Here is a 461,373-nt window from a genome sequence, read left to right on the forward strand (position 1 = left end):
ATATTACTCTGCCTACCTGGAGTACATAGACCCGGAGTACATGTAGATTTTATTGATAGTTTGTTTACAGCAGTTAGCGCAGTTAGTGTTACTGGATTGACAACTATAAATGTTGCAGATACATACACACCTTTTGGTTATATTATGCTTATTTTGATTCTCCAGCTCGGGGGAATAGGAATTATGTCATTAGGGACTTTTATTTGGCTTCTAGCTGGAAGAAGAATCGGATTAAGAGAAAGACAATTAATCATGGTTGATCATAACCAATCTAAAATGTCAGGCGCTGTTTTACTGATAAAGGAGATTGTCAAAATTCTTTTGGTAATTCAGTTAGTTGGCTCCATATTATTAACCATTTACTTTACACAATACTACGATACATTTAAAGTTGCCCTAATGCATGGGGTGTTTACTTCTGTTTCAGCTACTACTAATGCCGGATTTGATATAACAGGTGAATCCTTAGTACGTTACCATCATGATTATTTTGTACAAATTATTACAAGTTTGATGATTATATTTGGAGCAATTGGATTTCCTGTTCTTATAGAGGTCAAGGAATTTTTGTCTAATAAAAATAAAAATTTTCGTTTTTCTTTATTTACAAAGCTGACTACACTAACTTACGGAGCATTATTAGTATTAGGTACGATAATGATATTCTTACTAGAAATGTTTAACACATTCAAAGATATGCCTTGGCATGAAAAATTCTTTACTGCCTTATTTCATTCCGTTTCTACTCGTTCTGCAGGCCTCACAACAGTTGATGTGACTTTATTTAATGAAGGCACCAATTTACTAATGAGTGCACTAATGTTTATCGGGGCTTCACCTAGTTCTGTTGGTGGGGGTATTCGCACTACTACATTTGCAATAGCTATTTTGTTTTTGATTAATTTTTCTAGAGGAAGAGAGAACATTCAAATATTTAATAGGGAAATTCATCTGTTGGATGTTTTCAGGGCATTTGCGGTAATTGTATTAGCATTCCTTATGGTATTTGCAGCTACTATTGTTTTGTCAATTTCGGAACCAGATGTACCGGTAACTTCACTTCTATTTGAGATAACCTCAGCCTTCGGGACATGTGGTATGTCGCTAGGTGTTACTGAGGAGCTTTCTTCTTTTGGTAAAGTAGTTATTATGATCCTCATGTTCATCGGAAGAGTTGGCTTGATATCCTTCCTGTTTACATTAGGAGGAAAAAGAAAAATTACAAAATATCACTTTCCAAAAGAAAGAGTTATTATCGGGTAACTTTATTCCATTTGTTTCACTGGCTCTAGAGTTTATGTATAACCGGAAAATTAAAATGAGGTTGGTTATGACATTAGTCATAACCAACCTCATTTTTTATATCATAGCTTTTATCTACTCGGTTGCCCATTATAAACTGAAAGTACAGCATTTAAACGTGATACCATTCTATCCATTAAACCGTTTGAGAGAATAACTTATAGAATAAAATCTGCTAAGTTGTTGTTCTTTTGAATATAAGAAAAATGCGGTGTATTGCCTTTATGGAAAGTTGTTAGAAGGAAACCTTGCTCTTCTTTTATGACTCCTTGTTTAAACAAATTCATGTCTATAGAAATAGGTGTAATAAATGTTTGTTTGTAAATCTCTCTTTCGGTCAAATCCATCTGCGCAAATTCTTCTCCCGCTATAGACGGACTCTCTAGAAGGAGCTTGTAGATAGCAGACTGCTCTTCCTTACTCATATCGTTTTCCCACCAAGGCTTGCGAGGCTGAAATTTTTGTTTGGATAAATAATCAAGCTTCATGACACTTTTAACAGTATTTAAGGGAATCCCCTCTAGATTTACTAAGAAATCAAATAGACGTGTATAGAGATCCTCTAACTGATGACCGATTCTAGACCAATTTCTGTCTTCCCAAAACGTACCAAATTGTTGGAAAAAGTCGAAAGGTGTTTCAAATATATGATCGAAAAGAAATTCTAATGTCTGATCCATTCTATGTGCATTCCAATATTTTTCTAATACGTCTTCTACTTGCTTAATGCGTAATATGTCGTTGAAGCTTAAGACATTATTCGAAAAGATTTCATAAGGAGCTTGGTCAACATATACGTACCCATATTTCTCTGCTTCAACTCGTAAGCCAGTACCTCTAAGGAGCTTTAAAAATCCAAGTTGCAGTTCTTCAGGTCGCATTTCAAATACTTCGTTAAACGTCCTTCTAAAGGATGTATAATCTTCCTCTGGCAGGCCTGCGATTAAATCAAGATGCTGATCAATTTTACCGCCACTCTTCACCATTGTGACAGTTCGTTTAAGTTTCTCAAAATTTTGTCTGCGTTTTACTAACTCATTTGTTAAATCATTCGTAGATTGGACTCCTATTTCAAAGCGGAAAAGTCCGGCAGGAGCGTTATCATTTAAAAATTGAATTACCTCAGGTCTCATAATATCTGCTGTTATTTCAAATTGAAAAACTACTCCTGGCAAATGTTCGTCTATTAAAAACTGGAACATTTCCATTGCATAGCTTCTGCTAATATTAAATGTACGGTCTACAAACTTAATCGTCTTTGCTCCGTTTTGCATTAGATAGCGTATATCTTCTTTTACCTTTTCGCGATTAAAGTATCTAACTCCAACTTCAATAGAAGAAAGACAAAACTGACATGAAAAAGGGCACCCTCTACTAGTCTCAATGTAGACAATTCGCTTGGATAGATATGCTAAATCCTCTTCAAAACGGTAAGGCGAGGGAGACTCTCGTAAATCTAATTTTGGTGGTAGCGGATTTAGAATAAATTTGTCGTTTTGGACATATGCTAGTCCAGGTACATCTTTTACATCTTTTTTATCGGAAAGAAAGTCCAGCGTCTCCTTGAAGGCTTGCTCTCCTTCGCCAACAACAATGTAATCAATTTCTTTCACTTGTCTAAGCCATACATTCGTATCGTATGAGACTTCAGGGCCACCTAGGATAATCGTTATGGATGGATCAACTGTTTTCAGCATTTTTATCACTTTTATAGTCTCTTCAATATTCCAAATATAGCAGCTAAAGCCTACAATGCTCGGTTTTTTCTGGTACAAATCAGCTACTATATTAAAAGTAGGATCTTTAATAGTATATTCGACAATAAGGGGGGAATATTCAGGCTCAGCGTAAGCTTTAAGACAGCGTAAGGCTAAATTAGTATGAATGAACTTTGCGTTCAATGTAGTTAATATTATATTCATTTTTTCTTAACTCCTTTAGGTTTGCTTAACTATTGTAACAGTGAATATTCGTGTCGACAATATAGTTAAATATAACCATTTCCAGATTAGAATTAATGTGAAATAATCAGAATTAATTAATAATTTAAAAATTTGAAATGGTTTTCTCAGATTCTTATGAGAGGCAGGGTGAGGTAATGTTAGCAGAATACGAATACAAGCAAAGATTTGAACAGGTTTTTCAACTCTTTTCGAGTGGATTAATATTTATAAGTGAAGAAGGTAAAATTATAGATGCTAATCCTTATATAGAAAAAGTGTTGGGGCTGGACCGCACCGAATTATTGAAGATGAGTTCCAAAGCTCTTTTGAATATGCTATCTCTTAAAGGAGAGATAAAGAAAACTTTTCTACAAGATTTATCGACTAATGGACAAGCAGAATTCTTTTGTGAGCTTCAAACGTATATGGGTGACTACAAGTATCTACATTCTATTGTATCCAAACAAAGTGATTCCAATATCTTTCTTATGGAAATACATGATGAATCTGAAAAAATGTTTATGAAGAAAAGGCTCGAACATAACGAATCGCTAAGTACTCTCGGACAACTTGCCGCTAGTATAGCCCACGAGATACGAAATCCCATGACTTCCTTAAAGGGGTTCACCCAATTACTACTCAAAACAGCTACGGATGACGGTAAGAGATATTTAGATGTCATCGATCACGAGATTAACAGAATGGAAGATATATTAACCGAATTCTTGCAAGTATCCAAGCCGTGCAACAATGAATACACATACTTTGAAGTAGATCAACTTATAACAGAAGTAGCTGGCTTCATGTCCCCTCAATCTCTTATGAAAGCAATTGAGATTAATATAATTAATGAAATTTATCCCAATAATAAGGTTTTTGGGAATAGAAACTTATTAAAACAAGTTTTTATAAATGCGATTAAAAATGCTATTGAATCTATGGAAAAAAGTGGTAATATAGAGATTAGAATATCATTATATTCTAATTGTACAATTAGCGTTAAAGTTGTGGATCAGGGTAGTGGGATAGAAAAACAGGATATAGAAAACATTTTCAAGCCTTTTTTTACTACTAAATCTGCAGGAACAGGACTTGGGCTTTCCCATTCCTATGAAGTTATTGAAGCTCATGGAGGGAAAATAGAAGTAGAGAGCAATGTAGGAATAGGTACAACCTTTAATTTTCTGCTTCCATTGCACGGAACCTGCTGAGCTATTTTGACAATCTATTAGTCTGCCCTATATAATAATTGGTAATGTAATTTTTAATATAGGTGAGGATGACGACAATGACAAATGATTCAGCGAGTAGTGCTTTAAAATTATTTATAGTACTTTCCCGAGCACATAAAGTAATACATGAATGTACCAATCATTTTTTTCAAGAGAATGGACTAAATCCAACTGAATTTGCAGTTTTAGAGCTTTTGTTTCATAAAGGAAAACAACCTTTACAACAGATAGGCAATAAAATTTTGCTTGCTAGTGGTTCCATTACTTATGTGGTGGATAAACTGGAGGGAAGAGGCTTCATCAAGAGAGTGTCGAGTGATACGGATCGACGAGTTACCTATGCGGAAATAACAGAAGCAGGAACAGAGTTTATGAACGAACTTTTCCCCCGACATGAGCAACAGCTTATTCAATTAATGAATGCCTTGTCAGAAGAGGAAAAATTAGAGGCTATTGAGCTGCTAAAAAAATTAGGTTTATCGATTAAAAATTTATCCTAAAAAAAACTTCGAGCCTTTGCACGGCCCGAAGTTTTTATTTTAATCGATTTTAATTGTTTCTGCCATTTTAACAAAATCCTCTAAAGTTGGAGATTCGTTCGTATCAAAGATCGTCAATCTCACGCCTAAGCCGTCTTGTAAAAATGTGTAGCCATATACTTTGTTCTCAGTGCCTTCTGCTTCATAAGCTTTGACATCTTCTAGAAGTTTTCCTGAAGGAATAAGGTTAGCTTCTGTTATCTCATCTACCTTGCCTTCAGAAGTGGAAGCTTTTAAAATTTCTACTAAATTATTTGTTATATCAGCCATATTGACCTCAGAAGCATTATAGACTTCGATTCGCATAGATTGAACATCATTTTCTTTGTTGAATAACAAGTCCTTATTAGGTTCTTCGGCTGTTAGTTCGTAGCCATCTAATATTGTAATAGAGTATTCTTGGTTTTCACTTTTTACAGTAGTTCCTGAAACTTCGGTAGAATCTTTCTCTTGCTCGTTTTCAGTAGCCCCATTGCTAGTAGTATCTTCGGACGGGCTATTGTTATCGTTAGGCGTTGCTTCTTCATCTGACGCGCCACAAGCAACAATTAGAAATGTTAATAACAAAATAGATAAAATAGAGAAAATTTTCTTCATATGAACAGCTCCCTTTTAAGTAACGGTATTAATTGCAACGTTTCATATTATTGGTAGCACCAGGAATAAAAGTAATAGTAACACAATATGAGTTACAATATTTAGTGGCATACTTTTTTTCTTTTCATAGAGTAGGCCAAAAATTACTCCCATTATAATAGCGGCGAGTACACCAATGTAAAAGCCACTTGCAATAAAGACTGCTCCGTACAAGATGGAGCTTATAATTATAGCGTTAGTAGGGGAAAGCCAATTTTTAAGGGCTACTTGGATAAAACCTCTCCAGAATAGTTCTTCACCGGGAATAATGATGAAGAATAATAAAATGTAATGCCACAAAGCAGTAGGTGCAAAGGTTCCTAAAAAGTTAGAAACTTCCTTGGTAGTTTTAGATGGTAGAAAATCTAATAGCTGATAACCTAAAACAAATAATAAATAAGTTGCTACACCATATACTATACCCCAAAATAAGTAACTAAACGTTCTCAGTTGATCTTCTATTTTTGAAAAATAGAAAGCACCAGCTGTTAAAAATAGAGTTGTAAAAGAATAAAAGTACCAAAATACTTTTTCATTTGAAAAAGTTAGCCAGCAAAAAACAAAAGCCAGCAATAAGGATATTATTAATCCTAAAAAGAGTTTGCGGTTATTCATAAAAGCACATCCTTACCATAGTCACAACAATGAAATTTATTGATAATCATGACAGTATAGTAAAAAGAATTGCTTGCTACTTAGAAAAAAACCGTTCTTCTTACGAAGAGGAACGGCATGACGTTTAATCTTCATTACTATATAATATTTTATAACGCTTATGATTGATTACCGTTTTTTCTTCTAGTTCAAGCTCGTTGAAGTTCTCCATATAAGTTAGATCAACTATTACAGAGTTTTCATTTACTTTTTCTACTATACCTTGAAGACCATCTTTAAACTCAATAATGTTGCCGACTTCAGCGATTTTCATAGATTGTCCCATCCCCTTTAAGAACATAATATAATACAGTTTGCCTTAAAAAAAGAGGTACGTAAAGTATTTTTATCAAAAGTTTTGAAACTATACATTTCTTAGACAAAAGGAGAAACATTATGCATCCGATAGATGAACAACTTGATATGTTAAAACGAGGAGAAATAGAAAGCATTCAAGTATCCAAAGAAGATTTTTTAAATTTTAGGGAAGTACTTGTTAGAAGAGAGGATTTTAAACACTTTAGTGGCAACGCTATGCAAGGTGGGAATATAATATATACTTATCTTAATAATCCTAGAAGTTAATGTGTTCGTGCATTAACCTACCTAAAATAGTCGGTATATTCTGATTTCTAAAGGTTTAACTGTAAGTAAAATGAGGAAAATATACATTTTGCAAAAAGGGGAGTTCTCTCATGATGGAATCTATTTTAAATAGGCTAGAGACTACAAGAGAAAAGATGATTCAATCTGCTATAGAAAATGGTGTAACTAATAGAGAAACTATTCGCCTAAGTGAAGAACTTGATCATTTACTGAATGAATTTCATTCTCAAGTAAAGCAGCATAGTACTTCTGAACAGCTTGAATAGTATTTGGGGAGAGATTAGAAATGGACGCAGCTTTAATCAAACTAAAAAAAGAGTTGAATAGTTCAATCATTGGTAGAGAAAGAGAACTTGATTTTATGTTAATAGGGTTATTAGTTCAAGGTCACGTATTGTTGGAAAGTGTTCCGGGTTCTGGTAAAACAATGATGGCCAAGTCATTTGCCGAAGCTATTCAAGGGGTGTTTAAAAGAATACAATTTACACCAGATGTACTTCCCACAGATGTAACAGGGATCAGTTATTTTCACCCGAAGCAACAAGAATTCGTATTACGGGTGGGGCCAGTGATGAGCAATATTTTACTTGCAGATGAGATCAATCGTGCGACTCCCAGAACTCAATCTAGCCTCTTAGAGGCTATGGAAGAAAAGCAAGTCTCAATTGATGGAGAAACTATTAAGCTACCATATCCTTTTATGGTTTTAGCAACACAAAATCCAATAGAGTCTCAACAAGGAACTTTTCCGTTACCAGCTGCTCAGTTAGATCGTTTTCTTTTTAAGCTTAACATTGGTTATCCAACTATGAAGGAAGAAAATGATATTCTTAAACAATTTGGTAAAACACCTGGAGAAGTGAAAACAAAACAAGTTGTAACTTTGCAACAAATAGAAGAATGGTCAAAGCAAGTAAATAATATTAAAGTGCATGATGATATATATACTTATATTGTGCAAATAGTCCAAAGTTCAAGGAAACACCCATACATAGAACTGGGATTAAGTAGTCGAGCTTCTTTGGCAATGCTACAGGCTGCTAAAGCGTACGCCTTTTTAAATGGTAGAGATTATGTTATTCCTGATGATATTAAGAACATCATAGATCCAGTTTGTCTTCATCGATTAAGGCTTTCTTCACAAGGTATGCTCATTCATGATTTACAAGAAATTATGAGTGAATTGATTAGAGAAATAGAAGTGCCTGTTGAGGCGAAAATTCAATGATTTGGAAACGGCAAGATTTAAGTTTTAAATATACAAAAAAATATGTAGAGATATTATTAATATGTGCTGTAGCATGTTTCTTCTTTAAACAAACATTACTCCTTGTTATTATTTCGTTTCCGTTATTTCTTGTACTTTTCCAGTTGTATTATTTTCGGAAGGTTGGAAATGGACTAGTGTTTGTAAATGACAAAAAAAGGATTCGTTTAATGAAAGGGACTACTGCTTATTTGGAATTGTCTTTTCAGAACAATGGTTTACCAATTTGGAACGGTGCCATCGTATTAACATTTCAGGATTGTATTGCTCCATTCGATGCAGATTATAACTCTGCCTCAGGTTTTTATGAAGTAAATGTTCCTTTTTCAATTGGATACAAAAAATCAGTCACAGTTCAAATTCCTGTAGTAGGTATACGAAGAGGACTTTCTAGGATAAAAGGAATTGAAGTTAATATTCCGCATCCATTGACTGAAGGGTCAATTATTTTGAATTATGAACCATACATATTAATGGATGCAATTGTATATCCAGCTATTTATACAATAAAAGAAGAATTTTATCCTTCACGTATAAAGTCAGGGGAGTTGGAGTTAAATTCTTCTTTGTTTATTGATCCCTACTTTCCTGTTGGAACGAGAGATTACGAGCCAGGAGATCAATTTAATCATATTCATTGGAAAGCAAGTGCTAAAACCCAGCAACTTCAAACAAAAGTATTTACCAAAGTTGCTAATGTGTCTGTATTGTTTTTGGTGAATCTTGCAGATGGGTATAGAATGGTCCATGATTTTGAAAAAAAGATAGAGTGGCTTGCTTCTCATATAGAGGCTTGCTACAAAGCAAATGTCCCATTTGCTTTTGGTATCAATATTCGATCATCTGGAAAGAGGCCGTTTATTTATATTCCAATAGGTTCAGGAGATACACACAGAGTACAAGCGTTAGAGTGGCTTTCCATTTTATCAACTAGTAATATCACTGTTCCTTTTGAAAATATAATTAGATATATAGAAGCCCATGAGGAGTTACCGATGTCTGCATATATCCTGTCCCAACAGATGGAGAAGTATCAACCAATTTTAAGGACTTGGGAACAAAAAACGAGTGTTAACTATCTTTTGGAATACGAGGGAGAAAATTATGATTAATAATTCAAACCCTACGCATAAAATTCAAATAGTGTCATTTGAAAAATACCTTCAGGATATGTGGATTTTCGCAATTATATTTGTCATATTATTAAACGAGGCAATTGTTAGCACGCCTCTTTTATGGATTATTCTACAGTTCATAACGGTGTTTGTTGCCAATTACATTTTTTCTAAATCTGGGCCAAATATTTTAGTAGCAATAGGTCTGCCGCCTGTTTTATTAACTGTGTTATTATTGTTCGGTATTCCAATATGGTTATATGTTATAAGTGTATTAATAAGTGCTTGGAGCTTACATGCTAGATATAATTTGATACAATCTGACCCAAATAGTGATTCACCATATTCATTAGTATTTTTTGCAACATTTCTCTCGGTTCATTTCTTATGTTATCTATTAGCTATTGAAGATTATAAACTCCCTTTGTATAGTGTATTTATAGGTGGAGTCATATTTTTTGCAGGGGCTCGATTATTTAATGTACGGAGAACATCCCATAAACAAAAAAATGAATCATTTTTAAAGGTCTCACTTTTTTATATGATAGGAATAATAGGTATATTTCTCTTAACTCTGTTTACGTATTTTCTCACCCCTCCAATCCGGACGCTATTTAACTGGGTTTTCCAAGGAATATTGGCTGTAGTAATGATTCCTTTAATGCCTCTTCTAAATGTTTTAGAGAAGTTTTTAAGTGGAATAACAAAAAAGCCAACGGAGGAAGAGCAGAAGGACGTTGGAGCAAATGGAGCCATGATGGAAGATCTTCTACCAAATACACAGGAAGCCTCCTCTTATACATTCAATTTTGAATGGATTGTTTTGGGAGTGATAGGGTTAGCTATTTTTGGTGTTATTGCTTATTTGATTAGTAAAAAAATAGAGCAGTCAACAGAAAAGGCAAGTAATGATATTATATATAAAAATGAGGAGTTAGTTGTCCCGCTTCAAGAAGAATCATCTTCTGAAAATACTTTATATAGAGTAGAGTCTTCTTTTTTAAGAGAATTATATTTGAGTTTTGAAAAAGAGGCTAATTCTTTTGGCTTTGAGAGAGAGAAGAGTGAAACCGTGAGGGAATGGTTTCAAAGAATGCAATGGCTTGCAAAAGATGAGTTCTTTTTTATATACGAAGAAGTAAGATATGGTGGCCATACGGTCAAAAAAGATAAGGCAGAATTATTTGTGCAAGAAATAGAAAAAATAAAAAAACTTTTTTTACAAAAAGAGGTTTAAAATATTGTGAATGGGGCATATTAATAAAGAACACAGCAACATTCTCATTTCCCCCTTTTTAAGGGCCATCTATAGGATGGCCCTCTTTTTTTATATTTTTTCGAAAAATAAACATTCTAATGAAATATACAGAACTATTTTTTTTGATACACTATATTTAATACATAGTTAATGGAGGAATGTGAAATGTCTGAACGATTGAATATCGGATTTATTGGTACTGGTGTGATGGGGAAAAGTATAGTAAAGCATTTGTTGAAAGCAGGACATAATGTGATTGTTTATACACGTACAAAAGAAAAAGCAGACGAACTGATTTCTTTAGGGGCAACTTGGGCTTCGAAACCAAGTGAAGTTGCTAGATATACACAGTATTTGTTTACAATGGTTGGCTATCCCCATGATGTAGAAGAAGTATATTTTGGAGATGATGGAGTTTTTTCTATTGAAAATCAAGGTTTAACGGTTGTTGATCTTACAACCTCTACCCCTACATTAGCAAAGAAGATTTATGACAAAGCGAAGGAACTTGAAATGAACTCCATAGATGCGCCAGTATCGGGAGGAGATATAGGGGCTCAGTTAGGTAAGCTTTCCATCATGTGTGGGGGAGAAAAGCAAATCTTGGATTCTATATTGCCAGTGTTAGAGCTTTTTGGAGAGACTATTCTTTATCAAGGAACAGCAGGTGCAGGTCAACATACTAAAATGTGCAACCAAATAACTATTGCTTCTAATATGATTGGTGTTTGTGAAGCTCTTGCATATGGTAAGAAAGCTGGTTTAGACTTAGAACAAGTACTACGTTCTATTACTACCGGTGCTGCAGGATCATGGTCTTTGAGTAATTTGGCTCCTCGAATAATCGGTGGCGATTTGAATCCTGGTTTTTATATTAAACACTTTATTAAAGATATGAAGATAGCTTTAGAAGAATCGGAAAGAATGAATTTAACATTGCCAGGTCTGGAGCTGGCTAAGTCGATGTATGAGGAACTTTTAGCAGAGGGTTATGAAAATAAAGGTACTCAAGCACTGATAAAGTTCTATGAATAATATAGTAATATTTTACCTTTGTATGATACAATCGAATTAATCGAAGGACATAGAAAGGAAGAGTTTTGTGAACGACCACAAAGGAATATTACTAGAGAGCGGTACAAACGAGTTAGAAATTGTTGAATTTCAAGTTGGTTCAAATAGATTTGGTATTAATGTTATAAAAGTAAAGGAAATTATTCAGCCTATACCAGTAACCTTTATCCCACATGCACATCCTCATGTGGAAGGAATCATTCAATTACGTGGAGAGGTATTACCAGTTATCCAGGTGGGGAAAGTCTTAGGTCTTCCTATAGTATCCAATACCGAGCAAGAAAAATATGTGGTGGCCGAGTTCAATAAACAAAAAGTAGTGTTTCATGTTGATAATGTTACACAGATTCATCGTATCTCATGGAACCAGATCGAAAAACCATCTGACCTTTATCAGGGAGGAACATCTCATGTTATCGGAGTCATCAAAAGAGAAGAAGAGATGCTCTTATTGCTGGACTTTGAAAGAATTATCATGGACATCAATCCCGAATCAGGTATAAGTGTGGATTCCGTGAAAAAAATGGGTAAACGGGAGCGCTCCAACAAAAAAATTGTAATTGCTGAAGATTCCCCTCTATTAAGAAAATTACTTCATGACACCCTTAATGAGGCGGGTTATGTTAATTTAGAATTCTTTGAGAATGGAAAGGATGCACTAAACTATCTTGAGAGTTTAGAAAAAATATCTCCTGATGTCTCAGAGCATGTCCAAATGGTAGTCACTGATATTGAAATGCCGCAAATGGACGGTCATGCATTAACAAAGATGATTAAAGGAAATAATAATTTATCAAAGCTTCCTGTCGTTATTTTTTCTAGTTTGATCACCGACGACTTGCGTCACAAAGGAGATCAAGTTGGAGCAGAAGATCAAGTAAGTAAGCCAGAAATAACAGAACTTGTTCTCAAAATTGATCAATATATTTTATGAGTAATATTTCTAAAAAAAAGGCTATCAATTCGTAATGAATTGGTAGCCTTTCTTAATTTCTTTTAGTACGTTAAGTAACCTACTGTAATTTCATAACAGTATTTTAGTTATGAGATTACATAAGCGTTCTTTAATAGATGCTAGCCCTTAAAAGGCCTGTCCTCTTGACAAAAACAATTATCTATCTAAATAAGATTTCATCGAGCTTGGACGCTTGTTGGATACACGCGTAAACTTAGCGGTGCAAGATGTAGAGTGATTAGTGGACTTTCTTGTAGTAGCTTGGGGAGGCCCTATATAATCGGTTAATAGTTGTTTTGCCGTTTTTAAATTCATTTTCCTGATAGGGTTTCTATAAGTATCATCTAAGTGACCAAGATGCTGTAAAGTTTTGAAATCTTCTTTTACCGGTAGAATATGGAAGTAATAATCTGCGCACTGTACTAAAACGGAGGATTGCTGTCGGCTATTTTTAGGGTTTCTAACAAAATGGAGTCCAATTTTACTTGCTCTTTTTTCTTTAATCATTTTTTTGATAGCTAGCCTTTTCAGTTCATAAAGTGGTTTATTGTCTAAAGCGGTTTTTGCATGCCTATTAACAGTATATATAGCAGTAGCCAATTGCTTGTCTGATTCAGAAATCATAAATAGTTCACTCCTTTCTTTTTATCTTTCTCTCTTATATACTATCATACCAACTTATACAAAAATTGTGTACACTAATCAAAAAATACTATATGAAAATATTTTGTAACCGCTACGTTAAGAGATGTAATTATCTGACGATATAATATAGTATAATGTGTGGATTTAGTGATATGTCTTAATATGAGGCAACTGGAGGATTACATGAACAATAACGAACAGCTTAAGAAGAATAATTACTTAGTAGATATGATTCATGAACAGCAAAACCTACTAACCTGCCTATTTAAAAAAAACAAAAACAGTACCTATACGATTATTTATACAAATAAAGCGGCAACCAATTTTTGGGGAGAGGCACATATAAAAAACAACACTTTTAGTGAGGAATTATTGTCTCAACTGTTACCACTATTTACAAGTATTAAAGATGAACAACAAAATGTTAATAGCAATTATGAATTGTTGTTAAATGATAAACGATACACTTTTGATATCTCTATAATAGCTATTGAAGAGAAAGATATATATGGAATGATGATGTACGATAAAACAAACCAACTTCCTATAAATGATTCCTCAGAGATTACAGATAAATACATTTCTCTTATTGAGAATAATATAGATACAGTTCTTATTATTGACCAAGTGGGTATTATTCAATACGCCAATAAAATTATTTTAAAGGTTTTCGGCTACGAAGAGAAAACTCTTTTGCATCAGCCGATTGAGCAATATATCAGTGAGGAATCTCTAAGAAACTTTCAGCTTATTATTAAACAGACAATGAGTGGTTATTCTACAGAAATGCAAAATTGCTTAATTCAGCATGAAAAAGGACATTTCATCTCCACTTATTTAAAAGCAATACCAATCATTAGTGGTGGTACGGTTAAAGGTTTACATTTAGTGCTTCGTAATACAATTAGTGATTCCGAGGAACAAGACCAATTATTTTATCTTGTATACCATGATCACTTAACTGGTTTATGGAATAGACGTGCATTGAAGGAGCACCTAAGTGAAAATATCAAGCAAGCTTCTAAAACAAATAGTGAAATCTCTATTATTCGAATAGATCTGGATCGGTTTAAATTGATTAATGAATCTTTGGGATACACTTCTGGAGATGAGCTTTTAAAAAAAATTGCTGACCGGTTAAGCCTTTATATTGATAAATCGAGTAACCTTTATAGACAAAGCGGAGATGAGTTTGTCTTTTTGTTAAAAGGTAAAACGAAGGATGAAACTAGCCAGTTTGCAGAAAGCATATTAACAGAGCTTGCCAAGCCTATTTATCTAGATCATCAAGAATACTTCGGTACAGCTTCTATTGGAATTTCAATGTTCCCGTATGATGGACAGAAACAAGATGAACTTTTATTAAAGGCAGATCAAGCTTTATATGTAGCTAAAGATAGAGGAAGAGCCCATTATCGATATTTTCAGGAGCAAATGAATCTATCTTTTCCAAACGAGGCCTTGATGGAGTCGCATTTAAGAAGAGCAATTGAAAAGGAAGAGCTATCTATTCATTATCAGCCGCAAGTTAATCTATTAACTGGGGAGATTAATTCATTCGAGGCTTTGTTACGCTGGAACAATAGAAAATTTGGATATGTATCGCCTATGCACTTCATACCAATAGCTGAAAAGTCAGGAATCATTTTCAAATTGGGAGATTGGGTATTGGAAGAGGTTTGTAGCCAATTAAAGCTTTGGCAAGATAAGGGCTACCGAATGGTTAGAATCGCTATGAATATTTCTCCACAGCAATTTAAGCAAGATAACTTTGCCTCAAAAATTAGAGAAAAGATAAATAAGTATAATTTATTGCCTTCATCGTTAGAAGTTGAAATTACAGAAAGTGCGATGACTGATCTGCAGGATACCTTCACTATTCTTAAGGAATTAAAGGACATAGGGGTGGTAATTTCAATTGATGATTTTGGGACGGGTTACTCTTCTCTTAGCTATTTAAGAAAATATCCAATTGACATTATTAAAATTGACCAGTCATTTATAAAGGATATGGAAACAGATGAAAAGAGTGCTGCAATCGCAACTACAATTATTCGTCTCGCTCATAGCCTTGGTATGGAAGTAATAGCTGAAGGAGTAGAAAAGGATACTCAAGTGGAAATACTAAAAGCAGCCAACTGTCAAAAGGCCCAAGGTTTCTTTTTCAGTCGTCCAGTTCCGATAGAGGACATAAACAAGTCATATATGAATTATTATTAAATTTGAAGGTCACATTTGGAGACGTCTTTTTCTAAATGTGGCTTTTTTTATCCTTGAATGTAAATAGTTTAGCTTCTTGGGCTAAGATTTTGAACCGGAAGATACTTGCATACAACAATTCAATAGCCTGACTCCAACAGCGACGGTGCACTACAGACTATCGCGCTCAATACGAGTAGCACTAACGATATTTAAAAGAAGAAGAAATAGCACCTTCTCCCCATATTAATACAGGATCCATTAGATTAAAATCATTACTCCTAATTGAACGAACGCAGCAATTTAATTGAACAAGTAAAACAGCCTTATTTCTATAGTTAAAAGAAGTAACTCTAAGGGGAAATAAAAATTGTACCAATTATTAAAAAAAGCACTTGAACCTTACTCATTAGGAAACGAATCTTTATTCATTGAAAAAGAGTTACACAAAGGAAGTTGGAATAGTGACCTCCATTACAAAATAATTGCTGATGGAAAATCTTTTTCAGCAAGATTCATTAGTAATAATCGTTCCCCAAACAATGCATTTGGTGAAATTTCAAATAATGCTTTAATTGAACAAACAAGCTTTTGTCGATTCCTTGTAAATAATCAAATTCCGTTTATGCAGTTACTACCCGCTTTTATAAGATATACCTTTTACTACTATTGAATGGGAAAATGGAATTTATCGTTTTATACTTTTTGAATGGATTGAAGGCCAACTGTATTATTCGAACACTTTTTAACATGTTCAAATACAATTGAAATTCATTGTTGGAACGAAGAAATTGAAACTATTTCAGAGATTAAATCTCTCTGTAAAAATGAACAAGAGATCGTTAAGGGAGAAAATCTCACTATATTTAGGTGTCAAAAACAGCCTCCCCTTTCAGATTATTTATTGAATAACCATTTAAATAAAATAGGAGAGTTCAAGTGATTCACTGTTAATTTAGACAAGGATATAGTGTCTGTGTTTCATTCGGGGCACTGGGGGACGGAATTCTTTGTACCTAATGCATTAAAAAGTGATGTTGCATTAATCAAAAGTTTAATTCCCGATGGAACAAGTTTTCATCAAAGTTAACAATTCTTTATTCAACTAACGAGGTGCTTTACTTCAAGAAGGAGTAAAGCCTCTCCATTATCTGTCCTCCAATTTACTTGAGGTATTAATCCTAGCTTCAATACTTCTTATTAAACTAACCTTCCCCTTTAGTTCAATTAAGAAAGGCGTAATAATAAAAGCAGTAATGGAGTCTTTATGGACATCCATTCTACATGCACGATCAATGATTACTTCCATTGTAATCATCCTTTCTACGGCAAGTAGTATTGAAGGCTGGTGCAATAACCAGAGTAGGATTAATCTCCCATGAGTGCTTCCCGTAAGGGAGCGACAGTCTGTGATGCACCGTGGTCGTTGGAGTCAGACTAACGGATGGGCTCTATGGCACCATAGTTGATCGACCTTCCTTTCCCAGCCGTAGTATCCTATACCCGTTCTATAAACATTTTCATCCTCTGGGGTGTAGCGCTGATTTTGCGCTACATGGATGGCTAACGGGTGCTTCGTTAAATATTCGCTTACCGAAATAATCAATCTTTGTTCAAAATAGGGGCTATAATTTACTATTAGAATCAACATTTGTAGCTGTGTTTTAATCAATCTTTATTCAAAACCAGCAGATACACCGTGCTTATATAAATATTAGTTTACTCAAAGATAAAGCCTCCTTGCCTGGTTTGGTCTCTGATAACACTCTGTTAAGTCTCGGAAAGGATATCTAGCCTCCATTCAAAAATCCCACTAGTCGTTTTGGCGTCGACTAATGGGACATCTATTTCAAATTATTTTAATGGAACCCAAATTTCTGAATAGCAATCTGGACTGAATGGATCATCTTCTGTATACATTTCGAACTCTGGAGTACCTGCATGTTGATATCCGTTAGCAGGGAACCATTCAGAAAAAATTTGTTTCCAAACTTTTGTCATTGCATCAGGCATTGGACCATGTACTTCAAAAACACCCCATTTAGAAGCTGGAAGTTCGATTACTTCAAATCCTTCTTTAACGTCACCTGCATATTCTGTAGCAACCCAATAGTCAATTTTCTCATTAGGTTTTGCTACACAAATACCAAGAACTCCTTTAATTTGTCCATTATTAATTTGTGCTAGCTTGTTAGTAGTGCCATCACCATTTAATTCATCCCACATTTTAGGAATTCCGATTAAATTACCCTCATTCTCAAGTAAAAATTCTTTCTTTACACCTATTGCTTGGAAGCCTTCACGTTCTACGATTTGATATTTCATTGGTTCTGCCCCTTTCAATCTCACCTCTATTACGAGGCGGCTATATGATTTGATCTTGCCAATATTTTTCCTAGTCTCACTTGGTGAAACCTCATGCTGACGCCTAAAGGCTTTTGAAAAAGCCTCGGGAGAATCATAGCCGTACTTAAATGCAAGGTCGATAATCTTACAGTCTGTTCTTTTTAACTCATCTGCCGCCAAAGTCAATCTTCTCCGCCGAATATATTCACCTACTGAGATCTCTGTTAATAATCCAAATGTTCGTTGAAAATTGAATGCAGAAGAGTTTACTTCATTTGCAATGTCCTCTATCGAAATTTCTTCTAATAAATTTTCTTCGATATAGTTAATTGCTTTTTGTAACGATTCTAACCAAGCTGACATGCTATTTCCTCCTTAATTAAATAGTAAAATTATTTCACATTAAATACCTGTCTTTAAATGCTCTGTTCTGTCAGGATTCATTTCTATAAATAATTTTATCTTTTAATTCACCAAAATAAAGGGGTATCCTAAAAGTTACATTGAAATAAAATTCTTAAGTAATGTGTAATAAAAATCTACTAGCTTTTCACTGGGGGTGCAATGTTTGCTGTTTCGTTAGGAACCTCACAGGAACAGCAAAAAAGTAGCGTTTGAAATCCTTCGTTCATGCGGTGCGAGAATTCGATGGGATGTTTAATATAATGAGTGGAATAGAATAAGAATTGGTAAAAATAAAAGACTTAAAATAGAGACGTATTAAAAGAACCCTACTTTCTGGGTTCTTCATTTTAAATACCTAAAAGATTGTGAAAAGATGTACTTAAAGTAACGGGTGCTTAGCAAAATATGGCCATCTTTTAGATGGTCTATTTTTATGTCAAAACATTAAGTTGATCCCAGATATGCAACTAAAGGGGCAGATTACTTTTTAAAAAATACTGTTATCTGAAATTTATATTCACATTAACTTTTGTTTAAGGATGGTTAAAATGATACTTTTATTTAAATCACTTGGATTTGGGGTTCTATTTGGATTAGTTATGTTACTTGCAAATGTCGATAAGCCAAGTAAACTTTTGATTTTCCTTAAATACTTTTTAATAGGTACAGGCGGATATTTTTTATATGAATGGATTATGGGGTGAATTCATCTTTTTCTTTTACCAAAAGAAAGTTTGTGAAATATTGTACTTAAACTAAACCAGCTAATAGAGTGTCAAGAAAAATTGATCATTAGGGAAACGATAAAGATTCCTCTAGTTAGGGTAACAAAGACTAAGATTTATCAAAGATTAGATATTCAAGCAAGATTTGAGAAAAAAATTGATAAATTTCCTCAATGCAAGGGACTCCTTCAAGTTATTAGGAGACAGTCTGAGAAAGAAAAAAAGCTGGATAAAAATATACGTAATGACAATAGAGGAATGGAATGCAAAATATGAGGTGAAATTTAAAGAGAAAACAGGAATGACACGAATATAGTGAGCAAATTTAAATTTTGTCCTTCCATTTATTTTATGGATTGCCGTTGATTTCTTGGGTGGTTAAGGATGTGCCTCTGCATCTTATAAATTTAGTTTCGTATATTTTAAACTTAAAAAGCTAACAATGGGATTAATATGGAATTTTACCGTTCTTCCAAAAACATATAGAGGTGAGGGATGTACATGTTTTGGAAAAAACAATCAAATGAAAATAAGCCTGTTTCTCAATCAAACGCAGAATCAGAATTATCAATAGAAGCTCTAAAAAAAGCCCTCGTTCAAATGGATGATGCGGAATTTTTGGAAATCAACATTTCTGAAAATCAAAATGTTAATCTTATCTACGTAAGAACCCTGATTGACCAAGAAAGATTAAATGAAAGCATTGTAAAACCTTTATCAAACTTTTCCAAACAATCCATTCAGGAATACAATGTTCACTCAAAAATAAACTCCATTTCCACGTTTAGAGAGGCAAAAGAGCAACTGTTTAAAGGATCAGTCTTGTTATTTGACTATTCGTCAAACCTTTGGTTCGCTATCCCTTTAAAAAATCCACTTGGACGTGCAATTGAACCATCTGATACTGAAACCATCCTTTTAGGAGCAAAAGACAGCTTCAGTGAACAGCTAGAACAAAATATTACGCTCATTCGTAGACGTCTTCCAACACATGATCTGAAAACAGAGAAGTTCACCGTTGGTTCTTTAAGTGAGACAAATGTGGTCTTATTGTACATAGAAGGGCTGACCAATCCAGAATTTGTTTCAATCGCCAAAAAGAAGATTTCGGAAATTAGTTATGATCTCTTCTTTGATTCTTCTCAAGTAGCGGCATTCATTGAGGAACATCAAGACAGTATTTTCCCTCAGTTTCAGCAAACTGACCGACCTGATGTTGTTGCTTATTCACTGGGATTAGGAAAAATTACGATTCTGGTAGATAATACACCTTTTGCTCTCGTTGCTCCAATTACTATTTTTCATTTGTTCCAATCACCAGAGGATTATATTAATCGATGGGTAGTTGCCAGTTTTTTACGCATAATCCGATATGTAAGTTTTATTCTGTCTATCACATTAATCCCATTCTACGTGGCATTAACAACTCATCACTATCAAATGATTCCTTTACAAACACTTTTCGTCTTGGTGGAGTCAAGGAGCAAGCTTCCTTTCACTCCTTTTTGGGAAGCATTTATCATGTTGATTTTTATTGAAATTATAAAAGAAGCAAGCTTAAGGATGCCAACAAAGACTGGTCAAACACTTGGGGTTATTGGGGGCATAGTAATTGGTCAAGCAGCAGTTGAGGCTGGTTTGGCAAGTAAGGTGTTGATTGTCATGGTAGGTATTTCAACTATCGGATCCTTTCTTGTTCCTAATTACCTTGTGACAAAGGCGAATTCATTGATTCAATTCATTCTTCTTATTTTTTCTTCGTTTCTTGGGATAGTAGGGATTGTTCTGGCAATGATTATCATTTTAGCCCACCTTAATGGTTTGTCTTCACTCAAGCAGCCATATTTATCTCCTGTTGCTCCTTTCTACGGAAAAGATTGGCTTGACTTATTCATTCGAGGGCCTTTAGTCAAAATGAAGAAGCGTCCAGAACATCTTAAACCGCTGAAAATGAAGAGATATCAAACTAGGAGATGAACTGATGGAAGCCCTTCAATTATTTAATAAGAATGAAACCTATAATGGGTTCTATATCATGTTGATGGTAAATCGCCTCCAAATGCTTTACTTTTTTTTGATTATGCCAAGGTTTTTAATCCATCCATATATGATTTGGGTGATTATAGTGGTCGGCATATTGTCTCAACTAAACATTCTTCTTTTATCCAAATGGTTTTTAACCCGATTTTCTAGTGCCGGTTACAACGGATTTGTCCAATTATTCGGAAAAAAACTTGTTCGTCTCCTCTCATTCATCGGTTTGTTCTTTATCCTGCTTAAACTTTTCGTGATTATGTTAGGATTCACGGAAATGTTACAAATATTTATGTTTCCAGCTACAGATTCAAATTGGCTTATCTTTTTTATCCTGTTGTCTTGTTTGTATGTAGCATGGAAGGGCATTGAAAAAACTATCCGTTTTGTCGTAATTTCATTTTTGTGCACATTTTGGATGTTCTTTTTCTTTGCTTTTTTCTTCTTTCCTCCAATAGCTCAACTCAGTGATTTGTATCCAATTATTCCAATGGAATTAAGTGGGGATTCCTGGAAAGGAATATTATTGATTTTATCTTCATTTTCCGGGCCTGAATTTCTGGTATTTTTGGGACCATGGTTTAAAACAAATAATAAGACATTTCGTTATTTGTCATATGGGAATGCTCTAACCGTTATAGAGTATGTATCCTTATATATGGCTTCCTTATTCTATTTCGGTTCCAATTATTTAAGCAAAAGTCCATTTCCAATTGTCACTATGGCCCGTTATTTTCAAAATCCAGTAATTGAACGCATTGATATGGTCATGCTTTCTTTGGAATTATTTAACATCGTCTTTGCGAGCTCAATTTTTCTTCTGTTGTTTTATGGAGCATCTAAAATAGCTAATGGAAAAGTGGATAAATCACCCAGTCGAGTAGGCTTTTTATTCAGTGTATTCATTATTTTAATTGGAATGATTCTTGTGAATGAATGGATTTGGAAGTCAGATGAAAAGCAGGTTATTTTACTTAATCTTCAAATTTTAGCAGGGAGCTTAAGTTATTTAGTGGTTCCAATTATTATCGTAGCGATGAAGATAAAGGGGGTTAATAAACATGAGACTACGAAAGAAAATGGCTAAAAAATTTTCAATTATATTTTTTGCATTATGGTTAACTGGATGTGCTCCTTTTACTGAAAATAACATTATTGAAGAGCTTGCTCCAGTCACATTTTTATCACTTAGTAAAGGGGATGAAGGGAAAATAAAAATCAGTACGATATTGCCCCCTCTAAGCAAAGAAAAAAAGAGTGTAAAGACGCAAGAAGTAAGCTTAATAAAGGAGGGATTAATGGATTTTAATTTTAACTTCTACCAGGAAATGAAATCCGGGCAAATGCGAATGCTGATAATTAATGAAGACCTCGGAAAAGAGGGGATTATGTCCGTTATTAATGTGTTATTGAATGATCCGGATATTTCTTTGAGAATCTATTTAGTTATCGTAAAAGGAAATTTTGAAGAATACTTGGAAAATCAATTGGACCAACAAGAAAATCTTGATTACTCTTTTTACCGAATGCTGAAGCACTATGAGGAAAAAAATCAGGGAGAATTAAGTGTCATTAATCTACATGAATTTAAAAATTTGTTATATACTTCATATTCAGATCCTTTCTTACCTGTATTCAAAATAGAAAATGACGCTATCAGCTATGAAGGTACAGCCCTGTTTCAAAATGATAAACTAGCTGAAATAATAACAACTTTTGATGATCGTATCTTCCAGCTGTTAAACAACGATCACTACTTAGCGGTTTTACCGATCCCAGAAATAGAAGTTGTTCTAGGTCATGTTAGGTCTAAAACGAAAGTGGATATCAATAAAAGCTTGTCTAAAATGACCTATACAGTTAATGTAGACTCAAGAATTGAAGAATACCGGGGAGAAAAGCAATTATTTGACCCAAAGGATTTAGAAGATTTGAAAAAAGATATTCAATCCAATCTTGAAAGACAAACACAAGAACTAGTAAAAAAGATGCAAGAATTGAATGTGGATCCACTACAGCTAGGCATTCATACATTAAAACCATTCTCAAAACCAATGGATGAAAAAAAATGGATTAAACTTTTCGAGAAGATGGAAATTAAGATTGATTATCAATTTAATATTCAGCCTTTGACGGATTCAAACGGACACTAAAAAACATTCCAATCAAAATGAATTGCAGTAATATACCAAGAGTTAATTCAACTTTTCCTTGTTTGTTTTTTTACAATATTGATGCTATCTTGAACCCATCTAATCGGTTAATTCTGTACTCAGCATCAGATGCCATACCTAATAATAGCTTTTCTATATGACTTTCAACTAGGTTCATATCTTAAGGACAAACGAGATTCTTCCAAAATTGAGGATTGTTTTCAAAATCCTTTTTTTGTATGCCTATGTATTTTGGCAACTTCATTTGAGTCGAAATGGGTGCTGCGCATATTTGCAGTGGAAGTATCTAGAGCGCTTTTATTTAACACACCAAGTGCTCTATTCATTGAATGACCTTAAAAAGAACAGCAAAACATTCAAGTAAAGAAATGTTCTATTCAAACAAATATTAAAGAAACTGAAACGAAGATTGATACAAATGAGTCCAAAATTGACCAAATTATGGCTCAAATCCAAGCGTTGGATAATGAAATTATGGCAACCGAGAAAAGTATTTTAGCAAGTATGGATGATGAGGCTGGAACATTTGAACCTTATTTTTAAATATGTTGATAATCAAAAGAAAATACCTAAATCCACGTTGGATCATTGGGACCTTGATATAAATACAAGAACATATTCAAATTGCCATTTAACGAAATGTAGATATCGAAGTCAAGACAGGAAAAAAATGAAAGTTCATTTTTCTAAGAGGAAGAATAACCTGGATTGATCTAAAAAGAACAATTTGAAACTAAATCGCATTTAATACATTTGGATGAATGTGGATGTTTTTGTATGAAAATAGAGTCGAGTTGTTAAACATGAGATAATAAACAAAAAGAAGAAGTAAAACGATTGATAGAGGCCATGATAAAGAAAATGCCTCGAGAAAAAGCAATGGATAAATTAAGCCAACTACTACATATATCAAATGAAAACTTTGATGAGCTGACAGAATATTGTTGTATGTCAGATGAAATAGAAACCACCAACCGTTAATTTGGTAGGTGGCTGTTTTTAGATATTTTTTTGTTGGCCATAAAAGTTTTTCTTATTGGACTAAAGGAATTAGGTAGGTTTCTTCAATTTCATCCGCAGTTAAAGGTGGGTTGAACAGATACCCTTGGCCACTGGGACATCCAAACTTCCTAAGGAGATTTACATGCTTGTCTGTTTCAATTCCTTCAGCAACTACATTTAGGTTTAAATTTATTCCTATATCAATTATTGATTTAACAAGAGCCAAGTCCTTGGAATCGTGCATTCCGCCACGAATAAAAGACTGATCAATCTTCAACGTATCTACGGGTAGTTTCGTTAATAGACTTAGAGAAGAGTAACCCGTCCCAAAGTCGTCTATCGAAATGCCAATACCCATTTTTTTAAATTGTGAAAGGATAGGAAGTACTATTTCAAAATCTTCAAAAACGCTTTCTGTCACTTCAACCTCAAAATATTTAGGTTCCACATTTGTGGACATCATGCACATTTCTATATACTCAGTTAATTTGGTATAGCGAAACTGATGAGGAGAAACGTTCACTGACACTTTAACAAGAGAATATCCTTTTGCCTCCCATCTAGAGATCTGATTTAAAGCCTCTTTGATAACCCATTTCCCGATTTCATCTATTAAGCCTGTTTCTTCAGCAATTGGAATAAAATCCATAGGAGGTACATTACCAAGCACGGGGTTTCTCCAACGAATTAGCGCTTCCAGTCCATTGAGTTCTAAAGTGGCCAAATCTATCTTAGGCTGATAATGAAGAAGAAACTCATTATTTTCAATTGCTTTCCGCAGTTCTGTTTCAACTGTAATTTTTTGGTCTTGCTTTTCCTTTAGGCGTTTATTAAAGATCTTGAAATTATTTTTGCCAGCTTGTTTTGCAGAGTACATAGCCATGTCCGCAAGATTTACCAGTTCAGTTAAGTCGGTACTATCAGAAGGAAAGTAGCTTACGCCTATGCTAGTAGTAACATATATTTCATTTCCTTCAATGAAATAAGGAACCTTGATTTGTTCAATAATCTGTTCAGCAATCATAAGAGAAACATCTTGGCTTTTATTGGTGATTAATACGATAAATTCATCACCGCTTAAATGGAACACAGAGATGGATTCATTTTGGATTGATTTTAATGTTTCAGCTATTCCTTCTAGCAACGCATCACCCACTCTATGTCCAAACTTATCATTTATCAGCTTCAACCTGTCGATGTCCATAAATAGAACTGAAACTGTATTGGAATGCTTTATGTCGGCAAGTTTTCTTTCAAGACTTCTTCTGTTAGGAAGATTGGTTAATTCATTATGATTTGCTAGGAAATCGATATGTTGTTCCTTGATTTTAATGTCGGTTAAATCCCTTACAACGCAAACAATTTTGTTTGTTTCTTCGACTTTGGAAAGCGTAAGCTCTTGCGGAAATTTCGTTCCGTCTACTCTGGTTCCAACTGTTTCGCCTCTCCAAAGCCCTCTTTCATTTAAGATGGGAATAACAGAAGAATTTAAAATTCCTTGCAATGCTTCTTCATCGTAGCAAATATGCCAGGTGTTATTCAACAGATGTTCTTTAGTAAATCCATACATGGTGGCATGAGCTTCATTTGCAAATACAAATTTACCATCTTCATCTGTAATGCCAATTCCATCTATTGAAGAATCCAAACCATATGAGTATTCAATCAAAGTCAACTCTGTCTGGCTTAATCCTTTTATATTTCGCTCTTTCATTGTAACCCCCTAATGACCCAACATAATTTACTTCTTAATCTTATTTTTTATCGGTAAAGAGAAGAGAATATGAAGGTAAAATCAGATTCACAACACTTGCAAGGGACTTCTTTAGAAACGAATTTGAATGATCAAACATCTGTAGTAGATTGCTGAACAGACCGTCTCTGTCCACCTTGTGTGCTCGCACAAACCCCTTTGCTTATTCCGTCGATGAGCGTAATAGTTTCACCCGCCATTAATGCGGTTAGTAGTTTTTTCCAGTCGCTAACTACTTTAATTTCGCCTACAGCAATTACATCTTCGGTGAGAACTTCTAACACGTCTTATGGTATGAGTTTTTCACTTAAATTTTGGTTATTCATAATTGATTCGATTATAAAATCCTTAACCGATTGATTGTCAACCATTCCTTTTATATATAATGGCTATTTTTATTTGAGAATTATGACCAATTTTTAAAGGGCGGATTACGATATCTGAACTGTTTCCTGTTTTTTGTTTAATGCCTTCAAGATTCTTGGACAAAGAGCTTTCAATGAGGTTTGGTGATCTATTGTTGGATTGATTTTGATTGTTTATCCTTTGGATCTTTCTATCATTTTTTGGATTCTTTCGTTTTAAAAATGAAAACATAGCTCAAATACCTTTCTATTTCATCCCATTTTTTTCATGAAAGAACCTTTTTAAACACATTGGAAAAAGATTAGTCACGAATAAAAGTCAAATGGAAGATTTCTCTTGAAGATTATAAATCTATTTTAATCATACACACCGTTTAAGGATCTTAATTTTTCTGAATATAAATCTCATTTTTAGGGCAATCTTCAATGGATGATAAAATTCGGAGGTGGAGGAATGTTTGAAAAAAAATTAGCACTTCATGAAACTTTGGAATTTCATGAAGTAATTAACTTTAAGACAGTATGTTTACTCAAATCTAAAATGATGCAAGGTATCGTTTTTGACCAAGATCTAAAAGCACTACTGGAGAAGGACGTAAAACAATCTATACCTGCTTTAACTGCAATGATTAAATTATATTCAAATTCTGAATTAAAATAATCGGAGGTCAGATCGTATGAATGACTATTTAGACCCTATAAATTCTGTTGGCATGCCGGAACTTACTGATTCAGGGATAGCCCTTGAATTTTTGTTATCAACAAAAACTGGGATTAGAAACCTTTCAATTGCATTGACAGAAACGGCAACATCTACAATTAGAAAGTTATTACAGGAGCAACTTGATGTAACCATTGCCTTATATTCCGAAATTGTAGATCTCATGATAAAAAAACAATGGTTAAACCCATATGATTTGGAACTTCAAAAACTTTTGGATATTAAATCCGCTCAAAATGCAGTAGATATAGCTAATTTAAATCTTTTTCCGGGGGTTACAAATCGGAAAGGAATGTTTCCAAGCCCACCGAAGAAATAATGAATAAAGAAGGAGATTTCAATAATGAAAGCTGTTACTTTTCAAGGTGTTAAAAATGTTCAGGTAAAAAACGTGAAAGACCCAAGCATCCAAAAAACGGATGATATTATAGTTAAACTTACTACTACTGCCATTTGCGGATCAGACTTACACTTAATTCATGGGATGATACCGAACCTAGGAGAGGATTATGTTATTGGACATGAACCTATGGGAATTGTAGAAGAAGTCGGTAAGGATGTAACGAAAGTTAAAAAAGGGGATCGTGTTATAATCCCATTTAATATAGCATGTGGTCAGTGTTGGTACTGTAATAATGAATTAGAAAGTCAATGCGACAATGCGAATGAAAATGGAGAAATGGGCGCATATTTTGGTTACTCAGATACGACGGGTGGGTTCCCAGGTGGTCAAGCGGAATTTATGCGAGTTCCATATGCTAATTTTACACCTTTTAAGATTCCAGAAAACAGTGAAGTAGCGGATGAAAGTTTAGTGTTACTTGCAGATGCTGCATCAACAGCATTTTGGAGTGTAGACAATGCGGGAGTGAAAGCAGGGGATACGGTCGTAATTTTAGGATGCGGCCCAGTTGGTCTGTTAGCACAAAAATTCGCGTGGCTAAAAGGTGCTAAAAGAGTTATTGCAGTTGATTACGTTGGTTATCGTTTAAAACATGCAAAACGTACGAATAACGTAGAAATAGTTAACTTTGAAGATCATGAAAATTGTGGTGAATATTTAAAGGAAATAACAAAGGGTGGAGCAGATGTAGTCATTGACTGCGTAGGAATGAGTGGAAAAATGACTCCACTGGAATTTCTTGCATCTGGTCTAAAATTACAAGGAGGAGCCATGGGAGCTCTAGTAATTGCAAGTCAAGCTGTTCGCAAAGGTGGAACAATTCAAATTACAGGAGTTTATGGGGCACGTTATAATGCATTCCCATTGGGTGACATCTTTCAACGAAATGTGAATATTAGGACTGGCCAAGCTCCAGTTATTCACTACATGCCGCATATATATAATTTAATTGCAGAAGGTAAGGTTGATCCAAGTGATATTGTCACTCATGTACTTCCTTTAGATCAAGCTAAGCATGGTTATGAAATATTTGACACCAAAATGGAAGACTGTATAAAAGTTGTACTAAAACCGTAAATATACCGGGTTAGTTTTCGAGCATCTCTTATGAGATGCTTTTTTAGATTTTGGAAAGACTAATAATTTTATTCCTTTATAGAAAAATGCTCGTGATGAAATATTATTTAATCAGAATTTGTTAATTTGTTGTATAAACATGGATTGTCCCCATCCAATCACGATAGAAATAATTATCAATTACTAGGCATTAAAAGAAAACTTCAGCATATATAGGTATATTCGTTCAAATTTGATGAGGAGGATAACATGCAACCTATTTTACCTATGGAAAAATATTTTGGGCAGTTTGAACTGGTGCATGCTTTTTATGGGGCTATGCCTACAGGTGTCAGCGTTTCCGAAACTGGTCGTATTTTTGTTTGCTTTCCGAAATGGGGAGACAACGTTCAATTTACTGTGGCGGAAATTGTTGAGGGTGAATTGCAGCCTTATCCCAGTTTAGAAGCTAATTTGGTTAATACTAGAAATATTACGATGTCTTTCGTCAGTGTCCAAAGTATTGTTGCTGATGGAAGAGGAACACTTTGGGTATTAGACACAGGGGCACCAAATTTTTCTGAACCTATTCAAGGGGGAGCAAAATTAATTGCTGTTGATTTAAGCACGAATACAATAAGGAGAGTATATACCTTTACAGAAGATGTTGTCTTGCTAACAACTTATTTGAATGATATCCGTTTGGATTTTCGGGTTGGAAGAGCAGGCTATGCATATATAACAGATTCTTCTTCCAGAGGGCCAGGGGGCATTATTGTCGTAGATTTAGAAAGTGGGAACGCGTTTAGACGGTTAAATGGGGCAATATCAACTTCACCTGATCCCTATTTTTTACCGAAAGTAGAAGGTGAAATTTTGATGAATCGAAACCCGGACGGCTCGACTTTCCCATTTAAATTGGCTTCCGATAGTTTAGCAATTTCTTCTGATGGAAAGGTTTTATTTTATGCTCCGCTAACCAGCCGACAGCTGTTCTCAATCTCAACAGAAGCCCTAAGAGACAGTAGGATACAGGACATTAATTTATCCCAATATGTGCAGTATTGGGGGGAAAAAGGCGCGTCTGATGGAATGATCACCGGCGCAAAAGGAACCATTTATGCGGGAGACTACGAAAACAACAGTATCCGGAAGATATTGCCGAATGGCGTAATGGAAACCATCGCACATGACCCGAGAATTTTATGGCCGGATACTTTTTCGATTGGCCCCGATCAATACTTATATGTCATAGTGAATCAATTACATCGGCAGGCGAGATTTCATTATGGAAGAGACTTGCGGGAAAAACCATACAGTTTATTTCGTATGAGAATTGATGAATTCCCTGCTCCTACCTTTTCATAATAATCTTAAACGAAGGTAGCTATCCCTCATGGGGGAGCTGCCTTTTTTGTCAGTAAATAAGAAACAGGCATCTGTGCAAGAAACGATTCGGATTATAAACTACAATAAAAGATCTACCTTATTCTAAAAACGAACCCTCAGATGAAAAAGAAGCAAATGGTGAAGTGGGTACGATTATAATCAACTGCTGAATTAAGTTTTAGTGATGGAAATCTGATGTGTTTGAATATTTTAAACGTATTTATTCATTCTTTTATAAAATGTTAGTAAATAAAGGAGCCGCTGTTTTTCCAGCTATTTCTTAGAATTTGTAATCAAGGAGTTAGAGTGTTTTATGGGGAAGAAGATATATCCAAATTAATAATTAAGAAGACCCCTGTCTAATAGTTAGAAAAAGTGAGATTGGACATTAATAAGTCTATTATTTCCGGTAGATTATTAGTATAGACTCCACTAATCATTCTCATTCTCTGTGGTTAAGCACTGATTTTGCGCTTCATGGATGGCTAACGGGTGCTTTACTTCAAGATGGGGTAATGGTATTTTCTTGTTGAAATAAATGGGCATTTAGTTCAGTAATCAATTAGCGATATGTGGTAACAAATATGCAAAGGGGTTACAAAAATGAAGGATATTTTTAATCAATCGGACTCAGAGGAAATTTTAACGAATAGACAATTTAAGCCGAAATTCAAAACCACAATGGGGTAAAATGGATGTTGCCAAAATGCTGGCACATTGTTCATCCTTCCAAGACATTGCAATGGGAAATACTTTTCCTCCGAGAGGCTGGTTAGGAATATTAATAAGAAGGAACTGAATACTGTTTTATAGAAGTTACAATTATAAGGGGGAGAAAAATAATGATTAAATTAGTTTTAATGAATTCGGATGAGTAATCTGTCTGGTATTGTAATAGTTACATACAACGAGAAATGGGAAAAATCATTCATATTATTAGAAGGTTTCCTTAAAAAAACTTTAGGTGATTTAATAATATGCGTGGAACACGTTGGAAGCACATCAGTTAAAGGGCTGAGTGCCAAACCAATTCTAGATATAGATGTAGTAATAGAAGATTATTGTGTTTTCCCTGCTGTTATAGAAGGTCTTAAAAAGATAGGTTACTATCATCAAGAAAATTGGAGTTTTGAGGGTAGAGAAGCCTTTGGAAGAAAGGATCCATTAGTTCCGTGGGATGAAAAAAATACAAATTGGATTGAACACCATTTATATGTGTGCAATAAAGATAGTAAAGAACTAGCCAGACATTTAGCATTTAGAAATTATCTTCGTAACAATACAGAGGCAGTTGCTGAGTATGAACAGTTAAAGAAATATTTGGCAAAGAATGCGATAGACAGAGCAACTTACACTGAGGGTAAAACTAAATTTGTTAGTGAGATATTAGAGAGAGTTATGAAATAATGTATTTAGTGTGCCTATAATAATTAATATTTTTTAGTATCTTGTTCAACTAATGGGTGCTTCACTCCAAGAAGGAGTAAAGCTTTTTTTCTATTGAACTTATGCAGCAGTTTAGTTTAATTTAATAAGAGTTTTAAAGGGGGGGAGAACTTGAATAAAAAAAAATTGATGTACAGTATCTTTACTTACAAGAAACCTGAAGGCAGTATTTCAGGTTTCTTTCATTTTACATTGAATGTTCTTGTAATGCCCGCGAACGATTTGAATAAAATCCTCTAAATAAGAGGGGATATGCTTGTCTTTATGCCAAGCTATCTCTGTATAAATTTGATTCAATGCTAAAGAAATAGGTAATTGTAGTAACGAACCACTGTTAAGTTCCTTTTCCACAACCATTCTGGGTAAAAGTGCAATGCCCAATCCGGCAATCGCACATTGTTTAATAGCTTCAATACTGACAAATTCTATCACGTTGTCAGGGTATATTCCTTCTAGTTGGAACTTACTTTCAAATTGTGTTCTATAAGAACAGCCTTTCTCGGTTAATAAAATCGTTTCTTTTGCTACTTCCTCTAAAGTCAGTTTTTCTTTTTTATGCAAATGATGTGTAGGGGGTGCGACTAGCATTATATTTTCTTCTAGCAAAGTTTCAGTATGGATGGTTGACACAATCTTTCGTGTATCGGTGATGAATGCCAAGTCTAGAGTATCAGTTTGTAATAAGTTCTTTGCAATTTCGTTCGTATGGACAGGTTTAAATATTAGTTTGACTTGAGGATGCAACTGTATAAATTCCTGTAGTATAACCGGTAATCTGTATGTACATTGACTTTCTTGTGCACCAATTGTCAAGATTGGTTTAAGTTCATTTTCACCTGTTACTGCATCGCGCATTTCTTTATCGAGTTTGATCATCTTTTCGGCAAAATGTTTTAATTGCATACCAGCCTCTGTAAGGAAAATCCGTTTCCCTAATCGTTCAAATAGAGGTGTTCCTAGCTCTTCCTCTATTGATTTGATTTGTGCTGTAATACTTGACTGTGCATAATCCAACATTTTAGCTGTTTGAGTAAAATTTAAAGTCTTTGCAGCAGTTAAGAATGTATATAAATGCTTTGTTTCCAATGCTTCCACCTCTATATCGAAATATCCGATTGATTTAATCATTATATTCAGCTTTATTGATTCTTGAGGCAATTATATACTTTTTACACAGCGATGCATAGGAAGGAGTACGGAATATGAAGATTACAATACTTGTTGGTAGTTCGAGAAAAGGTGGAAATAGCGAACTCTTGGCGGATTTTGTAGTACAAGATATTGAACATGAAAAAGTGTATATAAAAGACTTATACATTCGACCGATTGAGGATTTACGTCATACAAGAAATGGCTTTCAGGCAGTTAATGATGATTATGATAGATTGGTTGAAGCAATAATGAAAAGCGACGTGTTAATCTTTGCAACACCGATTTACTGGTATAGTATGTCAAGTTTAATGAAGAATATGATAGACCGATTTAGTCAAGCAATTCGAGATGAAAGATATCCAAATTTGAGAGAGCATTTAAAAACAATACGAGCAATCGTTGTAGTTGTTGGTGGCGATGACCCAAGGATAAAGGGGCTGCCTCTTATTCAGCAGTTTCAATATACATTTGACTTTTTAAATATGCCTTTTTCATCTTATATTATTGGAGAAGCTAATCAACCGGAGGAAATACTTAAAGACAGTCGCGCTTTATTGCAAGCTGCTTGGTTAAATGAAAAACTCAAATCAGAACTATACGCTGAGGAAGAATAGATGGTTATGAAAGCAACTACAGGTAGAGAATCGGAGCTCCTTAGAGAAAATATCATAAGTAAATGAGGTATAATTAGATCATTTCTAGCCGTAGCAGTAAAAAGGCAGTAGGTACCCATCTACGAGACTAGCCCTTTCATAAATGAAACGTGTAAGGTATGTGATATACAAAGAGTGTCAGTCACCATTAAAGGTGCCTGACACTCTTTTGTTTATGCGGGGAGTAAATGGGGTAATTAACATTCATTAGTTAGCTACTCAGTTAGCTAAGGGTATTGTAGAAATAAAAAAGAGTGAAAGGGATTGATAGTTAGCATGTGGTTGAACAAAAAGTTAATATTGGTTTTCAGTTTGATCGTGATTTGCTTTTTATCTGCTTGTGCCGAGAAGGATAAGCTTGCCGACGGATCTGAACTTATACATAAAGATCAATTTGTTTTTGCTGCTTCTGGTGAGTTTAAACCATTTAGTTATATGAATGATGATCTCACCATGTCAGGCTTTGATATTGAGGTTGGCGAAGCCATCGCTAAGGAAATGGGTCTTAAGCCGGTTCAAAAGCGAATTAAATTCAAAGGGATTGTAGAAGGGGTAAAAACAGGCCGTGCGGATGCAGCTGTTGCTAGCCACACGATTAATTCGCAGCGGAGCGAACATGTTTCCTTCACTACGCCTTACTATTATTCTGGACCGCAAATTTTCACCAGACCGGACAGTCAAATTAAGACTGTCGACGATTTAGCGGGAAAAGAAGTTGCTGTAGCAAAAGGTTCGACTTATGCCGATACAGCCTCTAAGTATACAGACAAAATAAAAACATATGACAGTGATATTACAGCTTTACAAGCATTAAGCAGCGGACGTCATGATGCGGTAATCACAGATTTTGTTACTGGGAAAAATGCTGCAAAGGGAGGATTTAAGATTAAAGAGCAGCAGTTAATTGATCGTAGTGAACAAGCGATTGTGCTGCCCCAGGATAATCCAAAACTATTGAAGCGAGTAAACGAAGCGCTGGAGAAACTCCGGGAAAATGGGACCCTAACTCGAATTAGCATCAAATATTTTGGTGAGGATATTACCATTAAACCGGAATAAATCAATACCAGGGAAAGAAAGGAAGAAGATACATTGCCAAGTTTTTCACATTTTTTTCACACACTTATAGAAACAAAAGATGTATTCATACAAGCCATGATTTTAACATTAGAGCTGACTGCTGTTTCTATCTTATTCGGAATAATTATTGGTCTTTTCTTTGCCTTATTAAAAATCTCTAAAATAAAAATATTAGAATTCATTTCAGATGCATATGTCTATTTGGTCCGCGGAACACCGCTAATTGTTCAAATATTTATCCTCTACTTCGGAATAAGCGAGATTTTCCTCCTTCCTGATTTCTGGGCTGCTTCATTTGCCCTCGCGTTACATAATGGAGCTTATATTTCCGAAATCCTTCGAGGAGCGATTCAGGCAATCGATAAAGGACAGATGGAGGCAGGACGCTCTTTGGGGATGACAAAAGTACTGACATTACGGAGGGTTATTCTTCCGCAGGCATTCCGCCGAGCGCTGCCGCCTTTAGGCAACCAATTTATCATCGGGTTAAAAGATTCTTCGTTAGCCGCATTTATCTCCATGAATGAACTGTTCAATGTGGCGACAACACTAGGATCCAATAATTTTGACGAAATGACCTATTTACTCATTGTAGCAGTCTACTATTTATTGCTAGTGGCGCTGTTGACATTCGTAGTGAACCGATTTGAACTGAAATTAGCAGTAAGTGACAGATAGGAGACGAGGACATTGGACACAAAGGAAATGATTAAAATTAATCAATTGAATAAATCATATGGAGACTTACATGTATTAAAAAATATCGATATGACAGTTTACGAGGGCGATGTCGTTTGTTTAATAGGAGCGAGTGGCTCGGGTAAAAGTACTCTTCTTCGCTGTTTGAACTTTTTAGAAAGGAAGGATAACGGCAATATTATAATTAAAGGAAATGAAGTCGACCCAGGCACCGATAACCTCAATAAAATTAGGGAAAAGGTAGGAATGGTATTTCAGCATTTTAACTTGTTCCCACACAAAACTGTTTTGGAAAATATTATCGAAGCACCTATTATGGTAAAAGGAGTTGACAAAGAGGAGGCTATCTCGAAAGCAAAACAATTACTGAATAAAGTAGGCTTGGAGGATAAGTTAGATGTCTATCCCAGTAAACTATCAGGCGGGCAAAAGCAACGGGTGGCGATTGCTAGAGCACTTGCGATGGAACCAGAAATTATGCTTTTTGATGAGCCAACATCGGCACTCGATCCCGAGCTTGTGGGAGAAGTTTTAACAACCATGAAAAAATTGGCTGAAGAAGGAATGACGATGGTTGTTGTTACCCATGAAATGGAATTTGCTAGAGAAGTAGCGGATTGGATTGTGTATATGCACGATGGAAAAATTGTCGAGCGTGGCAACCCTGAGCAATTTTTCAGCCATCCAAAGGAAGAGCGAACTCAGGAGTTTTTAAAGACGACATTTCTGAAATAAAATATGAAATTTTGTTTATATATCTAGGCATGACCGCGTATTTTAATTGTACTTGGACTTTTAAAACTATTGAATTTTGAGCTACCAACTATAATGTCATTGGACAATTTGTCCATTTACAACTTAGTTAGTAACCGTAGTTGTAAAGTTATGCATTAATATTCACATTTTAGTTCGATTATAAATTAAAATCACCTCTCTGATTTTCTGAGAGGTGATTTTTTATTGGATATTTATGTTAATATTAATAGTCATTCTAGTGTCTTTGTTTTGTTTCAAAATAGAGGGGGAATTGCTTTGAGATTTTTGGTATTTTTTATCGTTCTAATATTTATAGGATTTTTGTTAGAAAAAATAATAAACAAATTACTTCGTGTGGAAAAGAAAAAGATTTCTGAAACTTCCGGTAAAAGAATTGACCGTTGGGGAAGAGGAATCATTTTACTTATCTTTTTATTCACACTTCCGTTTGTTATTTTCGGTGACTCAACCAATATTATAAAGTGGTACTGGATCGTCTATATAACATTGTTAATGGGTTTTCAGGCTTTTCTGGAGTGGAAGTACCTGGAGAACTCAAAACAATATGTTACTACAATTATTTTTATAATATTAAGTGTAATTATTATGTATAATATAGAGTATTTTCTTCCCTTATTGAGTTGATATAGTTTACTGAGGAGATAGATATTGCGAAGGATTGTACTTAAATTAAAGAGTGCTTGTGCGGCCGAGCCTAGGTCGTATCATATAGCGGGTGGGATTCCCGTTGAGAAAGAACTAGCCATTCACTCGTAGCGAGTCTTGGAGGGCTAATGGTAACATTAGCCTTTAAGCGTAGACAGTTAGGTGGCGGGCCGAAAGCCAAACGGTTGAAGGGATTGAGCTCCATAATGTTAGTAAATCGAGAGGGCTGATGCTTTAAGCACGGCAGAAAGCTACATTTTATCCATCGTTAAAGGCAAGAAGGATAAAGCCTCTCTGGAGTCAGAGACCTTGGCACGTCATACATCGATATGATACGGCAACTCGGGAGGCCCTACCGGTCTTTTCTTCTTATAGAAGAGTATGGTGTACAAGCGATAATAAGCGAGGAAACCAAATGCCGTTGTAGGGAGTCGGATAGCAGCGTAGTACCAATGAAGTTGGGTAATGCCGATGGAGGAAAGGCTGCTACCAAATGATCACCCTCACTAGGGACACATTTACTACACACAGCGGTAGAAATAATATATGTAAACTAAACTATTGAGGATAGCGGAATCACCATTTTGTGAATGATGATTTGGAGGAGCCGTGTGCGTAAATAGCGCAAGCACGGTTCTGTGAGGGGGGTGGAACACAATCTACCGTAATGTAGAGAGGTTCCCTTCTACTCGACTACTTGAATAAGCAGGTGCCTGTACTTTTTCTTATTGTACTAACGTAGCAGGTTAATTGTAGAATAAATTAGATTGTTAGTGAAATCAAAGGTAGCGCTACAAAAAGGGAGGTAAGTTTGATGTTAAAACGTGTTTTTGAACAACTTGGGTTGCAGGTACTATCAATTAATGAGGTTGAAGATTCCTATAGTTCAACAGTCTATAAATGTTATTTGCTAAATGGTAAAAATATTTTTTTGAAAATCCCTTATACAAAATTGAAGTTTAAGCGGGAGTTAGAGGCCTATGGAATTTTAAAAGGAAGTTTTGCTATTCCCGAACTGTTGGATTATTGGTCTGGTGATGAGGAGTGTCCGGGAGCTTTTATATTATCCGAATTAAAAGGAATAACGTTAACATCTAAGGCTTCACCCTCAGTAGCATTTCAAGTCGGGGTCCTTCATGCCTCGATGCATACAATTCAACCGTCTGTTGTGCAAGAATTTTCCGACATACAAAATGAATTTCCAAACTGGTCTAATTTTGTCGAACAACAATTTTATAGTTTCGCTAAGGATGTAAAAGACGTTTTGGATGAACGTTTATTCATAAAAGCCATTGAAAATTTTGAACAAATGAAACAACAGCTCCCTTCCCCAGATGGACCAAGCTTTATACATATGGATTTTCGTCCAGCAAATATAATTGTTGATGGTAACAAAGTTTCAGGAATAATAGATTTTGAATCAGTACGATTTGGTTCAACTGAAATCGATTTTACCAAATTGTATCGTGATTTTTTACACTACGATTCTGCCTTGTATCAAGCTTATCAAGAAGGGTATAACAGTATCAGACCATTAATTGATTTAGAAGTTGTTTTGCCTTTTTATCGATTTACAGATGCCTTCAATAGTATCGGGTGGTGTAAACGTCGTGGAATTGAAAAAAATGCTTTATTTCTCGAAGAAAATATAGTGAGTTTAAAAAAATTATTAATATAAAATCGTATTTATTTATCACTCTTTCTATTTTTTAGGATGTCTCTTCATATAAATTTAATCTTTGAGAATATTACTTTTTAATGATTCGATAATCATTAAGAATTGAAGAGGTGATCTAAAATGTGGAAATCTACCCGTTCTTACACTTATTCAATGTAATAAAAGAGAGAGTGCTTTTACATACTTGTTATGCTAAAATATTGAGTGAATGTTCATTCAATTTATAAAGGGGTGTTTATATGTTGTTGAAAGGGAAAACGATTATTGTTACTGGTGGATCTAACGGTATGGGTAAATACATGGCAATGAGTTTCGTTGCTGAGGGAGCGAACGTAGTTATTACGGGTCGGGACAAGGAAAGGCTTGAAAATGCAAAGCTAGAAATAGCGCAGCATGGGGACCATATTGAAGTTTTTCAAATGGATGTAAGAGATCCCGATCATGTTGCAGCAATGGTAGAATTTACTGACAAGACTTTTGGCAGTATAGATGGATTAGTTAACAATGCTGCTGGTAACTTTATTGTAGAGACAGCCAAGCTTTCTCCAAATGGCTGGAAGACAGTGATTGATATTGTACTTAATGGTACGTTTTATTGTTCTAGTGCTGTAGGCAACTATTGGATCAATAAAGGAACGAAGGGCTCCATTATAAATATGCTAGCCACATATGCATGGGGAGCAGGAGCCGGTGTGGCCCACTCTGCAGCAGCAAAAGCAGGTGTTATGTCTTTAACTAGAACTCTTGCAGTAGAATGGGGCAGTAAATATGGCATACGAGTAAATGGGATCGCTCCAGGTCCTATCGAGCGCACTGGGGGAGCAGGAAAGCTCTGGGAATCAGAAGAAGCAGCGAAAAGAACAATTCAAGCAGTGCCTTTAAAACGTTTAGGTAAGCCTGAGGAAATAGGAGATCTGGCAACATTTATTATGTCCGATAAAGCATCCTACATGAATGGTGAAATTGTGACACTTGATGGTGGACAATGGTTAAATCAATTCCCATTTTAACAAATCATTTATTTTAGTTATAAGGTAGATAAAAATATAAGTGGGATATGCTGGGGAGCATTAGTGGAGTACCTTGGTGTTAAATTGACCAACTAAGTCTAAAAAAATATAAATAAATTGTAAGCGATTTCATAGTTTTTTATTCCTTTCATATGCTATCATAGTTTTATAGGTTGTGTTTTCAATTAATGAAAACAGACAAAGGAGTAGGATTCAATGATATTTGTAAGTAGTAAGGATTTTTTACAAATTCCCATTAAGGATTTCATTATTTCAGCCGAGAAGGTTGCTCATGTGCAATTAGGCAACAATGCAGAACATGCACTTTTGGTATTAACGAAAACGGGATATTCATCCATTCCTGTGCTTGACGTTAAATATCGCCTTCAAGGATTGATTAGCACTCAACAGATTACAGATGAAATACTTGGTTTAGAACATATTGAATATGAGCGTTTGCCAAATCTAAAAGTTGATCAAATTATGAAAAAAGACATTGCCTCTATTCATATTGAAGAAAAATTCCAAAAAGGTTTAGATCTGTTAGTTAATAATCCATATGTATGTGTCGTGGATGATGAAGGAACATTTATGGGGATTTTAACTAGAAGAGTTATTCTAAAGCAAATGAAGAAGTATTTATACCAATCCCAGGAATCTCAAGTATAATTATATATAGACAGAAAAAGGCCTTTTACAGAGGGCCTTTTTTTTATAGTGAATCCACCTAAAGTTAACTCCTATTATTTAAAGAATACATTCTAAAGAAAGAGGCTAAAAAATGAATTCGGACTATCTTATTATCAAAACATTAGCGGAAGAACAAAATATGCGAAAAGCTGCAGAGAGACTTTTCCTTTCTCAGCCAGCGTTATCTCTTCGCCTACAAACAATTGAGAAGGAATGGCAGACAAAATTGTTTTTACGTTCGCAAAAAGGTCTCACTGCTACTCCAGAAGGAGAGCTAGTAATTGAGTTTGCCAATAATATGCTACTGCAAAGAGAAGAAGTATTCGAAGCTATTCAATCATTGAGCTCTAAGGTTCATGGAACATTAAAAATTGCTTGTGCCTCTATTGTAGGTCAAAACTGGCTACCCAAAGTGCTAAAGGACTTTGTACAAACTTATCCAGAGGCTAAAATTTCCTTGTTAACCGGCTGGAGCTCAGAAATTGTAAAGGCAATATATGACGGGGAAGCTCAAATAGGAATTGTGCGTGGGCAAACAGATTGGAAAGGGAACAAACTGCACTTATTTAGAGACACGCTATACTTGGTTGACAAAGACATGACAGCTATTGACGATGTTTTGACTACAGAAAAGCCATTAATCCAATTTAAGAGTGACTCGAACTATTACCAAGAAATTCAGCAATGGTGGCAAAAGCACTTTTCTGTAAATCCTAAGCGTCAGATTATTGTCGACCAAATTGAAACATGTAAACAAATGGCGCTAAATGGGATTGGCTATGCTATTTTACCTTCAATTACGCTGACAGGCCATGAAAATGTGAATAAGATACCTTTAACGAATAACGAAAAAGAGTTTGAACTCACTCGAGATACATGGTTAATAGGTTACGACGCCTCTTTTGACCTTCCACAAGTTGACGCTTTTGTAAAAATTGTTAATGAACATGCGAAGAAATTCCAATAAAGGAACTTTCTTTGGGGAAAAACGTACTAAATTATATACATAATAGGAGGGAAAAAATATGCAGATACGCAAGTTTGCTTTGGCCATCGTCGCACTTTTTATCATTTTTAGTATATATCCATCAGATGCCTCAGCAGCTCCAAGCTTACAGGTCAAGATTAATCTTGGCTTTGACGGAAAGGCAAAGTATGGGGAAGGACTTCCTATAACCATTACTGTGGAAAATTCAGGTGATGCCTTTTCGGGGGATATCGTGCTGGATATGTTCGAGTCTTATAATTTAGGTAATGGTCAAGCTATACCATTTGAAATAGGGGCTGGAGAAACAAAAACGCTCCAAATAGCTTCTTCTGGTTTAAGCGATGATTACTTATACTCAGGCTCCAATATCCAACTTGTTCATTTTTACGAAGGTGGCTGGGAAAAAGGAAAGTCAATTGATTATAAAGGATCTAAAAATCTTAAAGCTAACATGATGGATCCTTCTTCTGTTTTTTACATGACACTGACTAATAGTGCCGATCGTTTAACTGTTTTAAATCAGTTAAAGCAATCGAATGCTCAAGTAATTCATTTAGGTCAACTAAATAACTTTATTTTTCCATCAGAGGGTGTAGCCTGGCAAATGGCGGATTATATAGTTATTGATGAATTTGTCCTTGCGGATCTTTCAGAAGTTCAGCAGAATGCGCTTATTGATTATGTGAGTTCTGGGGGATATATCCTTGTCGGAGCTTCTGAAAATACATCGGCTGAGCTTGGATTACTATCGCAACATCTTCCATTAAATTTACAAGGAGTCACAAAAAATCTTTCACCTGAAAAAATTAGTACTATAACAGGTGGTAAATTACTATCACAGGATCTTACTCTACACGATGCTACATTAACAGATGGAGGGCAGCCCTTAATCAACTTAGATGGGACATTGATAGCTGCTAAAAAATCACTAGGTAGTGGAGCTATTATTCAAACAACCTTTTCCTTAGGTGATTCACCTCTTGCAAAAGATGATGTTTATAAAGAGCTAATAAAAGCAGTGCTGCAGCCTGTAAATACGCAGGCAACTAATTATATGTATGGAAACAATCTTAAGGATCAGCTAGTTTATGAAATTGGAGAGACAAATTCATTGTTTGCTTCTTTTAAAGTTTCGACACCGCTGATGATTGGTATTGTAATTATTTATATGCTTCTAGTCGGTCCGCTTCTTTACTTTATCTTGAAACGGAAGGATAAAAGAGAATATGCTTGGGGGATTATCCCATTGATCGCTATTTTAACTTCGGCTGGGATATTTGGCTATGGTGCAAAGGATCGCATAGCTCGACCTCAAGTACAACAATCCTCTTTCTTATATGTTAATGAAGATGGTAGTTTAAATGGCTATTACGCCGAATCGATTTTAAGCAATAAGGGTGGAGAATTCTCTTTTACTTCACCAAATTCAACTTCTATGGTCGGACAACGAAATTTTAATTCCTTTACAGGCAATATTACTAATATACATGAAAATGTTATTCTAGAAAAAAGCTCCAACAGATCAGATCTTACATTCAGGGATCTAGGGTATTGGTCCGTATCTTCTTTTTATGGAGAAACCTATATTCCAAATGCAGGGCAACTAGCTTCTGACCTTAAAGTGGAGGCCAGTAAAATAACCGGTACTTTAACTAATAATTTTCCATTTGCTCTTAAAGAAGTTTCGATTTGGTCCGGTTCAAAACTAATTGTGCTAGGAGACCTAAAACCTGGAGAACAAATGCAAGTCGACAAAGACTTAGGATCCGTAATGTTAAGCCCAACCTCTAATCCTTTTATTAATACTAGTGGTAATTGGGGACAAAATACAATGAACCAAGATGATTTAATAACTCAACGTAAACAATCCTTATACTCTACAAGCAAATTAATTGAACAAACTGGTGGTAAGCCAGCGATTACTGCATTAGTAGAGGAGAATATTGTTCCAATTGAACTTAAAGGGAAAAAAGTAGAAATGTCTGCTCTAAACTTACTAATACAACCTTTTGAGGCAGAGACAATTTTATCAGGCGAGTTTACACTACCTGCAACTAGCTTTATGGTAAATGTTGAAACAAATTCTTTTGGAAAATATATGGAACCAGTAGAGAATAGTAATTTTGAGTGGTATTTAGACGACGGTGAGTATATTACGTCATGGAAACTACCTCAGAATCTTCCTGTAGAAGGCGTAAAATACACACAATTACAAATAGCTAATACAGATCGAAACTCCCATACTATCGAGTTATTAAACAATAAAACAGAAATATATGAGCCTATAGAAGAAAGTAGATTTACAGTAAAAGAAAATATATTAGATTATATCAATCAGGATGGAGAAATTATTTATAAATTAATTAAGGATTCCAATAATGGAGATCCATATACACGACTTCCAGAGGTACGTATTAAAGGGGAGGTTAAGTAATGATAGAGATTAAAGGACTAACTAAAAAGTATGGCTCGTTCTATGCTTTAAATGATTTAAATTTAACTTTACAAGAGGGAACTGTTTTTGGATTTGTTGGAGCAAATGGAGCTGGTAAATCTACCACCTTCTCCATATTAGCAACACTACTACAGCCAACCTCTGGTGATGCGCTGGTGAATGGTAAAAGTGTTAAAACAGAGCCACATGAGGTTCGAAAACAGATTGGATATATGCCAGACTTTTTTGGTGTATACGACCAACTAAAGGCAAATGAGTATTTGGACTTCTATGGAGCTTCTTATGGCATACCGGAAGCAGATAGAGCGGTTCTAATTCCTCAATTATTAGAGCTAGTCAACTTAACACATAAAAGATACGAATATGTAGATCTTCTTTCTAGAGGTATGAAACAACGCTTATGCTTAGCAAGAGCATTGATACATGATCCAAAGGTTTTAATCTTAGATGAGCCAGCCTCTGGTCTAGATCCGAGAGCTAGAATCGAAATGAGAGACATATTAAGACAGTTAAAGGATATGGGGAAAACCATCTTAATCTCCTCTCATATATTGCCAGAGCTTGCAGAAATGTGTGACGAGATTGGAGTCATTGACGGAGGCCGATTGATTGCTCATGGTTCGGTGTCAGAAATTCAAGCGCAGCTTGCTGGCGAAAGGCATATAACCGTCAAAGTAAAAGGTTTGCTTGAAAATGCTACCACCTTCTTTGAAGAGGATCCTTTTGCTTCTAAAGTAGAGACTGACCCAGTTAAAAATATAGTTACCTTTAACTATAGAGGTACAGAGGAAGATCAAATTAGTCTGCTTAAAAAAGCTGTGGAACAGCAAATAAAGGTTATATCATTTGCAGAAACAGAGACAGATTTAGAGGATGTCTTTATGGAAATTACAAAGGGGGCGAAATAAGATGAAGCAAGCATTAAGTAATCCAGTGCTTATTAAAGAGATAAAATTACGTTTTCGCTCTCTAAAAAGTTTCACAGGAATCCTATTTTATCTTATTGCTATGTCTATATTTGTGTTTGGTTTTATCCTGTTAACGACCTCTTTTACGGGCACAGGTTATTTTAGACCCGAGGAAAGCTTTTTCATGTTTGTAATGCTCACTTATATCCAGCTCGGTCTTATACTTTTTATCACTCCGGGTCTCACGGCTGGTGCTATCAGTTCGGAGCGTGAGAAGCAAACATTGAACATATTATTAACAACATCGCAAACTTCTTTTCAAATTATTATGGGTAAATTGTCATCGTCGATTGCATTCTTGCTGTTACTGTTAGTAGCGGGCTTACCCGTGTATAGCTTTGTTTTTCTATTCGGTGGAGTTTCCCCAGGGCAGCTCGGACTAATATTTTTGTTTTTCTTTTTAACTATGTTGGCGGTCGGTGGAATAGGGATTATGTATTCTACAATTATTCGAAAAACGATTGTGTCGATGATTGCAACATATGGTACGATGATTTTTCTAGCTGGGGTAACAGGTTTCATTTATCTTGTTCTTACAGGAATGAATAGCTTGGCAACTGGGGCATTGGCCACGACTCCTCAACCCATTGCCCATTTTTTTGCAACGATTAATCCGGTTATACTAATGATCAATTTAACAATGTCTAGTTCAACGGACTTTATAAGCCAAACGACTAATATAGATTTTCCAATTTGGGCTGGATATGCAATTTTTTATGTTTTGCTAACGGTTTTAACAATTTTTATAGCAGTAAAGAAACTACGGGTTAATATGAAGAAATATAAGTAAGGAGGAAAATAAATGGAGAACAGAAACAGATTATTGCTATGGATTAAAAGAGCAAAACGCAGCCTTACAACAGAGCATTATTTTAAAATGTTACAAGGAGCTTTGTTTTACGCCTTTCTTTCTGTTGCTGTAATTCTACTAGTATCTCGCTTATTTGTTTTTCCCTATTACACAATATATGCCTGGTCTTTAGCGGGTATTGTATTTTTTCTTCTTTTAGGAAGAGCTTTTTGGAAGAGACCTACGAAAGAAACAGCATTGTATAAATTGGATTCTTTTTTTTCTGATAATGTCCTTTTAACTGCCGTATCATTTTTAAATAATAATTCTCCACTTGCTCAAGGAGTTTTGCAAAAAGCAGCAAAGAATGGCCAGGAAGCTTTGGATAAATTTAAAAAAAGAGAAAAGCATTATTTTCAGGCTAGGTGGTCCATAGGCTTTTTAATCTCCCTTGCAGTGGTGTTTTTATTAGCATCATTTCCTGCTACCACGCAGTTAGAGGCAAAGGACATTGAACAAGAAAAGCAAGTGATCAATGACATTAAGAAGGAAGTAGAAAAATTAGAGAAAAAAGAATTAGCTAAGTCAGTAAAAAAAGACTTAGAGGAATTAAAAGAGAAACTGAAAAATACTGAATTGGCCGAAGAAGCACTTAGAGAATTAATAAAAAAACAGAAGGAACTTGCATTAAAGGAACAAAAATTAGAGGAAAAGAAAGAATTAGCGAACAATGAAGGTAAAGAAAGTTCAGCTTTGTCAGAGAAAGAGCAGAAAGAACTTGCTTCCTTGGAAACAGCGAATAGCGCATTATCTCAAAGTTCTGCCACTGCGCAGTCTACTCTTAGCAAAATGGGTAAAAAGCTTCCGTTTTCATCAAATAATGTAGCACAAGGTAATCAGAATTCTAATAATAACAGTCCTAATACTAGTTCTAATAATCAACAAGGGCAACAAGGTCAACAAGGTCAGAATCAACAAGGTCAACAAGGTCAGAATCAGCAAGGTCAACAAGGTCAGAATCAGCAAGGTCAAGGCCAGGGTCAGGGTCAGGGTCAAGGTCAAGGTCAAGGTCAAGGTCAAGGCCAGGGTCAGGGTCAGGGCCAAGGTCAAGGCCAAGGCCAAGGTACGGGGGCTGGTAAAGGTTCTGGAGGAAGAGATCTGTTATCGATTCCATCAAGAATTGGGGGCACTGGAGAAACTACTATAGATGGTGGAAATCTTGGTGAAGGAAATTTCTCTAGCGAAGAACCAGCGGAGGCGCCAACTACTAGAGGCACAGCCAAACCTTATGAAGAAGTTATTAATGAATATTCAGATTCCTATTTGAAAAGCTCAGAACGAATGCAACTACCTTCTGATTTACAGCGGATTGTTCAGGATTACTTCTCGTCCGTAGAAAATAATAATTAATGGAGGAAACTATGGAGTTAACAACTGAAGACTATATGAATATGAGTAAACGATTAGAGGAAGTGCGCCATGAGATTGGTCAATTTATAGTTGGCCAAAAAGAGGCAGTAGAGTTTTCAATTTATTGTGTTTTAGCAGATGGTCATGCTCTTTTAGAGGGATTGCCTGGACTAGGTAAAACTATGCTCATTCGTACCATTTCTGAAGTGCTTGACCTTTCTTTCTCACGTATTCAATTTACGCCAGATCTAATGCCATCTGATATTACAGGTACGAGCATGATTGAACGATTAGAGAATGGAAAACAGCAATTTAATTTTCAAAAGGGGCCAATATTTAGTCAGATGGTGTTAGCTGATGAAATTAACCGGGCTACTCCTAAGACTCAAAGTGCTCTCTTAGAGGCAATGGGAGAGAAAACAGTAACTGTGCTTGGAGAAACTAAGCAGATGGATAGACCATTTTTTGTGTTAGCTACTCAGAATCCAATAGAAATGGAAGGGACTTATCCCTTACCAGAAGCACAAATGGACAGATTTTTATGTAAAATAATTGTTTCTTACCCAACTAAGGAAGAGTTAATGGAAATTTCTAAGCGAACTACTGGAAGCCAAATTATTGAGTTGAGTAAAATAATGAATGCACAAGATATTGTGACCGCACAGCAAATGGTGAAGGAAGTATTGATAGCTGATGATATGTTGGAGTACGCGGTAGATATTATCGCTGCCACTCACCCAGAATCTTCTGTAGTTTCAGAGGTACAGCAATATGTTCAATATGGAAGTGGACCTCGTGGTTTACAGAGCCTTATAAAATTGGCGAAAGCACGTGCCCTAGTAGCAGGTCGCTATCATGTTTCTATAGCAGATATTAAAACAGTGGTAAAACCAGTTTTAAGGCATCGTTTGCTGCTTAATTATGAGGGAGAAGCGGAAGGTAAAAGCGCGGATGACTTAATAGAAATTATTCTACAAACAGTTAAGCAAGGACAAAATGTATGAGTAAAGAATATTTAATCCCAAAGGATTGGAGCGGAAAGCTAAGTCGCTTGTCTTTAGCAACCAAGTCTAAACTACGCGGGCAACATAAAGGGTCTCATCGCTCGCAAAGATTTGGTGCTTCTCTAGATTTCTCTGATTTCCGAGAATATACACCAGGAGATGACGTTCGCCAAATCGATTGGAATGTGTATGCTCGGACAGATAAATACTTTATTAAGCGTTTTTTAGATGAGCAGGAAATGAGAGTACATATTTTATTAGACTCATCTAAGTCGATGGGTGATCCTCTAAAGTGGAATTTTGCAAGACAGTTAGCAGCTTCTTTAGGAATTCTTGTACTCCAAAGAGATGACAGATTATCATTTGCTGCCGTTACTAATGATAAAAATTTACCTTTTAGAAGAAAAGGAGCAACCTACCGGAAAGCATTTACCCAAGTAATAACTGATTTAAAAGAGCCTACCATGGCAGACTCCTTTGCAAAAAACGCCGTCTCATTTCTACCTAAAGACAGTACGGTATTATTCCTTATTACAGATTGCCTAGAAGACTTGGAAACATTAAAATCTCTTATACAAAAGCTACCTCGTTTTGCTGGAGATATACGAATTTTACAAGTTGTCACAAATGAGGAACTTGTTCCGTCTTATTCTGGAGATATTCAACTAGAGGATGTAGAAACTTCTCAGCGATTAAATATTTCTATGTCATCTAGAGTATTAGAGACATACGAACAAGAACATCAGTTACATCAGCGTGGTTTAGAGAATATTTGTAGTAAATTCGGAGTGAGACTTCTACAGGTAAATGCAGATGAAGGTATCTCTCATGTAATATTTCATCAATTACTACGAGCAAATTGGGTGCAATGAGGTGAGTATATATGGGTTTTAGTCAATTACCATATTTATGGACAGTAATATTTCCGATTGCCGTTCTATTATATTACTTTTTTCGAAAGAAATATAAAAAGCAATCTGTCTCCTCAACTCTTTTTTGGGATGAAGTGATGAAAGAGACAAAGGCCTCTCCTTATTTACAGCATCTTCAACGTAATGCGTTATTTTATTTGCAAATGTTAGCAATGATTTTGCTCGTAATTGCACTTATTCAACCTTTTTTGAAAAAAGAAGCACTTGCTGGTGAGCAAATTGTCTTTATTGTGGATACTTCTGCCACGATGGAGGTTAACGTGGATGACGCTATCTTATTTAACAAACATAAGCAGGAAATGCTCGATCTGGTTGAACAGTTATCTGGAAAGCCATTGACACTTATTACTACGGGAAATGAACCTGTCGCAGCTTTAAGGCAGGAAACGAATATCAATGAAATTAAAAGAGTAATAAATAAGTTAGAAGTGACTTATGAGGATGAGAATCTTTCAAAAACTTTGGATTTTGCTCAATCCTTTTTTCAAAATAAAGCTACTTCGGTATATGTGTTTACAGATCAGATAGATCGTCAGACCTTGCCGTTACAATATGAAAATGTAAGCTGGAATGTAATCGGTCAAACTAAGGAAGTATCCAACATATCTATCAAACGCCTTGGGGCAACCAAGATGAAAAATGGAACTTCAGCCTTGATCCAATTAGCTAGTCAAAATAGAGAAGAGCAAACAGTGTCCTTAACCTTGTCAAATGGAGAAGGTGAATTGGTTAAAGAATCCGTTAGATTGCCTGCGGGTGAAACAGTCACCCTTTCCTTTGATGAGTTACAGGAGGCAATTTTTCTGAAGGCAACTATAGATGTGGAAGACGATTATCTCATGGATAACGAGATGACCGTGTTCTTGCAGGATCAACTCTCTAAGATTTTCATAGATAGCTCTCTTCACACTTTGGTACGCACTGCCTTTCAATCACTTGGTGTTGACATGAGTAGTATACCAGCTGAACAGGTAAGCCTAGTGAAGGAGGAGGGAATTTTAGTTACTAATCAATTTAGCTTAGTAGATCAATTAGAAAGACCTGCCTTATTTATCGGAAGGAATGATGAAAATCCTGTAGAGGTTAATGGAACTGTTCAAACGGATGATCACCCTTTGTTTTCCTTTGCTGACCTTTCGGATATCTATGTAAGTAGCGTATATCCGGGTGTGGAGGGCTATAAAACGATAGCAACAGTTGCTGAGCAGCCCTTTATACAGATCTCTCCAAGGGGAGATATTATTGTACTTTCCGATATACAAATGACAGATTGGCCGTTAAGTCCTTCTTTCCCATTGTTTATGTGGAGTGTGAAAGAGCAGCTATCTAATAGTAATACTTATTTAGGATCTTTCACTCCGAATGAGAGAAAACCACAATCCTTAGGTAGCGCAACTAATGAGTGGGAAATTTATACGCTAGACGATTCTTATGAATATTCTATTGAGAATGGAGGAGCATTTGTTGCTCCTAGAAAACCAGGTTTATATGTTATACGTTCTGGTGAGAAAGAAAAATATTTTTCAGTAGCAATATCTCAAAAAGAAAAAGAAATTATAAAAGGTTCCTCATATTCTATTGGAGGACTGGGAGTAGAACAGCAGGATGAGAACTATGAAAAGTATTCCATTGTTCCATTTTTAATTGTTTTATTGTTATTGTTGTTTGTTATCGAGTGGGAGGTGCAAAGACGCCGTGGATTTACGAGTTGATCAACCACTGCTTTTACTATTATTAGTACCTATTCTCATTTATTTTGTTTGGACATGGAAAAAGGACAGAAATATATTGAGGAAAGAGGGAAGGACTGTCTTCTTTATACGAGTGCTTGCTATATTTTGCTTAGTGCTGGGTCTTACAAATCCTTATTTATTGCTGCCCATTAAAGAGGAACAGATTGTTTTTCTGATTGACCGTTCCGCTTCAGTACAAGGAACTGATCAGCAGGTAAGTGAATGGATTGAAGCAAGCTTAGATTCTCGAAAAGATAGACATTTAGTAGGCGTATATACATTTGCAGAGGATTTTCAAACGGAGATACCCCTGACTGATGAGGAAATAAAACTTCCTGTTTTTAGTCCTATGAAATCACCAGGTAACACCGATATCGCTAGAGCGTTACAGTTATCAACCGGAATAATAGAACCAAACAAAGCAACAAGAATTGTTCTATTTACAGACGGAATTGAGACTAGCGGAACTATAGCAGACGAGCTTATGAAAATAGCTGGCAGTAATGTAACCGTAGATGTAGTACAGCTTGAGAGAGTATCATCGGAGGACGTTGCTGTTACATCCTTTGAAACACCTCCTGTAGCCTTCGAAGGAGAGCAACAGCAGCTTAATGTAGAACTCCAAGCGACTAAGGCTACAAATGGCGAATTATTACTTTATCAAAATGATCAACTACTAAGTAGAGAGCAAGTCGCCTTGGAGCAAGGATCTAATAGTTATACTTTCCGCAACACCTCCAAGGGTGAGGGTCTGTTAAAATATGAAGTACAGGTAATTGTTCAGGGGGATGCCTTGATTGAAAATAATAAGCTTACGAGTGTAACTAATGTAGAGAGTTCTCCAAGGCTACTGGTTGTTACAAATGAGGATACTTCTACTAATATTCCTTTAGTTATTGACAAAGAAGCCATTACAACTGATGTTATCACCGCAAACTCTCTTCCATATGATTTATCTAATTATCTTGCGTATGATGCAATTATTTTTGACAACGTGCCAGGACACATAGTTGGCGAGCAAAAAATGAATGTGATTGAGCAGGCAGTTAAAAATTTTGGTACCGGCTTTATGATGGTGGGTGGGCAGAATAGCTTTGGATTAGGTGGTTATTTTAAAACTCCAATCGAAAAGTTATTACCTGTTGAGATGGAAGTTAAAGGGAAGCAACAATTACCTTCATTAGGGCTTATTATTGTAATGGATAGATCAGGAAGCATGTCTGGTTCGAAAATGGAATATGCGAAAGAGGCAGCTGCTCGTTCGGTAGAAATGCTTAGAGATGATGATCATTTAGGCTTCATAGCGTTCGATGATCGTCCATGGCAAATTATTGAGACAGAGCCTCTTAAAGATAGAGAAGCAGCTGTTGAAAAAATCTTGTCTGTAGGTGCTGGTGGAGGAACTGAGATATATACAAGTCTTGCCCTAGCATATGAGCAGTTACAGCCATTAAAACTACAACGAAAACATATTATTTTACTGACAGATGGTCAATCTAGTTCCTCTAATGACTATCAAACTTTAATCGAAGAGGGAAAAGAGAATAATATTACTGTTTCAACAGTAGCCGTTGGACAGGATGCAGACCGTGCTTTGCTAGAAAGCCTTGCAGAAATGGGAGGGGGAACTTTTTATGAAGTACAGGATGAATCTACAATTCCTGCCATTATGTCTACTGAAACAGCTATCATCTCTAGAACCTATATAGAGGATAACCCATTTTATCCTACCATTTATGGAGACCCTGCATGGTCTAGTCTGTTCGTTGATGGTGTTCCACAGATGAATGCATATATAGCAACTACTGCCAAGCAAACTGCAAATGTAATAGCTCAGAGCGAGAAGGAAGACCCAGTTTTGGCTGAATGGATGTATGGCTTAGGAAGAACTCTTGCCTTCACTTCTGATTCTACGGGTGCTTGGAGCGGAGATTTTGCACGTTGGAATAATTGGGGTGATTTTTGGAACACAGCTATTTCTAGAATGCTTCCATCTTATAGTGAAGTACCTTTTACCATTCAAAAATCTACCGATGGAAGTTATACGGTGACAGATCCTTCGGGAAGCTCATCCTTTATCGAGGTGGCAGCAGTTAATGAAAAAGGGGAAGAGTTAGCTGTAACCTCCGAGCCATTGGCACCTGGAAAATCCAGAGTTACGGTTGAGAGCGAGCCGGGACTAGTATTTTTCCGAGTTTCTAATGAGAAGGATGCTATCTATCAAGCAGGGATATCCATTCCCTACAGTGAAGAATATAAGGTTCAACAGCCAAATGTACAAAACCTTCAGTTAATCACTAGTAGAACTGATGGAGAACTTTTAAGTGAACCAGCAGAGGTATTTCGAGATATCGGTATGACTAGCTCGGAAAAGCAACCTATAAGACAGTTTTTAATCTTGGCGGCAATCATCCTATTTTTTATAGACATAACAATTAGGAGATTTGGATTTAAACAGCTTATAGCACCTTTTAGAAAAAATAAAAAAGAAGCAACTTCTCCCGCTACAAAAACGACCAGTAATATGGAAAAGCTTGTGAGAGAAAAGAAAAAAAGATAGATAAAAGCGCAATGGAAGAGATGTGAACTGCCCCGTAAATGTTAGACACCAAACTAACATTTACGGGGTGTTTTTATGTCCAAATTTACTGCTGAAGAGAGAGTACAAACAGTTTTACGTTATCTTAAGGGAAATGAAAGTTATAATGATATACAAAAAGACTTAAATATTGCGATATCTATTATTTCTGCTTGGGTTCAGTTATATGAAGAACAAGGAGTGGAAGCTTTCTTTAAACCCTATACAAATTATCCTGTTCATTTTAAACTAGAGGTACTTAATTACATGAACGATATGGGTACTTCCTCTGTTGAAACAGCAGCGATTTTTAATATTTCCTCACCAGGAATGATTAGGAATTGGCGAAAAGCGTTTGAAAACGGTGGTATTGATGCCCTACAACCAAAGAAAAAGGGGCGTCCATCCATGAAAAAAGAAACCAGATCGAATGCAAAAAAAACATCCCCAAGTGAAGGGTCTATGGAAGCTCTACGAGCTGAGAATGAGCGTTTACGTATGGAGAATGCCTACCTAAAAAAGTTGAATGCTTTAGTTCACGAGCAGGAAAAATTACTAACAAGATCAAAGCGCAAGTAATTTTTGAACTAAAGTCTGAGTTTGATGTAGTGGAACTGGTTAAAGTCGCTGACATTCCACGAAGCACGTACTATTACTGGGAGAAACGATTACAACGTGAAGATAAATACGCGACGACAAAAACAGCAATTGAAGCAATTTATCATGAACATAAAGGGCGCTATGGCTATCGTCGCATCGCTAAAGAGTTAGTAAAAAAGAACATTTGCCATGATCCGAAGACGATCAATAGATTGATGAATGAGATGGGCTTAAAATGTATGGTCCGGATGAAAAAGTATCGTTCCTATCGAGGAAAAGTAGGTAGAATCGCATCTAATTTACTGAATCGTGATTTCCAGGCAGACAAAATGAATGAAAAATGGGTGACGGATGTAACGGAATTTCATCTTTTCGGGGAGAAACGTTACCTATCACCAGTTTTAGACTTGTGCAATGGTGAAATCATTGCTTATAAGGTAATGAGCCGTCCAGTTTATCAACTTGTGGGTGATATGTTAGAGGATGCCATTCGACGATTAAATCCAAGAGATGAAGTGGTTCTGCATTCAGATCAAGGATGGCACTATCAAATGAAGAAGTATCATAAGACGTTAGAACGCCACCATATAAAACAAAGTATGTCTCGCAAGGGTAATTGTTTAGATAACGCAGTCATAGAGAACTTCTTTGGCTTGTTAAAGTCGGAGCTTCTTTATCTACAGGAGTTCGAGAGTATGGACCATTTTGAACGAGAACTACATGAATATATCGAGTATTATAATCACAAAAGAATGAAGACAAAATTAAAAGACCTAAGTCCGGTAGAATACCGAACTCAGATCTTAGAAGCTGCCTAACCTTTTTGTCTAACTTTATTGGGTCAGATCAGATGTACCTCCATTGCGCTTTTATTGTGAGCTTTAAAATAGCTTATGTTATAAAATGACTGGAATTTTCTTTTTAACCCAGACAAGAGTGATAACCCAAGTACAGATTAAGATTACTGCACCGACTACAAATGGTATGTTGATATTCACATCAAATAAAATACCTGCTAGAGCCGGACCAATCATATTACCTAAACTCATATACGCATTGTTCATACCAGCAGCAAACCCTTGTTCATTGCCAGCAAGTTTAGAGACAATTGTATTTACAGCTGGACGAATCAATGTTGTAGCAATTGAGAAGGCAGTTGCTAAAAATAAAATAAGCCAGAAAGAGTCTACTAAAAAGAAAAGTACTAATGATACAGCCGCAACCACTAAGTTAACAAGAATAACATTTAATTCGCCAAAGCGTTTAAAGAGTCGGTCTATCACAACAGTTTGGATAACTACCCCTACAAATCCACCCACAGTTAAAATAGCAGCGATTCGTTGAGGACTATAATCATATTTGTGATCTACATACAATGAAAAGGTTGATTGGAAGTTAGCAATTCCAAATGAGAAAACAAAAATGATAAATAACATCATAAAGTAAGGCGTGTATATAGAGCTTTTCATTTGTGAAAGGATATTTTCACGTTTTTTAATAGTAGGTGTTAGTTCACTAATTACATTTTTAATGTCAGGCAAGATAACTAAGGAGACTATTGCGGAAAGAAAAGATACAACTGCAGCCATGTAAAATGGAAAGGATAAACTTACACCTGCTAAAAACCCTCCGATAGCCGGCCCTATCATAAAGCCTAATGACATGGAAGCCCCAATGTAGCCCATGCCTTTTCCACGATCTTCAAGGCTTGTTAAGTCAGCGACAAATGCCATAGTAGCTGGTACTAAAAATGCTCCGCCAACTCCCCCCATAAACCTTGCAATATAGAGCATCCATTCGTCTGTGGCTAAACCAAACCATAATTGTGATAAGGAGAAGACGATCAAACCAATAATGATTAATTTTTTTCTTCCGTATTTATCGGATAGTTCACCAGCTAATGGTGAAAATATAAATTGTCCTAAAGCATAGGAAGCAATGATAAATCCTAATGCTTGCCCAGCGACGCCAAAAGTCTCCAAATATGAAGGCATTACTGGGATAACAATTCCTATCCCTGACATTACGATAAACATATTGAACATTAGTATATATAATGCAAATTTATTTCTTTTTTCTGTCATAATGGTTCCTGCTTTCTTTCATACTATTATCATCTATCGATAATATCATATTTTCTCTATAATACATACCTTCGTGTCCCGAAAAAATTTCACTTGCGACCTTCTTGAAAAACTTGATAATACATGGCTAATTTTCACTTTAGGCGAACGCTTTCCGCGGGGGAGCAATAAGCCATCCCCGTCGCTTGTGCGTCGGTTGTGATGTCTTATCTGTCTCCCTAATCCCGCAGGAGTCGTCGCCTGTCGCTACAATCATATATAGTAATGATAAAGTAGTACGGAGAAACTACCTCAAGAACATATTGTATGGTTATATGATCAATCCTATTAATAAAATTGCAGTAAAATTTTAGATAATAGATGACTGATTTTCGCTTTAGGCGAACGCTTTCCGCGGGGGGAGCGATAAGCCATCACCGTCGCTTGCGCGTCGATTGTGAGGGCTTATCTGTCTCCCTAATCCCGCAGGAGTCGTCGCCTGTCGCTACAATCATAATAGTGTAGTAACGATGAAGTAGCGTGGAGAAACTACCTCAAGAACATATTGTATGGTTATATGATCTATCCCATTAATAAATTTACAGGGAAATCTTTGGGCAATAGATGGCTGATTTCCGCTTTAGGCGAACGCTTTCCGCGGGGGAGCGATAAGCCATCACCGTCGCTAACGTGTCGATTGTGATGTCTTATCTGTCTCCCTAATCCCGCAGGAGTCGTCGCCTGTCGCTACAATCATATATGGTGTACTAATGATGGTGTAGATTTAGCTAAAAAGACTTTTTGCTGGTTTCATTGGCTAGGCAAAAGGAGGATGGCCGTTACGTGAGTCGCGACCATCCTCTCTATAATTTTTTAATAATATTTAAGTTAATTAAAGGGTAAATGTTAATTTGCTAATTTACTTTGAACCCATTTTAAATTTCAAGAACAACTCGTTATAAACACCTAACATTTCAAGTCCTAGGTTATTGTATACTTCTAAATTGTCTCGAGCTTCTTCGGAAGGATAGAAGCGTTCGTCTGTTATGACTTCTTCGTCCATTAGCTCCATTGCTGCAGTATTAGGTGTAGAGTACCCCACATAATCTGCATTTTGTGCAGCGACCTCTGGATCTAACATGAAGTTGATAAATGCATGAGCGCCTTCGATGTTTGCCGAGGTTTTAGGGATTACCATGTTGTCAAACCATAGATTAGAACCTTCTTCAGGAACAGAGTAATCTAGTTCTTCATTTTCCCACATCATATCAGCAGCTTGTCCCGACCAAGTAAGCGCAACGGCTGCTTCCTCGTTTACCATAAGCTGTGTTACTTCATCACCAATAATAGCCTTTACATTAGGCGATAGCTTTTGAAGTTTCTCTAAAGTCTCTTGAAGCTCAATTTCATCAGTTGAGTTCAAGGAATGGCCAAGGCTATTTAACCCCATTCCGATTACCTCACGCGCTCCATCTACTAAAAGGACCTTGCCTTGGAGTGAAGAATCCCATAAATCATCCCAACTTTCAAATGACTGGTCATCTAAAAGGGAAGGATTATAAACGATTCCTACTGTTCCCCAAAAGTAGGGAACTGAAAATTCATTTTTAGGATCGAAGGATAAATCTAAAAAGTAAGGATCTATATTTGCCATGTTTGGGATTTTCGATTGATCAATTGGAAGAAGTAAGTCATATTCCTTCATTTTTTCGATAGCATACTCAGAAGGTACAGCTATGTCATAGGAAGTTCCACCTTGTTCAATTTTGGTCATCATTGCTTCATTAGAGTCGAATGTTTCATAGACAACACGATAACCAGATTCTTCTTCGAATTGATTGATTAACTCAGGATCTATATATTCACCCCAGTTGTAAATAGTAACTGTATCACTACCAGCATTGCCGGAGCTTTTCCCTAAGTAGTCATTCGCTACAAACAATCCTATACAAACAATAATAATTGCTACTGACGCTTTCACAATATCTTTCATTTTCTTACCCCCATTCCTGTAGGGTTTTTCCCGCCACGTTGGCTAATAAAGTAATAGCCCACTACTAACAATAAAGTGACGATGAAAATAATTCCTGAAAGTGCATTAATTGTTAGAGTGATTCCGGCACGAGCCATAGAATAAATCTCTACTGATAATGTACTAAAACCATTCCCAGTGACAAAGAAAGTCACTGCAAAGTCATCTAATGAGTAAGTCAATGCCAGGAAGAATCCTGCAAAGATTCCCGGTTTGATGAAAGGGATAATAACTCTTCTTAAAATGTCTCTTCTAGTGGCACCTAAATCGGCTGCTGCATCTATTAACGAGCTGTTCATTTCTTGAAGTTTTGGCAATACCATTAAGACTACGATTGGAATACTAAAAGCAATATGAGAAATTAATACTGAGGCAAAGCCTAACTTAACCCCAACCATAGTAAATAGAATCAAGAAGGAGGCACCAATAACCACGTCTGGGCTAACAATTAATACGTTATTCAAGGATAATATTGAGTTCCTTAAGGATTTGTTTCGAATATAAACTATACCTAAGGAACCAAGAACACCTATTACGGTCGAAATCAATGCAGATAGTAACGCCACAATAACAGTGTTGATAAGAATCATAATTAGACGAGTGTCAGAAAACACTGCTGCATAGTGCTCCCAAGTAAAGGACTCAAAGTCATTCATCGTACCACCGCTATTAAATGAATAGAATATCAAATAAAAAATAGGTACATAAAGAATAACGAAGATCAGGGCTAAAAATATTTTTGCCGACTTACTTGTTTTTTCCATTAGAAGTGGCCCCCTTTTCTCTTTGTCCTGTAATGATCATGACAATTACCATAAAGATAATTAAAAACACGGCGATGGTTGAACCCATTCCCCAGTTTTGTGTTACAAGGAACTGTTGTTCAATAGCAGTACCTAGTGTAATTACTTTGTTCCCTGCAATTAATCGAGTAATCATAAATAATGAGAGGGAGGGAATGAATACAGCTTGAATCCCGGCCTTTACACCATTAATAGTTAAAGGAAAGATGACCTTAGAAAAGGTTGTCCAGCTTGAAGCCCCTAAGTCTCTACTTGCATCTATAAGAGATGGATTTAACTTATCGAGCGAGTTAAAGATAGGGAGAATCATAAATGGTATGAAAATGTACACCGATACAAAAATAAAACTAAAATCAGTAAATAGTATTTGCTGTTCACCTATCCCAAAAACATTTAAAAATGCATTGATTGGACCATATAAACCAAAGATCCCGATAAACGCATATGTTTTTAATAGAAGGTTAATCCATGATGGAATAATGATTAAAAGTAACCATAATTGTTTGTGCTTTGTTTTAGTTAAAAGATAAGCTGTTGGATACGCAATGAGCAAAGAAAATAAGGTAATTAAAAATGCGTACCAGAATGAGCTAAGTGTTAACTTTAAATATACAGAAGTAAAAAAGTTCTTATAGTTATCTAATGTAAAGCTTCCGCTTAAGTCGAAGAAGGAATAATAAGCGATTAATGCTATTGGAGCTATGACAAAGAATAGTAGCCAAGCATAGTAGGGTATCAGATAAAGCGTTTTAGCTTTTTTAGTTTCCATAAGCGTCTTCCCCATAAGACTCAAGTCGTTTGTCAAATTCTTCTTCTGTTTCATTTAGACGCATAACATGAATAGACTCCGGATCGAAATCTAATCCAATCATTTCACCTACAGCAGCTTTTTTAGTTGAATGAACTAACCACTCATTTCCTTCTTCATCGTAAGTGGAAAGCTCATAGTGAACGCCTCTAAATAGTTGGGTATCTACTTTAACTTTCATCTTCCCATTATCTACTCCAGTAATTTCTAAATCCTCTGGGCGAATAACGATATCAACCTTCTCATTTGGATTCAACCCTTGGTCCACACACTCAAATTCCTTACCACCAATATGCACACGGAAATCTGCGACCATTGTTCCTTCTACAATATTAGATTCACCGATAAAGTCCGCAACAAAGCGATTGATAGGTTCATCATAAATATCCATAGGAGTTCCACTTTGTTCAATATTTCCGGCATTTAATACAAATATTTCATCGGACATAGCAAGCGCTTCTTCTTGGTCATGCGTAACAAAGATAAAAGTTTTTCCGAGACGTTGCTGTAACTCACGAAGCTCGTACTGCATTTCTGAACGTAGCTTTAGGTCAAGCGCTGAAAGTGGCTCGTCTAGTAATATAATTTCAGGGTCATTGACTATTGCCCGGGCGATAGCAACACGTTGTCTTTGTCCCCCAGACATTTCTGCTATTTCTCTATACTCATAACCGCTTAAATTAACAAATCTCAATGCCTCTAATACTTTGTCTTCAATATCTTTTTTTGCTAATTTTTTTATGCGTAGCCCAAATGCTACGTTTTCAAAAACATTTAAGTGAGGAAACAAAGCGTAGTCCTGAAATACGGTATTAACTTGGCGTTCGTTGGCTGGTACATTGTTGATTAGTTTTCCATTAAAATAAATGCTCCCACTTGAAGGCTGCATAAATCCTGCGATTAAGCGGAGAATAGTTGTCTTCCCACAACCTGATGGTCCTAATAACGTATAAAATTTTCCGCGTTCTAATTCAAAATTAATGTTACTAAGTACGGTAGTGTCCTCGTCATAAAATTTAGTGACGTTTTCAAAGCGAATAATAGGTGTCTCTGACATAATAACCCTCCATTTTCATAAGTAAGAATTGGTGACGACATAAATAACCTTCGCGATATCATCTGATGCATTTTGTAAAAGATGGTGATCAGATGCTTCAAAATAGAGGGATTCTCCTATTGATGCGAAGTAGTGCTGCTTGCCTAATGTTAACTGGACGCGACCGTGTAAAACATATATGAATGTTTGAGATAGGGACGGTTCGAACTCTTTAAATTGCCCGCCTTTATCAAGAATAATAAGTACTGGCTCCATGTCATTTTCGTTGGATTCTGAGATAAGCCAGTGCAGTGTGTACTTTTTTTCTTCATCTACATTAACGGTTTGTTCTTCTTTTTCAAAAACAACCTTTGTTCTACTATGTTCATCATCAAAGAAATCTTTAGGCTTACAACCTAAAACATTTAAGATGGAAAAAAGAGTTTCAATAGAAGGAGAATTGAGGTCACGTTCAAGCTGAGAAATAAAACCCTTACTTAAATCTGTCCTTTCTCCAAGCTCCTCTTGAGTAAGTCCTTTTTTCAACCGTAATTGCTTAATTTTTTTACCTATTTGCATGTAATTACGCTCCTTCTTTTATTTGAAATAAAGAGCTTTTCCATAAAACAAAGTTTATTTTAACATAACTTTAAGTTTACTTTAACAACTTTTTAATGATTTTACAAAAAAAAATTATTCCATTTTTTATTGAATGAAATAATCGGTAGTTTTTGTCCTGCATACTATAACAATGGATGACAGAAAAAGGAGAGAATTTAATGCGGTTAAGAGAGGAGTTACCGGAGTTTCCGAATTCGGCAATATGGTTAAACGGAGCATGGTCAAAGGAACAACTAATGGGAGAAAAGCCTGTTCTTGTCTATTTTTGGTCTGTTAGCTGTCAAGCCTGCAAAAGGGCTCCATCAGTGATTAACTTATGGAAAAGCAAATATGGAGATCGTTTTAATGTAATCGCTGTTCATATGCCAAGATCCCAAGAGGATGCTAATACAAGTATTGTTCAATCTACAGCTGCTGCTATCGGTATAAATCATTCGATATTCTTAGATCATGATTTAACCATTTCTAAAAAATATCAGAATCAAATGGTTCCTAACTTTTACTTGTTTGATAAAAAAGGACAGCTAAGACATAGGCAAACAGGGGAGTACGGTTGGCACATGCTAGAAAAGCGACTTGTATTGTTGATAAATGAACGTTAGTTATGAAAATGGCTATAGTGAAATCTCATAGCCGAGGAACAGCTGATGTGTTAAACTAATGGCAATTAGTTCTAGGAGGCGCAGTTATGCATAAGGAATTTGTTGTTATTGGTTTAGGTCGTTTCGGAGGAAGTATCGTAAAAGAGTTAATGGAGCAAGGCGCGGATGTAATGGCAATCGATAAAATTCAAGAACGAGTAGATGAGTTCGCTACAATAGCAACTCATGCGGTTATTGCGGATACAACAGACGAGGCAGTTTTAAAATCTCTTGGGATAAGAAATTTTGAACACGTGATTGTTGCAATAGGGGATGACATTCAATCAAGTATTTTGACTACACTTATGCTAAAAGAAATAGGTGTGAAAAAAATTACAGTGAAGGCTCAAAATGATTATCATGAAAAAGTGTTACGAAAAATAGGTGCAGATCAAGTAGTTCATCCAGAACGAGACATGGGGATACGAATTGCCAATAACATCATTTCTAATAATGTATTAGATTATTTGGAGCTATCCGATGAGCATTCGATTATGGAAATCAAAGTAAACGAGAAAATTGCTGGGTTCTCAATTATAGATTTGGATATCCGTGCGAGATATGGCATTAACATTGTTGCGGTTAAACGAGGAAAGGATATCATCGTCTCACCTCAAGCCCACGATAAAATGCAACTAAATGATGTACTTATTATAATTGGTGCAGATGTTGATATTAATCGCTTTGAAAAGAAAGTTTTATCTTAACTAAGCCAAGGGACTAATCCCTTGGCTTTTATATTTATTAAAATAAATAAATTTTAGATTATAAAACATTCGTTCAATATGAAATAAACAAGCAAAAATAATATTTAAAGTATAGGTGAGTCTTAATATGATAAGAGCGTTCCAATTGGAGCGCTCTTTTATTTTTGTATATTTTTCTAAAAGATAGACACATTAAGCATAAGAATGGAGGGATTAGGATGAAGAATAAAAGGTATGTTCTTACTATTATGTCTGTTATTTTATCAACAGGTATACTATTCGGATGCAACGGTACCGATGAAAATGAGCCGGACCCAAGTGAAGAGCCTTCTGAGCAGCAAAAAGATGAGAATCAATAATTGCCGTTTATAAATACAGTATCCAAGTATCGATAAGTCTTAAAAAGAGAGTATAAAACGTTAATTCGTTTATATGTTCTCTTTTTGTTTGGCAAAATTTTTGAATAGGTGATGCTTACTTTAAATTTGGTGAAAGAGCTCTCACATAATATTAATATTTCCAAGTATTTTGAGATTTAATACTTTATTATTAGCTAACACTTGTCGATTGTAGTAAATGACTTGAAGAAACCAAGTAGCCGAAGCGCCGAGTCTGAGGTCGTGCTTTTGGAAAGTGTGGCTTATGAATATCTGAATCGATGATTTCTTACTATATATTGTAAAAAAAAGACTGTAGACAATTTCAAATTTCTTTGAGTTTGCCTACAGTCCGAAGCATCAAATAAAATGATGCTTTTATATAATTTATACTTCCATAATGATTGGTAAAATCATTGGGCGACGTTTTGTTTTTTCATATAAATAAGGGCTTAACACATCTGTAATTTCATTTTTTAGCTCAGACCATTCAATAGACTTGTCCTGTATAGTGTATCTTAAATGCTTGTTTAACATTTGCTGAGCTTCATTGATCATCGTGCCTGATTCTCTCATGTAAACGAATCCTCTAGAAATAATATCTGGACCTGACACAATTTTCTTTCTTTCCATATCAGCACTAACAACTACAATTACTAGGCCTTCTTCTGAAAGAATACGGCGATCTCTTAGCACAATATTCCCGATGTCTCCAATACCGCTACCATCAATATATACATCACCAGAAGGGATACGTCCTGCCACGTGAGCTTCAGTTGAGCTCAAAGCAAGAACGTCGCCATTTTCCATAATAAATGTATTTTCAATTGGTACATCACAATCTGCAGCAAGCTCGGTATGAAGTTTTAACATACGGAACTCCCCATGAATAGGCATAAAGAATTTAGGTTTCATCAAACGCAGCATAAGCTTTTGTTCTTCTTGAGAACCGTGCCCAGATGTATGGACGTTATTTAAGGAACCATGAATTACTTCTGCGCCAGCACGGAACAATAGGTTAATCGTTCTGTTTACGCTTGCTCTATTACCTGGAATAGGTGAAGAAGAAAATACAACGGTATCTCCAGGCTGAATTTGAATTTGTCGGTGAGTACCGTTAGCAATTCTAGATAGGGCAGCCATTGGTTCACCTTGGCTACCGGTACATAGTATTAATACTTCGTTTGCCGGTAGTCGATTTAAAGCACTTGTATCTATAAACATTTCCTTAGGGGCTGTAATATATCCGAGCTCTCTCCCGATGGTAATGTTATTATCCATACTTCTTCCAAAAACAGCAATTTTACGATTATGATGCACTGCGGCATCGATAACCTGTTGAAGTCTATGGATGTTAGAAGCGAAGGTTGCAAAAATAATACGGCCATTCACTTTACGGAAAATGGAATCCATACTTTCTCCAACTTTACGTTCGGACATTGTGAAATTAGGAACCTCTGCATTAGTGCTATCAGAAAGTAGACAAAGAACACCATCGCGTCCGATTTCAGCCATTTTAGTCAAATTGGCTGGTTCGCCAACAGGGGTAAAATCAAACTTGAAATCTCCTGTATGCACAATATTACCAGGAGGGGTTTTCACCACAATCCCGAAAGCATCAGGTATACTATGCGTAGTCCTAAAAAAGCTAACTGCGGTTTTTCTAAATTTAATTATATCGTCTTCTTCAATCACATTCATTTTTGTTTGACGAAGTAAACCATGCTCTTCTAATTTATTGCGAAGTAATCCTAGTGCTAGTTTGCTCCCGTATACTGGAACATTAAGTTGCTTTAGTAAGTAAGGGATTCCACCGATATGGTCTTCGTGACCATGCGTAATGAATAATCCTTTAATCTTGTCTACATTTTTAACTAAATAAGTGTAGTCCGGAATAACATAATCAATCCCAAGAAGGTCATCCTCAGGGAATTTAATACCAGCATCAATCAGAATGATTTCATCTTGAAACTGAACTCCATACGTATTTTTGCCGATTTCACCTAGTCCGCCGAGGGCGAAAACAGCAGTTTGATCATTTTTTACAAATTTCATAAATTATAACTCTTCTACTTTGAAATTTGGGCTTGCTTGTTCGTATTCCAAGTGGTTTCCTTCAAGCAGCTGGATAAGCTCAATATTATACTTGCGGTCCTTTAGAAGGGAGCGAACTTCGCGTTCGGATTCTCCCTCAACATATAAGCTCTTTGTGTTTTCGCGAACTGGTACTTCTAGTGCATTTTCTTGATAATAAACTTTATAAATCATTTTTATACTCTCCTTTTTCACGTTCATAATAAATCAATTCTCTTTATATTATCACGCCACTTCTTTAAAATAAAGAAAAGCCCTCCAAATTTTGAAGGGCAAGACATTTGACTTAAGCAATAGTTTTATTTCTGAGCATTCCGCCGAGTCGTCTCAACAATTTCCTTTTCAGGCGTTTCAACATGGCAATCCACTCCTTAAGACGTATTATATACTAAAAAATTAAATTTGTAAAGGTTTTTAACAGAAAAGTCAAATAATTCGAATCGGAAAAGAGGAAAATTTTGATGGTACAAAAAGTATTGATTTTTGACATTGATGGCACTATTTTAGATATGGAGAAAAATATACCTACAGGTGTAGAAGAAGCATTTAAACAAGCAAGAGCAAATGGACATATCACTGTGATTGCTACTGGAAGAGCTCCATTTCTTGCCAAAGCAATCGTAGAACAGTTACAAATAGATTCCTATATTAGCTACAATGGTCAAATTGTCCAATTTGAAGGTAAGACTATACATAAAGGTATTATTGACAAGGAAGAACTTAAAAAGCTTTCTGAATTTGCTGCTTTGAAAGATCAGCCTTTAGTATACATGGACACCAATGAAATGGTTTCCAATGTTCCAGATCATCAAGATGTAATTGAAAGTATTTCAACATTAAAAGTTGGCTTTCCTCGGAAAGCAGAAGATTTTTATTTGAACAATGATATTCATCAATCTCTTGTCTTTTGCAATGAAGAAATCCAAAAGGAATATGAAGAGGCATTTCCCAACTTGTCGTTTATACGGTGGCACAGAGTTTCATGTGATGTGCTTCCAAAAGGGATGTCTAAAGCAATAGGGATAGAAATTCTTTTAGATTATTTAGGTAAAGACAGAAAAGATGCAATTGCTTTTGGTGATGGTTTAAATGATGTAGAAATGTTGAAATTTGTAGGTACAGGAGTTGCGATGGGTAATGCAGAGGAAGAACTTAAGAAACACGCTACAATAGTGACAGATCATGTTGCTGAAAATGGGTTAGTAAATGCAATGAAGAAATTAGAGTTAATTTAAAGGAGTTACATATGAACGAGCAAAAAAAAAAAAACGTATTAATTTATGGAGACGCCTTCGTTGATTATATTGCAGAGGATCAGACAAATAGAAAATTCACTAAATTTTTAGGTGGGGCTACAGTAAATGTTGCTGCAGGTATTGGTAGACTAGGGGCTTCCTCATCTTTTATTACGATAATTGGAGAGGATGAAACCTCGAAGTTTGTCAGAAGAGAATTGGAGGCAGAAGGAGTAAATCTTTCGTATGCCCAAGTGAATTCAGAGAAATGTGTAAGTGGTGTCTATGTTCATTTGACTGAAAATAATGATCGACATTTTCACACGTACGTTGATGATACTCCTGATTTGCAAGTAAATTTCTCCATGATTAACGAAAAAGCTTTTGAACAAGCGGCAGTATTCCATTTTTGCTCTGGGACGTTATTTCATCCAACAGCACGTAAAACTACACGGAACATTGTTGATAAAATAAAAAAATCTAGTGCTCTTTTATCTTGTGACGCAAACATACGACCTTTGCGCTGGGAAACAGAACAGAATTGTAGAGAAACGATTTGCTCTTTTCTTCATGATATAGACATTTTTAAATTGACGGAAGAAGAGCTATTCTTTTTGACAGAAACAAGCTCCCGGTTGGAAGGGCTTAATAAGCTAGCTCCTTACAATATTCCAATTGTTCTTGTAACAGTTGGTGCAGAGGGAACGTACGCCCTTATTGACGGAGAATTGGTTCATATCCCTGTTGAAAAAGTAGTGGCTATAGATACAACTGGGGCTGGCGATGCCTTTATGGCTGGGATTTTATCGAAAATCCAATCAGAGGGTAAGCCAGAAACAAAAGAAGAATGGATCGAGTATATCGCTTTTGGAAATAAACTCGGTTCTATTTGTGCAACTAAGTTTGGTGCACTATCTGCGATGCCAAGACTATCTGATTTAAAATAATTTGCAGTAAGACTATAGACGGACAGCATCCATCTGGTGGTGTTTATCTATAGTCTTTTTCTAACCTTGTTATTTTCTCCAATACAAAAAAGGTTCGCCTTTTCAAAGGCAAACCTTTCTTCGGTATAACAATAAGAAGGTACTATTTACGTTCATATGGGAATGCGTCAGGAATTTCCTCATATGGATTTTGTGGATTGATATGGTCATAAAACATAATTCCGTTTAAATGATCTAATTCATGTTGAAATGCGATAGCTGCTAAGCCTTTTAAACGTTTTTTGAAGGGAGTCCCGTCTGGATGAAAACCTGTTGCGGTAATACGTGCATATCGTGGAACATAACCTTCAATAACTTCGTCCACTGAGAGACATCCTTCTCCAGCCGCTATGTATGTTTTCTCTACAGAATGGCTAATAATTTTAGGATTAACTGCCACAAAGCTGACTTCATTTTCATCTTCGTCGGTTAAATGTAAGGCGAACATCCTTTTAGATACATTTACTTGCGGAGCAGCAATTCCAATCCCCGGTCGAAGGTTGTATTTCTTCACCATTTCATCATCTTGACTATTTATAACATATTGCAATAAGTCATGAGCAAGTGTTTGTTCCTCTTCTGAAAGTGGAAATGTTAACTCATCTGTTTTCTTACGTAGAGTAGGATGGCCGTCTCTAATTATATCTTGCATTAAAATCATCATAATCGTCCTTTCAAATTTCATATTCCTATTATATCGAATTATGTCGTTTTACTAAACAAAAAGGTATATCGTCAGTTGAATTTAATAACTAGAACAATTATAGTTGAAAATGGTATAGGAGGTTGCTGTATGAAAAAAATTAAATTCATAATTCCTTTAAGTATGCTTCTACTCCTTACGGCTTGTTCTTTTGGAGAGAGCACGGAGGAAAAACTGTCCAATGTATTAACCGAAATCTATGAAACTGAGAAAGGGTATAGAGAAGTGCAACCCTTATTAGCGGAAACTGAGTTAAAAGAACTAACCAATTTTCAAAGTATGATGGAGTTAACTCAAGACCAACAGGATGAGCTGAGTGCTCAAGTAGAGGCAACTGCTACTCTTTTAGAGGAACGTTTAGCATTGGTGAAAAAAGAAAAAGAATCGATTGCTAAGGCAAATGAAAAACTTGCAGATTTAGAAGCAGTCATCTCTGATGCAAAAGAAGAATCTGAAAAGGAAAGTATACGTTTAGTGGAAGAGGCCTTAAAGAATCGCTACGCTGCCCATGATAAGTTGGTTGAACAATACAATTCTCTTGCTAGTTTGCAAGAATCGCTTTATAACATGCTGGTTGATGAGGAAGCTAATGTTACTTCGATTCAGGAGAAGGTTGCAGAGGTCAATAAGCAAAATGAAGTGGTGCAACACTCTGTCAAGGAATTTAATGATTTAACAACGCATTTAAACGAAGTGAAGGATCAAGCCTTTTCAACACTTCAAAATCAAGAATAATCTCTACTAATTGCAGCCCTATTAAAGGGCTGCTTTTTTTGTGAAAAAATAATATAAATTTAGCGCCATGAAACAGATGTTCATGGTATTTTTATTATTTCGAAGCTATGGCAGAGATGTTACACATCTAACGACTATTTATAGTATGAAGGATTAAGAATACCTTACAGCGACTATTGTCGGAAAAATCACACGACAAGTGATGAAGCAGACAAAGGCACTTGAGATTTCTTTTGATTAGATTGCATAAAAAGATAGGAAGTGTAAAAAATAACAGAGGTGGTATGTATATTGAAGAGGTTGTTAAACCATATGCTTATGTTGTTTCAGTTATAAGTAAGATTTAAAATATTTTAATTTCATACAAGGTGTTTAGAGGGTGTTCTTTACTACTTAAGTTAATTTCATTAATTGAATTACTCAAAAAGAAGCGTGAACTGTATGATTGACTAAAAGCTCCCCCGAGAACAGAAACTATTTGTATTGTATTTAATATAATTTTGACTTTTGGATCAATACTATTAATAAAATAAATTTTAAGCATATAATTCAAACTGATATAGTACAGACATAATTAATTAGTAGTACAGAAATGAATGTTTATAATATTCTAATATAAAATTAGTAGAATTCTAGATGATTGACCGACCATTTATTCTTGAGTATACTTAAATGGAATTGCGCTTGTACCAATCAAGAAGTAAATAAATTTTAATACAGAGGAAAAGGAGAGGTGCTTTATGGCTTCAAACAAGGAAAAACAGTTTGACCCAATGAAAACGCTTCATGAGATCGAAGAAAAATTTGAAATGTTCCAGATATTGAACGAAGAAGGGGAAATTGTTAACGAACAAGCGAACCCTAATTTATCTGATGAAGATTTAGTAGAACTAATGAGTCGCATGGTTTATACAAGAATTCTGGACCAACGTTCTATTTCCTTAAATCGTCAAGGACGTCTTGGCTTCTACGCGCCTACAGCAGGGCAAGAGGCTTCTCAGCTTGCATCTCATTTTGCTTGTGAAAAAGAAGACTTCATCTTACCTGGCTATCGTGATGTTCCACAAATAGTATGGCATGGTTTACCTTTATGGCAAGCGTTCCTATTTTCACGTGGTCATTTTATGGGTAACCAAATTCCAGAAGGCGTAAACGTGTTCCCACCACAAATTATTATTGGTGCACAATTTATTCAAGCAGCTGGAGTAGCTTTAGGAATGCAAAAACGCGGTAAAAAATCTATTGCTATTACATATACAGGAGATGGTGGTTCTTCACAAGGTGACTTCTACGAAGGTATTAACTTCGCAGGTGCTTTCCGTGTGCCAGCTGTGTTTATCGTCCAAAACAACCAATACGCTATTTCAACTCCTCGTGAGCTACAAACAGCAGCAAAAACAATTGCACAAAAAGGTATTGCAGCGGGATTACCAAGTATCGTTGTAGACGGAATGGATCCGCTTGCTGTATACGTGGCTACAAAGGATGCAAGAGACCGTGCTGTTAAAGGAGAAGGGCCAAGCCTAATTGAGACAGTTTGTTACCGTTATGGTCCGCATACAATGGCTGGAGATGACCCAACACGTTACCGTACTTCTGAAACAGATTCAGAGTGGGAAAAGAAAGATCCTCTAGTACGTTTCCGTAAATATTTAGAAGGTAAAGGTATTTGGAGTGAAGAAAAGGAAGCAGAAGTAATTGAGAGAGCGAAAGAAGAAATTAAAGACGCTATCAAAAAAGCAGATGCTGCTCCAAAACAAAAAGTGACAGATTTGATTAATATTATGTATGAAGAAAATCCATATAACTTAGATGAGCAATTAGCTTACTATACAGAGAAGGAGTCGAAGTAACCGATGGCACAAATGACGATGATTCAAGCAATTACGGATGCTCTCCGTAATGAGCTTAAAAATGATGAAAATGTGTTAGTCTTCGGTGAAGACGTTGGTAATAACGGCGGTGTATTCCGTGCAACTGAAGGTCTACAAAAAGAGTTTGGGGAAGATCGAGTATTTGATACACCCCTTGCAGAATCAGGTATTGGCGGGTTGGCAGTGGGTCTTTCTCTACAAGGATTCCGTCCAGTTCCAGAGATTCAATTCTTTGGTTTCGTATACGAAGTAATGGATTCTATCAGTGGGCAATTAGCTCGCATGCGTTTCCGTACAGGTGGAGCATTTAATGCGCCTGTTACAATTCGTTCTCCGTTTGGTGGAGGCGTTCATACACCTGAGATGCATGCGGATAGCTTGGAGCTTCTAATGACTTCTACTCCAGGAGTAAAAGTAGTTATTCCATCTACACCGTACGATGCAAAAGGTTTATTGATATCTGCCATTCGTGATAATGACCCTGTAATCTTCTTAGAACATATGAAATTATATCGTTCTTTCCGTGGTGAGGTGCCAGAGGAAGAATATACAATTCCACTTGGAAAAGCAGATGTAAAGCGTGAGGGCACTGACTTAACAATTATTGCATACGGTGCAATGGTTCAGGAGAGCTTAAAAGCTGCTGAGGAACTAGAAAAAGAAGGTCATTCCGTTGAAGTAGTTGATCTTCGCACTGTGCAACCATTAGATATTGAAACAATTATTGCTTCTGTTGAAAAAACGAATCGTGCTATCGTTGTACAAGAAGCTCAAAAACAAGCAGGTATAGCAGCAAATGTAGTAGCAGAAATTACTGAAAGAGCTATATTAAGCTTAGAGGCTCCTGTATTACGTGTAGCTGCACCAGATACTGTATTCCCATTCTCTCAAGCAGAAACAGTTTGGCTGCCAAACTCAAAGGATATAGTAGAAACAGCGAAGAAAGTATTAAACTTCTAATAAAAACAAACAATAGAAAGGGTGAGCACTTTGGCATTTGAATTCCGCCTACCGGATATTGGAGAAGGTATACATGAAGGAGAAATCGTTAAATGGTTTGTTAAAGCCGGTGACGAAATAGACGAAGATGATATTCTTTGTGAGGTACAAAATGATAAAGCTGTAGTTGAAATTCCTTCGCCTGTTAAAGGAAAAGTAACAGAGGTATTGGTTAGTGAAGGAACTGTTGCGGTAGTTGGTGACGTACTTGTCAAATTAGACGCACCTGGTTATGAGGATCTTCAATTTAAGGGAGATCACGGCGAAGAAAAAACAGAGGCGCAAGTTCAATCTACTCTAGAGAACGGCCAGGAGGTTGAAAAAGAACCAGTTAGTGCTTCTAAAAATCAGCAACCAGCTACAAAAACAGAAGTGAAAGAAACTTCTCAAGAAGTGAAGCCTGAGCCAAAAGGTGATACTCGTGTAATTGCAATGCCTTCAGTTCGAAAATTTGCTCGTGAAAACGAGGTAAATATTGCAGACGTTAATGGCACAGGAAAAAATGGTCGTATATTAAAAGAAGACATCGAAACATTCTTATCTGGAGACCAAAAAGTAGAAGATACATCTACTGCTGTAGCTGAAGAAAAAGAAAAAGTACAAGAAACGAAAGCTTCTGCTCCAGTTAATTTAGAAGGAGAGTTCCCTGAAACTCGCGAAAAGCTATCTCCAATGCGTAAAGCTATAGCGAAAGCAATGGTCAATTCTAAGCATACTGCTCCACATGTTACTCTAATGGATGAAGTTGACGTGACTGAGCTAGTTGCACATCGCAAGAAGTTTAAAGAAATTGCTGCAGAAAAAAATATCAAGTTAACTTATTTACCTTACGTTGTTAAAGCACTTGTAAGTACGTTACGTGAATTCCCTGCATTGAACACTTCTTATGATGACGAGTCAAACGAAGTAATTCAAAAGCATTACTACAATATAGGAATCGCAGCAGACACGGACAAAGGTTTATTAGTTCCTGTTATTAAAAATGCAGATCGTAAGTCTGTATTTGCAATTTCGGATGAAATTAACTCTTTAGCAACAAAAGCTCGTGATGGTAAGTTATCTCCAGCTGAAATGAAGGGAGCTTCATGTTCGATTTCAAATATTGGCTCTGCTGGAGGGCAATGGTTTACACCTGTTATCAACCATCCAGAAGTAGCAATTCTCGGAATTGGTCGAATTTCAGAAAAACCTGTAATAAAAAATAGTGAAATTGTAGCTGCTCCTGTGTTAGCATTATCATTGAGCTTTGATCATCGCATGATCGATGGTGCGACTGCCCAACATGCGTTGAACCATATAAAACGTTTATTAAGCAGTCCAGAATTATTATTAATGGAGGCGTAAAAAATGGTAGTAGGAGATTTCCCGATTGAAACAGACACTTTAGTAATAGGTTCAGGCCCTGGAGGTTATGTAGCTGCAATTCGTGCTGCACAAACTGGTCAAAAGGTATTAGTTGTAGAAAAAGAACATATCGGTGGAGTTTGCTTAAACGTTGGATGTATTCCTTCTAAAGCACTTATTTCAGTTGGTCACCGTTTCGAACAAGCTAAACATTCAGATGATATGGGTATTACAGCGAGTGATGTTAAAATAGACTTTTCTAAAGCACAAGCTTTCAAAGAAAGCGTTGTTAAAAAATTAACAAGTGGTGTTTCAGGTCTGTTAAAAGGAAATAACATTGAAGTGGTTTCTGGTGAAGCATACTTCGTAGATGCTAACACAGTTCGTGTAATGGATGAAAAATCTGCACAAACTTATACTTTTAAGCATGCGATTATAGCAACTGGATCTCGACCAGTTGAAATACCTACATTTAAATATACAAAACGCGTTATAAATTCGACTGGCGCTTTAAATCTTCAAGAAGTACCTGAAAAACTAGTAGTGATCGGTGGAGGTTATATTGGTACTGAGTTAGGCTCTGCTTATGCTAACCTTGGTTCTCAAGTAACAATTATCGAAGGCGGAGATGATATCTTAGCTGGATTTGAAAAACAAATGACTACAATTGTTAAAAAAGGCTTGAAGAAAAAAGGTGTGGACATCGTAGTAAAAGCTTCTGCAAAAGGTGTCGAAGAATCAGATACTGGTGTAGTAGTAAGCTATGAGGTTGGTGGCGAAGAGAAAAAAGTTGAGGCTGACTATGTATTAGTAACTGTTGGTCGTCGCCCGAATACTGATGAAATTGGTTTAGAAGAACTTGGTATTAAATTCGCAGAACGCGGATTAATCGAAGTAGATAAGCAATGTCGCACAAGCATTAGCAATATCTTTGCTATTGGTGATGTTGTAGCTGGCCCTCAGCTTGCTCACAAAGCTTCTTACGAAGGTAAAGTAGCAGCTGAAGCAATTGCTGGTCAATCATCTGTAGTTGATTATCTTGCAATTCCAGCTGTATGCTTCACTGATCCAGAACTTGCTACTGTTGGTTTATCTGAAGCTCAAGCGAAAGAACAAGGATTTGATGTAGCAGCTGGTAAGTTCCCATTCGGAGCTAACGGTCGTGCACTTGCACTTAACGCTACAGAAGGCTTTGTAAAACTAGTCTCTCGTAAAGAGGACGGATTATTGCTTGGAGCACAAATCGTTGGTCAGGGAGCTTCTGACATGATTGCTGAACTAGGCTTAGCAATTGAAGCTGGAATGACTGTAGAGGATATTGCTATGACTATTCATGCACATCCAACACTTGGAGAAATTGCAATGGAAGCTGCTGAAGTAGTAATGGGTCACCCTATTCATATTCTTTCTAAATAATCAAGTAGGACCAAAAAACCGTGTAGAATTACTCTACACGGTTTTCCTTATGCCTGTTAGAATGGAAATAGAAGGGATATGGTGATTAAATTGAAACTTACAACTTGGTTATTACCCGCAGCAATATTACTATTACTCTCCGGATGCTCTGAAGAGGAGACAGAGGTTGAAAAAGAGGTTGGCGACAGAATAGAAGTTACCCAACAACCAGAATTAGAAGAGGAAACGGAAGAAGTTGAATCAGCAGAAGAAGTAGTAGTAGAAGAACCTGTTACTGAAATACAATATGAAATTAATGAAGCCAATTGGACAATAAAACCAATTGGAGATGCAAATCCTAAGGCGGTCCTTTTAACTATTGATGATGCACCTGATAAATATGCTTTAGAAATGGCGAAGGTATTAAAAGAGCTTGACGCTCCTGCAATCTTTTTTGTGAATGGTCATTTCATAGATTCAGAGGAAGAAAAAGCTAACTTAAAGGAAATCTTTGATTTAGGATTTGAGATAGGAAACCATACACAAACTCATGCAAACCTTAAAAATAGTTCAGAAGAACAACAGCAAGAGGAAATATTAAACGTAAATGAGACTGTAGAATCAGTGATTGGAGAGAAACCTAAATTCTTCCGAGCACCTTTTGGAGTTAATACTGATTTTAGTAAATCTCTAGTAGAACAAGAAGGTATGGTCTTGATGAATTGGACATACGGTTACGATTGGGAAAAGCAATATATGGAGGCTACTAGTTTAGCAGATATAATGGTTAATACAGAGTACTTAGTTGATGGTGCAAATTTATTAATGCATGACCGTGAATGGACTTTAGCAGCTTTACCTCAAATTGTAGAAGGATTACGTGCAAAAGGGTACGAGTTGATTGATCCACATGCCATTAAAGTAAAAGAATAATTTCTTTCACCTCTGTTTGTTTAACAGAGGTGTTTTTCTTTACATAGACATACTAAAAGAGAAGGCGTAAAATAATTTCTATTATCGTTTAGTGGAGGTGAAACTTTAAAAGATTTAAACTTTTAAAGTGTATATGGAAAAAATCACAAAAATAATTCAAATAATCTTTCAAGTTATTATTCTATATTTATTCTTTCTACTTGGATCTTTTACTGTGGGATTGCTGCCATTTTCGTTCCCAGGTAGTATTGCTGGATTGTTGATACTACTTGCATGTCTCCTACTAAAAATAGTTCCAGTTAATTATATAAAAGATGGAGCAGGTTTTTTACTTGCCTTTCTTGCGTTATTATTTGTTCCTGCAACTGTTGGAATTATGGATTATCCTCAATTATTTTCAGTCACAGGAGTATTGATTGTTCTTGCACTAATCATCAGTACCATGGTCACTATTGTATTGACAGGTAAAATATGTCAATATATTGAAGGCAAAATGATAAAGGAGGATGTTAAATGATTGCTATAGGAATGATTATAGCGACAATTCTCATTTTTATCGGAATGACCTTTGTCTATAGAAGATTTACGTATCCTTTGTTGCTACCAATATTAACTACTACTATTGTTTTGGTAGTTATCTTAAGTTTATCTGGAGTTTCATATGATAAATATATGTCGGGAGCTAAGTGGATTGATGGTATGCTAGGCCCTGCAGTAGTTGGGATGGCCTATCCTTTATATACACAACGAGAAAAAATCATAAAAAACAAAGTTCCAATTATATTAGGCGTTACAGTAGCAATGCTTTCAGGACTTATTAGTATTGCTATCTTATCTAAACTAATGTCCTTTGAGGATTTTCTTCAAAGATCCTTATTACCAAAGTCCATTACGTCTCCGATTGCTATGCCAATCAGTGAATCAATTGGAGGAATCCCTGCTTTGACAGCGGTTTTTGTCATTTTAGCTGGTTTAATAGGAGCATTAACAGGATCTTTTCTATTTAAATTATGTAGGATAGATACCGCAATTGGTAGAGGAATCTCTGTAGGAAGTGCATCCCATGGAATAGGCTTATCTAAGCTGGCAGAATACGGGGAAGAAACGATGACTATGGGATCGGTAGCGATGACTCTTAGCGCTATATTAGGAGCCTTTATATGTCCGATATTTGCGCTTATAATTTTTTAATGAGAGTAAAATTATTTTGTATTAAATAAAACAGTCATTTGACAGTAGTCAAATGGCTGTTTTAGATTAGTGTGTTCAAATAATTGCTTGATGCTCTTTAATCACATGAATCATTTCTAAAGTGTCGTCCTCTGGACCTTGAACTGGCAATCCAGCCTTTAAATTCATTTGAATATAGTCAATGTTCCCAGGTGTGATTATTTCCCCGGGAATAAAAATTGGAATCCCAGGAGGGTAAACCATTACGAATTCTGCAGAAATCCTACCACTTGCCTCTAATAATGGGATAGATTCAGTTTCTGCGTAGAAAGCATCACGAGGAGACATTGCTAGTCCAGGAATATCAGGCAGGGTTACAGATGACTCTACTATGGTTGCTTCAGATTCATGGGCAACCACCATACGCGATAAAGCATTAACAAGCATATCTGTTTCTTTTTTCGTATCCCCAAGAGTAATGAGGCATAGAATATTATATAAATCTGAGAGTTCTACTTCGATATTTGCTTTTTCTCGGAGCCAAATTTCTGCTTCAAATCCTGTGATTCCTAAATTTTTCACGCTAATAAGAAGCTTAGTTGGATCAATATCATAAGTAGCTGAGCTTTGTAATATTTCTCTGCCAACGCAATGAATATGCTCAATTTCATTTATTCGTCTACGAGTTTCCTCGGCAATTGTTATTGCTTCACCTATTAAATCCTCACCATGTATAGCTAATTGTCTTCTAGCCGTATCCAATGATGCTAAAAGAGGATAGGATGTAGAAGTTGTTGTAAGCATGGAAAGAATGGATTGCACCCTTTTAGCTGATACTAAGCCTTCTCTTACATTAAGGACCGAGCTTTGTGTCATAGATCCGCCTAGTTTGTGTACAGACGTAGCAGCCATATCAGCACCTGCAGCCATAGCTGAAATTGGAAGGTCGTCATGGAAGTGGATATGTACTCCGTGAGCTTCATCAACTACTACAGGAATACCTTTTTCATGTGATATATCTACGATTCTCTTTAAATCAGCAGCTAGTCCAAAATAGGTAGGATTAATTACAAGTAAACCTTTTGCATCCGGATGCGCTTCTATCGCTTTTTCTACGGATTCAACAGATATGCCATGGGAAACACCAAGCTCTTTATCTACCTCAGGGTGTATAAATACAGGTATAGCACCGGCAAATACGATGGCAGACATAATGGATTTATGCACATTTCGTGGAACGAGAATCTTATCTCCAGGTCCACAAATAGTAAGTATCATAGTCATAATAGCTCCGCTCGTTCCTTGAACGGAGAAAAAAGTTTCATCTGCCCCAAAGGCCTCTGCGGCTAAATGTTGAGCTTTTTTTATAGCTCCCTTAGGCGAATGTAAATCATCTAATGGGGCAATGTTTATCAAATCGATTGAAAGTACATTATCTCCAACAAACTCTCGAAATGCAGGGTCCATTCCTTTCCCTTTTTTATGACCAGGAATATGGAATTGAATTGGATGACGATTTCGATGCTTTAATAGCGCATCGAAGATAGGAGTTTCTAATTGTGACAACGCTCATACCACCTCTAATTTAAAATTTTGCGCATGTAAACGATTCTAGTAGTTATAGAGACGTAGATGCTATTTTAAAACAAATGAATTATAGCATTTAAGGAAATTTATTACTACTATAAAAAACATCAAAATTTAGTTAATTGATTCAATTTAATAATTAAATTGAATTGTAAAAAACATGGGCGATAGGAGAAAATTAATAATATATGAATAAAAAATAGCTGATTTGCGCTTTCGGCGGTCACTTTCCGAGGGAGTGGGAGATTAGTCATCCCACAGGTGTCAACAAAGTGTTGGTTTTTAATATGTAAATGAATTATTTAATAACTCAGGTGTAAATTAAATTAATACATTAATACTTTTAGATTAAATCGGAATATCCACCTAAAACAAATATTGGAGATACCCTACTTTAGGATATAGATCAATTGAATCCTTTTTAAAATATCTTTACACTAGTATAAAAGGGGAGGGCTAAGTAATGTCATTTCAAACAAGAGTCACAGATCTATTGGGAATTGAGTATCCAATCGTGCAGGGTGGACTAGCATATCTTGCATACTCAGAGCTTTGTGTGGCAGTATCGGAAGCAGGGGGATTAGGTCAAATAACAGCTATGAGTCTCTCAACACCGGATGAGCTTCGCCAAGAGATTAATAAGGTGAGAGAGCAAACGGAAAAATCTTTTGGAGTAAATTTTGCTATTGGTCAAACAGGCAGACCCTATGAGCATATGCTTCAAATAGCTATTGATGAAAATGTGCCAGTAATTTCCATGACTGGAGGCAATCCGGCACCTATTTTAGAAAAATTGGCAAAGACAGATATTAAAAAGTTGGTGCTGGTTGCTTCAAAGCGTCAAGCCCAAAAAGCTGAACAACTAGGAGCAGATGCAGTAATGGTTGTAGGTCAAGAAGGAGGAGGGCATTTAGGGAGAGATGACGTAGGCACGATGGTTCTTATCCCGCAAGTAGTGGATGCCGTGAATATCCCCGTAATTGCTTCTGGAGGTATCGGTGATGGTAGAGGGTGGATGGCTGCTCATGCTCTGGGCGCAGAAGGAATAGAGATGGGTACTCGTTTTATCGCAACGAGAGAATGCGTCCATGCATCAGAAGCTTATAAAAATGCCATATTAACTAAAGAAGAAACTGACACAGTTGTTATTAAAAAAGAGCTGGGATCACCAGCACGAGCCATTCGAAACGAGTGGACAGAAACCATTCTTTCTATGGAAAAGGAAAATCCATCATATGAGCATTTGAAGCAACATATTAGTGGAGAAGCGAACAAACAATTTATTTATAAGGGATTAGAGGACCAGGGTTTTGCATGGGCAGGCCAGGTCATAGGTATGATTCATGACATCCCAACTACTAAAGAGTTAATCGATCGTATGGTAGTTGAGGCAATGGACATTCGTAAAAAATGGAAATTATAGGAGAGTGGAAAATGGAATACACATACCCTTTTTCGTTAGATTGGTCTACAGAAGAAATTGTAGATGTAGTACAGTTTTTTGAAGCAATTGAAAACGCATATGAGAAAGGAATTAAGCGAGAAGATCTTATGAAAAAATATCGTCGCTTTAAAGAAATAGTTCCCTCCATAGCCGAAGAAAAAACTTATTTTCGTGAATTTGAAAAAGAAAGTGGCTATGCAAGCTTTCCAATAATAAAAAAAATGAAAGAACAAGGAAGCGAATCAATTATTAAAGGATAAATTAAATCCCTCCAGAGTGGAGGGATAGCTTTCTTATTTTAAATTAATCATGGTTTTGTAAATGGGAAGAAGTTGTTCAAATGTATTTTCTACTAACTGGAATAACTCTTCCTCTGTTAATTTAACCGCTTGTTTTTTAGGAATGTGACGGCCAACCAAAAATTCACCCTTCTTAACGTCTCTAAGGCGCGTTAGAAGCTCTTCAAAATCCTTTGGAGTAATATCCTTTATAGAAGTAGCCTCAGGCTTCATATGATCCCCTGAAACGATAAAATCATTTGGCAGCTTTTTAAATAGACTCTTTTTTCGAAGGAGGCGCTCTGCAATTGCCACTTTATCGGGTGCTTCGTAAATAACTGCTACTATAATAAATAAATGCGTACCCCATAATCCAATTTGGAAGTGTGGCAGCGCCTTATATCCTCTTTTGTAAGGAGCAAATGCAACCCAGCTATCCTTTGGAGGGTTAACAGATCGTCGAGCATGCTTAGCTACATGACTATAATATTCATCTCCTAATACTCCTGAAAAATAAAGGCTATATTGTTTACCTAATTCTTCAAATTTAGGTCGAACATTCTCTATAAGCGCAGTCATTCTATTTTCTAATCCTTCGATTTGAAACACTTCAAAATCTTTATCTTGCCAGAAAGTTTTACTCATATATTAACTCCTTTCAATTTCTATGTTTATTTTAGCGGATTTTTGGGTAAAAATCTTGTAAGTAGTTTTTATTAACACAATTCAATTTATAGCATAATGTAAGATAAAAGTTCCGAATATTACGATAAAATAATGGAGAGGTGTTAACTATGAAACAGGTTGTGCATATTATTCGTAAATATGATATGGAAAAGGAAAAAATTCAAACGCTAAAATTAGAGTTGGATTACCAATTAGCCACTTTATATGATGCAATGCAAGATGGAAATGAAGAAGAGATTAAAGATGCGAAGATGCAATTGTCAGAGCTTCACAAGTCACTGGATGAATTAAATGCGTTTACGTAAATTGAATTCTCCAATAGTGCCATGAAAAAACACCAGCTAATTAAAAAGACAGCCGGTGTTTTTTTCTTTATACTTATACTAGACTGATCATTTGGAAGAAAATATAAAACAGATGAACTAGTTATAACTAGGGAAATATTAAAAGGGGTGCATTTATGAACATACATATGCTAGACAAATATGCAAAATCATTGATTAAACAAGCGGCTATTCAAATAAGAAGTTCATTTTCTGAAGAACTTATCATCGAATCTAAATCAGAAGCGAATGATTTGGTTACTAATATAGACAAAGAAACGGAAAAATTTTTTATTCGACATATAAAAAGTGATTTTCCAGAACATCGTATATTTGGAGAGGAAGGCTTTGGTGACAAGATAGATAATTTGGACGGCTATGTTTGGATGCTAGATCCTATAGATGGGACTACAAACTTTATACACTTCAAGAAAAACTTTGCCATATCCTTAGGTATCTACAAGGACGGTGAAGGAATACTCGGCTACATTTACAATGTAATGGATGATGATTTAATAAGTGCAGCTCAAGGACAGGGTGCGTATTTGAATGATGTGAGAATCCCTATGCTTGAAAAAGCTAGTGTAGAGAAATCCATAATTGGAGTTAACGCAAGCTGGGTTATTCCAAACAAATTTGTCCAACATGATCAAATGATAGAACTAATGCAAACAGCTAGAGGTACTAGATCATTTGGGTCGGCAGCTATTGAGATTGCGTATGTTGCAACTGGAAGACTAGACGCCTATATGTCCATGAGACTCTCACCTTGGGACATAGCTGGTGGTATGGTAGTAGCAAAAGAAGTAGGAGCTATTGTCACTACCTTATCTAACGAACCTATAAATCTGTTAAAACAAAATTCTTTTATAGTTTCTAAACCTAATCTTCATGAACAACTGTTATCAAAATATATTATTTTAAAGTAATATGAAAAACAAACTTATTACGGTTTTGAGAATTTAGAACTAAGCATGAACAATCAACAGTTGCTTTCCACTTTAGATGGAAGTGTTTCGCATGAGAAACGAAAAGCTATCACTAAAGCAAAATAGACCTTATTAACTAAATTATCTTTAAGCTGGTTCTCCGAGTTGTAGCTGGAAGGATAAAATTCATACTAAAAAGAGGCTATTCATGACTTAAGCCATGAACAGCCTCTCAAAGGTTATGCGAATCTAATATAGATTAAGTGCAAGTCTACCTGAAATGAGGAGATGTGGCACTAAAAGTTGCGAATGCTTTAGTTATTCTAATAATCCTTGTTCACGCATTTTCTTTTTCGTTTTAAAGCCAAATCCCATTACAACAAATAACAATACTAAAAACAGTAAAGCCAACGGAATATTACGTAATGCAATTGCAATTCCTATTAAACCCATAGACAACATTGCGCCTAAAGAAAACAATACAAAAACCCATTTTATGTTACCCAAAACAATTACCCCCAAGAAAATAATGAAAAATAATATAACTTTAGTTCCACTTGTGTTATAATAGCACAGTTATGGACATGAAAAAAGAATATGGAGTGGAAATATGACAAAATTACGTCAAGATTTAAGAAACATAGCTATTATAGCACACGTTGACCACGGAAAAACGACATTAGTCGATCAATTATTAAAACAATCTGGAACGTTCCGTTCAAATGAACACGTTGACGAAAGAGCAATGGATTCAAACGACATCGAACGCGAGCGTGGGATTACTATATTAGCAAAAAACACAGCTGTAAATTATCATGACACACGCATTAACATTTTGGATACACCTGGACATGCCGATTTTGGTGGTGAAGTAGAGCGTATCTTAAAAATGGTAGATGGTGTTTTACTAGTAGTAGATGCATATGAAGGTTGTATGCCTCAAACACGTTTTGTATTGAAGAAAGCATTAGAACAAAAATTAACACCTATCGTTGTAGTTAACAAAGTTGATAAAGATTCTGCTCGTCCACTAGAAGTAGTAGATGAAGTTTTAGAACTTTTCATCGAGTTAGGTGCAGATGACGATCAATTAGACTTCCCAGTAGTTTATGCTTCTGGTGTGAACGGAACTGCTTCTTTAGATGCAGACCCTGCAAATCAAGAAGAAGATATGAAGTGTCTATTTGAAAAAATTATCGAATCTATTCCAGCGCCAGTTGACAATTCAGACGAACCTTTACAGTTCCAAGTTGCATTACTGGACTATAATGATTATGTAGGACGTATCGGTATTGGCCGTGTGTTCCGCGGAACAATTGAAGTTGGTCAACAAGTTTCATTGATGAAATTAGATGGCAAAGTTAAAAACTACCGAGTTACAAAATTATTTGGTTTCTTCGGTTTAAAACGTGAAGAAATTCAAACAGCAAAAGCTGGTGATTTAATCGCAGTATCAGGTATGGAAGAGATTAACGTAGGGGAAACAGTTTGTCCTACTGATCATCCTGACGCATTAACACCATTACGTATCGATGAACCAACTTTACAAATGACTTTCTTAACAAACAATTCTCCGTTTGCTGGTCGTGAAGGTAAATGGGTTACATCACGTAAAATTGAAGAACGTCTTCGTTCACAGCTTCAAACAGATGTATCTCTACGAGTAGAAGATACAGATTCACCAGATGCTTGGGTTGTTTCAGGCCGTGGAGAACTACATTTATCTATCTTAATAGAAAATATGCGTCGTGAAGGCTATGAAATTCAAGTTTCTAAACCGGAAGTTATCATTCGTGAAATTGATGGTAGAAAATGTGAACCAGTTGAGCGTGTACAAATTGATGTACCAGAAGATAGCGTAGGTTCTATTATTGAGTCTATGGGAACACGTAAAGGTGAAATGGTAGACATGATTAACAGTGGGAACGGACAAGTTCGTCTGATCTTCATGGTTCCTGCACGTGGATTAATCGGGTATTCAACTGAATTCATGTCATTAACTAAAGGATTCGGAATCATAAACCATACATTTGATAGCTACCAACCAGTAGTTGCAGGTCGTGTTGGTGGACGTCACCAAGGTGTACTTGTTTCTATGGAAACAGGAAAAGCAACAACATATGGTATGATGCAAATTGAAGACCGTGGTACACTATTCGTAGAACCAGGTACTGAAATTTATGAAGGTATGATTGTTGGTGAAAATACTCGTGATGCTGATATCACTGTAAATATCACTAAAATGAAACAAAAAACAAATATCCGTTCAGCAAATAAAGACCAAACTAATGTTATTAAGCGCCCACGTATTTTAACTCTTGAAGAAGCTTTAGAATTCCTAGGCGACGATGAGTATCTAGAAGTAACACCAGAGTCAATTCGCTTACGTAAAAAAATCTTAGAGAAAAGTGAACGTGAACGTGTAACTAAGAAAAAGAAAAGTGCAGATCAGGAATAGGAACTGAAAGGGTGACAAGCCTTGGAGGAACAAGATCTAGTCATTGAAAGAATGTCTTATATAGCTAGGTTTATATATGTAAATATGCCGTCCTTTACTGTGGCAGGCTATGTTTTATTTATCGTAATATTTTTATTGTCAGTGCTAGTGTACAAGCTTGGATTTGCAAAGAAATTAATGTTTAAGCAAAATGTAGTTATCTATATTTTCCTTTTGTTAGGTTGCTTAATGTTGACCTTCTTAGCATTTTTCCTTCCTGTAGTGGAAGCATTGTTAGTTGCTGCATTGATTTTAATTATATACAAAATACGATTAAAGCTAGAAAAAAGAGGCTCGACTACTTAATTAGTCGAGCTTTTTTTATGTTTAAATATAAAGAAGGAATATGATGTGGCATTTAATATTTTGACGACAAAAAAACACTAGAGGCACATTGTGTCTCTAGTGTTTTTTTAAAACTCATTTTCAATTAATCGAGAGCTTTTGTAAAAGATAAACTTACCAGTAGCAAGCCTTTCTTTTGTTTTAACTTCAATGCGGTCGTGGCATTCATCGCACATATACGTATGAATCGGTCGATTTCTTAGTTTTTTTGCTAATGGTAAATCGGTAGAAATTTCATCGATTCGGTCACAAATAACACATTGTACCTTCATAGTCCTTCACTCCTACTCTAATCGAAATGCAGTTACGTTTCTGATCGGGTCGTTTAAGTTAGAGCCATCTTTTTTAATAATGTGGACAGGACCATCTTCTCGCAATGGTTTTCCTTTATGACTAAATTTAACTAGAATATTGTCTACTTCCTCTAATGAAATGGTATGATTACCTTCATTTGTTTCGATGACTAAATTCTTAGCCTCATTTAATGGCTCGGCGTTAAGGATAAATTGTTTAAGCTCTATGCCGTAAGTGTTTGAAAGCATCTTGGTTTTCTCATATTTTTTTTCAGATTTTAAGGTAGGTGGATTTGTTGAACCTTCAATTATTTCTCGAGACCAATGAGCAGATGTTACCTTTGTATATTCTTCATCAGCATCTTTGTATTCATACTTGCCCTCAAAAAACTCATCTAAATCGATTCGGCGATCATCAAAAATCCACACAGTGGGATCAAGCGTTATATTAAATTTAACTGCTCCTGTAATAGGTATAATAAATTCCATGGAAATTGCCTCCTCTTTACTGTCTAATCTATATTAGTATACAGATAAAAGTTAAAGTTAAAAAGAATATTTCCTTATATATGTAATCTATATAAGAGAACACTTGCAATTTTGCTTATCAAAAGATACACTTTAGGGAGGTGAAGAATTAGAAATAATAATAATGGGGGCGTCCTCATGGATACTAATATACAACTTTCTTATCAAGATAAGGCGTTAGAGCTTTTAAAAAAAGATGCAGAAAAAATCGCCCAATTGATAAAAGTGCAAATGGATAACTTAACAATGCCTCAATGCCCTCTTTATGAAGAGGTTTTAGACACGCAAATGTTTGGATTATCTCGCGAAATAGATTTTGCGGTGAAACTTGGACTTCTAGAGAAGAGTGAAGGTAAAGAAATTATAGCTTCTCTTGAAAAAGAATTGTCCAATTTACACGATATCCATACAGAAAAATAAAGTTGAAACTCAAACAATCAGACTGTTTGAGTTTTTTTCTATAAAGAAATTGAGGTACCTATTATGAATATTTATTTTAAACGTTTTTTTAAAAATTTTGATTACCCTTTGTTTTTCGTTTATATTGCCCTATGTTCGTTTGGGCTTGTCATGATCTATAGTGCCAGCATGGTTTGGGCTGTTGAGAGGTACGGTTGGGAGCCGGATCATTTCTTTAACAAGCAAAAAATAAATTTGGCATTGTCCATTCCTGTATTCTTTGTGGCAGCTTTGTTTCCATACAAACATTATAAAAGTAGATTTATGATGCAGTTAATGCTTGGAGTAATGTTTATCCTCCTTATTCTCGTACACATTATTGGGGTTGGGGGAGAGAGTGGCTCTCAAAGCTGGCTTAACCTTGGTTTTGGTAATATACAGCCTTCAGAGATTGCAAAAATAGTAATAGTTTTATATTTTGCAGGAATATTTACAAAAAAATATCAAAATGGAACTTTAGACAAATTGAATGAATCAGTTGGTCCTCCATTAATCGTTTTATTCTTTGTCTTTCTTCTGATCATGCTTGAAACGGATGTTGGTAATACATTGATTATAAGCTTTGTAGCTATTTCAGTTATTGCAGCAAGTGGCATAAAGTTTAAGTCATTTTCTAAAATTATAGGTTTAATAGGAATTCTGTTAACTGTGGCATTAGTGTTTCTCTATTTCTTAAAAGATTCTCTTCTTACGGATCGGAGAAGAGGCAGACTAGAAGCCTTTTTTAACCCTTTTGATTATGAGCAGGGCTTCGGATACCAAATAGTAAACGGCTATATAGCTATCGGGTCTGGAGGTTTGAGTGGTTTAGGATTAGGGAATTCTAATCAAAAATATGGATATTTACCAGAGCCACATACAGATTTTATAATGGCTATAATAGCAGAGGAATTAGGTTTGATAGGTGTCCTCATTGTGTTATGTGGATTGTTCTTTCTGGTATTTAAGGCAATTATGATAAGTATTAAGACTAGAGATCCTCAAGCAAGAATGATAGCTGCTGGGATAGCAAGTATCATCGGTTTTCAAACATTTGTAAATTTGGGTGGAATGCTTGGCATTATCCCACTTACAGGAGTCCCTCTCCCATTCATTAGCTACGGGGGTACTTCAATCATCATTTTATCGGCAGCAATTGGGATACTGATGAATGTGTCAATGTTTGTTAAACTAGAAAAGACTAAAACATAGGGAGTTGGCAATGAGATGAATAATATTAAGAAAATAGTAGTAGCAAATAGAGGCGAGATTGCTATTCGTATTTTTCGTGCTTGTACAGAGTTAAATTTGCGTACCGTGGCTATTTATTCAAAAGAAGATAGCGGTGCCTTTCACCGTTTTAAGTCGGATGAGTCCTATTTAGTAGGAAAAGGTAAAAAGCCAATTGATGCTTATCTAGACATTGAAGATATTATTCGCATTGCCAAAAAAAGTAAAGCTGATGCTATACATCCCGGATATGGTTTCCTATCGGAGAATGTAGAGTTCGCCAAAAGATGTGAAGAAGAAGGAATTATATTTATCGGTCCAACCTCTAAGCATTTAGATATGTTTGGAGATAAGGTGAAGGCCCGTGAGCAAGCTGTTAAAGCTGGCATTCCTGTTATACCAGGTAGTGACGGACCATTAGATAGCTTGGAAGACATTCGTGCTTTCGGCAATGAACATGGTTATCCATTAATGATCAAAGCTTCCCTTGGGGGCGGTGGACGTGGAATGCGAGTTGTCCAAACAGAGAGCGATTTGGAGAGTGCTTACGATAGAGCCAAATCTGAAGCTAAGGCAGCTTTTGGATCTGACGAGGTTTACGTAGAAAAGTGTATATTCAAACCTAAACATATTGAAGTACAAATATTAGGAGATAAAGAAGGGAATCTCATTCACCTTTATGAGCGTGATTGTTCTATTCAACGTAGACATCAAAAAGTCGTAGAAATTGCTCCTTCAAATTCATTAAGCACTGAATTGAGAGATAAAATTTGTGATGCTGCAGTTAAATTAATGAAAAATGTCAGTTATATAAATGCGGGAACTGTCGAGTTTTTAGTAACCGATGATGAGTTTTACTTTATCGAAGTAAACCCCCGAATCCAGGTAGAGCATACTATTACGGAAATGATTACAGGAATAGATATTGTCCATGCTCAAATCAAAATTGCGGATGGTATCTCACTAAAGGATACGAATATGGGCATACCGGATCAGAAGAATATTCCGCTTTTCGGATTTGCGATACAATCTCGCGTGACTACAGAGGATCCGCTGAATAATTTCATGCCTGACACTGGTAAACTGGCTGTTTATCGATCTGGCGGAGGATTTGGTGTTCGCCTAGACGCAGGGAATGGTTTCCAAGGAGCTATTATTTCTCCTTACTATGATTCTTTACTTGTAAAGGTATCTACATGGGGTATGTCCTTTAAGGAAGCTGCTGCTAAGATGGATAGAAATTTGCAAGAGTTTAGGATTCGTGGTATTAAAACAAATATTCCATTCTTGGAGAACGTTGTAAAGCATCCTTCTTTTCTTTCTGGCCAGTTTAATACAAGTTTCATTGATACAACTCCTGAATTGTTCCTTTTCCCTAAGAGAAAAGACAGAGGTACAAAATTATTAAATTATATCGGTAATGTGACGATAAATGGATTCCCAGGAATAGAAAAAAAAATCAAGCCCGTATTTGGGCAAGTAAGAAAACCGAATTTTGATTTATCAGCTCCTCTTCAGCCAGGCACAAAGGATATATTAGAGCAAAAGGGTGTTGACGGACTACTTCAATGGGTGAAAGAGCAAAAGGATGTATTGTTAACAGATACAACCTTCAGGGACGCACATCAATCCTTGCTTGCTACTCGTGTGCGTTCGTATGATATGTTCAACATTGCAAAAGAGTCTGCTCACGGTATGCCTAATCTTTTCTCATATGAAATGTGGGGAGGAGCAACCTTTGACGTTGCCTATCGTTTCTTGAAGGAAAACCCTTGGGACCGTTTGATTAAAATGAGAGAAATGATTCCTAACACGTTATTCCAGATGCTTTTCCGTGGAGCAAATGCAGTAGGCTATAAAAATTATCCGGACAATGTGATTCGGGAATTTATAGCGAAATCTGCTGAAGCAGGCATAGATGTATTCCGAATTTTTGATAGTCTTAACTGGATAAAGGGAATGGAAGTAGCTATTGATGCAACAAGACAGTCCGGCAAAATTGCAGAAGCTGCTATTTGTTACACAGGGGACATTTTAGATGATTCCAGAGATAAATATACAGTTCAGTACTACAAAGATATGGCGAAAGAATTAGAGGCATTAGGGGCACATATTTTAGCGATTAAGGATATGGCAGGTTTGTTGAAGCCAGAAGCAGCTTATCGTTTAGTTTCCGAATTAAAAGAAACAGTAGATATTCCAATTCACTTACATACCCACGATACTAGTGGAAATGGGATTTACACTTACGCAAAAGCAATAGATGCAGGAGTAGATATCGTAGATACGGCTTTAAGTACAATGGCAGGCTTAACATCTCAGCCGAGTGCTAGCAGTTTGAGTTATGCGATGCAAGGTTCTAAACGTGGAGTTATTGGTGATGTAGAAGCATTTGAAAAAATTTCTTGTTACTGGGAAGACGTGCGCAAATATTATCAGGACTTTGAAAGTGGAATGATGAGCCCTCATTCTGAAATATATGTACACGAGATGCCGGGAGGACAGTACAGTAACCTCCAGCAACAGGCGAAGGCAGTTGGACTAGGGGAGCGTTGGGAAGAAGTAAAGGAAATGTATTCCCGTGTAAATCTTATGTTTGGAGATGTTGTTAAGGTTACTCCATCCTCTAAAATTGTCGGTGATATGGCACTATTTATGGTACAAAACAATTTAGATGAGCTGTCTGTTGTGACAAGAGGGAAAAAGATTGACTTCCCTGATTCTGTTATCGAATTTTTCGAAGGGTATATTGGGCAACCATATGGCGGATTCCCAGAGGAGCTTCAAAAAGTCGTTTTAAAGGACCGTAAGCCTATTACAGTAAGACCTGGAGAACTATTAGAACCAGTAGACTTCCAAGCTGTTAAGGAGCTATTATTTAACAAATTAGAGCGTCCTGTAACTAGTCAAGAAATATTAGCCTATACGTTATATCCAAAAGTGTTTGATGAGTATTGTGCAACTGAAAAAAACTTCGGTGATGTTTCTGTTCTAGACACCCCTACTTTCTTGTATGGGATGAGATTGGGTGAGGAGATCGAGGTTGAAATAGAGGTTGGTAAAACATTAATCATCAAATTAGTTTCAATCAGTAAGTCTGACACGGAAGGAAATCGTATTATCTATTTCGAGCTTAATGGTCAACCACGTGAAATTAAGATACAGGATATGAACAAAGAGGTAAGTCATCTTTCTAAGCTTAAGGCTGATGTGTCAGATGAAAGTCATATTGGTGCTACAATGCCAGGGACTGTGCTGAAGATGGTAGTTGCAACTGGCGAGAATGTGAAACGAGGTCAGCATCTGATTATTACAGAAGCGATGAAAATGGAAACAACCGTCCAGGCCCCATTCGACGGAGTGATAAAAACTATTCATGTAAGCGCGGGAGAAGCAATATCAACAGGGGATTTATTAATTGAAATGGATAAAGCATAAAGTTTAAAAATCTGGAGCAAATCTTCTAATAATAGATACTAGAATACAAAAAACGTAAGCAAGCTAGAGAATCTAGTATGCTTACGTTTTTAGTTTTTATTAAACTAAATTGCCTTGAACTATTTGCTTAGTCACTTTGAACCTATTAGATAATTTAAAAATAAAGCTATATTCCGCAGTATTACAAGATAAATTCTATCTAAAGGGCTAAACAAAGGGTTGAAAAGGCGTATTTGATGCTTTTATTTCTATAATTACTTAAAATAGAAGTAGAGGAATGAAATTTTGTTTTCTATTTTTGGTTGTTTAACTTGCTTCTGGATAAAAGTAATATCAAATAGCATAACAAACCAAATAAAAGAGAAATGAATAAGGAATGTAATAATGCAATATAAAGATTTAGACTTGAAAGCACTACGATCATACCTGTAATTACTTGGCAAGTAACAAGGGTTAAGGAGATAATCCAACTCCAATATATTGCTCGTTGGCTTTTATAGTACTTGATCACATGAATAGCTATGATTAAAATCCAAATGAATATAAGGCCAGCAGCAGCTCTATGTCCCATTTGAACCCATTCGTACATATTGGTTGGCAGAGCAAATTCCTTGTTGTTACAAAGCGGCCAGTCTTTACAGATTAAACTAGACTCTGTATGGCGTACTAAAGCTCCAGTATAAATAACAATGTAAGAATATAAAGTTACACCAATAGTATGAAACCTTAATGTTTTACCGATTCTAATTTTGTCAGTATCAAATTTCCTATCTACCTCAAATATTAAAAGCGTTAAAAGTAAAACAGCTGCAAATGAAATAAGTGATATACCAAAGTGTAATGCTAGGATAAAATCTCCTTGGCCCCATTTAACTTGAGCGGCACCAATTAAAGCTTGTAATACTAGAAAAAAGAAGGCCATAAATGATAAGAACTTTGTTTCTCGGACATGTCCCAATGCACGCCATGACCATATAGATAATGCTACGATTAATATTCCAACTGCCCCTGTAACTAGGCGATGTGAAAATTCGATTAAGACTTCAGCTGTGATAACGTCGGGTATAAGCTGTCCATTACATCCAGGCCAATGTCTACCACACCCCATGCCACTGTCTGTTTTTGTAACAAGTGCGCCACCTAAAAGTATAAGAAGCATACCTATTGAAGAAGCTACAGCCAGCCATTTTAAATACTTGTTTATTTGCAATACCTCACCTACTCTATGTATATATGCTCGCTTTCAAAAAGCGGTGTCTGCTACTAGATAATATCGAAACCTGAGCAAAAAAACAATGTAAAACAACCGAACACTTAAATATGACAAATTCCATTCACAAATTGTTCATAAAATCGTTGATTAAGATTCACACATAAGGGGGGGAAATGATTTACTATTGATATGTTCAGTAAAGAAACACTTAACAGTAGGACTATTATGCGAAAATTTCTTTGAGTGTAGAAATATGTTAGAGTTTTCGCTATAGTATAAGGTAGCGGAGTATGCTTACAACTTAGAAAGGAGGGTGCAGCATGTCAAATAGTCATTCTATAACCGCTAATACCGAAACGGAGAGCCAGCCTGTGGCTTCATCTTTTATGAAAGACTTTCTTTCATTGATAAAAATTGGAATCGTGAATTCTAATTTAGTTACAACTTTCACAGGTTTATGGCTAGCTTTCCAGTTTACTAATACAAATTTTCTTCATGAACTAGATTTATTGTTCTTTACGCTTTTTGGATCGGCTTTAATAATTGCAGGTTCTGCTGCGATGAACAATTTCATTGATCGTGATATTGACCCCGTTATGAAGAGTAAAAAAGGCAGACCAACTGTCACTGGAAGATTTAGTCCCTCAGCCGTGCTGATGACTTCTTTCACGTTTCTAATTGTAGGCGAGATTTTCTTATTTATGGCATCTACCTCTGCTGGGATTTGGGGATTAGCTGGTATAATCAGTTATGTCGTTCTTTACTCTATGTGGTCTAAAAGAAAGCATGTTAGTAACACAATTGTCGGTAGTATTTCTGGTGCAATCCCACCGTTAATCGGTTGGGCTGCTGTAGAGCCAGGACTAAGTTTGGGTGCATTAGGCTTGTTCTTAATAATGTTTGCTTGGCAACCACCTCATTTCTATGCTCTTGCTATGAAACGTACGGAAGAGTACAGAGCAGCTAATATTCCAATGTTACCTGTTGTAAAAGGATTCAAGCGTACAAAGGTTTCTATGCTTCTTTGGGTAATTTTATTATTCCCACTTCCATTGTTTTTAATGGAGCTAGGTACTGCTTTTGTCGTATTGGCTACAGCATTAAATGTTGGATGGCTAGTATTAGCTATTAAAGGATTTAAAGTAGAAGACGATATTAAATGGGCGACAAAAATGTTCGTTTATTCATTGAACTATATGACTATTCTATTTGTATCAATGATTATCTTCTCAATGTTTGTTTAATTTTTGGGATTCTTTCTTAGTCAACAAGAATTCATATAAAAGAACCACAGTCCAAATGTACTTGAACACAATAATGAAAGAGGGGTTTGATTTAGCTATGATGAAAGGGCTTAAAAAATGGCGACTTTTTTCACTGTTAGCAGCTCTTACGATTTTTCTGTCGGGTTGTGGCGAAGAATACTTATCAACGCTAGCACCTGCGGGACAAGTCGGGAGAGATCAATTCAATCTATTACTACTTGCATCTGCTATTATGGCATTAGTTATTATAGTGGTAGTAATAATCTATGTAATTGCTCTAACAAGATATAGTCGCAAAAAAGTTGGAGAAAATGTGATTCCTAAACAAGTTGAAGGAAGCCATACGCTTGAGATAATTTGGACAGTTATTCCAATTTTACTTTTAGTTATTCTTGCAATTCCAACTGTATATTACACTTACAAGCACGCAGATGTTGCTGCAATGGATCAAGTGGATGAAGAAGGAAACAAAACACATCTTACAGTAAACGTAACTGCAAAGTTATACTGGTGGGAATTTGAGTACCCAGAGCTTGGTATTGTTACAGCACAAGAATTAGTAGTACCTACAGATGAGCAGGTGTTCTTCAATTTGAAGGCTGCTGATGTAAAACACTCATTCTGGATTCCATCAATTGGTGGTAAATTAGATACTAACGTTGAAAATGTAAACAAATTCTACCTTGTATTCGATAAAGAATCAGCGGGCTTAGAAGACGGAGTGTTCTACGGTAAGTGTGCCGAGCTATGTGGACCTTCACATGCTTTAATGGACTTTAAAGTAAAATCGATGAACCGTGATGATTTTAACGAGTGGGCTGAAGCAATGAAAACCACTGTACATACTGCAGAAGGGGATCTTGCAAAACAAGGGGAAGAACTTTTCCAAACAGCTTCTTGTATCGGATGTCATGCTACAGGTGGCGAGGGTATGGCTCCACAGACAGGACCAAGTTTAGCTACTTTTGGAGATCGTAATCGTGTAGCCGGCTTCATGGATCATACGAAAGAAAATGTAAAAGCTTGGATCAGTGATCCTCAAAAGTACAAACCAGGTAACGTAATGCCTGATGATACAGAATTAAATGGCGGTAAAGAATTTACAGACGAGCAGTTAGATGCTCTTGCAGAATACTTAATGGGACTATCTATTGAAAAATAATTCCATAGATAAAAATGAGGGAGGTAAAAGTTGTGAGTTCTATAGCTAAGAAAAAGGGCTTTGGCGCAACTTTATGGGACTATTTAACAACAGTAGACCATAAAAAGATTGCTGTCCTGTACCTCGCTGCCGGTGGTTTATTTTTCGTAATCGGTGGTATAGAGGCAATGCTAATTCGTATCCAATTAGCTAAACCGGATAACGACTTTGTTAGTGCAGGTCTTTTCAATGAAATTATAACAATGCATGGTACGACAATGATTTTCCTTGCGGCCATGCCGATATTATTTGGTTATATGAATGCCGTTGTACCACTTCAAATTGGTGCACGTGACGTAGCATTCCCATTCTTAAATGCACTTGGTTTTTGGTTATTCTTATTTGGTGGTATCTTCTTAAACCTTTCTTGGTTTATGGGAGGAGCTCCTGATGCTGGATGGACTTCATATGCATCTCTATCTTTAGCATCCCCTGGTCATGGTATTGACTTCTATGCACTCGGACTTCAAATATCCGGTGCAGGTACGTATATTGCCGGGATTAACTTCCTTGTAACGATTATTAATATGCGTGCACCTGGTATGACGTATATGCGTATGCCATTGTTCACTTGGACTACATTCGTGGCAAGTGCATTGATCTTATTTGCATTCCCACCACTTACAATCGGTCTTTTCTTCCTAATCATTGACCGTATGTTTGGAGGACAATTCTTCAATCATGAAATGGGAGGAAATACAATTATCTGGGAGCATTTATTCTGGATCTTTGGACACCCTGAAGTATACATTCTGATTTTACCTGCTTTCGGTATTTTCTCAGAAATCTTCTCGTTATTTGCTCGCAAACGTTTATTTGGATATTCATCCATGGTATTTGCGACCGTATTAATCGGTTTCTTAGGATTCATGGTTTGGGCCCATCACATGTTTACAGTTGGTTTAGGACCAACAGCTAACGCAATTTTTGCTGTTGCGACAATGGCTATTGCCGTTCCAACAGGTATGAAAATATTTAACTGGCTGCTTACAATTTGGGGAGGAAGTATTAAAGTTACGGTTCCAATGCTTTACGCATTAGGATTTATCCCTTCATTCGTAGCAGGTGGGGTAACTGGTGTCATGCAAGCTGCGGCTCCACTTGACTACCAATTACATGATTCATACTTTATCGTTGCCCATTTCCACTATGTAATCGTTGGTGGGGTAGTACTTGCTATCTTAGCTGCATTACATTTATATTGGCCTTTAATGTTCAACCAAATGTTAAGTGAGAAATTAGGTAAATGGACTTTCTGGTTCTTCTTTATCGGTTTCCATATGACATTCTTTATTCAACATTTCTTAGGTTTAATGGGTATGCCACGTCGTGTATTCACTTTCGGAGCAGATCAAGGTTGGGATTTATTCAACGCAATCAGTTCTGGTGGTGCAGTATTCATGGCAATCGGGGTAATAATACTTGTAGTTAATATTATTATGACTGTAGCTAAAAACGAAAAAGTTGGAAATGACCCTTGGGAAGATGGACGTACATTGGAGTGGGCTATTCCACAACCAATTCCATTCTACAACTTTAAACAAACTCCACTTGTTCGTGGATTAGATACTTTCTGGATTGAAAAACAAGAAGGAAACAAAGAAGGTATGACATATGCAGAGCCAATCTCTGATATCCATATGCCAAACAACTCTTTCATTCCTTTCGTAATGACATTAGGTTTATTTATCGCAGCATTCGGTGCACTTTACAACGGAGAAAAAGATTGGGCTGTTCCAGTATTAGTACTTGGTTTAGCAATCACAGTTGCATCTATGGCTGTTCGTTCACTGAAAGACGACCATGGATATCATATCCATAAAGAAGATTTAATGAATGACGAAGGGGGTAAATAAGAATGGACTTGAATAAAAAGTACTCCCCACAAACTTGGCCAGATCATCCGGAACAAGCAACAATGGAAGGTAAGAATAAATTCTTAGGCTTCTGGTTGTTCCTAGCTGGAGAAACTGTACTGTTTTCTAGTTTATTTGCTACTTATTTAGCTCTTAAAAACAAAGGACCAGAAGGTATGGAATTCTCCACTCAAACATTGTTTGAATTACCTCTAGTTTTTGTTATGACCATGATCCTGTTAACATCTTCGTTAACAAGTGTATATGCAATGTACCATTTGAAAAATCATAATTTCCGTGGTACGCAAACATGGATGGCTATTACAGTACTATTAGGTTTTACTTTCTTAGGCCTAGAAATTTATGAGTTTAATCACTATGTACATTTAGGATTCCATTATGGACAAAGTGCTTTCTCAACTGCGTTCTTTACTTTAGTTGGTACTCACGGTCTTCACGTAGTAATTGGTTTAGGCTGGATTACTCTATTACTTTTACGTAATGCTAAACGTGGTTTCAGCTTATATAACGCACCAAAATACTATACTGCTTCACTATACTGGCACTTTATTGACGTTGTGTGGGTATTCATCTTTACAGTAGTATACTTGATGGGAGTTGTTGGTTAATATGTCATCACACGACAATCATGTTTACGTAAGATCTCAAACTGAATTTGAGTACTTGAAGCGAAAAAGAAAAGAGAGTATGCGTACGCAAGTAACTACATTCTCTATTATGATTTTCTTGACATTAATCTCTTTCACAGCAGTGGTTGCAGGTTTCTCAAAATACTACATCATCCCGATTATTTTATTGTTAGCTGCAGTACAAGTAGTTTTACAACTTTACTACTTCATGCATATGAGTGAAAAAAATCATAACATTCCAGCATACTTTATTTACTTTGCGGCAATGGTTGGATTTACTTTCCTACTAACTTTTATAACAATTGTTTGGTGGTAATTACAAAAAGAGAGCTAAGATTTTCTTAGCTCTCTTTTGTTTGTTTTAAACAAAAGACTTTTCTAGAATTATGTTAAGATTGATTGAGTACAAAGCTCGAAAGAATGAGGGAGTCTCCTTAGCGTCCATTAATTTTGTTGGGAATAGTTGTCCCCATTAATGAGGGCCTATATTGGATATTAATTTGAAACATTCAACTCATAAGTATATAGTAATAATTGTCATAGTTCGTTCATTTGATGTTACTTGTACTGCCCTATATAATAAAGGTAGCAACTTAAAAAGGAGCGTAATAGAATGTCAATTAGCATATTCGGCTTCCAGGCTTTATGGAGTCCTATTTTATTAGGACTTTTAGTTTGTATAGCTATTCTATATTTTTTGATCACCGTCAAATGGAGAAATGATTTTAAAGTTTCTGAGCCATTAAAAAGAAAAGAAGCGGTATTTTTTGTATCTGGTTTATTGCTTTTATATATTGTAAAAGGTTCTCCGTTAGATTTAATGGCACATATTATGTTTACCTTCCATATGGTGCAAATGGCACTATTGTTATTATTAGTTCCGCCACTACTTATGAAAGGGATTCCATGGTGGGTGTGGAAGGTAGTTATTGAGCTGCCGGTTTTAAGAAAAGTGATTCCTTTCTTGACTAAACCACTATTTTCTTTAGTATTGTTTACCATGACATTCTCGCTCTATCATATTCCATTAGTCTTTGACGCGATTAAGATGAATGAGGTACTCCATGGAACATATACATTATTGTTATTCTTTGCAGCTGTATTTATGTGGTGGTCTATTGTTGACGTAATTGAATCAGAGAAAAAACTACATGGTTTAAAGAAAATTGGTTTTATTGTTGCTAGTGCTATATTAATTACTCCAGCCTGTGCTCTAATCATTTTCTCTAGTAACCCAATGTATGATACTTATACAGATTCAGATGTTTGGCTAAAAAATATGGAACTTTGTGTTCCTTCTGACACTTTAGCAGGTTTAAGTCTATCTGGCCCAGAGTTATTTTCTAACTTGGATCCTCTTGAGGATCAGCAGCTTGGTGGAATTGTGATGAAGATTATTCAAGAGCTTATATATGCTGCCTTCTTATTCTCCATATTCTTTGCATGGTATAAAAATGAGCAGGATAATGCAGATGAAATAACTCAAAAAGCATTAGACGACTTAAAGGTACAAGCTAAACTATAATTTTTTATATTAGAGGAGAATGAAGATGAGTGTTCCAGTATTACCTACAATAAGCACATTTTTTATTGTCTTAAGTGCTGTACTTGTTGCAATTGGTTGGATTTTAGTGAAGCAAAGGAAAATAGAGGCACATAAAAAGACGATGTTTGCTGCAGCAATATCTGCATTAACATTTTTTATCATTTATGTTTCTCGTACATTGTTTATAGGGAATACAGCGTTTGGTGGACCAGACGATATAAAAATTTACTATACGGTTTTCCTAGTTTTTCATATTATCTTAGCTACAACAGGAGCAGTATTTGGGCTAGTTACAATTTATCTAGGCTACAAAAATAATATAAAGAAACACCGTAAACTTGGACCAATTACTAGTGTCATATGGTTCTTTGTTGCAATAACAGGAGTAGCGGTTTATGCGTTACTTTACGTAATTTATGAGGGCGGCGAAACGACTTCCGTTTTTAAAGCAATCCTTGGTGGATAATTAACTACTAAAATACACAAAGGCAATCAAGATTATTAGTTCTTGATTGCCTTTGTTTTTGTATTATTCTAATCAGTATGTAATATGTGAAACAAATACAAGTCGTCTATTTTCGTAAGCTATTAAACCGATAGCAGGCAAAAAAATAAGGCATTCTGTTAAGAAGAACAGTAAGGCCTTAAGTTGCTATTTGGTTAATAATAATGTCTTTGTAAATATTCATATTTTAAAGTTTAAGCGGATCATACCTGCTTCTCTTGCTGTAATAAACAATATGACTACTAGTGGTCCGATTAAAAATCCGAGGAAGCCAAACAACTTGGCACCAATGAACATAGCAATAAGGATAGCAAGGGGGGAAATACCCATTTGAGTACCCATTAGTTTAGGTTCCACAGCTCTTCTAATGATTAGTAAAATAAGAGCTAAAACGGTCAATTTCGTGGCAAATACAGTGTCACCAACTAGAAACAAGTAACCTGCCCAAGGAGCGAGTATTGCAATAGAACCAAGAATAGGTATTACATCTATAATCCAAATAACTATGGACATAATAACAGCCACCTTAGGGCTTACTATAAATAACAGCCCTATTAAAGAAGCACCTAATATGATAAAGCTAGCTAATATTTGAGCTTTCATAAAGCCGATTACAACCTTTTTTATGCTCGAAGACATGACACGTACCTTTTCGGCCGTTCCTTCAGAGAGGAAAGAAAAGAATTTTGCTCTTATATTTTCTAAGTCCAACATAAACAAAAAAAGGGCAATTATAAACACAATAAAATTAACAAGAAAGTTAGGAATATTTGTTAGCAATGCAGAGATGTTAGAGTAGCTAAGAAGATCTAGGAGGGCATCTCTCATGCTGGTTAATGCAGAGTCAAACTTATCTTGTATAGATTCTACTACTTCTAGAGGTAAGCCCTCGGTATATTTAAAAATATTATTTTGGACATTGATCCACACACCTGTCAAGCTATTTAGATGAAATGGAATTACTTTGGAAGTATATAAAAGTTGGCTTATCAACTTCGTTACAGTGAAGTATAAGAGAGCTGAAATAATTGTCATAAAAAAAATAAAATTAGTAATAACTGCAGGTTTTCTCTTCCATTTAAATATCTTTTCAGTAAATTTTACAATTGGTTCAATAATTATAGCGGTAAGCAAAGCCAAAATAATTGGAACCGATACAGGAAGGATGAAAATAGAAATTAACAGGATAAAAAGAAAGAGGATTATATATTTAATATGCTCTTTTTTTAAAGCTTTAAAAGCCATTCCATTTTGCTCCTTTATAGGTCGTTCTTTTAAGTATAGACAAGAAATACCAGTTTTAACAGCTAAAAAAACGTTAGAGAAATTATCTCTAACGTCTAGAAATTATTTTGATTGGATAGCGAACTCAGTTAGTTCAGCACTCAAAGCTTTTAACGTTTGATCACAAGATTTAACTAAGTGGTTTGGAAATACTTCATTTTCTCCGTACTCTACACCATGTGGATAATAGTGTTTTCCTAAAACCGGTTTTAAAAGAGTAATGTTAGCTTCATGAGCGCCTACATCGCCTTCTTTTGTAAAGCCGAAAATTCGAAGATAAAATGTACCCTCTTTTATTTCAAATTTCTTATCATAAGTCACACGCTCATAATCCCATTGCCCTGCACGAATTAAGCCATGTTTTTTCATAACATCGTCTAATACGTTAAGATCTAAGACTTTGTTTTCTATACCTGTATTTTCAAAATACATCGAATTGTCCTCCTTCACATTGAAGTTATCCTAAGAATCTGTTCTTATTAATATTAATTCAAATTCAAAAATGTTGCAATGACAACATTGTGTATTTGTATATATCCTTGATATACTAGGAATACGAAGTAACTTCGAAGGAGCCAAGATAAAATGAAAACTCTCTTTCATATTTTAGTTGGCATTGCTATTTTGCTATTAATATTTATATATTTTGATACACCAATCCAAGAAAATGATCTAATAACAGGTTCAAATAACTCAGGACAACTAATTCCTGTGGAAAAAGAGGAAATAGTAGAAGCGGTCAATATATTCACTAGACCAAAGGAAGGTATTTCTTCGCTGATCGGTAAAGCAGCTGAAGAAGTGACAGCACTTTATGGTACTCCGACTAGAATCGATCCCTCAACGTTTGGATATGATTGGTGGGTATATAATGACTCGTTCTCTACTTATAAGCTAATAGGAGTAGAAGATAATATAGTTACACAAGCGTATGCTCTAGGAAGAGATGTGGATGCATCTCCATACAAAATCGGTCAATCACTTGAGGATATATATCGATTTACACTTGTTCAATCTGAAATAACTATGACCATTGGTGAAAATACTTATATTTTTTCTTTAAATGAAGAGGACATTAACACAAGGCTGTTAGTCCAGTTCGATGATTTATATGCAATACTCTATATCGATCAACTTGATCAGCAGCTGGAAGCGGTGAGATTTAGTGATTCCAAAACTCTATTGATGCATAAACCCTATGATATTTTATATAGTGGGGACGTTATAGAATCCAAAACACCATCTTCTGTTCTCCAAGCAGCAGCTGACAGAGCAACTGCTAAACAAGTTGTAGAAATAACCAATGTCTTAAGACTTCGCCATGGTCTACGGGTGTTAGAGTCTGATGTAGGATTACAAAATATATCCTACGAGCACAGTGCTGAAATGGCGAAGAATAATATTGTAACTAACGAAAAATTTGAAATACCGAAGTTTAAAGATAAGCTTAAAGAAGCCTCATTAGACTTCTCCAGAGCAGGGGGTAATACTGCAGCGTTTTATTTTGATGCAGGTGAAGCTGTGAATGGATGGTTGAATTCAAAAGAGCATCGAGAAACTTTGCTAGGAAGATCTTATACTCATACAGGAGTTGGAGTATACAGTAATTACTACACGCAAAACTTTATTGAGAAAAAGGATAATCTTGAATGATTATTTATTGATATACAAACGTACCATTCGTTTCTTCATACAAAGAACGAATATGAAGGGGAACGCTATGAAGGGCAGCGAATTTTGCTGCTCTTTTTTGTATGACTTCAACTGGTTCATTTATTTTAAGCTGGAGCTCTTCATAGGTCATATAAGATATTAATTCAACTTGTTTATTTGTTGATGGATCTGATGTCATGACTCCTGGAACATTTTTATAAAATTCTACGACATCTGCCTTTAAATAATGACCATATACAACAGCTGTTAAATCACTTCCTCCTCTACCTAACGTTGTAAAGTTATTTGAATATTTGGAGACTCCCTGAAATCCAGGAACAACTACACAATGATAGGTTTCAAAGGCTTTATTAATCTCTGAGATATCGACGTATTCAATATTTGCATTACCATATGACTCGTTTGTAATAATTCCAGCATTTTTGCCATATAAAATAGTTGAGTGAAGCCCCTCATTTTTTAGCTCGGCTACTAATACAGAGGCAGATATGAGCTCTCCGCAAGCAGAAAGTAAATCTGTTTCAATACTATGTGGTGTATTCGGAATAAGATCTAGTAAAGTATCTGTAGCGTAATGTTGACCTCTTCTTCCCATGGCAGATACAACAACCAACACTTTCTTATGGGTAGTGACTGCTTTTTGGATTCTTTCGATGACTAGACGTCTATTCGAAGAATCCTGCATCGCAATACCACCATATTTTTGCACAATCATATTTTCAACCACTCTTCTCGTGACATTTCAAACACTCCGTTCATACGATACAAGGAATTCATTTTACTGTATGCGATGTAACTAGAATGGTGTAGGGAGTTGAGTTACTATTTATTCATTAAAAGAGCTATTAGACGGGTTGGAATATAAAATTTTTGGTGATTTAAGCGGTTTGACTATTGATCGTTTTATTGATCATTCCAAGCAAATTCAAATAGGGGATGTATTTGTTTCAGAATCGAACAATCGAGCGTATATAGAAGAGGCAATTCAAAATGGGGCAAAAATAGTTATTACAAAATATTATGTATCAGATTGTAGTATTCCCCAAATTGTCCTTCCTTCGGATATGTGCCTTTTGCAAGACAAAATTGCATACTTAACGCACAAAATGTATGGTCAAAAAATAAAAACAGTAGGAATTACAGGAACTAACGGAAAAACAACTGTTGCATCCTTTACTGGACAACTGTTAATGCAACAAAACAAATCTGTATGTGTTGTTGGTACATTAGGTGTATACGTCAATGGAAAAAAATTAGAGAAACAGTTAAGAAGTAATACAACGCTCCCTTTTTACGATTTTATCCAAGTTGTGAAATATTGTTATGAACATGATGTTGAATATATAGTTTTAGAGGCCTCATCACAAGGATTATTGGACAATCGGTTAGGCGGTTACCCAATGGACATAGCAGTATTTTTAAATATAGGTAAGGATCATTTAGAGTTCCACGGGGGCATGGTACCATATAAGAAATCTAAAGAACTGCTAATTCCATTAGCTAAACAATTGGTTATTAATAATAATGACGAATGGTGTCGCTCAGTTGCTCAAAAGTCATATATCCCTACTATCCGATTTGGAGACCGGGAAGGAAATGATGTGGTTTTCAAGAGAGAGAAGCATTTAGATGAAAACGTTAAATATGAGTATGATGTGAACGGCAGACAAACAGAAGTTACTATGAGAAACAGTGGTTATCACAATGGTATGAATTTAGCAGCAGCAATTGGAGTTATGCTAGGATTAGGTATTTCCTGTGAATCCATTAAACCTGTAAGCCTCCCAGCTGGAAGATTACAGAGAGTGGAAAACAAAATGGGTATTGAGGTGCTAATAGACTATGCTCATACCCCCGACGCATTAGAAGCCTGCTTAAGCTCTATTCATAGTTATGCGAAGCACAATATTTACGTAGTATTCGGTTGTGGCGGTAATCGAGATAAGCAAAAGAGAAAATCTATGGGAGAAGTTGCGTCAAAGTATGCTACTAAGGCAATTGTTACTTCTGATAACCCACGTAATGAGAAACCAGAAGCAATTATTGCAGATATTGTTCAAGGCATAGTGCCAAGCAAAGTGATTGTGGAGATTAACCGTAGAAAAGCTATTGAATTGGCACTTGCCACCGCAAAAGTGGGAGACGTCGTTCTTGTAGCTGGGAAGGGACACGAAAAAGAACAAATTATCAAAGATGTTGTTTTACCTTTTTCCGATGTGGAAGTTGTCCATTCCTATTTTAAAGAATTGGATGTCGGTGTTATAACAAAAAATGATCCGGTTGCATAAGCAATTTTTTTTCCATCTGGCTGGGTTACCGTACATTCCATAACTAACGTTTGTCGTCCTTTATGTAAGTATGTAGAAGTAGCAATCAGTTGTTTTTCAGATGATGCTTTTATGTAGTGGATTGTCATATTTGTTGTAACTGCACCTTTACCTTCTGCATGGAGATCTTTGTTGACTAAGAATCCCATTGCATTGTCTACTAGCGTTGCAATAACTCCTCCGTGTGGCATATCAAAGCTATTATAGATTAAAGGAGTAACTGGAAGAGTCACGATACAATGGTTATCTTCGTAGCGAGTATCCATCTGAAATGTTGCATTTAAATAAGTAGGAGCAGTGCCTTGTCGTTTATGCTGTAGACCTAGAAGGAAGTCAGTCAGTAACCCTTTTTCTGTATCGGAAGCTTCCTTGGTAACTTGTTCAAAGAGCGTTTGTAATTCATTCATAATATATTCTCCTGACATTTAAGATATTAGTTTAGCAATTGTCTCCATTTTTCTGTTATGATAGACAGGATTGGAGGTTTTATTTATGATTATGACCGATGAATGGGTCGATATTATGGACCACTCAGATTTACTATGTACTATGGTTTTATCCTCTGAACAATTTTACCATTACTTAGATGCACATCGTGCTGTATATACAAAACCTGAACTCGTTCGGGAGATCAACTACTTCACCAGACTGAAGGACCAATATGAAGAGGTTCAGCGCTTTGGAAAATACCATCCAGATTATTCAAGAGTAATGAAGGATATTCGTGTAACTAAACGTAACCTTGATATGGTTGACGAAGTAGCTGCTTTAAGAGTAGCAGAAAACGAATTACAAGACCTTCTAGATGAAGTAAGCTTGATTGTAGGTAAATCTGTATCAGAAGGTGTCAAAGTCCCTGTAAGCAACCCATTTTTCGCTTCTAGTAGCTCAAGCTGTGGAAGCGGATGTGGATCTGGTGGTTCGTGTTCTTGTTCTGCATAAATTAGGAAGGATGTGTGCATTTATTTGCACACATCCTTTTTAATGACAAGAAAGCATATGCTTTTTCATTTCGTGTATAAACTAAAGCAAGCTCCCTTTATTTCAAACAGGAAAAGGGGTGAATTATTTTTTAAAAATTGAAGTTAATTACATACATGCTATCTATTTTTTATTTATTGGTGTAACAGACGGTGACTACCTCGGAAAGCGTCGGCCTAAAGTGGAAAGCAAGCTATTTTTTATATCTTAGTCTAACTTTAGTGCGTCAATAGCTAAATCAGGTCTGTCTGTAATAATTCCCTTAGCTCCATTTTGGATGAGCTTTTTCATCACCACAGTATCGTTGATAGACCAATAGTGTACAGGAATATTTAAAGTTGATAAAAATTTTATAAATCCTGGGCTATCTAAAGATACCATTCTAGCTTTTAATGGTAGCTGAAAGACGTCTGATCTAGGGTGATATAAATGTCTAAACTGACTTGTATAAGCGGTATATGCTTTTTTAACCTCTTTTTCCCCGGCTCCTAGGGCAACAGTGTTTTGTGCATAAAGATTGAAACGATCAATTTGCTCATCAAAGAAGCTAGTTACTACCACTCGATCGAAAGCTTGTTTTTCTTCTATCAATCTCCATAGCTTAGAGGGCATTAGACTACCTTCATAGGTTTCAGGGTTGTCCTTAATATCCATGTTAATAAGCATTTGGGGATAGGCATCAAGCAATTCACCTAAAGTCAATACTTGTTCTCCCGTTCCTCTAAATGAATAAGCATCACTTAAATCTTTGAAATAATAACCCAGGTCAGCAGCCTTAAGTTCTGATAATGTGTAATCGGAGACTTTGCCTGTGAAGTCTGTTACTCTTTCTAGTGTTTCATCATGGAAAACGATAATTTCTTCATCTTTTGTTAATCTCAAATCAATCTCGAAGCCATGAACTCCTAATTTTGCAGCGTTTTCGAAGGCAGCCATCGAACCTTCAGGTGCCAGGGCAGCTCCTCCACGGTGTGCAAGAATAATGGGATGATCATACTTTAGTGCTTCTTTTGAAGGACGGCCAGTTGGCTTTGACAAAGCTTTTGTACTTGCCCATGCGGCACCAGCGGCAGCTGCAATGGCGATAGCTACATTAGATTTTTTCCCCATTCTTATCCCCCTTTTTATAAACTAACTAAAATTATAGCAAGATAATATGCTCTCATCTATCTAATTTTAAATGTCTTTTTTCTTTTATTATAGCTAATGTATATTTAACTGTCAGCTAGTTGTTGTTGCTATCAAAATCCTCCATATGTTATTCTTGAAGGAAGAAATGAGGGAAACGTATGACAGAACGACAAGGACTAATTGTCTATGTGCATCATTTAAAACAGGCAAAATCTTTAAGAAAATACGGTCATGTACATTATATTTCTAAAAAGATGAAATATGTAGTTTTGTATTGCGACCAAGACCAAATAGAAGTAGCTAAACAAAAAATGAATAAACTTCCTTTTGTAAAAGAAATTTTAGAATCGTATCGACCATTTTTAAAAACTGAGTTTGAAAATAGTAAACCAGATAAAGCGAAAGAGTACGATTATAAAATTGGGTTATAAAATAACCATTAATGGAATGGTGGTATATAATGGTTTAATCTTAATATGCCAATAATATACTGATAAAATAAATCATTGTCTGCAAAAGTAGACGAATGCTTGATAGAAATCCGAATAGGTTCCACATGTAACTCTTTTAATGTTTCTGTAAATGTACTTAGTCTTTTGGATTCAGGCTGTGTTTGGGGAATCCCTTCACGGCAAATATAAATTGGGAAAAAATTAGTATCATTCACGGGTTTTAGAGCAATTGCTATTGATATAACTTCCTTCCCGTTTTTCGGGGATGTGAAGATAAATGCTCTGTATATACGATCTTTGTTTACTCGTGCGAGTTCACAAAGCTCAAATGAATCTCCGTAACCTTCGCCAAGCTCTATAAAACGTTGGATCAATGAAAACACTTCCTTTCCAATCCATCTTACCACTTTGTTGGAGGACAATTCCATGAAAATTATTGTTGGCTTTTTATCCATGTTTTTAGTTGTTACAAACTGTGTTTTATTATTATTTCAGTATGAGGTTTACTCTTCTAATATAGATGAAGAGGGACAAGCCTTTTTATATGAACAAGAAATTGATATTCAGTTATTAAAGGATAGCGTTCAAGTGAATCAGCACTTTTTCGATCTTCCTTCAGAAAAGCTTTCTATCGCTTGGCCACTATCCAGCGAAAACAGAAGCTGTATTAGCAACAACATAGACAGCTGCGATAGATTAACTGAAGATTTAGCTAGCTTTCAAGAGGGAGAATCTTCTAGTCAAAGTATTTCTTACACTATACCTTTAAAAAAAGGCTTACAGGAAGGAATTATTCTTTCAGATTTTCTAAGTAAGATTGAAAATGGCGGTGTTTCCTATTCTACCCTACATATTACTGATTCTTTAAAAAGGGGAGGAGTTTGGGTAAGTGGTTTGCCCAATGTTGGTAATTCATCGTTAGACTTAATTGACTATTCTCTGTTTTTTGGTGAAGGCCCAGTACAGGATTTATATTGGCAACAAGAGGTTCTACCTATACAATACGAAAATCAGAACTTTACCATTTACTCCAAGGATCCAATCACAACCGGGCTTAAAGAACTATTGGATGAATTGCACTTACCTAATGCTAGTCATTCCTCGGTTTTATTTACACCAAACAAGAATGATGTGAATCCAAGCAGTATTTTATTTGTCCAAACAGATGATTTACCATCTATACAGAGGGAGCTAATTGTTAAAAATGTTCAAATGGGTTATAAGCTTCCTGCCGATAATCTTCTACTTGCAGAAGTGGTAAGCAGCTTTATAATGGAATCCCCTGTTGGAACCGAAAAATCAATTTGGATGTATGAGACACTTACTAATTATCTTACAAGTAGCCAGGCTCTAGAATGGAAGACTAAGTTAGAGGGGCAGAAACAGCTAAGTGCAGAGAAATTAGATAATCTATTATCATCCATCATTGATTCAAAGACATCGTTCTTTCATTTAAATGAACAGACAACAGAGAAATTTCCATTGCTGTTTGAGGATTCTCGAGAAGTGTATGTGAATAATAGTCTGCAAAAAGATATACATGTGTTGCTAAAGGATGGAAAGGTTCTATATGCTGCGGAGCCATTATTAGATGTTCTTGGCTATACTTATGATGACACAGATAAAGGTTTATATGTTCAAAATGCAACTAGAGCTTTTAGATTTCCGATTCAAGAGCCATTTTATGTGTATAATCAGAAGAGATATGATGCTATGTCAGAGCCATTTGAAAAAATTGGTTCAAAATTCTATATAGAAGAGACGTGGATGATTCGTTTGTTTTTATTGAACACTGATAAAAATGAAGAACGGATAAACTTGCAGGAAGCTACGTCTAACTAATGCTAGGAGAAATTGTATGAGAGTTATTTCAGGTAGTAGAAAAGGGCTTCCTTTAAAGGCGGTTCCAGGTACTAACACTAGACCAACTACTGATAAAGTAAAGGAATCAATATTTAATATGATCGGTCCGTATTTTGACGGTGGGACTGCAGTAGATTTGTTTGCTGGTAGTGGAGGTCTTGGTATTGAATCGTTAAGCAGAGGAATCGATATATGTATTTTTATCGAAAAAGATCAAAAGGCTGTTCAAACCATCAATGAAAATTTGAAAAAATGTCGGTTAGAGGATGCAAGTGAGATTTATAAAATTGATGCTTCTCGTGCTGTAAAGGCTTTTGAAAAAAGATCATTAAAACTCGAATTGTTATTCGTTGATCCACCTTACAGTAAGACCCCTTTTTACAACTTAGTTGGAGAGATAGTCGAGAAGGGTCTTATGTCTGATACAGGTATTATCGTATGTGAGCATGAGAAAATGGTCGATTTGCCAGATTCCTATGGTAACTTTGAGCTTTCACGTAGAGAGAATTATGGAGGAACGGTTATTTCAATTTACCGCCATCAAGTAGAAGAGGAGAATTTAGATGAGTAAAATTGCAGTCGTTCCAGGAAGTTTTGATCCCATTACTTACGGACATCTTGATATCATTACTCGAGGTGCTTCTATTTTCTCAGAGGTCTATGTGGTTGTCTTGAATAATTCCTCTAAAAACCCTCTGTTTTCAGTAGAAGAGCGAGTAAAGCTTATTCAAGAAGTAACAGCTCATTTGCCAAACGTGAGAGTGGAAACCTTCTCTGGTCTACTAATGGACTATGCACAAGAAGTAGGGGCAAGTGCTATCATTAGGGGGCTAAGAGCAGTATCGGACTTTGAATACGAAATGCAGATCACCTCTATGAACCGAGTTTTAAATGATGAAATCGAGACTTTTTTTATCATGACTAAAAATCAATATTCCTTTTTAAGCTCTAGTATAGTAAAAGAAGTTGCCAAGTACGGTGGTAATATAGGAGAACTTGTTCCTTCCCAAGTGGAACAAGCCCTAAAGGAAAAATATAAACATTAAAAACCTTACCTATTGGTGAGGTTTTTTTACGAACAGAAAATATCTATTTTTTAGATAGATATTAGAGGTTTGTTGCAAAAGTGTTACAGGTGCCTGGCACCTGTAACACTTTTGTTTATATTATTACAAAGATTAGTGGAATGATTAACATATGGAGAATTCGGAATAGGATATACTTTCGAATAGATATCCCTGCTTTTTGGGCAAGTACAATAATTTGCATATGAATACTTAAGCCACTAAATGCAATGATAAGAGCAACAACAAAGGGCAAAGAAGTAGATCCAGAAAGTATATCTCCCGCAAGGCTTATTCCTCCAGTCATTTCAAAAAATGATGATACAAACACTAGAGCGAAGGAGGAAATAGAAGGAATGATTTCTTTTAAGGATTCAAAAACGATATAGCTGACAGTTGTAAAAAATATAACGGTCGTCCCAATAAGCAATAGTATTTGAGAGGTTTCTCTAATACTTTCTTGGAATGGAGACCCACTTATTACTTTTTCATGGTTATTCATTTGAATAGGCTTTGAAAAAATAATGAATACTAGGAGGAACAAAATATTTACCACATGAATGATGATTAACAATTTAAGTCCTGCTATCTCGGCGTTAAATATTTCAATTCCTACAAATCCAATAACAAACATGGGACTCGGTGCATGACAGATAGCCAACAGCCAGCTCGCATTTCTTGCATTTAATGTGCCTATTTCTTTTAAAGAAGAGATAATAGCTGCTCCGCTAGGAAAGCCTCCTAGAGCAGTCAGGAGGTAAATATTAAAATAAAGTTTAAATTTGTTCTCAGTCTTTAAAAATCCTTGTTGGGAGCGAATGAACATCTGAGTAATAACTAAATAAGGCAATAAATAGGGCATGAGAGCAGTAGTAAAGATGCGCATACCCTCTAAGGCACCCTTATGTGAAACCCCTGGCTGCAAGAATAGGAGAATAATTAGTGCCCAACTGCCAATCGTAACAATAATATGCATTCTAATTCATTCCTTGTCTTCTAAAGAGAAAAATGCCTTTTCTCTCAAGCTTAGTTTTATAGTTGCTCATTTTTTATGAGCTGTGTGTTCATTTTAACTCCCATCATTAGTAAAATTTTCTTGATATGTTTTGTCAGTCAAAAATGTAAGTGATAAACTTATACTTACATTTAATTATTTATGAAAGAGAGGGATAACTTATGAAGAAGATTAAACCAATCATCCTTCTTTTTGTTGTTGTAATCATTTTAGTGCTGGGCTTCTATCCAATGGAATCCTATATCTCTAGACCAGGTGGAGCTTATGAGCTTACGCCATTCGTTGAGGTCGATGGCGGAGATAAAGATGATGAAGGAACTTTTAGTCTTTTGACAATTGCCTTGTCCAAGGCGACACCACTGACGTATGCCTATGCCAAAGTAATGGATAGTCAAAAAATTTATAAAGCCAATCAAATTCGTCAAGAAGATGAGGATGAAGAGGAGTATAATGTCCGTCAATTAAAGCTTATGTCTGATTCTCAATTTAATGCTATTTCGGTAGCCTTCGATCGGGCTAAAAAACCTTTTACGGTTATTAACCATGGTATTTTTATTTTTAATGTTATAGATGGCGGTGGAGCAGACAATATCCTTAAAGCTGGGGATAAAATATTAGAAATGGATGAATTAACTGATTTGACAGGTGAGATCATCGCTGACTATCTGGCAAGTAAAAAAGAGGGCGATAAAATTCGTTTGAAGGTCGAAAGAGATGGAGATGAGCTGACAAAGGAGGTAACCCTTAAGGCGGTGCCAGGAGTGCTTGAAAAGGCAGGAATCGGTATTTCCTATACGGAAAACAAGGTAGTGGAAACTACCCCTGTAGTAGAGATTCATTCTGAAGATATTGGTGGACCATCTGCAGGTCTAATGTTCACTCTTGAAATTCTAAATCAGTTGCTACCAGAAGACATTACAAAAGGCTACAATATTGCTGGAACTGGTGAAATGCTACCAGACGGTACAGTTGGAAGAATTGGTGGAATTGATTTAAAGGTGATTGCGGCAGACAAAAAGGGAGCAGAAATAATGTTTGCTCCTGATGATGAGATTGCAGAGGAAATTCTTGCTAAAAATCCTGATCTAATTTCTAATTATGAAGAGGCTATGAAATCTGCAGAAAAAATAGGCACAAATATGAAAATTGTGCCTGTGAAAACTATTGATGACGCACTAGCTTATTTAGATAAGCTGGAGCCCAAATGATTATTGACGGAAAGGGATTTGACGAAAATCGCTTCCAACCATAGATGCTCCATAATTTGTTTGAAGACCCAAATAATAAAGATTTGCAGCTTTGATATCAAGTTGGAGTAGTATATTTTCCTTGCTTGCAGCCACTCTACTAACTAGAGGGAGCTGCAAGTCTTTTTTTATGGATTGTAGATAGGCTTGACCACTACTACTCATCGCAAGTGGACGAATATATGTCGGATACTCTATCGCTCTTAACTGGTCCCAAGTAAAATCAGTATAGATATGTGTCAGCATTCTTTGAATCCTTGTCCATGTGAAGCGTTTTGACTTAATTTGCTCCATGAAGGGCTGGAAGTGTTCATTCTTGACAGCGGCATTCCAAATTGCATTTTCTATCCCTTCTGTAACCTCAGCATATTTAGCTATGCTTTTTTTATTCTGACGCAAAATAATTAACCTTAGTAACGGATAAAAGCGTTCCCAGCTACCGAAGCTTTCTGCATGCTCTAACCAATGCTCCAGACCAGCAATACTTGTTGATGGTAAAAAAGAATGAACCTTGGACAGTTCTTTCTCTTCAAAAAGCACCTTCCGAATTCCAGTTGCACTTGCAATGGATTCTGTTTCCCTCGCATCATCGTGGTAATTGGCAACTACTCTTTGTATAGTCGCAGGCTGAATTGGTGAATTTAATTGACGCGCTGCTTCAAGGTAGTGAAAGCCTAAAATGTTATTAGGCTTAGAGAGATCTACAAGTGGTTCTTCAGAATACCGTGAAATACTTTTGTATGCCTCGTTTAAAGCCTTTGGATAACTGATCCCTTGCTTCACAAATTGAGAAATAGCCTCGTTATACTCTAATTTTTTGGAAGAAAGCAAATTATACGTATGTTCAAAGGATGCTATGGATCCCTCCTCGCTTCCAAAACAAAAAGTATCACATTTTAGAGCGTCTAATAGGAAAATAGCTCCCTTAGCAAAATCACTTGCTTGAGCAGTGGCAAATGCATACGGTAGCTCTACAATTAAATCTACTCCAGCGTCTAAAGCCATTTTAGCTCTAGTCCATTTGTCCACAAGGGCAGGTTCTCCTCGTTGGAGGAAATTGCCCGACATGACAGCAATTGTTATGTCGCTAGATGTCTGAATTTGAGATTGCTTTAAATGATGTAAATGACCGTTATGAAATGGGTTATATTCAACGACAATTCCAGTAGCCTTCATGATTTCCATTCCCTTCTTTTTTAAAGGTAAAAATATTTAATTTTTTGTTGTCTAGCTTCATTGCTTTGCGCCTCGAGTTCAAATGGGTAAAAAGTTGCGCAAGCAAGTCTAAAACAAGTGCGTTTACTGTTGCTGAGAAAATGCCTACTCACAATTTCTCCTCTACTTGTTGGAGGCATAGAAAGGCGCTGGCGCATTTCTGTTTCTAGCCAGATTTTCATTGGTGGAGCCATCTGAATCTTTAATTCGTCTGTTAAAAATATATGGAATGCATTTACTTTCCTTACTGAAAGTATAATGTTAAAATAAAGTAGTGACAAGAAATTATCTTGACATCTAAAACCAGTCATTATATAATCAACTTTGTTGTCTTGAGGTGATAATCGTATGAAATGGGCAATTCATCAGCTATCCAAATATCGTGAGAACGGTCTAGAATTAGATGAATTCGTGGAACTCGAAAATGTGAAGAAACGAAATCAGGACGTTCGAAAGATTTCACCCGTTCATGTAAAAGGGCACTGCACATTTGGTGCAGCGCAAATGACTTGTCATTTTCAGCTTTCAGGAACTCTAACATTACCATGTGCACGCACTTGGGAAGATGTAGAATATCCATTTGAGATTCAATCTGATGAAGTATTCAGTTGGTCTGATAGTGCACTCGCTTCTGCAAGAGCGTATGATAATTTTCATGTTGTAGAAGGGGATGTCATTAATGTCGACCCTGTTCTAGAAGAACTAGTTCTTTTAGAAATACCATTGCAAGTGTATAAAGAAGGTGCAGACCAATTTAAACACGAGGGTGGTACAGGCTGGAGCTACACAACAGATGAAGATCTGAATGATTTGCAAGAAGATGAACAACCAAAATTGGATCCAAGACTTGCTGAATTAGCTAAGTATTTTGATCAAACAGACGAATAATAGATCTGTAAGGAGGTGCCACCAATGGCAGTACCAGCTAGAAGAACTTCTAAAACTGTAAAAAGAAAACGTCGTACACATTTTAAATTATCCGTACCTGGTATGGTTGCTTGTTCAAATTGTGGTGAAATGAAATTGGCTCACCGAGTTTGTAAATCATGCGGTCAATACAAAGGGAAAGAAGTAGTGAGCAAATAATACAGTATTTGTTCCTTAAAAGGCTACCAAAGAGACCATGGCTCTTCGGTAGCCTTTTTCTCTATATTCATTTTAGGAGGTACGTTTTGTGGCTTATACAATGATAGAAAAAGAAGGCATCCTATTTTTTGAAATTAATCGACCAAATATACATAACGCTATCAACTTTGAAGTAATAGAAGGATTTAGACAGCTTGTTAATAATGTTAGAACAAACAAAACTTCTAAGCTGGTCGTTATTACAGGTGTAGGTGAAAAATCATTTTGCTCAGGCGGAGACTTGTCCGTTTTTCATAAGCTAAAAACTGCTGAGGAATCTTATAGTATGTTAAGTACTGTCGCTGAGGTGCTTTATGATGTGGCTACACTAGAGGTTCCGACAGTTGCCTTAATCAATGGAACAGCAGTTGGCGGAGGCTGCGAGATAGCTACATTATGTGACTATAGACTTGTTAAAAAAGAAGCGAAATGTGGTTTTATTCAAGGGAAATTAGCGATTACCACTGGATGGGGTGGTGGAACATACCTTTTTGAAAAAGGAATGCGCTATGACAAAGCTTTAAAAATGCTAACTGAAGCAACTCCATATGATTCAAATGAGCTTCTATCAATCGGTTGGGCTACTGATCTCTTTGAGGGGGATAAATTAGATGCACTCAATGAATTTATCGCAAAAATGATTGTTCCTCATTCAACAGTTTTGAAGGCATACAAAAAACAACTCATAAGAAAATGGGAGCAATCTCAATTATTCGAGAGAATAATGGAGGAAGTAAAAGAATGTTCAATTCTTTGGGAGGCAGATGTGCACCATGCGGCAGTAAATTCTTTTTTAACAAAAAAGAAGTAAAATAAGAGTCTATTTATACCCACTTTGCATATATTAATAAAAAAGCAAAGGGTGATTAATGTGAATGTTAAATTGAGAAAAGATAGCTGGACCCTCGAAGAAGACAATCTACTAAAAGAAATAGTATTAAAAAAGATTGAACAAGGCCACACCCAAATCTCCGGATTCCAGGAAGCAAGTGTTTTGTTAGGACGTTCTAAACAGGCTTGTGCATTTAGATGGAACAAAAATCTTCGCCCACAACTTTTCCCAAAAGAAGATTCCCCGAAGGAAGAAAGCTACAAGGAAACAGTAACTGATCCCTCTTCCCTTCAAAACCATTTGCAGCTTGCAATGCAAAGCTATGACCAGATGAAAAATTCCTATGATGAAATATCTACTGCGTATAATTTACTGAAAAGAGATTACGAGGTATTAGTGAACTGGGCCAAACAAGGTGTTCAACATATAGACAGAAATTAGCCAAGAAGTCTCTAAATTATAGAGACTTTTTATTATGGCTTCGACCATATTAGTTTTTGAGGGGAGATGACAATTTTGTTACAGGTGCCTGGCACCTGTAACAAATTCATCATCTAGTAAACAGGAGGAATTTACCCATTTTTAGGATGAAAGTTGAATTCGCTTTCATTTATCGTATAGACTAATAGGGGGGAGAAATTTTTTGACAAAGGGGAGATACATATGAAAAAGCTATTAATAGCAAATAGGGGAGAAATTGCAAGGCGTATTATTAAAACATGCAAACGGTTGAATATTGAGACAGTAGCTATTTATTCGGAGGCAGATGAGCAGTTGCCTTATGTAAAAGAGGCTGATTATTCTTTTCTTATCGGACCAAGCCAGGTACAGCAATCGTATTTAAAAGCAGACGAAATCATTGAACTGGCAAAGAGAGAAGGCGTTGACGCTATTCACCCAGGCTATGGTTTTCTATCAGAAAATGCAGAGTTTGCTAGAAAAGCGGAGGCTGCTGGGATTAAATTCATTGGACCTAAGCCCGAAACAATTGAAAAAATGGGTGATAAGATTGAGTCACGTATAACAATGATTAAAGCAAATGTTCCAGTAGTTCCGGGTAAGGAAGAAGGGCTTAACTCTTTAGAGGCTGCACTAGAGGCAGCTAATCAAATTGGCTACCCCATTATGCTGAAGGCAAGTGCTGGTGGCGGTGGAATTGGAATGATTAAATGTGATGATGAGGCAACTCTTAGCAAGCATTTTGATTCCATTAAAACGAGAGCAAAATCCTATTTTGGAAGCGATATAGTCTTTTTAGAAAAATTTATAGAGGCTTCACGGCATATTGAAGTACAAATTTTCGGGGATACAAAAGGAAATATTGTTCATTTGTTTGAGCGTAATTGCTCTGTACAAAGAAGAAATCAAAAAGTATTGGAGGAATCTCCATCTCCTAACTTTCCTGAGGAAGCTCGTTTAAAACTATATGAAGCAGCAATAAACGCAGCTAAAGCGGTTGATTATGTGAATGCTGGAACTGTTGAATTTATCGTAGATCAAGAGCATCAATTTTATTTTCTAGAGATGAACACGCGCTTACAAGTGGAGCATCCTGTCACAGAAGCAGTAACGGGCTTTGACTTGGTAGAATGGCAGCTAAAGGTTGCAGAGGGAGAGGAGTTGCCTGTTAAGGAACAGCAAAATATTACTTCCAATGGGCACGCGTTTGAATTTAGAATCTATGCTGAAGATCCAAAAACATTTTTCCCTTCTCCAGGAACTATCTCAACTCTTTCATGGGGAGACCTGTCTGAGGTGCGAGTAGATGCTGGGTATGAGGAAGGTGATAATGTAACGCCTTTCTATGATCCGATGATCTCAAAAGTCATTATCCATGCAGATAATAGAAAATTAGCAATTGAGAAAGCACAAAAATTGTTTTCTTCTGCTAAAATAGAAGGTGTAAAAACTAATATTCCACTGTTTAATCAGTTTTTACATGATAGTAGCTTTACAAGTGGAATATATTCAACGTCCGTTTTAGGGGAATGGATGGCCAAACAAAGGGAGGAAATTTCAAAATGAAGAATTTAGAATCAACAATGGCAGGGACAGTATTTACAGTAAATGTAGCAGTTGGTGAAGAAGTAGAGGCAGGACAAGTAGTAATGGTTCTTGAATCGATGAAAATGGAAATACCAGTAGAAGCAGACACTTCTGGGAAGGTTTCAGAAATCAAAGCACAAGTTGGAGACTTCGTTAACGAAGGTGACGTATTAGTAACCTTTGAATAAGTTTTTAGTTTGTAATTATTCAAGATAATTAAAACAGAGGATACCACTTACATTGGTGGTGCTGTATTGAATATTATTGGAATTGACGCAACTATGTATAAAATCATTGTTTAGTAGTTTATTCTATCAAGTTTGTATCAGTCGTGGAATGGCCGGCTGAAACTACTTGAATCGGGGGTTTTACAAAGTGGGAGAAACAAAAGGGTATAACGACAAATTAGAAGAAAAGCTATCGTCCATATATGCAGGGGGACATTCTAAATATCATGAAAAAATGAAGGAACAGGGCAAGCTATTCGTTCGTGACCGTCTTAAGCTATTATTTGATAATGGAGAATACGTTGAGGATGGTCGCTTTGCAAACGTGGAGGCTAGTGACCTACCAGCGGATGGCGTAGTTACTGCTACTGGTAAAGTGAATGGGCAAACTGTTTGCGTAATGGCAAACGACTCAACAGTAAAAGCGGGATCATGGGGCTTTAGAACAGTTGAGAAAATAATTCGTATACAAGAAATTGCTGAAAAAAATAGAGTGCCTTTGTTATATTTAGTAGATTCTGCTGGTGCCCGTATTACAGACCAGTTGGCTATGTTCCCTAATCGCAGGGGGGCGGGAAGAATCTTCCATAATCAAGTAAGACTTTCTGGGTTTATCCCTCAAATCTGCTTGTTGTTTGGGCCATCTGCTGCTGGAGGAGCATATATTCCAGCATTTTGTGATATTGTATTCATGGTAGAAGGCAATGCCTCTATGTATTTAGGTTCTCCACGTATGGCTGAAAAAGTTATTGGGGAAAAAGTTTCATTAGAAGAAATGGGCGGTGCAAGAATGCACTGCACAGTAAGTGGAGTTGGCGATGTCCTTGTTTCAACAGAAGAAGAAGCCATTGAAGAGGCGAAAAAGTACTTAAGCTATTTCCCTGCTAACTACACAGAAAAGCCTAAAAAAATAGAGCCTAAGGACATTAAAGTTGGCAGAACGCTTGAAGCGATTATTCCAGAAAATCAAAATGCTCCTTTTGATATGTATGAGGCAATTGATGCTCTAATAGATGATGGATCGTTCTTTGATGTTAAAAAACTTTTTGCTCCAGAGTTAATTACTGGATTCGCTCGAATTGAAGGACAAGCTGTTGGCATTATAGCTAACCAACCTAAAGCAAAAGGTGGAGTACTATTTGTTGATTCGGCAGACAAGGCAGCTAAATTTATTTCGCTTTGTGACGCTTTCTCTATCCCTTTATTGTTCTTAGCAGATGTGCCAGGATTTATGATTGGAACCAAAGTGGAGCGAGCAGGAATTATCCGTCACGGAGCAAAGCTAATTGCAGCGATGAGCTCAGCAACAGTACCTAAAATCTCGGTAATTGTACGTAAAGCATATGGGGCTGGATTATATGCTATGGCAGGCCCTGCATTTGAGCCTGATGTATGTATTGCTCTTCCAACAGCTCAAATTGCTGTTATGGGACCTGAGGCTGCTGTAAATGCGGTCTATTCAAACAAGATCGAAGCAATCGAGGATCCAAAAGAGAAACTGAAGTTTGTTCAGGAAAAGCATGCAGAATATAAGGAAGAAATTGATATTTATAAACTTGCTTCCGAAATGATTATTGATGAGATTGTTAAGCCAAGTGATCTACGCAATGAATTGGCTAACCGTTTAAGATATTATGAAAATAAAGAAATAACAATTGCACCTCGAAAACATCCAGTACTTCCTGTATAATCTTTTTTAACTAAGGTCTACCCTAGAGGTAGGCCTTTTTCAAAGGATATGTATTTTTTTCAAGGTTTATATTTGTCGTTTAACATAGGGCTTGTACTTTGCTTAAAGAGTTTATTAAAATGCAATAAATAATATAGGGAGGAAATGAATTTGCGCATTGGAATTGTAGGGGCGGGAGCAATAGGTATGTTATTTGGTGGCTATTTATCAAAGCATGGACATGACATAACCTTTTTAGTAAGAAATAAAAACATAGAACAACTATACATACAGCAAGAAAATTTATCTGAGCCAGAGCCGATTAAATGTCAAATAGTCTCTTCAATAGCAACTATGAATCAAATGGAGTTAATTATAGTGGCAGTGAAATACCACCATCTCTCTTCCTTAAAAAAAGATTTAGACTCCTTATCAAGAGAAATTCCTCTAATGTTTATACAAAATGGTTTACTACATATACAATTTATAGATACTTTAAAACAATCAAACATTATACTTGGGTCTGTGCTTCATGGAGCGACCAAAAGTAACCCCGCTACAGTCCAACATTTAGGAGTCGGTGTGACATCTATAGGGATATATAAAGGGAAATGGACATGTCTAGAACAGTTCCTACATAGTAATATAGAAAATTTCCCTATTCAATATTCTCAAAATATATACCAAATCCTGTTTAAAAAAGCATTGCTTAATAGTTTAATAAATCCACTGACGACAATTGCTCGTGTACAAAACGGAGAGCTTATTAAAAATGAATCGTATAAAGAGATATTACGAAGTATTTATGAAGAAATATTAGAGGCATTCATTGAGTGCAAGGATCTTTTATCGTGGGAGGAAGTAGTGTCACTCTGCCAAAATACAGAAAATAACTACTCATCTATGTTAAAGGATTATCAAAGTGGTCGTATCATGGAAGTGGAGACCATAGTGGGAGCGATTTTAAGAGAAGCTGAAAGTAGAAATAAAGCCTTACCAATCTTAAATACTTTTTATTTATTGTTAAAAGAAATGAATAAAGCAGGTGAATGACATTATTAATCTAATTTCTGCATTTATTTTAATTCCAGCCATTTTATTTATATTTACTTTCGCAGTTGCTAAGTATGCTCTTAAGAAACGAAAAAAGTCTATTGGAATTGCGGCAGACATTACTACTTTTCTATTATTTTTCTCTGTATCCATCGTTTTCAATATTGTTTTTGATAAGGAGATAAGGTTTTTAATCATAATTATTGCCATCCTGATAGCCACGCTACTTACTATTTTGGAATGGCGTAGCAAAAAAGAAATAGAGATCCAACCATTACTCCGTAAAATATGGAGGCTATTTTTTATTTTGCTTTGCGTTACTTATGCACTTTTGTGGTTAATCGGAGTAATCCGATATGTTTTAAAGTATATAAGCTAATAATTTTTATCTCTTTATCATGAAATGATATACTCTAAAAGGATTATATTAAAGAGGTGGAAAATCGTGCGATTAGAGCATTACACACAACCATTTGTTTCCTCATTCTATCAAACATATTTAGAGGAGACTGAAAGCCTATCATCATTCTTTCACTATAACTGGAACCAAGAGGCTTTAAACAAAAGAATTCAGGAAACTGATTTTACTAATCATAAAAGAACCGAACTGGTAGAAGTAATTACTAGCTATATGAACATGTTTGGAATTTCAGAAAAAAGTAAAAAGCATTTAGAGGAATTGAAAAATAATGGTGTGGTTGTAATTGGCGGACAGCAGGCAGGTTTACTGACAGGCCCTATGTATTCCATCCATAAAGCAATTTCTGTAATTGCTCTTGCAAAGCAACAAAGAGAAATACAAGGAGTACCAGTAATTCCTGTATTTTGGATTGCGGGCGAAGATCATGATATCGATGAAATTAATCATATTTACATAGAGAAAAGTAGAATGCTTCAAAAGCTCGTCTTCCCTGAAAAATCAAAGTTAAAGAAAATAGCCTCTGAAACAACATATACGAAAGAAACGATGATTGTATATTTAGAGGAAATTTTCAAAAGCTTACCTGAAACAGCATACACAAAAGATCTATATAATAAATTTGTTATTCTTATAGATGAACATTCAACCTATACATCTTTCTTTACGGCAATAATGAATGAATTGTTTTATGAAGAAGGATTGCTGATGATTGATGCTGCGTATAAGCCACTTCGTGAATTAGAATCAGCTTTTTTTCAAGAAATGATTAACCGCTCGGCTGAACTAGGATCATTAGTTTTTCATCAAGAGCAAAAGCTTGAACGATTAGACTACGGAACACCAATTCAAGCGAAAGAAACTGCAGCAAACCTGTTTTATGTAGAGGATGGCGAACGATTCCTTCTAGAGAGAGAAAACAATCTTTTTATACACGAAGCAAAAGGGATTGCTTTTACAAAAGAGGAACTTCTCCTTATTGCTCAAAATAACCCTGAAAAGCTTAGCAACAACGTAGTTACTCGTCCAATTATGCAGGAAATGGTTTTTCCTGTTTTAAGCTTCATCGGCGGTCCTGGCGAAATTGCGTATTGGGCAACCTTAAAGCCGGCATTTGAATTATTCGATATGAAAATGCCGGTTATAACACCAAGACTTAGCGTAACACTTGTTACACCTAAGGTTCAGACGCTTCTTAAGAAACTTGAATTTTCAGTTCCAGATGTATGGAGTGGAGTAGTGGGACAATCTAAGGTACAGTTTATCGAACAAAATAGAAATGAAGATATTCCAAAATACATCCAGTCTATTAAAGATGAGCTGTCCAATAAGTATGAAAAGCTTGAGGAACTACTACTAGAAAACAATCTTAAGTTAACACCTTTAGTAGAAAAAAACTTGAATTTTCATTTCAAACAGCTTACCTTTATCGATCATGCTGTGGAAGATACACTTTTATCTAAATTAGATTCGTCTATTTATCGTTACGACAAATTAATGATGGAGTTAATGCCTAACGATGGTTTACAGGAAAGAGTTTACTGTCCTGTTCAAGTGTTAAATGAAATGGGTCCAACTCTCATCCAGGAATTGTTGCGAATTCCATACAAATTCAATGGTAAGCATCAAGTAGTTTTTCTATAAGGTTTATCAATTCCCCACCTTAACTGGTGGGGGATTTTTTCGTTTTTGTAGCTTTGAGGGTTTACTATGATATGTACGGTGTTATTTTGGAGAATGTATAGATTTCTCGTCGCCCTCAACTATAGGATTATCTATTATTCTATTATTTTCGCTAATTACAAAGATAGTAAGAATGATAATTTGGTATTTTTTTAGGTTTAGAAAAATTGCTTATTTCTCGGTGGTAATTATACATTCAGCATAACTCAGTGTCATTAAGAAACTTATAAAGACGAGAAGAATGAATGTCTTTTTTTGATTTGAAAATTATATTTCAGTTTTCATCTAAATTTATTCTAAATTTAATATAAAACAGGTTTATATTTTATGAATACGGGTATGCTTTTTATCTTATAAAACCCTGTCGTATTCGCTCTAAACTTGTTTCAACAAGTACTTATTACGCATTTTGAAAAATTGTATGCTTATTTAAGAAAAAAATGTGGAGGAAAGTGGAGGGATGTGGTATGTTATTGACATAAAGTGGGGTGAGTAGCATGTTCATGGGCGAATACCAGCATAACGTCGATCCTAAAGGGAGAATAATCATACCTTCTAAATTTAGAGAGCATTTAGAGGAATGTTTTGTTTTAACCCGTGGTCTTGATAATTGCTTATTTGGTTATCCTATGAATGAATGGCGAAAGCTCGAAGAAAAGTTAAAAGAACTACCCGTTACTAAAAAAGATGCACGGGCATTTACTCGTTTTTTCTTTTCTGGTGCCACTGAGGTAGAAATTGATAAGCAAGGCCGCATTAATATACCGAATAATCTTCGGTCTTATGCAAAGATGGACAAGGAGTGTATTATCCTTGGTGTTTCTAATCGTTTAGAGATATGGGCTAAGGAAGCATGGGAAACATACTTTGAAGACTCTGAGGATTCATTTAACGATATTGCAGAAAATATGATCGGCTTTGATATATAAGAAATGGAGGGAAGAGCTTGTTTCATCATACAACAGTATTACTCCACGAGACGGTAGATGGACTAGCTATTCGTCCCGATGGAATCTATGTAGACTGCACGCTAGGCGGAGCAGGTCACAGTGAGTATTTAGTAAAACAGCTTAATGAAAAAGGTAGATTAATCTGTTTCGACCAAGATACCGTAGCAATAGAAAATGCAAAGATTAAGTTAGCGCCATACCTAGAGCAAGTAACGTTTGTTCATGCGAACTTTCGATACTTAAAAGAATCATTATATGATTTAGGAATAGAAAAGGTCGATGGGATTTTATACGACTTAGGAGTTTCTTCTCCTCAGCTAGATACCCCTGAACGAGGCTTTAGCTATAACTACGATGCCCCTCTTGATATGAGAATGGACCAAACAAGCGAACTAACAGCCTATCATGTGATCAATGAATGGCCCTATGAAAAATTAGTTAAAATCTTTTTCCGTTATGGAGAAGAAAAGTTTTCTAAGCAAATTGCTAGGAAAATTGAACAGGCAAGAGAAGTATCACCTGTCGAAACTACCTTCCAGCTAGTAGAGTTGATCAAAGCAGGAATACCAGCTGCAGCTAGGAGAACAGGTGGGCATCCTGCAAAACGAATTTTTCAAGCAGTTAGAATTGCGGTTAACGATGAGCTTGGAGCAGCGGAGGAATCTCTGGAGGACGCAATACAGCTTATTAAAGTAGGTGGAAGAATAAGTGTGATTACCTTCCATTCCTTAGAGGACAGACTTACTAAGACTATTTTTAAAGAAGCTTCATCTTTACCAAACTTACCGCCAAACTTGCCGGTCATACCTGCAGGAATGGAGCCAATGTTAAAGCTAGTTACTAAAAAGCCTATTTTGCCGTCTGAGGCTGAGCTAGAAGTTAATAATCGTTCAAGATCTGCTAAGCTACGAATTGTGGAAAAACTAATCGAAAAGGGAAGTGTTTAAATGGCTTTACGTAATTACCAATCCGAACCATACATAGCTAGGCCTTCTTTTCCGGAGCAACCACCACAACCAAAGAAGCCAGCAATACAGAAAAGTAAAATATTTTCAAAAGGTGAAAAAGTTTTGTTTTTAGGTTTATTAAGCATTGTTACTGTTCTGTCTTTAATGATTGTCCAAACTCAATCAACTGTAAGAGCAACTACAAAGGATATATCCTTACTAGAACAACAAATAGATACTACTTCAAAAGAAAATACAGACTTGTCCATACAAGTGCGTGAATTATCTACCTATGATCGAATTTGGAAAAAGGCGGAGGAACTCGGCTTGAAACTAAATGAGCAAAATGTAAAGGTAGTACCAGGACAATGAATAAGAAATTTCGTTTTCAATGGGGAGCCTTTCTAATGTTTTTACTTTATGGAGGGCTCTTTTTTGTATTACTTAGCCGCTTCGTATTTATTCAAGTGACAGGAACAGCAGAAGGACAGTCTTTGGCAACTAAGGCAGAATCTAAATATAATAGAGTTCAAGAAATTCCAGCGAGCAGAGGAGAAATTCTAGATCGCAATGGGGAAGTCATCGCTGAAGATACACTTAGTTATAAAATGATTGCAGTTACTAGGGAAGATGTATCTAACAACAGTTCTATTCCTCGTCATGTAGTAGATCCAGGGGATACAGCAAACATACTTGCTGAATATATAGACCTCCCACAGGAAGAAATACTAGAAATATTGAACAATGGAATAGAAAAGGACAAGTATCAGGTAGAGTTTGGGAAAGCTGGACGGGATTTAAGTCACCAAAAAATGTTAGAGATTAAGAGTTTAGAATTACCTGGAATTATGTTTATCCAGGATTTAAAAAGATTATATCCTAACGGCACTTTTGCTTCTCATTTAATCGGATTTGCTTTAAAGGAAGAAACAGAGGATGGCAAATCTAAAGCGGTTGGTAAAATGGGACTAGAATATATTTACGACAAAGCACTAACTGGGACACCAGGAAAAGTGGAATATCAAAGCGACACAAAAGGGTTTTTACTTCCTAAGGCAGACAAAATGGTCACAGATGCACAAGACGGCTATAACATTCATTTAACACTAGATAAAACGATAGAAAACTTTCTAGAAGATGCTATGAATAAAGCAGAAGAAAAGTATAAGCCAGAAAAAATGACAGCAGTCGTTGCAAATGCTAAAACTGGAGAGATTTTAGCGATGTCTCAAAGACCAACATTTGAACCTAATACACGCGAAGGACTATCAACTAACTGGTTAAATGAAGCAATAGAGCAAACAATAGAACCAGGTTCCACGATGAAGATTTTTACACTTGCCTCTGCAATAGAGGAGGGTGTCTGGAATCCAAATGAAAAATTTAAATCGGGTACTTATAAAGTGTTTGACCGTACAATTAGAGACCATAACAATGGGTTAGGTTGGGGACCAATTTCATATTTAGAGGGTTTCCAAAGGTCTTCTAACGTTTCTATGGCTTTTTTACTAAATAAGATTGGCGATGAAACCTTTATAGAGTATATTCGTCGTTTTGGTTTTGGGCAGCCCACGGGTATAGACCTTCCAAATGAAGCAGCTGGAATTGTAAATGATAAATATCCTATCAATAGAGTTACCACTACCTATGGGCAGGGAGTAACTGTAACGCCAATTCAAATGGTTCAAGCTATGACAGCTATTGCAAATGAAGGTACTATGATGCAACCATTTGTTATTGATAAAATTGTAAATCCCAATACAGGCGAAATTATCGAAGACAATGAACCAGTTGAAAAGAAATCTCCAATTTCAGCTAGTACTGCAAATCAGGTGAAGGACATTTTAGAAAGTACAGTTACTTCGGATCATGGAACTGCCCAACGATTCAAGCTAGAAGGATATACTTCTGCAGGTAAAACTGGTACAGCTCAAATTCCAAAAGGTGATGGTTCCTATTTATGGGGGAGACAATTATTCCTATACTCATTCTTAGGTATGGCGCCGGTAGAGGACCCACAGTTAATAGTTTATGTAGCAGTTCATAAACCTAAGATTAAAGATACGGAAGTAGGTTCTCAGCCAGTAGCAGAGATATTTAATTCCGTTACAGAAAGTAGCTTAAAGTATTTAAACATAGAACCTGAAAATCTTGAATTGTCTAAGCCTATTACAATGCCAGATTTAGTTGGAAAAAATTTGGTTGATATCCAAATGGATTTAGAAGCACAAGGCTTGAAAACTGTTATAATTGGTCAGGCGGATAAGGTTGTTGAACAATATCCTAAGGCGGGTACTTCAGTTATTTCTAAAGGAACGGTCTTTGTTAAAGGTAGTGGGGAAATACAGCTTCCTAACTTTAATGGTTGGTCTAAAAGAAATCTAATGATTTATAAGTCACTTTCTGGACTACCTATTGAAATAATTGGTGATGGTTATGTTTCTAAGCAAAGTTTAACAGCAGGATCAATTGTTACAAGCGAGACACCGATAGTTGTTCAACTATCTACTCCTCAGGAAGTAGCTGTTCCAGTCGTAGAAAAAGAAGAAACAGAAGAAGTCGAAGAAACAGAGCAACTACCACAAGACTAGAAGAGTGATAGAATAGTTACTGACGTTTTTTCATAAGCTATCTAAAACGGGCTAAAGGAGAAAACTTTATATCTAAACTTAAGCAAGTTATTCGATTACGGATGATATGGATTATCACGCTTCTGTTGTTTATAGCGGTAGCAGGAAAGCTTATTCAGCTTCAGTTTGTCCAATTTGAGGAACTAACTACTAAAGCGAAGGAAAGTTGGGACAGAGAATTACCCTATGCTTCCGAGAGGGGTAATATACTCGATAGAAATGGTGAGGTAATTGTTGGGAATAAGCTATCACCAACTCTATTTTATATGCCATCTCAAAACAAAGAGCCTGACAAGGTTGCAGAAGAGATAGCTCCACTATTAGAGGTAGAAGAGCAAAAATTATACGACCAAATTAACAAAAGAGCATATCTTGTTAAAATAGCTCCTGATGGAAAAAATATTACCTCTGATTTGGCTATGCAAATTCAAGATAAAAATATTAAAGGATTGTATGCTGGGATTGACTATGTAAGAGATTACCCGCATGGCAGAATGCTGTCCAGATTACTTGGTTTTACTGGATATGATGCACAGGGACTTGCTGGGATTGAATATCAATACGATTCCGTACTGAAGGGGAAAGAATCAGCCATTCGTATGTTTACGGATGCAAAGGGGATTCCACTTCCCCATGTAGATGACGGCTGGAAAAATGGACAAAATGGCAACCATGTTCAGCTGACTATTGATATGAAGATACAGACTGTTGTAGAAAGAGAACTGTCTCAAGCTATGGACAAATATGAAGCTACTCAAGGTATTGCTATAGTAATGAATCCAAACAACGGGGAAATTCTTGCGCTTGCTTCCGCACCGAACTTTGATCCGTCCTCCTATCAAGAAGTCGATTCTACTGTTTATAATCGTAACTTACCAGTTTGGATGACTTTTGAGCCAGGATCTACATTTAAAATTATTACATTGAGCGCAGCCTTAGAAGAAAATGTGGTGGATTTAGACAATGATCATTTCCATGATGCAGGTTATACGATAGTAGAGGGTGCGAGATTGCGATGTTGGAAGCGTCAAGGACATGGCAGCCAGACATTTTTGGAGGTTGTTGAAAATTCCTGCAACCCAGGCTTCATAGAATTAGGCAGAAGAGTTGGACCTGATAAGCTTTCAGAGTACATTAAAAAATTTGGTTTTGGTCAATCCACTGGTTCTGGAATGGCTGGAGAATCCTCGGGTATTCTATTTAGCAAGGATGCATACGGACCTGTCGAACATGCTACGACTTCTTTTGGTCAAGGTATCTCTGTAACACCAATTCAACAAGTACAGGCGGTGGCTGCTGCTATTAATGGCGGTTACCTTTATAAGCCGTATATCGTAAAAAATATATTGGATGGAGAAACAAAAGAAGTTTTATCGAAAGCTGAACCGGAGATGAAAACTCAAGTAATTTCGGAGGCTACATCTCAAAAGGTTCGTGAGGCTCTTGAACATGTTGTGGCCCATGGATCTGGAAGAAACGCTTATCGAGACCAATTGCGTATCGGTGGAAAAACAGGGACTGCACAAAAGGTTCAAAACGGTCGATATATGGAAGGGGAATATATTGTTTCTTTCATTGGTTTCGCGCCAGCTGATAACCCAGAGCTTATTGTATACGTGGCGATTGATAATCCTAAACATAGCACACAGTTCGGAGGAGTTATAGCAGCACCAATTGTTGGTCAAATAATTGAAGATTCACTTGAAGTTACTGGCAGTGGTACTCAGCTAGAAAAAGATTACAGATGGGGTGACGTCCAAACTGTTCGAGTTCCTGACTTAGTAGGTACCAAAAGAAAAGAAATTACATCTTATATGTATCCATTTAAAATTGTTTGGCACGGGGATGGGGATGAAATTTTAACCCAATTACCTAAAGAAAACAGTCTTATTCCGTTAGATGGGACGATACATGTTTACACAAAATAAAAATAACTATAGTACATTCGTAAATAGTTGTGCGTATTTAAGGAGATTTTTTTATGACATTGTCTACAACGATTATTACACTTATTGTTAGCTTTCTAGTATCTGTTTTACTTGCCCCGATTATTATTCCTTATCTAAGAAAAATGAAATTTGGGCAGAGTATTAGAGAAGAGGGCCCAGAGTCTCATCAGAAAAAAGCTGGTACACCTACAATGGGAGGATTAATATTTTTAATCTCCATTATTGTTACAACGCTTGCCATTTCCTTTATTTTTGACAAAATTACTACTCAATCCATTGTATTATTATTAATATTAGTTGGATTTGGATTAATAGGTTTCTTGGATGACTTTATAAAAGTAGTTTTAAAACGAAATTTAGGTTTGACTTCATGGCAAAAGCTAATCGGTCAAATCATTGTAGCGATTATCGGCTACTTCTTATTAAAATTAGGACCATTTGATACATCCTTGTCTATACCGTGGACAGATATTAGATTCTCATTAGGTCAATTTTATGTGGCTTTTTTAGTCTTCTGGCTAGTTGGTTTCTCCAACGCAGTAAATCTATCGGATGGACTAGATGGCTTAGTATCTGGTACAGCATCAGTGTCATTCGCTACTTTCGGTGTACTTGCATTAATCTACGAACAAACAGACATAGCAATTTTCACATTTAGTGTAGCAGGTGCTTTGCTCGGCTTCCTGTTGTTCAATAAAAACCCAGCAAAGGTTTTTATGGGTGATACTGGTTCTCTTGCTTTAGGTGGAGCATTAGCAATGGTATCTATTCTTGTAAAACAAGAAATTCTTTTACTTATAGTGGGGATTATATTTGTAATAGAAACTTTATCGGTTATTTTACAAGTTATCAGCTTTAAAACAACTGGAAAGCGAATATTTAAGATGAGTCCTATTCATCATCACTTTGAATTGTCTGGCTGGAGTGAGCGTAAAGTTGTAACGACCTTTTGGGCAATTAACTTTATTTCGGCAATGATTGTAGTAATCATGGAGGTAATGTAAATTGAATCAGCTACCATTTGTGTATCATAAAAAAATTCTCGTGCTAGGCTTAGCCAAAAGCGGAACAGCTGCTGCGGAAATCCTACATGACTTAGGAGCATTTGTAACGGTCAATGACTCCAAGCCTTTTGAACAAAATGAAAACGCTCAATATCTCCTATCTAAAGGCTTGACTGTAATTTGTGGGAGCCATCCAGAGGACTTATTGGACGAAGGGTTTAGTTTGATAGTAAAAAATCCAGGAATTCCTTATACAAATTCTGTGGTTGCAGAAGCTATTAAAAGAAATATTCCTGTCTGGACAGAGGTAGAGCTTGCTTATCGTATTAGTGAAGCTCCAATAATAGGTATCACAGGATCGAATGGTAAAACTACTACTACAACACTTATTTATGAAATGCTTGCACACGCTCATAAACAGCCATTAATCGCTGGTAATATTGGTACGGTTGCCTCTGGGGTAGCTAAAACGGCGACTAAGGAAAATAACATTGTAATGGAATTATCTTCCTTCCAATTAATGGGAACTGAACTATTGAAACCTAAAATAGCTGTGCTAATGAATTTATATGAGGCGCATTTAGACTATCATAAAACCTATAAGGAATACACCGATGCTAAATTCAATATTACTAAGAAACAAGATGATTCCGATTGGTTTGTTTATAATGGGGAACAAAAAATTGTAAAAGATTATGCAGAAAAAAGCTTAGCACAAAAGGTTCCTTTTTACGTGAGTAAAAAAACAGCCGAAGGAATAAGTGCAGACAATCAATATATATACTGGAATGGGGTGGAGCTTTTCGAACGCTCTATCATTGCTCTTCGCGGAAAGCATAATTTAGAAAATGTGTTAGCTGCAACTGCAACCGCAATATTGTTAGATTGCTCTTTAGAAAGCATCAAGGCAGTATTGCAATCCTTCCAAGGTGTCAAACATCGTACACAATTTGTTTTAGAATCTAATGGACGTAAATATTACAATGATTCTAAGGCAACAAATACGCTGGCTACTAAAAGTGCTTTAGCAGGCTTTACAGAGCCAGTAGTATGGATTGCTGGTGGGGTAGATAGAGGACATTCCTTTGATGAGCTTATTCCTTACCTTCCAAATGTCCGTGCTTTAGTACACTTTGGTGAAACTAGTGAAAGGCTCCAAAAGTTTGGTGAGGAGAATAACATTCCTTTTGTCAAAAAAGTGTCTAATTTGAAGGACGCTACAAGCTTAGCTGTAGAAGTCTCCCAAAAAGGTGATGTTGTTCTACTTTCGCCAGCTTGTGCAAGCTGGGATCAATATGAAAGCTTTGAACTGCGAGGAGATGAATTCATCGAAATCGTAAAGGCGTTATCGACAAGTTGAAAGGATGAAATAATCGAAAGATAAAAGAAAGTTATTATTCTTATCGTCTGTATTATTTTTATCTATTATCGGTATTTTGTTTGTACACTCTGCTGGCTCTTATTGGAGCGAGGTACATTATCAAGGACAAACACCGTTTGCTTTAAAACAAGGAATGTACCTAATAGTGGGAGTAGCCGGAGCATTTTTTATTCAAAATAAATCATTTTTGCGGCTTACCACATTTTGGCACGTTTTATATATCATATCGGTGGTATTGCTTATAGGGGTACTGATCCCAGGTATCGGTGTTGTACGGAATGGATCGCAAAGTTGGATATCACTTGGTTTCACAAATTTTCAGCCTGCGGAATTATCCAAAATTGCAGTGTTAGGGGTTTTAGCGCTAGCTTTAGCAAAAGAGCCTAAAAACAAAGGCAAACTATATATGAGAAGTGCTTTGTTGCTTTTGCTTCCTATTGGGCTTATTATGGTTCAGCCTGACTTTGGTTCAGCATTTGTATTAGTAGTAGCAGTCTTCATGCTTCTATTCGTTGCAGGACTTCCTTTAAAGTTTTTCTTTGCTATTGGTTTGTCAGGTGTAATCGGTTTAGCTGCCCTAATTATTTCTGCCCCGTATAGGCTAATTCGTATCCAAGCCTTTTTAGACCCTTGGAAAGACCCTCTTGGTTCTGGGTTTCAAGCTATTCAATCTTTACTAGCGATTGGTCCAGCAGGTTTGTTTGGTTTTGGATATGGTAACAGCCGCCAAAAATTCTTATACTTACCAGAGCCACAAAATGATTTCATTTTCTCTATCTTGTTAGAGGAAACAGGGTTTATAGGCGGGTTGATTGTTATTATGGCCTTTGTTGTCTTTTTCACAACCAGCTATACAATGGCGGCGAGAGCAAAGACACGAGAGGCTCAATTAATGATAGTCGCATTAACCTCCTTGCTTGTAGTACAGACATTTTTAAATATGGGCGTTGTGACAGGCTTACTTCCAGTAACAGGGGTAACGTTACCTTTCATCAGTTACGGAGGGTCATCCTTAGTCATGACTTGGGGAATTATAGGAATTATTTTGAATTTGGCAAACACATCTGGTACAGAAGGGAGGCGGTAGAATGGAAAAAATCATCGATATTGAAGATCGTATACCCACTTTAAAAGAAAAAAGAAGACGTAGAACAAATAAAAAATTTTCCATTCTACTTTTTCTCTTTATCTTTACACTGCTCGTTGTTTTGTACTTCCAATCATCCTATAGTCAAATACAACAAATAGATTTGGAAGGATCTAATCTTTTCTCTAAGGAAGAATATATTAAACAGACAGGTCTGACGATTGGGGACTCTATGTGGAGCTTCAAGGAAAAAGATATAGAAGAAGCTTTAGAGAAAAGTGATTGGGTTGAAAATGTACAAGTTAAAAGGAAATGGCTTTCCAGCATACATATCCAGGTAGAAGAATATAAACAGGTTGGATATGTGGAAAGCGAGAATATTCTTCAAATAGTATTGGAGAATGGCAAAACGATAGCTCCAGAAGGACATATTGTTCCTATGGAGGGACCTATTATCACAGGATTCGAAAACGAAAAGATTCGATTACGTCTAATAAAAGAACTTAAAAAAATGAAAAATGAAGTATTATTGACAATTTCTCAAATAAGTTATGTACCGAAAGAGAATGACAAATATTCCATTCAGGTTTACATGAATGACGGGAATGAAGTACAAGCCTTGATTCCATCTTTTTCGGAAAAAATGAATTACTACCCTTCGATAGTTTCGCAACTAAATCCAGATCAAAAGGGCGTAATCGATATGGAGGTAGGTTCATTTTTTGAACCTTATGTAGAGGTTTTTAAGGAGACAACTGAGGAGGAGGCGATTGAAGATGAAGAAGAGGAGACTCCTTAATGTCCCTTTTCGAGGACGAATTCTGATTTCGCTGGTTAGTTTAGTTTTAGGTTTCATTCTAGCTTATTCCTACAGTTTGGCTTCTGCTGATAAAGAAACAGGCGGAAATAGCGATTATTCACTTGAGCTTGAAAAGTATAGAGAAAAGCTGATAGACCAGAAAGAAATGAATAAGGAATTAACAGAAGAAATAAATACAAAACAGCAAGAGATTAGAGAATATGAAAAATCGTTTGTGGAAAGTGAAGAAAGTGTTGAGGAGTTAGTAAAGGAGGCAGAGATGCTTCGTTTGTTAAGGGGGGATATGCAGTCGCAAGGAAAAGGATTATCCATTTCGTTGCAGGATGGTGAATATAATCCCTCACAGGAAAATCCAAATGATTATATTGTTCATGAAAGTCACATATTTAAAGTGATAAATGAGTTAAAAATATCCGGCGCCGAGGCCATTTCTATTAATGGACAAAGGCTCCATGCACAATCGTACATAAGCTGTACTGGTCCTGTAATTACCGTGGATGGTAGAGCATTTCCTGCTCCTTTTGTTATAGAGGTAGTTGGAGATCCAAAGGTTTTACTAGCCTCTGTAAATTTAGGTGGTGGTGTTGTCGATCAATTAACAAGTGACAATATTGTAGTTACAGTAGAAGAAAAAAGTAAAATAGTCATGCCTGCTTTGCGAGGTGACCAAAATTAACAAAGGTGAAGGAGGCCGAATACATGAAAAAAACCGTCTATATTCGGTTTACTATAATTTTGTTAATCGTTGGTTTTATGATAGCAGTTCAATATAATACAGTAAAAGACCCAGAAACCCGTGATACACGGGATGTATGGGAAATACGACAAGAACTAGCCACGGAAACACAGTTACATTCAGAACTGTTGTCAGAGGTTCGCGTATTAGAGGAAACAGTAGGTAAGTATGAAAATATGGTCAACGCCAGTCCTGAAGTAGCTCTAAATGAAACAATTAAACAGTTAAAGCAAGAAATTGGTTTAGATGAGTTTAAAGGGCCAGGGCTGTCCATTACAATTGAGCCTTCTATAGAGAGTATGATTGTAGGAGAACAAATAGAAGAGATTTCACCAGATTTGTTAATAAGACTCATAAACGAAATTAATCGTTTTAAAGCAGAAGCAGTAGAGGTAGATGGAAAACGAATTATTTATTCCACAGCTATTCGTGATGTAAATGGCAGGACTACTGTGAATAACCTGGCTATCAAAAAGGCCCCCTTCACCATTAAAATTGGGACGCTATCATTTGAAGATGCGAAAAAAATGTATAACCAGTTAGAAGCATCCCCTATCGGCGATGATTTCTATATAGATAATTTGAGACTGACAATAGGTCAACCTGAAAATATCATTACAATACCAGCGTTTGACCAGTCTGTAAATATGCAATTTTTACAAGAAGTTCCAGGGGGAGAGTAGTATTATGTGGTTGCCGTTTTTAGGTTTATTACTTGGGATTTCACTTGGTTTAATGACTGATATTCAAATTCCAGAAATATATGAGAGCTATCTATCCATTGCTGTTTTAGCAGCACTAGATACTTTGTTTGGTGGAATACGCGCACAATTACAGCATGTTTACGATGACAAAGTATTTGTTTCAGGCTTCTTCTTTAATATTGCATTAGCAGCTGCTCTAGCGTTTCTGGGAGTTCATTTAGGAGTAGATTTATATTTAGCGGCAATCTTTGCTTTTGGAGTTCGACTGTTTCAAAATATTGCTGTAATTCGTCGAATTTTATTAACTAAATGGGCAGAAAGAACAAAAAGATAATGATTTAAGTGTCAATTTACTATTTGTTTAGAAAATTTTAGACTTTATATGTTTTTTACAATAGAATAATAAATAAAGAGTTATTAGGAGGTGCCACGGGTGAATCAATCAGAATTGTACGTATCATTGGATATTGGATCGTCTTCCATTAAAGTATTAATAGGCGAAATGAGTGATGACTCGCTGCATGTAATAGGAGTAGGAAATGTTAAATCGAACGGTATACGAAAAGGCACCATTGTTGATATAGATGCAACTGTTCAATCCATTAAAAAGGCCGTTGGTGAGGCTGAGAGAATGATAGGGATGTCCATTCAAGAAATTGTGCTAGGTATACCCGCTAATTTAGCAAATATACAAAATGTCAAAGGTGTAGTAGCTGTCAATCGTGAGGACAGAGAAATAACAGATGCAGATTTAGATCGTGTATTAGAATCTGCACAGGTAATGTCTATCCCACCAGAAAGAGAACTTATTAACATAGCGCCAAAACAATTTATAGTTGATCACTTAGAAGAGATTAAAGACCCTCGAGGCATGATTGGTACTCGTCTTGAATTGGACGGTATAATGATGACTACATCAAAAACAATTTTACATAACGTTCTACGATGTGTGGAAAGAGCTGGTCTTCAAATTAGAGAGATTTACTTACAACCTTTGGCAGCAGGACATTTTGCATTAACAGAAGATGAAAAGAATCACGGAACCGCTTATATTGACATAGGTGGAGGTTCTACAACCATTGCTATTTTCAGAGAAGGGCATTTAGTTAATACTTCTGTTATACCTGTAGGTGGTGACCATATTACTAAAGATTTATCGATTGTCTTGAAAACACCAACTGAACAGGCGGAAATGATAAAATTAAGATATGGACATGCCTTTTACGATGATGCTTCAGATGATGAGTTATTTGAAGTACCAGTTATTGGCGCAGACATGAAAGAACAATATTCCCAACGTTATATTGCCGAAATTATCGGTGTGCGCTTAGAGGAATTGTTCGAGTTAATCTTAGAAGAATTCTACCGCATGGGCTTGCAAGATCTACCGGGTGGAGTAGTTATTACCGGCGGTGTAGCTAAGCTTGAAGGTATTGGTCAATTAGCGAGACATATATTACAATCACGTGTCCGCCTATATACACCAGATTATATCGGCGTTAGGGAACCACAATATACAACAGCTGTTGGCCTTATAAGATATGCCTATAAAGAAGATCTTTTCTATGGTAAAATTGGCAATAGCCATGCATTATCTCAAACGGCACACAATGAAGTAGTAGCAAGTACTAAAAAACAAAAACAACCACAAAAAAATGCAAACAATGAGAACAAAGAGAGTGCAATGAGTAAAGCGAAGAAACTGTTTGACAAGTTCTTTGAATGAAAAAACTTTATCATAGTTGAAAGATATAGGAGGCAATAGCATGTTAGAATTTGAAACAAATGAAGATCAATTAGCAATTATTAAAGTTATTGGAGTAGGTGGCGGCGGTAACAACGCAGTAAATCGAATGATTGAACATGGAGTTCAAGGTGTAGACTTTATTGCGGTTAATACAGATGCTCAAGCTCTTAACATGTCAAAAGCCGAAGTAAAGCTACAAATCGGAGGCAAGCTGACTCGTGGGCTTGGTGCAGGAGCTAACCCAGAAGTAGGAAAAAAAGCAGCAGAAGAAAGCAAAGAGTTAATCGAAGAAGCGCTTAGAGGAGCAGACATGGTTTTCGTTACTGCTGGTATGGGTGGAGGAACCGGTACTGGAGCTGCACCTGTAATCGCTCAAATTGCTCGTGATTTAGGGGCTTTAACTGTCGGAGTAGTAACACGTCCATTTACATTTGAAGGCCGTAAACGCTCTACACAGGCTGTAGGTGGGATTGGTATGATGAAGGAAGCTGTCGATACGTTAATCGTTATTCCTAATGACCGTCTATTAGAAATCGTAGACAAAAATACTCCAATGCTTGAAGCATTTAGAGAAGCTGATAACGTTCTTCGTCAAGGGGTTCAAGGTATCTCTGACTTAATCGCTGTTCCTGGTCTTATAAACCTCGACTTTGCTGACGTTAAAACTATTATGTCCAATAAAGGAGCAGCACTTATGGGTATAGGTATCTCTGCTGGAGAGAACCGTGCTGCAGAGGCTGCTAAAAAAGCAATCTCCAGCCCATTACTTGAAACTTCTATTGACGGAGCTACAGGTGTTTTAATGAATATTACAGGTGGATCTAACCTTTCTCTATTTGAGGTACAAGAGGCTGCGGACATTGTAGCATCTGCGTCTGATGAGGAAGTTAACATGATTTTCGGTTCTGTAATCAATGATAATCTGAAGGATGAAATTGTTGTAACAGTTATTGCTACAGGTTTTAACGAAGAAGTGATTACACAAAAGCAACCAAGAGGGACAGGCTTTGGAGCTGCACGTGCACAACAGGCAGCTACAACTCCACACCGTGAAACTAGAAAAGAAGAACCACAGCCACAACAGCCTTCTTTTCAACAAGAACGTCCAAATCCAACTCATCATCAACAAGACGATGCGTTAGATATTCCGACATTCTTGCGTAATCGTAATCGTAGAAGCTAATCTAAACATTTTATAGATAAAAAGCAATCACCATTAATGGTGGTTGCTTTTTTGTGTTTAATAAAGAATATTAAATGGCCCAAAAAATATAGTAAGACGCATTCTTTAATCATTACTAGCTTTTAGGAAGATATTGTATACGTCCTTGGGCCGACATATATGACCGGATAGAATTTTTTATGACCGTTCGGCCGACATATATGACCGGATAGAATTTTTTATGACCGTTCGGGCGACATTTATGACCGTATAGAAAATTTTATGACCATTCGGGAGACATTTATGACCGGATAGAAAATTTTATGAACATTCAAGAGATATTTAAAGTCGAATAACAATTAAATAACCTTTCACTTATTTTTTGCATATTTAGTCTTCTTTCCCCTCTTAAAAGTCTCTTATTTATTAGCTACAATCGTTACTTATTTAATATTTACTTATGGGATTTTGTCGTTTAAAAAATTTACTTTTGGACGTTCCTTTGACAAATTTCTTATAAATTGGGTGTTAAGCTTTTATCAAAAGGAGGAGAGCTATGTACGCAGAAGTTATGATTGCAACAAACACATTTTTCAACTATACCGTTTTAGCGTTTGCAAACAGAATTGGCTGGATTGAAAACCAAAAAAGATACCTGCTTCTGTCGGCCTTTGTTGCGGGAGTGATAACAGTTGTTTTTTCAAATCATTTCAGTACGCTATTTTTAACTTTCTTTCTCATGATAGGAATAGCATTCTGGAAAAAAAGGACACAAATCGTCAAGGCTATTACATTAACTTTACTCGCAAGTATTTTTGCAGGTGGATTACTTACAGCCATTGCCCCAATGTACAGTAACGCTAGCAATTCATTCATGATTCTTAACTATGCAGTTATTGCTACAGGTGGTTTATACCTTCTTACTAAACATGTACTGCACCTTCATATCTCACAAACGGAAAGAGAACTTATTTATCCTTCAAGCATCAAGCTATTCGATCAAACTAAAGAACTCATATTATTTATCGATTCGGGAAACGTATGCACGGAGCCTCTTTCTAATGATCCAGTACATTTTATAGCGGCAGAAGCTCTCAAACCTATCCTTCCAGATACTCTTTACGAAGTGATTAATAGCTGGGATAGTTCGCATTATAAAGGTTTGGATATGCTTCCAAAAGAATATGCCAGCAAAGTACGTTTAATACCGATTGCTACAGTGCAGAAAGAGAAGTCGTGGGTTATAGGTATTAAATATGAAGAATGGATTGTTAACGATCAACCATTACCAAAAGGTTATATTGTTTTAACTAGAGGCAAGGACAAATTTCCTCATGAAGCAGATGGGATATTGCATAGTTCCACTTACTATCATCTTAAAAAAAGGAGTGTTAAATAATGATATTAAATTTGCTACGTCGATTTTACTTTTGGATTCTCTCGTTTAAAAGAAAGGGAGTCCATTATATTGGTGGAAGTGAGTCGCTGCCAAAACCATTGACGAGAGATGAGGAACGTGAAATGTTGTTAGCCTTTATGGATGGAGATGAGCATGCTAGAGACGTATTAATCGAAAGAAATTTACGATTAGTTGTATATATTGCAAGAAGGTTTGATCAAACAAACACTAACATAGAAGATTTGATAAGCATTGGTTCAATTGGTCTTATAAAAGCAGTTGAAACATTTAATTTAGATAAAGGAATTAAACTGGCTACCTATGCTTCTAGATGTATAGAAAACGAAATTCTCATGCATTTAAGAAAAACAAATCGTATGAAATCAGAGGTTTCCTTTGATGAACCATTGAATTCTGATTCGGATGGAAATGAATTATTACTATCTGATATTTTAGGTACAAGCGAGGATTTAATCATCGAGGATGTAGAAAAAAAATTAGAGAGACAGCATGTTTTTGAAGCAATTAACTTATTGGGGAATCGAGAGAAATATATTATGCAATGCAGATTCGGACTCAATGGACAAGAGGAAATGACACAAAAAGAGGTTGCAGATCATCTCGGAATTTCACAGTCATATATATCACGTTTAGAGAAAAAAATCATATTAGATTTAAAAGAAGTGTTGAACGAGCCGATCGCCTAATGGGTGAAATTGGATAGCCGAGCTCGGAATAATCTTTTAACCTCAGGACAAACTGACTAAGAACTATTAAAAAGTCCGGAGGAAGAACTATGACGAGAACAAAAGTAGAATTATGCGGCATTGACACATCAAAGCTTCCTTTACTATCCCATGAAGAAATGAAAGCATTATTTATACGTTTACAGGGTGGAGAAGAATCAGTTAAAGATGAATTAGTTATGGGTAATTTAAGACTAGTTTTAAGTCTAGTTCAACGATTCGCATATAGAGGAGAACAGGCGGACGATTTGTTTCAAGTCGGCTGTATAGGATTAATTAAGTCCATTGAAAATTTTGATTTAAAACATAATGTTCGGTTTTCTACGTATGCGGTGCCTATGATTATAGGGGAGATAAAAAGGCATTTACGTGACCATCATTCTGTACGTGTTTCTCGTTCTTTAAGAGACATCGCTTACAAGGCGATGAAAGCGAAAGAACAATATATTAATGAACATCTGGAAGAACCGACATTAGAAGATTTATCAAAAATATTAGAAATTCCTGTTGAAGATATATTACTTTCTTTAGACGCTATTCAAGACCCTGTTTCCCTACAAGAACCTATTTTTAGTGATGGGGGAGACGCTATCTATATGATGGACCAATTATGCGATAATGATGTATCGGAAGATCAGTGGGTAACATATTTCACCGTAAAGGAAAGCTTTCAGAATTTAGATTCTAGACAACGAAAAATTCTAACGAAGAGAATTTATTTTGGTGCTACCCAAACAGAAATAGCTACAGACTTGGGATTATCCCAGGCTCAAATATCACGTTTAGAAAAAAGTGCGTTATCGACTATTCAAAGCCAGTTAAATCCAAAGTAACTTAAAAAACAAATTGACGCTTTTTCTTCATTCGAAAAAGCGTTTTTTTCTATTTTCATGAATATACTAAGAAAAAGGGAGGGAACTGATGAAATTTTCAGATGCACAGCAAAAAGAAGTCATCGAGGCAAACTCCGGCCAATTGCTAGGGTTTATAGTAGACGCTGAAATAGACAAAGAAACAGGTTTTATAACTTCTTTTATAGTGGAAACTAATGGGGCATACCCCACATTTTTTAATAAAAAAAGAGAAACTAAAAAAATTGACATACAAAATATAGCAATAATTGGAAAAGATGTAATAATCGTTTCAAAAAACCGAGAATAGGTACTGTTCTTTATTGATAAAAGGCCATTTCATTGATACAATGAACAAAACAAAAGATGAAGAGTTGGTTTTATATGTCAAATGTGAAAAGTAATTTAATCAGTATCCAAAAGAATATAGAAAAATCTTGCGTACGAGCTAATCGAAATATAAAGGATGTAACTATGATCGCAGTTACAAAAGAAGTTTCTGTAGAGCGGACAGAGGAAGTTATACAAAATGAAATTTTACATCTTGGAGAGAATCGACCAGAAGGATTAATGAAAAAAATTGAAGCTATTTCAGCTGATGTTAAATGGCACTACATAGGCTCTTTACAAACTAGAAAAGTAAAATCGGTTATTAATGAGATAGATTACTTGCACTCTTTAGACCGGAAAAGCTTAGCTGACGAAATTGAAAAAAGAGCAAGCACAGTGAAAGATTGCTTTGTTCAGGTAAATGTTTCGAAGGAAGAGTCTAAGCATGGCCTTTCTTTAGAAGAAGCCGAGTTATTTATTGATGAACTTAAAGACTATTCTCGAATACGTGTTGTTGGTCTTATGACTATGGCACCTAATACGGATGATGATTCGCTTATAAGACAGGTTTTTCGTGATTTAAAAGAGCTACAAACGAAAATAGCTGCAAAACAACAGCCTCATGCTCCTTGTACAGAATTATCTATGGGTATGTCTGGAGATTATGAAATTGCTATTGAAGAAGGAGCAACATTTGTAAGAATAGGAACTGCATTAGTCGGTAAAGACAAGGAGGATGAATGAGTATGAAAAATTGGGTAAAAAACTTTTTCTATTTAGAAGAGGATGAAGATACATCTGTTCCACAACAACAGCAAAGACCACAGCAGCAGCCTGTAGAACCTCAACAAATAAAACAACAGCCTGTTAAGTCTTACGCTAAGGAACGAAAATTCAATACTGCTCCTAAGGAAACTGCTGCAACCAATCTTGTAAGTATACAAAATATGCAAAAATCCTCTAAGGTAATCTTAATCGAGCCAAGAGTATATGCGGAGGCGCAAGATATTTCTGAGCATTTAAAGAATAAAAAAGCCGTTATAGTTAATTTGCAACGAATCGATAAGGAACAAGGAATCCGAATAATCGACTTTTTAAGTGGAACAGTATATGCTTTAGGTGGAGACATTCAACGAATAGGAACAGATATTTTCCTATGTGCTCCTGATTCCGTAGAAGTTGCAGGTTCGATTTCAGATTATTACTATAACGATCTAGATTAATAGAGGAGTTACTTACAATGGATTTAATATTAGTTTTGTTAGCTCAATTAGTACAAATATACTCATTTGCATTGATTATTTATATCTTTATGTCTTGGGTACCCAATGTACGTGAATCTGCAATAGGGCAGTTTTTAGGGAAAATATGTGAGCCCTATTTAGAGCCATTTCGCAAAATCATTCCACCAATCGGTATGATTGATATTTCTCCGATTGTAGCTATTTTTGTTTTAAATATAGCTATGAGAGGAATTTTATCTTTAGGTCAATTCATTTAACCTCACATTAGTGAGGTTTTTTTGTAGGAGCAAGTGGCTCTTATCGATAAAACCAATGCCAAGCATGTGCTTAAAGCGCAAACAAAGACTTTGATCCATGTCTTATTTTTTGGAAAAGTATCCCTGCAAGGGTGCTAGCGTGTTTTCTTACTAAAAATTTCAGCGAGGTCTCAGCAGTATGGAACATCTATTACAGCATTTTAGAAAAGAAGAGCAACCATTTATTGAACAAACCACTAATATGATGCGAGAAGTTGAAGATCGTTATGCTCCAAGGCTAACTGATTTTCTAGATCCTAGGCAGCAGTTTATTTTAAATTCTGTGCGCGGACAATATGATTCTATTGAGTCAAGTGCAGCAGGAGCATTAGAAGATGCTGAAAGAAAAAGAGTACTTCTATATCCGTCATATTTTGAACCAACAGAAGAAGATTATAATATGACTGTAGTTGAAGTAAAATATCCTCAAAAGTTTGTTACCTTAAAGCATAAAGACGTGCTTGGCTCGATGATGTCCCTAGGAATTGACCGGAGTAAATTTGGAGACATTCGAGTGGAGGAAGGCTCGATTCAGTTTGTTGTTGCTACAGAGGTTTTAGATTATGTGAGGGCGAATTTTGTTGGGATTGGGAAAGTGAAGGTTCATATTGAAGTAGTAGATGACTCTTCCAATTATTTCAGACAACACGAGGAATGGGTATCAGAAAATCACACGGTGAGTTCTTTAAGGCTAGATACTGTTATTTCTTCTATTTTCAATATATCTAGACAAAAATCTGCTTCTCTTATTCAAAGTGGTAAAGTAAAGGTCAATTGGACTGAAAAAGACCAACCGTCTATGGAATTACAAGAGCTAGATATGATTTCTATTCGTGGATTTGGTCGCATAAAATTATTGATGATAGAGGGAAGAACCAAAAAAGACAAAATAAGACTTCAAATTGGTAGAATAGAGCCAAAAAAATAATTTTCTTAAACTTAATTTGAAATTTAGATGTATTCAACCAGTCTGAAATGTATAATAGAGGGAAGAACATTAGTATGTAAAGGAGATGGATAGGATGCCACTAACACCACTTGATATACATAACAAGGAGTTCAGTAAGGGATTTAGAGGTTACAACGAAGATGAAGTAAATGAATTTCTTGATCAGATTATGAAGGACTTAGAAATACTTATCAAAGAAAAAAAAGAGTTAGAGCTCAAATTAAAGTCCTCCAGTGAAAAGGTTGGTCATTTCACGTCTATAGAAGAAACCTTACATAAGTCCATTGTAGTTGCGCAAGAGGCTGCTGAGGAAGTTAGACGCAACTCACAAAAAGAAGCAAAGCTCATAGTAAAAGAAGCAGAGAAAAATGCAGATCGTATTGTCAACGAAGCTCTTTCCAAAGCTCGAAAAATAGCCTTAGAAATTGAAGAATTGAAGAAACAGTCTAAAGTTTTCCGAAATCGCTTTAAAATGCTTGTAGAGGCACAACTAGATCTTATTAATACTGATGACTGGAATCATTTGATGGAGTATGATGTAGATACAACAGCTGTAGATCGTATTTCTGCTACAGAGGAATAAGAGATTTCTTGACTGATGGTCGTACATTTCCTATAATAATTTCATATCATATATATATGCATTGAAAAAGACGTCTAAAAATGATTTTTGTAAAGCGACTTGAGGATGGTGTGAGCTCAAGCAATGAAACGTTTTAGTGGATCACTTTGGAGCAAGGATACTGAATTTTTAAGTGTCTTCGGATTATGTCCCGTTACGACATACTAAGCGGCGGTTACTTTTAGTGATCGCAAGTAGGGTGGTACCGCGAGCATAACTTCTCGTCCCTTTTGGGATGAGGGGTTTTTTTATTTTCCATGAATTATACCAGCACCTGCGAAAAACAAAGGAGGAAGAAAAATGGAGTACAAAGACACACTATTAATGCCAAAAACAGATTTTCCTATGCGTGGAAATCTACCAGTGAAAGAGTTAGATATCCAAGCAAAATGGGAAGAACAGGATATTTATAAAAAAGTTTTAGAAAGAACGGAAGGGCGTCCATTCTTTGTTCTACATGATGGCCCACCGTATGCGAATGGTGATATTCATATTGGGCATGCTTTAAACAAAGTTCTTAAAGACATGATTGTTCGTCACAAATCGATGACAGGCTTCCATGCTCCTTATGTTCCAGGTTGGGATACACATGGACTACCAATTGAACAAGCTCTAACTAACAAAGGTGTTAAACGTAAGGAATTATCACTTGCTGAATTTAGAAAGCTATGTGAGGATTATGCATACCAACAAATTGACAACCAACGATCACAGTTTAAACGTTTAGGCGTTCGTGGAGATTGGGATAATCCTTATGTAACATTAAAGCCTGAATTCGAATCGCGACAAATTGAAGTATTTGGTGCTATGGCTAAGAAAGGTTACATCTACAAAGGATTGAAGCCTGTTTATTGGTCACCTTCAAGTGAATCTGCCCTTGCAGAAGCTGAGATTGAATACCAAGACAAAAAATCTCCTTCTATTTATGTTAGCTTTGCTGTAACAGATGGCAAGGGTGTTTTAGAAGAAGGGACAAAGTTCATTATTTGGACTACTACTCCTTGGACCATTCCTGCAAACTTGGCAATTTCATTACATCCACGAGTAGAATACGCAGTAGTACTAACAAAAGGGAACAAATATGTAATTGCAAAAGACTTAGCAGAATCTGTAGCAGCTGAGCTAGGATGGGAAGAATACTCTATAGAACAAACAATTCTTGGTCAAGAATTGGATCGTCTAGTTGCTAAGCACCCATTATATGACCGTGACTCTTTAATAATCCTTGGAGAGCATGTTACAACAGAATCAGGTACTGGCTGTGTTCATACAGCACCTGGCCACGGGGAAGACGACTTCTACGTAGGAAAAGCTTACGGTCTAGATGTGCTTTGTCCTGTTGACGAGCGTGGGGTACTGACAGCTGAGGCACCAGGCTTCGAAGGACTATTCTATGATACAGCAAACAAAGCAATTACTGAGGAATTAGAGAAAGTAGGAGCATTAGAGAAGCTTACATTCTTTACTCACTCATATCCACATGACTGGCGTACGAAAAAACCTGTTATCTATCGTGCAACTCCTCAATGGTTTGCATCAATTGAGGCTTTCAGAGATGAATTATTGCAGTCTATCCGTAATACTGAATTTACACCAGCATGGGGAGAAACTCGTCTGTATAATATGATTCGTGATCGCGGAGATTGGTGTATCTCTCGTCAGCGTGTATGGGGTGTGCCAATTCCAGTATTTTATGCAGAGGACGGCGAACCAATTTTAACAGAAGAGACTATCTCTCATGTATCAAATCTATTCCGTGAGTATGGTTCAAATATTTGGTTTGAAAGAGAAGCAAAAGAGTTACTTCCTGAAGGGTTCAAACATCCACATAGTCCAAATGGAATTTTCACAAAAGAAACAGATATTATGGACGTTTGGTTTGACTCTGGTTCTTCCTACCATGGTGTATTAGAGGAACGTGATGATTTAGTATTCCCAGCAGATTTATATCTAGAAGGATCTGACCAATATCGCGGATGGTTTAACTCTTCTCTAATTACGAGCACTGCAATGTATGGTCATGCTCCATACAAAGGGTTATTAAGCCACGGCTTCATTTTAGACGGTAATGGCCGAAAAATGAGTAAATCATTAGGGAATGTTGTAGTCCCTGCTAAAGTAATGAATCAATTAGGTGCTGATATTCTACGTTTATGGGTTGCATCTGTAGATTATACAGCGGATGTTCGTGTATCTGATGCAATCATCAAACAAGTTACAGAAGTCTATCGTAAAATCCGTAATACGCTTCGTTTCTTACACGGGAATATTAGCGACTTTAATCCAACAAGTGATCGTGTTGCATTTGAGAACTTACGTGAAGTAGACCAATATATGTATATGAAATTACAAGAGGTTATCAAAACGGTAAGAGCTGCTTATGACCGTTATGATTTTGCTACTGTTTATCACACTGTTAATAACTTTGTTTCTGGTGAATTGAGCTCATTCTATCTTGATATCGCTAAAGACGTTGTGTATATTTACGGAACAGATGACAAAGATCGTCGTGCTATGCAAACTGTAATGTATGATACACTTCTTGCTTTATTAAAATTATTGACGCCAATACTTCCACATACAGCAGATGAGCTTTGGGCTTATTTGGAGCATGAGAAGGAAGAAAGTGTTCAATTAACAGATATGCCAGAAGCTCTTGACTACCCTGCATTTGAAGCACTTGCTCCAAAATGGGAAAAAATCATGGGATTACGTGATGATGTATTAAAAGCATTAGAGGAAGCTCGTAATGCGAAAACAATTGGTAAATCATTAGAAGCAAAAGTAACATTGTATGTTAGTGATGAATATAAAGCGTTGTTCGACACAGACGCAATTGATTTCGCGCAACTGTTTATCGTATCTAAGTTTGTTTTAGGTGGTTCTCAATCTGAAGCACCAGCAAACAGTTTAGTGCTTGAAAATTCATCCGTTGTAGTTGAAAAAGCAGACGGAGAAAAATGTGAGCGTTGCTGGACTATTGCTGAAACAGTAGGAGAAAGTGAAGCTCACCCGACACTTTGCTCTCGCTGTGCAGAAGTAGTAGAAAAACATTACGTTTAATATATACAAAGTGGCCCTATGCTAAATAGGGCCACTTTTTTTAAAAAATTAAGACAGAGTATTTGATTAGAAAGATAGATCACATGAATATGAATTACACTAAAAGTTTGAATAATAGATAAAAGAATTAATTTTTTCTTTTGTAAATCATAGATGCTCTTTTACGTAGGATAGGTTTCTATGGTAAACTATTGTAGATTGTTTAATATTATTCAGCAAAAATCTTTTTAAATAATTAGTGGGTGGATATAATATTCACTGCAACAAACGTAGAGAGGTCTTTAAGGCTTATTTGATTATCGGGGGAATTAATGTGTGGAAATTTTATGGACTAGCAGCATTTGTCATTGCATTAGATCAATGGACAAAATGGCTTGTTGTTAAAAATATGACGCTTGGTGAACAAATTATGATTTGGGACCCATACTTTGCACTGCTTTCACATCGTAATCGTGGTGCTGCATGGGGTATGCTACAAGGACAAATAGGTTTTTTTGCAGTTATCACTGTAGTTGTGATTGTTGCGATTATTTATTACTTTCATAAGGAAGCAAAAGGGAAACCTCTTTTTCAAGTAGGATTAATGCTTTTATTAGGAGGAGCAATTGGAAACTTTATAGATCGACTTTGGAAAGGTGAAGTAGTCGATTTTGTAGATGTACTCATTCCGGTTGTTAACTATGATTTTCCGATTTTTAATATTGCAGATGCTGCCCTAACATTAGGAGTTGTAGTTGTAATTATTTTTATACTACGAGAAGAACGAGCTGAAAAGAAAAAGGTGAAATAATGGAAGAATTAACGTTTATTATTGAAAAGGACCAGGAAAAAGAGAGAATTGATAAAGCGATTGCCTCTTTTGAAACAGATTGGTCCCGTACACAAATTCAAAATTTTATAAAAGATGGTAGTGTTTTAGTCAACAATGAGCCCGCAAAAACGAGCTACAAGGTAAAAGAGGGCGATGTAATTGTAGTAACTCCACCAGAAGCGGTTGAGCTAGATATAGTTGCAGAAAACTTGAATCTTGAAATCGTTTATGAAGACGAGGATGTAGTGGTAGTGTACAAGCCACGAGGTATGGTTGTTCATCCTGCTCCTGGCCATCTAAGTGGTACGCTCGTTAATGGTCTAATGCATCAAATTAAGGACCTTTCAGGTATCAATGGAGTTTTACGCCCAGGAATTGTCCATCGTATTGATAAAGATACAACTGGCCTTCTAATGGTTGCTAAAAACGATGTTGCCCATGTTTCGTTAGTTGATCAGCTAGTAAAGAAAACAGTTACTCGTAAATACACTGCACTTGTTCATGGACATATCGCGCATGATAAAGGAACAATTGATGCGCCGATTGCTCGTGATAAAAAAGAGCGTCAAAACATGGCGGTTGTGGATAACGGTAAGCATGCTGTAACACATTTCCGTGTTTTAGAACGTTTTAACAAATTCACTTTAGTGGAATGTCAGTTGGAAACTGGAAGAACGCATCAAATTCGTGTTCATATGAAGTATATCGGTTATCCATTAGCAGGAGATCCTAAATATGGACCGAAGAAGACTATAGATTTTAATGGTCAAGTTCTACATGCAGGAGTTCTCGGTTTCATACAGCCAAGAACAGGGGAGTATTTAGAATTTTCTTATCCGCTACCAGAGGACTTTACAGATTTGTTGCAAGACTTGCGAAAACAATCATTGCCAAAAGAAGAATAGTCCGTTATACTAATTACAATAAATTGAATAGCTTCACCTTTAATAACAGTCCAGAGAGGCTGAGAAGGTACATGTGAAAGTGACTCACTATTATTCTGCGGATTAATAGGTTCACTATATCTTATCGCGCACATACAACCTCTTGAGCTTCTCTAGCTTAAGAGGTTTTTTATATTATGGATAGGAGGATGTAATCGTATGGAAGAAAAGGCAAGCATATTGGATGAGCAAGCTATCAACAGGGCACTCACTAGAATTGCCCATGAAATTATTGAACGTAACAAAGGAATTGAAGAGTGTATATTAGTAGGGATAAAGACTAGAGGTACATTTTTAGCGCAAAGACTTGCAGAAAGAATCGTAAAAATTGAAGGTAAACCAATCAAAACGGGTGAGTTAGATATTACATTGTATAGAGATGATTTATCTTTAAAAAATGCTTCTAACGAGCCACTCGTACAACAAGTTGATATTACACATGATGTTACAAACAAAAAGGTTATTTTAGTAGATGATGTTCTGTTTACTGGGAGAACGGTTCGAGCAGCGATGGACGCAGTAATGGATTTAGGAAGGCCATCCCAAATACAACTTGCCGTGTTGATAGATAGAGGTCACAGAGAGCTACCAATCCGAGCAGATTATGTAGGTAAAAACATTCCTACCTCTAGTAGTGAAAAAATAGTGGTTAAAGTTACAGAGACGGACGAAGTAGATGCTGTAACAATATTTGAATAATCCTAGAAAGGTGGGGACCTTAAATGTCGAAAGCGATATTAGATGTAAATGATAAACCTACAAGCGGACAACTGATCACTCTAAGTTTTCAGCATATGTTTGCGATGTTTGGCTCAACAATATTAGTACCACAGCTTGTAGGGTTAAGTCCCGCAATCGCGTTACTGACTAGTGGTATAGCAACAATCATTTTCTTAATGATAACCCGATTTCAAGTGCCGGCTTATTTAGGTTCCTCATTTGCTTTCATAGCACCAATTTTATTGGCAGTAAATGGACTTGGCGAATCGGGTAAAGCTATTAATCCAGGTAATGCAATGATTGGAGCAGTATTTGTAGGTTTAGTATATGGTATTGTGTCACTGATCATTTGGAAAAGTGGATACAAGTGGATTATGAAGTTATTGCCACCAATCGTTGTTGGTCCGGTAATTATGGTTATTGGTCTGGGATTAGCAGGAGTTGCTGTGGACATGGCGATGAATATCACAAATGTAGAGACAGGTTTAAAAGAGTATAGTTTCTTACATTTTTCTGCTGCACTTGTAACATTGTTTACAGCAATCATTTGTACTATCTTTTTTAAAAACATTATTAGTACCATGCCAATTTTGATTGGCTTAGTAGTTGGATATCTCTATTCTATCCTAATTGGAATTGTAGATTTTACTCCTGTTAAAGAGGCAAGCTTCCTAGCGTTACCCGATTTCTTAGTACCAGGAGTTCATTATGATTTTGAAGTTACTTCTAAAATCTTGCTCATTATGGTTCCTATAGTCATTGTTACTATCTCTGAACATATTGGGCATCAATTAGTATTAGGGAAGGTTGTAAATCGAGACTATATTAAAGAGCCTGGTTTACATCGCTCACTTCTTGGAGATGGGTTAGGAACATTCGTAAGTGCTTTAATCGGTGGTCCACCAAAGACTAATTATGGCGAAAATATTGGTGTGTTAGCCATTACACGAGTTTATAGTGTGTACGTAATAATGGGAGCAGCAGTTGTTGCAATCTTGCTATCCTTCTTTGGTAAAGGAATGGCGCTTATCACAACAATACCTACCGCAGTTCTCGGAGGGGTATCTATCCTGCTGTTTGGGATTATTGCTTCTAGTGGGTTGCGCATGCTAGTAGAAGCAAATATTGATTTTGGAAACAGTCGCAACCTAGTTATTGCATCTGTTATCTTAGTAATCGGTATTGGTGGAGCTAAATTTATCGTAACGGAAGCATTAAGTATAGAAGGAATGGCACTAGCTGCCATCGTTGGAGTAGTTTTAAACTGGATTCTTCCTGGAAGAAAAGAAGCTGAATCATCTGGAAATGACACAATAGAATAATGACCTTTTAATAAGTTGAACAGAGAGTCAGCGAAGGGTTCGGACCAAAAAAGAGATTTTTACTTATAGAATCTCTACTTTGGTTATGCTTAACGGACCTTCTCGAATTTTTCGAGGAGGTTTTTTTATAAAAGAAAGGCGGATATTCATGAAAAATTTAGTATCAATGAAAGATTTGTCAGTTGAACAAATACTAGCTATTTTAAAACAAGCACAAGCGTTTCGTGAAGGCGCCGTCTCAACTTTAAAAAACAAATATACAATGGCTAACTTATTCTTCGAACCGAGTACAAGAACGAAAATGAGCTTTGAAATGGCTGAAAGAAAGCTACAGCTGGAGGTGTTACCTTTTGATGCGGGGTTTTCTAGTACATTAAAGGGTGAGACACTATATGACACAGTAAAAGTACTAGAATCTATAGGCTTGGATGCATTAGTTATAAGACATGAACAAAATAACTATTTCAATGAACTGGTAGGGAAAGTGAGACCTGCAATCATCAATGGAGGGGACGGCACTGGAAACCATCCCACTCAAAGCCTTTTAGATATCTTTACTATTTGGCAAGAATTTGGGGGATTGAAGGATAAAATAGTCACAATAGTAGGGGACATAGCGCATAGTAGAGTGGCAAGATCGAATGCAGATGCTTTAACTAGGCTAGGAGCTAAAATTCATTTTGTGTGTCCACGTGAATGGCAAGCAGAATTTGAAACTACTAATAGTTTTGATGATGTAATTGAAGTAAGTGATGTTTTAATGATGCTACGAGTGCAACATGAAAGGCACGATGGTTCGATATCATTTTCAAAGGAAGAATACCATCAATCCTATGGTCTGACTTTGGAGCGAGAAAGCAGGATGAAAGAAGGATCAATTATTATGCACCCTGCTCCGTTTAATCGTGATGTGGAAATTGCAAACGAATTAGTAGAATGTGAGCGTTCTAGAATTTTTAAGCAAATGGAAAATGGTGTTTATATCCGAATGGCTGTTATTGAGATGATCTTGAAAGGGAGAGAATAACATGACAAAAATAATTCAAAACGTTCAACTAGTAAACCAATCAGGTGAATTAGAAACTACTTCTGTTGTAGTTAAAGAAGGGATAATAACAGAAATCCACCCTACTCCAACTTTAGCAGAGGCACAAGTAATCGATGGTAAAGGAATGTTACTCTCATCAGGTTTTATTGACGTACATGTGCATCTACGTGAGCCAGGTGGTGAACAAAAAGAAACGATTGAAACTGGTACAAAAGCTGCTGCAAAGGGTGGATATACAACTATCTGTGCAATGCCTAATACTCGTCCAGTCCCAGATACAGCTGAAAACTTCTCACATGTACTAAACTTAGTAGAAAAAAATGCACTTGTAAGAGTGCTTCCATATGCTTCAATTACAATACGCCAAGCTGGTAAAGAACGCACAGATATTGCTTCACTTAAAGAGCTTGGGGCATTTGCTTTAACCGATGACGGCGTGGGAGTACAGACGGCGGGGACAATGCTAGAAGCAATGCAAGAAGCAGCAAAGTACCATATTCCTGTAGTAGCACACTGTGAGGATAATTCACTTTTATATGGTGGAGTAATGCATAAAGGGAAACGAAATGAAGAGCTTGGATTAAAAGGAATCCACTCTGTTTCAGAATCAGTACATATTGCGAGAGATATATTACTAGCTGAAGCTGCAGGTGCACATTATCACGTATGCCATGTTAGTACTAAGGAATCTGTTCGAGTGATACGAGACGCAAAGAAGGCAGGCATCCATGTAACGGCAGAAGTAAGTCCTCACCATTTAATACTTTGTGAGGAAGATATTCCATCCAATGATGCAACTTGGAAGATGAATCCCCCCTTAAGAGGAAGGGACGATATGATGGCATTGCGTGAGGGACTATTAGATGGAATATTAGATTTTATTGCGACAGATCATGCACCTCACACAGAGGAGGAAAAAGCACTAGGATTTGAAAAGGCTCCATTTGGAATCGTTGGATTAGAAACGGCTTTTCCATTGTTGTATACACATTTTGTGAAAACTGGAGAATGGACGTTAAAGCAACTTTTAGATTTCTTAACAATCAAACCGGCGAACGTATTTGGCTTTGAATTTGGCAAGTTAGAGATTGGAGCTCCAGCAGATCTAGTATTGATAGATTTAAATAAAGAACAAAAAATAGAAAAAGAAGCATTCTTATCTAAAGGGAAGAATACACCATTTGATGGCTGGGTTTGTGCAGGTTGGCCACAAGTTACTATCTTTAACGGAGAAATCGTATGGCAGGAGGAACAAGCATGAAAACTAGATATTTAATATTAGAGGACGGTTCGGTATTTAAGGGGAATGCTTTTGGAAGCGAAAAAGGAACTGTTGGTGAGGTTATTTTCACTACAGCAATGACAGGCTATCAGGAATCTATTTCGGATCCATCCAATTGTAGTCAAATTCTGACTTTCACGTATCCTATGGTTGGTAACTACGGTATAAATCCAGATGATTTTGAAGCTATTGAAATAGGCTTGTCAGGAATCGTTGTTCGTGAATTGGCGGAGCATCCATCTAACTTTCGCAACCAAAGTACATTAGATGAATTTTTAACATTAAAAAATGTACCAGGAATTGAAGGAATAGATACGCGTAAGCTAACACGCATTATTCGAAAGCATGGTTCACTCAAGGGTAAGATGACAAACGCTGGAGAAGAAGTAAATGTGGGAGAAATTGTAGCAATACTAAAAGCTACTGAAATACCTAAAAACGTAGTCGAGCAGTCATCTATTACTAGACCGTATCCAAGTCCTGGACGTGGAAAACGAGTAGTATTAGTAGATTTTGGCATGAAGCATGGTATTTTAAGAGAGCTAAACAAGCGTGACTGTGACGTGATTGTAGTACCTTTCAACACATCAGCAAAAGAAATTCTAGCAATGCGTCCCGATGGGGTCATGTTATCTAACGGACCTGGGGACCCAACAGATATACCAGAAGCAATTGAGATGGTAAAGGACTTAATCGGTAACGTCCCGATCTTTGGAGTTTGTCTTGGTCATCAGTTAATTTCTCTAGCGAGTGGTGCCACTTCATTTAAATTAAAATTCGGTCATCGAGGTGGGAATCATCCAGTAAAAGACTTAACTACTGGAAGAACTGAGCTAACTTCTCAAAACCATGGCTATGCGATTGATGCAGATTCTATATCCAATACTGACCTTGAAATTACTCATGTAGCTTTAAATGATGGAACAGTTGAAGGTGTAAGACATAAAACATATCCAGTCTTCTGTGTACAGTTCCACCCGGAAGGTTCATGTGGACCAGAGGATTCCACGCACTTATTTGATCAATTTATAGAGTTAATGAATAAAGAAAGCAAAAAGGAGACTTCACATGCCTAAACGTAAAGATATAGAAACTATTTTAGTAATCGGATCTGGTCCAATTGTAATCGGTCAAGCTGCAGAGTTTGACTATGCTGGGACACAAGCATGTATTTCCCTAAAAGAAGAAGGCTATAAAGTAATACTAGTTAACTCCAATCCCGCAACTATTATGACAGATACGGAAATTGCGGACAAAGTATATATTGAGCCAATAACTCTTCCATTCGTAAGTAAGATTATCCGTAAAGAGCGCCCAGATGCAATACTTCCGACATTAGGGGGTCAAACTGGCTTAAACATGGCTATTCAGCTAGATGAATCTGGCATATTAGACGAGTTAGGGATAGAAATTCTTGGTACGAAGCTAGAGGCAATTCACAAAGCAGAGGACCGGGATTTGTTCAGAACATTAATGAATGAGCTGAACGAGCCAGTACCTGAAAGTGACATTATCCACAATCTTGAGGAAGCAAAAACCTTTGTGGAGCGTATTGGATACCCAGTAATCGTAAGACCAGCATTCACATTAGGTGGAACTGGAGGGGGTATTTGCCATAATGATGCAGACCTAGTCGAAATCGTTACAAGTGGTTTAAAGTATAGTCCCGTGACCCAATGTCTATTGGAGAAATCCATTGCGGGCTATAAAGAAATAGAATATGAGGTAATGAGAGATTCAGCTGACAATGCAATCGTCGTATGTAATATGGAAAACGTAGACCCAGTAGGGATTCATACTGGAGATTCAATTGTAGTGGCTCCGACGCAAACATTATCTGATCGTGAAAACCAAATGCTTCGAAATGTATCCTTAAAGATTATTCGTGCTTTAAAAATAGAAGGTGGATGTAACGTACAACTTGCTTTAGATCCACATAGCTTCAATTACTATATTATTGAGGTTAATCCACGTGTAAGCCGTTCATCTGCGCTTGCTTCAAAGGCGACAGGTTATCCAATTGCAAAGCTCGCAGCAAAAATAGCGGTAGGACTTACATTAGATGAAATGATGAATCCTGTTACGGGAAAAACATACGCTTGCTTCGAGCCAGCTTTAGATTATATTGTAGCGAAAATACCTAGATGGCCTTTTGACAAATTTGAATCAGCTAAACGTAATCTTGGCACCCAAATGAAGGCAACAGGAGAAGTAATGTCCCTTGGACGTACTTTTGAAGAAGCAATTCTAAAGTCAGTTCGTTCTTTGGAAACAGGTCACTTTCATCTTGAAATGAAAAATAGCGATTCTATTACAGATGAATGGATTGCTAAGAGAATTCGCCGCGCAGGAGATGAGCGCTTATTCTTTATCGGTGAAGCGTTACGCCGTGGAGTGACAATCGAGCAAATTCATGCGTGGAGTCAAATTGATTTATTCTTCTTAAATAAATTACAAAATATCGTTAAATACGAAAAGGTAATTCAAGATAATCCTTTCAATAAGGAAATTTTATATAAAGCAAAGAGAATGGGCTTTGCAGACAAAACAATCGCAAAATATTGGAATGTGAAAGAGATAGAAGTATATAACTTTAAAAAGGAAAGCGATATTGTCCCAGTTTATAAAATGGTAGATACATGTGCTGGAGAGTTTGAATCAGAAACGCCTTATTTCTATGGAACGTATGAAGAGGAAAATGAATCTATTCGTACGGATAAAGAAAGCGTGATTGTGCTTGGTTCTGGTCCAATTAGAATCGGGCAAGGTGTAGAATTCGACTATGCAACTGTTCACTCTGTATGGGCGATAAAAGAAGCCGGTTATGAAGCAATTATTATCAATAACAATCCAGAGACAGTTTCGACTGATTTCTCTATTTCAGATAAATTATACTTTGAACCGTTAACTGTGGAAGACGTTATGCATATCGTGGATCTTGAGCAGCCAAAAGGTGTAGTTGTACAGTTTGGTGGTCAAACAGCGATAAACCTAGCAGAAGCATTAGAAGAAAGAGGAGTAAAAATATTAGGTACTACTTTAGAGGATATCGATCGAGCAGAAAACCGTAATAAATTTGAATCTGCTCTTCACGAAATTGGAATACCTCAACCACTAGGTAAAACTGCAGTATCTGTAGAAGAAGCAATTGAAATTGCTAATGAAATTGGTTACCCGGTATTAGTGAGACCTTCTTACGTACTTGGTGGACGCGCAATGCAAATCGTTTATAACGAAGATGAGATTAAGCACTATATGGAAAATGCTGTAGAAGCAAGCCCTGAAAAGCCGGTTCTAATCGACCGTTATTTAACAGGAACAGAGGTTGAAGTAGATGCAATCTGTGATGGAGAGAATGTCTTAATACCAGGTATTATGGAGCATATTGAGCGAGCTGGAGTCCATTCAGGCGATTCTATTGCCGTATATCCACCACAAAAGTTATCTCAAAAACATATAGACACCCTGGTTGACTACACAACAAGGCTTGCTAGAGGCTTAAAAATCGTAGGTCTGATGAATATTCAATATGTAATTTCTAAAGATGAGGTTTATGTGATTGAGGTAAACCCACGCTCAAGCCGTACAGTACCATTTTTAAGTAAAATAACCTCTATACCAATGGCAAACATTGCAACAAAAGCGATTCTAGGACACTCTATTGTTGAGCAGGGATACAAAACAGGACTGGCACCAAATAGTCCAGGAGTATTCGTAAAAGTACCAGTTTTCAGTTTTGCTAAGCTTCGTAGAGTTGATATTACACTCGGACCTGAGATGAAATCAACAGGAGAGGTAATGGGGAAAGACATAACACTAGAAAAAGCACTTTATAAAGGCTTAGTGGCAGCAGGTATGGAAATTAAAGATCATGGATCTGTACTAATGACTATTTCTGACAAAGATAAAGAGGAAGCAACAGATATTGCTAAACGTTTTCACGCAATTGGATTCCGTATCATTGCGACAGAAGGGACGGCAAAAGCGATTCTATCTGCAGGTATTCCAGTAGATATAGTAGACAAAATTGGCTCGAAGGGCACTACTTTATTAGATGTAATACAAAAAGGGGAAGCTCAATTTGTTATTAACACTTTGACGAAAGGAATGCAGCCAGAGCGTGATGGCTTCCGTATTCGAAGAGAGTCAGTCGAAAATGGAATACCTTGCTTAACTTCATTAGATACTGCAGAAGCTATGGTTCGAGTAATTGAGTCGATGAGTTTTTCTACAGATACGATGAAATTACAGGAGGTTCGCGCATGATTAGACAAGAGCAAATGTGCGTTGTACATCAGCAAAAGATAGCAACGAACATTTTCGAGCTTACCTTAAAAGGACAGCTCGTGCAGGATATGAAACAGCCAGGCCAATTTGTTCATATACGAGTGTCTGATCAAATGGAACCTTTATTGCGTAGACCAATTAGTATTAGTTCTATAAACAATGAAGCTTTAGAGTTTACAATGATTTATCGTGCAGAGGGAAGTGGAACAGTTCTACTTTCGAAGAAAAAACCAGGGGATATTGTAGATGTGCTTGGTCCCTTAGGTCAAGGTTTTCCTGTAGATAAAATTACAGCTGGAGAGAAAGCTCTGCTAGTAGGTGGGGGTATTGGTGTTCCACCTCTTTATGAACTGTCCAAAAGACTGGTGGAAAGAGGTGTGCAACCCATCCATGTATTGGGCTTTCAATCGCTAGATGTTGTTTTTTATGAGGAGCTGTTTAAACAACTAGGTGAAACTTATATAGTAACAGTAGACGGAAGCTATGGACATAAAGGATTTGTCACAAACGTTTTAGACAAAATTGCTGACGACTTTGTCATGTATTATAGCTGCGGTCCAACTCCTATGCTTGCAGCACTTGAAAAAATGTATCCACATAAAGAAGGCTATCTTTCTTTTGAGCAACGTATGGGCTGCGGTATCGGAGCATGCTTTGCTTGTGTATGCGAAACAACGGAAAAAACGGATGTTGACTATTTGAAGGTTTGTTCTGATGGTCCAGTCTTCCAGTCAGGAGTGATTCGAGTATGAACAGATTAGCGGTAGAGTTACCAGGTCTGTCGTTAAAAAATCCAATAATGCCGGCTTCAGGGTGCTTCGGATTTGGTAAAGAGTATGCACAGCTTTATGATTTGTCTAAATTAGGTGCAATTATGATTAAAGCTACCACACTAGAAACTAGACTAGGAAATCCCACTCCTCGTGTCGCAGAAACTCCTGCGGGAATGCTTAATGCAATTGGATTACAAAACCCTGGTCTTACAAAGGTAATGGCAAATGAGCTTCCTTGGTTAGAGCAATTTGATGTACCCATTATCGCAAATGTTGCTGGTACCTTAACGGAGGATTACGTTGCAGTTGCGGAAGCTATTTCCAAAGCTCCAAATGTGCATGCACTTGAGTTGAATATATCATGTCCAAACGTTAAACAAGGTGGAATAACGTTTGGTACAGACCCTCAAATAGCAGAAGAGCTGACAAAAGCAGTTAAAGCAGTATCTTCTGTAGCTGTGTATGTGAAGCTGTCTCCGAATGTCACAAACGTTGTAGAAATTGCCAAAGCTGTGGAAGCCGGTGGTGCAGATGGTATAACAATGATTAATACTTTACTTGGTTTACGGTTGGATACTCGAACGGGACGTCCTGTTATTGCTAATGTAACAGGCGGTCTCTCTGGCCCTGCTATTAAGCCTGTTGCATTACGCATGGTGTATGACGTTGCTAATCAAGTCTCACTACCTATTATCGGAATGGGAGGGGTATCTAACATAGATGATGTTATTGACTTCTTATCTGCAGGGGCAAGCGCAGTAGCTATTGGAACAGCTAACTTTGTTGATCCATTCATTTGTCCGTCGTTAATCGAGCAGTTACCTGATAAGCTTGACGAGCTAGGGTATGAAACAGTAACCGATTTAGTTGGAAGGAGCCATCGATTATGATAAACAATCCGATTATTGCATTAGACTTTGCTTCTGCTGAGGAAGTGTACAGTTTTTTAACCCCCTTTAACGAACCTCTCTTTGTTAAGGTAGGAATGGAACTTTATATGCAGGAAGGTCCAGCTATAGTTTATAAGCTGAAGGAAATGGGGCATGATGTATTTCTAGATTTGAAGCTACATGATATTCCAAACACAGTTGGCCAAGCTATGAAAGGACTAGCTCGTTTAGGAGTCGATCTTATCAATGTTCATGCTGCTGGAGGAGAGGCAATGATGATTAAAGCTCGTGAAGGACTGGAAGCGGGAACCCTAGCTGGAAAAATGAGACCTGCTATTATCGGCGTTACTCAGTTAACCTCTACATCAGAGCAACAAATGCAGGAGGAGCAGCTTATCCATACTTCTTTGGAGGAATCTGTTCTTCATTATGCTAGGCTTTCAAAAAAAGCGGGATTAGATGGAGTGGTATGCTCTGTGCTCGAGGCAGGAAAAATAGTTGAATCTTGTGGGGAAGGCTTTTTACGAGTGACACCAGGTATACGACTTTCTTCTGGAGAAGCACACGACCAGGTAAGAGTGGCAACTCCCTCTATTGCTAGAAAGCAAGGCTCTTCTCACATTGTAGTTGGACGTGCTATCACAAAGGCAGATAATCCAGTTGAGGCTTACAAAACTATCTTTAATATGTGGGAGGAATACGCATGAAACTTGATCATAAAATTGCAAAGGCACTACTTGAGGTAGGAGCAGTAGAGTTACAGCCAAACAACCTTTTTACTTGGGCTTCAGGCATTAAATCGCCTATCTATTGTGATAATCGTATAACTATGTCTTCTCCAGCCATTCGGAAAGAAATTGCAAATGGCCTTGCAGAAGCCATTAACAACAATTTCCCAGGGACAGAAGCAGTAGCGGGAACTGCCACAGCTGGTATTCCTCATGCTGCATGGGTAAGTGATGTGTTAGACCTTCCTATGCTGTACGTACGGTCGAAGGCAAAGGAACATGGTAGAGGAAACCAAATTGAAGGAAAAGTAGTACCTGGTCAAAGGGTAGTAGTCATTGAGGATTTAATATCCACAGGTGGAAGTAGCTTAACAGCTGTAGAAGCGTTAAGAAAATCAGGATTAGAAGTACTTGGAGTTGTAAGTATTTTTACATATGGACTTCCGAAGGCAGAGGATTCGTTTAATGAAGCAGGTATTAACTTTATTAGCTTGACTAATTATGATGCTTTAGTTGATGCAGCATATGAGGCAGACACAATTACGGAGGCAGATATTCCTATGCTTTCTAAATGGCATAATGATTTAAAGCACGGCTTGTTGAAATAACTTACTTCCCCGGAAATGTTAGAGGTTTGTAAAACATTCCGGGGTTTTAATGTTAAGTATTATTGTTATATTTAAATGGGAAATTAAGTACTAATAAGTTTTAACAAAAAAAACCTCTGTAATTGACCTTCACAAGAAGCGATATCTTTACAATTTTCGCTTCCATATTAAGAAAGCTTTAGATTAACCGCAAGTTTCATCGCTACTCAGATAATTGTTTTATCCACCTTTAAAAATAATTACATTCTTTTACCCAACTTGTTATAAAGACCTTAAGTACTAAAGATGACATATTCCATATTATGGATTAAAATTGGTGAACTTAACTTAAGTTTATTATTATTTAATAGGTAAAAAAACATAAGAAAGCCAAGACATACGAGAAGGAATATGATATATTTTTAATAATATTAAAAATAATTCAAACAAAGGATGTCGCAATTATGTCAAACACAAAAATATTAAAATGGGTTACAGGAGGATTGGAGGCACTTTTAGGGATACCAGTTCTAGGTGGAATTATAATCATGAGCTTTCTCTGGATACCTTTGGTAATTATGTTGGCTTTGCATATCGTTACCCTTATCATAACGAAAAAAGAGGGAGGGGAAACTACGACTGGGAGTATTCTGGGAATAGTAACCTCTTGTATCGGCTTTATACCTATTGTTGGAATGATAATGCATATTATAACAGCCGTCATATTAATGCTTGAAGCGTCTAAGCCAGATGTTCACAAAGAAAGCATGTTCAACGAAGAGTTTTAAAAATATAAATAAAGACATACACTTAGCTTAGAGAAGGTGTATGTCTTTATTTGTTTATCCTAAACCCTAAAAATCAAGTGGAAAGAGGTGATGAATAGAGAATTTCCTTTCCCGGACTCTTATGGGCATATATATAACCCCTAAAGCTTTTATATGTATTGGAGATATAATTACTTATAAATGTACAAAAATAGGGTTATGTTAGCTGGAGGACTATAAAAAGACGTACTAAAAGTATTCCCCCAAGTTTTGTTTATAGAATTTTTATTGCTTTCTTCTTAAACCAGTAGTATTTATCAAAAAAATAATCCTTAATAAATTGTCCAATTTGTTCTTCATTAAGAAGATAACAGAAGGAGTTTTAGTATGATACGTGGCAGGAAGACTAAATGGGCTATTCCAATTTTAGCGATAATCAGTATTGAAATATTTTACATTATTATTCTCATAACCGGTTCATCAATTAGTAATGTCTTTTGGGAAGGAACCTATATGCCAACATTACTTTCCTTCATTCCCCTTGCATTAATCCTTATTATTTATTTTTCGTGGATGAAAAAATGGAGCTTTTATGGATTTAATCTCCAACTTAAAAGTGAAAGTCTCGTCTTTTTTTTACCACTTATTTTAGTAATCGTTATATTAAGCAATCAAGATTTTTCTAAAGAATCATTTTTAATGACCACTTTCCTTATTGCTTATGCTATATTAATCAGCTTTGTGTTACTAGGCATATTTATTGGGATAGTGGTTACCACTTTATTACCTTTAGGCAACATAGCTGCCATCTTAGCTTCAGGAATATTGTATTCACAAGATGGGTGGTTTCTTCTCCTAACAGGCAACAATCTGACTGAGACGAGTGTTCATATTGTTTTATGCTTTTTGTTAGGCATTGTGCTGGCTCAAGTATTTGTAATCACTCGAAATTTATATCCTTTATTTGTATTTCAAAGTTTATTTTCCTTGATTAATACAATGGGTATAGAATCTTTCAATTTGTGGAGAGAGGGACTGGTTATATCATTCCTAGCTGTAACAGTGATTTTTCTATGCTTTTCTATTAGAAAAGATGAGAGTCTTGTAAGTCGATCATTCAATGAATCAACATTATGAATTGTAAAGAGAAAAGAGATGAAAAATCATTTCTTTTCCTTCTCTTATTGGAGGGCAATTTTGTTTTCGATAGCCTTACGATTGTAAGATTAGCGATTTAACATTTAACTATACTATACCTTGCTAATTTGCATTTTATTTAGTACAAAAAAAGAAGGCTCGAGACATTTAGTCCAAGCCCCCATAAGTAAGGAAGTTATTTAGTATAATTATCAAAGTAGCCCTGAATATATATCATTGGAGTACCCTTATCTCCACTACCTGAGGTTAAATCAGAAAGCGATCCAATAAGGTCTGTTAATCTTCTAGGAGTAGTGCCTTGCGCCTCCATTGCACCAACGAGATCATCACCTTTGTTGTTAATATGCTCGGTAATTGCTTTTTTCAGTTCTTCGCCTCTCAAATGTGCAAAATTATTATCGGCAAGATATTTTAATTTTACTTCGTTTGGTGTCCCTTCTAATCCAGCAGTAAAGGCAGGTGAAACTACTGGATCAGCAAGCTCCCAAATATGTCCGACCGGATCTTTAAATGCTCCGTCTCCGTATACCATTACTTCCACATGTTTACCTGTTTTTTCTTTAAGCATATCTTGAATATTATCAACAATTGGTTGGCAATTACGCGGGAATAACTTCACACTATCTTCAGTGGATTTGTTGGACCCAAGTAAACCATATTCTTCATTAAAGCCACTTCCATCTACTGACTCAGAGAGTAGGTTATCCAGGCTATAAATTTTTTCTCCGCCATTGGCTTTAAGGATTTTTTTCGTTCTAAATCTCGAATGAATATCACAAGTTAGTACGTTCTTAGTATAATCCAAAATAGATTTCGGGTTGTTAGAGAATATTACTTCACATTCAACTCCATATTCTTCTATTAGAGCTTTATAGTAAGCGATGTAATCTACTCCAGTAAAAGGATGTAGCTTATAACCAAAGTGGTCACGGAATTGTTTTTCTGTAAGAACATCAGTCCAAGGGTTAACTCCCTTTTCATCTAACTCATCGATATCTACTAGATGATTACCGACTTCATCTGAGGGGTAGCTAAGCATCAAAACAATTTTCCTCGTACCTTTTGCTATACCACGTAGAACGACTGCGAAACGGTTACGACTTAGAATAGGGAAAATAACACCCAGTGTGTCGTCTCCAAATTTTGAATGAACATCTTTTGCAATTTGGTCAATGCTTGCATAATTTCCTTGAGCACGTGCAACGATCGATTCAGTCACTGTCACGATATCTTGATCGTTAATAGAAAAACCTTCCACTTCTGAAGCTTTTAAAACGCTATCTACTACAATCTCTTCAATATTGTCACCTTTATTTATAATAGGGCCACGAAGACCTCTAACAACTGTACCAACTACTCTTTCCAAATTGAACGCTCCTTCAACTGTAATATATATATTATTTCCACTTGTAATATTACTCAATTCAATGATATAAGTAAAATTAATATATATAATAATAGATATAAGAGGTGCTTATATGTCAGAGAAACTGGATCTATATAAAATATTTTGTGTGGTTAGTAAAAATAGTAGCTTCTCAAAGGCTGCAAAAGATTTGTTTATGACACAACCAGCAATTAGCCAAGCAATTATGCAACTTGAAAGAGAACTAGACACAAGGTTGTTTTATCGAACAACTAAGGGAGTAACTCTGACAACAGAAGGCTCTGTATTGTTTGAATATGCTAGCTCTGCCTTGAAACTAATTGATACAGGGGAGGAAAAAATACTAGAATTTAAAAATCTAACTGCAGGGGAGCTTAAAATTGGAGTAGGAGATACAATTTCACGATTTTTCTTGCTCCCTTACTTAGAAGAATTTCATAATAAATATCCTAGTATTAAATTTACAATTGTGAATGGTACAACAACAGAGCTTTGCGCCATCTTAAAAGCAGGCGAGGTGGATATTGCTTTTTGCAATTTTCCAGTAGAGGACGATAGTCTTGGACAAAGACCTTGCTTAGAGGTGCAGGACATTTTTGTTTATGGGGAAAAGTTTAATAAAGTCTTGTCAAAGCCAATTAGTTTAAATGAGCTAGTAAAATTACCTTTAATATTTCTCGAGTCAAAATCTATTTCTAGACGATATGTAGAAGATTATATGCTCTCAAAAGGAGTAAAAATTTCTCCCGAGTTTGAATTGGGTTCTCATGATTTATTATTAGAATTTGCTAAAATAAACCTAGGTATTGCTTGTGTGACTAAACAATTTGCTAAAGAATATTTAAATAAGGGAATATTAAAAGAAGTGCAATTAAAAGAGGACATACCTAAAAGAAATATAGGGGTATGCTTTTTAAAAAGAGTACCCCTATCAACAGCTGCCACAAAATTTGTCGACTTAATCGAATAGGATAGATAAAAGAGGCTAGTACAAAACTTGTCTTTTAAATTCAAAACCCCCGGAAATTTTATTATTCGTAAAATTTTCGGGGGTTTTGTTTTTTTATCCACTTCGTAGCAATTTTTGCTCTTTTCACTAGACATCTGATTCATTAAATAAAATTAAATTAGTTTTATCAACAAATAGACGCCTTTAAAAATAGACTGAATGCCTTTAAAGAAACAAAAATAATTTTAAATTTCAGAAAAAAATAGACATGTTAGGTTATCTTACATTATAATAATGTATTATTAAAAAGGAGGAATTGAATGGTTAAATTTACAGCTATGTTATCGATCATCCCAAAAGCCTTGCAAGTTTTTTTAAATCTCTGTTTAGTCCTCTTGGCATTTATATTAGCATTTTTGCTAATGAAGGAACTTACAATTTTTATCCAAATGTTAGTCACCGTAGGTACCAGCGACTATAAAATGTTCCTTGCTAACATCCTCATATTCTTTTTATATTTTGAGTTCATCACCATGATTGTGAAGTATTTCAAAGAAGACTACCACTTTCCTCTCAGGTATTTTTTATACGTAGGTATTACCGCTATGATTCGCCTCATTATTGTAGAACATGATCACCCTATTGATACACTTCTTTACTCGCTAGTTATACTCATTTTAATTGTAGGATATTTTATTATGAATATCACTCCTTTGGAAAGACCGAATAATCCGTGGTTTATAAAAAAAGGAGAAGAAGGGAGAGTTGTTGGGCTAGAGGGTAAAAATGAAGGTGCTTGATAGCAGTCACCTTGAGTCTATTATTTTTTTCATTAAAAAAGACAAAGACAGTTGAACAACAGGGCTTCCTTTTGATCAACTAGCTTTGTCTAAATTTGTAAGGTATTAGGTGTTTGAGTTTTTCTTAAGAATAAATTTAGTAGACTATACCATTGCGTGTATGGGTTTTGTTAAAATCTTCATCAGCAGGGTCAAAGTAATCTTCACTAAAGCTTGCTATAAATTTGTTTTCTTTAATATAGCCAGCCCCCCAGGTTGGATCCATAGTTAACCAACTGTCATCCACCCTTGCCTCAACCCAAGCATGCCTATCTGTTGTGTATCCTTCTACAAAGCGAGCCTCAATATGGACTGCTCGTAAAAGGGCAATTGTTAAATAGGCATAGTCCTGACAAACTCCCGTTTTTAACTCCAGCGTTTTTAAAGCGCTATCATCCCAATTAAAATCTTCATTTTGAAATTTAGTAACGTCGTAGGAAATATTGTTTGCAACAAAGTCATAGATGGCTTTTGTTTTATCTCTTTCGGAAACTTTGTCTTTTATGAGATTGTTTGCTAGTTCAATAATTTGAGGTGAATCTGATTCTACTCCTCTAGAAGGAAGGATATCTCGTTTATCTTGTTCTATAGTTGAAAGTACTTCAAATTTTGCTACCTCATAGTATCTAAAAAAGTTATTCTTTGTGCTAGTGATTTCAGGAACGCTAATAGAAATCTCATATTTTCCAGGACCAAACCTCAAGTAAAAAGAATGATCAAATGCATAATTACTAATAGGAATTACTTCTAAGGCTAGGTCTTCTCCTTTTTTAGTTTGTACATAGAGGTGAGTTGTTTCCGCTGATAGTAACGCTTCTGGATCGATAAAACCTTTTATATGAAATTTATGCTCGCTAACGCTACTAGCATAGATGGGCTCTAATAGATTAACTCCTCGTTCGGTATATAGGGAGGAGTAATGAATAGGCTCCATTTCTTCAATAGATGTATTTTCTATGAGTAAATCTGTTGCAGTTTTGTAATAGTTTTCTTTATCTGAATCAGGAATCATTACCTCTAGAGTATGTAATCCTTGACCATATAAAAGGGGAATCTTAGTAGTAAAAGTTCCATTTTTAACAGGAATCACTTTGCTCCATATCTGGCCATCCTTAGTCAACCGAACCATAATATCCTGGTAACCTGCGGCTTTCAGGATTTCCCCATTCAATGTAAATACACCATCTTCTTCTACTACATAACTAACCTTGGTATCAAGACCTAGCCCAGCTTCTAAACCAAGTGGTGTATAAGTAACGTCTCTTATCCTTTCTGGGTTGATATTAATAACCTCAAAGTTTGCTGTATCATAATAATAGTTTTCTCGCTCAGTGCTAGGGACTTGAACTTTTATTTTATATGTTCCTTCTCCGTTAAAAAAATGAACTGTTTGATTAAATTCCCCATCATTAATAGGAACGAAATAATTCTGTTCTTTTCCTGCAACTCCTACTTTTTCTGCTTGGATGTTAATCCATATATAGTGTGATTTTAAGTCATCTATTTTATCTATTTTCCCAGCAATGGTGATTTCTCCATTAGCAGAAAATTTCTTGTATTTTGGTTCAGAAAAAGTAATACCAAGCTCGCTTGCATTAGGGGATGTGATATCAAGCGGGAGAAGGTTTATGCTTTTGTTTTTTTCTTCTACTATCGCTTCATAATCATCTTCTTGCATAGCTATAGGCACAATATTGGTCTGCTCTTTTGTTAAGGGTTTTTCAAGGGAGATGGAATCTTTATTGCAAGCTGTTAGAAAACATAGTAGGTAAAGTAGGGAAATTCGCGCTATCCAAGGCTTCATAGACTTCCTCCTTTCATTTTTAGATAACTTCTTCTCATAACCATTCTCTCATAAAAATTGGAAAAAGAGAGGATTATTTTAATCTCATTTATTCAAACACTAATTGAACTTATTTAAAATTATATGCGTGTTAAATGTGCCCGCTTCTTGAGCAGGGAGAAAAATCATACCAACTCATGTGAAGTTCTACAAATTCGTTTAGCTCACTGAGGAAAGACGTATAGATCAATTAGCTAGACACTTAATAATTCAAATTTAATTATTAAGTACTACTTAAGAATTGGCTTAAATGTGAGTATATACCTTTTAAACCATAAAATATTGACAAAAATATGAACAAAAGATTAGAAATTATTTAAAAATTTATGAAATAGATTGGTATATATAAACAAAAAGAAATTGTAGAGGTATACTTATTGTGAATTAATTCACATTGTTTGATGATATATAGTTCTTCCTAGTTTACTAAGTAACCAAGAAAGGTAGAGATAACCTAACTGAAATGCATTTTTAATATCCTTTCGGAAGAAATCTAACAGTTAATAGTGCATATGCAAGGAATGACAATATCTGTTACACCGAGAGAGGCATAGTAGTTTACAGTAAAAAATTTAAGAATTTTATTGCAGCTAATTAGATCTTTGTATGAGTCGGAAAACGACAGTCAAATTTGCTTAGAAAGCATCGTATAAAAATGAATTCTATTAGCAAAATAAGTAACGATAACTAGCATGGATTCTCGAAGGGTCATATTAATGGATTAGGTAAGATGTTTGAAGAATCACAGTAATAGAAAGTGTACTCCTATAGTTTGCAAAATAAAACTATATAAAAAATTTTAAGATATATTCTATTTTACAATAATATTCTATAGAAATAGAGGAGGAATTGTAATGAAAAAGAATAAAACGTTTTTTATTCTCCTAGCTTTTGCAGTATTTTTAATTATTGTATTATTACCCACTCCTGAAGGACTTCCGGTTGCAGGGCAGAGAGCTCTAGCGATTCTTGCATTGGCGGTAATTCTATGGGTAACGGAAGCCGTATCGTTTCCAGTGAGTGCGGCAATAATCATTGTACTTATTTCTGTATTCATCGGTCTAGCACCAACCATCGATGATCCTTCAATAGATTACACAACTTCAGGTGCTTTAAAGTTAGCATTAGGAGGTTTTAGCTCCTCGGCTGTCGGCCTAGTTGCTGGAGCAACATTCATAGCTGCAGCAATGGAGCTTACTGGATTACATAAACGTTTAGCACTGTTCATCATGTCTAAGGTAGGTACAAAAACAAAAAGCCTAGTTTTTGGAACAATAGTTGTAAGTATCGTGCTAGCGTTATTTGTTCCAAGTGCTACAGCTCGGGCAGGTACTATCTTGCCTATTCTATTAGGGGTAGTCGCTGCCTTCAACCTACCTAAAACAAGTAGACTTTCTGCCCTATTAGTAGTCACAGCAGTTCAGTCTATTTCTATCTGGAACATAGGGATTAAAACAGCAGCCGCTCAAAACATGGTCGCTCTAGGATTCATTGAAGAAAACTTTGGTATCAATATTACTTGGGGTCAATGGTTTATATATGCTGGGCCATGGTCAATTTTAATGTCTTTCGTATTATTCTTCATCATGAACAAGCTTATTAAACCGGAGCTATCTGAATTAGAAAATGGCGATGTAGTCATTAAAAATCAATTAAAAGAATTAGGTCAAATAACTGGTAAAGAAAAACGGTTAATCATTATTTCAATTGCTTTATTAATTCTTTGGGCAACTGAAGGCATACTTCACCCACTAGATTCAACGACTGTTACATTTATAGCTGTAATGGTTATGCTCTTGCCGGGTATTGGAATTTTCACTTGGAAAGAAGTCCAAAATAAGATTCCTTGGGGAACTCTAGTAGTATTCGCAGTTGGAATCTCTATGGGAACAGTACTTTTACAAACAGAAGGTGCATCTTGGTTATCTGAAAATACATTAGAGGCAGTCGGGTTAACAGAAATGCCACTTATTTTCATTATCATGGTTCTCTCACTGTTTAATATATTGATTCACCTAGGTTTTGCAAGCGCAACAAGCTTAGCTTCGGCGTTTATCCCTATCGTTATTGCGTTGGTGGTTTCAATGCAACCTACTTCGTTTAACGGTCCAGGTCTAGTATTGATCCAGCAATTTGTTGTTTGCTTTGGTTTTTTGCTTCCAGTAAGTGCGCCTCAAAACATGCTCGCATATGGTACTGGAGCATTTACAACAAAAGACCTTTTAAAATCTGGGCTACCAATTACTATTATTGGGTACGCGTTAATCATTATCTTCAGTATGACTTATTGGCAATGGGTGGGACTACTTTAAGACGAGGTACGTTACGAACTAAAAAGATTAGGATGTGTTAGTAAAATGAAAAGTAATTTATATCCGTGGAATGAATTTCAAGGTCCCAATTTGGCCTACCTTTTAGAACAGTATGATCTATATTTAAATTCTCCTGAAAATGTTTCAGAGGATATAGCGAATCTCTTTAAACAATACGGGGCACCGGTCGATTCTTTAAACAAAAATGAAGCGGTTGTAGGAAGAGGGAGTTCGGAAAACCTAGAAAAGATTCTTCGAGCTATTGAATTAGCAGATTCCATTCGAAGACATGGACACCACAACGCTAATATTTATCCGCTTAATAACGGCATGAAGGACCCTTCTAGAATTGATATGCAAGGATATGGTCTTTCTGAACAGGACCTTATGGAAGTACCAGCTGTACTAATAATACCTAATCCTCCTGGTGACATAGTTAATGGTCTACAAGCTATAAATTATTTAAAGTCTATATACACAGATAATATAGCATTTGAAATTAGGCATATAGTTAACTCTGAGGAACGACAATGGCTTCAAAATAAAATTGAAGGAAATGCTATCAAGGCAAATCTTTCCACTGGGGAAAAGAAAGAACTTTTGAAGCGTTTAACCAAAATTGAGGGCTTTGAAAAATTCATACATCGTACGTTTGTAGGTGCTAAACGGTTCTCTATAGAAGGATTAGATTCCTTGGTGGTCTTAATTGATGAATTAGTATCTCAAGCAAATCTAACCAATACAAAGCAGATTAATATTGGAATGGCACACCGTGGTCGATTAAATGTACTAACACATGTTTTGAAAAAACCTTATGAAATGATGTTCGCTGAATTTGCCCACGTTCCATCTGAATCTTTTTTACCAAAAGATGGTTCATTGGAGATTTCAGAGGGTTGGTATGGAGATGTGAAATATCATAAAGGGGCAACCTATCATTCAGGTGATGGAATGACCATTAAACTTGCCTATAACCCATCCCATCTCGAAGTTGTAAGTCCAGTAGTAACTGGTCAAACACGAGCAGCTCAGGAAGTGAAAAATGTTCCTGGCTATCCAGAGCAAGACAAAAACGCGGCTTTCGCAATTTTAATACATGGAGATGCAGCTTTTCCAGGACAAGGAGTTGTAACTGAGGTACTAAATTATAGTCGTGTGCGCGGTTTTCAAACAGGGGGCTCTATTCATATTATAGCTAATAATATGATTGGATTTACGACAGAGCAATACGATTCACGCTCCACTAACTATTCTTCTGACCCTGCTAAAGGATTTGAAGTTCCGGTTATTCATGTAAATGCGGATAATCCTGAAGCGGTTATAGGAGTAGCTCAACTTGCGTTTGAATATCGTAGACAATTTGGCAAGGATATAGTTATTGACCTCATTGGTTATCGTCGTTATGGGCACAATGAGATGGATGAGCCTTCGGTAACTAATCCAATGATGTACCATATAGTCCATAAGCATCCTACTGCAAGAAAAATTTATGGAGAACAGCTTGTAGAAGAAAAGGTAATTGAATCAACTGAAGTAGATGTACTAGATGAAATGATCTTAGAGGAAATGCAACAGGCATATGATCGTGTCAAAGAGTTACCTCAAACAACTGCACATGAAGTGATTATTCCAGAAGCAGTGTTAACTGGTTATCCCAAATTTACAACAGGAGTAGAGGGTGAAAAGTTAAGAAAGGTTAATGAGGAACTTTTAACTTGGACAAAAGAATTTACTCCATTTAAAAAGCTTGAGAAAATATTGAAACGCCGAGAAGAGCCTTTTACTAGCAATGGTAAAATTGACTGGGGGCATGCGGAAACACTTGCATTTGCCACACTCTTGCAAGAAGGGATTTCCGTGCGTTTATCCGGACAAGACGCTCAACGTGGAACGTTCTCTCATAGACATTTAGTTTTACATGATGAAAAAAATGGTGAAGAATTAATTCCTATGCATTTTATTGACAGTTCAAATGCATCCTTCGTTGTCTATAATAGCCCATTAACCGAATCAGCTATTTTAGGCTATGAGTTTGGATACAGCCTAGAGGACAAAAATACTTTGACAATTTGGGAAGCGCAATACGGGGATTTTGCAAATATGGCCCAAGTAATGTTTGATAACTTTATTAGCTCCGCACGAGCTAAGTGGGGGTTAAAATCAGGGCTTGTTATGTTGCTGCCACACGGTGCTGAAGGGCAAGGAGCAGAGCATACAAGTGCAAGGTTAGAACGTTATTTACAGCTTTCTGCTGAAAATAACTGGACAGTGGCTAATCTTTCGAGTGCAGCAAACTACTTCCATATATTGCGCAGACAAGCGGCATCATTAAATGAAGAGTTTGTTCGTCCGTTATTAATCGTTTCACCAAAATCTCTGTTACGAAATCCTTTAGTAGGTGCTGATGTATCAGATTTGACTGAAGGAAGTTTCCAAGTTGTGATTGAACAGTCTGGTCTTGGTGGACAACCTGAAAAAGTAAAAAAAATCGTCTTTGCAAGTGGTAAATTAGCAATTGATTTAGCGGAAAAAGTAAAGGACAGCTCTGAATTTAATTATTTGCATATTATTCGCGTGGAGCAGCTTTATCCTTTCCCAAAAGAAGAAATTACTGATATTGTGAAACGTTACCCTAATGTAGAACAACTCACTTGGGCACAAGAAGAACCTGAAAACATGGGATCTTGGAATTATGCTCTTCCGTATTTGTTGCATATAGCAGATGGAAGAAACATTGTTTATACAGGACGAGTTCATCGTGCGAGTCCCGCCGAGGGTGATGCAGATACTTATAAAGTAGAACAGGCAAGAATTATAGAAGAAGCATTGAAAGGCTTGTAAGCAACTAAGAGGAGGAAGTTTAAGTGGCTGAAATTATTGTTCCGGAACTAGCAGAGTCTATTACAGAGGGCACTATCGCTCAGTGGTTAAAAAAACCAGGTGATACTGTTGAAAAAGGTGAGTTCATTGTTGAGCTTGAGACAGATAAAGTAAATGTTGAGGTTATTTCGGAGGAAGCAGGAGTAGTTAGTGAGCTATTATTTGGTGAAGGAGATACAGTGCAAGTAGGAGAAGTTATTGCGATTGTTGGTGAAGGATCTGGAGCTCCTGCTTCACAACCTAAAAATGAGGAAGTGAAAGTAGAAGAGAAAGCACCAGAAATACCTAAGGCAGAAAATGCACCGATTACTAATACAGAAGGGACCTCTGATCATCAAGGTCGACCAATTGCTAGTCCTGCTGCACGAAAACTTGCAAGAGAAAAAGGTATTGACTTAAATGATGTATCACCTGTCGATCCAATGGGACGGGTTCGTGTACAAGATGTATCTGCTCATGGTTCAAAACAAACAACAGAGTCGCCTAAATTAGCATCTGCTCCTGTTAATGAAAATGATGGGCGTACCACTCGCGAAAAAATGTCTCGTCGACGCCAAACCATTGCTTCACGTTTGTTAGAAGTTAGACAAAGCACTGCAATGCTAACGACGTTTAATGAAATCGATATGACGAATGTTATGGCTTTACGCTCTCGTAAAAAAGATAAATTCTTTGAGGATAACGATGTTCGTTTAGGATTTATGTCATTTTTCACAAAAGCTGTAGTTGCTGCTCTTAAAAAATATCCTTATGTCAATTCTCAACTCGATGGAGAATATATTGTCAAAAACAACTTCTATGATATCGGTATTGCTGTATCTACAGAGGGAGGTCTTGTAGTACCTATCGTCCGTGATGCAGATCGCAAAAATTTTGCGGAAATTGAAGGAGATATTGCTGGCCTTGCTAAAAAAGCTCGAGATAACAAGCTAGCTCTTTCTGACATGACTGGAGGCTCCTTTACCATAACAAATGGTGGTGTATTTGGTTCACTCATGTCGACGCCAATCTTAAATGGGACTCAGGTTGGTATTTTAGGTATGCATACGATACAAAAACGTCCGGTAGCTGTGGGTCTCGAAATAGAAATTCGTCCAATGATGTATGTGGCTTTGTCTTATGATCATCGCGTAATTGACGGAAAGGATTCCGTGGGTTTTTTAAAAACCGTAAAAGAGCTACTGGAAAACCCGGAGGATTTAATGCTTGAATCCTAACAAATCTAGATGGGACAATAAAAGGAATTATAAAGTTAACTCAGCTAGAAATAATTTGAAAAATAGAATTTAAACATTTTCCAAGGAATGGTATTCAATAAATAACCTTGTTAATTCCTAATGGAAAAGTGATTCAAACAACACAAAAGTTTACTGGATAGATTGTATAATCCAGTAAGCTTTTTTTATTATTAAGAAACCGTAAATCTTATAAAGAAGTAACGAAGCGATAGAGTTATTATTTTCTGGGAAATACTTTTGCGTAACGGATAATTGAAATGATATGAATTACCCTGTATTTAAGTGGTGACACATTAAATTTTATTTCAAGGGACATTTCATGTCTGATGGTAGGGATCTTTTAGATAAAAAGATTTAGGATTAAGGTGGATATGTGAAAGGCACTGAGATACATTTCATATGTCTGTTCTAATTCCAATAAATTTGCATGCACCTCTCAACTATTCTTCTTTAAATTGGAGTTGTTTGTCATGTCATCTTTAAAAAAAGCTTAAAGTAGTTATTAGCCTTGTGTGCAAGGAAAAGGGAAGGATTTATTCATAAATTGTATTTACAAGTCTATGTGACATATATTCACACAAAATAAATTAAATTCAGAAAATTATATTGACATTCGTTATAAAACCAGTAAAATAAAAATATAAATAATTCATGTTATATTTCCTAACATAAGTAAGGGAATAAACATAACATGAATAAAAGGGGGAGTTAGAATGGAAGATGTAATGTATTTGATGAACAGCTTATGGACCATGGTTGCTGCAATTTTAGTTATTTTTATGATTGGTGGATTTATACTTTTAGAAGCTGGTTCAACAAGAATGAAGAATGCTGGTCACGTTGCTGGTAAAACAATTTTTACATTCGGCTTGGCTTCATTAATATTTTGGGCCGTCGGATATGGATTTATATTTGGAGGAAATGCTAACTTTTTTGTAGGAATGACTGATTTCTTCTATGGTGGTGGAGTACAGGAGGGAGCGAGCGTTTCTCCGACTGTCTTTTTTGTCTTTCAATTAGCGTTTGCTGGGATTGCGGTTACCATTGCTCTTGGTGGATTTGCAGAGCGTGCAAAATTATCTGCGTATGTTATTTTTACCATTCTATTTGGCATAATCGTTTATCCGGTAATCGCTCATTGGGTATGGGGAGGCGGATGGCTAGCGGAGCATGGTAAGCAAGATTTTGCTGGATCTACAGTAGTTCATTTAACAGGTGCAGCGGCAGCACTTGCTGCAACAATGATTCTTAAGCCTAGAATTGGAAAATATAATAAAGATGGCTCTGCCAATAATTTAGCGGGTCATAACCAAGTGTATACTGCATTAGGTGTATTGATCCTATGGGTTGGCTGGTTTGGATTTAATGCAGGCAGTACTGTTTCTGTAGATGCGGCATTCTTTGGGTATGTAGCCTTAAATACAGCACTTGCAGCTGGTGCAGGAGCTGTAGCGGCGACATTTATATCGTGGGTAGCTTTAGGGAAATCGGATATACCGACTATTTTAAACGGTGCTTTAGCTGGGTTGGTTGCTATTACTGCGTCGTGTGCTTTTGTAGATGTATGGGCGTCGGTTGTGATTGGTTTAATCGCTGGCGTTTTAGTATTCTATAGTGCACGATTCTTTGAAAAGAGAAAAATTGACGATCCAATATATGCTCTTTCGGTTCATGGAACTGCTGGTATTTGGGGAACTTTATCAACGGGTTTCTTTGCTACAACAGAACTTGCGACTACTGGTAAACCAGGTTTATTTTATGGAGGTGGGATTGACCAATTATTAGTCCAATTAATGGGAGTAGCGGCGTGTGGAGCATTCGCATTTGCCGTGTCATATGCTATCCTATTTATAATGAAAAAAGTCATGGGTGGTATTCGAGTGACTGAAGAAGAAGAAATTATGGGCTTAGACATGAGCGAGCATGGAAACTATGGTTATCCAGAGCAAATGGTTTTAGAGGAAGCAAAAGGCACTAATTGATTCGAATAAAATAGAAACAAAAGCCTCTGGTTCAGAGGCTTTTTGCTTAAAGGGAGTGTGGTCGTGGAAACATATGAATCCATAAGAGAATGGAAGGACCGGCAAATAATGTCCTATTTGAAAGATACCATTTCTCTCAATGTTTTTCATGATCAAGTAATGCACAAAGTAATGGATGTTGCTAAAACCACGGCAGGAATACCTCCTTGTGATTTTACTTGGTTTATCACGGGTAGTGGTGGGAGAAAAGAGCAAGGCTTGATCAGTGACCAAGACCATGGAATTGTATACGAATGGTCGAGTGAAAAGAATGATGCTTATTTTAAAACACTGGGAGATGAGCTTGCGCTTGGACTGAACGCAGTGGGTTATCCTTATTGTAAAGGGAATGTTATGAGTTCCAATCCTATGTGGTGCAAATCGTTTGAGCAGTGGCAAGAACAATTGGGTGAATGGTTGAGTGATGAAGGATGGGAAGCTATTAGATATCTACAAATATTCTTTGATGCAAGAGCATTGTACGGCAATCAAAGTTATACACAACAATTAAAATCTATTATTTGTGAATTCATACGGCAACATCCATCTACTCTCCCTCGCTTTTCTTCCAATATAAAGCATATAAAAAATGTGATTGGTCCTGTCGGTCAAATATTGGTAGAAAGACATGGACCCTATCAAGGAAATGTGAATTTTAAGTACGCGGCTTTTTTGCCATATGTAAACGCAGTGCGCTTATTGTCGATAAAGGAAGGTGTTTTGGAGACCTCTACTTTAAAAAGGATAAATCAATTGACTAGGTTAAATGATTATAAAAAAATGCTTCAAAATTGTGAAAAAAATTTCATAGAGTTATTAATATACCGGATGATTTTACTCCAAAAAGAAAATTATGAGGATACTCATTACTTAAATATAAACAACTTGAACAAGGAACAACTGCAAAATATGAAAAGAATATTAAAGGATGGAAAAAGGCTACATTCGGAAGTAATTGAACTAACTAGTATAAGTTAAAGAAACAAAGGGTGTTGGCGATGGCTTTTGAACCGTTTATGCAAATATTGAGAGGGCTACAAGGGAAGCGGACAAATGTGGGTATTAGTGACGTACAAAATGCTCAGCAAATGGCATTTTTACGTAATTTGCAAAAGGAAATAACTCAAGATGTGCTGAATATCCCTTTGGAGAATTTAAATGTTGTAGTCTTTGATATTGAAACAACGGGCTTCTTTCCTGAAAAAGGTGATTGCATCATTTCTATAGGGGCTATTAAAATGACAGGGGAAAAGCTTATAGAAGAAGAGTTTTTTTATTCTCTTGTACATGTTAAACGAGAAATTCCTGATGAAATTGTTCAATTAACTGGCATTACAAATGAACAATTAAGGGATGCATTGTCACTTGAGGAGGTATTTATTAAGTTTCTTCAATTTAAACAAAATAGCACCTTGGTTGCTCATCATGCTACTCATGAAAGGAACTTTATGGAACATACCAGTTCAACCTTATTTCGAACACCATTTAAGCATCGGATTGTAGATACATCTTTTCTTTTAAAAGTAATAGAGCCTAATTTGAATATAATAGCATTAGAAGATTTGTGTGATTATAACAATATTCCAGTAATTGGACGTCATCATGCTCTAGGAGATGCTAAAATGACTGCTAAGCTATGGAGTATTTATGTGAATAAAGCAAAAGAGGTTGGCTGCGAGACGTTAAACGATGTCTACCATCGCTTTGCAAGAATATGAGGGAAATAAACGAGATTCAAGTAAGCGGACGGGTCAAAATCCAACATAAAAATTTATACGCCCTAAAAATTTATTGATTAGTAAATTTTTAGGGCTTTTTTCTACTGCATAGCAGTTGTTCTCCGTTGCGGCGGCAGCTTTTCTGGGGGATGGGTCGAGCCTTTAGTCTCTCCCGCGAGCTTGTCCCCTAGGTGTCGCCGTCTTCGCTCCGAACAACTATAATTTTCTTCTATATCAAGTGAAAACTGTACATAATTTCAGGTATAACAGAGGACAACTTCACTTAAATTAATGTTTACGAAACCAGAAAATCACTCAGAATGAATTGTACTTTTGGTAAGAAATTATAACAAGAATCAATTTCCGGCATTTTTATCTAGCATTAAACTACTCTTTTTCCAGCCTCTTATTATTATTTTAGAAGAGGGTATCTCTATATTTAAATCGAATATATACAGGAGATGAAGATAGGGAGTGAGTGCTTGAAGGATAAACAGCAATTAATAGATAGAAGAAATATTATTAATTACTATGAAGCTGGTGATAAACGAAATCCTTTAATTATTTGTTTACATGGACTGGCTGGGAACTCTATTTACACATACAGTGAGCTATCTGTTCTATTAGACAAGGATTTTCATCTTATCATGTTGGATCTTCCTGGTCATGGAGGCTCAAGCCCTTTAAAGGGAGAAGACGATTATTTATTTTCTTCATTGGCACAGTGGTTGCAAAAAGTTATTAAACAAATTACTATAAAACCTTTTTATATAATGGGCCACTCCTGGGGAGCTGATTTAGCACTTCATTATACACGGTATCATCCTACGGATCTATTAGGGATTATTTTGTTGGATGGAGGATTTACATTTCCTGTGAATCAACCAGAAATGACATTTGACTTAGCATTAAGTGGATGGGATACATATATGGATAATTCCACATTAGTAGATTGGGATACTATTATAGAGGAATACAAGACTTATACAAAACAATGGAATAATGAAAAGGAGGAGTTTGTAAGTTCGCTTTTTCGAAAAGAAGAGAATCGATATACTTTAATCTCAACTAAATTTACGGTCATATCCATTATAAAAGCTTTCTTCCTAGAGCCTTTTACCGATGCCTATCCATCCATACGTGCACCATTATTGCTTATTCACGCAACCTATCCGAAGTCTTTAGATAAAGCTCGTTTACTAGGTATACATCAGATAGAAACAGCTATCAATGACGTAACCATTATTGCTATGGAACATTCAGGACATATGCTTCAATGGGATGAACCAGAACAAACCGCAATTGAAATTAAAAGATGGATTTTACAGAAAGAATATATAACCAAATAGAAATTATATTGTCGTTTTTATAGGTTAAAGGACTTAATCCGGTTTCACAAAAGGAAACCGGATTTTTGCTTACAAATATAAGGCTGATAGAAAGATTCCTAGTGCGTCCTCATAAATTTCATCAAATTGAGATAGTGGAAGGGGATTGGTACCAATGCCAAGCTCAATAGTGAATCCTGGCCTCCTCCAATCTTGTATGAACCAGTCTTTATAGCCAGCATAGCTATTAGTTGTTTCTACAGGAATATAGCCGCTAGCTTCACCAAATTGAATAGCGAGGACCTCGTTTTCAGGAGGTTGAAGATCTTCAAAACCCCAATATATGACTTGACCTTGTGTGTGAAAAGGGAGTACTCGAGCAAAGTCTCTTTTTCTAGTTAAATCAGCCATTGCGATTGCCTCTGGTTCAGAAAGGGGGCTTTCTCCGCCGTAATCTCTCGGTCCGGGACTTTTAGGGTTTCTATCTCTTTCTAGCTCCCATAGTGCGGGAAACTGATCATTTAAGTCTACACCGTTTATATTGGCCTTCCATCCAGAAAAGTTAGTACTTCCGCTATTCCATTCGATAACGTTGCTTCTATAAGGCTCCTCAGTTGGAGGACCATTAATGACTAAGTTTACACCGTCTGGATTGACCATCGGCACTATAGAAAGGAAGGTTTGCTCATATAATGGTGTTGTAAGAACCCCTCTAATCGAACCTTGACTTGTCAAAGAGAGCAAATAGTCATTTAAAAAAGTCATAATAATTGGTGTGGTGATCCATTCATTTGCGTGGAAGGACCCATCATAATGGACTCGCTTGTTTCCGTTGCCGATTATAATTTCTTGGAGGTCTTTGCCCATAACAGAGCTGCCAATCGAAGAAACTTTAATAAATGGATACACTGTTTGGAGGCGTCTAATATCGATAGACAATGCCTCGTAGTCGTAATTTTGTTTACCATTAACGACTCTCCATGTAATTCTTAGGGGAATTTTAATTGTTTGACCAATCTGCAAAGAGCTTGGATCAATATTGGGGTTAGCTAAAAGAATTTCATCTACTGAAACATTTCTACTTTGAGCAAGCGCCCACAGAGATTCTCCTCGTCTGATTTGGTAATCCAATCCTACGTATCCAGGGACTTGTATACGCTGACCTAATGGAATTTGTTGAGGGTTTACGCTTTGGTTAGAATCGAGAATTAACTGTAGTGGAATATTAAACAACTGACTATAATAATAAAGGGAATCCCCTTGTCTTACAAAAACATCCATGCCTTTCCTCCACTTCATTCTATACATCTTAAAAGTATATGTATGTAGGGAGTGTAAGATGACTTTTTAAACAATACAAATAAGCGGCCAAAATATATTTCGACCGCTGTTGTTTAGTCAATCAATTTTCTCTTAGAAATAACTAGGCCATCCTCATCGACATAAACATAATCTCCTGGATGCCAATCAACCCCTAAGAAAAACAATGGGATATCTTCTTCACCGGTCCCTTCTTTTTTACTTTTTAAAGGATTGCTTCCAAGTGCTAGTATTCCAATATCTAGCAGAGACAAATCTTTAGAATCTCGAATACAGCCATTTATAATAATTCCGGCTAAATTTCGACTTTCGGCAGTCCTTGCTAGCCGATCTCCCAATAGAGCGCACTTTTTAGATCCCCCTCCATCGATTACTAAAACATTACCTGCTGGAATGCTTTCTAAAGCATGACTTACTAACACATTGTCCTCAAAAACTTTAACGGTACAAATAGGGCCAGAAAAGCTATGGATTTTACCGTAAGATTTAAATTCGGAACCTATTACCTGTAGCTCATTTGAATAATCATCACATAAATCAGCGGTTTGAAATGTCATAGAATTTGCCTCCTAGTTTATTAAAATTATATTTCTACTAATTTACTATTACTTTATTCTATTATCAAAGGTTATGAGATATAATTCTGAAAATATTTGTGTGTTTTACTGATGTATTAGACTAAAAAAACGACTGGCAGGGATAGCCCTATCAGTCGTTTCTAAATTATCTTTTCATCTGTCTTATTTTCTCCTCGTCTGGAGTAACGAACAGGGTAGTTTGTTCAAAATAAATGACAAATCCAGGTTTTGAGCCATTTGGCTTTTTTACTTGTTTTACAACTGTATAATCAACTGGTACTGAGGAAGATTCACGTGCTTTACTATAATATGCTGCGAGGTTAGCTGCTTCTGACAATGCAATTTCTGATGGTTTATCAGAATGTATAACTACGTGGGAACCAGGTATATCCTTTGTATGCAACCATGTGTCTGATTTCTTCGCTAGTTTGAAGGTCACATAGTCGTTTTGTTTATTGTTCTTTCCAACAGAAATTTCTGTGCCATCAGAAGCGATATACTTTTCAGGTGTTGGTTTTACCGGCTTTTTTTTCTTTTTTGAAGCACGCATTTTTAGTAATCCCTGCTCCATCAATTCTTCTCGGATTTCCTCTATATCCGTTGGAGAGGCTTGCATCACTTGCTGAAGTAGCAATTCAAAATAGTCGATATCTTCTTTAGTAATTTCAAATTGCTGTTCAATTTTTAATAAGGCAGTTTTAGCTTTTGTATAGCGGCTATAGTAGCTCTGTGCATTCTGTGTAGCCGTCTTTCTACTATCTAAAGGGATAACTATTGTTCCTTGTGTTTCATCGTAATAGTTAACGAGCTCAACCTCAGACAACCCTTTTTCGATCGCGTAAGCATTCGCCATAAGTAATTCACCGTACAATTGGAATGTATCTAATCTTTCGGCCTGCTCGAAATCCTTCTGGAGTTTTTTCATTTTTAGTTTTAGCTTATTTAGTTCGTTTTGGAGCCATCTTTCCAAGTCTCCTGCCTGCTGCTTCACTCTGTCACGTTCAGCCTTAGCAAAATAAACGCGATCTAGTAAATTACCTAGTGTTTGTTCATTGAATTTATCTCCATCCAAATGAGTAAGTGCGTTCGGAGAGTAATATGTTTTACCATTTACCTCTACAATTTGCTTAGCGATTCCACCTTTTACAAATTCGTCCATAAATGATTTATATATCATTAGACGATCAGAAACGCCATCCATACGATGAAGTAATTCCTTGGCATGAAGTGGAGAAAAACCCGAAATTTGCTCAACTATTTCTTTAGAATCCTGAACCGAAAGAATCACATTTTTCAGGTCCTCTGAATATACTAGTGGGTTGAGCTTGTTCTGAGATGGTGGCGAGATATAGGGTTGACCAGGTAAAATCGTCCGATAGCTGTTCATAGATGGTGATAAGTGTTTTATGCTTTCTAATATAAGATTTCTGCTAGGGTCTATTAAAAGTAGATTACTATGACGACCCATAACCTCCATATGAATCTCACGTGTAATCTCATCACCTATCTCATTTTTTCCGAGTATTTCAAGGACAATAATGCGGTCCGTTTCATGCTGGCGTACTGCGGTGATGATTCCTCCTTCTAAATGCTTGCGAAGTACCATGCAAAACATTGGGGGAGAAGATGGGTTATCGATTGTCTCATGTGTAATTTGTATGCGCGAGTATGAAGGATGAACAGAAAACAGTAATTTGAAATTCTTTCCTTGAGCACGGACTTGCATTAATATTTCCTGAGCGTTTGGCTGGTGTATTTTAGAAATACGGCCTGTTACTATTTGTTGTAATTCAGTTGTCATTGAGATAGTAAATAATCCATCAAAAGCCATAATAATTCCTCTTTCAAAAACATTTTTTTATCAATCGAGTGCTAGCTATAATTGTGAGAGATGTATATCTGTCTAATTTGCTAATCTTTAAAGAGATTCATCTAGCTCTACTTTTATAAAAAAGACTAGAAAAAAAGTAAAAAGTCATTGTTACATTATAAAAGTAACAAACAAGTCTTTGCTTTTCTTTTAATCTTATCATTTTATAGAGGACTTGTGTTATAATCAGTAAAGTATGTATTAAAGTTAGCAGTCTGAGATAGCATGTAATTGAAGGAGATTTTATGCGAAGAGAAAAAGGTATACTAATCGTATTATCAGGTCCATCCGGAGTTGGTAAAGGGACAGTGAGAAAAGAATTATTCTCGGAACCGGGAACAAACTACGAATATTCCATATCTATGACGACAAGACTTCCGCGCGAAGGTGAAGTAGATGGTGTGGATTATTTCTTTAAAAAGAAAGAAGAATTCGAAGAGTTAATTGAGCAAGGTAAGTTGTTAGAGTATGCCTCTTACGTAGGGAATTACTATGGAACCCCAATCGATTATGTGAATGAAACGCTTGACTCAGGTCGAGATGTCTTTTTAGAAATTGAAGTCCAAGGAGCTGCATTGGTACGTGAAAAAGCACCAGATGCGCTTTTTATATTCCTTGCACCTCCTAGCTTGAGTGAGTTGGAGCAACGTTTAATAGGTAGAGGAACTGAAACAGAAGATGTCATCAATTCACGTATTCTTGCTGCAAGGCAGGAACTAGAGATGATGCATCTGTATGATTATGTCGTGGAGAATGATGAAGTAACAAAAGCTTGTTCAAAGATTAATGCAATTGTTGCTGCAGAGCATTGTCGGCGCGAACGTGTAGAAAAAAGATATTTATCCATGTTGGAAGGGGAATTTTAAATGTTATATCCATCAGTAGATTCATTAAAAAATCAAATCGATTCAAAATATTCATTAGTAAGCGTTGCTTCTAAGAGAGCACGTCAATTGCAAGAAGAGGGTGGAGAGCGTCTCGGCATCTACGTTTCTGCAAAACAAGTTGGAAAAGCGTTAGAAGAAGTAGCAGCTGGCGAACTTAAAATCGAATCAGCTAACGAAAACGCTGTATACGAGGACGAAGTATAAAATAACCTTCATTTAGCTTAGATATTGTTAGCTAAAGGAATTGTTAAAAGCCTCGACGGATACCTTAGGAGTAAACCCGCAAGGCTAATCGGATGATGAAGACACCTCCCAAAGAATGTATCTGTTCTTTGGGAGGTTGTTGTTTAGAGAGGGGATTAATAATGTTAACTTCTAAAAGAATTCTTGTTTGTGTTACGGGAGGTATAGCTGTTTATAAAGCGGTTGCTTTAGTAAGCAAGCTTTCACAGGCTGGAGCTGAAGTAAAAGTGATTATGACAGAATCCGCTATGGAATTTGTAAAGCCTTTAAGTTTTCAGGCGATGTCACGAAATGATGTTTACTTTGACACGTTTGATGAAAAAAACTCTAAAGTCATTGCCCATATAGATTTAGCAGACTGGGCAGATTTAGTTATTGTTGCTCCTGCAACAGCTAATACTATCGCAAAGTTAGCAAATGGAATTGCTGATAATATGGTGACCACTACCCTTTTAGCAACTACCGCAGATGTTTGGATCGCACCTGCTATGAATGTACATATGTACGACAATCCTGCAGTAAAACGTAATATTGAAAAGCTTTCAAACGACGGTTATTCATTTATCGAGCCATCTGAAGGCTTTTTAGCATGTGGTTATATTGGTAAGGGAAGACTAGAGGAGCCAGAAAAAATAGTTAAGCTAGTGGAAGAACATTTTGCACCTTGTGATTTGCCTTTAAAAGGTAAAAGAGTAGTTGTCACCGCTGGTCCAACTAGAGAAAAATTAGATCCAGTCCGCTTTTTGACTAATTTTTCTAGCGGAAAAATGGGTTATGCAATGGCAGAGGCTGCATCTAGGCTAGGTGCAGAGACTATTCTCGTTTCGGGTCCAGTTGCTATAGAAGCCCCAAGGAATGTTAAGGTAGTTAATGTTGAAAGTACTGAAGACATGTTTGTTGCAGTACTGGAGCATTTTGATAGTGCATCAATTATAGTCAAAACAGCTGCAGTAGCTGATTATAAAGCGAAAGAAATACACCCTCAAAAGATGAAGAAAAAAGATGGTGAAGTCACTATAGCTCTTGAAAAAACTACGGATATATTGTCAGAGCTTGGAAAACGTAAATCACATCAAATACTAGTTGGTTTTGCAGCTGAAACGAATGATGTAGTCCATTATGCTAAAGGTAAATTAGAGAAGAAGAATGCAGACTATATAATAGCTAATGATGTTACTGAAGAGGGTTCAGGTTTTGGGACAGAAACTAATTCTGTTACGCTGGTTGGAAAGAACGATATAGAAGTTCATTTCCCTCAAAACAGTAAGAAGGAGCTTGCTCTTCAGTTATTTCACACTATTATTGAGCTTGAAAAAGATGAGGCTCTATGATTGTAGAGGTCATAGTTGACGTAGCTGCATATCCTATTGATCGGCCATTTGATTATGTAGTGCCAGGGCATTTAGAGGATTTAGTGGAGCGAGGAAGCCGTGTCCATGTTCCTTTCGGTAATCGAAAAGTGCAAGGATTTATCACGAATATAAAACGAGAAACAGAAGTAGATAGATCGAAGCTAAAGGAAGTTCAATCTATAATAGATGTAGAGCCAGTTATTACAGAGGAACTGCTCAAATTATCCAAGTGGATGACAAAGAAAACTCTCTGCTATGAAATTGATGCACTTCAAGTAATGCTTCCCGCAGCATTGCGAGCGTCTTATAAAAAAAATATTAAAATTGTAGACCCCACCCAATTGGAAAAAGAGATTCTAGAGCTTTTTGGTAGAAAAGAAGTGCTTCCTTATGAAGCTTTTGAAAAATCGGGAATGCTAAAGATGATGAAAAAGCATTTAACTGAAGGAAGTTTAGAGCTCGAAAATGTTATCAAGCAACAAGCAAGGGTCAAAACAGTTACTAAATATACGCTTGTAGATGATAAGGATTTTGTTGTTGGCCAGCTCAATAAACTCACAAAACAAGCAGTGAGACAAAAAGAGTTAATCGAGTGGCTATTAGCTCAAGAAAAAAACTCATTTACAATGCAGGAATTAATTCAGGCTGCAAATGTTAGTAATGCTACCGTCAATACTCTTATTAATAAAAAAATATTAGTGAAAGAGCAAGAAGAAGTGTATCGAGAGATTACTTCGCTCGATTATCAGGATCGTGACAATCACGTTCAGCTAACAGTTGAACAGGAAACAGCATTATCTCATATAACTAAAGCTCAAAACAACGAAGAGAATACAACTTTCCTACTTCATGGCATTACTGGCAGTGGTAAAACAGAAATCTACTTACATGCAATTGAAAAATCTATAGCAGAAGGAAAACAGGCAATAATGCTAGTACCTGAAATTTCCTTGACACCTCAAATGACACGCCGTTTCAAGCTTCGCTTTGGTGATCAGGTGGCTGTCATGCATAGCGGTTTATCTACCGGAGAGAAATTTGATGAGTGGCGCAAAATTTGGCGTGGTGAAGTTATGGTTGTTGTCGGGGCAAGATCCGCAGTATTTGCTCCATTTAAGAATTTAGGTGTCATTATTTTAGATGAGGAGCATGAGTCCTCTTATAAACAGGAGGACACACCTCGCTATCATGCTAGAGATGTGGCAATTTGGAGAAGTGAGTTTCACAAATGCCCCGTTATTTTAGGTAGTGCCACCCCCTCATTAGAATCATATGCACGTGCATCAAAGGGAGTTTATACACTATTATCGTTAAGCATGAGAGCAAAAGAGCAGGCTCTTCCAACAGTTAACATAGTGGATATGCGCGCGGAACTGAAAAGTGGCAATCGTTCCATGTTTAGTCTACCTTTAGCAGATGCAATTCGAGAAAAATTAGAAATGAAGGAACAAATTGTATTATTCCTTAACAAAAGAGGGTTCTCTTCCTTTGTACTTTGTAGAGATTGTGGGACAGTTGTAGAATGCGACCAATGTGATATTTCCTTAACCTACCATCGAGAAGGCGAGCGATTAAAATGTCACTATTGTGGACATGAGGAGCCTGTGCCCCAAGAGTGCCCTGAATGTCAAAGTGAGCACATCCGTTTTTTTGGTACGGGTACACAAAAAGTTGAAGAGGAAATAACTAAATTATTTCCTTATGCCAGAGTATTGCGTATGGATGTGGATACTACAAGGACAAAGGGATCACATGAACGTATACTTAAAAAGTTTGGCGATGGCGAAGCAGATATTTTATTAGGTACACAAATGATAGCCAAGGGATTGGACTTTCCTAATATTACTTTAGTCGGGGTTTTAAATGCAGATACAACTTTGCATATTGCAGATTTTCGGGCTGCTGAAAAGACGTTTCAGCTTATGACGCAGGTTAGTGGTAGAGCAGGAAGGCATGATAAAGAAGGAGTTGTATATATTCAAACATATACTCCAGAGCACTATGCGATAGAGTACTCAAAGGATCAGTTGTACGAGCCTTTTTATCACAATGAAATGATCATGCGTAAGCAATATGAATATCCACCCTTCTATTTCGTAACACTTGTGCAAGTGACTCATGAAAATGTACTCCTTGCAGCTGAATATGCGAAACTTGCTACCGATTGGTTAAGAGATAATTTATCAAGCACGAGTATGGTAATAGGACCAACAGCAAGCGCAATAAGCAAGATACAAAATAGATATCGTTACCAATGTTTGATAAAATACAAAAAAGAACCACTATTAATCGAAAAACTACAGCAACTGATTAAAATTTATCGTACGGAGTGGATAAAAAAAGGTATCGTGCTTACGGTAGACCTTGACCCATCCACAATTTTATAGGCTGTTTGAAAAGAGGACTAAGAAATGGCAATTAGAAATATTATTACACACCCAAATGATTTATTGACTAAAAAATGTGAAGAGGTTCATGTATTTGATGAGAAGCTTGCAAATTTATTGGATGATATGTATGACACGATGATCGCCTCAGATGGAATTGGTCTTGCTGCGCCACAGGTCGGCGAAACGATTCAAGTGGCTATCGTGGATCTAGGAGAAGGACAAGAGGTGATCGAAATGGTCAATCCAGAAGTCGTCGAAATAGGTGGATCAGAAGTAGAAGTTGAAGGCTGTTTAAGCTTCCCGGATATTTATGGAGAGGTGGAGCGACCTTTTTATGTGAAGGTAGAGGCACAGGATCGTGATGGCGCTTTATATGAGTTAGAGGCAGAGGACTATGAAGCAAGAGCAATCCTTCATGAAATTGATCATCTACACGGGGTTCTATTCACTACTAAAATTACTCGTTATGTTGATGTGGAAGAATTGGAGAATGAACTGGAGGAAGAGCTATGACATCCATTGTATTTATGGGTACACCTGCCTTTTCGGCTCCTATTTTACGCATGCTAGTGGAAGAGGGTTATGAAGTAAGTGCAGTCGTAACTCAACCTGACCGCCCAGTTGGAAGAAAAAAAGTTTTAACGCCGTCACCTGTAAAGGAAGAGGCTTTAGAACTTGGATTACCGATTATTCAACCTAACAAGTTAAAGGGCTCTGAGGAGCTCAATCAAATACTTAATCTTGCTCCAGATTTAATCATAACTGCTGCCTTTGGACAAATATTGCCGAAGGAGCTCTTAGAGGCTCCAAAATACGGTTGTATTAATGTGCATGCTTCCTTGCTTCCTTCCTATCGTGGAGGAGCTCCAATACACCAAGCAATAATAGATGGTCAAGATAAAACCGGGGTTACCATCATGTATATGGAAGAAAAGCTAGATGCAGGAGATATTATATCGCAACGTGAAATCCCTATTACTCATTTAGATGATACCGGAATTCTTTTTGATAAATTAAGCGAAGTAGGTACACTGCTTTTAAAAGAGACTTTGCCGCTAATCATCACAGGTCGAAACGAACGCATAGTACAAGATGAATCGCTTGTGACCTATGCGAAAAATATTTCACGTGAGCAGGAAAGAATAGACTGGACTAAATCTGCTTTAGAAATTCACAACCAAATACGTGGTCTTCATCCATGGCCAGTAGCATATACAACATTGGATGGACAAACAGTGAAGCTTTGGAAAGCGGATATAATAGAAGTAAATACAAATGAACTGCCAGGTACAGTTGTAAAAATAGAATCGGATTACCTTGTTGTCCAAACAGGCGCTGAAGAAGCAATTCGAATTGACGAACTACAGCCAGCTGGAAAGAAAAGAATGTCTGCAAATGACTATTTGCGTGGCGTTGGTTCTAAATTGCGAATAGGAGATAAATTTGAATGACAAAAAAGAACGAAAAAATATGGACTGGTAATGTTAGGGATGCAGCCTTAACTATTTTAATGGCGGTTGAAAAACAACAAGCATATAGTAACCTTTTGCTGCATCAGACAATTGAAAAGTACAATATTGAGCCAAAAGATCGAGCGTTGTTAACCGAGTTAACCTATGGAACACTTCAGCATAAAATGACTTTGGATTATTATCTAAAACCATTTATAAAAGGAAAGCTTGACGATTGGGTTAGACAGCTTCTTCGATTATCTCTATATCAAATCCATTATTTATCTAGAATTCCTGATCATGCAGCAGTGAATGAAGCGGTTAATATAGCAAAGAGAAGAGGTCATAAAGGAATTTCTGGAGTAGTGAACGGTATTTTGCGTTCAATTCTTCGAGAGGGGGTTAGTTCGACAGAAAGTATTGTGGACGATGTCGAGCGTCTTTCTATTGAAACAAGTCACCCTCTTTGGATGGTTAAACGATTTATATCAGAATATGGTTTCGAAACAACTAAGAAAATGCTTGAGGAAAACAATGAGCCACCAGTAACAACTTTGCGTGTCAATTTGTTTAAACGAACTGTAGAGCAAGTGATGCATTTGATGACACAAGAAGGATATGTCGTTGCACAAAGCGAAGTTATTCCAGAGTGTATTTATTTGTTTAATGGCCAGGCAGCAAAAACCACCGCTTTCCAAAAAGGATTTGTTACGATTCAAGACGAAAGCTCCATGATCCCAGCGTATGCCCTTCAACCTGAACCGGGCATGATTGTTTTAGATATGTGCTCAGCACCAGGAGGAAAAACAACACATATTGCTGAAAAAATGAAAAACACTGGTAAGCTTGTAGCTATGGATATCCATCAACATAAATTGAAGCTAGTAAAAGAAAATGCGGAAAGGCTGGGCTTTAGTTTCATAGAAACAGTTGAAAAGGATGGACGCAAAGCTTCTGAGTTATTCCCAGAGCAAACATTTGACCGTATTTTAGTGGACGCTCCTTGCAGTGGTTTAGGTGTTATGAAAAGAAAGCCAGATATTAAATACACAAAAAATGAAAAGGATTTTGATTCATTAAAGCCTATTCAGCTCAAATTGTTAGATGAAGCATATAAGCTATTGAAGCCAAATGGATTAATGGTTTATAGTACGTGTACAGTGGATAAGGAAGAAAATGAAGGAACCGCTAAACTATTTTTGGAAAATCACCCAGATATGCAACTAAAATCTTTTCCAGACGTTGTAAAAAATATAAAACAACAAGAAGAGGATGGTATGTTACAGCTGTTTCCTCAAGACTTAAGAAGTGACGGATTTTTTGTAGCAGTTTTTCAAAAACAGAGCTGATTGCAACGAGCTCTATCTATGAAGAGGTGAAGGTATAAATGAGGTTCGTTGTTAAAACTGATGTAGGCATGAAAAGAACGATCAATGAAGATCGTGTGGGTGTATTTCAGCGAGAGGATGGTCGTGTATTAGCGGTTGTTGCAGACGGAATGGGCGGACATAATGCCGGGGATGTAGCAAGTGAAATGGCCATTACAGAATTTGAAAAATATTTTCATGCTTATAATCCTTCTGTTGTTCCAGAAAAAGAATGGTTAATGTACACTTTCCAAACGATAAATCAGCTTATAGCTCAGCATTCTACCTCAAATACAGGCTGTGAAGGAATGGGGACTACATTAATTGCCGGCTTGTTTGAAAACAGTAAAGGCAGTAAAGGAATTATTGCGCATATAGGAGATAGCCGTGTTTATCAAATTACCGAAAATTTGGTTCAACAGATTACAAGAGATCACTCTTTTGTAAATGTACTGCTCGATTCAGGAGAAATTAATGAAGAGCAAGCAAAAACTCATCCTATGAAAAATGCAATTATGAAGGCTGTCGGAACAGAAAAAACTATTCATCCAGATTTTTTTGAGGTAGAATTTGTCGCTAATTCTTATTTTCTTTTTTGCACAGACGGATTAAGTAACAAATTAAGTGAATCCTTTATACAAAGCCTGCTTTACTCCAAGAAGTCTCTTCAAGTAATGGGAGATGAATTAGTGGAGGAAGCGAACAAGTCAGGTGGAGAAGATAATATCTCTCTGATTTTGTTAACAAACAAGGATGAGGAGGTGTAAGGATGTTAATCGGTAAAAGAGTTAGCGGCAGATATAAATTGCTAGAAATGATTGGTGGAGGCGGCATGTCCAATGTTTATTTGGCACATGACATGATTTTAGACAGAGATGTCGCGATTAAAGTATTGCGATATGATTTTTCTAACGAAGAAGAATTACGTCGTCGCTTTCAACGTGAAGCACTATCTGCAACAAGCCTTACACACCCTAATATAGTCAATATTTATGATGTCGGAGAAGATGAAGATATTCATTATATTGTTATGGAACATGTAAAAGGTGAAACGTTAAAACAATACATACAGAGTAATGCACCGGTTTCACCGATCAAATCAATCACTATTATGAAACAGTTAACTTCTGCAATTTCTAATGCACATAATAATCATATTATTCATCGGGATATTAAACCCCAGAATATTTTATTGGACGAGCAAGAAAATGTGAAAATAACTGATTTTGGAATAGCGATGGCATTGAGTGCGACCTCCCATACGCAGACCAATTCAGTATTAGGTACAGTACATTATTTATCACCAGAACAAGCACGTGGGGGCACAGCAACTAGAGAATCTGATATATATGCATTAGGTATAGTATTATTTGAACTTCTAACAGGACAGCTTCCTTTTTCGGGAGAATCAGCTGTTTCGATTGCCTTAAAGCACTTACAGGCTGAAACACCTTCAGTTAGAGCAATTAATCCTGCAATCCCACAAAGTCTTGAAAACGTAGTATTAAAAGCAACTGCAAAAGATCCTAGAAATAGATATCGTTCTGCTGAGGAAATGGAAAGAGACTTATCAACTGCCATGTCACCAGAAAGGTCTAATGAACCAAAATTTGTTGTACCGGTAGACGATGGAGCTACCAAGGTGCTTCCTATTATTAAAGAGCCTGTTTCTTTCGAGGATGTAGCAGAAACAAAAAAAATACCTACGGAGGCTCCTTCACCAGTATCAACAAAGAAGCCAAAGAAAAAAATAAAAAAATGGAAAGTTATAACAGGGATAATTGCTGGCTTGATTTTACTTGCATTAATCATCATTATTGCTTTCCCGGGATTGTTTAAACCAGACAAGATAGAGGTTCCACCTATTGCTGGGTTAGAATTAGAGGCTGCCATAAAGCTACTTGAATCAGAAGGCTTCGTCATTGGGGAGCAAATATTGGAATTTGACGATGAGATTGAAAAGGATCATGTTATTCGTACAACTCCGGAAGAGGGGAAAATGCGCGATAAAGAAACTGAAGTAGATCTTTACGTATCTCAAGGTAAAAAAACATCAGCAATGAGTAACTATGAAAACCAGGATATTGATCAGGTGAAGGCTTTGTTACAAAAGCAAGGATTTCGTAGTATCGATGATAGTGATAAAATATACACTTCTGCTTCCGCTGGTACCATCTTAAAGCAAGAACCTGCAGCTGGAGAAGATATTATACCAGAAGAAACTGACATCTATTTCCAAGTTAGTCTTGGACCAGAAATGATTACACTAAGAGACTTAAGGGAATATAATGAAAAAAACCTTAACGAATATGCAACAAGTACAGGTATAAAGGTCGTAAGAACAAAAGAAGTACATCATGATAAGATTCCAAAGGGAGCAGTTGTAGAACAATCCCCTGCACCTAATGTGAAGATAGTTAAAGGGAGTACGGTAGAGGTAGTAATTTCTAAAGGACCTCAGCAAAAGAAGACTCAGACAGTTGTGAAAACCGTAACCATTGAATATTTACCTCCAGAAATAGATGGAGAGGACGGAGAAGAGGACGGAGAGATGGAACAGGAAGTGGTTCCACAAATTATTCGTATCTACATCCAAGACAAAAACCATAAATTAACTGATCCCCCTGTGGAAGAATTTGAAATTACTTCAACAATCGATAAAAAGATTTCATTAGAAATTGTAGAAGGCGAGACAGGTGGATACCTTATCAAAAGGGATCAAGAGGTTGTAGCGCAAGATAGCGTATCATATGAATAAATTAGGGAGGCATAGGATGCCAAACGGACAAATAAGAAAAGCACTTAGTGGATTTTACTATGTATATGACAACGGTAACATCATACAATGCAGAGGGAGAGGCGTCTTTAGAAATAGAGGCGAGTCTCCTCTAGTAGGTGATTTTGTCGACTATACGGTAGAAGGAGAAAACGATGGAACTATCACCGTTCTTCATGAAAGAAAAAATAACCTAGTTCGTCCGCCAATTGCTAATATTGATCAAGCGATTTTAGTTTTTTCTATTAAAGAACCAGATTTTAATACCATTTTATTGGATCGCTTTTTAGTAGTTCTAGAATCGTTTAATATTGAGCCAATCATTTGCTTGACGAAAAGTGATTTAATGGATGAAAAAATGAAAAAAACAATGGCAGTATATATTTCTGACTATGAAAAAATTGGTTATGAAATATTAATGACCTATAAAGATGATCCGGCTTTTCATGAAAAAATTTCCCCGGTTTTAAAAGGAAAAACCACGGTACTAGCTGGTCAGTCTGGAGTAGGGAAATCTACTTTACTGAATACAATTCTACCTTCGCTAGATTTAAAAACAGGTGTAATTTCTGATGCTTTAGGAAGAGGAAAGCATACGACCAGACATGTAGAGTTAATAGAGGTTTGTGATGGTCTTTTAGCGGATACGCCTGGTTTTAGTTCCTTTGAATTCGATTTAATGGAAAAAGAAGAACTATCTAGTTGTTTTCCAGACTTTGTAGAACGTCAAGATGGTTGTAAATATCGTGGATGCTTACACGTAAATGAACCTAAATGTGCAGTTAAGCAAGCAGTAGAGCTAGGAGAAATAAAAGATTACCGATATAAACATTATCTACAGTTTTATGAAGAAATCGTAGAAAGAAAGCCGAGGTACTAAAAATGATAAAAATTGCACCTTCCATCTTAGCCGCAAATTTTGCTAAATTAGGAGAAGAAGTTTTAGAGGTTGAAAAGGCTGGAGCTGAACTTATTCATATTGATGTGATGGACGGCCACTTTGTTCCCAATATTACGATGGGTCCAATTGTTGTGGAAGCTCTTCGTCCACTAACAAATCTACCGCTGGATGTACATTTAATGATTGAAAATGCAGACCAGTACATTGAAGCTTTCGCTAAGGCAGGAGCTGATTATATTACAGTACATGTGGAGGCCTGTCCGCATCTACATAGAACTATTCAACTGATTCGTTCCTTTGGAGTTAAGCCCGGGATCGTATTAAACCCACATACACCAATAGAAACTATTCAACATGTGTTAGAGGATATAGACATGGTTTTATTTATGACAGTGAATCCAGGATTTGGTGGTCAAAAGTTTATTCATTCTGTTGTACCGAAAGTAAAACAGCTTTCACAGATTATTAAAGAAAGAAATCTTTCTATAGAAATAGAGATTGATGGTGGTATTAACGAAGAAACTATTGTTCCTTGTGTAGAAGCTGGTGCAACTATTCTTGTAGCTGGCTCTGCTATATACAACGCACCAGATAAAGCTAAAGCTCTTCAAAGAATTAAAGCTGCTGGATTAAGCGCGGTTTCTAGATGAAACGTGTCTTCATTTGTTCTGGAGGCCCTTTAGAGGAAGTTGTTGATCTTAGACAGCTTCCTTTTTTTCAAGAAGAAACTATTTTCATTGGAGCAGATAGAGGTGCCTTTCATTTAATCAATGCTAACATTATTCCAAATGAGATTATTGGTGATTTCGATTCTATTAGCGAGGAAGAGCTGAACGTTTTACGTGAAAAAATAACTCATATATCTATTTTGCCTACGGATAAGGATGAGACAGATACACACTTAGCGTTATTAGAGGCTATGAAATATAATCCAACAGAAGTCATTTTAACTGGTGCAAGTGGCGCACGCTTAGATCACTATCAAGCTGCTTTACATGACGTTTATTACTTCCAGAAACGGTATCCAAAAGTATCCTTTTATATTCAAAACAATAAAAATAAACTTCAATTTTTACTACCTGGTACTCATTACATACAAAAACAGGAAGAATACAAATATATTTCCCTCTACCCTTTTGGTGAGAAGATTGGGAACGTGAATCTTGATGGTTTCTTATACAATGTAGAAAATGAAGTAGTGAATTATGGTAATGCGAAGTTTACTAGTAATGAACAAGTAGAACGAACAAGTACTATCTCCTTTGAGTCGGGCATATGTTTAATGATAAGAAGCAGTGACTAAAAGGGAGGAAATATGTGTGAAGGTCTACACTTTTAAATTACCTAAATCAGTTAGTAGTATTATGAAGGTATGTATTCGTCTGTTTAAAAAGGACGAGGAGAAAAAATAGTTTTAGACAGAAATAATGCCAGGTCGACGAATAGTCAACCTGGCATTAACTATGAGAGCGATTATACGCGCTCAATTTTTCCTGATTTTAAAGCTCTAGCAGAAACCCATACACGTTTAGGTTTACCGTCTACAAGAATACGGACCTTTTGAAGGTTTGCCCCCCATGTACGCTTGTTAGCGTTCATTGCGTGAGAACGAGCATTACCAGAACGAGCTTTACGCCCAGTGATTGCACATACTTTTGGCATTATAATTTCCTCCTTTAAAAAAGAAGCTGAAAGATTTTTCAGTTCGATATTTCACATACTTTAATAATTTACCACAGTCTCTTTTGATAAGCAAGTATATCAAGAAAAAAACCTTTACACTATAAAATAGAAAAGTTGGTTTGGCTTTGACTTGCAGTAATGGTCTTTACATAGTTACTATAGTATCAGGAATTGTATTTTCACGAAATGGCAATCTAATTACACTTTATGCAAAAAGTAGACGAATAGAAACGTGTCTTTTATAATTTTAAAGGGTGTAGTACAATAAGGGATAGTCAAAAAGGACTTGGGAGGTTTCAACATGTCAATAGAATTAACAAATGAATTCGGGCACATTGATATATCACAAGATACAATTGCACAGATTGCTGGCGGAGCCGCGATTGAATGCTATGGTATCGTAGGTATGGCATCAAAGCATCAAATCAGAGATGGTTTAACAGATATATTAAGAAAAGAAAATTTTACTAAAGGTGTTATTGTTAGACAGGACAAAGAAGATCTACATATCGATATGTATATTATTGTGAGTTACGGAACAAAAATTTCTGAAATCGCTTATCAAGTCCAATCCAAAGTGAAATATACACTGAATAAATCTCTTGGTATGTCGGTGAAATCCGTAAATGTTTACGTACAAGGAGTTCGCGTGGCAAACGTGTGATTAAGGAGAGAAAACAATGAAATCAATCAATGGTAATCAATTTGCAGATATGGTCAAGATGGGAGCACACCATCTTTTTCAAAACGCGGACTATGTCGATGCATTAAACGTATTTCCTGTTCCTGATGGTGACACAGGGACAAATATGAATCTTTCAATGACCTCGGGAGCTAAAGAAACTGCTGCCCACACGAGTGAGCACATCGGTAAAACTGCTCAAGCATTATCCAAGGGGTTATTGATGGGGGCAAGGGGAAACTCAGGAGTTATCTTATCTCAGCTTTTCAGAGGCTTCGGTAAATCTATTGAGCAATATGCTACTTTGGATGCGAAGCAATTTGCTCAAGCTCTGCAATACGGCGTGGAAACTGCCTATAAAGCGGTTATGAAGCCGGTCGAAGGTACAATTTTGACTGTTGCTAAAGACTCTGCTAAAAAAGCAGTGGAAGTTAGTGAAACTGTTACAGATATCCCTGAATTAATGGCAGCTGTTGTAGAAGAGGCAAAACAATCACTGAATAGAACTCCAGACCTATTACCTGTTTTAAAAGAAGTTGGGGTAGTAGATAGTGGTGGACAAGGCTTAGTATTTGTATATGAGGGCTTCTTAGCAAGCTTAAAGGGAGAAGAACTTCCTGAGAAAACGGTTAGTAACTCTATGGATGATTTGGTAAGTGCCGAGCATCATAAAAGTGTTCAAGGATTTATGGACACGGCAGACATTGAATTCGGATTTTGTACGGAGTTTATGGTTCGTTTCGAAGAAGGGAAAAAATCCTTTGACGAAAATGATTTCCGCAATGATTTAAGTGCATATGGAGATTCTCTATTAGTAATTTCTGACGATGAGATTGCTAAAATTCATATACACTCTGAAACTCCAGGTGAAGTATTGACGTATGGTCAGCAATATGGAGATCTTATCAAAATTAAAATTGAAAATATGCGTCAGCAACATACGGAAATAGTTGGTGAAGGCCATTCAGCTGAAGCTGCTGTAAAAAAAGCTGAAGTGCATCCATATGCAGTGGTTACTGTTGCAATGGGTACCGGAGTTGCAGAATTATTAAGAAGCTTAGGTGCTTCAGCTGTAATAGAAGGTGGACAAACAATGAACCCTTCTACAGAGGATATTGTAAAAGCAGTTGAATCGGTAGGTGCAGAGCGTGTATTAATCCTTCCAAATAACAAAAATATTGTAATGGCTGCTGAACAAGCGGCTGAAGTATTAGGAATAGAAGCAGCTGTTGTGCCAACAAAAACGATTCCTCAAGGGATGGCTGCAATTTTGGCATTCAATGCTCAAGTAAGTGTTGAAGAAAACAAAAAGAATATGACTGCAGCATTTTCTCATGTAAAAACTGGTCAGGTTACCTTTGCTGTTCGTGATACGTCCATTGACGGCGTTGAGATTAAAAAAGATGATTTCATGTCTTTAGCAGAAGGTAAAATTATTCTTTCTCAGCCTTCTAGAGTCGAAGCAGCCACTAAACTGGCAAATGAATTGATTGATAATGATTCAGAAATAGTAACTGTTATATACGGCGAAGATGTTTCTGAAGAAGAAGCAGGCAAGTTTGCTGCTTATATCGAAGAACAATTTGAGGATGTTGAAGTAGAACTTTATAACGGTAAACAACCGTTATATCCATATATCTTATCGGTCGAATAAAGAAGAGCGACTCCGCGTGGGAGAAATCCCACGCGTTTTTTTTAAGATGTGAGGCTGAATTATTAAAAAAATATTTGCTGACATTTTCATCAAACAATTAGGATATGTTAATTTAATCATCCTTTAACAAGGATGAGTATTGTATTTCTTTCGTACAATACTTTTGTTTAAACATCCCAATAAGTGTAAAATAGAATTATTAACATGAAAGAGAGGTCTGTCAATTGAAATTCAAGTCTGTTTTTGACATAATTGGACCGGTTATGATTGGACCATCCTCTTCTCACACTGCTGGAGCAGCACGTATAGGGCGGGTGGCAAGAGATTTATTTGGAAAGCAACCTACATGGGCAAAAATCCATCTTTATGGTTCCTTTGCCGAGACATATAAAGGACATGGAACGGATGTCGCAATTATCGGCGGCTTACTTGATTACGACACTTTTGATGAGCGGATTAAAACTGCGTTTAGTGATGCAGAAAAAGTTGGCTTGTCTTATGAATTTATCCCTGAGACAGGACATACCGAGCATCCAAACACAGCAAGGATTGTGTTAGGAGACGACGAACGAGAAATGTCGATGGTTGGTATTTCTATTGGTGGAGGTAAGACAGAAATAACTGAACTTAATGGTTTTCCATTAAGGTTATCCGGCAACTTAGCTGCTATATTAGTAGTTCATGAAGATCGTTCAGGATGTATTGCAAGCGTTGCCAATTGCTTGGCAAAGTATGATATAAATATCGGTCATATGGAGGTTTCTCGAAAAGAGAAAGGGAATATGGCCCTGATGGTTATTGAAGTTGACCAAAATGTGAACGAGGATATATTAGAAGAACTTAAGACCTTGCCGAATATAACCAAGGTTACAAGGATAGTAGATTAAGGAGGGGTACGATGGAAGTCTTATTTCGGAATGTGCGTGAATTAGTAGATAGAGCTAACAAAGAAAATAAGCTGATATCTGAAATAATGATCGAGCAAGAAATTCTTATGACAGAACGCACCCGTGAAGAAATTTTAACACAAATGGATCGTAATCTAACGGTTATGGAAGAAGCTGTAGAGAAGGGACTAAAGGGAGTTCATTCAACTTCTGGGTTGACTGGAGGAGATGCGGTACTTTTACAAGCTTATATGCAAAAGGGGAACTCTCTTTCAGGAGAGTTAATGCTGGATGCTGTAAGTAAAGCAGTGGCAACCAATGAGGTAAACGCGGCAATGGGTACTATCTGTGCAACACCTACAGCTGGATCTGCAGGTGTTGTGCCAGGAACTTTATTTGCTGTCAAAAATAAATTAAATCCAACTCGTGAACAGATGATCCGATATCTTTTTACTGCAGGTGCATTCGGGTTTGTCGTAGCTAACAATGCTTCTATATCTGGAGCTGCGGGTGGTTGTCAAGCAGAGGTAGGGTCTGCAGCGGGTATGGCCGCGGCCGCTATTGTAGAGATGGCTGGTGGTACACCGTCGCAATGCTCAGAAGCATTTGCTATTACACTAAAAAACATGCTTGGATTAGTTTGTGACCCTGTTGCCGGATTAGTGGAAGTACCTTGTGTGAAGAGAAATGCAATGGGTGCCTCTAATTCTTTAGTGGCAGCAGATATGGCTTTAGCCGGGGTTACTAGTCGAATACCATGCGATGAAGTAATAGATGCTATGTATAAAATAGGTCAAACAATGCCAACAGCATTAAAAGAAACTGCTCAAGGAGGATTAGCTGCTACACCAACAGGAAAATGGTTAGAAGCAAAGATCTTTGGCGGGGCTGTGGTCAGCAGTGGAAAATAAGGTAGACGAATTAGTTACCTCTTTAAAGGGTGTTGGAAGTGGGACTGCTAAGGCGTTAGAAGAGCTAGGGATTATCACATTAGAGGATTTAGTGATGACCTTTCCTTATAGACATGAAGATTTTCGATTAAAAAACTTAGCAGAAACAGCTCATAATGAGAGAGTAACAGTGGAAGGAAGGGTCGAAAGTGAACCTTCTCTTCTTTTTTTAGGAAAAAATAAATCCAGATTGCAGGTTCGTTTGTTGGCTGGACAGCATCTGATTAAGGCAGTATTTTTTAACCAAGCCTATTTGAAATCTAAAATTACACCTGGATCTGTAATCACGGTTACTGGCAAGTGGGACAGAGGGCGTCAGGTTATTAATGTCTCTACCTTTTCTGCAGGACCGAAAACGGACCAACAGGATTTTGAACCTGTCTATTCGCTAAAAGGGTCCATAAGCCAAAAGATTTTCAGACGATTCATGAGACAAGCTTTAGATGAGTTAAAAGGGTATATTATGGACCCTTTACCGGAATCTATCCGTTCCGCTTATAAACTACCCGACATAGTAGAAGCTCTCGAGGGGATACATTTTCCGCAGGATGCCAATCATTCAAAAAATGCAAGAAGACGGTTTGTTTATGAGGAATTACTTAACTTTCAACTAAAAATGCAGGCGATTAAGAAAGTCCGAAAAGAACAAAATGTTGGGAATAGTATTGCTTTTGACAATGAACGATTAAAAATCCTCATTGAATCCTTACCTTATGAGCTAACGGATGCTCAAAAGAGAGTTGTCAATGAGATTTGTCGAGATTTGAAGGAGCCACATCGTATGAATAGACTTTTGCAAGGGGATGTGGGATCTGGAAAGACAGTCGTGGCCGCTATTTGTTTATATGCAATTATTACTGCTGGATATCAAGGAGCTTTGATGGCGCCAACAGAGATACTTGCAGAGCAGCACGCCGCTTCCTTAGATGCATGGCTCGCTCCGCTTGGAGTTAGAATTGCACTTTTAACAGGATCTACCAAACAAAAAGCAAGAAGAATTGTATTGGAAAATTTAGCAGAAGGTAATATTGATTTGCTCATAGGTACTCATGCATTAATCCAACCTGAAGTTTCTTTTAAAAAGCTTGGTTTGGTTATAACCGATGAGCAGCATCGTTTCGGTGTAGAGCAAAGAAAAGTATTAAAGGAAAAAGGAGAGAATCCTGATGTACTTTTTATGACGGCAACTCCTATTCCACGAACTTTAGCGATAACAGCATTTGGAGAAATGGATGTTTCTATTATCGATCAAATGCCAGCTGGAAGAAAATCAATTGATACACATTGGATGAAGGAGGACCAACTTCCTAAACTAATTAGTCGGTTGAAAAAAGAACTAGCAAATGGTAGACAAGCCTATATTATCTGTCCCCTAATTGAGGAGTCTGAAAAATTAGACGTTCAAAATGCTGTCGATGTTTACAATATGATGTCAAATGAACTTGGTAAAGATTACACTGTTGGCTTAATGCACGGTCGACTTCACTCCGATGAAAAGGATGAAGTGATGAGAGAATTCACGGATGGAAATATTCATGTGTTAGTTTCTACAACAGTTGTGGAAGTAGGAGTAAATGTTCCTAATGCTTCGTTCATGATTATTTTTGATGCAGAACGCTTTGGACTTGCTCAACTGCACCAACTTCGCGGAAGGGTAGGACGTGGAGAGCATCAATCTTATTGTATACTTCTTGCAGATCCTAAAACAGAAGAAGGAAAGGAACGCATGATGTCTATGACGGAAACTAACGATGGATTCGTTTTGGCAGAAAAAGATTTAGAACTTCGTGGACCTGGGGATTTCTTCGGGAAAAAGCAAAGTGGCTTACCTGAATTCAAAATTGCCGATTTGGTTCATGATTATAGAGCTTTAAATACAGCTAAAATAGATGCAGAACGTCTACTAGAATCTGAGCATTTCTGGAAATCCGATGAAATGGAAGGTCTTCGAAACACTCTGATAAATTCAAAAGCATTGGATGGAGAAAGGATTAACTAAAAAGAATGCATGGATGATGTGAAATCATTCCTTGCATTCTTTTTTTAATGTTTATATACTGATATTAGTACCAAGTGCTAAAATGGCGGTGAATAGCTTGAAATATACGAAAAAAGAAAGACAAAGGCTTTTATTAGAAACTCTAGATAAAAATCCTTTTATAACGGATGAAAATTTAGCATCTACCTTTAAAGTGAGTGTGCAAACTATTCGTTTGGATCGAATGGAGTTGTCCATTCCTGAGTTGCGTGAGAGAATTAAGTCTGTAGCTGCTCATAATTTTGAAGAAGAGGTTAAATCACTCCCAATCGATGAAGTGATTGGAGAAATTATAGATATAGATTTAGATAAGCAAGCAATATCCTTATTGGATATAACGCAAGACCATGTTTTTGCTAGAAATGGTATAGCTAGAGGACATCATCTATTTGCCCAAGCAAATTCATTGGCGGTCGCGGTCATTAACGATGAGCTGGCTTTAACGAGAAAATCCAACATTACATTTGTGCAGCCAGTGAAGGCTGGAGACCGAGTTATAGCAAAAGCTGTAGTTCTTTCCAGTGATCCTGAAAAAAACAGCACACTTATTAAAGTCACAAGCAAGGTAGAAAATGAAACAGTGTTTGTTGGCGAATTTAACATGTATCGAGAAACTATGACTTAAAAAAGGTGATTAAAAATGAAAATATCTATAGATGCAATGGGCGGAGATAACGCCCCTCATGAAATAGTTAAAGGGGTCTATGAAGCTTTAGAGGCTTTCGACGATCTAGAAATTATTATGTTTGGGGACGAGAATAAACTAGAAACGCTTGTAACTAAGCATGAACGTTTGAAGGTTGTCCATACAGATGAAGTGATTGAAGGAACAGATGAGCCAGTGCGTGCCATCCGTAAAAAGAAAAATTCCTCTATGGTCAAAATGGCAGAATCGGTCAAAAACGGTGAAGCGGATGCTTGTGTTTCTGCTGGTAACACAGGGGCACTGATGGCAGCGGGATTATTCATAGTCGGCAGAATTGACCAAGTAGATCGTCCGGCATTGGCTCCTACTCTACCAACAATTGATGGAAAAGGGTTTGTAATGCTTGATCTTGGTGCAAATGCAGATGCAAAGCCCGAGCATTTGCAGCAATTCGCAGTAATGGGAAGTGTCTATGCGGAGAAGGTTCGTGGGATTTCTAATCCGCGCGTTGGTCTTTTGAATATTGGAACGGAAGATAAAAAGGGAAATGAGCTAACGAAAGCCGCGTTTACACTTTTGAACGAGACCCCTGTTAATTTTATAGGCAATATAGAAGCTAGAGATTTATTGTATGGTGTGGCGGATGTAGTGGTTACAGACGGATTTACAGGCAATATGGTATTAAAAACGATTGAAGGTACGGCAGCAGGGATATTTACCTTATTAAAAGAAGCTTTTAATACTTCGACAAAAACTAAAATCTCAGCATTGCTTGTAAAGGATCAACTAAAAGTATTAAAAAATAAATTGGATTACTCAGAGTATGGTGGAGCAGGGCTTTTTGGCTTAAAGGCTCCTGTTATCAAGGCACATGGTTCTTCTAATGGACGTGCGGTATTCCATGCGATTAGACAAGCGCGAACAATGGTAGAAAATAATGTTTCCGACATTATCTACACAACATTACGAAAGGAATCCTCCAATGACTAAAATAGCTTTTATATTTCCAGGACAAGGTTCCCAGACTGTCGGGATGGGGCAACAGCTAATCGAAAGTAACAGTGAAAGAAAGAAATTTTATGAACGAGCAGATCAAAAGTTAGGGTTCTCCCTATCGGACATCATGTTGAATGGTCCATCTGAGGAACTTACTAAAACTTATCACGCGCAGCCAGCATTACTAACAACAAGCATAATGATTGCAAAATCTTTGATTGACATAGGTATTACGCCAGATTATACTGCTGGTCATAGCTTAGGTGAATACTCTGCGTTAGTAGCATCTGGAGCACTTAGCTTTGAAGATGCAGTTTCGCTAGTTCACCAGCGTGGTCTTTATATGAATGAAGCTGTTCCAGCTGGAGAAGGGGCCATGGCTGCAATATTAGGCCTCGAAGCTTCTTTGTTAAAAGAGGTCACGCAGGAAGTTTCAACCAATGGAGATATAGTGCAAATTGCAAATCTTAACTGCCCTGGTCAAATTGTTATTTCAGGAACAGCGGCAGGAGTAGAAAAGGCTTCTGCTAAAGCGAAGGAGGTAGGTGCTAAAAGAGCAATCCCCTTAGCCGTAAGCGGACCATTCCATTCCGAATTAATGAGACCAGCTGCACATAAACTAGATGCAGCAATTGATTCTATTAATCTTTCGGATGCAATACCTCCAGTTATTTCAAATGTGACAGCCTTGCCAGTAGAGAAGGCGGCAGATATGAAGGATCTATTAGTGGAGCAATTGTATTCTCCAGTCCGCTGGGAAGAGTCTATTCGACAAATGCTTGATCTTGGTGTGGATATATTTATCGAATGTGGTCCTGGTAAAGTATTAAGTGGTCTAGTCAAAAAAGTAGATCGCTCTGTTGCTACTTATTGTGTTTATGATGAGGCTTCCATGCAGCAAGCGATTACTGAAATAGGAGAGGTTATCAATGGGTAAATTAGATGGTAAATCCACAATTGTCACAGGTGCATCTCGAGGTATTGGTAGGGATATTGCACTTTACCTAGCAAGCGAAGGAGCAAAGGTAGCGGTAAATTATAGTGGGAGCAAAGAAAAGGCAGAAGCCGTAGTGAAAGAAATTCAATCGCGCGGTGGTGAAGCCTTTGCTATTCAAGCAAATGTAGATCAAGCTGAGGATGTCCAAAACTTGGTCAATCAAACCATTGAAACCTTCGGCTCCATTGATATTTTAGTTAACAATGCTGGCATTACTCGTGATAATCTACTGATGCGTATGAAGGAGCAAGAGTGGGATGATGTTTTGAATACAAACCTAAAAGGTGTGTTTCTCTGTACAAAGGCTGTTACGAGACAAATGATGAAACAGCGCAAAGGGCGTATTATAAATATAACTTCCATTGTCGGGGTATCTGGAAATGCTGGACAAGCCAATTATGTAGCTGCTAAGGCGGGTGTAATAGGTTTAACAAAATCCTCTGCTAAGGAATTAGCTTCTCGTAATATTACAGTTAACTCAGTTGCTCCTGGTTTTATCACAACTGATATGACTGATGCTTTACCTGAAGATATCAAAAAACAAATGCTTAGCCAAATACCTTTGGCAAAATTCGGTAATCCTGAAGACATTGCTAACGCGGTAGCATTTTTAGCATCAGACGATGCTAGTTATATTACTGGGCAAACTATCCACGTCAATGGCGGCATGTATATGTAATGCCAGACGGAACTTAAGTAAGCACTATCTGATTTAGAATGTATTATATTTCATGTGAAATAGCCTTTCATAGACAAGAAGTTTTTTGTATAATCATTGAGGGGAGGTGACAAATGTGTCAACAGTTTTAGAACGTGTAACTAAAGTTATCGTAGATCGTCTTGGAGTAGACGAAAGCGAAGTAAAATTAGAAGCATCCTTCCGTGATGATTTAGGTGCCGACTCACTAGATGTAGTTGAGTTAGTAATGGAGCTTGAAGATGAGTTCGATATGGAGATTTCGGATGAAGATGCTGAGAATATTTCAACTGTGGGTAGCGCAGTTAGCTATATTGAAAGCAAACAAGGCTAATATTAAATAGTCACATTTTTATATAGTTGCTCTATATACGAAGGTGGATAAAGTTAAATAGCAACAGAGACGTTTTTTATTCTTCCGAATAAAAAGCGTCTCTATTTCTTTTTGCACATTGCTTTATAAACAGGTAAACTTAAACAGATAGATGTTAAGTAAGAAAGGCAGATCAGGATGAAAGTAAATAGAAAAAACAACCACCCTAAAAAAACGGGGTTCCCAGAAAGCGTTAAACAACAGTTCCAAAAATTTCAAAATCATTTTGAAATCCAATTCAATAATCCGACATTATTGTATCAAGCCTTTACCCATTCATCCTATGTGAATGAGCATCGACGTAAGTTTTTCACCGATAACGAACGCTTAGAGTTTCTTGGAGATGCCGTATTAGAATTATCGGTTTCTCAGTACCTATTTCAGCAATATGAGGTAATGAGTGAAGGTCAGCTTACTAAGCTTCGCGCAGCTATTGTATGCGAGCCTTCTTTAGTTGTATTTGCCAATGAATTAGGATTTGGTAAATATGTATTGCTTGGTAAAGGAGAAGAATTAACCGGCGGGCGTGAAAGACCGGCACTTTTAGCAGACGTGTTCGAAGCATTTATCGGTGCATTATATTTAGATCAGGGATTAGAGGTAGTCGTTTCTTTTCTAGAAAAGATTGTCTTTCCTAAAATCGAAGTCGGTGCTTTTTCGCATGTGATGGATTATAAAAGCCAGCTACAAGAAGTAATTCAACAAAAAAACAATGGTACACTTAGCTATGAAATTGTAGAGGAAAAAGGTCCGGCACATAACCGTACCTTTGTTTCACGTGTTATTTTAAATACTAAAGAACTTGGCGTCGGTATAGGACGTTCTAAGAAAGAGGCAGAGCAGCAAGCTGCCAGACTGGCGATACTCGCAATAAAGGATCAAGAACAGGAGGAATAATCGTTGTTCCTTAAGAGATTAGAAATTATTGGATTTAAATCATTTGCTGACAGAATTGGAATAGATTTCGTTCCAGGGGTAACAGCAGTGGTAGGTCCAAATGGTAGTGGGAAAAGTAATGTAACGGATGCTATCAGATGGGTACTAGGGGAACAGTCTGCAAAGTCGCTACGTGGAGCAAAGATGGAAGACGTAATCTTTGCAGGAAGTGATTCTAGAAAGGCATTAAACTTTGCAGAAGTAACCTTAATACTAGATAATTCTGATAATCGCGTCCCTCTTGATTTTGCTGAAATCAGCGTAACAAGAAGAGTTTATCGTTCTGGTGATAGTGAATATCTTCTGAACAAGCAACAGTGTAGATTGAAGGATATAACAGATTTATTTATGGATTCAGGACTTGGAAAAGAAGCGTTCTCTATTATTTCTCAGGGACGAGTGGATGAGATATTAAACAGTCGTCCAGAGGACAGAAGAACGATATTCGAGGAAACAGCAGGTGTTCTAAAATACAAGCAACGCAAGAAAAAAGCAGAATTCAAACTTATCGAAACCGATGACAATTTAAACCGAGTGCTCGATATTCTTCATGAGCTAGATGGACGAATGGAACCTCTGAAAATTCAATCCTCATTGGCTTCTGATTATTTAGAGATGTCTACGGAACTAAAGGATATTGAAATAGCGGTCATTGCTCATGATTTAAATCTTTTTAAGCAGGAAAGTGCAGAGCTACATAATCAACTTCAGCAAATAGACGAACAGAAGAAGCTTCTTCTAACACAGGTTAGTGAGGCAGAAGCTGATATTCTTACTGTTAGAAGAATTATTGGTACAACTGATGAAAAGCTAGATAAAGATCAAGGGGAATTACTTGAAGTAAGCTCTGAGCTAGAACGTTTAGAGGGAAGAAAACTGCTACTTGCCGAGAAAAAACAGAATGCAAGTCAACAAATATCACAGCTTAAAAGAGCTTTGGAAGAAGAAAAGACCAAGCTGCAAACATTTGAAAAGCAATTGGAAGAAAACGTAGTATCCAGTTCTGAGAAAAAAATATTATTAAAAGAACTAAGAGCAAAGAAACTTCAAATAGACCATGTACTTAGCAAATCGGCCTCCGAAGTAGAAGAAGAAATCGAAAACTTGAAGGGCTCTTACATTGATTTGTTAAACGAAGAAGCAACGATGAAAAATGAAATGAAGCATATGGAACAGCAGCTTCAATTTGAACTAGTTTCTTCAGAAAAAATGGTAGAGGATTACCGTGAGATTAAAGAAGAGCTCGAAAAGCTTACAAATAGAAAAAAAGAGATAGAGAAGCAGCTAGAAAGTTGTCAAAAGAATTTGGCGCAAAAGGTGCTAGACTTTAAAACTAAACGAGAAACCTCTGATAAATTAGAGGCCTCCTATGAAGAACAACAGTCAATGCTTCAAAAAGCCTATCAAATGAAGCATCAAATGCAGGCAAGAAAAGACTCTTTGGAGGAGCTTGAGTCAGAGTTTTCCGGATATTTCCAAGGAGTTAAGGAAGTACTGATGGCTCGCGACAAAAAAGAACTAAAAGGTATTCATGGAGCAGTTGCGGAACTAATTCAGATTCCATCGGATTATATGAATGCAATTGATACGGCCATAGGCCAGCAATCGCAACATATTATTACAGATACAAGTCAAGATGCTCGACTGGCAATTGAATGGTTGAAAAAGAAAAGGGTGGGAAGAGCTACCTTCCTTCCATTACAGGTTATGAAGTCTCGTAAATTAACGGAGCAAGCATTGGCCCCTATTAAACAGCATCCATCATTTGTAAATACTGCTGATATGCTAGTGAATTATAATCCTGATTATAAAATTATTATCGAAAGCCTGCTAGGAAATATTATTATAGCGACTGATCTAAAGGGTGCTAACGAAATGGCAGCCCGATTACAATATCGATATCGTTTTGTAACGTTAGATGGAGATGTAGTAAATGCTGGCGGTTCCTTGACTGGGGGTTCCGTGAAGCAGCAGTCATCCGTCTTTACTAGAAAAGCTGAGCTAGAACAATTGAATGACAAGCTAGTGGAGCTACAACAATCTGTTCTACAAGCCGAAAAATCCGTTTCCTTTAAAAGGCAACAGGTTCAGCAACTGAAAATAGAGCTAGAAGAAGCTCGTCTATCCGGAGAAGCATTGCGCGAGGAAGAGCATAAGCTATTATCAGAAGACAGAGAATGTGTGGCAATTATTTCTCGGCTGACCAATCGATTATTAGAGTTTGACGAGGTGCAGACTGAAAAAAATCACCTACATGAGGATTTAGTCCGCAAAAAAGAACAAACAGCTAAACGTAGTGCAGAAATTAATGAATCCTTAAATTCCATTCAGCAAACAATTGATCAATTGCAATTATTAAAACAACAGTCGATGCAGGAAAAAGACCAAGTACAAAATGAGCTTGGTGAACTTTTATCCTCTATTGCTGTAGTCAATGAACAAGTAAATCAGCAGGACAAAGAAAAGAAGCAACTGGAACAAGAGATTCAAAATTGTTCACAAAAAATCGGTACATTAGAAAAAGAAATTAGCTGGTTTGAAAATGATGATCAGTCTGGACCATCACCGGAAGAAATCAGTCAAATGATTATAAACTTTAAAGAGAAAAAAGATTATTTGATTGATCAAATCAAAACTGACAAAGAGAAAAGACTAGTACTTTCTCAAAAAGTTAATGATTCCGAAAATCATCTAAAGCAACTTCAGCAGCATGTAAATATATACGCCAATGATGAGCGTACATTAGAATTAAGGCTTGGAAAGCTAGAAGTAGAATCTAACTCGCTTCAAAATCAACTAGAAGAAACATATGAATTAACTTTAGAAGAAGCAAAACGAGATTACCCATTTAATATGGATGAGGAGCTTGCTCGTAAAAAGGTCAAATTGTTAAAGCGTTCTATTGAAGAGTTAGGTCCTATTAACTTAGGGTCTATACAAGAATTTGAACAAGTAAGTGAACGCCATTCTTTCTTGACTGAACAACGGGAAGATTTGCTTTCTGCTCAAGAGACACTTCATGAAGTCATTAAGGAAATGGATGAAGAAATGACCATCCGTTTCGAAACTACCTTTAATGAAATTCAAAGGAATTTTAAAGTGGTATTTAGACAGTTATTTGGTGGAGGACAGGCAGACTTAGTGTTAACGGATCCTAGTTCAATGCTTGATACTGGTATAGATATCGTGGCGCAGCCACCAGGCAAAAAGCTCCAAAATCTTTCTCTCTTATCTGGTGGAGAGCGTGCGCTAACAGCTATTGCCTTATTATTTTCTATCCTACACACACGTCCGGTCCCATTCTGTATTTTGGATGAGGTGGAGGCTGCACTGGATGAAGCTAATGTAACTCGTTATAGTGATTACTTGAAGAAATTTAGTCATGATACGCAGTTTATCGTTATTACTCATCGCAAGGGCACTATGGAGGGAGCGGATGTCCTGTATGGAATCACTATGCAGGAATCAGGAATATCCAAGCTCGTTTCTGTAAAATTAGAAGAAGAATTAGTAACTTAAAAGGAGTTTAACTATGAGCTTTTTTAAAAAAATGAAAGAAAAGATGTTAGGTTCTACACCAGAGGCGGAAGAAACAGTCTCCATTACCAATAAATTTAAAGAAGGTCTATCGAAAACACGAAATCAGTTTACTTCTAAAGTAAATGACTTAGTAGCAAAGTATCGTAAGGTCGATGAGGATTTCTTTGAGGAATTAGAAGAAATTTTACTTCAAGCAGATGTTGGATTTGAAACAGTAGTGGAGTTAATGGACAAACTCCGCTTTGAAGTTCAACGAAAAAACATCAAGGATACAGCTGGTATTCAATCTGTTATTTCAGAAAAATTGGTAGAAATTTATGAAGCTGGAGATAAAGATTTAACAGAGCTTCAGCTAGAAGAAGATGGGTTGACTGTTATTCTTTTTGTAGGAGTAAATGGAGTAGGAAAAACTACGACCATTGGCAAGCTTGCACATCGATTAAATAATGATGGCAAGAAAGTTATGCTTGCTGCTGGAGATACATTCCGTGCGGGCGCAATCGATCAGCTTCAGGTATGGGGAGATCGTGTAGGAGTAGAGGTTATTAAGCAGGCGGAAGGATCGGACCCTGCTGCTGTTATGTATGATGCAATTCGAGCTGCAAAGACAAGAAAGGCGGATGTCTTGATTTGTGACACTGCTGGTCGCCTACAAAATAAGGTCAATTTAATGAATGAATTAGAAAAAATCCATCGTGTCATTTCAAGAGAAGTTCCAAATGCCCCTCATGAGGTATTATTAGCTCTAGATGCCACTACAGGTCAAAATGCGCTTGTTCAAGCTCAAACTTTCAAGGAAGCAACAAATGTTACCGGAATTGTTTTAACAAAGCTTGACGGCACGGCTAAGGGCGGTATAGTACTTGCCATTCGTAACAAACTGCATATTCCAGTTAAATTTGTTGGTCTGGGAGAGCAAATGGATGACCTTCAGCCTTTTGATGCAGAGAAATACGTATATGGATTATTTGCAGAAGGCTTAGAGTTAGAAGAAACAACAGAAGACAAGTAATTTTACTTGACAGTTAAAGACTCTGTTTATAAACTATAAGATGAACCATTACACATGGTAAGGAGAGATGGGCATGATTGAAAAAACAACTCGCATGAATTTTCTCTTCGATTTTTACCAGGCTTTATTGACAGATAAACAACGAAGCTATATGCAGCTTTATTATTTAGATGATTTATCACTTGGAGAGATTGCAGAAGAATATAATATCTCTAGACAGGCTGTTTATGATAATATTCGTCGCACTGAAGCTATGTTAGAAGAATATGAAGATAAATTAAATCTTCTATCTAAGTTTGAAAAACGACAAGAAACCATTAAACAGCTTTTACAAATAGCAAAAGATAAATCATCAGTAGAACTGACTCAACTCATTGAGCAATTAAAAGAATGGGATTAGGAGGCGAGCTTGCATGGCATTTGAAGGATTAGCTGAGCGTCTTCAAGGGACGATTCAGAAAATCAAAGGAAAAGGCAAAATTTCTGAGGCTGATGTCAAAGAGATGATGCGTGAGGTTCGCTATGCGTTATTGGAAGCGGACGTTAACTTAAAGGTAGTAAAAGAGTTCGTCAAAAATGTTTCAGAACGAGCTGTTGGTCAAGAGGTTATGAAAAGTCTAACTCCAGGTCAACAGGTCATTAAAATTGTAAAAGACGAATTGACCCAGTTGATGGGTGGAGAACAAAGTCAAATAGCTTTCTCTTCTAGACCACCAACTGTGATTATGATGGTGGGGCTTCAAGGTGCCGGTAAAACAACTACTACAGGTAAGCTAGCCAACGTACTTCGTAAAAAATACAATAAAAAACCTTTATTGATTGCTGCGGATATTTATCGTCCTGCTGCTGTTAAGCAGCTTGAAACGATTGGAAAACAGCTTTCTTTACCTGTTTTTCAACTTGGTACTGATATTTCACCAGTAGAAATAGTTAAAAAGGGTCTAGAGCATGCAAAAGAGGAGCATTATGACGTTGTGATCGTCGATACGGCTGGTCGTCTTCATATTGATGAGACTTTAATGCAAGAGCTTAAAGATATTCGCGCCTTAAAAGAACCAGATGAAGTATTCTTAGTAGTAGATGCAATGACAGGGCAGGATGCAGTCAATGTAGCTAATAATTTCAATGAATCGATTGGAATAACTGGGGTAGTTCTTACAAAGTTAGATGGGGATACTCGAGGAGGAGCAGCTCTTTCCATACGTTCAATCACTCAAAAACCGATTAAATTCGTCGGAATGGGAGAAAAAATGGATGCTCTAGAGCCGTTCCACCCGGAGCGTATGGCTTCTCGGATTTTAGGCATGGGCGATATGATGTCTCTAATTGAAAAAGCACAAGCGAATGTGGATGAAGAAAAGGCGAAGGAATTGGAAGAAAAATTCCGTACGCAGTCTTTTACATTCGATGACTTTTTAGAGCAGCTTAGCCAAGTTAAACAAATGGGTCCACTAGATGAAATTTTAAAAATGCTTCCAGGAGCAAATAAAATTAAAGGGTTGGAAAATGCAAAGGTCGATGAGAAGCAAATGGATCGTGTAGAAGCGATTATATACTCTATGACTACGCAAGAGAAGACGAATCCTGAGATTATTAATGGACCAAGAAAGAAAAGAATTGCTAAAGGGTCTGGAACAACAATTCAAGATATTAACAGACTTTTGAAGCAATTTGAAGACATGAAAAAAATGATGAAGCAAATGACTAATATGCAACAAAAAGGAAAGAAAAAGATGAAAATGCCTGGTTTTGACTCTCTTTTCAAGTAAATTTCCTAGAAAAAAATAAGGTGTTAAGAAAAAACACTTTACAAACAATTAAAACCTTGATAATATACTATCTTGTGTGAAACTATTCGGAGGTGCAATAAAAATGGCAGTTAAAATTCGTTTAAAACGTATGGGAGCAAAAAAATCTCCTTTCTATCGTATTGTAGTAGCAGACTCTCGCTCACCACGTGACGGTCGTCAAATTGAAACAGTAGGTACTTACAACCCACTTACTAAACCAGCAGAAGTTAAAATTAACGAAGAATTAGCGTTAAAATGGCTTCAAGATGGTGCAAAACCATCTGATACAGTACGTAACTTGTTCTCTGAACAAGGTATTATGGAAAAATTCCATAACGCAAAACTCGGCAAATAATCGGAGGGGACATTGTGAAGCAGCTGATCGAAGCAATCGTTAAACCATTAGTTGATTATCCGGACAAAGTTCAGGTGGAAAAGGAAGAAAGTGCAAACCGTATAGTTTACAAACTTTCTGTACATCCTGAAGATATGGGAAAAGTAATTGGCAAACAAGGAAGAGTAGCTAAATCTATTCGTACTATTGTTTACTCAGCAGCAGGCAGTCACCAAAAGAAAACATATGTCGACATATTAGATTAACTTCATTTTAGAATGAAGCTAATACCACTAGCGAATATATTTTGCTTTAGGTAAATGTAATATTAAGAAGAGGGAGAACAATTTGTTCTTCCTTTTTTGATAGGAGGAAATATATTATATGGAATGGTACAATGTTGGAAAAATCGTCAATACCCATGGGATTTGGGGAGAGGTACGTGTCATTTCTACTACAGACTTTCCGGACGAGCGTTATCAGGTAGGAAATGAACTTGGACTTTTTAAGACAGATGGCTCTAAGCCGATTATCGTAAAGATTACAAGTTACAGAAAGCATAAAAACTTTGATTTGCTAACTTTTGAAGGTTATACATTGCTTAAGGATGTGGAAGCTTTCCGTGATGCGACATTGAAAGTATCAGAGAAATATCTGACAGAGTTAGACGAAAATGAATATTACTACCACGAAATTATTGACTGTACAGTTATTTCTACTGAAGGAGAAACAATCGGAACAGTTACTGAAATTCTACAAACGGGTGCGAACGACGTTTGGACAGTGCAACCTTCTAAAGGAAAGGCGCACTACATCCCTTACATTGAGGATGTAGTGAAGAAAATAGATGTGGACAAGAAGGAAATCACGATTGAAGTGCTAGAAGGTTTATTATCATGATGAAAATTCATATTCTTTCGCTATTTCCAGAAATGTTTACAGGTGTATTTAATTCATCTATTTTGAAAAAAGCGCAAGAGAAGAATGAAGTATCTATTGATATAGTAAATTTCAGAGAGTATTCAGGAAACAAACATCATCAGGTGGATGATTATCCTTATGGTGGTGGAGCAGGTATGGTATTAAAGCCAGAGCCTATTTTTAATGCAGTAGAAGCTCTTCCTCCAAGTACTAATGGGAATAGAAGAATTATATTGCTATGTCCCCAAGGAGAGCGTTTTAACCAGCAAAAAGCAGAGGAATTAGCGAAGGAAGAGGAACTTGTTTTTATATGCGGTCATTATGAAGGATATGATGAGCGTATCAGAGAGCATTTAGTGACAGACGAAATTTCGATTGGCGATTTTGTTTTGACAGGTGGAGAATTAGCAGCAATGACAGTAGTGGATAGCGTTGTGAGATTACTGCCAAATGTTCTCGGTAAGTCTGCATCTCATGAACAGGACTCTTTCTCGACCGGACTTCTTGAGCATCCTCATTATACACGTCCAGTAGAATATCGTGGATATAAGGTACCTGATGTTTTATTGTCAGGTAATCATGCTGCTATAGATAAATGGAGAAGAGATCAGTCCTTAAAACGGACGTTCGATAGAAGGAATGATCTACTAGAGAATGCTGATTTAACTGAAGCAGAAAAACAAATGCTTCAATCTATCAAAGGGTTATAAATTATGATTGCATATTGCTAGTAGGTATGATATATTTTACTATGTGCTTTTATGTAAAGTACTGATTTTGGGTGTTCCGCTGCAACAGGTAATGTGTGTAAGAGCATTCTATATAAGGAGAGAAAATGATGCAAAACATTATTTCAGAAATCACAAAAGAACAATTACGTACGGATCTTCCAACTTTCCGTCCTGGTGACACAGTACGTGTACACGTTAAGGTTGTTGAGGGAACTCGCGAACGTATCCAAATGTACGAAGGTGTTGTAATCAAACGTCGTGGAGGCGGAATTAGCGAAACTTTTACAGTTCGTAAAATCTCTTCCGGTGTTGGTGTAGAACGTACTTTCCCAGTACACACACCAAAAATTGCAAACTTAGAAGTTATTCGTCGTGGTAAAGTTCGTCGTGCTAAATTGTACTACCTACGTGAACTACGCGGTAAAGCTGCTCGTATTAAAGAGCGTCGCTAATAGTGTAAGTAAGGCAGAAATGCCTAATGTAAATGTTGTAGTGGAAGTGAACTCACTTTTGCTACAACATTTTTTACTTTTAGGAATTTATAGTATAGGTGTTTTATTAATCTAATATATAATTCTTGCGTTTTAGGGCATATATAATTAAATAGCTTTTAAAACTATGTCAAAAAACGCATTCATTTACCTCTGTTTGTTGTAATTACAATAATGGAGTACATAGTTCTAAATTTAAAATGACTTAAGCATTAAATTTATGAGAATTTATTATTGTCGATGGAAATCTTTTTGCCTCTCTAACATTTTCCTTGTACAATATAAAGAGTATATAAAGGGGGCAAATGAATGAGACAAGCACAAAAAGAAAAGAAGAATGAGTTATGGGAATGGTCAAAAGCACTTTTAATTGCTTTTGGACTAGCGGCAATAATTCGCCTCTTTTTGTTTACCCCTATAATTGTGGACGGAGAATCAATGATGCCGACCTTAGAAAACGGGGATAGTATGCTAGTTAACAAAATTGGTTATATAGTTGGTGAGCCAAAACAATTTGACATTGTTGTATTTCATGCTCCTGAGCAGAAAAATTATATCAAACGTGTAATTGGACTACCTGGTGATCATGTTGAATACAAAAATGACCAACTTTACATTAATGGTAAAGAAGTATCTGAACCCTATTTAGACCAGTATAAGGATGATATAACTGAGGGAACACTAACCGATGACTTTACTCTTGAAAGTATAACTGGGGATAAAGAAATTCCGGAAGGTTATGTTTTCGTAATGGGAGACAACCGCAGATATAGTAAAGATAGTCGAATGATTGGTTTAATTGAAATTGATGAAATTATAGGAAAAACCAACTTTGTTTTTTGGCCAATTGGTGAGGTTGGCTTTGTTAAATAAGCATTTACGAAAGTAAGGAGGTAATTACCTCTTCCGGCTATTTTGACGAATTAGCTGAGTGCTTCAAGAAGGAGGTGCGATATGACGATACAATGGTTTCCAGGTCATATGGCCAAAGCGAGAAGAGAAGTTACCGAAAACCTAAAGCTAGTAGATATTATATTTGAATTAATTGATGCACGTTTGCCTTTGTCTTCAAGAAATCCAATGTTAGACGAGGTAGTCCATCAAAAGACAAGGCTACTTATTTTAAACAAAATGGATATGGCAGACGATACTCAAACAAAAAAATGGATAGCGTATTTTGAATCAAAAGGGCATCCTACAGTAGCGATAAACTCTTTAGAAGGAAAAGGTCTACAAACTGTTTTTAAGGCCTCTAAAGAGCTTTTAAAGCCTAAATGGGACCGTATGAAAGAGCGTGGGATTAAACCGAGAGCTATTAGAGCCATGATAGTGGGTATTCCGAACGTAGGGAAATCCACATTGATTAATCGATTCGCTAAAAAGAACATTGCTAAAACTGGAAATACTCCAGGTGTAACAAAAAGACAGCAATGGATTAAGGTTGAGAAGGAAATAGAGCTGCTGGATACTCCGGGTATTTTATGGCCGAAATTTGAAGACCAAGAAATAGGTTACAAGTTAGCTCTTACTGGCGCTATTAAGGATGCGGTCATAAATATGGAAGACTTGGCGATATATGGACTGCGCTTTTTGGAGAGCCATTATCCGAGAAGAATGGAAGAACGATATAAAGTTACAACAGTGAGTGAAGACCTAGTGGAAACCTTTGATCATATCGGGAAGCTAAGAAGATGCTATGGACCCGGTGGAGAGGTTGACTACGATCAGGTTGCTGAGTTAATTGTTCGTGATATTAGAAATCAGCAATTAGGAAAGCTAACTTTTGACTTTGTAAATGAATATGAGTGAAAAATTTTACCCTTTTTACCTTTTGGTAAAGAGGGTTTTCTCGATTTATAATATTTTTAGCCGATACATATATAAATTGAAAGAAAGATGAAGTGAATAAAATGCTACGTTTACAGGAATTAAAAGAAAAATTAAACTTTGCAGATGGTACAGAATCGTGGATGAAAGAATTAGAACAGGATCCAAGGGCAGGGGCGCAGAAGTTATTAGGAAGCTGGAAGAGAAAACAGCTAATTCAGCAACTAGAAAGAGAAGCGCATATAGAGAAAGTAATGTTTGATAAGAGTTTTGACATTAACCAAAGTGGACTCATTGCAGGAGTAGATGAGGCAGGCAGAGGGCCATTAGCGGGCCCAGTTGTCACTGCCGCTGTGATTTTAAACGACAATACAGATAGCTTAATTGGCCTAAATGACTCTAAGCAGGTTTCTAGGGTTAAAAGAAACGAACTAGCTATGAAGATTAAAGAAAATGCTATAAGCTATTATGTACATTTTCAACCTGTTGAAAAAATTGATGAGTTAAATATTTATGAAGCAACGAAGCAATCGATGGTGGAAGCTGTCTATAACCTAAAAAAACAACCTGCTGTTGTATTAGTAGATGCTATGAAGTTGCCAATAGAAATAGAGAATCATTCCATAATTAAAGGCGATGCACAAAGCTTAGCGATTGCAGCGGCTTCCATTCTTGCCAAGACGGCAAGAGATGAATATATGGACGAACTTCATGAAAAGTTTCCTGTCTATCTATTTAACAAGCATGCTGGTTATGGAACGAAAGAACATATTGAAATGATTATGCAGCATGGTCCAACCGTGCACCACCGTAAAACTTTTGAACCGATTAAAACTTTATTGAGCGAGGTGAAACTATGACTGGATCCTCTTTTTCATCTATTCAAGCGCATATGCCAAACGCCATTTCTTCGAAAATGCCAATGACTATGAAAGATGGACAAGTAGTACATGGTACTATTAAGAAGCTTTTCCCAAATCAAACAGCAGAAGTTCAAATAGGTAATCAAAAGATTATTGCTAAGCTAGAGACTCCTTTGAAGGCAGGAGATGCTCACTTTTTTCAAGTAACTAAATCCGAACCTGAAGTACAGTTGAAAGTAGTCGCAGGTCCCTTAGGCGGAAACACAGCAGTGCAACAGGCACAGCAACTGCTACAGGCGATGAACCTGAACAAGTCTAGTGAACTACAAGCAATTGTTCAGTTTTTTATAAAAGAACAAATTCCTATTTCCAAGGAATTGCTATTACAGGCAGAACAGCTGATCAAGCAACTTCCTGCCAATATTTCTGTAAGAGAAGGATTGGAAGCAATTCAAAAAATGATAGACTTGAAGGTTCCTTTGACATCAAATATGTTTGAAACAATATTGAGTGGGAAATCTACTGATGGTTTTTCTTCCTTAATTGCTAACATGAAAAATGTATTACAACAGGATCAAATACTCTCTCCCTCCTCTAAAACACTTATTCTTCAAAGTCTACAGAAGGTAGGAGAACCTTTTAACATGCCCGTGGCAGGTGCTATTTTAGGTAAACAGCTGGAAATACTTCAAAATTTACAGCTTCCTACAAGCACCCGACTACCAATATTACAACAGTTGAAAAATGCTGCTATTTTACCTTCAGAAGCTACATTAAATAATCCTGTGCCAACTTCAAGCAAGCAGGCACTAACACAAACAGCGGGTGAAATAGTTAGTAAATTAATACAACCTAATATAGAAAATAGAGGTGGGGCTATAGAGCAAGTGCGTCAATGGATTCAAGCTCAGCCTTTGCTTACAGCAACACAAAAGGATCAAATTTTAGCAACCTTGAAAAATGGGGAAGTTAGTCCGAATGTTGTAGCACAATCCTTGGTAAAAGTTTTTTCAGAGCAAAGTCAACAAGCCATTTTTATGAGGGACTTAAATGGGTTTACGCCTAAAGACCACTTAGTTTCTTTGTTAGGAAAAGGTTCTTCAAATGAAATGATTAACCAATCCTTAGACCAAGTAAGCCTATTAAGTAAGGACTTATCCTTTGCTACTCAGAGAAATCATGCAGAGCAAGCAGCGCTAAGTCAATTAGATGGCAAGGCTTTTGAACACGCGATGAAAGAAGTATTAAAATCTCTTGGCTTTAGCTATGAGGGGAGTCTTGGAAGTGAAAAAGAAAATGTTAGACAACTAGCAAACCAGTTAAAGCCACAACTTGTTGAGCTACTGCAAATGTCTAATTTACCTAATGTCATTAGAGAAGGAGCAGAATCAATTCTTGGAAGAATGAATGGCTTGCAGCTCCTTTCTGGAGAAAATGGTCCACAGCATCAGTTACTAATGCAAATTCCGTTAGAATTTTTAGGCAAACGAATGGATGCGACATTAGAATGGAATGGAAGAATGAAGGAAGACGGGAAGATAGATTCAGAATTTGCAAGAATCATGTTCTATCTTCAATTAGACTCTCTAAAGGAAACGGTTGTTGATATGCAAGTTCAAAACAAGATTGTCACTATTAATGTCTTCAATGATGATCAAACGATTGGTATGATTGCTAATCAGTTTAAAGCTTCACTCAAGGATGGTCTCGCTTCCACAGGGTATCAATTATCTGGAGTTTTCGTAAAAACATTTGATGAACAGAAATCTAATGCGCTATGGAAACAAAAAAACACTTCTATAGAGCAAGGAGTGGATATACGAATATGACAGAGGGGAAGTTCGTCAGAAAAGAAGCAGTTGCTTTAACTTATAAACCAGGGAACAATGAAGCTCCAACAGTTGTAGCAAAGGGAAAAGGGAAGATCGCTGAGAACATATTAGAAAAAGCTAAAGAGCACTCAGTACCTATACAGGAGGATGCTAGCCTAGTGGAGCTCCTTGGACAACTAGATATTAATCAATCTATTCCAGAAGAGTTATACCAAGCAGTAGCTGAAGTCTTTGCATTTATATATAAGGTGGATAAAGAAAAGGGCAAAGTATAATATTTTACCTTTTTCGACATCTATTTTGAATATTCTATGTTTTTAAGAATCATTAGACTTTTGTGGACAAGTTGTGACAGCTTTATTACAATGATAGAGGTAGCAGATTAGTGACATTAGTTTGAGGGAGGATGTATAAATGAATATCCATGAATATCAAGGTAAACAGCTCCTTAGACAATATGGCGTAGCAGTTTCTAATGGAATCGTTGCTTTCTCACCAGAAGAAGCGGTGAAGGCAGCTAAAGAATTAGGCTCTGACGTTATTGTTGTAAAAGCGCAAATCCACGCAGGTGGACGTGGTAAAGCTGGTGGAGTTAAAATTGCAAAAAATTTGGACGAAGTACGTGAATATGCTAAAGAACTTTTAGGCAAAGTTCTAGTTACTCACCAAACAGGACCAGAAGGTAAAGAGATTAAACGTCTACTTATCGAAGAAGGTAGCAAAATTAAAAAAGAATATTATGTAGGCTTAGTATTAGACCGTGCAACTTCACGTGTAACATTAATGGGCTCTGAAGAGGGCGGTATGGACATCGAGGAAGTAGCAGCAAATTCTCCAGAAAAATTATTTTATGAAGAAATTGATCCTGTTGTAGGATTAACTGGATTCCAAGCTCGTCGTATGGCATTCAACATGAATATTCCAGCGAAACTTGTGAACAAAGCAGCTAAATTTATGCTTGGTCTATACCAAGTGTACAAAGAAAAAGATGCATCTATCGTTGAGATTAACCCATTAGTAGTAACTGAGGACGACAATGTTTTAGCGTTAGACGCAAAATTTAACTTTGACAGTAATGCATTATACCGTCATAAAGACATTTTAGAACTTCGTGATTTCGATGAAGAGGATCCAAAAGAAATCGAAGCATCTAAATATGACTTAAGCTATATTTCTTTAGATGGGAATATCGGATGTATGGTTAACGGAGCAGGTTTAGCTATGGCAACTATGGATACAATTAGCTACTATGGCGGCTCACCCGCTAACTTCCTGGACGTTGGGGGCGGTGCTACAGCTGAGAAAGTTACTGAAGCATTCAAAATTATCTTAGCTGATCCAAACGTTAAAGGTATTTTCGTAAATATTTTTGGTGGGATTATGAAATGTGACGTTATTGCTGAGGGTGTTATCATCGCGGCAAAAGAAGTTGGACTTCAAGTACCACTAGTAGTTCGTTTAGAAGGAACTAATGTAGATTTAGGTAAAAAATTATTAAATGAATCAGGCTTAAACATTGTTGCGGCAGATTCAATGGCAGACGGTGCTCAAAAAATCGTTAATCTTGTAGGATAAGAAAGGCAGGGACATAAAATGAGCGTATATATTAATAAAGATACTAAAGTAATTGTTCAAGGAATTACGGGCTCAACTGCTCTTTTCCATACAAAACAAATGCTAGAATATGGTACAAAAATCGTTGCTGGGGTTACTCCTGGTAAAGGTGGAACAGAAGTAGAAGGCGTACCTGTATTCAATACAGTAACTGACGCTGTAAAAGCTACAGGTGCTAATGTATCTGTAATTTATGTACCAGCACCATTTGCTGCTGATGCGATTATGGAAGCGGTTGACGCTGAGCTAGATATGGCTATTTGTATTACAGAACATATTCCAGTTTTAGACATGGTAAATGTGAAGCGCTATATGGAAGGTAAGAAAACACGTTTAGTGGGACCAAACTGCCCAGGTGTTATCACTGCTGATGAGTGTAAAATTGGTATTATGCCAGGATATATTCATACAAAAGGTCATGTAGGAGTTGTTTCACGCTCTGGTACTTTAACTTACGAAGCTGTTCATCAACTAACTCAAGAAGGCATTGGTCAAACTACTGCCGTTGGTATTGGTGGAGACCCAGTAAACGGCACAAACTTTATCGATGTATTAAAAGAATTTAATGAAGATGAAGATACTTATGCAGTTGTTATGATCGGAGAAATCGGTGGTACTGCTGAAGAAGAGGCTGCTGAATGGATTAAAGCTAACATGAAAAAACCAGTAGTTGGATTTATCGGTGGACAAACTGCACCTCCAGGTAAACGTATGGGTCATGCTGGAGCAATTATCTCTGGTGGCCAAGGTACAGCAGAAGGTAAGATTAAAGCAATGGAAGCAGCTGGCATGAAAGTAGCGGCTACACCATCTGTAATCGGTGAGACTTTAATCGAAGCTATTAAAGAAGCCGGAATTTACGACGCTTGTAAAACACATTAATAATATTTGTGCGGCTCATCAATGATGGGCCGTGCTTTTTAATAAAAATTAAAACAGCTAGTTATAATCATTATTAACAATCCAATTAAAAAGGAGCAAATAAATGACAGTACGATTTAAAAACCGCATACTTGCCCTCCATTATGTATTCCCAGTCCCTCTTCCCAAAATATACTCACTTCTTAAGCAAGATCCAGATTTATCACAACTTGAAGAAATCCAACCAAGCCTTCTAGCAAAATTGTGTAATATTACTATAGAACGAGCTATTCATCTGAAGAATATGTACAAAGAGTTTATTCGACATCCAATCCTCGAAACATATGAGAAGCACAATATCCTTCCGATTATTTACAATGATGATATTTATCCAGAAAGTCTTCTAAATTTGTACGATCCTCCAGCTATTTTATACGTACAAGGGGATATTCGTTTCCTAGCAAACAAAAGGAAGATTGCTATAATAGGTTCTAGAAAGGCAACCTCTTATTCAGAAACTAGTATTGAGAAGATATTACCTCCTCTAATTGAAAAAGATTTTATCATAGTAAGTGGACTAGCAAGCGGTGCAGACACAATAGCTCATCGGAAAACGATTGAAATGGGCGGCAAAACAATAGGAGTGCTAGGCACAGGGCTTTTTAATATGTATCCAAAAGATAATAAGGAACTAGCTAATTTTATGTCGAAGCATCACTTATTAGTAACAGAATACCCTCCATATATTACCCCTAAAAAGTGGAATTTCCCCATGAGGAATCGAATTATTAGCGGTTTGTCGTTAGGTGTCGTTATTACAGAGGCGAAAAAAAAGAGTGGTACAGTTTCTACAATGGAGCATGCCTTAGAAAATGGAAAAGAAATTTTCGCAATCCCGGGTTCAATCGATTCAGATCTTTCAGAAGGGCCACATCACCTTATTTTAGAAGGGGCAAAGCCAATTTGGAACGGCCATCAAATCATAGAAGAATTGATCAAAATCACCTAAATTTTGCTTTTTAAAAATTGCATTTCTCAGAAAAATGTTATACTTTTTTGGAAATCTCATCAATACCAAGCTGAGTACCGCAAACTAGAGGTCGATTATCGTAAACAAAGTACTGAACTTGCTCGAGTAATAAGTAATGCTTGAGAAGTTAAAATACACCGCTCAAATCAATGTGAGATAAATGAAGCATCATAGAACAGGCAGATTTGATGGCTACTAGGATGTGATCCACATTGCTAATCCCAACTATGTACATGGCCGTGGACCGCCAAGTGATGACAGTTAGTGGACATTTAAACAAACAAGAGATTAGTAGTTTTAAAAGGAGGGTTGGCGATTAGAACAACCACAAATCAATAAAACAGGAATACCAGTACAAACCTAGAGGAGGGAACATTCAAGAAACCAATTATCGATTTAAATACATTTGCAAGTGGTGCACTAGCTGAAAAGGTAAATATCGAGTTGCAGATAGCTCTTGATAACATTGCTGACCCAAATACGGACCATAAGAAAGCTAGAAAGGTTACAGTTAGCTTAACACGTAAGGCAAATGAGAAGCGTAACCTAGCTGATGGAATGAGTAAAGTGATATGGCATGATGATGCTCAAATTGTAAAAATGAATGTTCGTAAATTTTACTCGGAGAATCCGAGGGCTGTAGTGAAGGTGGAATGGTAATTATCAACACTATTACCACAGCTGTGGATAATTTATTGAAAATTTAAAAAACGTGGTGTTATGAGATGGTGAATTAGGAATCTATTGCCTAAAAGTACTAAGCCAGTCAAATAATTGCTCATAGTTACTAGAGAATAATACATTCTCCTTGCTATTAGAATTTTGAAGATGATTTAAAATATCCCCTTCTTCTAATAAAAAAGCGATTGCAATAGTGTTGTCTAGTATATTATTAGAAAAAAATTTATCTTTCCATAATTTTTGAACAGAAAAATGTTCTGGAGTATAACCTTTACGATTAACGAACAACTTAAACTTTTTTTCCTGACTAATAAAGGGATAGCATGCTTTCTCGAATGAATTAAACCAAGTATCTACATCAGTAGTGGTTATGTAACCTGTCAAATTAGTAATAATAATATCTTCATAAAAAATGGATGTACTCAAATTTTTAATATTCAAGTGAAAATCAACTCCTTACCATTATTATAAAGTAATGTAGCGAAAAAAAAGAGCCATAGAGGCTCAGAAGCAAACTGATTAAGTAATGGATATTCTGTTCGATTTAATATTTACATCTCATAATCGCACTATACACCGCTTGAATCACTGACAACAGCCTTTATTACTTCAACTTTTTTATCAGCATGTGCAGGTGAGGAAACAACTAAAATAAGTGCAGAAGTTAACAATGCTGTAGTAATCCACTTTTTCATATTTTCACCTCCTTCAACACTAATAATTAAATTATATAATATTATAAATATTTCGAAAACACTGAATGAGTTATAGGTAAATAGGCTAGTTGATTAGAAAGTAAGTGACGTATAGGTCGCACTAGAACCATAATGAGCAACAACTCTATTTTCTTGCATCTTCATATCTAGCATCTTTATTTCTAAATAGAAGCCAAGTAAAAAAAATATTTAATGAAACCATGATGATGTCATGACCAAGTTGCCCACCGTCAATTGTATGTAAATTATTCATTATGGCAATTGGGATTACAAGCAATAATAAAATGAATTAGTAAATAATATAGAGGAATCAATTAACTATAGAGAAGTATATAGCCGATATATTTTATATGAAGAAAATGTTTCTGCTGAAAAGGTGATTGAACAATATTCTTTGGATAAATAAAACAATTAATGAAGAAATTAATTTACTTAAGTAGTTAATTTAAATGGAACTGTATTTAAATTTTTATAATGATTGTATTCAAATGAAGCATAAAAATCTTTAGTTAAATTCTAAACTAATGAAAATAATGTGACAAAGTCATGACAACAGATGCTAAATAGAATTATAATTGAAACAAAGAGACCACGTGTAAGCTTGTGGTGATGTGATAGGAATACTAACTTAATATATTTATATAAGGCGCTCGCAGGTTGTGGGTGCTTTTTTCAAGCCTAAAAATAAAGGAGTTTGTAGGTGATGTGACATGGTCAACTGGAATGAGAAAAACAAGAGTGGGAAACCACAAAAGTAACAATAGCTACATTAGCTGAAAAACATGATATCAAACTGGGTACATTAAAGAGCCGAAAGAAAATACGATTTAAAGTAGGTAATCATACGCCTTTTAAAAAGTCTCCTGCCAAGTGTTTTTTAACGTATGTTAAGTTAGACTTATATAACTAATTTGGTTGTCTGTTTTACTTTTTAGTCTAAGTTCCCTAAAATGGAAATGTAAGTACTAATTATATATAAATTGGTAAGGAGGTTCCGGTAAATGGAAATATGGAAGAGGATGTGGTTTTTTATTACACCACTATTTTTTTTAGTTTCTTGTAGTAATGATGACCAAATTGTTGTTGAAAATAAAATATCACTTTTTCAAGAAAAGAACATATATGAAATTATGCAACCTGCAAAGTCTAACGTTTCAAGAGGATTGATACTGATTAATATAAACAATATATTAAATTTAACTGAAATTGAGCAAGGACTAATGGAATTATCAGTAAATCACTTTTCTACAAACAAGTTTTATATGCAGGAAGGTCAATATTTAGAAGAAAATATTATTAGTCAATGGTTAGATAGAAAATCAAAAGAAGGTTTTGGTTTAAACCCATCTATAAAAGATAGTACGGGAGATGTTGTAAAAGATCAAAAAAATAATCCTAGGATCTTATCTCATGTTTTAGAACAAAATTTTATTAATAAAGAAAATGGAAAATTAGAGGGAATATCTTTAGCAATATCTTTAAATGAATTTTACGACTTTAGAGTAACTGATGATAATGGTTTAGTTCATACAGGTCAAGTTAAGGTCGATAGTAACGATGATAATGTAAATTATGTGGAAAATTATGGTAAGGAAATAGCCGAAATTATAATTAAAGATATTAGAAACAATAATAAAATACCTAATGTCCCTATTTATTTAACTTTATACCAAGAATCAAATATAAATGGTATACTTCCAGGAATATTTTTAGCTGAAACATTTATTCCAGAAGGAGATAGAATAGATAAATGGACTGATATAGATATAAAAAATTATACGTTCCCTTCAGATTCATTATATAGTTTAGACAAAGGAACGTATGATAAATTATTAATTTTCAAAGAAGATATTCAGAAACTTTTTGGACATTTAAATCCTAAAATAAGTGGCAAACTTCGATATCAAAACGGCGAATTAATTGATTTAAAAATAGATGTTAGTGTGCCTTTAATAAATGATCCTGAATTAATTGGTCTTTTACAACTCACTGGTGATAAAATAAATACTGTTTTAGCTGATTATCTTCCAATACCTATTACTATTACTTTTACAGATCTAAAACAAAATGTTGGAATTATCATTTGGGATCCAATAAAAAAACAGCTTTATGCGAGACCAATATAATTTTAAAGAGGCTGGGTCTTAACTAGCTGATATTCAAGAAAAAGAGTGTTTTTTATAAACTATCCTATATGAGCACTGATCATAGCAATTTATATAATCACTTTCAATTTGTTTAAAATTATTCGATTCATCAAATGTTCAAAATGAACGATCGCCTGAGAATCCCATGTTAATTGATGAAGCAGTATTACCAATAAATAATTTGATTGATCAATGGATAGAGTACTTACAAGATAAAGGGAAATTTTGTTAAAGAATATCCACACAATGAACCTTTGGAACATAATGCGCAAGTTCCTAGTCAAACTAATGGAAATTATAGTTAATATAATATTAATTATTCATAGTTTAAGGGGGTCGTATTTATAAGATTGTTAGTACTTTTATTTGGTTGTAATTCAAAAGAAGATGATAAATATGTTTATAGGACAGAAAAAACAGACAACCAAATTCAACGTTTAGATCAGGCAAATATTCTAACCCATATTTCCCCTTCTTTAATTTCGTGAAGTTTCACAGAACATACAACATGGAACACACTAGGAGACCTATTTGTACAAGCTTATGGTAATCCTATCCTATTAGTTGCTATGCTTTATGCAGGTTATAATTTACTGATTCAACAACTAAAGGTCATTCTGACTCTACACAGGCAATGAATTAAAGCAAACCAAAGGAGGGGGGGGGAAAGGTATATTTTTATTTTTGAAATCAGCACGACAATACTAAGTTCTTCATATTATTTAGGAAGATTTAGTTGCCACGAAACTCCAAAGCGGTCATTTAGCCAACCGAACTTTTTACTGAAACCATAATCACCTAAAGGCATGAGTGCTTGTCCACCTTCAATGAGTTTATCATAAAGATTGTCAAGTTCCTCTTCAGTATCACAAGTCACAAAGATCGAGAATGAAGGAGTGAAAGAAAATTGATGCTTCACATTACTGTCAATACACATAAATTCTTGCCCTTTTAAAGTAAAAGTAGCTTGTATTACAGTTCCTTCTTTCCCAGATTCATTAGGTCCGTATCGAACAATGCTTGTAATTTGAGAATCCTCGATGAGGGATGTGTAATAATTCATTGCCTCTTCTGCATTGTCATCTTGAAACATTAAGAATGATGTTATCTTCTCCATTATAAATCTACTCCTTTCCATACCTATCCTTTAAAGTATAAATCAATTCTTATAAAAAAATTCTTTCTTCAACTAAACTAATCATATTCTAACATATCCAATTGTAATTCTTTGTAGAATATTACATTTCAGTTATTCAAAATAAATTAATTCATTTTGCGATGCTTTGGGTAGTAGCATGTATATATTACAAGCATAGATATGAGCTTAATTAAAAGAAGGATTCTTATTGTCGATTAGAAGAGAATAAGATTGTTTGTATGGAGAATTGTTTCGGTGGCAGGAGTATAATATTTCAAGTTTCGACATATTTAATAGAAGAAAGACCACTTTTTTAAAAGTGGCCTAGTATGTCGATAAATATTTTCTAATACAGATTGTAACAGATTGAGAATTAATTTATAATACAGGTTAATTAGTAGTCACTTAGTGACCAAAATAGTGACCAACTAAAAAATAATAAAAAATTTTAAAGGTGTTCAAAAAAGTATTATTTACGTATGTTGAAATATACAGCTAGATATACCTAGTTAAACAAGAATAAAAAAAATATTGAAGTTTAGACTTGCAAAACTCAGAAAACTGTTATACATTTTGCAACAGGTATTTGTTTTGCAGATTGAAGCGAGTTACCTTCTATAAGGAGGCACATCTATGTCGGATTATTTAGTAATAGTAGAATCGCCAGCGAAAGCAAAAACGATTGAGCGATATCTAGGGAAAAAATATAAAGTAAAAGCATCGATTGGACATGTAAGAGATTTACCTAGAAGTCAAATGGGTGTCGATGTGGAAAATAATTATGAGCCCAAATATATTACAATACGTGGTAAAGGTCCTGTCCTTCAGGATTTAAAAAATGCTGCCAAAAAAGCGAAGAAAGTTTATCTCGCTGCTGACCCCGACAGAGAAGGGGAAGCTATTGCTTGGCATTTAGCTAACTCTCTAAATGTGGATATAGATTCAGACTGTCGAGTTGTATTTAATGAAATAACAAAAGATGCTATACTAGAATCTTTCAAACATCCAAGACCACTTGATTTGGATTTGGTAGATGCACAGCAAGCAAGACGTGTTTTAGACCGTTTAGTTGGATACAATATAAGCCCTATTCTATGGAAGAAAGTAAAAAAGGGTCTTTCGGCGGGAAGAGTTCAATCAGTAGCTTTACGTCTAATAATTGATCGTGAACAAGAAATAGAACGATTTGTTCCTGAGGAATACTGGTCTATCGAAGCTGAATTTGAAAAGGGTAAAAAAACCTTTGAAGCGCTTTATTTCGGAAAAGAAAAAGAGAAAGCTAAGCTTACTAACGAAGATGAGGTTAAGGCAGTATTAAAACTCATGAAGGGCAAAAAGTTTGAAGTCACTAATGTGACGAAAAAAGAAAGAAAACGTAATCCAGCTCCATCATTTACAACTTCTTCCTTACAGCAGGAGGCAGCAAGAAAGTTAAACTTTAGAGCTAGAAAAACAATGATGCTTGCGCAACAACTATATGAAGGAATAGATCTTGGTAAAAAAGAAGGTACCGTCGGTCTAATAACTTATATGAGAACGGATTCTACTAGAATCTCAGATACAGCTAAGACAGACGCTGCTGAATTTATTAAAAATGAATATGGCTCAGAGTTTCTTTCGATTAAGAAAGCTGAAAAACAAGATAAGAAAGCACAGGATGCACATGAGGCTGTTCGACCTACAAGTGTATTAAGAACACCTGAGTCCTTAAAGGCTATATTATCACGCGATCTTTTCCGCTTATACAAACTGATTTGGGAAAGATTTATAGCAAGCCAAATGGCTCCAGCAACATTAGATACCGTTGCTGTGGACCTTAAAAATGGAGAAGTTATTTTTAGAGCAAATGGTTCCCAAGTGAAGTTTCCTGGTTTTATGAAGGTATATGTAGAAGGCTCGGATGACCAGACGGATGACAAAGATAAATTGTTACCTGTTATGGATGTTGGAGATAAAGTTAACGCTATAGAAATTGAGCCTAAGCAGCATTTTACTCAGCCTCCACCACGTTATTCCGAGGCAAGACTTGTTAAAACACTTGAAGAACTGGGCATAGGTAGACCATCTACATATGCTCCAACATTAGATACAATTCAAAAAAGAGGTTATGTGACTCTAGAAACAAAGAGATTTGTTCCTACTGAACTAGGAACAATCATCCATCAACTTGTATTAGAATTCTTCCCAAATATCGTAGATATAAAATTTACTGCCCAAATGGAAAAAGATTTGGATAGTATAGAAGAAGGGCAAGTGGAATGGAAAAAAATAATAGACGAATTCTATGTAGAATTTGAAAAACATTTGAAGCATGCTGAAGCTGAAATGGAAAAAATAGTGATTAAAGATGAGCCTACTGGTGAGGATTGTGAAGAATGCGGTTCTCCTATGGTTTACAAGCTTGGTCGTTATGGTAAATTCATGGCATGTAGTAATTTTCCAGATTGTAGAAATACAAAAGCTATCGTTAAAGAAATTGGAGTTAAGTGCCCAGCGTGTGAAGAAGGACAGATCGTTGAGCGAAAAAGTAAAACGAAACGCTTATTCTATGGCTGCGATCAATATCCTACGTGTGATTTCTTATCATGGGATAAGCCAATAAGTAGACAATGTCCAAAATGTAATGAGATGCTGGTAGAGAAGAAGTTGAAAAAAGGAATACAAATACAATGTGTTGCGTGTGATTATAAAGAAGATCCGCAAAGTTAGAAAGAAGGATACGACATGACTGAAATAGTAAACGTTATTGGTGCTGGCTTAGCAGGAAGCGAGGCGGCATGGCAAATAGCTAGTAGAGGTGTGAAGGTACGCCTCTATGAAATGCGACCTGTTAAACAGACACCGGCTCATCATACGGATAAATTTGCTGAATTGGTTTGTTCCAATTCATTAAGAGCAAATAATTTAACTAATGCTGTAGGCGTTATTAAAGAAGAAATGCGTATGCTCAACTCCCTCATCATATCATCGGCAGATAACAGCAGTGTGCCGGCTGGTGGCGCACTTGCGGTAGACAGACATGACTTTGCGGGAAGAGTAACTGATTCAATTAGAAACCATCCGTTAATAGAAATAATAAATGAAGAGGTAACTGAAATACCTGAAGGAATAACAGTTATAGCTACTGGTCCTTTGACATCTCCTGCACTAGCAGAAAAAGTGAGAGAAGTTACAGGACAAGATTATCTTTACTTTTATGATGCTGCTGCGCCAATCGTAGAAAAAGACAGTATTGACATGGATAAGGTATACTTAAAGTCTAGATACGACAAAGGAGAAGCAGCTTACCTAAACTGTCCGATGACTGAGGAGGAGTTTAACCGCTTCTACGACGCATTAATCGAGGCAGAGGTTGTTCCTTTAAAAGAATTTGAAAAAGAAATTTATTTTGAAGGTTGTATGCCAGTAGAGGTAATGGCGGCAAGAGGAAGAAAGACGCTGTTATTTGGGCCAATGAAGCCAGTTGGTCTGGAAGACCCTAAAACCGGTAAACGACCATATGCGGTAGTCCAGCTTAGACAGGACGATGCTGCAGGGACTCTATATAATATTGTAGGGTTTCAAACACATTTAAAATGGGGACCTCAAAAGGAAGTATTAAAGTTAATTCCTGGTCTTGAAAATGTAGAAATCGTTCGTTATGGCGTGATGCATCGAAATACGTTCATTAATTCGCCATATGTTTTAAAGCCGACATACCAACTAAAAGCCAAACAAAATGTGTTCTTTGCTGGACAAATGACTGGTGTTGAAGGCTATGTAGAGTCTGCAGGAAGTGGTTTATTAGCAGGCATAAACGCTGCGAAATTGGCAAAAGGTGAAGAATTAATTGTGTTCCCAGCCGAGACGGCTCTAGGCAGCATGGCGCGTTACATTACTGAGGCAAACCCGAAGAATTTCCAGCCGATGAATGTTAACTTTGGTTTGTTTCCTGAACTACAACCGAAAGTTAGAGACAAAAAAGTTAGAACTGAACAGCTTGCAAATAGAGCGTTGACAACAATTCAAAATTTTATGAAAAATACAGCGATATAATTGCTAAAAGCCTCTAAAAAGTTGTATACTTTTAGAGGCTTTTACAATGTATAAATTGGAGTGGTTAGTTGTGATTGGGAAAGATGAACTTCATTCTTTTATTGCACACATACAACTGGAAAAAAATTATTCTAATCTTACAGTCCGAGAGTATGAAAAAGATATTATTCAATTTTTAAAGTTTTTAGAAGCTGAGGGTGTTAAGGAATTAAATGACGTGGAATATATTCATGCACGATTGTATATTACTAAGCTATATGAAGAAAAATTAGCAAGGACGTCTATTTCTAGGAAAATTTCATCCATAAGATCATATTATAAATTTTTAAACAAGGAATATAGTATTCGAGACGACGCTTTCCAGTCATTGTATCATCCCAAAAAAGAAACAAGATTGCCACAGTTTTTCTATGAAGAAGAAATGGAAAAGTTATTTGAAGAAAATAAAGGGACGGATTTATTGTCTGTTCGAAATATTGCCATACTTGAATTATTATATGCAACTGGAATGCGTGTGAGCGAACTTATTTCGATTGAAAACAGTCATATAGATAGTAGCTATGGAGTAGTCCGAGTAATGGGTAAGGGAAGGAAAGAAAGATACATACCTGTTGGAGATTATGCACTTGCTGCGGTAGAAGAATATATGCAAAATAGTCGACCAAAATTGATGAAAAAAACTACTCATCCATACTTATTTGTAAATAGTCGAGGTGAGCATCTTACCACAGATGGTGTACGTTACATTCTTAATAGCATGATTAAAAAAGCTTCTCTGCATACGAAAATATATCCTCATATGCTACGCCATACATTTGCTACTCATCTGCTTAATAATGGAGCAGATTTAAGGAGTGTCCAAGAATTGTTGGGACACACTCATCTTTCCTCGACTCAAGTTTATACACACGTTACGAAAGAGCATCTAAGAAAAACATATATGAATGCCCATCCAAGGGCGTAATTATAGGAGGTCATACAAATGAGTTCAATTCATGCAACTACTATATTTGCGGTAAGTCATAATGGAAGTTGTGCAATGGCAGGCGATGGTCAAGTTACTTTAGGAAATCAAGTGGTAATGAAGCATACTGCTAAAAAAGTTAGAAGACTGTTTAACGGTCAAGTCATAGCAGGTTTTGCGGGATCTGTCGCAGATGCATTTACGCTTTTTGAAATGTTTGAAGGTAAACTGCTAGAGTATAACGGCAATCTTCAAAGAGCAGCGGTTGAGCTAGCTAAACAGTGGCGTGGGGATAAAATGCTCCGTCAGTTAGAAGCAATGCTATTAGTGATGGACAAAAACAATTTATTACTTGTATCAGGTACAGGAGAGGTTATTGAACCTGATGACGGAATATTAGCCATTGGTTCCGGTGGTAATTATGCACTGGCAGCAGGTAGAGCGTTGAAGCAATTTGCGGGTGATAAATTAACTGCAAAGGAAATAGCAAAGGCCTCTTTAACAACGGCGGCAGACATTTGTGTTTTTACAAACCATCAAATAGTTGTGGAGGTATTAGGTGAACATGAAGGAAACTAACTTAACCCCTAAACAAATAACTGAGCACTTAAATAAGTATATTGTAGGCCAGGAAACGGCTAAAAAAGCAGTGGCAGTTGCTTTACGAAATCGTTATAGAAGACAACTGCTAGACGAGGAATTAAGAGCAGAAGTAATTCCTAAAAATATTTTAATGATTGGTCCTACAGGAGTAGGGAAAACAGAAATAGCTAGAAGAATTGCAAAGCTGACTAAAGCTCCTTTTGTGAAGGTTGAAGCGACCAAATTCACGGAAGTAGGGTATGTAGGTAGAGATGTAGAGTCTATGGTTAGAGATCTAGTAGAGGCTGCTATACGTATCGTTAGGGAAGAAAAAATGGAAGAGGTAAAGGATCAGGCAGTTCGATTGGCCAATGATGCCATTGTAAAGCTTCTTGTACCTTCCTTAAAGAAGAAGAATGCTACGCAAAATCCATTTGAGGCTCTGTTCGGTGGAAAGCCTGAAGATGATTCATCTGACAATGATGATACAGAAGTACGTATAAAACGATCCCAAATTGCCGAAGACTTAAGAGATGGCAAGCTGGAAGATGAAATGGTAACAGTTGAAGTGACAGAACAAGCTCCTTCCATATTTGATGCATTGCAAGGCGGCGGTATGGAAAGTATGGGAATGAATATGCAAGATGCTTTTTCTAACTTAATGCCAAAGAAAAAGAAAAAAAGAAAAATGAAAGTAAAAGATGCGAGAAAAGTATTAATTCAAGAAGAAGCGGGTAAATTAATAGATAACGATGAGTTGTCACAAATTGCCATTGAAAAGACTGAACAAACGGGTATTATTTTTATAGACGAGATGGATAAAATCGCTAGCAAAAGTGGTGGAAGCTCTTCTGTTGACGTCTCTCGCGAAGGTGTCCAAAGAGATATTTTACCAATTGTAGAAGGTTCGACGGTGACGACAAAATATGGAGCAGTTAGAACGGACTATATATTATTTATAGCTGCAGGAGCTTTCCATATGTCTAAGCCTTCTGATTTAATTCCAGAGCTTCAAGGACGCTTTCCTATTCGTGTAGAGCTTGAAAAGCTTTCGAAGGAAGACTTTGTCCGAATTCTAAAGGAACCTCATCAATCGCTTATAAAGCAATATGAAGCACTGCTACAAACGGAGGAAGTGAGTATTACTTTTTCTGATGAAGCGATTGAAAGAATCGGAGATATAGCATATCAGGTAAACCAAGAAACAGATAACATTGGGGCAAGACGTCTTCATACGATTCTAGAGAAAATATTAGAAGACCTTTCTTACGAGGCTTCGGAGATTTCTCCGGCACAAATTCAAATTACTCCTGCTTATATTGACTCTAAACTTGACAATATTGTGAAAAACAAAGATTTATCACAATTTATATTATAAAATCCGATTCTTATTACTTTCAAAAACAATTAAAAACCTTTAGAATATTAAAATAAATATGAAAACTACAATGGAGGATTTATTCAATGAACTTATTAGACAAAACACGCAAAATTAACTCGATGTTACAAGCATCTGCTGGGAAACCAGTTAACTTTAAAGAGATGGCTGCAACATTAAGTGAAGTTATAGAATGTAATGCATTTATCGTTAGTAGAAAAGGAAAATTACTAGGGCATGAAGTACATCAACAAATCGAAAATGACCGTATTATTAAAATGATGGAAGAGCGTCAATTCCCAGAGGATTACACTAAAAACCTTTTCCATGTTAATGAAACATCTTCTAACCTAGATGTATACAGCGAACATTCTGTATTCCCAGTTGAAAATAGAGAATTATTTAAAGATGGTTTAACTACTATTGTTCCGATTATCGGTGGTGGTGAGCGTCTTGGTACTTTAATACTTGGACGTTTGAAAAACGAATTCCAAAATGATGATTTAATCCTTGGTGAATACGGTGCTACTGTAGTTGGTATGGAAATCTTACGTGAAAAGTCAGAAGAAATTGAAGAGGAAGCAAGAAGCAAGGCTGTCGTTCAAATGGCTATCAACTCATTGTCCTACAGTGAATTAGAAGCTATTGAGCATATCTTTGAAGAGTTAGACGGTAACGAAGGCCTATTAGTAGCTTCTAAAATCGCAGACCGTGTAGGAATCACTCGTTCAGTAATCGTAAATGCACTACGCAAATTAGAAAGTGCAGGAGTTATTGAGTCAAGATCACTAGGTATGAAAGGAACTTATATTAAAGTTCTAAATGATAAATTCTTAGCTGAACTTGCTCAGCTTAAAATGCGATAATTTACTAAAAAATGGAGCCAATTCTAGATTTTTCTAGAATTGGCTCTTTTTATTTATTGAAAAGTAGGGTAGAATTTGTAATTGCATGCTAAAATTCGTCAAGGTTCCCCAAATGTGACAAATGTTTTGACGAACAATTAGAAAAAAAGGAAAAAAGACCTACAAAAATGCAAAAAATAGAATAGACACTGTGCATCTAATTCTTTACAATTAAATTATTGTGATTTTAACAGATTATTACTAAAATTAGGACGTAAGAAAAATAGGGGTGAGTAATTTATGGGTATTTTTGGTGGTACAATTGAGAATTTAGAACGAGGTTTAAATTTCTCAGCTATGAAACAAAAGACTATTGCGCAAAATATAGCGAATGTTGACACACCGAATTACAAAGCAAAAAGCGTAAGTTTCAATGATTATTTAGAAAATGCTAAGAAAACATCAATTTCTGCTTATCGAACAGAAGAGAAACATATTAACTTTCAAGCTAGTTCTAGTTCTTCCGCAGTATTCGATTATTCCAATCTAAGATATAGCAGCAATGGCAATGGAGTAGATATGGATAAGGAGCAGGCTAACTTAGCAACCAATCAACTCTATTACAATGCTTTAGTAGATCGTATGAGCGGAAAGCTGAACACCTTACAAACGGTGATTAAAGGAGGCAGTTGATAATGTCAATATTTCACGGGATGAATACTACAGCATCAGCTCTTACTGCTCAGCGTTTACGTATGGATGTTATCTCATCTAATATGGCTAATGCAGAAACAACTAGAGCAAAAATGGTTGATGGTGAATGGCAAGCATATAGACGGAAAACAGTAACATTGCAACCAAATGAAGGTTCATTTTCAAATTTTTTAAATGTGGCAAGAGGCACATCAGATAAAAATGGTGTTGGTAATGGAGTAAAGGTATCTCAAGTAAAAGAGGATACTGAAACACCATTTAAGCTCGTATATGATCCAAGTCATATGGACGCAAACGAAGAAGGTTATGTTGAAATGCCTAATGTAGATCCTTTAAGAGAAATGGTTGATCTAATTTCAGCTACTCGTTCTTATGAGGCAAACGTCACTGTGTTTAACGCGAATAAAGCAATGCTTTCAAAGGCTCTTGAAATTGGAAAATAGGAAAGAAGGTTTAACTCTTTATGGCTATTGAATCAGTATCAATGTTTAATGTTGCTCAGGTAAATGCACCCATGACGACTAATAAGGTAAGTTCGTCGCAAGCACAAGAAAACTTTGGAGATTTCCTACAAAGTGCTATTAACTCGGTAAATGAGACACAGAAAGCTTCAGACGTTGCAACAAATAAGCTAATCAATGGTGGAAATATAGAACTTCATGAAGTGATGATTGCTTCACAGAAATCAAGTATTGCTTTAAATGCTACATTAGAAATTCGGAACAAAGTCGTGGAGGCTTATCAAGAAATCATGCGTATGCAAGTTTAGTCCTCGGTTAAAGTTAATATATCGAGCTAAAATATTCACCATAACCGGAGGATAAAAATGAATGAACGTATAAAGAAAATAAAAAATGATATAACAGCCTTTTGGAAAAGTCGTTCTAAAGGCCAAAAAGGAACTATGATAGGTGGTCTTTTAGGAGTAATCGCTCTTGCGGCTGTACTAACTTTTTTCCTGACAAAAACTGAAATGGTTCCTCTATATTCAGAAGTGACCCCTTCGGAAGTAGGGCGCATTAAAGAAAATTTAGATTCAAAAGGCATACCAAATGAAATTGCAGCTGGAGGGACTTCTATATTAGTTCCTAAGGAACTGAAGGATACACTGCTAGTTCAAATGGCGGCCGAAGGATTTCCACAATCGGGAATGATAGATTATAGCTTTTTTTCTCAAAATGCAGGTTTTGGGATGACCGATAACGAGTTTAATGTACTTAAGCTTGCCACTACGCAAACAGAGCTAGCGAATTTGATCGGAAGTGTGGAGGGGGTTAAAGAAGCTAAGGTAATGATTACATTGCCTGAAGAAGGGGTATTTTTATCTCAAAGCAATGAATCCGCTAGTGCATCTATAGTACTTAACACAGAACCAGGATATCAATTTTCAGAAACCCAAATAGCGTCCTTATATAATTTAGTATCTAAATCTATACCTAATTTATCTACTGAAGATATCGTTATTAGAAATCAATTCCTAGAATACTTTGATTTGGAGAAGGCAACCGGTTCTGGCGGGACAAATGTTACAGATCAAATGACATTAAAGAAAACCATTGAGCGCGACCTTCAACGCCAAGTACAAACAATGCTGGGTACTTTGATGGGGCACAATAAAGTTGTTGTATCTGTAACTACAGATATCGACTTTAAACAAGAAAACCGAGAAGAGAATCTAGTGGAACCTGTTGATGTCGAAAATATGGCAGGTATTGAAATTAGTGCCCAACGAATCTCTGAAACTTTTACTGGTAATAATCCATTAACGGGCGGTACTCCACAATCAGAAGACGCTACTGATAATTTTACTAATTATGTAGAAGGTTCTACAGCAGATGGTGACTATGAGAGAACAGAAGATACGATTAACAATGAAGTAAATCGTATTAGAAAAGAAATAGTCGAAAGCCCATATAAAATAAGAGATATAGGTATTCAAGTAATGGTTGAACCACCACAAGCTGACGATGTTACTTCTTTACCAGCAGATGTCCAAGGAGATATAGAACAGATTCTTGCAACAATTGTTCGCACATCTATTGATAAGGAAGCTGGCGAACTAACAGAGGAACAGATTGAAGAAAAAGTTGTGGTCTCCGTTCAAGAGCTTAAAGGGAAAAATGAACTTGCTGATGTCCCTTCTTCAACAATTCCTTGGTGGATTTATGTGATTGTTGGGGTATTGCTTGTAGCTATTATTCTCCTTGTTGTATCGTTGCTACGATCTAGAAGAATTGAGGAAGAGGAAGAACTAATTATTCTGGAAGAAGCAAGAGAAATACCAGAAGTTGATGATATTAACAATGAAAAAGAAACAGAATCTACTTTAAGACGTAAGCAACTAGAAAAAATGGCAAAAGATAAGCCTGAAGACTTTGCTAAATTGTTACGTACTTGGATAGCAGAGGATTAAGGGGGGACGGCTATGAACAAAAAAGAAAAAGGACTAACTGGTAAGCAAAAAGCCGCGCTCTTATTAATTTCTCTAGGACCGGAAGTTTCTGCTTCTATTTATAAGCATTTAAATGAAGAAGAAATCGAGCGGTTAACTCTAGAAATCTCTGGAGTAAAAAGAGTAGAGCCAGAAATAAAAGAAGACATCATAGAAGAGTTTCACAATATTGCCTTAGCACAGGATTATATTTCACAGGGTGGTATTGGTTACGCTAGAACTGTTCTTGAAAAGGCGCTAGGCAGTGAACATGCACAAGCAATCATTAACCGCTTGACATCTTCACTTCAGGTTCGCCCTTTCGATTTTGCAAGAAGAGCAGAGCCAACCCAATTGTTTAATTTCATTCAAAATGAGCATCCGCAAACTATTGCCCTTATTTTATCTTATCTTGAACCGCAGCAAGCAGGGATTATATTATCGTCCCTGCCACAGGAGGTACAAGCGGATATAGCAAGAAGAATTGCTACGATGGACTCCACTTCTCCTGAAGTAATAAGTGAAATTGAAGCCGTGTTAGAACGCAAGCTTTCATCCACAGTTACACAGGATTATACAGAAACCGGTGGAGTAGATGCGGTAGTAGAAGTCCTTAATGGAGTTGACCGTACTACAGAGAAAACAATTTTGGATGCACTTGAAATTCAAGATCCAGAGCTTGCAGAAGAGATTAAAAAGAGAATGTTCGTATTCGAAGATATTGTTACTTTGGACAATCGTTCTATACAACGAGTTATTCGTGATTGTGAAAACGAGGATCTTATTCTGTCCATGAAGGTGTCGAGTGAGGAAGTAAAAGATATAATCTTCCGCAATATGTCTACACGCATGGCGGAGACATTCAAAGAAGAGATGGAAATCATGGGGCCTGTACGTCTACGTGATGTAGAAGAAGCACAGAGCAGAATTGTGTCGGTGATTAGACGTTTAGAAGACGCTGGTGAAATCATTATTGCCCGTGGTGGAGGAGATGACATTATTGTCTAGAATTTTCCGAAACGTACAAATGAATGAGAACTCTGAAAAAATTCGTCCCATTCAAATTAAAAATCTTTATGTGGAAGAGGATACAACAGAAGAGCCAGTTGTACATGAAAATTTTTCTGCTGATCGAAACAGAATGTTAGAGGAAGTAAATCAGAAAATAGCTAAAAAACAACAAGAACTTCAACAAGAAATAGAACAAACAAGGAACAGTATTCAAAACGAGTTAAATGAGTGGAACGAGCAAAAGCTTAGTTATCAAAAAAGTGCTTATGATGAGGGTTTTGCGCAGGGACTAGAAGAAGGAAGACTAAAGGCTATGGCTGACATGCAAAATAAGCTAGCCGTAGCCAATGAAGCAATGCAAACAGCGTATATGAATGCCGCCGCTTACTTACAGCAACAAGAACAGGTGATTCTTGAGTTAAGTATTCGAAATGCAGAACGTATTTTAGGTGTTAAGTTAGAAGATGAACAAGAATTGTTTTTATCTATCGTTAGAAGAGGATTAAAGGAAGCTAGAGAAATGAAAGAAATTAAAATATATGTTTCTCCAGAATACTTTTCGTTAGTCTCTGAAAACCGAGAAGAGCTTGCATCTATTTTTCCGGTAGACGTACCTTTTATGATTTTTGTTGATGAGGAAATGAATGATACCGATTGCTATATTGAGACAAACCATGGTCGGATTGTTGTAAGTATTGATGAACAAGTAAAAGAATTGAGACGTAAGCTAGTCGATATTCTTGAAAGTATGGAGTGAAAGTAAATGAAAGCAATCGATTTAATTCAACAAATACCAAACGTATCCACCTTTAAAAAGTATGGTCGCGTAAATCGTGTTGTTGGATTAATGATTGAATCCCAAGGCCCCGAGAGCTCCATTGGTGATGTATGTAAAATTCATATTAATTCCGTTAAAAATGGACCGTCAGTAATACTTGCAGAGGTAGTCGGTTTTAAAGAGGAAATAGTTATTTTAATGCCTTACACAAACATTCGCGAAATTTCAACAGGTTGCTTAGTGGAAGGAACTAACAGTCCTTTAGAGATTAAAGTAGGGCCAGAGCTGATAGGAAAAGTACTGGATTCTATGGGAAACCCGATAGATGGAACAGTATTACCTAAGGGATTAAGCACGGTTGGTACCGAACAAGATCCGCCAAATCCATTAACAAGACCACCTATTCATGAGCAAATTGAGGTTGGTGTGAAGGCGATTGATGGTATGCTTACAGTCGGAAAGGGGCAGAGGGTTGGTATATTTGCTGGTTCAGGTGTAGGTAAAAGTACCTTATTGGGAATGATAGCAAGGAATACCAACGCTGATTTAAACATTATTGCTCTAATTGGAGAACGTGGAAGAGAGGTTCGAGAGTTTATCGAACGAGATCTCGGCAAAGAGGGACTGGAAAAATCTATAGTTGTTGCAGCTACATCTGATCAACCAGCACTTATGCGTATAAAAGGAGCTTTTACTGCGACTGCTATTGCAGAATATTTCCGTGACAAGGGCTTAAATGTCATGCTGATGATGGATTCTGTTACCCGTGTGGCAATGGCTCAACGTGAAATTGGACTAGCGGTAGGTGAGCCACCAGCAACAAGGGGCTATACACCTTCTGTTTTCTCTATTCTTCCCAAGTTGTTGGAGAGAACAGGTACAAATGAACGAGGAACTATTACTGCTTTCTATACAGTTTTAGTAGATGGTGACGATATGAATGAGCCAATAGCAGATACTGTACGAGGGATATTAGACGGGCATATTGTTCTGGATAGATCTCTTGCTAACAAAGGACAATTTCCTGCCATCAATGTGTTGAAAAGTATTAGTCGACTAATGAACCATATTTCAGATGAAGACCATGTAAAAGCAGCAGAAAGACTTAGAGAACTCTACTTTACTTACAATAAATCAGAGGATTTGATCAATATCGGTGCATATAAACGTGGAACCTCTCGGGAAATCGATGAGGCAATCCAATTTGAACCTTTAATAACCTCCTTTTTAAAGCAAGGATATCTCGATAAGGTTTCTTTGGAAAATAGCGTGAATGAATTAGTGACATTATCAGGTGGTGGAGCTTAAGATGGTTGCTTATCAATATAAATTTGCTAAGGTACTTACGGTTCGAGAACAAGAAAAGTCAGAGACAGAAATAGCATATAAGGAATCGGTGAATTCTTTTGAAGAGGTTGCTACTGAGCTATATAATCTTTTGAAAAAAAGAGAAGACACATTAGATGCACAAAATAATCTTTTAGTAAATGGTTTAAGTATAGATGGAATACATCATTACTCCAACTTTTTGGAAGGCTTACAAAAAAGAATTGAAGTAGTGCAGAAGGAAGTAGTTCAAGCTAGAGCAAAGATGAATTGGTATGAAGAAAAGTTATTAGAAAAAAGCTTAGAAGTTCGTAAGTTTGAAAAAATAAAAGAAAAAGATTTTGAAAACTTTCAACAAGAACAGTTTCGATTAGAGTCAATTGTATTAGATGAGATATCTTCCTTAAAGTTTCAAAACAAAGAGATTAGGTGAGTAAAGGCATGGCTAAACCGAATAACAAAAAGAAAAGCATACAAACGATGGACAAAGAGCCGAAGAAAGTGGGCTTAGGCAAGAAAATACTATATTTGTTTATCATACCGCTTCTCTTTGCTTTGGCTCTCCTTTTAACTTTTGCACAGATAACAAATATAAATGTTTTTGAAAAGGCTAAAGAACTAACCTCTCTAGGCCAAGAAGAGCCCATAGATGAAAACAAGAAAACATCTCGCTTAGAGGAGAGAGTTGTTTCTCTTCAAGCAGAAATCCAGCAAAAAGAAGTCCAAATCGATAAGCTCCAAGCTGAAGTAGATGGTTCAGAGAAATCTCAAGAATCATTGTTATTGGAACAGGAGAGTCTATTACAGCAAATTGAGGAATTAAAGAGACAAAACGAACAATCTAAAAGAGATTATGCAGAAGTAGTTTCTACTTTTGAAAAAATGTCAGCGAAGACTGCAGCACCTGTTATTACAAATATGAGTGATGCTGAGGCGCTAAGAATCTTAGCAAGTTTAAAACCAGATACAGTTGCAAAAATTTACGAAAAAATGTCCCCTCAGGATGCAGCAAAATATACCGAGCTAATGACTAAACAATAGAGCATGCTTCTTGTATGTGAAGGGAGGTGAAAAAATGAACATAGCGGCAATGGTTAATATGGGAAATTCAGTAGCAGTACAATCCAAACCACAGTTACAAGCAGGTAACGGACAGACTTTTGGTAACGTATTTGGACAAATTCTTTCTAGTCAATCTATGCAACCTTCAGATGTATCGAATGGGGCAGATAAAGAGCTAAATTTTATTCAGGATTTACTTTCCCTTTTAGATGTTCAATCATTGGAAGAAGCACAGGAGCTGCTACAAGCTAATGATTTAACAGTAGATTCTAGTTCACTAAAACAATTGTTAAATAAGCTTCTTGGCGAAACTGATAATTTGACCGAGCTGGAAGATCAAAAACAGGACATATGGGATATTCTCGCTGTCGTTTCGGAACAACCTAATAAGCTTGTTGAATCTATTCTTTTATCTTTGAATGGACAAGCGGGGGCAAACCCGGTAATGGCAAACCAAGTTGAGGCTAAGCAATCAGTCGTAAGCCCCGTTGAAGCAAAACAAGCAGTGGAGCTTTTAAAAATTGCTCAACTTATCGGTAACAAAAGTGATTTAACTTTTAAGCAAGAATCTACGCTGTTTGATTTAAAGCAAACGTTAGAAACATTAAAGGAAAACTTAATGAATGTCTCTCTTAATCAAGGAAAGAGTACAATTCCTATTCCTAAAGCTTTTTTACAGCAAATGATGATGAATCAAACTGTTGTAAAAGGAGCGAATACAGAAGTAGTGACGGAAAGTAAAGAGATAACTTCTTTGGTTCAAGGTCAAACGGCCACTGTACAAACAAAGGTAGAAACTGTAACAATGACTCTTCCTACTGAAAAACCTGCTCAGTCAGAGGAGTTTTTGAAAGAGCTTCAAAAGGTCATGAGCCGAGTACAATTTGGACAAGCTGGTGGAGCTAATAGGTTAGTTATTAAACTATATCCAGAACAGCTTGGGACGATTCGTATCGAGTTGATACAAAAGGATGGAATCCTTACTGCAAAAATGTTAGCCTCAACTGCTTTAGGGAAAGAAATGTTAGATACACATTCTGGTCAATTAAGACAAGGATTGGCAAATCAGAACATACAGGTTGAAAAACTAGAGATTACTCAAGCATTGCAGGACACTTCTAAGCAGGAGAGAAATCAAGGCTTCCAAGATTCGTCCTTTAAGCAGCAGCAAGAGCAGGAGCAACAAGATTCTAATACAGAAAATCAGGATACTCAAACTACTTTCCAAGAATTTTTAAATGAAATAGAGGTATAACTATGGCCGACTTATCACCAATTACGAGTAATATGTATTTATCTTCAAAGAAAACTGCTAAAACTACGGGAAATAGTACACTTGGTAAAGATGAATTTTTAAAAATATTAATGGCTCAGCTTCAAAATCAGGATCCTACAAATCCGATGAAGGACAATGAATTCATTGCCCAAATGGCTCAGTTTTCATCTTTGGAGCAAATGACAAACCTTACTAAGGCATTTGAGAAGTATGCAGAGGCACAAGAGCAAACTCAAATGATTGAATATAGTAATTTCGCTGGTAAACAAGTGAAATGGCATGAGCTGACAGATAAGCTAGATGAAGCCGGTAAACCGATCACAACTGAAGGTACAGGTTTAATCACAGGAGTAAAATTCGTGAATGGAAGTGTAGAATTTACGCTTTCGGACGGAAAGAAAATCACACCTGGTAATATATCTGAAGTACTATCAAGCAATGCAAACTCTAATAGCTTAGTAGAAGCAAGTATGATGATTGGAAAAACTGTTAGTTACACTGCTGATTCTGCGGAAGCTACAGGTGTTGTTCAATCAGTATCTAAAAAAGAAGGAGTAATTGTTTTTAATCTTGATGGAGGTAAGACGATTACAGCAGAAAAAATAAATTCTATTCAATAATAAATAGAACGGAGACATGCAATGGACCAAGTTACTATTAACCGCGTCACGCTGCAGCCAGGAATCCGTCAACCAATCACATCTAAACAAGTCTCATCGTCAAAGCAAGCGTTTTTACAACATTTACATGAAGCCACGGTTAAAACGGAATTAAAGGTAAGCAAACATGCTAACCAGCGATTAATGGAAAGAAATATTCATATATCAGATGCGCAGTGGCAGCTTGTAAGTGATAAAGTAACAGAAGCGCGCTCAAAAGGTGTCAATGACTCATTAGTATTGATGGATCAAGCAGCTCTAATCGTAAGTGCAAAAAATGCAACGGTTATTACTGCCATGGATCGCACGGAAGCGAAAAACCAATTGTTTACTAATATTGACGGCACAATTGTGCTAGGATAGCAGGACCTTTATAGGATGCTATGTGCAGTGGACTGATTGAAGCTAGCACACAAATCGAAGGGAGAAATTAATCAATGATTCGTTCAATGTACTCAGGTATCTCAGGACTTAAAAACTTTCAAACAAAATTAGATGTAATAGGTAACAATATCTCAAACGTAAATACTTATGGTTTTAAAAAAGGTCGTACCATCTTCAAAGACTTAATCTCACAAACTACCGCTGGTGCTTCTGCGGCTACAGGGACACGTGGGGGAGTAAACCCAAAACAAGTAGGTTTAGGATCTCAATTATCTGCAATTGATACAATTCACTCAGGAGGTTCAATGCAATCTACTGGAAATACATTAGACCTTGCTATTTCTGGAGATGGATTCTTTCAAGTAGCGGACTCAACTAATGCTAATCGAGGTGGATTTGTTAATCCTTTATATACTCGTGCAGGTAATTTCTATATGGACAATGAAGGGTATTTAGTAAATAGTGATGGTAAATTTTTAGTTGGTGGAGTTACTAAAGTTGATCCAAAAGCACTTGCAGATGCTACAAAATTAGCAAATGATGCTAAGAAGCCTGCAGAGGATGCAGCTATTGACGCAAAGGCTAAAGCTGATACATTAGCAAAAGCTTTAGAGCCATTAGAAAAAAATGTGGCAGATGCTAAAAAAAGCTTAGCAGATGAAAAAGCTAAAAGTCCCGCGGATCCTGCTTTAATTAAGGCTGCAGAAGACAAATTAGTGGCAGAAGAGAAAGTGTTGAAAGATGCCCAAGATCCAACTATTAGCACAACTCCTGCTGGTAGTGCAGCAAAAGATGCATTTGAAGCGAACAATAAAGCAGTATTAGCTGCGGAGACATTAGCTGCTGCAAATGCTGCGGTTATTAATTTGTCATATCCAGATGCATCTAGTGTTGAAAGAAACTGGGAAGCTTCTGGCAACCTTAATACTGGTGGTAGTTATTTACCTGATACACCACTGACTGTAGGTGGTGAGTATCGACCAATAAAGATACCAACAGATGCACAAAGTATGAATATCGGTCAAGATGGAACAGTAACATTTGTTGACAAGGAAGGTACGTTGCGTTGGGCAGGTCAACTTGTTCTTGCAAAATTTCCAAATGCGGGAGGCCTAGAGAAAGTAGGAGCAAACTATTTTAAAGACACTTCCAATTCCGGAGAGCCAATTCTTCAAACTGCTACACAATCAGGTATGGGTACTGTAAACTCTGGCTTCCTAGAAATGTCTAACGTTGACTTATCTGAAGAGTTCACAGATATGATTGTGGCACAACGCGGATTCCAAGCAAATACTCGTATTATAACAACTTCAGACCAAATTCTAGAAGAATTAGTTAACTTAAAACGATAATCTGATAGTTTCAATGTAAGGGAGGGTTGGGCCGTTCCTTGAACGGTCCGGCCCTTAATAAATGATTAGTTTGACTCGTTTAAACGGTAAAGAGTTTTCGTTAAATGCATTATACATAGAGACGGTTGAATCTTTTCCGGATACTACGATAACGCTAACGAATGGTCATAAATATGTGGCGTTAGAATCTCGAGAAGATGTGTATTATAAAATCGCTCAGTTTTACAAGGAAGTACATATTTTATCGAATCCTTATTTAAGAGGTGAACAGGATGAAGAGTAACAGCAAGGTATTGACTATTATGTTAATAATTTTAGTTTCACTTACTTTAGTAGGTGTAGTTGCACTTATTGTATTTTTACAATTGAATAACGGGGATGAAAGCAAAGAGCCTACAATAGATGAAATTGTCGAATCCTCTGTAGACATTCAGGAAATCACAACCAATTTAGCTGGCGACAAATTTATCCGAATTTCTATGAAGGTACAAACGGATAGTACTGAGGCAGCTGAGGAGCTTACAAAACGTGATTTTCAAGTGAAAAATATTCTAATCACTGAGCTTTCAGAAATGACGCCAGAGGATTTAGAAGGTAAGCAAGGAAAGATAATATTGGAATCTTCTTTAAAAACTAAAATAAATGAATTAATGGATGATGGGGAAGTACAGCAAGTATATATTACTTCTTATATTATTCAGTAAAGTACTTTTTTGAATGGAGGTGGGCAGATTGGCAGGAGATATATTATCTCAATCAGAAATAGATGCATTGTTAAGTGCCCTTTCAACCGGTGAAATGACAGCAGATGAAATGAAGAGCGAACAAGAATCAAAAAAAATTCGTTCCTACGATTTTAAAAGAGCTTTGCGTTTCTCGAAAGATCAAATACGCAGTCTTACTCGTATACATGAAAATTTTGCTCGTCTTTTAACCACATTTTTTTCTGCCCAGTTAAGAACATATGTCCAAATATCTGTAGTATCGGTTGACCAAATCCCTTTTGAAGAGTTTATACGTTCTGTACCACATATGACTCTTATAAATGTTTTTGAGGTACCACCATTAGAAGGAAATATACTAATGGAGATTAACCCAAACATCGCCTATTCTATGCTAGATTTGTTGATGGGTGGGAAAGGGCAGGCGCATACAAAGGTAGATAATTTAACAGAGATTGAAACGAAAATAATGACTAATTTATTCGAACGTTCCTTTGATAACCTGAGAGAAGCCTGGGTTAATATAGCAGATATCGATCCTATATTGACGGAGTTAGAGGTAAATCCTCAATTTCTTCAAATGATTTCGCCAAATGAAACAGTGGTTGTGATATCCTTTAATACTGTTATTGGTGAAACTAGCGGAATGATAAATATTTGTATCCCTCATGTAGTATTAGAGCCGATTGTGCCAAATCTTTCTGTTCGTTACTGGATGCAGACTAATAAGAAAGAGGTATCCCCAGAGCAATTGGCTGTACTGAAAAAACGAGTTAAATCTGCTGAAATACCAGTCGTAGCTGAGCTTGGTTCCACTGATATATCGATTGAAGATTTATTATATTTACAGCTTGGGGATGTTGTACAACTAAACGCTAAAATTGAGGATGCCCTTACAATAAAAGTAGGAGACATACCAAAATTTAAAGCACAACCAGGAAAACTAAAGAAACATATGGCAGTACAAATTATTGAAACTTTGAAAGGAGGAGAGGATGATGATGAGTGATGATATGCTCTCCCAAGAAGAAATTGAAGCCCTCCTACGAGGAACGGTTGACAATATAAGTGGAAATGAAACAGACACAAATACAACAAATGTAGAAGATTATTTAGACTCTTTTGCAATCGATACTTTAGGAGAAATTGGTAATATATCCTTTGGAAGCTCAGCGACTGCATTATCTTCGCTATTGGGTCAGAAAGTTGATATTACAACTCCAAATATAAGCATGATTAATAGAAGTAAATTAGTAGAGGAGTTTCCACATCCGTATGTTGCTGTACAAGTTCAATATACTGCTGGATTAATAGGTATGAACCTATTAGTCATTAAGCAATCAGATGCAGCAATAATTGCAGATTTAATGTTAGGCGGAGACGGAATAGATCCTAGTCCTCAACTAAGTGAAATTCAATTAAGTGCAGTTCAGGAAGCAATGAACCAAATGATGGGTTCGGCTGCTACTTCTATGTCAACTGTATTCAATAAAAAAGTGGACATCTCCCCACCATCCATAGACATTCTAAATTTATTAGAAGGTGAAGGCGAAGAAGCAATTCCTAATGATGACTTACTAATTAAAGTGTCATTTAGATTGCGTGTAGGAAGTTTAATAGACTCCAATATTATGCAGCTAATCCCTCTGGAATTCGGTCTGAATCTTGTTAAATCATTATTGGGAGAGGAAGAAGCAGAACCAGAAGCTGCTGCCACTGTATACGAAGAAAGAGTTAATAACAATCACGTATCTGCACCGGAACCAGATTATTATGAGGCACCACAGATTCAACAGCCCGTTGCTCCACAGCAACCTCAACAATCTAGACAAAGTAATACACGTCCGGTAGAAGTGCAACAAGCGCAATTTGCAAGCTTTGAAGCATCAAACCTTACTCCTAACGAGTCAAGAAATTTAAATTTACTTCTTGATATACCGCTTCAAGTAACAGTAGAATTAGGACGTACTAGAAGAACGGTAAAGGAAATTCTGGAACTTACTAGTGGTTCAATCATAGAACTGGACAAATTGGCAGGAGAGCCTGTAGATATTCTTGTCAATAATCGTCATATTGCAAAAGGCGAGGTAGTAGTAATTGATGAGAACTTTGGTGTTCGTATTACAGATATTCTAAGCCAAGCAGAACGAATTAATAATTTACGATAAGTACTGGAGGAGACATATTATGTCGAAAAGAATTTTAATAGTGGACGATGCTGCATTTATGCGCATGATGATTAAGGATATTTTATCTAAAAATGGTTTTGAAGTAGTAGGTGAGGCGGCTGACGGGGCACAAGCAGTTGAAAAATACGCTGAGCTTAAACCAGATTTAGTGACAATGGATATCACTATGCCTGAAATGGACGGTATTGCTGCATTGAAGAAGATTAAAGAAAAAGATCCTAGCGCAACTATTATTATGTGTTCAGCAATGGGGCAACAAGCAATGGTTATTGATGCCATTCAAGCAGGAGCAAAGGATTTTATCGTTAAACCATTCCAAGCAGATCGAGTAATTGAAGCAATCTCAAAAGCGATAGGGTAATTAATGATGTGGAAGCTTTACCTCAGTATTTGCATCGCATTGTTTTTATTAGTTTTACCTTTTCCAATGGGAGCAGAAGCTTCTGTAGATTCAAATGAAAGCATCAAGGAACATCTGGAACGTGTAAATAACGAATCCGATGCAACTAAAAAGTCAGAACAAAATATTGAGGAAGATAATGCGGTAGTACCTGAAGAAAATACTTCGCAAGATTCGAAGTCAAGTGGAGTATCTATTACAGCTTGGGATTACATCAAAATGATATTCGCTTTGTTATTTGTGATTGCTTTACTTTATGGACTATTACGTTTCCTCAATAAAAGAAATAGAAGCTTCCAGCATAACCAACTCATCCATAATCTTGGAGGAGTTGGAATGGGGCAGGGAAAATCAATTCAATTATTGCAAGTGGGCAACTCACTCTATTTAGTTGGAATTGGAGAAAATATTAACTTATTAAAAGAAATCACTGATCCTCAAGAAATAGAAGAGTTAACTAAGATATATGAAGACAAGCTTGGTAGTGGGCCAACACTACCTCATGTAATGGAATTAATGAACAAAGTGATTAAAAACAAGACTAGTTCTACTAAAAATAATGAAAATCCTTCATTCAATGAAACGTTCCAAAAGAAATTAGAAGATATTAAAAGAGACCGTAGTGAAGTATTAAAGGATTGGAAGACAAAGGAGCGCAAAAACAATGAATGATTTCGTCCAATTTTTCTCGGACAGCGATCCGTCAAATGTCTCCACTTCTATCAAATTAATGCTATTACTTACGGTCTTGTCTTTGGCGCCGAGTATATTAATATTAATGACATCTTTTGCAAGAATCATTATAATTTTGTCTTTTGTTCGTACTGCTCTAGCAACACAGCAAATGCCACCAAACCAAGTATTAGTTGGATTGGCACTTTTCCTTACGTTTTTTATCATGGCGCCAACGCTCCAGGAAGTGAATGAAACAGCCTTAACTCCTCTATTTGACGAAGAGATAACTTTGGAAGAGGCATATGAGAATGCTAGTGGACCTTTTAAAGAGTTTATGAGTGAGCATACAAGGCAAAAGGATTTAGAGTTATTCTTACGATATACCGAGGCAGAACGACCAGAAACGATTGATGATATTCCATTAACGGTGATGGTTCCAGCTTTTGCTTTAAGTGAGATTAAGACAGCCTTTCAAATAGGCTTTATGATTTTTATCCCTTTCCTAGTGATTGACATGATCGTCGCTAGTGTATTGATGTCTATGGGGATGATGATGTTACCTCCGGTAATGATTTCATTACCATTTAAGATTTTACTATTTGTGTTAGTAGATGGATGGTATTTAGTCATGAAATCCATCTTACAAAGTTTTTAGGAGCTGATTGTATTGAGTAATGAAATGGTAATATCAATTGCAGAAAGAGCCATTTGGGTCATTCTTCTTGCATCAGGTCCTCTTTTGTTGGTTGCATTAATAACTGGTCTTGCGGTGTCTATCTTTCAGGCGACCACACAGATTCAGGAACAAACTCTTGCATTTGTTCCTAAAATTATTGCAGTATTAGTGGCTATTGTCTTTTTTGGGCCATGGATGCTGTCACAAGTAACCTCCTATGCAGCAGATATTTTTGAAAATTTAGTGAGATATATTGGTTAGTTCAATGGAAGAAATAATACCAAGCCTAACTATATTATTATTGATCATTGCAAGAGTTTCTGCGTTTTTTGTTACTTTACCTTTATTTTCACATCGTACTATTCCAGCCACGCATCGAATAGGCTTTGCAATTGTTCTTTCATGGATGATGTATTATACGTTGGATGTTACACCATTTGAAATAAATGGAGAGTACATATTACTAATTATAAAGGAAGTTATGGTTGGGTTATTTATAGGGTTACTTGCTTACATAATTCTTTCTGCCATACAAATTGCTGGTGGATTTATCGATTTCCAAATGGGATTTGCGATAGCGAATGTTATAGACCCCCAAACGGGAGCTCAAAGTCCTCTAATCGGTCAATTTCTAAACATTATTGCTCTTCTTCTATTACTAGCATTAAATGGGCATCATTTGCTATTGGATGGAATTTTTTATAGCTATCAATTTATTCCTATGGAAACTTCATCGCTAGCATTTGGGCAAGAAAACTATGTGGAGTTCATCATGAAGACATTTGCAGGAGTGTTTGCAGTTGCCTTTCAGATGTCTATTCCTATAGTAGCAACTTTGTTTTTAGTAGATATTGCATTAGGGATAACTGCTCGTACAGTTCCTCAACTGAATATATTTGTAGTGGGTTTCCCTATTAAAATAGGAGTAACATTTATTGTTTTGTTAGTCATGATGGGAGTTTTACTAGCAGTTATGCAGAAAATGTTTGAAATCATGATTATAAGTATGCGAGATTTAATGATTATTTTAGGTGGTGGCTAATATGTTGATGCTCCGATTGGATCTACAGTATTTCGCAGGAGAAAAAACAGAAAAAGCTACTCCTAAAAAACGGCAGGATTCTAGAAAAAAAGGACAAGTGTTAAAGAGCCAGGATGTTACAAGCGCCATTGTGTTGCTTGCAGTATTCCTCTTCATGTTTTTCTTTGCGGGGTTTTTACGCAATGAAATATTTACATTTTTTAATGTTACTTTTACTAAATATATGCTGATGGATACAGTAACTATAGAAATAGCCTTAGAAATTTATAAAGATATGCTGATGGAAATGGCTTTTATCTTGTTACCTATCATGCTGGTAGCTGTGGTTGCAGCTATTGCAGCTAATTTTTTTCAGTTTGGGTTGCTCTTTACGACTGAGCCCTTAAAGTTTGACTTAAAAAAAATAGACCCTATAAAAGGGTTAAAACGAATCTTCTCGATGAAGGCAATAATTGAACTATTAAAGTCCATTCTTAAAATTTCTTTTATTGGATCGGTTACGACTCTTATTATATGGATGAATCTGGAGCAAGTGCTTTCCCTTTCTTTTAAAACTGCTTGGGATACCTTATCTACCATCGGATGGCTTACAGGAATGATGGGAATAGCAGCTTCCTTTGTATTGTTGTTTATATCGATCTTAGATTTCTTCTATCAACGCTTTGATTATGAGAAAAATTTGAAGATGTCTAAGCAGGATATAAAAGACGAGCATAAGAACACAGAGGGAGATCCTATCATTAAATCCCGAATTCGTCAGCGTCAAAGAGAAATGGCCATGCGGAGAATGATGCAGGAAATTCCAACAGCAGATGTTGTTATTACGAACCCTACCCATTTTGCAATTGCTTTAAAGTATGATGATTCCTCTATGGATGCGCCAGTAGTAATAGCTAAGGGGGCAGACTTTGTTGCTCAGAAGATTAAATTGATTGCTAAAGAAAATAATGTAGTCATGGTTGAAAACCGGCCACTTGCTAGAGCAATGTACGATCAAGTTGAAATTGGTCAAAGAATTCCTGATGAATTTTTTAAGGCTGTTGCAGAGGTTCTAGCTTATGTATATCGCATTAAACAAAAAATTTAAAGATTGAGGTGGAAGTATATGCAAGTTCGCGATATATCCGTATTAGCAGCAGTAATTTCTATTGTGGCTATGCTCGTGATACCTCTTCCTCATTGGTTATTGAGTTTTTTAATAATCGTTAATATTACTATAGCTTTATTAATTTTAATGACCGCAATGAATATGCAGGAGGCGCTACAATTTTCCGTCTTTCCTACACTGTTATTACTAGTAACTTTGTTTAGGCTTGCACTTAATGTCTCAACGACACGTGCGATTTTGTCCGAGGGAGATGCAGGGAAGGTAGTTGAAACCTTTGGTACTTTTGTAACCGGGGGGAATATGTTAGTTGGTCTAGTCGTTTTTGCTATTTTAGTAATTATTCAATTCATTGTAATAACAAAAGGTGCTGAGCGTGTATCAGAGGTTGCAGCGCGCTTTACATTAGATGCTATGCCTGGTAAACAGATGAGTATTGATGCGGATCTTAATGCTGGGATGATTTCTGAAAAAGAAGCAAGAGAACGACGTGAAAAAGTCAGCGGAGAAGCAGATTTTTACGGGGCAATGGACGGTGCTACGAAATTCGTAAAAGGTGATGCTATTGCGGGTATTATTATCGTAATTATCAACCTTCTATTTGGTGTCATCATTGGAGTCGTTCAGTTTGGTTTGCCTTTTGGAGAAGCAGCGGTATTATTCTCTACATTGACTGTAGGGGACGGACTTGTGTCACAAATTCCGGCGCTTTTAATCTCTACCGCGACGGGTATAGTTGTTACAAGAGCTGCGTCAAAAGGAAATTTGGGCGGAGATATTACTGGACAGCTATTGAATCAGCCTAAGCTTCTTTATGTAGCTGCGGGGACAATTGCACTTCTAGGGATAGTAACCCCTATTGGACTTCTTTTAACTTTACCTATTTCTCTTATACTTGTCATTGGCGCTTATATGATGAGTAAGGCAGAAAAAGAAGACCCAGAAGAGCTAGAGGAATTTCAAGAGGAAGCAGCCACAGATAATATGAAAAGTCCAGAGAATGTTATTAATCTATTAAACGTAGATCCAATAGAATTTGAGTTCGGCTATGGATTGATACCACTTGTGGATACTGCACAGGGCGGAGATTTACTTGATCGAGTAGTTATGATAAGAAGACAGCTTGCATTAGAGCTTGGAATAGTTATACCGGTTGTACGGATTCGAGACAATATCCAGCTTCAGCCAAATGAGTACCGTATAAAGATTAAAGGGAACGAGATGGCTAGAGGAGAGCTATTGCTCGATCATTATTTGGCGATGAGCCCTGGTGATGACGATACAATCGATGGAATAGACACAGTAGAACCATCTTTCGGTCTTCCAGCTAAATGGATAACAGAGGCTGTAAAAGAGGAAGCAGAGATAATGGGCTATACAGTGGTTGACCCACCAAGCGTAGTCTCAACGCATATGACGGAAATTATTCGAAATCATGCACATGAATTATTAGGTAGACAGGAAACTAAGCAATTAATCGATCATATTCGCGAGACTTCACCTATATTAGTGGATGAATTAACTCCAACTCCGATGACTATAGGAGAGATTCAAAAGGTTTTAGGCAACCTGCTAAGAGAGCATGTATCGATAAGAAACTTACCTATTATTTTTGAAACACTAGCTGATTATTCAAAAATGACATCTGATGTCGATATATTAACTGAGTATACGAGACAAGCATTAGCGAAGCAAATAACTTCTCAATATGCTGGTAATAGTAATGTGCTAAAAGTTTTAACAGTATCTGGCAGAGTTGAAAAAATTGTCGCGGATAGTATTCAACAAACGGAGCATGGGAATTACCTTTCCATCGATCCGAATGACTCACAGGCTATTTTAGAATCTATGGCTAGAGAAATTGAACGTGCTTCACTGATGGAGCAGTCACCAATTATACTATGCTCTCCAGCAGTAAGAATGTATTTAAGACAAATGACAGAGAGATATTTCCCTCAAATACCGATTCTTTCCTATAACGAGTTAGAATCATCAATTGAGGTACAAAGCGTCGGGGTGGTGAATGTGGAGTGAAGATGAAAAAATATGTAGCAGCTACAATGCCAGAAGCGATGAAGGCTATTCGAAATGAATTGGGTGAGGAAGCGGTAATCTTAAGCTCTAAAGTAGTATATTCAAAGGGCTTCATTGGAATGTTCAAAAAGAAGTCTATTGAAGTATTAGCTGGCATAGACACAGTTGAACCTCCCGTTCATACACCTGATTATCCCGTCTTTAAGCAAGAGCCCGACGTTAACCATGCGTCAGAGATAAAAAAAGAACTAGAAGACTTAAAGAAAATGGTGAAATCTATCCAACGTCCGCAGCTAGAGCAGCAATACCCGGAAGAATTTCAAATACTTCTAAATCATCTTAAGCAGCAGGAATTGGCAGAGGAGCTTATCACTAGCATGAGTGATGAGCTTTTTGTGCATGAAATAAATAGAGATTCTATAAATATAGAGGAACAGATTGAGCTTACAAAAGACTATATTTATAACTTGCTTAAGGATCTCCCTTTCGGAGGTATATCCTATGAAAGAAAATTCATCAATGTGTTAGGCCCAACTGGGGTTGGTAAAACAACGACTATAGCAAAAATGGCTGCTCGTGCTGTTTTAGAGAAAAAGAAAAAGGTTGGATTCATCACAACTGATACTTATCGGATTGCTGCTATTGAGCAGTTGAAGACTTACGCCGGTCTTCTTCAGGCACCCATTGAAATAGTTTACAGTCCTAAAGATTTTCAGCAAGCTGTTGAGAAGTTTGAATCATTGGATCTTGTATTTATAGACACCGCTGGTCGGAATTACAAGGAAATGAAATTCGTTGAGGATTTACAAAAACTGATAGATTTTAAGAGTAATACAGAAACGTATCTTGTTCTCTCTTCAACCTCAAAAGAAACAGACATGAGTGTAATTATAGAACAATTTGTAGATTTTCCTATTGAAAAATTAATTTTTACTAAAATAGATGAAACAAATTCTATTGGCTCCATTATTAATTTAATGGTTAAATATAACAAGGGCCTTGCGTACTACACAGATGGTCAAGAAGTACCTGAAGATATCGTTGAAGCTAGTCTAGAAGAATTACTTGATTTATTATTAAAGGGGATTCACTATGAGAGATCAAGCTGAGGAATTAAGAATGAAGATGCTTCGAAGCCACAGTAAATTAGGTCGCTCTATAGCTGTTGTCAGCGGTAAAGGGGGAGTAGGTAAAAGTAATTTTTCAACCAACTTTACAACAATGCTTAGTGCTCAAGGAAAAAAAGTAGTATTAATAGATATGGATATCGGTATGGGTAACATCCATATTTTACTAGGTAAAACTGTTCCTACTAATTTAAAGGATTATTTACTTGGAGAAAAATTATTGGAGAGTGTCATGTATGAAGGGCCATACGGACTTCAATATATCTCAGGAGGATCTGGATTAAATGGTGTTATGGAATGGACCGATACTATGTTTCAACGACTGATTGAAGCCTTTGAATATCTTCAAAAATCCTTCGATTTTATCGTGTTTGATATGGGAGCCGGAGCAACTTCACAGGCATTAGATTTAATTGTTGCAGTGGATGATATTATCGTTATTTCAACTGCTGAGCCTACTTCGATTACAGATGCTTATTCTATGATGAAATATATACATTATAAGGATCCTGAAAAGAACTTTTTTCTTTTGTGTAATCGAGCGTTTTCAGAGGAGGAGGGAAAAGACACTACAGCTAGACTTAAATTGGCAATGTCTAAATTTCTCTCTAAGGAAGTATTAGTCCTTGGTTCCTTGCCAGAAGATCCATATGTTCGCAAAGCTGTCCAACAACAAGAACCATTTTCTGTGTTATATCCACAGGCAGAAATTAGTAAAAAGCTTTACAAGATAGTAAACAAATTTACAGAAGTACAAATAGAGGAGATACCCTCAAAACCTAGTAAATTTATCGATAGATTAAAGAGTATCTTTAAAGGGAGGCCTTAAAGATTTGGCATGATTTCTAAAAAAAAATTACTTATAGTAGATGATTCAGCCTTCATGCGCAAATTGATAGGAGATTTTTTTAAGGAAAGTACCCTAATCGAGGTAGTCGGTATCGCGCGCAATGGTGCCGATGCCATTCGAAAGATTAAATCACTTCGACCAGATGTAGTTACTATGGACGTTGAGATGCCAGAAATGAATGGACTAGAGGCTTTAAAGCAAATCATGTCTGAAAGTCCTGTTGCAGTTATCATGCTGTCTAGCAATACCCAACGGGGAACAGAAAGTACATTGCTTGCTATAGAATATGGAGCAGTAGATTTTGTAGCTAAACCAAGCGGTACCATTTCACTAGACTTACATAAGATTAAAGATGAATTGGTTGAAAAGGTAGAGCATGCAGCAACCATTCCTATTACGAAAATAAAAACACGTGCATTAATACCTTCAAACAAGCAAGAGGTAAGAGAAATACAACCAATTAAGCATTCATGGAACAAAAACAAAAAAAAGATGGTTTTGATTGGTACTTCCACGGGAGGTCCGAGAGCATTACAAGAAGTTCTACCTAACTTACCAAAAGATATGAAGGCACCTGTTCTCATCGTTCAACATATGCCTGCAGGATTTACTAAATCACTAGCGGATAGACTAAATCAACTATCCGAAATTGAGGTGAAAGAGGCCGAGCAAGGGGATATCATTCGAGATGGCCATGCTTATATTGCTCCAGGTGGCTTTCATATGAGAGTTCAAAAAACAGGAAGTGTTTATACGATTAAACTAGACGACATTGAACCACCTAGAGGAGGGCATAGACCATCTGTAGACGTACTCTTAGAAGATAATAGTATGTATAATGATTTTGATAAAATTACAGTCATTATGACAGGAATGGGGTCAGATGGCTCCAATGGCCTCAAGCAATTAAAGAAGATGGGAAATGTAGTTGCTATAGCTGAATCCGCAAGTACGTGCATTGTATATGGAATGCCTAAGGCAGCGGTGGAAACAAAATTAGTAAATGATGTAGTTGATTTAGATAAAATTGCAAACACAATAATACAATACTTGCCTTAAAGGGGTGTTAAGTTCATGGATACAAATCAATATTTAGAGATGTTCATTGAAGAAAGTAAGGAGCATTTACAAGCTTGTAATGATCATTTGCTTGAGCTAGAGAAAAATCCTCAAAATCTTTCAATCGTAAATGAGGTATTTCGTTCTGCCCACACATTAAAAGGTATGTCTGCAACGATGGGATACGAGGATATTGCCAATTTAACGCATAAAATGGAGAATGTTCTCGATGAAATTAGAAACAGTCGTTTAGATGTTACACCGGAATTACTTGATGTAGTTTTTGTTGCAGTCGATCAACTGGAAGAAATGGTTTTTAATATTGCGGATGGTGGAGATGGCAAGCTAGACGTTGAAGAAACCGTTCGAAAACTTCATTTAATCGAAAAAGGTGAAATGGAAGTTGCAGCTACTGTTATGAGTAAAGTAGATAACAATGAAAAACACCAGAATTTTTTATCCTATGACGACTATGAAATGACTGTTCTTCAACAATCGGCGGAGCAAAACTATTTTACATATGAAATCTCGGTAAAGCTACGCGAGGATTGCTTGTTAAAAGCTGCACGTGTTTATATGGTGTTTGAGCTCTTAGAAAAAATGGGTGATGTTATCAAATCCTCACCTACAGTTGAAAGATTAGAGGATGAAGACTTTGATGAACAGTTCTACATTGCAATTGTTACGACTGAAGAGCAAGAAGATGTTCAAAAGAAACTGATGAAAGTATCGGAAGTTACAGAGGTAATAGTAAATCCGGTTAGTATAGAGCAGCTAAAAACTCGTCAAAACGAAGAGTTTGAGAAGCAAGAGAGTAAAAAAGAAGAGATAAAGATTGAGGAAAAACCTTCTTCAGAAGTGAAAAAAGCGGAAGAAAAGCAATCATCACCTAAAAATGGGCAAACCCATGGTAACAAAACAATCAGAGTAAATATCGAGAGATTAGATATTTTGATGAACCTGTTTGAAGAGCTAGTAATCGATAGAGGTAGACTTCAATCTATCTCAGAAAACCTGCATGATAGTGAATTAGAAGAGACTGTAGAACGAATGGCTAGAATTACAGGAGACTTGCAAAACATCATTCTTAACATGCGTATGGTACCTGTAGATACGGTCTTTAACCGATTCCCTAAAATGGTTAGACAATTAGCTAGAGATTTAAACAAAAAAATCAATCTCCAAGTCATTGGAGCAGAAACGGAACTAGATCGTACAGTTATTGATGAAATCGGGGATCCCCTTGTTCATCTCATTAGAAACTCGTTAGATCATGGTATTGAGAGTCCTGAGATTCGTAAGGCAAATGGAAAGCCTGAGGAAGGTACCGTAGTTCTTCGAGCTTATCACAGCGGAAACCATGTGTTTATAGAAATCGAGGATGATGGAGCAGGTATAAGTCGAGAAAAAGTATTGAAAAAAGCTATAGCTAAAAATATTGTTACGCCAGAAGCTGCTGCTTTATTGTCGGATAAACAGGTAGCAGAGCTAATTTTATCTTCTGGTTTTTCAACTGCGGAAGTCATATCCGATGTATCTGGTCGTGGTGTAGGATTAGACGTAGTGAAAACAACCATTGAATCTTTAGGCGGTTCAATTGAGATTTCGTCAACAGAAGGGAAAGGCTCCTTATTCTCTATTCAATTACCTTTAACATTGTCTATTATATCAGTTATGTTAGTAGAGCTAGGTGAAGAGATTTATGCTGTTCCTCTTTCTTCTATCATTGAAACTGCTATCATCCGATCTTCTGACATTTTGAACGCACACAATCAAAAAGTAATTGATTTCCGTGGGAAGGTCGTTCCACTTGTCTTTTTAGAAGAGGTGTTTGAAGTACCTAGAGCACACAAGGAAGAAGAATTCCATTCAGTTGTTTTAGTTCGCAAAGGGGATAAAATGGCTGGTCTTGTTGTAGACTCATTCATTGGTCAACAAGAAATTGTTCTAAAATCTCTAGGAACCTATTTGTCTAGTGTATTTGCTATTTCAGGTGCAACTATTTTAGGAAATGGAAAAGTGGCTCTTATAGTAGATTGTAACGCGTTAATTATGTAAGGAGGAGAAACAATGGCAGAAGCTTTAGATTTACAAAACTTAAAAGTAGTTGTTTTTCAGTTAGCTGACAAAGAATATGTTATTCCTGTTAGTCAAGTCCAAGGAATTGAAAAACTAATCCATATAACTAGAGTTCCAAAAACTCCTTCATTTGTAAAAGGAGTTATTAATCTTCGTGGTGTAGTTACACCTATTATTGACTTAAAGAGCAGATTCAATCTAGGAGAGAGCACGTTAGATGAATCTTCTCGAATTATTATTATCTCTTTAGAGGATATGAATGTTGGAGTAATCGTGGACTCTGCAAATGATGTATTAGATATACCGATGGACTCCATAGAGCCTCAGCCAGAAGTAGTAGGAGGATTAGAACAAGATTTTATTGCAGGAGTTACTAAAATTGATAAACGTTTGTTGATTTTACTACATCTTGACTTAGTATTAAATCCTATTAAGGCTGGAGCTTAGTATATGTTTGAAAATAAGATTACGTCTATGCATCTTGATGTATTAAGGGAAATAGGTAATATTGGTGCAGCGCATGCTGCTACTGCATTATCTACCTTGTTAAATAAGAAAATAGACATGAATGTCCCTAAAGTTGAGATGGTAACTTTTGATGAAATGATGGATCTTGCTGGTGGAGCAGAAAGCGTAGTTGCTGGTATCTATCTTCGCATCGATGGAGATGTCAATGGTAGTATGTTTTTTGTTTTACCCGTTGAGCAGGCAAACCAATTCATCAGAAGATTGATCCAAGATGAAAGTTTAGACTTTGAAAAGGGACAGGTTACAGAGATGGGAGCGTCTGCGCTTCAGGAGCTAGGAAATATCTTGTCCGGTTCATATTTGTCTGCGTTGTCCGATTTCACTAAACTTAGTATTTATCCAACAGTTCCAGCACTTTGCGTTGATATGGTGGGAGCTATCATAAGTTTTGGGCTTGTAGAGCTTTCACAAGTAAGTGATTATGTCATTGTGATCGATACCGCTATTCATGAAGATGAAGATGAGAGTGGTAAAATTGTTCATGGTCATTTCTTTTTATTGCCAGAGCCGGATTCATTTCAAGCTATTTTCCGAGCATTAGGAGTAGAATAATATGATTGAACAAAGTCAAATTGGTCACGTAGTAAAAGTCGGGATAGCTGATATGAATATAGCAAAGGCACCACATACGATAAGGACATCTGGATTGGGTTCATGTGTAGGAGTTGTTCTTTACGATGATAGAAATCAAACAGCCGGCATGGTGCATGTAATGCTTCCGAATTCTAGTTTAGGAAGATCTGAAAAGATTAATATAGCCAAATTTGCTGATACTGGTATACCAGCGCTTATTGAACTATTAAAAATGGAAGGGTTGGCTCCTTCGAGACTCCGCGCTAAAATAGCTGGCGGTGCTCAAATGTTCCAATTCTCTTCCAGTAGAGATACTATGCGAATAGGTCCTAGAAATGTGGAGGCAGTAAAAGAGTATTTACACAAATACTCTATTCCCATTATATCTGAAGATACTGGGGGAAATAGTGGACGTACTATTGAGTTTGATCCATCCACAAAGCTATTGAACGTTAGAACAGTAAATCAGGGAGTGAGAGACATTTAATGGCAGGTTCAATTTTATTTAATTGCTGGGTAGCTCTTCTTGCATTTAGTTGTTACTTTCTTTTTTCATACCCCTTTGTAGAAGGGATTGTAATTTTAATACCATCTCTTATATGTGCACTATTATTTTTTATATTAGCCTTTTTTGGAAGAGCGGCTATATCATATGTTCTAGAAGATAAAACTAAAAAAGTAGAGGAAGAGGTCCTTTTATCTCAAAATACCACTTCCTCACCAATAGATTCATCAAAAGAATACGCTAACATTATAAAAAACATGATAAATAATGAATCATAAATGGGGGGCGATATATTTTCGCCTCCCCTTTTTATACGAAATTTTGGTATAATATCCATATATATAATGGAAAAGGTCGAAAGGGGGATTATTGTGTCAAAACTAAATTCGACAGAGGAGCAGCTCCTTTGGAAGAAATGGACAGAAAGCAAGGATCCTCAAGCAGGAGATTTACTTCTAAGAAAATATACTCCTCTTGTAACCTATCATGTGCAGCGTATTGGAGCTGGCATTCCTCAAAATGTTTCAAGAGATGAACTGAAAAGCCTTGGTATGATGGGACTTTTTGATGCTTTAAATAAATTTGATCATTCCAGAGATTTAAAGTTCGATACGTACGCATCCTTTCGTGTTAGAGGTGCAATAATAGACGGCTTGAGAAAAGAAGACTGGCTACCAAGGTCCTCACGTGAAAAGGCAAAAAAGCTAGACCAGAAGATTGAAGAGCTAGAACAAAAACTAATGCGTCATGCAACACCTGAGGAAATAGCACAATTTGTTGAGGTTTCGGTTGAAGAAGTTTATCAGACAGTGCAGGAGCATTTCTTCTCTAATGTTCTATCGATCGATGAACAGCTACATGACCAAGACGAAATGGATAATAAAGCATTTGTCATTAGAGATGATACGCAGACTACGCCTGAGCAGCAGCTTGTCAAGGGCGAGTTACTTAATGACCTAGTGAACCAAATTCAACACTTAAATGAGAACGAACAATTAGTTTTAAGCTTATTTTATACTGAAGAGTTAACCTTGACGGTTATAGGTGAAATGTTAGGCCTATCAACCTCCAGAATTTCTCAAATACATTCCAAGGCTCTTTTTAAGCTTCGGAAGCTTTTGGCAAGTGAAATGATGAATTCATAATATGCGGAGGGAAATTCTATGAGCTTAAAAGTTGTTGAACTACAGATTGCTATACCGAAAACATTTGATGCGGGTAAAATGTCTGAGCAAATGCAGCAACAAAGTGCTATAAACCAAGCGAATGCTCAAGCTGCAACTGAAAGGCAAATTGAGAGAAATAGAGAAACAGTTATTAAATCCAATAATATAGAAGCAGACGCCGAACAAGGCTCAAAGCAACAAACTGAGCAAGAAAATGAAAAAAGAGAAAAAAAAGAACAAGAAAATAAAGAGACAAAGCACCCCTTTAAAGGTAACTTTGTAGACTTTAGCGGATAGGAGTAAAAATGACGTCTATAATTTTAACAGTTTTATTTCTACTCCAAATAATTAGTTTTTATTTCATCGCATTGTTGAATATGAAAATGTCTAAGTATAAGGGTATGGAAGACAAGCAAGAGCAGATGATTAAAGAAATAGAAAATTCTTTTAGTGCCTACATTGCAGAAATCAAGGACGAAAATGATCGCCTTTTACATGAGCTCAAAGAACAAAATAATTACTCTTCTGAAAAGAAGGAAGTAATCTCTATTGCTAAAAAAGAGATTTCATCTGCTTCAAACGAGGAAAGCCAATCATTAATAATATCAAGACCACTAGTTTCAAAACAAAAGGCAGCTAGTAGTTATGTTCAATCTTCCAATTTACCAGAAAAAGAGATTCCTATTACTTTAAAGGAAAAAGTATTGTATTATTCGGAAGAAGGTAAAAACCCTACAGAAATAGCTAAGTTGCTCCAAATTGGAAAGACAGAAGTCGAGCTCTTCTTGAAATTTCAGGATTAAAATGGTTGAAAGTTAATTATATCTATGGTATATTACAAGACGGTATGAATATACACGCATTTCTGATGGAATTGGCAGGTGCTCTTACAAAAGAGTAGCCGATGAAAAATGAAGAATGCGGAAGACTAAACCAAACCAGGAGGAAATAAAATGTCAGTAATCTCTATGAAACAATTACTTGAGGCTGGTGTACACTTCGGTCACCAAACTCGCCGTTGGAATCCAAAAATGAAAAAATACATTTTTGTTGAGCGTAACGGAATCTACATCATCGATCTTCAAAAAACGGTGAAAAAATTAGAAGAAGCTTATGACTTCATGCGCCAAGTAGGTCAAGATGGCGGGAAAGTTCTTTTCGTTGGAACTAAAAAGCAAGCTCAAGAAGCTATTAAAGAAGAAGCAGAACGTTCAGGAAACTACTATATTAACCAACGTTGGTTAGGTGGTACTTTAACTAACTTCGGTACAATTCAAAAACGTGTAGCACGCTTAAAAGCAATTGAAAAAATGGAAGAAGACGGAACTTTCTCTGTACTTCCTAAAAAAGAAGTAGTTCAACTTAAAAAAGAACACGAACGTCTAGTTAAATTCTTAGGCGGTATCCGTGACATGAAAGCTATCCCGGATGTAATGTTCGTAGTTGACCCACGTAAAGAGCGTATTGCAGTTGCAGAAGCTCGTAAATTGAACATTCCATTAGTAGGAATCGTTGATACAAACTGTGATCCAGATGAAATCGACTATGTAATTCCTGCAAATGACGATGCAATTCGCGCAGTGAAATTATTAACTGCTAAAATGGCGGATGCATTACTAGAAGCAAGACAAGGTGAAGATGCAGAAGTAGCTTCAGCTGAAGTTGCTGCTGAGTAAGACACATGTAAGTAACAGGTGATAAGCGGCCAAACCACTTATCACCTTTTTTTGAGAAAATGACATTTAATTGTACTAGGAGGAATTTATAATGGCAGTTACAGCACAAATGGTAAAAGAATTGCGTGAAAAAACTGGCGCAGGTATGATGGATTGTAAGAAAGCTCTAGTTGAAACAGATGGCAACTTAGAAGCAGCAATTGACTTCTTACGTGAAAAAGGTCTTTCTTCTGCAGCTAAAAAAGCTGATCGTATCGCAGCTGAAGGTACAACTTTCATCGAAATCGATGGCAATAAAGCTGTATTATTAGAAATGAACGCAGAAACTGACTTCGTTGCCAAAAATGAAGGCTTCCAACAATTAGTTAAACAAGTAGCTTCTCATTTATTAACTACTGAACCAGCTTCAGTTGAAGAAGCATTAGCTTCTAACATTGAAGAAGGCGTTACAGTTGAAAATGCTATTTCTAACGCAGTAGCTAAAATTGGAGAAAAAATTACTCTTCGTCGCTTTGTTATTGAAACAAAAACAGATGCGGATGCATTTGGTCCATACCTTCACATGGGAGGTCGTATCGGAGTTCTTACAGTACTTGAAGGTTCTACTGATGAGCAAGCGGCAAAAGACGTTGCAATGCACATTGCTGCTTTAAACCCATCATACATTTCTCGTGATGAAGTATCTGCTGAGGAAGTAGAGCACGAGCGTAAAGTATTAACAGAACAAGCATTAAACGAAGGTAAGCCAGAAAATATTGTAGCTAAAATGGTAGAAGGCCGTCTTGGTAAATATTTTGAAGAAGTGTGCTTATTAGACCAATCTTTCGTTAAAAATCCAGATCAAAAAGTTCGTACATTTGTGGAATCAACTGGTGGTAAACTAGTTTCATTCACACGCTACGCTGTTGGTGAAGGAATTGAGAAACGTGAAGATAACTTTGCTGAAGAAGTAATGAGCCAAGTTAAAGGTAAATAATAAAAAATAAATAGTAAGAACGTATGTTGTTCTTATTTTATAGAAAAACTCTAGGGAGCACGTAATTTGTGTTCCCTATTTTTCAAGAAAAGAGATGGAGGATATCTATGAGCACACCACAATATAAAAGAATTGTTTTAAAACTAAGTGGCGAAGCATTGGCTGGAGAAAAAGGTTTTGGATTGTCTCCTGAGATTATTAAATCAGTAGCGGAACAAGTGAAGGAAGTTGTTGATCTTGGAGTTGAAGTTGCTGTTGTAGTTGGAGGAGGCAATATTTGGAGAGGTAAAATAGGCAGCGAAATGGGAATGGACCGTGCTAATGCCGATTATATGGGCATGTTGGCTACGGTTATGAATTCATTGGCACTGCAAGATTCTCTAGAACAATGTGGAGTTGAGACGCGTGTACAGTCTTCCATTGAAATGCGTCAAGTGGCAGAACCGTACATAAGAAGAAGAGCGATTCGTCATTTAGAAAAAAAACGTGTAGTAATATTTGCAGCGGGAACGGGTAATCCATACTTCTCGACTGATACTACAGCAGCTTTAAGAGCAGCTGAAATAGAAGCTGATGTTATCTTAATGGCTAAAAACAATGTAGATGGTGTGTATTCAGCTGATCCAAAAATGGATAAAACAGCAGTGAAATATGATGAATTGTCTTTCTTGGAGGTAATTCAGCAAGGCCTACAGGTGATGGATTCAACGGCTTCCACTTTATGTATGGACAATGATATTGCACTTATTGTATTCTCAATTATGGAAAATGGAAATATTAAACGGGCTGTCCTAGGTGACTCTATTGGAACAGTCGTTAGGAGGAATTCATAATGCCGAAACAAGTAATAGAGCAAACAAAAGACAAAATGGCTAAAACAATTCAAGTGTATACAAGAGAGCTAGCTTCTATTCGTGCTGGTCGTGCAAGCGCATCTTTACTTGATAAAATTACTGTGGACTACTATGGTGCGCCAACACCGATTAACCAAATGGCTGGTATATCGATACCAGAAGCGCGCTTACTAACAATTCAACCTTATGATAAATCCATTCTGGGAGATATCGAAAAAGCAATTATGAAATCAGACTTAGGAATCACTCCTACAAACGATGGTAATCTTATTCGTATTGCTATTCCTGCACTGACAGAAGAGCGCCGTAAAGAATTAGTAAAACAAGTTAAAAAAGAAGCTGAAGAAGCTAAAGTGAATATCCGTAATGTACGTCGTGATGGGAACGACGACCTGAAAAAAATGGAGAAAGCTGGAGAAATCACAGAAGATGATTTAAGAAGCTACACAGAAGAAATCCAAAAAATTACGGATGCAAATATTGATAAAATCGATGCAATCACTAAAGATAAAGAAAAAGAAATTCTAGAGGTTTAAGATACTCTTCTAGCAAGTAGTGCAGTTGAACCTTTATCCGAAGAAGGCGTCCTTTTAGAAGGACGTCTTTTTATATTCGTTTTTATTTGTTATGATAAGACTATATGCTTCGATAAGGTTTAAAGTGGAGGTTAATGCATGCTAAAAAAACTTATTCGTAAAAATGATAAAGCGATAAGTATCTATTTAAATGAACGAGTGGAAAATGCACAAAAAGAACAGTTGCCAGACCATATCGCCATTATTATGGATGGTAATGGCAGATGGGCTAAAAAGAGAGCCTTGCCAAGAGTAGCTGGACATCATGAAGGAATGCAAACTGTAAGGAAAATAACTAGATTTGCCAATGAAGTGGGTATAAAAACGCTCACATTATATGCATTCTCAACAGAGAACTGGAAAAGGCCTAAAATTGAAGTTGAATTTTTAATGCGTTTACCTGAAGAATTTTTAAACTCCTATCTACCTGAGTTAATGGAACAAAATATTCAGGTAAGAATGATGGGTAATATTGAACTTTTGCCAGAGCATACTAAGAAGGCTGTTACAAAAGCAATGGAGCAAACTGCCGAAAATAACGGTCTCATATTAAACTTTGCTCTAAACTATGGAAGCAGAGATGAAATTGTTCAAGCGGTAAAAAAAATTGCTCTAGATATTCAAGAAGGTAATATGGAGATAAATGATATTACAGAAAATAATATTAATAGTTATTTAATGACGAAAGATTTATGTGAACCAGATTTACTGATTAGAACTAGTGGGGAAGTACGTTTAAGTAACTTCATGCTTTGGCAACTCGCATATACAGAATTCTGGTTTACAGACACATTGTGGCCAGATTTCGATCAGGAATGTTTGATAGAAGCTATTGAAACCTTTCAAAAGCGAAATAGAAGATATGGTGGAATTAAGGAGGAAGAAACAAATTGAAAACAAGAATTATCACGGGTGCCGTCGCTTTAGCACTCTTTCTTCCAATAGTTCTGCTAGGAGGACCTGTATTTACTGTTCTTATATACGCAATTGCTACAGTAGGATTATATGAAATACTAAAAATGAAGGGTTTAAGTCTCTTTTCTTTTTCAGGTATCATATCGCTACTTCTTTTGTTTTTACTATTATTCCCTTCAGCTTATACAGAAAATATAGTTAACCTTACAGGTCATACAAAGCTCGAATGGGTATTCGTAGCTGTTTTTCTCTTGCTTATTTTCACTGTGCTAACGAAAAACAGTTTTACATTTGAGGATGCCTCCTTCGTGCTTGTGAGTACTTTATATGTAGGGATAGGTTTTTATTATTTTATTGAAACTCGAGAAAGTGGATTGGCATATCTCATATTTGCGTTACTGATTGTATGGACTACTGATTCAGGTGCTTATTTTACAGGTAGAAAAATTGGGAAACGAAAACTATGGCCAGAGATTTCTCCAAACAAAACAGTAGAAGGATTTGTAGGAGGGATACTATGGGCAATAATCACTGCTCTAATTATCCAATGGATTAATCCACTTACTTCCTCATACATTGTCCTAATCGGGATTACTATTATAGCCTCCATTTTTGGACAACTGGGGGATTTGGTTGAATCGGGTATTAAAAGACACTTTAATGTAAAAGATTCAGGTAAACTACTACCTGGACACGGTGGAATATTAGATCGCTTTGACAGTCTTCTTTTTGTCTTGCCATTATTGCACTTTTTACATTTTATATAAGGGAGACGACATTATTTCATGGGTAAAAGAATAAGTTTATTAGGTGCAACTGGTTCTATTGGGCTCCAAACTTTGGATATAATAAGAGAGCACCCAAATAAGTTTCAATTAGTTGCATTTTCGGTAGGTAAAAATATAGAAGAAACAAGAAAGATACTAAATGAGTTTCATGTAGAAGTTGTATCTGTACAAAAAGAAGAAGATGCACTTTTACTGCAACAAGAATATCCAAAAATAGAAGTAGTTTTTGGAGATGCCGGTTTGATACAAGTTGCAGCTCATACGAACGCGGATGTTCTAGTAAATGCGGTTTTAGGGAGTGTAGGTTTAAGACCAACATTAGAAGCTATTAAAAAGGGAATTACCATTGCTATTGCAAACAAAGAGACATTGGTTACGGCTGGTCATTTAGTTATGCAAGCTGCCCAACAATATAATGTGCCAATCCTGCCTGTTGACAGTGAACATTCTGCGCTATTCCAAGCGATGAATGGAGAAAAGAAAAGCGAGGTTTCCAAGCTTATTATTACTGCATCTGGAGGTAGCTTCAGAGATCGAACACGTGAAGAATTAAAAAGTGTCACTGTAAAAGAAGCGTTAAACCATCCTAACTGGTCAATGGGTTCAAAAATTACGATTGACTCAGCTACGATGATGAACAAAGGGTTGGAAGTAATTGAAGCTCATGTCCTCTTTGATATTTCCTATGATGACATTGAAGTGTTATTACATCGTGAAAGTATTATCCACTCCATGATTGAATTTAAAGATACTAGTGTTATAGCCCAATTAGGGACGCCGGATATGAGGGTGCCTATTCAATATGCGTTGTCCTATCCAGATCGTCTAGAACGATCAAATGCACACCGATTAAACTTAGCGGAAATTGGCAAGCTTCATTTTCAAGAGATGGACTACAAGAGATATCATGCATTAAAGCTGGCGATTGACGCAGGACGAGCAGGCGGAACAATGACAACTGTATTAAATGCGGCTAATGAAGCAGCAGTTAGTCTATTTTTAAAAGAAAAGATTACATTCTTAGAAATTGATGAATTAATTGAGCGAGCAATGGACGAGCATTCGAATGTTTCTTCACCAGATTTAGATACTATATTATTTGTTGATAGCCAAACGAGAAAAAGTGTACAAAACATGGTAAAATGATGTATTGAGGAAAGACAAGCAGGAGAAAAAGGTGGGGTATAATGGAAACAGCCATTGCGTTTATAATCATATTTGGAAGTATTGTTTTTTTTCATGAACTAGGGCATTTTATTTTTGCAAAAAAAGCTGGAATAATGGTTAGAGAATTTGCCATTGGTTTTGGACCTAAAATTTTTGGTATGACAAAAGGGGAAACACTGTATACAATCCGTTTATTACCTTTGGGTGGTTATGTACGGATGGCTGGAGAAGATTTAGATTCTATTGAATTACAGCCTGGATATCGTCTAGGTGTTCGCTTAAATGAGAACAATGAAATAGATCAAATTGTACTCAACCAGAACAAACAATTCCCTGATATGCTCTTTCTAGAAGTAGAAAGATCTGATTTGATGAAAGAAATGTATATCGAAGGCTACGATGAAGAAGAGCGTTTAGTTCGTTATCAAGTTGCAAGAAAAGCTGTTATTATTGAAAATAATACCGAAACCTTTATCGCCCCTTATGATCGACAATTCGGTTCCAAAACAGTTGGACAACGTTCTATGGCGATTTTCGCAGGACCTTTGTTTAACTTTATATTAGCATTCTTTATATTCTTAGCTTTAGGATTACTTCAGGGAATTCCAACTAACGAGCCTATTATTACAACAGTTGTAGATAATAGTCCAGCAGCTTTAGCAGGAATGAAAGATGGCGATTTAGTTAAAGAGATTGACGGAATGCCAATTACCGAATGGGAAGAACTATCGCTAGCCGTTAGAGATAGCGCTAACGAACCGATGACCTTCGTGATAGATAGAGATGGTACTACGGAAGAATTGATAGTAACTCCAAAGGAAGTAACGACAGAAGCAGGTAAGGTTGCCCAAATTGGTGTTCAATATATGAGTCCTTTAGAAAAAAATCCAATTGGGGCAATTTTCTTTGGGGCTGAACAAACCTATGAATGGACTAAAAGAATATTTACTATCTTAGGTACATTAGTTACTGGCTCCTTTTCTATTGATGACTTGTCTGGTCCAGTGGGAATATATAAAGCGACGGAAACAGTCGCGCAATCAGGCGTATATAACCTAATGCACTGGGCAGCTATTTTAAGTATAAATCTAGGGATTATGAATTTGTTACCATTACCAGCCCTCGATGGAGGAAGATTGTTGTTCTTCCTTTTTGAAGCAATTAGAGGAAAACCAGTCGACAAACAAAAAGAAGGAATGGTTCATTTTGTAGGAATCATGCTTCTTATGGTATTGATGGTTGTAGTCACTTGGAATGATATTCAAAGATTCTTCTTTTAAAATAATTTTGTGAGAAAATGGAAGAACTATTTATTTGTGGTTTTGATAAAATTACGTTAGGGAGGAAGTTCGAGTAGCTGAACTTCCTTTCTTTTTCTGTAAATTGTTCTTTCATATTATAAAGGAATCAATTTTTTGAAATCTATATGCATTTCAAATAAAGTAGAATTAAATTTCGCTTTCGGAGGACGCTTTCCGTGGGGTGAGCGATAAGCTATTACCCGTCGCTTATGTGCGCAGTTTTTATGTCTTATTTGTTACTCATCCCACAGAAGTCGCCGCCTAACCCTACAATCATACAGAAAAGAAATAAAATAAATAGAAAATAACTTTTAAAAGAAGGGGGAATAGCTAAGATGCAAGATGGCAAAATGAGAATGCATTTATTGCTGCAACAACTAGAGCTGACTGAAGATGCTTTTGTACAGCATTTTGAGAATGCTTCTATTACCAGATTTACGGTCCATAAAAAGCAAAGACAATGGCATTTTCAAATCAATTTAGCAAACATTCTTCCGATTGAGGTTTATACTAAATTCCAAACAAGACTACAAGAAAAATTTCAGGGTATAGCAACTGTTTATTTAAATATAAAAAGCGAAAATCCAGAAGTCTCTGAACCGCTAGTAAAAGCGTACTGGACAAGTGTCTTAAAAGAAATGAGCGATATGGCTCCTCCATTAAAAGATTGCTTGCTAGGTCAGGAGCCAGAGTGGAATGGACAGATGATACAGCTTACTTGTGGGCAGGATTTACAGCTCCGTACATTCAAAAAAAAATATATCGAACACATTTCAAATGTGTATGAAAGCTTTGGATTTCCTAAACTCGCAATAGATTTTAAATTGGTTGAGGATACCGAAGCACTAGCAGAAGCCCAAGTTGCCTTCTTAGAACAAAGAAGAATGGAAGAAGAAGAGCTAGGGAAAAAAGCTTTAGTTGATTTACAAAAGAGAGAATCTCAACGTCAGGATAGTGGAGATGCGGGAGAAGATGGACCATTCCAGCTAGGTACCCCTTTGAAAAAAGAAGAGGCGAGCGTGGAAATACGTTCTATTCAGGACGAGGAGCGTAGAGTTACGATTGAAGGCTTTGTTTTTGACGTGGAGGTTAAAGAGCTTAGAAGTGGAAGATCTCTATTAACTGCAAAAGTGACGGATTACACAGATTCAATCCTAGTTAAAATGTTCTCAAGAGACAAAGAAGACGCTGGAATGATGGCACGTCTTAAAAAGGGAATGTGGATAAAAGTAAGAGGCTCCGTGCAAAATGATACATTTGTGCGCGATTTAATCGTAATGGCTCAAGATATGTGTGAGATTAATCCAGTACTAAGATATGATACTTCAAAAGAAAAACGAGTGGAGTTACATATGCATACCCCGATGAGTCAAATGGATGCTGTTTCTTCTGTTTCAGCTCTAGTTTCTCAAGCAGCCAAATGGGGGCACAAAGCAGTAGCGATTACTGATCATGCCAATGTACAATCATTCCCAGAGGCGTATGCAGCTGGTAAGAAGAATGGTATAAAAATTTTATACGGCTTAGAGGCAAATCTAATTCACGATGGAGTGCCAATAGCTTATGACGAACAACATATTGCACTGGAAGATGCTACGTATATTGTCTTTGACGTAGAAACGACAGGGTTATCTGCTACTTATGATAAGATCATTGAGCTTGCAGCAGTAAAAATGCACAACGGTACTATTATTGACAAATTTGAAAGATTTGTTAATCCGCATCATGCTTTGTCCGCAACAACAATTGAGCTAACTGGTATCACGGATGATATGGTTCGTAATGCTCCAGAGATAGAGGATGTTATTAGAGATTTTCATGAATTTATCGGTGACGGGATTATTGTTGCGCATAATGCGTCGTTTGATATGGGCTTCTTGTATGAGGGTTATCGAAAATGCGATATTAACCATTTTGACCATCCAGTTATCGATACATTAGAACTAGCTCGTTTTTTACATCCGGAAATGAAAACACATAAACTAGGTACACTAACGAAAAAATTTAATATCGAATTAACCCAAGCCCATAGAGCGATCTTTGACTGTGAGGCAACAGGTTATCTTTTATTGCATTTATTAAAAGAAGCTGAAGCACAAGACATTCATTATCTTGATGACTTCAATAAGCATATTGGGCAAGGTGATTCCTACAAACGAGCAAGACCATCACACTGTACTATTTTAGCGGTTAACGATGAGGGTCTAAAGAATCTATTTAAATTAGTTTCCCTTTCCCATACAACTACCTTCTATCGCGTGCCACGTATTAAACGTTCGGTGCTTCAAAAGCATAGAGCAGGGTTAATAATTGGCTCTGGTTGTGATCGTGGAGAGGTTTTCGAAGGGCTTATGCAAAAGCCTTTGGAGCAAGTTGAAGAAATTGCCAAGTTCTATGATTATTTAGAGGTACATCCTAAAGAAGTGTACGCTCATTTAATTGAAATGGAACTAGTAAGAGATGAATGGAACTTAGAAGACATTATTCGCAAGCTGATTAAAGTAGGGAAAAAGTTAGGGAAACCAGTTGTTGCTACTGGAAATGTACATTATTTACATGAGACGGATGCAATGTTCCGCAAAATTTTGGTGAATTCTCAAGGGGGAGCAAATCCTTTAAATCGTCATGAGCTACCAAAGGTTCACTTTAGAACTACCAATGAAATGCTAGATTCCTTCTCGTTTTTAGGAGAAGAGCTGGCAAAAGAAATAGTCATTACGAATCCTAACAATATTGCAGATTCGATCGAAGACATTAAGCCAATCAAAGACGATCTTTATACTCCAAAAATTGAAGGAGCAGATGACGAAGTTAGAGAGTTAACCTATACGAAAGCTAAGGAAATTTATGGTGAGGAATTGCCAGAGATAGTTGAGGCACGTATTGAAAAAGAGCTTACGTCTATTATTGGACATGGATTTGCTGTTATTTATTTAATCTCTCACAAACTAGTGAAGAAATCTTTAGATGATGGTTATTTGGTTGGATCCCGTGGATCTGTAGGCTCATCACTTGTCGCAACCTTGATGGAGATAACTGAAGTAAATCCTATGCCTCCTCATTATATTTGTCCTAGCTGTAAACATTCTGTATTTTTCCAAGATGGTTCTGTAGGATCTGGATTTGACCTTCCCAATGCCAACTGTGAAAAATGTGATACTCCTTACGTTAAGGAAGGACAAGATATTCCTTTCGAAACATTCTTAGGGTTTAAAGGAGATAAGGTTCCTGATATTGACTTAAACTTTAGTGGAGAATATCAACCAACAGCACATAACTATACAAAAGAGCTGTTTGGGGAAGAGTATGTATTCCGAGCAGGTACTATAGGAACAGTAGCGGAAAAGACAGCGTATGGATATGTTCGAGGTTATATGAATGATAATAATATATCATTACGTGGAGCAGAAATAGATCGCTTAGTACAAGGATGTACAGGTGTAAAACGTACAACTGGACAGCATCCAGGAGGTATTATTGTTGTACCTGACTATATGGATATATTTGATTTTTCACCAATTCAGTTTCCGGCAGATGCACAGGATTCAGAGTGGAAAACGACGCATTTTGACTTCCATTCCATCCATGATAATCTACTGAAATTAGATATTCTTGGACACGATGATCCGACCGTTATACGGATGCTGCAAGACCTTTCTGGAATTGATCCGAAAACGATACCGACGGATGATCCGGAAGTTATGAAGATCTTTAGTGGACCAGAAACTCTTGGAGTAACAGAAGAACAAATTGATTGTAAAACGGGAACGCTAGGTATTCCGGAGTTCGGTACTCGATTCGTAAGACAAATGCTCGAGGAAACAAAACCATCAACCTTCTCAGAACTTGTTCAAATATCAGGTCTTTCTCATGGGACGGATGTTTGGTTGGGCAATGCACAAGAACTTATACAAGCAGGAACATGTCAGCTTTCAGATGTAATTGGCTGTCGTGATGATATTATGGTTTATCTAATCTATCAAGGCTTAGATCCTTCACTTGCATTTAAAATAATGGAGTCTGTGCGGAAAGGGAAAGGACTAACACCAGAATTTGAAGCAGAAATGAAATCAAAAGGTGTAGCTAACTGGTATATTGAATCATGTAAAAAGATAAAATATATGTTCCCTAAAGCTCATGCTGCTGCCTACGTTTTAATGGCCGTTCGTATTGCATATTTTAAAGTTCACTTCCCAATACTATACTATGCAGCATATTTTACAGTACGAGCATCCGATTTTGATTTAATCTCTATTGTAAATGGCTCACATACAATTCGAGCTAAGTTAGATGAAATTAATGCAAAGGGATTAGAAGCATCTAACAAAGAAAAAAGCTTGGCGACTGTATTAGAGCTTTCTCTGGAAATGTCTGAGCGAGGAATTAGAATGCAAAAGATTGATCTTTATAAATCTAAGGCACATGAATTTACTATTGAAGGGAATACTTTAATACCTCCATTTGATGCCGTTCCAGGCTTAGGTACGAACGTTGCTGTTCAAATAGTAAATGCTCGACAAAATGGAGAGTTCTTATCTAAAGAGGATTTGCAGCAAAGAGGTAAAGTTTCCAAAACGATTATTGAGTATCTGGACTCGATGGGTTGCCTAGAAGGGCTACCTGACGCGAATCAGCTATCTCTGTTTTAGTCACTAATTTGCAAACAAACCTATGGTATGGTAAGATAAAACTACCAATGTTTCATAGTTCTGTGACGAAAGAGTGGGATTTCCCGCTCTTTTCTGTTGTTATATAGAAAATCATGGTTGTGTAGGGAGGCCTTTATGAGTAATATAACTAGTAAAATTGAAGAGCTTGTTTTACCTATTTTGCAAGAGATGACCTTAGAGCTCGTTGATGTTGAATATGTTAAAGAAGGTCGCGATTGGTTTTTACGTGTATATATTGATACACCTTCTGGTGGCATTGATATTGAGCAATGTGCCCAAGTAAGTAATAAGCTAAGTGAAAAATTGGATGAAGAAGATCCTATTAAGGAAAATTATTTTTTAGAAGTTTCCTCGCCTGGGGCAGAGCGTCCTTTAAAGAAAGAAGCTGATTTTATCTCAGCTATAGGGAAATATGTTTTCATTAAAACTTATGAGCAAATTAACGGGGCTAAAGAGTTTGAAGGAACATTACTTTCTTATTCTGCTGAAGAAGGCGCTTTAATAGAAGTTCGCATCAAAACAAGAAGAGTTAAAATTCAAATTGAAAAAGAGAAAATTGCGCTTGCTCGTTTAGCAATCGATTTCTCTGCATAATGTATATTGAGGAGTGACAGCTGTGAGTAGTGAGTTATTAGATGCGTTAACTGCGCTAGAGAAGCAAAAAGGAATTTCAAGAGATGTCTTAATGGAGGCGATTGAGGCTGCATTAGTTACGGCATACAAAAGAAACTTCAATCAAGCTCAAAATGTTCGAGTGGATATCAATTTAGCTAACGGTTCTATGTTAGTTTATTCTAGAAAAGATGTAGTAGAGGAAGTTAGTGATAGCAGACTGGAGATTTCTCTTGAGGATGCACAAGCTATTAACCCACATTATGCTCTTGGAGATGTAGTAGAGGAAGAAGTTACTCCACGTAACTTTGGACGTATTGCAGCACAAACAGCAAAACAAGTGGTGACTCAGCGAGTACGTGAGGCAGAGCGTGGGTTAATATATGAAGAGTATGTTGATCGTGAAGATGATATAGTAAACGGTATTGTTGAACGACTTGATGCTCGCAATATTTATGTAGGATTAGGGAAAGTGGAAGCTGTTTTACCAGTAAACGAACAAATTCCGACTGAAACTTATCGTCCTCATGACCGTATCAAAGTTTATATTACAAAGGTTGAACGTACAACTCGTGGACCACAAGTGTTTGTTTCTAGAACACATCCAGGATTACTTCGTCGCTTATTTGAGATGGAAGTGCCTGAAATTTTCGAAGGTATTGTAGAGATTAAATCTATCGCTCGTGAAGCTGGAGATCGTTCGAAAATATCTGTATTCGCTCATAACGATGAAATTGATCCAGTTGGTTCATGTGTAGGTGCGAAAGGTGCTCGTGTTCAAACGATTGTCAACGAACTAAGCGGAGAAAAAATTGACATTGTGGAATGGTCAGAAGATCCGGTAGTTTTCGTGGCAAATGCACTTAGTCCTTCGAAAGTTTTAGACGTTCAAGTAAATGAAGAGGAAAAATCCACTACAGTAGTAGTCCCGGATTATCAGCTATCTCTCGCTATTGGTAAAAGAGGTCAAAATGCAAGACTTGCAGCTAAGCTAACAGGTTGGAAAATTGACATTAAAAGTGAGACGGATGCTAGAGAAATAGGAATTTATCCTAACGAGAATTCTCCGCAACTAATTGTAGAAGAATTAGAAAACGATATGGATGATTTTGATTTTTACAAAGACGAAGAGTAAGAATAGGAGGCTGATTTAGTATGGCCACTCAAAAAAAAATCCCATTACGAAAATGTGTTGCTACTGGAGACATGTTTCCTAAAAAAGAAATGATTCGAGTAGTTCGTTCGAAAGAAGGCGAGGTTAGCGTGGATCCGACTGGAAAGAAATCTGGTCGCGGCGCGTATGTCTCTAAAACTGTAGAAGCAGTTAACCAAGCAAAGAAGAAGAATTCTTTAGGAAATCATTTAGAAGCAAGCATACCAAATGAAATCTATGACGAGTTAATAGTCATGATCGAAAGAGAAAAATTGAAATGAATTTAGAACAACAAATTACTCAATTATTAGGACTTGCAACTAGAGCTAGAAAAACTATATCTGGTGAAGAGTTAGTCGTAAAAGAAATTAGAAGTAAAAAAGCAAAGTTAGTTATATTAGCTAATGATGCTTCACAAAATACGGCAAAAAAATTGAATGATAAATGTGCATCTTTTAACGTTGAGCTGCATGTCTTTGGAGACCGGCACGATCTCGGACATGCGACGGGAAAAGAGGCCAGGGTGGCAATAGCCATTATGGATGACGGTTTCGCTAAAAAACTGTCCGGCCTTCTCAACGAATATAACCGGGGGTGAGCTAATGACTAAAATCAGAGTTCATGAATACGCGAAACAAATTAATAAATCAAGTAAAGAAGTTATTGAGCAACTAGGAAAAATGAATATTACAGTTACGAATCATATGTCTACGCTTGAAGGGGATGCTGTAAGTAAATTAGACGGCGTTTATAAAAAAGGTGGCGCTGGAAATAATTCAGCTTCACAACAGACTAAACCTTCTAATCAAGGGCAACAAAGACCAAGTAACCAGAACCAATCTAGACCGTCTTCACAAGGACAACAGAGACCAAACAACCAGAACCAATCTAGACCGTCTTCACAAGGGCAACAAAGACCAAATAATCAAAATCAATCTAGGCCATCTTCAGGGGGACAATCACGTCCTTCAACCAATGGTCAATCACAACAAAGACCTGCAAATACGTCGAATAATCAAGGATCTAATTCTCAAGGTTCAAATAATCAACCAAAAGAGAAAAAAGTCTTTAATAATAATAACCGACCTGGAGGACAAAATCGTCCGGGTGGTCAAAATAGACCAGGGGGACAAAATCGTCCAGGCCAACGTCCAAACAAGCGTAGAAAAGGACCGACAACTCCTGTTCAACCACCAGTGCCAAGAAAAGAAAGAGAACTTCCAGAAAGAATTACTTTTACGGAATCTCTTACTGTAACAGAACTTGCGAAAAAATTAGGTCGTGAACCTGCAGAAATTATTAAAAAATTGTTCTTACTTGGTGTAATGGCAACAATTAACCAAGAGCTAGATAAGGATGCAATTGAACTTATTTGTGCAGACTACGGTGTAGAAGTGGAAGAAGAAATCAAAATCGATATTACTGATTTAGAAGTTCATTTCGAAGCTCCTGTGGAAGAAGATTCTACACACACAGTAGAGCGTCCACCAGTAGTAACAATCATGGGACACGTTGACCATGGTAAAACTACTCTGTTAGACTCTATCAGACACACTAAGGTGACAGCTGGAGAAGCGGGTGGTATCACTCAGCATATTGGTGCATACCAAGTAGTGGATAACGGTAAAAAGATTACTTTCTTAGATACTCCAGGGCATGCTGCGTTTACAACGATGCGAGCGCGCGGAGCAAAAGTAACTGATTTGACCATTTTAGTAGTTGCAGCAGATGATGGAGTAATGCCTCAAACGGTTGAAGCTATTAACCATGCGAAAGCTGCAGAAGTTCCAATCATCGTAGCAGTTAACAAAATGGATAAACCAGGAGCAAATCCTGATCGTGTAATGCAAGAACTTACAGAGCATGGTTTAGTGCCAGAAGCTTGGGGTGGAGAAACAATTTTCGTACCAATCTCTGCATTAAAAGGCGATGGTATTGATAACCTGCTTGAAATGGTTCTACTTGTTTCAGAGGTTGCTGAGCTAAAAGCTAACCCTAAACGTCTTGCTTTAGGAACAGTAATTGAAGCACAGTTAGACAAAGGTAGAGGTTCTGTTGCTACGTTATTAGTTCAAGATGGAACTTTAAAAGTTGGAGATCCAATCGTAGTAGGTCATGCATTCGGCCGTGTCCGTGCAATGGTTAATGACCTTGGCCGACGTGTGAAAGAAGCTGGTCCTTCAACTCCGGTTGAAATTACTGGATTAAACGAAGTTCCACAAGCAGGAGATCGTTTCGTTGTATTTGAAGACGAGAAAACTGCTCGTCAAGTTGGTGAAACACGTGCATCTCAAGCACAAGTGAGCCAACGTTCTGAAAAAGCACGTGTTACTTTAGACAACTTGTTTGATCAAATGAAACAAGGGGAAATGAAAGAACTAAACCTAATTGTGAAAGCAGACGTTCAAGGTACTGTAGAAGCAATGGCTGCTTCATTGATGAAAATTGAAGTTGAAGGTGTAAATGTTCGAATTATCCATACTGGAGCTGGAGCAATCACTGAGTCAGATATTAGCCTTGCAGCTGCTTCCAATGCAATTGTAATTGGATTTAACGTACGTCCTGATACAAATGCGAAACGTGCCGCTGAACAAGAGGGCGTAGATATTCGACTTCACCGTATTATTTATAAAGTAATTGAGGAAATCGAAGCAGCTATGACTGGACTACTTGATCCAGAATTCCAAGAGAAAATCATTGGTCAAGCTGAGGTTCGTGAAACATTCAAAGTATCTAAAGTGGGAACTATTGCTGGTTCGTATGTAATCGATGGCAAAATCACTCGTGATAGTGGCGTTCGCGTAATCCGTGATGGAATTGTTATTTTCGAAGGTGAGCTAGATACGCTTAAACGCTTCAAAGATGATGCTAAAGAAGTTGCAAAAGGTTATGAATGTGGTATTACGATTAAAAACTTCAATGATGTCAAAGAAAGCGATATAATCGAAGCTTACATTATGGAAGAAATTAAACGATAATGATTGTGTATGCAGAGTGTGAATTTCTCATCCCTACTGCACATTCATTGAAAGAAAAAAGAGCAGTATTACAGCGTATGCTCACTAGAACAAAACAAAAATTCAATGTTTCAATATCTGAGTTAGATCACCAAGACGTTTGGCAGCGTACTAAAATCGGAATAGTTGCCATTGCCTCTGACAAGCGTGCAGTGGAACGCGAGTTAACACTTGCCATTCGTTTTTTGGAATCTAACCCAGAATGGGAATGTATTGATATCAACAAAGAATATTTATGATAGAAGATGAGGTGTAGCAATTATGTCAATGCGTGCTAACCGAGTTGCCGAGCAAATGAAAAAAGAGTTAGGCGAAATCATAGGACGAAAATTAAAAGATCCTCGTATCGGTTTTGTCACAGTAACCGATGTAGCAGTTACAGGCGACTTACAACAAGCGACGATTTATATTACAGTGTTAAATGGTAACCGTAACGATACATTAAAGGCTTTAGAAAAAGCAAAAGGCTTTATCCGTTCAGAAATTGGGCAGCGTATCCGTTTACGAGTTACTCCTGAGTTATTGTTTGAATATGATGAATCTGCTGCTTATGGCAATCATATTGACGATTTACTAAGACAGATTAACAAATCTTCTGAGGAATAAAACACAAAAAAGAAGTCTGCTTATCCAATGAGCAGACTTCTTTCTTGTATTTTGAATATGGGGTGAATAATATGTACGAAGGCATACTTCCTCTATGGAAGGAAAAAGGGATGACCTCACATGATTGTGTCTTTAAATTACGGAAAATCTTGAAGATGAAACGAATAGGTCATACTGGAACACTAGATCCAAGTGTTGAAGGTGTGTTACCAATTTGTCTTGGTCAGGCAACTAAGGTGTCTGAATATGTAATGAATGAGGGAAAAACTTACGTGGCTACTGTTGCTATTGGAATTTCAACTACAACAGAGGATGCTGATGGAGATATAGTTTTAGAGGATAACTCGGAAAAGAAATTTTCTCGTGAGCAAATATTAAATGTACTGCAGCAACTTACGGGAGTCATTACACAAACACCTCCGATGTATTCTGCAGTTAAAGTAAATGGGAAAAAATTATACGAGTATGCAAGGGAAGGGAAAGAAGTAGATCGTCCCAGCAGACAAGTAACTATTAATGATTTAAAATTACTTGATGATGATTCCGTATTTTCTGGCCAACAAGTGTTATTCTCTATTGAGATTAACTGTAGTAAAGGCACCTACATCCGTACACTTGCCGTTCAAATAGGCGAGCTACTTGGATATCCGGCCCATATGTCATCGCTAGTGCGCACTGCTTCTGGAAATTTTACAAAATTGCAGTGTCTAACTCTTTCAGAAGTACAACAATCTTTGGAAAATGATGCTCTGGAACAAAGTATTTTACCGTTTAAACACGCATTATCCAAATGGCCATTCGAGAAACTAGATAATTCATTGAAAAAATGGATTACAAATGGCTCTGTATTGGAAATACATCCACTGCTGAATACAAATGACAAAATGGTCTTCACAGACAATGGGGAGCCAATTGCGGTATATATTAAACATCCAACAAAAAGTGGTATGATGAAACCAGAGAAAATGTTTTCATCAGATAAAGGAGAATAATATGAACGTATATCACTTATCTTATCCCAATCATTTATATAATGTTACTAACAATGAAGCTTATTCCCTAGCAATAGGATTTTTTGATGGTGTCCACACCGGACACCGTGCAGTTATCCAAGAGGCTTTAAATAAAGGTAAAGAAAAGAGTATCAAGACAGCTGTTATGACGTTTGATCCTCATCCTTCTCTTGTTCTAGGTGGGAGAAAAGAGCAAGTATTCTATATTACACCTTTGGAACAGAAAATCGAGATACTGGAACAAATGAATGTAGATGCTTTATTTGTCGTAAGGTTTACTTCAGACTTTGCGAAGCTCTCGCCTGCTCAATTTATTGACTCATTTATTAAGCATGCAAATGTTAAACATGTGACTGCAGGGTTCGATTTTACGTTTGGATCTTTTGGTAAAGGTACGATGCAGGATATGGAGGAGCTTTCTAACGGAGAATATTCCGTTTCTATAGTTGGCAAGCAAGAGCTTGCTGGCGATAAAATAAGTTCTACTAGAATACGTGAGGCACTAAAAGAGGGCAAAGTGGAAGTGGCAAAAGAGCTTTTAGGTCGTCCTTTTATGCTATCTGGTGTAGTTGTCCATGGTGATAAACGAGGTAGAACAATAGATTTTCCTACTGCTAATATCCAACCAAAGGAAGGACAATTTACTCCGGCTATTGGTGTATATGCAGTGAAGATACAGGTCCAGGAAATCTGGTATGAGGGAGTATGTAACGTTGGGTATAAGCCAACATTTAATAACCCGGAAGAAAAGAAATTATCGATTGAAGTACATATTATAAATTTCGACCAATCTATTTATGGAGAAGAAGTATCCGTGCATTGGTACAAGCGTATACGTGCCGAACAAAAGTTCAATGGGATTGACGAACTTAAAAAACAAATCGGGAAAGACAAAAATTACGCTATGAAATACTTTAAAATGTAAGCTTTTTATAATTTCTAATATCCAGAAGATAAACTTTTATGGTTATTAACCCTCTCGCTATTATTTTAAAGTAACAAATGGAATACCTTTCATAAAAGTTGCTTCGTATAAGAGATTATGCTATTCTTTATAAGTACAAAAATGTACTTAACCTTTCCTTGGCTTTCTCGATTCTCCAACGGCTGCTCAGGAACAGGGGATATTAAGATTTTTAGGAGGAAACCTATAATGGCAATTACACAAGAACGCAAAAACGAACTAATCGCTGAGTTCAGAACTCATGAAAGCGATACAGGATCTGCAGATATCCAAATCGCAATCCTTACTGAAGAGATTAACTCTTTAAACGAACATTTACGTACACATAAGAAAGATCATCACTCACGTCGTGGTCTATTCAAAATGGTTGGACGTCGTCGTAACTTATTAAAATACTTACGTGAAAACGAAGTACAACGCTACCGTGAACTAATCGCAAAACTTGGTTTACGTCGATAAGATACACCTAGGAAAGCGGGATTTATCCCGCTTTTTCTATTGGTATAAAATTTATTTCTAAGGGAAATTGTTATATATTAGTATTAGCGAGTAATTTTTGTTTTTTTTAGTAAAATATTTCGCATAGTTTCGATATTTTTGATACACTACTTATGATACATATAACCATTAGAACGTCCTTTTTTAAAGGCCGTGTTATATTTCAATTTGTACAGAAATAGCAGATAGTGAGCAAAAGAGCTTACATATACCTTTGGATATGAAAGATTTTGCGAAAATCATAGTAGAAAATAATCATCGCCTTATTTAAGGAGTTTTTTGAAGTCGAGAGGAGTCCAGAGCAATGAGTGAAAAGAAAGTATTTACACACGAATGGGCAGGCCGTCCATTGCAAGTAGAAATTGGACAACTTGCAAAACAAGCTAATGGAGCAGTATTAGTAAGATACGGAGATACTAGTGTATTATCTGTAGCTACTGCTTCTAAACAACCAAAAAATCTTGATTTCTTTCCATTAACAGTGAATTATGAAGAGAAGTTATATGCGGTTGGTAAAATTCCTGGTGGATTTATTAAACGTGAAGGACGCCCTTCAGAACGAGCTATTTTAACAAGTCGCTTAATCGACCGTCCAATTCGTCCATTGTTCCCAGATGGTTTCCGTAATGAAGTTCAAGTAATTTCTATTGTTATGTCAGTAGACCAAAACTGTTCCTCTGAAATGGCAGCGATGCTTGGCTCTTCCTTAGCACTAAGTGTATCGGATATTCCATTTGATGGACCGATCGCAGGTGTACAAGTTGGCTTAATTGGGGACGAGTTTATCATTAACCCAACAGTTGAGCAAATGGAAAAAAGCATGTTAGATCTAACTGTAGCTGGGACAAAAGATGCGATTAACATGGTAGAGGCAGGAGCTAAAGAAGTTTCTGAGGAAGTCGTTCTAGAAGCTATTATGTTCGGACACAGTGAAATCGTTAAGCTAATTGAATTCCAAGAAAAAGTGGTTGCAGAAATCGGGAAAGAGAAAAAAGAAATTCCTTTATTTGAATTAGATAAGGAGCTTTTTACGGAAGTAAAAGGGCTTTGCGAAGCTAAGCTAGTTCAAGCTATTCAAGTACAAGAGAAACATGCCCGTGAAGATGCTATATCTGAAGTGAAAACTGAAGTATTAGAACAATATACTGAAAAAGAAGCAACCGATGAAACTTTGAAGCAAGTGCGTGAAATTTTAGATGCTATGGTCAAAGAAGAAGTTCGTCGTTTGATCACAGAAGAAAAAGTACGTCCAGATGGTCGTGGCGTAGCTGAAATTCGTCCATTGTCTTCTGAAGTTGGTGTTTTACCTCGTACACATGGTTCTGGTCTATTTACGCGTGGACAAACTCAAGCTTTGAGTATTTGTACATTAGGGCCACTAGGTGATGTTCAAATTATTGATGGTATCGGCTTAGAGGAATCTAAACGTTTTATGCATCATTATAACTTCCCTCAATTTAGTGTAGGGGAAACGGGCCCAATTCGTGCTCCTGGTCGTCGTGAAATCGGTCACGGTGCTTTAGGTGAACGTGCATTAGAAGCAGTTATTCCAGATGAGAATGATTTCCCGTATACTCTACGTTTAGTTGCTGAAGTACTGGAATCTAATGGTTCTACTTCGCAAGCAAGTATTTGTGCTTCTACACTTGCTATGATGGATGCAGGCGTTCCACTTAAAGCTCCAGTTGCTGGTATTGCTATGGGACTTGTAAAAAAAGGTGAACATTATACAATCTTAACAGACATTCAAGGAATGGAAGACCATCTTGGAGATATGGACTTTAAAGTAGCTGGTACTTCTAAAGGTATAACAGCACTTCAAATGGACATTAAAATCGATGGATTGTCTAAAACGATTTTAGAGGAAGCTCTTGAGCAAGCTAAAATTGGACGTATGCAGATTCTTGAAAGTATGCTTGCTACTATTAGTGAGCCACGTGGAAAATTATCTAAATACGCACCAAAAATTACTGTTATCAAAATCAATCCTGATAAAATTCGTGATGTTATCGGACCTGGTGGTAAGCAAATCAACAAAATCATTGATGAAACTGGCGTAAAAATTGATACTGAGCAAGATGGTACAATTTATATCGCTTCACCAGATGAAGATATGATTGCTCGTGCAAAACAAATCATTGAAGACATTGTTCGCGTAGCTAAGGTTGGCGAATATTACCTAGGAAAAGTAAAACGTATTGAAAAATTCGGTGCTTTCGTAGAAATCTTTAATGGAAAAGATGGTTTGCTTCATATATCAGAAATCCAAGAAGAACGTACGAAAAACGTGGAAGACGTTCTTAAAATTGGGGACGAGTTATTAGTGAAAGTGATCGAAATTGACAATCAAGGCCGTGTTAACTTATCTCGTAAAGTAGTATTAAAAGAAGAAAAAGAACGTGCTGAACAAAAAGAAGATTAATTAATAATATATAATTACGTACAAGGTTGACCGTAGATCCAATCTACGGCAACTTTTTTTAAATAGTAAGAAAAGCGCAGGCACCTATGTTTGCCCCGACAAGCAAATGGGGAAAGTGAGGAGGCAGTTCCCCAGCCACCGGAGCTTTTTCCATTTGACCTCGAGGGGCAAGGTGCTGGAGCTAGACATTGACAAGAAACAAAAAAGTATATGCATAAATCGAAGAATAGATTAGATAGAGGTGTTATATTGATTAAGAAAACAACTTGTAAAAACGGATTACGTATTGTGTATGAACATATCCCACATGTGCGCTCAGTTGCAGTAGGGATTTGGGTGCAGGCAGGATCTCGCTATGAGCTGCCAGAGGAAAACGGGTTGACTCATTTCATCGAGCATATGCTATTTAAAGGAACTGCTACTCGTTCCGCAAGACAGATTGCTGAAGAATTTGATCGTATTGGTGGAAATATTAATGCCTTTACTTCCAAAGAAAATACTTGTTATTACGCGAAAGTACTCGATCATCATGCAAAATATGCTGTAGAGATTCTTGCAGATATGTTCTTTAACTCTACATTTGACCCAATGGAAATAGATAAAGAACGCCAAGTAGTACTTGAGGAAATCAAAATGGTAGAGGATACGCCGGATGATATTGTCCATGAATATTTATGGCAGGCTATGCTTCCTAATGATCCATTAGGTGCACCTATACTAGGAACGGAAGAAACATTAAATACATTTACTAGAGAATCCATTATTTCTTATATGGAAAAACACTACACACCAAAAAATGTAGTGATTTCTGTAGCTGGTAATATTTCAGAGGATTTATTGAGTCATATTGAAGCGTTATTTGGCGACTTTAAACAACCGTTAACAGAAGTGACACAGTTCAGTACTCCTACTATAAAACCTGTATATACAGAAAGTCATAAGGACACAGAACAAGCTCACTTATGTCTAGCATATCCAGGACTTAGTGTGAAGGCTGATAACATATACAGTCTGGTTGTGTTGAATAACATACTTGGAGGTAGTATGTCCTCAAGACTATTCCAAGAAATTAGAGAAGAAAAAGGGCTTGCCTATTCCATTTATTCCTATCATTCATCTTACGAGGACACAGGAGTAGTAGCTATATATGGTGGAACATCTTGCAATCAATTAGAAGAATTAAAGAGTTCAATCAATGAAACAATTCAAACTGTCATGGAGCAAGGTTTTACCGAAACAGAAATTTCGAATGCAAAAGAGCAACTTAAAGGAAACCTGCTATTAGGGTTGGAAAGCTCTAATTCTAGAATGAACCGTAACGGTAAAAACGAATTGTTATATGGCAAGCATCGTTCCCTAGATGAAGTAAGTGACACAATCGATGAAGTTACTCTTGAATCGGTAATGGAACTAACAAAAGAAATATTCTCTCATGAACCAGCGGTATCGGTAATCATGCCTAAAGACGTCGAGTGCTAATCGGCGTCTTTTTTTCGTTCTTAAAAAAGCATATACTTTTTTCAAGTGATTAAAGGGAATGATATAGGAGCTTTGTTGACTCAAAAGACTAAAAGAAAGCTAGCTCAAATACATACATTTTTTCGATTACGTCATCAAATATCTTCTGAAAGTTACAAAGCTTGCTTAGAATAGTTTGAGATGCTCCCGTAACCTTAATATTCTTTGTAATATTTACCTATACCACTTTTTCACACACGGAAAGCGACCACCTAAAGTAAAAATTAGCAAATTATAATTCATGCTTTTCACCTATGTTTATAGGATGTATATATAGGACTACATAATTTAAATGAAGCCTATGGGAAGTGTTCTATGCAACAGCCTTTTATTTTAATGGGATTTTAATTCACTTTGTTTTGAAAATGGCATATACATAAGTAGAGATGAACAAGGAGGGGACAGATTGTTACTTTCAGAACTTGCAGAAAAAGAGCTTATTCAAGTGAAAGATGGTACCAGATATGGGAGGCTTGCAGATACTGAATTACTTTTTAATCCACAAACCGGTAAGATACAAGGTTTTGAATTATTTCAAAAATCTTCGTCTTTCTTTCAATCCAATAAAACACCTAGAAAAAAAGAGTTTATATCGTGGGAAGAAATTATTCTCATTGGAAAAGATCGTATCCTTTTTAACGAAACAGACTCATCTATCGAAACCAGTGTATACCCATGAATAAAAAAATTGCGATAATTGGAACTGACCCACGCTTGAACTACTTGCAGCAATCTGTATCAGATTATTTAGATACCCAGCTCTATCCAACGATGACATGGGATAAAGAACTAAGGGAAACCGTCTTTTCATATGAACCAGATATAGTTTTTTTGCCAATCCAACCAATTCATACTGAAGGCCCTTTTGAATTACCTATAAGCTGTCAAACTGTTTTTATAGGGAAATCTACTGAAAGCATAGAGAAGGCAGTAAAAAAGGATAATATACAGACCTTTTATTATCTAGAAGATGAAGAATGGATATGGGACAATGCAAATTTAACTGCTGAGGGATTCATTAATTACTTCTACTCGCAAGAGAAACAAGTAATCTATAACAAAGAATTCATAATTACAGGTTATGGCCGGGTAGGTAAAAGGCTAGCTTTAGCACTGCACCATCTTGGAGCGAAGGTTATTATCTCGGTTCGATCCGAACATCAGCTCTATGAAGCGAAAAGCTATGGTTATCAAATATCTACATTAGATAACTTATTTGAAGAACAGATGAGACCTTCAGTTTACATGATAAATACCATTCCGTCCAAATGGCTAAAAAATGAAAATGCTGTTTATTTTAAAAGAGTTTTTGACCTTGCATCAAACCCAGGGTGTCTCATAGATGTAGAAAACACCCCTCTTAATTATAGTCTCTCTACAAGCTTACCAGGCATGTATTTTCCACAAGATGCAGGGCAATTACTTGCCAGAGCTGTTTTAAAGCATCTGGCTTTCTTAGAGGAGGAAAAATAGTGTTAGAAGGTCTTCGAATTGGTCTTGGGATTACCGCTTCTCACTGTACTTATGAGGAAGTAATTCCAATGATCAAGCAATTTACGGATGTTGGTGCCACTGTAGTGCCCATCATCACGTATTCTGTTTTAACAGCAGCCACTCGATTCGGTACTGGAGAAGAGTGGGTAGAAAAAATAGAAGCTGCAAGTGGCAATAAAGTAGTTTCAAAAATAGTGGAGGCAGAGCCTTTTGGACCTACTAATCCACTAGACTGTATGGTGATAGCACCAATGACGGGTAATTCAATAAGTAAGCTAGCTAATGCGCAAACGGACTCTCCAGTATTAATGGCTGCTAAGGCTACGCTGCGTAACGGTAAACCTGTCGTTCTAGGGATATCAACTAATGATGCTCTTGGTCTTAATGGCATGAATATTATGAAGCTACTCTCAACTAAAAATATTTACTTTATCCCCTTTGGTCAAGACAGTCCTCACAAAAAACCTAATTCCTTAATAGCTGATTTTAAACAGATTGTGCCCACGGTTGAACATGCAATTGCCTCCAAACAAATACAGCCTTTACTCATAAATTATGAATTATAAATATTAATAATAGTGTATTTTTATAGTATGTATGATACAATATCGCCAATATGTTTTGATTTTTGAAAGGAGAGCTTTACATGTCACAAAAATTTACAACAGCAATTGTAGGGGCTACAGGTGCTGTCGGCCAAAAAATTATTGAAAAATTAGTTGAGAGAAGCTTTCCATTTGCGGACTTAAAATTGTTAGCTTCTGAGAAATCAGCAGGTAAACAAATTGAAGTAAACGGAAAAAACTATACAATCGAAGAAGCCACACCAGAGGCTTTTGAAGGTGTTGACATAGCATTTTTTTCTGCAGGAGGTTCGATTTCGAAAGCATTAGCTAAGGAGGCTAGTAAGAGAGGCGCCATAGTCGTGGATAATACAAGTGCATTTCGAATGGATCCAGATGTTCCATTAGTAGTACCAGAGGTAAATAAGCAAGCCTTGCACGAACAACAAGGAATCATTGCTAACCCTAATTGCTCTACTATTCAGATGGTCGTAGCTTTAGAGCCAATCCGAAAGCAATATGGATTATCAAAAGTTATTGTCTCAACTTATCAGGCAGTATCAGGAGCAGGAGCGGCAGCTATTCATGAATTGACATCTCAGAGTGAGAGAATAGCAGAAAAGCAACCCACTTCTGAAATTTTACCTGTTAAAAGTGAAGAGAAGCACTTTCCGATTGCAGGAAATGTTATCCCACAAATCGATGTGTTCAATGAGGATGGATTTACATTCGAAGAACATAAAATGATGAATGAAACGAAAAAAATTATGTCTCTTCCAGATCTCTCTATTGCTGCTACTTGTGTGAGAGTGCCAGTAGTAACTGGTCATTCTGAATCGGTGTACATTGAGGTAGAAAAGGAAAATGTAACAGTAGCAGATATTAAGCAGCTCTTGGCAAGTGCAGAAGGTGTTACTCTGCAGGATGATCCTAGTGAGCAACTGTATCCTATGCCTTACTTTTCCGAGGACGAAGATGCTGTTTTCATCGGACGTATTAGGAAGGATCCTTCTAGTGAGTATGGCTTCCATATGTGGATCGTTGCTGACAATCTCTTAAAAGGTGCGGCTCTTAATTCAATTCAAATTGCTGAAGCTCTCATCGATGAAAAAATCTTATAATTAATATTATATATACGTTGGATAGGTTAGATAAACCTACCGACATATAAGAATAGTAATATAAGGAGAAAGATTAACTTTCTCCTTTTCTAACGAAGAAGAAAGTCTGTGCTTTTTTAATTGTCAAGCTCCAGCGCAAAGCTCGTCTCAAGTAAGAGGGTTGCGGTGGCTTAAGAACTGCCTCCTAGCTTTACCATTTGCTAGTCAGGGCAGACATAAGTGCTTGTGCTTTTATTAAAAGGCGAATTTGATAAGAGGTGTAATTCAATGAATATCGGAAATATTTCTACAGCAATGGTGACTCCGTTTCACGCAGACGGTACTATTGACTTTCGCGCAACCGAAGAACTTTTAGAACACTTGCTTTCAAACGGAACAGATTCCCTAGTAGTAAGTGGTACAACAGGTGAATCTCCAACACTATCGACAGATGAAAAACTAAAGCTTATACAATTTGTAGTAGAAAAAGTAAACAATCGAGTACCAGTTATCGCTGGAACAGGTAGCAATAATACAGCTGCATCTATAGAACTTTCTCAAAAGGCAGAAGCTCTTGGAGTTGATGCTTTAATGATTGTTACTCCTTACTACAACAAGCCGAATCAGCGTGGAATGATTGCACATTTTGAAGCAATTGCATCTGCGACTTCAATTCCCATTGTAGTATATAATATTCCAGGGCGTTCCGTTGTTAATCTGGAGCCTGATTCGATTGTGGCTCTAAGTAAAATTCCATCGATCCAAATTGTAAAAGAAGCTAGTGGCAGCTTAGATCAAATGACAAAAATTTTAGCGGATACGGATGATGATTTCCTTGTATATAGTGGTGATGACGGATTGACTTTACCATTGCTCGCAATAGGGGGATCTGGAATTATATCGGTTGCTTCCCATGTAATAGGGAAAGAAATGCAAGAAATGATACAACTGTTCCGTCAAGGCGAGCATTTGAAGGCTGCTAAAATACATCAACAAACGCTACCTGTGATTAAAGCGTTGTTCCAACATCCGAATCCAGTAGTAGTGAAATATGCACTTACTAAAATTGGAGTTGAAACTGGATCTTTAAGACTTCCATTAGTAGAAATGACAAAGGAAGAAAAGCTGGAATTTGATAATGTTTGGGAGAAATATTTAGAAGCCAAGTAATTACGTGAAAAGCTGAAGAATTCAACCTTCAGCTTTTTTTATTTGTGTGAAACGGTGACGTCCGATATAATAAAAAATAGTGGATGTTGGTCGGGTTAACAATTAGGAGGAAAAGAATTGGTAAAAGTTAAAAATGAACTTATTCGTATTATACCGCTCGGTGGAGTTGGCGAAATCGGTAAAGCGATGTACGTAGTAGAAATAGACGATGAAATCTTTGTAGTAGATAGCGGTCTTATGTTCCCGGAAAACGAAATGTTGGGTATTGATATCGTCATTCCTGATATTACGTATTTAGAGGAAAACAAAGATCGGGTTAAAGGAATCTTTTTAACGCATGGACATGAAGACGCAATTGGCTCTATTGCTTATTTACTGCAAAAGATTCAAGCGCCTGTATATGGCTCCAAGCTAACTATTGCTTTGGCAAAAACTCATGTAAAGGCAATGCCAGCAAAGCAACAAGTAAAGTATTTTGAAGTAACAAATAAAAGTCGAATGAACTTCCAAAACACACACGTAACATTTTTTCACACAACACATAGTATCCCGGATTCTTTAGGTATCGTATTCCATACTTCTGAAGGTGCTATTGTGCATACAGGAGAATTTAAGTTTGATCAATCTGCTAGAGGGAAATACCGCCCAGATATAGCAAAAATGGCAGGACTAGGAGAAGAAGGCGTGTTTATCCTCATGTCTGATTCAACAGAAGCAGAAAGACCCGGATATACAACATCAGAAGCAGTTATTGAAAACCAATTATCAGAAACATTCCACGCTGCTAAAGGTCGTATTCTTGTATCTCTTTATGCATCCAATTTTATAAGAATTCAACAGGTATTTGACAAAGCTGCTGAGACTGGCAAAAAAGTTGCTATTGCAGGAAAAAGCTTAGAGAATATCTTTGCTATAGGTTTAGACTTAGGTTATTTTACTGTCCAAGAAGAAACTATGATTCCGATAAAAGAAATCTCTAAATATAACGATGAAGATATTGTAATTATCGTTTCTGGTAATCAAGGAGAACCTTTAGAGGCTTTAGAGAAAATGGTTCGCAAGCATCATAAGGATATTAAGATTAAAGATACGGATACTGTACTTATAACATTTACACCATCTCCAGGAATGGAAGTTGGAGTATTTAATACGATGAATCTTATCGCAAAAGCTGGAGCAAAAGTTTTGACCTCTAGTAAAAATGTCCACGTATCAGGACATGGTAGTCAAGAGGATTTAAAAATGATGTTAAACCTCACAAAGCCTAAATACTTTATTCCAATTCAAGGGGAGTATCGTATGCTGATAGCTCATTCTAAATTGGCTCAGGACTTGGGGATGGCAAAGTCAGAAATATTTATAGCTGATAAAGGCGATATTGTAGAATACAAAAATGGAAAAATTAGAATGAGTGGAAGAGTACAAGCTGGCAACGTTCTAATAGATGGGATTGGCGTTGGAGATGTAGGTAACATTGTCTTAAGAGACCGTAAACTATTATCTCAGGACGGAATCTTTATCGTAGTAATTACACTTAACCGTGCTCAAAAGAAAATAGCTTCAGGACCTGAGATTCTATCAAGAGGTTTTGTATACGTAAGAGAATCAGAAGAGTTAATGGATGAATCCGCTAAATTAGTAAGAACAATTGTTGAAAAATATGTGAATAAAGAAACGTTTGAATGGACAAACATTAAACAAGAAATCCGTGATACGCTAAATTCATATTTATTCCAACAAACGAAGAGACGTCCGATGATTATTCCAATTATAATGGAATATTGATATCTAAAATCAGGATTTCCTTTCCCATTGTGGAAGGAAATCTTTTTTATCTTCTGAAGCTGTTATATTTTACCTGTTAAGTGCATGCTATTGGAAAAGATTATTTTTAAACAAAGTAGGTGACATTCGTGGCAAAGAAGAAAACTAAAAAGAAAGTCAAAAAAAACAAGAAAAAATCACTTCATCCATTAATGTTTGAAATTATAGGACTTCTCATATTGGGAATCGCTGTAATTTCTTTCTTTGAATATGGCCTAGTTGGCGAAGTTTTCGCGTATATAGGCTATTTCTTATTTGGTAACTGGCATATTGCAATACCGTTTATGTTCGTTATTTATGCTTTTATAATTATGATAAAACAAACGTTTCCACCATGGAATCATCGTTTGCTGTTAAGCGGTGCATTTATTTTGAGCAGTTTATTAATATTTAGCCATTTAGCACTCTTTGAGCAATTGTTTGAAGGAAAGGCATTAATGTCAAACTCTGTATTAAGGGAAAGTTATAGAGTATTAGTTGAAAGTGGAGGAATTTCAAACAGAAGTAGCTCACTTGGCGGAGGTATGATTGGTGCTATATTGTTTGCATCATTTCATGTGTTGTTTGACTCTGCAGGTGCTAAAGTTATTAGCTGGCTCTTACTTTTAATTGGTATCGTTTTATTAACTGGAAAAGCATTAGTTCCCTACTTAGTAGAGATATCACCTAAGATGGCAGAAAGCTTTAAGAAAAGAGCGAAAAAGGAAAAGCAAAAACCAGCAACAGAGACTAAAAGAGTTTCTCGCAGATCTCGTAAGGGTGCAGTAGAGGAAGAGGCTGAGCAAGCTGTTACTATACATGACATGAATCCTGGGCAACAGGAAGAGCCAGAAGTAGCATCCGCTCCTATTATCTCTGCATTCACTGAAAGAATTACGAGAAGAGAAGATCCTGCTGAACAAACAGAACCAACTGAACCTATAGAGATTAACATGGATGCTGATGAACTTGAAAATGAAGATTATCAGCTGCCTAGCATTAATCTGTTGGATTCTCCAGAGCATAATGACCAAAGTGGAGAGTTAAATGCTATACAAGCAAATGCTAAAAAATTGGAGCAAACTTTCTTAAGCTTTGGTGTAAAAGCTAAGGTTATGCAGGTCCACCTAGGTCCAGCGGTTACTAAATATGAAGTTCTACCTGACGTAGGTGTCAAAGTTAGTAGAATTGTGAGCCTTCATGATGATTTAGCACTGGCGTTAGCAGCTAGAGATATTCGAATTGAAGCACCAATTCCTGGAAAATCTGCTGTAGGGATAGAAGTACCTAACAAAGAGGTGGCAATAGTCAGCCTGCGAGAGGTATTGGAAGCAAAAGAGAACAATAAGCCGAGCCAAAAGCTATTGATAGGTTTTGGCCGAGATGTAACAGGACAGGCGGTATTAGCCGAGTTAAACAAAATGCCCCATCTACTTGTGGCAGGTTCTACTGGAAGCGGGAAGAGTGTATGTATTAATGGGATTATTACAAGTATCATGATGCGAGCAAAACCGCATGAAGTGAAAATGATGATGATTGACCCTAAAATGGTTGAGCTAAATGTCTATAATGGCATTCCACATTTATTGGCACCTGTAGTAACCGATCCGCGAAAAGCATCACAGGCACTAAAGAAAATCGTTTCTGAGATGGAAAGAAGATATGACCTGTTCTCTCATACAGGAACTCGTAATATCCAAGGCTATAATGATCATATTGAAAAATGGAATGAGGAAAATGAAGAGAAGCATCCAAAGCTCCCGTTTATTGTAGTAATTGTAGATGAGCTGGCTGACTTGATGATGGTAGCTTCAAGTGATGTAGAAGATTCTATTACACGAATTGCACAAATGGCTCGTGCGGCAGGAATCCATTTAATAATAGCAACACAAAGACCAAGTGTTGACGTTATTACAGGTATTATCAAAGCTAATATACCTTCAAGAATTGCATTTGCAGTATCTTCATCCGTAGATTCTCGAACTATTCTAGATATGGGTGGCGCAGAAAAACTGCTTGGTAGAGGGGATATGTTATTTCTGCCAGCAGGAAGCTCTAAGCCGGTTCGAGTACAGGGAGCTTACTTATCAGATGCCGAGGTGGAAAGAATTGTCGACTTTGTAATTGAACAACAAAAGGCCAATTACCAAGAAGAAATGATTCCAGATGAAGTGGAAGAATCACAAGAGCAGCTGGATCGTGATGATTTATACGATGATGCTGCGCAGTTGGTTATGGAAATGCAAACGGCATCTGTTTCCTTAATACAAAGACGTTTCCGTGTAGGTTATTCTAGAGCAGCTCGAATAATTGATCAGCTTGAGCTGGGTGGAATCGTAGGGCCTTATGAAGGAAGTAAGCCAAGACAAGTGTTAATATCGAAACAAGAGTATGACCAAGATACTCTGTGAGAAATTAATGCGTATAGAAGACTTATTTTAATGCTCGATTTTTATAATACGAAGCAAATTTTATTAAAAAACTAAAGAAAGATAATCGAGAGGCATTTTCTCGGTTATCTTTTTTATTTATGTTTTATATATAAGCACTATAGAAAAAATATGAAATTACTGAATCTATATTTCGATAAAAGTATACCTGAGATATTACTAACATCCAATTGAATTATAATTCTCTATCCAAAAAAACTTTTTTAGACTAAAATAAAGTAAAGAATACAAATATCGAAGAATTCAGTGTTTATAAGCTTTTTGGCAATTAGTATCACACATTAATCCATATATTATGACAAAATGATTACATTTATATAATATTAGTATAAATTCTTTTCTAATATTCGAAAATAAAGTATTTATTTAAAGGATTAAAAATGTTATAGTATGTACTGATTAGTAGGAAAGTTTTACATCAGAGGTCTGATCTCTTCATAATGGTGGTGTTTTAAATGACAATAAAAATGGATCAAAGGCATTTGTACCTACAAGTGATCGATCGTCTTAAACAAGACATTGAAAAGGGGATATTCAAAGAAAAGGAGAAATTACCTTCTGAATTTGAATTAGCCAAGCTCCTTGGGGTTAGTCGAGCGACTTTACGTGAAGCTCTACGTGTGCTGGAGGAAGAAAATATTATTGTAAGAAGACATGGCGTAGGAACCTTTGTTAACTCAAAGCCAGTTTTTACATCGGGGATTGAACAGCTCTCCAGTGTTTCGACGATGATTCGAAACGCAGGCATGGAGCCTGGTACTATTTACCTTAGTTCTATGGAATCAGCTGCTTCGGAGGATGATAGCAAACGTTTCCAATGTGTGGAGGATGCAACTATCGTCACGATGGAACGTGTCCGAACTGCAGACGATGAGCCAGTAGTGTATTGTGTCGATAAAGTTCCACAAGATTATTTGCCGACGGATTTTCTAATTAGAAAAGAAGGATCCATTTTTACTGCTTTGGAGGAAACAGGGGACATTCGTATTTCGCACGCAGTCGCTTACATTGATCCAGTGGGATATCATGAAGTAGCTACGCCGACTTTAAATTGTGAACCAGAGACTTCATTGCTAGTTTTAAAACAACTTCATTATGATGAGAATGATCGTGTAGTTTTATATTCGAAAAATTATTTTCGAGCTGATAAATTTAGCTTTCATGTAGTTCGGAAAAGGGTGTAGAAATAGTTCCTGCTAAGAAGAAAAATAATGGGGGTTTTCAAGTTGACAAAACGTAAATTTGGTTTAGGCTTATCACTTGTATTAGCTGCTGGTACTATTCTTGGAGCTTGTGGTTCTAAAGATGAAGAGAAGACTGACGAAGGTTCAAACACTGGCAGTGGAACAGAAGAAAAAGTAGATTTCTCTTTAGCAATGGTTACTGACGTTGGTGGAGTAGATGACAAATCATTTAACCAACTAGCTTGGGAAGGTATTGAAGCATTTGGTAAAGAGCATGGCCTTAAAAAAGGTGATGGCGGTTATGATTATCTTCAATCTCAATCTGATGCAGATTACATCAATAACATTACTAACCTAGTTCGTCGTGATTTTGACGTAGTTTATGGTATCGGTTTCTTGATGGAAAAGCCAATTGGAACTATTGCTAGTCAACAACCAGATGCTCAATTAGCGATTATTGACTCTATAGTTGATGCTCCAAACGTAGCTTCTGTAATGTTTAAAGAACAAGAAGGATCGTTCCTTGCAGGAGTTGCTGCAGCATTAATGTCTGAATCAAAACAAATTGGTTTTGTTGGTGGAATGGAGATTCCTGTTATTGAACGCTTCGAAGCAGGATTCCTTGAAGGTGTTAAAGCAGTTGATCCATCTATTAAAGTAGACGTTCAATATACTGGTAAGTTTGATGATGCAGCTCTTGGTAAAACAACAGCTAATCGTATGTACTCTTCAGGCGTAGATATTATTTTCCACGCAGCTGGTGGTACTGGTAATGGTGTATTTGCTGAAGCAAAAGAACGTAAAACTAAAGATGCTAATGCTAACGTATGGGTAATCGGAGTTGACTCTGACCAATACGAAGAGGGTGCAGTTGGAGATACTAACGTAACACTTACTTCTATGCAAAAACGTGTAGATGTTGCAGTACAAAACATTGCAAAAGAAGCAATGGATGGTAAATTCCCTGGTGGAAAAACAGTTACTTACGGTTTAGCTGAAGAAGGCGTTCAACTTGCTGATTCTCGCGGAGCTATTCCGGATGATGTTTTAGCAAAAATTGATGAGTATTCTAAAAAGATTGCTGCTGGTGAAATCGTAGTTCCTGAAACTGTAGAATAATTTGACTTAACATCATAAAGACCGACTTGCTCGGTCTTTATGATATTTTAAATTAGTAGAAGAAAGATTTTAAATATTTAAAGTCTTTCCTGTATTAATTTAGTACTAGTATTCAAGTAGGGAGTGAATTCATTGGATTATGTAATAGAGATGCTAGGCATTCGGAAAGAGTTTGGATCGTTTGTAGCAAATGATAATATAACCCTTCAATTGAAGAAGGGAGAAATACATGCTCTTTTAGGTGAAAATGGAGCAGGAAAATCCACTCTAATGAATGTTTTATTTGGTCTATATCAGCCTGAAGGCGGAGAGATAAAAGTTAGAGGTAATTCTGTAAAAATTACCGATCCAAATGTTGCTAATGATCTTGGAATTGGCATGGTTCATCAGCATTTCATGTTAGTAGAAAATTTTACAGTTACTGAAAATATTATTTTAGGTAACGAGCCGACAAGTGGCGGAGTAGTTAATATTAAAGATGCTGCACGTAAAATTGAACAGCTATCAGAAACTTATGGATTAAACGTAGATCCATATGCAAAGATTGAAGATATTTCAGTTGGAATGCAGCAAAGGGTGGAAATTTTGAAAACGCTTTATCGTGGAGCGGAGATCCTTATTTTTGACGAGCCAACTGCTTCACTAACTCCACAAGAGATTAATGAGCTTATACAAATTATGAAGCGCCTTATTAAAGAAGGTAAATCTATTATTCTAATAACTCACAAACTAAAGGAAATTATGGATGTTTCTGATAGAGTGACAGTTATTCGTAAAGGTAAAGGGATTGGGACTGTAATAACAGCAGAAACAAATCCAAATGAATTGGCATCTCTAATGGTCGGTCGTCAGGTCGAATTTAAAACAGTTAAGGGAGAAGCTACTCCTAAGGAAGAAGCGTTAATTATTAATGAGTTAGTGGTAACTGATTACCGTGGGATTGAAAAGGTAAAAGGATTAAACTTAACTGTTCGTAAGGGTGAAATTCTAGGACTTGCAGGAATTGATGGGAACGGTCAAAGTGAGTTTATTGAAGCCATTACTGGTCTTCGTAAATCTAAAAGCGGATCTATCTTTGTAAATGGACAAGATGTCACAAACAAAAAGCCTCGTAAAGTAACTGAGGCGGGAGTAGGACACATACCACAGGATAGACATAAGCATGGTTTAGTTTTAGATTTTCCAATCGGTCATAATATTGCACTACAAACCTATTATTTAGAGCCTATTTCTAAAAGAGGAATCATTAATTATAAAAAAGTTTCTAATTTAGCTCAAAAAATTATTAAAGAATATGATGTTCGTACACAAGGAGAGCACACATTAGCTCGATCCTTATCTGGAGGTAATCAACAGAAGGCTATTATTGGTCGTGAGGTTGTCCGTGATCCTGAGCTTTTAATTGCAGCACTTCCTACTCGTGGTCTTGACGTAGGAGCCATTGAATTTATTCATCAGCGTTTAATAGAGCAAAGAGATAAAGGAAAAGCAGTTTTACTTCTTTCGTTTGAATTAGATGAGGTAATGAATGTATCTGACCGTATTGCCGTTATTTATGATGGGCAAATTGTCGATACACTTTCTCCTAAAGAAACTACTGAGCAAGAGCTTGGTCTATTAATGGCTGGACAAACTAGAAACAAAGACAACAAACAGGGGGATGTAGAGCATGTCGAATAGAGTAGTAAATATACTTGTCCCTGTTATTTCTGTAATACTAGGGTTAATCGTCGGCGCGATTGTCATGCTAGTAAGTGGATATGATCCTATACTAGGATATTCAGCGTTATGGGAAGGTATATTTGGTGACGCTTATAGAATTGGTGAAACAGTACGCCAAATTACACCTTACCTATTATCAGGGCTTGCGGTAGCATTTGCATTCCGAACAGGTTTGTTTAATATCGGTGTAGAAGGTCAATTACTAGTAGGGTGGTTTGCAGCTACTTATGTTGGAATTGCATTTGACCTACCGATGTATATTCATCTTCCTTTAGCCGTTCTTGCAGCAGCAGTTGCAGGTGGGTTATGGGCTTTCCTTCCGGGGTTATTAAAAGCAAAGCTACAAGTTCATGAAGTAATTGTAACGATTATGATGAACTATATTGCACTCCATACAACTAATGCACTTATTAAAATTGTTGCGGATGGCGGAGACAGTACCGAAGCGATTAAACCAACAGCTTCACTTACATCCGCTTTCTTCCAAAGCATTACTGATTACTCTCGTTTACACTACGGAATTTTCATTGCGCTAGCAATGGTTTTAGTTATGTGGTTTATTTTAGAAAAAACAACTACTGGTTATGAACTGAAATCAGTAGGTTTCAACAAACATGCTTCAGAGTATGCTGGGATGAATGTTTCTAAGAATATTATTCTATCAATGGTTATCTCAGGTGCTTTTGCTGGTCTAGCTGGGGCTATGGAGGCATTGGGTACATTTGGTTACGCAAGCTCAAAGGGTGCCTTTACTGGTATCGGATTTGATGGAATCGCCGTAGCTTTACTTGGGGCGAATACACCTCTAGGAGTAATTTTTGGTGCTACATTATTTGGCTCGCTTAAATATGGAGCAACCAATATGCCGAACGCAGCGGGAGTACCAATAGAAATCGTATCAATCGTTATTGCGATTATTATTTTCTTCGTTGCATGTGGATATGTCATTCGCTATTTCCTTGAAAAGATTAGTAAGAAAAAGGAGGCGAACTAAATGAGCTTTTTAGACGTATTATATTTCATTATTCCATCAGCAATTTTCTATGCAGCCCCTTTGGTTTTCACAGCTATTGGAGGAGTTTTCTCTGAAAGATCAGGTGTGATTAACATCGGACTTGAAGGTATGATGGTTATGGGTGCCTTTATCGGGATTATTTTTAACTTAACGTTTGTAGATACTTTTGGTTCTATGACTCCGTGGGTTGCTGTAATTGCAGCAATGCTTGTTTCTGGTCTATTTGCATTACTTCATGCGGTGGCTTCTATTTCATTTAGAGCTGACCAAACGATTTCAGGGGTAGCAATTAACATGCTAGGTATTGCGATTGCCTTGTTTTCTGTAAAAATGATTTATGACAAAGGACAAACAGATTATATTGAAGAACGCTTTATCCGTTTTGATATCCCTGGTTTAAGTGAAATACCTATAATCGGTCCAATGTTATTTAAGGATGTTTACTCTACTTCTATATTAGCTGTTGCAGTAGCAATTCTTGCTTGGTTTGTTATTTATAAAACTCCATTTGGACTCCGTCTTCGTGCTGTAGGTGAACATCCGATGGCTGCAGATACAATGGGAGTTAATGTTAAGAAAATGCGTTATATTGCGGTAGTACTATCTGGTATGTTAGCAGGTATTGGTGGAGCTGTTTATTCTCAATCAATTTCTGGGGAATTCAGTCATACAACAATTAACGGTCAAGGATTCATGGCACTAGCAGCTATGATTTTTGGTAAATGGCATCCGCTTGGTGCACTAGGAGCAGCATTATTCTTCGGGTTTGCACAAGCATTAAGTATTGTAGGAGGTCAAATTCCTTACATTGATCAAATTCCAAGCTTTTATTTACACATTTTACCGTATGTATTAACTATTCTTGCTGTAGCTGGATTCATAGGAAAAGCTAATGCACCTAAAGCAAGTGGAATTCCATACATTAAAGGGAATAGATAAAAATATATTAATTGAGTTATTTTCATATAATAATGACTTTTGAAATTGATTCAACTAGTAAGTTTTTAGGCATTAAATGGGACAACTAATAAAATAATCTTATTTATGTAAAAGGGACCAATCATTTGGTCCCTTTTGTTTGTATTGATATAATTAGAAGATGTATAGTGAAAAGGTATATGAGCAACACTAGAAAGAAAAAGGGGGAATTATTTTCATGTTTCAACATTTTGAATTAGCCAAAGGTGTTCAGCTTTATATAAGACCTACTGAGCAATTTAAGACCATTAATATTTCTTTTAAATGGAAAAAACCATTAACTGTAGAAACAGCAGCTATTCGTGCTGTCTTAGCAAATGTGCTGCAGTATAGTAATGCAGAATATCCTACCTACGCTTCTTTTAGAAAGCGATTAGATGAATTGTTTGGAGCTATTTTATATTTTGATACATCTAAAAAAGGTTTAAACCATATTTTTTCTTTAAATGCTGAAACGGTAAACGACGCATATTTGTCTAATGAAACTGTAGTTGATGAGGTACTTTCATTACTGCAGACAGTTCTTTTTAAACCGAACTTGGACAACGGGAAATTCGTAGAGTCAGTAGTAAAAAGAGAGAAAGAGCAAGTTATAGAGCGTATCCAGTCAATGTATGATGACAAAACCCGCTTTGCACAACAAAGATTACTTGAGAATATTTTACCCAACCATCCTGCCTCAATTAGTGCAAATGGTAATGTGGAAACAGTAAAACAAGTGACTAATGAGCAGCTAGTTGAAATGCATCAAACTTTGCTTACTAAAGAACCACTGTCAATTTATATTGTCGGAGATGTAAATGTAGAAGAAATGAAAGCTAAAATTGGAGAGTATTTCCCATTTGAAGGCCGTTCTGCAGACATCCCTAAAGAAACCGAAAGTGCTGTTTCAACTATCAACACAGATTTTGTCCATGAAAAACAAGACATGAAGCAGGGGAAATTACATATTTCTTATCGTACTCCAGTCACGTTTTACTCTAAAGAGTTTCCAATCATGCAAATTACTAATGGTATTTTGGGAGGCTTTGCACATTCAAAAATATTTATGAATGTGCGTGAAAAGGAAAGTATGGCATATTATGCTTCTAGTAGCTTTTCTTCTCTTTATGGCCGTATTTTTGTTCTTGCAGGGATTGATCCTACAGTAGAGGAAAAAGCAGTAGCATTGATAGACGAACAGTTAAAAGAGATGCAAAATGGAGAAATAACAGATTTAGAAATCAATCAAACAAAATCAATGCTTAAAAACCAACTAAAAGAATCCCTTGACTCTGCTAGGGCACAAATAGAAATCTATGATCAATATAAAGAACTTGATGAATCCTTCACAGTGGAGAACTGGACAGCTAAGTGGGAAAAAGTAACGAAGGAGCAAATTCAAGAGATGGCAACAAACATCCAAAAAGAATTTGTCTATTTCTTATCTGGTAAGGACGGTGCAGACAATGAATGAAACTCACTTTGAACAATTAGAAGAAACGCTCTACCATGAAGAACTTTCCAATGGATTAAATGTTTATATTTTGCCAAAGAAAGGCTTCTCTAAAACTTATGTAACCTTTACAACAAAATACGGTTCAATTGACCGAGAATTTATCCCACTTGGAAAAAAAGATCCTGTCATAGTGCCTGACGGAATAGCCCACTTTTTAGAACATAAAATGTTTGAAAAAGAAGAAGGGGATGTTTTTCAAAAATTTAGTGAAAACGGGGCTTCTGCTAATGCATTTACTTCCTTTACTAGAACCTCCTATCTGTTTTCTTCTACTGACAATATTTTAGAAAACACAAAAACTCTTCTTGATTTTGTACAGGAGCCATATTTTACTGAGCAAACGGTGGAAAAGGAAAAGGGTATAATCGGCCAAGAGATTACAATGTACGATGATCAGCCGGACTGGCGTTTATACTTTGGAACGATTGAAAATATGTATAAGGAGCATCCGGTGAAAATTGACATCGCAGGAACAATCGAGTCAATTAGCCATATTACAGCGGAACATTTATACGAGTGCTACAATACTTTCTATCACCCATCTAATATGGTGCTGTTCGTAGTGGGAGCAGTAGATCCTAAAGAGATGATGGAGTTTGTAAAAGATAATCAAGCGAAGAAGGATTTTAAAGCTCCTGAGGAAATTGTTCGTTTTTATCCAGAGGAGCAAACGCAGGTGGATAAAAAAGAGCGTACACTTAAAATGGATGTCCAAAAATCCAAGCTTCTATACGGTGTCAAATCGAGTAATGTTAATATTACTGGGGAAGAGATGCTAAACTATGAGTTGGCAATGCAAGTTGCTGTTGAACTTATATTCGGTAGAACCTCTGCCTTTTTCCAAGATGTATATGAAAAAGGACTAATAGATGAATCCTACAGCGCAGACTTCTCGATGGAAGAAGGGTATGGTTTTGCGATGATTGGTTCAGATACTGCTAACGTAGATGAACTTAGTCAGAGTATAAAGGAAACTATTAACAAGTTCGCAACAAATTGGACATTTGAAGAGAAAGACTTAAAACAAATTACAAGAAAAAAAATCGGGCATTTCTTGAGAGCCCTCAATTCTATTGAATATATTGCAAACCAATTTACACGCTATAAATTTAATGATATGAATTTATTCGACGTAGTTCCTGCTTTAGAAAATCTGAAAATGGAGCAGGTTAAAACAGCTTTTGAAGCATTTAAGGACGAAAATACACATACCGTATTTAAAATTATTCCTTCGAAAGAAACAAATAATGGATAAAAGATTTGCTTTAGTAGTAGGAGCATCTGGAGAGATAGGGATTGCAGTCAGTCATAGTCTGGCTGAGTCGGGATGGTCCTTATACCTTCATTTTGCTAGCAATAAAGAAAAAATGGATGAACTTTTAGCTACTTTGAATCTTGCTTATCCTGAACAGGAATTTATATCCATTCAAGCTGACCTCTCAGACTCTAATGCAATAGAAATAATGGCAAATTCTATATTCACATTGCAATCTGTAGTATTTGCCCAAGGGCATAGCTTGTATAAAGGACTGGAGGAAACTGCTCTAAATGAGATTCAGAAGCTTTTCCAAGTTCATATTGAGCATCCAATGTTTTTAGTTGGGAAGTTATCTCCGAAGCTACGTAAACATGAGCATAGCTCAATCATCTTTGTCGGCTCTATTTGGGGGGAGACAGGTGCTTCCTATGAAGTTGCCTATTCTGCTGCCAAGGGTGCTCAGCATGCTTTCGTTAAGGCTTATGCGAAAGAGGTTGCCATGCAGAAAACAACGGTGAATGTGGTCGCTCCAGGTTTCATTGATACGAAAATGAATGCTCATCTAGACGAAGAATCACGAAATCTTATATTAGAAGAAATTCCTTCAGGTGTATTCGGTAACCCACAGGACGTAGCGAATGTCATCGCCTTTTTGGCTAGTGAAAAAGCATATTATATTACCGGCCAAATTATCCGAGTAAATGGTGGATGGTATATTTAAGTAAAAGAAAAGAGAGAATTACCTCTCTTTTCTTTTTTCCTTTTATTCAGGTATAAAATCATATATGATAGAACTATTAATGAAGTGAAAACGTCATTCTAAACAGGGAGGAATACATGATGGCAAGTGAGTGGTTTTTTGAATATGAAATTCAAGTAAATCGTCCCGGACTTTTAGGAGACATTTCTTCTCTATTAGGTATGTTACGAGTAAATATAGTTACAATTAATGGAGTGGACGAGGGTAGACGTGGTATGCTCATTAAGGCAGAGAAAAAAGAAAACATTGAACGCTTTGAGCACATCATTTCCACAATGGAAACGATTCATTTGACTAAATTCCGTGAGCCTAAGTTAAGAGACCGTTTAGCTGTTCGTCATGGAAGGTACATACAAAGAGATGCGGATGATAGAAAGACTTTTCGTTTTGTAAGAGACGAGCTTGGACTTCTTGTTGATTTTATGGCTGAAATTTTTAAACAGGAAGGACACAAGCTGATAGGTATAAGAGGGATGCCACGAGTTGGAAAAACAGAGTCTGTAGTGGCGGCTAGTGTATGTGCGAACAAAAAGTGGATTTTCTTATCGTCTACCATGATTAAGCAAACTATTAGAAATCAGCTCGCAGGAGATGAATTCAGTGATCGTAATATTTTTATACTGGATGGTATTGTTACCCGAAAATCAAACGATGAAAAACATCTTCAGCTAGTAAGGGAAATGATGAGGATGCCTACTATTAAAGTAGTTGAGCATCCAGATATGTTCATCCAGCATTCAGAATATTCCATTGAAGATTTTGATTATATAATTGAGCTTCGCCATAGTCCTGATGAGGAAATAACGTATGAAATGATGGAGAAGAATCACGGTATGTCCGACAAGGGAATGGGTGGCTTTGGCGGATTTGGCGGATTTAATTTTTAACGGGTAGGTGTTTTATATGACTGAACTTGGAACTCGCTTAAAAGAAGCGAGAATAGCAAAAGGCTATAGTATTGAGGATTTACAAGAAATAACTAAAATACAAAAAAGATATTTGGCGAATATTGAAGAAGGAAACTATTCAACAATGCCAGGAGCCTTTTATGTGAGAGCTTTTATTAAGCAATATGCAGAAGCTGTCGGCTTAAATGGCGATGAACTTTTAGAAACTTACAAAGCAGAAATTCCGAGCCCTGCAAATGAGGAAGTTGCTAAAAGCATACCAACTACACCATCAAGAAGAACCTTAGGTGGGCGATCTTCGAATAAGTTTATGGAGATAGTGCCGATGATTATAGTTGCATTGTTTATTGTAGCGATTATTGTGATTGTATGGGTACTCTGGCAGAATTCGCCTGAAGCAGACGATTCGAATGAATTGGAAACAGAAGAAAATGTAACACTAGAAACGAACCGTCCTTCAACTGACCAAACAGCAGTAGATAATGAAGAGGAAGAAAAGGAAAAAGAGGCAGTAGTGGAGGAAGAGGAAGAGAAACCTACACCTGAGCAAGTGGTTACCTTAGTGGGAACCGAGGGAGAAACTACTACTTATACTGTCAGCGGTTCAGAGACTTTTAAGCTTAAAGTTGTGGCTAATAGTGCTAAAACTTGGTTAAACTTAAAAGATCAGGATAGTAATAAATTATATGATAGCTGGGTCAATTCAGGGACTCCATACGAATTGGATGTAACAGATAAGTCCCAAATCCGTGTTCGTGTTGGGGATGTTCTAATCAGCGAGGTATATATTAATGACCAGTTAGTAGAATTTCCAACAGATAAAAGCCCACAAAATTTAGTTATACAGTTCAACAAATAGTCATCGATGAGATGGCTATTTTGTTTGAAAGATGAAAGGAGTTTTTCAAAATGAATATACCAAATAGAATTTCTATGTTTCGAATTTTTTTAATCCCAATTTTTATGATTTTTATGCTAGTAGACTTTAACTGGGGAGAAGTTAGCTTTTTAGGTGCAACAATCCCAACAAACCATCTAATAGGTGCAATTATTTTTATTATCGCCTCTATTACAGACTTTATCGATGGCTATTACGCTCGAAAATATAATTTAGTAACGAATATGGGTAAATTTTTGGACCCATTAGCAGATAAATTGCTTGTGTCAGCGGCATTAATAATTCTCGTGCAGTTTGGAGTTGCGCCAGCTTGGGTAGTTATATTAATTATCAGCCGCGAATTTGCCGTGACTGGACTACGATTAATTTTAGCTAATACTGGAGAGGTAGTGGCGGCAAACCAGCTTGGCAAGATAAAAATGTGGACACAAATAATTGCGATTTCATCCTTACTATTAGGAAATGTATTCTTTGAAATGTTCAACTTCCCATTCGATATGATTATGCTGTATGTTTGTCTATTCTTCACAGTATGGTCGGGATTTGATTATTTCTATTTGAATCGTAAAGTGTTACTTGACTCAAAGTAGGAAGGAAGTATAGGAATGAAAGCAGAGATTATTGCGGTAGGTTCAGAGCTATTATTAGGTCAGATTTCTAATACAAATGCCCGATTCATATCTTCCCAGCTTGCGGAGTTAGGGATAGACGTATATTACCATACGGTAGTTGGAGATAATCCCAATCGGTTATTAGACTCCATCAAAATCGCAGAAGAACGAGCAGACCTAATTATTTTTTCAGGAGGTTTAGGGCCTACTAAGGACGACCTAACAAAAGAAACAATTGCTAAACACCTTAACAAAAATCTTGTACTTGATGATCACGCGATTATGTATATAGAAGATTTCTTTAAAAGATCAGGAAGAATGATGACTGAGAATAACAAAAAACAAGCGCTGGTTTTAGAAGGCTGTACAGTCTTGGAAAACAAGCATGGGATGGCTCCAGGAATGCTTCTTTCAACAGAGAACCATGCATATATGTTATTACCTGGGCCCCCAAAGGAATTGGAACCGATGTTCCAATTTGAGGCTAAGCCACTACTACCTAAGTTGTTGTATAAAGAAAACGTTATTATGTCTCATGTAATACGCTTTTATGGAATAGGAGAAGCAGAGTTAGAGACACAGGTCCAAGACTTGTTAGACAATCAAACAAATCCAACTTTAGCTCCTTTGGCTTCTGATGGAGAGGTAACGTTAAGACTTACTGCGAAAGCAGACACTGAGGAAGAAGCATGGAAAAGCATTGAAATGCTACAGGCTGAAATTTTAAACCGTGTCGGTAAATATGTGTATGGCTATAATAACGAATCACTTGCCTCGAAGTTAAGAGATATTCTAATTGACAATGAACTAACAATATCTGCTGCAGAAAGTATGACGGCAGGTCTTTTCCAATCAGAGTTGGCAGCGGTCCCGGGAATGGGGGTTGCGCTAGTAGGTGGTGTTATCACTTACACTGAAGAAGTAAAAATCAATCAACTAGGTGTTAAGAAGGAAACCATTGATGAACACAGTGTAGTCTCTAGTCAGGTTGCCGAGGAGATGGCAATCCGTGTTAAAGAGAAATTTAATACAACAATTGGTGTAGGTATCACTGGAGCTGCAGGTCCAGACGGACATGGCGACCAACCGGCCGGTACGGTTTGGATTGGAATTGCCTATGGGGACGTTGCGCCAATATCCTATAAATTGAATCTTTCAGGCATGAGAAACACGAATAGATTAAGAACTGTGAAATTTGCAATCCATTATCTTATCCGTATACTCAGAGAAGAGGGACTTTCAAAAATTTAATTTTGACTATAAAAAACGGCCCAAAATACTATTTTGAGCTGTTTTTTCCTATCAAATTATGATAGTCTTAATAAATAAACGAATAGATGTTCGCTTTTTTCTTGTAAATTTCTCAAAGACCGAGTATACTAAAGATAGTAAAAAAAATGATAGTTTCTAGGAGGAAATACATTTGGCTAATGATCGTAAAGCAGCGTTAGAAATGGCTTTAAAACAAATAGAGAAGCAATTTGGGAAAGGTTCAGTTATGAAGCTAGGAGAGAAAACAGACCGTGAAATCTCCACTTCTTCAAGTGGTTCCCTAGCTTTGGATGCAGCTCTTGGAATAGGCGGATATCCACGTGGCCGTATTATTGAAATCTATGGACCTGAAAGCTCAGGTAAAACAACAGTAGCTCTTCACGCAATTGCAGAAATTCAAAAAACTGGTGGCCAAGCAGCATTTATTGATGCTGAGCATGCATTGGACCCTGTCTATGCACAAAAACTAGGCGTTAATATCGATGAATTATTATTATCTCAACCTGACACTGGAGAGCAAGCCCTTGAAATCGCAGAAGCTCTAGTTCGCAGTGGTGCGGTTGAAATCATAGTTATTGATTCCGTAGCAGCTTTAGTACCAAAAGCAGAGATAGAAGGGGAAATGGGAGATTCTCATATCGGTCTTCAAGCTCGCTTAATGTCTCAGGCTTTGCGTAAGCTTTCTGGTGTTATTAACAAATCTAACACGATAGCTATTTTCATCAACCAGATTCGTGAAAAAGTAGGCGTAATGTTTGGTAACCCAGAGGTAACACCAGGTGGTCGTGCGCTTAAATTCTATAGTTCCGTTCGCTTGGAAGTAAGACGTGCAGAAGCTATTAAACAAGGTACTGACATTATGGGGAACAAAACAAAAATTAAAGTAGTAAAAAATAAAGTTGCTCCACCATTTAAAACAGCAGAAGTAGACATTATGTATGGAGAAGGGATTTCTCAAGAAGGAGAAATCGTCGACATAGGTTCTGAATACGATATTATCCAAAAAAGCGGTTCTTGGTATGCATACAATGAAGAACGCATAGGTCAAGGGCGAGAAAACGCTAAACAATTCTTGAAGGAAAATCCTGCTATTAAAGACGAAATCGCATCAAAAATTCGTCAATCTTTAGGAATGACTTCAAATTCATTTGTTATTGCAGCACATGAACAAGAGGAAGAAGACGGCGAATTCGAGCTACTTTTAGATGATGAAAAATAAAAAGTTAAGCTTCTTCTTTTAGGGAAGAATTACAAAAGGTATTAAGAGTCTATCTCTTGATACCTTTTTTTAAAATAAAGTTTATAGCTGAGAACCCCGGGATGGCATATCATACCTACGGTGGAAAGTGTATATTCATCTATTATTCATTTTTCAAGGAAAATATTATTTGATAGCTTTATATAATGAGTAAGTTTGATCCAAACGATTTTTTAGGTGAAGACTCTTGGTTGTTGTTGGTGAGAAAGATAAGCTAGCATACAATGGCAATAATCGAAGGAGAAGGGTTATGCTTCCTTGTGAAAAGCGTCCATCTGAAGTAAAAATTAACCATATCTATCACATATCATAATATCAATAAAAAAGTATTTACCCAAAATCACCCTATACTTTTCTTTTGCTCTTTATAATATGAAGACCCCCCTCCCCTAAAACTAATAATATTCTCCCGTTTCCTTGACAGAGTATTTCTACATCTATACAATTAAAATTGTATAATTTCTTTATTAAATGATAAAAAGGCTGTACAAATATGCACTAATTATTGCATATTTGTGCCAACTGAAACTTAAAAGTATAGCAATAGGGGGTGTTCGAAATGATGGAAATTATCATCTCCGCTTTGCTTGGTCTACTTGTTGGTGGCGCTGTTGGTTACACTTATCTGAAAAAAGTGAATGATTCAAAAGTGACTGGTGCAAAACAATCTTCTGCGCTCATTTTAGAGGAAGCAAAGCGAGAAGCAGAAGCATTAAAGAAAGAAGCACTATTAGAAGCCAAAGATGAAACTCACCAATTACGAAATGAAGCTGAATCTGACATCCGAGAACGCCGCATGGAACTGCAAAAACAGGAAAATCGGTTATTACAAAGAGAAGAGAACCTAGATCGTAAAGATGATGCTCTAAACAAGAGAGAAGTAAGTCTTGAGCGTAAAGAAGATGCTCTAACACAAAGACAACAGCATATCGAACAGAAGGAAAGTGAAGTGGATGAATTAGTTGATAAGCAACAAAGCGAGCTTCAACGTATTTCTACGTTAACACGAGAAGAAGCAAAAACAATTATTCTTCAAGAGGTAGAAAACGAACTAGCAACCGATATTGCTGTGATGACTAAAGAGTCAGAAACAAGAGCCAAAGAAGAGGCTGACAAAAAATCTAGAGAAATACTTTCACTTGCTTTGCAAAGATTTGCGGCAGATCATGTTGCTGAAACAACTGTGTCAGTTGTAAATTTACCAAACGATGAGATGAAAGGACGAATTATCGGACGCGAAGGACGAAACATTCGTACGTTAGAAACATTAACAGGTATTGATTTGATCATTGATGATACGCCAGAAGCTGTTATTCTTTCTGGATTCGATCCTATTAGAAGAGAGACTGCTCGACTTGCTCTAGAAAAATTAGTACAAGACGGACGTATCCATCCAGCTCGAATCGAAGAAATGGTAGAGAAATCTAGAAGAGAAGTAGATGAACAAATTCGTGAAATTGGTGAACAAACTACATTTGACGTAGGTGTTCATAATTTACACCCAGATTTGATGAAAATTTTAGGTCGTTTAAGATACCGTACAAGTTACGGACAAAACGTACTAAAACATTCCACAGAAGTTGCATATTTAGCTGGACTATTAGCAGCTGAACTAGGGGAAGACGTTACATTAGCTAGACGTGCTGGCTTACTACATGACATTGGTAAAGCTATTGACCATGAAGTAGAAGGTAGTCACGTAGAAATTGGTGTAGAACTTGCTAGAAAGTATAAAGAACATCCAGTAGTGATTAACAGTATCGCTTCCCACCATGGTGATACAGAGGCTACATCTGTTATTGCGGTATTAGTAGCTGCTGCAGATGCATTATCCGCAGCAAGACCAGGTGCAAGAAGTGAAACATTGGAAAACTATATTCGCCGTCTAGAAAAGTTAGAAGAGATTTCAGAATCATATGATGGTGTTGAAAAATCTTTTGCTATTCAAGCGGGTAGAGAGATTCGCATAATGGTACGTCCAGACCAAATCGATGACATTACAGCACATCGCTTGGCTAGAGATATCCGTAAGCGAATCGAAGAAGAGCTCGATTATCCTGGTCACATTAAAGTAACAGTAATCAGAGAAACAAGAGCTGTCGAGTATGCAAAATAAGTAAAGAAAAAATGAAATTGAAATTAAAAGGCTTCGAAATGAAGCCTTTTTTTCGTGAAGGGAAGTTATTAAAATAATGAAAATTTTATTTATTGGTGACATTGTTGGATCTATTGGTAGAGATACGTTAGAAAGCTACTTGCCAAGATTGAAAAGAAAATATAATCCAGATGTAGTAATTGCAAATGGAGAGAATGCAGCAGCAGGTAGAGGCATTACAAAAAATATTTTTAACTCCCTTTTACATATGGGGGTAGATGTAGTAACTATGGGAAATCATACATGGGACCAAAAAGAAATTATGGATTTCATTGATGATACAGATTATTTAATTCGCCCAGCTAATTTTTCAGAAGAGGCACCTGGAAAAGGAATGACCTCTGTTACAAAAAACGGTCATACTATTTCAGTTATCAATATGCACGGCAGAACCTTCTTGCCGCCGCATGAAGATCCATTTAAGATGGCAACGGAAATGGTAGAGGAAGCAAAAAAGCTATCGCCAATCGTATTTGTAGACTTTCATGCAGAAGCGACAAGTGAAAAGATTGCTTTTGGCTGGCATTTAGACGGAAAGGCATCTGTCGTTGTTGGTACTCATACACATGTACAAACAGCAGATTCTCGTATTCTGCCTGGTGGTACTGCTTATATTACAGATGTAGGGATGACAGGACCTTATGACGAAGTATTAGGTATGAAAAAAGAAGATGTCCTGTACCGTTTTCAAACAAATATGCCAACTCGCTTTGAAGTGCCAAAGAGTGGGCGTTCGGTACTAAGTGGATTTTTCGTAGAGGTAGATAACAAAACAGGTAAAGCGATACATCAGGAAAGAATTTATATTAACGAAGATTATCCATTTGAGGCTTAAAAATGTCTAAATAATTTCTTCCGAGCATAAGTTAGTTTATGAACGAAAGCAAGTTCATAAATATAGCGATAAAAGGAGAAATGATAGTGGATTCTTTAAAAGTATCTTCTCGTTCAAACCCAAATTCAGTTGCTGGTGCATTAGTTGCAGTTATAAGAGAACAAGGTTATGCAGAAATGCAAGCAGTAGGCGCAGGAGCATTAAACCAAGCGATAAAAGCTATTGCTATAGCAAGAGGATTTGTTGCTCCAAGTGGCACAGACCTAACTTGCTCCCCGGCTTTCACAGATATTGTTATCTCTGGTGAAGACCGAACTGCTTTGAAATTACTGGTGGAAAAGAAAACAAAATAATATATTGTTGCAAATCGTTCTCCATAAGGAGACTTTGCGCTCTATATAAAGTTATGCAAAAAGTCGCTACTTATTATAAGTGGCGGCTTAAATTTTGGGGAAAGTACATACAGTACTAATTTTTTGAATAATTGGTGACGAAGCATTTCCGTCAAAGGTCTGAAATTCTATAAAAAAACAGGGAATACATAGTGAATATCCCTACTTCGTGATAAACTAATGAAGGAAAAAAGCATTTAAAGAGAATAGTAAGGAGATGTTTATATGTTGCAACAGCTTTCTTGGAAAGTAGGAGGGCAGCAAGGAGAAGGTATTGAGAGTACGGGCGAGATTTTCTCTATGGCTATGAATCGCCTAGGATACTACTTATATGGATACCGTCATTTCTCTTCTCGAATTAAAGGTGGACATACTAACAATAAAATTTGTGTACGTCCTACTCAAGTACGTACCATTCCAGATAACTTAGATATTTTAGTGGCGTTCGATCAGGAAACCATTGATGTAAATTATAAAGAGCTTACAGAACAGAGTGTAATACTAGCTGATGCTAAATTTTCACCTGAGGCACCAGAGGACTGTCTAGCACCAATGTATATCGTACCTTTTACAGAGATTGCTTCTGAGCTTGGAACTTCTCTTATGAAGAATATGGTGGCAATTGGGGCAACGTCTGCTTTATTAAACTTAGACAAAGCAGTATTCCAGAGCGTTGTCGATGAAATTTTTGGTAAAAAAGGGCAAGAAGTTGTAGAAAAAAATATGCAAGCTATTCAACAAGGCTATGACACTATGGCACAGCAGCTTGGCGACCGTTTAGGAGAATGGGAGGTAGCTCCTGCTGATGGCAACCGTCGTCTATTCATGATTGGAAACGATGCAATCGCTATGGGAGCATTAGCCGCTGGAGTACGCTTTATGGCAGCGTATCCAATCACACCAGCCTCTGAAATAATGGAATACATGATTAAAAAGCTACCACTATTCGGTGGAGCAGTTATTCAAACAGAGGATGAAATTGCTGCAGCAACAATGGCAATTGGTTCTAACTATGGTGGTGTACGTGCATTCACTGCATCTGCAGGTCCTGGTTTGTCTCTAATGATGGAGGCAATCGGATTATCAGGTATGACCGAACAACCATTAGTGGTGGTGGATACTCAACGTGGTGGCCCATCTACTGGATTACCAACAAAACAAGAACAGTCCGATTTGATGCAAATGATCTACGGCACACATGGTGAGATTCCAAAGGTTGTTATTGCACCAAGTACTGGTGAGGAAGCGTTCTACGATACGATACAAGCATTTAACATTGCAGAAGAGCTCCAACTACCTGTAATTATTCTTTCGGACTTACAATTATCACTTGGTAAGCAAACAGTAGAGCCTTTTGATTATTCTAAAATTGAAATTCGTCGCGGTCGCTTAATGATTGATGAAGAGCTTCCAGAAACTGAAGATAAGGCTTACTTTAAACGCTATGAAGTAACAGAGGATGGTATTTCTCCTCGTGTATTACCTGGCATGAAGCATGCTATCCACCACGTAACAGGGGTAGAGCATGACGAAACTGGTAAGCCTTCAGAGGCAGCCTTAAATCGTAAGGCCCAAATGGATAAGCGTATGAAAAAGCTGAACTACGTTAACTTCGACCAACCGGTGTATGTCAACGCGCCTCATGAAGAAGCAGATATTTTATTTGTAGGCTTTAATTCTACTCGTGGAGTATTAGAGGAATTACAACAAACGTTAAACGAAAACGGAGTTAAAGTGAATCATGCACATATTCGCTTGATACACCCTTTCCCAACAGCAGAAATGCAGCCTTTAGTATCAAAGGCTAAAAAAGTAGTGGTTGTGGAAAATAACGCAACAGGACAATTGGCAAACATTATTAAAATGAATGTTGGCGGTCATGACAAAATAGTGAGTGTCTTAAAATACGACGGCACCCCATTCTTGCCATTAAGCCTTGCAAAACAAGTAAAGGAGATGCTAACAGATGGTAACATTTAAAGATTTTCGTAACAATGTAAAACCAAACTGGTGCCCAGGATGTGGTGACTTTTCTGTACAAGCGGCTATACAACGTGCAGCAGCAAATGTCGGCATCCAACCGCATGATTTAGCAGTAATCTCTGGAATTGGATGTTCAGGACGTATCTCAGGATATATCCATTCTTACGGCTTCCATGGTATTCACGGAAGAGCTCTACCAATCGCCCAAGGGTTAAAAATGGCCAATAAGGATTTACACGTTATCGCATCTGGCGGTGACGGAGATGGATTTGCCATCGGTATGGGGCACACGATTCACTCGATTAGACGTAATATTGATTTAACATACGTAGTAATGGACAATCAAATTTATGGGTTAACAAAGGGACAAACGTCTCCTCGTTCAGCAGAAGGATTTAAAACAAAGTCAACACCGGGCGGAGCAATAGAACCTTCCGTTAAGCCGCTTGAGCTGGCACTTACATCTGGAGCTACATTTGTTGCACAGGGCTTCTCATCAGATATAAAAGAGCTGACAGCTATCATCGAAGCTGGTATTCAGCATAAAGGATTCTCCTTTATCAACGTTTTCAGCCCATGTGTTACTTATAACAAAGTAAACACATACGACTGGTTCAAAGAACATTTAACGAAGCTATCCAACGTGGAAGGATACGATTCAACTAATCGTGAAGAAGCACTACGAGTAGTTATGGAAAACGAAGGGTTAGTAACAGGTATTATCTATCAGGACGAAAACGCACCATCCTACCAAGAACAGGTACCAGGATATGCACCAACCCCACTTGTTGATCAAAACTTGAAGATGAGTGAAAAAGAATTTAGCACATTGTTAAAAGACTTTATGTAATAACAGAAGGCTCCTGGACTTTTAATGTCTAGGAGCCTTTTATTTGTGGTTTATCAATCATGCTTGAATAATTTCTGTCTAGAAATTCAGTGGTTAAGTGGTGTTGGACCCCTGAAGTAGGGTAATAGTGTCTCGTAAATGGAAGCAAAGTGCTTCTAGATCAGTGGAACGCCCCTAAAAAGTAGAAAAGCCGCCCCTAAATGGCTGAAACCCGCCCCTAAAGTAGGAGAAAGTGTCTCGTAAATAGAAGTAAAGTGCTCCTAAATCAGGGGAACGCCCATAAATAGTAGAAAAGCGCTCCTTAATGGCTGAAACCCGCCCCTAAAGTAGGAGAAAGTGTCTCGTAAATAGAAGTAAAGTGCTCCTAAATCAGGGGAGCGCCCATAAATAGTAGAGAAGTGCCCCTAAATAGCTGAAAACTGCTCCTAAAGTAGGTGAAAGTGTCTCGTAAATGGAAGTAAAGTGCTCCTAAACCAGGTGAACGCCCCTAAAAAGAAGAAAAGCGCTCCTAAATAGCAGAAACTCGCCCCGAAAGAAGGAGAAAGTGTCTCGTACATAGAAGTAAAGTGCTTCTAAACAAGTGGAATGCCCCTAAAAAGTAGAAAAGCGCCCCTAAAATAGGAGAAAGTGTCTCGTAAATAGAAGTAAAGTGCTCCTAAACCAGGGGAACGCACCTAAAAAGTAGAAAAGCGCCCCTAAATAGCTGGAACCCGCCCCTAAAGTAGGAGAAAGTGTCTCGGAAATAGAAGTAAAGTGCTCCTAAACAAGTGGTACGCCTTTAAATAGCTGAAACCCCTAAGTAAGGTAAATCTTATAATATGGAAATATATAAGCAAATAACGTATCCCAGTTTCTCTAAGCCTATCTAGTTCTATGTAAAATATCACATAAACCTCAAAATCCTTATATATTTTGTCTAAATAAGAACTTTTAAGCTTAATACCTTGTAGCAAGGGAGCACTATTCAGTATAATAGGATGGATATACGGATTTTGGCGAATGAAAGAAAGGGGAGTTCTTATGAACGAGGAATCACGTTTACAAAGTACTCAAATTAAAGAAACTACTTCTCCAGAAAAAAAAATGGAGAAAGATTATAGTAAATATTTTCAAGCAGTTTACACTCCCCCGTCCTTAAAAGATGCAAAAAAACGTGGGAAAGAAGAAGTGGCTTACCACAACGACTTTTCAATTGCAGATGAATTCAAAGGGATGGGACAAAATCGTAAATTTTATATACGTACCTACGGATGTCAAATGAATGAGCACGATACAGAAGTAATGGCTGGTATTTTCATGCAATTGGGATATGAGCCGACTAACACAGTGGAAGATGCCAACGTCATTCTACTAAATACATGTGCAATTCGTGAAAATGCGGAAAACAAAGTATTTGGTGAGCTTGGGCATTTAAAGCATTTAAGAAGAAGCAATCCTGATTTACTTATTGGTGTTTGTGGCTGTATGTCACAGGAAGAATCAGTTGTGAAGAAAATATTAAAAACCTACGATCAAGTAGATATGATTTTCGGTACACATAATATTCATCGTCTACCTAATATTCTAAACGAAGCATACCTATCAAAAGAAATGGTAATTGAAGTTTGGTCTAAAGAAGGAGATGTAATCGAGAACCTTCCACGTGTGCGTAAGGGATCTATTAAAGCATGGGTAAACATCATGTATGGTTGTGATAAGTTTTGTACATATTGCATCGTACCGTATACACGAGGTAAGGAGCGTAGCCGTCGACCAGAGGATATCATTCAAGAAATCCGTCATTTGGCAGCTCAAGGATATAAAGAAATTACCCTTCTAGGTCAAAATGTAAACGCCTATGGTAAAGATTTTACTGACTTAGACTATCGTTTTGGAGATTTGATGGATGATTTAAGAAAAATAGATGTAGCAAGAATTCGCTTCATGACTAGTCATCCCAGAGACTTTGATGATCATTTAATCGAAGTGTTAGCAAAGGGTGGAAATTTGGTAGAGCATATTCATTTACCAGTTCAATCAGGTTCAACCGATATTCTTAAAATCATGGCTCGCAAATATACAAGAGAACACTACCTAGAGCTTGTAAGAAAAATCAAGGCAGCTATTCCAAATGCTTCATTGTCTACTGATATTATTGTTGGTTTCCCTAACGAAACTGATGAGCAGTTTGAGGAAACGCTTTCTCTTTATAAAGAAGTAGGATTTGAAATTGCTTACACTTATATTTATTCTCCACGGGAAGGCACACCTGCAGCTAAAATGATTGATAATGTGCCTATGGAAGTTAAAAAAGAACGACTTCAACGCTTAAATGCTTTAGTAAACGAAATGTCTGCCACTGCTATGAAAAAGCATGAAGGGGATATTGTAGAGGTATTAGTAGAAGGGGAAAGTAAAAACAACCCTGATGTACTTGCTGGATATACTCGAAAAAGCAAGCTAGTAAATTTCGTTGGACCGAAGGATATTATTGGTCAGCTTGTTAAAGTCAGAATTACAGATGCTAAAACATGGTCACTGACAGGTGAACTAGTAGAAGCGACAATTGAAGAAAAGGTGGGTATATAATGGCTACTAAATACACTAGAGACGATATTATTGAAAAGGCTAGAGAAATTGCTACAATGATTGCAAACACGGAAGAGGTTGACTTCTTTAAACGTGCAGAAGCACAAATTAATGAAAATCAATCCGTTCGTGAAAAAATTGCTAGCTTAAAGAGCCTACAAAAACAAGCGGTTAACTTCCAGCATCTTGGTAAAGAAAAAGCACTAAAGATGATTGAAGGTAAAATTGCTGCAATAGAAGAAGAAATCGACAATATTCCTATTGTACAAGAGTTTAAGCAATCCCAAGGCGATGTGAATAGTTTGTTACAGTTAGTTGCTAATTCAATCTCTAACAATGTTACTAACCAAATTATTGAATCGACCGAAGGAGATTTACTTAGAGGTGAAACTGGCTCTAAAGTAAAAAATACTACTTACGATAGCTGTTCATAATTATTAACGACAAAACATACATTGTATCGACAAGATACAATGTATGTTTTTTGTTTGGTATCATTTTACAATCATATGAGAAAAATTTAGCTTACGTTAAGGTTATTTCGTATTATCTTGTGTTGAATTGACGGAATTTATGCAATTGATTGACAAAGTGACGAGAAATTGTGATAGAATTATAGAGAACATTGGGGTATTTTTATATAAAAAGGGAGGAATTGTAAAATATGAAAAAGAGACAAATGAAATGGTTAGCTGTCTTAAGTATTTTTCTAATACTTTTTTTAGCAGCATGCGGAACAGATGAGTCAGGAAGTGGATCAGGTGACGACTCAGGAAAATCAAAAGATCCAAAATTTTTAAGTATTCTAACTGGTGGGACCCAAGGAACGTATTATCCACTAGGTGGTACTTTTGCTGAATTAGTTTCTGAAGAGACAGGTATAAAAACTACTGCAGAAGTATCTCAGGCATCTGCTGCGAATATGACAGCTTTACAGGAAGGAGAAGGAGATATTGCCTTCGTACAAACTGACATAGCTTATTATGGAACTGAAGGCACAGAAATGTTCGAAGGAAACAAGTTAGATACAGTAGTGGCTCTTGGCGCTCTTTACCCAGAAACTGTACAATTAGTTACCTTAGCAGACTCAGGCATTAATTCTTTTGAGGATTTAAAAGGTAAGAAGGTTTCTGTAGGGGCTCCTGGTTCAGGGACTTACGCAAACGCTGAGCAGCTTTTAGAAATTCATGGTCTATCTATAGAAGATGACATTCAAGCTCAAAACTTGGACTTTGGAGAATCTACCGATGGTTTATCGACTGGTCAAATTCAAGCAGCTTTTATTACAGCTGGTTATCCAACATCAGCAGTTGAGGCTTTAAATGCTACAAACAAAGTTAACATTATCCCAGTAAGTGAAGACAAAGCAAAAGAACTTATCGAAAAATATCCATATTATGCAGTAGATGCAGTGCCTAAAGGAACTTATGGTCTTGCAGATGAGGTACCAGCAGTATCCGTATTAGCGATGCTAGCAGTTAAAAAAGACCTTTCGGAAGATTTAGTCTACAAAATAACAAAAGGTATTTATGGAAATACAGATAAGATCAGTCACGCAAAAGGTGAGTTTATCAAAGCAGAAACAGCTCTTGATGGTATTGGTATAGATGTTCATCCAGGTGCACAAAAATACTTTGATGAAGTGAACAAGTAACGTTTAGTGAAAAGAGGCTCTGATGCGTACAGCTTCGAGTCTCTTTTCTAGTTAAGTGAGGTTTCAAACTTTGTGAAAAATAAAGTAATATTTGTCTTTATACTGATAGCGGTCATATTTATTTTTATACCGTTCATACCTGCATTTTCGTTTACAGAAACTCGTACAGATTCGCCAGTTTCATATTATCTATTGATAAACGAAGAAAATAACTTTCAAATTGTATTTACTCACACCATACATAAAACAGATGTGATTGAAAACTATCAAATAATGGACAGTGAGATTCTATTACAGTCAATGGAGTATAGTGATGTAGCAATTGGGATGCCAAGTTATGCAGAAAAAGGGCAAACTCTGATTTATAAAGAAGGTACATATACTTTGTCAAATGATGAACCAGTTGTTTTGCCTCATTTTACTTTGTTTATCGGAGATGTGAAGGATAAATTGTATTTTAAATATGGATTAAAAAAATATGATTTAAAAGAAAAATTAAAAAAAGGGAAATCTTATAAAGTCGAAGTGAAAAAGCTTTCCTTAGTAGAAGTAATGAAAGGAGTTAACCTGAATGAAAGAAAACCATGATGACAAAACGAAGCAAAACACTGAGTCCAGTAATTTTCAGGAGCTATCAATAGAGGAGCAACAAGCTCTTTTAGAAAAATATGATCCAGAATCCAATACGCGTAGTATAGGTGGCAACTTGAAATACCTTATTTATATAGGCTTGTTGGCATTTTCATTATTTCAGCTTTACACTGCTATATTTGGGCAATTTCCTGCACAAATTCAGCGTACTGTCCATTTAGGATTTGGTTTATTATTTGTATTTCTTTTATTTCCTGCACGAAAGAAACTATCTAAAACGAAAATTCCCTTTTATGACTTCATATTAGGGGCGGGAGCGATTTTTGTTGGGAGCTATTGGGTTATAAACTATGAAAGACTTGTCCAAAGCCTAGGAAGTTTGGGTACGTTAGATTTTATAGTAGGTTTAATTGCTATAATATTAGTTTTAGAGGCTGCACGTCGAGCAGTAGGTTTACCAATAACTATTATAGCAGCATTATTTTTACTTTATGCATATCTGGGGGAGTACTTCCCAGCCTTCATGGCTCATCGAGGTCAAAGTTTGGATAATATCGTTAATTTAATGTTTTTCTCTACAGATGGTATTTTAGGAACACCTTTAGCGGTTTCCTCTACTTATATTTTTGCGTTCCTGTTATTTGGAGCCTTTTTAGTTAAAACTGGGGTTGGACAATATTTTAATGATCTGTCAGTTGCAGTAGCCGGAAAACTCATTGGTGGTCCAGCAAAAGTAGCGATTTTCTCATCTGCACTACAAGGGACTATTTCAGGAAGCTCCGTTGCAAACGTAGTTACATCAGGGGCGTATACGATTCCGATGATGAAATCTCTAGGATACAAGAAAGAATTTGCTGGAGCAGTTGAGGCCTCCTCTTCAACTGGTGGACAATTAATGCCACCAATCATGGGGGCTGCTGCTTTCTTGATGGTTGAATTCATCGGACGTGGAGTGACATACTGGGATATTGCCAAAGCAGCAGCTATACCAGCACTTCTATACTTTACTGGGATTTGGATTATGACTCACTTTGAAGCAAAGCGTTTAGGTTTGCGCGGGTTGACAGATGAACAGATGCCGGATCGTAAAGAGATTTTTAAGAAGATTTATTTAATCTTGCCTATTTTCTTAATCATAATTTTAATGATGGTTGGTGTTCCTGTAATTCATTCAGCATTATATGGTATTCTGGCATGTATCGTAGTCGGCTGGATTAATAAGGACACGCGCCTTGGTCCTAAAGAAATAATGGATGCATTAGTGGATGGAGCTCGTACAGCACTTAGTGTAGTTGCGGCTACGGCTTGTGCAGGTATTATTGTAGGAGTTGTTGTAAAGACAGGTCTTGGTCTAAGTCTGGCAACTAGTCTTGTTAAACTTGCAGGTGGTAGTATTATTCTTACATTATTCTTTGTAATGATTGCCTCCCTGATTCTAGGGATGGGAGCTCCAACAACTGCCAACTATGTTATCACATCGACTATTGCAGCGCCTGCAATCATTGCGTTACTAGCACCAGATACAGCGCAAAATGCAATTCCGATTGTTGTTTTACTATCTGCACATTTCTTCGTATTTTATTTTGGGATAGTCGCAGATATAACACCGCCGGTTGCCTTAGCCGCCTTTGCTGCATCAGGAATATCGGGTGGTGACCCAATTAAAACGGGGATTCAGTCCTCCAAGTTGGCAATTGCCGCATTTATCATTCCATATATGATTGTATTCTCGCCAACCCTGTTGATGATAGATACAACATTATGGCAAGTGTTATGGGTGACCTTTACTGCCATCATTGGAATGCTAGCGATTAGTGCTGGTATGATTGGTTATTGGTACCGTAAAGTGAATCCTGTTGAAAGGTTGTTTGCAATTCTCGCAGGACTATTGCTTATTTACCCAGAAGGCTATTCAGATATGGCTGGCTTAGCTTTATTCGGTATTCTGTTAGCAATTCAACTTGCTACTCGAGAAAAAGACAATAAAAAGGTAGTTACACTATAAGGAAAACCATGGGCCTAAAACGGCTCATGGTTTTTGTTTGTATATAGAAAAACATGAATATATTGGTATAATATAGTTATTAGAATACATAGAATAGAGGATTTATTAATGACTTTGAAATTTATACAAGCAGAAAAACATACAAATGATATGGTGCTCTTTCCTGAATTCAATTTAGACATAATACAAGGAGAGGTTACCGCCATTGTTTCTACTGTTAATGTGAAGGAGCAGCTGTTAAATACTTTGTTAGGAAAAACAAGATTATCTAATGGAAAAATTGATTATATTCCTGAAAACAAAATTGGGTTTTTCTTTTTGCATGAGGGAGGATATGAACGACTGACGGTCTTGGAAAACTTAAAATTTTATAAAAAACTATATAACTCTCCTGAACAAATAGACAAAATCATGCACTCCGTACAACTTGGTGCCCAAAAAAATAAAAAATTAATGAATTTAACGTATTCTGAAAGAAAACGCGTTCAGCTAGCATGGTTACTTATTCACAGTCCAGACATTTACATAATGGAAGAGCCTGATCAAAATTTAGATATTGAATCGAAACGTATTCTTTTATCCATTTTAAGAGAGCTTCGTCTAGCGCAAAAAATTATATTAGTATTAACAGGTCAAGTGGAGAGTGGGGTTGCTTGCTCGGATAACGTTTACCGATTAAATGAAAAAGGACTTCATCCAATTCACACAAAGGAAGAAGAAAGTGAGGAAGTGAAAGAAATAGAGTCACCTACCGCTAAGATTACAACAACCGATGAATCAGTGGAAGAGAAATTAATTCAGCCTATTCGTTTTGAAAAAATACCAACTAAAGTAAATGAAAAAATTGTATTGTTTGATCCTCCAGAGATAGATTACATTGAAAGCACAGAAGGACAAACTTATTTACATATAAAAGGAGAAAGCTTTGCTTGTTCCTTTACATTAAATGATCTAGAAGAAAGATTATTAGCCTTTGGTTTCTTCCGATGCCATCGTTCATATATCGTGAATTTACAAAAAGTGAGGGAAGTTATTACGTGGACACGAAATAGCTACAGCTTGGTACTAGATGATACAGAAAAATCATCTGTTCCACTTTCTAAGACTAAAATGGCGGATTTAAAGGGAATGTTAGGACTTAAATAAGCTCCATTCAACTAAAATAAGAGTCCACTCACCCTAAATTTGACTCCTTTCACCGGAAATATAATGTTTTCGATTTAAATATCTCATAATCTTAGGTTGTAGATACGAAATGTTCAACCAAACAATTAGGAGGTTTTCAAATGGAAAATGTAATTGAAGTAAAAGGTCTAGCCAAATATTTTTCAAATTTTAAGGCAGTAGAGGATGTTAACTTTCAAGTAAGAAAAGGTGAGATTTTTGGATTTCTTGGCCCAAGTGGTTCAGGGAAAACAACTACTATTAAAATACTAACGGGTCAGTTAGACCCAACAGAGGGGGAAGCGCTTGTTTTTGGTGAAAAAGTATCCAACTTCAAGAACCCTAATGAAAGAAAGCGGTTCGGTGTCCTTACTGATAATAGTGGACTATATAGTAGATTGTCTATTTTCGAAAATTTAAAGCTATATTGCGAGCTATATGATTTGCCAATTTCCAAGGTAGATGAGGCACTAAATTTTGTAAACCTAACGGAGGCACGCAAGAAAAAAATATCTGTACTATCTAAAGGGATGATTCAGCGAGTAGTACTTGCGAGAGCCATTCTACATGAACCGGAGCTATTGTTCTTAGATGAACCAACTTCTGCTCTAGACCCAGTAAACACATTGCATATTTATAACGGATTACGTGCTTTGAATGAAAAAGGAACAACCATCTTCTTAACAACCCATGATATGCAAGAAGCAGATACGCTTTGTGACCGAGTTGCTTTTTTAAATGAAGGGAAAATTCAATTACTGGATAAACCTAGTGAGCTGAAGAAACAGTTTTCGGATGGAACGATGACAATAGAGCTAACTAATAATGAAACGGTAATACTCAAAAGAGATGAAGCTGGAGCAGATAAGATGTTCCAATTGATGAAGGAGAATCGTATTTCAACTGTACATTCCAATGAACCATCATTAGGTGATATTTTTGTTAAAGTGACTGGAGGAGAATTAATATGACATTTTCATGGAAACGCGTAAACGCAATCTTTCAAAAGGATTTTAAAGAATTTACTAGAAACATAGCAGTCTCAATGGTTATATACTTACCTGTTTTAATGGCCGCTATTTTTAGCAGAATGGGAATGGATCCAATAGTCAATAGTAATTTCACAATAGGCTTTGCTTTTACTATGGTAGGCTCGTACGTTCAATGTTGTTTAATCGCAGAAGAAAAAGAAAAAAATACACTGCGTGGATTAATGCTATCTCCTGCAAATACCTATGAAATTCTTGGTGGAAAAAGTGCATTATCATTCGTTTTAACAATGGTTGTAGCTGTGGCTAGTGTTATGCTTGCTGGGTATACTCCAGCCAACATACCCGTTTTGGGATTAGGATTAGCTCTATGTGCAATATTCTTTATAGGCTTAGGAACGTTATTAGGGTTAATAGCTAAATCCGTAATGGAATCATCAGTAATTGTATTACCAGTTATCTTTTTGTTCTCCACGGGATCAGGAATCCTTAGCTTTAGCGAAAAGTATCCGATTTTTAGTGTAATCGAATATATACCCAACCTTCAGCTGCTTGAAATGGCAACGAAAGTAGATGCTGGAGCTGGATTTGGAGAAATATGGAGTCATTTAGGTATAATCGCTTTATGGTCAGTAGTAATCTATATTATTACAGCTGTCGTTTATAAAAAACAAATGGTAGATTGACGATGATTCATTTTCGCTCTACTCGGTTGCTTTATAGCCTATGATCGATAAAGCCATCACAGTCGAATTCATCCGATTGTGATGGCTTATCTAACTTCAATCTAGCTTTTACGCGTCCTGCTTAAATTTACAGAATAATAGATGTTTTTATTTTAAAGGTAAAGTGTTAATATGAAATTAACTCAATCAATTTAAAATAGTGCTCAATGAAAGGAAAAGTTTGTAATCCCCCAGAACTTCTCCGATCAGCACATCAAAAGGAGGCTATAATTTATGTCTTGTCCAATTTAATCCATAACCTTATTAAATAGAACGAAATTTAATATGGGGGATTGAAATGAAAAAAAATAAAAATTTTCTATTGTTACTGACTGGTCAATCGTTCGCGAATCTAGGGGACGTATTTTATATAGTTAGTGTAATTAGTGTCTTATATAATTTAACTGGCTCTGCAACAATCTCATCAATTGTGCCTTTTACTATTACTTCAGCAATGTTTGTATCGAGTTTATTTACACCTTTATTTCTTGGGAAATACAAATTGAAGACATTGCTCGTTTGGTCACAAATGGGAAAAACTGTACTATTAATAATACTAGGGATTTTTCTGTTTATGTTTATGCAATCAACCAATTATTGGATTATTTTTGTGCTCATCGCAGGGATAGCACTTCTTGATGGATGTGCTAATCCTATAATGCGGGCTTTTCTACCTCATTATGTTGCAGATGATAAGCTTGTAAAAGCTAATAGCACTGTGGAAACGGTTAACCAGATAATACAAATTGGTGCTTGGTTGTTTGGAGGATTGTTACTTCTTTTATTTAATCCTTTTTGGTTGATCATAATAGTAAGTGGCTTGTTTTTAGTTTCAAGTATTTTGACTTACCTTTTAGACCATGTGAATCACGTAGAAAAAAAGGAAGAGTCTCTTTTCACCCAGCTATCAGTAGGCTGGATAAGTATAATGGATACACCAGTTCTTAGAAAAATTATACTAATTGATATTTTGGAGACAATCGCTGGGACTGTGTGGATAGCAGCTATTCTCTATATATATGTGGAGCAGGCACTGAAAGAAGGAGAGCATTGGTGGGGGTTTATCAATGGAGCGTTTTTTGTAGGATTACTTTTAGGTAGCATTATTTGTATTAAATATTCTCACTTAGCAGATACCTATAAGCACTATTTTATCGGTTTTGGTGCTCTGTTGAGCGGTGTGCTTACTATTTTATTCGGCTCTATAAGCTATCCTTTACTTGCTCTTGTCCTATCAATAGGAATCGGTCTGTTTGGTCAATTAAAAAACATACCACAGCAAACTGTTATTCAAAGAAGTGTGCCCTTAGAAAAATTAGTAACTGTTTATACATCTCTTGGGACGGTGGGTACTGGATTGTTTGGTATATCTTCCTTAGCAGTAGGTGTTGCTGTTGATTTGGTCGGTGTAAGAGTCGTGTTTATTATTTCAGGTGCACTATTACTACTAGTAAGCTTAATAGTTTTGCGGCACAAACGATTGTTTATTTAAGAACGAGTAAAAAGAGCATTAATTTTTCGTTTAAGAAGCTCAGTTATCCGACTGAGCTTTTGGTATTTTATTTAGTATATTTCAGTTATAATTAGTGTAAAATTACACGAGGTGAGCCCATGGATCGTGATTTCTTAATACATATAACTTCTCAAAGTCTTAAGCTTATTAGAGTAGAAAATGACTATACACAAGATAAAATGGCCGAACTCTTAGGCATCTCAAAGAAAACTTTGGTTCAGATAGAAAAGGAAAGGACTTTTGCAAATTGGACGACTACTATCGCAATATGCGCTTTGTTCCGTGATAGTCCTACGCTACAAAATCAAATTGGGGGAGATCCAATGGAGGTCATTGAGCTCACTGCCCATGATGTAATTATAAGACCAAAGGATAAAACGCTTGGCGGCTATATATGGTGGAAAAATGTAGAGGAGAAAAATGGTTTTCGTCTTCAACAAAATGTGCTCAGCAAGCACTTTCGAATAGTGGATGAAGAAAATTACCGTATACTTAGCACCTTTGATGAATTGGTAGCTAGAGAAAAATGGAGTATTATTAGTCAAAAAATATAATGTTGTTCAAACCTCCCTTTTAGTGTAATATTACACTAAAAGGGAGGTTTAGTTATGAGGGAAATAAAAAAATATATCCTGATACTTTTGTATTTAGTTGCGTTGGTGTTTAATTTCATGCCTGCTATTAAATTTCCAGATGGCAATTTAAACTTTTATCATTTAGTTATTTCTATATGTCTTTTGGTAGGGTTATTAATTTACACTGGCAAAAAGATGTTGAGGATTTGGATATTAATAGCTTTTGGAGCATCATTGACTGTATTCGGTATAAATAGTTTGGAAAATCAATTTTTGCATTTTTCCTTTTTAGACGTAATTGCGAATATACAATATCCACTGTATATGTTTTTCGTTATTCCGTTGTTTGGACTAAACAAATTATTGAATTTGAGCTATGGGAGTTTTTCGTTGATCGTTTCTCTAATATATTTAGTCATTCTGGCAAGTAACTATGCCCAATATAAGTGGAAAAAACAAAACGTAGCTTTTATTATTTTAGTTCTTATGTTTTATTGTTTCCCATTTGGATATTATGCAATGTATTTAGACTTTACGAAAGGAACGATGATTGGATACCTAATTATGATTATAGGGACAATAGTTCTTGCCTACATATGTAAGTCGTTTCTCTTTATTTCGGTCCTGCTAATAGGGAATATATTGTCAATTATCAGTTCTTTATATTTTATTCATATGATGAATACGACTGTAGACTGGGGATATTATTTTAAACCATTCCGTCCCTATACTGTATTTTTTATAAGCTTCCTCTTAAACTGTATTCCTCAATGGATTATCAGTAAATCAGTTAAAAGGAGGTCTAAATAAAGACAAAAAAAGGCTGACTTTCTTTAGAGCTATTGGAATCCATGTATTACTAATACAAATTTGAAGTGTCAAATTCTGTTTGATAATAAAATGAATTAATAATTTACAATTTCACCTAGTGATCCATTGCATGTCCACCGCTTTTTTCTTTGCTAGTTGTAAAATTTGAAGTCTAGGGGCATATTTGTTTTCAAGTTGTGTGATAAGCAGCTCGAAAGTTAAGAAATTACTTATAAGATAACCGGTTTTTTCGTTTTGAAAGTCATATTTTCCAAGTGTTTTTACTTTAGAAAGGTACCAAACTGTATATGTATCTGTAGAAGACCAGTACCAGGATGCAAATGGTATCTTTTCCTCCATTAATGTAATACCTACTTCCTCCATTACTTCTCGAACCAAAGCTTCCTCTAAGGTCTCGCTATTTTCAACTCGACCACCAATAGTGGTGATTAGCTGTTCATCTTTGTCCCAAGCAAGCATAATCATACCTTGCTCATTTATGGGGATACAATGAACCCCAGCAATTTGTTTATCGGTTGGTAGAGTATCGATAAAATTTAGCATGAAATTTCCTCCTTCGTTTTTAAAAGTATTCGATAATAATTGTAAAATACCTCTTAAAATAAAATACAGAATAATTAAAAATCTATTATTATATTTACAAATTTTGGTGTATAATTTAGTAGAAAGCCTATTTACAGTTCTCATAAAAGGGGGTCTAAGGTTGAAAAATTTATACGTAATAGTTGCTACTTTACTTGTGGAAACTGCATTAATCTGGGGTGTTTCTATCTTATTAAATTGGAAGATGGTTGATATAATCTTCCTTGGAGGATTAGCTTTATTTGGACTGATTTGGTTTTTTCAACTTAATTCAAATAGACAAAGCAATGCTGAAAATGCACATCTGAAAGGCTGGAATGGGCAGAACGGGGGAGCGATTACTCCGTTTCAGTTTAAGAGTTCTCCAGTAATTATTGGTCTATTACTTTTTATTGTAGTGAGCTTTTGTGTCACAGCATTTACTTATTATCCTTACTTTATTGATTAAACGAGACGGGGTCTAATAATGCGGAGGTTAGTTACTGAACCAGAAGATTTATATCTATTGTTAGATAGTCTATTAAGAGAGCCAAAATTATTTTGGAATGGGTTTTATAGTGATCGAAAAAAAGATATTCCTTTCTTTAGTAAAGTACCCGATGAAAATTTAGTCGATTATATAGATTGCGGTATATTTAAGCCGGGGAGAGTATTAGAGCTAGGCTGTGGCCCGGGGCGAAATGCTATTTATCTTGCCAAAAAAGGATATGTAGTAGATGCCGTTGATCTTTCGAGGGAAACTATAAACTGGGCTATCGAGCGAGCTAAAATAGAACAAGTAGATATCAATTTTAATTGTCAAAATATTTTTGAACTGAATTTTCAGGAAGGAAGCTATGATATCGTGTATGATTCTGGCTGTTTTCACCATATTGCACCCCATCGACGAATAAGTTATATCCAATTAGTAAAGAAAGCTTTAAAAACAGGTGGTTATTTTGCTATCACATGCTTTGCACCAAATAGTGAGTATGGCGGGTCTACAATTTCAGACATAGAAGTTTATCGAACTCAAAGTTTAAAGGGAGGGCTTGGCTATGATGAAGAGAAATTAAGAGCTATCTTTAAAGACTTTGAGGAAATAGAGATAAGACAAATGAAAGAAAGTGATCAGTCAGTACTAGGCCTGGCTGGTTTTATGACGGCAATTTTTCAAAAGAGATAGTTGGTAAGTAAATTTTTGAGCATTAAAGTGATATAGAGTAAGGAGAGTTTCAATGTCTAAATGGTTAAGACAAATGGTAACAACTAGTCGAGGGGTTTTTGAAGTGTTTATTAAAGGAGAAGGGGAACCAGTTTGCGTTACCCATCTTTACTCAGAGTTCAATGATAGTGGTGACTATTTTGCAGATGTTTTCACAAATACAAACAAAGTATTTCTTGTGAACCTGAGAGATGTGGGTAGCTCGGACAAGCCTAAATTTCCACACGAATTAAGCATGATAGATGCAGTTCTTGATTTAGAAGCAATCCGTCAGGCATTTGGATATGACAAGTGGACCTTTGCAGGACATTCAACAGGAGGGATGCTGGGTTTAATATATGGCATTCATTTTTCCTACTATTTGAAATCTCTTGTAGTAGTTGGATCCTCTGCAAGGGAGTATAGCTCCACCTCTCCTAAATGTATCTATAATGAGGAACACCCAAATTATAAAAGAATGCAAGCCTTAATGGAGCTGTTAAAAAAACCTGATCTTACTAAAGAAGTAAGACTTCAACTCTCAAAAGAGAGGACACAATTTTCTTTGTACCACCCCGAAAGCTATGATGAATTGTTTTCATGTAATATACATAAGAAAATATCTGCAAACAGATTAAACTTCTTTGGAAGAGAGGTTTTAATCTATGATGTGACTCGCCAGCTTTATAAAGTTGAAACTCCTGTACATATTCTTTGTGGACGACATGATGTTCAATGTCCTGTAGAACTTTCTATAGAGATGAAAGAGCTATTGCCGCACGCATCCCTCCATATATTTGAACAGAGTAATCACTATCCATATTTAGAAGAAAAAGAGTTATTTATTCAAACTATTAATGAAGTTTTATAAACGAAAGAAATTTAGTTTAGTATCAATCGTTAAATGATTTATTTTCAATGAAGGAAGGGCATGAGTATATGAGAAGCTATGGAAATGATTTGTTTTCAGGAACAGCTAGATATTATTCACTTTATCGACCACTTTACCCTGATATTCTTATCAGATTTTTAATACATAAATTTGCTTTAGATGGTACAGGACAGATGTTGGATTTAGGGTGCGGTGATGGAAGATTGGCATTAAGATTTGTCGATTGGTTTGAAACGATAGTAGGGGTAGATCAAGAACCAGAGATGATTGAAGAAGCTAGATATCTACAGAAAGAATCTAGACATGACAATATTGAATGGTTTACAGGTAATCTTGAAAAATTTAACGCTCAGCAAAAAAAGACGTTTAAGATGATAACTATTGCAAAAGCTTTTCACTGGATGGAACGAGAAAAAACGCTTGAAATGTTATTTGACATGTCTTCACTAGGGGGAGGGATTGCAATTATCGACCCATGTTCTAAAAAAAATGAACGTTCTTTATGGCAAAACAAAGTGGATGAGGTTATCAAGCATTGGTATGGTTCAGAGCGAAGGGCAGGAAATACAATTTACCAATCCCCTAGTGAGAATTATGAGCAGCTAATTGAACGTTCTAAATTTAAATTGGACAAAGTGGAGCTTCCACCCTATGAACAAAGGTGGAGCATAGATTCTATTATTGGCAATATATATTCTACATCCTATGGAGCAAAACACTTTTTAGGTGACAATGTTCATTTATTTGAAGAACATTTAAAGAAGGAGTTATTGGCAATAGAACCAACTAATACTTTTAAGGAAAATATACATCTATCAGTCATTCTAGCACTTAAACAAGGAGAGTAGGTTGAAAAATGAATATAACTATAGTGGAATTGCCTAATTATGAAGTAGCATATATAAGACGTTTTGGCAGTTATCTTGAACCTAATACACACTGGGGAAGACTAATGGAATGGTCGTTCTCCGAAGGTCTTTTTCCGCCTGCGCAAGATTTCATAGGAATCTCATTAGACAACCCCAGCCTAGTAACCCCAGACAATTGCAGACATGATGCTTGCGTAACTTTACCTAGCAATTTTAAAAAAGGAGAACATAAGGAAATAAAGTACCAAACGTTAGAAGGTGGATTATTTGCCTTATGTTCCTACTACGGAGAACCTCAAAATCTACATATTGCTTATGATCAAGTATACGGTCAGTGGCTTCCAGCAAGTGATTTCGAACCAGATTTTAACCGATCCAATTTGGAATTTAGCCGAAATAACCCTGCAGAAGACTCAAAAAGCTATGCTAACGTAGATCTTTATGTACCTATTAAGGAAAAGTAACTGAACTTCAATGTATACGGTGATTATGATCAATAAGAATCTAATACAGCTTCCTGTTGAACATCTGCTGCATACAATTTTATAGATGTTTAAACAAAACATATAAGTAAGAGGATTTTATAGGAGGGTTAAATGTATGGAAAAACAGATTAAATCATATGAAGAAGCTGTTCTGATAATAGAAGAAATAGGGTTATTACCCCTTGCCCCCTTAATACCCGATTATCCTTCACTTAGTAGTGTAACACCTAAAGATAGCTGGCATTCTGATACGGCATTCGATCCATGGATATGGCGAACAAAATTTTCAACGGATGGAGTAGCAGGATACGGAAAGTTTATTAAGAAAAAATCTGTGCTAATTTCTCGTGAGCTTCTCCCATATTTTAAAAAGGTACTAGGAGAGGTAGCATCAATTGAAAAACGTTTTGCAGATGGAAAATTATCAAGAGAGGCATTAGCAATCTTTCAGTTAATTGAAGACGAACAGGGTATAGATACTAGAGTTTTAAGGAAAAGGGCGGGACTTTCACATAAGGATCAGAAGAAAATATTTGAGAATGCTTTATTAGAACTCCAAGGAACGATGGATATAGTTATAGCAGGAATTCAAGAAAAAAAAGATGAGCATGGAGAGAAAAATGGGTGGAATAGTACTGCATTTGAAACCTATGAAGCATGGACAGAAAGAAACAGTATAAAGAATCTAGAACTTAGTAAAAGGGAAGCTATAGAGTTTTTGATTGCTCATTTTGAAAACAAATGCAATGAGAATGCGATGAAGAAGCTAATGAAAATATTGACATGAGTTTGTCTAGAGCAATATCCATGGGATTTTATAGTACTTAAATCTGAAGAGCAATTGGATTGAAAAATCGATAAAACAATAGAAAGTGGGTAAAAGATGGGTAAAGTTGTAGGCTTTGAGATGAACAGTCAGGAACCAGAAAAGGCTTCGAAATTTTACGCAGAAGTATTTGGATGGAAGGTACATGAACCAAGCTGGGATTATTGGCCGGTCACTACAGATGAAAACACTGAAAGTAATCATCTGCAAGGTGGTATCAGTAAAGGACCTCATGATTATCCACATGGCACTAGAGTTCAAATTGAAGTAAATTCGATAGATCACTCTTTATCCAAAGCTGTTGCAAATGGAGCTATGGTACTGAGAGAAAAAATGGAATTTGATGATTTCTATCTTGCTTATCTTGTTGACCCAACAGGAATCGGTATTTGTTTAATAGAGAATAAATGAAAAATAACAAGAAGGAGCGGCGTGTGCCAGCTCCTTTTTATAATTCATGCTCAACTCCCCTATTCCATACGATTTACTACACCCTCCTTTATTTTTACTACAATCAACGCGTCGTTGACGACAAGAATTTCAAATTTTACGACAATCCGAAATCTGAACTATCCATTAAAATAGTTTGGTCTTTATAACTAATTAGGGATCATTTGTCACTCGGAGCTCCAGCGATTTGGCCTTCCTTATTGCTCACATTGCTAAAAAATGTCTATCTATAACTGAATTGAATTTTGCTTCATACTCTTTTCTGTTCTTCATATAAATTATACATATGTAAAACACCGATCAAATAAAGGTAAGTCATTAACTAGCGTATTACCCTACAATGAAGGGTATAATGAGAACAATAAGTAGAAGATAACTATTAAATGCTAGAGAGGAAAGGAAGATAGGATGTCAGAACAGAGAAAACGAGCTGGATGGAATTTAGACAACAGTTATGCAAGTCTTCCACCAATATTTTATACAATAATAGAACCTAATCCTGTTAGGTCACCAAAGCTAGCTATCTTGAATGAATCGCTTGTAGCTGAGTTAGGATTAGATGCAAATCTTATGAAAAGTGAACAAAGTTTACAAATCCTTGCAGGTAACAAAGCACCTAAAGGTAGCGAGCCTCTTGCTCAGGCATACGCAGGACACCAATTCGGCAATTTTACTATGCTAGGTGATGGACGTGCATTATTGTATGGGGAACAGATAACTCCAAACGGAGTGCGTTTAGATATTCAGCTAAAAGGTTCAGGGAGAACACCTTATTCCCGTGGAGGAGATGGAAGAGCGGGACTAGGCCCAATGCTAAGAGAATATATTATTAGTGAAGCAATGCATGGTCTTGGTATACCGACAACGCGCAGCCTATCTGTTGTAACTACTGGTGAAGCTATTGTTAGAGAGACTAAACAGCCAGGGGCAGTTATGGCGAGAATTGCCAGCAGTCATATTCGAGTTGGTACTTTCCAATTTGCTGCAAATATGGGAGAGTATGAGGATTTGCAGGCATTAGCTGACTACACGATTAACAGGCATTATCCTGAATTGAAGGATAAAGAAAATAAATATTTATTGCTACTTGAAGAGGTAGTAAAACGTCAAGCAACCCTTATTTCTCAATGGCAGCTAGTTGGTTTTATACACGGCGTGATGAATACAGATAATATGAGCATCAGCGGGGAAACAATAGACTACGGACCATGTGCTTTCATGGATACGTATGATATGAAAACAGTTTTTAGCTCGATTGATACTCAAGGTCGCTACGCATACGGAAACCAACCAGGTATTGGTGGTTGGAACTTGGCTAGACTTGCTGAAAGCTTACTGTCCCTTATACACGAGGAGCAGGAGGAAGCTATTAGGCAAGCACAGGAAGTACTATCCGCATATCCAGAATATTTCCAAACAAATTATTTAAATGGTATGAGAGTAAAATTAGGATTATTTAATAAAAAAGAAGAGGATTTATCTCTTATTCATGAGCTTCTAGAACTAATGGAGAAATATAATGCAGACTTTACGAACACCTTCCGTGCTCTTACTATGGAGAAACTAGAGGAAAATGAACTTTTCAAATCCGATAAATTTGCTCAGTGGCAAACGAAGTGGTCAGAAAGATTAGAAAAACAACAAGAATCGAAGCATGAATCTATAGAACTGATGAAACAACATAATCCAACAATAATTCCAAGAAATCATCGCGTAGAGGAGGCCCTAAATGCAGCAGTTGAAAAAGAAGACTATCATGTGATGGAAAAGCTACTAGCAGCGCTTAAAAATCCTTACGATTATTCAGCTGATAACCTGGAATATACAGAACTACCTCCGAAAACTAGCGGCGGATACCAAACCTACTGTGGTACATGATAATAAAAGACTGTATTTCCTTCCTTTAAGCAAATGCTAAAGATGAGAAAGCAGCATTAGTCACCTAGTAATTCTAAATTAATTTCTTATTGAAGCCTACAAACAAGTATTTTGTTTGTAGGTTTTTTGGTTTGATATGCAGTAATTACTTCGTTTATATGCTTAATCATATCTTCAATTTTATAAAAGGATTTTATTGGTAAGTTAAAGGTATTTAGTATCATGCGTTTCTGATAGGTATTATATATCAACTAAAATAGCGACATTTTTAAGACATATCTATCCAATCAATAAATTAATATACTGAAAATTGTAATTCTAACGATAAATGAAGGTTTTTAAAAAGGAGGAAGTGAATGTTCACTTTCCTCCTTTCACTATTTATCTCTTTTTCTTTCTTCCGAGCTCTAAAGTAGCTTTATTTTTCTCGACTATTTTTTCGAACTCTACTTGAACATGTACATGATTATTGTCATTATAAGTGACATCTAGAACCTTACACTTTCGTCCTTTGATTTTTAGATCTTCGTTCACTGCAGGAATAGTTCTTAAGGCTTGAGTTAATACGATTGTATTATTTTCATGAAAATGTACCGCGAACATGTGCTTTTCCCCTTTTTCCAATAAATTAATTCCAATAGTAGAATCTCTATATTTTATGAAAAAGACAGGAATATAGAACAATAGAAACGGCAAACTTGAACTTCTAGAGAATAGAGTAATAATGATAGAATCGACCGATTAATTTTTTGAACAAATAATTCCCCATAACAGTTTAAATATGTCTAACTGTTACGGGGAAATTCACTTTGTGAGGCATTTTTCTTATAAACTGAATCACTTTTTATATCCTGTAGCTTTTCATAAATTCTTCTTTTTCTGTAAAGCATAGTTCCAGTCTCTGCGATATCTTGGATCATTCCTTTGTTTGCAAATGCTCCGAAGATGATTCCAGCGATTGGCACCATTTGTAAGAGCTTTTTCCATCCGAATTGATCACGATAAGTGAAAAATACCTCCTGCCATCCTTTTAACTGAGACAACATATTTTCAGATGATTGCTTGTTTTGATGTAGAGCAGATAATTCATTTAAAATGGATTCCTTTCCCACAATATCAGCCGAAGCAAACTGTAGGCACTTAACGATAAAAACACGCTCTTGCTTATCATTTGGATCATAACCATGAATAATCGCAATTTCTTGCAAAGTTTTAAGTGCTGTACCTAGGATCAAAGGAATATCAATCGCTAAAGTAAAAATACCCCCGATCCCAGTTGTTGCACCTTGCAGTGTGGCAAATTTCACTCGTTCCTTTTGGAGATTTTCACTCAATATAATCATATCTTCTAAAGGGATGTTCCTAATATCCTCAATAGATTCTATAGGTTCATATTTAGTGGAAGATTGTATTTTTTTAATCATTGCTTGTTCATTAATTAAGTATTTTCCACCCGTTTGAATATAACTACCTATTTCAGAAACAAGTACGCCAATTTTCTCTTGGATGAAAGCGGGAGTTAACTTGTCAAGAACCTTAAAAGGAAGGCGCCCTATCTTCTCCCAAAACCATAAACCCTTTTGGTCTTTCTCCCAATCTTCAATTTCCTGTTTTCGAGAATATAAATATTCTTTCGTTTCCATCTATCACTTCTCCTTTTAATGAATTCCTACTATAACTATAATCTATTGTAACTTTCTTTTCTTAATAAGACGCCCACATTTCTTTAACAGTTTCCTAAAAGAAAGATTATTACAGCTTCCAAGAATTGTTACAGGTGCCTGGCACCTGTAACAATTAGCAAATATTATCTTGCAATAATTGTTTACCAATTCTTAATCTTCGTGTTAAACTATCATTTATACTTAGATAACACAAAAATTTGATGTAATGAAGAGTCATTACATCTTAGATTATGCTATTATGTTAAATATCGGGGGGAAAAACATGAAAAATCTTATACATAAGTGGAACCAAGTAAGCCTAGTTAAACAAATTTTACTAGGGATTGTAATAGGCGTGGTTCTAGCTGTCACTATACCTGACGCTGCAAACTGGGTAACTATTTTCGGAACTTTATTTGTAGGTGCTTTGAAGGCTGTTGCACCAATATTAGTTTTATTCTTAGTTATGCATGCTATCTCTTCTCACAAAAGTGGCCAGCAGACTAATATGAAGTCAATTCTTATACTTTATGGAATTGGAACTTTCCTTGCAGCACTAGTTGGTGTAGTTGCTAGCTTTATATTTCCGGTTACTTTAACCCTCACCACAGGAGTTGAGGATGTAACTCCTCCTAGTGATATTGTAGAGGTATTGAAAACTCTATTGTTCAACGTTGTTGATAATCCAGTAAATGCAATTTTAAATGCCAATTATATCGGAATTTTGACTTGGGCTATCTTACTAGGTCTAACTTTAAAGAATGCTGCAGAAACAACAAAGAATGCCATTGCAAACTTTTCTGATGCTATCTCTCAATTAGTTAAATGGGTTATTAAATTAGCTCCACTCGGTATTTTAGGACTTGTTTTTGAGGCAATAGCTACAAATGGTCTTTCTGCTCTAAAGGAATATGGCCAATTAATTATCATATTATTAGGATGTATGTTATTTGTGGCGTTGGTTATTAATCCGCTCATTGTATACATATATGTACGCAAAAATCCTTATCCATTAGTATTCCGAACGTTAAGAGAAAGTGGTATAACTGCTTTCTTCACACGTAGCTCGGCTGCTAATATCCCAGTAAATATGGGGCTTTGTGAAAAGCTAGAATTGGACAAGGATACTTACTCTGTTTCAATTCCATTAGGTGCTACTATTAATATGGCTGGAGCAGCAGTAACTATTTCTGTATTGACACTTGCTGCCGTTCACACTTTAGATATAGAAGTAGATATAGCTACTGCAATAATCCTAAGTGTACTAGCTGCCGTTTCAGCTGCAGGTGCTTCAGGAGTAGCTGGCGGATCTCTTTTACTTATTCCATTAGCTTGTAGTCTATTTGGGATTCCTAACGAAATAGCAATGCAGGTTGTTGGTGTCGGATTCATCATTGGAGTTATTCAAGATTCATGTGAAACAGCGCTAAACTCTTCTTCTGATGTATTGTTCACAGCAACGGCAGAATATGCGAAAGATCGTAAAGAAGGAAAAGAAGTAATTATTCACTCCTAATAAAATAGCACCCCTTCATAAAGAGAAACTTTGTGAAGGGGTGCTTTTTACATATTTCTCAACAAATGAAGGATACTAAAGCAAAAAGGAGATTCCTAAATGTCCGAGTGTCCTCTATGTAACGCATTTAATCATTTAGAGCAATACTGTCCAAAGTGTACCAATCCTTTAGAAGATGCTGGTAAGGAAAGTGATTTTTTTGATCCCTATGCTCATTATAACGATTTAAATACTATAAAGATGGGAGACGGTTATCCAGACACATATAAAGATGACACCTGTCCACATCTTATTATGTGTAATAACTGCGGTTACGATGAGGTAAAATTTGTACAAGGAATATAATAAAGAAGCAGCTGATTTTGAATTTGAAAACAGCTGTTTTATTTTGTTCTATAAAGTACAATATATGTAATAATGAAAAAATTCGTAAGCGAGGTGGAGTTTTGAGTATTGAATCAGAATATTTATTGGCAGTTAAAAAAAGATTTGAAAGTATGAAAGCACTAGGGGACAAAACCTTTAATCAATTATCAGAAGAGGATATACATTGGACTTTAAATGAAGAGTCAAACAGTATTGCAATTATAGGGAAGCATATGAGCGGTAATATGATATCAAGATGGACTGACTTTTTAACCTCTGACGGTGAAAAGCTGAATCGAAATCGAGATAGTGAATTTGAAGATAATAACATAACCAAAAGGAATCTCCAGTCTATGTGGGAGAATGGATGGCATGTATTAATGAAGGCACTAAATGAACTAAAAGAGGAGGATTTATTGAAAATAGTTTATATTCGTGGTGAAGATCACTCCGTTATCGAGGCGATTGAAAGACAGTTAGCACACCAATCCTATCATGTCGGTCAAATAGTCTATATTGGTAAGCTTATTAAAAATAAGGAATGGAAAAACTTAAGTATACCAAAAGGTAAATCAGATGATTACTTACGCCAAATGCTAGAACAAAATGCTAATGAAAAGAGGAGTTATCATTAAAAAAAAGATTCATCACCCATTCATTTATTTTTTCTTCGAGCCGAATACAGTCATTGTTTATAAAATAGAAACTCAAATATATTTAACTGTTTATGATTTAAGAAAGCATGATTGCGATATTTATAAAATTAATGCAGCAATTGACTTTGAATATTTCCATCATGAAAATTATGAACCAGCTATTTCTTATAGCTACTTCATCAATGTGGATCTAATGGTTGAAATAGTAGAAGAGATCAACCTAGTAATACAAGATTATCTTCGCAAGAATTTCCAAAAACCTGAGGGCCCTTATCATATAGTTTGCTTTGAATCTACTGCCGGTTCGCTTAATGTGGGACTTCCAAGGCCAAAGACGGTAATCGCAATTCCGGATAACTTATCGTATGGTCCTTTAGGGAAATTAGATAAAAAAGAAGACAGAAAAATACGTGAAGAATGGCTATATGAAAATATAAATGACGAGCTTGAAGAAGGAATTTATACATGTAAATTCAGTAATTCATTACGCCAAATCGAGGATATTTCAGAGTCAGTACCTATTTATTTATGGTGTGGGAACAATGCAGCTGAACAAATAGGACTTCGATTTATGATGTATTTATTGAGAAAAAAGAAAAATACTATCTATCTATTAGGAGATCAGATAGAAGAGAAAAAAGCTGATATTTCTTTTACGAGTCAAATGGATTCAAAACAAATAAAATCCTTATTTGAGCGAAATAAAGAAAGCCGCCAACTATCCCTAGAAGAACGTTCTTATTACTCGGAGGAATGGTTAAAATTAATCGAAAGAATGGAAGTATTGCGCATTTGGAATGATGGGGAAATATTAGGCGTCCCAGAGAGCTTTTTTGATTCTCTCATCCTGGAAACACTAGAAGGACTACATGCCAAGCAAACGGAAAAAGATTTCATCCCTGTTGGAGAAGTGATTAGAGAGATGTTAATTTCTTCAGAAGCTAAAATCAATTTGTTCTTTTTAGAATATAGAATAAGACAGTTAATTTATAATGGCTCTTTATATATAAAAGGAATTCCTAAATCTATTGACCGATACAAAGTAAAACTTCATTAATGACTTTCAAACAACATTGGCTTTTAAGTCAGGGACTTTTATAAAGGTTTCTAAATATTTGGAAGGGAGTCTTGAAAATGAGAAAGTTCTTTGAGTACAATTGGCACGTAAGAGATGATTGGTTTGAATGGTGTAAGCAATTATCAAAAGAGGAGTTAAATAAGAAACGATGCGGTGGAGTAGAAAGTATTTTACATACCCTTTTTCATATTACAGAAGTAGAATACAGCTGGTTGCGAGGGATTCAGGGAAAAGAAGATATCCAATTTGAATTTTGTAATTACGCAACCTTGGAAAAAGTACAACTAATCTCAGATGAACTGAGAGATGAAAATGCAAAATTTTTATACTCAAACTTTGATATGAATAAGATGGTGAGTGTACCTTGGGATAAAGCAAAGTATACAATTGATGAAATTTTACACCATATTGTCGCACACGAAATACATCATATAGGACAACTTTCAGTTTGGGCAAGAGAACTAAATTTAGCGCCTATTCAAGCTCACTTCATTGGAAGAAGGATCGATATTTTAAGCGAAAATAAATGAAAGTAAATTAAAACAAAATTTACTATATACAATGGAGGAAAAGTAAATGAAGGAACTTTATATAAAGCAAAAGGTATTGAGTCTAAGTGGCAAGTTTACTGTAAAGAATCAGCAGGAGAACGATGTTTACTTCGTGGAGGGCAGCTTTATGCAGATTCCAAAAACTTTCTCCATTATGAATACATCAAGAGATGAAGTCGCGCTCATTACAAAGAAAATGTTCAGCTTCTTACCAAAGTTTTTTGTAGAGGTGAATGGTAGAGAGGTGTTAACGATTAAGAAAGAATGGTCCTTCTTGAAAGCGCGCTATTCTATTGACGCGGCAGGCATTGAGGTACATGGCAACTGGTGGGATATGAACTTTCAGGTGTTAGAGCATGGGGAAGTGGTAGGTAATGTGAACAAGGAGTGGTTCACTTGGGGAGATAGCTACAAGGTTCAAATTCTAAAAGAAGAAATGGAAACTATTATTATTTCGCTTGTTATCGCAATTGATTGTGTGAAGGCTGACGAAGCTGCATCCTCATCAGCCTCCGTTTAAAAATAAGAAGTTATGAATATTAACTAAGATGTATTTTCAGATAATACTAAAAAGAGATTCTTAAAATAATGTAGCTACTCTAAAAAGTACAAAAAAGGCAACAGAGTCTTTACATCAAAAAAAACGTCACAAAACACGATTTTTGCAAATTCACAAGAATCGTATTTTGAGAATTCAACCGGAACTATAATATTGCTTCAATATCCTTTTCCATATCTACTGTATCAGTAGTAGGTTCAAAGCGATGAAGAACATTGCCATTACGGTCTAATAAAAACTTGGTAAAGTTCCATTTAATAGAGTTACCGTGCATATAATGTGGAACCTTTTCATTAATGAGCGAACTTAAGATTCGCGATGATGGATGAAAATTGTTGAATCCTTTAAAGGGCTTAACCGCAGTTAGATAGTTGAAAAGAGGTTCAGCTCCCTCGTCTCTTACTTTTACCTTAGAAAACATAGGGAATTGAACACCATAATTTAACTTACAAAATTGGTTTATATCTTCATTCGTCCCAGGCTCCTGGTTATCAAAGTGATTAGTGGGGAATCCTAATACAACAAATCCTTTATTCTTATATCGATCGTATAATTTCTGAAGATCCTCATATTGATATGTAAAGCCACACTTACTAGCAGTATTGACAATTAATACTACATTCCCTTTAAATTTCTCTAACGAAACTAAGTTACCGCTGATGTCTGGCACTTTAAAATCAAAATCATAGATACTCATCTTTATTCTCTCCCATCTTCTAATAAAATAATGTAATAAGAGTCTTATGAACTAAGTCTTAAGTCTTATATTTTGATTATAGTATACTTTTAACTCTTTTACCAAATAACTGCTTAGTAAATTAATAAATGGTAACTAAATAATAGTTTGAATGAGCTATGCCTAAAGGTATTTGTAAATTTAACAAACTGAGACCATTAATAAATCCAAAAGTGGCGATCACTAAAGAAGGAAATGAAGAACTTTTGGCGTATTTATATAAATTGAGATTTTTTTGCATTAAGTTTTTATTACCATATGGGGTTGGGGTTCGAGAGGGTCTGGATGCGATAGTCTAATGAGTTCCGAGGTTTTGAAAAGAGGTAATTCTTAGTATTTATGCATGATACATACTCAAATACTAGAGGGATATACATTTCTAGTATTTGAGAGGCTGAATTTATAGGTTTTCGTTTTGTTGTTTTATTTCATTTCATCGCCAGTCAGAATTATATTGGCTTCCTCAAACGCCTTATGTTCATCAACAGAGTTCCCAGGCATATTTTTGCCATTGGGAAAGGTAGAACCATTATCAAGTGTTAACTTCTGTTTTTTATGAGAATTTTTAAGATAATTCTCTTGCTTTTTCAATCTGTATCACTCCTTTTTAAAAGGTTTTACAAGAGCATGTAAACTTATACATATATAAATTAATAGGTATTACAAGCTAAATAATGGGGTTTTAAAATGATAGATTTATTTGGAGTTGTTTTCTTATGGGGAATTCCAGTTTTGTTAATGTGGAGCATTATTTTAAGTATTCTTTATACGGTGAAATATAGTGAATCAGGACAGTTTCTAGGAAGAATAGTGACCTTCATCGGTGCTATCTATACATATTTTGTGGGTTCATTTGCAGCTTAGTTTGGTCTAATTTGTATATTTTTTGGACTAATCGGTTTTACGGAAGGGGCGATTATATGGTCGTTACTATGTCTATCGTTCGGCGTATTTATGGTGTATCAATTTTTCCCACGTTATAAGATGCCTGAGGAATAAAATGGAGGAGGAAAGTAAATGAATCGAATTAATATTATTACACTAGGTACAAGGGATATAGTCAGTGCTCACCATTTTTATAAACAGCTTGGATTTGCCACATCTATTAGAGGAACAGAATCAAATCCGCATATTATTTTCTTTAAAAATGAAGGAACGAAAATAGCATTGTATCCAATAGTGGAGCTTGCAAAGGATACAAATAAAGAGAATCCCCCAGTCTTATCAAGTGGATTCCCAGGAATTACATTAGCTTACAACGCAAAAACCAAAGAAGAAGTAGATGAGTTAATGGAAAAGGCTAATTTAGCAGGAGCAACTATACAGAAAGCACCGAAAGCAACTGATTGGGGAGGCTATGGAGGCTACTTTACTGACCTAGATGGCTACTATTGGGAAATAGCTTATGCTGAAGACTGGGAGTTTGACGAAAACAATATGTTAGTGATAGAGGATCAATAAAGCTTGTTTTTAAGATAACGGAGGAAAATGAAAATGGAGAAGTTTGTGTTTATATTTGGTCCTCAAGCAGTTGGTAAGATGTCAGTTGGACAGGAGCTCGCAAAATTGACGGGTCTAAAGCTATTTCATAATCATATGACAATTGATCTACTAGAGCCGCTCTTTGGCTTTAGTGATGAAATGTGGCGGCTCACTCATCAATTTCGAAAGGAAATATTTCAATCATTTACTCAAAGTAATCATTACGGAATGATTTTTACAAAGGTTTGGTATTTTGATAAACAAGAGGATTGGGATGATGTTGAAAGTATATGTCAGTTGATGTCTTCAAATGGGGTCTCTATTTACTTTGTTGAGTTAGAAGCACAAGTAGAGGAAAGATTAAAGCGAAATAAGGATCCACACCGTTTGGAATGTAAACCAACAAAAAGAAACGTGGAGCAATCAGAACAGCATTTACTAAGTACATTGCAAAGCAATAGGTTGAATTCGTTTCCTGAGGAAATTAAACGTGAAAACTATTTAAGAATAGATAATACTTTTTTAAGTCCAGACGAGGTAGCAAAAATAATTAAATCTAAGTTTCATATATAAAATTATAGAATATGAGGAAACAATATGTCTGTAAATTCCACGTTAGAAATAATAAGTGAGTTAACTACAAAGGATCAGTGGATAGAAGCTTATCCTATAATGAAGCAGCTGAGAACTGATTTGACCTTGGAAGCGTACATAGATTTATTACAAGAAATGCAGAAGGATGGTTACAAGCTTTACGCCTTATACTTTCAAGGGAAAATAGCTTCATTAGTCGGTTTTAGCTGGAGAACAAATTTTTACAGTAAGCGTCATATATTTGTCTACGATTTAGTAACCGATGCGTCCCAGCGTTCAGGTGGCTACGGCAAGAAGTTATTAAAATACATACAGGATTATGCTAAAGAAAACGGTGCAGAATATGTAGCACTAGAATCAGGTATTCAACGAATAGATGCACATCGGTTTTATGAAGAAAAATTAGAATATGACAAATGGTGCTATTCCTTTAGAAAAACATTAATTTAATATAAAAAACATTAAACGTCTTCAAAGTATTCATTGAAGACGTTTTTCTTATACGAATAGAGATTTATGATTAATTTTATATGCGTTCAATAAGACAACTAGAGTGAAGCACAGTCTTTATTACATATAGGTATCAGAAAATTCACTTTTAACATATTTTCCATTTATTAGTGTGTTATGATAAAGATAAAGCCTATTCTTGTAGTCTAGGTATAATATTCTTTTTTGCTAGGTGGGGTTTAATGGAAAACATATTAGAAAAATTAAAGGAAATTAAGCAGGGGGAAATTGGAATCACGCTTTACTCAACGACAGAAGATAAGATTTTACTTACTTTAAATAAGGATTTAATAGTGCCATTAGCTTCTGCAGCAAAGATAGTAATTGCTTTTTGCGTTGTAAAATTGGTGGAAGAGCAGAAATATAAGTGGACGGATCAAATACAAAATATAAATTTTAACCCTGATGAGGATAGCGATGTCCTTTATCCTCATTATCAAAATAGGTCCAGCCTGATGCTTTGTGAAGCGGTAGAGGTGATGATTGCCTGCCATGATAGTCATGTAGCAAATAGCATAGTTCAATTTTGTGGAACCTGGGACTATTTTAATCAAAAGATTCGAACCTATTTTAAGAAAATTAATATAAAGCAAAATCCAAAGGATTTAAGTAGCGAGGGCGAGTTAGCTCAAATCTTAGAACTTTTAAAATGTAGTATTCAAGGCTATGATTCAGAGCCAGAAGTATGGGCTCCCCTTATCAATGGTCTAGTTAGGCAAAGAGGAGAAATCAAAGGAATTCCAAGCCACTTAGTAAATCATATGACAGGTGGATTAGATAATGTAGTAATAGATATTGGGATAATCGGTGAATTTTCGGTAGCTCCAATTTTATTCGTTTTAGGAGCCAAAAATTTGCCGAATCGAAATATTAATCAATTGGCGGATGAGAAAATAGCAGAAGCTTTGAAATTAATTTACGAAACATATTGTAAAAGTAACAACGTTCAGGATTGTAAAATTTTATAAAAGGGGACAACTTATGAACGATGGACAGTTGATACAAATCAATGGAAAAGAACTTTGAAGAAAGTAAGACCTGTGACAAAGCTGTCTTATTTCTTCACGGCGGACCAGGAGAGAGCTGCTTTGATTTTTCTTATCACCAGACAAGTAGGTTAGGCAGTCGCTTTAGATTAATTACTTTAGATCAACGTGGTGTTTGTAGGTCGGAGGCTATTAAAATAGAAGAATCTTTTTGTCTAGATGATTTAATAGAAGATTGTGAGGAGCTTCGAAAACATTTGGAAATACAGGAGTGGTCTATTATTGGACATTCTTTTGGAGGCTATCTAGCTGCACTTTATGCTCATCGCTACCCCAATTCAATTGAAAAAGTTATTTTTGAAGCTCCAACTTTTGACTTTGAACTGACAGGAAAGGCACCCCTCAGTAAGACGGCGGATTTATTTGAAAAATATAAACAGCCAGATCTTCAAGAACAGTGCATGGAATTGGCTAAAAGCTCTTATTCGCCAAGATTGCTTGTCGAAGGATATATGGAGCTTAGCTCTTTTTTAAATGATAAAAGAATGGAAATATATACATCTAATTTTGATAATACTACCGATTCAACTGTCTATACAGAGAGCCAATGGGAAATATTTTATGATAAATCAGAAATTCATTTTAATCGTTTGAGAGAAGAAGGAAGTATTTTTAAATCAGCCTTACACTTGCTTAAAGAAATAAATATACCTTGTTTATTAATCTTAGGCGAGCATGATGTAGTGACTTGTCCTATTCAAATAGAAGTTTTTAACAAAGATTTACGACAGGGTGAAGTGGTTTTAATAGAAAACTGCGGACATTCCCCACATTATGAAACGCCAGAGCAATACTGTGAAATTGTAACAGAGTATTTGTTGAAATAAATTTTTTTATGGAAGCTGAGGATTTTAATATGGATCAATTATTTACAATAGATTGTGGTGAAATATTATTAAGAGAGTTTTCAATTGAAGATGTCGGTGCTATTTATGAACTAACATCACAACCAGAGGTTTATGAATTTTTACCTGATTGGCGTTCTACAAAAGAACAACGAGCAAGCTGGGTTACAAACTATGAAATTCCATCAAATCAATCTTTTTTGTCAGCAGTGCCAAATATTGATGATCAAAACTATTTAAAGTTAGGGATTATTTTAAAGAAAAGCGGAAAATTTATCGGTTTTTGCAATACAGGTTTGAAGGAGGAGCTCCCCGAACAAAATCGAGAAATAGCTTATGCAATATCCAAGCATTATCGAAAGCGTGGTTATGCTTCAGAGGCTGTAAAGGGATTAGTCCATTATTTGTTTACATATACAAATGTTCAACTACTAAATACGGTAGTCCTTCCTCGCAATCTTGGATCGCTCAAAGTTATTCATAAATGTGGTTTTTGCTTTAAAGGAACTATCCAAATAGATTCTGAACAACATGAGCATTATACGATAACAAAAGAAGACTGGCTGAGAGGTTATTGAAATGAATATAGTACCATCAAATGAACACATAAATAGTTGGATACAACAATATGTACCAGAATTAGATTTCTTTTTTATTAAAGAATCGGACTTACTAGAATTGGATAAGTATCTTTTTGAAGTGCTAATTATACCGAAGAATGAATTTTTCAAGCACACTTCTTATAATGATATTCAAATTGTGAATAGCTACGAGTATTAGAACATAGCAAATGATGTTCAATATATTATAATGGCGAAATCTGAGTGGTTTAACAAACTACCGAAAGACCAAAAAAATATGTTAAATAAAAGGCAAGTAGAAATAAATAGAGGATTAGTTTTACCTTTAAATAATACAAGCAGTAATATTTCAGAAGATCATTTGGTATTCAAAAATAATAAAACATACATAGTAGTTCAAAGTAAAATGTGGAACTCTCTCTCTTATCAGTTAAAAGTAGAGATGCTTCTGGAATATGCAAAGAAATGGGATAGTTGGTCTTGTTCGGAGTTGCCAGAAAAAGCTCCAATACATTTAAAACAGTTTGCAAATACTTTTCCCTATAAGGCGGGAAGTAATTGCTTATCCGCAACATTATTCGCTGCCACGCAGCATGAATGGATGATACATGAATGGGTACATCCACAAACATTTCTAGAAGGGATTAAGAAGGCGGGGTACTTAATTCATGAAGGAGATGTTGAAGATACTGACATTATTACTTGGATTAATGCAGAAGGAGTTATTCAACATGCCTCTTACTGTATAGGTGATAAGCTCTTCTTCAATAAAAATGGTCAAACCTTCTATAATCCTTGGAAAATAGTAGAATGGACTAAACTTAAAGAAGAATGGAAGAAATTCAATACAAGAATCTATAGAAAACCTTATAATAACCAAATCTAATAACAAGGGAAAGACATGATGAAAATACTAATATTAGGTGCTACAGGATTTTTGGGCTCTACTCTATATCGAAGGGCTTTAGAAGATGACTCGCTAACCGTTGTAGGAACCTCTAGATCACTGAAAAATGAAATAAATTTAATGCATGTAGATGTAACAGACAAACCTTCCATTGTACAAGCTATTAAGAAGAGTATGCCGGATGTAGTAATATGGTGTCTTATGAGTATGGAGGCAGAGGATCAACTAATTCACGTGGGATTGAAAAATGTCCTAGAAGAATTAGAAAGTACCACCAAGCTAATCTTCGTATCTACCGATGCAGTATTTGTGGAAGGGAAAGGCAGCTATAAGGAATTGGATCCTACCGGTTTGTTGCCTAAAGAAGCCCGGCTAGCAGTATATGTGAATGCTAAACATGAGGGAGAAAGATATGTTATGAATACTCATCCAAATAATGTAATAATTCGAACAGGTCCTTTGTATGGCGATATGAATAAATTAGACAATCGAACAGACCAAATAATAAAGAACATTAAAGATGATAAACCATTCCATGCGTGGGCAAATGTTTATAGATCCTTTGTGAATGTGGATGACTTATCTAATGCTATTTTAGAGCTAGCTAAAAATGATGTGACGGGAATATTACATGCTGGGCCGTTAAAGAAGGATAGCTATTATTCTTTTTACAAAAAACGTTTAGAGCAGCTGGGCTTGGATAGCCCACTTTTTCTTCCGAAAATGGTCTCGCAGGAGGAATCTCCTTATCTTTCCTTTGATACATCATTAAACACCGAAAAGATTCATCAACTGCTTTCAACTACTTTTCGAATCATTTAATTACATTAAGCTGAACGGTCATAAAAAATTTTATACGGTCATAACAAAACGAATTACTAAAAATCTACTTTTTTATCGTGCAGCAAACGTAACTACTTCTATTAAAAAGTGAAAAAATCACCACTAATACAAAAGACGCGTTATTCAGAAAGTGTATATAGGCTTATCGAATGAGTGAGGCTACATTAAACTCAATCGAAAAGCCTGTTTTTTATTCCATTGAAGGAAATTTTTTCTTTATGAGGAATATGACCCTTATCTATCAATGAAAATTAGAAGAGGGGGAAGGTTATGAGGAAAAAGTGGACAAGCCTAATGATGGCTTGGGTATTATTTGTAAGTTTACTTGGAATGGGACAGGTTGCTCAAGCAGAAGAACCGTTCGTTTTGACTTTGGATGAGTCAATTTCAAAAATTGTTGATGAAAAACTGACGGGTGGAGAGGTGAGTATCGCGGTTATCGATCGGGTGACTGGTGAGGCTGTGTATGACTATAATGGTCAAACTCCTGTCAAACCAGCTTCGAATATGAAACTAATCACCACTGCAGCAGCACTAGACATTCTTGGAGAAGATTATCGTTTTAAAACAAGTTTATATACTAGTGGTAAGCTATCTAACGGAGTCCTAAAAGGGGATGTATATCTTCAAGGGCAAGGAGATCCTACTCTTATGGAGGAAGACTTAAGACAATTTGCGCAAGCTTTAAAAGCAAAAGGTATTCAAACTATTGATGGAAGAATTGTTGGTGATGACAAGTGGTTCGATGATGATTTGTTAACTCCAGGTATATGGGAAGGTGATGAATCGTATTACTATGCAGCTCCAATTTCTGCATTGACTACATCACCAAATGCTGACTACGATTCTGGAACAATTATCATAGATGTAAGTGGTTCGGCTATCGGAAATGCTCCTTTAGTAAAAGCAACTCCTTATCTTGGAGATTTAGAAATAGTCAATCAAGCTCAAACCGTTGAGGCGGGCCAAAGCAACACCATCACAATTGAGAGATCTTATAGAACAAATCAAATCATCATAAATGGTAACCTACCGATTGATAAAACCAAAAGAGAATGGGTAACGATGCTTCACCCTACTACTCATACGCTCACAATGTTTCAAGCAATACTAGAAGAAGAAGGTATAGAGTATAAAAAAGACAAACTTTATAGAGCAGCAACTCCTAAAAGTGCTACTCTCATCTTGGTGAAAGAATCTATGCCATTGAAGGAATTACTTATTCCTTTTATGAAGCTAAGTAATAATGGAATTGCTGACATTTTAGTAAAAACGATGGGTAAAGTAGAGGGCCATCATGGAAGCACGAAGGCAGGTTTAAAGGTAATTGAGCAATACGGCAAGTCCATCCAATTAAATATGAATGACTGGAAGTTTGAGGACGGGTCCGGAATGTCTCATGCAAACTCGGTCTCTAGCTTTGCTATTAGTGACTTGCTATATAAAGTGCAAGGGGAAGATTGGTTCAATACTTATTTTAATAGTCTTCCTATAGCTGCACATCCTGAAAGAATGGTAGGAGGTACATTAAGAAATCGATTGAAGGATTCGCTCACTTCAGGTAAGGTTTTTGCCAAAACTGGATCTTTAACTGGAGTTAGTACACTTAGTGGTTATCTAGAAGGCAGTAGCGGTCAACAATATATATTCAGCGTATTAGTTCAAAACAAATCCGGTGCAGTGACTGCAATAGATGAAATTGTAAAGGAAATGGCTAGGGAATTATAAATTATAACGGTGAAATAGAGAAGCTAGTAAACGAATGTTTGCTAGCTTCTTCTTTACTAAGGAATTAAGCTGAAAGAATGAGTGAAATCTAAAAAAGCATTGATTTTTTAGAATTTTTAAAATATATTAATATAGTTACAGTACAAAAGGGGGGAAATTATGTGAGGAAGATTAATAGAAAGTTATTATGTGTGTTTTTACTTGTCTTAAGTATTTTGTTAGTTGCTTGCAATCAAGAAGAAAAAACAGAAAGTAGTGCACCAAAAGAGCCTGAAACTACTGAGGGAAAGGATTCTGGTGAGCTTGATGAGGCACAAGAGTTAAATTTAGTTGCAGGTGCTGAAATTCCATCGATGGATTCTGTTTTAGCGGACGATGCAGTTTCATTCAATTATTTAAACAATGTTATGGAAGGTCTTTACCGATTAAATCAAGAGAACATTGCAGTGCCTGCAATGGCTGAGGGAGAACCAGAAGTTTCAGAGGATGGATTGACCTATACTTTTAAATTACGAGATGCAAAATGGTCAAATGGTACTTCAGTTACTGCAAATGATTTTGTGTTTGCCTGGAGAAGAGCGATTGACCCAGACACAGGCAGCTCATATGGACCTTATATGATGCAGGGATTAATAAAAAATGCAACGCAAATTTCAATGGGTGAGATGAGCAAGGAAGAATTAGGTGTAGAAGCAATAGATGAGAAAACATTGAGGGTTACTCTAGAAAGACCAGTGCCTTATTTTAGTTCCTTAATGGCATTTGGAACTTTTTATCCTCAAAATGAAGAGTATGTAACAGAGATGGGAAGTTCATATTCTTCTAATTCTGATAGTCTTATATACAACGGACCATTCGTATTGACTGAATGGGATGGGACAGGCTTGTCTTGGTCACTGGAGAAAAATCCAAATTATTGGGATGCGGAAGTTGTTCAGTTAGACAAAATTAACGTGGACGTAATTAAAGAAACTGCTACATCTGTTAACCTATACGAGAATGGTGAAAAAGATCGAGTTGGTTTATCCGGTGAGTTTGCTCTTCAATATGCCGATCATGAAGAGGTGCTACAAGAACTAAAACCAACAATATTCTATTTGAAGCTGAACCAAGAGCGTGATGGACAAAAGACTGCTCTTTCAAATGTGAAAATCCGTAAAGCAATCGCAATGTCCTTCAATAAAGAGGATTTGGCATCTGTGATATTAGCTAACGGCTCTATTCCAGGAGATTTCCTAGTTCCTAAAGGATTGACATTTGATGAAAATCAACAAGATTTCCGTGAAATTAACGGTGACATGGCTAAGTACAATCCAGAAGAAGCTACTAAACTATTTGCAGAGGGAATGGCCGAGGAAGGATTGACTGAATTAGAATTAGAATTGGTCGGTAATGATGGTGAGCTAGCTCAAAATATGGATGAATATTTAAAAGCTCAGATGGAAGGTAATCTTAAAGGCTTGACTGTCAAGCTTATACCAGTCACTTTCAATGTAAAATTAGATAAAGACGCAGCACAGGATTACGATATTCAAAGTACAGGCTGGGCACCTGACTTCCAGGATCCAATTACCTTCTTAGAATTGTTTGTCACGGGCTCACCACAAAACAATATGTCCTATTCAAACCCGGAGTTGGATAAGCTCATTGACCAAGCAAAAAATGAACTTGCATTGGAGCCAGAGGCACGTTGGGAAGCACTAGCTAAAGCAGAGAAAATTATAATGGAAGAAGATGCTCCAATTGCATCCATGTATCAATCAGGGCTAATGTCGCTACAAAAACCATATGTGCACGGAATCATATCTCATCCGTTTACAGGTGACTATAGCTATAAATGGGCTTATATTTCAGGAAAAGAATAAGAAACTAAGAGTGTCTATCCGTCCCTAGGATATTCACTCTTTTTTATTTAGAGGATTAAAACTAGTTTTCTACATAGTCTGCATATTTGCAAATTGGGAGGAGAATATAATAAAATGGACTATTTATTTTAACCAATTAGGCAAATAATAAGAAGGTGCCAAAAAGGGTGATCCAACTACATTTACGGCCTACTGTGACACTACCGTATAGTCAGAAAATCTTATAAATGGAGACTTTAATATGCTTCTGCAATTATTGCTAAAAGCCCAGAAGATGAAGTATATATGGAAAAGAGAAATAAGTAACGCAAATAAATTCTCCATCAGAATTTAGAGGATAACCTTTATATTTTTAAAAGCTGATTTATTGGAGATTTTTTTGTTTAAGTAGTAGGCTTTAATAGATAAGTTAAGGAGGCAATATAATGGACAAACTTAAAGATAAGGTAATTATTGTTACTGGTGGCGCTGGAGGTATTGGACTTGGTATGTCCAAGGCGATGGCTAGAGAAGGAGCAATATTAGCAATCGTGGATGTTAACGAAGAGGCTGGACAAGCAGGTTTAAAAATACTTCAAGAAATCTCGCCTAAATCTATGTTTTTAAAAGCGAACTTAATGGATAGAGAAAATCTTCCATCTATAGTTACAGCTGTAGCAGAAAAATACGGAAGAATTGATGTTTTAGTAAATAATGCACATGCATCTAAACAGGTGACAATTGAAGAAACGACGCAAGCCGATCTTGACCTGTCATTTGGAACAGGATTTTACCCAACCTTCTATCTAATGCAGGCAGCACTCCCTTACTTAAAGGAATCTAAGGGAAATGTTATTAACTTTGCTTCTGGAGCAGGTTTAAATGGACACGAAACACAAGGTGCTTACGCTGCTGCCAAAGAAGCGATTCGTGGAATTTCCAGAGTAGCTGCCAATGAATGGGGTCGCTTCGGTATTAATGTAAACCTTATTTCCCCTATTGCAAACTCAGAAGGCGTACAAGCATGGGCGAAAGCACAACCAGAATATTATGAAGCCGTTCGCAGCAAAATTCCCCTTGGTCGCTTTGGTGATGTTGAAGAAGATATCGGTCGTGTAGCAGTATTTTTAGCAAGTGAGGATTCTCAATATATCACTGGCCAAACAATTATGGTTGATGGCGGATCTATAATGCTTCACTAAATAAATAAAGAAAGTCAGTGTGATAATTACGTCGCTCTGGCTTTTTTTGTTTATTAACAAGTGAATGGAAGCTCCGCAAGGTTCTCTTTCGTTTCTGCAAGGTTTACTCCACTCTTTATTCTATCCATTATAAAGAACAAGGAAATAGGAACAATTTGTAGAATTATACTAGGTGGCTAACAAAAATGCATAAAGGAGTAGACAAAATTGGAACTAAACGAAAATATACATAATTATAGATTTGATGAAAATGAATATGAATGTTTAAATGTGGAGCTATTTACTAATTCAAACGGTTTTCTATTAGATGTAAAAGAATGGACTATAAAAAATGATTGGTCTTTATCAACATTAGATAATGATTTCAAAGAAAACTTTCTAGCTAGCTTAGAAAAGTTCCAACCATACTTAGTTATTGCTGAAAATAGCAATACCGGAAATTTAATTACGATCTCCCAGACTACAAGTGAAATATATGAGCTTGAGCACGAAATCACGGAAAGAGTAGAAAAATATTTTGTAAATTCCTCATTAGATAGCTGGTTTTCTTGTTTGAAATGTTTTAAAAAGTACTGGCTTTTAATAATAGAAACAGAAAACGAAGAAAAGTTAAAATGCATCTTTAATGAACTAAAGGATAAATTAATGAAATTAGATGAAAGAGTACAGATAAATGAGGATAATTATAATAGACAATTTTGGAACTCCTTGTATCACGATAATTTAAACTTTTTCATTGAGAGACTTAGAGAAAAATAGATTATCTCGATAATATTTACTAATAAAGGAGGGAAATAATAAATGGAAAATCGATTATCTTTATTAGATCAAATTCGATCAATAGCTCAGCATGGTCTTCATTATGCTAATGATCCGTATGATAGAGATAGATATGAAATGCTACTCACCCTAGCAAGCAAAGAATATTCGGAAATTGTTGAAATTAAAGAAAGCATTATTAAAGATAAATTTTTAAAAGAGCTTGGACATGTAACGCCCAAGGTCGGAGTAAATGGTGTGATTTTTTCAGAAGATAGAAAAATTCTTTTAGAGCGTCGAGCAGATGATGGAACATGGGGCATTATTGGTGGTTGGTGCGAAGCTGGCGAAAGTCCTCAAGAATCTTTAAAAAGAGAATTTTTAGAGGAAACGGGTTTAACTGTAAAGGTTAATGAACTTATTGATATATTTACAAGAAAGCCTGGAAACCTTGGACAGCCACATACTTCCTATCACCCGCTTTTTGCTTGTGAAATTATGGAGGGGAAAATGCAAAAATCATTTGAGAGCTTAGAGCTGCAGTTTTTTCACTTAAATGAGGTGAAAAATTGGCACGGTGACCATTATGAAATGGCGAAGAGGGCATATGAATCGAGTATTATTAATGGGGAAATTATTTAATTGCAACGAATAACTAAACCAGCCTCATAAACAAGAGGGGTGAATGGATTGTATTAAAATATCGGGGGATTGTCGTAAAGTAGAGCCTCATTGTAGTAAACGAGCGTTAGATTGTCGTAAATCTGCCTCACAATCAAGAGATGGAAATGGATTGTAGTAAAATATCGGTGGATTGTCGTAAAGTAGAGCCTCATTGTAGTAAACGAGCACTAGATTGTCGTAAATCAGCCTCACAATCAAGAGGTGTAAATGGATTGTAGTAAAATAATGAGGGATTGTCGTAAAGTAGAGCTCGATTGTAGTAAACGAGCGTTAGATTGTCGTAAACCAGCCTCACAAACAAGAGCGAGAAATGGATTGTAGTAAAATATTGAGAAATTGACGTAAAGTAGCGCCCCATTGTAGTAAACAAGCGTTAGATTGTCTTAATAGTCTTTAGGATTTGGATTCCAGTAATACTCCCATGTATTAGATAGTGAGGAATAGGTGAAAATTCACATAGATAAGCTTTAATTTCCCTATCAGAGGAAATGGCAAAGAACCAAAGAAAAAGAAGACTGAAGAACAGTCTTCTTTTGGAATTTATTTTAGGAAATTTGGGTCTTCATATTTTGGGTGTGGATAATCATAGAATCCTTTACCTGTTTGTATGCCAAGTCTGCCTTTATCGATTAGCTCTGTTTTAAAGTATTCTGCTATTTTAGCCTTTTGATCATTACCTGATTTGGCTTTTTCAACTGCTATATTATAAGGTGTGTTAAGCCCAATAATATCTAGAACGCCGAAGGGACCTCTCGATACTCCCATGCCAGCCATCCATGTCTTATCAACTGTTTCAGGGTCTGCAATACCATTAGCTACTAAATTTTGAGCAGCGTCTAAAAATGGTACTAATAAGGAATTTAAAATATATCCAGGTTGTTCTTTGTAAATAGGAAGAGCAATCATATTTATAGCTTTAGCAAATTCAATAATTTCTTCAAATACGCTAGCATCTGTTCTATCATGCTTCATAATCTCGGCTGTGTTGTTTACCCAAATTCTATTAGCGAAGTGCAAGTGAAGGAATTTTTCAGGGCGACCTGTAAATTCAACAAGCTGACTAGGAATCATTGTGGAAGAGTTAGATGCTAAAATTGTTTTTTCTGGTGCAATCTTTGCCAATTTTTCATATAATGCTTTTTTGATGTCTAAAACCTCAGGGACTGCTTCAATTACTAAATCAGCATCCTTAACTGCTTCAGCCAAATCAGTAAACAAAGTTAAACGTTCGTAAGCAGCATCAACTGCCTCTTGGGTAGTCCCTAAGTCTTCTTTATAATCTGCTTTCAATCCAGTTAGTCTTTCCTTGGCTCTCTCTAAAGCCTCATCATTAATATCATAAACGGAAACGTTAAATCCGTTAAAAGCAGTTTGAAATGCTATTTGACTTCCTAAAACTCCACTTCCAGCAACCATAACTTGTTTAATATCCAAACTATTCTCTCCTTCATACAGTCTAATAACTAATAGTTATTTTCTAAATTCTACGTAATATACATCTCAAATTCATACAATCAACTTTCTCAATTTTGCTTATCTAAAATATATCCCCTAATTAATTGGAAAATTTAAAGAATAAAGTATTTATCATTCTGTAGTCATGTTAAAATTAGATAAGAATCAATTTACCAATTTTAGGATTTATCGACTTTATTAAAGAAGAGGTGAGAACATATGGAACTACGAATGATAAGAGAAGATAATAATGAATCTAAAAAAAATATTAATGAACGATTGTATTATTTTAATCTTGCACACTTTCCGGAGGATTTAAGAGGTAGGTATGAAGAGGTTAACATTTTTTTAAAGGATGAAAATGATAATGTACTTGGAGGGATTTTGGGAGAAATCTGCTGGAATTGGCTAGAAATTCATGTTTTGATAATGGATGATTCGCTACGGAATAAAGGATTTGGTACAAAGTTGTTAATGGAAGCAGAGGAAATTGCTAAGGAACAAAAATGTGACTTTATCAAATTGGATACTTTAAGCTTTCAGGCGTTAGACTTTTATAAAAAACATGGGTATGAAGTATATGGAACTCTTCCTAACGTAGGTAGGGATTTTAACCATTATTACTTGAAAAAAGATTTATTGAATTAAAAGAGATAGGAGTAATTTAATGACCATGCAGAATATACATGCACTAGACATTTCATATTGTGAAACATTTTCGAGAAAAATAGATAAGCCTTGGGGAATACTATTTTATAATGAAAATCAGCCTAATTACTATGACGCAAATCATGCAAGGATAATGAATGCTTGTGAAGAGCCTCAAAAAGTAGTTGAAGAGACAACAAAATTCTATCAATCAAAAAATATTGTTCCTAGATTTTATATTTATGATTTAGTAAATCAGCAAAATTTACTTTCCGAATTAAAATTGAGAAATTTTAAATATGAAGAAATGATTAGCCCAGTTCAATTATGGGATAACAAAGAACTTAATATACCACCTAATCCTATGGTGACGATTGAAATAGTTACAGATGAAAACTATAAAGAAGCACTAAAGATAGAAGGTAGCATTAAAGAGTTCGGTGGCATTGAAGTAATGGAAAAAGTTTTTGAGGAGCAGTTTAATCATCCAGCTTTCACTCATTATCTTCTCCGTTACGATGGTATTGCCTGCTCCACTGCTTGTATCTTTGAAGATGGCAATCAAGCTAGAATGGAAAGTGTTGCTACATTAGAAGCCTTTAGAGGTAAAGGATTAATCGGTCAAATCATTGATTATATCCAGCAAGAGATAAAGAAAAAAGGGATAGAAATGCTTTGGGTTTTGCCGATAAATGAAGCTATAGAAAAGGTCTACCAAAAATATGGATTTGAAACAGTCGAAAAATACATATCAGGTCACGCGTTTTTAAGTGGGAAAAGCATTAAAGAAATTCAAGGATAAACCTAGGTAAATAAATAGGAAATATAAGATTATTGGCTTGGTTCATTTTAATGAGCTAAGCTTTTTGGACGGATTTTAGGCTTTCTGCAAGGTTTATGCTTGTTTCCGCAAGGTTCTCCCCGCTCTTTGCATGTTCTGTTTGTCTCCCACAATCCTTAGTGGGCAATTCGTATACAAGAATTGGACACTAAAAAATTTCCAAGCTGTTTCTTTTGTTTGACTTTTCAGTTGACTTTTTTATTTCCAGATATTACAATACAATAAAGATTAACAAATCGTTAATCAAAAATGAATTAAATCGTCTTCGAAAGGAGTGCTAGATATGTCTAACGAAGAAGCGTTAAAGCAATATAATATTAGTAAATATAAAACCCCTGATGGCTATACATCGGACATTGCGGTTTTCACCATCATTCCAGAAAACAAGGAAGAGCACAAACCACCAAAAATGTCACTAAAACTAATGCTAATTCAGAGAGCGTTCCTCAATGCAGAGGGAGAGACAAATATAGAAGCGGGAAAATGGGCGCTTCCTGGAGGGTTTGTCCAAGAGGATGAAACAGCTTTGGAAGCTGCTAAAAGAGAGTTAGAGGAAGAAACCGGTGTAGCCGATGTACTGATTAAACATTTCGGGGTGTACGACAAACCTGGGAGAGACCCACGCGGATGGATTATTACGAACGCACACTATGCAATTGTTCCCATGGATTACCTTTCTAAAAGAAAAGCTGCAGATGACGCAGCAGAAGTTGAGTTATATTCCATTGATGAAGTATTAAACCTTAAGTTAGCTTTCGATCACCAGAATATTATTACAGATGCTATTCGAATAATCACTAATGATTTGCTTCAAACAACGGTGGCTAAAAACTTCTTGCCGAAAAATTTCACTTATTCGGAGCTGCAAGCGGTACTAGCAACGGTAACTGATGAACCAAGTATACTGAGCGAACAATCATTTGCTCGCAAGATTAAGACCCTTCCTTTCATTCAAAAAGTGCCAGGCAAAAAGACACAAAGGACTTCTAAGTCACCGGCGGCCCTATACGAATTTTTGGAGATGGATATTATAAAATCAATTTATACGGCTAGGTATTAATTTTTTTAATATTTATGATTAACATTTTGTTTGTCAATAACATTAATTAGGAGGAAGTTAAAATGAAAGCACTTATTAACATTGATTACACAAATGATTTTGTTGCAATGGATGGAGCTTTAACATGTGGTAAACCAGGGCAAGAAATTGAGCAAGAAATTATACGCCTAACAGAATCTTTTCTTCAGGAAAATCATTACGTAGTGTTTGCGATTGATCTACACAAGCAGGGAGATCCCTATCACCCAGAAACCAAATTATTTCCTGCCCACAATTTAGAAGGAACAGAGGGTCGTAAATTATACGGTGGACTGCAAGAGGTATATGAAAAGCATAAAAGTAGTAACCAAGTGTATTGGATGGACAAAACAAGATACTCTGCTTTCGCTGGGACAGATTTAGAAATAAAACTACGCGAAAGAGGAATTACTGAAGTTCATTTAGTAGGAGTATGTACCGATATTTGTGTGCTTCATACTGCTATGGACGCTTACAACAAAGGCTTTAAGATTGTCATCCACAAGGAGGCAGTTGCTAGCTTCAACCAAGTGGGACATGACTGGGCATTAGGGCATTTCCAAGGCTCTTTAGGAGCGGAAATTATTTAATCGAATTTAAAAATAGGAGGTTTTGTTAAATGGAAAGGTTATATAACGACGATAGCTTGGCACTTCATACGGACCTTTATCAAATAAATATGGCACAAACGTATTGGAAAGATGGATTTCACAATCAAAAATCTGTGTTCGAAGTTTATTTTCGAAAGCTTCCCTTTGGTAACGGCTATGCTATTTTTGCCGGTCTAGAGCGAGTAATCCAATATATAAACAACTTCCATTTTTCTGATACTGATATCGATTATTTAAGAGAACAGGGCTATGAAGAGGAATACTTGAATTACTTAAAAGGTCTTCGATTCACTGGTACTTTGAGAAGTCTAAAAGAAGGAGAGCTGGTTTTTCCGAATGAACCAATTTTGCGCATAGAGGCTCCACTGGCAGAAGCTCAGCTGATTGAAACTCCTATTTTAAACATCATCAATTTTCAAACGCTTATTGCAACTAAGGCAGCACGAATCAAACAAGTAGTTGGAGATGATACAACTTTAGAATTTGGTACACGTCGTGCTCAAGAGATGGATGCGGCTATCTGGGGCACAAGAGCTGCTTATATTGCAGGTTTCAATGGGACATCTAATGTCAGAGCTGGAAAACTGTTTGGGATCCCTATTGCCGGTACCCACGCTCATTCATTGGTTCAGGCTTATATTGATGAATATTTAGCGTTCACCAAGTATGCCGAGAGTCATAAGGACTGTGTATTTTTAGTCGATACGTACGATACATTGAAGTCGGGTGTGCCGAATGCTATCCGAGTAGCAAAAGAGCAGGGGGACAAGATTAATTTTAAGGGTATTCGGTTAGACAGTGGCGACTTGGCCTATTTATCAAAAGAAGCAAGGAAGATGCTGGACGAAGCTGGGTTCAAAAACACAAAGATATCTGCCTCTAATGATTTAGACGAGGAAACCATTATGAACCTCAAAGCACAAGGTGCAAAAATAGATACATGGGGAATTGGAACAAAGCTAATCACTGCTTTCGACCAGCCTGCATTAGGGGCTGTTTATAAGCTTGTTTCTATAGAAGGAAAAGATGGGGAGATGGTGGACACTATCAAAATTAGTGCGAACCCAGAAAAGGTTTCGACCCCTGGCCTCAAAAAGGTTTACCGAATCATTAATCGAAACAATGGAAAATCAGAAGGTGACTATATCGCATTGGAAACAGAGGAACCTCAAAACGAGGAAAGATTAAAGATGTTCCATCCGGTCCATACATTTATCAGCAAATTTGTTACCAATTTCGAAGCAAGGGAATTGCATCATACGATCTTTCAAAATGGAATTCTTGTTTACGATCTTCCTTCCATTCAAGAAATTCGAGAAAATGTTATCGAAAACTTGGAGCTGCTTTGGGATGAATATAAGCGCCCACTTAACCCGGAAGAATATCCAGTTGATTTGAGTCAAAAATGTTGGGATAACAAAATGACTCGAATTGCGGAGATTAAAGAGAAGACTCATAAAATGATGAAACAAAAAAAATAGATTTACAGGAGGAAACAATATGGCTAGGATTGGAATCTATGGTTCATCCTTTGATCCCATCACGAATGTCCATTTATGGACGGCGAGTACAGTGGGACGCAGGTGTCGTTTGGATAAAGTAGTCTTTTTACCTTGCTCGCATAAGAGAAGGGACAAAGAGATGAATGTTGCAGATAGTCATCGTTGGAATATGATATTACTTGCTATCGAAAATAACGAAAATTTTGAAGCGGATGACTATGAGATGAACCAGGAAGCTTGGAATGCAAATACTTATGAAACGATGAAGCATTTCAAAGAAAAGTATCCAAATGATGAAGTGTTCTTCATAATGGGAGCTGATTTACTGGTAGACATAGGCGCTGGTAAATGGCAAAGAGGTGAAGATCTAGTGAAGGAAAACAAATTTATCGTAATGGCAAGAGATGGAATCGATATGCTAAAGGTAATCAGCAAATCACCTATCTTAAGAAACAACGATGAAGGCTTTCATCTCATAGACAAAGGCCTAGCAATGGAAATCAGCTCTTCCTATATAAGAGATGAGTTTGCAATGGGTGGGGAGCCAAGATATCTTCTTCCAGATAATTGTTACCAGTACATTATAGATAATTTACTTTATCAAAGAGAATAGATCGAAGACGCCTGTATTATTGTAACAGGCGTCTTTTTAAGTTTATGCAATAAGAGATTGAATAGAAAGTAATTAAAGATTGGAGAGGTTTAATGACTACCTATCAGCTTTGCCAAAAAATTAATGTAAATGAAGTGGAGTTTTATTGTGAATCTATCAAAGGTTCTAATGATAATCTCACGATTGTATTCGAGTCTGGGTATGGATGGGATAGTAATAATTGGCTTCCGATAAAGCATAAAGTCTCTAAGTTTGCTAACGTTTTTATGTATGACAGAGATGGCATAGGCAAAAGTGAGAAAAGTAATAAACCCAAACACAGTTTTCAAATTATAGAAAATTTAAGATGTCTTCTTCGTAAGTTAGATATTAAACCACCATATATAATGGTTGGTCATTCATTCGGAGGAATTAATGTAAGATTATATGCAAGTAAATATCCCCAAGAAGTAGTTGGAATAATACTTTTAGATTCTGTACACGAGGATCAAAACCAGAGAATGATACCCTTATTCACAAAGGAGGTCCAAGAAGAATACTTAGGGCAATTTGTGGTAGAAGCTTCCCTTGATGAATTTGAAGAAAGTCTGGAACAAGTAAGAGGAACAAACCTTAACACTATTCTCCTTATTGAAAAGTAATTTTTTATGTTAAAATAAAAAATGACATTTAAACCTTATAATGGATTTTCACAACTAGGAGATATGACGGGCATTTATATGCTTATATGAAAAAGCAAGAAATCAAGAAATAGCATTTTCTAGAGTTGATAATTTGATTTTTTTGTTTTAATTCGATAATCGAAACTATAAATCTAATTCTGGAAGTGAAATTAAAATGAAAAGAATATATTGGATCATTTTATCCAGCCTGATGATTGTAATTATGTTAATAGTTTTCTTTTTTTACAGAGCAGATTACCACGGAGTAATAAGAGGTTTAGAAGGTAATCAATTTACCTTATACCCTCTTAAAGTTAACCCTGAATACGAACATTATACTCCTGTAATATTTTTTTCTAAGGATACTTATGTGATAGGGGAAACCAATAGTATCACCGATTTAAAACATGGACAAGAAGTGGAATTGTGGGTAGAAGAAATCGATGAAAAGAAAATCGCAAAAAAAATTAAGGTAATAAATGAATAATAAACTAAAGTAACTTCCAACAAACTATTGTACATAAACTTATCAACCAGGTGTTGAATATCATTTTAATAGGTGATAAATATGTACTCAGTACACAGAATTGAATTGGATCAGTTTTTATTTGCGAATATATCGGAGAACTCATGGGATGATGAAGGCTGTTATTTGAGTTATATTTAGTAGTCTTAGAAGTTTTACTGCTCCCGAATATAACAAGTTATTGTGAAAAATCTATTTATACTCAAACGAATAAAGATTTTCGTAAGGAAATTATTTATAAATGATATATCAATACATTTATCAAAGGAGCACCAATATGATTAAGCTTATCGAAATGAAAGATCATGAATTTAAACAATATCTAGATTTTATGATACCTGATTATGCTAAAGACATTTCAAGCAACTATAATCTCCCTATGGATAAAGCAGTGGAAGAATCTGAAATAATGATGAAGGAATTATTCCCGAATGGATTATCTACAGAGGGACAATTTTTATACAATATTCACGACTCTCATATAAATAAGCAGGTAGGGATTCTTTGGTTTGATATAAACAAGGAAATTAATCGAGCATACCTTTATCATATTTTCATAATAGAAGCCTATAGGCAACTTGGTTACGCAACTAAAGCAATAGAGGAACTACAAGAAAGAGTAAAAGAGCTTGGAATGGATTCAATTGGATTAAGTGTATTTGGTAACAATAAAAATGCACAAAGACTTTATGAAAAAATGGGCTATACATCCTCATCAATGTCCATGTATAAGTTGTTATAATTTTATTTATAACTTATCTTATTCAACATGAAATTTGCATTTATGACTAAGCAACAGTCGAAACAAATAAGGAAACCTCTTGAATCATCCCCGATATGATTAACTTGTTGGCATAGTCATCCTAAAGATTTGCTTTCTCGGAAGACAAAACACCCCACATAGGGGGTGTTTGTTCAATCCTCTTTCAGTATATACAGCTTCACGTTGTAATAGCCTTCTAGGAAGTGAAGCGTCCCTTCAGGCGCAATGGCTTCCTCCAGGTACTGATAAGTTATATACGGTTCGGTCAATCCTTCGACACGCACACGCTCCACATTAAGACGAAGCTTTTCCCCATCTGGAATGTCCCCACCGCTCAGCTGATAGGAATACAGCTTGCGCGGAGGGTCGGTGAAGGATACCATCTCAGCACGCATGGAGTTAATTTCCTTGTACTCATCAATCTTTAGGGTCACCAGTGGCAATGTAAGGATATAGTACTCTTCTACCTGTTCCTCCCACTCTGTGATATGTTCCTCCTCATAGGAGTCCACGATGACACATAGGTAGAATCCGCCAAAAACGGTAGCAAGAAGGGTTATAAAGAACACCCCGACGAAGGCAAACAGACTGATCTTCCGAAACAAGAACCACATCAATATTAATGCTAGTACGATAAATGCTCCCCCGATGATTAACCAGCGCTCCGTAGAAGACAGGATAAGCGCCTCCTCGTAGGTACGTAACACATCTGCTTTTGTAATATCTTTTCCCCCTTTTTTTGTCCGTAAAGAGTAGCAACGTTTCTCCATCCTTCTCTATAAAGGATACCACGGAAAGAGGGGGGAAATCTAAAAAAGTTAAAATGATGGTTTTGTGTTATATTTTTACAAAATAAGTCATCAGGAACCTGAGCACTTACTTTCAATAATGCTCAAATGGGCGAAGGGACAGCCGATGCTCTGCTATCTCACTGGCGTCTGCATTTTCCTGAGCGTCCCTTGAAGCATGTGCAATCCCTCATGCAGGTATCGCTTAAATCTAAAGCTTAGGAATTATGTTAACTGCAACGGTTTTATTGTTTGTTTTCTCGTTTGAGTTGCTCATTTTATAATATTTTATCATTAGATGGTTTAGTTCATTTTGGAAAAGCGTAAATTGCTCATCAGATAAGGCCAATTCTATTAATGAGAATGTTGCTGTATCTTCAACGTTTTCCTTATCCTCTAGTAAAGTTAAATAATTTTGATATTGGGATAGTAAAACCAATTGATAGTTGGAAATATAATTTAATTTTTGTTCCTTTGTAAGGCTCTTCCAATCCTCGTCATTTATACCTGCTGCCTCTTCTTCATTAAGAGCATAAAATTTTTCAATGACGGATCTTACCTTCCTTTCCTTGACGATTTTTATGATACTTTCATCCAATAAAATTTGAATATGGCGATATAAGGTTGCTTGTGGCACATCTTTAATAATGGCAATCATTTCTAATGTGCTTACGCCTTCTTCTTTATTTTTCATTAGAGCTTGTAATATTTTCATTCTCACGGGGTGCATTATTACCTCTACTTTGTTACGCATAATTAGTTCCTCCTACAAGATAGATGTGATGTTATCAATATTTAGAGAGTTTCATTCCTATAACAGAGAACATTATCAAAAAATATAAAACAAAAATTTAGAAATGTACAGTGAAAAAAGTTATTGAGTTTGGTTAATTCTTCTGTTATCGTTATCGATAATGATAACAGAATGGAGTGAAAAAATCATGCAATTACACTTTGGAGTAAATGAAATTTCAGAAATTGATTGGGGATTCTTTTTGCCAATTATAATTCCTTTTTTTCTTGTAACACTTTTATTAATAATGATTGCCTTAATTGATTTATATCGTCATAGATCCACGAGACAAAATGTGTTTCTTTGGACATTGTTAATAATCTTCTTTAATACTATTGGACCTATTTTATATTTTGTGATTGGCAGAAGGGACGTAAATGAACATGCGATTAGAAATAAATAATATTACTAAAAGGTTTAAACATAAAACAGCTGTTCATCATTTTTCAATGGAGATGGATTCAAACGAATGTGTAGGTCTAATCGGTCCAAACGGTGCTGGTAAATCTACCCTAATACAAATCATTGCAGATATTCTAAATGCTGATGAAGGTAATATTTTGCTAGATGGAAAAAAAATCTCTACGAAAAAAAATCAGATCGGTTATTTACCGCAGTATCCTAATTTTTTCTCATGGATGACTGCTTATGAAACCTTACTATTTATGGGGACATTATCAGGTATTGCTAAAAACATATTGCAACAAGATATTCCTCTTATTTTAGAAAAGGTAGGACTAGCAAATGAGTCTCAAACTAAGGTAGAGATATTTTCAGGTGGAATGAAGCAGCGGTTAGGTATTGCACAAGCCCTCCTACATAAGCCAACAATAATAATCATGGACGAACCTGTATCTGCACTCGACCCAATAGGGAGAAGAGAAGTTTTGAATTTGATGAAAGAAATAAAAAAGGATACGACAATATTATTATCCACACATATCCTGGGAGATGCAGAAGAAATCTGTGAACGATTTGTTGTCATAAAAAACGGTCAGAAAATTGAAGATGCAACAAAATCAGATTTACTAAATCGAAATCAGGAAAGCGCTATATACATAGCTATTCCAAAAGAAAATTTTAAATGGTTACAAAAAGTTGACCAGTTGCCTTATGTTAAGAAGATAGTCAGCTATGAAGACGGGTTTAAAATATTCGTAAATGAACCAGAAGTAAATGCTTCTCAATTATTACAATTTGGTTTGGATGAAAAAGTTTGTTTTACAAAATTTGAGATAGGGATGAAAGAGAGTCTTGAAGAAATCTTTTTATCATTGGTGGTGGATGTATGAATACGTTTATAGCATTAAGTAAAAAGGAAATCAATCAAATGATTAGCGAATATAAAATTATATGGCTACCAATAGTTTTTGTCCTGTTAGGGCTTACTCAGCCGATTATGATGTATTATTTGCCACTTATTTTAGAAACCCTTGGTGGAGTGGAGGGCATTATTATTGACCCTACAATGACAAAACCTATGGGTAGTGAAGTACTTGCTTCGACACTTAACTCACAGTTTGATCAGTTAGGGATCATTGTTCTGGTAGTTGCTGTAATGAGTGTGATTCAATCTGAGAAAGCAAATGGAATGCTGGCATTTATTTTGACGAGACCAGTTTCTATTTCCTCTTATATAGGAAGTAAAATATTCACCCATTATTTGTTGGCAGTTCTTTGTATTGCAATTGGTTACACCGTGTCCTACGGTTATACTGCTTACTTATTTACGCCGATTCCTATTTCGCAAATGATTTTAGCGTTAGTTCTATATAGTATTTGGGTGTTATTTGTCATTACATTTGTAGTCATGATGAGTACATTTTTTACTAGCCCTGCGTTTATCGCATTGATAAGTATTGTTTTTCTTTTAATAAGCCGTTTATGTGCAGGTTTACACCCAATAATAGATACTTTTAATCCGGCAAGTATGAGTCTTCGAGCTACAAGCATTCTTATAACAGGTAATCTGGATGCTAGTTGGACAATTGATATTATAGCAACACTCCTCATCATTTTTGTAATGATGACTATAATGCACAACTGGATTGCCAAAAAGAAGTTTTAATAAATTCAGGAGAGTACAACAGTGAAGGAAGGTAGGCGTAAGTGCTAACTATTCTAAATTTAACCAAAAAGTTTGGTAAACAGGAAGTTTTAAAAGGCGTAGATTTACAAGTGAAAAAAGGAGAAATTTTAGGATTTGTTGGTGCTAATGGTGCTGGGAAGACAACTACATTACATTGTATCACGGGGTTGGAAGTGCAAGACGGTGGAAATATAGTGATAAATAATATACCGAAAACTCATGAAACAATATTTAAAAAGCAGTTTTATTTTATTCCGGATACAATTCATGTCTTTAAAAATATTTCTGCATACGATTGGATACATTTTGTTTTAAAGCTCTATGAAAAATTAGATGAAGAAAAGTTAGATTACTATATAAAGTCATTTGAAATGCAAAAGAGTATTTATAAACCAATGGGAACTTATTCTTAATTTTCAACTAGTGAGATTTTTTATTGCTTCGAGCTATTCAAAGCCCCAGCAGCTACCTATATATATTATGTTAATCATAGCTATATTTTATTTAGCTTCACAGTACCTAGGGGTTAATATAATGATTTACTTTTTAGGAACTTCTAAAGAATATTTGTTTTTCAATCTATTTATTTCCATGGCATTAACTTATCTATTGACAGCTTATTTTGCCGTTTCAGTTGTATTTAATCAGCGTGATTTTAATATCTTATCTAGTCTTCCTATTTCACCAAAACAAATAGTTAAAGCAAAAATTATAAGTGGGCTTGCTTTTCCTATAATTATAGTTGGAACGTTACAAATACCAATTTATTTTTTATTGTTTTATAAATATGAGATATGGGAAATTGTCCGAGCGGTGATTATTCTAACTCTTATAAATGTAATGACAGCATTATTTATTTTATTTATATTGTCTATTTCGAACCGCTTTAGAAGACTATACTCAAGTTCCTTATTGTACTTCGTGACAAATACATTATTAGTCGTACTAATTGGAGTAAGCCCAATTATGTATTTCTTTGAAATAATAAATACTGATATAGTGAGTCTTCAATTCTCATCTATGTCCGACATAATCACTACTTTATCAAGTTCGCTTAAAATGTACTATAGTTTTTCAATTCAAGAGCCACTTATAAAAGTTATAGTAACTCCACTCTTATCCAAAGTTAGCATGATAGATTTTCTCGTTATAGTCAGTAGTCTAATGGTAATCTGCGTGCTCTTTTTCATCTCTACAGTAAAGAATACAGCAGTTAACTATTACAAAAATGGGTTGCTAGAAAATAGTGTAGAAAATATGCCTAAGGTTAAGATATACAAAACGGAAAATATTTGGTCATATTACTTACAAAGAGAGTGGTGGATTATTCAATCAGAGCCATATTTTAAATTGCAAGTGATTTTAAGTTTGATTTTACCTCCACTATTCACCTTTATCTTTCTCATTGTAGCTCAGATGGATTTATTGAAGACGGAGTGGCTAATCGACAAAGAACTTTATATATTTGGATATATGATTTTGTTTGTAAGCTGTGTGGACAATATTAGTGGTACGCCATATTCGAGAGAGGGAAAGAATTATGCTTTTAGTATTGTACTTCCTTTAGATCGCCGAAAGGTTTTTCTTTCAAAAGTTGCAACTTCCTCGTTTATAAGTATCGCTTCCGTTGTAATCAGCTATATTATTTACCTGTTGTTTGGAAGAACCGATATTCTCAGCCTGTTGCTATTATTTATTACATTAGTCTTAATCATTTGTTATAACTTACTGTCTCCTATTCATGATATGCGACATCCATTAGTAAACTGGAAAACACCATCAGAAGCTGTAAAATCGAATCCTAATGTTTTAATCAGCCTAGTATCTGGTTCTCCAATATTAATTTTTATTGCCATCTGTCATGTCTGTCTACTCGTGTTCAATGTTTCTCAATGGATAGTGGCGATTACCATTGCAATCTTAACAGTAGCAATTACAATATTGACATTTATAAAGGTAATGCGCTCTAAATTTTAAATATGAAAGGAAGGGGAGAAATGAATGTAACTTTAGACCCAAGCAGCAAGATTCCTCTTTATCAACAGCTTGCTCAGCGACTCATATTAGAAATGGCTAAAGGAAATTTGAAAAATGGCGATCGATTACCATCTATTAGAGACTTGGCAATACAAGCAAATATTAACCTACATACCGTTCATAAAAGCTACAAAGAACTTCAGAATAAAGGTTTGATAGAAGTGAAGCCTAAATCTAAAGCTTTTGTTTTCACTGGAAAATCAAGTCCTCCAAAAGAAAGTAAACTGTATCATATCACTTCTAATCTGGAATTTCTTTTAGCAGAAGCATGTGTAATAGGATTAGATAAAGAAGAGTTACAACAATTATTCAATCAAATCATTCAAAAATATTCTATTTCATAACATATTTTTTCGTAAGTTTTATAGCAGAAAATAATCCCTATCTTTCTTATCGGTTTTAAGCGTTAAGACAGATAGGGATTTATTAATGAGTAAAGAGCTCATCTTAATGAAAAAAAAGTGGTTTTCCCTTCACAATGGTGGAAAAAAATAGCAAAACAGTCTCTAGTCATTGGACAATAATCTACTATATAATATATGTACAAAAGATAAATTGGAACGGAGAAAATTTCTTGACACACATTCTGGTAGTAATAATGGCAGGGGCAATAAGTTTGTTTCTTAGTTTATATATACGAGTCAAAGCTAAGGATGCTCCAGGAGTAAAGCCGTATATTTTAGTTACATTACTGTCATCGATTTTCACATTTGCCTATGCCTTCGAATTAGCAAGCACCTCTTTAAAGGAAATGAAGTTTTGGCTTGGTGTAGAATATCTTGCCATGCCTTTCATACCTGTATATGTTCTTTTTATGTGTTTAGAGTATGTAGGACGCAAAATAAAAACATGGAACTATGCTCTTTTCATCATTCCCATCACTACTATATTTATGATGCAAACGAATGACCTTCATCATCTTTATTATAAATCTATGAACATTAATAATGAAGGACCCTTCCCATTGTTAAAGCTAGAATGGGGGCCTTGGTTTTATATTCACGCCGTTTTCCTATTTGTATGCTTAACTCTATCTGTCTTCGTATTACTACGAGAATACCGTAAATCTTTGTCTTTGTTTCGTATGCAAATCTTATTGATGGTTGCAGGTTTTATTACCCCAATCATAGCGAATTATTTTTATTTAAACGACTGGAGCAAAGGTATTGATCTTGGTCCTATTTCTTTGAGTATCGCTTTTATTTTTCATGGCGTGGCTCTTATATCCTTACAAATGTTCAATGTCGCTCCGATTGCTAGGGAAAGTGTATTTGAAAGTTTAAAGGAAGGAGTAATTGTTTTAAATCAAAATAAGGTGATAGTTGACTACAATAAGGCTGCATTATTTTTAATTCCTCAGTTGAGTAACCATCATATCGGTAAATCGATAGCAGATGTCATCGATGACCCTATACTAAAAGGAAAATTAGATGAGGAATTAGAGTTCGATTATACTAGCTTACTAGAGGATCGAGCTATTCACTTTCGGATTAATTTTACAGAAGTGAAGAATAAAAATGGAGTACAGGTTGGTAAGATTATTACCTTTATGAATGTTACGGAAAAAGTGCAAATGGAAGCGAAACTAAAACAATTAGCAAGCCTAGATGGCCTAACACAGGTGTTGAATCGAACATTCTTTATGAAAAAATCTGAAATGCTATTTGATGATTTAATGTTGGATGGAGGGAATATATCTATTGTAATGTTTGACATTGATTATTTTAAAAGGGTAAATGACACATATGGACACGAGGCTGGGGATATAGTCTTGACTAGAGTCACAAGTATAGTAAAGGAAAAATTACGTTCTGTAGACTATATGGGTCGTTATGGTGGAGAGGAGTTCATTATTTGTATGCCTGAAACTACATTAATGGAGGCGACTAATAGAGCGAATATAATTCGACAAGCAGTTGCAGAAAGTTTAACGACTTTTAATAAAGTGGAAATTCAAGTGACATCAAGTTTTGGGGTATCCCATGCACTTTTGGAAGTAGGAGAGGAAAGTTACTCCATTCAACAATTAATAAGAGAAGCCGATCAAGCGTTATATGCTGCCAAGCATAAAGGTAGAAACTGTGTAGAGTTTTACAGTGCAGATGAACTTTTGCTGCAAATTTAATGAATATAACTTTTAAAAAATTGAGTGCAAGTGAGTAAACAGATGATCTGTTTGCTCTTTTTTTCTTTGTAAAGAACTAAGCGCATATGTATTTATTTAAGCTATCGGAATAGGTTTTTATACAAAAAAATAAGTATAAAGACTTGTGTGAGATTAATACAAAAGATTTAAATGTACAGAAAACTAATGCTCCTTCTGAATTATTTTAAGAGAAAAGGCAATTTAACTCTTTACGTTTCTTTGTAATAAATGGAATATTATAACTAACGAAAGGTTACTAGAGGAGGAGAAAGTATGTCTAGTAGTAGGGGAATATTGTATAATAAAGAAAACAGGCAATCCTTCCTTGTGCCCACTATGTGGAGTGCTTGCCTATGAAAATATTAGACGTAGACTTACTTCAAGATGGGCTAAAACGAAATATGGCTATGCTCGAGCGCCTGAGAACCGAGACAGAGAATATAGAAAGAACAGTAAGCGGCTTAGTTGAAATGGACGAACTGTTAAAGGGAGAGGGAGGCTATGCTATACGCGACTTCTATGCAGAATGTCACCTGCCCTTTCTACAATTCTTCCAGCTGTTTTCAGACACCTATGGCCAGACACTTGAACAAATAGAGTCTGCACTACAATCACTGGAGCCAGATTCGGCTGGATACATAATGCAAGAATTTCTAGAGGGAGAGCTGGAGCAGGGTCTAACACTTATCGGTAACCTGACGGAAGCCCTCACGAATGAGGCTAACAGTATAATGGATAGTGTCAGTGATATCGTGTCCTTGCCGCATCTCGATGACAGTGCTGTCCAAGAGGGTGTCATTACTTCCAAAAAGAAGCGGGATGACACCGTTCAACAGTTGAATGAGTTCGATTACTCTCAGACAGTATCATTAAATCCTGTGGAACAAGATATCCAGACGATGGACACATGGCTAACGGATATAGAAGGAATGTATCAAAGCGGTCTAACCGATGTCCATTTTCAGTCGCCTCAGTGGAGGGTGAACCCATCAAGGAAAAGACTGGTATGGGAACTTGCAACTCGAGAATCTGTTCTTCCAAAGCTAAAAAAATACGCTTTAACCGAAGAACTTTCCAGTATGCTTCAAACTTATCTCGAAGGGGTGTCTCCCATCTCGTTTGGACTTGGTGGGCAGATTTCCAGTCCAAATGTCTTTATAGGTCCTGCACTGAATAGGATGAGTACCGGGAATCAATTTAATTTAAGTCATTTGAAGAATAACTTAATTCCTTCCGTGGAACAGTTGGTTAGTGCTACAGAGGCTGAAACACTCATCAGTAAAGCAGTCGATGAAAAACAAGTCTTTGACGAGTACGTTAGCTTCCCAGAAGTGAGCACCATCCAAGGTAAATACTATACATTACCGGATGGCAGGATCTTACGTCAATACTATGGGAAGACAGGAGCCTACGAGTATAAATATGTCAACAGCATTCCGGAAGATCAGCTCGGCGATTCCAAAACGTTAGAAGATATATTCCCCGCAATTAAAGTGATGGATGAATTTTTAGTAGGAGACATCATCACCATGGTAGAGAACCCTTCACCTGGACCCATTGCGGAGGCAGCGTTATTTACAGTTGTCAAACCACTTAAAATAATAGATAAGATTAATGATGGCTTCAAAGATGGGAAAAAGATAGAAAAGGTTGATGGTAAGGGTACAGATAAAGATAATATTTTTTCTAATGGGTCGTTTAATCATGTGTTTCATGGTGAAATAAACAAAAAAAGTAAAGCGGTAGGTTATCATCATGAAAGTATGATGGGGGGCAAAATAGTTGAGGTAACTGACCCTCCTAATAAATATGGAGTATACCGAGCAATAATTGAAATTGAAGGGAAAAATAAAAAAGTTCCTTCTACATTTTTTCCAGCTGATTGGAATAGGGTACAAGTTGCGGATGCGATAAAACAGGCTTACAGTAATAGACAAGTGTTAAAAGATAATTTATATGAAGGCATTTTACCTAACGGTATGAAAATTCAGATGAGGTTAGACCCTGAAGGTAAAATTAAAACTGCTTACCCTATATATTAAGGAAGTGTACAAATATGAAATATGAAATTACATTTAAGGAATATGAAAGAAGTATTGAAGTGGAGGTTCCACATGCTATTTCCGCAGTAGCAATACTTCTAATGGGCGATGTTCAAAGCAACAGTCAGCCATGGTTAAAATTAATAAACAAAGTTTTAAGAGGCGAGTCAAATTATGAGGAATGTACAGGTAATAATTGTACATTAGAGATTAATCAAGATATAACAAAAATACTAGATAACTTTAGTGAGGAGGAAGATGAATGTATAATTGAAACAAATGAGCTAGTGAAGATAATAGAATTGTGGACAGAAAAGATAAATAGCACTGTTGAGTAAATGGTTAAAACCTTGAATGGCATTATTTGCACTGACCTAAAGAATTGAGACAAATAAAAGCACCTTTCGTTGAAAAACGGGTATACAATACCTAAATTCAATGCGGAGGTGTTTTTATCTATGGGGACAAGAGTCAGTTATCCGATAGAAGTGAAAATGAAGGCAATTGAAATGCGATTGGCTAAAGTACCGGTAAAAGAAGTTGTGGAAAAATTAAATATTCGGAACAAAACGCAACTAAAGAGATGGATTCATTGGTATCGAAATGGAGAAATGCATCGCCTTAAACAGCCAGTTGATAAACAATATGCCTTTGGAAAAGGGCCGGAATACGACAGTGAGACAGCTAAACTACAGGCAGAGAATCGGTATTTGAAACAGCAGATTGAAGTCTTAAAAAAATACAAGGAATTGGAAAGGGAGTGGCGCCAAAAGTAGTAATCCAATTAGTCGAAGAATTAAAGGATGTTATGCCAGTAGGTGAGATCTGTCGGCATCTAGATGTAGGTCGCTCGTCCTATTATCGTTGGAGAAAGGCTGCGGATCAACTAACTCCAAAAGAAATTCGAGATCAGCAGATTGGCGACTTGTGCAAACAACATAAGTTCCGATATGGTTACCGAAAAATTTCAGCTTTGTATCCAGGTGTTTGTGATAAGACCGTGCAGCGTATCAAGCAAAAATATGGTTGGCAGTGTAAAGTGAAGATGAAGAAACGGAAGCGTACCGGGCAGCCGGCTTACGTCGCACCGAATTTATTGGCACGTGATTTTACAGCATCTAAACCCTTGGAGAAACTAGTCACGGATATTACGTACTTGCCTTATGGCCAATCAATGATGTATCTTTCTAGTATTCTTGATGTCTACAATGGTGAGATTGTGGCCCAAACTATCGGTTTTAAACAAGACACCGATTTCGTGTTGGACACGCTTAACCAATTGCCTGAGCTACCCGAAGGGTGTATTCTGCATAGTGACCAAGGTTCGGTTTATACATCCTATGCTTATCAAAAAGCAGTCAAAGAAAAAGGAATTACCATGAGCATGTCCCGCAAAGGCACGCCAGCTGATAATTCCCCAATCGAAACGTTTCATTCCACGCTAAAGTCTGAAACGTTCTACCTCGACGATATCTATCGCACAACGAACGCACGTGTGATACAGATCGTCGAAGAATTCATTACTTATTATAACAATATCCGTATTCAAACGAAACTAAACAGCCAATCGCCGGTTCAATACCGTCAATTGGCTGCATAATAGGGTGTTTTATTCCTGTCTCAAAAGAATAGTCAGTGCCATTTTTTCAAGGTTTCTTTTTTTGTGAGGCTAGCTACCCAGTGCCGTATAACTCCGATTTATTCAGAGGAAAAGTGATAATACTTGTAGACCATATATAATGTTTTAACAATTTATAAAGTACATACTACACTTATAAACCGTATAATCTATTTAATGTATTATACCTCTTCATAAAATTATCCAGGATCAGCATCAGGTTCAAGATGGACTGCACAGATAAAAATCGGAAATAAACAGTTAAAATCAGACGGAACATGGACAAAAAATCAGTCTTTAAATTAGCTTCATATTCTAGTGAAAGGGAAATAAAATATGGATATAAATGAAATTAAGAATCTACCTGATAGAATAACAACTGGAATACTAATATCAAAGTTTCAAAACGCATTATATCAATATAGAAATAATGTAATTTATTAATCCTTAGTCAACTAAGTGTTGTAAAGTATGTTATTGACGAAGCAAAATTTGGTACTTCACAATTAGGAACAATCAAACTAGATGGTCACCAGATGTCGAATGATTGGTTGTTAGGTATTGGTTCGGGAAAAAGCAGAATATTAAAAGCGGTTAATGGAGATGATAAATTAGCTACAGAAATTTCGGATGCATTAGAAAATGGTCAAATTGAAAGAGTTTTATCCAAAGTTAATTCAAAAGGAGAGACAATTACATTTCGTTTGGATTCAGAAGAAAAAATTGTAGGAACTTGGCCATAATTGAAAACACAATACGAGGTGGAATTTAATGAGGGATTTGCTATGTAATTTAGAATATTTAAAGGAAACAATTGACTTTAAAGAGAAAGTAATTAAAGAAAAAAATATCAAAATAGAAGAATTAAAACAAGATATACAAAAAAATGTTCAAAAATACCCATTGGATAACGAACAAATTATATTTAATACAAGATCTTCATTGTTTCAGATATATACTGAATTGATACGGGCCAAGTACTCATTAGGAAGAGCATGTGCTGATTTAGAAGAAGATTATCTAGAATCACTAATACTACTAGAGTATATTGGATATAAAAAAGTGCGTTATATTAATTTTATTTGGATGGTTGCTTTAGGAATACTCCTGGAAACTGACAAAGAAAACATAGATAGGTTAGCAAAGATTGCAGATGGTGAACAGGTAGACGATGTTCTATTGGATTTCTTGTTATATTCATATAAAATTGAGCGAAAGATAAAATCTACACAATTTGAATTGAAAAACCCTTATGCTAAGTCATTAGAAATTATTGAGCTAGGTTTCAGAAATAAAGTAGTAGCATCTACTAGACTAGAAAAATATATCGAAAAAGAATGGTTTCAAGGACACTATAGTTATGGTTGGAAGAACTCGCATAAAGAGCCAGGTTATCTTGGCTTTTGGAGTTTTGAAACTGCAGCCCTAGCGAAAATTCTGGAGTTAGATGACAGTCCACTAAAAGCAAATAACCATTATCCGTACGACTTAGCTCATTACAAAAAGGACATTGTATTTAATATTGGGCCGTTAAAACAGGTAGGAAAAGATGAAGAGTCACTAATAGAAGAAGATTATCCTTTCGGGATTGAAACTAATCGTAATTTAGAACAAATTATACCTAAAAACTATCATCAAATTGTCAAACAAATAATCAATGACTATAACAATATTTCCTCTGCAGAATTTTGGATTAAATATAATCTGAAAGATATTTGGTTTGAGGAAGAAGAATTTGTTCGGGATAAGAACAAAAAAGATTTACTTGGTACATTAATCGTTTTTGCCCTCGTGAATCAAGGATACATTTTACAGCTTGATTATAAAGAAGAAGTAGAAGATTATTTAGATGAAATACCTAATGACTGGCACAGACAGGATGTGAAATTAGTAAGATTAGAAATGGATAACGATCAAGATTACTATATGTATGTTCCAGTAACAGTTCAATTGAAACATCTCTTTGAAGTAAAAATAATTAATGAAATATAGTAATCTTAACATGGGAGTGTTGGAAAACGATTTTTCTTAAGCGTTTTCTAACACTCCTTCTTTCTTAAATGCACTTTTCCAAGTTCCCTTCAATCTGAAGAAGATATATTCCCCGCAATAACAGTGATAGATGAATTTTTAGTAGGAGACATCGTCACCATGGTAGAGAACCCTTCACCAGGGCCCATTGCGGAGGCAGCGTTATTTACAGTTGTCAAACCACTTAAAATAATAGATAAGATTAATGATGGCTTCAAAGATGGGAAGAAGATAGAAAAGTAAGGGTACGGATAATGCTAAAAGGCCAGGGGGATATCTAAAGGGAGATGTTGATGAACATGGCTATTTAAGTCCTGGGGTTAATCGCGCAACAGGAAATAAAAATATTGCTTCAGATAATCGAATACAGTCTCACCATCCAATACAAAATGAATGGGCGAATAGATGGGCTAGAGAGGGAGGATTTGATTATAACGAAAAGAAAGCTTCCGCAATACTTCTCCCTTCAAGCTCGGGCCAATCCCATGCAATAATTTCTTCTATGCAGAGGAAACGGAGAAAAACTGAGGGCTTTAATACAGATATACGTTATGAATTTAATGAGAGCTATAGGGAAATGATTGAGGCAGGAGTTGATCCAAAAACTGCCCGTAAAGCAATGGGAGACGCATACAAATATTTTGATAGTTTAGGAGGATTTGTCAAATGATTAATTTATCCAAGGTTTCAGACTTGGCAAAAAATACAGCAGCAAGTGATATTGAAATACAAGAAGTAGAAAATCTATTAAAATTAGAATTACCGAATGTATACAAGGATTTATTAAGATATACAAATGGGTTTTCAATAGGTGGTGGGTTGGTTATTTATGGTACGGAAGATATAGTGGAAAGAAATGAAACTTGGGAAGTAGATGAGTATGCAAGTGGGTTTATTGCTATCGGTGACGATGGTGGAGGAAATGTTTTTCTAATGCTTCAAGATGCGGATGAAAAAGAGGTATTAGTTATTGATTCTGGGGATATGAACCCAAGCCATGCTAATTTAGTTACCTCGGATTTTAACAAATGGGTGAATAGTGGTTGTTTAAATGAAATAGTACAGAAAACAAGTATTGAGATTCCTAATACTTGTAATATTTTGTTAGTAAAACCTCCAAATGAAGGCTTAAAAGATTTAATAAAAATAAAGAACGTATTAGGAATTGAGATTTCAACAGGAGATTTGCTTAAGGGTTCAAAAAATCCTCCATTTATATTAGTAGAAAGATTTCCATATGGTAAGGCGAAAAAACTAATGGAAAAATTAGGGTCAACTAGTACGGTGCTGAGTATAGAACCTATTCGACACTGACTATCCTTTTCGGGGCCGTAATAAAACATAAAACACTCTATTATGCAGCCAATTGACGGTATTGAACCGGCGATTGGCTGTTTAGTTTCGTATGTATTATGTATTATAAGAGTAATAATGGCTTCAAAGATGGGAAAAAGATAGAAAAGATTGATGGTAAGGGTACGGATAAATATCAAGTTGGAGCATATAAAGATATTAAAGGAGTAGAAGGACTTGATGCCCATCATGCAGGACAGAAGGCAGCAATGAAGAAATTAGTAGATAATTATGATTTAAATACTGGACCTGCAATTAATGTTCCAAAGGTGGGGCACACCATTAAAGAGCCTAATGGAATAGTTTCAAGAAGTACAAAAGGAATAGATAATCCTAGACAGTTATTGGCAAGAGATATTAGCGAACTTAGAAGAGTCTATGATGACATACCGAATTCTGCTTTAAAAGAACTTATTGAATTAAACAAAAAAATGTATCCGGAAATGAGGAAATAAAATGAATGATATTTTTATTAAATCACTTTATGAGTCTATCGTTAATGAAAACCTTCAACTATACAAAGACTTGTATGTAACAACGAATGTTACTTCTAAAACAGATGATTATTGGAAAAAAGCTATTGGTTTTTACGATAGTTTAACAGACGAAAATAAAGATATACTAATGAATATAATTGAACAAACTATGATTGATACTATTTCAAACATGCTAGGAGTAATTGATGGAAGCTCAACTTTAAACGATTGTTCGTTAGAACCTAAATTACTGCTTGACTCTATTGATACAGAGGGAGAATTGCAAGATTTATTTTTAGAATTAATAGAAGAAAGAGATAGTAACAGCTAAATGAAATTTATATAACAAAAGATTGCTTGAAGAGAAAAGTTTAAATAACTTAAATGAATTCATAACCTTGATTGGCTAAATGCCTTTCAAGGTTTTTATTTTAATTAATATTAAATAAGATGATATTTGAGTGAGAAAATAAGAAAATGATTTGTTTGAGAATCGAGAGCTCACGAAGGTAGTACCATCATGGAGTTTGGTTTTAATACAAAGATAGTTTGACAAGTACGATAATTAGGCGAGATGACATTTTAAATGGCAGGAGTAGTTAATGACATGGAATGGCTAAAAAACTAACGAGAATCACAAAGCCCGTAGCGATAAACAATGGCTAAGTAAAAAGGTGTTCTTACTCTGGCGCAAAACTGAATGAAGAAGCATTTAACCAGGATATAATACTCAAATTTATAAGCGTATTTAGAAATACCTTAGCTTAAAGAGAAAGTTTATACACTTTTAATCCAGGGTTTAATTTAATAAAATCTATTTGTAGAGTTTGGAAAATAGCTATGTAACAGAGGTTTAAGTTATTTTTAAAAAGTGTTTTTTATATAAAAGCTAGTATTTCAAATATGTTTTTAGGGTATGATGGAGGATATAAATGAATTCTACTAAGAATGAAAGTTCCATAAAATTAAAGTTAATAGAAAGTGTTTTATATTATTTTTGTATAACATTTCTTTTGTTTGGATGGTTTTTTAATCATGCAAAAATAGAGGAATACCGGAACTTAGGTATACTTGGGTTTATTTCATGTGTATATACGTTTCTATTATTTCTACAAATATTTAAATGTCGTATGAAGCTGTCTATCCACCTAATTAGTTGGATAATAAGTATGTTAGTTTTGGTACTTATTTTTTATATAGTTACGTGAAATATACCCTTTATAAGGAATGGAGAATTTTATAAAATAAACAAGGGCTATCATAGAAGAGTATTTCGTATATCTTAAATCAGCTTCAAACATGTTAATACGAGTAAGATAAGTATAGAGATAGGGGATCAATATGTACACCGATTCAGAAATAAAACGATTATTTACAACAGGAGAATTCGCAAAGCTTTGTCATGTGAAGAAACAAACATTATTTCATTATGATGACATTGGGTTACTTTCGCCTGAGGTGAAATTGAATAACGGTTATCGTTACTATTCATATGATCAATTTGAGTTATTTCATATAATTAATTTATTTAAGGAATTAGATATTCCACTTAGTGAAATTAAAAAGCTTGTACATCAAAAAAATCCTAAAGAAACTGTTAATGTCTTAAAAAATAAATCAGTAGAGATTGAGGACAAAATAAAACAACTAACATACTTACAAAAGATGCTCGAAGTGAAAATCAATCTTGCAAAGCAGGCGCTTGAAAAAGATTCAGTCAGTATAACTATTCAATACCTTGATGAAGAGCGCTATATGTTAAGTGAAAATATACTGAATTTAAGTGAACGTAAATTCATTGCAAAATTATCGGAATTTATCCATCACATACAATCCAAGCATTTAGATTTGGGCTACCCTCTAGGCGCAATCTTGCAAAAGCAACAGATTTTAGAGAAAGATTTTTATCATTATAGTCATGTCTATATGAAAGTGAGTGAATATACAAAAGAGGACAATATTCATAAACGACCAGGTGGCTATTATGTGATTGGATATCAGATTGGTGATACAGCTGAAGAAACTTATGCAGGCTTAAAAGAAGCTGCTGAGCAAAATGGCTATGTTATAGGGTCTAATGCATATGAAGAATACGTATTTGATGGCATATTTTTCGGTGAGAAAAAAGTGCAGGTGACTAAAATATGTTTACAATTAATAGAAAAACAAAAACAAAATTAGCAGGTGTCTTGTTGTGAATTCAACAGGACACCTTTTGTTTAAGAGGAAAATATAAGAATTTCCTTGACTATACGGTTACCAAATAGTTTAAGTTTAAGGGGAAGGCAATATAAAAGAAGGGTTTTGACATTATGTTCACAGAAATTCGTGACATTACAGATTCAAATAAGCAAGAAATTTTAGGTTTACACATAGCAGATGAACAGGAAGGATTTATTGAAACGGTAGTTCAATGCTTAAATGAAGCAAAAGAGGATTCGAGGTTTATTCCAGTCGGTTTATATAAAGAAAATGTACCAATAGGATTTGCGATGTATGGTCCATTTCAATACCCAGATGGTATGAGAGTATGGCTAGACCGCTTTTTTATCGATGAACATTATCAAGGAAAAGGCTATGGCCGCTATTACTTCAAGTTACTCATTTCATTTCTAGCCAATAAATATTCATGTGAGCGAATTTATTTAAGTGTTTATGAAAATAACCTTGTAGCAATTAAAATGTATGAAAAGTTTGGTTTTAAATTTAATGGAGAACTTGAAGTACAAGGAGAAAAAGTAATGGTATTGAATTTGAAAAATATGCAATGGTAATTTCTCGATTCACTTCTCTAAGAAGAATTACTTTAGAAAATGCTCAACAGTCACAGTTATGACTGTTGAGCATTTTTGAATCGTGTTTGTGGCATATCCCTCTTTTCTTCGTAATATAAGTAAATGAAAAATAATACGGAGGGTTTTAATGATGAAGAAGGTACTAATATTTACTGATATGGGAATCGATGATTCTATTGCATTATATTACGCTCATTTAAATAAGAATATTGAAATTATTGGTGTAGTTGTAGATTATGGTAATGTATCCAGACAAAAAGCGTTAATAAACAGTCAGTATTTATTTCAAGTTTTTAATCTTTCCAAGGATATCCCTATCATTCGTGGAGCGGAATTCCCTTTGACCGGGGAACAGCCATCTTACTATCCTGAAATACACGGTCCGCATGGTCTTGGTCCCATAACGCCAAATCAAGTTCAAGGAATTTCTGTAGGTCAATTTTTAGAAATAGAGCATTTAATAGAAAAATATGAAAATGAGTTAATAATAGTTAATATGGGACGCCTTACTTCACTTGCTACGTTGTTTATTCTTAACAATTGCCTAATGAAAAAAGTGAAGGAATACTATATAATGGGTGGCGCATTTTATGTTCCTGGAAATGTAACATCTTTCGCAGAGGCTAATTTTCATGCTGATCCTTTAGCTGTAGAAATCGTTCTTACTAATGCTCAAAACACTACATTGCTCCCATTAAACGCAACTAGTAAAGCTATCATAACGCCACAAATGATTAATTATATAGACTACTTTGATAAAAGCAGAGTTCTCAAACCACTTTTGAAGTTCTATAACAGGGTTTATATGACGCGAGACCCTCATCTTAAAGGAAGTCCCGTACATGACGTATTGACCCTTATGGCATTCACACACCCAGAATTTTTTTCATTTTACTCGCATCCAATACAAATTGAAAAACGTTTAGAAGTTGCTTCAAGAGGACAAAGTATATTGGATACAAGCTTTAGTGACAAAAGAAAACATCGCGTAGCACTAGATTTAAACTATCAAAACTTTTTTAATCACTTTCTCTTAATCATGTCAGGTAAACAAGAAGAGTATAATACAATTTGAATTAAATTGTTCATTTATTCGAATACACCATTTCTCACTAGTTCAAAGTCAACTTTAACATTTACTTTCATAGTTTTAAACAACTCATGCCACTTTTCATTGGTAAGCTTGGAATTTCTTACTGAGCTTCTATACGATTCACCAAATCCAAAAACATCGGATTCATATTTTTGACCGATAGAAATTACTCTTGATATTTCTCTTTTTAGGTTATTACTAATACCTTTTTCAAGCTCGTCTACTATTTTGGGGTTGCCTACATCGATGTCTGATCGAAGCTCCAATAACCTTCCCTTAATGGTAATGTTTAAGTCGAATTCAGGAGTTGTCGAATTGACTAATTTCAATTTTCTGTCGGTCTTTACGGTATCAAATGCTAAAGGAATCTCATCAAAAGGATTTTTCATTAATGAAGGGGAGATATCTTCTTCTTTTAGCTTGGTTTGAAAGTTTCCATGTTTATAATTATCTCTGATTATTTTTACAAAAAAGCTATCTTCTGCGGAAAGCCTGCCTGACATATTACCATCTTTGAAAAGGGCAATGCCAGATATTTCAACAAATTCTTGATCTCTTTTGATAATTGGCATAACAATGTTTCTGCCAGCTGAGTAATAATCACGTGCTATTACATGGAGGGTTGATGAAATCATGTACTCAGATTCAATGTTTTGTTCTAATAATCTGTATATATGTTGTCCAATATCTTCTATGTTTTCATATTTATATTCAAGTAAGGATGACATTGGTCCTTCAACTACTGCCATGTAGACCCCATTGCTAACACTAGCGTTTTCTAAATGGGCATCAATAAAGTAATGAATATCATCCTTAGCTATCTCTTCGCTGAAAAGAATAACTCTCATCTGTCCCACCATAATTTTTTTTGAGAGCTTTCGATTTGTTTTTACACGAGCACCTTTACTTGTTGCTTCCTCTGCCGTGACAACCTCCACATTACTTTGAAATTCTGGACTCACTTCACGAATAACTGCTGTAGTTTTAATATTTTCTTCTTCACTACCGATATCATAGCCAACTAAAGTGGTTAATCCGATTCTATCAAGAATATTTGTCTCTGCACACCCGACCAAAATAATGCATAGAAAAAGTGTTATTAAATAGAAGCTCAACTTTTTCATTCTTCCTGCTCCTTTTTAGTTGTGAATTTCTTTTTCGCCACAGCGACTAAGTATAAGAAAATAGGGTAGACAAAGACAATATAAAATGCGTATTTGGCAAATTCGTTGTTAAAGGAATTGATCTGAATTCTGCTTTGAACAACTAAAGTACCTATTAAAGCAACAAAGGAGAATAGCCATACGAATTTACTCCCGCTAATTTTTACTATTCGTGTTGTCGCTCTATAAGCTGCCCATACGTAAAAACATAGGTTCGGTATAATAATCAGCATCCAGTAACAAACAGCAACATACTCAAATCTTTCAACAAACGGAAAACTTATGAAGCTAAATAAGGTTAAAGTCGCCCAAACTGTTTTAAGTAACTTTCCTTCACTATAATAAGTAATCGAAACCAACATAATAGAAAGATAAACCAATGTAGTAGCTAATAAAGCCAGGTGAGCATGCTTCTTCACCTTTTCTTTTTCCTTTATGTAAGGGTAAATACTATAAAGAATTTCGAAGCCAATAATAGTGAAAGTCATTGAATGAGCTCCTTTTAAAATAGAGCTTATTTTTGTTTCTAAAATAGGCAAGAGGTTAGCTGCTGTTGAATATTCAAGAGGAATTGTTAAAATTGGAAGAAGCCACAACGACAATATAACGCTAAAAAAAGAAACCCCCACAATTACACGGAGCCCACCTGTAAAAGCATAAATCACGATTAACAACAATGTAGAAGAAATAAACCATGTACCTAAACCGGGGAATATCCATGTTTGGATTACTTCAATGTAGTTGCGTAAAATAGAAAAGAAGGCAAAGCTACAATATATAAGATAGGTAGCATTCAATAAATTTCCTATCGATTTTCCATACACATCTTGATGGATACCATATAGGTCATCGGAACCGTATAACTCTAAGGTTTTTATCATAAAAAAAACAACAATATGTGTGGCAAGTCCTGCAATAATTACTGAGATCCAAGCGTCATGTTTAGCATCTTGATACACAACACGCTGAAACCCTTGTACCCCAACACCTATTTGAGCACTATGAATCACAAAGAAAAGTAAAAAAGCATTAAGCATTTCATTTTGGCTAATTTTTATGGAACTTTTCATTATTTCACCTTTTTTCAGGTTTTATAGGCTCTGTATCATATTTTTTCTTATTTTTTGCTTTAGTACTGGTAGGTCTTTTGCTTGTAAATGGTAAGGGCATTCTGATAATACTATTACTCCAGTCTTTTAGACGAGGAGGATAAAATGGAGCGGTATAAGGAGTCCCCATACTGGATTGTCTTAAAAGATGAATAAGGATAAAACAAAAAGCAAGCATAACGCCAAAAAATCCCCAGAATCCTGCTAAAATTATTATTGGAAATCTAAGGACCCTAATTACATTACCCATCATGTAACTAGGAGTTGTAAAAGAGGCTAATGCACTTAAAGCAATAATAATTATTAATATATTGCTGGTAATTCCCGCTTGCACAGCTGCAGTCCCAATTACAATACCTCCAACGATACCAATAGTTTGGCCAATCTTTGTCGGCAATCGACCGCCGGCCTCTCGTAATAATTCAATAATGATTTCTAACAATAATGCTTCAAATACTGGGGGGAAGGGCACCAAAGCCCTTGATTCACTAAGTGGTACTAAAAATGCTTGCGGTATAACTTCGTAATGAAAAGTCAATGCAGCAACGTATAAGGGTGTCAAAAAAATAGATAATACTACAGCACTAAACCTTAATAATCGAAGAAAGGTTGCTATTTGCCATCTAAGATTTTGATCCTCTCTACTTTGAAAAAATTCTATAAACGATTGGGGGCAAATGATTGCCATGGAACTACCATCAACAATTACTCCCACTTTTCCGTTTAATAGGGAATCGCAAAACCTATCAGGTCTCTCAGTAAGAAGAAACTGAGGAAAGATTGACATAGAGTTATCATCAATCATTTGTGTAAGAGCGGCACTATCTATCAAAGCATCAAGTTTGAGGCTCGTAATTCTCTGTCTTAACGAATTGACTATTTCTTCTGAAGCGATTCCGTTCATGTACAATAAAGTAACTGATGTGTTTGTTAGTTTGCCAACTTTGAATTTTTCTAAACTTAGATCGGGACTGATTATGTATCTACGTACAAGAGAAATATTTGTTGAAATGCTCTCATTGAATCCAACCTGTGAACCAATTACTTGAGATTCGTTTTCTGGTGCCGACAAACTACGCGACTCATTTTTAGAGATGCTTGCTAGAACAACTTGAGAGTTCCCTTCCACATGAATCAATACTGTTCCATTTACCATTGATTGAATTGCTTCATCTAGGAGATCTGACAAGTCTATTTCAGGTATGGATAGATTAGCTTTAATGCACTCTGGAGAATCATAACTTTTTTGTTGCAACTCTCGCAGGATATGCTCATTTAAGGTCTGTCCATCCACAAGATTATCAATATAAATAATAACAAGATTAGGAGTAATGTCTCTTACAATCAAATCTGATGGATTGTTTGTTAACTCCCTTATTTCTTTTATAAATAAACTGTTTGAGGCAGAAATAGTTTTTTGCGTGGATTCTGTTTCTTTCCCTTTTTCGACTGAAGGAAGATTTTTAAAGAAAGACAGTTTAAATTTCATATCGTGTATTGTCCTCCTTCTATTCTAGACTTCATATTTAGAATAGGTTATAGAGTTGTTATTTATACTTATGTGGTAATTTTCTTTAACTTTTAACTAAGTATTTAACTACTATCAAACCCAGATGTTATTTAAATTAGATAAAAGCCCACTTTCTCAATGTGAATTGAAGTTTAGTGGGGTAGGTTATCTATCTCCAGGCTATAGGAACGAGATTTGAGTGTTTGGTAGTATTTGATGGTTGATATCGGAAGTCGGGAGTATAGATAAACTTGGACTAATGGGGTTAGAAGTGCAATGAATGGGGTTGAAGCTAATGGATAATTATGATAATCCGGTTAATAATATAATAAGTTATGAAAAACTCTTAGCTTTTTTAGAAGAGGGTAGAGAAATCGAATTTATTTATAAAGATAAAGAGTATTTTATTTCTCATTCTGCTAAAGAAGGTCGAGCGTTATGGTATGGTAAAACAAGATTAAGTGAGTATTTTGCTATGAAAGATGTAAGTAAGTTGGAGGATATAAAAATAAAAGGTGAAAGTATAGCTGATTTACTTAAAAATAAAAGAGAAGAAATTAAGATTCAAACAATATTTTAATTAAAAAAATAAAAACCTTTGCGCATGATAATTAATCCATAATTTGGTTATATTACATCTAAATCCAACTTGGAGTTGTTTTTTTCTGCATTAAGAGTTAGTTAACCGAGACATCAGAAATGGTGCTTTTTTTATTTCCTTGAAAGGTAGTATTAATAATTTGATCATATTACTACTCTTTTTAGAGACAAGGAGGGAATACACTGATAAATATGGAAAAGTATGGAAGTAGAATGTTAGTGGAAATCGCTGAGCTTCAGAAAATCATACACTGAAGTCATTGAAAGTATAGAAATCGTCAAAATTTCTAGGCGGTTAGCTCACGAAAATACTAAAACTACTTTAGGAATCATAAATATTATTAAGTAATTGGACTACTCGCGGACAGTTTAATGAATTTGATTTTCATATCTAGTGAAAAAAAGGAGGGATTGATTTGAAAAGGTTGAAGAGTTTATCATAGTGAATTTTACAGTATAAGATTTATTTTTAGTTCTGCATCTGGTTGGCAAGAAGATATTATTAGGAGGAAAGATGTGCAATGGATAATAAGTTAAGTTATTCTAAAAACCACCCTATAAAAAGTATCATTCTGATTGAGGTCATTTTTTTACTATTGGTTTTTATAGCGGGTGCAATCGCAACTATAAAGCAATTAAGTTACAATTCTCCGATATTAATATCGTTTATACCAACAGCACTAGTGTTAATTATTTATTTTACATGGAAGAGAAAGTGGACTTATTTTGGTTTCAAACGAGAACTGACAAGAACAAATTGGATACCCTATTTACCACTACTTGTTATTTTGATCGTATTATGTTTTCAAGGCTTTAGTTCTCAACCTCTTAAAACAATTATTTTCTATGTTGGCTTTGCTATTTTAGTTGGTTTTGTGGAAGAAAGTATTTACAGAGGAATAATGATTAAAATATTACTACCACTTGGTATCCTTCCAGCTATTCTGACTTCGAGTATCTTATTTTCTGTCACACACATGCTTAACTTGTTATCTGGACAGAGTATGGGGCAAACTGGACTTCAATTGGTATATTCTTTATTAATAGGTATTGTGCTAGCGCAATTATTTATTAGAACAGGAAATATTTATCCGTTAATTCTGTTTCATAGCCTTCATAATCTAATTCAATTTCTAGGTAGCGGAGGATCCAGTGAAATTCTTGATACGACAGTAATTATTATTTTAGTTGTAACTGCTATTTCGTTAGCATTATCTATGCGTAAAAAATTAGAAACAAAATTTGAACTCATTAGTGAATGAATTATAAATAATATTTAGCACATGCACTAATCTCTAAACTGAACCTTAAATAGTGGACACATGAAAAGTGGACCTATTCGGGGTTTTTGTGTTGTTTAGAAGGCAAATCTCGTTATACTATCATTAATAATTATGCGGTAACAGTATCTCAGGGTGGGCACTGCAAATACGATTAAGTCCTAAACGACTTACACCTGGGTGATAAGGAGTACAATTTAGGACAATGCCAAAGAGAGAACAGTAGAAAACTTTGGAGCAATGACTTAGATTAAGGATAAAATACTATCTTCAAACACTAAAGTAATAGAAATAACTGAAAAGACTGCCCCACGTCCAGTAAAACAATGAGACTTTATAATATTCAATATCATTATAAATAAAAATTCGTAGGCGAGCTTCTCTTATTTACTCAGATAACAAATGCTAGTGTTTAGGATTTAGTATTGCAAACATTTGATGGTCTTCCCAGCTTCCGTTAATTTCAACACTTTTTTTTGCTAATCCTTCATTGTGGAAACCAGCTTTTTCTAAAACACGAATAGAACCAATGTTGTCCGGCATTACACCAGCTTCTATTCGATGTAAGTTTAGTTTTTCAAAAGCGTGTTCTATAACCAGATTAGTAGCTTCTGTAGTGTAACCTCTACCATTATGTTCTTGGTCTAAGGAATAGCCCAAAAGTGCGCTTTGACGTGGCCCACGGAAAACTTGAAATAATGAGATAGATCCAATAAGAACATCACCGTCGATTTTAAATATACCAAATTGATATCCGATATCCTTTTTTATATTTTCTGCCCATTTTTCAATTAATTCTTTTTGAGTTTCTATAGTCCAGTAATTTTCTGGAAGTGATACAGAATAGTTTTGTTGAAAAGCTCGATTTCTCTTTTCTAAATTTAGTAATTCTTCAGCATCTGAGAGTATAAATGGACGTATATATACATTTAAAGGTTTTGACATCTAATCTTCCTTTCTGTAAGAAATAAACAAAATAAATTATACCATAATGGAAAAAGAAGTAAGACTAATTAACTGATAAGCTTTTTTAGTTGTTATGAATTAGTCACTTAAATGTTCGGTTTAGTTAATTTATTTATAGGAGAATTAAAATCTTTAGCTGCTATAACAAAGCTAGAAAATGCGAATGAAGTAATTCAAAGACAGACTACGAGTATTTAAAGAGAGTCGCGATCCACCAATCTTATTAAATAAAGTAAATAAATTAGTTTATTTGTGCATAGAGTTAGTATGTAAAATATTTACTTACTGTTGAATCATCATAAAAGAATAATAAATATATATTTGAGAAAAACATGAAATTTAAATATATATTTGTAGGAGATTCCTAAATAAATAATTTCAGTTCTTCTCATCTATAGGTTCTTATCAAAAATTTTATTGGACTTTCAATATTAAGATTGCGAAATAAAGTACTTATGAGGGAGTGTAAATATAATGGGGAAAATAGGTTTAGTATTGCTATGCGTGGTTTTAACTGGTTGTGCTGGGATGGCTGATTATACTGTCTCTTTAGAAAATGGATTTCGTATTGACCGACTTTCAGGTCATCAAATAATAATTTATGGAGATAAGCCTGTACAATCATTAGATAAAACAGTCAGTAATTATTCATATGTTCCTTCTAAAGTGACCGATGTTAATACATAGTTGCTAAACAAATGGTTTTAAAGGCCGATAAATTTGGGGATGAAGAGCCGCCTAAAAATCCTACTGAAAATGACTTTAAGTATTGGATAATTGATGTAACAAGTCGTCAACCTATTGGTCCTTTAAATGAAACAGAGTTAGTAAATGAAACAGATAAATTGGGATTAACTGAAATAATCTCCTTAACTTCAATTGAAAAATTAAGATAGACTGGACATGATAGCTTTTATCTAGATGTAAAACCACTTCGCGAAGTTTGGAATTTTTAAATTATAACTGCTCATATTAAACAATCATGCCCAAGTACAGAATAACCACTAAACACCCATTCCTTCAAAATGGGTTTCCTCACCATTTTTAAAAACTTTCAGGTACTCATAGTCCCCTTTGAAATTTAATTTGTAAAACTTATATGTGTCTGCTTCCTCTTCAGAAATAGAACTGTCGTTCAGGTAAATGTTTATCGAATTTTCGTCCGTTTTGATATCTATTTCTCCAAAACCTTTTCCATCATCCAAGAAATCTTGATTAAGATACAAAAAGCGTTTATTTTTAGAATCGTTGTATATATAAATACCAGTTCCTGTACCTTTTTCATCATAATCTACAATCTCAATAAAGTTTTTCACATTGTCATTAGCGTTTTCTAAATTAATTTCTGAAATAGTTACTTTATTCTCCCCTCATCCAGTTATAATGCAGCAAACCATTAAAATTAGTAATAATATTCGCTTCAAACATCTCCAACTCCTTTAATTTTTTTACCACAACCTTTTCAAAATCTTTTGAAAAACACCAACCAGTGATGGAAAGTGGTTATATTATTTTTATTAATCCTTCAATGTTTCATTCTGTTCATACCTGCTTGCAATTGTTTCTAAATCCAAGGTTTTATAATTTTCCCAATCAACCTCTGTGAAAGTATCAGCTTCAAATCTTATTGCTAATATTTGTTCAAAAGGTTTACTGCCGGATTGGTCAGTAAAGGGTCGGGCATACCATTTAATTTCTACAGTATTCACTTCATCTAATTTGGATAATCCTGCTAACATTTCCCCAGTATCCTTTAACAAAGCGTTTTTCGAACCTTCATCAGCATCTTTGTCGTATATTTTAATTAAGTAAATACCCTCATCTTCATATATTTTATATTCCTCTTTGGTAATTGATACAATAGTAGATTCAATAGCAGTAGGTTCATCACTTCCTTTACCACAAGCAGCTAATAATAATGTTGTTAATAAAACTAATAACTTTTTCAAACAAAAACCTCCTTGTATATATTAACCATAATGGTAATACACGGAAGAAGGGTTGTATAGTCATCTTTTAATGCAAGGTAATTATTGATTCTGTAACAGTGGGCTCTTGGGGGGGAACAAGTTACAAATTGTAGAATGTTTTTCTTTGATTTGATAGCTTAGGTCATAGGTACACATTCATTCCTACCATCTATTCGGTAATGTTGTTTTGGCGTTGAAATTAATTTTGGTTATAATACAGTTAGTTAGAATTAAAAGGTGGTGCTTATAGTTGGAGAATCTAAAACGATTGTCTGATGCTTCATATACTCATGCAAAGCCAGTAGTTGGAAAGGCGATACTTTGCGTGGGGCGAGAAATTTCATCTTATCGCTAAGTTTTTCTAATCAATTGGCTTTGCCCCTTATTCCAATTTATAATAAGGAGCGAGCAAAATTGAAGTATGTAAATGCACAACAGGTCTTACCTGAAAAACTAATTGTAGAAATTCAAAAATATGTGCAGGGGGAGACATTGTATATCCCCAAGATGGAAAATGATTATCAAAAATGGGGAACAATTAGCGGCAGCAGGCAGCGTTTGGATAGCCGAAATACAGCAATTCGAAATGCTTTTGCTAGTGGTATTCGAATCGAGCAATTAGCTCAGGAATATCATCTTTCCGATGAAACGATAAAAAAAATTGTTTACTCACATAAGAAATAAAGTATACCCCATGTAGCTATTACATGGGGTGTTTGTATGTATAAAACGTTTCTAACCGATTCTTGGTCTATTAGTGAAGTCTTTTTTCTTTTAAAATAGATATAATCAACTGGGTAGGAGCGATATAATATGACAGAAAAATTTATAAAAAATGAGCAGTTCAATTTTATTCGAAAGCAAGTAGCCTGGATTAAGGATAGTACGAAGCAACATTTACCACCGGGGGTACTAGCCTCTGTTTACGAGTTATCCAATGAAAAAATCTCTAACTGTGTGACAGCTTTGACGCCAGAGCAAAAAGAGCTAATGGATTTTTCGGGTTTGAAAACAGTAGAAGCATATGAGCAGGCACTGGAGCAATTACCTAATTATTTATTGTCATTCCCAACAATTAGTGAGCAACAATTGAAAAAGCTTTTTCCGAAAAGTAAAAAATTAAAGCTCCCGGATCTTTCGAATATAGATTTACATCGCTTAACGTATTTAAGCTGGAACGATAGTCGGTCAAATAAAAAATATATATTGTATGAGCTAGATAGCCAATTGGTTGGGATCGAGTGTTCATTTTCACCATCTACAAAGAAAAACATTTGCTCGATTTGTCATTGTCATGGAGAAGTCACACATTTTTCTACGATCACAAAAGCGAAAAAGGTCAACAATCCAGATTATTATAAGTCTATTGGTAATTTAATTTGTGTGAATAGTACCGAATGTAATAAAAATATTACGGATGTTAGTTATTTGGAAGAGTTTTTGCGAGAGTCATTGAAAAAATAGATAGATTTGAAAAGCTATTCTATGAATTATAATTTGTAATTTCATGGTCTATTTATTTTAGAATAATAAATAACTTACCTTACTAAATTATAATAAAACAGGTTCATTATATGGTGAAGAAGCCGAGCATTAAATTGATTCTAAATTTCAAACAATCCTAAAATTTAAGTAAAAGGGATACTGCTACAGGTTTAATAGAATGAGACTGGAGATAAGCTTTCCAGCTCATTTTTTTTGTGCATTTTCAATCAACCTTTATCCTTAAAATAACCTTTAATTAAAAGACCTGCATTCATTTAAATCCTCTACTTTTTACTGATCTTTCGTCAATTTATAAAATATTGTAATACTTATTATTCCCATGATACCCATCATTAAAGTTAAAACTATGGCAGGTAACCAACTACTAATAATCATAAAGATTCCAGCTGTACTAATCCCGATAATGGAGGATATTTCATAAAATGCCAGATAAGTACTACGTGATTCGTTTGGTACAAGATTAGCTAATAGAGTTTGTTTAATCGGCATATACATTATTTCACCAATGGAAGCAAGTAGCATTGCTAATATTAGTATATAGGGAGTTGTGTTAAAGCTTATCACAACATATCCTACAAAAAAGAAAAGAAGACCTATGAGGAGAATACTTCGATCCTTGAACTTTTGCATGACTCTACCGATAATAACTGTCAAAAATACAACAAGAAGGGTGTTTTCTGCTTTTAATAACCCTAGAAGATTCGCTCCATCAATTTCCCATGAAAGGTTAATAAAAAAAGGGACTGGATCGTTAATTTCTTTGGTAAGTCGAACGCCTATATAATTTGTCAATTGCTCTTCCACGGAGATTATAAAAAGGCTAGCGATGGAAAAAATCGTGAAGGCCCGATGAGAAAATATAATTCTATAAGAATGGATAATTCTTTTAACACTAGAATTAGTTTTCTCATGGTTCGCTTCTATGTTTGGGGTATAAGTTTCCTGTATAAAGAAAAAGGTGATGAATACAGAAATTAAAGTACATAGTGCTACTCCCAAAAATAAATAAAATGGATAATCAAAAAATAAAAATGCACCTAATAAACTCCCAATAGCAATAGCAGTATTACGAATCCAATATGAATATGTATAAACAGTTCTTCGATCTTCAGGAGAGGTTATATCGATGATTAAGGCTTGATATACTGGCAAAGAGGATCCAGAGCTAAATTGAATAAATAGAAAAAACACAAAGGTGACGTAGGGTGATAAATACCAAGGTGAATTGGCAAATGCAACACCTATAAATCCTAAAAAAATTATAAGTTCAGCAGAAAGAATAATTTTTTTTCGACCAATTCTGTCGGAAATGAATCCACCCAACAGTGAACCAATTACATTAGCAAGCATAACAAATAAAAATAATATACCAGTAATCAAGGTACCTACCTGATGAGAAAGATAAATTATCAAATAAGGTATAACAGCCATGGTAGCTAAAGATGTAATAAATAATAGAAGTAAACGAATGCGAATTGTCGGATGAAATTTATTGAAGCTCATTTTTTTATCTCCTTTATTATTGATTGATTAATCAATCGTTATTTTATTAAAAAGAATCTATTTGGAATTAACTCCAAATAGATGAATTGTTGAGGGTATAAAGCGATCCCACATAATGCTAGATTCATTGTCTGTTGTATTTAGACGAATACCGATCAAAAGACTAGTGTAAAGAGTAGCGACTATATAAGGATCTTGTTGTATAAATAGATTATTCTTTTGCCCGTTTTTGATTAATAGAATGACTTTTGCTTTAAATTCATCATGAAAGGCATCTAGTTTCTCAAATACTCTAGGGAATCGCTGATGCTGACCAACAACCTGAACAACCAATCCAAGATAGTTATTGATACCTGCATAGAGTCTAATATGAGTTTTTATCATATTTTCTAACTCACTTAAAAGGTCTTTTGCATCTGGATTAAATGCTAATACCTGGTTTGATAATTCCTCGAGTGGTTCTACAACAACAGTATAAAAGAGTTCTTCCTTATCTTTAAAATAAGTAAACACACTGCCAAAGCTAACCTTTGCAGCTTCAGCAACTTTTTTTATAGTTGTTCCCTCATATCCTTCCGTTGCAAAAAGGTAAGTAGCGGAATCTAATATTATTTGTCTTCTAGTCTGCATATTCAGTATTTGTTTTTCAGATAAAGGCATTATACTCCTCCTTAATGAATGATTAATCAATCGTCTGTTGTTAATATTATCTCTCTTTTTAATAGATGTAAAGTATTTTATTGCAAATTTTAACAAAGGTATTTGGATTGGAATATTTCTTAGTACCCATTTTCTTACTGAACGGACGGAACAGTTTAGTTCAACAAGAAGGTGAATTTGAAAGGACATCGAAGTAGTTAATATAAGAAAAGTATTCAAGTAATGGGTTAGTTGAATAAAAAGTTAAAGTAACCATCAAGTAAATCACTAGAGTGGTGAATGATTGTACTTCAAGAGTAAATAGAGGTGATTTATTGTTTTAATAGACATAGGGTCTGGTGATATAAACAGAATAATTTCTATCCACTCTCATTATTATTAAAATGATGAAATGTTGCATTCTTTGGCAACACACTTTTAATCATTTTAATTTCATTTTCATTAGGATTCTCTATATTAATTTCAGAACCCCAATGTGAAGATTCAAAGAATAAATTGCCCTTAAATTTTAAAAAGATCGAAAACCATTTTACTTCTCCGTGATTATTTAAACTTTCTTCTAAAATATAGTTAATTAGGTTTTGATTTATGTCCCCAACAAAACTAACCATTTTTAAACGGTCTAAACAAATTTTTTTTAGATCCGTTTTCAAACTTAACTCTTTAATAGTTTCGACTTCTTCGTTCCATAAATGAAATTCTATAGAGTCTGCAGATTTTATAAAATATTTAATGAAAGAAAACCAATATTTATAATCTTGCGTGCCATTTTCTTCTGAAAAATTTACATAGATAAAAAAATTACTCTCCATCCAATCCCACCTCATATTTTTAAGTTACTTAAAGTGCCATTCAATATCCTCTAATTCCCTTTAGAGGATGCTCCATAATCTTGCCATTAGCTTAATAATAAAATTATACACTAGCATATAATCCAACACCTGGGTCAGAATGGATCCCACTATTAACAGTTGATTCAGATGAAAGTCTTGAGTGGTGTTGGCATGACGGCGATAAATTAATGATATTCATTGAAAAAGAACGACTAAATAATTTTGACTTTAGTAGGCTAAAGTCAGATGCAGGCTAAAGAGAAATATATATGTAGATCTAGTGTCTTCTAAAACTTTTGCTCTTTTTAGAATTTTTTTACATCTGTTGCTAAAAAATAATTCCAATTTATACTATTGACGGTTTAAATTAAACTTGTTATCATTCTCCTAATGTTTTTAAAAGAATAGATATACCTTGTATAATTTCAAGAATACGGCTTGAAAGTTTCTACCAGCTACCAATAAATAGCTTGTCTACAAGGAATGGGAAATTAATGATGTTTTTTATTCCATTTTTTGTAGAAAAGCTTTGGCCAATTAGTGGTCAAAGCTTTTTTTATATTAAGAGGATAATAAAATGATTTGGTTGGAAAACTAAATTCGAAGTCATTCCCTTTCAATTCTTAATTATAGGAAATAGGAGATTACAACAACATGAGAAACTTTTTTAAATTTACAGAACGGAACACTTCCTATAAGCAGGAATCACTCGCAGGGATAACGACCTTCCTATCTATCGCTTATATATTAGTCGTAAATCCTATTATTCTAAGCCAATCTGGGATGGATAGTGGAGCTGTATTCACGGCAACTGCTCTTACTGCAATCATCGGAACACTACTTATGGGTTTACTTGCTAACTATCCAATCGCAATTGCACCTAGTATGGGATTGAATTCATTTTTCACTTTTTCTGTCTGTATTGGGATGGGAATAGAATGGCAAGTCGCTTTGACTGGTGTTTTTGTTGCGGGAATCATTTTTATGCTATTGAGTTTAATGAAAATCCGTGAGAAAATCATCAATATCATTCCACTGGATTTAAAATATGCAATAGCTTCTGGAATTGGTTTCTTCATCACATTTATTGGGCTAAAAAATGGAGGAATTATTACTGGCAATCCAGATACATTTGTTTCCATCGGAGATTTAACTTCACCTATGACCCTACTAGCAATTATTAGTCTTATCCTTACTATTGTTATGTTAGTTCGTGGAATAAGGGGCGGAATTTTCTACGGGATGGTCATTACAACGATTATTGGTATGATTTTTGGATTAATTGATGTTCCTTCATCCATCGTTGGAAGTATACCGAGCATTAAACCGACATTTGGGGTTGTATTTTATCATTTAGATGAGATTTTTACACCAGAAATACTGACAGTTATTTTCACTTTTTTAATCGTTGCCTTTTTTGATACAGCTGGCGCATTAATTGCACTTACTAGTCAAGCAGGAATGATGAAAGGTAACACGATTCCAAATATCGGAAAAGGTCTACTTGCTGATTCTTCTGCTGGTGCAATTGGCGCTATTTTAGGTACATCGACACCTGCTACGAGTGTTGAATCTTCCGCTGGTATTGCTGTCGGAGGAAGAACAGGCTTTACGTCTGTCGTGATTGCAGCTTGTTTTGTAATTGCTTTATTCTTTTCACCACTAGTTGCAGTTATTTCAGTCGAGGTTACAGCAGCTGCATTAATTATTGTAGGCGCATTAATGGCAATGGAGATCAGTAAAATAAACTGGACTAAATTAGAAGTTGTCATTCCATCATTTTTAACAATTATTATGATGCCTCTTACTTCTAGTGTGGCAATTGGAATCGGATTGGGTTTTGTTCTTTATCCAATTTGTTTAGTAGCACAAAAGCGTTATAAAGAAGTTCATCCAATTATGTATATACTTTGTTTATTATTCATTTTATACTTTGCTTTTATCGTATAGGAAGAGAATTAGAGGACTGTGAGAATACAGTATCTGGGTAATTAAATTAAAAGAGACATAGATTAGTTCAGCTAATTTATGTCTTTTTTATTATATGAACATAGCGTCCATATTTTGCTCACACACTACTTTCGATACATCACGAACTCTAGTCACACTTAAACCTTGTATTTAGTAGAATAGATGTTATTGTATTATAAATACTAAAACTAATGCCTCGATAAATATTTACAATTTAAAGATTAAGGAGAATCACATGAGCTGGAGCAAATTGAAGAAAAAATTGGAGAGTTATCTCTGTCCTGCATTATATGGAAGGGTAGAATACAGTGCAAGCAGCTACCGTTATTTACCTGATAAATCCGGACTTTGTTATATTACGGTAGATAGAAAGAATGTACTGAATATGAGTGATAAAACTAACATAATCAAATGGTATCTGACTGAGCAGGAAATTAAAAATGATTCAACTATCCAAATACCTATCAACATTGAGGAAATTGAAGCGGTAAAAAAAGAAAGCAATGGTATAATTCCAGAAGATCGTTTACAAGTAATTGCAAGGGGTAGAAAATTATCAGAATATGCAAAGGAAGTTTTGTCAGCGCAGTCATCATTAAGCAAATCAAATTTTGTAATTGTATCTAATAAGTTTTTATCCACTCCTATAGAGGAAAGCATAGAGAGTAATGATATATTATTGAATGTTCTTGCTTTGGTAGACAGACGGCTTGGCAAAAAACGAATTTTAAACATGTCGGAGAAGATGAAGTTAAAACATCCAATTGTGCAGTATTTTTATAAACTACGGCTCAGTACGTTATGATAATAAATAACGTGAAAGTATGCCACAATCAAATGGAATAAACCAAAACCAAGAAAAATATGCTTACATTAAAGAGTTTCTTACCTTATTGAGTAAGAAACTCTTTAATGTTTTTGCGTCGTACTATGGTTTAAGCTCCGAATATCGACTACGAACTTAGTAAAACCTTCTTTCACTTATAGGCTTCTGCACATTTCAGACAAACTACCTGCTGAAATACAGTAAATCTTAAAATTTACTATTATCAATAGGCTAACAATAATGTTAGTCTATACTAGTTCCGAAATTTTTAGAATGAACAATATGAAACTATTATAGGAGAGTCCTAAAGTGAAAAAGAAAATGAAATATTTAATTATACTTTTAACGGCCATCTTAATGGTTGGTTGTACAAACGTAGAAGACGCAGCCATTTCAGATGTAACAATTCCTCAAGACATACCCACAGAATCAAATATAAATAGTGAAAAAGAAGAAACTACCCCTACTGTTGTGGAACCAGTAATTAAAGAAGTATCAACACAACCAAATGAGAATCTTTTTTCAGGATACAAACTTATCGAAGTTGATGGGGGAGATTTGTCCGGACATCGTGAATCTAACGTGGTGGTTGACATTGGTTACGGGGAACGTGAATATTGGGCATTTACGAATGAACACGGGCAGCTAGTACGTGTCATTGCTGAAGAAATCACTCTACAAGATGACAGTACCGAGCCTGTATTATCGTCTGGCAGATACTACTCTGATGAGGCTAAGGTGCCGGGTGTTGAAAGTGACTTTTTAGATGAAGGACATATCATTGCTGATTCTCTCGGAGGGGTATCTAATGCTTATAATATTACCCCACAAGAAAGTACACTTAACCGACATGGTGATCAAGCGTATATGGAAGATGCCATTCGTAAAGCGGGTGGAGCTACTAATTTTGTAGCAATTATCACATATCCTAATACAGAAACGCAGATTCCCTCAAGCTATCAGTATACCTATACGATAATGGGTAACGAGATCGTTGATACATTTGACAATGTGAACCCTGATGAAGTAAATGCATCCCTTGGTTTAACAGAGAGTGAACCTTCCAGTTCAACCAGTTCCAACACAAACGAAGATATTTCCAGTGTGGATACAAACGGTAATGGACAGGTAACCATTAAAGAAGCAAAAGCAGCAGGGTTTAGTATGCCAATCACCAGTGATCATTGGTTATACCCATATATGCATGATAATGATAGGGACGGTATGGTAGGTGAGTAAGTTCTTAGAGCTAAAATAGTGACTCATGTGTTTTAATGTAAAAATATAAAAGAGCACTATATTTTTATAAGTGCCCTAAGTGTTAAATTTTATAGAAATGGCTTTCTTTATTGAACACAGAAGATTTAAGCAAAAGTGCAGGTATTTTTCTACTTCTGTTTTTGGATAGAAACTTCGCATAGAAATTATTAAGCGAATGAAGTGCTTTATATATTCAATAAAGATTAGATACTGTTCCATTGTTCACTCTAAATTAGCAATTAACATTCGACTTTGTGAAAAAAAATTATAAAGTAATGGGTACTCTAGCAAAGCATGGCCATCTTTCAATGTCAAAAATGCTTAGATGCAGAGGGTTTTATTAAAATGAAATCATAACTTATAATCATTTATGGAGCTCTAAACTTAAGAAACTTTAACTAAGTTTAAAACATGGGGAAATTTCTCATGGTTTTTATAATAGGAGTGTCGACTAAACACCTACATATTGGATCAAGTAGAGTTACTATTGACATTGAGTGGTTATATATTTTCAAGTTTTTTTCTTAAAATCTTTTGAACCAAATTAATAGGGATTTAGAATGTGGGTCGGAAATCATCTGGAGAGGGTAAAGCATGAAACCTGATATAAAAGAAATTACCATTCAATTAGAATGGCACCAAATTTGGATTGAAACTCTTGGGGAACTAGGAGAGAAACTGGGTATAGATGAGGTTGATTTACGGAGTATGAATTTGTCCCATTACCCGCTAGACCAAGCAAATATAACAGATTGTATCTTTGATGGCATAGATTTAAATAACAAGGATCTCTCATCATCTTCACTATGTTCATCAACTTTTATATCTACAAATTTAGAGGGAGCAGATTTTGGTAAATCTAATGTCTCGTATGCAGACTTCACAAATGCCAATATTAAAGCTGCTAGACTTGCTGATAGTGAATGTATTAAAACAGTGTTTATTAAAGCAGATCTGTCAGACGCTAATTTAGTAGCAGGGCTTTTTGACGAAACGGATTTTCGTAATGCAGTTTTATTAAATGCGGATATACGATTAGCAACGTTTGAAAGCGTATTGCTAAACGGAGCTATATTAACTGGAATTCGTGGAATAGAAGAGGCTTTTATAAAAAGTATCAATATAGGAAGCCCAGAACATCCAATAATTCTAACGGATGAAAAAGCTAGGATATGGTTGCGAAATAAAAGTATGAACAATGAGTAAAATTTAAAGAAAGCAATATGTGCGGAGCAGGAATTGACACTTATAGTCCAACTTACCGCTAGTCTAACAGACGTAGCAAATAGTATCATGGATAGGTGATTGACATTGTAGCTCTGCACCATCTAGCCGATAACTAAACACAAGACAAAGTTATTGTAAATCAAGAAGGCGATGTGATCACTGTTATACCCAAATAATTAATAAAAGGGTGAATACAAATGTTTATAAAGTATGATGAATATGATCTAGTAGAGCTTTTTCAAAGTGAGCCAGTCAGTATAACGGGCAATTTAGATGATGGAGAATTAATTTATACTTACAGGGATGAACAAAATTTCAAGTTAATTTTAACTTTAGATGTATATAAACAAACGAGTAGTTTAAGCATTACATTTAATGATTCTATAGTATTTACAGGTGATTTTAATAATGTAACAAGTATTAAAAAAGATGATAAAGCTTTTGTAATGTATGGAGGTGAAGAAGAGAGAATAAAAGTTAAATTACATAAACAAATTGGAGTAGAATTACTTTAATATAGGCTTATTTTGATATTTTACCGATAATCAGTAGCATCAATGATTAGAAAAAAAGAACATTACATATTAGTTAAGTAAAATATGTAAAGCCCTAATACATTCATTAGACTCCAACATTTTATAAATAGAAAGTACCCTCAATCAAAGACGATTTAGTAATGATAATAGTAATGAAATTTTATATTCGTCTCTAGCTATTTAACCGTTGTTTTATTTCGTCAGTAGTGAAAGAGTATCAGGATATTTTATGTATACTAATACGTAAGGTTTAATTTCGCGATTATTTTAACTTATCCCTTTACCTCTTCGTGCGAAAATGGAATATTATAACTATTGATAGTTTGCTAGAGGGGGAGAAGAATGTTCACCTATGGGGCATTATTGTATACTAAAGGATATAATAAAATGAGTTTTTCTAAACATGTGATTAGGACAAGCCTATGAAGGTATTGGATGTAGATTTATTACAAGATGGGCTACAGCGTAACATTAAAAAATTAGAAAGATTAAATACTACTGAAATAGAAACAATCCAACGTGGAGTCGAAGGACTAGTTCAGATGGAGGATCAATTAAAAGGAGAAGGAGGAGGTGCCATTCGCTCCTTTTATGAGGAATGTCATTTACCATTTCTTCAGTTTTTTCAATTGTTTTCCTACGATGCTCGACAAGTACTTTATCAAATTGGCAAAGCTCTTCACTCTCTCGAACCAGACCTATCAGGTTACATATTAGAAGAATTCTTAGAGGGAGAACTGGAGCAGGGATTGACTCTTATTGGCCAACTTACCGCCAGTCTAACAGACGAAGCAAACAGTATCATGGATCAGGTGAGTGACATTGTAGCTCTGCCCCATCTAGATGATAGTACAGTGCAGGAGGGGGTTATTAGTTCTAAGAGAAAACGTGATGATACCCTCTCGCAACTGTATGAATTTGACGCAACACAGACGACTGCTTTAAACACCATGGAACAGGATATTCGGACAATGGAAACATGGCTCTCTGATTTAGAAAGAATGTTTAATAGCGGGCTAACGGATGTTCATTTCCAAGCAGATAATTGGGGAGTATTGACTGCTAAGAATAATTTGAAGACAGAATTGGCTTATCGTACATCTCCAATTTCTCAACTTTCCTCCATGTTAAATAGAGAAAATCAGTTGACCACTATGCTCCAGGCATTTATAGCTGGTAATGGTCCCATACGATTTGGCTATGGTGGTTTAATTAACATCCACCATCCTTTTGTGGCAACTGATATGATTGCCTTATCATGTGCTAGACCAGAGGGCAATGGGACGGAACAAGAAAATATTGATCCAAATCTATTCGTAAAATCCTTCCACAGTTTCAAGGGAATTGCTGAAGACTTTTGGAATGGGGTAGGTATAAGACGTGATAAGGCGCTAGATTCTCCATATGATTTTGTAAACTTTTGGACTTTTGGGGTTTCAGATGGAATTTTGTCAGGAGCGAATGAAAGAAGTGCCAAGATGTTCGACTCGAAACTTGATTTATTAAATTATGCTACATTTGGTTTTAGTGGAATGGTAAAAGAAGCAATTTTTCCAGATGAACCTTTGTCCAAAGAACATTGGCAAAATAGCTTTGGATTTGTAGGAAGCTTACTTGGACTCAAATGGGCAACATCCACGGCGTCCCCTGTTAAGACACCTGGGAATGCTACAGTGAATGGTAAGGTAAGAGATGAAGGTAAAAACTTATCTGAAAATGCAATTGTAGGTGAGACTAATAAGTTTAATTTTGTTGACAATGCAAAGAATCATCTAAAAAATGTTGAAAATGTGAATACAAAAAAAGGTGTTGTTGGTGGCCATAATATGGATGAATTTAATAAAGCTTTGAAAAATCAAGGTTTTAAACCAGATGATTTAATTGTATCTAAAAAAGCACATCCAACAATTGAAGGTATTTTTGAGGTTGAGTATAAAATACCTAGAAAAGATATTTCGGGTAATATTGCCGAACCAGTATCGTATAAAAATATTAAGGAACCTAAAACAGTCTATGACCCCTCTAAGATTAGTGATGAGAAAATTTATCAATGGGGCCAGGAAGCGATGCAGAACGGACAAGTAAATGGGAGACTTGTGGAGGGAACTGCTTCAAACGGTTTAAAATATAGAGGGTATCTTAATGAGGCTGGTGAAATAACAAACTTTTTCCCCGTTATTGATTAACTAAAAATATTATTTGATTGGAGTACGAAAATGTGTAGAGAAAATCATGTAAATGAAAGTAAAGCTGAAATTGATAAATTAATGTTAACATATTTTGATTTCATAAATGGAAAGTATCTAGAAAAGGCATTAGAAAGCTTTGCCGAAAGAGAAGGTTATGGACAAGAGATAGTATTTGCTTTTTTTCAATCTGATTTAGATGAATATGATATTGCACAACTACCTAGACCTTTAGACGAAAAACATGTTTTGATAGAAATAGGTTATCCAGCGGTTGAAATTGAACAAATGGCTTATTTAGATTTTAAAACGTTTTATTATTATTTGGAAGAAAATGTAAAAAAAGAAGTGGGAAAAAATCCAGCAAATACTCAGTTAACAGATTTATTGGTTAAAGTGAAACATAGTTTGAATATATAATACTGTATAATAATGTTAAAAATCATCTTACCTCTTAGAGACTATATTAGGTAAGATGATTTTTTATCTAATTTTATTTTCTTCAGTCCAGGGGCAAATTATAAATCTTTGTCTTCAGTCTTACGTTAGTATTTATTTGTATAACACCATACATTAGATATAAATAGAAATTTGGTTTCAGTTAATATTATTTCCAAAATGTAAAACTATCTAGGCTTTCGGGGTAAAAATGCTTGGAAAAATAGTTGATTGAATTAACCTAGGATTTCTAAAGAACATTTGATACTACTTAAAAGTAATTTTGTGTTGGAAAGTAAAATCTGAATCAACTATTCATATAAATAAATAGAAGATATTGATCAAAATCTATTCGTAAAATCCTACCACAGTTTGAAAAAAGGCATTGCTGAAGGCTTTTGGGATGGTGTACGTATACGACGTGAAAAAGCACTAGACTCTCCATATAATTTGTACAAGCAATACTGGTTAAGGCTTCTCCAAGGGTACGAGTAAAATTCCTTGAGGAGTTGCCGCCACAAAATCTTGGAAAGTACCTGGCTCATTTGCGGTTACAGGTACAAAAAATTTCGAAATGCCACATCCTAATCCAAATATCAAGAAACAATAAGCCTGGAATGAATCCTTTGAAACACTTCGATTTTTATAAAGATTTATTATAGAGAGCAATCTTTTCGATATCTACTCCATAGTGGTCAAGTCCCAAGGTCGTTGAGTAAATCATTTCAGCAAAATAAAAACGGTACGGAAAATTAATTATGCGGACAAAAGAGTAAACAGGTGGTCTGTATTACTCTTTTAATGAAAGAGGCTACTACAGGTTCGGTAATGACTAATCGTTAAAATGATTTAATTGTTACACAGTTAGAATGTGTTATCTTATAAAATACTCTCTAAGTATATAACAACATACATTCATTAGAATCGACATTCTATAAATATAAAGTACTTTATTAAAAGTAAATTTATTAATGACAATAGTAATGAAAATTTATATACATCGCAAACTCTTTAATTACTATTTTCTTTAGTTAATGGTGAAAGAGTATCAGGATTTTGTAGGTATACTAATACTTAAGGATTATTTTCGCGATTGTTTTAACTTCTACCTTTACCTTTTTTCTAGAAAATGGAATATTATAACTATTGATAGTTTGCGAGGGGGAGAAGAATGTTCACTTGTGAGGTATTATTGTATAATAAAGAATATTGTAAAGTGGCTATTTGTAGATGCTCAATGAGGCAAAATCTATGAAAGTATTGGATGTAGATTTATTTCGAGAAGGGTTGCAGAGCAACATTATTATGTTAGACAGGCTGAGCAGTGAAATGGAAGCTATCAACGATGCAGTGAAGGGTCTAGTTCAGATGGAGGAACAATTAAAGGGAGCAGGGGGTAATGCCATACGCTCTTTTTATCAGGAATGCCATTTACCACTTCTGTATTTTTTCCAGTCGTTTTCTGAACAGTTTAAACAAGTCCTTAGCCAGATGGAGGCAGCACTTCATTCACTGGAACCTGATTCCTCTGGTTACATACTCGAAAATTTCCTAGAGGGAGAGCTAGAACAGGGAGTTACGCTTATTAGCAAACTCACTGCTAGATTAACAGATGAGGCAAATAGTATCATGGATCAAGTGAGTGATATTGTTGCCCTGCCTCATTTAGACGATAGCGGAGTGCAAGAGGGAGTGATTAGTTCTAAGAGAAAACGTGATGATACTTTAAACCAACTTTATGAATTCGATGCTACCCAGACATACGCACTGAATCCAATTGAACAAGATTTGCAGATGATGGACACGTGGTTGACAGAAATCTCTGGTCTATTCCAAGCAGGGGTCAAGGATATAAACTTCTTGCCAAGTCAATGGAATGTAATTACGTTTAGAAGTGAGATAAGAACAGCATTGTTCCCAAAAGTATATTTAAATCCAAATGACTTATGGATAAAAGAACAGGAACAGCTGATTGGTACAGAAATTACCCCGGGAACTTTTCGTGCACTCGAGGGTAAAAAGACCAAAACAATCAAGAGAGATGCCTATGGAAGCTTTACCCTATTAAGTTTCCATCTGTACGAAAATGGTCTAATAGTAAAAGAATACCAGCTTGGGACAATAAATCCAATTCAATATGAAGTGGTCGACAAAGTAGATGAGGAATTCGATGATGGTGGTTTTCGCGAGCTCGATGGGTACTTTGAGGGTACAAAACTTGCATTTGTTGATTATCTAAGACCGCACGCGATTGTCAAAAAAGGGGTCAAGCTAGCTTTTTCCTCGGGGTCCAAACTATTTAAATATAAAGGCGATCTATCTGTAAAGAAAACTCCTACGGTTGAAAACAAGTCTAAGGATAGTGTGAAGGGTAGCAAAGAGGCTGGAAATCCTAAAGATGTTCCTTCAGGAGGTGCATATAAGGATGTTCCAAGTAATGGTGGAGAAGTCCATCATATGCCAGCTAATTCTGTTAGTCCGATAAGTAGAGGTAATGGTCCTGGTGTAAGAATGGAAACCATAGACCATAGACAAACAGCGAGTTGGGGTAACTCAAGAGAAGCAAGAGCATATAGAGCACAGCAAAAATCTTTAATAGAACAAGGGAAATTAAATGAGGCTCAAAATATGGACATTAATGATTTAAGAAATAAGTTTGGAAATAAATATGATGAAGGTATTAGACAAATGTTAGAATATACCAAAAGATTAAACAAATCTAGGGGTGGGGTAAAAAATGAATGAACTTATAATAACTCCTAATAAGGGAGTAGGTCCAATTAGTTTTGGCATGACAAGAGATGAGGTTAGAAATGTTTTAGGAGGAAATGTAGTAGAATTTAAAAAAACGCCTATGTCTGATACTTTTACAGATGCATTTAATGACCATGGAATACACATATATTACGATAGTAACGATACGTGTGAAGCAATTGAAATGGCACTACCAGCAGACCCTAAATTTACACATAAACACATGATTGGAAGACCTTTTAGAGAACTGAAGTCAACTATTGTTTCACAAGATAGTGATATTGAATTGGATGAAACAGGCTTATTATCTTTCACACTAGGTATTGGACTTTTTGTTCCTGAACTTGAGGATTCTGAAGATAGTCTTGTTGAAAGTGTAATTGTTTTTAGAGAGGGCTATTACGATTAATAGTGGAGGACAGTAGATTTAAACCTGCTGTCCTTTTTATATGTTTATATTTAACTTTAAGGTCAAATGACTTACTAACCCTTATGACTTTGCGGGAGAGTGCCTAATTCGCAAAAACAAAAAGCGAATCTTTAACGCTGACTAGGAGGTGCCGAATAAGAAAACGGAAGAGAAAGAGTGAATCGACTCCCTTATCGAATTACACTACGTAGGCTACTGATTCGCTACAATATCGGCAAGTTTAGAGCTATAAGTGAACAAAGACATTTTAATACAAAGAAGATAAATGTAGTGCTTTATGAAAGTGGTTACGCATTTACAAAGCAGTAGGAGATCGGCTACCGAGTGCCTGCACGTTGGCTTACTGAAGAAGAAGTAGAAGAATATCTGAGAGGTACGGCTAAATAACGTGAATATCAAATATCATTAATGTTGGACTATTTTTTCTGATATTCAGTATAACTACTGCTATAATTATATTTAAAAATAATGTTGAGGGCGTGCTTACACTTATGGCAGGATGGAGAAGTACTAGAAATGTGTCAAAAGATGAGCAAAAAATGTGGGGTTTTATTATTCTCTTTGCTATTATCTTTATATTTTTTTCAACCGTGGGAAACGGATTTTTTATTACTCTGATAGTTTCATTAGTGATGTTCTTGTTTGTTATTATGATTATCATGAAATTGATAAAATGGGCTGAAAAAGAAAATAGGAAAACATAAGATTTGTTGAATAAATAAAACTTGCCTAATAAATAAAAGAGAGCACACCCAAAATAACGTATTTAAGAACGCCCATGACGGACGTTCTTTTTTATTTCCAAAACTAACTATAGAGGGGATTATGAAATGACAAACTTACAAACATTCGAGGAATAAATTTACGGAGACATTCAACGCTATAGAACAGCGGCAAACTTCGCTACTGGTACAGACGAGGAAAAACGGCAAAACAAAGGGAAGCATTTGAGGTATTAGAAAGCAAAGTAACCGCTACAGACGAGGATTACGAGCAATATCGTACTGGTGCTGGGTATTCATACGAAGCGGGCAACCGCATTGATGAAATTATCGAGAAAACATTTGATGTATTAAATGAATGCGTTAGTAACTGTGAATCATATTGTTATAAATGTTTAAGAAACTAACAAAACCAGATGAAACATAAGCATTTACATCGTTTTTTGATTGGTTAAAAACTAAACAAAAAAATTAAATATTTGTGGTGAAGAATCCTTATAAAAATAGAAGAAAGTGAACAAGTTGGTATTAGACCACTTGTTTACTTTTTATTGTGCAAAATTGATTTGGAGGTAAGTAATAATTGGCGCACATTAGAAAAAGAGGCAAAACCTATTCTTATGCTATTGATATAGGTAGTGACCCCTTAACAGGGAAGCGTAAACAGATAAGTAAAGGCGGATTTATTAAAAAGAAAGATGCTGAGGCAGCTGCAAGGAAAATTGAATTATCGTTAGATGAAAATCGATATATAGAGCTTAGTAAAGAAATCTTTTCAGATTATATTTTAAAATGGTTCAACGACCATTACAGTAATAGAATTAAACAAACATCCGCGATGAACAGTAGGTACATTTTAGAGAAACACCTCTTAAAAAAGAATTTGTTTGCAAATAAAGAAATAGCTAAAGTTACTACATCGGATATTGATTTGTTTTATAATCAAAAGTTACAAGAAAACTATAGTACGAGTTACATTCGGAAAATGCATCAACTATTATATCAAGCGTTCAGCCAAGCAGTTAAATGGAAGAAAATAATATTCAATCCAGTGGGGGATGCAGATCCGCCATCAGTGAAATACGAAGAAATGTCTATATAGTCACTTAAAGATATACAGGAGTTTCTTGGTCAGTGTAAAGAAGAGCGACACTATTTAACTTTTTTACTTGCCATCTATACTGGCATGCGGAGAGGAGAGATATTAGGGCTGTATTGGAGTGATATAGACTTGGAACAAAAAGTAATTCATGTGAAAAGATCATTAGCACATGTCCCTAAAAAGGGTTATGTTTTCACCTCATTGAAAACGAAAAATTCCAAGAGACAAATCCCTATTCCAGAGTTTATTGTCAATGAATTATTTTTGCAAAAAAAACGAATAGAAGAATGGAAGGAAAAGGTGGGAACTTTATTTGCAGATAAAGACCTAGTCATTTGCACAAGTACAGGGAGCCCACAAGATCCGCGCAATGTTGTTCGAGTAATGAAACGTATTGTCAAGACCGCCAAGGTACCAAACATTCGTTTCCACGATATTCGACACACACATGCATCCATTCTTATTTCTACCGGTATAGATATCGTTAAAATTTCTAAGCGATTGGGTCATGCAAATCCGAAGATAACATTAGAATTCTATGCACATTTATTACCAAATACTGACAATGTCATTGCTGATACGTTTCATCAGACTATTCAAAGTCAAACAAACTAATACAGTAAAATCCTGCGGACAAATTGCGGACAAACTTTAAAATTTGAGGCATATGTATAGGAAATCTGAACAAAGAAAAAGCCTATAAACATTGATAAATCAACGTTAATTAGGCTTTTGAATAGGATGGTCCCGACTGGTCTCGAACCAGCGACCCCCACCTTGTCGAAGTCGATTAATAACAAAGAAATATAGAAATAATCGTGTTTTAGGTGTGTTTATTTATGGTTATTTTCATTGATTATTAACGTTTTGCACCAATTTTTGCACCAATTTTGCACCAACTATTTCTCATTTGTTTTTGACTTAAAGAGGATTTCAAATTTATCAGCAGCTGCTTGATCTGCTGAACGTAATACATGCCCATATGTGTCCATTGTGATTTTAATATTAGCATGTCCTAGCCGTTCTGATATTATTTTAGCGTGTACACCTTGAGCTATTAGTAGGCTAGCAGAAGTATGACGGAGATCATGAAGGCGAATGTACCGAATGTCCAATTTTTTAGCGAACTTATTCCACCAGTGAGTAGCTGAAGAGGGATGAACATATGTCCCGTTGCGTTGATGAAATAACCATTCACGTTCATTTTCGGTCCAATTCTTAGCCTTTAGTTTTTCTTGCACCCAGTACACACGATACTTTCTTAATTCATCCACAACAGAAGCTGGAAGTGAAACTAGCCGATTGGATGAGTCTGTTTTTGTTTCTTTGATTTCGGTTTTCCCATCAGCCGAAACAATACTTTTGTGAATGTCTATTCTACTATTTTCAAAATCAATATCTGACCATTCAAGTGCTAAGTTCTCCCCACGTCTGATACCAGCAACAATAGCTAGCATAGCAAATATACGCCATTTAAATGGTTCCTCAATTAGAGCATTAAAAATAGTAGCAACTTCATTCTGATCATACGCATTAACTTCTTTTTTATTTCTATTCTTCGGTTTGTTGACACCTTCTAATGGGTTTTTAACTAATACATTCCACTGGACAGCATATTTAAATATACTTCTTAGGGTTCTATAAACATCAAACTTTGTATAAAAAGAGAGCTCTGTTGAGCTATCGTCTTTTCTTTTTAATTCATCCATTAGGGTTTGCAACATCAATGTATTTATCTCATCCATACGCACATGACCGATAACAGGTAAGATGTTAGTTGTTAACTTTGATTCATAATTAGCATAAGTAGTACTAGAAAGTTCTTTCTCTGCAAATTTCTTTAGCCACTCCTCAGCAAAAACTGAAAACAACATTTTTTCGGGTTTTATATAATTTCCTGAAAGTACCTCTTGTTTAAATTTTAAATATTCATGTTCTAGATGCTCTTCAAGTTTCTTCGGCGACATTTTTTCAGTAACTACATAAGTTGTTGTTTTCCTAGGGTATTCACCTTTGGCATTTTTAGGTAGACTAACCACGAATCTGTATGAATTTTCTCCTCTTTGTATAATGTTTGCCACTATGATTTCTCCTTTCGAGGATATAAGAAAAGAGCAGCAAATGAGCTACTCTTATACTGTTAAATTGCTAACGTTAGAAATTTATTATGCAGTTACTATATATACTACAACCTTGCCTACAATCTGAACCAAATCCTTTTGTTCTTCTTCAATTACAATGTCAGTGAATGTTTCATCATTTGATTCCGGTCTGAAAATCAATTTGTTTGCTCTTTCATTTTTCATAAATCTTTTTACGGAATACTCATTGTCGTAATTAAAGACAACAATGTCTTTGTCATTCAACTCAGACAAGGAAATCATTTTAACACCAATTAAAGCATCGTTCGGAAAGATCTTATTCATAGAATCGCCGTTAACTTTTAGGAAAAATACATCCTTATTTCTAGCCCATTTCCCCATTACATTATCCGGTAACGCAATTGTTTCACATTCATAATCCGCTACAGTATCGACTGTTAATGGTAATCCAGCGGAAATTGAGCTAGGAATATACTTATAGTTAAACAAAGGTATTACATTCTCATCTTTTAAGCCAAGTAGATAATCTGCTGAGATATTAAACAAAGTACAAAGCATCTTAATTTCTTTTCCTCTAGGATGATTTTCATCGACTTCCCATTTTGAAACAGTGGTGTATGATTTTAAATCTAGTAGTTCAGCGAGCCGTTGTTTGGATAAACCGTGTGCTTCTCTTAGCTCTTTAATGATTTCACCTGTCGTTCTCATGGTTTTACCTCCTTTCTTGTATTAATTATATTTAATATGTGATTTAAAATCAACAATATTCTATAGTAATTAAATATTATTTTATAAAAATATGATTATAAATCATGTAAAACTATTGATATGTGATTTAAAATCTTGTATAGTTTATTACAGAAAGTGACAACGGAGGTGATTATTATGTTGAATATTGCCGAATTGCGAGCGCGGCATGGAAAGATGACACAAAAGCAACTCGCTGAAAAAATCGGCTCATCTCAAACTAGTATTAGTTTATGGGAAAAAGATATCAATACTATTTCTATGCCTTATTTAATTAAGGTTTGTAAGTATTTCGGTGTAAGTGCGGATGACATTCTAGGATTACGTGACATTTAGTAGGTATACCATGATTTTAAATCATGTTCAGGAGGTGTTAGTTTGGAAAAAATCACATTAACAGTGAACGAGGTTGCAGAACTAATTGGTGTTTCTACTGGAACTATCTACACAATGGCTCGTTTAGGAGAAATTCCACATAAAAAGATTCGTGGACGTGTTTTATTCCATAGAGAAACTATTGAAAAATGGTTTGTTGGTAATAATGCCTAACTCAAAACTAGCAATCAATCTATGAGAGGAGAAAACAAATGAAGATTAAGCCAATTGAATGGTTAGCAATGCCAATTGAACAACGGCTTGCGTTGATCAGCAATGCAATAAACAAATTGAAAGGAGTAACCCAATGTTAAACATGCCAATTCTCATTACAAAAGAAAAAGCAGATACCATCATTGAAACACTTGAACCAAAGGGTAAGTTTCTAATGAAAGATGGACTAGTATGGGTGGCGATAGATAACGAATGTGGCGAAGCTTTTACAGAAGAGTTTAAAACATTTCAATCTGCATTGAAGTGGTTAAGTGGTGAGAGATAACTAGTCAATCTAAAGGAGAAATGAACATGAAAACAACAGCTAAAGAATGGTTGTCTAAACCATCTATTGAAAGATTTATGTTAATCCATCAAGCATTTGTTAAAACACAAACGAAAGGAAAGTGAAACCAATGAACACATTACAATCTGCAAAAGATATGAAACAACTTTCTTCTGAAAAGTACGAGGCATTTCAGAAAGAATCAGTAGACAGCATGGCATTCAAGCGTCTAGTTGAGACAATTGAACAGGCTGCTTTAAATGGTCATTCTAGAACGATTTTTAAGTTTCAGGAAGAGGAAGAGTTAAGCATGGTAGGTGTATTCCTTAATCTTCTACGAAATGCTGGTTATAAAGTGGAAGTTATGTTGGGGAATAAACTCTCAATCAAATGGCAATAAAAAAGGCCCCTCATGAAAGTGGCCTGTAAAAATCAATGAAAGGGTTGAATTGAAATTGCAAATAAAATTTAAAGAATTGGTTTTAAAGAATTTCAAAAGCCACCAGGATATCACAGTTAACTTTGGCGAGAGAACGGATATCCTTGGTGACAATGCTCAAGGAAAATCATCCCTTGGGGAATCTATTACATGGTTATTATACGGTACGGATATTGTAGGTAGCAAGTTAGATCCAACACCAGTCACTTTCGATTCAGATGAAACAATGGCTTCGCTTTTGCTTAACGTTGACGGAAAAGATTTATTGCTTGGCCGTGAACTAAAAAAAGGCAAAACAAAATACTACATTAACGAAGTGCCTAGTAAGGCTACTGAATTCAGTGAAATACTAGATCAGTTATTTGATAAAGAATTGTTTTTATCACTGTTTAATCCCAACTATTTCTTTACCATGCATTGGGAAAAACAGCGCTCCATGATTTTGCAATATACCACAGCACCCGCTAATAAAGAAGTGTTTAAAGAATTACCGAAACCACAGTCGGACAAGTTATCAGCATTGGTTAAAAAGCACTCTTTGGATGATTTGGAAAAGATTCATCGTTCAAACAAAACTAAATTAGACAAACAGTATATAGCAGCGCAAAGCCGTACGAAGACCTTAAAAGAACAATTAGAACAACAAGCACCAACAGTTCCTTTAGAGTCCTTACAAGCAGAATTAAGCCAGTTTGTGAAAGAGCGTAACGCTATTGAAGAGGTGACTGACAAGGCTCAAGGTAACAATGGCCGAATTAGAGTTTTACAAAGCCAAATTAATTCGTTGATGCAAGATCGTGATTTTATCAAAAAACAGTACGATTCATTAAAGGCGGAAGAAATACAAGGTACATGTAGAGTTTGTAAACAACCTCTGCAAGATGAGTCTATTGAAGTGGTAAAAGCTGAAAAAGAACAGCGAGTAGGACAAGTTAAAGATAAGTTCCAAGATGTAGTGAACACACGAAAAGAATTGGAAGAAGAACTTAAAAAGCTTGAATTTATTGACGTATCAGAGCAACTAGAAAAAGTACGAGTGCTTCAAGAAAAAATTAATCCGATTGAATATGAAATTTCTAAACACAAACAATTCAAAGCGTTGGAAGAACAAGTTGTTGCTGCAGAAACAAGTGAAAAAGAAACGCTTGAATCACTCAATGATTCCATTTTCATCATTGATGCTATAAAAGATTTCCGTGCAAAAGAAGCTGAACTGCAAGCTGAAAAGGTACAAGGTTTGTTCGAAAATCTTTCAATCAAACTATTCGAAACGGTAAAAACAACTGGTGACATGAAGCCAACATTTGAAATTCAAATGGATGGCAAAGATTATCGTAAATTATCACTTTCAGAATCTATCAGAGCAGGTCTTGAATTACGAGACGTACTTTCTCAACAAAGCGAAATCATTGCACCGTGTTTTGTAGATAACTCTGAATCTATTACTAAATTTAAAGAGCCTAATGGACAGCTGATTTTAAGTCGTGTAGTTGCAGAACAAGAACTAATTATTGAAAGTGAGGAAAAATAAATGCCCAAGAATTTACCATCATTAACACCAGAAATCACAGAAGCATTTGCACCAGCAGTAATCGAGGTTATGAGAAATTCAGTTGCACCAACAGCTAATGATCAGGAGTTTTTACTCTTTGCACATAAGGCTGCATCATACGGATTGGATCCTTTCAAGAATGAAATTTTCTTCATCAAATATGGAAACACAGCTCGCATTCAATTTGCTGCAGAAGCGTACTTGTCAAAAGCTCGAGAAAAGGAAGGTTTCCAAGCTCCAGATACACAGATGGTGCATGAAAACGATGAATTTAAAATTGCTATGAATAAAGAAACTAAGCAGATGGAAGTTGTGCAACACGAGATAGGCTTCCCAAGAGGGAAAATTATTGGAGCCTACTCTATCGCTTACCGCGAAGGTTATCCACCAGTTACGGTGATTATGGATATTGACGAAATATCTCATATGTTTACTGGGCAGAACAAAGAGAACTGGACCAAATGGACAAGTGATATGTTTGGAAAACATGTGCAGCAGAGAGCATTAAAAAAACAATATGGGCTTACTTTCGATGATGAAACTATTACTCACAATACGGATAACTCAATTCCGGAATACCGTGAACGAAAAGACATTACACCTAAACAAGAAATAATCGAAGAACCGAAAGAAGAAGTTAAATCCGAAAAAGATCATTTGCGTGATGAGATCAATGCAAAATTTAAACAGTTAGGAATCATTGGTAGTAAAGATGCTTCGGAATGGCTACAAACTAATGCCCCTAATATTAATCCCAAAACAGCGAATGAAGCTGAAATGGTTGGATTGATTGAACTACTTGATATGAATATTGACATGTTGCAGATGGCTCAAAATAATGATGACTTACTCGAGTAGAGAGGGATGGTGAAAAGTTATGATTTACAAACAAATCATTATCCAAAAAGAATCGAAAATAAAGTATCTCATCAAACAATTAAATGCCAAAGGTATCTACAAAGGTCCGAAAGGTGAACAATTGCAATCACTGGACTATTTCTCTCTTTTAAGATTACTAGCTGTTAAAAGGGCGGTGGAGTCGTGAGAGAAATCAATTTTCGTGCTTGGAACAAGACAAGATTGTGGATGGATAATGTTTGGGCAATTGATTGGGAGCATGAATTACTTTGTTTTTCAAAACACAATCAGGACTTTATGAAACATTGCATACTGATGCAATCCACAGGACTAAAAGACAAAAACGGCGTGGAAATTTATGAAGGGGATATTGTTCAATTTACAGACTTCGATACCAGTGGTGGAAATCGAGAAGATAGAGAACATATAGGGATAGTTAAATATCAGAGTGGCATTTATGAAATATGGAAAAACAACGTTTCAGAATATTACGGTTCGGATGGTGCATTTATCTTAAATCTTGCTTGGTTGCAAGATGATGAATTTGAAGTCATCGGCAACCTATACGAACATCCACACTTATCGGAGGAACCGACATGAAAGTTGATATCTTAGCCAGTGGATCTAGTGGCAACTGCATAGCTATTACCATTGATGAGAAAACTATCTTAATAGATGTAGGCATAGCAAAAACCAAAATTGAAAAACGTCTTTTAGAAGTCGGTATAATGCCAAATAATATTGAAGCAATTTTTCTCACTCATGCTCATAATGACCATGTGAAAGGCTTACCATTGGCTAACAAGTATAAAATACCGGTTTATGCAGCTGAAGAAGAATGGCAAGACATAAAAGGTGTTAATGAAGATCTAGTAACAGAACTTGGGATAGGCGGCATTTTTGGAACAGGTAACTTTTCAGTTATGCATTTTAATGTTCATCATGACGCACGAAGACCGTTGGGATACGTGGTAAGAGATAAGAACGGTTTTACTATTTCAATTTGCTTGGACACAGGAAAAGTAGATGATGAAATGCTGTCAATTATGAAAAAAAGCGACATTTATATTATTGAGTCAAATCATGATCCTCGTATGGTAGAAGCTTCAAATTATCCAAACAGCGTTAAAGCTAGAATCGTTTCGCATATTGGCCATCTAAGCAATCAGCAAACAGCCGAAGCACTTGCAAAGCTTGTTCGTGGTACTGGTGAGAAAGTTTATCTTGTGCATTTAAGCAGTCACAATAACATGCCTGCTTTAGCTGAAATGACGGTTAAAAGGGAGTTACTCAAAAAAGGTTTCATGGCTGGCAAACACTACGAATTGGAGGTTGTTTAATTGCTTTCAAAAGATGAACATATAGCAAAGTTAGCAAATATAACAGTGAAATTGCTTATTGAAAATATTGAACTAAAAAGGCAGATAGAAATTGATAAAATCCAAAAGATATCTACTGCTGTCGCTGATCATGTTGATAAGTGGCTTAGTCGTCCATATCAAGGGAAAAGTGAACGCCATGACATAGAAAGATTTTCAAAAGAAATCACTACGTTCATTTACTACGAAATGAAAACTTGAACAGGAATGATGTTAAATGGCTAATCCACAACTAAAAAATGGTCACACACGGATTGCCAATGAAATCTTTGAACAAATGATGAAGACCAATCTCAATGGTACGCAGTTCCGTTTGGTAATGGCTATATGGAGATATACTTATGGTTTTCAAAGAAAAACTAATGAAATGTCGGTTAACTTTCTTGCTAAAACTATCAATGCCGGCAGGACCCAAGTTATTAGAGAACTTACCGCATTAATTGATAGAAAGATTATCAATGTCATTGAGATTGGAAGTAAAGGGGCGAGGATTATGTCTTTTAATAAAGATTACAAAGAATGGGAGGAGAAGGAGCGTAGTGAAGCTCCAACCCCATTCCCTGTAAAAGAAACAAAACTTAATAAGAAACCACAACAAAACAAATACGATGAGGAAAACACTTATTATAAAATGGCCATTTACTATTATGGAAAAGTTGAAAAGGTGGCTAATGATGCTGGTATTTCCCATTTAATTAAAAAATCAAATATGCAGACCTGGTCAGAGGATATGCGAAAGCTAATAGAGATAGATAAAGTAAATAAACATTTAGCTAAAGAGGTCATGGACTGGGTTACCCAAGATTCCTTTTGGAAGACAAACGTATTATCTGCGAAGAAACTACGAGAAAAATTTATGGAATTGGCCATAAAAATGAATGCCGAAAAGAAACCAAACCCTACGAAACAAAAACAGCAACATGATCCACGTGACAAAGAAATACAGTTACAAAAGTGGATTTCTGAGGGGAACGATCCGAATGAATTCGATTGGAGTAACTGAATATGAGCTAGAAACTGAAAAATCAGTGCTAGGTGCAATTTTCTTAGAGCCAGATTCAATTGATAGTATCTCTTTTTTAGAATCACGAGATTTCTTAAGTGCAAGGCATCAACAAATTTATCGTGTGATGAAATGGTTAGATGAACGCAACAAGCCCCTTGATCTCACAACTGTAGCTGAACTATACATGCAGCACAACAAAATGGACGAAGTAAGTCTTTCCTATTTAACTGAATTAGCCGTTTCTGTTCCATCTGCTGCAAGTATTGTTTACTATGCCGAAATGGTTCGTTCAAGGGCACTTCGAAGACGAGGGGCAGAAGTTGGACAAAAAATTGCAGATTTATTGCATGAGGACTTTGAATCAGATGAGGAATACTTTTCAGAGATTGAAAGATTAGTTGCAGAAGTTAGACCACAGGATGACGGAAAGATGCAAAACTTATCAGATTCACGCCAAGGTTATTTCGAGCATCTTTTAAAGCGTGCGGAATTTGTACCGACTGGATTCAATCAATATGACAAATGGGCGCATGGCTTATGGCGTGGATGGTTGTTTGTATCAGCTGGTAGACCAAGTGTAGGGAAAACAGCCATGCTTTTACAAAGAGTGATGGGTGTAGCAAAGAGTGGTCCAGTTCTGGTTTGGTCCCAAGAAATGGACAAGTACCAGTTGTTCGATAGAATGATTTCCAGTAAAACAGGGATTGCTTACGGACGTATTAAAAACAAGGATCTAAAAGTAGAAGAACTTGGAATGATAGAACACGCCTATAAGGAATTAGAAAAACTGCCGATTTTTGTTCAAGATTCAAGTGGTGTCACTATCGAAGAAGTTCGAGCTACTGCAAGACGCTTTAAAAGACGTTATGGCCAAATAGCTATGATAGCGGTTGATTACCTGCAAATCATGAAAATCCAGCAAAGAAAAAATGAGACTAGAGCTCAAGCAATTGGCAATGTAACTACTACAGCCAAGCAGATTGCACGCGATATGAATTGTTGTTTCATGATGTTATCTCAAATGACAAGAGATAGCGACAATTTTAAAAAGCCGCAGCTATCCCATTTAAAAGAATCTTCATCGATTGAACAGGATGCAGATGTAGTTGAGTTTTTATGGCATGATCCAGCAGACTTTGTGCAACAAGGTAAAGTCATTCAACAGTTTATAGCAAAAGGTCGAGACATTGGGATTAATGAGTTTAAGCTGTTATTCATGGGGTGGAAACAGAAGTTCTTGGAACTGGATAAAAAGTAGAATCCAAGGAGTTGAAGGGTTGGGATAAGACGCATTTGAAACAAAATGTGAAAGAACACATTTGAGAAAATAGCTGAGCTTGGCTACTGTTCCATTAATATTAAAGCATCAGTTAGAAAAACAAGGTCATTGAGGATTTGTTCTTTAACTTTTAAATCTGGACATTTGTAATAATCATTTACTAGTTGATTAAGTTCTTTATAAATTAATAAAGTAGACATTTTTACACTCCAAGTAGTTAATTTAGCATAATTATAATTATATACTATTTACTACTAAAAGGAAATTTATTTCCATAAATGAGTGATAATTAATTATATTAATTCACAGTACGTAGATATTGCGAAATAAAAAACAATAAAAACCTCTCAAAAATAAGAGGTTTTAGCAATTGGTTTCATTCATTAAAAGTTGTATGGTTTCAACAGATTCTTCGAGACTATCAACTAACGTGACAGTGTTATTTGTAAGATTAGTAATCTCAAAAGTATTTGTATTTTCTAAGCAACATACTTTCACTACTTGTTTTGAATCTAAACTAAATGTTTGTGTTATGTGAACATTATTGAACTCACGAAGAGTTTTAAGCATTTTTATTAAACCTTCATCTGACATATAAATGACTCCTTCCTATCAGTGGAAGTGGACTAAAAAAGTCGAATGGTTTCCATATATTAAGATTTAGTAAGTTCTTAAGATAACACAATATCTTTAGAATTGGTACCTATATGCAGTACGTAGAAAAAGCGTACTACTCTATATAAAGAAGATAAGCTTCAGTTAAAAAAGTAATATCGTCAATTATCAGTTCTTTAATGCAATCGTTTTGACACTGGTGGTAATCATCTATCAAACGATAAATTTCTTTGATTATTAAATCCATGAGTAATCTCCTTAAATGATTGTAGATAAAAAGGGCCTTCTTTAAAGAAAGCCCTGAGACCCAACTGGACAACAAAACGGAGGTTAGACACGAACAAACATCCCAGTTGTTTTATATATTATGCAATTTCTAATTAGGTGTGCTTAGATCAATATAAAAGACCCCAGGACTAGAGGGCCTTTTGTTTACTAAGAAGCACAGAAAGGTTAAGAAACTTCTCAGCTGTCCTATAGCATATGTATAGGGAAAATAAGTGACAGGGCGTTTGACAGTAACATATGGCATTTCAGAACCGCTTAATTGCGATATTCCTTTACAAATAAATAATAAATAAAAGTGCTATATAGAAGAGTAATTGCAGCTATTATTAGAAATACTCTCATGAGCTCTACCTCTTCTTAAAATAAAAATAAACGACTATTTTAGAGCCTAGATTGGCATAATCAACAGGCTTCCTAGGACTGCTTTTCGGCTCTAGTTACATTCTAAACAATGAAGAAATATTTTATACTGTTAACTTTTTGATAAAAAAGCTGAAGGAGGGGTTGTGTGAGATTCATAGGATTAGATCCTTCAACGAAAACAGGGTTTGTTGCTCTTGATGAAGATGGCCAAGTTTTAAAAGCAAAAGAGCTTAAGGGTGTAGGCTCAGCGGATCCGGTGCGTATGATAACCATGATTGATGATATAGCTGCACATATACAAAAAGAAGACATCATTGTGATTGAAGGATTCGGTTTTGCTACTCAACAAGGTATTCAGTTAGGTGGCATTGGATGGGGAATAAGAATGGCACTCACAAGACGTGGTTTTAAATATATTGAAGCATCACCAAGCCAAGTGAAGAAATTTGCTACAGGTAAAGGGAACACCAAAAAAGAAGATATGATTTTACCATTGTTCAGACACTGGGGGTTCGAACATTCTAGCGATAATGTAAGAGATGCTTATGTATTGGCTCAAATTGCAAAAGGATTAAAAACTGTTGATACCAACATTTTAACTAATGAGTTTACAACCTATCAATTAGAAGTATTGGCTGCTATTAATAATCCACCTATTAAGAAAAAGAAAGCAAAATAAAAAACAATAAAGGGAGCGAACAACCATGTCAAAAATCGAATTAACCGTTTTATTTAAGAAAATCCAAAAGGATGACAAAAAAGAAGTATTAGAATTTCATGTACAAGGAGATGAACTTGATTATTCAGATGATCTTGTTCAGCTTGCTGGGAGTATTGCAATTCTTGAAGTAAAAGGCAGTGAAGCTGGTAAACTACCGGTAGAATTTAAGTCTATTCAACGGGATAGCAAGAAAACTACATTGAAATTTAATGTACGTGGCGATAGTGATAAAAAAGTGATTAAACTTTATCCGTTTGCAGGTAGAAATGTGACACTATTTCTCGAAGCATCGCAAATATCCATTGAAGAGTTTGAAGAACAGGGTGACGGCCTGGAATACAACGTTGATAAAAATGGGACTGTCGGAGTAGCTGAAGGACAGATGAATATGGAAGATATTAATGAAGTGGACCAGAATCCTGAAAAAGAGCTGCCATTTGCAGATGAAAAGGAAGAACACAAAGACGACGAGGGAGAGACTCTCTTTGCAGATAAAGAAGAAGATAATGGAGACGATCTACTAGATTAATATTGTTGCCCTGGTTGATTCCAGGGTATTTTTTTAAAAAGGTAGGTGTTGAAAATGTATGAATGGCTGAAAGACTATCGAAGAATTGAAATAGAGATTATCGAGCTAGAAAATTCGATTACCCGTTCCAAACGTGAGTTAGGACGTTGGACAGGTGGCGATTTAATGGGAGTGAAGTTATCTGCTGAAAGTAACGGAGCGCAATTGGAAGAACAAATTTTTTCTTTAGAGTTTAATCTAGCTCACAAAATGAATGATTTAATTGACATTAAAAGAATGGTTCAGAAATTCAATCTAGTAGATACAAAGATTCTATATGGTAGATATATCGAGGGGAAAACGTTTGATGAAATAGCAGATGAGGTTGGATATAGCAAAGGTACGATATATAACAAACATGCCATGTTGATGAAGCTTGTAGGATATTTAGATGAATTAACAGTGTGAGGTGAAGGAAAAGGTGAAACGTTGGGAATGTCGTTATTGCGATACAGGATTTCCGGTGTTATTTGAAGGTGATAGAGTGTGTGCTTCATGTGGTGTTGAATGGGAAGCTGCAAAGATTGAAGTTGAATATGATGATGATAATGATTTTGATTGACTTTAATTTCACTTTCATTAAATCAAAATGAACTGAATCAAACTATTGTAAAAACAGTTTATAGTAAGAGTATAAAGAACCGACAAAAAAAGTTCTTTAAAGTTTTCTCCCTTTGAAAAAGCATCTGGACTTAAATGTCTAGGTGCTTTTATTGTTTAAAACAAATAGGTGGTCTCTAATTAGAGACTAGTAAAGGGTGGTCTCTACGTAGTGTCCAGTGGTGGTCTCTACGTAGAGACTAGTAGCGGTCTCTATATAGAGACCAGTGAATTGAGTTTCTTCTATAGAGCGCCCATCCTAAAGAAAACATTAAAGAAAACATTAAAGAAAACTTACTAGCAAATGAACTTTGCTAGGGAGAGCATTGATATAATAATTAATAAATAGAAACAAACGTTCTGTTTCATGTTATAATATTCATTATCAATACAAAGGGATAGTGATGAATAATGAAAGTAAATGATATGGATAAGTATCAACTAACAGAAACTATGAAGAGTGTAATAATATATCTTACAGATCCTAATGTTTCTATACACGATATACCCAAGGAACAATATAAAGAAATTATTTCTATACCGACAGATGAAGACGGATATGTGCATAAATATTATTTTACAGATGAATCAAAAATGCTTATAGAGATTATTATCGATATGATAAATAGTACAAATTATTTTGAGAAGAGATTCGGTTAGTGACAATCATTTCCATTCACATTATGATTAATGTAGAAAGGGGATGTTAAAGTGAATTTCGATCCAAAGTATTTAATTAGATGGGGAATTCCCGGTTGGATATTATTAATGACACTTATACCTTATTTTGTGGTTATCTATTATGATTCATTGCCTACTATAATTTCTGAAAAAAATGTATTAGCATTAGGGGCTGCAATAACTTTAATCGGAATTCCTCTAGGGTATTTCTTAAATCAGATGCATCATTTATTGGGTTGGGTAGCAAATGGAAAATGGGATAATTATTTTTCAGAAGAAATAATAGTAGACGATTTTTTATGTGATAAAGATAATGAAGGTTACAAAGAAAGATACAGATACTTATTAGCTAAAAAACACGAAGTGGGTTCAGTTTATGCAAGCTTTATACTTTCAGCGTTAGTTATATTAATTACTAACATTTATGAAAGTTCAAAGGAGTGTTTCGATTGGTTATATTTTTTTGTAACAGTGTTGTTGATAGTAGCGTGGTATTTTCTAAGAAGTTATTCTTCACGTAACATCGATAAGTACTTTGAACATTTGAAACGCAAAGCAACAAGCTAATAATTTTCAAAAGCATCCAATACGGGTGCTTTTTATTATGCCTAAAAGGTGGTGATCCATATCTCCGAGCTATCGGTTAAATAGTAAATATGATTGTGGGAGGAAGATACATTGTATGTATCACCAGAAAGATTACAAGAACTAATCGCCATTATCAGTACAAACAATCATCTAGCATTCTATTCAACAAAGGAATGGAAGCATACTCGTAGTGAAGTACGCAAGCGAGACAACAATGAATGTCAGGGATGTAAACGACAAGGGAAAGTATTCACAAATAAATCTGAGCCAGACAAACGAAAGCGATTAGATGTGGATCACATTAAAGAGCTAGAAGATTATCCGGAACTTTGTTTATCGATGGATAACCTTGAGACACTTTGCATTCGTTGCCACAATGTAAAACACAATCGTTATCAAAAGAAAGAAAACAAATGGAATGATGAACAATGGTAGAGTACCCCCGCCCTAAAAGGTTTCAGGATTGTTGGGGGAACTGTCAACGGTAGGGGGTGTCTGCTGTCCAAAATTATTGAAAAAATCCACGTTATATTAGGGGGTTAAAAATAAAAGGGGGGTGTTTGAGTGAGTGGAATGGTAAAAGTCACAGATTTAGAAAAACAAATGTTGGGGAGAGTGGATCCATTTGATATGTTGGAAATAAGCAAGGTTAAGCGTTACATCTCTATTGAAAAGCAAATTAGAAAGTTGCAGCAAGCTATAAATAAAGAGGGTGTAATGGTAACAACGGTTAATGCTTCCCAAGAATTTATCAAAGCAAATCCAGCTTTAAATGAATTGAATAAGCTCACAAAAACATTGATTGCCCTCGAAAATTCAATTAAATTTACTAGTCTACCAGAAGCATTGCCAGAAGAAGATTTAAACTCGAAGGATAATGACGAACCAAAAGTCAGTGATCTATATTGATTCATCAAAAATACGTTGATCTTTATATTAATTCATGGAGGAAAGGATTATTTATTTTCAACCAGGAGCGTATTGACCTGGTTAGACAATTAGAAAGTGAAGTCCTGATTCGTGATGATATTTATTTCGATGAAGAGCAAATCGAAAAATGTATAAACTATATTGAAAAATGGTATTTCAAACTAGAGCTATTTCAAAAGTTTATTATCGCATTTATATTTTTGAAATATAAAAAACGAGACAAGTTATTTTACAAAGACATCGTGATTGTAATTGCACGTGGTAATGGTAAGAATGGTTTAATATCTGGTCTTGCTGATTACTTTATCAGCCCAGGACATGGCATTGAAGGATACAATGTAGATGTTGTGGCCAACAGTGAGGACCAGGCGGAAACATCGGTTAAAGAAGTCTATAACATGAAAGAAAAAAATAAGAATTTCATGAAGTCCTTCTTCTCCTGGACTAAAACAAAAATAACCGGAAGATTTTCACTTGCTGAATTTAAATTCAGAACTTCTAATGCGGATACAAAAGATGGCGGTCGCCCAGGTTGTTTAATATTTGATGAATGGCACATTTATGAAGATACGAAATTAATTAATACTCTTAGCTCTGGTTTAGGGAAAGTGAAACATAGACGAAGAATTTATATATCCACCAACGGTCATGTCCGTGGTGGTTTTTTTGATAAATTTATTGAGCAATGTTTAGAAATATTAAGCGGTGGCAGCAAACGAAATAATCGTTTTGTTTTCATCTGCAAAATGGATGACAAGGATGAAGTCGATAATCCTGAACTATGGGAAAAGGCAAATCCGATGTTTAGCAAACCAAGAAGTGATTATGCAGAAGAGTTGTTCGACACGATTATGGATGAATATCTTGATTTGGAAGATGATCCATCCGGTCGTCCTGAATTTATGGCTAAAAGGATGAACCTCCCGCAAGAAGACAACACAGTTAAAGTTGCATCTTGGAAAGATATTGAAGCGACAAACCGGCCTATACCTTATGAAACATTAAAAGGAAAAACATGTGTTGGTGCTATCGACTTTTCTTTTGTTAAAGACTTTACAGCATGTGGCGTACTTTTCAAACAAGGGGATGATTACATTTGGGATAGTCACCAATTTGCTAGACGTGATTTCATCAAAGAAGCCAATTTAAAACCACCCATTTATGAGTGGGAAGAAAAGGCTTTAATTACTTTGCTTGATGAACCGGTAATAGATATTAAATATATGGTCAATTATTTTTGTGAAATGAGAGAGAAATATGGATTAAATACAATTATCGGTGACACCTTTCGTCTAGACATTGTAAAGCGTGCATTAGAGGACGCAGGATTTACCGTTTTATATATTCAAAATCCGCATGCTATATATGCAAAGCTTGCTCCCAGAATTGAAATGCTCTTTGCTCAACAAAGAATCATTTTTGGAGATAACCCTCTTATGAGATGGAATACAAACAACATAGTTGTAAAAGTCAAAAATGATGGGAATAAGGATTTCTTGAAAAAAGATGAAGTGCGAAGAAAAACGGATGGATTCACAGCATTTGTATATGCATTGTGGCAAGCTGATAACATACTCGAAGACGAAACAGATATTAGTGAAGCATTAGATCTGCTTGACGCTTTGAACTTCTAGGGAGGGGGTGAAAATGTAAAATGGGATGGTTAATTGATAAGTTAAGGAAAAATAAAGAGGTCAAATCCATGTTTGATTTAGATTTATTTCAAGAACCTACACATCGTGCATATTTGAAAAAGATGGCACTGGAAACGTGTATTAATTTTATTGGTCGTGCTATTTCACAATCTGATTTTCGATTCATGAAAGACGGGAAAAGGCAGATTAACGATTGGGATTATTTATTAAATATACGTCCAAATACTGATCAAAGCGCTGCTGAATTTTGGCAGGACTTTGTTTTTAAATTGATACACGAAAATGAAGTGTTAGCTATTTTAACAGATAGCAATGATCTATTGATTGCAGATAGTTTTGACCGTGAAGAATACGCTGTTTTCCCTGATATATTTAGTAATGTAACAGTAAAAGACTATACATTTAATCGCACATTCAAAATGGATGAAGTAATTTTTATTCCATACAATAACGAAAAATTGACTACCTTTATGCAAGGTATGTTTGATGACTATGGTGATCTATTTGGACGGATGATTGAAATAAATATGCGTAATAATCAAATACGCGGTACTGTCGATATCGAATCTACTCAGTCTTTGGATAAAGAGAATCAGGGTAAATTACAGAATTTTATCGATAGGTTATTCAAATCATTCAAAAATAACACGGTCGCTATCGTGCCGCAATTAAAAGGATTCAAATACACGGAAGTTGCGAAAGGCGACAACAACGGTAAATCTGTGGAAGAACTATCGAAACTGAAACGTGATTTAGTAAATGAAGTTGCGATAATTTTAGGAATACCAGTTTCGCTTATTCATGGCGACATGACAGAATATGAAACAGCAATCAAAGCTTATATTAAATTTTGCATAGGTCCACTTAATAAAAAAATATCGGACGAACTAAATGCGAAATTAATAGAAAAAGAGAATTACCTTAAAGGCGAAAAAATAAAAGTGCAAGGTATTTCAGAACTAAATGCCCTTGAGGTTGCAGATGCAGTTGATAAATTAAGGGCAAGTGGTGTATATAACGGTAATCAAATTCGTGTGAAATTGGGTGATGAGCCAGTGGATAATCCGTTACTTGAAGAATATGTAATGACCAAAAACTATGAGTCAACTAAAGGAGGTGAAAATAAAAATAATGAAACGTAAATTCGGATTTAAAAACCAATCTCATAATGAAAAACTATCTAGTATTCCACATAACTTTTCCTCCACACATGATGAAGAAAAAGGTATTTCGGAATTAACTATCTATGGTGATATTGGGGAATCATGGTTTTGGGATTCTACTTCCGCTGTCGATGTCGACAATGCACTGAAGCAAGCCGGAACGAATGATGTAGTAGTGCGCTTAAACTCTCCTGGTGGTTCAGCGTTTGATGGGATTGCCATTTACAATCGTTTGAAAAACCATCCTGGAAAAGTAACAATTCACGTGGATGGATGGGCGTGTTCCGCTGCAAGTGTTATTGCAATGGCAGGCGATGAAGTCATCATGGGTACAGGCTCTATGATGATGATTCATGAAGCATCCAATATCGTATGGGGAACTAAAAATGATATGCGACAAGTTGCCGATATGTTAGAAGAACTGGAAGAAGGTATCATTGATGTTTACATGACAAAAGCAAAAGTAAGTCGTGAAGAAATTCGTGATAAAGTTAATGCGGAAACATGGTTTAGTGCATCTAAAGCTTTAGAAATTGGTTTTGCTACGTCTACCTCATCATCTGTGGAGGACAATGAAGAAAGTGAAGAATTAACTCAAATGAGAGCACAAATGAAAGTCATGCAAAATAAACTCGATAAAATAGCAAATCAAACACAAGAACCTGTTCCAACTTCCCCCACACAATTATCTGTGGAAGACAACGGAATTGGTTCTTTTAATTTACTTAAAAAATGGAGGTAACACATTATGACAATAAAATTAAAAGGTAAAATGGAAAACTTTGAAACGAAGAAACAAGCTTATATGAATGTTATGAAGGATGATAATTCCACTCCTGAACAACTAGAAAATGCATTTAGCGATATGTTCACAGCTTTACAAACAGATTTAACCGAACAGATTACAACAGAAGCACGTAATGAAGTACACGATTCACAGGTTTTAGCTTCACGCGGTCAAAATGTATTAACTTCCGCTGAAAGAAAATTCTACAACGAAGTGATTGCAAGTGGTGGATTTGCAGAGGACACAATCCTTCCAGTTACCACGCAGGAACGCATTTTCGAGGATTTAATAGCAGAACATCCATTACTAGATGTTATCGGCTTAAAAGACTTAGGTGCCGTTACACGTTACATTTACAGTGATGCAAATAAAGCTTTTGCTTGGGGTGCATTGTTCGGTGAAATTAAAGGGCAAGTTTCTGCAGCATTCCGTGAAGAAACTATCTCTCAACTTAAATTAACGGCTTTCGCTGTGATTCCAAAAGATATGTTGGAATTAGGACCAGAATATGTTGATCGATATGTTCGCAATATTCTAGTGGAGTCGTATTCAGTCGGCATGGAATATGGTCTTGTCAACGGTCGTGGTCCATCACAAAATGAGCCAATCGGATTGATGAAAGATGTTAATGCTGATAACGGAGCAGTTACAGAAAAAACTTCAAAAGGTACGCTAACATTTTCTCCATCTGAATATGGCGAAATTGTTGCTGGTGAACTACATGGAGTAATCAAAGCTCTATCTGTAGATGCCAAAGGGAAGGCCCGTAAAGTAGCAAATAAAGTTGTAATGCTTGTAAATCCTACCGACGCAATTTCTGTTCAATTCCGAAATACTATTCAAACGTCTAATGGTCAATGGGTAACAGCTTTGCCATACAATATTCAGGTTGTGGAATCTGAAGAAATTCCTACTGGTAAAGCCTTATTCTTTGTTAAGGGAGCTTACTTAGCAGCTATTGCAGGCGGTTATAAAATCAATAAATTTGATGAGACACTTGCTATCGAAGATGCGCGTTTATATACGATGAAACAGTTTGCTAATGGTAGACCAAAAGATAATAAAACAGCTTTACTTTATGATTTAGACATTAAATTCGGCTTTGGTCCACAACCAGAAACTCCTTAAAATAGGGGTTTCTTTTTCTTTATAAAAAACTAGGAGGTACTTAAATGGAAAAATACAAAGTAGTTCGAGAGTTCAAAGAAACGAAGCATGACGGCCATGTATATGTTGTAGGTGATCCTTATCCGAAAGAGGGAGAAAAAGCGACTAAAGCGAGGTTGGAAGAATTGTCTACGACGAAAAATAAATACAAAAAAGTTTATATCGAGGAAGTAGTTAATGAAGATCAAAAAGTTGAAAAAGTAGAAGGTACTTCAGATGATAACGACTCGAAAGTAGAAACTCCTAAAGACAAGGAGTGATTCCATGAATGAGTTAGAGAAAAAGGACTTGCTTAATGAAGTTAAGTCTTATTTACGTATCACTTGGAATGAGGAAGATCCAGACATTCAAAAAATGATTGACCGTGCTATTTCTTATTTCAAATCCATTGCTGGTACAGACGTAGACTTTGTGGATGATGGACAAAACCGTCAATTGCTCTTAGATCGTTGTCGTTATATGCGAAATCATGTCATTGAGGAATTTGAAGAAAATTTTAAATCTGAAATTATAAACCTTCAATTTAGACTTTATAAAGTTGCGGAGGATAGTATAGATGGCACAATATAGCGCACTGAATGATGGGTTTGCTCAATACGGTACAAAGGAAACTAAGCGGTCTGAAAAAGGTAAGCGTATAGGCGATGAATTCATTCTACAAGGACGCTTGGCTTATCAAGAGATATCCAGAAGGGATGAGGACTATCAACTGGCTCAAATTATGTCAAAAACATTGGATATTAAGATTAAGACGCTTTATCCTCCACAGTTAAGAAATGTGAACAAAAGTAAGTTGACGATGGTGTTAAATTCAACTGAATACAATGTTATTAAATGTGATTCCGATGGCCCTAAAAACTATTTGTATTTTTATCTCCAGGAGGTGGGACCGATTGAGCAAGATTAAGGAGTACATGCAAAGGCAAATTGATGAAATGCAAACGGCTTTAGAAACGTTTAACATCCCACTTTTTGAAGATGAAATTGCAGAGGATGAAGAGGAAAAGCTTTATCAAAACGATTATCATTGTTTCGTCTATGAAACGTTAGATATCTCCAATAATGACGATTTAAAGAGCGTTACGCAGACTGTGGCTGTCTACTATTACTCGGAGAATAGAGATGACTTAGACGAGCGTACAGTGGCTATTATTCTATCATTAAAAGATGTTCCAGGTTTTTCATTAAACAGGACAGTAAAACAACGGTTGCAGAAGAAAGAAACAGACCAATTTGTGGACCGTGTGATATTTGAATATAGCCGCAAAATCGTTACGGGGTGCAAAGTATGATATTCGAAATGGATTATCAACAGTTGCAAGAGCTTGAGAAACGCATTCGACAGCTTCCCGATTACGCTGAACATGTCATAAATGAAACCCTGCATACAGATGGTATTGAATTACTGGAGAGTAATATTACTCGTTTAATTCCAGAATCAAAGCGCAATAAAAACGCCCCTTGGTATCGGGAACACGGAAGTGTGAAGCATGCGAAAGATGCTGATTGGTCTGTAAGTAAAAAAGAACATTTAGGTTTCATGCTCAAATCTAGAGGGGGAGCTGCAAATAAAAGAGGTTCCTTTGGTTATCTTGTATTTCCAGACGAAGGTCGGGGGCAGGTTGAACAAAGCTTTACAGAGCGTGCAACTGGTGTTGCCGTTCCAAAAATAGTCGCAAAATTACATGGAAAATTAATCGAAACAATAGGAGGTAATATGTAATGCCAAAACAAACAATTACAGAATTCGATTCTTGGAGTATTGTCAATTCATCCATTCAATTTATAAAGAGTGGTGCACAACAACCGGGCGAGAAATTTGGTAGTGTAGGGACAATCTCATTTGAACCAGAGACATCTACGCTACAGAAAAAAGAAGGCCGTGTTGTTACGAAAGAAAAAATTGTTACTACCAAATTAAATGTATCAGTAAGTGCCCACATTCCAGTAACAGTGGCACGTGATTTCTTTGGTCTTACGAATGATGGTTTAAAACCAGGAATTTACTCATATGGTGAAGGGTCGCTCGGTAGAGATTTTGTCTGGACAGCAGACGTTGTGGATGTATTCGAAGAGGTAACGAAATTAATTGCCTTCCCGAAAGCTTCTAACTCCGCTGGTTTAACATTATCCATCGACGCAACGCAAGAAGAGTTAGCTCTGTTAGAACTAACATTCTCAGCTGTAGCGGATTCAGCTGGTCAATTCTATTATGAAGCACTTGTTCCTGAATTAGAAGATCCGACCATTGCTGATAAATGGCACACGGAGTTCAACCGTACGTTAATTGCAGCACCAGATACGCCTTAATTAAATTAGGCTATGTTTAAGGCTAGGATTGATTTTTATAAGGTTGTATTGTTTGTGAAATGTTACACTTAAACTCCCATGAAAATTAAAATCTTCGATTTAGAGAAAAAGGCAATACTAAATCAGACGCAGCTCATTTATTTTTTAAAAAATGCAGCGCCTAAATGGGGATCAAATTATGGGTTGGATTAGGAGGCACTTGGTTCAGTTATTGTAACGTTGTATCCTAAGTTCTCAAGTCTTCGAACAGAATATCGTACAATGGATTGTTCTTTTTGCTTGTCAAAGTAATCCTCTCCTAAATCTACGTACATCTCTTTGCGAGTTAAGAGATAATAGGAGATTCTTAAAATGGCATGAGCGACAGATATTCCTGCCCTTTTTTTACCCTTTCTTGATGCAGTACGCCTATACAGGGCTCCCAAATAGGTTTTGGATCCTCTGACAGAGTGAGCTGCTTCAATTAATGCCGATTTCAAGTACTTGTTTCCTTTTTTCATGTTGCTTGATTTTCTCTTGCCCGCACTCTCATTATGTCCAGGTACTAATCCTGCCCAGGAACACAAGTGCGCCGAACTGGGGAATTGCTTCTCGACATCCGTACCGACTTCGGCTAAGATTTGTTCGGCCATTCGAGTGGCGATGCCGGGAATGGAATCCAATCGCTCAATATCTTCTTGGTGGGGGGATAATCTAGTAGCCACCTCTTCGTTTAACAGTTCAATCTGCTCAGAAAGAAATTCTATATGGACCAGAATGGTTTTCAACATGAGACGTTGATGTGGATTGATATACCCCCGAAGAGCAAGCTCCAGTTCACTCTTTTTCTTCTTCATTGATCGACGGGCCAAGCTAGCTAGCTTCTTAGGATCATTTTCGCCATCGGCGATAGCACGAAGCATATCGAGAGACGAAACACCCATGATGTCGGAGACAACGGAGCCAAGTTTGATATTAGCACCTTCCAACACCTTTTGAATTCGATTATGTTGCCTTGCACGTTCTTCAATAATACTCCGTCGATACCGAACTAATTCTCGTAGTTCTCGTTGGTTACGATCCGGAATAAAACTTGCTTTAAGTAAACCGTGCCGAAGAAGTTTGGCAATCCATTCTGCATCTTTCACATCGGTCTTGCGACCTGGTACTGCTTTCATATGTTGAGCATTCACTACTAAAAATTCAATATTCTCCGCTTCAAGTAAGTTAACTATTGGCTTCCAAAATACGCCGGTACTTTCCATTGCTACGTGGGTACAACCATGCTCCTTAATCCAGTCAATTAACTGTAATAGAAATACAGTCTTAGTGGAAAACGTTTGAATCTCCTTTCCTTTTGGTGTAATAATACAGGCAGTAATGGAGTCTTTATGAACATCCATACCGCATGCACGCTCAATGATTACTTCCATTGTAATCATCCTTTCTACGGCAACTAGTATTGGAGGCTGGTGCAATAACCAGAGTAGGATTAATCTCCCATGAGTGCTTCCCGTAAGGGAGCGACAGTCTGTGATACACCGTGGTCGTTGGAGTCAGACTAACGGATGGGCTCTATGGCACCATAGTTCATCGACCTTCCTCTCCCAGCCGTAGTATCCTATACCCGTTTTTCACATTTTCATTCTCTGTGGTGTAGCGCTGATTTTGCGCTACATGGGTGGCTAACGGGGCAGTTTAGTTCAATAAGAATTATGTAGTTTGTGATTATAATTAAAGAGTTTGGGAGGTGTCTTATGAACAAAAATACATGCCCATGTTGTGGTTATAGAACGATGGATAGTGATGGCAACTACGATATATGTCCAATTTGTTTTTGGGAGGACGACCCGTTTCAAAAAGAAGATGAGTATGATATTGGTGCTAATCCAATACCTCTAATTGAAGCTCAAAAAAATTATATTAGTTATGGTGCTTGTGAAAAGAGTTTTCTTAATAATGTTAGGAAACCTAATTTACAAGATAAAAGAGACCCTGATTGGAAGCCATATAATGATGAATTATTTGAATTGAAATTAGCATGTCGAAAATATAAAGAAGGCATATATAGTATTGCTGAGTTAGAACGCAACTTATCTTGGATTGGTGTTCCAGATGACATAAATGAAATGGTTAAACAGGCAGAGAATGATTTAGAAATGATTAGGTTTTGCACTTCAGACTATAAACAAAGAGAAGAAGCGTTAGAGGTTGTTAATAATTTGTTAAAACGGTTAAATATTACGTTAGAAACTGAAAATTAGTTATTGAACTAACGGGTGCTTTAGTAAAAAACAAAATCAAAGTAAAATGAGCCAGGAGAAAATATCCTAGCTCATTTTTTATGTGTATTATAAATCAATCTTTACCTTTAACATAGCTTTAAATAAGCAATTGCATAGCGTAGCCCTCTCCTTATCGAGAGGGTTTTTTATTTGATTAAAATCGGAGGGATAACATTGAAAGTACAAAAGGTAACTTTAAAAGAATTTGAAATTGTGGAAGTCGAAGGAGATTTTGAAAAACGATTTATTAATGAAAAGAATTATCCTGCTTTTTTAACAAACGCATCCGTAAAACGTGGCTTTGAAACAGGCTTGATAGAAACAAGCTTATGGGAAGATCTACTTAAAATCATGGGGCTACAATCGGTTATAGAAAAAAATGATGAGGAAAGCACATTGCAGTTAATGAATATGTTCGATGAACAAAAATTGATTGCAGTTGTTTATTTAGGAGTTCTCGGGGCGAATAAGAATGTAGATTTAACATTTGATAGCTTCATAGAGAAATATCATTATGATTTGGCCGAAACGATTGAAATTTATGCAAATTTAATTACAAATTTAGTAACACAGGATCCAAACCAATTTGCAAAAGGGTTACAACAAAGCACAAAAAGTGAAAAAAAAAATTCAAGCCTCCTAAGCTAAATGTTGAATGTGTGGAGGACAGATATGTCCTATATGTATTAATTTCCGGAATAGATTCTGAAACTTTCTGGCATTCTCCTATATCAAGTGTCGAGCGCATTTATAGTGGCAAATTAGCATTTGACGGTTGGCAGAACAGCCCACAGGAGGTGAAATAATTGGCGAAAAATAATAACAATGAGATCAATATTACTTTTAAGGCCTTTAATAAGAACTTTAATTCTGCTATAAAAGAAATGGATGATCAAACCAAGCAATTGCGTCAAGAGATGAAGTTGCAAGAAGAGCAAATGAAGCATACAGCCTCTAGTACAGATAAGCTTGAAGCAAAAGTAAATAGCTTGCAACAAATCTATGATGTGCAACGTAAAAAGACACAACAAGCTGCGGATGCCTTAGAACGAGCCAAACAATTGTGGGGAGAGAATTCTAAAGAAGTAGCGAAAATGACTGCTCAGTTGAAACGACAACAAATCGCAGAACAACAAGCAGCGAATGCAGTTACAGAATCACAACAAGCTTTCCAACGAGCACAAGAAGCCCAAAAGAATCAGCAGAAGTCATTAAAACAATTAAACAATTTACTACAAGTCACCGGGAGCTCTCTTGGTGACTTTTCTGATTTGTTAGGGCAAGAATTAACACAAGCCATCCGAAATGGTACCGCAAGTTCAGCACAATTAGAAAAAGCATTTAAACAAGTTGCTGGTGCTACTCAGAGCGTTGGTGTTGATGTTGAGCAAGTTCGACAAGCCTTGTCTCAATTAGATAACGGAGCAACTGTGCAAAGTGTTCGTACAGCTTTACAGGCTTTATCTACAATTACAGCTACCGCTGAGGATGAGGTCAAACAACTACAACAAGCGCTTAAATTGCAACAAGAGCAAATGAAGCATTCTGTTACTGAATCACAGAAATTACAAGCGAATTTATCCGGTCTTGAAGGTATCTATGAAGCATTAAGACGAGCAACAAGCGAAACAGAGCAAGCACTTGCTCAAGCGAGATCCGCTTATGGTGAAAACTCACAAGAAGCCAAAAAATTGGAAACACAATTATCTAGAAATCAAATTGCCGAACAACAAATGGCCAATTCAGTTAGGGAAGCGCGACAAGCACAAGAGCAACATGCAACTTCACTAACCCAGTTAAACCGTTTATTCGATGCCACTGGTACATCAGTTGACCGATTCGCAAATGAAATAGGTACAGACTTAGTAAATGCTATACGTGAAGGTCGAGCGAGTGCCTCGCAATTAGATAGTGCATTTAATCAAATCAGTCGTTCGGCTTTGGGAGCAAATACTGATCTCAATCAGGTCCAACAAACTTTACGAACATTGGATAATGGTTCAAGTATTACGGATGTACGCCAGGAATTGGGACGACTACAACAAGAGGCAAACCAAGCCCAAGAGAGCGTTCAAGACGTAGGAAACGAATTGCAAGCATTAGGTGGTATTCTAGCAGGCGCTGGAGTTGCTGGAGCCGTGGCTAAGGCGCTCGATGTTGATGATTTAAAAGCAAAAGTCGATGTTACATTCGATGTTCCTGAATCATCTAAAGCTAGTATTCGAGAGGCTCTTGTCGATGTAAAGAAATATGGTGTGGATGGAGAGGAAGCGTTAGAAGGACTCAGAAGACAGTTTGCATTGAATAAAGATGCAAGCGATGCGTCTAATGCTGCAATCGTTAAGGGTGCAGCAGCCATTTCTTATGCTTATAGTGGCATCGATTTTACTGAACTGATTCAAGAGACAAATGAAATTGGGAAAGAGCTTAAGATTTCAGACCAAGAAGCATTAGACCTGGTCAACTCTTTATTAAAAATCGGATTTCCTCCAGAACAGCTAGATATAATAGCTGAATACGGATCACAACTTAGACGTGCTGGGTACGAGGCTAATGAAATCAAGGGCATTTTAGCAGCTGCATCTGGTGTGAATTCTTGGAATATAGATAACCTTCTTGATGGTTTGAAAGAAGGACGTATTAAAGCAACTGAGATGGGACGCGGTTTATCTGAATCGTTTAAAGATAGCCTAAGGGATGTTGTAGGAAGTACAAATAAAGTATCTGAAGAACAAATATCAGCAATGGAAACGAACTTTGCAAACCAGGAAAAATCGTTATTTAAATCACTTAGTAGACGTTATGATGCAATATCCAAATCCTATGAAAAGCAAAAAAAAGCACTTCAGAAATCATTGGAACAACAGTATGAAGCTGTTGAAGATTCCTATGAGGATAAGGAAGAAGCACTTGAAAAATCCTTAGAAAATGCATATGAAGCACAAGTTAAATCATATGAAAAATCACTTGAAAAACTTGAAAAATCCTTAGATCAAGAAGTGAAAGCCTTTGAAAAAGCTTCAGACGATAGAATTGCATTAATAGATAAAGAATATACCGAAAAATTAAAGCTTATTGATGAAGAAAAATATCGTCAAATTAAAGCGATTGAAAATCAAATAAATAATATCGACAAGGTATCTGCTGCAGAAGAAAAGGCGCGGAATAACAGAGAAAACGCTAGTAAACGTGCTGAGTTACAAGAAAAAATAAGAACTGCTAAAGATGCTAAATCAAAGCAGGAAGCATATAAAACGCTTAAAGATTTCGATGAACGCTTGCGTGTAGAAAAGATAAAAGAAGAACGACAAGCCCAAATTGATGCTTTAAAAGAAGAAAAAGAATCTATCAATGACTCTTTTGATAAGAAAAGAGAAGCTCTCAAAGAAGAAACGGAAAATCGTAAAGAAGAAACTAAAAATGCGATTGAAGTGGAAAAAGAAGCTTTGTCTGAAAGACAAGCGGCAGAAAAAAAGGCGTTCATAGAAAGCAATAAAGAAAGATTAAAGCTATTAAAAGAAAACCAAACGGCAGAATTAAACAACTTCCGTGAAGTGAATGCTGAAAAATTAAGTGCACTTGGAGAGGAACACCAAAGACAACAAGAATTATTAAATGAAAGATTAAGTGCTGAATTATCAGCAGTACAAGAATCACATCAAGCGCAATTGGAATCTTATCGTGCTATGCACCAACAAAAAATGGAACTTGCTAAAAATCCACCAGATTCTTCACAATTTAAGGCCATTGAACAGCAACTCGAGGCTTGGGGTGCTGCAATTGCAAAAGGTGGGGAAGAAGGTTCTCAAGCGTTTGAGGACATGGTCAAATGGCTCAATAGCATTGAAGATGCAACTCTGCAAAATGCGATTGGTGTAGAGCTGTTTGGAACGATGTGGGAAGATCAAGGACAGAATATTATCGACTCAGTTTTAAATGCTGATGATGCTTTAACGGAATTAGAGAAGACCGAAAAAAGTGTAAATGATTTGGCAAAGCAGGCCGAGGACACTAGTGGACTTATTCAGTTAAGGGAAGCTCTTGAAAACCTATTAAAATCGCTAGATCCATTATTTACCGTAATAGCAAATGTGGTCGGCGCATTAGCAAATTGGGCATCGAACAATCCGACAATCACAGCAGCCATTGTTGCAGTAGGGAGTGCTATAGGGATTTTAATCGGAGCCTTTGCTGCCATAGGTCCAGCTCTTCTCGGGGTGGTCGCCTTGTTTGGTGGGGGTACAGGTGGGACGGGATTGCTAGGTATCCTATCTAAATTAGGCCCATTTTTATTAACGTTAGGTTCTAAAATACTTCCTGCATTAAGAATTGCTTTTGGTGCATTGACTGGACCTGTCGGATGGATCATTACTGCTCTCACCATTGCTGTACCTCTAATCATCAAACATTGGGATTCTATCTCTGAATTCTTTGCAAACCTGTGGAAGGGCATCGTAGATATTTTCAAAAAGTCTGTGGATGGTATAGTAAATTTCCTAAAACAATGGGGTCCAACTTTGCTTGCAGTTCTAACTGGTCCGATAGGATTATTAGTTGCTTTAGTAATCAAAAATTGGGATGCCATTAAAACTAAGACTTCCGAAATTTTTGGTAGAGTACGAGAAACCACCAAAAGTATTTTTCAAAGCATTTTTACCAATACAGTGGGCAAAATTACTAGTTTAAAAGACAGAGCGGTGGAAATCTTCGGTAAACTGAAAGACGGTATCACCAGACCGATTGAAAAAGCACGAGATGCAATTAAGAATGCAATCGATAAAATCAAATCGTTCTTCCATTTCAATTTTAAATGGCCAGAATTAAAGATGCCTAAATTTAAAATTAAAAAAGGTAGCTTAAACCCGATGAAGTGGTTCAGTGAAGGCTTCCCGGAGATTGACATTGAGTGGTTTGCGAAGGGTGGCGTCATGACAAGTCCGACTTTATTCGGAGGTAGTGGAAATACGGCATTTGTAGGTGGTGAAGCAGGTCCAGAAGCAGTTTTACCACTTAATGAACGAGTGTTGGGAGCTATTGGTAATGCTATTTATGCAGCGACCGGAAAAGATATCAGTGGACAACAAACAGTCTACAATTTCGAAAAAATGCTAGATGGTGCTGTATTCCATGTGCGAGAAGAAGCAGATATTAAAAAGGTAGCTAGAGAATTAGGCGATTACACAAAAGTAAGAGAAAGAGGAGGGCGAAGATAATGGGCTTAACATTCAACGGTAAACATTGTAGCACTGTAGGGTTAGATGTGTCTGATACTCGTCGCCCTCTGATGGCTGAGCCAGATATAACATTTGTAGAAGTTCCAGGACGGAATGGTGCTATCGTAATTACTAATACAGATAAAGCGACTTTCAAGGATATCAACTTGGAAGTCGATTTTTTATTAGAGCCAAACGGACAGTCCTTCCACAATCATTGCAGACAAATCGCAAAATGGCTTTCGACACTTGAAAAGAAACCGCTCGTATTTGATGATGATCCTAACTATACGTATAAGGGGATTGTCACAAGCCAAGTCGATGTTGAACAGATTTCCCAATATGGAGAGTTTACTGTTGTATTTCGTTGTAATCCATACGAGGTGAGTGTATGAGCCACCAAGTTGAGTTAGTAAATAAACAGACACTTAGTCATATCAGATTTGTGGAAGTGATTAATGAACCAAAGATAAAAGAAGAAATCAATGGAGAGTATTCTTTGAACTTTGAAGCACATTACGAAGCTAAATCAGATTTGAATGCTAATGTGCTCGTGAAAGTAAACGAACAGTATTATCAAATTAAAAAGCTCACTAAAAGTCGTAGTGACAGTATATCACTATCGGTCCAATGCGAACATGTATCGTACGAGTTAATTATAGATGGTGACTATGAGAATGATTGGGAAATAGAATCAACAGCACAAGGCATGATTAATTCGATTTTAAGTGGTACCCGATTCACGTTGGGTAGTTGCATTGATACCAATTATGCCTATTACAGAACAAAGCAAATGGATAAGCGTCAACAGTTATTTAATGTTGCTAATCTATTTGGTGGGGAGATGCATTTCGATAATTTCACAGTTAACCTTCTATCTCAACGTGGTTCCAATAAAGGCTTGAATATAGAGTTAGGAGTGAATCTGTTAGGTGTCACAGAGGAAGTTGATTTTGTGGAAGGTACAACCGCATACGAATTAGATCTTGTGGATTTATCTCGTATTAATGGCTATGAGTTAGACTTCTCCAGTGCTGGAATCGGTGACACTATTGGAATCATTGACAATGTTCTAGGTATCAATACCAGTGAACGAATTATCGCCATCGAATACAATCCTTTTAAAAGGCAACTTCCCACTGTAACGGTAGGGCAATACATCAGAGACTTCACGGAGTACCTTAAAGATGAAGCAGAGGATGTTTTAAAAACTAACGAAACATGGTTAGAGGTATTTTCCATCGGAAGTACAAATGTCCTCTATTTAGACGATTTAGAGGCTGGTGGCGCGGTAGTAGAGATAGACGAAAAAGCACCAGTGGTAACCATTCAAGTCAAACAAGAACACATTGGCGATACAATATCCCTAAATCTATTTGATTCTTCCAACAATCAATACGCAAATTACAATGAACACGCATTCGACTTGAACGGAAGACTTATAATCGATGGTGATTTTCCCAGAGGTACATCAGGCGCTGTAGAGATAGTGATAACCGACGAACATACAGGCGAAAAACGTAAGTACTTTGTGAATGTGGAGGACAAATCGGCAGATTCTTATGAGGATTATTGGTTGGATTCCCTATTAGTTGGAACAGAAGAATGTATATATTTAGACGGTTTAAATATTACAAATGGCGGAGAAGGCGCAGAGCTGTCTATTTATGAAAAAGTAAACAGCATAACAATCAAAGTGAAGGAGGCATATAAAGATTATGTAAAAGCCGTATCCATCTACAATGCGGAAGGTGTCATTGTGTACACTCGTGGCAGTTCACATTTCGATAAAAATGGACAAGTCGTTATAAAAAGAGAATTTCCATTAACCGAAAGAGGATCCATAAAAATAGCAGTGATGCATCCTGAAACGAAAGTAAAACAGAGCTTTTTAATAGGGGTTTCCATTGGTTCTGAACTTTATCCGGATACTGGTGCGATGGAAGAGTATTTCATGGAATTTGGAACGTGTCCATTAGCTGAACAAATGACATACACCTTTGAAAATACTGATGGTTATGATGCTGTGAAATCCATTTCAACTGGATTAATCGGCAATGAAGCTATTCGAGGAACAGTTACCCTTGTTGCTTCCCCTATATCAAGCGGTGGTACGTTTAAAGCCGTAAAGATTATAGGTACTTGGAGTGATGCTAAACCAAACGCGGAAGTAAGTGTACAGGTTGTTTGTTTCAATTCCGCGAAAGAGGTGGTGTAAATGGCCAAGGGATTGTTTGGTGGTGGAAATGGAACAGAGAGAAACCCTTATCTCGTGGAAGATGCCCAGGATTTAGTAAGTATAAAGAATGCTGAGAATCCTACCCAACACTATAGACAAAAAGCGAATATCGACTTGAGTCATATACCTAGTTGGAATCCAATAGGAAATGTAGCTAATGGGCCCCCTTTCATGGGAGTGTACGATGGTAATAATTTTGTAATTGAGAATTTAACCATCGATAACACAGATTCTTCATTTGCCCCTTATATCGGACTGTTTGGATTATGTAATAATTCATCACTGAAAAGAGTGAAGTTAAGAAAAGCAAATGTAAGAGGAAGTGGCGGTCAAAGGGCTGGAATTTTAGTAGGCTCAATAGAAAACTCAGTTGTTTCGGATTGTTCAGTTGAGGGATTAGTAAGTGTACCTGATGGTGATGTAGGAGGCTTAACCTATTCATTAGGGAATGGAAGTAAATTAAGTAGATGTTCAGCTGAAAATGTTGTTGTAGAAGGACACCACGCTGGAGGTCTTACTGCTTACACTTCTGGTGATATTTTAGATTGCTACGCCACAGGAGAAATATATGGAGATGGATCTTCCTCATGGTTGGGTGGATTAGCCTACTCTCAAAATGGAGGTACAATAACAAATTGTTACGCTTCTATTGTAATGAAAAGCGTGGAGTATTTATCTTCAGATCTGTTTCCTCTTGTATATAGTGTAGGTTCTGGTACTCTCGAATCTCTGTACGTAGATATTACGAGCGGAGTTAGTAAGCAAGAGTGGAAAGCTGGTGTTGATTATTATGCCAACTCCATATTTATAAGGGGCACCGACGGACATTTATACAAGAAAATAAATAATCAGGATGGTGTTAATTACGATTATGGACCACCTTTTAATCCAAATTATTTAGCTCAACCTATATCTGGAGCAAACTGGTCAAGGTACTGGGAGAGAGTAACGGCTGATACTGTTGATGGAGCGCGAACAACTAAACAAATGATGACTAAAGAAAACTATGTCGGATGGGATTTCGAAAATGTTTGGAGGATTGACGAGGGTAAATCATATCCATATTTCAGGTCGTCTCAAAGTACACAATGCACAGCTTTTCCGCTATTCCGAAGAATGATTAAAAATTAAAAATAGAAGAGGAGTAATCACATGACGGGTGAAAAGTTAATTAGAGACGTGAAGGGAAGTCCAGTTCCTCAATTTTACAGTGAAGATTTAGGGGACTATGCAGTAAAGACAGTGGATGGCTCAACTGTAACAAGAGGTGATGTAGACTTTAGCAGAACAAAATTATTGCGTGACAAATTAGGAAGTCCGATTCCTCAATTGTGGGATAGCGTAAACCATAAATGGGTGGTTGATACAGGACAAGGGTTTAGTGGAGGAGGTGATGGCGGTCCAGTCTCCTGGAATATTGTTCAAGATAAGCCTTCTGAGTTTAAGCCATCCAAACATGAACATGAAATATCAGATATAAACGGATTGGAGAAAGAGTTAGAAAAGGTTTTTACGCAAGTCTCTAGTGGAAAAAGTCTGCTAGAGACTGCTATCGTTTCGAAAGGTGCAAGTGTGAATAAGGCTGGCGAATTAGCTTCATTCCAAGAATTAAGAACTGGAATCATGGCAATTGAAGGTGGCGGTAGTACGTGTAATGCTGGTGTACCTATTGGCCCTAGCATGGAGGAATTTGTAAGCTATTCACCAATAAAAGTTACTGAAGATATAGCAATTAAACTGGAGGTAGTAGCATGATTGAACAAGTAACGTACCCGAAATTTCAGCCACAAGGAAAAATTAAGGTTGAATTATTTGATGATGCAGCAAAAGAGAGAGTCAAAGAAGTCGATACTCACAACTTCATTTCTCAAGGTGTACTTGACCATTTATTTAAATTTGCAATGAAAAGTTTATTTACACAAACTCGAAAAAGCGGAGGAATTAAATTATACGATAAAATCAATGACCCTTTTAGAGCGATACACTTAACTGATGCTTCCCATCCTGAAGATGCTCAAAATGAATGGGCAATTAAAGGTAAAGAAATCGGTTATGCATTATCTAATGTAATTTACAGTGGGAGTGATATTAAGCAAGGAGTATACAACGAAATAGAAAGTTTTACAGGAGTTAAAAATGTACGAATGGTATTTGATTTTCCTACCCATTGTGCTAATGGGACTTTTGAATCTATTTATTTTTCACATAGAGGGCCAGTTTTTAATGAAGACTTCAATTCTATAAATTTACCGTACGAAAAATTACCGATTTCCTATGGTACTAATACTGCAGGGATTTCAAGCATGAAAAAATATGGTGATAAGATATACGTATTACGTAGTGACTTGAAAACATTTGATGTCCTTGACAGTCAATATAGTACGCTTCAATCTGTGACTCTTCCATATATCAATACTTATGATTTCGAAATTGTGGGAAATTATATCTATCTTACGACAACTTCCACTTCTCAAGCTGTATATCGAATGCCTATCAATGATTTGTCGACAAATGAAATAATGGTAACGGGATATACAACTGCTGGAGGTATTTGCTATGACGAAATGAATGAACAATTTATTGTAGCGAGATCTTCCAATAACTCGTCTTCTGCAGTTGTTACAGTCAGAAGATATGATAAATCCTTTACTGAGCTATCAGCAAAAGTTTTAAATGGTTTTACAAATAGTTACACTCTATTACGACTTTTTAATGTATCTGGAACAATATTGATTAATAATAGGATATTATCCGAAACCGACGAAACTACAGATTTTGATATTAGTGGTTCTGGAAAGATTGTTGGATTTATTGATGATAAGTTTTTTGTGCAATCTAATTATCAGTATCCAGTATATATAATTCCTAAAGCACAAATAGCATCGAGATCGTTATTAGACACACCAATTACCAAAAATCCAAATCAAACAATGAAAATCACATACGATTTTATCTTGGAGTAAACGCAGCGTAAGCTAGCGTTATTTTTATTGGATATCATACTATCCAAATAAAATACATTACCAAGTTCAATCCAGAGACGTGTATAATTACCTTAAACATTGATAGGGTGAGGGTGAAACTATTGGGGGAAGTATTCCAGGTTGCAGGGGCAATAATTGCGAGTGTTGGTGGAAGTGGGGTTATTTTATTAGGTCTTTCAAGTTGGTTAGGTAAAGTATGGGCGAGTAGGATATTGGAGAATGAAAAAAGAGATCATGCAATTGAAATAGAAGATTTTAAAAGTAGATTGAATAAAGAAATTACAGTAGTTAATTCGATAATTGATAAATCTGTGCACGTTACCAAACTTCAGTATGATAAAGAATTTTTAATTTATCTTGAAATATGGGAGAAATTAGCTAACTGTGTTATTAGTACTAAGAACTTATATCCAAAATTCGGGAGTACTCCTACCGATGAAAAAGAATTGGAAGAGTTCAATATGAAAAAATATGATAGGTTTGTTAATGATTTTAATGAATTTTCTAATACAATTACCAAATATTCACCCTTCTATGAGGAAAAGCTTTATCTGGGTTTTATAGAATTAAGAAATATTTGCAATAGGCAGGGGTCGTTATTTAACACGTATAATTTCGAAGTAAAATATAGTGTTACTTATGCCTTGGCAAGAGATACAAAAATGGATTCTGAAGAACGTAAGGAAGTATATACAAAATTTCATGAAAAGATAGACATTCTACAAAGTTCTCTTCAAAAAGAAATAAGAGAGCATTTAAAAAGCTTACAAACTATAGAAATCTAACTATTTATTATTGTGTATTAGGAACCTATAGCGTCGTATAGAAATAATAATTAATTGAGAACGTCCACATTGGGCGTTCTTTTATTTTATCCATATTACTCGAAGGGGGTTTGAGAATGATGGAGGGAGAGAGTGTAGGTGACGAGATTGCAGATAACAGGATTTAAATCTATAGGCGCATTAATCGCTAGTTTTGGAATGTATATGCTCCATATAGTAAACGAGGCCATTGTAGTACTCGTTTTTTTCATGTTGTTAGATATGGTAACTGGTGTATTAAGGTCATTTTTAACAAAGAGTTGGAACAGTACGGTTGGGATGGCAGGGATTATCAAGAAGGTAGCTATTTTTGTATTAATAGGAATGGCTGGCGCGGTAGAATATATAGCCTTATCTGCTGGACAAGACGGTAAGGGTTTAGTGATTCTAGCGGTCACAAGCTTTTTCATTGTAAACGAAGGAATATCCATATTAGAAAATTGCGCCCAACTCGGATTACCTATTCCGCCAGTTTTGTATAACGTTTTGGAAAAACTCCACAAGGATCCAGTAGGAAAGGAACAGAGCATACTTAGGCACCCCGCAATGGAAAGGATGGACAAAGTACAGCTGTTGAAAGAAAACGAAGTGTTACAACAAGAATTACTAATAAAAGAGACCAACAACAAGGAGGAAGAAAAATTATGAAAATCAATTGGACAGTACGTTTTAAACACAAACCATTTTTAATATCTCTATTTGCATTAGTGATGTTACTTGCCCAGCAGGTAGCATCTTTTTTTGGACTTGATACAACCATTTACAATGAGCAAGCGACAGATTTGTTTAACACAGTACTAGCAATTCTATTGTTACTTGGTATTGTTTCAGACCCTACTACAGAAGGTGTATCAGACAGTAAGCAAGCTATGTTTTACAATAAACCACGTGATGAGGTGAAATAAAAATGGCTAAAATACAGGATATTCGTCAAAAGGTTGCACCGTCTAAAACTAGAAGAAGCATCAATCGAATCAAAAAAATAGCACGTCATCATTCAGCGACATCGAGTGGTGACTACTTTGCTTTTTGGAATAATCGGTGGAAAGGGTTAGGTTGGACTAAAGATGGTTATCATGAAATCATTTTACGTGATGGCACCGTACAACTTTGTTATGACCCAATCTATCCCACTAATGGCGTAGGTGGGCATAATACGGATATTTATAATATTTGTTTAGTCGGTAATGGCAATTTCACTGAAGCACAGGAAAAAGCATTTGAAGAACGTTGTCTATTAGCTTTGAAGAATTTTGGTTTAAGCGTCGATGACGTGTTAGGTCATAATGAGTTTAGTGGTACTAAAACGGTATGTCCAGGTATTAGTATGAACAAAGTAAGAAGTAGATTGAAGGAGCTACAAGTACCTAAAAAAGCTGTTAGTGGCGTTTCCAACACTGATAAAATTATGTGGGGCAAGACAGAACTTAAAAAAGGTCAAATCGGAAAGCTGACAATCCTGAAACCTATTAATCTGTGGAAGGACTCTCCCCATACGTCTAATAAGTTAGAAGAGGAACGTGTATTGAATCCAGGTGAAGAATATCGAGTATATGGATACCGTGAAGATTATGGAGGTCAATATAACGTAGGTAGTGGAATGTGGGTAACTAAAATGCCTAATCATATTAAGTATGAAACGCCTCCTAAAGCGATGTTAGCGATATTAAATAGTAAATAATTTTAAAGCCTTACTCCTTTGAGTGAGGCTATTTTTTTGAAAAAGAAGGATTAAATAAAATAATGTAGAAATATAGTAAAATAATAAAAATTTAATAAAAATTAAAAAGGGGGTATGGAATTGCCGATAAAAAGATCTCTTTATGATGAATTGCCATTAGAAATGTTGGCAGGTTTTTATTATTTTATAAGTTTAAATATAGATAAAGGTATTTTATCGGATGCTATGCATTTTGAAATTAAACTAATTGAAGATATCGCTAAAACGAGAGGAATTCCGTTAGATGAACTTTATGAACTAGGTTCATCCCTAGTTAAAAAAGAGAATGAAAAACAGGGATAAGGATAAGCAATGAAATAACGTATCAAAGTAGAATAATATAACATAGGTGAATAAAGTTTAAAAACATTCGAATTGTATTTACTTCGGAACAATTTGAAAAATTTTAAGAGGGAGCCCAGCGGTGATTCTAATATATATGTTTTCCACCCAAGAGGTCTAGAAGATTCTCGGAAATTTTAAACACAGAGATAAAGGATAAATGCGAGGAATTACTATTTATTGCATTAAAGGATATAAAAACCACCAACCAGTGACGGAAGGTGGTTTTTTTTATTTAGGAGTTGCCTGAAGATACATTGCTCCAGCTTCAATATCGCCTTTGTAATAATACTGTACTTCATTAATAGTATATTGACCTTCATGATCTTGAAGGTCATTAGATATCTTAGATAATCCTAGTTCTTCTAAAACAGCGTATTTTTGGCTAACGCTTAAAGATTCATCCACTGTCGATAGTACTAAATAAAATGCATTCTGTAACTCCTTCTGTTGCCAAATAAGAGAGTCAGAATGAGCCGCTAATTTTACCAATGAAACATTGTTTTCATCTTCACTTTCTTTTGCTGATAAGAGCATATAGTCAGATATTTGTATTTGGCGACCATTCTTAATATCCTTTGATTCATATATGTCTAAAAAACTACTATTGGTTTTCTTGACCGCTTGTGTAACACGTGTTTCGAATTCTTTAGCTGTAAAGTCAAATGTTTTATCGGCTTTTACATCATTACTTGGAATAGCAATCGTCGTAATAACAGCAACCGCAATTATAATGACCGCTAAAATACCAAAACATCCGAAGCAACCTTTTTTCTGTTGATCCGACAAACCTTTTTTCTCCAAACTTATCATCTCCCTTGTTTACCATATTATTGGTAAAGTAGGTAAATGTACATAATAAAAAACAGACAACTATAATCAGTTATCTGTTTCCTCATCTTTCACACTTTTTAATAGCTCACTTAAATCCTTAATTTCGAGTGCAACCATTATTTTTTCTAAAGCTTCTTTCGGATACATCTTGACTTTATTATTAGCGATTTCGCTAATGAGTCTAGTTGTAAGCCCTGTTTTATCTGCCAAATCCTTCTGGTTCATATCTCTTTCAGCGAGCAAAATCTTCAACCTTGACTTCAAATACAAATCCTTCCACCTTCTTTCATTTCAATCTTATAAATTTAATTATAAATTATAGAATAAAATTACGCAATTAGTAATTGCGTTACTAAAAACTTAATGTTATTATAAACGTAATTAAGTTACTTTATTAATAATTTAATTACTAATAAGAGTGGAGAGTTATATAAAATGAATAGACCATCAGCATACATCACTGAAATATGCCCAAGCTGCCATCCAACGGATCATGTTAAAACTTTAGCGAGGTTCACTGGAGAATATGATGAGAAAACAAATGAGTACATCTACGAGTGTGTAGGATGCCATTCAAAGGTATGGGCAAACGAACAATGGATTAAGGATAATGCAGTAGATTAGAGAATACTGATAGAGGAAGCGAGGTGAGAACGATGGCATTTGAGTATCTGAAACAATACTCTACATTTGAAAGTGTGGAGGAAATGGACAACCATGTAGAGCAACATATCCAGCAACACTATTTTAATTTAACGGAATCAGAGCGTGCCATCGTTTTTACAATTGCTTCACGTTCGTTAATGTACCCAGGATCATCACACTTGAAAGCTTCTACAATTGCAGATGCAGTAGAGGTGTCAACTAAGACTGTTTATCGTTCAATTAAGAGATTAGTAGAGTTAGGAATTATTGAAAAGGTAGCTCAAACTAAGCTAAACGGAATTAAAGGAGCAAGCATATATAAAATTTTACCTTACGATGTCCCAACGGAAATGTCCGAACGAGCGGTAGACGATAAAACCAGTAACGATGCGGTTTGTCCTCCACAATCTGAAAACCAATCATTAGATTCTTTTAATCTTTTAAAATCTTTTAAAACAAGCACTTTACAAGAAATATATAATAACGCTCTTGCTGAAAAAGAGGCAATTAAAGAATACATGAATGATTACCAAATGATTCTATTCGATTTCATGCACAGTTTACCGCTTGTAGATAGCTTCAAAGATGAATTGCATAAATTGGTATTAGCTAGCGAAATAAACAGCGCACAAGCCTTCCATAAGGCTAAGAATGTAATGGTTAACCTAGCTAATGATATTGCAGAAGGAACACTCACAATTTCTAAGACAATAAGAAGTGTATTTGTAGGGGCGTATAATAAGGCTATAGAGCGTTCTAACAATACAAAGTACAATACTTCAATTGTGGAAGAAGAACCTCATATATGTAAATCTGTGCCTTTCTATGATTGGTTGAACGAGAAACCTTCTGATTGGAAATTTATTGAGAGCAAGCCTGTGTATTTAGAAAATTGGTTGGAGTGGTAAGTGTTTTTTCGTAAGGTGATATTGTTTGTGAAATGTTACACTTAAACTAACGGTGCAGGTTAGTTTAAGAAGTACATAATAAAAAGACCAAAAAGTGGTCTTTTTAAAGGGGAATATCTAAAGTTTTTAGTAACGTATCCATTTCTGGTTTAATGGTAAAAAAATGAGGCTTTTTTTCATCATCAAATATGAGTAAATAAGGCTTTTCATTTTCGGGAATAATAATGATAACTTCATCAATCAAAGTATTTACCCATTTATTTTCTAATCGAAGAGATGGCGATAAGGGGATTTTAACTATATAACCTTTGTCTGGAATGGGGTTGAATTTTTTAACAATATTATCAATTTCTTTAATAATTTTTTTAGTCTCTAATTGTATTTTAGGATTTGTTTGGATTGTTATCATCTTATTTTTTTCAATATCAAGAAGTTCAATTTCCGTATTGCTTTGTGCACTTACTATAAGTAAATTAAATAGGAAAAGTATAGGAATTGACGAAAACAAAATTTTGCGAATCACATTTATCACCTCAAAATTAGTCTCACCAAAGATAATTTTGTTATACCTTATGCTTCTTCAACTAACGGGTGCTTTACTTCAAGAAGGAGTAACTCCTTTTTTCTTATTGATCTAAATGGGCAGCTTAGTTGAACAATGATAAACAACTACAAAGGAGTGAAAATATATGATTACTGCCTCTCTACTCATAGGAGGGTTTTTAATGCCTATCTTGTGTGTTATATTTTGTTTAAATTTGGTTTCTATATTGAAAAAGGTAAAACACGAAGAAAAAACTACAGTCAATACTTTTTGGCTTACAATATCGTTTACTCTGATTATGTGGAGCATTGCAATATTAGCGGCAGCAGGCAAGTAAAAAAGATACCAATATAAAATGAGCTTGGAGATACATCTTCCAGCTCATTTTTTATGTGCACTTTAAATTAGAAATTACCAAAGCAAAGATTTAAAAGGATTATATAATAATTTCCTCTTTATTGATAAGATTTACGGTAAATTCGTTAGAATTTTTGCACCAATTTTGCACCAAAGAAAAAAATGAAGGGATTATGCTCAGAAATAAAAAAAGTCACAAACCCTTATGTATCAATGGTTGTGACTGAATATTTCAGATGGTCCCGACTGGTCTCGAACCAGCGACCCCCACCTTGTCGAGGTGGTGCTCTCCCAACTGAGCTACAAGACCGGAATTTATAAAGTTAAATTGATTTTAACATATTCGAGAGTTGGCGGTATATAGTTTTTTTTCTGGTTCTTTTGAATGGGTGTCATAAAATCCTCACATATAAACCAAATGGGGTACTTGTTTGTGGCTGCTGACTTCCACTAAGATGGAAGAGATAGTGGGAGGGAATAAGATCATGTTAAATGAAGCGCAGGATTTTATGAGACTTTATTATTCAGAAACAGGTAAAGAGGAACAAGAGTTGGTTGCTCGCCTGAAAGAAATAGAAGAAGAGATTAATCGTGATGGTACTTACGTACATACAGCGGAAGAGTTGAATTTCGGTGCTAAAGTAGCTTGGCGCAATAGTAATAAATGTATAGGTCGTTTGTTTTGGCAAAGTCTAACGGTCATAGATAAGCGAGAGTTACATAAAGAAGAAGATATTTTAAAGAGCCTACTTGACCATATTCAATACGCTACAAACGAGGGAAGAATCAGGCCGACAATTTCGATTTTTTCTCCTAGTGATGTCCGTATTTGGAATCATCAGCTGATACGTTATGCAGGATATGAAACGGAGGTAGGGGTCATTGGAGACCCTGACTCTCTATCTTTTACGAAAGTATGTGAGGAGCTTGGGTGGAAAGGGAAGGGCACGAAATTTGATGTACTTCCACTAGTGATTCAAGTGAAGGATCAGCCTGCTAGATTTTTTGACATTCCTGAATCGTATATATTAGAGGTTTCCATTCGCCATCCAGAAATGGAGTGGTTTCAAGACCTACTGCTAAAATGGTATGCCGTTCCGATGATTTCCAACATGAAGCTAGAGATTGGTGGAATTAACTACTTAGCTGCTCCATTTAACGGCTGGTATATGGGTACAGAAATAGGAGCACGGAATCTTGCGGATGATTATCGTTATAACATGTTACCTAAGATAGCTGAGAAAATGGGACTGAACACTAAGTCAAACGCTTCACTTTGGAAGGATCGCGCATTAGTTGAGTTGAATGCTGCCGTTTTATATTCCTTTAAGGAGGATGGGGTCAGTATTGTTGATCATCATACTGCGGCACATCAGTTTAAAAAGTTCGAGGAAATAGAAAGAGATGCAGGTAGAGATGTCAGCGGAAACTGGACTTGGCTTATCCCACCTATGTCACCTGCTACTACACATATTTTCCATAAGCCCTATAACAATGAAAAGTTAACACCGAATTATTCCTATCAGCCAAATCCGTATTAATCATGGATTATTCAGGAATGGAAAGACCATCAATGATAAGATTGATGGTCTTTTGTTATTGGAGAAATTAGGGGGCATTTTGTTGTGTCAACAAATAAAGAAGAGGGTTATGAGATACAACTGTTGAATAAGTAGTTATAGGTAAGTTAATTTCATAAATAGCACTTTGCCAATTAAAAACGAACGTTTCTTACTTGTTCCTTATAGCGGAGGGTTGTAATAATGCATCAGAATGCTCGCGAAAACGATGGTGATCGTTTTCCGCTCACCTCACGGAATGCTTCAGCCTATAGCGGAAAATTATATTATTAGAAAAGAATAAATTTATTTATAGATTGTTCGATTTCAAATCAATAGGAATTATGAAAAGTACCATAAACAAAATTTTACTTTATGATGGGTTCATTAAAATTATTCATGAAGGAATGTGAAACAGATTTTCAGAGCAATGTTGAATTTGTAGAAAAGTATTTGAAAGCTAATATTGTAAGGCAGATCGTGAATAACAAAGTCTTCAAAATTAGCTACGACAATTCTAAAAGATAGATAGGAGTAGTAATATGACTAAAGATAAAATGAAGGGCTTTGTTAGTCTAGGGGCCTTATTAAGTATTTTCGGGTTAATAATGATATTTTCCAGTGTGCATTTTGGTACTTCCTTCGCGGATCATTGGCTTTCAAAAGAGGGAGGGGCAGATACAGAGATATACTTAATGAGAATCTCGGGCTATACAAATAATTTTTTAGCTACTGGGAGTATACTTTTGGGTATTGGCCTTGTCACAATTATGTATTTTTATTATAAAATAATAAATTATAATGAAAAAAACAATGAAAAATTTTCTATGTAACGTCTTGGTTTAACGAATAAATATAGCGATATATCGAGGTTTTCTTTATAAGTTACCCAAGTATTTTTAACTTTCTTCATTAAAAAATTTGAAGGGCATCATTCCATTAAGAAATGATGCCCTTCAATATACTCGTTTGTTAAGCCTCTGATACAAATCGATTTCTACCAGCATGCATTCCGGCAGAAAATAGGAGAATAGCAGTCACGATGAATAAAATCATAGGAGTATTCCAGCTTCCTGTCGTATCGTGAACAAAGCCAAAGAAGACAGGACCAATAGCAGCGAGTAAATATCCAATTGACTGGGCAACACCGGATAAGTCAGCAGCCTCCATTGGTGTTCTAGATCGAAGAGAGAAGAACATCATAACTAGCCCGAAGGATGCCCCGCCACCTAATCCTAGGAATACCATCCAGAGTATTGCAAGTGATAGACTTCCGTATAATAACCCTGTGAAACCAATTAAATAGCAAACTGTATACACTGCTACTAGAATTCGCTGATCCTTCATTCTACCTGCGAGTATCGGAATGAGAAAGGTCATTGGAAGCTGTGAGAATTGCATGATAGATAGCATCCAGCCTGACTTCTCTGCTTCCATTCCTTGTGTCTGCAATATTTCAGGAATCCATGCAGCAGTTGTGTAAAAAATAAGCGATTGGAAACCCATACATAAGGTAATTGACCATGTTAGTGGAGATTTTAAGATAGATTTAGCCTTCACTGGATTGGTGTCCGGTCCTTCTGTGACAAGCTGCTGCTTTTTCTTAATTTGTGGTATCCAAACTAAACAGGCAACGATAGCTAAAATAGACCAAAAACCAAGGGCTCCCTGCCATCCAAACGAAGTTCCTTCTGCGATAGGATAGCTAATGCCGGCACCGATGCCAGCTGATAGATTCATAGAAACCGTGAAAATACCTGTGAGTAACCCAATCTGTAATGGAAATTTTAGCTTGATGAAGCTAGGGATCAATACATTTGCAAATGCAATTGCTACTCCTACCAAGGCAGTTCCGAATAATAAGAAAAATGGAGTGCCGATGGAGCGGATTGCAATTCCTACGGCCAGTAGCAATATGGCAAGAAATAATGTCATCTCCATTCCCAACCGACGTGCTATTCTTGGAGCAAATGGGGAGATGATAGCAAAGGCAAGCAATGGGATAGTAGTGATAAACCCTGCTAATACATTAGAAATGTCCAAGCCATCCCTAATATAAGAAATAATTGGACCAACTGCAGTAAGTGGTGCCCGCAGTGTTGAGGAAATAAAAATTATCCCTATGATTAATAGGGCGATTGTTTTTTTATTAGATTCTGGAGTAGTCAACAATTCGAATTCTCTCCTTACACCTTCTGTACTTTCATTCTAGCAAATCCTACACTCTTTAACTGAAAAATTCAACAGTAATACAAATTAAATATTAGTAAGAAAATTGGATGTCAAACACTATTATCTATATGTTACACTATAAATGTAAATATTTTGAATAATTACATCCTATTATACTAGGAAACACTGAAATAGATAGATACAGAAGATAGTTCTTTTCATCACGTAACTACTATAGATATATAAATAAAGGGGGAGTTAGATGGAACCACAAAAAATTTTATCATTAGTAAATGTTTCCAAAAGCTTTGGGAACAAGCAGGTTCTAAGCGGGATAAACTTAGATGTCTACGAGGGACAGATCATCGGATATATTGGACCGAATGGAGCAGGTAAAAGTACTACAGTGAAGCTAATACTTGGTTTAATTGAAGGTTATTCAGGGATGATTGAGATTTTTGGGGAAAATATACACAAAAGTGATTATACATATAAAAAACGGATTGGCTATGTCCCAGAAACTGCGGAGCTTTATGAAAACCTGACAGCCTTTGAGTTTCTAATTTTTACTGGTGAAATGTATGGACTAACGAGCGAGAAAGCCGAGGAAAAAGCCTTTTCTCTCATGAAAGAATTTGGTCTAGAAGGTGCTTTTCATCAAAGGCTTTCCTCTTTTTCAAAAGGGATGAAGCAGAAGGTATTAATCATTTCTAGCCTGTTGCATGACCCTGATCTTTTGTTTTACGATGAGCCACTTAGTGGCTTAGATGCCAACAGTGTCATGGTTATTAAAGAGATTCTTGCAAAACTTGCTGAGCAAGGCAAAACAATTTTCTATTCCTCTCATATTATGGACGTCGTAGAAAAAATCAGTAATCGAATCGTGCTATTGGTGAACGGGGAGGTAGTAGCAGATGGAAGCTTTGAAGAGCTAAAACAGCAAAGTCAGGAGGGCTCACTGGAGGGGATTTTTAATCAATTGACTGGGTTTACTGAGCATGAAGAGATAGCAGAACGTTTTGTACAAACAGTAAGCGAGGGGAAAAGGCTATGAAGGATTTTGCATCGCTAAGAGTGCTAGATCGCTTTAGGACAGTTTTTCTCAAGCTGGATATTGATTATGACATGATGAGAAGGGTCTTGCAGCTTAAGCTGACGATGGATAGTCGTAGAATGCCTCCTATTTTCAATGGCTCTAAAGTAAAAAAAGATGGAAATCAATTTCTAAAATCTTTATGGATTTATGGACTTTTTGGACTTATCCTGTTGACCCCATTTCTTTTTTTAGGAAATAGCTTTCTTTTTTCTTTTACTATTATGTTCAGCACGCTGTTTCTTATCTTAATGACTTCTATGATTTCCGACTTTTCTGCAGTACTTTTAGATATCCGAGATAAGAATATCTTACAGCCGAAGCCAATTAGCAATAGAACGATCAATGCTGCTAAGACCATGCATATTTTGATTTATATTGTTTTATTGACCGGCTCTTTTGTTGCTATTCCATTGGTAGTTAGTATATTTAAGTTTGGTATACTGTTTGCACTTTTATTTTTGCTTGAAATTATTTTAATAAGTTGTTTGACGGTCATTTTTACAGCTTTTGTTTATCTATTTATCCTACGCTTCTTTAGTGGAGAATTCCTAAAGGATGTTATTAATTACGTTCAAATTTTCCTAGCGATTGGTATGACTGTCAGCTATCAGTTAATAGCACGCATATTTGACATCGTAAATTTAGATATTGGCTATAGCTTCGCATGGTGGCATTTGTTCCTCCCACCTTTTTGGTATGCTGCACCTTTGGAGCTGTTTTTTAATGGCAATGATGCTTTTTATACGATTGTTTTCAGCGTGCTTGCAATTATCATACCTATTTTTGCTGTTTTACTTTACGTGCGACTCATGCCTGCCTTTGAAAACTACCTAGCCAAATTACAGAGCGATTCAAATAGAAGAAAGAAAAAGGCTCGAAGATTGACTACCTTTTGGTCTAAGGTTTTGTGCAGAACGAGTGAAGAGAAGGTTTTTTATAGATTTTCCTCCATTATGTTAAAGGAAGAAAGGGAATTGAAGCTAAAAATTTATCCAATGCTAGGTTTTGCAGTTGTTTTCCCATTTATTATGCTTTTCAATAACTTGAGGTTTAGCAGTTATGAGGAAGTAGCGAGTGGAAATTCGTTTATGGTGATCTATTTTGCGCTAATCTTTGTTCCTTCGGTAATTCCAATGCTTGAGTTTTCTAACTACTATAAGGCCCATTGGATTTTTTACGTAGCACCGATTCCTACTAGAGCTACTGTATATAGTGCAACCTTGAAGGCTACTATTATAAACTATTTTATGCCTATATTAATTCCTTTAAGTATAGTTTTCCTTTGGATTTTTTCCTTTCGAATATGGTTGGACATAATCATAGCTTTGCTAGTTGCAGTAGGACTAACAATAGTTTCCTACTGGATATTCATCAAAGATCCTTTTCCATTTTCCAATACACCGAAGCAAGCTCAGGATAATTCGATGATTAAAGTGTTTGGGTCAATGTTTTTAGTTGGTGTCATGGCATTTGTTCATATGATAGTTACTATAGTTAGCCTCGAGTGGTTATACATTTTAGTGCTTATAATTAGTATTTCCATAGGATGGAAGCTGACTTTTTATAGTAGAAAACAGAAAGTAGATGCATAGAATGGATATTCAAACAGAGCAACAAATTACAGCTTTAATCGAGGCTGATGCTTGGATGATGGATTTATTGAGAGTTGTACAGAATTTGAAGCTTCCGGATTGGTGGATATGTGCTGGATTTGTACGCTCCAAAATATGGGATACATTGCATAATTATGACGCAAGAACTCCACTAGCAGATATTGATGTTATTTACTTTGACCCTAGTTGTCTAGATGAGGAAATGGAGAAAAGGATAGAGCAGAAGTTATTCGCTATCATGCCAGACATCCCTTGGTCAGTGAAAAATCAGGCGAGAATGCATGAAGTTAATAACCTCCCTCCTTATAAGTCTGCGACAGATGGAATAGCCAATTTTCCAGAAACGGTCACGGCTCTGGGCGTAAAACTAGAGGGGGATATGTTAATTATAACTGCTCCCCATGGAGTGTATGACGTCCTCCAGATGCATGTAAGACCAATTCCTAGATTTAATGCAAGCAGCGACCTTAAAGCGATTTATGAAAGACGTATGATGAATAAAAACTGGAAAGCTATATGGCCAAAGGTCGATGTATAACTAATGTCGAATACTCATGAGAAATGAAAAAATTTGTAGTTCTTTCCCTTTTTGTCTACACAACATCTTAAAACTGATGAACCGATTGGGCAAACGGTGCATATGATGTTATGACTTGAATACAAGGAGGAAGAACATGAAATATTTGCGACATATCGTGACGAAGGCAGTTGTTGCTAAAGGTAAGAAGAGAACGGAATCTTGTGAAACGCTTCGACCACCAAACACACCTTCTAGCATTTTAGGATGCTGGGTTATCAATCATACTTATCAATCCAAAAAACATGGGAAATTTGTAGAAGTAACAGGAAAATTTGATATCAATGTGTGGTATGCCCACCACGATCACTCCAAAACATCGGTATTTACTGAGACAGTGAACTATAAAGACCGCATCAAACTAAGCTTCAGAGATAAAGACTCTACTGGTGAAGAAGTGCATGTGCGTGTTATCCAGCAACCAAACTGCACAGAGGCTATCATTGTCAATGGTCAATTCCAAGTAACTGTAGAGAGAGAATTGCTTGCTGAGGTCGTTGGAGAAACAACTGTTTGTATACAAGTGTATGATGAAGACTTCGAGGAAGAATGGTCCTATGAAGATGAAAGCTCATCTAGTTCTTCTAGCTCTTCTTCCAGCTCATCTGAAGACTTCCACGATTCGTCCTCTCTTTAATAAGCCGGCGCAGTCCGGCTTTTTTTTATGGGGTAAAATAGTATATGTTTTTTCCTAATTGGTTGTAGAGACACATACGGAGATATGAAAGTGTAAGCTGTTGTCTAGCTCTGGCTTTATACTCAAGGTCATTTTGAATGAGGGGAATCCAACTGTAATAGCAAAGGTTAATACTTTTTAGGAGCGTAATAGCGGGAAGTTGAGTCCGAACTTGAGGAAGGTCAATGAAAGAGGATAACAGATGCGCCTCTTTAGTAATGTGTTTTTTCCAACATAAAACAAATAAAAGAGCTCGCATTATGTCTGCTTCATTTATTTAATTTGTTATAATAGGTTTAGTAACAATGAGAAGAGGTTAACAATGACTACAATAACTCCAATGATGCAACAATACTTAAAGATTAAAGAAGACTACATAGATGCTTTTTTGTTTTTTCGTCTCGGCGATTTTTATGAACTCTTTCATGATGATGCGATTAAAGCAGCATCTATTTTGGAAATTACTTTAACAAGCAGGAAGGACGGCATTCCGATGTGTGGGGTGCCACACCATGCAGCTCAGAGTTATATTGAAACCTTGATCACAAAAGGGTATAAGGTGGCAATCTGTGAGCAGGTGGAGGATCCGAAAGTAGCAAAAGGGGTGGTAAAACGAGAGGTTGTACAACTCGTGACTCCAGGCACTCTAATGGAAGGAAAGTCGCTACAAAATAAAACGAATTATTTTATTGCATCTGCTGATTTACTGTCTACAGATGAAATCGTCTTCTCTTATCTAGACGTATCTACTGGTGATGGGTTTACTACTATTATAAAAGGCGACGAAAAGGAAGTAGTTCAGCAGCTATTAGCATTGCAAGCAAAGGAACTGATTGTAAGCGAGCAAATGTATTTAGTAATCAATGAATTATCCTCGATTCACAATTTTGTACTGTCTATCGAGCAGGAGGAGCTGACAGATGAAGAAGCAGAAAAGTATGTCAAGGATCATCCGGTTACTACACATCGTACCGTCAAAAGATTACTAAAATACATACAAAAAACACAAAAGAGATCGCTTTTACACATTCAGCCCTTAACTTTCCAAGAAAGAGAAGCATTCCTAGCAATGGATTACCATTCCAAACGCAATCTAGAACTTGTATCTTCTATCCGGAATGGAGATCAAAAGGGAACATTATTATGGTTGCTCGATGAGACAGTTACAGCAATGGGTGGAAGAAAATTAAAACAATGGATTCATCAGCCACTTGCCACTAAGCAGGCGATTGAATCTCGACTTGATATCGTCACGAGCTTCTTAGATGATTTCATGCTTAGAGAGGAAATTAAAGAACTGTTTAAAGAGGT

General features: G+C 36.1%; 469 protein-coding genes, 1 tRNA gene, 3 pseudogenes, 1 riboswitch and 1 other annotated feature (2 of these 475 cut by a window edge). Of the genes and pseudogenes, 404 read left to right on the forward strand and 69 right to left on the reverse strand.

Annotated features, from left to right (window positions below):
• A protein-coding gene (locus MKY94_RS05895) for a TrkH family potassium uptake protein (RefSeq protein WP_151110747.1) crosses the window boundary here: on the forward strand, positions 1-1,263 show its 3' portion. 90 nt of this gene lie to the left of the window's left edge; the window shows 1,263 of its 1,353 coding nt (coding positions 91-1,353); its start codon lies beyond the left edge, outside the window; it ends in the stop codon at positions 1,261-1,263.
• A 197-nt stretch (positions 1,264-1,460) separates the two neighbouring features.
• Here MKY94_RS05895 and MKY94_RS05900 read toward each other — a convergent pair whose 3' ends face one another.
• Positions 1,461-3,224 carry a B12-binding domain-containing radical SAM protein gene (locus MKY94_RS05900; RefSeq protein WP_342578221.1) on the reverse strand — a complete coding sequence of 588 codons (1,764 nt, stop codon included), beginning with the start codon at positions 3,222-3,224 and terminating at the stop codon, positions 1,461-1,463.
• 176 nt (positions 3,225-3,400) lie between these two features.
• Here MKY94_RS05900 and MKY94_RS05905 point away from each other — a divergent pair, with 176 nt between their 5' ends.
• Both MKY94_RS05905 and MKY94_RS05910 read left to right on the forward strand, forming a co-directional pair.
• Positions 3,401-4,456, forward strand: coding sequence for an ATP-binding protein (locus MKY94_RS05905; protein ID WP_342578223.1), 1,056 nt, complete (start codon positions 3,401-3,403; stop codon positions 4,454-4,456).
• 77 nt (positions 4,457-4,533) lie between these two features.
• On the forward strand, positions 4,534-4,977 hold the full coding sequence (locus tag MKY94_RS05910; protein WP_144537796.1) for a MarR family transcriptional regulator: 444 nt from the start codon (positions 4,534-4,536) through the stop codon (positions 4,975-4,977).
• A 39-nt stretch (positions 4,978-5,016) separates the two neighbouring features.
• Here the strand turns inward: MKY94_RS05910 and MKY94_RS05915 are convergent, their stop codons facing one another.
• The 3 genes from MKY94_RS05915 to MKY94_RS05925 all read right to left on the reverse strand — a co-directional run bounded on the left by MKY94_RS05915 (position 5,017) and on the right by MKY94_RS05925 (position 6,580).
• Positions 5,017-5,613 (reverse strand): hypothetical protein, encoded by a 597-nt coding sequence (locus tag MKY94_RS05915; RefSeq protein ID WP_342578227.1) that lies wholly within the window; start codon positions 5,611-5,613, stop codon positions 5,017-5,019.
• 42 nt (positions 5,614-5,655) lie between these two features.
• Complete coding sequence (locus MKY94_RS05920) at positions 5,656-6,267, reverse strand: type II CAAX endopeptidase family protein (protein WP_144537800.1); 612 nt, start codon at positions 6,265-6,267, stop codon at positions 5,656-5,658.
• A 124-nt stretch (positions 6,268-6,391) separates the two neighbouring features.
• On the reverse strand, positions 6,392-6,580 hold the full coding sequence (locus MKY94_RS05925) for a DUF2187 family protein (RefSeq protein WP_144537802.1): 189 nt from the start codon (positions 6,578-6,580) through the stop codon (positions 6,392-6,394).
• A gap of 122 nt (positions 6,581-6,702) precedes the next feature.
• Here MKY94_RS05925 and MKY94_RS05930 point away from each other — a divergent pair, with 122 nt between their 5' ends.
• The 7 genes from MKY94_RS05930 to MKY94_RS05960 all read left to right on the forward strand — a co-directional run bounded on the left by MKY94_RS05930 (position 6,703) and on the right by MKY94_RS05960 (position 12,560).
• A complete protein-coding gene (locus MKY94_RS05930) occupies positions 6,703-6,891 on the forward strand; it encodes a hypothetical protein (RefSeq protein ID WP_144537804.1) in 189 nt (62 codons plus the stop codon).
• A 110-nt stretch (positions 6,892-7,001) separates the two neighbouring features.
• On the forward strand, positions 7,002-7,178 hold the full coding sequence (locus MKY94_RS05935) for an aspartyl-phosphate phosphatase Spo0E family protein (RefSeq protein ID WP_144537806.1): 177 nt from the start codon (positions 7,002-7,004) through the stop codon (positions 7,176-7,178).
• Positions 7,179-7,198: 20 nt separating this feature from the next.
• Positions 7,199-8,140, forward strand: a complete 942-nt coding sequence (locus tag MKY94_RS05940) for a MoxR family ATPase (RefSeq protein ID WP_144537808.1) — start codon at positions 7,199-7,201, stop codon at positions 8,138-8,140.
• Positions 8,137-9,291: a DUF58 domain-containing protein gene (locus MKY94_RS05945; RefSeq protein WP_342578230.1), complete on the forward strand. Its 1,155-nt coding sequence runs from the start codon at positions 8,137-8,139 to the stop codon at positions 9,289-9,291. The genes MKY94_RS05940 and MKY94_RS05945 overlap by 4 nt, the downstream gene beginning before the upstream one ends.
• Positions 9,284-10,531 (forward strand): DUF4129 domain-containing protein, encoded by a 1,248-nt coding sequence (locus MKY94_RS05950; protein WP_342578231.1) that lies wholly within the window; start codon positions 9,284-9,286, stop codon positions 10,529-10,531. Before MKY94_RS05945 ends, MKY94_RS05950 begins: the two co-directional genes overlap by 8 nt.
• Before the next feature lie 186 nt (positions 10,532-10,717).
• Complete coding sequence (locus MKY94_RS05955; protein ID WP_342578232.1) at positions 10,718-11,587, forward strand: NAD(P)-dependent oxidoreductase; 870 nt, start codon at positions 10,718-10,720, stop codon at positions 11,585-11,587.
• A 67-nt stretch (positions 11,588-11,654) separates the two neighbouring features.
• Positions 11,655-12,560, forward strand: coding sequence for a chemotaxis protein (locus tag MKY94_RS05960; RefSeq protein ID WP_154311229.1), 906 nt, complete (start codon positions 11,655-11,657; stop codon positions 12,558-12,560).
• Positions 12,561-12,737: 177 nt separating this feature from the next.
• Here MKY94_RS05960 and MKY94_RS05965 read toward each other — a convergent pair whose 3' ends face one another.
• On the reverse strand, positions 12,738-13,205 hold the full coding sequence (locus MKY94_RS05965; protein WP_342578233.1) for a YkyB family protein: 468 nt from the start codon (positions 13,203-13,205) through the stop codon (positions 12,738-12,740).
• A gap of 204 nt (positions 13,206-13,409) precedes the next feature.
• Between MKY94_RS05965 and MKY94_RS05970 the strand changes: the two genes are divergently transcribed.
• Together MKY94_RS05970 and MKY94_RS05975 are read left to right on the forward strand one after the other, a co-directional pair.
• Positions 13,410-15,446, forward strand: a complete 2,037-nt coding sequence (locus tag MKY94_RS05970) for an EAL domain-containing protein (protein ID WP_195761934.1) — start codon at positions 13,410-13,412, stop codon at positions 15,444-15,446.
• Between the two features lie 349 nt (positions 15,447-15,795).
• Positions 15,796-16,098, forward strand: a complete 303-nt coding sequence (locus MKY94_RS05975) for a hypothetical protein (RefSeq protein ID WP_342578235.1) — start codon at positions 15,796-15,798, stop codon at positions 16,096-16,098.
• Positions 16,099-16,572: 474 nt separating this feature from the next.
• Here MKY94_RS05975 and MKY94_RS05980 read toward each other — a convergent pair whose 3' ends face one another.
• The 3 genes from MKY94_RS05980 to MKY94_RS05990 all read right to left on the reverse strand — a co-directional run bounded on the left by MKY94_RS05980 (position 16,573) and on the right by MKY94_RS05990 (position 18,134).
• Positions 16,573-16,734 (reverse strand): hypothetical protein, encoded by a 162-nt coding sequence (locus tag MKY94_RS05980; protein ID WP_342578236.1) that lies wholly within the window; start codon positions 16,732-16,734, stop codon positions 16,573-16,575.
• Positions 16,735-16,857: 123 nt separating this feature from the next.
• Positions 16,858-17,076 carry a hypothetical protein gene (locus MKY94_RS05985; RefSeq protein ID WP_342578237.1) on the reverse strand — a complete coding sequence of 73 codons (219 nt, stop codon included), beginning with the start codon at positions 17,074-17,076 and terminating at the stop codon, positions 16,858-16,860.
• Between the two features lie 203 nt (positions 17,077-17,279).
• The gene (locus MKY94_RS05990) at positions 17,280-18,134 is read right to left on the reverse strand and encodes an AraC family transcriptional regulator (RefSeq protein WP_342578238.1); all 855 of its coding nucleotides are present in this window, start codon (positions 18,132-18,134) and stop codon (positions 17,280-17,282) included.
• Positions 18,135-18,724: 590 nt separating this feature from the next.
• Between MKY94_RS05990 and MKY94_RS05995 the strand changes: the two genes are divergently transcribed.
• From MKY94_RS05995 to MKY94_RS06015, 5 genes are all read left to right on the forward strand, one after another.
• The gene (locus MKY94_RS05995) at positions 18,725-18,880 is read left to right on the forward strand and encodes a hypothetical protein (protein ID WP_342578240.1); all 156 of its coding nucleotides are present in this window, start codon (positions 18,725-18,727) and stop codon (positions 18,878-18,880) included.
• Positions 18,881-19,402: 522 nt separating this feature from the next.
• Positions 19,403-20,878, forward strand: coding sequence for a spore germination protein (locus tag MKY94_RS06000; RefSeq protein WP_342578241.1), 1,476 nt, complete (start codon positions 19,403-19,405; stop codon positions 20,876-20,878).
• 4 nt (positions 20,879-20,882) lie between these two features.
• Positions 20,883-22,022, forward strand: coding sequence for a GerAB/ArcD/ProY family transporter (locus MKY94_RS06005; protein WP_342578242.1), 1,140 nt, complete (start codon positions 20,883-20,885; stop codon positions 22,020-22,022).
• The gene (locus tag MKY94_RS06010; protein WP_342578243.1) at positions 21,997-23,088 is read left to right on the forward strand and encodes a Ger(x)C family spore germination protein; all 1,092 of its coding nucleotides are present in this window, start codon (positions 21,997-21,999) and stop codon (positions 23,086-23,088) included. Before MKY94_RS06005 ends, MKY94_RS06010 begins: the two co-directional genes overlap by 26 nt.
• 858 nt (positions 23,089-23,946) lie before the next feature.
• Positions 23,947-24,090: a hypothetical protein gene (locus MKY94_RS06015; protein WP_191696442.1), complete on the forward strand. Its 144-nt coding sequence runs from the start codon at positions 23,947-23,949 to the stop codon at positions 24,088-24,090.
• Between the two features lie 52 nt (positions 24,091-24,142).
• Here MKY94_RS06015 and MKY94_RS06020 read toward each other — a convergent pair whose 3' ends face one another.
• The gene (locus MKY94_RS06020) at positions 24,143-25,825 is read right to left on the reverse strand and encodes an EAL domain-containing protein (RefSeq protein ID WP_340862827.1); all 1,683 of its coding nucleotides are present in this window, start codon (positions 25,823-25,825) and stop codon (positions 24,143-24,145) included.
• A gap of 858 nt (positions 25,826-26,683) precedes the next feature.
• On the opposite strand from MKY94_RS06020, the gene MKY94_RS06025 reads away from it, so the two are divergent.
• From MKY94_RS06025 to MKY94_RS06050, 6 genes and pseudogenes are all read left to right on the forward strand, one after another.
• A complete protein-coding gene (locus MKY94_RS06025; RefSeq protein ID WP_144538241.1) occupies positions 26,684-26,890 on the forward strand; it encodes a spore coat protein in 207 nt (68 codons plus the stop codon).
• Between the two features lie 16 nt (positions 26,891-26,906).
• The gene (locus MKY94_RS06030) at positions 26,907-27,269 is read left to right on the forward strand and encodes a spore coat protein (protein ID WP_340862828.1); all 363 of its coding nucleotides are present in this window, start codon (positions 26,907-26,909) and stop codon (positions 27,267-27,269) included.
• Positions 27,270-27,293: 24 nt separating this feature from the next.
• Positions 27,294-28,430: a zinc-dependent alcohol dehydrogenase gene (locus MKY94_RS06035; RefSeq protein WP_151110717.1), complete on the forward strand. Its 1,137-nt coding sequence runs from the start codon at positions 27,294-27,296 to the stop codon at positions 28,428-28,430.
• A gap of 249 nt (positions 28,431-28,679) precedes the next feature.
• Positions 28,680-29,777: an L-dopachrome tautomerase-related protein gene (locus tag MKY94_RS06040; RefSeq protein ID WP_342578244.1), complete on the forward strand. Its 1,098-nt coding sequence runs from the start codon at positions 28,680-28,682 to the stop codon at positions 29,775-29,777.
• Between the two features lie 624 nt (positions 29,778-30,401).
• Positions 30,402-30,585, forward strand: a pseudogene (locus MKY94_RS06045) (hypothetical protein); the annotation flags it as partial.
• Positions 30,586-30,668: 83 nt separating this feature from the next.
• Positions 30,669-31,205: a GrpB family protein gene (locus tag MKY94_RS06050; RefSeq protein WP_151110713.1), complete on the forward strand. Its 537-nt coding sequence runs from the start codon at positions 30,669-30,671 to the stop codon at positions 31,203-31,205.
• A 210-nt stretch (positions 31,206-31,415) separates the two neighbouring features.
• On the opposite strand, the gene MKY94_RS06055 is transcribed toward MKY94_RS06050, so the two are convergent.
• Positions 31,416-32,330, reverse strand: coding sequence for a LysR family transcriptional regulator (locus MKY94_RS06055; RefSeq protein WP_340844304.1), 915 nt, complete (start codon positions 32,328-32,330; stop codon positions 31,416-31,418).
• Between the two features lie 116 nt (positions 32,331-32,446).
• Here MKY94_RS06055 and MKY94_RS06060 point away from each other — a divergent pair, with 116 nt between their 5' ends.
• From MKY94_RS06060 to MKY94_RS06145, 18 genes are all read left to right on the forward strand, one after another.
• Positions 32,447-33,010 carry a flavodoxin family protein gene (locus tag MKY94_RS06060; RefSeq protein ID WP_340862830.1) on the forward strand — a complete coding sequence of 188 codons (564 nt, stop codon included), beginning with the start codon at positions 32,447-32,449 and terminating at the stop codon, positions 33,008-33,010.
• A 315-nt stretch (positions 33,011-33,325) separates the two neighbouring features.
• On the forward strand, positions 33,326-34,108 hold the full coding sequence (locus tag MKY94_RS06065) for a transporter substrate-binding domain-containing protein (protein ID WP_144538243.1): 783 nt from the start codon (positions 33,326-33,328) through the stop codon (positions 34,106-34,108).
• 33 nt (positions 34,109-34,141) lie between these two features.
• Positions 34,142-34,807: an amino acid ABC transporter permease gene (locus MKY94_RS06070; protein ID WP_144537847.1), complete on the forward strand. Its 666-nt coding sequence runs from the start codon at positions 34,142-34,144 to the stop codon at positions 34,805-34,807.
• Between the two features lie 12 nt (positions 34,808-34,819).
• Positions 34,820-35,563 carry an amino acid ABC transporter ATP-binding protein gene (locus MKY94_RS06075; RefSeq protein WP_144537849.1) on the forward strand — a complete coding sequence of 248 codons (744 nt, stop codon included), beginning with the start codon at positions 34,820-34,822 and terminating at the stop codon, positions 35,561-35,563.
• A 297-nt stretch (positions 35,564-35,860) separates the two neighbouring features.
• Positions 35,861-36,229, forward strand: a complete 369-nt coding sequence (locus MKY94_RS06080) for a DUF4181 domain-containing protein (protein ID WP_225321704.1) — start codon at positions 35,861-35,863, stop codon at positions 36,227-36,229.
• Positions 36,230-37,064: 835 nt separating this feature from the next.
• A complete protein-coding gene (locus MKY94_RS06085; protein ID WP_151110709.1) occupies positions 37,065-37,928 on the forward strand; it encodes an aminoglycoside phosphotransferase family protein in 864 nt (287 codons plus the stop codon).
• 242 nt (positions 37,929-38,170) lie between these two features.
• Positions 38,171-38,938: a 2,4-dienoyl-CoA reductase gene (gene fadH, locus MKY94_RS06090; protein ID WP_191963879.1), complete on the forward strand. Its 768-nt coding sequence runs from the start codon at positions 38,171-38,173 to the stop codon at positions 38,936-38,938.
• A gap of 216 nt (positions 38,939-39,154) precedes the next feature.
• Positions 39,155-39,607, forward strand: coding sequence for a cyclic-di-AMP-binding protein CbpB (gene cbpB / locus MKY94_RS06095; protein WP_151110705.1), 453 nt, complete (start codon positions 39,155-39,157; stop codon positions 39,605-39,607).
• A 112-nt stretch (positions 39,608-39,719) separates the two neighbouring features.
• Entirely contained in the window at positions 39,720-40,595 is an 876-nt protein-coding gene (locus tag MKY94_RS06100) for a LysR family transcriptional regulator (protein WP_151110703.1), read from the forward strand.
• A 58-nt stretch (positions 40,596-40,653) separates the two neighbouring features.
• Positions 40,654-43,050 carry a hypothetical protein gene (locus MKY94_RS06105; RefSeq protein ID WP_342578245.1) on the forward strand — a complete coding sequence of 799 codons (2,397 nt, stop codon included), beginning with the start codon at positions 40,654-40,656 and terminating at the stop codon, positions 43,048-43,050.
• Positions 43,050-43,979, forward strand: coding sequence for an ABC transporter ATP-binding protein (locus MKY94_RS06110; protein WP_342578246.1), 930 nt, complete (start codon positions 43,050-43,052; stop codon positions 43,977-43,979). The genes MKY94_RS06105 and MKY94_RS06110 overlap by 1 nt, the downstream gene beginning before the upstream one ends.
• A gap of 1 nt (position 43,980) precedes the next feature.
• Complete coding sequence (locus tag MKY94_RS06115) at positions 43,981-44,829, forward strand: ABC transporter permease (RefSeq protein ID WP_151110697.1); 849 nt, start codon at positions 43,981-43,983, stop codon at positions 44,827-44,829.
• A 12-nt stretch (positions 44,830-44,841) separates the two neighbouring features.
• Positions 44,842-46,239 (forward strand): hypothetical protein, encoded by a 1,398-nt coding sequence (locus MKY94_RS06120; RefSeq protein WP_342578247.1) that lies wholly within the window; start codon positions 44,842-44,844, stop codon positions 46,237-46,239.
• 11 nt (positions 46,240-46,250) lie between these two features.
• Positions 46,251-47,243: a MoxR family ATPase gene (locus MKY94_RS06125; RefSeq protein WP_144537866.1), complete on the forward strand. Its 993-nt coding sequence runs from the start codon at positions 46,251-46,253 to the stop codon at positions 47,241-47,243.
• Positions 47,240-48,115: a DUF58 domain-containing protein gene (locus tag MKY94_RS06130; RefSeq protein WP_342578248.1), complete on the forward strand. Its 876-nt coding sequence runs from the start codon at positions 47,240-47,242 to the stop codon at positions 48,113-48,115. Before MKY94_RS06125 ends, MKY94_RS06130 begins: the two co-directional genes overlap by 4 nt.
• Before the next feature lie 11 nt (positions 48,116-48,126).
• Positions 48,127-49,887 (forward strand): BatA and WFA domain-containing protein, encoded by a 1,761-nt coding sequence (locus MKY94_RS06135; protein WP_144537870.1) that lies wholly within the window; start codon positions 48,127-48,129, stop codon positions 49,885-49,887.
• Entirely contained in the window at positions 49,871-52,468 is a 2,598-nt protein-coding gene (locus MKY94_RS06140; protein ID WP_342578249.1) for a VWA domain-containing protein, read from the forward strand. The genes MKY94_RS06135 and MKY94_RS06140 overlap by 17 nt, the downstream gene beginning before the upstream one ends.
• 75 nt (positions 52,469-52,543) lie before the next feature.
• Positions 52,544-53,904, forward strand: a protein-coding gene (locus MKY94_RS06145) for an IS3 family transposase (RefSeq protein ID WP_342577376.1) whose coding sequence is annotated in 2 segments (ribosomal slippage) — positions 52,544-53,000 and positions 53,000-53,904 — 1,362 coding nt in all. Because the reading frame shifts where the segments join, the coding sequence is not laid out codon by codon here.
• Between the two features lie 78 nt (positions 53,905-53,982).
• Here the strand turns inward: MKY94_RS06145 and MKY94_RS06150 are convergent.
• The 6 genes from MKY94_RS06150 to MKY94_RS06175 form a co-directional block, all read right to left on the reverse strand.
• Entirely contained in the window at positions 53,983-55,170 is a 1,188-nt protein-coding gene (locus tag MKY94_RS06150) for an MFS transporter (protein WP_342578251.1), read from the reverse strand.
• A gap of 898 nt (positions 55,171-56,068) precedes the next feature.
• The gene (locus MKY94_RS06155; RefSeq protein ID WP_342578253.1) at positions 56,069-57,142 is read right to left on the reverse strand and encodes an ABC transporter substrate-binding protein; all 1,074 of its coding nucleotides are present in this window, start codon (positions 57,140-57,142) and stop codon (positions 56,069-56,071) included.
• Entirely contained in the window at positions 57,139-57,945 is an 807-nt protein-coding gene (locus MKY94_RS06160) for an ABC transporter permease (protein ID WP_144537878.1), read from the reverse strand. The genes MKY94_RS06155 and MKY94_RS06160 overlap by 4 nt, the downstream gene beginning before the upstream one ends.
• Positions 57,929-58,753, reverse strand: coding sequence for an ABC transporter permease (locus MKY94_RS06165; protein ID WP_342578255.1), 825 nt, complete (start codon positions 58,751-58,753; stop codon positions 57,929-57,931). Before MKY94_RS06165 ends, MKY94_RS06160 begins: the two co-directional genes overlap by 17 nt.
• Positions 58,743-59,849 (reverse strand): ABC transporter ATP-binding protein, encoded by a 1,107-nt coding sequence (locus tag MKY94_RS06170; RefSeq protein WP_144537882.1) that lies wholly within the window; start codon positions 59,847-59,849, stop codon positions 58,743-58,745. The genes MKY94_RS06165 and MKY94_RS06170 overlap by 11 nt, the downstream gene beginning before the upstream one ends.
• Positions 59,850-59,864: 15 nt before the next feature.
• Positions 59,865-60,407 (reverse strand): XRE family transcriptional regulator, encoded by a 543-nt coding sequence (locus tag MKY94_RS06175; RefSeq protein WP_144537884.1) that lies wholly within the window; start codon positions 60,405-60,407, stop codon positions 59,865-59,867.
• Positions 60,408-60,607: 200 nt separating this feature from the next.
• Between MKY94_RS06175 and MKY94_RS06180 the strand changes: the two genes are divergently transcribed.
• The 3 genes from MKY94_RS06180 to MKY94_RS06190 all read left to right on the forward strand — a co-directional run bounded on the left by MKY94_RS06180 (position 60,608) and on the right by MKY94_RS06190 (position 62,156).
• Positions 60,608-61,051 (forward strand): TlpA disulfide reductase family protein, encoded by a 444-nt coding sequence (locus tag MKY94_RS06180; protein WP_191963878.1) that lies wholly within the window; start codon positions 60,608-60,610, stop codon positions 61,049-61,051.
• Between the two features lie 86 nt (positions 61,052-61,137).
• Positions 61,138-61,797: a TrkA family potassium uptake protein gene (locus MKY94_RS06185; protein WP_144537888.1), complete on the forward strand. Its 660-nt coding sequence runs from the start codon at positions 61,138-61,140 to the stop codon at positions 61,795-61,797.
• Between the two features lie 218 nt (positions 61,798-62,015).
• Positions 62,016-62,156, forward strand: a complete 141-nt coding sequence (locus MKY94_RS06190; protein WP_191696433.1) for a hypothetical protein — start codon at positions 62,016-62,018, stop codon at positions 62,154-62,156.
• A gap of 405 nt (positions 62,157-62,561) precedes the next feature.
• Here the strand turns inward: MKY94_RS06190 and rnjA are convergent, their stop codons facing one another.
• A complete protein-coding gene (gene rnjA, locus MKY94_RS06195; protein WP_151110679.1) occupies positions 62,562-64,229 on the reverse strand; it encodes a ribonuclease J1 in 1,668 nt (555 codons plus the stop codon).
• A gap of 3 nt (positions 64,230-64,232) precedes the next feature.
• Positions 64,233-64,442 (reverse strand): DNA-directed RNA polymerase subunit epsilon, encoded by a 210-nt coding sequence (locus MKY94_RS06200; RefSeq protein ID WP_144537894.1) that lies wholly within the window; start codon positions 64,440-64,442, stop codon positions 64,233-64,235.
• 287 nt (positions 64,443-64,729) lie between these two features.
• Between MKY94_RS06200 and MKY94_RS06205 the strand changes: the two genes are divergently transcribed.
• Both MKY94_RS06205 and MKY94_RS06210 read left to right on the forward strand, forming a co-directional pair.
• On the forward strand, positions 64,730-65,503 hold the full coding sequence (locus MKY94_RS06205) for a Cof-type HAD-IIB family hydrolase (RefSeq protein WP_225321703.1): 774 nt from the start codon (positions 64,730-64,732) through the stop codon (positions 65,501-65,503).
• An 11-nt stretch (positions 65,504-65,514) separates the two neighbouring features.
• Complete coding sequence (locus tag MKY94_RS06210) at positions 65,515-66,450, forward strand: carbohydrate kinase (RefSeq protein ID WP_342578256.1); 936 nt, start codon at positions 65,515-65,517, stop codon at positions 66,448-66,450.
• Positions 66,451-66,592: 142 nt separating this feature from the next.
• Here MKY94_RS06210 and def (MKY94_RS06215) read toward each other — a convergent pair whose 3' ends face one another.
• Complete coding sequence (def, locus tag MKY94_RS06215) at positions 66,593-67,150, reverse strand: peptide deformylase (RefSeq protein ID WP_151110673.1); 558 nt, start codon at positions 67,148-67,150, stop codon at positions 66,593-66,595.
• Positions 67,151-67,282: 132 nt separating this feature from the next.
• On the opposite strand from def (MKY94_RS06215), the gene MKY94_RS06220 reads away from it, so the two are divergent.
• The 8 genes from MKY94_RS06220 to MKY94_RS06255 all read left to right on the forward strand — a co-directional run bounded on the left by MKY94_RS06220 (position 67,283) and on the right by MKY94_RS06255 (position 75,663).
• Entirely contained in the window at positions 67,283-67,927 is a 645-nt protein-coding gene (locus MKY94_RS06220; RefSeq protein ID WP_151110671.1) for a YkyA family protein, read from the forward strand.
• A gap of 740 nt (positions 67,928-68,667) precedes the next feature.
• Positions 68,668-69,780, forward strand: coding sequence for a pyruvate dehydrogenase (acetyl-transferring) E1 component subunit alpha (gene pdhA, locus MKY94_RS06225; protein WP_144537901.1), 1,113 nt, complete (start codon positions 68,668-68,670; stop codon positions 69,778-69,780).
• Between the two features lie 3 nt (positions 69,781-69,783).
• Positions 69,784-70,761 carry an alpha-ketoacid dehydrogenase subunit beta gene (locus MKY94_RS06230; protein ID WP_144537902.1) on the forward strand — a complete coding sequence of 326 codons (978 nt, stop codon included), beginning with the start codon at positions 69,784-69,786 and terminating at the stop codon, positions 70,759-70,761.
• A 30-nt stretch (positions 70,762-70,791) separates the two neighbouring features.
• Positions 70,792-72,144 carry a dihydrolipoamide acetyltransferase family protein gene (locus tag MKY94_RS06235; protein ID WP_151110669.1) on the forward strand — a complete coding sequence of 451 codons (1,353 nt, stop codon included), beginning with the start codon at positions 70,792-70,794 and terminating at the stop codon, positions 72,142-72,144.
• A 3-nt stretch (positions 72,145-72,147) separates the two neighbouring features.
• Complete coding sequence (gene lpdA / locus MKY94_RS06240; protein ID WP_144537904.1) at positions 72,148-73,560, forward strand: dihydrolipoyl dehydrogenase; 1,413 nt, start codon at positions 72,148-72,150, stop codon at positions 73,558-73,560.
• Positions 73,561-73,638: 78 nt separating this feature from the next.
• Positions 73,639-74,472 carry a polysaccharide deacetylase family protein gene (locus MKY94_RS06245; protein ID WP_151110667.1) on the forward strand — a complete coding sequence of 278 codons (834 nt, stop codon included), beginning with the start codon at positions 73,639-73,641 and terminating at the stop codon, positions 74,470-74,472.
• A 133-nt stretch (positions 74,473-74,605) separates the two neighbouring features.
• The gene (locus MKY94_RS06250; RefSeq protein ID WP_144537906.1) at positions 74,606-74,989 is read left to right on the forward strand and encodes a CidA/LrgA family protein; all 384 of its coding nucleotides are present in this window, start codon (positions 74,606-74,608) and stop codon (positions 74,987-74,989) included.
• The gene (locus MKY94_RS06255) at positions 74,986-75,663 is read left to right on the forward strand and encodes an LrgB family protein (RefSeq protein WP_342578259.1); all 678 of its coding nucleotides are present in this window, start codon (positions 74,986-74,988) and stop codon (positions 75,661-75,663) included. The genes MKY94_RS06250 and MKY94_RS06255 overlap by 4 nt, the downstream gene beginning before the upstream one ends.
• A 75-nt stretch (positions 75,664-75,738) precedes the next feature.
• On the opposite strand, the gene MKY94_RS06260 is transcribed toward MKY94_RS06255, so the two are convergent.
• The gene (locus MKY94_RS06260) at positions 75,739-77,208 is read right to left on the reverse strand and encodes an aminotransferase class I/II-fold pyridoxal phosphate-dependent enzyme (RefSeq protein ID WP_144537908.1); all 1,470 of its coding nucleotides are present in this window, start codon (positions 77,206-77,208) and stop codon (positions 75,739-75,741) included.
• A 484-nt stretch (positions 77,209-77,692) separates the two neighbouring features.
• On the opposite strand from MKY94_RS06260, the gene MKY94_RS06265 reads away from it, so the two are divergent.
• Entirely contained in the window at positions 77,693-78,652 is a 960-nt protein-coding gene (locus MKY94_RS06265) for a nitronate monooxygenase family protein (protein ID WP_144537909.1), read from the forward strand.
• An 11-nt stretch (positions 78,653-78,663) separates the two neighbouring features.
• Complete coding sequence (locus MKY94_RS06270) at positions 78,664-78,933, forward strand: UPF0223 family protein (protein ID WP_144537910.1); 270 nt, start codon at positions 78,664-78,666, stop codon at positions 78,931-78,933.
• Between the two features lie 33 nt (positions 78,934-78,966).
• On the opposite strand, the gene MKY94_RS06275 is transcribed toward MKY94_RS06270, so the two are convergent.
• Positions 78,967-79,596 carry a DUF1054 domain-containing protein gene (locus MKY94_RS06275; RefSeq protein WP_342578260.1) on the reverse strand — a complete coding sequence of 210 codons (630 nt, stop codon included), beginning with the start codon at positions 79,594-79,596 and terminating at the stop codon, positions 78,967-78,969.
• 149 nt (positions 79,597-79,745) lie between these two features.
• On the opposite strand from MKY94_RS06275, the gene MKY94_RS06280 reads away from it, so the two are divergent.
• A complete protein-coding gene (locus MKY94_RS06280) occupies positions 79,746-79,943 on the forward strand; it encodes a hypothetical protein (RefSeq protein ID WP_144537912.1) in 198 nt (65 codons plus the stop codon).
• Positions 79,944-80,098: 155 nt separating this feature from the next.
• Positions 80,099-80,890: an inositol monophosphatase family protein gene (locus MKY94_RS06285; protein ID WP_151110663.1), complete on the forward strand. Its 792-nt coding sequence runs from the start codon at positions 80,099-80,101 to the stop codon at positions 80,888-80,890.
• 318 nt (positions 80,891-81,208) lie between these two features.
• Here the strand turns inward: MKY94_RS06285 and MKY94_RS06290 are convergent, their stop codons facing one another.
• Entirely contained in the window at positions 81,209-81,397 is a 189-nt protein-coding gene (locus MKY94_RS06290) for a YlaF family protein (protein ID WP_144537914.1), read from the reverse strand.
• A gap of 103 nt (positions 81,398-81,500) precedes the next feature.
• On the opposite strand from MKY94_RS06290, the gene typA reads away from it, so the two are divergent.
• Positions 81,501-83,348, forward strand: coding sequence for a translational GTPase TypA (gene typA / locus MKY94_RS06295; RefSeq protein ID WP_144537915.1), 1,848 nt, complete (start codon positions 81,501-81,503; stop codon positions 83,346-83,348).
• 21 nt (positions 83,349-83,369) lie between these two features.
• Positions 83,370-83,693 (forward strand): YlaH-like family protein, encoded by a 324-nt coding sequence (locus tag MKY94_RS06300; protein WP_225321702.1) that lies wholly within the window; start codon positions 83,370-83,372, stop codon positions 83,691-83,693.
• Between the two features lie 107 nt (positions 83,694-83,800).
• Here the strand turns inward: MKY94_RS06300 and MKY94_RS06305 are convergent, their stop codons facing one another.
• Both MKY94_RS06305 and MKY94_RS06310 read right to left on the reverse strand, forming a co-directional pair.
• Positions 83,801-84,004, reverse strand: coding sequence for a YlaI family protein (locus MKY94_RS06305; RefSeq protein ID WP_144537916.1), 204 nt, complete (start codon positions 84,002-84,004; stop codon positions 83,801-83,803).
• Between the two features lie 12 nt (positions 84,005-84,016).
• Positions 84,017-84,514: a peptidyl-prolyl cis-trans isomerase gene (locus tag MKY94_RS06310; RefSeq protein ID WP_144537917.1), complete on the reverse strand. Its 498-nt coding sequence runs from the start codon at positions 84,512-84,514 to the stop codon at positions 84,017-84,019.
• A gap of 177 nt (positions 84,515-84,691) precedes the next feature.
• Between MKY94_RS06310 and MKY94_RS06315 the strand changes: the two genes are divergently transcribed.
• The 3 genes from MKY94_RS06315 to pyc all read left to right on the forward strand — a co-directional run bounded on the left by MKY94_RS06315 (position 84,692) and on the right by pyc (position 89,659).
• Complete coding sequence (locus MKY94_RS06315) at positions 84,692-84,973, forward strand: YlaN family protein (protein ID WP_144537918.1); 282 nt, start codon at positions 84,692-84,694, stop codon at positions 84,971-84,973.
• A 63-nt stretch (positions 84,974-85,036) separates the two neighbouring features.
• Positions 85,037-86,203 carry an FtsW/RodA/SpoVE family cell cycle protein gene (locus MKY94_RS06320; protein ID WP_144537919.1) on the forward strand — a complete coding sequence of 389 codons (1,167 nt, stop codon included), beginning with the start codon at positions 85,037-85,039 and terminating at the stop codon, positions 86,201-86,203.
• 15 nt (positions 86,204-86,218) lie between these two features.
• Positions 86,219-89,659, forward strand: coding sequence for a pyruvate carboxylase (gene pyc, locus MKY94_RS06325; RefSeq protein ID WP_342578263.1), 3,441 nt, complete (start codon positions 86,219-86,221; stop codon positions 89,657-89,659).
• A gap of 292 nt (positions 89,660-89,951) precedes the next feature.
• On the opposite strand, the gene MKY94_RS06330 is transcribed toward pyc, so the two are convergent.
• On the reverse strand, positions 89,952-90,869 hold the full coding sequence (locus MKY94_RS06330; protein ID WP_144537921.1) for a heme A synthase: 918 nt from the start codon (positions 90,867-90,869) through the stop codon (positions 89,952-89,954).
• 323 nt (positions 90,870-91,192) lie between these two features.
• On the opposite strand from MKY94_RS06330, the gene cyoE reads away from it, so the two are divergent.
• The 7 genes from cyoE to MKY94_RS06365 all read left to right on the forward strand — a co-directional run bounded on the left by cyoE (position 91,193) and on the right by MKY94_RS06365 (position 97,856).
• Positions 91,193-92,116 (forward strand): heme o synthase, encoded by a 924-nt coding sequence (gene cyoE / locus MKY94_RS06335; RefSeq protein WP_144537922.1) that lies wholly within the window; start codon positions 91,193-91,195, stop codon positions 92,114-92,116.
• Positions 92,117-92,213: 97 nt separating this feature from the next.
• Positions 92,214-93,299, forward strand: coding sequence for a cytochrome c oxidase subunit II (gene coxB / locus MKY94_RS06340; protein ID WP_144538246.1), 1,086 nt, complete (start codon positions 92,214-92,216; stop codon positions 93,297-93,299).
• Positions 93,300-93,331: 32 nt separating this feature from the next.
• Positions 93,332-95,194 (forward strand): cytochrome c oxidase subunit I, encoded by a 1,863-nt coding sequence (locus MKY94_RS06345; protein ID WP_144537923.1) that lies wholly within the window; start codon positions 93,332-93,334, stop codon positions 95,192-95,194.
• Between the two features lie 2 nt (positions 95,195-95,196).
• Complete coding sequence (locus tag MKY94_RS06350; RefSeq protein WP_144537924.1) at positions 95,197-95,823, forward strand: cytochrome (ubi)quinol oxidase subunit III; 627 nt, start codon at positions 95,197-95,199, stop codon at positions 95,821-95,823.
• A 1-nt stretch (position 95,824) separates the two neighbouring features.
• Positions 95,825-96,160, forward strand: coding sequence for a cytochrome c oxidase subunit IVB (gene ctaF / locus MKY94_RS06355; RefSeq protein ID WP_144537925.1), 336 nt, complete (start codon positions 95,825-95,827; stop codon positions 96,158-96,160).
• Between the two features lie 297 nt (positions 96,161-96,457).
• Positions 96,458-97,369 (forward strand): cytochrome c oxidase assembly factor CtaG, encoded by a 912-nt coding sequence (gene ctaG, locus MKY94_RS06360; RefSeq protein ID WP_151110659.1) that lies wholly within the window; start codon positions 96,458-96,460, stop codon positions 97,367-97,369.
• 25 nt (positions 97,370-97,394) lie between these two features.
• Positions 97,395-97,856, forward strand: coding sequence for a DUF420 domain-containing protein (locus tag MKY94_RS06365; protein WP_144537927.1), 462 nt, complete (start codon positions 97,395-97,397; stop codon positions 97,854-97,856).
• 219 nt (positions 97,857-98,075) lie between these two features.
• Here MKY94_RS06365 and ytvI read toward each other — a convergent pair whose 3' ends face one another.
• Positions 98,076-99,140 (reverse strand): sporulation integral membrane protein YtvI, encoded by a 1,065-nt coding sequence (gene ytvI / locus MKY94_RS06370; RefSeq protein WP_154311198.1) that lies wholly within the window; start codon positions 99,138-99,140, stop codon positions 98,076-98,078.
• Positions 99,141-99,242: 102 nt separating this feature from the next.
• Positions 99,243-99,611: a YugN family protein gene (locus MKY94_RS06375; RefSeq protein ID WP_144537929.1), complete on the reverse strand. Its 369-nt coding sequence runs from the start codon at positions 99,609-99,611 to the stop codon at positions 99,243-99,245.
• 153 nt (positions 99,612-99,764) lie between these two features.
• Here MKY94_RS06375 and MKY94_RS06380 point away from each other — a divergent pair, with 153 nt between their 5' ends.
• Positions 99,765-100,832 carry a CAP-associated domain-containing protein gene (locus MKY94_RS06380; RefSeq protein WP_154311197.1) on the forward strand — a complete coding sequence of 356 codons (1,068 nt, stop codon included), beginning with the start codon at positions 99,765-99,767 and terminating at the stop codon, positions 100,830-100,832.
• A 4-nt stretch (positions 100,833-100,836) separates the two neighbouring features.
• Here MKY94_RS06380 and MKY94_RS06385 read toward each other — a convergent pair whose 3' ends face one another.
• The gene (locus tag MKY94_RS06385) at positions 100,837-101,580 is read right to left on the reverse strand and encodes an aspartate kinase (RefSeq protein ID WP_342578265.1); all 744 of its coding nucleotides are present in this window, start codon (positions 101,578-101,580) and stop codon (positions 100,837-100,839) included.
• A gap of 127 nt (positions 101,581-101,707) precedes the next feature.
• Here MKY94_RS06385 and MKY94_RS06390 point away from each other — a divergent pair, with 127 nt between their 5' ends.
• Positions 101,708-103,141 (forward strand): UDP-N-acetylmuramoyl-L-alanyl-D-glutamate--2,6-diaminopimelate ligase, encoded by a 1,434-nt coding sequence (locus MKY94_RS06390; protein ID WP_195761933.1) that lies wholly within the window; start codon positions 101,708-101,710, stop codon positions 103,139-103,141.
• On the opposite strand, the gene MKY94_RS06395 is transcribed toward MKY94_RS06390, so the two are convergent.
• Complete coding sequence (locus tag MKY94_RS06395) at positions 103,087-103,587, reverse strand: PaaI family thioesterase (protein WP_195761932.1); 501 nt, start codon at positions 103,585-103,587, stop codon at positions 103,087-103,089. The two genes, MKY94_RS06390 and MKY94_RS06395, sit on opposite strands and share 55 nt — an antisense overlap.
• An 85-nt stretch (positions 103,588-103,672) precedes the next feature.
• On the opposite strand from MKY94_RS06395, the gene MKY94_RS06400 reads away from it, so the two are divergent.
• The gene (locus MKY94_RS06400) at positions 103,673-104,122 is read left to right on the forward strand and encodes a YlbF family regulator (RefSeq protein WP_154311194.1); all 450 of its coding nucleotides are present in this window, start codon (positions 103,673-103,675) and stop codon (positions 104,120-104,122) included.
• Positions 104,123-104,368: 246 nt separating this feature from the next.
• Here the strand turns inward: MKY94_RS06400 and MKY94_RS06405 are convergent, their stop codons facing one another.
• Entirely contained in the window at positions 104,369-105,271 is a 903-nt protein-coding gene (locus MKY94_RS06405; protein WP_342578266.1) for a glycerophosphodiester phosphodiesterase, read from the reverse strand.
• A 179-nt stretch (positions 105,272-105,450) separates the two neighbouring features.
• On the opposite strand from MKY94_RS06405, the gene MKY94_RS06410 reads away from it, so the two are divergent.
• Positions 105,451-105,723, forward strand: a complete 273-nt coding sequence (locus MKY94_RS06410) for a DUF2129 domain-containing protein (protein ID WP_144537936.1) — start codon at positions 105,451-105,453, stop codon at positions 105,721-105,723.
• 8 nt (positions 105,724-105,731) lie between these two features.
• Here the strand turns inward: MKY94_RS06410 and MKY94_RS06415 are convergent, their stop codons facing one another.
• Positions 105,732-106,118, reverse strand: a complete 387-nt coding sequence (locus MKY94_RS06415; protein ID WP_144537937.1) for a methylthioribose kinase — start codon at positions 106,116-106,118, stop codon at positions 105,732-105,734.
• 52 nt (positions 106,119-106,170) lie between these two features.
• Between MKY94_RS06415 and MKY94_RS06420 the strand changes: the two genes are divergently transcribed.
• The 3 genes from MKY94_RS06420 to coaD are packed head-to-tail and all read left to right on the forward strand — an operon-like array spanning position 106,171 to position 108,653.
• Entirely contained in the window at positions 106,171-107,586 is a 1,416-nt protein-coding gene (locus tag MKY94_RS06420) for a hypothetical protein (RefSeq protein ID WP_342578267.1), read from the forward strand.
• 16 nt (positions 107,587-107,602) lie between these two features.
• On the forward strand, positions 107,603-108,178 hold the full coding sequence (gene rsmD, locus MKY94_RS06425; RefSeq protein WP_342578268.1) for a 16S rRNA (guanine(966)-N(2))-methyltransferase RsmD: 576 nt from the start codon (positions 107,603-107,605) through the stop codon (positions 108,176-108,178).
• Positions 108,171-108,653, forward strand: coding sequence for a pantetheine-phosphate adenylyltransferase (coaD, locus tag MKY94_RS06430; protein ID WP_144537940.1), 483 nt, complete (start codon positions 108,171-108,173; stop codon positions 108,651-108,653). The genes rsmD and coaD overlap by 8 nt, the downstream gene beginning before the upstream one ends.
• Positions 108,654-108,768: 115 nt before the next feature.
• Here coaD and MKY94_RS06435 read toward each other — a convergent pair whose 3' ends face one another.
• Positions 108,769-109,647 carry a hypothetical protein gene (locus MKY94_RS06435; protein ID WP_144537941.1) on the reverse strand — a complete coding sequence of 293 codons (879 nt, stop codon included), beginning with the start codon at positions 109,645-109,647 and terminating at the stop codon, positions 108,769-108,771.
• Positions 109,648-109,847: 200 nt separating this feature from the next.
• On the opposite strand from MKY94_RS06435, the gene MKY94_RS06440 reads away from it, so the two are divergent.
• A complete protein-coding gene (locus tag MKY94_RS06440; RefSeq protein WP_144537942.1) occupies positions 109,848-110,894 on the forward strand; it encodes a SepM family pheromone-processing serine protease in 1,047 nt (348 codons plus the stop codon).
• On the opposite strand, the gene MKY94_RS06445 is transcribed toward MKY94_RS06440, so the two are convergent.
• Both MKY94_RS06445 and MKY94_RS06450 read right to left on the reverse strand, forming a co-directional pair.
• On the reverse strand, positions 110,895-112,109 hold the full coding sequence (locus MKY94_RS06445; protein ID WP_342578659.1) for a nucleotidyltransferase: 1,215 nt from the start codon (positions 112,107-112,109) through the stop codon (positions 110,895-110,897).
• A gap of 20 nt (positions 112,110-112,129) precedes the next feature.
• A complete protein-coding gene (locus MKY94_RS06450) occupies positions 112,130-112,330 on the reverse strand; it encodes a hypothetical protein (RefSeq protein WP_144537943.1) in 201 nt (66 codons plus the stop codon).
• Between the two features lie 166 nt (positions 112,331-112,496).
• Here MKY94_RS06450 and MKY94_RS06455 point away from each other — a divergent pair, with 166 nt between their 5' ends.
• The 48 genes and pseudogenes from MKY94_RS06455 (at position 112,497) to MKY94_RS06690 (ending at position 161,114) form a co-directional block, all read left to right on the forward strand.
• Complete coding sequence (locus MKY94_RS06455) at positions 112,497-113,036, forward strand: YceD family protein (protein ID WP_144537944.1); 540 nt, start codon at positions 112,497-112,499, stop codon at positions 113,034-113,036.
• Between the two features lie 24 nt (positions 113,037-113,060).
• The gene (gene rpmF / locus MKY94_RS06460; RefSeq protein WP_144537945.1) at positions 113,061-113,234 is read left to right on the forward strand and encodes a 50S ribosomal protein L32; all 174 of its coding nucleotides are present in this window, start codon (positions 113,061-113,063) and stop codon (positions 113,232-113,234) included.
• Positions 113,235-113,322: 88 nt separating this feature from the next.
• The gene (locus MKY94_RS06465; protein ID WP_225321700.1) at positions 113,323-114,084 is read left to right on the forward strand and encodes an enoyl-CoA hydratase/isomerase family protein; all 762 of its coding nucleotides are present in this window, start codon (positions 113,323-113,325) and stop codon (positions 114,082-114,084) included.
• A gap of 60 nt (positions 114,085-114,144) precedes the next feature.
• Positions 114,145-114,546, forward strand: a complete 402-nt coding sequence (locus tag MKY94_RS06470; protein ID WP_186318124.1) for a hypothetical protein — start codon at positions 114,145-114,147, stop codon at positions 114,544-114,546.
• A gap of 222 nt (positions 114,547-114,768) precedes the next feature.
• Positions 114,769-116,130: a biotin carboxylase N-terminal domain-containing protein gene (locus MKY94_RS06475; protein ID WP_342578269.1), complete on the forward strand. Its 1,362-nt coding sequence runs from the start codon at positions 114,769-114,771 to the stop codon at positions 116,128-116,130.
• Entirely contained in the window at positions 116,127-116,339 is a 213-nt protein-coding gene (locus tag MKY94_RS06480; protein ID WP_144537948.1) for an acetyl-CoA carboxylase biotin carboxyl carrier protein subunit, read from the forward strand. The genes MKY94_RS06475 and MKY94_RS06480 overlap by 4 nt, the downstream gene beginning before the upstream one ends.
• Positions 116,340-116,526: 187 nt before the next feature.
• The gene (locus tag MKY94_RS06485) at positions 116,527-118,068 is read left to right on the forward strand and encodes an acyl-CoA carboxylase subunit beta (RefSeq protein WP_151110652.1); all 1,542 of its coding nucleotides are present in this window, start codon (positions 116,527-116,529) and stop codon (positions 118,066-118,068) included.
• A gap of 150 nt (positions 118,069-118,218) precedes the next feature.
• Complete coding sequence (locus MKY94_RS06490; RefSeq protein ID WP_342578271.1) at positions 118,219-119,100, forward strand: 2-dehydropantoate 2-reductase; 882 nt, start codon at positions 118,219-118,221, stop codon at positions 119,098-119,100.
• Entirely contained in the window at positions 119,093-119,479 is a 387-nt protein-coding gene (locus MKY94_RS06495) for a DUF3397 family protein (RefSeq protein ID WP_191963876.1), read from the forward strand. The genes MKY94_RS06490 and MKY94_RS06495 overlap by 8 nt, the downstream gene beginning before the upstream one ends.
• A gap of 66 nt (positions 119,480-119,545) precedes the next feature.
• Positions 119,546-121,162, forward strand: coding sequence for a bacillithiol biosynthesis cysteine-adding enzyme BshC (gene bshC, locus MKY94_RS06500; RefSeq protein ID WP_191963875.1), 1,617 nt, complete (start codon positions 119,546-119,548; stop codon positions 121,160-121,162).
• Positions 121,163-121,698: 536 nt separating this feature from the next.
• The gene (gene mraZ, locus MKY94_RS06505; RefSeq protein WP_151110644.1) at positions 121,699-122,130 is read left to right on the forward strand and encodes a division/cell wall cluster transcriptional repressor MraZ; all 432 of its coding nucleotides are present in this window, start codon (positions 121,699-121,701) and stop codon (positions 122,128-122,130) included.
• Between the two features lie 17 nt (positions 122,131-122,147).
• Positions 122,148-123,098: a 16S rRNA (cytosine(1402)-N(4))-methyltransferase RsmH gene (gene rsmH, locus MKY94_RS06510; RefSeq protein WP_144537954.1), complete on the forward strand. Its 951-nt coding sequence runs from the start codon at positions 122,148-122,150 to the stop codon at positions 123,096-123,098.
• The gene (gene ftsL, locus MKY94_RS06515; protein WP_151110642.1) at positions 123,099-123,470 is read left to right on the forward strand and encodes a cell division protein FtsL; all 372 of its coding nucleotides are present in this window, start codon (positions 123,099-123,101) and stop codon (positions 123,468-123,470) included.
• Entirely contained in the window at positions 123,467-125,689 is a 2,223-nt protein-coding gene (locus MKY94_RS06520; protein WP_342578274.1) for a penicillin-binding transpeptidase domain-containing protein, read from the forward strand. Before ftsL ends, MKY94_RS06520 begins: the two co-directional genes overlap by 4 nt.
• A gap of 101 nt (positions 125,690-125,790) precedes the next feature.
• Complete coding sequence (locus MKY94_RS06525) at positions 125,791-127,656, forward strand: penicillin-binding transpeptidase domain-containing protein (RefSeq protein WP_151110640.1); 1,866 nt, start codon at positions 125,791-125,793, stop codon at positions 127,654-127,656.
• 53 nt (positions 127,657-127,709) lie between these two features.
• The gene (mraY, locus tag MKY94_RS06530; protein ID WP_144537957.1) at positions 127,710-128,681 is read left to right on the forward strand and encodes a phospho-N-acetylmuramoyl-pentapeptide-transferase; all 972 of its coding nucleotides are present in this window, start codon (positions 127,710-127,712) and stop codon (positions 128,679-128,681) included.
• 1 nt (position 128,682) lies between these two features.
• The gene (gene murD, locus MKY94_RS06535; RefSeq protein ID WP_151110638.1) at positions 128,683-130,041 is read left to right on the forward strand and encodes a UDP-N-acetylmuramoyl-L-alanine--D-glutamate ligase; all 1,359 of its coding nucleotides are present in this window, start codon (positions 128,683-128,685) and stop codon (positions 130,039-130,041) included.
• 49 nt (positions 130,042-130,090) lie between these two features.
• A pseudogene (locus MKY94_RS06540) lies at positions 130,091-131,149 on the forward strand (putative peptidoglycan glycosyltransferase FtsW); the annotation flags it as partial.
• A 1-nt stretch (position 131,150) separates the two neighbouring features.
• Complete coding sequence (locus MKY94_RS06545) at positions 131,151-131,948, forward strand: FtsQ-type POTRA domain-containing protein (protein WP_342578275.1); 798 nt, start codon at positions 131,151-131,153, stop codon at positions 131,946-131,948.
• Entirely contained in the window at positions 131,926-132,645 is a 720-nt protein-coding gene (locus tag MKY94_RS06550; RefSeq protein WP_342578276.1) for a DUF881 domain-containing protein, read from the forward strand. The genes MKY94_RS06545 and MKY94_RS06550 overlap by 23 nt, the downstream gene beginning before the upstream one ends.
• A gap of 23 nt (positions 132,646-132,668) precedes the next feature.
• The gene (locus tag MKY94_RS06555) at positions 132,669-133,388 is read left to right on the forward strand and encodes a DUF881 domain-containing protein (protein WP_144537962.1); all 720 of its coding nucleotides are present in this window, start codon (positions 132,669-132,671) and stop codon (positions 133,386-133,388) included.
• 4 nt (positions 133,389-133,392) lie between these two features.
• Positions 133,393-133,743, forward strand: coding sequence for a small basic family protein (locus MKY94_RS06560; protein WP_144537963.1), 351 nt, complete (start codon positions 133,393-133,395; stop codon positions 133,741-133,743).
• 99 nt (positions 133,744-133,842) lie between these two features.
• Positions 133,843-135,135, forward strand: a complete 1,293-nt coding sequence (ftsA, locus tag MKY94_RS06565; RefSeq protein WP_144537964.1) for a cell division protein FtsA — start codon at positions 133,843-133,845, stop codon at positions 135,133-135,135.
• A 40-nt stretch (positions 135,136-135,175) separates the two neighbouring features.
• Positions 135,176-136,339 carry a cell division protein FtsZ gene (ftsZ, locus tag MKY94_RS06570; protein WP_144537965.1) on the forward strand — a complete coding sequence of 388 codons (1,164 nt, stop codon included), beginning with the start codon at positions 135,176-135,178 and terminating at the stop codon, positions 136,337-136,339.
• Between the two features lie 535 nt (positions 136,340-136,874).
• Positions 136,875-137,717 carry a sigma-E processing peptidase SpoIIGA gene (locus MKY94_RS06575; protein WP_342578277.1) on the forward strand — a complete coding sequence of 281 codons (843 nt, stop codon included), beginning with the start codon at positions 136,875-136,877 and terminating at the stop codon, positions 137,715-137,717.
• Positions 137,717-138,424, forward strand: a complete 708-nt coding sequence (gene sigE / locus MKY94_RS06580; protein ID WP_144537967.1) for an RNA polymerase sporulation sigma factor SigE — start codon at positions 137,717-137,719, stop codon at positions 138,422-138,424. Before MKY94_RS06575 ends, sigE begins: the two co-directional genes overlap by 1 nt.
• Positions 138,425-138,513: 89 nt before the next feature.
• On the forward strand, positions 138,514-139,296 hold the full coding sequence (gene sigG / locus MKY94_RS06585; RefSeq protein WP_144537968.1) for an RNA polymerase sporulation sigma factor SigG: 783 nt from the start codon (positions 138,514-138,516) through the stop codon (positions 139,294-139,296).
• Between the two features lie 88 nt (positions 139,297-139,384).
• Positions 139,385-139,624 carry a YlmC/YmxH family sporulation protein gene (locus MKY94_RS06590; RefSeq protein ID WP_144537969.1) on the forward strand — a complete coding sequence of 80 codons (240 nt, stop codon included), beginning with the start codon at positions 139,385-139,387 and terminating at the stop codon, positions 139,622-139,624.
• A gap of 74 nt (positions 139,625-139,698) precedes the next feature.
• Positions 139,699-140,388, forward strand: coding sequence for a YggS family pyridoxal phosphate-dependent enzyme (locus MKY94_RS06595; protein WP_342578278.1), 690 nt, complete (start codon positions 139,699-139,701; stop codon positions 140,386-140,388).
• Positions 140,385-140,867 (forward strand): cell division protein SepF, encoded by a 483-nt coding sequence (locus MKY94_RS06600; protein ID WP_144537971.1) that lies wholly within the window; start codon positions 140,385-140,387, stop codon positions 140,865-140,867. The genes MKY94_RS06595 and MKY94_RS06600 overlap by 4 nt, the downstream gene beginning before the upstream one ends.
• A gap of 17 nt (positions 140,868-140,884) precedes the next feature.
• Entirely contained in the window at positions 140,885-141,145 is a 261-nt protein-coding gene (locus tag MKY94_RS06605) for a YggT family protein (protein WP_144537972.1), read from the forward strand.
• A 178-nt stretch (positions 141,146-141,323) separates the two neighbouring features.
• The gene (locus tag MKY94_RS06610) at positions 141,324-142,112 is read left to right on the forward strand and encodes an RNA-binding protein (RefSeq protein ID WP_144537973.1); all 789 of its coding nucleotides are present in this window, start codon (positions 141,324-141,326) and stop codon (positions 142,110-142,112) included.
• Positions 142,113-142,206: 94 nt separating this feature from the next.
• A complete protein-coding gene (locus MKY94_RS06615; RefSeq protein ID WP_144537974.1) occupies positions 142,207-142,716 on the forward strand; it encodes a DivIVA domain-containing protein in 510 nt (169 codons plus the stop codon).
• A gap of 52 nt (positions 142,717-142,768) precedes the next feature.
• Positions 142,769-142,987 (forward strand) — a binding site (T-box leader).
• Between the two features lie 68 nt (positions 142,988-143,055).
• Positions 143,056-145,818, forward strand: a complete 2,763-nt coding sequence (gene ileS, locus MKY94_RS06620; RefSeq protein ID WP_342578279.1) for an isoleucine--tRNA ligase — start codon at positions 143,056-143,058, stop codon at positions 145,816-145,818.
• Between the two features lie 313 nt (positions 145,819-146,131).
• On the forward strand, positions 146,132-146,608 hold the full coding sequence (gene lspA, locus MKY94_RS06625; protein WP_144537976.1) for a signal peptidase II: 477 nt from the start codon (positions 146,132-146,134) through the stop codon (positions 146,606-146,608).
• The gene (locus MKY94_RS06630) at positions 146,608-147,534 is read left to right on the forward strand and encodes an RluA family pseudouridine synthase (protein ID WP_144537977.1); all 927 of its coding nucleotides are present in this window, start codon (positions 146,608-146,610) and stop codon (positions 147,532-147,534) included. The genes lspA and MKY94_RS06630 overlap by 1 nt, the downstream gene beginning before the upstream one ends.
• Positions 147,535-147,732: 198 nt before the next feature.
• Positions 147,733-148,272, forward strand: coding sequence for a bifunctional pyr operon transcriptional regulator/uracil phosphoribosyltransferase PyrR (gene pyrR / locus MKY94_RS06635; RefSeq protein WP_144537978.1), 540 nt, complete (start codon positions 147,733-147,735; stop codon positions 148,270-148,272).
• Between the two features lie 23 nt (positions 148,273-148,295).
• On the forward strand, positions 148,296-149,615 hold the full coding sequence (locus MKY94_RS06640) for a solute carrier family 23 protein (protein ID WP_342578280.1): 1,320 nt from the start codon (positions 148,296-148,298) through the stop codon (positions 149,613-149,615).
• A 148-nt stretch (positions 149,616-149,763) separates the two neighbouring features.
• Positions 149,764-150,642, forward strand: a complete 879-nt coding sequence (locus MKY94_RS06645; RefSeq protein WP_191696407.1) for an aspartate carbamoyltransferase catalytic subunit — start codon at positions 149,764-149,766, stop codon at positions 150,640-150,642.
• Position 150,643: 1 nt separating this feature from the next.
• The gene (locus MKY94_RS06650) at positions 150,644-151,924 is read left to right on the forward strand and encodes a dihydroorotase (protein ID WP_342578281.1); all 1,281 of its coding nucleotides are present in this window, start codon (positions 150,644-150,646) and stop codon (positions 151,922-151,924) included.
• A complete protein-coding gene (locus MKY94_RS06655) occupies positions 151,921-153,021 on the forward strand; it encodes a carbamoyl phosphate synthase small subunit (RefSeq protein WP_144537982.1) in 1,101 nt (366 codons plus the stop codon). The genes MKY94_RS06650 and MKY94_RS06655 overlap by 4 nt, the downstream gene beginning before the upstream one ends.
• On the forward strand, positions 153,014-156,211 hold the full coding sequence (gene carB, locus MKY94_RS06660) for a carbamoyl-phosphate synthase large subunit (RefSeq protein WP_342578282.1): 3,198 nt from the start codon (positions 153,014-153,016) through the stop codon (positions 156,209-156,211). Before MKY94_RS06655 ends, carB begins: the two co-directional genes overlap by 8 nt.
• Complete coding sequence (locus MKY94_RS06665; RefSeq protein WP_144537984.1) at positions 156,208-156,984, forward strand: dihydroorotate dehydrogenase electron transfer subunit; 777 nt, start codon at positions 156,208-156,210, stop codon at positions 156,982-156,984. Before carB ends, MKY94_RS06665 begins: the two co-directional genes overlap by 4 nt.
• The gene (locus MKY94_RS06670) at positions 156,981-157,895 is read left to right on the forward strand and encodes a dihydroorotate dehydrogenase (protein WP_191696402.1); all 915 of its coding nucleotides are present in this window, start codon (positions 156,981-156,983) and stop codon (positions 157,893-157,895) included. Before MKY94_RS06665 ends, MKY94_RS06670 begins: the two co-directional genes overlap by 4 nt.
• Positions 157,892-158,602, forward strand: coding sequence for an orotidine-5'-phosphate decarboxylase (gene pyrF, locus MKY94_RS06675; protein WP_144537986.1), 711 nt, complete (start codon positions 157,892-157,894; stop codon positions 158,600-158,602). The genes MKY94_RS06670 and pyrF overlap by 4 nt, the downstream gene beginning before the upstream one ends.
• Entirely contained in the window at positions 158,599-159,231 is a 633-nt protein-coding gene (gene pyrE / locus MKY94_RS06680; RefSeq protein WP_144537987.1) for an orotate phosphoribosyltransferase, read from the forward strand. Before pyrF ends, pyrE begins: the two co-directional genes overlap by 4 nt.
• A gap of 443 nt (positions 159,232-159,674) precedes the next feature.
• Positions 159,675-159,998, forward strand: coding sequence for a hypothetical protein (locus MKY94_RS06685; RefSeq protein ID WP_144537988.1), 324 nt, complete (start codon positions 159,675-159,677; stop codon positions 159,996-159,998).
• Positions 159,999-160,364: 366 nt separating this feature from the next.
• Positions 160,365-161,114 (forward strand): hypothetical protein, encoded by a 750-nt coding sequence (locus MKY94_RS06690; protein WP_144537989.1) that lies wholly within the window; start codon positions 160,365-160,367, stop codon positions 161,112-161,114.
• A 196-nt stretch (positions 161,115-161,310) separates the two neighbouring features.
• Here the strand turns inward: MKY94_RS06690 and MKY94_RS06695 are convergent, their stop codons facing one another.
• Positions 161,311-162,501, reverse strand: coding sequence for a coenzyme F420-0:L-glutamate ligase (locus tag MKY94_RS06695; protein WP_144537990.1), 1,191 nt, complete (start codon positions 162,499-162,501; stop codon positions 161,311-161,313).
• Between the two features lie 112 nt (positions 162,502-162,613).
• On the opposite strand from MKY94_RS06695, the gene MKY94_RS06700 reads away from it, so the two are divergent.
• A complete protein-coding gene (locus MKY94_RS06700; RefSeq protein WP_144537991.1) occupies positions 162,614-163,492 on the forward strand; it encodes a LysR family transcriptional regulator in 879 nt (292 codons plus the stop codon).
• Positions 163,493-163,791: 299 nt separating this feature from the next.
• Entirely contained in the window at positions 163,792-164,271 is a 480-nt protein-coding gene (psiE, locus tag MKY94_RS06705; RefSeq protein WP_144537992.1) for a phosphate-starvation-inducible protein PsiE, read from the forward strand.
• Between the two features lie 136 nt (positions 164,272-164,407).
• Here psiE and MKY94_RS06710 read toward each other — a convergent pair whose 3' ends face one another.
• On the reverse strand, positions 164,408-166,114 hold the full coding sequence (locus tag MKY94_RS06710; protein ID WP_151110621.1) for a transglutaminase domain-containing protein: 1,707 nt from the start codon (positions 166,112-166,114) through the stop codon (positions 164,408-164,410).
• Positions 166,115-167,007: 893 nt separating this feature from the next.
• On the opposite strand from MKY94_RS06710, the gene MKY94_RS06715 reads away from it, so the two are divergent.
• The 7 genes from MKY94_RS06715 (at position 167,008) to MKY94_RS06745 (ending at position 177,671) form a co-directional block, all read left to right on the forward strand.
• Positions 167,008-168,465, forward strand: a complete 1,458-nt coding sequence (locus MKY94_RS06715) for a DASS family sodium-coupled anion symporter (RefSeq protein WP_144537994.1) — start codon at positions 167,008-167,010, stop codon at positions 168,463-168,465.
• 45 nt (positions 168,466-168,510) lie between these two features.
• Positions 168,511-171,306 carry a 2-oxoglutarate dehydrogenase E1 component gene (locus MKY94_RS06720; RefSeq protein ID WP_151110619.1) on the forward strand — a complete coding sequence of 932 codons (2,796 nt, stop codon included), beginning with the start codon at positions 168,511-168,513 and terminating at the stop codon, positions 171,304-171,306.
• Positions 171,307-171,329: 23 nt separating this feature from the next.
• Complete coding sequence (gene odhB, locus MKY94_RS06725) at positions 171,330-172,562, forward strand: 2-oxoglutarate dehydrogenase complex dihydrolipoyllysine-residue succinyltransferase (protein WP_151110617.1); 1,233 nt, start codon at positions 171,330-171,332, stop codon at positions 172,560-172,562.
• A 734-nt stretch (positions 172,563-173,296) separates the two neighbouring features.
• Positions 173,297-174,565, forward strand: a complete 1,269-nt coding sequence (locus MKY94_RS06730; protein ID WP_144537997.1) for an ammonium transporter — start codon at positions 173,297-173,299, stop codon at positions 174,563-174,565.
• A gap of 63 nt (positions 174,566-174,628) precedes the next feature.
• Complete coding sequence (locus tag MKY94_RS06735) at positions 174,629-175,582, forward strand: DUF294 nucleotidyltransferase-like domain-containing protein (RefSeq protein ID WP_151110615.1); 954 nt, start codon at positions 174,629-174,631, stop codon at positions 175,580-175,582.
• A 20-nt stretch (positions 175,583-175,602) separates the two neighbouring features.
• Positions 175,603-176,322 carry an exonuclease domain-containing protein gene (locus MKY94_RS06740; RefSeq protein ID WP_191696399.1) on the forward strand — a complete coding sequence of 240 codons (720 nt, stop codon included), beginning with the start codon at positions 175,603-175,605 and terminating at the stop codon, positions 176,320-176,322.
• 461 nt (positions 176,323-176,783) lie between these two features.
• On the forward strand, positions 176,784-177,671 hold the full coding sequence (locus MKY94_RS06745; protein WP_191696398.1) for an alpha/beta hydrolase: 888 nt from the start codon (positions 176,784-176,786) through the stop codon (positions 177,669-177,671).
• A gap of 69 nt (positions 177,672-177,740) precedes the next feature.
• Here MKY94_RS06745 and MKY94_RS06750 read toward each other — a convergent pair whose 3' ends face one another.
• From MKY94_RS06750 to MKY94_RS06760, 3 genes are all read right to left on the reverse strand, one after another.
• Positions 177,741-178,931, reverse strand: a complete 1,191-nt coding sequence (locus tag MKY94_RS06750; protein WP_342578285.1) for a M14 family metallopeptidase — start codon at positions 178,929-178,931, stop codon at positions 177,741-177,743.
• A 113-nt stretch (positions 178,932-179,044) separates the two neighbouring features.
• Positions 179,045-179,527, reverse strand: coding sequence for a ribonuclease E activity regulator RraA (gene rraA, locus MKY94_RS06755; RefSeq protein WP_340862870.1), 483 nt, complete (start codon positions 179,525-179,527; stop codon positions 179,045-179,047).
• Between the two features lie 166 nt (positions 179,528-179,693).
• Positions 179,694-181,379, reverse strand: coding sequence for an NFACT RNA binding domain-containing protein (locus tag MKY94_RS06760; RefSeq protein ID WP_154311153.1), 1,686 nt, complete (start codon positions 181,377-181,379; stop codon positions 179,694-179,696).
• 284 nt (positions 181,380-181,663) lie between these two features.
• Here MKY94_RS06760 and gmk point away from each other — a divergent pair, with 284 nt between their 5' ends.
• From gmk to spoVM, 13 genes are all read left to right on the forward strand, one after another.
• A complete protein-coding gene (gene gmk / locus MKY94_RS06765; RefSeq protein ID WP_144538004.1) occupies positions 181,664-182,284 on the forward strand; it encodes a guanylate kinase in 621 nt (206 codons plus the stop codon).
• On the forward strand, positions 182,285-182,509 hold the full coding sequence (gene rpoZ, locus MKY94_RS06770; RefSeq protein WP_144538005.1) for a DNA-directed RNA polymerase subunit omega: 225 nt from the start codon (positions 182,285-182,287) through the stop codon (positions 182,507-182,509).
• 161 nt (positions 182,510-182,670) lie between these two features.
• Positions 182,671-183,879 (forward strand): bifunctional phosphopantothenoylcysteine decarboxylase/phosphopantothenate--cysteine ligase CoaBC, encoded by a 1,209-nt coding sequence (gene coaBC, locus MKY94_RS06775; RefSeq protein WP_340862871.1) that lies wholly within the window; start codon positions 182,671-182,673, stop codon positions 183,877-183,879.
• Positions 183,876-186,287, forward strand: coding sequence for a primosomal protein N' (priA, locus tag MKY94_RS06780; protein WP_340862872.1), 2,412 nt, complete (start codon positions 183,876-183,878; stop codon positions 186,285-186,287). The genes coaBC and priA overlap by 4 nt, the downstream gene beginning before the upstream one ends.
• Before the next feature lie 24 nt (positions 186,288-186,311).
• Entirely contained in the window at positions 186,312-186,803 is a 492-nt protein-coding gene (gene def, locus MKY94_RS06785; protein WP_144538008.1) for a peptide deformylase, read from the forward strand.
• The gene (fmt, locus tag MKY94_RS06790) at positions 186,800-187,741 is read left to right on the forward strand and encodes a methionyl-tRNA formyltransferase (RefSeq protein ID WP_340862873.1); all 942 of its coding nucleotides are present in this window, start codon (positions 186,800-186,802) and stop codon (positions 187,739-187,741) included. Before def (MKY94_RS06785) ends, fmt begins: the two co-directional genes overlap by 4 nt.
• Positions 187,738-189,090: a 16S rRNA (cytosine(967)-C(5))-methyltransferase RsmB gene (rsmB, locus tag MKY94_RS06795; protein ID WP_340862874.1), complete on the forward strand. Its 1,353-nt coding sequence runs from the start codon at positions 187,738-187,740 to the stop codon at positions 189,088-189,090. The genes fmt and rsmB overlap by 4 nt, the downstream gene beginning before the upstream one ends.
• Positions 189,091-189,128: 38 nt before the next feature.
• Positions 189,129-189,875 carry a Stp1/IreP family PP2C-type Ser/Thr phosphatase gene (locus tag MKY94_RS06800; RefSeq protein ID WP_144538011.1) on the forward strand — a complete coding sequence of 249 codons (747 nt, stop codon included), beginning with the start codon at positions 189,129-189,131 and terminating at the stop codon, positions 189,873-189,875.
• Between the two features lie 2 nt (positions 189,876-189,877).
• A complete protein-coding gene (pknB, locus tag MKY94_RS06805; RefSeq protein WP_342578290.1) occupies positions 189,878-191,866 on the forward strand; it encodes a Stk1 family PASTA domain-containing Ser/Thr kinase in 1,989 nt (662 codons plus the stop codon).
• Between the two features lie 16 nt (positions 191,867-191,882).
• A complete protein-coding gene (gene rsgA, locus MKY94_RS06810) occupies positions 191,883-192,764 on the forward strand; it encodes a ribosome small subunit-dependent GTPase A (RefSeq protein WP_151110593.1) in 882 nt (293 codons plus the stop codon).
• 2 nt (positions 192,765-192,766) lie between these two features.
• Positions 192,767-193,435 carry a ribulose-phosphate 3-epimerase gene (gene rpe, locus MKY94_RS06815; protein WP_144538014.1) on the forward strand — a complete coding sequence of 223 codons (669 nt, stop codon included), beginning with the start codon at positions 192,767-192,769 and terminating at the stop codon, positions 193,433-193,435.
• Positions 193,432-194,088, forward strand: a complete 657-nt coding sequence (locus MKY94_RS06820; protein ID WP_144538015.1) for a thiamine diphosphokinase — start codon at positions 193,432-193,434, stop codon at positions 194,086-194,088. The genes rpe and MKY94_RS06820 overlap by 4 nt, the downstream gene beginning before the upstream one ends.
• A gap of 16 nt (positions 194,089-194,104) precedes the next feature.
• The gene (spoVM, locus tag MKY94_RS06825; protein ID WP_144538016.1) at positions 194,105-194,197 is read left to right on the forward strand and encodes a stage V sporulation protein SpoVM; all 93 of its coding nucleotides are present in this window, start codon (positions 194,105-194,107) and stop codon (positions 194,195-194,197) included.
• 61 nt (positions 194,198-194,258) lie between these two features.
• Here spoVM and rpmB read toward each other — a convergent pair whose 3' ends face one another.
• Positions 194,259-194,447: a 50S ribosomal protein L28 gene (rpmB, locus tag MKY94_RS06830; RefSeq protein ID WP_093263405.1), complete on the reverse strand. Its 189-nt coding sequence runs from the start codon at positions 194,445-194,447 to the stop codon at positions 194,259-194,261.
• A 322-nt stretch (positions 194,448-194,769) separates the two neighbouring features.
• Here rpmB and MKY94_RS06835 point away from each other — a divergent pair, with 322 nt between their 5' ends.
• The 29 genes from MKY94_RS06835 to MKY94_RS06975 all read left to right on the forward strand — a co-directional run bounded on the left by MKY94_RS06835 (position 194,770) and on the right by MKY94_RS06975 (position 222,830).
• Positions 194,770-195,132 (forward strand): Asp23/Gls24 family envelope stress response protein, encoded by a 363-nt coding sequence (locus MKY94_RS06835; protein ID WP_144538017.1) that lies wholly within the window; start codon positions 194,770-194,772, stop codon positions 195,130-195,132.
• A 16-nt stretch (positions 195,133-195,148) separates the two neighbouring features.
• On the forward strand, positions 195,149-196,804 hold the full coding sequence (locus MKY94_RS06840) for a DAK2 domain-containing protein (protein ID WP_342578291.1): 1,656 nt from the start codon (positions 195,149-195,151) through the stop codon (positions 196,802-196,804).
• A 224-nt stretch (positions 196,805-197,028) separates the two neighbouring features.
• On the forward strand, positions 197,029-197,691 hold the full coding sequence (sdaAB, locus tag MKY94_RS06845; RefSeq protein WP_144538019.1) for an L-serine ammonia-lyase, iron-sulfur-dependent subunit beta: 663 nt from the start codon (positions 197,029-197,031) through the stop codon (positions 197,689-197,691).
• Positions 197,692-197,702: 11 nt separating this feature from the next.
• Positions 197,703-198,602 (forward strand): L-serine ammonia-lyase, iron-sulfur-dependent, subunit alpha, encoded by a 900-nt coding sequence (sdaAA, locus tag MKY94_RS06850; RefSeq protein ID WP_154311148.1) that lies wholly within the window; start codon positions 197,703-197,705, stop codon positions 198,600-198,602.
• Positions 198,592-200,640, forward strand: a complete 2,049-nt coding sequence (gene recG / locus MKY94_RS06855; RefSeq protein ID WP_154311147.1) for an ATP-dependent DNA helicase RecG — start codon at positions 198,592-198,594, stop codon at positions 200,638-200,640. The genes sdaAA and recG overlap by 11 nt, the downstream gene beginning before the upstream one ends.
• A 97-nt stretch (positions 200,641-200,737) precedes the next feature.
• Positions 200,738-201,304 (forward strand): transcription factor FapR, encoded by a 567-nt coding sequence (gene fapR, locus MKY94_RS06860; protein ID WP_144538022.1) that lies wholly within the window; start codon positions 200,738-200,740, stop codon positions 201,302-201,304.
• A 15-nt stretch (positions 201,305-201,319) separates the two neighbouring features.
• Positions 201,320-202,315, forward strand: a complete 996-nt coding sequence (gene plsX / locus MKY94_RS06865) for a phosphate acyltransferase PlsX (RefSeq protein ID WP_340862876.1) — start codon at positions 201,320-201,322, stop codon at positions 202,313-202,315.
• A complete protein-coding gene (gene fabD, locus MKY94_RS06870; RefSeq protein ID WP_154311145.1) occupies positions 202,308-203,258 on the forward strand; it encodes an ACP S-malonyltransferase in 951 nt (316 codons plus the stop codon). The genes plsX and fabD overlap by 8 nt, the downstream gene beginning before the upstream one ends.
• Positions 203,251-203,997 carry a 3-oxoacyl-[acyl-carrier-protein] reductase gene (gene fabG, locus MKY94_RS06875; protein WP_340862877.1) on the forward strand — a complete coding sequence of 249 codons (747 nt, stop codon included), beginning with the start codon at positions 203,251-203,253 and terminating at the stop codon, positions 203,995-203,997. The genes fabD and fabG overlap by 8 nt, the downstream gene beginning before the upstream one ends.
• A gap of 115 nt (positions 203,998-204,112) precedes the next feature.
• Positions 204,113-204,349, forward strand: coding sequence for an acyl carrier protein (acpP, locus tag MKY94_RS06880; protein WP_093263354.1), 237 nt, complete (start codon positions 204,113-204,115; stop codon positions 204,347-204,349).
• Positions 204,350-204,526: 177 nt separating this feature from the next.
• Complete coding sequence (gene rnc / locus MKY94_RS06885; RefSeq protein WP_151110581.1) at positions 204,527-205,285, forward strand: ribonuclease III; 759 nt, start codon at positions 204,527-204,529, stop codon at positions 205,283-205,285.
• Positions 205,286-205,288: 3 nt separating this feature from the next.
• On the forward strand, positions 205,289-208,843 hold the full coding sequence (smc, locus tag MKY94_RS06890) for a chromosome segregation protein SMC (protein ID WP_340862878.1): 3,555 nt from the start codon (positions 205,289-205,291) through the stop codon (positions 208,841-208,843).
• A gap of 13 nt (positions 208,844-208,856) precedes the next feature.
• The gene (ftsY, locus tag MKY94_RS06895) at positions 208,857-209,876 is read left to right on the forward strand and encodes a signal recognition particle-docking protein FtsY (RefSeq protein WP_151110576.1); all 1,020 of its coding nucleotides are present in this window, start codon (positions 208,857-208,859) and stop codon (positions 209,874-209,876) included.
• 73 nt (positions 209,877-209,949) lie between these two features.
• Positions 209,950-210,276, forward strand: a complete 327-nt coding sequence (locus tag MKY94_RS06900) for a putative DNA-binding protein (protein WP_144538029.1) — start codon at positions 209,950-209,952, stop codon at positions 210,274-210,276.
• A gap of 13 nt (positions 210,277-210,289) precedes the next feature.
• On the forward strand, positions 210,290-211,645 hold the full coding sequence (gene ffh, locus MKY94_RS06905) for a signal recognition particle protein (RefSeq protein WP_151110574.1): 1,356 nt from the start codon (positions 210,290-210,292) through the stop codon (positions 211,643-211,645).
• 103 nt (positions 211,646-211,748) lie between these two features.
• Positions 211,749-212,021: a 30S ribosomal protein S16 gene (gene rpsP, locus MKY94_RS06910; protein WP_053590001.1), complete on the forward strand. Its 273-nt coding sequence runs from the start codon at positions 211,749-211,751 to the stop codon at positions 212,019-212,021.
• A 14-nt stretch (positions 212,022-212,035) separates the two neighbouring features.
• Positions 212,036-212,266: a KH domain-containing protein gene (locus MKY94_RS06915; protein ID WP_144538031.1), complete on the forward strand. Its 231-nt coding sequence runs from the start codon at positions 212,036-212,038 to the stop codon at positions 212,264-212,266.
• Between the two features lie 118 nt (positions 212,267-212,384).
• The gene (gene rimM, locus MKY94_RS06920; RefSeq protein ID WP_144538032.1) at positions 212,385-212,900 is read left to right on the forward strand and encodes a ribosome maturation factor RimM; all 516 of its coding nucleotides are present in this window, start codon (positions 212,385-212,387) and stop codon (positions 212,898-212,900) included.
• Positions 212,900-213,631 (forward strand): tRNA (guanosine(37)-N1)-methyltransferase TrmD, encoded by a 732-nt coding sequence (gene trmD / locus MKY94_RS06925; protein ID WP_342578660.1) that lies wholly within the window; start codon positions 212,900-212,902, stop codon positions 213,629-213,631. Before rimM ends, trmD begins: the two co-directional genes overlap by 1 nt.
• Positions 213,632-213,759: 128 nt before the next feature.
• Positions 213,760-214,104 carry a 50S ribosomal protein L19 gene (rplS, locus tag MKY94_RS06930; protein WP_144538033.1) on the forward strand — a complete coding sequence of 115 codons (345 nt, stop codon included), beginning with the start codon at positions 213,760-213,762 and terminating at the stop codon, positions 214,102-214,104.
• Positions 214,105-214,452: 348 nt separating this feature from the next.
• Complete coding sequence (gene lepB / locus MKY94_RS06935) at positions 214,453-215,016, forward strand: signal peptidase I (RefSeq protein WP_342578292.1); 564 nt, start codon at positions 214,453-214,455, stop codon at positions 215,014-215,016.
• An 81-nt stretch (positions 215,017-215,097) separates the two neighbouring features.
• Positions 215,098-215,952: a ribosome biogenesis GTPase YlqF gene (gene ylqF, locus MKY94_RS06940; RefSeq protein WP_144538035.1), complete on the forward strand. Its 855-nt coding sequence runs from the start codon at positions 215,098-215,100 to the stop codon at positions 215,950-215,952.
• Between the two features lie 101 nt (positions 215,953-216,053).
• The gene (locus MKY94_RS06945; protein WP_144538251.1) at positions 216,054-216,830 is read left to right on the forward strand and encodes a ribonuclease HII; all 777 of its coding nucleotides are present in this window, start codon (positions 216,054-216,056) and stop codon (positions 216,828-216,830) included.
• Positions 216,827-218,662, forward strand: coding sequence for a hypothetical protein (locus MKY94_RS06950; RefSeq protein WP_340862879.1), 1,836 nt, complete (start codon positions 216,827-216,829; stop codon positions 218,660-218,662). The genes MKY94_RS06945 and MKY94_RS06950 overlap by 4 nt, the downstream gene beginning before the upstream one ends.
• Positions 218,659-218,940, forward strand: coding sequence for an EscU/YscU/HrcU family type III secretion system export apparatus switch protein (locus MKY94_RS06955; RefSeq protein WP_144538037.1), 282 nt, complete (start codon positions 218,659-218,661; stop codon positions 218,938-218,940). Before MKY94_RS06950 ends, MKY94_RS06955 begins: the two co-directional genes overlap by 4 nt.
• Positions 218,941-219,079: 139 nt before the next feature.
• A complete protein-coding gene (sucC, locus tag MKY94_RS06960) occupies positions 219,080-220,240 on the forward strand; it encodes an ADP-forming succinate--CoA ligase subunit beta (RefSeq protein WP_144538038.1) in 1,161 nt (386 codons plus the stop codon).
• An 18-nt stretch (positions 220,241-220,258) separates the two neighbouring features.
• Positions 220,259-221,161 carry a succinate--CoA ligase subunit alpha gene (gene sucD, locus MKY94_RS06965; protein ID WP_144538039.1) on the forward strand — a complete coding sequence of 301 codons (903 nt, stop codon included), beginning with the start codon at positions 220,259-220,261 and terminating at the stop codon, positions 221,159-221,161.
• Positions 221,162-221,264: 103 nt separating this feature from the next.
• Entirely contained in the window at positions 221,265-222,149 is an 885-nt protein-coding gene (gene dprA / locus MKY94_RS06970; protein ID WP_154311140.1) for a DNA-processing protein DprA, read from the forward strand.
• A 465-nt stretch (positions 222,150-222,614) separates the two neighbouring features.
• Positions 222,615-222,830 (forward strand): RusA family crossover junction endodeoxyribonuclease, encoded by a 216-nt coding sequence (locus MKY94_RS06975; protein ID WP_195762016.1) that lies wholly within the window; start codon positions 222,615-222,617, stop codon positions 222,828-222,830.
• A gap of 81 nt (positions 222,831-222,911) precedes the next feature.
• Here MKY94_RS06975 and MKY94_RS06980 read toward each other — a convergent pair whose 3' ends face one another.
• Both MKY94_RS06980 and MKY94_RS06985 read right to left on the reverse strand, forming a co-directional pair.
• A complete protein-coding gene (locus MKY94_RS06980) occupies positions 222,912-223,292 on the reverse strand; it encodes an STAS/SEC14 domain-containing protein (RefSeq protein WP_154311138.1) in 381 nt (126 codons plus the stop codon).
• Positions 223,293-223,420: 128 nt separating this feature from the next.
• Positions 223,421-223,546 (reverse strand): hypothetical protein, encoded by a 126-nt coding sequence (locus MKY94_RS06985; RefSeq protein WP_340862882.1) that lies wholly within the window; start codon positions 223,544-223,546, stop codon positions 223,421-223,423.
• Between the two features lie 1,022 nt (positions 223,547-224,568).
• On the opposite strand from MKY94_RS06985, the gene MKY94_RS06990 reads away from it, so the two are divergent.
• Positions 224,569-225,693, forward strand: a complete 1,125-nt coding sequence (locus MKY94_RS06990) for a CamS family sex pheromone protein (protein WP_342578293.1) — start codon at positions 224,569-224,571, stop codon at positions 225,691-225,693.
• A 739-nt stretch (positions 225,694-226,432) separates the two neighbouring features.
• On the opposite strand, the gene MKY94_RS06995 is transcribed toward MKY94_RS06990, so the two are convergent.
• The gene (locus tag MKY94_RS06995; protein ID WP_342578295.1) at positions 226,433-226,831 is read right to left on the reverse strand and encodes a VOC family protein; all 399 of its coding nucleotides are present in this window, start codon (positions 226,829-226,831) and stop codon (positions 226,433-226,435) included.
• Between the two features lie 654 nt (positions 226,832-227,485).
• Here MKY94_RS06995 and topA point away from each other — a divergent pair.
• From topA to MKY94_RS07485, 98 genes are all read left to right on the forward strand, one after another.
• Positions 227,486-229,561, forward strand: a complete 2,076-nt coding sequence (gene topA / locus MKY94_RS07000) for a type I DNA topoisomerase (RefSeq protein WP_154311130.1) — start codon at positions 227,486-227,488, stop codon at positions 229,559-229,561.
• A 15-nt stretch (positions 229,562-229,576) separates the two neighbouring features.
• Positions 229,577-230,887 (forward strand): FADH(2)-oxidizing methylenetetrahydrofolate--tRNA-(uracil(54)-C(5))-methyltransferase TrmFO, encoded by a 1,311-nt coding sequence (gene trmFO, locus MKY94_RS07005; RefSeq protein ID WP_154311129.1) that lies wholly within the window; start codon positions 229,577-229,579, stop codon positions 230,885-230,887.
• A 46-nt stretch (positions 230,888-230,933) separates the two neighbouring features.
• Positions 230,934-231,851 (forward strand): tyrosine recombinase XerC, encoded by a 918-nt coding sequence (gene xerC, locus MKY94_RS07010; RefSeq protein ID WP_154311128.1) that lies wholly within the window; start codon positions 230,934-230,936, stop codon positions 231,849-231,851.
• A gap of 18 nt (positions 231,852-231,869) precedes the next feature.
• Entirely contained in the window at positions 231,870-232,430 is a 561-nt protein-coding gene (gene hslV, locus MKY94_RS07015) for an ATP-dependent protease subunit HslV (RefSeq protein ID WP_144538044.1), read from the forward strand.
• Complete coding sequence (hslU, locus tag MKY94_RS07020; RefSeq protein ID WP_154312326.1) at positions 232,417-233,811, forward strand: ATP-dependent protease ATPase subunit HslU; 1,395 nt, start codon at positions 232,417-232,419, stop codon at positions 233,809-233,811. The genes hslV and hslU overlap by 14 nt, the downstream gene beginning before the upstream one ends.
• A gap of 86 nt (positions 233,812-233,897) precedes the next feature.
• Positions 233,898-234,677 carry a GTP-sensing pleiotropic transcriptional regulator CodY gene (codY, locus tag MKY94_RS07025; RefSeq protein WP_144538045.1) on the forward strand — a complete coding sequence of 260 codons (780 nt, stop codon included), beginning with the start codon at positions 233,898-233,900 and terminating at the stop codon, positions 234,675-234,677.
• A 279-nt stretch (positions 234,678-234,956) separates the two neighbouring features.
• Complete coding sequence (gene flgB, locus MKY94_RS07030; RefSeq protein WP_342578299.1) at positions 234,957-235,349, forward strand: flagellar basal body rod protein FlgB; 393 nt, start codon at positions 234,957-234,959, stop codon at positions 235,347-235,349.
• A gap of 2 nt (positions 235,350-235,351) precedes the next feature.
• Entirely contained in the window at positions 235,352-235,813 is a 462-nt protein-coding gene (gene flgC, locus MKY94_RS07035; protein WP_144538047.1) for a flagellar basal body rod protein FlgC, read from the forward strand.
• Positions 235,814-235,833: 20 nt separating this feature from the next.
• Positions 235,834-236,139: a flagellar hook-basal body complex protein FliE gene (gene fliE, locus MKY94_RS07040; RefSeq protein WP_342578301.1), complete on the forward strand. Its 306-nt coding sequence runs from the start codon at positions 235,834-235,836 to the stop codon at positions 236,137-236,139.
• Positions 236,140-236,196: 57 nt separating this feature from the next.
• Positions 236,197-237,783 carry a flagellar basal-body MS-ring/collar protein FliF gene (fliF, locus tag MKY94_RS07045; RefSeq protein WP_342578302.1) on the forward strand — a complete coding sequence of 529 codons (1,587 nt, stop codon included), beginning with the start codon at positions 236,197-236,199 and terminating at the stop codon, positions 237,781-237,783.
• Between the two features lie 12 nt (positions 237,784-237,795).
• Positions 237,796-238,809, forward strand: coding sequence for a flagellar motor switch protein FliG (gene fliG / locus MKY94_RS07050; RefSeq protein ID WP_151110556.1), 1,014 nt, complete (start codon positions 237,796-237,798; stop codon positions 238,807-238,809).
• Complete coding sequence (fliH, locus tag MKY94_RS07055) at positions 238,793-239,569, forward strand: flagellar assembly protein FliH (RefSeq protein ID WP_342578303.1); 777 nt, start codon at positions 238,793-238,795, stop codon at positions 239,567-239,569. The genes fliG and fliH overlap by 17 nt, the downstream gene beginning before the upstream one ends.
• A gap of 6 nt (positions 239,570-239,575) precedes the next feature.
• The gene (fliI, locus tag MKY94_RS07060) at positions 239,576-240,898 is read left to right on the forward strand and encodes a flagellar protein export ATPase FliI (protein WP_342578304.1); all 1,323 of its coding nucleotides are present in this window, start codon (positions 239,576-239,578) and stop codon (positions 240,896-240,898) included.
• 1 nt (position 240,899) lies between these two features.
• Positions 240,900-241,349, forward strand: a complete 450-nt coding sequence (fliJ, locus tag MKY94_RS07065; protein WP_342578305.1) for a flagellar export protein FliJ — start codon at positions 240,900-240,902, stop codon at positions 241,347-241,349.
• Between the two features lie 8 nt (positions 241,350-241,357).
• Positions 241,358-241,957 carry a hypothetical protein gene (locus MKY94_RS07070; protein ID WP_154311120.1) on the forward strand — a complete coding sequence of 200 codons (600 nt, stop codon included), beginning with the start codon at positions 241,358-241,360 and terminating at the stop codon, positions 241,955-241,957.
• A 34-nt stretch (positions 241,958-241,991) separates the two neighbouring features.
• Positions 241,992-243,233, forward strand: a complete 1,242-nt coding sequence (locus MKY94_RS07075; protein WP_342578306.1) for a flagellar hook-length control protein FliK — start codon at positions 241,992-241,994, stop codon at positions 243,231-243,233.
• A gap of 2 nt (positions 243,234-243,235) precedes the next feature.
• A complete protein-coding gene (flgD, locus tag MKY94_RS07080) occupies positions 243,236-243,874 on the forward strand; it encodes a flagellar hook assembly protein FlgD (RefSeq protein ID WP_342578307.1) in 639 nt (212 codons plus the stop codon).
• Between the two features lie 21 nt (positions 243,875-243,895).
• Complete coding sequence (locus MKY94_RS07085; RefSeq protein ID WP_342578308.1) at positions 243,896-244,276, forward strand: TIGR02530 family flagellar biosynthesis protein; 381 nt, start codon at positions 243,896-243,898, stop codon at positions 244,274-244,276.
• Between the two features lie 74 nt (positions 244,277-244,350).
• The gene (locus tag MKY94_RS07090; RefSeq protein WP_151110543.1) at positions 244,351-245,649 is read left to right on the forward strand and encodes a flagellar hook-basal body complex protein; all 1,299 of its coding nucleotides are present in this window, start codon (positions 244,351-244,353) and stop codon (positions 245,647-245,649) included.
• A 61-nt stretch (positions 245,650-245,710) separates the two neighbouring features.
• Positions 245,711-245,932: a flagellar FlbD family protein gene (locus MKY94_RS07095; RefSeq protein ID WP_154311115.1), complete on the forward strand. Its 222-nt coding sequence runs from the start codon at positions 245,711-245,713 to the stop codon at positions 245,930-245,932.
• On the forward strand, positions 245,922-246,353 hold the full coding sequence (gene fliL / locus MKY94_RS07100) for a flagellar basal body-associated protein FliL (protein ID WP_154311114.1): 432 nt from the start codon (positions 245,922-245,924) through the stop codon (positions 246,351-246,353). The genes MKY94_RS07095 and fliL overlap by 11 nt, the downstream gene beginning before the upstream one ends.
• A gap of 28 nt (positions 246,354-246,381) precedes the next feature.
• Positions 246,382-247,380 carry a flagellar motor switch protein FliM gene (gene fliM / locus MKY94_RS07105; protein ID WP_151110537.1) on the forward strand — a complete coding sequence of 333 codons (999 nt, stop codon included), beginning with the start codon at positions 246,382-246,384 and terminating at the stop codon, positions 247,378-247,380.
• On the forward strand, positions 247,373-248,539 hold the full coding sequence (gene fliY, locus MKY94_RS07110) for a flagellar motor switch phosphatase FliY (protein WP_151113725.1): 1,167 nt from the start codon (positions 247,373-247,375) through the stop codon (positions 248,537-248,539). The genes fliM and fliY overlap by 8 nt, the downstream gene beginning before the upstream one ends.
• 19 nt (positions 248,540-248,558) lie before the next feature.
• Positions 248,559-248,921 (forward strand): response regulator, encoded by a 363-nt coding sequence (locus tag MKY94_RS07115; RefSeq protein WP_144538062.1) that lies wholly within the window; start codon positions 248,559-248,561, stop codon positions 248,919-248,921.
• A 39-nt stretch (positions 248,922-248,960) separates the two neighbouring features.
• The gene (locus tag MKY94_RS07120; RefSeq protein ID WP_342578309.1) at positions 248,961-249,632 is read left to right on the forward strand and encodes a flagellar biosynthetic protein FliO; all 672 of its coding nucleotides are present in this window, start codon (positions 248,961-248,963) and stop codon (positions 249,630-249,632) included.
• Entirely contained in the window at positions 249,625-250,290 is a 666-nt protein-coding gene (fliP, locus tag MKY94_RS07125; protein WP_144538064.1) for a flagellar type III secretion system pore protein FliP, read from the forward strand. Before MKY94_RS07120 ends, fliP begins: the two co-directional genes overlap by 8 nt.
• A gap of 12 nt (positions 250,291-250,302) precedes the next feature.
• Positions 250,303-250,572, forward strand: a complete 270-nt coding sequence (fliQ, locus tag MKY94_RS07130; protein WP_144538065.1) for a flagellar biosynthesis protein FliQ — start codon at positions 250,303-250,305, stop codon at positions 250,570-250,572.
• A 4-nt stretch (positions 250,573-250,576) separates the two neighbouring features.
• Positions 250,577-251,353, forward strand: a complete 777-nt coding sequence (gene fliR, locus MKY94_RS07135) for a flagellar biosynthetic protein FliR (RefSeq protein ID WP_154312325.1) — start codon at positions 250,577-250,579, stop codon at positions 251,351-251,353.
• A gap of 1 nt (position 251,354) precedes the next feature.
• A complete protein-coding gene (gene flhB, locus MKY94_RS07140) occupies positions 251,355-252,440 on the forward strand; it encodes a flagellar biosynthesis protein FlhB (RefSeq protein ID WP_144538067.1) in 1,086 nt (361 codons plus the stop codon).
• Positions 252,441-252,458: 18 nt separating this feature from the next.
• On the forward strand, positions 252,459-254,492 hold the full coding sequence (flhA, locus tag MKY94_RS07145; protein WP_144538068.1) for a flagellar biosynthesis protein FlhA: 2,034 nt from the start codon (positions 252,459-252,461) through the stop codon (positions 254,490-254,492).
• A complete protein-coding gene (gene flhF / locus MKY94_RS07150; RefSeq protein ID WP_342578310.1) occupies positions 254,489-255,601 on the forward strand; it encodes a flagellar biosynthesis protein FlhF in 1,113 nt (370 codons plus the stop codon). Before flhA ends, flhF begins: the two co-directional genes overlap by 4 nt.
• A complete protein-coding gene (locus tag MKY94_RS07155; RefSeq protein ID WP_154311110.1) occupies positions 255,585-256,448 on the forward strand; it encodes a MinD/ParA family protein in 864 nt (287 codons plus the stop codon). Before flhF ends, MKY94_RS07155 begins: the two co-directional genes overlap by 17 nt.
• A 9-nt stretch (positions 256,449-256,457) precedes the next feature.
• The gene (locus MKY94_RS07160) at positions 256,458-257,528 is read left to right on the forward strand and encodes a chemotaxis response regulator protein-glutamate methylesterase (RefSeq protein ID WP_151110523.1); all 1,071 of its coding nucleotides are present in this window, start codon (positions 256,458-256,460) and stop codon (positions 257,526-257,528) included.
• Between the two features lie 15 nt (positions 257,529-257,543).
• Positions 257,544-259,586, forward strand: coding sequence for a chemotaxis protein CheA (locus MKY94_RS07165; protein ID WP_151110521.1), 2,043 nt, complete (start codon positions 257,544-257,546; stop codon positions 259,584-259,586).
• 12 nt (positions 259,587-259,598) lie between these two features.
• Complete coding sequence (locus MKY94_RS07170) at positions 259,599-260,054, forward strand: chemotaxis protein CheW (protein WP_144538073.1); 456 nt, start codon at positions 259,599-259,601, stop codon at positions 260,052-260,054.
• A 3-nt stretch (positions 260,055-260,057) separates the two neighbouring features.
• A complete protein-coding gene (locus MKY94_RS07175) occupies positions 260,058-260,687 on the forward strand; it encodes a chemotaxis protein CheC (RefSeq protein ID WP_144538074.1) in 630 nt (209 codons plus the stop codon).
• 1 nt (position 260,688) lies between these two features.
• A complete protein-coding gene (locus tag MKY94_RS07180; RefSeq protein ID WP_154311109.1) occupies positions 260,689-261,195 on the forward strand; it encodes a chemotaxis protein CheD in 507 nt (168 codons plus the stop codon).
• Positions 261,195-261,491, forward strand: coding sequence for a hypothetical protein (locus MKY94_RS07185; RefSeq protein ID WP_144538076.1), 297 nt, complete (start codon positions 261,195-261,197; stop codon positions 261,489-261,491). The genes MKY94_RS07180 and MKY94_RS07185 overlap by 1 nt, the downstream gene beginning before the upstream one ends.
• A 66-nt stretch (positions 261,492-261,557) precedes the next feature.
• A complete protein-coding gene (locus MKY94_RS07190; RefSeq protein WP_144538077.1) occupies positions 261,558-262,358 on the forward strand; it encodes a FliA/WhiG family RNA polymerase sigma factor in 801 nt (266 codons plus the stop codon).
• Positions 262,359-262,376: 18 nt separating this feature from the next.
• Positions 262,377-262,676, forward strand: a complete 300-nt coding sequence (locus MKY94_RS07195; RefSeq protein ID WP_144538078.1) for an RNA polymerase subunit sigma — start codon at positions 262,377-262,379, stop codon at positions 262,674-262,676.
• Between the two features lie 8 nt (positions 262,677-262,684).
• On the forward strand, positions 262,685-263,182 hold the full coding sequence (locus MKY94_RS07200) for a hypothetical protein (RefSeq protein WP_151110517.1): 498 nt from the start codon (positions 262,685-262,687) through the stop codon (positions 263,180-263,182).
• Positions 263,183-263,332: 150 nt separating this feature from the next.
• Complete coding sequence (rpsB, locus tag MKY94_RS07205; protein WP_144538080.1) at positions 263,333-264,055, forward strand: 30S ribosomal protein S2; 723 nt, start codon at positions 263,333-263,335, stop codon at positions 264,053-264,055.
• Between the two features lie 91 nt (positions 264,056-264,146).
• Positions 264,147-265,031: a translation elongation factor Ts gene (tsf, locus tag MKY94_RS07210; RefSeq protein ID WP_144538081.1), complete on the forward strand. Its 885-nt coding sequence runs from the start codon at positions 264,147-264,149 to the stop codon at positions 265,029-265,031.
• Positions 265,032-265,138: 107 nt separating this feature from the next.
• Entirely contained in the window at positions 265,139-265,864 is a 726-nt protein-coding gene (gene pyrH / locus MKY94_RS07215; protein WP_144538082.1) for a UMP kinase, read from the forward strand.
• Complete coding sequence (gene frr, locus MKY94_RS07220) at positions 265,864-266,421, forward strand: ribosome recycling factor (protein ID WP_144538083.1); 558 nt, start codon at positions 265,864-265,866, stop codon at positions 266,419-266,421. The genes pyrH and frr overlap by 1 nt, the downstream gene beginning before the upstream one ends.
• A 138-nt stretch (positions 266,422-266,559) precedes the next feature.
• Positions 266,560-267,354 carry an isoprenyl transferase gene (locus tag MKY94_RS07225; protein WP_342578313.1) on the forward strand — a complete coding sequence of 265 codons (795 nt, stop codon included), beginning with the start codon at positions 266,560-266,562 and terminating at the stop codon, positions 267,352-267,354.
• Positions 267,351-268,142, forward strand: a complete 792-nt coding sequence (locus tag MKY94_RS07230; protein ID WP_151110513.1) for a phosphatidate cytidylyltransferase — start codon at positions 267,351-267,353, stop codon at positions 268,140-268,142. Before MKY94_RS07225 ends, MKY94_RS07230 begins: the two co-directional genes overlap by 4 nt.
• Positions 268,143-268,160: 18 nt before the next feature.
• Positions 268,161-269,309: a 1-deoxy-D-xylulose-5-phosphate reductoisomerase gene (gene dxr, locus MKY94_RS07235; protein WP_144538086.1), complete on the forward strand. Its 1,149-nt coding sequence runs from the start codon at positions 268,161-268,163 to the stop codon at positions 269,307-269,309.
• Between the two features lie 41 nt (positions 269,310-269,350).
• On the forward strand, positions 269,351-270,610 hold the full coding sequence (gene rseP / locus MKY94_RS07240) for an RIP metalloprotease RseP (protein WP_340844318.1): 1,260 nt from the start codon (positions 269,351-269,353) through the stop codon (positions 270,608-270,610).
• A gap of 347 nt (positions 270,611-270,957) precedes the next feature.
• A complete protein-coding gene (locus MKY94_RS07245) occupies positions 270,958-275,280 on the forward strand; it encodes a PolC-type DNA polymerase III (protein ID WP_154311105.1) in 4,323 nt (1,440 codons plus the stop codon).
• 135 nt (positions 275,281-275,415) lie between these two features.
• Positions 275,416-275,895: a ribosome maturation factor RimP gene (rimP, locus tag MKY94_RS07250; protein WP_144538089.1), complete on the forward strand. Its 480-nt coding sequence runs from the start codon at positions 275,416-275,418 to the stop codon at positions 275,893-275,895.
• A gap of 22 nt (positions 275,896-275,917) precedes the next feature.
• On the forward strand, positions 275,918-277,048 hold the full coding sequence (gene nusA / locus MKY94_RS07255; protein WP_342578317.1) for a transcription termination factor NusA: 1,131 nt from the start codon (positions 275,918-275,920) through the stop codon (positions 277,046-277,048).
• A gap of 20 nt (positions 277,049-277,068) precedes the next feature.
• Complete coding sequence (locus tag MKY94_RS07260) at positions 277,069-277,347, forward strand: YlxR family protein (protein WP_144538091.1); 279 nt, start codon at positions 277,069-277,071, stop codon at positions 277,345-277,347.
• The gene (locus tag MKY94_RS07265; RefSeq protein WP_144538092.1) at positions 277,344-277,664 is read left to right on the forward strand and encodes a YlxQ family RNA-binding protein; all 321 of its coding nucleotides are present in this window, start codon (positions 277,344-277,346) and stop codon (positions 277,662-277,664) included. The genes MKY94_RS07260 and MKY94_RS07265 overlap by 4 nt, the downstream gene beginning before the upstream one ends.
• A 4-nt stretch (positions 277,665-277,668) precedes the next feature.
• Positions 277,669-280,044: a translation initiation factor IF-2 gene (infB, locus tag MKY94_RS07270; RefSeq protein WP_144538093.1), complete on the forward strand. Its 2,376-nt coding sequence runs from the start codon at positions 277,669-277,671 to the stop codon at positions 280,042-280,044.
• Positions 280,044-280,322, forward strand: coding sequence for a DUF503 family protein (locus MKY94_RS07275; RefSeq protein ID WP_144538094.1), 279 nt, complete (start codon positions 280,044-280,046; stop codon positions 280,320-280,322). Before infB ends, MKY94_RS07275 begins: the two co-directional genes overlap by 1 nt.
• A gap of 22 nt (positions 280,323-280,344) precedes the next feature.
• Positions 280,345-280,689 (forward strand): 30S ribosome-binding factor RbfA, encoded by a 345-nt coding sequence (rbfA, locus tag MKY94_RS07280; protein ID WP_144538095.1) that lies wholly within the window; start codon positions 280,345-280,347, stop codon positions 280,687-280,689.
• A gap of 71 nt (positions 280,690-280,760) precedes the next feature.
• Complete coding sequence (truB, locus tag MKY94_RS07285) at positions 280,761-281,681, forward strand: tRNA pseudouridine(55) synthase TruB (protein WP_342578318.1); 921 nt, start codon at positions 280,761-280,763, stop codon at positions 281,679-281,681.
• 1 nt (position 281,682) lies between these two features.
• Complete coding sequence (ribF, locus tag MKY94_RS07290; RefSeq protein WP_342578320.1) at positions 281,683-282,627, forward strand: riboflavin biosynthesis protein RibF; 945 nt, start codon at positions 281,683-281,685, stop codon at positions 282,625-282,627.
• A gap of 228 nt (positions 282,628-282,855) precedes the next feature.
• Entirely contained in the window at positions 282,856-283,125 is a 270-nt protein-coding gene (gene rpsO / locus MKY94_RS07295; protein WP_053589935.1) for a 30S ribosomal protein S15, read from the forward strand.
• A gap of 343 nt (positions 283,126-283,468) precedes the next feature.
• Entirely contained in the window at positions 283,469-285,586 is a 2,118-nt protein-coding gene (gene pnp / locus MKY94_RS07300) for a polyribonucleotide nucleotidyltransferase (protein WP_154311101.1), read from the forward strand.
• Positions 285,587-285,796: 210 nt separating this feature from the next.
• On the forward strand, positions 285,797-287,065 hold the full coding sequence (locus MKY94_RS07305) for a pitrilysin family protein (RefSeq protein ID WP_342578322.1): 1,269 nt from the start codon (positions 285,797-285,799) through the stop codon (positions 287,063-287,065).
• A gap of 445 nt (positions 287,066-287,510) precedes the next feature.
• Positions 287,511-287,783, forward strand: a complete 273-nt coding sequence (locus tag MKY94_RS07310; protein WP_144538099.1) for a YlmC/YmxH family sporulation protein — start codon at positions 287,511-287,513, stop codon at positions 287,781-287,783.
• Positions 287,780-288,577 (forward strand): NAD(P)-dependent oxidoreductase, encoded by a 798-nt coding sequence (locus tag MKY94_RS07315; RefSeq protein WP_340844319.1) that lies wholly within the window; start codon positions 287,780-287,782, stop codon positions 288,575-288,577. Before MKY94_RS07310 ends, MKY94_RS07315 begins: the two co-directional genes overlap by 4 nt.
• Positions 288,577-289,164 carry a dipicolinate synthase subunit B gene (locus MKY94_RS07320; RefSeq protein WP_151110509.1) on the forward strand — a complete coding sequence of 196 codons (588 nt, stop codon included), beginning with the start codon at positions 288,577-288,579 and terminating at the stop codon, positions 289,162-289,164. Before MKY94_RS07315 ends, MKY94_RS07320 begins: the two co-directional genes overlap by 1 nt.
• Positions 289,165-289,244: 80 nt before the next feature.
• Positions 289,245-290,282, forward strand: a complete 1,038-nt coding sequence (locus MKY94_RS07325; protein ID WP_342578324.1) for an aspartate-semialdehyde dehydrogenase — start codon at positions 289,245-289,247, stop codon at positions 290,280-290,282.
• 267 nt (positions 290,283-290,549) lie between these two features.
• Positions 290,550-291,431: a 4-hydroxy-tetrahydrodipicolinate synthase gene (gene dapA, locus MKY94_RS07330; RefSeq protein ID WP_340844320.1), complete on the forward strand. Its 882-nt coding sequence runs from the start codon at positions 290,550-290,552 to the stop codon at positions 291,429-291,431.
• 117 nt (positions 291,432-291,548) lie between these two features.
• Positions 291,549-293,216 (forward strand): ribonuclease J, encoded by a 1,668-nt coding sequence (locus MKY94_RS07335; protein WP_144538104.1) that lies wholly within the window; start codon positions 291,549-291,551, stop codon positions 293,214-293,216.
• Between the two features lie 191 nt (positions 293,217-293,407).
• Positions 293,408-295,645, forward strand: a complete 2,238-nt coding sequence (locus MKY94_RS07340) for a DNA translocase FtsK (protein ID WP_342578661.1) — start codon at positions 293,408-293,410, stop codon at positions 295,643-295,645.
• A gap of 494 nt (positions 295,646-296,139) precedes the next feature.
• Positions 296,140-296,868 carry a GntR family transcriptional regulator gene (locus tag MKY94_RS07345; protein ID WP_144538105.1) on the forward strand — a complete coding sequence of 243 codons (729 nt, stop codon included), beginning with the start codon at positions 296,140-296,142 and terminating at the stop codon, positions 296,866-296,868.
• A 42-nt stretch (positions 296,869-296,910) separates the two neighbouring features.
• Positions 296,911-297,987 (forward strand): BMP family protein, encoded by a 1,077-nt coding sequence (locus MKY94_RS07350; RefSeq protein ID WP_144538106.1) that lies wholly within the window; start codon positions 296,911-296,913, stop codon positions 297,985-297,987.
• A 132-nt stretch (positions 297,988-298,119) separates the two neighbouring features.
• On the forward strand, positions 298,120-299,667 hold the full coding sequence (locus tag MKY94_RS07355) for an ABC transporter ATP-binding protein (RefSeq protein ID WP_342578326.1): 1,548 nt from the start codon (positions 298,120-298,122) through the stop codon (positions 299,665-299,667).
• Positions 299,657-300,703, forward strand: a complete 1,047-nt coding sequence (locus MKY94_RS07360) for an ABC transporter permease (protein WP_154311093.1) — start codon at positions 299,657-299,659, stop codon at positions 300,701-300,703. The genes MKY94_RS07355 and MKY94_RS07360 overlap by 11 nt, the downstream gene beginning before the upstream one ends.
• Entirely contained in the window at positions 300,704-301,663 is a 960-nt protein-coding gene (locus tag MKY94_RS07365; RefSeq protein ID WP_144538109.1) for an ABC transporter permease, read from the forward strand. It abuts the gene before it with no gap.
• A 217-nt stretch (positions 301,664-301,880) separates the two neighbouring features.
• On the forward strand, positions 301,881-303,158 hold the full coding sequence (locus MKY94_RS07370) for a pitrilysin family protein (protein WP_144538110.1): 1,278 nt from the start codon (positions 301,881-301,883) through the stop codon (positions 303,156-303,158).
• On the forward strand, positions 303,151-304,455 hold the full coding sequence (locus MKY94_RS07375) for a pitrilysin family protein (RefSeq protein WP_144538111.1): 1,305 nt from the start codon (positions 303,151-303,153) through the stop codon (positions 304,453-304,455). The genes MKY94_RS07370 and MKY94_RS07375 overlap by 8 nt, the downstream gene beginning before the upstream one ends.
• Entirely contained in the window at positions 304,448-305,179 is a 732-nt protein-coding gene (locus MKY94_RS07380; RefSeq protein ID WP_144538112.1) for an SDR family oxidoreductase, read from the forward strand. Before MKY94_RS07375 ends, MKY94_RS07380 begins: the two co-directional genes overlap by 8 nt.
• 119 nt (positions 305,180-305,298) lie before the next feature.
• Positions 305,299-306,105, forward strand: coding sequence for a YmfK family protein (locus MKY94_RS07385; RefSeq protein WP_144538113.1), 807 nt, complete (start codon positions 305,299-305,301; stop codon positions 306,103-306,105).
• 16 nt (positions 306,106-306,121) lie between these two features.
• Positions 306,122-306,985 (forward strand): helix-turn-helix domain-containing protein, encoded by an 864-nt coding sequence (locus MKY94_RS07390; RefSeq protein ID WP_144538114.1) that lies wholly within the window; start codon positions 306,122-306,124, stop codon positions 306,983-306,985.
• A 50-nt stretch (positions 306,986-307,035) separates the two neighbouring features.
• Positions 307,036-307,614: a CDP-diacylglycerol--glycerol-3-phosphate 3-phosphatidyltransferase gene (gene pgsA / locus MKY94_RS07395; protein ID WP_144538115.1), complete on the forward strand. Its 579-nt coding sequence runs from the start codon at positions 307,036-307,038 to the stop codon at positions 307,612-307,614.
• A 15-nt stretch (positions 307,615-307,629) separates the two neighbouring features.
• On the forward strand, positions 307,630-308,886 hold the full coding sequence (locus MKY94_RS07400) for a competence/damage-inducible protein A (protein ID WP_342578327.1): 1,257 nt from the start codon (positions 307,630-307,632) through the stop codon (positions 308,884-308,886).
• A gap of 172 nt (positions 308,887-309,058) precedes the next feature.
• Positions 309,059-310,126, forward strand: a complete 1,068-nt coding sequence (gene recA / locus MKY94_RS07405) for a recombinase RecA (RefSeq protein ID WP_225215853.1) — start codon at positions 309,059-309,061, stop codon at positions 310,124-310,126.
• 601 nt (positions 310,127-310,727) lie between these two features.
• Positions 310,728-312,281, forward strand: a complete 1,554-nt coding sequence (gene rny, locus MKY94_RS07410; RefSeq protein WP_144538257.1) for a ribonuclease Y — start codon at positions 310,728-310,730, stop codon at positions 312,279-312,281.
• A gap of 76 nt (positions 312,282-312,357) precedes the next feature.
• Positions 312,358-313,155, forward strand: a complete 798-nt coding sequence (locus tag MKY94_RS07415; protein WP_151110486.1) for a TIGR00282 family metallophosphoesterase — start codon at positions 312,358-312,360, stop codon at positions 313,153-313,155.
• An 86-nt stretch (positions 313,156-313,241) separates the two neighbouring features.
• Complete coding sequence (locus MKY94_RS07420) at positions 313,242-313,508, forward strand: stage V sporulation protein S (protein WP_144538118.1); 267 nt, start codon at positions 313,242-313,244, stop codon at positions 313,506-313,508.
• A gap of 264 nt (positions 313,509-313,772) precedes the next feature.
• Positions 313,773-315,527: a 2-oxoacid:acceptor oxidoreductase subunit alpha gene (locus MKY94_RS07425; RefSeq protein ID WP_154311087.1), complete on the forward strand. Its 1,755-nt coding sequence runs from the start codon at positions 313,773-313,775 to the stop codon at positions 315,525-315,527.
• Complete coding sequence (locus MKY94_RS07430; RefSeq protein WP_144538120.1) at positions 315,514-316,380, forward strand: 2-oxoacid:ferredoxin oxidoreductase subunit beta; 867 nt, start codon at positions 315,514-315,516, stop codon at positions 316,378-316,380. The genes MKY94_RS07425 and MKY94_RS07430 overlap by 14 nt, the downstream gene beginning before the upstream one ends.
• Positions 316,381-317,400: 1,020 nt before the next feature.
• The gene (gene miaB / locus MKY94_RS07435) at positions 317,401-318,948 is read left to right on the forward strand and encodes a tRNA (N6-isopentenyl adenosine(37)-C2)-methylthiotransferase MiaB (RefSeq protein WP_144538121.1); all 1,548 of its coding nucleotides are present in this window, start codon (positions 317,401-317,403) and stop codon (positions 318,946-318,948) included.
• Entirely contained in the window at positions 318,948-319,382 is a 435-nt protein-coding gene (locus tag MKY94_RS07440) for a RicAFT regulatory complex protein RicA family protein (protein WP_144538122.1), read from the forward strand. Before miaB ends, MKY94_RS07440 begins: the two co-directional genes overlap by 1 nt.
• Before the next feature lie 230 nt (positions 319,383-319,612).
• Positions 319,613-320,602, forward strand: coding sequence for a TAXI family TRAP transporter solute-binding subunit (locus MKY94_RS07445; protein ID WP_144538123.1), 990 nt, complete (start codon positions 319,613-319,615; stop codon positions 320,600-320,602).
• Between the two features lie 72 nt (positions 320,603-320,674).
• Entirely contained in the window at positions 320,675-321,190 is a 516-nt protein-coding gene (locus MKY94_RS07450; protein ID WP_260866603.1) for a DUF1850 domain-containing protein, read from the forward strand.
• Positions 321,174-323,198 (forward strand): TRAP transporter permease, encoded by a 2,025-nt coding sequence (locus MKY94_RS07455; protein ID WP_144538124.1) that lies wholly within the window; start codon positions 321,174-321,176, stop codon positions 323,196-323,198. Before MKY94_RS07450 ends, MKY94_RS07455 begins: the two co-directional genes overlap by 17 nt.
• Positions 323,199-323,306: 108 nt before the next feature.
• Positions 323,307-324,344 (forward strand): LytTR family transcriptional regulator DNA-binding domain-containing protein, encoded by a 1,038-nt coding sequence (locus tag MKY94_RS07460; protein WP_144538125.1) that lies wholly within the window; start codon positions 323,307-323,309, stop codon positions 324,342-324,344.
• Between the two features lie 140 nt (positions 324,345-324,484).
• Positions 324,485-325,333 carry an ABC transporter ATP-binding protein gene (locus MKY94_RS07465; RefSeq protein ID WP_340862901.1) on the forward strand — a complete coding sequence of 283 codons (849 nt, stop codon included), beginning with the start codon at positions 324,485-324,487 and terminating at the stop codon, positions 325,331-325,333.
• Positions 325,330-326,037 (forward strand): ABC transporter permease, encoded by a 708-nt coding sequence (locus MKY94_RS07470; protein WP_144538127.1) that lies wholly within the window; start codon positions 325,330-325,332, stop codon positions 326,035-326,037. The genes MKY94_RS07465 and MKY94_RS07470 overlap by 4 nt, the downstream gene beginning before the upstream one ends.
• 337 nt (positions 326,038-326,374) lie before the next feature.
• Positions 326,375-327,568 (forward strand): MFS transporter, encoded by a 1,194-nt coding sequence (locus MKY94_RS07475; RefSeq protein WP_342578329.1) that lies wholly within the window; start codon positions 326,375-326,377, stop codon positions 327,566-327,568.
• Positions 327,569-327,687: 119 nt separating this feature from the next.
• Complete coding sequence (locus MKY94_RS07480) at positions 327,688-328,143, forward strand: helix-turn-helix domain-containing protein (protein ID WP_151110472.1); 456 nt, start codon at positions 327,688-327,690, stop codon at positions 328,141-328,143.
• 54 nt (positions 328,144-328,197) lie between these two features.
• Entirely contained in the window at positions 328,198-328,974 is a 777-nt protein-coding gene (locus tag MKY94_RS07485) for a hypothetical protein (RefSeq protein ID WP_191696364.1), read from the forward strand.
• 111 nt (positions 328,975-329,085) lie between these two features.
• Here MKY94_RS07485 and MKY94_RS07490 read toward each other — a convergent pair whose 3' ends face one another.
• Complete coding sequence (locus tag MKY94_RS07490; RefSeq protein WP_151110468.1) at positions 329,086-329,538, reverse strand: NUDIX domain-containing protein; 453 nt, start codon at positions 329,536-329,538, stop codon at positions 329,086-329,088.
• A gap of 160 nt (positions 329,539-329,698) precedes the next feature.
• Between MKY94_RS07490 and MKY94_RS07495 the strand changes: the two genes are divergently transcribed.
• From MKY94_RS07495 to MKY94_RS07530, 8 genes are all read left to right on the forward strand, one after another.
• On the forward strand, positions 329,699-330,025 hold the full coding sequence (locus tag MKY94_RS07495) for a hypothetical protein (RefSeq protein ID WP_144538132.1): 327 nt from the start codon (positions 329,699-329,701) through the stop codon (positions 330,023-330,025).
• 18 nt (positions 330,026-330,043) lie between these two features.
• On the forward strand, positions 330,044-330,742 hold the full coding sequence (locus MKY94_RS07500) for a class I SAM-dependent methyltransferase (protein WP_342578330.1): 699 nt from the start codon (positions 330,044-330,046) through the stop codon (positions 330,740-330,742).
• A 52-nt stretch (positions 330,743-330,794) separates the two neighbouring features.
• On the forward strand, positions 330,795-331,631 hold the full coding sequence (locus MKY94_RS07505; protein ID WP_191696362.1) for an alpha/beta hydrolase: 837 nt from the start codon (positions 330,795-330,797) through the stop codon (positions 331,629-331,631).
• A 47-nt stretch (positions 331,632-331,678) separates the two neighbouring features.
• Entirely contained in the window at positions 331,679-332,500 is an 822-nt protein-coding gene (locus MKY94_RS07510; RefSeq protein WP_342578331.1) for a class I SAM-dependent methyltransferase, read from the forward strand.
• Between the two features lie 8 nt (positions 332,501-332,508).
• Positions 332,509-332,985, forward strand: coding sequence for a GyrI-like domain-containing protein (locus MKY94_RS07515; protein WP_191696360.1), 477 nt, complete (start codon positions 332,509-332,511; stop codon positions 332,983-332,985).
• 136 nt (positions 332,986-333,121) lie between these two features.
• Positions 333,122-333,793 (forward strand): hypothetical protein, encoded by a 672-nt coding sequence (locus MKY94_RS07520; RefSeq protein WP_191696359.1) that lies wholly within the window; start codon positions 333,122-333,124, stop codon positions 333,791-333,793.
• A gap of 96 nt (positions 333,794-333,889) precedes the next feature.
• Positions 333,890-334,243: a VOC family protein gene (locus MKY94_RS07525; protein ID WP_151110456.1), complete on the forward strand. Its 354-nt coding sequence runs from the start codon at positions 333,890-333,892 to the stop codon at positions 334,241-334,243.
• A gap of 447 nt (positions 334,244-334,690) precedes the next feature.
• Complete coding sequence (locus MKY94_RS07530; protein ID WP_342578332.1) at positions 334,691-336,160, forward strand: YdiU family protein; 1,470 nt, start codon at positions 334,691-334,693, stop codon at positions 336,158-336,160.
• Between the two features lie 381 nt (positions 336,161-336,541).
• Here the strand turns inward: MKY94_RS07530 and MKY94_RS07535 are convergent, their stop codons facing one another.
• Together MKY94_RS07535 and MKY94_RS07540 are read right to left on the reverse strand one after the other, a co-directional pair.
• Positions 336,542-336,763: a hypothetical protein gene (locus MKY94_RS07535; protein ID WP_342578333.1), complete on the reverse strand. Its 222-nt coding sequence runs from the start codon at positions 336,761-336,763 to the stop codon at positions 336,542-336,544.
• A gap of 182 nt (positions 336,764-336,945) precedes the next feature.
• Entirely contained in the window at positions 336,946-337,803 is an 858-nt protein-coding gene (locus MKY94_RS07540; RefSeq protein WP_342578334.1) for an EcsC family protein, read from the reverse strand.
• A gap of 304 nt (positions 337,804-338,107) precedes the next feature.
• On the opposite strand from MKY94_RS07540, the gene sstT reads away from it, so the two are divergent.
• From sstT to MKY94_RS07570, 6 genes are all read left to right on the forward strand, one after another.
• Positions 338,108-339,340, forward strand: a complete 1,233-nt coding sequence (sstT, locus tag MKY94_RS07545; RefSeq protein ID WP_144538141.1) for a serine/threonine transporter SstT — start codon at positions 338,108-338,110, stop codon at positions 339,338-339,340.
• 99 nt (positions 339,341-339,439) lie between these two features.
• Positions 339,440-339,685, forward strand: coding sequence for a hypothetical protein (locus MKY94_RS07550; RefSeq protein ID WP_151110446.1), 246 nt, complete (start codon positions 339,440-339,442; stop codon positions 339,683-339,685).
• Positions 339,686-339,786: 101 nt separating this feature from the next.
• Complete coding sequence (locus MKY94_RS07555; protein ID WP_151110444.1) at positions 339,787-340,341, forward strand: DUF1572 family protein; 555 nt, start codon at positions 339,787-339,789, stop codon at positions 340,339-340,341.
• Positions 340,319-341,419, forward strand: a complete 1,101-nt coding sequence (locus MKY94_RS07560) for a DUF1835 domain-containing protein (protein ID WP_191696356.1) — start codon at positions 340,319-340,321, stop codon at positions 341,417-341,419. The genes MKY94_RS07555 and MKY94_RS07560 overlap by 23 nt, the downstream gene beginning before the upstream one ends.
• Before the next feature lie 77 nt (positions 341,420-341,496).
• The gene (locus MKY94_RS07565) at positions 341,497-341,970 is read left to right on the forward strand and encodes a DinB family protein (RefSeq protein WP_191696355.1); all 474 of its coding nucleotides are present in this window, start codon (positions 341,497-341,499) and stop codon (positions 341,968-341,970) included.
• Between the two features lie 46 nt (positions 341,971-342,016).
• On the forward strand, positions 342,017-342,511 hold the full coding sequence (locus tag MKY94_RS07570) for an LURP-one-related family protein (RefSeq protein WP_154311068.1): 495 nt from the start codon (positions 342,017-342,019) through the stop codon (positions 342,509-342,511).
• A 184-nt stretch (positions 342,512-342,695) separates the two neighbouring features.
• Here the strand turns inward: MKY94_RS07570 and MKY94_RS07575 are convergent, their stop codons facing one another.
• Together MKY94_RS07575 and MKY94_RS07580 are read right to left on the reverse strand one after the other, a co-directional pair.
• Positions 342,696-343,247 (reverse strand): glutathione peroxidase, encoded by a 552-nt coding sequence (locus tag MKY94_RS07575; RefSeq protein ID WP_144538147.1) that lies wholly within the window; start codon positions 343,245-343,247, stop codon positions 342,696-342,698.
• A gap of 462 nt (positions 343,248-343,709) precedes the next feature.
• Positions 343,710-343,877 (reverse strand): hypothetical protein, encoded by a 168-nt coding sequence (locus MKY94_RS07580; RefSeq protein ID WP_260866604.1) that lies wholly within the window; start codon positions 343,875-343,877, stop codon positions 343,710-343,712.
• Between the two features lie 96 nt (positions 343,878-343,973).
• On the opposite strand from MKY94_RS07580, the gene MKY94_RS07585 reads away from it, so the two are divergent.
• From MKY94_RS07585 to MKY94_RS07655, 15 genes are all read left to right on the forward strand, one after another.
• Entirely contained in the window at positions 343,974-344,150 is a 177-nt protein-coding gene (locus MKY94_RS07585) for a hypothetical protein (RefSeq protein ID WP_342578336.1), read from the forward strand.
• A gap of 153 nt (positions 344,151-344,303) precedes the next feature.
• On the forward strand, positions 344,304-344,747 hold the full coding sequence (locus MKY94_RS07590) for a VOC family protein (protein ID WP_191696354.1): 444 nt from the start codon (positions 344,304-344,306) through the stop codon (positions 344,745-344,747).
• Between the two features lie 33 nt (positions 344,748-344,780).
• Entirely contained in the window at positions 344,781-345,341 is a 561-nt protein-coding gene (locus MKY94_RS07595; RefSeq protein WP_342578338.1) for an AAA family ATPase, read from the forward strand.
• Between the two features lie 24 nt (positions 345,342-345,365).
• Positions 345,366-345,812 carry a GNAT family N-acetyltransferase gene (locus MKY94_RS07600; RefSeq protein WP_144538150.1) on the forward strand — a complete coding sequence of 149 codons (447 nt, stop codon included), beginning with the start codon at positions 345,366-345,368 and terminating at the stop codon, positions 345,810-345,812.
• Positions 345,813-346,054: 242 nt separating this feature from the next.
• Complete coding sequence (locus tag MKY94_RS07605; RefSeq protein ID WP_342578339.1) at positions 346,055-346,840, forward strand: serine hydrolase; 786 nt, start codon at positions 346,055-346,057, stop codon at positions 346,838-346,840.
• 41 nt (positions 346,841-346,881) lie between these two features.
• Complete coding sequence (locus MKY94_RS07610; RefSeq protein ID WP_342578340.1) at positions 346,882-347,745, forward strand: alpha/beta hydrolase; 864 nt, start codon at positions 346,882-346,884, stop codon at positions 347,743-347,745.
• A 29-nt stretch (positions 347,746-347,774) separates the two neighbouring features.
• Positions 347,775-348,341 carry a GNAT family N-acetyltransferase gene (locus tag MKY94_RS07615; protein WP_154311062.1) on the forward strand — a complete coding sequence of 189 codons (567 nt, stop codon included), beginning with the start codon at positions 347,775-347,777 and terminating at the stop codon, positions 348,339-348,341.
• A gap of 1 nt (position 348,342) precedes the next feature.
• On the forward strand, positions 348,343-348,543 hold the full coding sequence (locus tag MKY94_RS07620) for a hypothetical protein (RefSeq protein ID WP_340862916.1): 201 nt from the start codon (positions 348,343-348,345) through the stop codon (positions 348,541-348,543).
• A gap of 30 nt (positions 348,544-348,573) precedes the next feature.
• Positions 348,574-349,230 carry a hypothetical protein gene (locus tag MKY94_RS07625; protein WP_342578342.1) on the forward strand — a complete coding sequence of 219 codons (657 nt, stop codon included), beginning with the start codon at positions 348,574-348,576 and terminating at the stop codon, positions 349,228-349,230.
• 15 nt (positions 349,231-349,245) lie between these two features.
• Positions 349,246-350,073: a sugar nucleotide-binding protein gene (locus tag MKY94_RS07630; RefSeq protein ID WP_342578343.1), complete on the forward strand. Its 828-nt coding sequence runs from the start codon at positions 349,246-349,248 to the stop codon at positions 350,071-350,073.
• Between the two features lie 291 nt (positions 350,074-350,364).
• Entirely contained in the window at positions 350,365-351,822 is a 1,458-nt protein-coding gene (gene dacB, locus MKY94_RS07635; RefSeq protein ID WP_342578344.1) for a D-alanyl-D-alanine carboxypeptidase/D-alanyl-D-alanine-endopeptidase, read from the forward strand.
• A 161-nt stretch (positions 351,823-351,983) separates the two neighbouring features.
• Positions 351,984-353,687 (forward strand): peptide ABC transporter substrate-binding protein, encoded by a 1,704-nt coding sequence (locus tag MKY94_RS07640; RefSeq protein WP_342578346.1) that lies wholly within the window; start codon positions 351,984-351,986, stop codon positions 353,685-353,687.
• 425 nt (positions 353,688-354,112) lie between these two features.
• The gene (locus MKY94_RS07645) at positions 354,113-354,868 is read left to right on the forward strand and encodes an SDR family oxidoreductase (RefSeq protein WP_144538163.1); all 756 of its coding nucleotides are present in this window, start codon (positions 354,113-354,115) and stop codon (positions 354,866-354,868) included.
• 207 nt (positions 354,869-355,075) lie between these two features.
• Positions 355,076-355,627: an SUKH-4 family immunity protein gene (locus MKY94_RS07650; protein WP_151110422.1), complete on the forward strand. Its 552-nt coding sequence runs from the start codon at positions 355,076-355,078 to the stop codon at positions 355,625-355,627.
• 42 nt (positions 355,628-355,669) lie between these two features.
• Positions 355,670-356,269 (forward strand): NUDIX hydrolase N-terminal domain-containing protein, encoded by a 600-nt coding sequence (locus tag MKY94_RS07655; protein ID WP_342578348.1) that lies wholly within the window; start codon positions 355,670-355,672, stop codon positions 356,267-356,269.
• A 582-nt stretch (positions 356,270-356,851) separates the two neighbouring features.
• On the opposite strand, the gene MKY94_RS07660 is transcribed toward MKY94_RS07655, so the two are convergent.
• Complete coding sequence (locus tag MKY94_RS07660; protein WP_340862921.1) at positions 356,852-357,745, reverse strand: 3-hydroxyacyl-CoA dehydrogenase; 894 nt, start codon at positions 357,743-357,745, stop codon at positions 356,852-356,854.
• Positions 357,746-357,985: 240 nt separating this feature from the next.
• Between MKY94_RS07660 and MKY94_RS07665 the strand changes: the two genes are divergently transcribed.
• From MKY94_RS07665 to MKY94_RS07705, 9 genes are all read left to right on the forward strand, one after another.
• Positions 357,986-358,414: a GNAT family N-acetyltransferase gene (locus MKY94_RS07665; RefSeq protein WP_191696344.1), complete on the forward strand. Its 429-nt coding sequence runs from the start codon at positions 357,986-357,988 to the stop codon at positions 358,412-358,414.
• A gap of 19 nt (positions 358,415-358,433) precedes the next feature.
• Complete coding sequence (locus MKY94_RS07670) at positions 358,434-359,216, forward strand: GNAT family N-acetyltransferase (RefSeq protein WP_340862922.1); 783 nt, start codon at positions 358,434-358,436, stop codon at positions 359,214-359,216.
• A gap of 322 nt (positions 359,217-359,538) precedes the next feature.
• The gene (locus MKY94_RS07675) at positions 359,539-360,315 is read left to right on the forward strand and encodes an NUDIX domain-containing protein (RefSeq protein ID WP_144538169.1); all 777 of its coding nucleotides are present in this window, start codon (positions 359,539-359,541) and stop codon (positions 360,313-360,315) included.
• 62 nt (positions 360,316-360,377) lie between these two features.
• Positions 360,378-360,923 carry an isochorismatase family cysteine hydrolase gene (locus tag MKY94_RS07680; RefSeq protein WP_144538170.1) on the forward strand — a complete coding sequence of 182 codons (546 nt, stop codon included), beginning with the start codon at positions 360,378-360,380 and terminating at the stop codon, positions 360,921-360,923.
• Positions 360,924-360,952: 29 nt separating this feature from the next.
• Positions 360,953-362,425, forward strand: coding sequence for a nicotinate phosphoribosyltransferase (locus MKY94_RS07685; protein WP_191696342.1), 1,473 nt, complete (start codon positions 360,953-360,955; stop codon positions 362,423-362,425).
• 19 nt (positions 362,426-362,444) lie between these two features.
• The gene (gene nadD / locus MKY94_RS07690) at positions 362,445-363,059 is read left to right on the forward strand and encodes a nicotinate (nicotinamide) nucleotide adenylyltransferase (protein WP_151110406.1); all 615 of its coding nucleotides are present in this window, start codon (positions 362,445-362,447) and stop codon (positions 363,057-363,059) included.
• Between the two features lie 92 nt (positions 363,060-363,151).
• A complete protein-coding gene (locus MKY94_RS07695) occupies positions 363,152-363,700 on the forward strand; it encodes an alpha/beta hydrolase (RefSeq protein WP_342578349.1) in 549 nt (182 codons plus the stop codon).
• Positions 363,701-363,932: 232 nt separating this feature from the next.
• Positions 363,933-364,208, forward strand: coding sequence for a hypothetical protein (locus tag MKY94_RS07700; protein WP_342578351.1), 276 nt, complete (start codon positions 363,933-363,935; stop codon positions 364,206-364,208).
• A gap of 316 nt (positions 364,209-364,524) precedes the next feature.
• Complete coding sequence (locus MKY94_RS07705; RefSeq protein WP_342578352.1) at positions 364,525-364,989, forward strand: GNAT family N-acetyltransferase; 465 nt, start codon at positions 364,525-364,527, stop codon at positions 364,987-364,989.
• A 173-nt stretch (positions 364,990-365,162) separates the two neighbouring features.
• On the opposite strand, the gene MKY94_RS07710 is transcribed toward MKY94_RS07705, so the two are convergent.
• Positions 365,163-365,780 (reverse strand): hypothetical protein, encoded by a 618-nt coding sequence (locus MKY94_RS07710; RefSeq protein ID WP_342578354.1) that lies wholly within the window; start codon positions 365,778-365,780, stop codon positions 365,163-365,165.
• A gap of 229 nt (positions 365,781-366,009) precedes the next feature.
• Positions 366,010-366,552 carry a helix-turn-helix domain-containing protein gene (locus tag MKY94_RS07715; RefSeq protein ID WP_342578355.1) on the reverse strand — a complete coding sequence of 181 codons (543 nt, stop codon included), beginning with the start codon at positions 366,550-366,552 and terminating at the stop codon, positions 366,010-366,012.
• A gap of 187 nt (positions 366,553-366,739) precedes the next feature.
• Between MKY94_RS07715 and MKY94_RS07720 the strand changes: the two genes are divergently transcribed.
• The 20 genes from MKY94_RS07720 to MKY94_RS07815 all read left to right on the forward strand — a co-directional run bounded on the left by MKY94_RS07720 (position 366,740) and on the right by MKY94_RS07815 (position 384,253).
• A complete protein-coding gene (locus MKY94_RS07720) occupies positions 366,740-366,994 on the forward strand; it encodes a PLD nuclease N-terminal domain-containing protein (RefSeq protein ID WP_191696341.1) in 255 nt (84 codons plus the stop codon).
• Positions 366,975-367,883: an ABC transporter ATP-binding protein gene (locus tag MKY94_RS07725; RefSeq protein ID WP_342578663.1), complete on the forward strand. Its 909-nt coding sequence runs from the start codon at positions 366,975-366,977 to the stop codon at positions 367,881-367,883. The genes MKY94_RS07720 and MKY94_RS07725 overlap by 20 nt, the downstream gene beginning before the upstream one ends.
• A complete protein-coding gene (locus MKY94_RS07730; protein WP_151110396.1) occupies positions 367,880-368,659 on the forward strand; it encodes a hypothetical protein in 780 nt (259 codons plus the stop codon). Before MKY94_RS07725 ends, MKY94_RS07730 begins: the two co-directional genes overlap by 4 nt.
• Before the next feature lie 41 nt (positions 368,660-368,700).
• A complete protein-coding gene (locus tag MKY94_RS07735) occupies positions 368,701-369,093 on the forward strand; it encodes an ATP-binding cassette domain-containing protein (protein ID WP_342578356.1) in 393 nt (130 codons plus the stop codon).
• A 121-nt stretch (positions 369,094-369,214) separates the two neighbouring features.
• Complete coding sequence (locus MKY94_RS07740; RefSeq protein WP_342578357.1) at positions 369,215-370,657, forward strand: hypothetical protein; 1,443 nt, start codon at positions 369,215-369,217, stop codon at positions 370,655-370,657.
• 20 nt (positions 370,658-370,677) lie between these two features.
• Positions 370,678-371,061 carry a GntR family transcriptional regulator gene (locus MKY94_RS07745; RefSeq protein WP_154311042.1) on the forward strand — a complete coding sequence of 128 codons (384 nt, stop codon included), beginning with the start codon at positions 370,678-370,680 and terminating at the stop codon, positions 371,059-371,061.
• Between the two features lie 230 nt (positions 371,062-371,291).
• Positions 371,292-372,842, forward strand: coding sequence for a histidine kinase N-terminal 7TM domain-containing protein (locus tag MKY94_RS07750; protein WP_229654105.1), 1,551 nt, complete (start codon positions 371,292-371,294; stop codon positions 372,840-372,842).
• Positions 372,843-373,216: 374 nt separating this feature from the next.
• Positions 373,217-374,905: a T7SS effector LXG polymorphic toxin gene (locus tag MKY94_RS07755; protein WP_342578358.1), complete on the forward strand. Its 1,689-nt coding sequence runs from the start codon at positions 373,217-373,219 to the stop codon at positions 374,903-374,905.
• Positions 374,906-374,919: 14 nt separating this feature from the next.
• Positions 374,920-375,243: a hypothetical protein gene (locus tag MKY94_RS07760; protein ID WP_144538182.1), complete on the forward strand. Its 324-nt coding sequence runs from the start codon at positions 374,920-374,922 to the stop codon at positions 375,241-375,243.
• Positions 375,244-375,363: 120 nt separating this feature from the next.
• A protein-coding gene (locus tag MKY94_RS07765; RefSeq protein WP_229654104.1) for an IS3 family transposase occupies positions 375,364-376,505 on the forward strand; the annotation gives its coding sequence in 2 pieces (ribosomal slippage) (positions 375,364-375,634 and positions 375,634-376,505; 1,143 coding nt in all).
• 554 nt (positions 376,506-377,059) lie between these two features.
• A complete protein-coding gene (locus MKY94_RS07770; RefSeq protein WP_342578360.1) occupies positions 377,060-377,266 on the forward strand; it encodes a hypothetical protein in 207 nt (68 codons plus the stop codon).
• Positions 377,267-377,294: 28 nt separating this feature from the next.
• Entirely contained in the window at positions 377,295-378,515 is a 1,221-nt protein-coding gene (locus MKY94_RS07775) for a PoNe immunity protein domain-containing protein (protein ID WP_154311038.1), read from the forward strand.
• 123 nt (positions 378,516-378,638) lie between these two features.
• Positions 378,639-378,797, forward strand: a complete 159-nt coding sequence (locus tag MKY94_RS07780) for a hypothetical protein (protein ID WP_229654103.1) — start codon at positions 378,639-378,641, stop codon at positions 378,795-378,797.
• Between the two features lie 139 nt (positions 378,798-378,936).
• Entirely contained in the window at positions 378,937-379,224 is a 288-nt protein-coding gene (locus MKY94_RS07785; protein ID WP_229654128.1) for a hypothetical protein, read from the forward strand.
• Positions 379,221-379,868: an SMI1/KNR4 family protein gene (locus tag MKY94_RS07790; RefSeq protein WP_191696330.1), complete on the forward strand. Its 648-nt coding sequence runs from the start codon at positions 379,221-379,223 to the stop codon at positions 379,866-379,868. The genes MKY94_RS07785 and MKY94_RS07790 overlap by 4 nt, the downstream gene beginning before the upstream one ends.
• Positions 379,869-379,966: 98 nt before the next feature.
• Positions 379,967-380,362, forward strand: coding sequence for a hypothetical protein (locus MKY94_RS07795; RefSeq protein ID WP_229654102.1), 396 nt, complete (start codon positions 379,967-379,969; stop codon positions 380,360-380,362).
• Position 380,363: 1 nt separating this feature from the next.
• A complete protein-coding gene (locus tag MKY94_RS07800) occupies positions 380,364-380,714 on the forward strand; it encodes a transposase (protein WP_154311036.1) in 351 nt (116 codons plus the stop codon).
• 1,010 nt (positions 380,715-381,724) lie between these two features.
• Entirely contained in the window at positions 381,725-382,564 is an 840-nt protein-coding gene (locus tag MKY94_RS07805) for a MerR family transcriptional regulator (protein ID WP_154311035.1), read from the forward strand.
• A 131-nt stretch (positions 382,565-382,695) separates the two neighbouring features.
• Positions 382,696-383,157: a GNAT family N-acetyltransferase gene (locus tag MKY94_RS07810; protein ID WP_154311034.1), complete on the forward strand. Its 462-nt coding sequence runs from the start codon at positions 382,696-382,698 to the stop codon at positions 383,155-383,157.
• Between the two features lie 148 nt (positions 383,158-383,305).
• Positions 383,306-384,253, forward strand: coding sequence for a nucleoside hydrolase (locus MKY94_RS07815; protein WP_154311033.1), 948 nt, complete (start codon positions 383,306-383,308; stop codon positions 384,251-384,253).
• Positions 384,254-384,267: 14 nt separating this feature from the next.
• Here MKY94_RS07815 and MKY94_RS07820 read toward each other — a convergent pair whose 3' ends face one another.
• The 3 genes from MKY94_RS07820 to MKY94_RS07830 are packed head-to-tail and all read right to left on the reverse strand — an operon-like array spanning position 384,268 to position 388,032.
• The gene (locus tag MKY94_RS07820; RefSeq protein ID WP_154311032.1) at positions 384,268-385,395 is read right to left on the reverse strand and encodes a Ger(x)C family spore germination protein; all 1,128 of its coding nucleotides are present in this window, start codon (positions 385,393-385,395) and stop codon (positions 384,268-384,270) included.
• Positions 385,392-386,504, reverse strand: a complete 1,113-nt coding sequence (locus tag MKY94_RS07825) for a GerAB/ArcD/ProY family transporter (RefSeq protein WP_342578361.1) — start codon at positions 386,502-386,504, stop codon at positions 385,392-385,394. Before MKY94_RS07825 ends, MKY94_RS07820 begins: the two co-directional genes overlap by 4 nt.
• Positions 386,505-386,508: 4 nt before the next feature.
• Positions 386,509-388,032, reverse strand: a complete 1,524-nt coding sequence (locus MKY94_RS07830; protein WP_154311030.1) for a spore germination protein — start codon at positions 388,030-388,032, stop codon at positions 386,509-386,511.
• A 316-nt stretch (positions 388,033-388,348) separates the two neighbouring features.
• Here MKY94_RS07830 and MKY94_RS07835 point away from each other — a divergent pair, with 316 nt between their 5' ends.
• Both MKY94_RS07835 and MKY94_RS07840 read left to right on the forward strand, forming a co-directional pair.
• Positions 388,349-388,633 (forward strand): hypothetical protein, encoded by a 285-nt coding sequence (locus tag MKY94_RS07835; RefSeq protein WP_154311029.1) that lies wholly within the window; start codon positions 388,349-388,351, stop codon positions 388,631-388,633.
• A 541-nt stretch (positions 388,634-389,174) separates the two neighbouring features.
• Entirely contained in the window at positions 389,175-389,915 is a 741-nt protein-coding gene (locus MKY94_RS07840; protein ID WP_154311028.1) for a type II CAAX endopeptidase family protein, read from the forward strand.
• A 423-nt stretch (positions 389,916-390,338) separates the two neighbouring features.
• Here MKY94_RS07840 and MKY94_RS07845 read toward each other — a convergent pair whose 3' ends face one another.
• Entirely contained in the window at positions 390,339-390,878 is a 540-nt protein-coding gene (locus tag MKY94_RS07845; protein ID WP_340862938.1) for a GNAT family protein, read from the reverse strand.
• Between the two features lie 495 nt (positions 390,879-391,373).
• Here MKY94_RS07845 and MKY94_RS07850 point away from each other — a divergent pair, with 495 nt between their 5' ends.
• Together MKY94_RS07850 and MKY94_RS07855 are read left to right on the forward strand one after the other, a co-directional pair.
• Positions 391,374-391,586 (forward strand): hypothetical protein, encoded by a 213-nt coding sequence (locus tag MKY94_RS07850; RefSeq protein ID WP_342578363.1) that lies wholly within the window; start codon positions 391,374-391,376, stop codon positions 391,584-391,586.
• 11 nt (positions 391,587-391,597) lie between these two features.
• Entirely contained in the window at positions 391,598-391,795 is a 198-nt protein-coding gene (locus tag MKY94_RS07855) for a hypothetical protein (protein ID WP_342578364.1), read from the forward strand.
• A 108-nt stretch (positions 391,796-391,903) separates the two neighbouring features.
• Here the strand turns inward: MKY94_RS07855 and MKY94_RS07860 are convergent, their stop codons facing one another.
• Together MKY94_RS07860 and MKY94_RS07865 are read right to left on the reverse strand one after the other, a co-directional pair.
• Positions 391,904-392,215 carry a hypothetical protein gene (locus MKY94_RS07860; RefSeq protein ID WP_342578365.1) on the reverse strand — a complete coding sequence of 104 codons (312 nt, stop codon included), beginning with the start codon at positions 392,213-392,215 and terminating at the stop codon, positions 391,904-391,906.
• A 201-nt stretch (positions 392,216-392,416) separates the two neighbouring features.
• The gene (locus MKY94_RS07865) at positions 392,417-392,848 is read right to left on the reverse strand and encodes a hypothetical protein (protein WP_340862941.1); all 432 of its coding nucleotides are present in this window, start codon (positions 392,846-392,848) and stop codon (positions 392,417-392,419) included.
• A gap of 435 nt (positions 392,849-393,283) precedes the next feature.
• Here MKY94_RS07865 and MKY94_RS07870 point away from each other — a divergent pair, with 435 nt between their 5' ends.
• Both MKY94_RS07870 and MKY94_RS07875 read left to right on the forward strand, forming a co-directional pair.
• A complete protein-coding gene (locus MKY94_RS07870; protein ID WP_154311023.1) occupies positions 393,284-393,553 on the forward strand; it encodes a CD3324 family protein in 270 nt (89 codons plus the stop codon).
• 129 nt (positions 393,554-393,682) lie between these two features.
• Entirely contained in the window at positions 393,683-394,333 is a 651-nt protein-coding gene (locus tag MKY94_RS07875; RefSeq protein ID WP_342578366.1) for a FusB/FusC family EF-G-binding protein, read from the forward strand.
• A gap of 312 nt (positions 394,334-394,645) precedes the next feature.
• On the opposite strand, the gene MKY94_RS07880 is transcribed toward MKY94_RS07875, so the two are convergent.
• From MKY94_RS07880 to MKY94_RS07890, 3 genes are all read right to left on the reverse strand, one after another.
• Positions 394,646-395,878 carry an MFS transporter gene (locus MKY94_RS07880; RefSeq protein ID WP_342578367.1) on the reverse strand — a complete coding sequence of 411 codons (1,233 nt, stop codon included), beginning with the start codon at positions 395,876-395,878 and terminating at the stop codon, positions 394,646-394,648.
• A gap of 57 nt (positions 395,879-395,935) precedes the next feature.
• Positions 395,936-396,538, reverse strand: a complete 603-nt coding sequence (locus MKY94_RS07885; protein WP_342578368.1) for a TetR/AcrR family transcriptional regulator — start codon at positions 396,536-396,538, stop codon at positions 395,936-395,938.
• A gap of 359 nt (positions 396,539-396,897) precedes the next feature.
• A complete protein-coding gene (locus MKY94_RS07890; protein ID WP_342578369.1) occupies positions 396,898-397,350 on the reverse strand; it encodes a hypothetical protein in 453 nt (150 codons plus the stop codon).
• Positions 397,351-397,766: 416 nt separating this feature from the next.
• Positions 397,767-397,868, forward strand: a riboswitch (purine riboswitch).
• 157 nt (positions 397,869-398,025) lie between these two features.
• On the opposite strand from MKY94_RS07890, the gene MKY94_RS07895 reads away from it, so the two are divergent.
• From MKY94_RS07895 to MKY94_RS07950, 12 genes are all read left to right on the forward strand, one after another.
• A complete protein-coding gene (locus MKY94_RS07895; protein ID WP_191696311.1) occupies positions 398,026-399,321 on the forward strand; it encodes an NCS2 family permease in 1,296 nt (431 codons plus the stop codon).
• A 256-nt stretch (positions 399,322-399,577) separates the two neighbouring features.
• A complete protein-coding gene (locus MKY94_RS07900) occupies positions 399,578-400,147 on the forward strand; it encodes a hypothetical protein (RefSeq protein ID WP_340862946.1) in 570 nt (189 codons plus the stop codon).
• A gap of 330 nt (positions 400,148-400,477) precedes the next feature.
• Complete coding sequence (locus tag MKY94_RS07905) at positions 400,478-401,407, forward strand: DNA/RNA non-specific endonuclease (protein WP_342578370.1); 930 nt, start codon at positions 400,478-400,480, stop codon at positions 401,405-401,407.
• A 615-nt stretch (positions 401,408-402,022) separates the two neighbouring features.
• Positions 402,023-402,634 (forward strand): pentapeptide repeat-containing protein, encoded by a 612-nt coding sequence (locus MKY94_RS07910; protein ID WP_191696309.1) that lies wholly within the window; start codon positions 402,023-402,025, stop codon positions 402,632-402,634.
• Positions 402,635-402,852: 218 nt separating this feature from the next.
• The gene (locus MKY94_RS07915) at positions 402,853-403,170 is read left to right on the forward strand and encodes a hypothetical protein (RefSeq protein WP_342578372.1); all 318 of its coding nucleotides are present in this window, start codon (positions 402,853-402,855) and stop codon (positions 403,168-403,170) included.
• Between the two features lie 443 nt (positions 403,171-403,613).
• On the forward strand, positions 403,614-405,377 hold the full coding sequence (locus MKY94_RS07920) for a T7SS effector LXG polymorphic toxin (protein ID WP_342578374.1): 1,764 nt from the start codon (positions 403,614-403,616) through the stop codon (positions 405,375-405,377).
• Between the two features lie 30 nt (positions 405,378-405,407).
• The gene (locus MKY94_RS07925) at positions 405,408-405,797 is read left to right on the forward strand and encodes a hypothetical protein (protein WP_191696306.1); all 390 of its coding nucleotides are present in this window, start codon (positions 405,408-405,410) and stop codon (positions 405,795-405,797) included.
• A 390-nt stretch (positions 405,798-406,187) separates the two neighbouring features.
• On the forward strand, positions 406,188-406,310 hold the full coding sequence (locus tag MKY94_RS07930) for a hypothetical protein (RefSeq protein ID WP_342578375.1): 123 nt from the start codon (positions 406,188-406,190) through the stop codon (positions 406,308-406,310).
• A gap of 756 nt (positions 406,311-407,066) precedes the next feature.
• A complete protein-coding gene (locus MKY94_RS07935) occupies positions 407,067-408,560 on the forward strand; it encodes an LXG domain-containing protein (RefSeq protein ID WP_340862951.1) in 1,494 nt (497 codons plus the stop codon).
• Positions 408,553-408,978 carry an ABC transporter ATP-binding protein gene (locus MKY94_RS07940; RefSeq protein ID WP_191696304.1) on the forward strand — a complete coding sequence of 142 codons (426 nt, stop codon included), beginning with the start codon at positions 408,553-408,555 and terminating at the stop codon, positions 408,976-408,978. The genes MKY94_RS07935 and MKY94_RS07940 overlap by 8 nt, the downstream gene beginning before the upstream one ends.
• A 1,326-nt stretch (positions 408,979-410,304) precedes the next feature.
• On the forward strand, positions 410,305-410,823 hold the full coding sequence (locus MKY94_RS07945) for an Arm DNA-binding domain-containing protein (RefSeq protein ID WP_342578376.1): 519 nt from the start codon (positions 410,305-410,307) through the stop codon (positions 410,821-410,823).
• A 12-nt stretch (positions 410,824-410,835) separates the two neighbouring features.
• Complete coding sequence (locus MKY94_RS07950; RefSeq protein ID WP_342578664.1) at positions 410,836-411,438, forward strand: site-specific integrase; 603 nt, start codon at positions 410,836-410,838, stop codon at positions 411,436-411,438.
• 284 nt (positions 411,439-411,722) lie between these two features.
• On the opposite strand, the gene MKY94_RS07955 is transcribed toward MKY94_RS07950, so the two are convergent.
• Positions 411,723-412,904 carry a site-specific integrase gene (locus tag MKY94_RS07955; RefSeq protein ID WP_342578377.1) on the reverse strand — a complete coding sequence of 394 codons (1,182 nt, stop codon included), beginning with the start codon at positions 412,902-412,904 and terminating at the stop codon, positions 411,723-411,725.
• An 84-nt stretch (positions 412,905-412,988) separates the two neighbouring features.
• Positions 412,989-413,633, reverse strand: coding sequence for an XRE family transcriptional regulator (locus tag MKY94_RS07960; protein WP_342578378.1), 645 nt, complete (start codon positions 413,631-413,633; stop codon positions 412,989-412,991).
• Between the two features lie 135 nt (positions 413,634-413,768).
• On the opposite strand from MKY94_RS07960, the gene MKY94_RS07965 reads away from it, so the two are divergent.
• From MKY94_RS07965 to MKY94_RS08015, 11 genes are all read left to right on the forward strand, one after another.
• Positions 413,769-414,008 (forward strand): helix-turn-helix transcriptional regulator, encoded by a 240-nt coding sequence (locus tag MKY94_RS07965; RefSeq protein ID WP_342578379.1) that lies wholly within the window; start codon positions 413,769-413,771, stop codon positions 414,006-414,008.
• A 42-nt stretch (positions 414,009-414,050) separates the two neighbouring features.
• The gene (locus tag MKY94_RS07970) at positions 414,051-414,221 is read left to right on the forward strand and encodes a helix-turn-helix domain-containing protein (protein ID WP_342578380.1); all 171 of its coding nucleotides are present in this window, start codon (positions 414,051-414,053) and stop codon (positions 414,219-414,221) included.
• Positions 414,222-414,354: 133 nt separating this feature from the next.
• Positions 414,355-414,546 (forward strand): hypothetical protein, encoded by a 192-nt coding sequence (locus MKY94_RS07975; protein ID WP_342578382.1) that lies wholly within the window; start codon positions 414,355-414,357, stop codon positions 414,544-414,546.
• Positions 414,547-414,676: 130 nt separating this feature from the next.
• Positions 414,677-414,946, forward strand: a complete 270-nt coding sequence (locus tag MKY94_RS07980; RefSeq protein ID WP_342578384.1) for a hypothetical protein — start codon at positions 414,677-414,679, stop codon at positions 414,944-414,946.
• 49 nt (positions 414,947-414,995) lie between these two features.
• Positions 414,996-416,516: an AAA family ATPase gene (locus MKY94_RS07985; protein WP_342578386.1), complete on the forward strand. Its 1,521-nt coding sequence runs from the start codon at positions 414,996-414,998 to the stop codon at positions 416,514-416,516.
• Entirely contained in the window at positions 416,517-417,395 is an 879-nt protein-coding gene (locus MKY94_RS07990; protein ID WP_342578388.1) for a RecT family recombinase, read from the forward strand.
• 183 nt (positions 417,396-417,578) lie between these two features.
• Positions 417,579-417,995 (forward strand): YopX family protein, encoded by a 417-nt coding sequence (locus MKY94_RS07995; RefSeq protein WP_342578390.1) that lies wholly within the window; start codon positions 417,579-417,581, stop codon positions 417,993-417,995.
• Entirely contained in the window at positions 417,992-418,735 is a 744-nt protein-coding gene (locus tag MKY94_RS08000) for an MBL fold metallo-hydrolase (protein ID WP_342578392.1), read from the forward strand. Before MKY94_RS07995 ends, MKY94_RS08000 begins: the two co-directional genes overlap by 4 nt.
• The gene (locus MKY94_RS08005) at positions 418,736-418,975 is read left to right on the forward strand and encodes a hypothetical protein (protein ID WP_342578394.1); all 240 of its coding nucleotides are present in this window, start codon (positions 418,736-418,738) and stop codon (positions 418,973-418,975) included.
• Between the two features lie 16 nt (positions 418,976-418,991).
• On the forward strand, positions 418,992-419,777 hold the full coding sequence (locus tag MKY94_RS08010) for a replication protein (protein ID WP_342578396.1): 786 nt from the start codon (positions 418,992-418,994) through the stop codon (positions 419,775-419,777).
• Complete coding sequence (locus MKY94_RS08015; RefSeq protein ID WP_342578398.1) at positions 419,755-421,038, forward strand: DnaB-like helicase C-terminal domain-containing protein; 1,284 nt, start codon at positions 419,755-419,757, stop codon at positions 421,036-421,038. Before MKY94_RS08010 ends, MKY94_RS08015 begins: the two co-directional genes overlap by 23 nt.
• Positions 421,039-421,422: 384 nt before the next feature.
• Here MKY94_RS08015 and MKY94_RS08020 read toward each other — a convergent pair whose 3' ends face one another.
• Positions 421,423-421,653: a hypothetical protein gene (locus tag MKY94_RS08020; RefSeq protein WP_342578400.1), complete on the reverse strand. Its 231-nt coding sequence runs from the start codon at positions 421,651-421,653 to the stop codon at positions 421,423-421,425.
• A gap of 817 nt (positions 421,654-422,470) precedes the next feature.
• Here MKY94_RS08020 and MKY94_RS08025 point away from each other — a divergent pair.
• From MKY94_RS08025 to MKY94_RS08110, 18 genes are all read left to right on the forward strand, one after another.
• Positions 422,471-423,004, forward strand: a complete 534-nt coding sequence (locus MKY94_RS08025; RefSeq protein ID WP_342578402.1) for a hypothetical protein — start codon at positions 422,471-422,473, stop codon at positions 423,002-423,004.
• Between the two features lie 25 nt (positions 423,005-423,029).
• Positions 423,030-423,575, forward strand: a complete 546-nt coding sequence (locus MKY94_RS08030) for a hypothetical protein (protein WP_342578404.1) — start codon at positions 423,030-423,032, stop codon at positions 423,573-423,575.
• A 54-nt stretch (positions 423,576-423,629) separates the two neighbouring features.
• Positions 423,630-424,022 carry a hypothetical protein gene (locus tag MKY94_RS08035; RefSeq protein ID WP_342578406.1) on the forward strand — a complete coding sequence of 131 codons (393 nt, stop codon included), beginning with the start codon at positions 423,630-423,632 and terminating at the stop codon, positions 424,020-424,022.
• Positions 424,023-424,035: 13 nt separating this feature from the next.
• Positions 424,036-424,176 (forward strand): hypothetical protein, encoded by a 141-nt coding sequence (locus MKY94_RS08040; RefSeq protein WP_342578407.1) that lies wholly within the window; start codon positions 424,036-424,038, stop codon positions 424,174-424,176.
• A 491-nt stretch (positions 424,177-424,667) separates the two neighbouring features.
• Positions 424,668-424,874 (forward strand): hypothetical protein, encoded by a 207-nt coding sequence (locus MKY94_RS08045; RefSeq protein ID WP_342578408.1) that lies wholly within the window; start codon positions 424,668-424,670, stop codon positions 424,872-424,874.
• 51 nt (positions 424,875-424,925) lie between these two features.
• Positions 424,926-425,462: a hypothetical protein gene (locus tag MKY94_RS08050; protein ID WP_342578409.1), complete on the forward strand. Its 537-nt coding sequence runs from the start codon at positions 424,926-424,928 to the stop codon at positions 425,460-425,462.
• A 150-nt stretch (positions 425,463-425,612) separates the two neighbouring features.
• Positions 425,613-425,918, forward strand: a complete 306-nt coding sequence (locus MKY94_RS08055) for an HNH endonuclease (protein WP_342578665.1) — start codon at positions 425,613-425,615, stop codon at positions 425,916-425,918.
• Between the two features lie 138 nt (positions 425,919-426,056).
• On the forward strand, positions 426,057-426,392 hold the full coding sequence (locus MKY94_RS08060) for a P27 family phage terminase small subunit (RefSeq protein WP_342578666.1): 336 nt from the start codon (positions 426,057-426,059) through the stop codon (positions 426,390-426,392).
• The gene (locus MKY94_RS08065) at positions 426,389-428,047 is read left to right on the forward strand and encodes a terminase TerL endonuclease subunit (protein WP_342578410.1); all 1,659 of its coding nucleotides are present in this window, start codon (positions 426,389-426,391) and stop codon (positions 428,045-428,047) included. The genes MKY94_RS08060 and MKY94_RS08065 overlap by 4 nt, the downstream gene beginning before the upstream one ends.
• A 20-nt stretch (positions 428,048-428,067) precedes the next feature.
• Positions 428,068-429,210: a phage portal protein gene (locus tag MKY94_RS08070; RefSeq protein WP_342578412.1), complete on the forward strand. Its 1,143-nt coding sequence runs from the start codon at positions 428,068-428,070 to the stop codon at positions 429,208-429,210.
• Entirely contained in the window at positions 429,200-429,973 is a 774-nt protein-coding gene (locus tag MKY94_RS08075) for a head maturation protease, ClpP-related (RefSeq protein WP_342578414.1), read from the forward strand. Before MKY94_RS08070 ends, MKY94_RS08075 begins: the two co-directional genes overlap by 11 nt.
• A 6-nt stretch (positions 429,974-429,979) precedes the next feature.
• Entirely contained in the window at positions 429,980-431,146 is a 1,167-nt protein-coding gene (locus MKY94_RS08080) for a phage major capsid protein (protein ID WP_342578416.1), read from the forward strand.
• A gap of 44 nt (positions 431,147-431,190) precedes the next feature.
• The gene (locus tag MKY94_RS08085; RefSeq protein ID WP_342578417.1) at positions 431,191-431,445 is read left to right on the forward strand and encodes a hypothetical protein; all 255 of its coding nucleotides are present in this window, start codon (positions 431,191-431,193) and stop codon (positions 431,443-431,445) included.
• Positions 431,446-431,449: 4 nt separating this feature from the next.
• Positions 431,450-431,755 (forward strand): head-tail connector protein, encoded by a 306-nt coding sequence (locus MKY94_RS08090; RefSeq protein ID WP_342578419.1) that lies wholly within the window; start codon positions 431,450-431,452, stop codon positions 431,753-431,755.
• Complete coding sequence (locus tag MKY94_RS08095; protein WP_342578420.1) at positions 431,742-432,092, forward strand: phage head-tail adapter protein; 351 nt, start codon at positions 431,742-431,744, stop codon at positions 432,090-432,092. The genes MKY94_RS08090 and MKY94_RS08095 overlap by 14 nt, the downstream gene beginning before the upstream one ends.
• Positions 432,079-432,477 carry a hypothetical protein gene (locus MKY94_RS08100; RefSeq protein ID WP_342578422.1) on the forward strand — a complete coding sequence of 133 codons (399 nt, stop codon included), beginning with the start codon at positions 432,079-432,081 and terminating at the stop codon, positions 432,475-432,477. Before MKY94_RS08095 ends, MKY94_RS08100 begins: the two co-directional genes overlap by 14 nt.
• Entirely contained in the window at positions 432,474-432,908 is a 435-nt protein-coding gene (locus MKY94_RS08105; protein ID WP_342578424.1) for a hypothetical protein, read from the forward strand. Before MKY94_RS08100 ends, MKY94_RS08105 begins: the two co-directional genes overlap by 4 nt.
• Positions 432,908-433,495 carry a phage tail protein gene (locus MKY94_RS08110; RefSeq protein ID WP_342578425.1) on the forward strand — a complete coding sequence of 196 codons (588 nt, stop codon included), beginning with the start codon at positions 432,908-432,910 and terminating at the stop codon, positions 433,493-433,495. The genes MKY94_RS08105 and MKY94_RS08110 overlap by 1 nt, the downstream gene beginning before the upstream one ends.
• Before the next feature lie 188 nt (positions 433,496-433,683).
• Here MKY94_RS08110 and MKY94_RS08115 read toward each other — a convergent pair whose 3' ends face one another.
• Positions 433,684-434,907 (reverse strand): IS110 family transposase, encoded by a 1,224-nt coding sequence (locus MKY94_RS08115; RefSeq protein WP_340844735.1) that lies wholly within the window; start codon positions 434,905-434,907, stop codon positions 433,684-433,686.
• A 324-nt stretch (positions 434,908-435,231) separates the two neighbouring features.
• On the opposite strand from MKY94_RS08115, the pseudogene MKY94_RS08120 reads away from it, so the two are divergent.
• The 13 genes and pseudogenes from MKY94_RS08120 to MKY94_RS08180 all read left to right on the forward strand — a co-directional run.
• Positions 435,232-435,480: pseudogene (locus tag MKY94_RS08120) on the forward strand (CPCC family cysteine-rich protein); the annotation flags it as partial.
• A gap of 453 nt (positions 435,481-435,933) precedes the next feature.
• Positions 435,934-436,407, forward strand: a complete 474-nt coding sequence (locus MKY94_RS08125) for a hypothetical protein (RefSeq protein ID WP_342578426.1) — start codon at positions 435,934-435,936, stop codon at positions 436,405-436,407.
• 158 nt (positions 436,408-436,565) lie between these two features.
• Complete coding sequence (locus tag MKY94_RS08130; RefSeq protein WP_342578427.1) at positions 436,566-440,972, forward strand: tape measure protein; 4,407 nt, start codon at positions 436,566-436,568, stop codon at positions 440,970-440,972.
• Entirely contained in the window at positions 440,972-441,367 is a 396-nt protein-coding gene (locus MKY94_RS08135; protein ID WP_342578429.1) for a distal tail protein Dit, read from the forward strand. The genes MKY94_RS08130 and MKY94_RS08135 overlap by 1 nt, the downstream gene beginning before the upstream one ends.
• The gene (locus MKY94_RS08140) at positions 441,364-443,190 is read left to right on the forward strand and encodes a prophage endopeptidase tail family protein (RefSeq protein ID WP_342578430.1); all 1,827 of its coding nucleotides are present in this window, start codon (positions 441,364-441,366) and stop codon (positions 443,188-443,190) included. Before MKY94_RS08135 ends, MKY94_RS08140 begins: the two co-directional genes overlap by 4 nt.
• Positions 443,191-444,342, forward strand: a complete 1,152-nt coding sequence (locus tag MKY94_RS08145; RefSeq protein WP_342578431.1) for a hypothetical protein — start codon at positions 443,191-443,193, stop codon at positions 444,340-444,342.
• A 21-nt stretch (positions 444,343-444,363) separates the two neighbouring features.
• The gene (locus tag MKY94_RS08150; RefSeq protein WP_342578432.1) at positions 444,364-444,966 is read left to right on the forward strand and encodes a hypothetical protein; all 603 of its coding nucleotides are present in this window, start codon (positions 444,364-444,366) and stop codon (positions 444,964-444,966) included.
• Positions 444,963-446,174 (forward strand): hypothetical protein, encoded by a 1,212-nt coding sequence (locus tag MKY94_RS08155; RefSeq protein ID WP_342578433.1) that lies wholly within the window; start codon positions 444,963-444,965, stop codon positions 446,172-446,174. Before MKY94_RS08150 ends, MKY94_RS08155 begins: the two co-directional genes overlap by 4 nt.
• 122 nt (positions 446,175-446,296) lie before the next feature.
• The gene (locus tag MKY94_RS08160; protein WP_342578434.1) at positions 446,297-446,980 is read left to right on the forward strand and encodes a hypothetical protein; all 684 of its coding nucleotides are present in this window, start codon (positions 446,297-446,299) and stop codon (positions 446,978-446,980) included.
• Positions 446,981-447,118: 138 nt separating this feature from the next.
• Positions 447,119-447,667: a phage holin family protein gene (locus MKY94_RS08165; protein WP_342578435.1), complete on the forward strand. Its 549-nt coding sequence runs from the start codon at positions 447,119-447,121 to the stop codon at positions 447,665-447,667.
• Positions 447,664-447,924 carry a phage holin gene (locus tag MKY94_RS08170; protein ID WP_342578436.1) on the forward strand — a complete coding sequence of 87 codons (261 nt, stop codon included), beginning with the start codon at positions 447,664-447,666 and terminating at the stop codon, positions 447,922-447,924. Before MKY94_RS08165 ends, MKY94_RS08170 begins: the two co-directional genes overlap by 4 nt.
• 2 nt (positions 447,925-447,926) lie before the next feature.
• Complete coding sequence (locus tag MKY94_RS08175) at positions 447,927-448,700, forward strand: peptidoglycan recognition family protein (protein WP_342578437.1); 774 nt, start codon at positions 447,927-447,929, stop codon at positions 448,698-448,700.
• Positions 448,701-448,820: 120 nt separating this feature from the next.
• Entirely contained in the window at positions 448,821-449,042 is a 222-nt protein-coding gene (locus tag MKY94_RS08180) for a hypothetical protein (RefSeq protein ID WP_225216189.1), read from the forward strand.
• A 270-nt stretch (positions 449,043-449,312) separates the two neighbouring features.
• Here MKY94_RS08180 and MKY94_RS08185 read toward each other — a convergent pair whose 3' ends face one another.
• Positions 449,313-449,885, reverse strand: coding sequence for a hypothetical protein (locus MKY94_RS08185; RefSeq protein WP_342578438.1), 573 nt, complete (start codon positions 449,883-449,885; stop codon positions 449,313-449,315).
• Between the two features lie 75 nt (positions 449,886-449,960).
• Positions 449,961-450,167, reverse strand: coding sequence for a helix-turn-helix transcriptional regulator (locus MKY94_RS08190; RefSeq protein WP_342578439.1), 207 nt, complete (start codon positions 450,165-450,167; stop codon positions 449,961-449,963).
• 183 nt (positions 450,168-450,350) lie between these two features.
• Here MKY94_RS08190 and MKY94_RS08195 point away from each other — a divergent pair, with 183 nt between their 5' ends.
• Together MKY94_RS08195 and MKY94_RS08200 are read left to right on the forward strand one after the other, a co-directional pair.
• Positions 450,351-450,539: a hypothetical protein gene (locus MKY94_RS08195; protein ID WP_342578440.1), complete on the forward strand. Its 189-nt coding sequence runs from the start codon at positions 450,351-450,353 to the stop codon at positions 450,537-450,539.
• Positions 450,540-450,571: 32 nt separating this feature from the next.
• Positions 450,572-451,468 (forward strand): helix-turn-helix domain-containing protein, encoded by an 897-nt coding sequence (locus MKY94_RS08200; protein ID WP_342578441.1) that lies wholly within the window; start codon positions 450,572-450,574, stop codon positions 451,466-451,468.
• 103 nt (positions 451,469-451,571) lie between these two features.
• On the opposite strand, the gene MKY94_RS08205 is transcribed toward MKY94_RS08200, so the two are convergent.
• Positions 451,572-451,991 carry a hypothetical protein gene (locus MKY94_RS08205; protein ID WP_342578442.1) on the reverse strand — a complete coding sequence of 140 codons (420 nt, stop codon included), beginning with the start codon at positions 451,989-451,991 and terminating at the stop codon, positions 451,572-451,574.
• A gap of 202 nt (positions 451,992-452,193) precedes the next feature.
• Between MKY94_RS08205 and MKY94_RS08210 the strand changes: the two genes are divergently transcribed.
• Positions 452,194-452,349 carry a hypothetical protein gene (locus MKY94_RS08210; protein WP_191963868.1) on the forward strand — a complete coding sequence of 52 codons (156 nt, stop codon included), beginning with the start codon at positions 452,194-452,196 and terminating at the stop codon, positions 452,347-452,349.
• Between the two features lie 257 nt (positions 452,350-452,606).
• On the opposite strand, the gene MKY94_RS08215 is transcribed toward MKY94_RS08210, so the two are convergent.
• Positions 452,607-452,679 (reverse strand) — tRNA-Val (locus tag MKY94_RS08215).
• A 175-nt stretch (positions 452,680-452,854) separates the two neighbouring features.
• Here MKY94_RS08215 and MKY94_RS08220 point away from each other — a divergent pair.
• Positions 452,855-453,910 (forward strand): nitric oxide synthase oxygenase, encoded by a 1,056-nt coding sequence (locus MKY94_RS08220; protein WP_151110281.1) that lies wholly within the window; start codon positions 452,855-452,857, stop codon positions 453,908-453,910.
• Between the two features lie 560 nt (positions 453,911-454,470).
• Positions 454,471-454,761 (forward strand): hypothetical protein, encoded by a 291-nt coding sequence (locus MKY94_RS08225; protein WP_342578444.1) that lies wholly within the window; start codon positions 454,471-454,473, stop codon positions 454,759-454,761.
• A gap of 139 nt (positions 454,762-454,900) precedes the next feature.
• On the opposite strand, the gene MKY94_RS08230 is transcribed toward MKY94_RS08225, so the two are convergent.
• A complete protein-coding gene (locus MKY94_RS08230; protein WP_151110279.1) occupies positions 454,901-456,100 on the reverse strand; it encodes an MFS transporter in 1,200 nt (399 codons plus the stop codon).
• Between the two features lie 262 nt (positions 456,101-456,362).
• On the opposite strand from MKY94_RS08230, the gene MKY94_RS08235 reads away from it, so the two are divergent.
• The 5 genes from MKY94_RS08235 to mutS form a co-directional block, all read left to right on the forward strand.
• Positions 456,363-457,154, forward strand: a complete 792-nt coding sequence (locus MKY94_RS08235; protein WP_151110277.1) for an ABC transporter ATP-binding protein — start codon at positions 456,363-456,365, stop codon at positions 457,152-457,154.
• Complete coding sequence (locus MKY94_RS08240) at positions 457,151-458,788, forward strand: hypothetical protein (protein WP_151110275.1); 1,638 nt, start codon at positions 457,151-457,153, stop codon at positions 458,786-458,788. The genes MKY94_RS08235 and MKY94_RS08240 overlap by 4 nt, the downstream gene beginning before the upstream one ends.
• Position 458,789: 1 nt before the next feature.
• Entirely contained in the window at positions 458,790-459,347 is a 558-nt protein-coding gene (locus MKY94_RS08245) for a nucleotidyltransferase family protein (protein ID WP_151110273.1), read from the forward strand.
• A gap of 136 nt (positions 459,348-459,483) precedes the next feature.
• Positions 459,484-460,023 (forward strand): outer spore coat protein CotE, encoded by a 540-nt coding sequence (cotE, locus tag MKY94_RS08250; RefSeq protein WP_144541801.1) that lies wholly within the window; start codon positions 459,484-459,486, stop codon positions 460,021-460,023.
• Positions 460,024-460,384: 361 nt separating this feature from the next.
• Positions 460,385-461,373, forward strand: partial view of a DNA mismatch repair protein MutS gene (mutS, locus tag MKY94_RS08255; RefSeq protein WP_342578446.1) — the start only. 1,591 nt of this gene lie beyond the right edge of the window; only the first 989 of its 2,580 coding nucleotides appear in the window; its start codon is at positions 460,385-460,387; its stop codon lies beyond the right edge, outside the window.

It is taken from the genome of Psychrobacillus sp. FSL K6-2843 (genome assembly GCF_038626375.1).
Lineage (GTDB): Bacteria > Bacillota > Bacilli > Bacillales_A > Planococcaceae > Psychrobacillus > Psychrobacillus faecigallinarum.

What these genes read in the sequence shown, in the direction of transcription:
- rny (WP_144538257.1), top strand. Translation starts at nt 310,728, where the DNA reads ATGGAAATTATCATCTCCGCTTTGCTTGGTCTACTTGTTGGTGGCGCT.
- tsf (WP_144538081.1), top strand. Translation starts at nt 264,147, where the DNA reads ATGGCAGTTACAGCACAAATGGTAAAAGAATTGCGTGAAAAAACTGGC.
- MKY94_RS07265 (WP_144538092.1), top strand. Translation starts at nt 277,344, where the DNA reads ATGAATTTAGAACAACAAATTACTCAATTATTAGGACTTGCAACTAGA.
- MKY94_RS05990 (WP_342578238.1), bottom strand. Translation starts at nt 18,134, where the DNA reads ATGTCAGCTTGGTTAGAATCGTTACAAAAAGCAATTAACTATATCGAA.
- gmk (WP_144538004.1), top strand. Translation starts at nt 181,664, where the DNA reads ATGCGAAGAGAAAAAGGTATACTAATCGTATTATCAGGTCCATCCGGA.
- MKY94_RS06130 (WP_342578248.1), top strand. Translation starts at nt 47,240, where the DNA reads ATGAGTAAAGAATATTTAATCCCAAAGGATTGGAGCGGAAAGCTAAGT.
- MKY94_RS06480 (WP_144537948.1), top strand. Translation starts at nt 116,127, where the DNA reads ATGAAGAATTTAGAATCAACAATGGCAGGGACAGTATTTACAGTAAAT.
- MKY94_RS06115 (WP_151110697.1), top strand. Translation starts at nt 43,981, where the DNA reads ATGAAGCAAGCATTAAGTAATCCAGTGCTTATTAAAGAGATAAAATTA.
- MKY94_RS07430 (WP_144538120.1), top strand. Translation starts at nt 315,514, where the DNA reads ATGGTAACATTTAAAGATTTTCGTAACAATGTAAAACCAAACTGGTGC.
- MKY94_RS06250 (WP_144537906.1), top strand. Translation starts at nt 74,606, where the DNA reads ATGGAAAAAATCACAAAAATAATTCAAATAATCTTTCAAGTTATTATT.
- MKY94_RS07515 (WP_191696360.1), top strand. Translation starts at nt 332,509, where the DNA reads ATGAATATAACTATAGTGGAATTGCCTAATTATGAAGTAGCATATATA.
- cbpB (WP_151110705.1), top strand. Translation starts at nt 39,155, where the DNA reads ATGATATTTGTAAGTAGTAAGGATTTTTTACAAATTCCCATTAAGGAT.
- MKY94_RS07960 (WP_342578378.1), bottom strand. Translation starts at nt 413,633, where the DNA reads ATGAGAACGACAGGTGAAATCATTAAAGAGCTAAGAGAAGCACACGGT.
- MKY94_RS06135 (WP_144537870.1), top strand. Translation starts at nt 48,127, where the DNA reads ATGGGTTTTAGTCAATTACCATATTTATGGACAGTAATATTTCCGATT.
- MKY94_RS06020 (WP_340862827.1), bottom strand. Translation starts at nt 25,825, where the DNA reads ATGAAAGAGCGAAATATAAAAGGATTAAGCCAGACAGAGTTGACTTTG.
- MKY94_RS06050 (WP_151110713.1), top strand. Translation starts at nt 30,669, where the DNA reads ATGAGTAATCTGTCTGGTATTGTAATAGTTACATACAACGAGAAATGG.
- MKY94_RS07990 (WP_342578388.1), top strand. Translation starts at nt 416,517, where the DNA reads ATGCCCAAGAATTTACCATCATTAACACCAGAAATCACAGAAGCATTT.
- MKY94_RS06230 (WP_144537902.1), top strand. Translation starts at nt 69,784, where the DNA reads ATGGCACAAATGACGATGATTCAAGCAATTACGGATGCTCTCCGTAAT.
- MKY94_RS06000 (WP_342578241.1), top strand. Translation starts at nt 19,403, where the DNA reads ATGTTTTGGAAAAAACAATCAAATGAAAATAAGCCTGTTTCTCAATCA.
- MKY94_RS05910 (WP_144537796.1), top strand. Translation starts at nt 4,534, where the DNA reads ATGACAAATGATTCAGCGAGTAGTGCTTTAAAATTATTTATAGTACTT.
- trmFO (WP_154311129.1), top strand. Translation starts at nt 229,577, where the DNA reads ATGACTGAAATAGTAAACGTTATTGGTGCTGGCTTAGCAGGAAGCGAG.
- rnc (WP_151110581.1), top strand. Translation starts at nt 204,527, where the DNA reads ATGAAAGTAAATAGAAAAAACAACCACCCTAAAAAAACGGGGTTCCCA.
- MKY94_RS06190 (WP_191696433.1), top strand. Translation starts at nt 62,016, where the DNA reads ATGAAGAATAAAAGGTATGTTCTTACTATTATGTCTGTTATTTTATCA.
- MKY94_RS07525 (WP_151110456.1), top strand. Translation starts at nt 333,890, where the DNA reads ATGGGTAAAGTTGTAGGCTTTGAGATGAACAGTCAGGAACCAGAAAAG.
- rplS (WP_144538033.1), top strand. Translation starts at nt 213,760, where the DNA reads ATGCAAAACATTATTTCAGAAATCACAAAAGAACAATTACGTACGGAT.
- MKY94_RS06560 (WP_144537963.1), top strand. Translation starts at nt 133,393, where the DNA reads ATGTGGTTGCCGTTTTTAGGTTTATTACTTGGGATTTCACTTGGTTTA.
- MKY94_RS06035 (WP_151110717.1), top strand. Translation starts at nt 27,294, where the DNA reads ATGAAAGCTGTTACTTTTCAAGGTGTTAAAAATGTTCAGGTAAAAAAC.
- miaB (WP_144538121.1), top strand. Translation starts at nt 317,401, where the DNA reads ATGAACGAGGAATCACGTTTACAAAGTACTCAAATTAAAGAAACTACT.
- MKY94_RS07175 (WP_144538074.1), top strand. Translation starts at nt 260,058, where the DNA reads ATGTTTGAAAATAAGATTACGTCTATGCATCTTGATGTATTAAGGGAA.
- MKY94_RS05985 (WP_342578237.1), bottom strand. Translation starts at nt 17,076, where the DNA reads ATGTTGATTCTAATAGTAAATTATAGCCCCTATTTTGAACAAAGATTG.
- MKY94_RS07370 (WP_144538110.1), top strand. Translation starts at nt 301,881, where the DNA reads ATGTTTCAACATTTTGAATTAGCCAAAGGTGTTCAGCTTTATATAAGA.
- MKY94_RS06320 (WP_144537919.1), top strand. Translation starts at nt 85,037, where the DNA reads ATGAATATTTATTTTAAACGTTTTTTTAAAAATTTTGATTACCCTTTG.
- MKY94_RS06175 (WP_144537884.1), bottom strand. Translation starts at nt 60,407, where the DNA reads ATGCAAATAGGTAAAAAAATTAAGCAATTACGGTTGAAAAAAGGACTT.
- xerC (WP_154311128.1), top strand. Translation starts at nt 230,934, where the DNA reads ATGTATAAATTGGAGTGGTTAGTTGTGATTGGGAAAGATGAACTTCAT.
- MKY94_RS07485 (WP_191696364.1), top strand. Translation starts at nt 328,198, where the DNA reads ATGAGGGAAATAAAAAAATATATCCTGATACTTTTGTATTTAGTTGCG.
- MKY94_RS07725 (WP_342578663.1), top strand. Translation starts at nt 366,975, where the DNA reads ATGCGATTAGAAATAAATAATATTACTAAAAGGTTTAAACATAAAACA.
- rpsB (WP_144538080.1), top strand. Translation starts at nt 263,333, where the DNA reads ATGTCAGTAATCTCTATGAAACAATTACTTGAGGCTGGTGTACACTTC.
- MKY94_RS06160 (WP_144537878.1), bottom strand. Translation starts at nt 57,945, where the DNA reads ATGGAAAAAACAAGTAAGTCGGCAAAAATATTTTTAGCCCTGATCTTC.
- MKY94_RS08070 (WP_342578412.1), top strand. Translation starts at nt 428,068, where the DNA reads ATGGGATGGTTAATTGATAAGTTAAGGAAAAATAAAGAGGTCAAATCC.
- MKY94_RS06670 (WP_191696402.1), top strand. Translation starts at nt 156,981, where the DNA reads ATGAACAGATTAGCGGTAGAGTTACCAGGTCTGTCGTTAAAAAATCCA.
- MKY94_RS06550 (WP_342578276.1), top strand. Translation starts at nt 131,926, where the DNA reads ATGAAGAAGAGGAGACTCCTTAATGTCCCTTTTCGAGGACGAATTCTG.
- MKY94_RS06060 (WP_340862830.1), top strand. Translation starts at nt 32,447, where the DNA reads ATGAAGATTACAATACTTGTTGGTAGTTCGAGAAAAGGTGGAAATAGC.
- MKY94_RS06285 (WP_151110663.1), top strand. Translation starts at nt 80,099, where the DNA reads ATGAACATACATATGCTAGACAAATATGCAAAATCATTGATTAAACAA.
- flgB (WP_342578299.1), top strand. Translation starts at nt 234,957, where the DNA reads ATGGGTATTTTTGGTGGTACAATTGAGAATTTAGAACGAGGTTTAAAT.
- MKY94_RS07585 (WP_342578336.1), top strand. Translation starts at nt 343,974, where the DNA reads ATGATAGATTTATTTGGAGTTGTTTTCTTATGGGGAATTCCAGTTTTG.
- MKY94_RS06990 (WP_342578293.1), top strand. Translation starts at nt 224,569, where the DNA reads ATGGAAATATGGAAGAGGATGTGGTTTTTTATTACACCACTATTTTTT.
- MKY94_RS07745 (WP_154311042.1), top strand. Translation starts at nt 370,678, where the DNA reads ATGAATGTAACTTTAGACCCAAGCAGCAAGATTCCTCTTTATCAACAG.
- MKY94_RS08155 (WP_342578433.1), top strand. Translation starts at nt 444,963, where the DNA reads ATGATTGAACAAGTAACGTACCCGAAATTTCAGCCACAAGGAAAAATT.
- hslV (WP_144538044.1), top strand. Translation starts at nt 231,870, where the DNA reads ATGAGTTCAATTCATGCAACTACTATATTTGCGGTAAGTCATAATGGA.
- MKY94_RS05955 (WP_342578232.1), top strand. Translation starts at nt 10,718, where the DNA reads ATGTCTGAACGATTGAATATCGGATTTATTGGTACTGGTGTGATGGGG.
- ftsZ (WP_144537965.1), top strand. Translation starts at nt 135,176, where the DNA reads ATGTTAGAATTTGAAACAAATGAAGATCAATTAGCAATTATTAAAGTT.
- MKY94_RS05905 (WP_342578223.1), top strand. Translation starts at nt 3,401, where the DNA reads ATGTTAGCAGAATACGAATACAAGCAAAGATTTGAACAGGTTTTTCAA.
- MKY94_RS06120 (WP_342578247.1), top strand. Translation starts at nt 44,842, where the DNA reads ATGGAGAACAGAAACAGATTATTGCTATGGATTAAAAGAGCAAAACGC.
- MKY94_RS06200 (WP_144537894.1), bottom strand. Translation starts at nt 64,442, where the DNA reads ATGATTTATAAAGTTTATTATCAAGAAAATGCACTAGAAGTACCAGTT.
- MKY94_RS06450 (WP_144537943.1), bottom strand. Translation starts at nt 112,330, where the DNA reads ATGAAAATCTGGCTAGAAACAGAAATGCGCCAGCGCCTTTCTATGCCT.
- MKY94_RS07225 (WP_342578313.1), top strand. Translation starts at nt 266,560, where the DNA reads ATGCTAAAAAAACTTATTCGTAAAAATGATAAAGCGATAAGTATCTAT.
- MKY94_RS07900 (WP_340862946.1), top strand. Translation starts at nt 399,578, where the DNA reads ATGAGCTGGAGCAAATTGAAGAAAAAATTGGAGAGTTATCTCTGTCCT.
- rsgA (WP_151110593.1), top strand. Translation starts at nt 191,883, where the DNA reads ATGCCAAACGGACAAATAAGAAAAGCACTTAGTGGATTTTACTATGTA.
- MKY94_RS06900 (WP_144538029.1), top strand. Translation starts at nt 209,950, where the DNA reads ATGATTGAAAAAACAACTCGCATGAATTTTCTCTTCGATTTTTACCAG.
- MKY94_RS07090 (WP_151110543.1), top strand. Translation starts at nt 244,351, where the DNA reads ATGATTCGTTCAATGTACTCAGGTATCTCAGGACTTAAAAACTTTCAA.
- MKY94_RS07630 (WP_342578343.1), top strand. Translation starts at nt 349,246, where the DNA reads ATGATGAAAATACTAATATTAGGTGCTACAGGATTTTTGGGCTCTACT.
- MKY94_RS07840 (WP_154311028.1), top strand. Translation starts at nt 389,175, where the DNA reads ATGGATAATAAGTTAAGTTATTCTAAAAACCACCCTATAAAAAGTATC.
- MKY94_RS07455 (WP_144538124.1), top strand. Translation starts at nt 321,174, where the DNA reads ATGAAAGAAAACCATGATGACAAAACGAAGCAAAACACTGAGTCCAGT.
- MKY94_RS08225 (WP_342578444.1), top strand. Translation starts at nt 454,471, where the DNA reads ATGACTAAAGATAAAATGAAGGGCTTTGTTAGTCTAGGGGCCTTATTA.
- MKY94_RS07595 (WP_342578338.1), top strand. Translation starts at nt 344,781, where the DNA reads ATGGAGAAGTTTGTGTTTATATTTGGTCCTCAAGCAGTTGGTAAGATG.
- MKY94_RS06760 (WP_154311153.1), bottom strand. Translation starts at nt 181,379, where the DNA reads ATGGCTTTTGATGGATTATTTACTATCTCAATGACAACTGAATTACAA.
- MKY94_RS06800 (WP_144538011.1), top strand. Translation starts at nt 189,129, where the DNA reads ATGAGGTTCGTTGTTAAAACTGATGTAGGCATGAAAAGAACGATCAAT.
- MKY94_RS05965 (WP_342578233.1), bottom strand. Translation starts at nt 13,205, where the DNA reads ATGATTTCTGAATCAGACAAGCAATTGGCTACTGCTATATATACTGTT.
- MKY94_RS06715 (WP_144537994.1), top strand. Translation starts at nt 167,008, where the DNA reads ATGAAAAAGAATAAAACGTTTTTTATTCTCCTAGCTTTTGCAGTATTT.
- MKY94_RS06665 (WP_144537984.1), top strand. Translation starts at nt 156,208, where the DNA reads ATGATTAGACAAGAGCAAATGTGCGTTGTACATCAGCAAAAGATAGCA.
- MKY94_RS07075 (WP_342578306.1), top strand. Translation starts at nt 241,992, where the DNA reads ATGAACATAGCGGCAATGGTTAATATGGGAAATTCAGTAGCAGTACAA.
- MKY94_RS06600 (WP_144537971.1), top strand. Translation starts at nt 140,385, where the DNA reads ATGAGTATGAAAAATTGGGTAAAAAACTTTTTCTATTTAGAAGAGGAT.
- typA (WP_144537915.1), top strand. Translation starts at nt 81,501, where the DNA reads ATGACAAAATTACGTCAAGATTTAAGAAACATAGCTATTATAGCACAC.
- rimM (WP_144538032.1), top strand. Translation starts at nt 212,385, where the DNA reads ATGGAATGGTACAATGTTGGAAAAATCGTCAATACCCATGGGATTTGG.
- ribF (WP_342578320.1), top strand. Translation starts at nt 281,683, where the DNA reads ATGAACGTATATCACTTATCTTATCCCAATCATTTATATAATGTTACT.
- MKY94_RS07480 (WP_151110472.1), top strand. Translation starts at nt 327,688, where the DNA reads ATGGATCGTGATTTCTTAATACATATAACTTCTCAAAGTCTTAAGCTT.
- MKY94_RS07465 (WP_340862901.1), top strand. Translation starts at nt 324,485, where the DNA reads ATGGAAAATGTAATTGAAGTAAAAGGTCTAGCCAAATATTTTTCAAAT.
- MKY94_RS06165 (WP_342578255.1), bottom strand. Translation starts at nt 58,753, where the DNA reads ATGGAAACTAAAAAAGCTAAAACGCTTTATCTGATACCCTACTATGCT.
- MKY94_RS06605 (WP_144537972.1), top strand. Translation starts at nt 140,885, where the DNA reads ATGGATTTAATATTAGTTTTGTTAGCTCAATTAGTACAAATATACTCA.
- MKY94_RS06040 (WP_342578244.1), top strand. Translation starts at nt 28,680, where the DNA reads ATGCAACCTATTTTACCTATGGAAAAATATTTTGGGCAGTTTGAACTG.
- MKY94_RS07605 (WP_342578339.1), top strand. Translation starts at nt 346,055, where the DNA reads ATGGAAAACATATTAGAAAAATTAAAGGAAATTAAGCAGGGGGAAATT.
- MKY94_RS06685 (WP_144537988.1), top strand. Translation starts at nt 159,675, where the DNA reads ATGTCAAACACAAAAATATTAAAATGGGTTACAGGAGGATTGGAGGCA.
- MKY94_RS06445 (WP_342578659.1), bottom strand. Translation starts at nt 112,109, where the DNA reads ATGAAGGCTACTGGAATTGTCGTTGAATATAACCCATTTCATAACGGT.
- MKY94_RS06265 (WP_144537909.1), top strand. Translation starts at nt 77,693, where the DNA reads ATGTCATTTCAAACAAGAGTCACAGATCTATTGGGAATTGAGTATCCA.
- MKY94_RS07680 (WP_144538170.1), top strand. Translation starts at nt 360,378, where the DNA reads ATGAAAGCACTTATTAACATTGATTACACAAATGATTTTGTTGCAATG.
- MKY94_RS07375 (WP_144538111.1), top strand. Translation starts at nt 303,151, where the DNA reads ATGAATGAAACTCACTTTGAACAATTAGAAGAAACGCTCTACCATGAA.
- pdhA (WP_144537901.1), top strand. Translation starts at nt 68,668, where the DNA reads ATGGCTTCAAACAAGGAAAAACAGTTTGACCCAATGAAAACGCTTCAT.
- sigE (WP_144537967.1), top strand. Translation starts at nt 137,717, where the DNA reads ATGATATTAAATTTGCTACGTCGATTTTACTTTTGGATTCTCTCGTTT.
- MKY94_RS07670 (WP_340862922.1), top strand. Translation starts at nt 358,434, where the DNA reads ATGACCATGCAGAATATACATGCACTAGACATTTCATATTGTGAAACA.
- MKY94_RS06520 (WP_342578274.1), top strand. Translation starts at nt 123,467, where the DNA reads ATGAATAAGAAATTTCGTTTTCAATGGGGAGCCTTTCTAATGTTTTTA.
- MKY94_RS08085 (WP_342578417.1), top strand. Translation starts at nt 431,191, where the DNA reads ATGGAAAAATACAAAGTAGTTCGAGAGTTCAAAGAAACGAAGCATGAC.
- fliR (WP_154312325.1), top strand. Translation starts at nt 250,577, where the DNA reads ATGGAAGAAATAATACCAAGCCTAACTATATTATTATTGATCATTGCA.
- MKY94_RS08020 (WP_342578400.1), bottom strand. Translation starts at nt 421,653, where the DNA reads ATGTCAGATGAAGGTTTAATAAAAATGCTTAAAACTCTTCGTGAGTTC.
- cotE (WP_144541801.1), top strand. Translation starts at nt 459,484, where the DNA reads ATGAAATATTTGCGACATATCGTGACGAAGGCAGTTGTTGCTAAAGGT.
- MKY94_RS06985 (WP_340862882.1), bottom strand. Translation starts at nt 223,546, where the DNA reads ATGAAAAAGTGGATTACTACAGCATTGTTAACTTCTGCACTTATTTTA.
- MKY94_RS06955 (WP_144538037.1), top strand. Translation starts at nt 218,659, where the DNA reads ATGACAGAGGGGAAGTTCGTCAGAAAAGAAGCAGTTGCTTTAACTTAT.
- MKY94_RS07685 (WP_191696342.1), top strand. Translation starts at nt 360,953, where the DNA reads ATGGAAAGGTTATATAACGACGATAGCTTGGCACTTCATACGGACCTT.
- flgD (WP_342578307.1), top strand. Translation starts at nt 243,236, where the DNA reads ATGGCCGACTTATCACCAATTACGAGTAATATGTATTTATCTTCAAAG.
- rbfA (WP_144538095.1), top strand. Translation starts at nt 280,345, where the DNA reads ATGTCAATGCGTGCTAACCGAGTTGCCGAGCAAATGAAAAAAGAGTTA.
- MKY94_RS06275 (WP_342578260.1), bottom strand. Translation starts at nt 79,596, where the DNA reads ATGAGTAAAACTTTCTGGCAAGATAAAGATTTTGAAGTGTTTCAAATC.
- MKY94_RS08000 (WP_342578392.1), top strand. Translation starts at nt 417,992, where the DNA reads ATGAAAGTTGATATCTTAGCCAGTGGATCTAGTGGCAACTGCATAGCT.
- truB (WP_342578318.1), top strand. Translation starts at nt 280,761, where the DNA reads ATGTACGAAGGCATACTTCCTCTATGGAAGGAAAAAGGGATGACCTCA.
- MKY94_RS05945 (WP_342578230.1), top strand. Translation starts at nt 8,137, where the DNA reads ATGATTTGGAAACGGCAAGATTTAAGTTTTAAATATACAAAAAAATAT.
- trmD (WP_342578660.1), top strand. Translation starts at nt 212,900, where the DNA reads ATGAAAATTCATATTCTTTCGCTATTTCCAGAAATGTTTACAGGTGTA.
- priA (WP_340862872.1), top strand. Translation starts at nt 183,876, where the DNA reads ATGATTGTAGAGGTCATAGTTGACGTAGCTGCATATCCTATTGATCGG.
- MKY94_RS06700 (WP_144537991.1), top strand. Translation starts at nt 162,614, where the DNA reads ATGTCAGAGAAACTGGATCTATATAAAATATTTTGTGTGGTTAGTAAA.
- def (WP_144538008.1), top strand. Translation starts at nt 186,312, where the DNA reads ATGGCAATTAGAAATATTATTACACACCCAAATGATTTATTGACTAAA.
- MKY94_RS06710 (WP_151110621.1), bottom strand. Translation starts at nt 166,114, where the DNA reads ATGAAGCCTTGGATAGCGCGAATTTCCCTACTTTACCTACTATGTTTT.
- MKY94_RS07345 (WP_144538105.1), top strand. Translation starts at nt 296,140, where the DNA reads ATGACAATAAAAATGGATCAAAGGCATTTGTACCTACAAGTGATCGAT.
- MKY94_RS07155 (WP_154311110.1), top strand. Translation starts at nt 255,585, where the DNA reads ATGAGAGATCAAGCTGAGGAATTAAGAATGAAGATGCTTCGAAGCCAC.
- MKY94_RS07740 (WP_342578357.1), top strand. Translation starts at nt 369,215, where the DNA reads ATGATTTACTTTTTAGGAACTTCTAAAGAATATTTGTTTTTCAATCTA.
- fliJ (WP_342578305.1), top strand. Translation starts at nt 240,900, where the DNA reads ATGGTTGCTTATCAATATAAATTTGCTAAGGTACTTACGGTTCGAGAA.
- MKY94_RS06315 (WP_144537918.1), top strand. Translation starts at nt 84,692, where the DNA reads ATGGATACTAATATACAACTTTCTTATCAAGATAAGGCGTTAGAGCTT.
- MKY94_RS07385 (WP_144538113.1), top strand. Translation starts at nt 305,299, where the DNA reads ATGGCAAGTGAGTGGTTTTTTGAATATGAAATTCAAGTAAATCGTCCC.
- MKY94_RS07340 (WP_342578661.1), top strand. Translation starts at nt 293,408, where the DNA reads ATGTTTGAAATTATAGGACTTCTCATATTGGGAATCGCTGTAATTTCT.
- MKY94_RS08035 (WP_342578406.1), top strand. Translation starts at nt 423,630, where the DNA reads ATGTATGAATGGCTGAAAGACTATCGAAGAATTGAAATAGAGATTATC.
- MKY94_RS07590 (WP_191696354.1), top strand. Translation starts at nt 344,304, where the DNA reads ATGAATCGAATTAATATTATTACACTAGGTACAAGGGATATAGTCAGT.
- rimP (WP_144538089.1), top strand. Translation starts at nt 275,416, where the DNA reads ATGAGTAATATAACTAGTAAAATTGAAGAGCTTGTTTTACCTATTTTG.
- fabG (WP_340862877.1), top strand. Translation starts at nt 203,251, where the DNA reads ATGGGTAAATTAGATGGTAAATCCACAATTGTCACAGGTGCATCTCGA.
- MKY94_RS07895 (WP_191696311.1), top strand. Translation starts at nt 398,026, where the DNA reads ATGAGAAACTTTTTTAAATTTACAGAACGGAACACTTCCTATAAGCAG.
- mraY (WP_144537957.1), top strand. Translation starts at nt 127,710, where the DNA reads ATGACATTGTCTACAACGATTATTACACTTATTGTTAGCTTTCTAGTA.
- infB (WP_144538093.1), top strand. Translation starts at nt 277,669, where the DNA reads ATGACTAAAATCAGAGTTCATGAATACGCGAAACAAATTAATAAATCA.
- MKY94_RS07475 (WP_342578329.1), top strand. Translation starts at nt 326,375, where the DNA reads ATGAAAAAAAATAAAAATTTTCTATTGTTACTGACTGGTCAATCGTTC.
- MKY94_RS07160 (WP_151110523.1), top strand. Translation starts at nt 256,458, where the DNA reads ATGATTTCTAAAAAAAAATTACTTATAGTAGATGATTCAGCCTTCATG.
- MKY94_RS06750 (WP_342578285.1), bottom strand. Translation starts at nt 178,931, where the DNA reads ATGGATGTTTTTGTAAGACAAGGGGATTCCCTTTATTATTATAGTCAG.
- frr (WP_144538083.1), top strand. Translation starts at nt 265,864, where the DNA reads ATGCCGAAACAAGTAATAGAGCAAACAAAAGACAAAATGGCTAAAACA.
- fliY (WP_151113725.1), top strand. Translation starts at nt 247,373, where the DNA reads ATGAGTGATGATATGCTCTCCCAAGAAGAAATTGAAGCCCTCCTACGA.
- pyrR (WP_144537978.1), top strand. Translation starts at nt 147,733, where the DNA reads ATGGAAGAAAAGGCAAGCATATTGGATGAGCAAGCTATCAACAGGGCA.
- MKY94_RS07445 (WP_144538123.1), top strand. Translation starts at nt 319,613, where the DNA reads ATGAAAAAGAGACAAATGAAATGGTTAGCTGTCTTAAGTATTTTTCTA.
- MKY94_RS08220 (WP_151110281.1), top strand. Translation starts at nt 452,855, where the DNA reads ATGTTAAATGAAGCGCAGGATTTTATGAGACTTTATTATTCAGAAACA.
- ffh (WP_151110574.1), top strand. Translation starts at nt 210,290, where the DNA reads ATGGCATTTGAAGGATTAGCTGAGCGTCTTCAAGGGACGATTCAGAAA.
- rpsO (WP_053589935.1), top strand. Translation starts at nt 282,856, where the DNA reads ATGGCAATTACACAAGAACGCAAAAACGAACTAATCGCTGAGTTCAGA.
- MKY94_RS07720 (WP_191696341.1), top strand. Translation starts at nt 366,740, where the DNA reads ATGCAATTACACTTTGGAGTAAATGAAATTTCAGAAATTGATTGGGGA.
- fabD (WP_154311145.1), top strand. Translation starts at nt 202,308, where the DNA reads ATGACTAAAATAGCTTTTATATTTCCAGGACAAGGTTCCCAGACTGTC.
- sdaAA (WP_154311148.1), top strand. Translation starts at nt 197,703, where the DNA reads ATGGAAGTCTTATTTCGGAATGTGCGTGAATTAGTAGATAGAGCTAAC.
- sstT (WP_144538141.1), top strand. Translation starts at nt 338,108, where the DNA reads ATGAAAAATCTTATACATAAGTGGAACCAAGTAAGCCTAGTTAAACAA.
- MKY94_RS06110 (WP_342578246.1), top strand. Translation starts at nt 43,050, where the DNA reads ATGATAGAGATTAAAGGACTAACTAAAAAGTATGGCTCGTTCTATGCT.
- MKY94_RS07200 (WP_151110517.1), top strand. Translation starts at nt 262,685, where the DNA reads ATGACGTCTATAATTTTAACAGTTTTATTTCTACTCCAAATAATTAGT.
- rsmD (WP_342578268.1), top strand. Translation starts at nt 107,603, where the DNA reads ATGAGAGTTATTTCAGGTAGTAGAAAAGGGCTTCCTTTAAAGGCGGTT.
- MKY94_RS06375 (WP_144537929.1), bottom strand. Translation starts at nt 99,611, where the DNA reads ATGTATTTTGAAAATACAGGTATAGAAAACAAAGTCTTAGATCTTAAC.
- MKY94_RS06615 (WP_144537974.1), top strand. Translation starts at nt 142,207, where the DNA reads ATGCCACTAACACCACTTGATATACATAACAAGGAGTTCAGTAAGGGA.
- MKY94_RS07440 (WP_144538122.1), top strand. Translation starts at nt 318,948, where the DNA reads ATGGCTACTAAATACACTAGAGACGATATTATTGAAAAGGCTAGAGAA.
- rsmB (WP_340862874.1), top strand. Translation starts at nt 187,738, where the DNA reads ATGACAAAAAAGAACGAAAAAATATGGACTGGTAATGTTAGGGATGCA.
- pyrH (WP_144538082.1), top strand. Translation starts at nt 265,139, where the DNA reads ATGAGCACACCACAATATAAAAGAATTGTTTTAAAACTAAGTGGCGAA.
- MKY94_RS08075 (WP_342578414.1), top strand. Translation starts at nt 429,200, where the DNA reads ATGAAACGTAAATTCGGATTTAAAAACCAATCTCATAATGAAAAACTA.
- MKY94_RS07190 (WP_144538077.1), top strand. Translation starts at nt 261,558, where the DNA reads ATGGAAAAGGTCGAAAGGGGGATTATTGTGTCAAAACTAAATTCGACA.
- MKY94_RS07645 (WP_144538163.1), top strand. Translation starts at nt 354,113, where the DNA reads ATGGACAAACTTAAAGATAAGGTAATTATTGTTACTGGTGGCGCTGGA.
- MKY94_RS06155 (WP_342578253.1), bottom strand. Translation starts at nt 57,142, where the DNA reads ATGAAAGATATTGTGAAAGCGTCAGTAGCAATTATTATTGTTTGTATA.
- MKY94_RS06455 (WP_144537944.1), top strand. Translation starts at nt 112,497, where the DNA reads ATGAAATGGGCAATTCATCAGCTATCCAAATATCGTGAGAACGGTCTA.
- MKY94_RS06105 (WP_342578245.1), top strand. Translation starts at nt 40,654, where the DNA reads ATGCAGATACGCAAGTTTGCTTTGGCCATCGTCGCACTTTTTATCATT.
- MKY94_RS07425 (WP_154311087.1), top strand. Translation starts at nt 313,773, where the DNA reads ATGTTGCAACAGCTTTCTTGGAAAGTAGGAGGGCAGCAAGGAGAAGGT.
- sucD (WP_144538039.1), top strand. Translation starts at nt 220,259, where the DNA reads ATGAGCGTATATATTAATAAAGATACTAAAGTAATTGTTCAAGGAATT.
- MKY94_RS06395 (WP_195761932.1), bottom strand. Translation starts at nt 103,587, where the DNA reads ATGAATGAATTACAAACGCTCTTTGAACAAGTTACCAAGGAAGCTTCC.
- fliL (WP_154311114.1), top strand. Translation starts at nt 245,922, where the DNA reads ATGAAGAGTAACAGCAAGGTATTGACTATTATGTTAATAATTTTAGTT.
- carB (WP_342578282.1), top strand. Translation starts at nt 153,014, where the DNA reads ATGCCTAAACGTAAAGATATAGAAACTATTTTAGTAATCGGATCTGGT.
- MKY94_RS08145 (WP_342578431.1), top strand. Translation starts at nt 443,191, where the DNA reads ATGGCCAAGGGATTGTTTGGTGGTGGAAATGGAACAGAGAGAAACCCT.
- MKY94_RS07600 (WP_144538150.1), top strand. Translation starts at nt 345,366, where the DNA reads ATGTCTGTAAATTCCACGTTAGAAATAATAAGTGAGTTAACTACAAAG.
- MKY94_RS06440 (WP_144537942.1), top strand. Translation starts at nt 109,848, where the DNA reads ATGAAGAAGATTAAACCAATCATCCTTCTTTTTGTTGTTGTAATCATT.
- coxB (WP_144538246.1), top strand. Translation starts at nt 92,214, where the DNA reads ATGATGAAAGGGCTTAAAAAATGGCGACTTTTTTCACTGTTAGCAGCT.
- psiE (WP_144537992.1), top strand. Translation starts at nt 163,792, where the DNA reads ATGGTTAAATTTACAGCTATGTTATCGATCATCCCAAAAGCCTTGCAA.
- MKY94_RS06840 (WP_342578291.1), top strand. Translation starts at nt 195,149, where the DNA reads ATGAAATCAATCAATGGTAATCAATTTGCAGATATGGTCAAGATGGGA.
- MKY94_RS05950 (WP_342578231.1), top strand. Translation starts at nt 9,284, where the DNA reads ATGATTAATAATTCAAACCCTACGCATAAAATTCAAATAGTGTCATTT.
- sucC (WP_144538038.1), top strand. Translation starts at nt 219,080, where the DNA reads ATGAATATCCATGAATATCAAGGTAAACAGCTCCTTAGACAATATGGC.
- topA (WP_154311130.1), top strand. Translation starts at nt 227,486, where the DNA reads ATGTCGGATTATTTAGTAATAGTAGAATCGCCAGCGAAAGCAAAAACG.
- MKY94_RS07710 (WP_342578354.1), bottom strand. Translation starts at nt 365,780, where the DNA reads ATGGAGAAACGTTGCTACTCTTTACGGACAAAAAAAGGGGGAAAAGAT.
- MKY94_RS07915 (WP_342578372.1), top strand. Translation starts at nt 402,853, where the DNA reads ATGTTTATAAAGTATGATGAATATGATCTAGTAGAGCTTTTTCAAAGT.
- MKY94_RS06180 (WP_191963878.1), top strand. Translation starts at nt 60,608, where the DNA reads ATGCGGTTAAGAGAGGAGTTACCGGAGTTTCCGAATTCGGCAATATGG.
- MKY94_RS06650 (WP_342578281.1), top strand. Translation starts at nt 150,644, where the DNA reads ATGACAAAAATAATTCAAAACGTTCAACTAGTAAACCAATCAGGTGAA.
- MKY94_RS06820 (WP_144538015.1), top strand. Translation starts at nt 193,432, where the DNA reads ATGAAACGTGTCTTCATTTGTTCTGGAGGCCCTTTAGAGGAAGTTGTT.
- MKY94_RS07325 (WP_342578324.1), top strand. Translation starts at nt 289,245, where the DNA reads ATGTCACAAAAATTTACAACAGCAATTGTAGGGGCTACAGGTGCTGTC.
- MKY94_RS08105 (WP_342578424.1), top strand. Translation starts at nt 432,474, where the DNA reads ATGATATTCGAAATGGATTATCAACAGTTGCAAGAGCTTGAGAAACGC.
- MKY94_RS07185 (WP_144538076.1), top strand. Translation starts at nt 261,195, where the DNA reads ATGGCAGGTTCAATTTTATTTAATTGCTGGGTAGCTCTTCTTGCATTT.
- ctaG (WP_151110659.1), top strand. Translation starts at nt 96,458, where the DNA reads ATGTCAATTAGCATATTCGGCTTCCAGGCTTTATGGAGTCCTATTTTA.
- codY (WP_144538045.1), top strand. Translation starts at nt 233,898, where the DNA reads ATGAACTTATTAGACAAAACACGCAAAATTAACTCGATGTTACAAGCA.
- MKY94_RS07880 (WP_342578367.1), bottom strand. Translation starts at nt 395,878, where the DNA reads ATGAGCTTCAATAAATTTCATCCGACAATTCGCATTCGTTTACTTCTA.
- fliI (WP_342578304.1), top strand. Translation starts at nt 239,576, where the DNA reads ATGAAAGCAATCGATTTAATTCAACAAATACCAAACGTATCCACCTTT.
- fliP (WP_144538064.1), top strand. Translation starts at nt 249,625, where the DNA reads ATGAATGATTTCGTCCAATTTTTCTCGGACAGCGATCCGTCAAATGTC.
- MKY94_RS06350 (WP_144537924.1), top strand. Translation starts at nt 95,197, where the DNA reads ATGGACTTGAATAAAAAGTACTCCCCACAAACTTGGCCAGATCATCCG.
- MKY94_RS07620 (WP_340862916.1), top strand. Translation starts at nt 348,343, where the DNA reads ATGAATATAGTACCATCAAATGAACACATAAATAGTTGGATACAACAA.
- coaD (WP_144537940.1), top strand. Translation starts at nt 108,171, where the DNA reads ATGAGTAAAATTGCAGTCGTTCCAGGAAGTTTTGATCCCATTACTTAC.
- MKY94_RS08080 (WP_342578416.1), top strand. Translation starts at nt 429,980, where the DNA reads ATGACAATAAAATTAAAAGGTAAAATGGAAAACTTTGAAACGAAGAAA.
- MKY94_RS05920 (WP_144537800.1), bottom strand. Translation starts at nt 6,267, where the DNA reads ATGAATAACCGCAAACTCTTTTTAGGATTAATAATATCCTTATTGCTG.
- MKY94_RS07315 (WP_340844319.1), top strand. Translation starts at nt 287,780, where the DNA reads ATGAATAAAAAAATTGCGATAATTGGAACTGACCCACGCTTGAACTAC.
- coaBC (WP_340862871.1), top strand. Translation starts at nt 182,671, where the DNA reads ATGTTAACTTCTAAAAGAATTCTTGTTTGTGTTACGGGAGGTATAGCT.
- ftsL (WP_151110642.1), top strand. Translation starts at nt 123,099, where the DNA reads ATGGCTTTACGTAATTACCAATCCGAACCATACATAGCTAGGCCTTCT.
- MKY94_RS07505 (WP_191696362.1), top strand. Translation starts at nt 330,795, where the DNA reads ATGTCTAAATGGTTAAGACAAATGGTAACAACTAGTCGAGGGGTTTTT.
- MKY94_RS07575 (WP_144538147.1), bottom strand. Translation starts at nt 343,247, where the DNA reads ATGAGTATCTATGATTTTGATTTTAAAGTGCCAGACATCAGCGGTAAC.
- MKY94_RS05935 (WP_144537806.1), top strand. Translation starts at nt 7,002, where the DNA reads ATGATGGAATCTATTTTAAATAGGCTAGAGACTACAAGAGAAAAGATG.
- fliE (WP_342578301.1), top strand. Translation starts at nt 235,834, where the DNA reads ATGGCTATTGAATCAGTATCAATGTTTAATGTTGCTCAGGTAAATGCA.
- MKY94_RS08170 (WP_342578436.1), top strand. Translation starts at nt 447,664, where the DNA reads ATGAAAATCAATTGGACAGTACGTTTTAAACACAAACCATTTTTAATA.
- MKY94_RS07260 (WP_144538091.1), top strand. Translation starts at nt 277,069, where the DNA reads ATGGCCACTCAAAAAAAAATCCCATTACGAAAATGTGTTGCTACTGGA.
- MKY94_RS06475 (WP_342578269.1), top strand. Translation starts at nt 114,769, where the DNA reads ATGAAAAAGCTATTAATAGCAAATAGGGGAGAAATTGCAAGGCGTATT.
- pgsA (WP_144538115.1), top strand. Translation starts at nt 307,036, where the DNA reads ATGAATATACCAAATAGAATTTCTATGTTTCGAATTTTTTTAATCCCA.
- MKY94_RS06205 (WP_225321703.1), top strand. Translation starts at nt 64,730, where the DNA reads ATGGTACAAAAAGTATTGATTTTTGACATTGATGGCACTATTTTAGAT.
- MKY94_RS05900 (WP_342578221.1), bottom strand. Translation starts at nt 3,224, where the DNA reads ATGAATATAATATTAACTACATTGAACGCAAAGTTCATTCATACTAAT.
- flhB (WP_144538067.1), top strand. Translation starts at nt 251,355, where the DNA reads ATGTTGATGCTCCGATTGGATCTACAGTATTTCGCAGGAGAAAAAACA.
- MKY94_RS07855 (WP_342578364.1), top strand. Translation starts at nt 391,598, where the DNA reads ATGGTTTTAAAGGCCGATAAATTTGGGGATGAAGAGCCGCCTAAAAAT.
- ytvI (WP_154311198.1), bottom strand. Translation starts at nt 99,140, where the DNA reads ATGGCTTTTAAAGCTTTAAAAAAAGAGCATATTAAATATATAATCCTC.
- MKY94_RS07460 (WP_144538125.1), top strand. Translation starts at nt 323,307, where the DNA reads ATGACTTTGAAATTTATACAAGCAGAAAAACATACAAATGATATGGTG.
- MKY94_RS07665 (WP_191696344.1), top strand. Translation starts at nt 357,986, where the DNA reads ATGGAACTACGAATGATAAGAGAAGATAATAATGAATCTAAAAAAAAT.
- MKY94_RS06595 (WP_342578278.1), top strand. Translation starts at nt 139,699, where the DNA reads ATGTCAAATGTGAAAAGTAATTTAATCAGTATCCAAAAGAATATAGAA.
- MKY94_RS05925 (WP_144537802.1), bottom strand. Translation starts at nt 6,580, where the DNA reads ATGAAAATCGCTGAAGTCGGCAACATTATTGAGTTTAAAGATGGTCTT.
- MKY94_RS08060 (WP_342578666.1), top strand. Translation starts at nt 426,057, where the DNA reads ATGGTAAAAGTCACAGATTTAGAAAAACAAATGTTGGGGAGAGTGGAT.
- MKY94_RS06005 (WP_342578242.1), top strand. Translation starts at nt 20,883, where the DNA reads ATGGAAGCCCTTCAATTATTTAATAAGAATGAAACCTATAATGGGTTC.
- MKY94_RS07800 (WP_154311036.1), top strand. Translation starts at nt 380,364, where the DNA reads ATGAATGATATTTTTATTAAATCACTTTATGAGTCTATCGTTAATGAA.
- MKY94_RS07380 (WP_144538112.1), top strand. Translation starts at nt 304,448, where the DNA reads ATGGATAAAAGATTTGCTTTAGTAGTAGGAGCATCTGGAGAGATAGGG.
- MKY94_RS07390 (WP_144538114.1), top strand. Translation starts at nt 306,122, where the DNA reads ATGACTGAACTTGGAACTCGCTTAAAAGAAGCGAGAATAGCAAAAGGC.
- MKY94_RS06835 (WP_144538017.1), top strand. Translation starts at nt 194,770, where the DNA reads ATGTCAATAGAATTAACAAATGAATTCGGGCACATTGATATATCACAA.
- MKY94_RS07675 (WP_144538169.1), top strand. Translation starts at nt 359,539, where the DNA reads ATGTCTAACGAAGAAGCGTTAAAGCAATATAATATTAGTAAATATAAA.
- dprA (WP_154311140.1), top strand. Translation starts at nt 221,265, where the DNA reads ATGACAGTACGATTTAAAAACCGCATACTTGCCCTCCATTATGTATTC.
- fmt (WP_340862873.1), top strand. Translation starts at nt 186,800, where the DNA reads ATGACATCCATTGTATTTATGGGTACACCTGCCTTTTCGGCTCCTATT.
- MKY94_RS07400 (WP_342578327.1), top strand. Translation starts at nt 307,630, where the DNA reads ATGAAAGCAGAGATTATTGCGGTAGGTTCAGAGCTATTATTAGGTCAG.
- MKY94_RS06185 (WP_144537888.1), top strand. Translation starts at nt 61,138, where the DNA reads ATGCATAAGGAATTTGTTGTTATTGGTTTAGGTCGTTTCGGAGGAAGT.
- MKY94_RS08115 (WP_340844735.1), bottom strand. Translation starts at nt 434,907, where the DNA reads ATGGAAGTAATCATTGAGCGTGCATGCGGTATGGATGTTCATAAAGAC.
- MKY94_RS08200 (WP_342578441.1), top strand. Translation starts at nt 450,572, where the DNA reads ATGGCATTTGAGTATCTGAAACAATACTCTACATTTGAAAGTGTGGAG.
- MKY94_RS08110 (WP_342578425.1), top strand. Translation starts at nt 432,908, where the DNA reads ATGCCAAAACAAACAATTACAGAATTCGATTCTTGGAGTATTGTCAAT.
- MKY94_RS07705 (WP_342578352.1), top strand. Translation starts at nt 364,525, where the DNA reads ATGATTAAGCTTATCGAAATGAAAGATCATGAATTTAAACAATATCTA.
- MKY94_RS06555 (WP_144537962.1), top strand. Translation starts at nt 132,669, where the DNA reads ATGAAAAAAACCGTCTATATTCGGTTTACTATAATTTTGTTAATCGTT.
- MKY94_RS07825 (WP_342578361.1), bottom strand. Translation starts at nt 386,504, where the DNA reads ATGAAAAGTTCCATAAAAATTAGCCAAAATGAAATGCTTAATGCTTTT.
- MKY94_RS05930 (WP_144537804.1), top strand. Translation starts at nt 6,703, where the DNA reads ATGCATCCGATAGATGAACAACTTGATATGTTAAAACGAGGAGAAATA.
- MKY94_RS06245 (WP_151110667.1), top strand. Translation starts at nt 73,639, where the DNA reads ATGGTGATTAAATTGAAACTTACAACTTGGTTATTACCCGCAGCAATA.
- MKY94_RS06100 (WP_151110703.1), top strand. Translation starts at nt 39,720, where the DNA reads ATGAATTCGGACTATCTTATTATCAAAACATTAGCGGAAGAACAAAAT.
- MKY94_RS07980 (WP_342578384.1), top strand. Translation starts at nt 414,677, where the DNA reads ATGAACACATTACAATCTGCAAAAGATATGAAACAACTTTCTTCTGAA.
- MKY94_RS07925 (WP_191696306.1), top strand. Translation starts at nt 405,408, where the DNA reads ATGTGTAGAGAAAATCATGTAAATGAAAGTAAAGCTGAAATTGATAAA.
- MKY94_RS08030 (WP_342578404.1), top strand. Translation starts at nt 423,030, where the DNA reads ATGTCAAAAATCGAATTAACCGTTTTATTTAAGAAAATCCAAAAGGAT.
- MKY94_RS06255 (WP_342578259.1), top strand. Translation starts at nt 74,986, where the DNA reads ATGATTGCTATAGGAATGATTATAGCGACAATTCTCATTTTTATCGGA.
- pyrF (WP_144537986.1), top strand. Translation starts at nt 157,892, where the DNA reads ATGATAAACAATCCGATTATTGCATTAGACTTTGCTTCTGCTGAGGAA.
- MKY94_RS08210 (WP_191963868.1), top strand. Translation starts at nt 452,194, where the DNA reads ATGCCTATCTTGTGTGTTATATTTTGTTTAAATTTGGTTTCTATATTG.
- MKY94_RS07760 (WP_144538182.1), top strand. Translation starts at nt 374,920, where the DNA reads ATGAAATATGAAATTACATTTAAGGAATATGAAAGAAGTATTGAAGTG.
- MKY94_RS07365 (WP_144538109.1), top strand. Translation starts at nt 300,704, where the DNA reads ATGAGCTTTTTAGACGTATTATATTTCATTATTCCATCAGCAATTTTC.
- flhA (WP_144538068.1), top strand. Translation starts at nt 252,459, where the DNA reads ATGCAAGTTCGCGATATATCCGTATTAGCAGCAGTAATTTCTATTGTG.
- rpmF (WP_144537945.1), top strand. Translation starts at nt 113,061, where the DNA reads ATGGCAGTACCAGCTAGAAGAACTTCTAAAACTGTAAAAAGAAAACGT.
- MKY94_RS07470 (WP_144538127.1), top strand. Translation starts at nt 325,330, where the DNA reads ATGACATTTTCATGGAAACGCGTAAACGCAATCTTTCAAAAGGATTTT.
- MKY94_RS07565 (WP_191696355.1), top strand. Translation starts at nt 341,497, where the DNA reads ATGAGAAAGTTCTTTGAGTACAATTGGCACGTAAGAGATGATTGGTTT.
- cyoE (WP_144537922.1), top strand. Translation starts at nt 91,193, where the DNA reads ATGTCAAATAGTCATTCTATAACCGCTAATACCGAAACGGAGAGCCAG.
- MKY94_RS06305 (WP_144537916.1), bottom strand. Translation starts at nt 84,004, where the DNA reads ATGAAGGTACAATGTGTTATTTGTGACCGAATCGATGAAATTTCTACC.
- MKY94_RS07490 (WP_151110468.1), bottom strand. Translation starts at nt 329,538, where the DNA reads ATGCTAAATTTTATCGATACTCTACCAACCGATAAACAAATTGCTGGG.
- MKY94_RS07770 (WP_342578360.1), top strand. Translation starts at nt 377,060, where the DNA reads ATGTCGAATGATTGGTTGTTAGGTATTGGTTCGGGAAAAAGCAGAATA.
- MKY94_RS07755 (WP_342578358.1), top strand. Translation starts at nt 373,217, where the DNA reads ATGAAAATATTAGACGTAGACTTACTTCAAGATGGGCTAAAACGAAAT.
- fliG (WP_151110556.1), top strand. Translation starts at nt 237,796, where the DNA reads ATGAACAAAAAAGAAAAAGGACTAACTGGTAAGCAAAAAGCCGCGCTC.
- MKY94_RS08015 (WP_342578398.1), top strand. Translation starts at nt 419,755, where the DNA reads ATGAATTCGATTGGAGTAACTGAATATGAGCTAGAAACTGAAAAATCA.
- MKY94_RS06125 (WP_144537866.1), top strand. Translation starts at nt 46,251, where the DNA reads ATGGAGTTAACAACTGAAGACTATATGAATATGAGTAAACGATTAGAG.
- MKY94_RS06280 (WP_144537912.1), top strand. Translation starts at nt 79,746, where the DNA reads ATGAAACAGGTTGTGCATATTATTCGTAAATATGATATGGAAAAGGAA.
- MKY94_RS07170 (WP_144538073.1), top strand. Translation starts at nt 259,599, where the DNA reads ATGGCAGAAGCTTTAGATTTACAAAACTTAAAAGTAGTTGTTTTTCAG.
- dxr (WP_144538086.1), top strand. Translation starts at nt 268,161, where the DNA reads ATGGGTAAAAGAATAAGTTTATTAGGTGCAACTGGTTCTATTGGGCTC.
- sigG (WP_144537968.1), top strand. Translation starts at nt 138,514, where the DNA reads ATGACGAGAACAAAAGTAGAATTATGCGGCATTGACACATCAAAGCTT.
- rraA (WP_340862870.1), bottom strand. Translation starts at nt 179,527, where the DNA reads ATGACATTTCAAACCGCTGATTTATGTGATGATTATTCAAATGAGCTA.
- MKY94_RS07500 (WP_342578330.1), top strand. Translation starts at nt 330,044, where the DNA reads ATGCGGAGGTTAGTTACTGAACCAGAAGATTTATATCTATTGTTAGAT.
- MKY94_RS06640 (WP_342578280.1), top strand. Translation starts at nt 148,296, where the DNA reads ATGTCGAAAGCGATATTAGATGTAAATGATAAACCTACAAGCGGACAA.
- mraZ (WP_151110644.1), top strand. Translation starts at nt 121,699, where the DNA reads ATGTTCATGGGCGAATACCAGCATAACGTCGATCCTAAAGGGAGAATA.
- rpsP (WP_053590001.1), top strand. Translation starts at nt 211,749, where the DNA reads ATGGCAGTTAAAATTCGTTTAAAACGTATGGGAGCAAAAAAATCTCCT.
- MKY94_RS06365 (WP_144537927.1), top strand. Translation starts at nt 97,395, where the DNA reads ATGAGTGTTCCAGTATTACCTACAATAAGCACATTTTTTATTGTCTTA.
- MKY94_RS08235 (WP_151110277.1), top strand. Translation starts at nt 456,363, where the DNA reads ATGGAACCACAAAAAATTTTATCATTAGTAAATGTTTCCAAAAGCTTT.
- MKY94_RS08045 (WP_342578408.1), top strand. Translation starts at nt 424,668, where the DNA reads ATGAAGAGTGTAATAATATATCTTACAGATCCTAATGTTTCTATACAC.
- ileS (WP_342578279.1), top strand. Translation starts at nt 143,056, where the DNA reads ATGGAGTACAAAGACACACTATTAATGCCAAAAACAGATTTTCCTATG.
- lpdA (WP_144537904.1), top strand. Translation starts at nt 72,148, where the DNA reads ATGGTAGTAGGAGATTTCCCGATTGAAACAGACACTTTAGTAATAGGT.
- MKY94_RS07540 (WP_342578334.1), bottom strand. Translation starts at nt 337,803, where the DNA reads ATGGAAACGAAAGAATATTTATATTCTCGAAAACAGGAAATTGAAGAT.
- rpmB (WP_093263405.1), bottom strand. Translation starts at nt 194,447, where the DNA reads ATGCCAAAAGTATGTGCAATCACTGGGCGTAAAGCTCGTTCTGGTAAT.
- fliF (WP_342578302.1), top strand. Translation starts at nt 236,197, where the DNA reads ATGAATGAACGTATAAAGAAAATAAAAAATGATATAACAGCCTTTTGG.
- MKY94_RS07195 (WP_144538078.1), top strand. Translation starts at nt 262,377, where the DNA reads ATGAGCTTAAAAGTTGTTGAACTACAGATTGCTATACCGAAAACATTT.
- MKY94_RS07830 (WP_154311030.1), bottom strand. Translation starts at nt 388,032, where the DNA reads ATGAAATTTAAACTGTCTTTCTTTAAAAATCTTCCTTCAGTCGAAAAA.
- MKY94_RS07115 (WP_144538062.1), top strand. Translation starts at nt 248,559, where the DNA reads ATGTCGAAAAGAATTTTAATAGTGGACGATGCTGCATTTATGCGCATG.
- pyrE (WP_144537987.1), top strand. Translation starts at nt 158,599, where the DNA reads ATGAAACTTGATCATAAAATTGCAAAGGCACTACTTGAGGTAGGAGCA.
- MKY94_RS07560 (WP_191696356.1), top strand. Translation starts at nt 340,319, where the DNA reads ATGAAAAGAGGAGTTATCATTAAAAAAAAGATTCATCACCCATTCATT.
- MKY94_RS07695 (WP_342578349.1), top strand. Translation starts at nt 363,152, where the DNA reads ATGACTACCTATCAGCTTTGCCAAAAAATTAATGTAAATGAAGTGGAG.
- MKY94_RS06720 (WP_151110619.1), top strand. Translation starts at nt 168,511, where the DNA reads ATGAAAAGTAATTTATATCCGTGGAATGAATTTCAAGGTCCCAATTTG.
- MKY94_RS06085 (WP_151110709.1), top strand. Translation starts at nt 37,065, where the DNA reads ATGTTAAAACGTGTTTTTGAACAACTTGGGTTGCAGGTACTATCAATT.
- MKY94_RS07775 (WP_154311038.1), top strand. Translation starts at nt 377,295, where the DNA reads ATGAGGGATTTGCTATGTAATTTAGAATATTTAAAGGAAACAATTGAC.
- MKY94_RS07815 (WP_154311033.1), top strand. Translation starts at nt 383,306, where the DNA reads ATGATGAAGAAGGTACTAATATTTACTGATATGGGAATCGATGATTCT.
- flgC (WP_144538047.1), top strand. Translation starts at nt 235,352, where the DNA reads ATGTCAATATTTCACGGGATGAATACTACAGCATCAGCTCTTACTGCT.
- MKY94_RS07875 (WP_342578366.1), top strand. Translation starts at nt 393,683, where the DNA reads ATGACAGAAAAATTTATAAAAAATGAGCAGTTCAATTTTATTCGAAAG.
- MKY94_RS08240 (WP_151110275.1), top strand. Translation starts at nt 457,151, where the DNA reads ATGAAGGATTTTGCATCGCTAAGAGTGCTAGATCGCTTTAGGACAGTT.
- MKY94_RS08245 (WP_151110273.1), top strand. Translation starts at nt 458,790, where the DNA reads ATGGATATTCAAACAGAGCAACAAATTACAGCTTTAATCGAGGCTGAT.
- MKY94_RS06025 (WP_144538241.1), top strand. Translation starts at nt 26,684, where the DNA reads ATGTTTGAAAAAAAATTAGCACTTCATGAAACTTTGGAATTTCATGAA.
- MKY94_RS06030 (WP_340862828.1), top strand. Translation starts at nt 26,907, where the DNA reads ATGAATGACTATTTAGACCCTATAAATTCTGTTGGCATGCCGGAACTT.
- MKY94_RS06065 (WP_144538243.1), top strand. Translation starts at nt 33,326, where the DNA reads ATGTGGTTGAACAAAAAGTTAATATTGGTTTTCAGTTTGATCGTGATT.
- MKY94_RS06270 (WP_144537910.1), top strand. Translation starts at nt 78,664, where the DNA reads ATGGAATACACATACCCTTTTTCGTTAGATTGGTCTACAGAAGAAATT.
- MKY94_RS06150 (WP_342578251.1), bottom strand. Translation starts at nt 55,170, where the DNA reads ATGACAGAAAAAAGAAATAAATTTGCATTATATATACTAATGTTCAAT.
- MKY94_RS07535 (WP_342578333.1), bottom strand. Translation starts at nt 336,763, where the DNA reads ATGTTCGCGGTACATTTTCATGAAAATAATACAATCGTATTAACTCAA.
- MKY94_RS07805 (WP_154311035.1), top strand. Translation starts at nt 381,725, where the DNA reads ATGTACACCGATTCAGAAATAAAACGATTATTTACAACAGGAGAATTC.
- MKY94_RS06420 (WP_342578267.1), top strand. Translation starts at nt 106,171, where the DNA reads ATGAAAATTATTGTTGGCTTTTTATCCATGTTTTTAGTTGTTACAAAC.
- plsX (WP_340862876.1), top strand. Translation starts at nt 201,320, where the DNA reads ATGAAAATATCTATAGATGCAATGGGCGGAGATAACGCCCCTCATGAA.
- MKY94_RS07360 (WP_154311093.1), top strand. Translation starts at nt 299,657, where the DNA reads ATGTCGAATAGAGTAGTAAATATACTTGTCCCTGTTATTTCTGTAATA.
- MKY94_RS06310 (WP_144537917.1), bottom strand. Translation starts at nt 84,514, where the DNA reads ATGGAATTTATTATACCTATTACAGGAGCAGTTAAATTTAATATAACG.
- MKY94_RS08175 (WP_342578437.1), top strand. Translation starts at nt 447,927, where the DNA reads ATGGCTAAAATACAGGATATTCGTCAAAAGGTTGCACCGTCTAAAACT.
- MKY94_RS07810 (WP_154311034.1), top strand. Translation starts at nt 382,696, where the DNA reads ATGTTCACAGAAATTCGTGACATTACAGATTCAAATAAGCAAGAAATT.
- MKY94_RS05970 (WP_195761934.1), top strand. Translation starts at nt 13,410, where the DNA reads ATGAACAATAACGAACAGCTTAAGAAGAATAATTACTTAGTAGATATG.
- MKY94_RS07790 (WP_191696330.1), top strand. Translation starts at nt 379,221, where the DNA reads ATGATTAATTTATCCAAGGTTTCAGACTTGGCAAAAAATACAGCAGCA.
- MKY94_RS07730 (WP_151110396.1), top strand. Translation starts at nt 367,880, where the DNA reads ATGAATACGTTTATAGCATTAAGTAAAAAGGAAATCAATCAAATGATT.
- def (WP_151110673.1), bottom strand. Translation starts at nt 67,150, where the DNA reads ATGATTTTAATGCAAGATATAATTAGAGACGGCCATCCTACTCTACGT.
- rnjA (WP_151110679.1), bottom strand. Translation starts at nt 64,229, where the DNA reads ATGAAATTTGTAAAAAATGATCAAACTGCTGTTTTCGCCCTCGGCGGA.
- MKY94_RS07885 (WP_342578368.1), bottom strand. Translation starts at nt 396,538, where the DNA reads ATGCCTTTATCTGAAAAACAAATACTGAATATGCAGACTAGAAGACAA.
- pnp (WP_154311101.1), top strand. Translation starts at nt 283,469, where the DNA reads ATGAGTGAAAAGAAAGTATTTACACACGAATGGGCAGGCCGTCCATTG.
- MKY94_RS06010 (WP_342578243.1), top strand. Translation starts at nt 21,997, where the DNA reads ATGAGACTACGAAAGAAAATGGCTAAAAAATTTTCAATTATATTTTTT.
- MKY94_RS07165 (WP_151110521.1), top strand. Translation starts at nt 257,544, where the DNA reads ATGGATACAAATCAATATTTAGAGATGTTCATTGAAGAAAGTAAGGAG.
- MKY94_RS07715 (WP_342578355.1), bottom strand. Translation starts at nt 366,552, where the DNA reads ATGCGTAACAAAGTAGAGGTAATAATGCACCCCGTGAGAATGAAAATA.
- MKY94_RS06745 (WP_191696398.1), top strand. Translation starts at nt 176,784, where the DNA reads ATGAAGATAGGGAGTGAGTGCTTGAAGGATAAACAGCAATTAATAGAT.
- MKY94_RS06730 (WP_144537997.1), top strand. Translation starts at nt 173,297, where the DNA reads ATGGAAGATGTAATGTATTTGATGAACAGCTTATGGACCATGGTTGCT.
- MKY94_RS07655 (WP_342578348.1), top strand. Translation starts at nt 355,670, where the DNA reads ATGGAAAATCGATTATCTTTATTAGATCAAATTCGATCAATAGCTCAG.
- MKY94_RS06545 (WP_342578275.1), top strand. Translation starts at nt 131,151, where the DNA reads ATGGAAAAAATCATCGATATTGAAGATCGTATACCCACTTTAAAAGAA.
- pknB (WP_342578290.1), top strand. Translation starts at nt 189,878, where the DNA reads ATGTTAATCGGTAAAAGAGTTAGCGGCAGATATAAATTGCTAGAAATG.
- MKY94_RS06380 (WP_154311197.1), top strand. Translation starts at nt 99,765, where the DNA reads ATGAAAACTCTCTTTCATATTTTAGTTGGCATTGCTATTTTGCTATTA.
- MKY94_RS07940 (WP_191696304.1), top strand. Translation starts at nt 408,553, where the DNA reads ATGAATGAACTTATAATAACTCCTAATAAGGGAGTAGGTCCAATTAGT.
- MKY94_RS07920 (WP_342578374.1), top strand. Translation starts at nt 403,614, where the DNA reads ATGAAGGTATTGGATGTAGATTTATTACAAGATGGGCTACAGCGTAAC.
- fliH (WP_342578303.1), top strand. Translation starts at nt 238,793, where the DNA reads ATGACATTATTGTCTAGAATTTTCCGAAACGTACAAATGAATGAGAAC.
- MKY94_RS07275 (WP_144538094.1), top strand. Translation starts at nt 280,044, where the DNA reads ATGATTGTGTATGCAGAGTGTGAATTTCTCATCCCTACTGCACATTCA.
- MKY94_RS06995 (WP_342578295.1), bottom strand. Translation starts at nt 226,831, where the DNA reads ATGGAGAAGATAACATCATTCTTAATGTTTCAAGATGACAATGCAGAA.
- MKY94_RS07850 (WP_342578363.1), top strand. Translation starts at nt 391,374, where the DNA reads ATGGGGAAAATAGGTTTAGTATTGCTATGCGTGGTTTTAACTGGTTGT.
- MKY94_RS07975 (WP_342578382.1), top strand. Translation starts at nt 414,355, where the DNA reads ATGTTAAACATGCCAATTCTCATTACAAAAGAAAAAGCAGATACCATC.
- MKY94_RS06405 (WP_342578266.1), bottom strand. Translation starts at nt 105,271, where the DNA reads ATGGGGAAAAAATCTAATGTAGCTATCGCCATTGCAGCTGCCGCTGGT.
- MKY94_RS06435 (WP_144537941.1), bottom strand. Translation starts at nt 109,647, where the DNA reads ATGCATATTATTGTTACGATTGGCAGTTGGGCACTAATTATTCTCCTA.
- MKY94_RS06645 (WP_191696407.1), top strand. Translation starts at nt 149,764, where the DNA reads ATGAAAAATTTAGTATCAATGAAAGATTTGTCAGTTGAACAAATACTA.
- rseP (WP_340844318.1), top strand. Translation starts at nt 269,351, where the DNA reads ATGGAAACAGCCATTGCGTTTATAATCATATTTGGAAGTATTGTTTTT.
- MKY94_RS06655 (WP_144537982.1), top strand. Translation starts at nt 151,921, where the DNA reads ATGAAAACTAGATATTTAATATTAGAGGACGGTTCGGTATTTAAGGGG.
- MKY94_RS07550 (WP_151110446.1), top strand. Translation starts at nt 339,440, where the DNA reads ATGTCCGAGTGTCCTCTATGTAACGCATTTAATCATTTAGAGCAATAC.
- ylqF (WP_144538035.1), top strand. Translation starts at nt 215,098, where the DNA reads ATGACGATACAATGGTTTCCAGGTCATATGGCCAAAGCGAGAAGAGAA.
- MKY94_RS05940 (WP_144537808.1), top strand. Translation starts at nt 7,199, where the DNA reads ATGGACGCAGCTTTAATCAAACTAAAAAAAGAGTTGAATAGTTCAATC.
- MKY94_RS06220 (WP_151110671.1), top strand. Translation starts at nt 67,283, where the DNA reads ATGAAAAAAATTAAATTCATAATTCCTTTAAGTATGCTTCTACTCCTT.
- MKY94_RS08195 (WP_342578440.1), top strand. Translation starts at nt 450,351, where the DNA reads ATGAATAGACCATCAGCATACATCACTGAAATATGCCCAAGCTGCCAT.
- MKY94_RS07305 (WP_342578322.1), top strand. Translation starts at nt 285,797, where the DNA reads ATGCATAAATCGAAGAATAGATTAGATAGAGGTGTTATATTGATTAAG.
- ftsY (WP_151110576.1), top strand. Translation starts at nt 208,857, where the DNA reads ATGAGCTTTTTTAAAAAAATGAAAGAAAAGATGTTAGGTTCTACACCA.
- MKY94_RS08135 (WP_342578429.1), top strand. Translation starts at nt 440,972, where the DNA reads ATGGGCTTAACATTCAACGGTAAACATTGTAGCACTGTAGGGTTAGAT.
- nadD (WP_151110406.1), top strand. Translation starts at nt 362,445, where the DNA reads ATGGCTAGGATTGGAATCTATGGTTCATCCTTTGATCCCATCACGAAT.
- MKY94_RS06170 (WP_144537882.1), bottom strand. Translation starts at nt 59,849, where the DNA reads ATGTCAGAGACACCTATTATTCGCTTTGAAAACGTCACTAAATTTTAT.
- MKY94_RS07180 (WP_154311109.1), top strand. Translation starts at nt 260,689, where the DNA reads ATGATTGAACAAAGTCAAATTGGTCACGTAGTAAAAGTCGGGATAGCT.
- rpe (WP_144538014.1), top strand. Translation starts at nt 192,767, where the DNA reads ATGATAAAAATTGCACCTTCCATCTTAGCCGCAAATTTTGCTAAATTA.
- MKY94_RS06945 (WP_144538251.1), top strand. Translation starts at nt 216,054, where the DNA reads ATGCTACGTTTACAGGAATTAAAAGAAAAATTAAACTTTGCAGATGGT.
- ctaF (WP_144537925.1), top strand. Translation starts at nt 95,825, where the DNA reads ATGTCATCACACGACAATCATGTTTACGTAAGATCTCAAACTGAATTT.
- rpoZ (WP_144538005.1), top strand. Translation starts at nt 182,285, where the DNA reads ATGTTATATCCATCAGTAGATTCATTAAAAAATCAAATCGATTCAAAA.
- MKY94_RS06410 (WP_144537936.1), top strand. Translation starts at nt 105,451, where the DNA reads ATGACAGAACGACAAGGACTAATTGTCTATGTGCATCATTTAAAACAG.
- MKY94_RS07530 (WP_342578332.1), top strand. Translation starts at nt 334,691, where the DNA reads ATGTCAGAACAGAGAAAACGAGCTGGATGGAATTTAGACAACAGTTAT.
- MKY94_RS07070 (WP_154311120.1), top strand. Translation starts at nt 241,358, where the DNA reads ATGGCTAAACCGAATAACAAAAAGAAAAGCATACAAACGATGGACAAA.
- MKY94_RS08090 (WP_342578419.1), top strand. Translation starts at nt 431,450, where the DNA reads ATGAATGAGTTAGAGAAAAAGGACTTGCTTAATGAAGTTAAGTCTTAT.
- MKY94_RS06690 (WP_144537989.1), top strand. Translation starts at nt 160,365, where the DNA reads ATGATACGTGGCAGGAAGACTAAATGGGCTATTCCAATTTTAGCGATA.
- MKY94_RS06950 (WP_340862879.1), top strand. Translation starts at nt 216,827, where the DNA reads ATGACTGGATCCTCTTTTTCATCTATTCAAGCGCATATGCCAAACGCC.
- MKY94_RS07910 (WP_191696309.1), top strand. Translation starts at nt 402,023, where the DNA reads ATGAAACCTGATATAAAAGAAATTACCATTCAATTAGAATGGCACCAA.
- MKY94_RS06400 (WP_154311194.1), top strand. Translation starts at nt 103,673, where the DNA reads ATGATTATGACCGATGAATGGGTCGATATTATGGACCACTCAGATTTA.
- MKY94_RS06610 (WP_144537973.1), top strand. Translation starts at nt 141,324, where the DNA reads ATGGAACATCTATTACAGCATTTTAGAAAAGAAGAGCAACCATTTATT.
- MKY94_RS07520 (WP_191696359.1), top strand. Translation starts at nt 333,122, where the DNA reads ATGGAAAAACAGATTAAATCATATGAAGAAGCTGTTCTGATAATAGAA.
- MKY94_RS05980 (WP_342578236.1), bottom strand. Translation starts at nt 16,734, where the DNA reads ATGGAAGTAATCATTGATCGTGCATGTAGAATGGATGTCCATAAAGAC.
- MKY94_RS07890 (WP_342578369.1), bottom strand. Translation starts at nt 397,350, where the DNA reads ATGGAGAGTAATTTTTTTATCTATGTAAATTTTTCAGAAGAAAATGGC.
- dapA (WP_340844320.1), top strand. Translation starts at nt 290,550, where the DNA reads ATGAATATCGGAAATATTTCTACAGCAATGGTGACTCCGTTTCACGCA.
- MKY94_RS07835 (WP_154311029.1), top strand. Translation starts at nt 388,349, where the DNA reads ATGGATAATTATGATAATCCGGTTAATAATATAATAAGTTATGAAAAA.
- MKY94_RS06740 (WP_191696399.1), top strand. Translation starts at nt 175,603, where the DNA reads ATGGCTTTTGAACCGTTTATGCAAATATTGAGAGGGCTACAAGGGAAG.
- MKY94_RS08095 (WP_342578420.1), top strand. Translation starts at nt 431,742, where the DNA reads ATGGCACAATATAGCGCACTGAATGATGGGTTTGCTCAATACGGTACA.
- MKY94_RS07700 (WP_342578351.1), top strand. Translation starts at nt 363,933, where the DNA reads ATGATTGTAATTATGTTAATAGTTTTCTTTTTTTACAGAGCAGATTAC.
- pyc (WP_342578263.1), top strand. Translation starts at nt 86,219, where the DNA reads ATGAATAATATTAAGAAAATAGTAGTAGCAAATAGAGGCGAGATTGCT.
- MKY94_RS07415 (WP_151110486.1), top strand. Translation starts at nt 312,358, where the DNA reads ATGAAAATTTTATTTATTGGTGACATTGTTGGATCTATTGGTAGAGAT.
- MKY94_RS07795 (WP_229654102.1), top strand. Translation starts at nt 379,967, where the DNA reads ATGTATTATAAGAGTAATAATGGCTTCAAAGATGGGAAAAAGATAGAA.
- MKY94_RS06525 (WP_151110640.1), top strand. Translation starts at nt 125,791, where the DNA reads ATGATATGGATTATCACGCTTCTGTTGTTTATAGCGGTAGCAGGAAAG.
- lepB (WP_342578292.1), top strand. Translation starts at nt 214,453, where the DNA reads ATGAGACAAGCACAAAAAGAAAAGAAGAATGAGTTATGGGAATGGTCA.
- MKY94_RS07820 (WP_154311032.1), bottom strand. Translation starts at nt 385,395, where the DNA reads ATGAAAAAGTTGAGCTTCTATTTAATAACACTTTTTCTATGCATTATT.
- hslU (WP_154312326.1), top strand. Translation starts at nt 232,417, where the DNA reads ATGAAGGAAACTAACTTAACCCCTAAACAAATAACTGAGCACTTAAAT.
- MKY94_RS07610 (WP_342578340.1), top strand. Translation starts at nt 346,882, where the DNA reads ATGGAAAAGAACTTTGAAGAAAGTAAGACCTGTGACAAAGCTGTCTTA.
- MKY94_RS05995 (WP_342578240.1), top strand. Translation starts at nt 18,725, where the DNA reads ATGATACTTTTATTTAAATCACTTGGATTTGGGGTTCTATTTGGATTA.
- MKY94_RS06210 (WP_342578256.1), top strand. Translation starts at nt 65,515, where the DNA reads ATGAACGAGCAAAAAAAAAAAAACGTATTAATTTATGGAGACGCCTTC.
- dacB (WP_342578344.1), top strand. Translation starts at nt 350,365, where the DNA reads ATGAGGAAAAAGTGGACAAGCCTAATGATGGCTTGGGTATTATTTGTA.
- MKY94_RS07095 (WP_154311115.1), top strand. Translation starts at nt 245,711, where the DNA reads ATGATTAGTTTGACTCGTTTAAACGGTAAAGAGTTTTCGTTAAATGCA.
- MKY94_RS07570 (WP_154311068.1), top strand. Translation starts at nt 342,017, where the DNA reads ATGAAGGAACTTTATATAAAGCAAAAGGTATTGAGTCTAAGTGGCAAG.
- MKY94_RS06630 (WP_144537977.1), top strand. Translation starts at nt 146,608, where the DNA reads ATGGAAGAATTAACGTTTATTATTGAAAAGGACCAGGAAAAAGAGAGA.
- MKY94_RS08150 (WP_342578432.1), top strand. Translation starts at nt 444,364, where the DNA reads ATGACGGGTGAAAAGTTAATTAGAGACGTGAAGGGAAGTCCAGTTCCT.
- MKY94_RS08140 (WP_342578430.1), top strand. Translation starts at nt 441,364, where the DNA reads ATGAGCCACCAAGTTGAGTTAGTAAATAAACAGACACTTAGTCATATC.
- MKY94_RS07615 (WP_154311062.1), top strand. Translation starts at nt 347,775, where the DNA reads ATGGATCAATTATTTACAATAGATTGTGGTGAAATATTATTAAGAGAG.
- MKY94_RS05915 (WP_342578227.1), bottom strand. Translation starts at nt 5,613, where the DNA reads ATGAAGAAAATTTTCTCTATTTTATCTATTTTGTTATTAACATTTCTA.
- MKY94_RS07085 (WP_342578308.1), top strand. Translation starts at nt 243,896, where the DNA reads ATGGACCAAGTTACTATTAACCGCGTCACGCTGCAGCCAGGAATCCGT.
- MKY94_RS07845 (WP_340862938.1), bottom strand. Translation starts at nt 390,878, where the DNA reads ATGTCAAAACCTTTAAATGTATATATACGTCCATTTATACTCTCAGAT.
- MKY94_RS06575 (WP_342578277.1), top strand. Translation starts at nt 136,875, where the DNA reads ATGTACGCAGAAGTTATGATTGCAACAAACACATTTTTCAACTATACC.
- MKY94_RS08010 (WP_342578396.1), top strand. Translation starts at nt 418,992, where the DNA reads ATGGCTAATCCACAACTAAAAAATGGTCACACACGGATTGCCAATGAA.
- MKY94_RS07935 (WP_340862951.1), top strand. Translation starts at nt 407,067, where the DNA reads ATGAAAGTATTGGATGTAGATTTATTTCGAGAAGGGTTGCAGAGCAAC.
- MKY94_RS07625 (WP_342578342.1), top strand. Translation starts at nt 348,574, where the DNA reads ATGGCGAAATCTGAGTGGTTTAACAAACTACCGAAAGACCAAAAAAAT.
- MKY94_RS06590 (WP_144537969.1), top strand. Translation starts at nt 139,385, where the DNA reads ATGAAATTTTCAGATGCACAGCAAAAAGAAGTCATCGAGGCAAACTCC.
- MKY94_RS07510 (WP_342578331.1), top strand. Translation starts at nt 331,679, where the DNA reads ATGAAGGAAGGGCATGAGTATATGAGAAGCTATGGAAATGATTTGTTT.